General features: G+C 72.0%; 460 protein-coding genes, 5 tRNA genes, 3 pseudogenes and 1 riboswitch (2 of these 469 cut by a window edge). Of the genes and pseudogenes, 267 read left to right on the top strand and 201 right to left on the bottom strand.

Translation table 11 applies throughout. The annotated features are described in order from the left end of the window. Positions 1–708: the 3' portion of an SDR family oxidoreductase gene (locus tag BLW32_RS24015; RefSeq protein ID WP_068626462.1), read on the top strand. Its footprint begins 42 nt before the window's first position; 708 of the gene's 750 nt are visible here — the last part of the coding sequence; its start codon lies beyond the left edge, outside the window; the stop codon is at positions 706–708. Between the two features lie 87 nt (positions 709–795). Then, entirely contained in the window at positions 796–2,025 is a 1,230-nt protein-coding gene (locus tag BLW32_RS24010) for a low temperature requirement protein A (protein ID WP_082791363.1), read from the top strand. Positions 2,026–2,047: 22 nt separating this feature from the next. Here BLW32_RS24010 and BLW32_RS24005 read toward each other — a convergent pair whose 3' ends face one another. After that, the gene (locus tag BLW32_RS24005) at positions 2,048–3,163 is read right to left on the bottom strand and encodes a saccharopine dehydrogenase NADP-binding domain-containing protein (RefSeq protein WP_068741435.1); all 1,116 of its coding nucleotides are present in this window, start codon (positions 3,161–3,163) and stop codon (positions 2,048–2,050) included. Between the two features lie 143 nt (positions 3,164–3,306). Between BLW32_RS24005 and BLW32_RS24000 the strand changes: the two genes are divergently transcribed. Then, positions 3,307–3,894 carry a TetR/AcrR family transcriptional regulator gene (locus BLW32_RS24000; protein WP_068741436.1) on the top strand — a complete coding sequence of 196 codons (588 nt, stop codon included), beginning with the start codon at positions 3,307–3,309 and terminating at the stop codon, positions 3,892–3,894. 51 nt (positions 3,895–3,945) lie between these two features. Here the strand turns inward: BLW32_RS24000 and BLW32_RS23995 are convergent, their stop codons facing one another. Beyond that, the gene (locus BLW32_RS23995) at positions 3,946–4,800 is read right to left on the bottom strand and encodes a polyphosphate kinase 2 family protein (protein ID WP_068741437.1); all 855 of its coding nucleotides are present in this window, start codon (positions 4,798–4,800) and stop codon (positions 3,946–3,948) included. Positions 4,801–4,970: 170 nt separating this feature from the next. Here BLW32_RS23995 and BLW32_RS23990 point away from each other — a divergent pair, with 170 nt between their 5' ends. The 5 genes from BLW32_RS23990 (at position 4,971) to BLW32_RS23970 (ending at position 8,736) form a co-directional block, all read left to right on the top strand. Beyond that, on the top strand, positions 4,971–6,194 hold the full coding sequence (locus tag BLW32_RS23990; protein WP_068741660.1) for a DUF445 domain-containing protein: 1,224 nt from the start codon (positions 4,971–4,973) through the stop codon (positions 6,192–6,194). A gap of 85 nt (positions 6,195–6,279) precedes the next feature. Beyond that, complete coding sequence (locus BLW32_RS23985; protein WP_068522853.1) at positions 6,280–6,660, top strand: helix-turn-helix domain-containing protein; 381 nt, start codon at positions 6,280–6,282, stop codon at positions 6,658–6,660. After that, on the top strand, positions 6,657–7,286 hold the full coding sequence (locus BLW32_RS27835) for a hypothetical protein (RefSeq protein WP_068522852.1): 630 nt from the start codon (positions 6,657–6,659) through the stop codon (positions 7,284–7,286). Before BLW32_RS23985 ends, BLW32_RS27835 begins: the two co-directional genes overlap by 4 nt. A gap of 73 nt (positions 7,287–7,359) precedes the next feature. Next, positions 7,360–7,659: a DUF2516 family protein gene (locus BLW32_RS23975; RefSeq protein WP_068522851.1), complete on the top strand. Its 300-nt coding sequence runs from the start codon at positions 7,360–7,362 to the stop codon at positions 7,657–7,659. Between the two features lie 24 nt (positions 7,660–7,683). Continuing rightward, on the top strand, positions 7,684–8,736 hold the full coding sequence (locus BLW32_RS23970; protein ID WP_068522850.1) for an alpha/beta fold hydrolase: 1,053 nt from the start codon (positions 7,684–7,686) through the stop codon (positions 8,734–8,736). Between the two features lie 87 nt (positions 8,737–8,823). On the opposite strand, the gene purU is transcribed toward BLW32_RS23970, so the two are convergent. Continuing rightward, a complete protein-coding gene (gene purU, locus BLW32_RS23965) occupies positions 8,824–9,699 on the bottom strand; it encodes a formyltetrahydrofolate deformylase (protein WP_175546308.1) in 876 nt (291 codons plus the stop codon). Between the two features lie 7 nt (positions 9,700–9,706). On the opposite strand from purU, the gene deoC reads away from it, so the two are divergent. Further along, a complete protein-coding gene (gene deoC / locus BLW32_RS23960; protein WP_068523291.1) occupies positions 9,707–10,411 on the top strand; it encodes a deoxyribose-phosphate aldolase in 705 nt (234 codons plus the stop codon). 43 nt (positions 10,412–10,454) lie between these two features. Here the strand turns inward: deoC and BLW32_RS23955 are convergent, their stop codons facing one another. The 6 genes from BLW32_RS23955 to BLW32_RS27935 all read right to left on the bottom strand — a co-directional run bounded on the left by BLW32_RS23955 (position 10,455) and on the right by BLW32_RS27935 (position 15,559). Continuing rightward, positions 10,455–11,762 (bottom strand): cytochrome P450, encoded by a 1,308-nt coding sequence (locus tag BLW32_RS23955; protein ID WP_231857362.1) that lies wholly within the window; start codon positions 11,760–11,762, stop codon positions 10,455–10,457. Further along, entirely contained in the window at positions 11,759–12,781 is a 1,023-nt protein-coding gene (locus tag BLW32_RS23950; RefSeq protein WP_068741438.1) for an LmeA family phospholipid-binding protein, read from the bottom strand. The genes BLW32_RS23955 and BLW32_RS23950 overlap by 4 nt, the downstream gene beginning before the upstream one ends. A 17-nt stretch (positions 12,782–12,798) precedes the next feature. Next, entirely contained in the window at positions 12,799–13,605 is an 807-nt protein-coding gene (locus BLW32_RS23945) for a carbon-nitrogen hydrolase family protein (RefSeq protein WP_068741662.1), read from the bottom strand. Positions 13,606–13,731: 126 nt separating this feature from the next. Further along, complete coding sequence (locus BLW32_RS23940) at positions 13,732–14,499, bottom strand: methylase (protein ID WP_068741439.1); 768 nt, start codon at positions 14,497–14,499, stop codon at positions 13,732–13,734. 4 nt (positions 14,500–14,503) lie between these two features. Continuing rightward, positions 14,504–15,013 carry a DUF2505 domain-containing protein gene (locus tag BLW32_RS23935; RefSeq protein WP_068522846.1) on the bottom strand — a complete coding sequence of 170 codons (510 nt, stop codon included), beginning with the start codon at positions 15,011–15,013 and terminating at the stop codon, positions 14,504–14,506. An 18-nt stretch (positions 15,014–15,031) separates the two neighbouring features. Next, positions 15,032–15,559, bottom strand: a complete 528-nt coding sequence (locus BLW32_RS27935) for a DUF2505 domain-containing protein (protein ID WP_068522845.1) — start codon at positions 15,557–15,559, stop codon at positions 15,032–15,034. 24 nt (positions 15,560–15,583) lie between these two features. Between BLW32_RS27935 and BLW32_RS23925 the strand changes: the two genes are divergently transcribed. Genes BLW32_RS23925 through BLW32_RS23915 form a run of 3 tightly spaced genes read left to right on the top strand, consistent with a single transcriptional unit; the run spans position 15,584 to position 18,652 of the window. Then, entirely contained in the window at positions 15,584–16,645 is a 1,062-nt protein-coding gene (locus BLW32_RS23925) for a UDP-N-acetylmuramate dehydrogenase (protein WP_068741440.1), read from the top strand. Between the two features lie 10 nt (positions 16,646–16,655). Next, on the top strand, positions 16,656–17,840 hold the full coding sequence (locus BLW32_RS23920) for a L,D-transpeptidase (protein ID WP_068522843.1): 1,185 nt from the start codon (positions 16,656–16,658) through the stop codon (positions 17,838–17,840). Continuing rightward, complete coding sequence (locus BLW32_RS23915) at positions 17,807–18,652, top strand: transglutaminase-like domain-containing protein (protein WP_114515926.1); 846 nt, start codon at positions 17,807–17,809, stop codon at positions 18,650–18,652. The genes BLW32_RS23920 and BLW32_RS23915 overlap by 34 nt, the downstream gene beginning before the upstream one ends. A 48-nt stretch (positions 18,653–18,700) precedes the next feature. On the opposite strand, the gene otsB is transcribed toward BLW32_RS23915, so the two are convergent. The 6 genes from otsB to BLW32_RS23890 all read right to left on the bottom strand — a co-directional run bounded on the left by otsB (position 18,701) and on the right by BLW32_RS23890 (position 25,305). After that, a complete protein-coding gene (gene otsB, locus BLW32_RS23910) occupies positions 18,701–19,474 on the bottom strand; it encodes a trehalose-phosphatase (protein WP_068741442.1) in 774 nt (257 codons plus the stop codon). Beyond that, positions 19,471–20,916, bottom strand: coding sequence for an alpha,alpha-trehalose-phosphate synthase (UDP-forming) (locus BLW32_RS23905; RefSeq protein ID WP_068522840.1), 1,446 nt, complete (start codon positions 20,914–20,916; stop codon positions 19,471–19,473). Before BLW32_RS23905 ends, otsB begins: the two co-directional genes overlap by 4 nt. Positions 20,917–20,923: 7 nt before the next feature. Further along, positions 20,924–21,085, bottom strand: a complete 162-nt coding sequence (locus BLW32_RS27830; protein WP_170181081.1) for a hypothetical protein — start codon at positions 21,083–21,085, stop codon at positions 20,924–20,926. Between the two features lie 55 nt (positions 21,086–21,140). Beyond that, positions 21,141–22,568, bottom strand: a complete 1,428-nt coding sequence (locus BLW32_RS23900) for a threonine/serine exporter family protein (protein ID WP_068522839.1) — start codon at positions 22,566–22,568, stop codon at positions 21,141–21,143. Positions 22,569–22,707: 139 nt separating this feature from the next. Beyond that, entirely contained in the window at positions 22,708–24,027 is a 1,320-nt protein-coding gene (locus BLW32_RS23895; protein ID WP_068741443.1) for a flavin monoamine oxidase family protein, read from the bottom strand. A 90-nt stretch (positions 24,028–24,117) separates the two neighbouring features. Then, positions 24,118–25,305 (bottom strand): PucR family transcriptional regulator, encoded by a 1,188-nt coding sequence (locus BLW32_RS23890; protein ID WP_068741444.1) that lies wholly within the window; start codon positions 25,303–25,305, stop codon positions 24,118–24,120. Between the two features lie 167 nt (positions 25,306–25,472). Between BLW32_RS23890 and BLW32_RS23885 the strand changes: the two genes are divergently transcribed. Then, on the top strand, positions 25,473–27,179 hold the full coding sequence (locus BLW32_RS23885; protein ID WP_068741445.1) for an aldehyde dehydrogenase family protein: 1,707 nt from the start codon (positions 25,473–25,475) through the stop codon (positions 27,177–27,179). A 33-nt stretch (positions 27,180–27,212) separates the two neighbouring features. Here BLW32_RS23885 and BLW32_RS27825 read toward each other — a convergent pair whose 3' ends face one another. Then, positions 27,213–27,380, bottom strand: coding sequence for a hypothetical protein (locus BLW32_RS27825; protein ID WP_170181082.1), 168 nt, complete (start codon positions 27,378–27,380; stop codon positions 27,213–27,215). Positions 27,381–27,393: 13 nt separating this feature from the next. Continuing rightward, positions 27,394–27,468 (bottom strand) — tRNA-Thr (locus BLW32_RS23880). 42 nt (positions 27,469–27,510) lie between these two features. Here BLW32_RS23880 and BLW32_RS23875 point away from each other — a divergent pair. Both BLW32_RS23875 and BLW32_RS23870 read left to right on the top strand, forming a co-directional pair. Beyond that, positions 27,511–28,389 carry a crotonase/enoyl-CoA hydratase family protein gene (locus tag BLW32_RS23875; protein WP_068741446.1) on the top strand — a complete coding sequence of 293 codons (879 nt, stop codon included), beginning with the start codon at positions 27,511–27,513 and terminating at the stop codon, positions 28,387–28,389. Between the two features lie 79 nt (positions 28,390–28,468). Next, complete coding sequence (locus BLW32_RS23870) at positions 28,469–28,957, top strand: GNAT family N-acetyltransferase (RefSeq protein ID WP_068522834.1); 489 nt, start codon at positions 28,469–28,471, stop codon at positions 28,955–28,957. A gap of 24 nt (positions 28,958–28,981) precedes the next feature. Here the strand turns inward: BLW32_RS23870 and BLW32_RS23865 are convergent, their stop codons facing one another. From BLW32_RS23865 to BLW32_RS23855, 3 genes are all read right to left on the bottom strand, one after another. Beyond that, on the bottom strand, positions 28,982–29,281 hold the full coding sequence (locus BLW32_RS23865; protein WP_068741447.1) for a hypothetical protein: 300 nt from the start codon (positions 29,279–29,281) through the stop codon (positions 28,982–28,984). 115 nt (positions 29,282–29,396) lie between these two features. Continuing rightward, complete coding sequence (locus BLW32_RS23860) at positions 29,397–30,236, bottom strand: alpha/beta fold hydrolase (protein ID WP_068741448.1); 840 nt, start codon at positions 30,234–30,236, stop codon at positions 29,397–29,399. Positions 30,237–30,291: 55 nt separating this feature from the next. After that, positions 30,292–31,107 (bottom strand): hypothetical protein, encoded by an 816-nt coding sequence (locus BLW32_RS23855; protein WP_074850818.1) that lies wholly within the window; start codon positions 31,105–31,107, stop codon positions 30,292–30,294. 144 nt (positions 31,108–31,251) lie between these two features. On the opposite strand from BLW32_RS23855, the gene BLW32_RS23850 reads away from it, so the two are divergent. Continuing rightward, positions 31,252–31,617, top strand: a complete 366-nt coding sequence (locus tag BLW32_RS23850; protein WP_068522830.1) for a hypothetical protein — start codon at positions 31,252–31,254, stop codon at positions 31,615–31,617. A 58-nt stretch (positions 31,618–31,675) separates the two neighbouring features. Here BLW32_RS23850 and BLW32_RS23845 read toward each other — a convergent pair whose 3' ends face one another. Next, a complete protein-coding gene (locus BLW32_RS23845) occupies positions 31,676–32,140 on the bottom strand; it encodes a carboxymuconolactone decarboxylase family protein (RefSeq protein ID WP_068741450.1) in 465 nt (154 codons plus the stop codon). 18 nt (positions 32,141–32,158) lie between these two features. Here BLW32_RS23845 and BLW32_RS23840 point away from each other — a divergent pair, with 18 nt between their 5' ends. The 4 genes from BLW32_RS23840 (at position 32,159) to BLW32_RS23825 (ending at position 35,729) form a co-directional block, all read left to right on the top strand. Further along, complete coding sequence (locus tag BLW32_RS23840) at positions 32,159–33,163, top strand: pirin family protein (RefSeq protein ID WP_068741451.1); 1,005 nt, start codon at positions 32,159–32,161, stop codon at positions 33,161–33,163. Then, entirely contained in the window at positions 33,160–33,486 is a 327-nt protein-coding gene (locus BLW32_RS27820) for a GNAT family N-acetyltransferase (protein WP_068522827.1), read from the top strand. The genes BLW32_RS23840 and BLW32_RS27820 overlap by 4 nt, the downstream gene beginning before the upstream one ends. 101 nt (positions 33,487–33,587) lie before the next feature. Next, complete coding sequence (locus tag BLW32_RS23830; protein WP_068741663.1) at positions 33,588–34,295, top strand: response regulator transcription factor; 708 nt, start codon at positions 33,588–33,590, stop codon at positions 34,293–34,295. A 6-nt stretch (positions 34,296–34,301) separates the two neighbouring features. After that, positions 34,302–35,729, top strand: a complete 1,428-nt coding sequence (locus tag BLW32_RS23825) for a sensor histidine kinase (protein WP_068741452.1) — start codon at positions 34,302–34,304, stop codon at positions 35,727–35,729. A gap of 6 nt (positions 35,730–35,735) precedes the next feature. Here BLW32_RS23825 and BLW32_RS23820 read toward each other — a convergent pair whose 3' ends face one another. Continuing rightward, positions 35,736–36,137 (bottom strand): HIT family protein, encoded by a 402-nt coding sequence (locus BLW32_RS23820; protein WP_068522824.1) that lies wholly within the window; start codon positions 36,135–36,137, stop codon positions 35,736–35,738. Positions 36,138–36,176: 39 nt separating this feature from the next. Here BLW32_RS23820 and purD point away from each other — a divergent pair, with 39 nt between their 5' ends. From purD to purB, 3 genes are all read left to right on the top strand, one after another. Beyond that, entirely contained in the window at positions 36,177–37,415 is a 1,239-nt protein-coding gene (gene purD / locus BLW32_RS23815) for a phosphoribosylamine--glycine ligase (protein ID WP_175546306.1), read from the top strand. Positions 37,416–37,502: 87 nt separating this feature from the next. Beyond that, positions 37,503–38,105 (top strand): TetR/AcrR family transcriptional regulator, encoded by a 603-nt coding sequence (locus BLW32_RS23810; RefSeq protein ID WP_068523288.1) that lies wholly within the window; start codon positions 37,503–37,505, stop codon positions 38,103–38,105. A 34-nt stretch (positions 38,106–38,139) separates the two neighbouring features. Next, entirely contained in the window at positions 38,140–39,567 is a 1,428-nt protein-coding gene (purB, locus tag BLW32_RS23805; protein ID WP_068741453.1) for an adenylosuccinate lyase, read from the top strand. A 63-nt stretch (positions 39,568–39,630) separates the two neighbouring features. Here purB and BLW32_RS23800 read toward each other — a convergent pair whose 3' ends face one another. Further along, complete coding sequence (locus BLW32_RS23800; RefSeq protein WP_139286304.1) at positions 39,631–40,530, bottom strand: endonuclease domain-containing protein; 900 nt, start codon at positions 40,528–40,530, stop codon at positions 39,631–39,633. A 128-nt stretch (positions 40,531–40,658) separates the two neighbouring features. On the opposite strand from BLW32_RS23800, the gene BLW32_RS23795 reads away from it, so the two are divergent. From BLW32_RS23795 to BLW32_RS23785, 3 genes are read left to right on the top strand one after another with little or no spacing between them, the layout of a single operon-like run. Beyond that, positions 40,659–41,549, top strand: a complete 891-nt coding sequence (locus BLW32_RS23795; protein ID WP_068522820.1) for a phosphoribosylaminoimidazolesuccinocarboxamide synthase — start codon at positions 40,659–40,661, stop codon at positions 41,547–41,549. Next, a complete protein-coding gene (locus tag BLW32_RS23790; RefSeq protein WP_068741455.1) occupies positions 41,546–43,636 on the top strand; it encodes a S9 family peptidase in 2,091 nt (696 codons plus the stop codon). Before BLW32_RS23795 ends, BLW32_RS23790 begins: the two co-directional genes overlap by 4 nt. 9 nt (positions 43,637–43,645) lie before the next feature. Continuing rightward, complete coding sequence (locus tag BLW32_RS23785; RefSeq protein ID WP_068741456.1) at positions 43,646–44,143, top strand: hypothetical protein; 498 nt, start codon at positions 43,646–43,648, stop codon at positions 44,141–44,143. Between the two features lie 68 nt (positions 44,144–44,211). On the opposite strand, the gene BLW32_RS23780 is transcribed toward BLW32_RS23785, so the two are convergent. Then, positions 44,212–45,819 carry a DHA2 family efflux MFS transporter permease subunit gene (locus tag BLW32_RS23780; protein ID WP_068741457.1) on the bottom strand — a complete coding sequence of 536 codons (1,608 nt, stop codon included), beginning with the start codon at positions 45,817–45,819 and terminating at the stop codon, positions 44,212–44,214. Then, positions 45,816–46,310: a MarR family winged helix-turn-helix transcriptional regulator gene (locus BLW32_RS23775; RefSeq protein WP_139286303.1), complete on the bottom strand. Its 495-nt coding sequence runs from the start codon at positions 46,308–46,310 to the stop codon at positions 45,816–45,818. The genes BLW32_RS23780 and BLW32_RS23775 overlap by 4 nt, the downstream gene beginning before the upstream one ends. A gap of 81 nt (positions 46,311–46,391) precedes the next feature. On the opposite strand from BLW32_RS23775, the gene BLW32_RS23770 reads away from it, so the two are divergent. Together BLW32_RS23770 and BLW32_RS23765 are read left to right on the top strand one after the other, a co-directional pair. Next, the gene (locus BLW32_RS23770) at positions 46,392–46,883 is read left to right on the top strand and encodes a glutathione peroxidase (protein ID WP_068522815.1); all 492 of its coding nucleotides are present in this window, start codon (positions 46,392–46,394) and stop codon (positions 46,881–46,883) included. 68 nt (positions 46,884–46,951) lie between these two features. Further along, on the top strand, positions 46,952–47,650 hold the full coding sequence (locus BLW32_RS23765) for a DUF2334 domain-containing protein (protein ID WP_068741458.1): 699 nt from the start codon (positions 46,952–46,954) through the stop codon (positions 47,648–47,650). A 21-nt stretch (positions 47,651–47,671) separates the two neighbouring features. On the opposite strand, the gene BLW32_RS23760 is transcribed toward BLW32_RS23765, so the two are convergent. Beyond that, positions 47,672–49,036, bottom strand: a complete 1,365-nt coding sequence (locus BLW32_RS23760) for an SLC13 family permease (protein ID WP_068741459.1) — start codon at positions 49,034–49,036, stop codon at positions 47,672–47,674. A gap of 90 nt (positions 49,037–49,126) precedes the next feature. Next, complete coding sequence (locus BLW32_RS23755) at positions 49,127–49,771, bottom strand: MBL fold metallo-hydrolase (RefSeq protein WP_068741460.1); 645 nt, start codon at positions 49,769–49,771, stop codon at positions 49,127–49,129. An 83-nt stretch (positions 49,772–49,854) separates the two neighbouring features. On the opposite strand from BLW32_RS23755, the gene purS reads away from it, so the two are divergent. Genes purS through BLW32_RS23740 form a run of 3 tightly spaced genes read left to right on the top strand, consistent with a single transcriptional unit; the run spans position 49,855 to position 52,042 of the window. Next, the gene (purS, locus tag BLW32_RS23750; protein WP_068522811.1) at positions 49,855–50,094 is read left to right on the top strand and encodes a phosphoribosylformylglycinamidine synthase subunit PurS; all 240 of its coding nucleotides are present in this window, start codon (positions 49,855–49,857) and stop codon (positions 50,092–50,094) included. After that, positions 50,091–50,765: a phosphoribosylformylglycinamidine synthase subunit PurQ gene (gene purQ / locus BLW32_RS23745; protein ID WP_068522810.1), complete on the top strand. Its 675-nt coding sequence runs from the start codon at positions 50,091–50,093 to the stop codon at positions 50,763–50,765. Before purS ends, purQ begins: the two co-directional genes overlap by 4 nt. Continuing rightward, positions 50,765–52,042: a M18 family aminopeptidase gene (locus BLW32_RS23740; RefSeq protein WP_068741461.1), complete on the top strand. Its 1,278-nt coding sequence runs from the start codon at positions 50,765–50,767 to the stop codon at positions 52,040–52,042. Before purQ ends, BLW32_RS23740 begins: the two co-directional genes overlap by 1 nt. Positions 52,043–52,063: 21 nt before the next feature. Here the strand turns inward: BLW32_RS23740 and BLW32_RS23735 are convergent, their stop codons facing one another. The 3 genes from BLW32_RS23735 to BLW32_RS23725 are packed head-to-tail and all read right to left on the bottom strand — an operon-like array spanning position 52,064 to position 55,347. Beyond that, positions 52,064–53,110, bottom strand: coding sequence for a zinc-binding dehydrogenase (locus BLW32_RS23735; RefSeq protein ID WP_068741462.1), 1,047 nt, complete (start codon positions 53,108–53,110; stop codon positions 52,064–52,066). After that, complete coding sequence (locus tag BLW32_RS23730) at positions 53,107–53,877, bottom strand: SDR family oxidoreductase (protein WP_068741463.1); 771 nt, start codon at positions 53,875–53,877, stop codon at positions 53,107–53,109. Before BLW32_RS23730 ends, BLW32_RS23735 begins: the two co-directional genes overlap by 4 nt. A gap of 9 nt (positions 53,878–53,886) precedes the next feature. Next, positions 53,887–55,347, bottom strand: coding sequence for an MFS transporter (locus tag BLW32_RS23725; protein WP_082791367.1), 1,461 nt, complete (start codon positions 55,345–55,347; stop codon positions 53,887–53,889). 192 nt (positions 55,348–55,539) lie between these two features. Here BLW32_RS23725 and BLW32_RS23720 point away from each other — a divergent pair, with 192 nt between their 5' ends. Further along, the gene (locus tag BLW32_RS23720; RefSeq protein ID WP_068741464.1) at positions 55,540–57,012 is read left to right on the top strand and encodes an amino acid permease; all 1,473 of its coding nucleotides are present in this window, start codon (positions 55,540–55,542) and stop codon (positions 57,010–57,012) included. Positions 57,013–57,029: 17 nt separating this feature from the next. Here the strand turns inward: BLW32_RS23720 and dinB are convergent, their stop codons facing one another. Beyond that, on the bottom strand, positions 57,030–58,241 hold the full coding sequence (gene dinB, locus BLW32_RS23715) for a DNA polymerase IV (RefSeq protein WP_068522805.1): 1,212 nt from the start codon (positions 58,239–58,241) through the stop codon (positions 57,030–57,032). 305 nt (positions 58,242–58,546) lie between these two features. Between dinB and BLW32_RS23710 the strand changes: the two genes are divergently transcribed. The 6 genes from BLW32_RS23710 to BLW32_RS23685 all read left to right on the top strand — a co-directional run bounded on the left by BLW32_RS23710 (position 58,547) and on the right by BLW32_RS23685 (position 65,342). Continuing rightward, a complete protein-coding gene (locus BLW32_RS23710; protein ID WP_068522804.1) occupies positions 58,547–58,741 on the top strand; it encodes a hypothetical protein in 195 nt (64 codons plus the stop codon). A gap of 55 nt (positions 58,742–58,796) precedes the next feature. Next, complete coding sequence (locus BLW32_RS23705; RefSeq protein ID WP_068741465.1) at positions 58,797–60,635, top strand: alpha/beta fold hydrolase; 1,839 nt, start codon at positions 58,797–58,799, stop codon at positions 60,633–60,635. After that, positions 60,622–61,170, top strand: a complete 549-nt coding sequence (locus BLW32_RS23700; protein WP_074850816.1) for a hypothetical protein — start codon at positions 60,622–60,624, stop codon at positions 61,168–61,170. The genes BLW32_RS23705 and BLW32_RS23700 overlap by 14 nt, the downstream gene beginning before the upstream one ends. A gap of 96 nt (positions 61,171–61,266) precedes the next feature. After that, positions 61,267–62,361 carry an alcohol dehydrogenase family protein gene (locus BLW32_RS23695; protein WP_068741466.1) on the top strand — a complete coding sequence of 365 codons (1,095 nt, stop codon included), beginning with the start codon at positions 61,267–61,269 and terminating at the stop codon, positions 62,359–62,361. Then, positions 62,348–63,385 (top strand): proline racemase family protein, encoded by a 1,038-nt coding sequence (locus BLW32_RS23690; protein WP_225535613.1) that lies wholly within the window; start codon positions 62,348–62,350, stop codon positions 63,383–63,385. The genes BLW32_RS23695 and BLW32_RS23690 overlap by 14 nt, the downstream gene beginning before the upstream one ends. A gap of 79 nt (positions 63,386–63,464) precedes the next feature. Then, a complete protein-coding gene (locus tag BLW32_RS23685; RefSeq protein ID WP_068741467.1) occupies positions 63,465–65,342 on the top strand; it encodes an SDR family oxidoreductase in 1,878 nt (625 codons plus the stop codon). 4 nt (positions 65,343–65,346) lie between these two features. Here BLW32_RS23685 and BLW32_RS23680 read toward each other — a convergent pair whose 3' ends face one another. After that, complete coding sequence (locus BLW32_RS23680; protein WP_068522795.1) at positions 65,347–66,033, bottom strand: response regulator; 687 nt, start codon at positions 66,031–66,033, stop codon at positions 65,347–65,349. Further along, a complete protein-coding gene (locus BLW32_RS23675; protein WP_068741468.1) occupies positions 66,030–67,583 on the bottom strand; it encodes a sensor histidine kinase in 1,554 nt (517 codons plus the stop codon). Before BLW32_RS23675 ends, BLW32_RS23680 begins: the two co-directional genes overlap by 4 nt. A gap of 18 nt (positions 67,584–67,601) precedes the next feature. On the opposite strand from BLW32_RS23675, the gene BLW32_RS23670 reads away from it, so the two are divergent. Then, a complete protein-coding gene (locus BLW32_RS23670; RefSeq protein WP_068522793.1) occupies positions 67,602–69,029 on the top strand; it encodes a cation:dicarboxylate symporter family transporter in 1,428 nt (475 codons plus the stop codon). A gap of 38 nt (positions 69,030–69,067) precedes the next feature. Here BLW32_RS23670 and BLW32_RS23665 read toward each other — a convergent pair whose 3' ends face one another. From BLW32_RS23665 to BLW32_RS23650, 4 genes are read right to left on the bottom strand one after another with little or no spacing between them, the layout of a single operon-like run. Continuing rightward, entirely contained in the window at positions 69,068–69,607 is a 540-nt protein-coding gene (locus BLW32_RS23665; protein WP_139286301.1) for a SecDF P1 head subdomain-containing protein, read from the bottom strand. Positions 69,608–69,634: 27 nt separating this feature from the next. Continuing rightward, positions 69,635–70,792: a sulfotransferase family protein gene (locus BLW32_RS23660; protein ID WP_068741470.1), complete on the bottom strand. Its 1,158-nt coding sequence runs from the start codon at positions 70,790–70,792 to the stop codon at positions 69,635–69,637. Further along, positions 70,785–71,564: an SDR family oxidoreductase gene (locus BLW32_RS23655; protein WP_068741471.1), complete on the bottom strand. Its 780-nt coding sequence runs from the start codon at positions 71,562–71,564 to the stop codon at positions 70,785–70,787. The genes BLW32_RS23660 and BLW32_RS23655 overlap by 8 nt, the downstream gene beginning before the upstream one ends. After that, positions 71,564–72,730 carry a hypothetical protein gene (locus BLW32_RS23650; protein WP_068741472.1) on the bottom strand — a complete coding sequence of 389 codons (1,167 nt, stop codon included), beginning with the start codon at positions 72,728–72,730 and terminating at the stop codon, positions 71,564–71,566. Before BLW32_RS23650 ends, BLW32_RS23655 begins: the two co-directional genes overlap by 1 nt. 92 nt (positions 72,731–72,822) lie before the next feature. Here BLW32_RS23650 and BLW32_RS23645 point away from each other — a divergent pair, with 92 nt between their 5' ends. The 5 genes from BLW32_RS23645 to BLW32_RS23625 all read left to right on the top strand — a co-directional run bounded on the left by BLW32_RS23645 (position 72,823) and on the right by BLW32_RS23625 (position 80,324). Beyond that, positions 72,823–73,743 (top strand): helix-turn-helix domain-containing protein, encoded by a 921-nt coding sequence (locus tag BLW32_RS23645; RefSeq protein ID WP_068741473.1) that lies wholly within the window; start codon positions 72,823–72,825, stop codon positions 73,741–73,743. 85 nt (positions 73,744–73,828) lie between these two features. Then, the gene (cysD, locus tag BLW32_RS23640; RefSeq protein WP_068522787.1) at positions 73,829–74,743 is read left to right on the top strand and encodes a sulfate adenylyltransferase subunit CysD; all 915 of its coding nucleotides are present in this window, start codon (positions 73,829–73,831) and stop codon (positions 74,741–74,743) included. A 61-nt stretch (positions 74,744–74,804) separates the two neighbouring features. Next, positions 74,805–76,637 carry an adenylyl-sulfate kinase gene (cysC, locus tag BLW32_RS23635; protein WP_068522786.1) on the top strand — a complete coding sequence of 611 codons (1,833 nt, stop codon included), beginning with the start codon at positions 74,805–74,807 and terminating at the stop codon, positions 76,635–76,637. Between the two features lie 22 nt (positions 76,638–76,659). Next, entirely contained in the window at positions 76,660–78,927 is a 2,268-nt protein-coding gene (gene purL / locus BLW32_RS23630; protein ID WP_175546305.1) for a phosphoribosylformylglycinamidine synthase subunit PurL, read from the top strand. Further along, entirely contained in the window at positions 78,927–80,324 is a 1,398-nt protein-coding gene (locus BLW32_RS23625) for an amino acid permease (RefSeq protein WP_068741474.1), read from the top strand. The genes purL and BLW32_RS23625 overlap by 1 nt, the downstream gene beginning before the upstream one ends. Here BLW32_RS23625 and BLW32_RS23620 read toward each other — a convergent pair. Continuing rightward, positions 80,294–81,610: a sensor domain-containing diguanylate cyclase gene (locus BLW32_RS23620; RefSeq protein WP_068741475.1), complete on the bottom strand. Its 1,317-nt coding sequence runs from the start codon at positions 81,608–81,610 to the stop codon at positions 80,294–80,296. The two genes, BLW32_RS23625 and BLW32_RS23620, sit on opposite strands and share 31 nt — an antisense overlap. Positions 81,611–81,681: 71 nt before the next feature. Between BLW32_RS23620 and BLW32_RS23615 the strand changes: the two genes are divergently transcribed. Further along, entirely contained in the window at positions 81,682–82,509 is an 828-nt protein-coding gene (locus tag BLW32_RS23615; RefSeq protein WP_068522782.1) for an SAM-dependent methyltransferase, read from the top strand. 25 nt (positions 82,510–82,534) lie between these two features. Beyond that, on the top strand, positions 82,535–83,452 hold the full coding sequence (locus BLW32_RS23610) for an MBL fold metallo-hydrolase (RefSeq protein WP_068741476.1): 918 nt from the start codon (positions 82,535–82,537) through the stop codon (positions 83,450–83,452). 40 nt (positions 83,453–83,492) lie between these two features. On the opposite strand, the gene BLW32_RS23605 is transcribed toward BLW32_RS23610, so the two are convergent. The 6 genes from BLW32_RS23605 to BLW32_RS23580 all read right to left on the bottom strand — a co-directional run bounded on the left by BLW32_RS23605 (position 83,493) and on the right by BLW32_RS23580 (position 88,808). After that, complete coding sequence (locus tag BLW32_RS23605; RefSeq protein WP_068522780.1) at positions 83,493–84,242, bottom strand: anti-sigma factor; 750 nt, start codon at positions 84,240–84,242, stop codon at positions 83,493–83,495. Then, positions 84,239–84,805, bottom strand: coding sequence for an ECF RNA polymerase sigma factor SigK (gene sigK / locus BLW32_RS23600; protein WP_068522779.1), 567 nt, complete (start codon positions 84,803–84,805; stop codon positions 84,239–84,241). The genes BLW32_RS23605 and sigK overlap by 4 nt, the downstream gene beginning before the upstream one ends. A gap of 86 nt (positions 84,806–84,891) precedes the next feature. Further along, positions 84,892–85,488: a lipocalin family protein gene (locus BLW32_RS23595; protein WP_068741477.1), complete on the bottom strand. Its 597-nt coding sequence runs from the start codon at positions 85,486–85,488 to the stop codon at positions 84,892–84,894. 40 nt (positions 85,489–85,528) lie between these two features. Continuing rightward, on the bottom strand, positions 85,529–86,812 hold the full coding sequence (locus tag BLW32_RS23590) for a class I SAM-dependent methyltransferase (protein WP_068741478.1): 1,284 nt from the start codon (positions 86,810–86,812) through the stop codon (positions 85,529–85,531). Beyond that, positions 86,809–87,531: a DUF1365 domain-containing protein gene (locus BLW32_RS27930; protein WP_068741479.1), complete on the bottom strand. Its 723-nt coding sequence runs from the start codon at positions 87,529–87,531 to the stop codon at positions 86,809–86,811. Before BLW32_RS27930 ends, BLW32_RS23590 begins: the two co-directional genes overlap by 4 nt. A 14-nt stretch (positions 87,532–87,545) precedes the next feature. Then, positions 87,546–88,808, bottom strand: coding sequence for an NAD(P)/FAD-dependent oxidoreductase (locus BLW32_RS23580; protein WP_068741480.1), 1,263 nt, complete (start codon positions 88,806–88,808; stop codon positions 87,546–87,548). Between the two features lie 95 nt (positions 88,809–88,903). Between BLW32_RS23580 and BLW32_RS23575 the strand changes: the two genes are divergently transcribed. The 3 genes from BLW32_RS23575 to BLW32_RS23565 all read left to right on the top strand — a co-directional run bounded on the left by BLW32_RS23575 (position 88,904) and on the right by BLW32_RS23565 (position 91,413). Next, entirely contained in the window at positions 88,904–90,250 is a 1,347-nt protein-coding gene (locus BLW32_RS23575) for a TIGR01777 family oxidoreductase (protein WP_068741481.1), read from the top strand. A gap of 40 nt (positions 90,251–90,290) precedes the next feature. Beyond that, positions 90,291–90,830, top strand: a complete 540-nt coding sequence (locus BLW32_RS23570) for a DUF4334 domain-containing protein (RefSeq protein WP_068741482.1) — start codon at positions 90,291–90,293, stop codon at positions 90,828–90,830. 175 nt (positions 90,831–91,005) lie between these two features. Next, positions 91,006–91,413 carry a DUF1428 domain-containing protein gene (locus BLW32_RS23565; RefSeq protein ID WP_068522772.1) on the top strand — a complete coding sequence of 136 codons (408 nt, stop codon included), beginning with the start codon at positions 91,006–91,008 and terminating at the stop codon, positions 91,411–91,413. A 28-nt stretch (positions 91,414–91,441) separates the two neighbouring features. On the opposite strand, the gene BLW32_RS23560 is transcribed toward BLW32_RS23565, so the two are convergent. Then, positions 91,442–92,950 carry a glutamate-cysteine ligase family protein gene (locus BLW32_RS23560; RefSeq protein WP_068522771.1) on the bottom strand — a complete coding sequence of 503 codons (1,509 nt, stop codon included), beginning with the start codon at positions 92,948–92,950 and terminating at the stop codon, positions 91,442–91,444. A gap of 142 nt (positions 92,951–93,092) precedes the next feature. On the opposite strand from BLW32_RS23560, the gene BLW32_RS23555 reads away from it, so the two are divergent. Continuing rightward, positions 93,093–93,806 (top strand): hypothetical protein, encoded by a 714-nt coding sequence (locus BLW32_RS23555; RefSeq protein ID WP_068522770.1) that lies wholly within the window; start codon positions 93,093–93,095, stop codon positions 93,804–93,806. A 15-nt stretch (positions 93,807–93,821) separates the two neighbouring features. Here the strand turns inward: BLW32_RS23555 and BLW32_RS23550 are convergent, their stop codons facing one another. Both BLW32_RS23550 and BLW32_RS23545 read right to left on the bottom strand, forming a co-directional pair. Further along, entirely contained in the window at positions 93,822–95,441 is a 1,620-nt protein-coding gene (locus BLW32_RS23550; RefSeq protein WP_068626454.1) for an amidohydrolase, read from the bottom strand. Between the two features lie 3 nt (positions 95,442–95,444). Beyond that, positions 95,445–96,911: a purine-cytosine permease family protein gene (locus BLW32_RS23545; protein ID WP_068741483.1), complete on the bottom strand. Its 1,467-nt coding sequence runs from the start codon at positions 96,909–96,911 to the stop codon at positions 95,445–95,447. Between the two features lie 128 nt (positions 96,912–97,039). Here BLW32_RS23545 and BLW32_RS23540 point away from each other — a divergent pair, with 128 nt between their 5' ends. Continuing rightward, on the top strand, positions 97,040–98,077 hold the full coding sequence (locus BLW32_RS23540) for a LacI family DNA-binding transcriptional regulator (protein ID WP_068741484.1): 1,038 nt from the start codon (positions 97,040–97,042) through the stop codon (positions 98,075–98,077). 40 nt (positions 98,078–98,117) lie between these two features. Here BLW32_RS23540 and BLW32_RS23535 read toward each other — a convergent pair whose 3' ends face one another. After that, entirely contained in the window at positions 98,118–98,471 is a 354-nt protein-coding gene (locus BLW32_RS23535) for a sterol carrier family protein (protein ID WP_068741664.1), read from the bottom strand. A gap of 133 nt (positions 98,472–98,604) precedes the next feature. On the opposite strand from BLW32_RS23535, the gene purF reads away from it, so the two are divergent. Together purF and purM are read left to right on the top strand one after the other, a co-directional pair. Then, complete coding sequence (purF, locus tag BLW32_RS23530) at positions 98,605–100,170, top strand: amidophosphoribosyltransferase (RefSeq protein ID WP_068522766.1); 1,566 nt, start codon at positions 98,605–98,607, stop codon at positions 100,168–100,170. Positions 100,171–100,253: 83 nt separating this feature from the next. Beyond that, the gene (purM, locus tag BLW32_RS23525; protein WP_068741485.1) at positions 100,254–101,330 is read left to right on the top strand and encodes a phosphoribosylformylglycinamidine cyclo-ligase; all 1,077 of its coding nucleotides are present in this window, start codon (positions 100,254–100,256) and stop codon (positions 101,328–101,330) included. A gap of 69 nt (positions 101,331–101,399) precedes the next feature. On the opposite strand, the gene BLW32_RS23520 is transcribed toward purM, so the two are convergent. The 3 genes from BLW32_RS23520 to ygfZ form a co-directional block, all read right to left on the bottom strand. Beyond that, positions 101,400–101,600, bottom strand: coding sequence for a DUF3073 domain-containing protein (locus BLW32_RS23520; protein WP_068522764.1), 201 nt, complete (start codon positions 101,598–101,600; stop codon positions 101,400–101,402). Positions 101,601–101,735: 135 nt separating this feature from the next. Continuing rightward, positions 101,736–102,374, bottom strand: coding sequence for an MOSC domain-containing protein (locus BLW32_RS23515; protein WP_068522763.1), 639 nt, complete (start codon positions 102,372–102,374; stop codon positions 101,736–101,738). Next, positions 102,371–103,387: a CAF17-like 4Fe-4S cluster assembly/insertion protein YgfZ gene (gene ygfZ / locus BLW32_RS23510; RefSeq protein WP_068741486.1), complete on the bottom strand. Its 1,017-nt coding sequence runs from the start codon at positions 103,385–103,387 to the stop codon at positions 102,371–102,373. The genes BLW32_RS23515 and ygfZ overlap by 4 nt, the downstream gene beginning before the upstream one ends. 92 nt (positions 103,388–103,479) lie before the next feature. Between ygfZ and BLW32_RS23505 the strand changes: the two genes are divergently transcribed. Continuing rightward, complete coding sequence (locus tag BLW32_RS23505; protein ID WP_068741487.1) at positions 103,480–104,343, top strand: aminodeoxychorismate lyase; 864 nt, start codon at positions 103,480–103,482, stop codon at positions 104,341–104,343. 60 nt (positions 104,344–104,403) lie between these two features. After that, positions 104,404–105,774, top strand: a complete 1,371-nt coding sequence (locus BLW32_RS23500) for an amino acid permease (protein WP_068522760.1) — start codon at positions 104,404–104,406, stop codon at positions 105,772–105,774. Between the two features lie 25 nt (positions 105,775–105,799). Here the strand turns inward: BLW32_RS23500 and BLW32_RS23495 are convergent, their stop codons facing one another. Then, on the bottom strand, positions 105,800–106,447 hold the full coding sequence (locus BLW32_RS23495; RefSeq protein WP_068741488.1) for a chymotrypsin family serine protease: 648 nt from the start codon (positions 106,445–106,447) through the stop codon (positions 105,800–105,802). Positions 106,448–106,770: 323 nt separating this feature from the next. Between BLW32_RS23495 and BLW32_RS23490 the strand changes: the two genes are divergently transcribed. Genes BLW32_RS23490 through cydC form a run of 4 tightly spaced genes read left to right on the top strand, consistent with a single transcriptional unit; the run spans position 106,771 to position 112,487 of the window. Next, on the top strand, positions 106,771–108,276 hold the full coding sequence (locus BLW32_RS23490; protein WP_068741489.1) for a cytochrome ubiquinol oxidase subunit I: 1,506 nt from the start codon (positions 106,771–106,773) through the stop codon (positions 108,274–108,276). Positions 108,277–108,285: 9 nt separating this feature from the next. Beyond that, positions 108,286–109,320 (top strand): cytochrome d ubiquinol oxidase subunit II, encoded by a 1,035-nt coding sequence (cydB, locus tag BLW32_RS23485; RefSeq protein ID WP_068741490.1) that lies wholly within the window; start codon positions 108,286–108,288, stop codon positions 109,318–109,320. Next, entirely contained in the window at positions 109,313–110,917 is a 1,605-nt protein-coding gene (cydD, locus tag BLW32_RS23480; protein WP_068741491.1) for a thiol reductant ABC exporter subunit CydD, read from the top strand. The genes cydB and cydD overlap by 8 nt, the downstream gene beginning before the upstream one ends. After that, on the top strand, positions 110,910–112,487 hold the full coding sequence (gene cydC / locus BLW32_RS23475) for a thiol reductant ABC exporter subunit CydC (RefSeq protein WP_231857364.1): 1,578 nt from the start codon (positions 110,910–110,912) through the stop codon (positions 112,485–112,487). Before cydD ends, cydC begins: the two co-directional genes overlap by 8 nt. Here cydC and BLW32_RS23470 read toward each other — a convergent pair. Next, the gene (locus tag BLW32_RS23470) at positions 112,454–113,281 is read right to left on the bottom strand and encodes an SDR family NAD(P)-dependent oxidoreductase (RefSeq protein ID WP_068741492.1); all 828 of its coding nucleotides are present in this window, start codon (positions 113,279–113,281) and stop codon (positions 112,454–112,456) included. The genes cydC and BLW32_RS23470 overlap by 34 nt on opposite strands. A gap of 23 nt (positions 113,282–113,304) precedes the next feature. Continuing rightward, the gene (locus BLW32_RS23465) at positions 113,305–113,880 is read right to left on the bottom strand and encodes a TetR/AcrR family transcriptional regulator (protein WP_068522754.1); all 576 of its coding nucleotides are present in this window, start codon (positions 113,878–113,880) and stop codon (positions 113,305–113,307) included. Between the two features lie 79 nt (positions 113,881–113,959). On the opposite strand from BLW32_RS23465, the gene BLW32_RS23460 reads away from it, so the two are divergent. Together BLW32_RS23460 and BLW32_RS23455 are read left to right on the top strand one after the other, a co-directional pair. Beyond that, complete coding sequence (locus BLW32_RS23460; RefSeq protein WP_231857365.1) at positions 113,960–114,493, top strand: pyridoxamine 5'-phosphate oxidase family protein; 534 nt, start codon at positions 113,960–113,962, stop codon at positions 114,491–114,493. Between the two features lie 46 nt (positions 114,494–114,539). After that, the gene (locus BLW32_RS23455) at positions 114,540–115,226 is read left to right on the top strand and encodes a DUF899 family protein (RefSeq protein WP_068741493.1); all 687 of its coding nucleotides are present in this window, start codon (positions 114,540–114,542) and stop codon (positions 115,224–115,226) included. Between the two features lie 179 nt (positions 115,227–115,405). Here the strand turns inward: BLW32_RS23455 and BLW32_RS23450 are convergent, their stop codons facing one another. After that, positions 115,406–116,962, bottom strand: coding sequence for an efflux permease Rv1217c-related protein (locus BLW32_RS23450; protein WP_068741494.1), 1,557 nt, complete (start codon positions 116,960–116,962; stop codon positions 115,406–115,408). Continuing rightward, the gene (locus BLW32_RS23445) at positions 116,959–117,912 is read right to left on the bottom strand and encodes an ABC transporter ATP-binding protein (RefSeq protein WP_068741495.1); all 954 of its coding nucleotides are present in this window, start codon (positions 117,910–117,912) and stop codon (positions 116,959–116,961) included. Before BLW32_RS23445 ends, BLW32_RS23450 begins: the two co-directional genes overlap by 4 nt. 100 nt (positions 117,913–118,012) lie before the next feature. On the opposite strand from BLW32_RS23445, the gene BLW32_RS23440 reads away from it, so the two are divergent. Beyond that, entirely contained in the window at positions 118,013–118,681 is a 669-nt protein-coding gene (locus BLW32_RS23440; RefSeq protein WP_074851068.1) for a TetR/AcrR family transcriptional regulator, read from the top strand. On the opposite strand, the gene BLW32_RS23435 is transcribed toward BLW32_RS23440, so the two are convergent. Further along, on the bottom strand, positions 118,678–119,325 hold the full coding sequence (locus BLW32_RS23435) for a heme-binding beta-barrel domain-containing protein (RefSeq protein WP_068741497.1): 648 nt from the start codon (positions 119,323–119,325) through the stop codon (positions 118,678–118,680). The two genes, BLW32_RS23440 and BLW32_RS23435, sit on opposite strands and share 4 nt — an antisense overlap. A gap of 116 nt (positions 119,326–119,441) precedes the next feature. Beyond that, positions 119,442–120,461: a LacI family DNA-binding transcriptional regulator gene (locus BLW32_RS23430; protein WP_068741498.1), complete on the bottom strand. Its 1,020-nt coding sequence runs from the start codon at positions 120,459–120,461 to the stop codon at positions 119,442–119,444. A gap of 134 nt (positions 120,462–120,595) precedes the next feature. Between BLW32_RS23430 and BLW32_RS23425 the strand changes: the two genes are divergently transcribed. Genes BLW32_RS23425 through BLW32_RS23405 form a run of 5 tightly spaced genes read left to right on the top strand, consistent with a single transcriptional unit; the run spans position 120,596 to position 124,769 of the window. Continuing rightward, the gene (locus BLW32_RS23425) at positions 120,596–121,600 is read left to right on the top strand and encodes a substrate-binding domain-containing protein (protein ID WP_068741499.1); all 1,005 of its coding nucleotides are present in this window, start codon (positions 120,596–120,598) and stop codon (positions 121,598–121,600) included. Further along, on the top strand, positions 121,597–122,556 hold the full coding sequence (locus BLW32_RS23420; protein WP_225535607.1) for an ABC transporter permease: 960 nt from the start codon (positions 121,597–121,599) through the stop codon (positions 122,554–122,556). The genes BLW32_RS23425 and BLW32_RS23420 overlap by 4 nt, the downstream gene beginning before the upstream one ends. Then, positions 122,553–123,347 carry an ATP-binding cassette domain-containing protein gene (locus BLW32_RS23415; protein ID WP_068741501.1) on the top strand — a complete coding sequence of 265 codons (795 nt, stop codon included), beginning with the start codon at positions 122,553–122,555 and terminating at the stop codon, positions 123,345–123,347. Before BLW32_RS23420 ends, BLW32_RS23415 begins: the two co-directional genes overlap by 4 nt. After that, positions 123,337–124,164, top strand: a complete 828-nt coding sequence (locus BLW32_RS23410; protein WP_074850810.1) for a PfkB family carbohydrate kinase — start codon at positions 123,337–123,339, stop codon at positions 124,162–124,164. Before BLW32_RS23415 ends, BLW32_RS23410 begins: the two co-directional genes overlap by 11 nt. After that, positions 124,146–124,769: a nucleoside/nucleotide kinase family protein gene (locus BLW32_RS23405; RefSeq protein ID WP_139286298.1), complete on the top strand. Its 624-nt coding sequence runs from the start codon at positions 124,146–124,148 to the stop codon at positions 124,767–124,769. The genes BLW32_RS23410 and BLW32_RS23405 overlap by 19 nt, the downstream gene beginning before the upstream one ends. An 8-nt stretch (positions 124,770–124,777) precedes the next feature. Here BLW32_RS23405 and BLW32_RS23400 read toward each other — a convergent pair whose 3' ends face one another. From BLW32_RS23400 to BLW32_RS23360, 9 genes are all read right to left on the bottom strand, one after another. Continuing rightward, positions 124,778–125,446 carry an alpha-ketoglutarate-dependent dioxygenase AlkB family protein gene (locus BLW32_RS23400; RefSeq protein ID WP_068741502.1) on the bottom strand — a complete coding sequence of 223 codons (669 nt, stop codon included), beginning with the start codon at positions 125,444–125,446 and terminating at the stop codon, positions 124,778–124,780. A 1-nt stretch (position 125,447) separates the two neighbouring features. After that, positions 125,448–126,155 carry a 2OG-Fe(II) oxygenase gene (locus tag BLW32_RS23395; RefSeq protein WP_068741503.1) on the bottom strand — a complete coding sequence of 236 codons (708 nt, stop codon included), beginning with the start codon at positions 126,153–126,155 and terminating at the stop codon, positions 125,448–125,450. Beyond that, a complete protein-coding gene (locus BLW32_RS23390) occupies positions 126,152–126,754 on the bottom strand; it encodes a methylated-DNA--[protein]-cysteine S-methyltransferase (RefSeq protein ID WP_068522741.1) in 603 nt (200 codons plus the stop codon). The genes BLW32_RS23395 and BLW32_RS23390 overlap by 4 nt, the downstream gene beginning before the upstream one ends. Further along, positions 126,751–127,221: an RNA polymerase sigma factor gene (locus tag BLW32_RS23385; RefSeq protein ID WP_068522740.1), complete on the bottom strand. Its 471-nt coding sequence runs from the start codon at positions 127,219–127,221 to the stop codon at positions 126,751–126,753. The genes BLW32_RS23390 and BLW32_RS23385 overlap by 4 nt, the downstream gene beginning before the upstream one ends. After that, positions 127,218–127,736: a methylated-DNA--[protein]-cysteine S-methyltransferase gene (locus tag BLW32_RS23380; protein WP_068741504.1), complete on the bottom strand. Its 519-nt coding sequence runs from the start codon at positions 127,734–127,736 to the stop codon at positions 127,218–127,220. The genes BLW32_RS23385 and BLW32_RS23380 overlap by 4 nt, the downstream gene beginning before the upstream one ends. A gap of 72 nt (positions 127,737–127,808) precedes the next feature. After that, positions 127,809–128,852: an alpha/beta fold hydrolase gene (locus tag BLW32_RS23375; RefSeq protein WP_068522738.1), complete on the bottom strand. Its 1,044-nt coding sequence runs from the start codon at positions 128,850–128,852 to the stop codon at positions 127,809–127,811. Positions 128,853–128,996: 144 nt separating this feature from the next. After that, positions 128,997–129,302, bottom strand: a complete 306-nt coding sequence (locus BLW32_RS23370) for a DUF1416 domain-containing protein (protein ID WP_068522737.1) — start codon at positions 129,300–129,302, stop codon at positions 128,997–128,999. An 11-nt stretch (positions 129,303–129,313) separates the two neighbouring features. Further along, complete coding sequence (locus tag BLW32_RS23365) at positions 129,314–130,141, bottom strand: sulfurtransferase (RefSeq protein WP_068522736.1); 828 nt, start codon at positions 130,139–130,141, stop codon at positions 129,314–129,316. Between the two features lie 284 nt (positions 130,142–130,425). Beyond that, a complete protein-coding gene (locus tag BLW32_RS23360; RefSeq protein ID WP_068522735.1) occupies positions 130,426–131,241 on the bottom strand; it encodes an LmeA family phospholipid-binding protein in 816 nt (271 codons plus the stop codon). A 109-nt stretch (positions 131,242–131,350) separates the two neighbouring features. Between BLW32_RS23360 and BLW32_RS23355 the strand changes: the two genes are divergently transcribed. From BLW32_RS23355 to BLW32_RS23325, 7 genes are all read left to right on the top strand, one after another. After that, positions 131,351–132,085: a winged helix-turn-helix domain-containing protein gene (locus BLW32_RS23355; protein ID WP_068522734.1), complete on the top strand. Its 735-nt coding sequence runs from the start codon at positions 131,351–131,353 to the stop codon at positions 132,083–132,085. Beyond that, complete coding sequence (mshD, locus tag BLW32_RS23350; protein ID WP_068741505.1) at positions 132,086–132,961, top strand: mycothiol synthase; 876 nt, start codon at positions 132,086–132,088, stop codon at positions 132,959–132,961. It begins immediately after the preceding gene. 167 nt (positions 132,962–133,128) lie between these two features. Then, complete coding sequence (gene pstS, locus BLW32_RS23345) at positions 133,129–134,214, top strand: phosphate ABC transporter substrate-binding protein PstS (RefSeq protein WP_068522732.1); 1,086 nt, start codon at positions 133,129–133,131, stop codon at positions 134,212–134,214. Positions 134,215–134,324: 110 nt separating this feature from the next. Then, the gene (gene pstC, locus BLW32_RS23340) at positions 134,325–135,341 is read left to right on the top strand and encodes a phosphate ABC transporter permease subunit PstC (RefSeq protein ID WP_068522731.1); all 1,017 of its coding nucleotides are present in this window, start codon (positions 134,325–134,327) and stop codon (positions 135,339–135,341) included. After that, complete coding sequence (gene pstA, locus BLW32_RS23335; protein WP_068522730.1) at positions 135,338–136,252, top strand: phosphate ABC transporter permease PstA; 915 nt, start codon at positions 135,338–135,340, stop codon at positions 136,250–136,252. The genes pstC and pstA overlap by 4 nt, the downstream gene beginning before the upstream one ends. 14 nt (positions 136,253–136,266) lie before the next feature. After that, positions 136,267–137,043, top strand: coding sequence for a phosphate ABC transporter ATP-binding protein PstB (gene pstB / locus BLW32_RS23330; protein WP_068522729.1), 777 nt, complete (start codon positions 136,267–136,269; stop codon positions 137,041–137,043). A gap of 49 nt (positions 137,044–137,092) precedes the next feature. Beyond that, complete coding sequence (locus BLW32_RS23325; RefSeq protein ID WP_170181083.1) at positions 137,093–138,232, top strand: FHA domain-containing protein; 1,140 nt, start codon at positions 137,093–137,095, stop codon at positions 138,230–138,232. A 48-nt stretch (positions 138,233–138,280) separates the two neighbouring features. On the opposite strand, the gene phoU is transcribed toward BLW32_RS23325, so the two are convergent. The 8 genes from phoU to BLW32_RS23285 all read right to left on the bottom strand — a co-directional run bounded on the left by phoU (position 138,281) and on the right by BLW32_RS23285 (position 145,359). Continuing rightward, a complete protein-coding gene (phoU, locus tag BLW32_RS23320) occupies positions 138,281–138,943 on the bottom strand; it encodes a phosphate signaling complex protein PhoU (protein ID WP_068522727.1) in 663 nt (220 codons plus the stop codon). Positions 138,944–139,008: 65 nt separating this feature from the next. Further along, positions 139,009–140,211 (bottom strand): tRNA dihydrouridine synthase DusB, encoded by a 1,203-nt coding sequence (dusB, locus tag BLW32_RS23315; protein WP_068522726.1) that lies wholly within the window; start codon positions 140,209–140,211, stop codon positions 139,009–139,011. 139 nt (positions 140,212–140,350) lie between these two features. Then, the gene (locus tag BLW32_RS23310) at positions 140,351–141,337 is read right to left on the bottom strand and encodes an acyl-ACP desaturase (RefSeq protein WP_082791369.1); all 987 of its coding nucleotides are present in this window, start codon (positions 141,335–141,337) and stop codon (positions 140,351–140,353) included. A gap of 157 nt (positions 141,338–141,494) precedes the next feature. Then, on the bottom strand, positions 141,495–142,133 hold the full coding sequence (locus tag BLW32_RS23305) for a response regulator transcription factor (RefSeq protein ID WP_068741507.1): 639 nt from the start codon (positions 142,131–142,133) through the stop codon (positions 141,495–141,497). Beyond that, positions 142,130–143,284 (bottom strand): sensor histidine kinase, encoded by a 1,155-nt coding sequence (locus BLW32_RS23300; RefSeq protein ID WP_231857366.1) that lies wholly within the window; start codon positions 143,282–143,284, stop codon positions 142,130–142,132. Before BLW32_RS23300 ends, BLW32_RS23305 begins: the two co-directional genes overlap by 4 nt. Before the next feature lie 4 nt (positions 143,285–143,288). Next, entirely contained in the window at positions 143,289–144,119 is an 831-nt protein-coding gene (locus BLW32_RS23295) for an ABC transporter permease (RefSeq protein WP_068741508.1), read from the bottom strand. After that, positions 144,116–145,081 carry an ABC transporter ATP-binding protein gene (locus tag BLW32_RS23290; protein ID WP_068522723.1) on the bottom strand — a complete coding sequence of 322 codons (966 nt, stop codon included), beginning with the start codon at positions 145,079–145,081 and terminating at the stop codon, positions 144,116–144,118. Before BLW32_RS23290 ends, BLW32_RS23295 begins: the two co-directional genes overlap by 4 nt. Next, on the bottom strand, positions 145,078–145,359 hold the full coding sequence (locus BLW32_RS23285) for a hypothetical protein (RefSeq protein ID WP_068741509.1): 282 nt from the start codon (positions 145,357–145,359) through the stop codon (positions 145,078–145,080). The genes BLW32_RS23290 and BLW32_RS23285 overlap by 4 nt, the downstream gene beginning before the upstream one ends. Positions 145,360–145,551: 192 nt before the next feature. On the opposite strand from BLW32_RS23285, the gene BLW32_RS23280 reads away from it, so the two are divergent. The 4 genes from BLW32_RS23280 to BLW32_RS23265 are packed head-to-tail and all read left to right on the top strand — an operon-like array spanning position 145,552 to position 149,786. Beyond that, positions 145,552–146,484, top strand: a complete 933-nt coding sequence (locus BLW32_RS23280; protein ID WP_068522721.1) for a carbohydrate ABC transporter permease — start codon at positions 145,552–145,554, stop codon at positions 146,482–146,484. Positions 146,485–146,510: 26 nt separating this feature from the next. After that, entirely contained in the window at positions 146,511–147,314 is an 804-nt protein-coding gene (locus BLW32_RS23275; protein WP_225535714.1) for a carbohydrate ABC transporter permease, read from the top strand. A gap of 38 nt (positions 147,315–147,352) precedes the next feature. Beyond that, positions 147,353–148,669, top strand: coding sequence for an ABC transporter substrate-binding protein (locus BLW32_RS23270; RefSeq protein ID WP_068741510.1), 1,317 nt, complete (start codon positions 147,353–147,355; stop codon positions 148,667–148,669). Between the two features lie 46 nt (positions 148,670–148,715). After that, entirely contained in the window at positions 148,716–149,786 is a 1,071-nt protein-coding gene (locus BLW32_RS23265; protein ID WP_068522718.1) for an ABC transporter ATP-binding protein, read from the top strand. Here BLW32_RS23265 and BLW32_RS23260 read toward each other — a convergent pair. Continuing rightward, on the bottom strand, positions 149,700–150,914 hold the full coding sequence (locus BLW32_RS23260) for a glycosyltransferase (RefSeq protein ID WP_068626446.1): 1,215 nt from the start codon (positions 150,912–150,914) through the stop codon (positions 149,700–149,702). The two genes, BLW32_RS23265 and BLW32_RS23260, sit on opposite strands and share 87 nt — an antisense overlap. 109 nt (positions 150,915–151,023) lie before the next feature. Between BLW32_RS23260 and BLW32_RS23255 the strand changes: the two genes are divergently transcribed. Continuing rightward, the gene (locus tag BLW32_RS23255; protein ID WP_068741511.1) at positions 151,024–151,440 is read left to right on the top strand and encodes a VOC family protein; all 417 of its coding nucleotides are present in this window, start codon (positions 151,024–151,026) and stop codon (positions 151,438–151,440) included. Between the two features lie 55 nt (positions 151,441–151,495). On the opposite strand, the gene BLW32_RS26825 is transcribed toward BLW32_RS23255, so the two are convergent. Then, positions 151,496–152,134, bottom strand: a complete 639-nt coding sequence (locus tag BLW32_RS26825) for an HNH endonuclease signature motif containing protein (RefSeq protein WP_170181084.1) — start codon at positions 152,132–152,134, stop codon at positions 151,496–151,498. A gap of 51 nt (positions 152,135–152,185) precedes the next feature. On the opposite strand from BLW32_RS26825, the gene BLW32_RS23245 reads away from it, so the two are divergent. Continuing rightward, a tRNA-Lys gene (locus tag BLW32_RS23245) sits at positions 152,186–152,258 on the top strand. A gap of 98 nt (positions 152,259–152,356) precedes the next feature. Then, a complete protein-coding gene (locus BLW32_RS23240; protein ID WP_231857367.1) occupies positions 152,357–152,962 on the top strand; it encodes a YdeI/OmpD-associated family protein in 606 nt (201 codons plus the stop codon). Between the two features lie 12 nt (positions 152,963–152,974). On the opposite strand, the gene BLW32_RS23235 is transcribed toward BLW32_RS23240, so the two are convergent. The 3 genes from BLW32_RS23235 to BLW32_RS23225 are packed head-to-tail and all read right to left on the bottom strand — an operon-like array spanning position 152,975 to position 154,216. After that, positions 152,975–153,469, bottom strand: coding sequence for an SRPBCC family protein (locus BLW32_RS23235; RefSeq protein ID WP_068741512.1), 495 nt, complete (start codon positions 153,467–153,469; stop codon positions 152,975–152,977). Continuing rightward, positions 153,466–153,795 carry an ArsR/SmtB family transcription factor gene (locus BLW32_RS23230; protein ID WP_074850803.1) on the bottom strand — a complete coding sequence of 110 codons (330 nt, stop codon included), beginning with the start codon at positions 153,793–153,795 and terminating at the stop codon, positions 153,466–153,468. The genes BLW32_RS23235 and BLW32_RS23230 overlap by 4 nt, the downstream gene beginning before the upstream one ends. Before the next feature lie 40 nt (positions 153,796–153,835). Continuing rightward, positions 153,836–154,216 (bottom strand): DoxX family protein, encoded by a 381-nt coding sequence (locus BLW32_RS23225; RefSeq protein WP_068741513.1) that lies wholly within the window; start codon positions 154,214–154,216, stop codon positions 153,836–153,838. Positions 154,217–154,294: 78 nt separating this feature from the next. Here BLW32_RS23225 and BLW32_RS23220 point away from each other — a divergent pair, with 78 nt between their 5' ends. The 8 genes and pseudogenes from BLW32_RS23220 (at position 154,295) to BLW32_RS23185 (ending at position 158,128) form a co-directional block, all read left to right on the top strand. Next, on the top strand, positions 154,295–155,146 hold the full coding sequence (locus BLW32_RS23220) for a sigma-70 family RNA polymerase sigma factor (protein WP_068741514.1): 852 nt from the start codon (positions 154,295–154,297) through the stop codon (positions 155,144–155,146). A gap of 166 nt (positions 155,147–155,312) precedes the next feature. Continuing rightward, a tRNA-Glu gene (locus BLW32_RS23215) sits at positions 155,313–155,385 on the top strand. Between the two features lie 25 nt (positions 155,386–155,410). After that, positions 155,411–155,487, top strand: a tRNA-Asp gene (locus BLW32_RS23210). 41 nt (positions 155,488–155,528) lie between these two features. Then, positions 155,529–155,602: transfer RNA gene (locus BLW32_RS23205), tRNA-Phe, on the top strand. 132 nt (positions 155,603–155,734) lie between these two features. Then, positions 155,735–156,160, top strand: coding sequence for a helix-turn-helix domain-containing protein (locus tag BLW32_RS23200; protein WP_139286297.1), 426 nt, complete (start codon positions 155,735–155,737; stop codon positions 156,158–156,160). Between the two features lie 46 nt (positions 156,161–156,206). Continuing rightward, positions 156,207–156,629 (top strand): annotated as a pseudogene (locus BLW32_RS23195) (DUF6264 family protein); the annotation flags it as partial. 269 nt (positions 156,630–156,898) lie between these two features. After that, entirely contained in the window at positions 156,899–157,087 is a 189-nt protein-coding gene (locus BLW32_RS23190) for a hypothetical protein (RefSeq protein ID WP_139286296.1), read from the top strand. A 93-nt stretch (positions 157,088–157,180) separates the two neighbouring features. Then, a complete protein-coding gene (locus BLW32_RS23185; RefSeq protein ID WP_068741518.1) occupies positions 157,181–158,128 on the top strand; it encodes an LppP/LprE family lipoprotein in 948 nt (315 codons plus the stop codon). Here BLW32_RS23185 and BLW32_RS23180 read toward each other — a convergent pair. Together BLW32_RS23180 and BLW32_RS23175 are read right to left on the bottom strand one after the other, a co-directional pair. Continuing rightward, positions 158,125–158,673, bottom strand: a complete 549-nt coding sequence (locus BLW32_RS23180; protein WP_068741519.1) for a dihydrofolate reductase family protein — start codon at positions 158,671–158,673, stop codon at positions 158,125–158,127. The genes BLW32_RS23185 and BLW32_RS23180 overlap by 4 nt on opposite strands. 72 nt (positions 158,674–158,745) lie before the next feature. Beyond that, complete coding sequence (locus BLW32_RS23175) at positions 158,746–159,798, bottom strand: ferredoxin--NADP reductase (RefSeq protein ID WP_068741520.1); 1,053 nt, start codon at positions 159,796–159,798, stop codon at positions 158,746–158,748. 88 nt (positions 159,799–159,886) lie between these two features. Between BLW32_RS23175 and BLW32_RS23170 the strand changes: the two genes are divergently transcribed. From BLW32_RS23170 to fdhD, 6 genes are read left to right on the top strand one after another with little or no spacing between them, the layout of a single operon-like run. After that, the gene (locus tag BLW32_RS23170) at positions 159,887–160,867 is read left to right on the top strand and encodes an alpha/beta hydrolase (protein WP_068741521.1); all 981 of its coding nucleotides are present in this window, start codon (positions 159,887–159,889) and stop codon (positions 160,865–160,867) included. Continuing rightward, positions 160,867–161,721 carry an SDR family NAD(P)-dependent oxidoreductase gene (locus tag BLW32_RS23165; protein WP_175546304.1) on the top strand — a complete coding sequence of 285 codons (855 nt, stop codon included), beginning with the start codon at positions 160,867–160,869 and terminating at the stop codon, positions 161,719–161,721. The genes BLW32_RS23170 and BLW32_RS23165 overlap by 1 nt, the downstream gene beginning before the upstream one ends. Before the next feature lie 29 nt (positions 161,722–161,750). Continuing rightward, a complete protein-coding gene (locus tag BLW32_RS23160) occupies positions 161,751–162,674 on the top strand; it encodes a reductase (RefSeq protein WP_068741523.1) in 924 nt (307 codons plus the stop codon). A gap of 16 nt (positions 162,675–162,690) precedes the next feature. After that, on the top strand, positions 162,691–164,175 hold the full coding sequence (locus BLW32_RS23155; protein WP_068741524.1) for a flavin-containing monooxygenase: 1,485 nt from the start codon (positions 162,691–162,693) through the stop codon (positions 164,173–164,175). A gap of 10 nt (positions 164,176–164,185) precedes the next feature. Beyond that, positions 164,186–164,941, top strand: coding sequence for a MerR family transcriptional regulator (locus tag BLW32_RS23150; protein ID WP_068523280.1), 756 nt, complete (start codon positions 164,186–164,188; stop codon positions 164,939–164,941). A gap of 41 nt (positions 164,942–164,982) precedes the next feature. Continuing rightward, complete coding sequence (fdhD, locus tag BLW32_RS23145; RefSeq protein ID WP_068741525.1) at positions 164,983–165,843, top strand: formate dehydrogenase accessory sulfurtransferase FdhD; 861 nt, start codon at positions 164,983–164,985, stop codon at positions 165,841–165,843. Here fdhD and BLW32_RS23140 read toward each other — a convergent pair. The 4 genes from BLW32_RS23140 to BLW32_RS23125 form a co-directional block, all read right to left on the bottom strand. Then, positions 165,830–166,222, bottom strand: a complete 393-nt coding sequence (locus BLW32_RS23140; RefSeq protein WP_068741670.1) for a hypothetical protein — start codon at positions 166,220–166,222, stop codon at positions 165,830–165,832. The genes fdhD and BLW32_RS23140 overlap by 14 nt on opposite strands. Positions 166,223–166,239: 17 nt before the next feature. Beyond that, positions 166,240–166,602: a nucleotidyltransferase family protein gene (locus BLW32_RS28480; protein WP_372456760.1), complete on the bottom strand. Its 363-nt coding sequence runs from the start codon at positions 166,600–166,602 to the stop codon at positions 166,240–166,242. A 339-nt stretch (positions 166,603–166,941) separates the two neighbouring features. Then, on the bottom strand, positions 166,942–167,775 hold the full coding sequence (locus BLW32_RS23130) for an acyl-[acyl-carrier-protein] thioesterase (protein WP_068522700.1): 834 nt from the start codon (positions 167,773–167,775) through the stop codon (positions 166,942–166,944). Between the two features lie 25 nt (positions 167,776–167,800). After that, complete coding sequence (locus tag BLW32_RS23125; RefSeq protein WP_068522699.1) at positions 167,801–168,397, bottom strand: DUF1269 domain-containing protein; 597 nt, start codon at positions 168,395–168,397, stop codon at positions 167,801–167,803. 131 nt (positions 168,398–168,528) lie between these two features. On the opposite strand from BLW32_RS23125, the gene BLW32_RS23120 reads away from it, so the two are divergent. Next, positions 168,529–169,446 (top strand): NAD(P)/FAD-dependent oxidoreductase, encoded by a 918-nt coding sequence (locus BLW32_RS23120; RefSeq protein WP_068741526.1) that lies wholly within the window; start codon positions 168,529–168,531, stop codon positions 169,444–169,446. A 31-nt stretch (positions 169,447–169,477) separates the two neighbouring features. Further along, positions 169,478–169,762, top strand: a complete 285-nt coding sequence (locus tag BLW32_RS23115; protein WP_068522697.1) for a DUF2277 domain-containing protein — start codon at positions 169,478–169,480, stop codon at positions 169,760–169,762. A gap of 36 nt (positions 169,763–169,798) precedes the next feature. On the opposite strand, the gene BLW32_RS23110 is transcribed toward BLW32_RS23115, so the two are convergent. Then, the gene (locus tag BLW32_RS23110) at positions 169,799–170,725 is read right to left on the bottom strand and encodes a hypothetical protein (protein ID WP_068741527.1); all 927 of its coding nucleotides are present in this window, start codon (positions 170,723–170,725) and stop codon (positions 169,799–169,801) included. A 108-nt stretch (positions 170,726–170,833) separates the two neighbouring features. Here BLW32_RS23110 and BLW32_RS23105 point away from each other — a divergent pair, with 108 nt between their 5' ends. From BLW32_RS23105 to BLW32_RS23065, 9 genes are all read left to right on the top strand, one after another. Beyond that, complete coding sequence (locus BLW32_RS23105; RefSeq protein ID WP_068523279.1) at positions 170,834–171,715, top strand: ABC transporter ATP-binding protein; 882 nt, start codon at positions 170,834–170,836, stop codon at positions 171,713–171,715. Then, positions 171,712–172,485: an ABC transporter permease gene (locus BLW32_RS23100; RefSeq protein WP_068741528.1), complete on the top strand. Its 774-nt coding sequence runs from the start codon at positions 171,712–171,714 to the stop codon at positions 172,483–172,485. Before BLW32_RS23105 ends, BLW32_RS23100 begins: the two co-directional genes overlap by 4 nt. A 50-nt stretch (positions 172,486–172,535) precedes the next feature. After that, complete coding sequence (locus BLW32_RS23095; RefSeq protein WP_068626442.1) at positions 172,536–172,931, top strand: DUF5313 family protein; 396 nt, start codon at positions 172,536–172,538, stop codon at positions 172,929–172,931. A 9-nt stretch (positions 172,932–172,940) separates the two neighbouring features. After that, positions 172,941–173,819 carry a DNA-3-methyladenine glycosylase family protein gene (locus BLW32_RS23090; protein ID WP_068741529.1) on the top strand — a complete coding sequence of 293 codons (879 nt, stop codon included), beginning with the start codon at positions 172,941–172,943 and terminating at the stop codon, positions 173,817–173,819. A gap of 344 nt (positions 173,820–174,163) precedes the next feature. Next, positions 174,164–174,538 (top strand): 30S ribosomal protein S12, encoded by a 375-nt coding sequence (rpsL, locus tag BLW32_RS23085; RefSeq protein WP_068522692.1) that lies wholly within the window; start codon positions 174,164–174,166, stop codon positions 174,536–174,538. Then, positions 174,538–175,008 (top strand): 30S ribosomal protein S7, encoded by a 471-nt coding sequence (rpsG, locus tag BLW32_RS23080; RefSeq protein ID WP_068522691.1) that lies wholly within the window; start codon positions 174,538–174,540, stop codon positions 175,006–175,008. Before rpsL ends, rpsG begins: the two co-directional genes overlap by 1 nt. An 85-nt stretch (positions 175,009–175,093) precedes the next feature. After that, a complete protein-coding gene (gene fusA, locus BLW32_RS23075; RefSeq protein ID WP_068522690.1) occupies positions 175,094–177,199 on the top strand; it encodes an elongation factor G in 2,106 nt (701 codons plus the stop codon). 126 nt (positions 177,200–177,325) lie between these two features. Then, positions 177,326–178,516, top strand: coding sequence for an elongation factor Tu (gene tuf, locus BLW32_RS23070; protein ID WP_068522689.1), 1,191 nt, complete (start codon positions 177,326–177,328; stop codon positions 178,514–178,516). Positions 178,517–178,693: 177 nt separating this feature from the next. After that, positions 178,694–179,053: a DUF732 domain-containing protein gene (locus tag BLW32_RS23065; RefSeq protein ID WP_068522688.1), complete on the top strand. Its 360-nt coding sequence runs from the start codon at positions 178,694–178,696 to the stop codon at positions 179,051–179,053. Positions 179,054–179,060: 7 nt separating this feature from the next. On the opposite strand, the gene BLW32_RS23060 is transcribed toward BLW32_RS23065, so the two are convergent. Next, a complete protein-coding gene (locus tag BLW32_RS23060; RefSeq protein ID WP_139286295.1) occupies positions 179,061–179,900 on the bottom strand; it encodes a hypothetical protein in 840 nt (279 codons plus the stop codon). Positions 179,901–180,106: 206 nt separating this feature from the next. Next, positions 180,107–180,265 (bottom strand): DUF5302 domain-containing protein, encoded by a 159-nt coding sequence (locus tag BLW32_RS27815; RefSeq protein WP_161499604.1) that lies wholly within the window; start codon positions 180,263–180,265, stop codon positions 180,107–180,109. A gap of 102 nt (positions 180,266–180,367) precedes the next feature. Between BLW32_RS27815 and BLW32_RS23055 the strand changes: the two genes are divergently transcribed. Beyond that, complete coding sequence (locus BLW32_RS23055) at positions 180,368–181,180, top strand: SDR family oxidoreductase (RefSeq protein ID WP_068741531.1); 813 nt, start codon at positions 180,368–180,370, stop codon at positions 181,178–181,180. Position 181,181: 1 nt separating this feature from the next. Here the strand turns inward: BLW32_RS23055 and BLW32_RS23050 are convergent, their stop codons facing one another. Then, complete coding sequence (locus tag BLW32_RS23050) at positions 181,182–182,297, bottom strand: alcohol dehydrogenase catalytic domain-containing protein (protein WP_068741532.1); 1,116 nt, start codon at positions 182,295–182,297, stop codon at positions 181,182–181,184. Beyond that, positions 182,297–183,319: a ferredoxin--NADP reductase gene (locus tag BLW32_RS23045; protein ID WP_068522684.1), complete on the bottom strand. Its 1,023-nt coding sequence runs from the start codon at positions 183,317–183,319 to the stop codon at positions 182,297–182,299. Before BLW32_RS23045 ends, BLW32_RS23050 begins: the two co-directional genes overlap by 1 nt. A gap of 122 nt (positions 183,320–183,441) precedes the next feature. On the opposite strand from BLW32_RS23045, the gene BLW32_RS23040 reads away from it, so the two are divergent. Next, positions 183,442–184,194, top strand: coding sequence for a M50 family metallopeptidase (locus BLW32_RS23040; RefSeq protein WP_082791373.1), 753 nt, complete (start codon positions 183,442–183,444; stop codon positions 184,192–184,194). Positions 184,195–184,298: 104 nt separating this feature from the next. Continuing rightward, entirely contained in the window at positions 184,299–185,786 is a 1,488-nt protein-coding gene (locus BLW32_RS23035) for a flavin-containing monooxygenase (protein WP_068741533.1), read from the top strand. 18 nt (positions 185,787–185,804) lie between these two features. Here the strand turns inward: BLW32_RS23035 and BLW32_RS23030 are convergent, their stop codons facing one another. From BLW32_RS23030 to BLW32_RS23020, 3 genes are all read right to left on the bottom strand, one after another. Further along, on the bottom strand, positions 185,805–186,254 hold the full coding sequence (locus BLW32_RS23030; RefSeq protein ID WP_068522682.1) for a hypothetical protein: 450 nt from the start codon (positions 186,252–186,254) through the stop codon (positions 185,805–185,807). Between the two features lie 77 nt (positions 186,255–186,331). Beyond that, the gene (locus BLW32_RS23025; protein WP_068522681.1) at positions 186,332–186,802 is read right to left on the bottom strand and encodes a hypothetical protein; all 471 of its coding nucleotides are present in this window, start codon (positions 186,800–186,802) and stop codon (positions 186,332–186,334) included. 60 nt (positions 186,803–186,862) lie between these two features. Further along, the gene (locus BLW32_RS23020; protein WP_068741534.1) at positions 186,863–187,477 is read right to left on the bottom strand and encodes an alpha/beta hydrolase family protein; all 615 of its coding nucleotides are present in this window, start codon (positions 187,475–187,477) and stop codon (positions 186,863–186,865) included. A 33-nt stretch (positions 187,478–187,510) separates the two neighbouring features. On the opposite strand from BLW32_RS23020, the gene BLW32_RS23015 reads away from it, so the two are divergent. Both BLW32_RS23015 and BLW32_RS28385 read left to right on the top strand, forming a co-directional pair. Next, a complete protein-coding gene (locus tag BLW32_RS23015; protein ID WP_068522679.1) occupies positions 187,511–188,608 on the top strand; it encodes a CaiB/BaiF CoA transferase family protein in 1,098 nt (365 codons plus the stop codon). Between the two features lie 131 nt (positions 188,609–188,739). Next, positions 188,740–190,134: a serine/threonine-protein kinase gene (locus BLW32_RS28385; RefSeq protein WP_068741535.1), complete on the top strand. Its 1,395-nt coding sequence runs from the start codon at positions 188,740–188,742 to the stop codon at positions 190,132–190,134. Between the two features lie 3 nt (positions 190,135–190,137). Here the strand turns inward: BLW32_RS28385 and BLW32_RS23005 are convergent, their stop codons facing one another. The 3 genes from BLW32_RS23005 to BLW32_RS22995 form a co-directional block, all read right to left on the bottom strand. Beyond that, the gene (locus tag BLW32_RS23005) at positions 190,138–190,845 is read right to left on the bottom strand and encodes a chymotrypsin family serine protease (protein WP_068522677.1); all 708 of its coding nucleotides are present in this window, start codon (positions 190,843–190,845) and stop codon (positions 190,138–190,140) included. A gap of 120 nt (positions 190,846–190,965) precedes the next feature. Then, on the bottom strand, positions 190,966–191,448 hold the full coding sequence (locus BLW32_RS23000; RefSeq protein ID WP_068522676.1) for a hotdog fold domain-containing protein: 483 nt from the start codon (positions 191,446–191,448) through the stop codon (positions 190,966–190,968). Between the two features lie 39 nt (positions 191,449–191,487). Beyond that, complete coding sequence (locus BLW32_RS22995; protein ID WP_068741536.1) at positions 191,488–192,501, bottom strand: alpha/beta hydrolase family protein; 1,014 nt, start codon at positions 192,499–192,501, stop codon at positions 191,488–191,490. Between the two features lie 379 nt (positions 192,502–192,880). Here BLW32_RS22995 and rpsJ point away from each other — a divergent pair, with 379 nt between their 5' ends. From rpsJ to rpsQ, 11 genes are read left to right on the top strand one after another with little or no spacing between them, the layout of a single operon-like run. Continuing rightward, a complete protein-coding gene (gene rpsJ, locus BLW32_RS22990) occupies positions 192,881–193,186 on the top strand; it encodes a 30S ribosomal protein S10 (RefSeq protein ID WP_003938093.1) in 306 nt (101 codons plus the stop codon). 19 nt (positions 193,187–193,205) lie between these two features. After that, the gene (gene rplC / locus BLW32_RS22985) at positions 193,206–193,871 is read left to right on the top strand and encodes a 50S ribosomal protein L3 (RefSeq protein WP_068522674.1); all 666 of its coding nucleotides are present in this window, start codon (positions 193,206–193,208) and stop codon (positions 193,869–193,871) included. Then, positions 193,868–194,521: a 50S ribosomal protein L4 gene (gene rplD, locus BLW32_RS22980; protein WP_068522673.1), complete on the top strand. Its 654-nt coding sequence runs from the start codon at positions 193,868–193,870 to the stop codon at positions 194,519–194,521. The genes rplC and rplD overlap by 4 nt, the downstream gene beginning before the upstream one ends. After that, the gene (gene rplW / locus BLW32_RS22975; protein WP_068522672.1) at positions 194,521–194,832 is read left to right on the top strand and encodes a 50S ribosomal protein L23; all 312 of its coding nucleotides are present in this window, start codon (positions 194,521–194,523) and stop codon (positions 194,830–194,832) included. The genes rplD and rplW overlap by 1 nt, the downstream gene beginning before the upstream one ends. Beyond that, positions 194,833–195,669, top strand: coding sequence for a 50S ribosomal protein L2 (rplB, locus tag BLW32_RS22970; RefSeq protein WP_068522671.1), 837 nt, complete (start codon positions 194,833–194,835; stop codon positions 195,667–195,669). Between the two features lie 14 nt (positions 195,670–195,683). Next, positions 195,684–195,965, top strand: a complete 282-nt coding sequence (rpsS, locus tag BLW32_RS22965) for a 30S ribosomal protein S19 (RefSeq protein ID WP_068522670.1) — start codon at positions 195,684–195,686, stop codon at positions 195,963–195,965. Next, positions 195,965–196,363 carry a 50S ribosomal protein L22 gene (gene rplV / locus BLW32_RS22960; RefSeq protein WP_068522669.1) on the top strand — a complete coding sequence of 133 codons (399 nt, stop codon included), beginning with the start codon at positions 195,965–195,967 and terminating at the stop codon, positions 196,361–196,363. Before rpsS ends, rplV begins: the two co-directional genes overlap by 1 nt. Positions 196,364–196,365: 2 nt before the next feature. Further along, complete coding sequence (gene rpsC, locus BLW32_RS22955; protein WP_068522668.1) at positions 196,366–197,175, top strand: 30S ribosomal protein S3; 810 nt, start codon at positions 196,366–196,368, stop codon at positions 197,173–197,175. A 4-nt stretch (positions 197,176–197,179) separates the two neighbouring features. Continuing rightward, positions 197,180–197,596 (top strand): 50S ribosomal protein L16, encoded by a 417-nt coding sequence (rplP, locus tag BLW32_RS22950; protein WP_019202331.1) that lies wholly within the window; start codon positions 197,180–197,182, stop codon positions 197,594–197,596. Beyond that, entirely contained in the window at positions 197,596–197,826 is a 231-nt protein-coding gene (gene rpmC / locus BLW32_RS22945; protein WP_013128010.1) for a 50S ribosomal protein L29, read from the top strand. Before rplP ends, rpmC begins: the two co-directional genes overlap by 1 nt. Continuing rightward, on the top strand, positions 197,823–198,107 hold the full coding sequence (gene rpsQ, locus BLW32_RS22940) for a 30S ribosomal protein S17 (protein WP_068522667.1): 285 nt from the start codon (positions 197,823–197,825) through the stop codon (positions 198,105–198,107). Before rpmC ends, rpsQ begins: the two co-directional genes overlap by 4 nt. Before the next feature lie 139 nt (positions 198,108–198,246). On the opposite strand, the gene BLW32_RS22935 is transcribed toward rpsQ, so the two are convergent. Beyond that, entirely contained in the window at positions 198,247–198,765 is a 519-nt protein-coding gene (locus BLW32_RS22935; protein WP_068741537.1) for a hypothetical protein, read from the bottom strand. A 102-nt stretch (positions 198,766–198,867) separates the two neighbouring features. Then, on the bottom strand, positions 198,868–199,419 hold the full coding sequence (locus BLW32_RS22930) for a hypothetical protein (protein WP_068741538.1): 552 nt from the start codon (positions 199,417–199,419) through the stop codon (positions 198,868–198,870). A 394-nt stretch (positions 199,420–199,813) separates the two neighbouring features. Between BLW32_RS22930 and BLW32_RS22925 the strand changes: the two genes are divergently transcribed. Next, positions 199,814–201,205 carry a DEAD/DEAH box helicase gene (locus tag BLW32_RS22925; protein ID WP_170181086.1) on the top strand — a complete coding sequence of 464 codons (1,392 nt, stop codon included), beginning with the start codon at positions 199,814–199,816 and terminating at the stop codon, positions 201,203–201,205. Positions 201,206–201,309: 104 nt separating this feature from the next. Continuing rightward, positions 201,310–201,639: a BTAD domain-containing putative transcriptional regulator gene (locus BLW32_RS22920; RefSeq protein ID WP_074850799.1), complete on the top strand. Its 330-nt coding sequence runs from the start codon at positions 201,310–201,312 to the stop codon at positions 201,637–201,639. Here the strand turns inward: BLW32_RS22920 and BLW32_RS22915 are convergent. The 3 genes from BLW32_RS22915 to BLW32_RS22905 are packed head-to-tail and all read right to left on the bottom strand — an operon-like array spanning position 201,565 to position 206,533. Then, positions 201,565–204,831 (bottom strand): helicase HerA domain-containing protein, encoded by a 3,267-nt coding sequence (locus BLW32_RS22915; protein WP_068741540.1) that lies wholly within the window; start codon positions 204,829–204,831, stop codon positions 201,565–201,567. The two genes, BLW32_RS22920 and BLW32_RS22915, sit on opposite strands and share 75 nt — an antisense overlap. Beyond that, the gene (locus tag BLW32_RS22910; protein ID WP_068741541.1) at positions 204,828–205,499 is read right to left on the bottom strand and encodes a hypothetical protein; all 672 of its coding nucleotides are present in this window, start codon (positions 205,497–205,499) and stop codon (positions 204,828–204,830) included. Before BLW32_RS22910 ends, BLW32_RS22915 begins: the two co-directional genes overlap by 4 nt. Beyond that, on the bottom strand, positions 205,496–206,533 hold the full coding sequence (locus BLW32_RS22905; protein ID WP_068741542.1) for an endonuclease domain-containing protein: 1,038 nt from the start codon (positions 206,531–206,533) through the stop codon (positions 205,496–205,498). Before BLW32_RS22905 ends, BLW32_RS22910 begins: the two co-directional genes overlap by 4 nt. A gap of 129 nt (positions 206,534–206,662) precedes the next feature. On the opposite strand from BLW32_RS22905, the gene BLW32_RS22900 reads away from it, so the two are divergent. The 9 genes from BLW32_RS22900 (at position 206,663) to BLW32_RS22860 (ending at position 212,558) form a co-directional block, all read left to right on the top strand. Beyond that, positions 206,663–206,875: a type II toxin-antitoxin system VapB family antitoxin gene (locus tag BLW32_RS22900; RefSeq protein WP_068522660.1), complete on the top strand. Its 213-nt coding sequence runs from the start codon at positions 206,663–206,665 to the stop codon at positions 206,873–206,875. Then, the gene (locus tag BLW32_RS22895; protein WP_068741543.1) at positions 206,872–207,285 is read left to right on the top strand and encodes a PIN domain-containing protein; all 414 of its coding nucleotides are present in this window, start codon (positions 206,872–206,874) and stop codon (positions 207,283–207,285) included. The genes BLW32_RS22900 and BLW32_RS22895 overlap by 4 nt, the downstream gene beginning before the upstream one ends. 232 nt (positions 207,286–207,517) lie before the next feature. Further along, on the top strand, positions 207,518–207,886 hold the full coding sequence (gene rplN, locus BLW32_RS22890; protein ID WP_013128004.1) for a 50S ribosomal protein L14: 369 nt from the start codon (positions 207,518–207,520) through the stop codon (positions 207,884–207,886). Position 207,887: 1 nt separating this feature from the next. Continuing rightward, positions 207,888–208,193 (top strand): 50S ribosomal protein L24, encoded by a 306-nt coding sequence (gene rplX / locus BLW32_RS22885; protein ID WP_068522658.1) that lies wholly within the window; start codon positions 207,888–207,890, stop codon positions 208,191–208,193. Position 208,194: 1 nt separating this feature from the next. Then, the gene (gene rplE / locus BLW32_RS22880) at positions 208,195–208,758 is read left to right on the top strand and encodes a 50S ribosomal protein L5 (protein ID WP_013128002.1); all 564 of its coding nucleotides are present in this window, start codon (positions 208,195–208,197) and stop codon (positions 208,756–208,758) included. 3 nt (positions 208,759–208,761) lie between these two features. Beyond that, positions 208,762–208,947, top strand: coding sequence for a type Z 30S ribosomal protein S14 (locus BLW32_RS22875; RefSeq protein ID WP_068522657.1), 186 nt, complete (start codon positions 208,762–208,764; stop codon positions 208,945–208,947). A 168-nt stretch (positions 208,948–209,115) separates the two neighbouring features. Then, the gene (locus BLW32_RS22870) at positions 209,116–210,456 is read left to right on the top strand and encodes a phosphatase PAP2 family protein (RefSeq protein WP_068741544.1); all 1,341 of its coding nucleotides are present in this window, start codon (positions 209,116–209,118) and stop codon (positions 210,454–210,456) included. 30 nt (positions 210,457–210,486) lie between these two features. Then, the gene (locus BLW32_RS22865) at positions 210,487–211,224 is read left to right on the top strand and encodes a hypothetical protein (protein WP_231857368.1); all 738 of its coding nucleotides are present in this window, start codon (positions 210,487–210,489) and stop codon (positions 211,222–211,224) included. 194 nt (positions 211,225–211,418) lie between these two features. Further along, a complete protein-coding gene (locus BLW32_RS22860; RefSeq protein WP_074851064.1) occupies positions 211,419–212,558 on the top strand; it encodes a cellulase family glycosylhydrolase in 1,140 nt (379 codons plus the stop codon). Here BLW32_RS22860 and BLW32_RS22855 read toward each other — a convergent pair whose 3' ends face one another. Continuing rightward, complete coding sequence (locus BLW32_RS22855; RefSeq protein ID WP_068741545.1) at positions 212,559–213,782, bottom strand: hypothetical protein; 1,224 nt, start codon at positions 213,780–213,782, stop codon at positions 212,559–212,561. 109 nt (positions 213,783–213,891) lie between these two features. On the opposite strand from BLW32_RS22855, the gene BLW32_RS22850 reads away from it, so the two are divergent. Then, positions 213,892–214,407 carry an OsmC family protein gene (locus tag BLW32_RS22850; protein ID WP_068522654.1) on the top strand — a complete coding sequence of 172 codons (516 nt, stop codon included), beginning with the start codon at positions 213,892–213,894 and terminating at the stop codon, positions 214,405–214,407. On the opposite strand, the gene BLW32_RS22845 is transcribed toward BLW32_RS22850, so the two are convergent. Next, positions 214,382–214,768 carry a DoxX family protein gene (locus tag BLW32_RS22845; protein WP_068522653.1) on the bottom strand — a complete coding sequence of 129 codons (387 nt, stop codon included), beginning with the start codon at positions 214,766–214,768 and terminating at the stop codon, positions 214,382–214,384. The two genes, BLW32_RS22850 and BLW32_RS22845, sit on opposite strands and share 26 nt — an antisense overlap. Before the next feature lie 283 nt (positions 214,769–215,051). On the opposite strand from BLW32_RS22845, the gene rpsH reads away from it, so the two are divergent. From rpsH to BLW32_RS22790, 11 genes are all read left to right on the top strand, one after another. Continuing rightward, positions 215,052–215,450: a 30S ribosomal protein S8 gene (gene rpsH, locus BLW32_RS22840; RefSeq protein ID WP_068522652.1), complete on the top strand. Its 399-nt coding sequence runs from the start codon at positions 215,052–215,054 to the stop codon at positions 215,448–215,450. A 14-nt stretch (positions 215,451–215,464) separates the two neighbouring features. Further along, on the top strand, positions 215,465–216,004 hold the full coding sequence (rplF, locus tag BLW32_RS22835) for a 50S ribosomal protein L6 (protein WP_068522651.1): 540 nt from the start codon (positions 215,465–215,467) through the stop codon (positions 216,002–216,004). A 3-nt stretch (positions 216,005–216,007) separates the two neighbouring features. After that, complete coding sequence (gene rplR, locus BLW32_RS22830) at positions 216,008–216,412, top strand: 50S ribosomal protein L18 (protein ID WP_068522650.1); 405 nt, start codon at positions 216,008–216,010, stop codon at positions 216,410–216,412. A 43-nt stretch (positions 216,413–216,455) separates the two neighbouring features. After that, on the top strand, positions 216,456–217,100 hold the full coding sequence (rpsE, locus tag BLW32_RS22825) for a 30S ribosomal protein S5 (protein WP_068522649.1): 645 nt from the start codon (positions 216,456–216,458) through the stop codon (positions 217,098–217,100). Positions 217,101–217,103: 3 nt separating this feature from the next. After that, positions 217,104–217,283, top strand: coding sequence for a 50S ribosomal protein L30 (rpmD, locus tag BLW32_RS22820; protein WP_068522648.1), 180 nt, complete (start codon positions 217,104–217,106; stop codon positions 217,281–217,283). Positions 217,284–217,286: 3 nt separating this feature from the next. Continuing rightward, on the top strand, positions 217,287–217,745 hold the full coding sequence (gene rplO, locus BLW32_RS22815; RefSeq protein WP_068522647.1) for a 50S ribosomal protein L15: 459 nt from the start codon (positions 217,287–217,289) through the stop codon (positions 217,743–217,745). A 269-nt stretch (positions 217,746–218,014) separates the two neighbouring features. Further along, positions 218,015–219,328, top strand: a complete 1,314-nt coding sequence (gene secY / locus BLW32_RS22810; RefSeq protein ID WP_068522646.1) for a preprotein translocase subunit SecY — start codon at positions 218,015–218,017, stop codon at positions 219,326–219,328. After that, positions 219,325–219,870, top strand: a complete 546-nt coding sequence (locus BLW32_RS22805; protein WP_068522645.1) for an adenylate kinase — start codon at positions 219,325–219,327, stop codon at positions 219,868–219,870. Before secY ends, BLW32_RS22805 begins: the two co-directional genes overlap by 4 nt. Next, positions 219,867–220,661, top strand: coding sequence for a type I methionyl aminopeptidase (gene map, locus BLW32_RS22800; RefSeq protein ID WP_074850798.1), 795 nt, complete (start codon positions 219,867–219,869; stop codon positions 220,659–220,661). The genes BLW32_RS22805 and map overlap by 4 nt, the downstream gene beginning before the upstream one ends. A gap of 59 nt (positions 220,662–220,720) precedes the next feature. Next, positions 220,721–221,494, top strand: a complete 774-nt coding sequence (locus tag BLW32_RS22795) for a MerR family transcriptional regulator (protein WP_068741546.1) — start codon at positions 220,721–220,723, stop codon at positions 221,492–221,494. Positions 221,495–221,569: 75 nt separating this feature from the next. Next, entirely contained in the window at positions 221,570–222,232 is a 663-nt protein-coding gene (locus BLW32_RS22790; RefSeq protein WP_068523272.1) for a hypothetical protein, read from the top strand. 15 nt (positions 222,233–222,247) lie between these two features. Here BLW32_RS22790 and BLW32_RS22785 read toward each other — a convergent pair whose 3' ends face one another. From BLW32_RS22785 to BLW32_RS22775, 3 genes are all read right to left on the bottom strand, one after another. Beyond that, positions 222,248–223,462, bottom strand: a complete 1,215-nt coding sequence (locus tag BLW32_RS22785) for an RNA polymerase sigma factor (protein WP_068741547.1) — start codon at positions 223,460–223,462, stop codon at positions 222,248–222,250. 5 nt (positions 223,463–223,467) lie between these two features. Next, positions 223,468–223,860, bottom strand: coding sequence for a YciI family protein (locus BLW32_RS22780; protein ID WP_068741548.1), 393 nt, complete (start codon positions 223,858–223,860; stop codon positions 223,468–223,470). 610 nt (positions 223,861–224,470) lie between these two features. After that, positions 224,471–225,772: a bifunctional o-acetylhomoserine/o-acetylserine sulfhydrylase gene (locus BLW32_RS22775; RefSeq protein WP_068522642.1), complete on the bottom strand. Its 1,302-nt coding sequence runs from the start codon at positions 225,770–225,772 to the stop codon at positions 224,471–224,473. Positions 225,773–225,847: 75 nt separating this feature from the next. On the opposite strand from BLW32_RS22775, the gene BLW32_RS22770 reads away from it, so the two are divergent. Next, on the top strand, positions 225,848–226,378 hold the full coding sequence (locus BLW32_RS22770) for an NUDIX hydrolase (RefSeq protein WP_068522641.1): 531 nt from the start codon (positions 225,848–225,850) through the stop codon (positions 226,376–226,378). Positions 226,379–226,485: 107 nt separating this feature from the next. After that, positions 226,486–226,707, top strand: a complete 222-nt coding sequence (infA, locus tag BLW32_RS22765; RefSeq protein ID WP_005140011.1) for a translation initiation factor IF-1 — start codon at positions 226,486–226,488, stop codon at positions 226,705–226,707. 67 nt (positions 226,708–226,774) lie between these two features. Here the strand turns inward: infA and BLW32_RS22760 are convergent, their stop codons facing one another. Further along, positions 226,775–227,512, bottom strand: a complete 738-nt coding sequence (locus tag BLW32_RS22760; protein ID WP_068741549.1) for a chymotrypsin family serine protease — start codon at positions 227,510–227,512, stop codon at positions 226,775–226,777. A 263-nt stretch (positions 227,513–227,775) separates the two neighbouring features. Between BLW32_RS22760 and rpmJ the strand changes: the two genes are divergently transcribed. The 6 genes from rpmJ to rplQ all read left to right on the top strand — a co-directional run bounded on the left by rpmJ (position 227,776) and on the right by rplQ (position 231,349). Then, on the top strand, positions 227,776–227,889 hold the full coding sequence (gene rpmJ / locus BLW32_RS22755; RefSeq protein ID WP_013127970.1) for a 50S ribosomal protein L36: 114 nt from the start codon (positions 227,776–227,778) through the stop codon (positions 227,887–227,889). 183 nt (positions 227,890–228,072) lie between these two features. Beyond that, on the top strand, positions 228,073–228,444 hold the full coding sequence (rpsM, locus tag BLW32_RS22750) for a 30S ribosomal protein S13 (RefSeq protein ID WP_068522639.1): 372 nt from the start codon (positions 228,073–228,075) through the stop codon (positions 228,442–228,444). After that, the gene (rpsK, locus tag BLW32_RS22745; RefSeq protein ID WP_068522638.1) at positions 228,444–228,854 is read left to right on the top strand and encodes a 30S ribosomal protein S11; all 411 of its coding nucleotides are present in this window, start codon (positions 228,444–228,446) and stop codon (positions 228,852–228,854) included. Before rpsM ends, rpsK begins: the two co-directional genes overlap by 1 nt. Positions 228,855–228,875: 21 nt before the next feature. Continuing rightward, positions 228,876–229,481 (top strand): 30S ribosomal protein S4, encoded by a 606-nt coding sequence (rpsD, locus tag BLW32_RS22740; protein ID WP_068522637.1) that lies wholly within the window; start codon positions 228,876–228,878, stop codon positions 229,479–229,481. Between the two features lie 79 nt (positions 229,482–229,560). Continuing rightward, positions 229,561–230,619 (top strand): DNA-directed RNA polymerase subunit alpha, encoded by a 1,059-nt coding sequence (locus tag BLW32_RS22735; RefSeq protein ID WP_068522636.1) that lies wholly within the window; start codon positions 229,561–229,563, stop codon positions 230,617–230,619. Positions 230,620–230,653: 34 nt separating this feature from the next. Continuing rightward, positions 230,654–231,349: a 50S ribosomal protein L17, sunset domain variant gene (gene rplQ / locus BLW32_RS22730; protein WP_068522635.1), complete on the top strand. Its 696-nt coding sequence runs from the start codon at positions 230,654–230,656 to the stop codon at positions 231,347–231,349. A gap of 111 nt (positions 231,350–231,460) precedes the next feature. Here the strand turns inward: rplQ and BLW32_RS22725 are convergent, their stop codons facing one another. Beyond that, on the bottom strand, positions 231,461–231,937 hold the full coding sequence (locus tag BLW32_RS22725) for an SRPBCC domain-containing protein (protein ID WP_068741550.1): 477 nt from the start codon (positions 231,935–231,937) through the stop codon (positions 231,461–231,463). A 97-nt stretch (positions 231,938–232,034) separates the two neighbouring features. Then, positions 232,035–233,222, bottom strand: coding sequence for an FAD-dependent monooxygenase (locus BLW32_RS22720; protein ID WP_068741551.1), 1,188 nt, complete (start codon positions 233,220–233,222; stop codon positions 232,035–232,037). Between the two features lie 87 nt (positions 233,223–233,309). Here BLW32_RS22720 and BLW32_RS22715 point away from each other — a divergent pair, with 87 nt between their 5' ends. From BLW32_RS22715 to BLW32_RS22655, 13 genes are all read left to right on the top strand, one after another. Continuing rightward, positions 233,310–234,194 carry a winged helix-turn-helix domain-containing protein gene (locus BLW32_RS22715; protein ID WP_068741552.1) on the top strand — a complete coding sequence of 295 codons (885 nt, stop codon included), beginning with the start codon at positions 233,310–233,312 and terminating at the stop codon, positions 234,192–234,194. A 14-nt stretch (positions 234,195–234,208) separates the two neighbouring features. Then, positions 234,209–235,045 carry a tRNA pseudouridine(38-40) synthase TruA gene (gene truA, locus BLW32_RS22710; protein ID WP_068741553.1) on the top strand — a complete coding sequence of 279 codons (837 nt, stop codon included), beginning with the start codon at positions 234,209–234,211 and terminating at the stop codon, positions 235,043–235,045. Between the two features lie 68 nt (positions 235,046–235,113). Beyond that, complete coding sequence (locus tag BLW32_RS22705) at positions 235,114–235,758, top strand: DedA family protein (protein ID WP_068522628.1); 645 nt, start codon at positions 235,114–235,116, stop codon at positions 235,756–235,758. Between the two features lie 10 nt (positions 235,759–235,768). After that, entirely contained in the window at positions 235,769–236,977 is a 1,209-nt protein-coding gene (locus BLW32_RS22700) for a type VII secretion-associated protein (protein WP_068741554.1), read from the top strand. A 17-nt stretch (positions 236,978–236,994) separates the two neighbouring features. Beyond that, positions 236,995–237,291, top strand: a complete 297-nt coding sequence (locus tag BLW32_RS22695) for a hypothetical protein (protein WP_068522624.1) — start codon at positions 236,995–236,997, stop codon at positions 237,289–237,291. Beyond that, positions 237,291–237,593 carry a YbaB/EbfC family nucleoid-associated protein gene (locus tag BLW32_RS22690; protein ID WP_068741555.1) on the top strand — a complete coding sequence of 101 codons (303 nt, stop codon included), beginning with the start codon at positions 237,291–237,293 and terminating at the stop codon, positions 237,591–237,593. The genes BLW32_RS22695 and BLW32_RS22690 overlap by 1 nt, the downstream gene beginning before the upstream one ends. Before the next feature lie 118 nt (positions 237,594–237,711). Continuing rightward, complete coding sequence (locus BLW32_RS22685) at positions 237,712–238,011, top strand: hypothetical protein (protein WP_225535597.1); 300 nt, start codon at positions 237,712–237,714, stop codon at positions 238,009–238,011. A gap of 2 nt (positions 238,012–238,013) precedes the next feature. After that, positions 238,014–239,387 (top strand): hypothetical protein, encoded by a 1,374-nt coding sequence (locus BLW32_RS22680; protein ID WP_068741556.1) that lies wholly within the window; start codon positions 238,014–238,016, stop codon positions 239,385–239,387. An 89-nt stretch (positions 239,388–239,476) separates the two neighbouring features. Beyond that, entirely contained in the window at positions 239,477–239,767 is a 291-nt protein-coding gene (locus BLW32_RS22675) for a PE domain-containing protein (protein ID WP_139286293.1), read from the top strand. A 2-nt stretch (positions 239,768–239,769) separates the two neighbouring features. Next, complete coding sequence (locus BLW32_RS22670) at positions 239,770–240,717, top strand: PPE domain-containing protein (RefSeq protein WP_068741557.1); 948 nt, start codon at positions 239,770–239,772, stop codon at positions 240,715–240,717. Further along, positions 240,714–241,436 carry an ESX secretion-associated protein EspG gene (locus BLW32_RS22665; protein WP_068741558.1) on the top strand — a complete coding sequence of 241 codons (723 nt, stop codon included), beginning with the start codon at positions 240,714–240,716 and terminating at the stop codon, positions 241,434–241,436. The genes BLW32_RS22670 and BLW32_RS22665 overlap by 4 nt, the downstream gene beginning before the upstream one ends. 69 nt (positions 241,437–241,505) lie before the next feature. Further along, on the top strand, positions 241,506–241,805 hold the full coding sequence (locus BLW32_RS22660; RefSeq protein WP_068522610.1) for a WXG100 family type VII secretion target: 300 nt from the start codon (positions 241,506–241,508) through the stop codon (positions 241,803–241,805). 30 nt (positions 241,806–241,835) lie between these two features. Next, positions 241,836–242,129: a WXG100 family type VII secretion target gene (locus BLW32_RS22655; protein WP_068522608.1), complete on the top strand. Its 294-nt coding sequence runs from the start codon at positions 241,836–241,838 to the stop codon at positions 242,127–242,129. An 85-nt stretch (positions 242,130–242,214) separates the two neighbouring features. Here BLW32_RS22655 and BLW32_RS22650 read toward each other — a convergent pair whose 3' ends face one another. After that, positions 242,215–243,666, bottom strand: coding sequence for a type VII secretion protein EccE (locus BLW32_RS22650; protein ID WP_068741559.1), 1,452 nt, complete (start codon positions 243,664–243,666; stop codon positions 242,215–242,217). A 130-nt stretch (positions 243,667–243,796) separates the two neighbouring features. On the opposite strand from BLW32_RS22650, the gene eccB reads away from it, so the two are divergent. After that, entirely contained in the window at positions 243,797–245,215 is a 1,419-nt protein-coding gene (gene eccB / locus BLW32_RS22645) for a type VII secretion protein EccB (protein WP_074851061.1), read from the top strand. 3 nt (positions 245,216–245,218) lie between these two features. On the opposite strand, the gene mycP is transcribed toward eccB, so the two are convergent. Together mycP and eccD are read right to left on the bottom strand one after the other, a co-directional pair. Beyond that, positions 245,219–246,478 (bottom strand): type VII secretion-associated serine protease mycosin, encoded by a 1,260-nt coding sequence (gene mycP, locus BLW32_RS22640; protein ID WP_068741561.1) that lies wholly within the window; start codon positions 246,476–246,478, stop codon positions 245,219–245,221. Then, entirely contained in the window at positions 246,478–247,980 is a 1,503-nt protein-coding gene (gene eccD / locus BLW32_RS22635) for a type VII secretion integral membrane protein EccD (RefSeq protein ID WP_068741562.1), read from the bottom strand. Before eccD ends, mycP begins: the two co-directional genes overlap by 1 nt. Positions 247,981–248,167: 187 nt before the next feature. Between eccD and eccCa the strand changes: the two genes are divergently transcribed. Next, the gene (gene eccCa / locus BLW32_RS22630; RefSeq protein WP_068741563.1) at positions 248,168–252,217 is read left to right on the top strand and encodes a type VII secretion protein EccCa; all 4,050 of its coding nucleotides are present in this window, start codon (positions 248,168–248,170) and stop codon (positions 252,215–252,217) included. Here eccCa and BLW32_RS22625 read toward each other — a convergent pair. The 4 genes from BLW32_RS22625 to BLW32_RS22610 are packed head-to-tail and all read right to left on the bottom strand — an operon-like array spanning position 252,195 to position 256,173. Beyond that, positions 252,195–252,521: a hypothetical protein gene (locus BLW32_RS22625; protein ID WP_068741564.1), complete on the bottom strand. Its 327-nt coding sequence runs from the start codon at positions 252,519–252,521 to the stop codon at positions 252,195–252,197. The two genes, eccCa and BLW32_RS22625, sit on opposite strands and share 23 nt — an antisense overlap. Before the next feature lie 47 nt (positions 252,522–252,568). Further along, a complete protein-coding gene (locus tag BLW32_RS22620) occupies positions 252,569–253,369 on the bottom strand; it encodes an LLM class flavin-dependent oxidoreductase (RefSeq protein ID WP_068741565.1) in 801 nt (266 codons plus the stop codon). 1 nt (position 253,370) lies between these two features. Next, entirely contained in the window at positions 253,371–254,780 is a 1,410-nt protein-coding gene (locus BLW32_RS22615) for a hypothetical protein (protein WP_139286290.1), read from the bottom strand. 55 nt (positions 254,781–254,835) lie between these two features. After that, positions 254,836–256,173 (bottom strand): hypothetical protein, encoded by a 1,338-nt coding sequence (locus BLW32_RS22610; RefSeq protein ID WP_068741567.1) that lies wholly within the window; start codon positions 256,171–256,173, stop codon positions 254,836–254,838. Positions 256,174–256,464: 291 nt separating this feature from the next. On the opposite strand from BLW32_RS22610, the gene rplM reads away from it, so the two are divergent. From rplM to BLW32_RS22575, 7 genes are all read left to right on the top strand, one after another. Beyond that, on the top strand, positions 256,465–256,914 hold the full coding sequence (gene rplM / locus BLW32_RS22605; RefSeq protein ID WP_068522588.1) for a 50S ribosomal protein L13: 450 nt from the start codon (positions 256,465–256,467) through the stop codon (positions 256,912–256,914). Further along, on the top strand, positions 256,911–257,417 hold the full coding sequence (gene rpsI, locus BLW32_RS22600; protein ID WP_068522586.1) for a 30S ribosomal protein S9: 507 nt from the start codon (positions 256,911–256,913) through the stop codon (positions 257,415–257,417). Before rplM ends, rpsI begins: the two co-directional genes overlap by 4 nt. A gap of 153 nt (positions 257,418–257,570) precedes the next feature. Next, on the top strand, positions 257,571–258,905 hold the full coding sequence (gene glmM, locus BLW32_RS22595; protein WP_068741568.1) for a phosphoglucosamine mutase: 1,335 nt from the start codon (positions 257,571–257,573) through the stop codon (positions 258,903–258,905). 56 nt (positions 258,906–258,961) lie between these two features. Beyond that, complete coding sequence (locus BLW32_RS22590; RefSeq protein WP_068741569.1) at positions 258,962–259,663, top strand: HAD family hydrolase; 702 nt, start codon at positions 258,962–258,964, stop codon at positions 259,661–259,663. Between the two features lie 71 nt (positions 259,664–259,734). After that, on the top strand, positions 259,735–260,031 hold the full coding sequence (locus tag BLW32_RS22585; protein ID WP_068741570.1) for a hypothetical protein: 297 nt from the start codon (positions 259,735–259,737) through the stop codon (positions 260,029–260,031). Positions 260,032–260,034: 3 nt separating this feature from the next. Then, positions 260,035–261,675, top strand: a complete 1,641-nt coding sequence (locus tag BLW32_RS22580; RefSeq protein ID WP_068741571.1) for a hypothetical protein — start codon at positions 260,035–260,037, stop codon at positions 261,673–261,675. Between the two features lie 8 nt (positions 261,676–261,683). Continuing rightward, complete coding sequence (locus BLW32_RS22575; RefSeq protein ID WP_068741572.1) at positions 261,684–261,866, top strand: hypothetical protein; 183 nt, start codon at positions 261,684–261,686, stop codon at positions 261,864–261,866. 10 nt (positions 261,867–261,876) lie between these two features. Here the strand turns inward: BLW32_RS22575 and BLW32_RS22570 are convergent, their stop codons facing one another. After that, complete coding sequence (locus tag BLW32_RS22570) at positions 261,877–262,722, bottom strand: dienelactone hydrolase family protein (RefSeq protein ID WP_331710751.1); 846 nt, start codon at positions 262,720–262,722, stop codon at positions 261,877–261,879. Between the two features lie 37 nt (positions 262,723–262,759). Between BLW32_RS22570 and BLW32_RS22565 the strand changes: the two genes are divergently transcribed. From BLW32_RS22565 to tsaE, 4 genes are read left to right on the top strand one after another with little or no spacing between them, the layout of a single operon-like run. Then, a complete protein-coding gene (locus tag BLW32_RS22565) occupies positions 262,760–264,178 on the top strand; it encodes an NAD(P)H-hydrate dehydratase (RefSeq protein ID WP_068741574.1) in 1,419 nt (472 codons plus the stop codon). A gap of 13 nt (positions 264,179–264,191) precedes the next feature. Further along, the gene (gene alr, locus BLW32_RS22560; protein ID WP_082791381.1) at positions 264,192–265,331 is read left to right on the top strand and encodes an alanine racemase; all 1,140 of its coding nucleotides are present in this window, start codon (positions 264,192–264,194) and stop codon (positions 265,329–265,331) included. Beyond that, complete coding sequence (locus tag BLW32_RS22555; RefSeq protein WP_068741576.1) at positions 265,328–266,398, top strand: alpha/beta fold hydrolase; 1,071 nt, start codon at positions 265,328–265,330, stop codon at positions 266,396–266,398. The genes alr and BLW32_RS22555 overlap by 4 nt, the downstream gene beginning before the upstream one ends. After that, positions 266,395–266,847, top strand: a complete 453-nt coding sequence (tsaE, locus tag BLW32_RS22550) for a tRNA (adenosine(37)-N6)-threonylcarbamoyltransferase complex ATPase subunit type 1 TsaE (protein WP_068741577.1) — start codon at positions 266,395–266,397, stop codon at positions 266,845–266,847. Before BLW32_RS22555 ends, tsaE begins: the two co-directional genes overlap by 4 nt. A 10-nt stretch (positions 266,848–266,857) precedes the next feature. Here the strand turns inward: tsaE and BLW32_RS22545 are convergent, their stop codons facing one another. Then, complete coding sequence (locus BLW32_RS22545) at positions 266,858–267,490, bottom strand: 4a-hydroxytetrahydrobiopterin dehydratase (protein WP_068741578.1); 633 nt, start codon at positions 267,488–267,490, stop codon at positions 266,858–266,860. 90 nt (positions 267,491–267,580) lie between these two features. Here BLW32_RS22545 and BLW32_RS22540 point away from each other — a divergent pair, with 90 nt between their 5' ends. Next, positions 267,581–269,818 (top strand): HNH endonuclease signature motif containing protein, encoded by a 2,238-nt coding sequence (locus tag BLW32_RS22540; RefSeq protein ID WP_170181097.1) that lies wholly within the window; start codon positions 267,581–267,583, stop codon positions 269,816–269,818. 36 nt (positions 269,819–269,854) lie between these two features. Here BLW32_RS22540 and BLW32_RS22535 read toward each other — a convergent pair whose 3' ends face one another. Continuing rightward, complete coding sequence (locus tag BLW32_RS22535; protein ID WP_068741580.1) at positions 269,855–270,718, bottom strand: alpha/beta fold hydrolase; 864 nt, start codon at positions 270,716–270,718, stop codon at positions 269,855–269,857. Then, entirely contained in the window at positions 270,715–271,071 is a 357-nt protein-coding gene (locus BLW32_RS22530; protein WP_068741581.1) for a DUF2834 domain-containing protein, read from the bottom strand. Before BLW32_RS22530 ends, BLW32_RS22535 begins: the two co-directional genes overlap by 4 nt. 79 nt (positions 271,072–271,150) lie before the next feature. Between BLW32_RS22530 and BLW32_RS22525 the strand changes: the two genes are divergently transcribed. Genes BLW32_RS22525 through tsaD form a run of 4 tightly spaced genes read left to right on the top strand, consistent with a single transcriptional unit; the run spans position 271,151 to position 273,896 of the window. Continuing rightward, on the top strand, positions 271,151–271,777 hold the full coding sequence (locus BLW32_RS22525; protein ID WP_068741582.1) for a TetR/AcrR family transcriptional regulator: 627 nt from the start codon (positions 271,151–271,153) through the stop codon (positions 271,775–271,777). Between the two features lie 49 nt (positions 271,778–271,826). Continuing rightward, positions 271,827–272,402 (top strand): tRNA (adenosine(37)-N6)-threonylcarbamoyltransferase complex dimerization subunit type 1 TsaB, encoded by a 576-nt coding sequence (tsaB, locus tag BLW32_RS22520; RefSeq protein WP_068741583.1) that lies wholly within the window; start codon positions 271,827–271,829, stop codon positions 272,400–272,402. Beyond that, a complete protein-coding gene (gene rimI, locus BLW32_RS22515; protein WP_068741584.1) occupies positions 272,395–272,865 on the top strand; it encodes a ribosomal protein S18-alanine N-acetyltransferase in 471 nt (156 codons plus the stop codon). The genes tsaB and rimI overlap by 8 nt, the downstream gene beginning before the upstream one ends. After that, positions 272,862–273,896 (top strand): tRNA (adenosine(37)-N6)-threonylcarbamoyltransferase complex transferase subunit TsaD, encoded by a 1,035-nt coding sequence (gene tsaD, locus BLW32_RS22510; protein ID WP_068741585.1) that lies wholly within the window; start codon positions 272,862–272,864, stop codon positions 273,894–273,896. The genes rimI and tsaD overlap by 4 nt, the downstream gene beginning before the upstream one ends. 25 nt (positions 273,897–273,921) lie before the next feature. Here the strand turns inward: tsaD and BLW32_RS22505 are convergent, their stop codons facing one another. Next, entirely contained in the window at positions 273,922–274,350 is a 429-nt protein-coding gene (locus tag BLW32_RS22505; protein ID WP_068522548.1) for a MarR family winged helix-turn-helix transcriptional regulator, read from the bottom strand. Between the two features lie 151 nt (positions 274,351–274,501). Between BLW32_RS22505 and BLW32_RS22500 the strand changes: the two genes are divergently transcribed. Continuing rightward, on the top strand, positions 274,502–275,974 hold the full coding sequence (locus tag BLW32_RS22500; protein WP_231857370.1) for an MFS transporter: 1,473 nt from the start codon (positions 274,502–274,504) through the stop codon (positions 275,972–275,974). A gap of 56 nt (positions 275,975–276,030) precedes the next feature. On the opposite strand, the gene BLW32_RS22495 is transcribed toward BLW32_RS22500, so the two are convergent. After that, positions 276,031–276,900 (bottom strand): AraC family transcriptional regulator, encoded by an 870-nt coding sequence (locus tag BLW32_RS22495; RefSeq protein ID WP_068741587.1) that lies wholly within the window; start codon positions 276,898–276,900, stop codon positions 276,031–276,033. Between the two features lie 72 nt (positions 276,901–276,972). Here BLW32_RS22495 and BLW32_RS22490 point away from each other — a divergent pair, with 72 nt between their 5' ends. After that, the gene (locus tag BLW32_RS22490) at positions 276,973–277,668 is read left to right on the top strand and encodes an alpha/beta hydrolase (RefSeq protein ID WP_068741588.1); all 696 of its coding nucleotides are present in this window, start codon (positions 276,973–276,975) and stop codon (positions 277,666–277,668) included. Here the strand turns inward: BLW32_RS22490 and BLW32_RS22485 are convergent, their stop codons facing one another. Then, a complete protein-coding gene (locus BLW32_RS22485) occupies positions 277,669–278,136 on the bottom strand; it encodes a MarR family winged helix-turn-helix transcriptional regulator (RefSeq protein ID WP_068522540.1) in 468 nt (155 codons plus the stop codon). Positions 278,137–278,197: 61 nt separating this feature from the next. Here BLW32_RS22485 and BLW32_RS22480 point away from each other — a divergent pair, with 61 nt between their 5' ends. Together BLW32_RS22480 and BLW32_RS22475 are read left to right on the top strand one after the other, a co-directional pair. Beyond that, the gene (locus BLW32_RS22480; protein WP_082791382.1) at positions 278,198–279,775 is read left to right on the top strand and encodes an MFS transporter; all 1,578 of its coding nucleotides are present in this window, start codon (positions 278,198–278,200) and stop codon (positions 279,773–279,775) included. Positions 279,776–279,822: 47 nt separating this feature from the next. Continuing rightward, positions 279,823–281,571 (top strand): DUF2339 domain-containing protein, encoded by a 1,749-nt coding sequence (locus BLW32_RS22475; protein WP_068741589.1) that lies wholly within the window; start codon positions 279,823–279,825, stop codon positions 281,569–281,571. Here BLW32_RS22475 and BLW32_RS22470 read toward each other — a convergent pair. Beyond that, on the bottom strand, positions 281,532–281,978 hold the full coding sequence (locus BLW32_RS22470; RefSeq protein ID WP_068741590.1) for a hypothetical protein: 447 nt from the start codon (positions 281,976–281,978) through the stop codon (positions 281,532–281,534). The two genes, BLW32_RS22475 and BLW32_RS22470, sit on opposite strands and share 40 nt — an antisense overlap. An 87-nt stretch (positions 281,979–282,065) precedes the next feature. On the opposite strand from BLW32_RS22470, the gene BLW32_RS22465 reads away from it, so the two are divergent. The 4 genes from BLW32_RS22465 to groL all read left to right on the top strand — a co-directional run bounded on the left by BLW32_RS22465 (position 282,066) and on the right by groL (position 286,535). Continuing rightward, positions 282,066–282,944, top strand: a complete 879-nt coding sequence (locus BLW32_RS22465) for an MmyB family transcriptional regulator (RefSeq protein ID WP_074850796.1) — start codon at positions 282,066–282,068, stop codon at positions 282,942–282,944. Between the two features lie 42 nt (positions 282,945–282,986). Next, positions 282,987–284,360 (top strand): DUF445 domain-containing protein, encoded by a 1,374-nt coding sequence (locus tag BLW32_RS22460; RefSeq protein WP_068741591.1) that lies wholly within the window; start codon positions 282,987–282,989, stop codon positions 284,358–284,360. A gap of 170 nt (positions 284,361–284,530) precedes the next feature. Continuing rightward, positions 284,531–284,830 carry a co-chaperone GroES gene (gene groES, locus BLW32_RS22455; protein WP_068522534.1) on the top strand — a complete coding sequence of 100 codons (300 nt, stop codon included), beginning with the start codon at positions 284,531–284,533 and terminating at the stop codon, positions 284,828–284,830. Positions 284,831–284,927: 97 nt separating this feature from the next. Continuing rightward, complete coding sequence (gene groL, locus BLW32_RS22450; protein ID WP_068522532.1) at positions 284,928–286,535, top strand: chaperonin GroEL; 1,608 nt, start codon at positions 284,928–284,930, stop codon at positions 286,533–286,535. Positions 286,536–286,613: 78 nt separating this feature from the next. Here groL and BLW32_RS22445 read toward each other — a convergent pair whose 3' ends face one another. Beyond that, complete coding sequence (locus tag BLW32_RS22445; protein WP_068523271.1) at positions 286,614–286,916, bottom strand: WhiB family transcriptional regulator; 303 nt, start codon at positions 286,914–286,916, stop codon at positions 286,614–286,616. A gap of 376 nt (positions 286,917–287,292) precedes the next feature. On the opposite strand from BLW32_RS22445, the gene BLW32_RS22440 reads away from it, so the two are divergent. Genes BLW32_RS22440 through BLW32_RS26815 form a run of 3 tightly spaced genes read left to right on the top strand, consistent with a single transcriptional unit; the run spans position 287,293 to position 289,947 of the window. Next, on the top strand, positions 287,293–288,174 hold the full coding sequence (locus BLW32_RS22440) for a hypothetical protein (RefSeq protein ID WP_074850794.1): 882 nt from the start codon (positions 287,293–287,295) through the stop codon (positions 288,172–288,174). A 20-nt stretch (positions 288,175–288,194) separates the two neighbouring features. After that, positions 288,195–288,767 carry a sigma-70 family RNA polymerase sigma factor gene (locus BLW32_RS22435; protein WP_068741593.1) on the top strand — a complete coding sequence of 191 codons (573 nt, stop codon included), beginning with the start codon at positions 288,195–288,197 and terminating at the stop codon, positions 288,765–288,767. A gap of 1 nt (position 288,768) precedes the next feature. Next, positions 288,769–289,947 carry an anti-sigma-D factor RsdA gene (locus tag BLW32_RS26815; RefSeq protein ID WP_068741594.1) on the top strand — a complete coding sequence of 393 codons (1,179 nt, stop codon included), beginning with the start codon at positions 288,769–288,771 and terminating at the stop codon, positions 289,945–289,947. 79 nt (positions 289,948–290,026) lie between these two features. Here BLW32_RS26815 and BLW32_RS22420 read toward each other — a convergent pair whose 3' ends face one another. After that, positions 290,027–290,416, bottom strand: a complete 390-nt coding sequence (locus BLW32_RS22420) for a DUF5319 domain-containing protein (protein WP_068522523.1) — start codon at positions 290,414–290,416, stop codon at positions 290,027–290,029. A gap of 84 nt (positions 290,417–290,500) precedes the next feature. On the opposite strand from BLW32_RS22420, the gene guaB reads away from it, so the two are divergent. From guaB to BLW32_RS22385, 7 genes are all read left to right on the top strand, one after another. Continuing rightward, the gene (gene guaB / locus BLW32_RS22415) at positions 290,501–292,042 is read left to right on the top strand and encodes an IMP dehydrogenase (protein ID WP_068522521.1); all 1,542 of its coding nucleotides are present in this window, start codon (positions 290,501–290,503) and stop codon (positions 292,040–292,042) included. Between the two features lie 58 nt (positions 292,043–292,100). Continuing rightward, on the top strand, positions 292,101–293,279 hold the full coding sequence (locus tag BLW32_RS22410; RefSeq protein WP_068522519.1) for a GuaB3 family IMP dehydrogenase-related protein: 1,179 nt from the start codon (positions 292,101–292,103) through the stop codon (positions 293,277–293,279). 112 nt (positions 293,280–293,391) lie between these two features. Then, on the top strand, positions 293,392–295,137 hold the full coding sequence (locus BLW32_RS22405; RefSeq protein WP_068741595.1) for an FAD-dependent oxidoreductase: 1,746 nt from the start codon (positions 293,392–293,394) through the stop codon (positions 295,135–295,137). A 102-nt stretch (positions 295,138–295,239) separates the two neighbouring features. Continuing rightward, positions 295,240–295,896: a DNA alkylation repair protein gene (locus BLW32_RS22400; protein WP_068741596.1), complete on the top strand. Its 657-nt coding sequence runs from the start codon at positions 295,240–295,242 to the stop codon at positions 295,894–295,896. 73 nt (positions 295,897–295,969) lie between these two features. Further along, the gene (locus BLW32_RS22395; protein WP_068522513.1) at positions 295,970–296,350 is read left to right on the top strand and encodes a hypothetical protein; all 381 of its coding nucleotides are present in this window, start codon (positions 295,970–295,972) and stop codon (positions 296,348–296,350) included. A 52-nt stretch (positions 296,351–296,402) separates the two neighbouring features. Continuing rightward, positions 296,403–297,974 (top strand): glutamine-hydrolyzing GMP synthase, encoded by a 1,572-nt coding sequence (gene guaA / locus BLW32_RS22390; protein ID WP_068741597.1) that lies wholly within the window; start codon positions 296,403–296,405, stop codon positions 297,972–297,974. A 40-nt stretch (positions 297,975–298,014) separates the two neighbouring features. Then, on the top strand, positions 298,015–298,821 hold the full coding sequence (locus BLW32_RS22385; RefSeq protein WP_068741598.1) for an SDR family oxidoreductase: 807 nt from the start codon (positions 298,015–298,017) through the stop codon (positions 298,819–298,821). On the opposite strand, the gene BLW32_RS22380 is transcribed toward BLW32_RS22385, so the two are convergent. Further along, a complete protein-coding gene (locus tag BLW32_RS22380) occupies positions 298,754–299,002 on the bottom strand; it encodes a hypothetical protein (protein WP_074850793.1) in 249 nt (82 codons plus the stop codon). The genes BLW32_RS22385 and BLW32_RS22380 overlap by 68 nt on opposite strands. Continuing rightward, positions 298,992–300,350, bottom strand: coding sequence for a PspC domain-containing protein (locus BLW32_RS22375; protein WP_082791384.1), 1,359 nt, complete (start codon positions 300,348–300,350; stop codon positions 298,992–298,994). The genes BLW32_RS22380 and BLW32_RS22375 overlap by 11 nt, the downstream gene beginning before the upstream one ends. A gap of 143 nt (positions 300,351–300,493) precedes the next feature. Between BLW32_RS22375 and BLW32_RS22370 the strand changes: the two genes are divergently transcribed. Both BLW32_RS22370 and BLW32_RS22365 read left to right on the top strand, forming a co-directional pair. Then, positions 300,494–301,900, top strand: coding sequence for an ATP-binding protein (locus BLW32_RS22370; RefSeq protein WP_074850791.1), 1,407 nt, complete (start codon positions 300,494–300,496; stop codon positions 301,898–301,900). Next, positions 301,897–302,568: a LuxR C-terminal-related transcriptional regulator gene (locus BLW32_RS22365; RefSeq protein WP_068522503.1), complete on the top strand. Its 672-nt coding sequence runs from the start codon at positions 301,897–301,899 to the stop codon at positions 302,566–302,568. Before BLW32_RS22370 ends, BLW32_RS22365 begins: the two co-directional genes overlap by 4 nt. A 12-nt stretch (positions 302,569–302,580) precedes the next feature. Here BLW32_RS22365 and BLW32_RS22360 read toward each other — a convergent pair whose 3' ends face one another. Both BLW32_RS22360 and BLW32_RS22355 read right to left on the bottom strand, forming a co-directional pair. Next, a complete protein-coding gene (locus BLW32_RS22360) occupies positions 302,581–303,762 on the bottom strand; it encodes a serine/threonine-protein kinase (RefSeq protein ID WP_068741599.1) in 1,182 nt (393 codons plus the stop codon). A 17-nt stretch (positions 303,763–303,779) separates the two neighbouring features. Beyond that, positions 303,780–304,328, bottom strand: a complete 549-nt coding sequence (locus BLW32_RS22355; RefSeq protein ID WP_068522499.1) for a CGNR zinc finger domain-containing protein — start codon at positions 304,326–304,328, stop codon at positions 303,780–303,782. A gap of 50 nt (positions 304,329–304,378) precedes the next feature. On the opposite strand from BLW32_RS22355, the gene BLW32_RS22350 reads away from it, so the two are divergent. From BLW32_RS22350 to BLW32_RS22340, 3 genes are all read left to right on the top strand, one after another. Next, entirely contained in the window at positions 304,379–305,884 is a 1,506-nt protein-coding gene (locus tag BLW32_RS22350; protein ID WP_068522497.1) for an amino acid permease, read from the top strand. Between the two features lie 289 nt (positions 305,885–306,173). Next, on the top strand, positions 306,174–306,905 hold the full coding sequence (imuA', locus tag BLW32_RS22345) for a DnaE2-dependent mutagenesis accessory factor ImuA' (protein ID WP_139286288.1): 732 nt from the start codon (positions 306,174–306,176) through the stop codon (positions 306,903–306,905). Continuing rightward, the gene (locus BLW32_RS22340) at positions 306,902–308,494 is read left to right on the top strand and encodes a DNA polymerase Y family protein (protein ID WP_068741601.1); all 1,593 of its coding nucleotides are present in this window, start codon (positions 306,902–306,904) and stop codon (positions 308,492–308,494) included. The genes imuA' and BLW32_RS22340 overlap by 4 nt, the downstream gene beginning before the upstream one ends. 14 nt (positions 308,495–308,508) lie before the next feature. Here the strand turns inward: BLW32_RS22340 and BLW32_RS22335 are convergent, their stop codons facing one another. The 3 genes from BLW32_RS22335 to BLW32_RS22325 form a co-directional block, all read right to left on the bottom strand. Then, a complete protein-coding gene (locus tag BLW32_RS22335) occupies positions 308,509–309,792 on the bottom strand; it encodes a hypothetical protein (RefSeq protein ID WP_068741602.1) in 1,284 nt (427 codons plus the stop codon). A 90-nt stretch (positions 309,793–309,882) separates the two neighbouring features. Continuing rightward, positions 309,883–311,154 carry a serpin family protein gene (locus tag BLW32_RS22330; protein ID WP_068741603.1) on the bottom strand — a complete coding sequence of 424 codons (1,272 nt, stop codon included), beginning with the start codon at positions 311,152–311,154 and terminating at the stop codon, positions 309,883–309,885. Positions 311,155–311,177: 23 nt separating this feature from the next. Further along, positions 311,178–312,086, bottom strand: coding sequence for an amidohydrolase family protein (locus BLW32_RS22325; protein WP_068741604.1), 909 nt, complete (start codon positions 312,084–312,086; stop codon positions 311,178–311,180). A gap of 92 nt (positions 312,087–312,178) precedes the next feature. Between BLW32_RS22325 and BLW32_RS22320 the strand changes: the two genes are divergently transcribed. The 3 genes from BLW32_RS22320 (at position 312,179) to BLW32_RS22310 (ending at position 316,531) form a co-directional block, all read left to right on the top strand. Next, positions 312,179–312,640, top strand: coding sequence for a MarR family winged helix-turn-helix transcriptional regulator (locus BLW32_RS22320; protein ID WP_068523270.1), 462 nt, complete (start codon positions 312,179–312,181; stop codon positions 312,638–312,640). A gap of 191 nt (positions 312,641–312,831) precedes the next feature. Continuing rightward, positions 312,832–316,116: an error-prone DNA polymerase gene (locus BLW32_RS22315; protein ID WP_068741674.1), complete on the top strand. Its 3,285-nt coding sequence runs from the start codon at positions 312,832–312,834 to the stop codon at positions 316,114–316,116. A gap of 16 nt (positions 316,117–316,132) precedes the next feature. After that, complete coding sequence (locus BLW32_RS22310; protein WP_068741605.1) at positions 316,133–316,531, top strand: nuclear transport factor 2 family protein; 399 nt, start codon at positions 316,133–316,135, stop codon at positions 316,529–316,531. Here the strand turns inward: BLW32_RS22310 and BLW32_RS22305 are convergent. Together BLW32_RS22305 and BLW32_RS22300 are read right to left on the bottom strand one after the other, a co-directional pair. Continuing rightward, the gene (locus tag BLW32_RS22305; protein WP_082791387.1) at positions 316,461–317,024 is read right to left on the bottom strand and encodes a pyridoxamine 5'-phosphate oxidase family protein; all 564 of its coding nucleotides are present in this window, start codon (positions 317,022–317,024) and stop codon (positions 316,461–316,463) included. The genes BLW32_RS22310 and BLW32_RS22305 overlap by 71 nt on opposite strands. Further along, positions 317,021–317,458 (bottom strand): PaaI family thioesterase, encoded by a 438-nt coding sequence (locus tag BLW32_RS22300; RefSeq protein ID WP_068741606.1) that lies wholly within the window; start codon positions 317,456–317,458, stop codon positions 317,021–317,023. Before BLW32_RS22300 ends, BLW32_RS22305 begins: the two co-directional genes overlap by 4 nt. Before the next feature lie 55 nt (positions 317,459–317,513). Here BLW32_RS22300 and BLW32_RS22295 point away from each other — a divergent pair, with 55 nt between their 5' ends. Further along, on the top strand, positions 317,514–318,095 hold the full coding sequence (locus BLW32_RS22295; RefSeq protein ID WP_068522478.1) for a TetR/AcrR family transcriptional regulator: 582 nt from the start codon (positions 317,514–317,516) through the stop codon (positions 318,093–318,095). Between the two features lie 3 nt (positions 318,096–318,098). Here BLW32_RS22295 and BLW32_RS22290 read toward each other — a convergent pair whose 3' ends face one another. After that, positions 318,099–318,974 (bottom strand): patatin-like phospholipase family protein, encoded by an 876-nt coding sequence (locus BLW32_RS22290; protein ID WP_068741607.1) that lies wholly within the window; start codon positions 318,972–318,974, stop codon positions 318,099–318,101. Then, positions 318,971–319,573: a CHAP domain-containing protein gene (locus tag BLW32_RS22285; protein ID WP_068741608.1), complete on the bottom strand. Its 603-nt coding sequence runs from the start codon at positions 319,571–319,573 to the stop codon at positions 318,971–318,973. Before BLW32_RS22285 ends, BLW32_RS22290 begins: the two co-directional genes overlap by 4 nt. A gap of 41 nt (positions 319,574–319,614) precedes the next feature. Here BLW32_RS22285 and BLW32_RS22280 point away from each other — a divergent pair, with 41 nt between their 5' ends. Further along, on the top strand, positions 319,615–319,848 hold the full coding sequence (locus tag BLW32_RS22280) for a DUF167 domain-containing protein (protein WP_068522472.1): 234 nt from the start codon (positions 319,615–319,617) through the stop codon (positions 319,846–319,848). A 22-nt stretch (positions 319,849–319,870) separates the two neighbouring features. Here BLW32_RS22280 and BLW32_RS22275 read toward each other — a convergent pair whose 3' ends face one another. Beyond that, on the bottom strand, positions 319,871–323,296 hold the full coding sequence (locus BLW32_RS22275; protein WP_068741609.1) for a pyruvate carboxylase: 3,426 nt from the start codon (positions 323,294–323,296) through the stop codon (positions 319,871–319,873). Positions 323,297–323,655: 359 nt separating this feature from the next. Between BLW32_RS22275 and BLW32_RS22270 the strand changes: the two genes are divergently transcribed. Further along, positions 323,656–325,404: an alpha/beta hydrolase gene (locus BLW32_RS22270; protein ID WP_082791388.1), complete on the top strand. Its 1,749-nt coding sequence runs from the start codon at positions 323,656–323,658 to the stop codon at positions 325,402–325,404. A 30-nt stretch (positions 325,405–325,434) separates the two neighbouring features. On the opposite strand, the gene BLW32_RS22265 is transcribed toward BLW32_RS22270, so the two are convergent. Both BLW32_RS22265 and BLW32_RS22260 read right to left on the bottom strand, forming a co-directional pair. After that, positions 325,435–325,899 carry a tRNA (cytidine(34)-2'-O)-methyltransferase gene (locus tag BLW32_RS22265; protein ID WP_068741610.1) on the bottom strand — a complete coding sequence of 155 codons (465 nt, stop codon included), beginning with the start codon at positions 325,897–325,899 and terminating at the stop codon, positions 325,435–325,437. A 49-nt stretch (positions 325,900–325,948) separates the two neighbouring features. Next, positions 325,949–326,539 carry an HdeD family acid-resistance protein gene (locus BLW32_RS22260; protein WP_068522455.1) on the bottom strand — a complete coding sequence of 197 codons (591 nt, stop codon included), beginning with the start codon at positions 326,537–326,539 and terminating at the stop codon, positions 325,949–325,951. A gap of 87 nt (positions 326,540–326,626) precedes the next feature. Between BLW32_RS22260 and BLW32_RS22255 the strand changes: the two genes are divergently transcribed. From BLW32_RS22255 to BLW32_RS27810, 3 genes are all read left to right on the top strand, one after another. Next, positions 326,627–327,493 (top strand): bifunctional methylenetetrahydrofolate dehydrogenase/methenyltetrahydrofolate cyclohydrolase, encoded by an 867-nt coding sequence (locus BLW32_RS22255; protein WP_193842593.1) that lies wholly within the window; start codon positions 326,627–326,629, stop codon positions 327,491–327,493. Continuing rightward, a complete protein-coding gene (locus BLW32_RS22250; RefSeq protein ID WP_074850787.1) occupies positions 327,493–327,807 on the top strand; it encodes a DUF3017 domain-containing protein in 315 nt (104 codons plus the stop codon). Before BLW32_RS22255 ends, BLW32_RS22250 begins: the two co-directional genes overlap by 1 nt. A 105-nt stretch (positions 327,808–327,912) precedes the next feature. Beyond that, entirely contained in the window at positions 327,913–329,322 is a 1,410-nt protein-coding gene (locus BLW32_RS27810; protein WP_068741611.1) for a hypothetical protein, read from the top strand. A 24-nt stretch (positions 329,323–329,346) separates the two neighbouring features. Here BLW32_RS27810 and metX read toward each other — a convergent pair whose 3' ends face one another. Continuing rightward, on the bottom strand, positions 329,347–330,492 hold the full coding sequence (metX, locus tag BLW32_RS22240) for a homoserine O-acetyltransferase MetX (RefSeq protein WP_068741612.1): 1,146 nt from the start codon (positions 330,490–330,492) through the stop codon (positions 329,347–329,349). An 8-nt stretch (positions 330,493–330,500) separates the two neighbouring features. Further along, positions 330,501–330,619, bottom strand: a riboswitch (SAM riboswitch). Between the two features lie 130 nt (positions 330,620–330,749). Between metX and BLW32_RS22235 the strand changes: the two genes are divergently transcribed. The 6 genes from BLW32_RS22235 to yhjD all read left to right on the top strand — a co-directional run bounded on the left by BLW32_RS22235 (position 330,750) and on the right by yhjD (position 335,711). After that, entirely contained in the window at positions 330,750–331,895 is a 1,146-nt protein-coding gene (locus BLW32_RS22235) for an MFS transporter (protein ID WP_082791389.1), read from the top strand. A gap of 11 nt (positions 331,896–331,906) precedes the next feature. Continuing rightward, positions 331,907–332,344: a guanyl-specific ribonuclease gene (locus BLW32_RS22230; protein ID WP_068741614.1), complete on the top strand. Its 438-nt coding sequence runs from the start codon at positions 331,907–331,909 to the stop codon at positions 332,342–332,344. Next, positions 332,341–332,772, top strand: a complete 432-nt coding sequence (locus BLW32_RS22225; RefSeq protein ID WP_068741615.1) for a barstar family protein — start codon at positions 332,341–332,343, stop codon at positions 332,770–332,772. Before BLW32_RS22230 ends, BLW32_RS22225 begins: the two co-directional genes overlap by 4 nt. Then, a complete protein-coding gene (locus tag BLW32_RS22220; protein ID WP_068741616.1) occupies positions 332,769–333,575 on the top strand; it encodes an exodeoxyribonuclease III in 807 nt (268 codons plus the stop codon). The genes BLW32_RS22225 and BLW32_RS22220 overlap by 4 nt, the downstream gene beginning before the upstream one ends. Before the next feature lie 73 nt (positions 333,576–333,648). Continuing rightward, positions 333,649–334,674, top strand: a complete 1,026-nt coding sequence (gene trpS / locus BLW32_RS22215) for a tryptophan--tRNA ligase (protein ID WP_068522439.1) — start codon at positions 333,649–333,651, stop codon at positions 334,672–334,674. A 38-nt stretch (positions 334,675–334,712) separates the two neighbouring features. Beyond that, the gene (gene yhjD / locus BLW32_RS22210) at positions 334,713–335,711 is read left to right on the top strand and encodes an inner membrane protein YhjD (RefSeq protein WP_068522436.1); all 999 of its coding nucleotides are present in this window, start codon (positions 334,713–334,715) and stop codon (positions 335,709–335,711) included. 10 nt (positions 335,712–335,721) lie between these two features. On the opposite strand, the gene BLW32_RS22205 is transcribed toward yhjD, so the two are convergent. Both BLW32_RS22205 and BLW32_RS22200 read right to left on the bottom strand, forming a co-directional pair. Next, a complete protein-coding gene (locus BLW32_RS22205) occupies positions 335,722–337,218 on the bottom strand; it encodes an APC family permease (RefSeq protein ID WP_068741617.1) in 1,497 nt (498 codons plus the stop codon). 1 nt (position 337,219) lies between these two features. Continuing rightward, positions 337,220–338,521, bottom strand: a complete 1,302-nt coding sequence (locus BLW32_RS22200) for a D-alanyl-D-alanine carboxypeptidase family protein (protein ID WP_074850782.1) — start codon at positions 338,519–338,521, stop codon at positions 337,220–337,222. Between the two features lie 31 nt (positions 338,522–338,552). Between BLW32_RS22200 and BLW32_RS22195 the strand changes: the two genes are divergently transcribed. The 4 genes from BLW32_RS22195 to BLW32_RS22180 all read left to right on the top strand — a co-directional run bounded on the left by BLW32_RS22195 (position 338,553) and on the right by BLW32_RS22180 (position 342,123). Beyond that, on the top strand, positions 338,553–339,413 hold the full coding sequence (locus tag BLW32_RS22195; protein WP_068741619.1) for a ferredoxin family protein: 861 nt from the start codon (positions 338,553–338,555) through the stop codon (positions 339,411–339,413). A 26-nt stretch (positions 339,414–339,439) separates the two neighbouring features. Beyond that, entirely contained in the window at positions 339,440–339,919 is a 480-nt protein-coding gene (locus tag BLW32_RS22190) for a nitroreductase/quinone reductase family protein (RefSeq protein WP_068741620.1), read from the top strand. 115 nt (positions 339,920–340,034) lie between these two features. Continuing rightward, positions 340,035–340,616, top strand: a complete 582-nt coding sequence (locus BLW32_RS22185) for a PadR family transcriptional regulator (RefSeq protein WP_068741621.1) — start codon at positions 340,035–340,037, stop codon at positions 340,614–340,616. After that, positions 340,606–342,123, top strand: a complete 1,518-nt coding sequence (locus BLW32_RS22180) for a DHA2 family efflux MFS transporter permease subunit (RefSeq protein WP_082791390.1) — start codon at positions 340,606–340,608, stop codon at positions 342,121–342,123. Before BLW32_RS22185 ends, BLW32_RS22180 begins: the two co-directional genes overlap by 11 nt. Positions 342,124–342,173: 50 nt before the next feature. On the opposite strand, the gene BLW32_RS22175 is transcribed toward BLW32_RS22180, so the two are convergent. The 9 genes from BLW32_RS22175 to sdhC form a co-directional block, all read right to left on the bottom strand. Then, entirely contained in the window at positions 342,174–342,944 is a 771-nt protein-coding gene (locus BLW32_RS22175) for an ABC transporter permease (protein WP_068522424.1), read from the bottom strand. Then, positions 342,941–343,735 carry an ABC transporter ATP-binding protein gene (locus BLW32_RS22170; protein WP_102102556.1) on the bottom strand — a complete coding sequence of 265 codons (795 nt, stop codon included), beginning with the start codon at positions 343,733–343,735 and terminating at the stop codon, positions 342,941–342,943. Before BLW32_RS22170 ends, BLW32_RS22175 begins: the two co-directional genes overlap by 4 nt. Positions 343,736–343,761: 26 nt before the next feature. Then, a complete protein-coding gene (locus tag BLW32_RS22165) occupies positions 343,762–344,616 on the bottom strand; it encodes a DUF4097 family beta strand repeat-containing protein (protein ID WP_068522422.1) in 855 nt (284 codons plus the stop codon). Positions 344,617–344,722: 106 nt separating this feature from the next. Then, positions 344,723–345,235: a toxin-antitoxin system HicB family antitoxin gene (locus tag BLW32_RS22160; protein ID WP_068741622.1), complete on the bottom strand. Its 513-nt coding sequence runs from the start codon at positions 345,233–345,235 to the stop codon at positions 344,723–344,725. A gap of 94 nt (positions 345,236–345,329) precedes the next feature. Next, complete coding sequence (locus BLW32_RS22155; protein WP_068741623.1) at positions 345,330–346,490, bottom strand: SGNH/GDSL hydrolase family protein; 1,161 nt, start codon at positions 346,488–346,490, stop codon at positions 345,330–345,332. Between the two features lie 80 nt (positions 346,491–346,570). Beyond that, complete coding sequence (locus tag BLW32_RS22150; protein ID WP_068522415.1) at positions 346,571–347,338, bottom strand: succinate dehydrogenase iron-sulfur subunit; 768 nt, start codon at positions 347,336–347,338, stop codon at positions 346,571–346,573. Further along, complete coding sequence (gene sdhA, locus BLW32_RS22145; RefSeq protein WP_068522414.1) at positions 347,338–349,089, bottom strand: succinate dehydrogenase flavoprotein subunit; 1,752 nt, start codon at positions 349,087–349,089, stop codon at positions 347,338–347,340. Before sdhA ends, BLW32_RS22150 begins: the two co-directional genes overlap by 1 nt. 25 nt (positions 349,090–349,114) lie before the next feature. Beyond that, positions 349,115–349,582 carry a succinate dehydrogenase hydrophobic membrane anchor subunit gene (locus BLW32_RS22140; RefSeq protein ID WP_068522412.1) on the bottom strand — a complete coding sequence of 156 codons (468 nt, stop codon included), beginning with the start codon at positions 349,580–349,582 and terminating at the stop codon, positions 349,115–349,117. Between the two features lie 14 nt (positions 349,583–349,596). Next, positions 349,597–350,004: a succinate dehydrogenase, cytochrome b556 subunit gene (gene sdhC / locus BLW32_RS22135; protein ID WP_068741624.1), complete on the bottom strand. Its 408-nt coding sequence runs from the start codon at positions 350,002–350,004 to the stop codon at positions 349,597–349,599. A gap of 241 nt (positions 350,005–350,245) precedes the next feature. On the opposite strand from sdhC, the gene BLW32_RS22130 reads away from it, so the two are divergent. Together BLW32_RS22130 and BLW32_RS22125 are read left to right on the top strand one after the other, a co-directional pair. Further along, positions 350,246–350,647 carry a cytidine deaminase gene (locus BLW32_RS22130; protein WP_068522408.1) on the top strand — a complete coding sequence of 134 codons (402 nt, stop codon included), beginning with the start codon at positions 350,246–350,248 and terminating at the stop codon, positions 350,645–350,647. Then, positions 350,644–351,942 carry a thymidine phosphorylase gene (locus BLW32_RS22125; RefSeq protein ID WP_068741625.1) on the top strand — a complete coding sequence of 433 codons (1,299 nt, stop codon included), beginning with the start codon at positions 350,644–350,646 and terminating at the stop codon, positions 351,940–351,942. Before BLW32_RS22130 ends, BLW32_RS22125 begins: the two co-directional genes overlap by 4 nt. Here the strand turns inward: BLW32_RS22125 and BLW32_RS22120 are convergent. Continuing rightward, positions 351,939–352,865 carry a D-2-hydroxyacid dehydrogenase family protein gene (locus BLW32_RS22120; RefSeq protein WP_068741676.1) on the bottom strand — a complete coding sequence of 309 codons (927 nt, stop codon included), beginning with the start codon at positions 352,863–352,865 and terminating at the stop codon, positions 351,939–351,941. The two genes, BLW32_RS22125 and BLW32_RS22120, sit on opposite strands and share 4 nt — an antisense overlap. 98 nt (positions 352,866–352,963) lie before the next feature. On the opposite strand from BLW32_RS22120, the gene BLW32_RS22115 reads away from it, so the two are divergent. From BLW32_RS22115 to BLW32_RS22105, 3 genes are read left to right on the top strand one after another with little or no spacing between them, the layout of a single operon-like run. Continuing rightward, complete coding sequence (locus tag BLW32_RS22115) at positions 352,964–354,223, top strand: sensor histidine kinase (protein ID WP_068741626.1); 1,260 nt, start codon at positions 352,964–352,966, stop codon at positions 354,221–354,223. A gap of 10 nt (positions 354,224–354,233) precedes the next feature. Then, positions 354,234–354,860: a response regulator gene (locus BLW32_RS22110; RefSeq protein ID WP_074850780.1), complete on the top strand. Its 627-nt coding sequence runs from the start codon at positions 354,234–354,236 to the stop codon at positions 354,858–354,860. A gap of 44 nt (positions 354,861–354,904) precedes the next feature. Further along, positions 354,905–356,023 carry an adenosine deaminase gene (locus BLW32_RS22105; RefSeq protein WP_068741627.1) on the top strand — a complete coding sequence of 373 codons (1,119 nt, stop codon included), beginning with the start codon at positions 354,905–354,907 and terminating at the stop codon, positions 356,021–356,023. A 39-nt stretch (positions 356,024–356,062) separates the two neighbouring features. On the opposite strand, the gene BLW32_RS22100 is transcribed toward BLW32_RS22105, so the two are convergent. The 3 genes from BLW32_RS22100 to BLW32_RS27805 all read right to left on the bottom strand — a co-directional run bounded on the left by BLW32_RS22100 (position 356,063) and on the right by BLW32_RS27805 (position 358,919). Beyond that, positions 356,063–357,379: a SatS C-terminal domain-containing protein gene (locus BLW32_RS22100; RefSeq protein WP_068741628.1), complete on the bottom strand. Its 1,317-nt coding sequence runs from the start codon at positions 357,377–357,379 to the stop codon at positions 356,063–356,065. A gap of 62 nt (positions 357,380–357,441) precedes the next feature. Next, the gene (locus BLW32_RS22095; RefSeq protein ID WP_068741629.1) at positions 357,442–358,608 is read right to left on the bottom strand and encodes a C40 family peptidase; all 1,167 of its coding nucleotides are present in this window, start codon (positions 358,606–358,608) and stop codon (positions 357,442–357,444) included. After that, positions 358,605–358,919, bottom strand: a complete 315-nt coding sequence (locus tag BLW32_RS27805; protein WP_074850778.1) for a hypothetical protein — start codon at positions 358,917–358,919, stop codon at positions 358,605–358,607. Before BLW32_RS27805 ends, BLW32_RS22095 begins: the two co-directional genes overlap by 4 nt. Positions 358,920–358,982: 63 nt before the next feature. On the opposite strand from BLW32_RS27805, the gene upp reads away from it, so the two are divergent. After that, positions 358,983–359,612 (top strand): uracil phosphoribosyltransferase, encoded by a 630-nt coding sequence (gene upp, locus BLW32_RS22085; RefSeq protein ID WP_068522391.1) that lies wholly within the window; start codon positions 358,983–358,985, stop codon positions 359,610–359,612. A gap of 19 nt (positions 359,613–359,631) precedes the next feature. Here upp and BLW32_RS22080 read toward each other — a convergent pair whose 3' ends face one another. Genes BLW32_RS22080 through BLW32_RS22070 form a run of 3 tightly spaced genes read right to left on the bottom strand, consistent with a single transcriptional unit; the run spans position 359,632 to position 362,609 of the window. Continuing rightward, on the bottom strand, positions 359,632–360,183 hold the full coding sequence (locus BLW32_RS22080) for a hypothetical protein (protein ID WP_139286286.1): 552 nt from the start codon (positions 360,181–360,183) through the stop codon (positions 359,632–359,634). Continuing rightward, positions 360,180–361,805 (bottom strand): phospho-sugar mutase, encoded by a 1,626-nt coding sequence (locus BLW32_RS22075; RefSeq protein WP_068741632.1) that lies wholly within the window; start codon positions 361,803–361,805, stop codon positions 360,180–360,182. Before BLW32_RS22075 ends, BLW32_RS22080 begins: the two co-directional genes overlap by 4 nt. Further along, positions 361,806–362,609: a purine-nucleoside phosphorylase gene (locus BLW32_RS22070; protein ID WP_068741678.1), complete on the bottom strand. Its 804-nt coding sequence runs from the start codon at positions 362,607–362,609 to the stop codon at positions 361,806–361,808. 59 nt (positions 362,610–362,668) lie between these two features. Between BLW32_RS22070 and BLW32_RS22065 the strand changes: the two genes are divergently transcribed. The 4 genes from BLW32_RS22065 to BLW32_RS22050 are packed head-to-tail and all read left to right on the top strand — an operon-like array spanning position 362,669 to position 366,237. Further along, the gene (locus tag BLW32_RS22065; RefSeq protein WP_068523261.1) at positions 362,669–363,379 is read left to right on the top strand and encodes an enoyl-CoA hydratase/isomerase family protein; all 711 of its coding nucleotides are present in this window, start codon (positions 362,669–362,671) and stop codon (positions 363,377–363,379) included. 2 nt (positions 363,380–363,381) lie between these two features. Beyond that, positions 363,382–364,581 carry an amidohydrolase gene (locus BLW32_RS22060; protein ID WP_414929957.1) on the top strand — a complete coding sequence of 400 codons (1,200 nt, stop codon included), beginning with the start codon at positions 363,382–363,384 and terminating at the stop codon, positions 364,579–364,581. Continuing rightward, entirely contained in the window at positions 364,578–365,783 is a 1,206-nt protein-coding gene (locus BLW32_RS22055) for an amidohydrolase (protein ID WP_068741633.1), read from the top strand. Before BLW32_RS22060 ends, BLW32_RS22055 begins: the two co-directional genes overlap by 4 nt. Before the next feature lie 58 nt (positions 365,784–365,841). Beyond that, positions 365,842–366,237 (top strand): hypothetical protein, encoded by a 396-nt coding sequence (locus tag BLW32_RS22050; protein WP_139286285.1) that lies wholly within the window; start codon positions 365,842–365,844, stop codon positions 366,235–366,237. Between the two features lie 23 nt (positions 366,238–366,260). Here the strand turns inward: BLW32_RS22050 and BLW32_RS22045 are convergent, their stop codons facing one another. Together BLW32_RS22045 and BLW32_RS22040 are read right to left on the bottom strand one after the other, a co-directional pair. Beyond that, the gene (locus BLW32_RS22045; RefSeq protein WP_068741634.1) at positions 366,261–367,040 is read right to left on the bottom strand and encodes an SDR family oxidoreductase; all 780 of its coding nucleotides are present in this window, start codon (positions 367,038–367,040) and stop codon (positions 366,261–366,263) included. Then, positions 367,030–368,040 (bottom strand): helix-turn-helix domain-containing protein, encoded by a 1,011-nt coding sequence (locus BLW32_RS22040; RefSeq protein ID WP_068741635.1) that lies wholly within the window; start codon positions 368,038–368,040, stop codon positions 367,030–367,032. The genes BLW32_RS22045 and BLW32_RS22040 overlap by 11 nt, the downstream gene beginning before the upstream one ends. A gap of 55 nt (positions 368,041–368,095) precedes the next feature. On the opposite strand from BLW32_RS22040, the gene BLW32_RS22035 reads away from it, so the two are divergent. Further along, positions 368,096–368,332 carry a hypothetical protein gene (locus tag BLW32_RS22035; protein ID WP_074850776.1) on the top strand — a complete coding sequence of 79 codons (237 nt, stop codon included), beginning with the start codon at positions 368,096–368,098 and terminating at the stop codon, positions 368,330–368,332. A gap of 79 nt (positions 368,333–368,411) precedes the next feature. On the opposite strand, the gene BLW32_RS22030 is transcribed toward BLW32_RS22035, so the two are convergent. Beyond that, positions 368,412–368,906 carry a gamma-glutamylcyclotransferase family protein gene (locus BLW32_RS22030; RefSeq protein WP_068522379.1) on the bottom strand — a complete coding sequence of 165 codons (495 nt, stop codon included), beginning with the start codon at positions 368,904–368,906 and terminating at the stop codon, positions 368,412–368,414. Between the two features lie 90 nt (positions 368,907–368,996). On the opposite strand from BLW32_RS22030, the gene BLW32_RS22025 reads away from it, so the two are divergent. Next, complete coding sequence (locus tag BLW32_RS22025) at positions 368,997–370,400, top strand: NAD(P)H-quinone dehydrogenase (RefSeq protein WP_068522378.1); 1,404 nt, start codon at positions 368,997–368,999, stop codon at positions 370,398–370,400. On the opposite strand, the gene BLW32_RS22020 is transcribed toward BLW32_RS22025, so the two are convergent. After that, complete coding sequence (locus tag BLW32_RS22020; RefSeq protein ID WP_068741636.1) at positions 370,397–370,927, bottom strand: AAA family ATPase; 531 nt, start codon at positions 370,925–370,927, stop codon at positions 370,397–370,399. The two genes, BLW32_RS22025 and BLW32_RS22020, sit on opposite strands and share 4 nt — an antisense overlap. 133 nt (positions 370,928–371,060) lie before the next feature. On the opposite strand from BLW32_RS22020, the gene BLW32_RS22015 reads away from it, so the two are divergent. From BLW32_RS22015 to BLW32_RS21990, 6 genes are all read left to right on the top strand, one after another. Beyond that, positions 371,061–372,761: a sodium:solute symporter family protein gene (locus tag BLW32_RS22015; protein WP_068522373.1), complete on the top strand. Its 1,701-nt coding sequence runs from the start codon at positions 371,061–371,063 to the stop codon at positions 372,759–372,761. Positions 372,762–372,775: 14 nt separating this feature from the next. Further along, positions 372,776–373,078, top strand: coding sequence for a hypothetical protein (locus BLW32_RS22010; protein WP_068741637.1), 303 nt, complete (start codon positions 372,776–372,778; stop codon positions 373,076–373,078). Beyond that, positions 373,062–373,862, top strand: a complete 801-nt coding sequence (locus tag BLW32_RS22005; protein WP_068522369.1) for a DeoR/GlpR family DNA-binding transcription regulator — start codon at positions 373,062–373,064, stop codon at positions 373,860–373,862. Before BLW32_RS22010 ends, BLW32_RS22005 begins: the two co-directional genes overlap by 17 nt. After that, a complete protein-coding gene (gene galT / locus BLW32_RS22000; RefSeq protein ID WP_082791391.1) occupies positions 373,859–374,959 on the top strand; it encodes a galactose-1-phosphate uridylyltransferase in 1,101 nt (366 codons plus the stop codon). Before BLW32_RS22005 ends, galT begins: the two co-directional genes overlap by 4 nt. After that, positions 374,956–376,056 (top strand): galactokinase, encoded by a 1,101-nt coding sequence (locus BLW32_RS21995; protein ID WP_068741638.1) that lies wholly within the window; start codon positions 374,956–374,958, stop codon positions 376,054–376,056. The genes galT and BLW32_RS21995 overlap by 4 nt, the downstream gene beginning before the upstream one ends. A gap of 91 nt (positions 376,057–376,147) precedes the next feature. Next, on the top strand, positions 376,148–376,924 hold the full coding sequence (locus BLW32_RS21990) for an aspartate/glutamate racemase family protein (RefSeq protein WP_197467601.1): 777 nt from the start codon (positions 376,148–376,150) through the stop codon (positions 376,922–376,924). A 9-nt stretch (positions 376,925–376,933) separates the two neighbouring features. Here the strand turns inward: BLW32_RS21990 and BLW32_RS21985 are convergent, their stop codons facing one another. Beyond that, a complete protein-coding gene (locus BLW32_RS21985; RefSeq protein WP_068741639.1) occupies positions 376,934–377,965 on the bottom strand; it encodes an ATP-dependent 6-phosphofructokinase in 1,032 nt (343 codons plus the stop codon). A 175-nt stretch (positions 377,966–378,140) separates the two neighbouring features. Here BLW32_RS21985 and BLW32_RS21980 point away from each other — a divergent pair, with 175 nt between their 5' ends. From BLW32_RS21980 to eno, 5 genes are all read left to right on the top strand, one after another. Continuing rightward, positions 378,141–379,103: a sugar-binding transcriptional regulator gene (locus tag BLW32_RS21980; protein WP_074850774.1), complete on the top strand. Its 963-nt coding sequence runs from the start codon at positions 378,141–378,143 to the stop codon at positions 379,101–379,103. Between the two features lie 56 nt (positions 379,104–379,159). Then, the gene (gene pyk / locus BLW32_RS21975; protein WP_068741641.1) at positions 379,160–380,581 is read left to right on the top strand and encodes a pyruvate kinase; all 1,422 of its coding nucleotides are present in this window, start codon (positions 379,160–379,162) and stop codon (positions 380,579–380,581) included. A gap of 50 nt (positions 380,582–380,631) precedes the next feature. Then, on the top strand, positions 380,632–381,660 hold the full coding sequence (fbaA, locus tag BLW32_RS21970) for a class II fructose-bisphosphate aldolase (protein ID WP_074850772.1): 1,029 nt from the start codon (positions 380,632–380,634) through the stop codon (positions 381,658–381,660). Positions 381,661–381,744: 84 nt separating this feature from the next. Beyond that, complete coding sequence (gene gap / locus BLW32_RS21965; protein ID WP_068742982.1) at positions 381,745–382,764, top strand: type I glyceraldehyde-3-phosphate dehydrogenase; 1,020 nt, start codon at positions 381,745–381,747, stop codon at positions 382,762–382,764. Beyond that, positions 382,761–384,047, top strand: a complete 1,287-nt coding sequence (eno, locus tag BLW32_RS21960; RefSeq protein ID WP_231857447.1) for a phosphopyruvate hydratase — start codon at positions 382,761–382,763, stop codon at positions 384,045–384,047. The genes gap and eno overlap by 4 nt, the downstream gene beginning before the upstream one ends. Positions 384,048–384,063: 16 nt before the next feature. On the opposite strand, the gene BLW32_RS21955 is transcribed toward eno, so the two are convergent. Both BLW32_RS21955 and glpK read right to left on the bottom strand, forming a co-directional pair. Beyond that, positions 384,064–385,221, bottom strand: coding sequence for an aminotransferase-like domain-containing protein (locus tag BLW32_RS21955; protein WP_068742981.1), 1,158 nt, complete (start codon positions 385,219–385,221; stop codon positions 384,064–384,066). Positions 385,222–385,289: 68 nt separating this feature from the next. Next, positions 385,290–386,849, bottom strand: a complete 1,560-nt coding sequence (gene glpK, locus BLW32_RS21950) for a glycerol kinase GlpK (protein WP_068742980.1) — start codon at positions 386,847–386,849, stop codon at positions 385,290–385,292. Between the two features lie 27 nt (positions 386,850–386,876). Between glpK and BLW32_RS21945 the strand changes: the two genes are divergently transcribed. The 3 genes from BLW32_RS21945 to BLW32_RS21935 all read left to right on the top strand — a co-directional run bounded on the left by BLW32_RS21945 (position 386,877) and on the right by BLW32_RS21935 (position 390,587). Further along, entirely contained in the window at positions 386,877–388,691 is a 1,815-nt protein-coding gene (locus BLW32_RS21945) for a glycerol-3-phosphate dehydrogenase/oxidase (protein ID WP_231857446.1), read from the top strand. A gap of 107 nt (positions 388,692–388,798) precedes the next feature. Next, the gene (locus BLW32_RS21940) at positions 388,799–389,941 is read left to right on the top strand and encodes a sensor histidine kinase (protein ID WP_068522349.1); all 1,143 of its coding nucleotides are present in this window, start codon (positions 388,799–388,801) and stop codon (positions 389,939–389,941) included. Position 389,942: 1 nt separating this feature from the next. After that, the gene (locus BLW32_RS21935; protein ID WP_074850769.1) at positions 389,943–390,587 is read left to right on the top strand and encodes a response regulator; all 645 of its coding nucleotides are present in this window, start codon (positions 389,943–389,945) and stop codon (positions 390,585–390,587) included. Between the two features lie 9 nt (positions 390,588–390,596). Here the strand turns inward: BLW32_RS21935 and BLW32_RS21930 are convergent, their stop codons facing one another. Continuing rightward, a complete protein-coding gene (locus BLW32_RS21930) occupies positions 390,597–391,154 on the bottom strand; it encodes an META domain-containing protein (protein ID WP_068742979.1) in 558 nt (185 codons plus the stop codon). Between the two features lie 50 nt (positions 391,155–391,204). Continuing rightward, positions 391,205–392,842: an MDR family MFS transporter gene (locus tag BLW32_RS21925; protein WP_074850767.1), complete on the bottom strand. Its 1,638-nt coding sequence runs from the start codon at positions 392,840–392,842 to the stop codon at positions 391,205–391,207. Positions 392,843–392,970: 128 nt separating this feature from the next. On the opposite strand from BLW32_RS21925, the gene BLW32_RS21920 reads away from it, so the two are divergent. Further along, positions 392,971–393,414, top strand: a complete 444-nt coding sequence (locus BLW32_RS21920) for an SRPBCC domain-containing protein (protein WP_068742978.1) — start codon at positions 392,971–392,973, stop codon at positions 393,412–393,414. 13 nt (positions 393,415–393,427) lie between these two features. On the opposite strand, the gene BLW32_RS21915 is transcribed toward BLW32_RS21920, so the two are convergent. From BLW32_RS21915 to BLW32_RS21900, 4 genes and pseudogenes are all read right to left on the bottom strand, one after another. Continuing rightward, the gene (locus BLW32_RS21915; protein WP_068522343.1) at positions 393,428–393,643 is read right to left on the bottom strand and encodes a dodecin; all 216 of its coding nucleotides are present in this window, start codon (positions 393,641–393,643) and stop codon (positions 393,428–393,430) included. A gap of 53 nt (positions 393,644–393,696) precedes the next feature. Next, complete coding sequence (locus BLW32_RS21910) at positions 393,697–394,086, bottom strand: PaaI family thioesterase (protein WP_068742977.1); 390 nt, start codon at positions 394,084–394,086, stop codon at positions 393,697–393,699. Between the two features lie 728 nt (positions 394,087–394,814). Continuing rightward, positions 394,815–396,221 (bottom strand): annotated as a pseudogene (locus tag BLW32_RS21905) (acyl-CoA synthetase); the annotation flags it as partial. Then, positions 396,218–397,555: an SLC13 family permease gene (locus tag BLW32_RS21900; RefSeq protein WP_068522339.1), complete on the bottom strand. Its 1,338-nt coding sequence runs from the start codon at positions 397,553–397,555 to the stop codon at positions 396,218–396,220. The gene BLW32_RS21900 and the pseudogene BLW32_RS21905, both read right to left, overlap by 4 nt. Positions 397,556–397,656: 101 nt before the next feature. On the opposite strand from BLW32_RS21900, the gene BLW32_RS21895 reads away from it, so the two are divergent. After that, complete coding sequence (locus BLW32_RS21895) at positions 397,657–398,400, top strand: IclR family transcriptional regulator (protein ID WP_068522337.1); 744 nt, start codon at positions 397,657–397,659, stop codon at positions 398,398–398,400. A 10-nt stretch (positions 398,401–398,410) separates the two neighbouring features. Here the strand turns inward: BLW32_RS21895 and BLW32_RS21890 are convergent, their stop codons facing one another. Further along, positions 398,411–402,880 (bottom strand): ATP-dependent helicase, encoded by a 4,470-nt coding sequence (locus BLW32_RS21890; RefSeq protein ID WP_068742976.1) that lies wholly within the window; start codon positions 402,878–402,880, stop codon positions 398,411–398,413. Between the two features lie 173 nt (positions 402,881–403,053). Here BLW32_RS21890 and BLW32_RS21885 point away from each other — a divergent pair, with 173 nt between their 5' ends. The 3 genes from BLW32_RS21885 to mftM all read left to right on the top strand — a co-directional run bounded on the left by BLW32_RS21885 (position 403,054) and on the right by mftM (position 406,116). Next, the gene (locus BLW32_RS21885; protein WP_074850765.1) at positions 403,054–404,478 is read left to right on the top strand and encodes a carboxylesterase/lipase family protein; all 1,425 of its coding nucleotides are present in this window, start codon (positions 403,054–403,056) and stop codon (positions 404,476–404,478) included. A gap of 126 nt (positions 404,479–404,604) precedes the next feature. Next, positions 404,605–405,222 (top strand): LGFP repeat-containing protein, encoded by a 618-nt coding sequence (locus tag BLW32_RS21880; RefSeq protein WP_068742974.1) that lies wholly within the window; start codon positions 404,605–404,607, stop codon positions 405,220–405,222. 87 nt (positions 405,223–405,309) lie between these two features. Next, positions 405,310–406,116 (top strand): mycofactocin oligosaccharide methyltransferase MftM, encoded by an 807-nt coding sequence (gene mftM / locus BLW32_RS21875; protein WP_068742973.1) that lies wholly within the window; start codon positions 405,310–405,312, stop codon positions 406,114–406,116. A 6-nt stretch (positions 406,117–406,122) separates the two neighbouring features. On the opposite strand, the gene BLW32_RS21870 is transcribed toward mftM, so the two are convergent. The 8 genes and pseudogenes from BLW32_RS21870 to BLW32_RS21835 all read right to left on the bottom strand — a co-directional run bounded on the left by BLW32_RS21870 (position 406,123) and on the right by BLW32_RS21835 (position 415,862). Continuing rightward, complete coding sequence (locus tag BLW32_RS21870) at positions 406,123–406,782, bottom strand: MadR family response regulator transcription factor (RefSeq protein WP_068522329.1); 660 nt, start codon at positions 406,780–406,782, stop codon at positions 406,123–406,125. Continuing rightward, positions 406,779–408,113, bottom strand: coding sequence for a MadS family sensor histidine kinase (locus BLW32_RS21865; RefSeq protein WP_068522327.1), 1,335 nt, complete (start codon positions 408,111–408,113; stop codon positions 406,779–406,781). Before BLW32_RS21865 ends, BLW32_RS21870 begins: the two co-directional genes overlap by 4 nt. Continuing rightward, the gene (locus tag BLW32_RS21860) at positions 408,110–409,285 is read right to left on the bottom strand and encodes an iron-containing alcohol dehydrogenase (RefSeq protein WP_068523254.1); all 1,176 of its coding nucleotides are present in this window, start codon (positions 409,283–409,285) and stop codon (positions 408,110–408,112) included. Before BLW32_RS21860 ends, BLW32_RS21865 begins: the two co-directional genes overlap by 4 nt. Before the next feature lie 158 nt (positions 409,286–409,443). Continuing rightward, on the bottom strand, positions 409,444–410,940 hold the full coding sequence (gene madC / locus BLW32_RS21855; RefSeq protein WP_068742972.1) for a MadC family VWA domain-containing protein: 1,497 nt from the start codon (positions 410,938–410,940) through the stop codon (positions 409,444–409,446). Next, entirely contained in the window at positions 410,927–411,988 is a 1,062-nt protein-coding gene (locus BLW32_RS21850; RefSeq protein ID WP_068742971.1) for a MadB family AAA-type ATPase, read from the bottom strand. Before BLW32_RS21850 ends, madC begins: the two co-directional genes overlap by 14 nt. A gap of 22 nt (positions 411,989–412,010) precedes the next feature. After that, positions 412,011–413,282: an NDMA-dependent methanol dehydrogenase gene (gene mdo, locus BLW32_RS21845; RefSeq protein ID WP_068522320.1), complete on the bottom strand. Its 1,272-nt coding sequence runs from the start codon at positions 413,280–413,282 to the stop codon at positions 412,011–412,013. A gap of 164 nt (positions 413,283–413,446) precedes the next feature. Beyond that, positions 413,447–415,206 (bottom strand): annotated as a pseudogene (locus BLW32_RS21840) (N-acyl-D-amino-acid deacylase family protein). Between the two features lie 95 nt (positions 415,207–415,301). Next, complete coding sequence (locus BLW32_RS21835; protein ID WP_068522315.1) at positions 415,302–415,862, bottom strand: NADPH-dependent FMN reductase; 561 nt, start codon at positions 415,860–415,862, stop codon at positions 415,302–415,304. Between the two features lie 108 nt (positions 415,863–415,970). Here BLW32_RS21835 and BLW32_RS21830 point away from each other — a divergent pair, with 108 nt between their 5' ends. Further along, positions 415,971–416,555, top strand: coding sequence for a helix-turn-helix domain-containing protein (locus BLW32_RS21830; RefSeq protein ID WP_068522313.1), 585 nt, complete (start codon positions 415,971–415,973; stop codon positions 416,553–416,555). 9 nt (positions 416,556–416,564) lie between these two features. Here BLW32_RS21830 and BLW32_RS21825 read toward each other — a convergent pair whose 3' ends face one another. From BLW32_RS21825 to BLW32_RS21755, 15 genes are all read right to left on the bottom strand, one after another. Further along, a complete protein-coding gene (locus tag BLW32_RS21825) occupies positions 416,565–416,969 on the bottom strand; it encodes a hypothetical protein (RefSeq protein WP_068522311.1) in 405 nt (134 codons plus the stop codon). 43 nt (positions 416,970–417,012) lie between these two features. Next, positions 417,013–417,240 carry a hypothetical protein gene (locus BLW32_RS21820; RefSeq protein ID WP_068522309.1) on the bottom strand — a complete coding sequence of 76 codons (228 nt, stop codon included), beginning with the start codon at positions 417,238–417,240 and terminating at the stop codon, positions 417,013–417,015. A 4-nt stretch (positions 417,241–417,244) separates the two neighbouring features. Continuing rightward, positions 417,245–419,053: an acetyl/propionyl/methylcrotonyl-CoA carboxylase subunit alpha gene (locus BLW32_RS21815; RefSeq protein WP_068742970.1), complete on the bottom strand. Its 1,809-nt coding sequence runs from the start codon at positions 419,051–419,053 to the stop codon at positions 417,245–417,247. A 128-nt stretch (positions 419,054–419,181) separates the two neighbouring features. Then, on the bottom strand, positions 419,182–420,642 hold the full coding sequence (locus BLW32_RS21810) for a condensation domain-containing protein (protein WP_068742969.1): 1,461 nt from the start codon (positions 420,640–420,642) through the stop codon (positions 419,182–419,184). Between the two features lie 24 nt (positions 420,643–420,666). Next, a complete protein-coding gene (locus BLW32_RS21805; RefSeq protein WP_068742968.1) occupies positions 420,667–421,083 on the bottom strand; it encodes a SufE family protein in 417 nt (138 codons plus the stop codon). Next, the gene (locus BLW32_RS21800) at positions 421,080–421,973 is read right to left on the bottom strand and encodes a sulfurtransferase (RefSeq protein WP_068522303.1); all 894 of its coding nucleotides are present in this window, start codon (positions 421,971–421,973) and stop codon (positions 421,080–421,082) included. Before BLW32_RS21800 ends, BLW32_RS21805 begins: the two co-directional genes overlap by 4 nt. A gap of 70 nt (positions 421,974–422,043) precedes the next feature. Continuing rightward, entirely contained in the window at positions 422,044–423,318 is a 1,275-nt protein-coding gene (locus tag BLW32_RS21795; protein WP_068522301.1) for a hypothetical protein, read from the bottom strand. After that, positions 423,315–424,562, bottom strand: coding sequence for a phthiocerol/phthiodiolone dimycocerosyl transferase family protein (locus BLW32_RS21790; protein WP_068742967.1), 1,248 nt, complete (start codon positions 424,560–424,562; stop codon positions 423,315–423,317). Before BLW32_RS21790 ends, BLW32_RS21795 begins: the two co-directional genes overlap by 4 nt. 1 nt (position 424,563) lies before the next feature. Continuing rightward, positions 424,564–425,946: a glycosyltransferase gene (locus BLW32_RS21785; protein ID WP_068522297.1), complete on the bottom strand. Its 1,383-nt coding sequence runs from the start codon at positions 425,944–425,946 to the stop codon at positions 424,564–424,566. A gap of 1 nt (position 425,947) precedes the next feature. Next, entirely contained in the window at positions 425,948–426,664 is a 717-nt protein-coding gene (locus BLW32_RS21780; protein WP_068522295.1) for a VC0807 family protein, read from the bottom strand. Continuing rightward, positions 426,661–427,947, bottom strand: a complete 1,287-nt coding sequence (locus BLW32_RS21775) for a phthiocerol/phthiodiolone dimycocerosyl transferase family protein (protein WP_068742966.1) — start codon at positions 427,945–427,947, stop codon at positions 426,661–426,663. The genes BLW32_RS21780 and BLW32_RS21775 overlap by 4 nt, the downstream gene beginning before the upstream one ends. 54 nt (positions 427,948–428,001) lie before the next feature. Then, positions 428,002–429,243: a phthiocerol/phthiodiolone dimycocerosyl transferase family protein gene (locus tag BLW32_RS21770; RefSeq protein ID WP_068522291.1), complete on the bottom strand. Its 1,242-nt coding sequence runs from the start codon at positions 429,241–429,243 to the stop codon at positions 428,002–428,004. A 265-nt stretch (positions 429,244–429,508) separates the two neighbouring features. Then, positions 429,509–430,138: a Maf family protein gene (locus BLW32_RS21765; protein WP_197467624.1), complete on the bottom strand. Its 630-nt coding sequence runs from the start codon at positions 430,136–430,138 to the stop codon at positions 429,509–429,511. A 20-nt stretch (positions 430,139–430,158) separates the two neighbouring features. Further along, entirely contained in the window at positions 430,159–430,431 is a 273-nt protein-coding gene (locus tag BLW32_RS21760) for an acyl-CoA carboxylase epsilon subunit (protein WP_068742964.1), read from the bottom strand. Continuing rightward, positions 430,428–432,080: an acyl-CoA carboxylase subunit beta gene (locus BLW32_RS21755; RefSeq protein ID WP_068522285.1), complete on the bottom strand. Its 1,653-nt coding sequence runs from the start codon at positions 432,078–432,080 to the stop codon at positions 430,428–430,430. The genes BLW32_RS21760 and BLW32_RS21755 overlap by 4 nt, the downstream gene beginning before the upstream one ends. A gap of 61 nt (positions 432,081–432,141) precedes the next feature. Between BLW32_RS21755 and BLW32_RS21750 the strand changes: the two genes are divergently transcribed. From BLW32_RS21750 to BLW32_RS21740, 3 genes are read left to right on the top strand one after another with little or no spacing between them, the layout of a single operon-like run. Continuing rightward, positions 432,142–432,948 (top strand): biotin--[acetyl-CoA-carboxylase] ligase, encoded by an 807-nt coding sequence (locus BLW32_RS21750; protein WP_231857445.1) that lies wholly within the window; start codon positions 432,142–432,144, stop codon positions 432,946–432,948. A 2-nt stretch (positions 432,949–432,950) separates the two neighbouring features. After that, positions 432,951–433,496, top strand: a complete 546-nt coding sequence (locus BLW32_RS21745; protein ID WP_068522283.1) for a PH domain-containing protein — start codon at positions 432,951–432,953, stop codon at positions 433,494–433,496. Then, positions 433,493–434,179 carry a response regulator transcription factor gene (locus BLW32_RS21740; RefSeq protein ID WP_068742963.1) on the top strand — a complete coding sequence of 229 codons (687 nt, stop codon included), beginning with the start codon at positions 433,493–433,495 and terminating at the stop codon, positions 434,177–434,179. The genes BLW32_RS21745 and BLW32_RS21740 overlap by 4 nt, the downstream gene beginning before the upstream one ends. 11 nt (positions 434,180–434,190) lie before the next feature. On the opposite strand, the gene BLW32_RS21735 is transcribed toward BLW32_RS21740, so the two are convergent. Together BLW32_RS21735 and BLW32_RS21730 are read right to left on the bottom strand one after the other, a co-directional pair. Next, positions 434,191–435,495 carry a sensor histidine kinase gene (locus BLW32_RS21735; RefSeq protein WP_068742962.1) on the bottom strand — a complete coding sequence of 435 codons (1,305 nt, stop codon included), beginning with the start codon at positions 435,493–435,495 and terminating at the stop codon, positions 434,191–434,193. Between the two features lie 12 nt (positions 435,496–435,507). Beyond that, complete coding sequence (locus BLW32_RS21730; RefSeq protein WP_068742991.1) at positions 435,508–436,050, bottom strand: GtrA family protein; 543 nt, start codon at positions 436,048–436,050, stop codon at positions 435,508–435,510. A 158-nt stretch (positions 436,051–436,208) separates the two neighbouring features. Between BLW32_RS21730 and BLW32_RS21725 the strand changes: the two genes are divergently transcribed. The 5 genes from BLW32_RS21725 (at position 436,209) to BLW32_RS27245 (ending at position 440,769) form a co-directional block, all read left to right on the top strand. Then, a complete protein-coding gene (locus BLW32_RS21725; protein ID WP_231857448.1) occupies positions 436,209–437,393 on the top strand; it encodes a 5-(carboxyamino)imidazole ribonucleotide synthase in 1,185 nt (394 codons plus the stop codon). Beyond that, positions 437,386–437,892, top strand: a complete 507-nt coding sequence (purE, locus tag BLW32_RS21720) for a 5-(carboxyamino)imidazole ribonucleotide mutase (protein ID WP_074850763.1) — start codon at positions 437,386–437,388, stop codon at positions 437,890–437,892. The genes BLW32_RS21725 and purE overlap by 8 nt, the downstream gene beginning before the upstream one ends. A gap of 229 nt (positions 437,893–438,121) precedes the next feature. Continuing rightward, positions 438,122–438,778, top strand: a complete 657-nt coding sequence (locus BLW32_RS21715) for a dihydrofolate reductase family protein (protein WP_068742959.1) — start codon at positions 438,122–438,124, stop codon at positions 438,776–438,778. 120 nt (positions 438,779–438,898) lie between these two features. Continuing rightward, entirely contained in the window at positions 438,899–440,059 is a 1,161-nt protein-coding gene (locus BLW32_RS21710; RefSeq protein ID WP_068522261.1) for an acyl-CoA dehydrogenase, read from the top strand. A gap of 98 nt (positions 440,060–440,157) precedes the next feature. Then, positions 440,158–440,769 (top strand): AMIN-like domain-containing (lipo)protein, encoded by a 612-nt coding sequence (locus tag BLW32_RS27245; protein WP_139286284.1) that lies wholly within the window; start codon positions 440,158–440,160, stop codon positions 440,767–440,769. Positions 440,770–440,775: 6 nt separating this feature from the next. Here the strand turns inward: BLW32_RS27245 and BLW32_RS21695 are convergent, their stop codons facing one another. Beyond that, on the bottom strand, positions 440,776–441,477 hold the full coding sequence (locus BLW32_RS21695; protein ID WP_082791554.1) for a TIGR03089 family protein: 702 nt from the start codon (positions 441,475–441,477) through the stop codon (positions 440,776–440,778). Beyond that, entirely contained in the window at positions 441,465–443,213 is a 1,749-nt protein-coding gene (locus BLW32_RS21690) for an LCP family protein (RefSeq protein ID WP_074850761.1), read from the bottom strand. Before BLW32_RS21690 ends, BLW32_RS21695 begins: the two co-directional genes overlap by 13 nt. A 124-nt stretch (positions 443,214–443,337) precedes the next feature. Between BLW32_RS21690 and rfbD the strand changes: the two genes are divergently transcribed. Then, a protein-coding gene (gene rfbD, locus BLW32_RS21685; protein WP_139286283.1) for a dTDP-4-dehydrorhamnose reductase crosses the window boundary here: on the top strand, positions 443,338–444,188 show its 5' portion. It continues 58 nt past the right edge of the window; only the first 851 of its 909 coding nucleotides appear in the window; the start codon lies at positions 443,338–443,340; the stop codon falls past the right edge of the window.

Genomic DNA, 444,188 nt, shown 5'->3' with positions numbered 1-444,188 from the left:
GGCAAGAACCTCGGTGGCCTGGTCAGCCGCCACCTCGCCGGCCTGGGCGCGAACGTGGTCGTGCACTACAACAGCCCGTCGTCGGAGGCGGAGGCGCGCGAGACCGCGGCCGCCGTCGAGGCCGCGGGCGGCAAGGCGCTGCTCTTCCAGGGCGACCTGACCGCGCCCGCCAAGGTCACCGAGCTGTTCGATGCGGCCGTCGCCGAGTTCGGCGGCGTCGACGTGGCCGTGAACACCGTCGGCAAGGTGCTGCGCAAGCCGATCCTCGAGACCAGCGAGGAGGAGTACGACTCCATGCTGGACATCAACGCGAAGGCCGCGTACTTCTTCATCAAGGAGGCGGGCCGCACGCTCAACGACGACGGCACGCTCATCACCATCGTCACCGCGCTGCTCGGCGCCTTCACCGACGGCTACTCCACCTACGCGGGCGGCAAGTCGCCCGTGGAGCACTTCAACCGCGCCGCGGCCAAGGAGTTCGGCGTCCGCGGGATCAGCGTCAACGCCATCGCCCCCGGTCCGATGGACACGCCCTTCTTCTACGGCCAGGAGACGCCGGAGCGCGTCGAGTTCCACAAGTCGCAGGGCATGGGCAACCGCCTGACGTTCATCGAGGACATCGCGCCGATCGTCGACTTCCTCTCCACCGACGGCCACTGGATCACCGGTCAGACGCTGTTCGCGAACGGCGGCTACACCACGCGCTGACATCAGCGCGCGCCGGCGGTCCACCCGGCCTACGATGATCGACGTTTCGTGCGATCACGAACTCGAGCGACGAGCAGGAGATCTTCCGTGACCGATGGACCGTCGGCGGTGCGCCGCCGCTTGACCCGCATGGCGGGGCGCGACCCCCACGAGGAGGGCCGCACGGCCACCACGCTGGAGTTGTTCTTCGACCTCACCTTCGTGGTGGTCTTCTCCCTCGCCGGGGTGCAGCTGGCGGACGCCATCGCGGAGGCGCACTACTTCACGGCCTTCCTCGGCTTCGGGTTCTGTGCCTTCGCCGCGATCTGGGCGTGGATCAACTTCACGTGGATGGCCTCGGCGTTCGACACCGACGACTGGCTCTTCCGCGCCGTGACCATGCTGCAGATGATCGGCGTCTGCATCATGGCCCTCGGCATCGAGCCCTTCTTCACGTCGATCACCGCGGGCGACCGGCCGAACAACACGGTGCTCGTCATCGGCTACGTGGTCATGCGCGTGGCGCTGCTCGCGCAGTGGACCCGCGTCGCGATCTCCTCGCCGCAGTACCGCACCGCCGCGGTCACCTACATCATCGCGATCACGATCGCGCAGATCGGCTGGTTGATCACGGCGTTCGCGCCGCTGACGCTGGGGCAGATCATCGCGGCCGGCCTGATCCTGTACGTCGTGGAGCTCGGCGGGCCGTACGTCGCCGAGCGGCGCCAGCGCACCCCGTGGAACCCGCACCACATCGCGGAGCGGTACGGCCTGCTCACCATCATCACCCTGGGTGAGGGTGTGGTCGGCACCGTCGTCGCGCTGCAGGCGCTGCTCAAGGCGCAGGGTTGGAGCCTCGACATCGCCGTGCTCGGCGTCGCGGCGATGGTGCTCAACCTGTCGATCTGGTGGATCTACTTCTCGATCCCCGTCGGGCACGCGCTGGTCCGCAACACCAACAAGTGCTTCGCCTGGGGCTACGGGCACATCGCGATCTTCATGGCGATCGCCGCCTTCGGCGCCGGCCTGCACGTCGAGGCACTGGGCATCTCGCACGAGGCCCACGTGAGCAACGTGGTGGTCGCGTCGGCGTTCGTCATTCCGCTCGCGGCTGCGGTGCTCGGGATCGAGATCATGGACGCCTACCTCACCGGGTTCGACGGCCACCGCGCCGTCACCGTCGGCATCACCCTGGCCCTGCTCGGCGCCGGCGTCGCGGCCGTCGCCGCCGGGGCAACGCCGCTGGCCGCGCTGGTGTGGAGCGCGATCGCGCTGCTCGTGCAGGTCGTCGTCGAGGAGCTGTGGTCCGGCAAGCGCCGGGCAGAGCGCTTGGCCTAGAGGTATCGCACCGGCGCGTCGTTCACACGGCGGGTCCGCTCCCGGCTGCGATGTCGAGGAGGAACCGTCCGCCCGCCTCCTCGGCGAGGTCGGCGCCGAACAGGACGCCGGGTGTGTAGGCGCCCGGCCGACCGTCGCCGCGGGCGAGGTGGGCGGCCACCGAAGCGGCCACCGAGGCGGTGTAGGCCATGCCGTCCTCGGCGCGCAGCCACCCCTCGCGGCGCGTGCCGTCCGCCCAGGTGACTACCGCGTGTCCCCACGAGTGACGGCGAGGGGCCGGAGAATCCTTCATCGTGGCCCTGGACACCCGGCTGAGGGCGAGGCGGCGCAGCGGCCCGATGGACAGCAGCGTTCCGACGAGAGGGGCGACGGCTCGCACGGCGCGCGAGGTCGGAGCCACGCCGGTGGTCGCGGTGACGGACGGCGCACCGCTGGCCCGGTGGGCGGCGAGGAGTTCGGCGGTGGGAGCGCCCGCGGACGTCGCCTGTTCCCCGTCGGGGAGGGTGAGGTTCTGGAGGTCGGCGCCGAGGCGTGCGGTGACCATGCGTCCGTCGGTGTACCGACGTCCCCCGGTGGCGAACATGTCGATCATGGAGGCGGCGAAGGCGGCCCCGACGACTCCGGCGCTGAGGGACACCGAGGCGAGCGCGTCGACGCGCACGGCGGCGGGGGTCGGGCGGTCCTCGCACAGCTTGATCACGACGGCTTCGGTGGCCAGCACGCCGAAGCCCGATCCGGTCACCAGCGTGCTGCCCGCCTGTTGCGCCTCCCCGTCCAGGTCGAGCAGCCGGGGGACGGCGGTCAGGTCTGCGGCCAGGTCGAGGTAGTGCCCGCCGGGCATGCACGCCCTGGCGATGACCGGGGCCGTCTCGACGTAGTTCCCGATGCCGTTGAATACCACGGCAGGTCGCTGCCGGGCGATCTCGGTCGCGATGTCGTCGATGCCGTTCGCAAGGACGGTTCGGCTCCCGATGTCCGCGGTGGTCCTGCGCAACCGGTCGCCGTCGGCGGCGCGTCCGACGAGGACGGGCGTGAGTCCGCGGGCGGCGAGGTCGGCGGTGACGGCGCTCCCTATGCGCCCGCTCGCCCCGAGGATCCAGATCTCCTCGGATCGCGCGCTCCGGGTGGTGTCGGTCATGAGTCTCTCCTGTCGTGCCGTCGAGGTGGCGATCGCCCGCGTCGTCGACGTGCGACGGTCGCCCCACAGTGATGTCTCACTGTGTCATCACTGACTCTAGCACCGCGATGACACAGTGAGTCATCACTTGCTATCGTCCGGTGATGGCGAGATGGGATCCCGGAACAGAAGAGCGCCTCATCCGTGCGGCGCTCGAGCTCTACCTGGAGCACGGATACGACAACGTGACGGTGACGCAGATCGCCGAGCGGGCCGGGCTCACCCGCCGCTCGTACTTCCGCTACTTCCCCGACAAGCGCGAGGTCCTGTTCGCCGGCTCGGACCGGCTGCCCGCCGCCGTCCGTGCCGCGGTTCTGGACGCCGACCCCGCCGTGCCTCCTCTGGCGGCGGCCTTCGAGGCTCTCACTCAGGTCGGCGCTGCGCTTGCCGAGCACGTCGAGCGCACCGCTCGGCGCCGTACTGTCATCGCCTCCAGTCCTGAGCTTCAGGAGCGGGAACGCACCAAATTCGCCGTGGTCACGAGCGCGATCCAGGACGCACTCCTGGAACGGGGTGTCGACGACGACCGCGCGAGACTCACGGCGCAGATCGCCACCGTCGCGTCCCAGGACGCGCTCGACCGCTGGTCTGAAGGGGGCGGTGAGAGGGACTTCGCGACCTGCCTCCACGCCGTCGCCGTGTCGCTCCGCGAGGTCCTCGACGAGGGCATCCACACGAGCCGTCCCACGTGAGAGCGCCACCGCCTCGCGCCCGTCGTCGGAGGGCCCGGTCGGGCTGAACCGTCAGGCCTTCGCGAGGCGTGCCTTCTCGTGCTCGACGTCGAAGTCGGCGGGCGGCCAGTCGAGGTTCAGGCCCTCGAGGGCCTCGATCAGCAGCTCGGTGATCGCGAGGCGGCTGAACCACTTCCGGTCGGCCGGGATGATGTGCCACGGCGCGCCGTCGACGCTGGTGCGGTCCAGCACGGCCTGGTAGGCCTCCTGGTACTTCGGCCAGTAGCCGCGCTCGTCGATGTCGGCGGGGTTGTACTTCCAGTACTTGTCGGGGCGGTCGAGCCGCTCCGCGAGCCGCTTCTTCTGCTCGTCGAGGGAGACGAACATCGCGCACTTGACGATCGTCGTGCCCGTGGCGATGAGGTCCTCCTCGAAGTCGTTGATGATGTCGTAGCGCGGCTCCCAGACGGCCGGCGGCACCAGGTCGTGCACGCGGACCACCAGCACGTCCTCGTAGTGCGACCGGTCGAAGACGCCGATCTGGCCGCCCTTCGGGGTCTGCTGGTGGATGCGCCACAGGAAGTCGTGGGCGAGCTCCTCCTCGGTCGGCTTGCCGAAGGACGCGGTCTTCACGCCCTGCGGGTCGACCATGCCGATCACGTGCCGGACGATGCCGCCCTTGCCGGCCGTGTCCATGCCCTGGAGCACCAGCAGCACCGAGCGGTGATCGCCCGCGCGGCCGTTGGCGTAGAGCAGCTCCTGCAGCTCCGAGAGCCGCTGGCCGCGCTCGGCGAGCAGTTGCTCGCCGAGGGCCTTGTCCCCGTCGAAACCCGGCTTGCCGGAGGTGTCGATGTCCTGGACCGTGGACCCCGGCTGCCAGCGCAGAGCTGCGGACGCGGAACCGGACCAACCCTTGTCGTTCGCCATGGAGTCACCCTATCCGGCGCGCCGCCCCGATCTTCGGGCAAGATCGACTCGTGACGGTGTCATCTCCCGCGGGTACCCCGCAGTCGTCCGGGACCGATTCGACGTCCCGCGTCCCGGCGAGTCCGTTCGGCGGCACGCCCGACGAGCAGAAGAAGCGCGACCTGCGCAAGATGAAGGCGCTCGCCCTCTCGTTCCTCATCGGCGCGGCGGTCATCTACCTGTTCTGCGAGTACCTCGACACGAAGGGCTCCGACCTCTCCATCGCCGGCCCGTGGGTCGGCTACGTGAAGGCCGCGGCCGAGGCGGGCATGGTCGGCGGCCTGGCCGACTGGTTCGCGGTGACCGCGCTGTTCCGGCACCCCCTGGGCCTGCCGATCCCGCACACCGCGATCATCAAGCGCAAGAAGGACCAGCTCGGCGACGCGCTCGGCGGCTTCGTGGAGAGCAACTTCCTCACCCCCGAGGTGATCGCGGAGAAGGTGGGCTCGCTCGACCTGAGCGGCCGCGTCGCCAACTGGATGGCCGACCCCGACAACTCGCAGAAGCTGGGCGGCGAGGCCGCGAAGCTGGTCAAGGTCATGAGCGAGGTGCTGCGCGACGAGGACGTCGAGGCGGTGCTCAACTCGACGATCATCAAGCGGCTCGCCGAGCCGGAGTGGGGCCCGCCCATCGGGCGCCTCGTGGAGACGCTCCTGCAGGAGCAGCGGCAGCTGCCGCTCATCAACCTGCTCGCCGAGCGCGCCCACCACTGGGCCCTGGGCAGCCAGGGCGTCATCGACAAGATCGTCGACACCGACGGTCCGCAGTGGTCGCCCAAGTTCGTCAACTCGCTGCTGGGGGAGCGGATCTACCGCGAGCTCGTCGAATTCACCTGGAAGGTGCGCAGCGACCCCGACCACGAGGTGCGGCAGGCCATGAGCACCTTCCTCTGGGACTTCGCCTCCGACCTGCAGCACGACCCGCGGACCATCGCCAAGGTCGAGGACGTCAAGGCCGAGCTCATGGGCCGCGAGGAGGTGCGTACCGCGGCGCAGGCGGCGTGGCGGGCCGCCAAGCGGATGATCGAGGCCTCCGTCGAGGACCCGGACTCCACGCTGCGGGAGAAGTTCAGCGAGTCGGCGGCCCGGTTCGGCGTGCGGCTGCGCGACGACCAGGGGCTGCGCGACAAGGTCGACTTCTGGGTCGACCGGTCGGTGCGGCACCTCGTCGAGAACTATGCGAGCCAGATCACATCGATCATCACGGACACCGTCGCGCGCTGGGACGCCGACGAGGCCTCGGACAAGATCGAGCTCGCGGTGGGCCGTGACCTGCAGTTCATCCGGATCAACGGCACCGTCGTCGGCTCGATCGCGGGCCTGGTGATCTACTCGATCACGCAGATCTTCTTCTGATTGGAATCACCCTGCTAGCAAACTGCTTGCAAGAGCTAGCACTAGCTGTTAGCGTGGAATCAGCCGCGCAGACGGGAGACCGGATATGACGAGCGACGAAGAGACCGTGGAGAATTCGGGATCCGACATCGGAGCGTTCATCCGGGCGCAGCGTCTCGCGGCAGAGGTGTCCATCCGGCAGCTGGCCGAGAGGGCGGGGGTTTCCAACCCGTACCTCAGCCAGATCGAGCGGGGGCTCCGACGACCGTCGGCCGACGTGCTCGGGCAGATCGCCAAAGCACTGCGGCTCTCGGCCGAGGTGCTCTACGTGCAGGCCGGGATCCTCGAGGAGCGGCCGGAATCCCCGGTGCGCGACGCGCTGATCGCGGACACGACCATCACCGAACGGCAGAAGCAGGCTCTCCTCGAGATCTACGAGAGCTTCCGCCGCGAGAACGAGACTGCATTGAAGGAGATCACCCCATGACCGAGCAGAACACCCTCGACGACCTGAAGACCCCCCTGTTCGCGGCCCTCGGCGCCGGTGACTACGCCTACGAGGCCGTCTCCGAGGTCGTCGAGAAGCTGCGCGCCGCCGCGACCGACGCGTCCAAGGACTTCCAGACCAAGGTCGAGGAGGCCCAGGCCAAGGTCGAGGAGGCCGCCGGCTCCGCGCAGACCAAGCTGACCGAGGCCAAGGACGGCCTGCCCAAGGACGTCGACGAGCTGCGCGCCAAGTTCACCGCCGACGAGCTCCGCAAGGTCGCCGCCGCCTACATCCAGGTCGCCACCGACATCTACGAGTCGCTCGCCGAGCGCGGCGAGACCGCTTTCGAGCGCCTCACCTCCGGTTCCGTGATCGAGGACGCCACCGAGCAGGCCACCAAGGCCTACAACTCGGCCGTCGAGCTGACCGAGTCCTCGCTGGGCCAGGTCGCCACCGCCACCAAGCAGGTCGGCGAGCGCGCCGCCAAGCTGGTCGGCCGCGCGGGCGACGAGGTCGAGGCCGCCGCCGACAAGGCCGAGGCCGCCGTCGAGGAGACCACCGCGAAGGCCGCCACCGCGGTCAAGAAGGCCGCCCCCAAGGCCGCCGCGAAGAAGGCCGACGCCTGATCGTCACCCCCTCAGCTCCACCCCGGGCGCCCGGCGGCACTGCCGCCGGGCGCCCGACCTTTAGGCTGGTGTCATGGACGTCCTCCTCTACGGATTCGGCACTCTCAGCCTGCTCGCCTCGCTCCTGGTCACGGTCGCGCTGCTCGCGACGGGTGCGTTCTGCCTCATCCACGCCCTGCGTGCGCCGGCCGACGCCTTCACCGCCGCCGGGAAGTGGCAGAAGAATTACTGGGTGATCACCCTGGTCGCCTGCGAGGTGCTCGTCCTGGCGGGCCTGAACTACATGGGCACGGTGATCGGTGCCATCGGCATCCTGGTGTACCTGCTCGACGTGAAGCCGAAACTCGACGAGGTCCGACGGCCGCGCTATTGAGTATTAGTTAGTAAGGTTGCTCGTATGAAGATCTCCAGGAAGCTCGTCGTCGGCACCGCGGGTGCCCTCGGCGCCGGTGCCGCCGCCATCGCCGCGAGCGTCGCCGCCTACGCGCTGTCGTCCCCGGCGGAGCCGGCGAACGCCAAGCTGATCGAGGATTACGACGGCCCGCACGAGGACGGCGTCGTCGTCTCCGGCGACGGCACCCGTCTGCACACCAGGGTGTGGGGTCCGGAGGACGGGCCGATCGCCGTGCTCATCCACGGCTGGACCTGCAACCTGTCCAACTTCCCGCGGCAGGTCGAGCACCTCGTCGCGCGCGGCCACCGCGTCGTCGCCTACGACCAGCGCGGCCACGGCGAGTCCGAGGCGGGCGCCTTCGCGTTCTCCGCCGGCGTCCTCGCCGACGACCTGCACGCCGTGCTCGCCGCCCACGTACCGGCGGGGAAGAAGGCGCTGCTCGTCGGGCACAGCATGGGCGCGATCACCATCATGGCGTGGGCCGACAAGTACACCGACGAGGTCGCCGAGCGCGCCCACCACGCGGTGCTCTCCTCGACCTACGCGCGCGACGCCGTCGCCGGTTTCGCCGGCGCCACGCCGCTCGCCGCGCTGCCGCGCGTCGCGCCGCGGCTCACGCAGAAGGTGGGCGACGGGATCCTCGGCGCCAACGTCAAGGTCCGGCACAACCGCGCGCACACCGCGGTGATCCGGTACACCGCGTTGTGCGGCTACGCCTCCTACGGCGCGGTGAAGTACACCGAGGACATGGTCGCCTCCTGCCCGTCGGACGTGCGCGCCGAGTGGGGCCACGTGCTCGCGAACGTCGACGTGACCGCCGGCCTGCGCAAGATCACGATCCCCACGTCGGTCGCGGTCGGCCAGTTCGACCACCTCACCCCGCCCGCGGACGCCGACATCATCGCCGGCGAGCTCCGCGTCGCCGGGAAGCTCGACCGCTTCGCCGTGATCCGCGACTCCGGCCACATGCTGCCCTTGGAACAGCCGGAGAAGTTCAACGCCCTCCTGGACTCCATCCTCGACGGCCGCCCCGTCACCACCGGGGCGCCGGAGTAGCGCCCCGTCGGGAATTGAACACCGTTTCTGTACGGCGAAACCGCAGGTCGCGCCGGACAGAAACGGTGTTCAATTGCCGGGAGCGGGTCAGGAGAAGACGACGGTCTTGCGGCCGTGCACCAGCACTCGGTTCTCGAGGTGCCAGCGCAGGCCGCGGGCCAGCACGACCTTCTCGATGTCGCGGCCGCGCAGCACCATGTCGGACGCGGCGTCGGCGTGGTCCACGCGCGCGACGTCCTGCTCGATGATCGGGCCCGCGTCGAGGTCCGCCGTCACGTAGTGGCAGGTCGCGCCGATCAGCTTCACGCCGCGCGCGAACGCCTGGTGGTACGGCCGCGCGCCGATGAAGCTCGGCAGGAAGCTGTGGTGGATGTTGATCGCCCGCCCGGCCCACGCCGCGCACAGCTCCGGCGGGAGCACCTGCATGAACCGCGCGAGCACCACGGCGTCGGGGTCCAGCGCATCGGTGAGTTCCGCGACGCGAGCGAAGGCCGCCGACTTGTCCTGCCCCGGCCCGGGGAAGGGCACGTGGTGGAAGGGGATGTCGAGCCGCTCCACGAAGTCGCGCAGGTCCTCGTGGTTGCCGATCACTGCGGCGATCCGCGCGTTCAGCTCGCCCGTGGCCACCCGGCCGACGAGGTCGTGCAGGCAGTGCCCCTCCTTGCTGACCAGCACGACGATGTCCTTCGGCTCCGCGCTCGAGGTCAGCCGCCACTCGGTCTCCGGGCCCAGCTCGGCGGCGACCTCGGCCGCGAAACGCGCCCGCAGCTCGTCGAGCGGGATCGCGACGCTGTCGGCGCGGACGGCCTGGCGGGTGAAGAACCAGCCGGAGTCCTGGTCCGAGTGGTAGCCGGCCTCGACGATCCACCCGCCCACGTCGGCGAGGAAGGTCGAGATGCGCGCGACGATGCCGGTGGTGTCCGGGCAGCCGAGCGTGAGGACGTAGCGTGTATCGCGGGTCACGCCCGGTATCGTCTCAGACGTGCTCACACGCTCCGAAGTCGCCGCCCTCGTCGATCACACGCTGCTCAAGCCCGAGGCCACGGAGGCCGCCGCCGCCGCGGCCTACGCCGAGGGCCTGGACCTGGGCGTCTACGCGGTCTGCCTGTCCCCGTCGATGCTGCCGCTGCGCGCCGCGATCGACGCGCAGGCCGCCGGGCCGGGTGCCCCCAAGCTCTGCGTCGTCGCGGGCTTCCCGTCCGGCAAGCACCACACCCTCATCAAGGCCGCCGAGGCGCGGATGGCGATCGAGGAGGGCGCGCACGAGGTCGACATGGTGATCGACGTCGGGCTCGCGCTGGCGGGCGACCTGGACCGCGTCTTCTCCGACGTGCTCACCGTCCGCGAGGCCATCGGCGCCGACCCCGTGCTCAAGGTGATCGTCGAGTCCGCGGCGCTGCTCGAGTTCGGCGACGCCGACCTGCTCACCGAGGTGTGCACGCGGTCCGTCAAGGGCGGCGCGACCTTCGTCAAGACCTCCACCGGCTTCCACCCGTCGGGCGGCGCGTCCGCGGAGGCGGTGGCGCTCATGCGCGCGGCCGTCGGGCCCGACGTCGGCGTCAAGGCCTCGGGCGGCATCCGCTCCGCCGAGGCGGCGCAGGAGATGATCGACGCGGGCGCGAGCCGCCTCGGCCTCTCCGGCAGCCGCGCGGTGCTCGCCGGCTTCCCGGAGTAGCGCCGGGTCCCCTTGTCCGACGGTGCCGCCCGGCCCCGTCGGGCTAGGACAGCTTGGCGGGCAGGGCGGCCCAGCCGTACAGCGTCGCGAGGCCGCGGTGCGTGCCGGGCCCGTCGAGCGCGAGTCCGGGGTACCGCTCGAACAGCGCGGACAGCGCGACGGCGCCCTCCATCCGGGCGAGCGCGGCGCCGATGCAGGCGTGGATGCCGTAGCCGAAGGAGACGTTCTTCTTCGCGTCGGGGCGCGCGACGTCGAACTCGTGCGGCCGGTCGAAGACGGCCGGGTCGCGGTTCGCGCCGGCCAGCAGCAGGGACACGACGGTGCCCTCGGCGAACGCGACGCCCTCGATCTCACCGGCCTCCCGGGCCACGCGCGCGGTGCGCTGGACGGGGCTGGAGTAGCGCAGGATCTCCTCGACCGCGTTCGGCCACAGGTCGGGCTCCGCCCGCAGCCGCTCCAGCTGCGCCGGGTGTTCCAGCAGCGCGACGATGCCGTTGCCGATGAGGTTCACCGTCGTCTCGAAGCCCGCCCCGATGAGCAGCGCCGCGTTCGTCACCAGCTCGCGGTCGGTGAGCTCGCCCGAGGCGGCGAGGAGCGCGAACGGATCGTCGGCGTCCGGATTCGCCCGGACCCGCGCGAAGTGCGCCGTGAGGTAGTCGTCGAGGCCGCGCAGTGCGTCCTGCGCACGCTTGTAGACCGGCCAGTCGAGGCCCGTGTCGAGCAGCGGCGCGGCGGCCTCGCCCCACTCGAGCATGTACTCGTCGTCGGCCTCGGGCAGTCCCAGCAGCCGGCCGATCATCGCCACCGGGAGCCGGGCGGCGTAGCCCGTGACGAGGTCGGGGTGGGGCGTCTCGGCGAGCTCGTCGAGGAGCCGCTCGCTGACGGTCCGCGCGCGGTCGGTGAGCGTCGCGATCGCCTTCGGGGTGAAGGTCCGCGCGATCGGGTGCCGGTACGCGGTGTGCGCCGGGGGCTCGGTGACCAGCATCGACGGCGGCTCGACGGGGTTCGGCAGCCGCGGGTCCGTCCGCTCCAGAACGGGGATGAGAGGGCGCGGGAAGCCGAAGTCGCGCGGCTGGATGGTGGCGAACCGCGGGTCGCGCAGCACGGCCCGGCAGAGCGCGTGGTCGGCCGTCGCCGCGCCGACCTCGCTGCCGATGATCCGGCCCTGCTCGCGGATGCGGTCGAGCTTCGCGTACTGGCCGCCGGGCGCGCCGCGGTAGCCGAGCAGCAGCTCGGCCATGGTGTCGCCGCGGGCCGCGCGGCGGGGGAGGGCGTAGCGCGGCAGCCCGTGCAGCACCGCCCAGCGGACCCGCAGTCGCAGGTCCGCCCGGGCGGCGCTCAGCGGGTTCACACGACTGAGCAGCTCGTGGCGCCGACGTCGGAGCCGCTCTCGATGTCCTTCGGGAGGACGTTCTGGCCCGAGTAGCGCAGCGAGATGCCCTCGTCGGTCATCTTCAGGTCGCTGGCGGTGAGCCCCTTCGGGGTGGGGATGTCCGCGACGGCGGTGATGAGCTGCTGCGCCAGGTCGTCGGGGACGCCGATGCCGAAGACCGAGGCCTTGCTCGCCGTGAGCACCACCTTGTTGTCCTTGATGGTCGGCTTGAGGTTCACCGTGACCGGGAGGATGACGGCGGTGCCGCTGATCTCGATCTGGTTCGCGGCGGTGTTCAGCGTGACCTTCGGGTCCGAGATGACCTGCGAGCTGACGACCTTGTTCTTGATGCCGTCGGCCGTGAAGGTGCCGAGGATCGTGGCGTCGTCGATCTTGTTGTCGCCGCTGGGCTCGACGCCCTTGAGGAGGAGGTGCGCGTTCAGGCCGGAGGTGCCCTGCATGCCGTCGACCTGGATGTCGATCGACGGGATCTTGCCGCTCGCGTTCTGGATCAGCATCGGCGTCTTCTCGAAGCTGACCTTGACGTCGGTGGCGCTGGTGCCCTTCTTGATGTTGTCCGCGAGGCAGTTCTGCACGTGGTTGCGGATGTAGAGCTCGGAGCCGACGAGCACGATCACCAGGACCGCGACGATGCCGGCGGCGGCCAGGCCGATGAGCTTGCCCGTGGAGCGCTGTTTGGCGGGCTTGGCGGGTCCGCCCTGACCGCCCTGGCCCGACGGTCCGCCGGGCGGGATCTGGGTGGGCGGCACCGGCGGCACGGGCGGTTGCTGGCCCGGCTCCGGGCGCGCGTGCGCGCCCGACGGCCGCGCCGCGGACTCGATCGGCCGGGTCAGGCCGTCCTGCGGGCCGGGGCCCTGCGGCTGCTGCGGGGCCTGCGGCGGCTGCCGGTCGGCGGGGGAGATCGGCCGCGTCAGGTTCGGATCCTGCGGGCCGTTCGGGGGGCCGGGGTTCTGCGGGGCGTTCGGGTTCGTGTCCATCGGCGTTAGATTGTTCCTCATCCCTGGGTGGCGACGGTGAAGTCCCTGCGGTTGGCGAGCACGGGCAGCGCGGCCCGCACCTCGTCGACGCGCCCGAGCGGCAGGTCGACGACGATCTGTTCCGGCCCGTCGCCGGCGGAGGCGAGCACCGCACCGTCGGGCCCGACGGCGAGCGAGCCGCCCACCCCGCGCGGCGCGGGGCCGGGCTCCGGGTCGGACGGCCGCGCCTGGTCGACGGCGACGACGTAGGTGGTGGAGTCGAGCGCCCGCGCGCGGGCGAGCGTGGTGAAGGCGTCGAGCTTGCCGGGGCCGTCGCCCCACGACGCGGGCGCGACGATCACGCGGGCACCGGCGTCGGCCAGCCCCTGGTAGAGGGCCGGGAAGCGCAGGTCGTAGCAGGTGCTCAGCCCGACCGTGACCCCGTCGACGTCCACGAGGACGGCGCGCTCCCCGGGCTCCACGGTGCGCGACTCGGCGAAGCCGAAGGCGTCGAAGAGGTGGATCTTGTCGTACGCGGTGCGGGTGCCGTCGGGGGACGCGGACAGCAGCGTGTTGCGGACGCGGCCGTCGGCGGCGGGGGTGAACATACCCGCGACGACGTGCACGCCGGTGGCCTGCGCGGCCGCCGCGACGCGGGTCGCCCACGGCCCGTCGAGCGGCTCCGCGACGGGGCCGAGCACCACCCCGAACCGGCACATCGTGGCCTCGGGGAAGACGGCGAGCGCCGCGCCCGCTTCCGCGGCGCGGCGTAGACCGTCCTCGACCAGCGCGGCGTTGGCCGCCGGGTCGGTCGTGGCCTCGATCTGCGCCAGCGCGACGGTCAGCGATGTCATGCGCACCACACTACTGACTCGTGCTCGATAAGGTTCAGCGCTCACGATCTCGACTTCTGGGCACATGGACGTGCGTCAGGACACCTCCGGCGCTCCAGAAGTCGACATCGTGAGCCGCTACGGCGCGACGAAGGACCAATCGACCGTGAGCAGGTTGTCGCGCACCGGGCGACGGGGCGGGCGGGCGGCGCCGCCGGTGCGCTCGGCCAGCGCGATCCCCGCCGCGCGCCAGCGGATCCGGTTGCCGTAGGGCGCGTAGCCGGCGGCCTCGTCCCAACATCGATCCGCCAGCGTGAGCAGGGTGTGGATCTTCTCGCCGGGCACGTTGTGGTGGATCAGCGCCTTCGGCAGCCGCTCGGCCAGGTCCGACGGGTGGCCGGTGTATCCGGGGTGCCAGGCCAGCGTGAGCGTCCGCGGGCCGGAGCGGTCCAGGGTGAGCCAGCAGCACCGGCGGCCCAGCTCGTCGCACGTGCCCTCGACGAAGACACCGCCCGGCGCGAGCCGCGAGACCACCGTCGCCCAGGCGTCGGCCACCTCGGACTCGTCGTACTGGCGCAGCACGTTGAAGGCCCGCACCAGGTTCGGGCGCAGCCCCGCGAGCTCGAAGCCGCCGCGGGCGAACTCCACGCCGTCGCGGCCGGGGACGACGCGGGCGGGGTCGATCTCCAGGCCCGTCACCCGCACGGAGGGGGCGACGCGCCGCAGCCAGGACGCCCATTCGAGGGTGGTGTCCGGGCGGGCTCCGTAGCCCACGTCGACGGCGAGCGGCGACGGCCCGGCCACTGCCGCGGCCACCAGCGGGGAGTGCACCGACCAGCGATCGCTGCGGCGCAGCCGGTTGAGACCGGTCGTGCCGCGGGTGATCCGCCCCTCGGGGGAGGGCACGGGGTCAGTCGTTCTTGTCGACCCAGTACTTGAGGTACTCGGCCTCGGCGCGGAACAGATCCACCAGGTTGATGAGGATGAGCTGCTCCAGCTTGGTGCCGACGAACGGCACGAAGACCTTCACCACGGTGGTGTAGCGCATGGTGCAGCCGGTCTCGGTGTTGAACAGCGAGGCCTCACCCTTGAGCGAGCCGGGGCCCGCGGGGATCGACGCCTTGTAGTCGCCGATCGAGCTCTCGCCGTCCCACGCGCCGTAGAACTCCTCGCGCGTGATGATCATGTCCTTCTTCACGACGCCCTGCGCGATCGGCGGCAGGTACTCGTGCGGCAGGTTCTGCTTCTGGACGACCGTGATGCCCTCGTCGTCGACGTCGAACTCGGAGAGCTCCGACAGCGGGGTCAGGTTGCGGAAGTCCGTCATCTTCTCGGTCCAGTACTCCTTGGTGGAGTACGCGTTGTAGAAGACGTCGGCGGGGAACGGGAAGCGCGCCGAGTAGCTGAGACGTCGTGCCATGTGGGGGAACCTTACCGGTCAGGGATGCTCCGCGATCCACTGCAGGGTGAACTCCCGCTCGCTCTCCATGAGCTCCTGCAGGTTCTCGACCACCAGCGACTCGACCTTCTTCGCGACGAACGGGATGGACACGTTGGCCTCGCCGTCCGCGGTGATGCGCGCGGCCGAGCCGTCCGAGCCGGGGCCCGCCTCCAGGACTGCCGTGCCGGACAGCTGCGCGGGAACGCCCTGGATCTCGGCGGAGAAGCGGCCCTCGCAGCGCGTGCCGTCGAACGGGCCCCACTCCTCGACGCGGTGGATCTCCAGGCCGCCGGGGCGGATCGCGGTCACGACGGGCGGCAGCTTGTCCTCGCCGATCACGTGCACCACGAGCACGCGCACGGAGCGCCCGGCGCCCTCGCCGGTGATGGACAGCTCCGCGACGCGGGCGCCCTCGCCGCCGACCTCGGCCACGCGGGCGGGCCAGTACGCATCGTCGGTGAACGCGGCGTGCAGCGCGGCCGGACTGGTGGCGTAGTCGAGCGAGCGCTCGAGACGGGTGGTCATAGCCGGACACGTTACCGTTGCGGGGTGCCTGAACTGCTATCGGAGTTGACCACGCTGCGCCTGGGCGGCCCCGCCCGCGCCTACCTGCGTTGCGATTCCGCCGCGGCGGTCGCGGAGGCGGTCGCGCGCTGCGACGCCGCCGGCGAGCCGGTGCTGCTGGTCGGCGGCGGGTCCAACCTGGTGATCGCCGACGCGGGCTTCGACGGGACCGTCGTGCACCTCGCGCACGACACGATCTCGGTCGACGGGACCGTGCTCACCGCCGACGCGGGCGCGGTCTGGGACGACGTGGTCGCCGCGTCGGTCGACGCCGGGCTCGGCGGCCTCGAGTGCCTCTCCGGCATCCCCGGCTCCGCGGGCGCGACGCCGGTGCAGAACGTCGGGGCGTACGGCGTCGAGGTGTCCGCGTGGCTCGACGCCGTCGAGCTGTTCCACCGCGCCACCGGCGAGACCGCGTGGGTCGCACCCGAGACGCTGGGCCTCGCGTACCGCACCTCCCGGCTCAAGCAGCACGACGCCACCTCCGGCCCCGCCGACGTCGTGCTGCGGGTGCGGTTCGCCCTGTCCGACGGTGCCTCCGCCCCGATCCGGTACGGCGAGCTCGCCCGGGCGCTCGGCGTCGAGCCCGGCGGCACCGTCGACCCCGCGGACGCGCGCCGCGCCGTTCTCGGCCTGCGCCGCGGCAAGGGCATGGTCCTCGACCCCGCCGATCACGACACCTGGAGCGTCGGCTCCTTCTTCACCAACCCCGTCGTGCCGGCCGCGGTCGCCGCGGCGACGGTGCTGCGCATCGAGGAGGCGACGGGGGAGAGCACGCCGCAGTACCCCGCGCCCGACGGGGTAAAGCTCTCCGCCGGCTGGCTCATCGAGCGGGCAGGCTTCCGCAAGGGCTACGACGGCGGCCGCACCGGCGTCTCCCTCTCGACGAAGCACACCCTCGCGCTGACCAACCGCGGCACCGGCACGACCGCGGAACTCCTCGACCTCGCGGGCGAGGTCCGGGATGGGGTGTTCGCCCGGTTCGGCGTCGAGCTGCGGCCCGAGCCCGTGCTCGTGGGTGCGGAGCTTCCCCCGCTGCGCCAGTAGAATTCATACAGTGTTCGACATCTTTCGTGCGCCGGTGCGTCGGCGCGCCTTCCTCGGCGGTGCCGCGGCGACGGTGGCCGTCGCCGCGACCGCCTGCACCCGTGACGGCGGCATCGGCGAGACCAGGGCCGATGCCCCCACTTTCGAGTACGCGCCCGCGGCCGGGAAGAAGATCGGCCCCCGCGACACCGTCTCCGTGCGCGTGCGCGGCGGCACCTTCCGCCCGGGCGTCGCACTGACCAACACGCAGTCGGGCAAAAAGGTCGAACTGACCCCGTCGCCCGACGGTGTGACCTATTCGACCGCCGAGCCCCTCGGCTTCGGCGCGACGTACCGCTGGTCCGGCGCCGCCGACGGCGAGGGCGGTACGTGGTCGAGCCTCGACGGCGAGGTCGCGGTGGTCTCGCCCGACGCCACGATGTCGGTCCAGGTCAACATCGCCGACGGTGCCGAGGTCGGCATCGCGGCGCCGCTCATCCTCAAGTTCGCGGGCACCGTCGAGGACAAGGCGGCCGTCGAGAAGGCCCTCGAGGTCACCACGACCCCGCACACCGAGGGCGCGTGGGCCTGGCTGCCCGAGGACAACGGCTCGCGCGCGCATTGGCGGCCGCGCGAGTACTTCACGCCGGGCACCAAGGTCGCGATGAACGCCAAGCTCTACGGCCTCGACCACGGCGGCGGCCAGTACGGCGCCAGCGACGTGACCAGTGATTTCGTCGTCGGCCGGTCGCAGATCGTCAAGGCCTCGGCCCCGTCGCACCGGATCCTCGTGATGCGCGGCGACCAGGTGCACCTCGACCTCCCCTGTTCGTACGGCGAGGGCGACCTGCCGCGCAACGTCACGCGCTCGGGCATCCACGTGGTGAGCGAGAAGCACGAGGACTTCGCCATGTCCAACCCCGCCGCCGGGTACTTCAACGTGCGCGAACGCTGGGCGGTGCGGATCTCCAACAACGGCGAGTTCATCCACGCCAACCCGAACACCGTCGGGAACCAGGGCGCCTCGAACGTGACCAACGGCTGCATCAACCTCTCGCTCGAGGACGCGCAGCGCTACTTCCAGAGCGCGTTGTTCGGAGACCCGGTCGAGGTCACGGGCACGTCGATCGAGCTCTCGGAGGCCGACGGGGACATCTACGACTGGACCCTAGACTGGCCCACGTGGCAATCGATGTCGGCGCTAGCGAAGAATTGATCGTCCCCGGCGCGCGGAGGATGTCCGCGCGGGTGGCGTGCACCGTGCTCACCCCCACCGTGCTGGAGTATCAGGCCACCGTCGCCCGGGTGCCGGGCCTGCAGGTGCAGGAGTCGCTCGCCGTCACGCTCGACGGTGCGCCGCTGCCGGTCCGCGAGGTCGTCGGGCCGCACGGCGGCCGGATCCACCGCGTCGACGCCGGGGCGGGGACCGTGCTGCTGGAGTACCACGCGCAGGTCGCGGGCTTCGCCGCGCCGGAGCCGGCCGACGAGTACCTGCGGTCGGTGTATCTGCGACCGTCGCGCTACTGCGAGGTGGACCGGTTCTACGGCTACGCCGCGAAGCAGTTCGCGGGCGTGACCGGCGATGCACAACGTGCTGTGGCGGTGCGCGAGTTCGTGGCGAGCCGGCTCGACTACCTGCCGGGCGCCAGCCGCTCCGCCGACGGTGCCTCCGACACCCTGCTCGCCTCCGCCGGCGTCTGCCGCGACTACGCGCACCTGACGATCGCGCTGCTCCGCGCCCTGAAGCTGCCCGCCCGGATGAGCGCGGTCTTCGCGCCCGGCTGCGACCCGATGGACTTCCACGCCGTCGCCGAGGTGATGGTCGACGGCCGCTGGTGGGTGCTCGACGGGACCGGCCTCGCCCCCCGCGCCGCGATGGTGCGGATCGCCACCGGCCGCGACGCCGCCGACATCGCCTTCCTCGACAACCACGGCGGCTCCATCCGCTTCGACCGCCTCACGGTGACCGCCGAATCCGCCGCGCCCCTCCCCGCCGACGACCCCCGCACGCTCATCCCCATCGCCTGAGCAGGCGCGTGCCGGGCGGATCCCGGCCGGCCGCGAATCAGGCCCGAGTCAGCCGCGACGCAGCGCCAGCAGTTCCTCGAAGACCGCGCGCGCATCGGCGGGGCCGTCGACGCGGAAGCGGGCGCCGGTGGCCACGGCGGGATCCGGATCGACCTTGACCGACACGTCGTCGGCGCCGGTGAGCACCGCGAAGGCCTTCTCGTCGGTGACGTCGTCGCCGAGGTACAGCACGGCGGCGACGCCGGTGCGCTTGCGCAGCGTCTGCAGCGCCCGGCCCTTGGAGGCGTCGAGCACCGTCAGCTCCAGCACGGCCTTGCCCTCCGTGGCGTGCACGCCGGACAGGGCGGCGGGGCCCCGTCGGGCCTCCTCCAGCGCGACCGGCCCCGCGGCCGGATCCACGACGTTGCGCACGTGCAGCGCGGCGCCAAGCGGCTTCGGCTCGACGGCCGCGCCGGGGAAGCGCTCGGCGATCGCGGTGAGGTCGGCGAGCACCGTCGACCGCAGTTCCACCAGCTCCGCGGAGAGGGCGGCCTCGAAACCCTCCGCCCACTCCGCGCCGTGGCTCCCGACGGTCACGACGCCCTCGCCGGCACCGGACAGCCGCCCCAGCGTCGCGCGGTCGCGGCCGGACACCACCGCCACCGTCACCCCGGGGAGCCCGGCGAGCGCCTCCAGCGCGGCGACGGTCCCCGGCAGCGGGAACGCGGCCGCGGGGTCGGCGACGATCGGCGCGACGACCCCGTCGTAGTCCGTGGCCACGAGCACCGTCGGCAGCGCGGCGAACCGCCCGAGGGCGTCGCGGACCGAGCCGGGCAGGCTCATCCCCGCGTCTCGTCGACGGTGCCGGCGAGCGTCTGCAGGAAGGAGCGGGCCCAGCGGTCGACGTCGTACTGCAGGACCTGGCGGCGCATGGTGCGCACGCGGCGCTTGCCCTCCTCGGGCTCCTGGTGCACGGCCTCGTCGATGGCGTTCTTCACGCCCTCGAGGTCGTGCGGGTTGCACTGGTAGGCCTGCCGGAGTTCGGCGGCGGCGCCGGTGAACTCGCTGAGCACCAGCGCGCCCGTCGAGTCGTTGCGGCAGGCGATGTACTCCTTGGCCACGAGGTTCATGCCGTCGCGCAGCGGCGTCACGAGCATGACGTCGGCGGCGGCGAAGAAGGCCAGCAGCTCGCGACGCGGCACGGGCCGGTGCACGTAGCTCACGACGGGCCGGCCGACGCGGCCGAAGTCGCCGTTGATGCGGCCGACCTGGCGCTCGATGTCGTCGCGCATCACCTTGTAGGACTCGACGCGCTCGCGCGACGGGGTCGCCAGCTGCACGAAGACGTGCCGCTCCGGGTCCAGCCGCCCCTCGGCGTACAGCTCGCCGATGGCGCGCAGCCGCACGTCGATGCCCTTGGTGTAGTCGAGCCGGTCGACGCCGAGCAGGATCTTCTCGGGGTTGCCGAGCTCCTTGCGCAGCGCCCGCGCCCGCTGCTTCGTCTCGGGGAGCTTCGCGGTGGCCGCGAGCTCGGCGGACTCGATCGAGATCGGGAAGGCGCCCACCCGCACGGACCGGAAGCCGACGGTGACCACGCCGAACTTGGACCGCACGCCGATCGAGTTCTTGCTGGTGGGGTACCCGGCCAGCTTGCTGGCGAGGTAGAGGAAGTTCTGGGCGCCGCCGGGCAGGTGGAAGCCGACGAGATCGGCGCCGAGGATGCCCTCGATGATCTCGCGCCGCCACGGCATCTGCATGAAGAGCTCGACGGGCGGGAAGGGGATGTGCAGGAAGAAGCCGATCTTCACGTCGGGCCGCAGCATCCGCAGCATCTTCGGGACCAGCTGCAGCTGGTAGTCCTGCACCCACACGGTCGCGCCCTCGGCGGCGACCTTGGCGGTCTCCTCGGCGAACCGCCGGTTGACCTCGACGTACGTGTTCCACCACTCGCGGTGGTACTCCGGCTTGACGATGACGTCGTGGTACAGCGGCCACAGGCTGCCGTTGGAGAAGCCCTCGTAGTGCTCCTCGACCTCCTGGGCGCTGAGCTTCACCGGCACGAGGAGCATGTCCTCGCCCTCGATGGGCTCGCCGCCCACGTCGGGGGCGCCGGGCCAGCCGACCCACGCGCCGTTGCGGGCGCTGAGGATCGGTTTGAGCGCGGTGACGAGGCCGCCCGGCGATTCCTTCCAGTTCAGCGTCCCGTCGGGGGCCTTCTCGACGTCGACCGGAAGCCGGTTCGCCACGACGATGAAATCAGATGTTCCGAACGCCGCAGCGGTCATGGGTGGGCTACGCCTCCTTGGGGCCGATGCCGAGCATCGACAGCAGCATCCGGCACTCGTCGGCGTCCTCGGCGTACGCCGCGACGACCCGCTGGGCCTGGTAAGCCGTCTCGTCCGCTACGGGCTCGAGTTCGTCTTCGCTGATGTCCTGCGTGGTCTTCGGGGGCATGAACGCACCTTCGTTCGGGAATGGACGAGCAAGGACAGTTTACCCGCGAAACGTTTCAGTCGCGGACCCGGCGGAACGTGATGCCCCCGATGTGGGGCCGCAGGTTCGGCGGGAGCTGCGGCCGGCGCAGCGTCCGGGCCACCCATTCGCCGAGCGTGACGCCCGCGGCGAGGGCGCATCCGACGGTCAGCGCGGTCGCCATGTTGGTCAGGGCGGAGGTGGTCTGCCCCTCCATCAGCTCCGACAGGCCGCGGTACACCGCGAGGCCGGGGACCAGCGGCGTGATGCCCGCGACCGCGACGATGAGCGGGGGCACCACGGCCCGTCGGGCGAGGAGACCGCCGGCCAGTCCGACGACGGTGGCGGCCACCGTCGACGAGACGATCGGCCCGAGGCCGAGGTTCAGGACGGACCCGGCGACGAGCGCGCCCGCGCAGCCCGCGAGGAAGGACGCGGTGAGCGCCCGGAGCTGCGCGTACCCGGCGAGCGCGAACGCGGCGGCGGCCACGCCCGACGACGCGACGAAGATCGGCAGCGGTGCGTAGTCGAAGGGCTGCTGCTGCAGCGGCGGCAGCGTCGCGCCCAGCTGGGCGGTGACGCTCAGCGCCATGCCGACGCCGGCCACGACGCCGCCCGTGAACACGACCACCTCGAAGAACCGGGCCGCGCCGGTGACGGGTGCGCCGGTGATGGCGTCCTGGACCGAGCCGACGAGCGACAGCCCGGCCATGAGCACGATGATTCCGGCGACGATCACCCGATAGGGCTGCACGTCCCACCCGTACTCGACGGACAGCCGGTAGATCAGCGCGGCCGGCAGCGTCGCGAGGAAACCGCCCACGACCTGCTGGAAGAAGTAGGGCAGCCCCCACTGGCTGAGCCGCACGTTGACCGCATAGATGATCGCGGTGCTGACGAAGGCGACCGCCGCGAGGACCGGCGTGCCGCCGAGGAGCAGCGTCAACGCGCCGGCCATGAGGGCCCAGCCGAACGTCGCGACCGCGCGCGGGTAGGGGTGCCCGGCGGTCATGATCGATTCGAGGGCCGCGAGCGCCTGGTCGGGGCGGATCCGGCCGCGGCCGATGCGCCGCACCAGGGTGTCGACCTGGGAGAGCCGGGTGTAGTCGAGGGAGCGGTGGCTCACCATCCGGATGTAGGTCGACGGGGGCAGGCCGCGCCCGCGCTGCACGGAGACGGTGATCGCGTTGTAGGTGACGCTCACGGTCACGTCGTCGATGCCGTAGGTGGCCGCGACGTACCGCACCTGCGCCTCGGTGTCGACGGCGCCCGTGCCCGAGTCGAGGAGGACCTCGCCGACCTTCATCGCGACCTCGAGGACCTCGCCGACGGTCTCGTTGTCGCGGAGATCGACGGGCTGCAGCGGCGTCAGTACCGGCATTCCTGCGGTGTCGACGGTGGCGGCGTTCCGGCCGGTCAGGGCCTGGACTGCGTGCGCGAGGCGATCGCGGAACGCGGGCTTCATGGTGGGGCACCTCCTCGGGGCTGTCACGTCGGTGTCGTGGCACGCACCTCGGTTCGTTACTGTGCCAGATCACGCCCGGTTCCGGCCCGCTCGCGGCCCTGTGATTCGCGTCGGGATCGGCGCCGCCCCCGCGCCCGTCTCACGCGAGCGCGGCGAGGACCTCCGCGGCGGCCCGCTCGCCCGATTCGAGGGCGCCCTCGATGTAGCCGGCGTGCTCGCCGGCGGTCTCGGTGCCGGCCCAGTGGACGGTGCCCGCGGGCGCGTGGCCGAGGGGGAAGGGCAACCCGCCCGCGGCCGGGTCGGGGAAGGCGAGGTAGCCGCCGCCGACGTACTCGTCGAGGTGCCAGGACTTCTCGTGCCAGCTCGCCGGGGCCCGCACGCCCTCGCCGAGGTGGTGCGCGAGGCGCCCGAGGAGCGCGTCCCGACGGTCCGCCGGGCTCAGGTCGTCGAGCGTGCGCGCGTCGGTCCCGCCGACCAGCAGGCAGAGGTGCCCGGGGCCGCCGGCCGACGGTGGCGAGGTGTCGAAGACGCCCACGCCCGGGTCGTCGATCGCGATCATCTCGGCGTGCCCGCGCTCGCGCCAGAAGGGCCGCTCGTACACCGCGAGGGCCTTGTAGACCGAGCCCATGTACATGCCCCGCTCGGCGCGGGAGCGCTCCGCGGGCAGGGGCGGACGGTGTTCGATCGCCGCGGCGACGGGCGGGGGAACGGTGACCACGACGTGGCGGCAGCGGACGGTTCCCGTCGCGGTGTGGACCGTCGCGCCCGTGTCGTCGCGGTGGATCGCGAGCACGGGGCGCTCCGTGCGGACGCGGTCCCCGAGCCGCTCGGCCATCCGGACCGCGAGGGTGCCGGCACCGTCGACCACCAGGGAGTCCTGCGCCCCGCCCCGCGTGGTCATGGCGGTGGTCAGTCCCTCCATGGTGCGGACGGTGGCGGCGAAGTCGCGCAGGGTGAGCCGTTCCGGGTCGGCGGTCGAGGCGATCTCGAACAGCACCCGCAGGAGTCGGCGGGCGCGGCCCGGGACGCGGCGCAGCAGGTCTCCGACGAGGACGTCGTGCCCGAGGTGGGGGCCGCCGAGGCGGACGAGGCCCTCCCACGCGGCGAGCGCGGCGCCGGCGAGGAGGAACGTCGGACTCGCGAGTCCGACGGTGCGCGGGCCGTCCACGAGCCTCGGCAGCCGGGGCGTCTCCATGGGGTGGACCTGCGCGCCGTGCTCGGCGGCGAGCGCGGTGAACCGGTGATGGCCCGCGCCGATCCACTGCCCTCCCAGGTCCACGTGGCTGCCGAGCGCGGTGGTCTCGGTGAGGACACGGCCGCCGACGCGGGGTGCCGCCTCGAGCACGAGGACGTCGACGCCGCGGTCGTGCAGGCCGAGCGCGGTGCGCAGTCCCGCGACGCCCGCGCCGACCACGACGACGGTGCGCTCCTCGGCGGTGTGCTCGGGGTCGTTCGTCATGGCGTCTCCGTTCCGCGGCGGGCGCCGCAATAAAGTCGGTCGTATGACTGATTGTACGGATCGGTCGACCACCGCGCGCCGGTTCGCCGGCTACTCCGGTCCGAACAACCGGTCGGCGAGGACCGCGGCGTAGAGCTCCGCGGCGGCCCGCGGGTCGGAACGATCCCGCCCCGTCAGCTGCTCGATCCGGCGCAGCCGGTGATTGATCGTGTTCCGGTGGTAGTGCAGCTGCTCGGCGGTGGCGACGAGGGAGCCGCCGCAGTCGAACCAGGCCCGGACGGTGCCGATGAGCGCCTCCCGGTCGGCCTCCGGCAGCGCGAGCACGGGGCCGAGCACCGCGTCCCGCAGTTCCCGCGCCGCGGCCGGGGAGTGCGCGAGCGCGAGCGGCAGCGCCGACCGCCCGTAGGTCTCGGTCGTCGCCGCGCCGGGGACCAGGCTGGCCATCGCGAGCTCCGCCTGCCGCAGCCCGTCGCGCGCCTCGAGCGGCGTGGCGAAGGGGGCGCTGATGCCCACGCGGCCGCTCGCCTCGGTGCGCAGCAGCTCCAGGACCTGTGGCAGGAGGTGCGGTGTGCTCAGGCTCAGCAGCCCGATGCGGGTCTGCACGTCCGACATCCAGTGCGAGGCGACGAGTCGGTCCCGCAGCCGGCGGTCGACGCCCGCGTACGGCTCGTCGGCGGCGCCGGCCCCGGCCTCCGCGCACACGACGAGGAACGTGCCGGTCACGGGGAGCTGCAGCGTCTGCGCGGCGGCGTGCAGGCGACCGGGCTCGAGCACGCCGTCGAGCAGGGCGCGCAGCTCCACGCGAAGGAGCTCGGCGTGCCGGGTGGTGCGATCGGCGACCGCGCGCCCGTACTCCTCGGCGGCCGCGGTCGAGTAGTCGTCGATGATGCGCCAGACGTCGCCGCCGATGTCGGGCAGGAGCTCGGGATGGTCGGTGCACGCGGCGCGCATGTGGTCCCACACGAGGCGCCCCGCGAGCCGGTAGGCGTGCAGGAGGGCGGCCAGCGGGAAGCCGTACTCGGCCTTGAGCCGGCCGGTGGCGCGGGCGGCGTGCAGGTCCTCGTCGGGGTCGCCGCCCAGCTGACGCAGTACCGAGTCGAGGTTCGCGTGCACAGCCTCGCGCAGCTCGTCCGGGGTGATCAGCGTGCTCTCGGCGTAGGCGTGCTCGCCCGTGAGGATGCACTCCACCAGCTCGTCGGTGAGCGCTTCCACGTCGTCCACCAGCAGCCGGGCGAACTCCGCGGGGGAGGCACCGGACGGTGCTGTGATCGTCGACACCCCTCGATGGTAACCGTCCGCCCGGGCCCGGTCGCTGTGCGCGAGCACAACGCGACGTGGTGGGACCCGGAACTCCCGCACGATGCCCGGGCCGCCGCCGGCGACCAGACTCGAGGGAGAACAGTGACCCGGCTCACGCCGGACCGACCGTCAGACCGGAGCGCGCCATGACCACCACCGAATCAGTCCTCGACGCCGCCGTCGCCGACCTGCAGCAGGGCGAGCGCACGTGGGCCGCCACGTCGCTGGCGGAACGTCGCGCCCTGCTCGACGAGGTCCGCGAGGCCACCGCGGCCGTCGCCCGGCAGTGGGTCGACGCCGCGGCGGGCATCAAGGGCCTGCCCGCCGACTCGACGCTCCTCGGCGAGGAGTGGCTCTCCGGCCCGTACTCCGTGATCACCGCCTGCGAGGCCCTCGCCGCGTCGCTCCAGGCGTTGGAGGAGGGCCGCAGCCCGGTCGACGGCTTCACCATCAGCGCCGCGCCCGGCGGCCGCTCGGCCGTGGAGGTGCTGCCGCACAGCGCCTTCGACCAGCTCCTGCTCAGCGGCTTCTCCGCGCAGGTCTGGACGGTGCCGGGCGTGGACGCCGCCACCGTCCGCGAGCGCGCCGGCCTCGGCGAGCTCGACCCGACGATCACGCACGGCATCGCCGGCGTCCTCGGCGCGGGCAACATCTTCTCCATCCCGCCGCTCGACACGCTGTACCAGCTCTACGCCGACAACCGCGTCGTGCTGCTCAAGCTCAACCCGGTCACCGACCCGCTGCTCGACACCTACCGCGCCGCCTTCGCCCCGCTCATCGACCGCGGCGTGGTCTGCATCGTCACCGGCGGCGCCGACGTGGGCGGCGCCCTGGTCAACCATCCCGGCATCACCACCGTGCACATGACCGGCAGTGCCCGCACCCACGACGCCATCGTCTTCGGAACCGGCGACGAGGGCGCGCAGCGCAAGGCGGAGAACCGTCCGCTGCTCGACAAGGCGATCACCAGCGAGCTGGGCGGCGTCTCGCCGACGATCGTCGTCCCCGGCGAGTGGTCCGCCGCCGACCTGCGGTTCCAGGCCGAGCACCTCGCCACGCAGCGCCTGCACAACAACGGCTACAACTGCGTCGCCTCGCAGGTGGCCGTGATCAGCGCGGACTGGCCGCAGAAGGAGGAGTTCCTGCGGGAGCTGCGCGAGGCCTTCGACCGCGCACCGTCGCGCCGCGACTACTACCCGGGTTCCGCCGACCGCGTCGCCGCCGCCCGGGCCGGGTACGGCGAGCGGGCGCAGGCCGTCGGGCCCGACGGTGCCCGCACCCTCGTCTTCGGCCTCCGGGCCGACGGCACGGAGGAGGCGATGCACACCGAGTACTTCGCTCCGGTCTACGGCGTCCTCGAGCTGCCCGGCGACGCCGCGTCGTTCCTCGCGACGGCCGTCCGCGCCGCCAACGAGGACTTCGAGGGCACGCTCGGCGTGAACATCGTCGCCGACCCCGCGACCATCAAGGCCCTCGGCGCGGCGTTCGATCGCGCGATCGCCGACCTGCGCTACGGCACCATCGCGGTCAACGCCTGGACCGGCGTCGGCTACCTCACCGCCCGCGCGTCCTGGGGCGCGTTCCCCGGCCACACCATCGACGACGTGCAGAGCGGCATCGGCGTGGTCCACAACGCGCTGCTCCTCGACGACGTGGAGCGGACCGTCGTGCGCGGGCCCTTCCGCCCGTCGCCCCGCTCGTTCGCGGGCGGCGAGCTGTCGATGTCGCCGAAGCCGCCGTGGTTCGTCACCAACCGCACCGGCGCGACGACGGGCCGTCGCCTCACCGAGTTCGCGGCGAAGCCCTCGTGGCTGAAGCTGCCGGGCATCTTCGCCTCGGCCCTGCGCGGCTGACGGTCCGGCTGACGGTCGGCCAAGCGACTCGGCTCAGCGGTCGAAGAAGCGATCGCTGAGCCGGTCGAAGAAGCCGTCGATCTTCTGCTCGCGCGCGGTGCCCTCGACCTTGGTGTTCCACAGGTGCACCAGGCCGAAGACCAGGGCGACGAGGCCGAGCACCAGTGCAGTGATGAGGATGACCTGCACGGTGGTCGACATGCTGCCCCTTTCGTGGAGCCCCCCGTCGGGATTGAACCGACGACCTTCGCTTTACAAGAGCGGTGCTCTACCACTGAGCTAGGGAGGCGGGCGGCCTCGCGGCCGTCGGGGCACAGCATATCGTTGCGCCATGACTGCTTCCTTCGAGACCATCAGCTGGACGCTCGACGACGACGGCATCGCCACCCTCGTGCTCGACCGCCCGGATCAGCTCAACGCCTTCAGCGTCACCATGGCGCGCGAGCTGACCGAGTTCTTCGAGGTCCACGCGCGGCGCGACGAGGTGCGCGCGGTCGTCGTCACCGGCGCGGGCCGCGCCTTCTGCGCGGGCATGGACCTCACGGGTGAGGGCAACGTCTTCGGGCTCGACGAGTCGGTGCGGCCGACGCCCGAGGAGTTCGCCGCTGCGTACGACCAGGCGCCGTTCCAGGACGGGGTGCGCGACACCGGCGGCAAGCTCACGCTGGCGATCTACTCGCTGCCCAAGCCCGTGATCGCCGCGATCAACGGCCCCGCGGTCGGCATCGGCGCGACGATGACCCTCGCGATGGACACCCGCCTCGCGTCGACGAAGGCCCGCATCGGCTTCGTGTTCGGCCGGCTCGGCATCGTCATGGAGGCGTGCTCCAGCTGGTTCCTGCCGCGCATCGTCGGCCCCGCGCAGGCGCTGGAGTGGGTGTACTCCGCCGACATCCTCACCGCCGAGCAGGCGCGCGAGGGCCGCCTCGTCCGCAGCCTGCACGAGCCCGACGAGCTGGTGCCCGCCGCGCAGGAGCTCGCCCGCTCCTGGGTGAAGGGCCGCTCCGCCGCCGGCGTCGCGCTCAACAAGCAGCTCATCTACCGCGGCCTCGGCTCCGCGAAGCCGCTCGACGCGCACCTGGCCGACTCGCTGGCGATGTACTACTCGTCGATCGGCGACGGCAAGGAGGGCGTGGCCGCCTTCCTCGAGAAGCGCGCTCCCGAGTTCACCGCGAAGGCCTCCGAGACGCCCCGCATCGTCGCCGACTAGGTGTCCCGAGGACCGGCGCCCTGCCGGGGAGCGCGCCTACCCGTTCTGCATCTTCGTCGCCGAGCAATAAGCTGGCCGCATGGAGATCCGCGACGCCCAGCCGAGCGACCTGCCGGCGATCCTCGTCATCCACAACGATGCCGTGGAGAACTCGACCGCCATCTGGTCGGAGGAGAAGGCCGATCTCGCCGAGCGCGAGGCCTGGCTGGCCGAGCGCCGCGCGGGTGGTTTCCCCGTCCTCGTCGCCATCGTCGACGGTGAGCTGGGTGGTTACGCCTCGTACGGTCCGTTCCGCGCCAAGTCGGGGTACAAGCACACCGTCGAGAACTCGGTGTACGTCGCCGACGGCTTCTACCGGCGCGGGATCGCCGAGGCGCTGATGAACGCGCTCATCGAGCGCGCGCAGCAGGCCGACGTCCACGTCGTCGTCGCGGCCATCGAGGAGTCCAACCACGCCTCGGTCGCCCTGCATCGCAAGCTCGGGTTCCGCGTCACCGGCCAGATGCCCCAGGTGGGCATCAAATTCGGCCGCTGGCTGGACCTCGTCCTGATGCAGCGCATCCTCTAGCGGGATGGTTCGAACACCCGAGCGCTAGGGCGAGCGCGCCGCGAGGGGATGCGCCGTGATTCGATGCCGCCGGGCGACGTGGCGTTCGCTGGGGCGGACCGACGACGGACGGATCGCGGCGGCCCGCCGTGCACGCGAGGAGACGCGCCCGCCCCACCCCGAAGGCCCTTCGTCCGACAGCGACGTGGTCTCGTGCGCAGCAGCATCCGCGGCTTCGAGCTCGGCGATCTCCTCGGCGATCGCGGTCGCGAGCGCGCACTCCGCGATGCGTCGCTCCGCCACCTCGAACCAGCTGACGTGGTCAGACCCTGCGCTGCCGTTCATGACGCACCCCCGCGGTCGATGATGGCTCCAGTCTACCGCAGATGTTCGAGAGTACGGTCACGAATTCATCACAATATCGAATATGATTCGAACGGAATGTGTTCGCAGGAGGGAATCAGGCCAGCGCCGCCGTGCCCACGATCTCCGCTGCGAGTTGCTCCGGCCGCTCGTCGGGGATCCAGTGGCTGACGCCGTCGAGTACTACGAACCGGTACGGCCCGTCGACGTACTCGCCCGCGAGCTCGGCCCCGGCGCGCGTCAGCGCGACGTCGTCGGTGCTCCAGATGTACGTCACCGGGCACGCCACCCGGGTACCCTCACCGGGCTTCACCGCGGTGAACGGCATGCCGCGGTAGTAGTTCAGGCCGCCGCCGAGCAGCCCGGGCGTCAGCACCTCGTCCACGACGGTGCGGACGGCGTCGTCGGGCATGCCGCTCGCGCGGAGGAAGGCCTCGAAGCGCCCCGGGAACCGTCGGGCCAGCAGCTCCGGCACCGCGGGGATCTGGAAGAGGTACATGTAGTACGACTTCAGCACCTGGTCGGAGCGGAGGAACGCGCGCAGGAAGGCGAGCGGGTGCGGCACCGAGACGGCGGTCAGCGTGCGCACGAGGTGCGGGTACGTCGCGGCCGTCAGCCACGCCGTCGACGATCCCCAGTCGTGCCCGACGAGGTGCGCCGGCCCGGTCCGCTCCAGCAGCGCCGCGACGTCGGCCGCCAGCTCGGAGCTGCGGTACTGCCAGCGTCGCGCCGGGCTCGCGGTCCGCGCGTACCCCCGCTGCCACGGCACGACGGTGCGGTACCCCTGCGCGTGCAGGTGCGCCGCCGTCTCCTCCCAGGAGGTCGGCGTCTGTGGGAAGCCGTGCAGCAGAACGACGATCTCGCCGTCGATCGGTCCGCTGTCGACGACCGGGAAGGTGAGACCCGACCGCGTGAACTTCGTGATCCGTTCCGTCATGCCCTCACCCAACCACGCCCGACGGTGCGCGGCATCCGCCCGTGGGTGGAGACCGTCACCCCGCGTAGGTCCGGCCCACCCAGTCCTGGCGACACAGCCGCTCCCCGTACCCGGCGGCGGTCACGCCCGCCTCGCCGAGCGCCTGGGCCTGCGCGGGCGTCGGCGCGACCGCACGGCAGGAGGTGTTGCGATCGGTCACGACAGGGCCGTCCCCGCCGAGGCTGGTGTCGGCCGAGCCCACGACCGCAACCGGAAGATTCAGCAGGCGGACGACCCGATCGCCGGCGAGCCGGAAGATCGTGTACGCGCCGCTCGTGGCCGACGAGTGGGCGTACAGGGCTGTGTAGCCCTCCTCGGTCGTCGCCGTCCGCCACGGGAACCCGAACAGCTCACCGCCACGGACGAACGGCCCCTCGGGGCCGCGCGCCCGCCAGACCGCGAGGCCGACTCCGCCGGAACCGCCGGAGTTGGTGACGACGGCCAGTTGGCCGTCGCCGTCGTTCGCCCATCGCGGGGCGAAGGGCGGCCCCGGCGCGGGGGAGACCGCGCGCTCGGTGATCGTCTGGACGAGCCGATCGCCCTCTCTCACGACGATGACCTGGTTCCGGCCGTCAGGGCCGGCGAATCCCGGATCGGAGTAGTCGAACGTCAAGCGCGGGAATCGGGCGTCGTGCAGCAGGCAGCGCAACGGAGCCCCGTAGTCGGAGCGCCCCGTGACCGTGTCCGCATCGCACGCGGGTGGAGCCGGTGCAGCGCTCGACGACGGGGAACCGGGGGCGCTCGACGGTGCCGGGGTGCCGCACGCCGCCGCTGCCGCGACCGCCGCCACGGCGACGAGCCCGGTGATCCGCAGGGGGACGGCGATTCTCATGCGGTTCATCATCGTCCGTCCAGCGCCCGGATGCGAGACGCAACGACCGCTCCTGACCTGCGCCTTAAGCGTCTCTTGAGCTAGGCTCAAGACCTGCGCGCGACGGTGTGGAGGTCAGCGAACGTCCACGGAGAAGGAGTCGTCATGATCATCCGCACGAAGATCGTCGCCGCCACCGCCGCCCTGGCGGCAGCTGCAGGGATCGCCGCCGTCGCGCCGGGGGCCGCCAATGCCTCGCCGAACGGCTGCGACGTGCATCAATGGACCGTCACGCACCTCGAGACCCCCAGCTCCAGCGTGTCGATCTGCCGCTGGCAGGGCGACGGGCGCACGGAGTACCGCGGCTTCGGCAAGGGCAACGGCCTCGCCGTGACCGCGCCGGTCGTGTGGTCGAACGGCTCGTCGTACAGCGCCGTCAACAACGGCTACACCTACCGCGTGGACGTCGGCCGCGGCCTCGCCGTCATCGCCCCGAACGGCTACCAGATCTCCTACGAGCCGGCCCTCTAGATCGCGCGCAGCGGCGCCGCGCTCACACGCGGCGCCGCGCTCACACGCGACACCGCGCTCACACGCGGTGCCGCACCTCGTACCCGCTGACCACGGACACCCGGTTGAAGGCGTTGATCGTCACCGCGGCCCAGATGAGCACGGAGGTCTGCGCCTCGTCGAGCACGTCGGTGGCGCGGTCGTAGGCGACGTCCGCCGCGTGGTGCGGCGGCAACTGCGTCACCAGCTCGGCGATCTCGAGCGCTGCGCGCTGCACGTCGTCGAACAGCGCGGGTGCCTCCCGCCAGGCCGCCAGTACGTCGAGCTGCTGGTCGCTGAGCCCCGCCGCACGACCGGCGCGGGCGTGCAGGTCCAGGCAGTAGGCGCAGCCGTTGAGCTGCGAGCACCGCAGGTTCACCAATTCGACCACGTCGCGGCCGATTCCGGCGGCCGCCGCCGCCTCGGCCACCTCCGTGGAGACCGCGATCAACTGCTTGTAGATCCGGGGGGAGGCCTTGTCGATCCGCACGCGCTGGGCTGGCATGGCACTAGGCTAGCGGTCATGAGCAACGTCGACCGACAGCCCGAAGAGGTCGAGTGCGGGGCCGGCGTGGACGGCCCGGCCTCCGCTGCCGGGGTGGAGGTGATCGAGGCGCGGGAGGTGCCGCTCGGCGGCCCCCGCGCGATGACGGTGCGCCGCACCCTCCCCACGCACGAACGCTCCATGATCGGGGCGTGGTGCTTCGCCGACCACTACGGTCCCGACGAGGTGGATCGCTCCGGCGGCATGAACGTCCCGCCCCACCCGCACACCGGCCTGCAGACCGTGAGCTGGCTGTTCGAGGGCGAGATCGAGCACCGCGACAGCGCCGGCGTCGAGGCGCCGGTCCTGCCGGGCGAGATCAACCTCATGTCCGCGGGCTACGGCATCAGCCACTCCGAGGTCTCCACGCCGCAGACCACGCGCCTGCACGGCGTGCAGCTGTGGCTCGCCCTGCCCGACCGGGCGCGCAACGCGCCCAACGGCTTCCAGCACTACGCACCGCCCGCCGTCGACCTGCCCGACGTGCGGTCCGGCGGCCCGGGCGGCACCGCCCGCGTCTTCATCGGCGAGCTCGCGGGCAGCACGTCGCCGGTCGTCACGGCGACCCCGCTGCTCGGCGCGGAGCTGACCCTGCGCCCGGGCGCGCGGGTCAGCCTCGCGGTCGACCCCGCCTTCGAGCACGGAGTCCTGCTCGACACGCAGCGCCTGCTGTTCGACGGTGTCTCGCTCGCCTGGGGCGATCTCGGCTACGCCGGTCCGGGGCTCGGCGGCCTGCGCCTGCACAACCCCACCGAGGAGGACGCCCGGGTCGTCCTGCTCGGCGGCGTCCCCTTCGACGAGGACATCGTCATGTGGTGGAACTTCGTGGGTCGCACCCACGACGAGATCGTCGAGTACCGCGAGGAATGGCAGGCGCGCGCCGCGCGTTTCGGCAGTGTGAGCGGATGGCGCGACGATCAGTACCTGCCCGCGCCGCCGCTCCCCACCACCCGGCTCAAGCCCCGCAGGAGGAACCCGCAGTGACCGAGAACACCGAGACCGTCGCCGTCGCCCGCAACGACGCCGAGGGCCGCTACGACATCACCGTCGACGGGGAGCTCGCCGGCTTCACGGTCTTCATCGACCGCGGTGAGCAGCGCATCTTCCCGCACACCGAGCTCGACGAGAAGTTCTCCGGCCGCGGCCTCAGCGGCATCCTGGTGCACGACGCCCTCGAGGACACCCGCGCCGCCGGCAAGCGCGTCGTCCCGGTGTGCCCGCTGGTCAAGCGGTACGTCTCCAAGCACCCCGAGGTGCAGGACATCGTCGACCCGGTGACCCAGGAGATCCTCGACTCCCTGCGCTGAACAGGCTGAACGCGCCGAACACGAGGCCACGCCGTCACGTTCACAGGGAACTGACAGCGAGTCGTCAGAGTCCAGGGCGCCCGGGCGTGCACTATGGCGGTGTGTCCAGTGCGAAAGACGAAACCAAGCCGCGCGTGCTCGTGGTCGACGACGAGCAGAGCATCCGGGAACTGCTGCAGGTCAGCCTGAAGTTCCAGGGCTTCGACGTGGAGGCGGCACAGGACGGCCCGGCCGCGCTCGACCGGGTGCGCACCTTCCGGCCCGACGTCATGGTGCTCGACATCATGATGCCGGGCATGGACGGTCTGGGCCTGCTCAAGCGGCTGCGGCAGGACGGGATCGACGCCCCGGCGCTCTTCCTCACCGCCCGCGACTCGGTCGAGGACAAGGTCGCCGGACTCACCCTCGGCGGCGACGACTACGTCACCAAGCCGTTCAGCCTCGAGGAGGTCGTCGCCCGGATCAACGTCCTGCTGCGCCGGCACGGCTTTGGCGAGGCCGAGAACACGACCCGCCTGACCTTCGCCGACCTCGAGCTCGACGACGAGACGCACGAGGTGTGGAAGGCGGGCGAGCTGGTCGCGCTCTCGCCGACCGAGTTCACGCTGCTGCGCTACTTCATGGTCAACGCGGGGGTCGTGCTGTCCAAGCCGCGGATCCTCGACCACGTCTGGCACTACGACTTCGGCGGCGACGTCAACGTCGTGGAGTCCTACGTCTCCTACCTGCGCCGCAAGGTCGACACGGGCGAGAAGCGACTGATCCACACGCTCCGCGGCGTGGGGTACGTGCTCCGCGAACCGAGGTAGGCCGCGATGGCTTCACCCGCGGTGGCCCCGCCCGCGAAGGGGCCGACATCGCTCGCCTCCCGCGTCCCGCTGCGCCTCTCGCTGGTCGCGGTGGTCGTCGGCCTCGTCTTCCTCGGCCTGCTGGCCTCCGGGACCGCGCTGACGGCGGCCATGAAGGACCGGCTGGTCTCGCGGGAGGATCAGACGCTGCGGCAGGCCGCCGACACCTGGGCCCGGCCGAAACCGAACCTGCCCGAGCCGGTACGCGGCGGCAAGCCGCCGCCCACGCGCTTCTACCAGGCGGTCTTCCTGCCCGACGGCACGCAGCTGCGGATCAGCAATCCCGATTTCACCGAGCAGCCGGACCTCTCCGGCCTCGGCGACCTGCACGGCGACGCCGTCACCGTGCACTCGGTCGGGGGTCAGGGGCCGCAGTGGCGCGTCGTGCAGTCGAGCTCGCAGTACGGGGTCGCCTTCGTCGCGGTCACGCTCTCCGACGTCGACTCCACCCTGCGCGCCATGATCGTGCTGGAGCTGCTCATCGGCGGCGGCGTCCTCATCATCGCGGGCGGCCTCGGGTACCTCGTGGTGCGCCGCTCGCTGCGCCCGCTCGAGGAGGTGGAGGCCACCGCGGAGGCCATCGCCGCGGGCGATCTCACCCGTCGCGTCCCCGAGGCGCCGCCGCACACCGAGGTCGGCCGGCTGTCGACGTCGATCAACACGATGCTGCACCAGGTGCAGGACTCCTTCGACCGGGTCGCGTCGTCGGAGGAGCGGGCCCGCGCCGACGAGGAGCGGATGCGCCGCTTCGTCGGCGACGCGTCGCACGAGCTCCGTACGCCGCTGACCTCGATCCGCGGCTTCGCCGAGCTGTACCGGCAGGGCGCCACCGACGACACCGGTTTCGTCATGTCCCGCATCGAATCCGAGGCGGAGCGGATGGGCCTGCTCGTCGAGGACCTGCTGCTGCTCGCCCGCCTCGACGCGCGCCGCCCGCTCGCCGCCGACGCCGTCGACCTCACCGCCGTCGCCGACGACGTGGTCCACGCCGCGCAGGCCCGCGAGCCGGGTCGCGACATCGCGCTCGAGGCCGACGGTGCCGGCACCGTCGCGCTGACGGGGGACCGGGACCGCCTGCACCAAGTGGTCACCAACCTCGTCTCGAACGCGCTGCGGCACACGCCCGACGAGGCGACGGTGCGCGTCCGGGTCACCGAGGAACCCGACGCGGTGGTCCTGTCCGTCACCGACACCGGACCGGGCATGGAGCCCGGCGAGGCCGCGCGCGTCTTCGAGCGCTTCTACCGCACCGACTCCTCGCGCAGCCGCGGCAGCGGCGGCGCCGGACTGGGCCTGTCGATCGTGCACGGCATCGTCGAGCGGCACGGGGGCACCGTCACCGTCGACACCGCCCCGGGGAAGGGCGCGGCCTTCACGGTGCGCCTGCCCCGCTGACCGGCACTACTCCGCGGCGAGCGCCTCGACGATCTTCGTCTGCGCCTCGTCGAGCGAATCGGCGCTCGGGTTCGGGTCGACGTTGGTGAAGTCGAAGTCGGTGAGTCCGTACGCCGGGAAGACGTGCAGGTGCAGGTGCGGGATCTCGAAGCCGGCGACGATCAGGCCCGCGCGCGGCGCATCGAAGGCGCGCTTGACCGCCCGCCCGATCCTGCGCGCGACGTCGTTGAGGTGCTGCCACAGCGCGTCGTCGATGGACTCCCAGTGGTCGACCTCCTCGCGCGGCACCACCAGCACGTGACCCTGCGTGAGGGGCCCGATGGTCAGGAACGCCACCACCGAATCGTCCTGGTACACGAACCGGCCCGGGAGCTCGCCGGCGATGATCTTCGAGAAGACGGATGCCATACGGCCAGGCTAGTGGAGGGTCCCGGTAGTGTCATGGCCGTGCGAGTACTCGTCATCGGCACCGGCGGCCGCGAACACGCCCTCCTCGACGCGCTGTCCCGTGACCCGCAGGTCACCGAGCTGCATGCGGCCCCGGGTAATCCGGGGACCGCGGCCATCGCGACCAATCACGCCGTGGACGCCTCCTCGGGCGACGCCGTGGCGGCCCTGGCCGCCGAGCTCGGCGCCGACCTCGTGGTGATCGGCCCCGAGGTCCCGCTGGTCCTCGGCGTCGCCGACGCCGTCCGCGCCCGCGGCATCGCCGTCTTCGGCCCGTCCGCCGCCGCGGCGCAGATCGAGGGCTCCAAGGCCTTCGCCAAGGACGTGATGGACGCCGCCGGCGTGCGCACCGCGCGCAGCGAGATCGTCGACAGCCCGGCGGACATCGACGCCGCGCTCGACCGCTTCGGCCCCACCTGGGTCGTCAAGGACGACGGGCTCGCCGCGGGCAAGGGCGTCGTCGTGACGGCCGACCGCGCCGCCGCGCGTGCGCACGCCGCCGACCTGATCGAGTCCGGCCGGCCCGCGCTGCTCGAGTCCTTCCTCGACGGCCCCGAGGTCTCCCTGTTCTGTCTCGTCGACGGCGAGGACGTGGTGCCGCTGCTGCCCGCGCAGGACCACAAGCGCGTCGGCGACGGCGACACCGGCCCCAACACCGGTGGCATGGGTGCCTACGCGCCCCTGCCGTGGCTGCCCGCGGGCGCGACGGAGGAGATCGTCGAGACCGTCGTGCGCCCCGTCGCGCGCGAGATGGTGCGCCGCGGCACTCCGTTCTCCGGCCTGCTGTACGCGGGGCTGGCGATGGGCGCGGAGGGCCCGGCCGTCGTCGAGTTCAACTGCCGCTTCGGCGACCCCGAGACGCAGGCCGTGCTGAGCCTGCTCGAATCCCCACTGGGCGAGGCGCTCAACGCCACCGCCACGGGTGCGCTGGGCGCGCTGCCCCCGCTCCGGTGGCGCGACGGTGCCGCCATCACGGTCGTCCTCGCCGCCGAGAACTACCCCGCCTCGCCGCGCAAGGGCGACGTCATCACGGGTGCCGAGGGCGCGGGGATCTACCACGCCGGAACGGCCGTCGACGGCGAGGGACGCCTGGTCTCGAACGGTGGCCGGGTGCTCAACGTGGTCGGCGTCGGCGACGACCTGGCGGCGGCCCGCGCCGACGCCTACGCGAAGCTCGAGCGGATCAAGCTGCCGGGCAGTCATTTCCGCACGGACATCGGCCACCAGGCCTTGCAGTAGCGCATTTGACCTCGTCGGTCCGGATGGGTGCCGACGATTTGGTCGAAACCGTCTGGTGGAGCGGGACGTGCTGGCAGCATGTCTCTGATGACAGCCGCGACCACGCCCAAGGGTGAGCGCCGGCGCGCGGCCCTCGTGGCGGCGGCCGGAGAGCTCCTCGTCGAGGGCGGCTTCGAATCGGTCCGGCACCGCGCCGTCGCGCACCGCGCCCACATCCCGCTGGCCGCGACCACCTACTACTTCGAGTCGCTCGGCGACCTGCTCTCGAACGCCGTCGCCTACGCGGGGGAGCTGGACGTGGCCGCGGTCCGCGGCCGCGTCGAGACGGTGAGCCGCCGCAAGCGCGGTGACTCCGCCCTCGCGAAGCTCCTCGCCTCGATCTTCTTCGCCTGCGACACCGCGGCCGATCGCGGCGCCCTCGTCTCGCGCTATGAGCGGATGGTGCTGTGCGCCCGCGATCCCGAGCTCACGCGGCTGCAGGCGCAGGTGCGGAACGTGCTGGCGGAGCTGCACGTCGAGGTGCTCACGCGCTCCGGTCGCCGGGTCACGGGCCCGTGTGTCGAGCGGCTGATGGCCATCGAGGACGGTGCCGCCCTCGCCGCGTTCACCACGCACGGGGCCGACGTGCCCCGCGCGGTCCGTGACGCGCTCGCCACCGTCATCGACGATCTGGCGCCCGCCCTTCCGTGACGGGCCCCGGACCCGCACGTGAGAGAATCGGAGGGTGAGCACTCCCCGCATCCCCGACGTCCTCGCCAACCGGTACGCCAGCCCGCGCATGCGCGAGCTGTGGTCGCCGGAGTACAAGATCGTGCTGGAGCGCCAGCTGTGGATCGCGGTGCTCAAGGCGCAGCGCGACCTCGGGATCGACGTTCCCGACGGTGCCGTCGAGGCCTACGAGAAGGTCGTCGACCAGGTGGACCTGGCGTCGATCGCGGAACGCGAGCGGATCACCCGGCACGACGTGAAGGCCCGGATCGAGGAGTTCAGCGACCTCGCCGGGTTCGAGCAGATCCACAAGGGCATGACCTCGCGCGACCTCACGGAGAACGTCGAGCAGCTGCAGGTGCTGCGCTCGCTCGAGTACGTCCGCGACCACGCCGTGGCCGTGGCGGCCCGGCTGGCCGAGCGCGCGGCGCAGTACTCGTCCGTGGTCATGGCGGGCCGCTCGCACAACGTCGCGGCGCAGGCCACGACGCTGGGTAAGCGCTTCGCATCGGCGGCCAACGAGCTGCTCGTCGCCATCGCCCGGCTCGAGGACCTCATCGGCCGCTACCCGCTGCGCGGCATCAAAGGCCCGATGGGCACGTCGCAGGACATGCTCGACCTCCTCGGCGGCGACGCCGCCAAGCTCGCCTCCCTGGAGTCGCGCGTGGCGGAGCACCTCGGTTTCTCGGAGTCGTTCGTGTCGGTGGGCCAGGTGTACCCGCGCTCGCTCGATCACGACGTGGTGAGCGCGCTCGTCCAGGTGGCGGCGGGACCGTCGTCGATGGCCACGACGATCCGCCTCATGGCCGGGCACGAGCTGGTCACCGAGGGCTTCCAGCCCGGCCAGGTGGGCAGCTCCGCGATGCCGCACAAGATGAACACCCGCTCGTGCGAGCGCGTCAACGGGCTCACGGTGATCCTGCGCGGCTACGGCTCGATGGCGGCCGAGATGGCGGGCTCGCAGTGGAACGAGGGCGACGTCTTCTGCTCCGTGATCCGCCGCGTGGCGCTGCCGGATTCGTTCTTCGCGATCGACGGCCTCTTCGAGACCTTCCTGACCGTCCTCGACGAGTTCGGCGCCTACCCGGCCGTGATCGAGAACGAGCTCAACCGCTACCTGCCCTTCCTCGCCACCACCCGCGTGCTCATGGCCGCGGTGCGCGCGGGCGTCGGCCGCGAGGTCGCGCACGAGGCGATCAAGGAGCACGCCGTCGCCGTCGCCCTGGCGATGCGCGAGGAGGGTAAGGAGCCCGACCTGCTGGATCGCCTCGCCGGCGACGCCCGCCTCGGCCTCACCCGCGCCCAGCTCGACGAGGCGCTCGCCGATCGCGCCGCCTTCACCGGCGCCGCCGAGGCCCAGGTCGCCCAGGTCGTCGCCGACGTCGAGGCCCTGACGGCGAAGTACCCCACCGCCGCCGGCTACACCCCCGCCCCCATCCTCTGACCTCTGGAATTGAACACCGTTTCTGTTCACCGCGACCTGCGGTTTTGATGTCGGAAACGGTGTTCAATCGGCGGACGTTCGGCGTGCCGGGCGGTTCGGGAGCGTGAGTCTCGGGTTCACGGGCGACGGTCCGCTCCATCCCCGCGTCCGTAGCTCCCGGGCGACGCGGTCCAGGAATTCGGCCCGTCCGCTGAGAAGCGTCGAGGAGGTCGCGCGGATCAGCCCCCTGCCCTGGCCGGTGATCGCGTTCCAGCGAAGGACGTCGGCCCGTTGTTGCTCGTCCGTTCGGTGATACCCACCGTCGTACTCGATCGCGACGCGATATCTCCCGGAGCCGAGGTCGGCGTGGTAGGGCGTCCCGGGAATCGGCTGCTGGGTCCGGAAGAAGCCGAGCCCGGAACGGTGCACTACGAGCCGGCCGTAGGTCTCCCAAGGGGATTGGGAACCGGCATCCGCTTCCGCGAGGACCTCCCGGACCCGGGTGCCGCCGTAGATTCCCGGATGGTCGTCGAGGTACTGCAGGATCGCGCGCTTGGTGGTGATGGACCTACCGGTGGCATCGCGACGGATGAACTGGTCGACCGCCACCACCGCCTCGTCGTTCCGGGTGAGCCGCGCGAGATCGACCACGGTGCGCACGGTGGTCGTGGCGGGCCAGCCCGATACGGTCGTCACGTCCTCGACGGGGAGATGGCCGCACCGGACGATCACGCCCGTGCGCCGGCGCTGTTCCGGCAGCCACAACTCCGGTGGATGCCCCGCCGAGTACGGCACCGCGTGCAACTCCGCGGCACTCCATCCGCAGAATGCTCCCTCCGGGTAGGCGGTCAGCAGAGCGGCTCGGACCCCCTCGATCGTGGCCGAAGCGCCGCCGTCCGCGCGCACGCCGTGGATCACCGACGTGGTGGCGTCGCGGACACTGCGGTCGGAGCGGTCCCTGAGCAGATCCTGCGTGCGTTCCATCATATGAATTGGACGCACCAGCCTCCTGATCGGATCCGTCGGACGATTGAACACCGTTTCTGTTCGCGCCGACCTGCGGTTTTACTGTCAGAAACGGTGTTCAATTGGGAGGGAGATAGGGTGGCGGAGTGCGTCCTGAACTGAGCGAATACACGCCGATCTACTCGGGCAAGGTCCGCGAGCTGTACGAGATCGACGACGAGCACCTGCTGCTCGTCGCGAGCGACCGGATCAGCGCCTACGACTACATCCTGGACACGCCGATCCCCGACAAGGGACGCGTGCTCACGGCGATGTCGGTCTTCTTCTTCGACGCGCTCGGCGTGCCGAACCACCTCGCCGGGCCTGCCGACGACCCGCGCATCCCCGAGTCGGTGCTCGGCCGCGCGCTGGTCACGCGCCGGCTCGACATGGTGCCGGTGGAGTGCGTCGCCCGCGGCTACCTCACCGGCTCCGGCCTCAAGGAGTACCGCGCGAACGGTGAGGTGTGCGGCGTGCCACTGCCGGAGGGCCTGGTCGACGGCAGCCGCATCGATCCGCCGATCTTCACTCCCGCCACCAAGGCCGCCGTGGGCGACCACGACGAGAACGTCTCCTTCGAGCGCGTCGCCGAGGACGTCGGCCTCGAGCTCGCGACGCGCCTGCGCGAGCTAACCCTCGACGTCTACGCCCGCGGCGCCGATATCGCCCGCGAGCGCGGGATCATCCTCGCGGACACCAAGTTCGAGTTCGGACGCAGCTCCGACGGTGACCTCCTCCTCGCCGACGAGGTGCTCACGCCCGACTCCTCCCGCTACTGGGACGGCGCGCTGTACGAGCCCGGCAAGGCGCTGCCCAGCTTCGACAAGCAGATCGTGCGCGACTGGCTCACCAAGGAATCCGGCTGGTCCACCGACGCGGGCACCCCGCCGCCGCCCCTGCCCGCCGACGTGGTCGAGCGCACCCGCGCCCGCTACATCGAGGCGTACGAGCGCATCTCGGGCCTGAGCTTCGCCGACTGGCCGGGCGGAGCGGCATGAGCGCCCCGGCCCAGCCCGTCGCGAAGAAGGTCCCGTCCTCACGGACCTTCCACGGCGACACCGTGATCGACGACTACGCCTGGCTCGCCGACACCAAGAACGATGAGGTGCTCGACTACCTGCGCGCCCACAACGCCTTCACCGAGGCGGCCACCGCGGCCCACGAGCCGTTGCGGGAGGCGATCTTCGGCGAGATCAAGGCGCACACCCAGGAGACCGACATGTCGGTTCCGCAGCGCCGCAGGGGCCACTGGTACTACGCGCGCACCGTCGAGGGCAAGCAGTACGGGATCCACTGCCGCGCACCGATCGCCGGCCCCGACGACTGGACCCCGCCGGTCCTGTCCGACGATCCGCTGCCGGGCGAGCAGGTGCTGCTGGACCTCAACGTCGAGGCGGAGGGGCACGAGTACATCGCCGTCGGCGCCGCCTCCGTCTCGCCCGACGGGACCCTCCTCGCCTTCTCGCTCGACACCTCCGGTGAGGAGCGGTTCACGCTGCGGGTGCGGAACATCGACACCGGGGAGCTGCTGCCGGACACGGTGGAGGGCGCCTTCTACGGGGCCACCTGGGCCCTCGACGGGCGGCACCTGTTCTACACCACCGTCGACGACGCCTGGCGCGCCGACAGCATCTGGCGGCACGAGATCGGTTCCGCCGCGGAGGATGTGCGGGTCTTCCACGAGGCGGATCAACGCTTCGGCGTGGGCATCGGCCTCACCCGCAGTGAGAAGTACCTCATGATCGCGGCCTCGTCGACGCTGAGCTCCGAGACGCACGTGCTCGACGCGACCGACCCCACGGGCGAGTTCCGCCTCCTGCGCCCCCGCGAGGAGGACGTCGAGTACTCGGTCGAGCACGCGGTGCTCGGCGGCGAGGACCGCTTCCTGTTCCTGCACAACCGCACCGGCATCAACTTCGAGCTGGCGTCGGCCCCCGTCGACGCCCCGGACGAATGGACGGTCCTCGTCCCGCACCGCGACGACGTGCGGCTCGAGTACGTGGACGCCTTCGCCCGACGGCTCGCCCTCGGGTACCGGCGGGGCGGCCTGCCGCGGCTCGCGCTCGCCGACGCCACGGCCGCACCGGAGTTCGCCGAATGGGACCCGGGCGAGGAGCTCGTGAATCTCGGCCCCGCCGCGAATCCCGAGTGGGACGCGCCGCGGCTGCGCCTGGCCTACGAGTCCTTCGTGACCCCGGGCACCGTCCTCGAGCTGGACCCGGCGACGGGGGAGCAGACGGTGCTCAAGCGGGCCAACGTCCCCGGCTACGACGCCGCGCTGTACACGGCCGAGCGCCTCTGGGTGACCGCCGGTGACGGCGCGGAGGTACCGGTGTCCGTGGTGTGCCGCAAGGACGTCGGCGACGGGCCCGCGCCCACCCTGCTGTACGGCTACGGCTCCTACGAGGCCACCCTCGATCCCTGGTTCTCCGTCGCCCGGCTCTCGCTCATGGACCGGGGCGTGGTCTTCGTCGTGGCGCACGTGCGCGGCGGCGGCGAGATGGGCCGCGCCTGGTACGACCACGGCAAGCAGTTGGAGAAGCGGAACACCTTCACCGACTTCGTCGACGTCGCACGACATCTCGTCGATACCGGCCGCGCGGAGCCGCGGCGGCTGGTCGCCATGGGCGGCAGCGCCGGCGGCCTGCTCGTCGGCGCGGTGGCGAACCTCGCGCCGGAGCTCTTCTCCGGCATCGTCGCCGACGTGCCCTTCGTGGACCCGCTCACCTCGATCCTCGACCCGAGCCTGCCGCTCACCGTGGGGGAGTGGGACGAGTGGGGCAATCCGCTCGAGAGCGCCGAGGTGTACCGCTACATGCGCGACTACTCGCCGTACGAGAACGTCGCCGCGAGGCCCTACCCGGCGATCCTCGCCACCACCTCGCTCAACGACACCCGCGTGCTCCCCACCGAGCCCGCGAAGTGGGTGGCGAAGCTCCTCGACCACAGCACGTCCGGCGAGCAGATCCTGCTCAAGACGGAGATGGTCGCCGGGCACGCCGGCGTCAGCGGGCGCTACGCGAAGTGGCGCGAGACCGCCTTCGAGTACGCCTGGGTCCTCGACAGGCTGGGCGCCGCGCAGTAGCTTGCAGTCATGAAGAAGCTCCTCGCGGGCCTCGCCTGCGCCGCGCTCCCGCTGGTCGCCGCCGCTCCGGCCCAGGCGGCCCCGGGCGCCGCGGGCCCGACGGTGACCTACTCCTCCGTCGGGCCGGCCACGGCGCCGGAGTACCACGTCGAGTACGTCATCACCGTGCGCGGCGGCGTCGCGACGGCGAAGGTGGGCGGGTACGGCACCGCCGACGGGACGGCGAAACCCGCGAGGACGGAGACGAAGCGCCTCGACCACGCGGCGCAGCGGGCGCTCGTGCAGACCGCCCCGTCGATCCCCGCCCCGGCCACGGGCACGCCCTGCCCGGGAGCGTCCACGAGCCGGCTGACCTACGAGATGGGCCGGGCCGCGCCGCGGAAGACCGTCGCCTACAGCTGCGCCGCGGGAGACCGTGGCGACGCCGCGGCGATCAGCCGCTACATGGCGCCGGTCGAGAGGCTCTTCACCGTGCTGCCGAGCGTGACCTTCACCGTCACCCGGTAGAGCTCCCGCGGAAACGAGAAGTGCCCGGCCCCCATCGGGGACCGGGCACTCGTCGGATCAGGCGATGATCAGTGCGGCATGACCATCTGCCGCTCGGCGGCCTCGGTGTCGGCCTCGTGCGAACGGGGCAGGAAGAACGCCGGGATGATGCACAGCGCGACCAGGACCGCGGCCACGAAGTACGTGTTCCCGAAGGCCTCCGCCGCGAACGGCAGGTTGTCGTGCAGGAACTTCGAGAAGCCGGTCTCGCCCTGGAACATCGCGATGCCGCCCTCGCGGGCCTCGGGGCTCGAGTTCAGGCCGAAGGCCAGCGCACCGGTGTGCTTCTCGCCCTGCGGGGTCTGCATGGCCGGGCCCGCGTTGGTGAGCCAGTTGGTGAACAGCACCGAGAAGATCGCGGTACCCATCGACGCGGCGATCTGCTGGACGATGTTCGTCAGCGTGGAACCGCGGGAGATGGACTCGGGTGCCAGGGTGCGGATCGCGGCCGACATCGTCGGCATCATCGTCATACCCATGCCGAGGCCCTGGATGAGCAGCGAGCCCAGCAGGATCCAGTACGGGGTCTCCGCGGTGAGCTGCGTGAAGGCGATCATGCCGCCGGTGATCAGCGCGAGGCCGGTCATGACGAACTTGCCCGGGCCCATCTTGTCGGTGAGCACGCCGGCGATCGGCATGGTCAGCATGGCGCCGAGGCCCTGCGGGGCGAGCAGCAGGCCGGCCATGAGGGTCGACTCGCCGCGGATGCCGATGAAGTACTGCGCGTACAGGATCGAGCTGCCGAAGAACGCCATCGCGAACATCGCGAAGGTGATCATGGCGACCGTCATGTTCCGGTTCTTGAACAGCCGCAGGTCGAGCAGCGGCAGCTTGGCGCGGAGCGCCCAGAACACGAACCCGACGATCAGCACCAGGCCGACGACGGTGGCGGGGATGACCCGGCCGGTGTACATCGACGAATCCGACTGCGCCTCGGGGATCGAGGAGACACCGAACAGGAACAGCGCGAGGCCGGGCGAGAGCAGCACGAAACCGACGAGGTCGAACTTCTGGCCCTTGACGGGCTCGTCCTTGTCCAGCACGAACCAGGCGTAGACGATCGCGATCGCGCCGATCGGGACGTTGATCAGGAAGATCCAGTGCCACGAGAAGGACTCGATCAGCCAGCCGCCGAGGATGGGGCCGCCGATGGGGCCGAGCAGCATCGGGATGCCGAGCACGGCCATGACGCGGCCGATGCGCTCCGGGCCGGCGGCCCGGGTCAGGATCATCATGCCGAGCGGCATGAGCATGCCGCCGCCGAGGCCCTGGAGGACCCGGTACAGGATCAGCAGGTCGATCGACGTCGCGGTGGCGCACAGCGCCGAACCCGCCACGAACATCGCGGTCGCGGCCATGTACAGCCGCTTGGTGCCGAATCGGTCGGCGGCCCAACCGGTCACGGGGATGACGGCGGCGAGCGCCAGGGTGTACCCGGTCATCGTCCAGGCGACCGTGGCGGGCGACGCGCCCCACTGGGCCTGGAAGGTGTTCTGCGCGACGGCCACGATCGTCATGTCCAGGATGGCCATGATCGACCCGAGGACGACCACGCCGGCCACCATCAGGACGCGACGGTCGAGGCCCTCACCCGCGTGCGGGATCCCGCTCTTGTCGAGCGTGTTCTCGGTACTCATGCGTTCTCTTTCATTGCGGTGAAGAAGGGGTTCGGAGGGATCAGGCCCTCGTCGAGGATCTCGACCATCACGTCGTGCAGCCTGATGCGCAGCGCGAGCGGGAGGCGCTCCGCGAAACTCAGCACCTCACGGTGCTTGTCGCTGACCGCGGACGCAACTGTTTTTCGCCCGAGGTCGGTGATGGTCAGGTTCTTGATCCGGCGGTCCGAGGCGTCCTCACGCCGATCCACCATCTCGAGCTGGACAAGTTTCTCCACGTTCCGTCCCGTGGCGGCGACGGACAGCCCCAGATCGTCGGCGAGCCGGTTGATCGGGAGCGGGGCCTCGGCGGCCGTGAGCTGCAGCAGGATGTGGAACTGGTGCGCGGTGATGTCCGACGACAGCATCGTGCCCAGACTCTCCTGCGTGACATTGCACATGAGTCGGCCCATGAACTCGCTGAAGACCGCGGTGAGGTCTTCCGGAGTCACGTCCGTGGAGGTTGCTTGCACCCAAAAACGATAACTCTGGCGCAACCATTGCGCAATCGAGATAGATGTGTCCTGCGTTACATCCCGCGTAGGCTCGGGCGCATGACCGCTCTCGACTCCATCGCCCTCACCACGCTCGACGGTGCCGCCACCTCCCTCGCCGACTACGCCGGCCGGGCCGTCCTCGTCGTCAACGTCGCCAGCAAGTGCGGCCTGACGCCGCAGTACGCCGGCCTCGAGGCCCTCGCGACCCGGTACGCCGACCGCGGCCTGACGGTGCTCGGCGTGCCCTGCAACCAGTTCGCGGGCCAGGAGCCCGGCACCGCCGAGGAGATCGCGACGTTCTGCTCGACGAGTTACGGCGTGACGTTCCCGCTGCTGGCGAAGACCGAGGTCAACGGCGAGAACCGGAGCCCGCTCTACGCCGAACTGACCAAGACCCCGGACGCCGAGGGCGAGGCCGGCGACATCCAGTGGAACTTCGAGAAGTTCCTCGTCGCTCCGGATCACGCGAGCGTGCAGCGCTTCCGGCCCCGCACCGAACCGGAGTCGGACACCGTCGTCTCCGCGATCGAGGCAGTGCTGCCCGCCTGACCGCGCAGTTGGGCGACACGTAACCTTCCATCCCCGAACGGGACACCTGGGGCGCGCACACTGCGGATATGAGCTCGCCGCTGTACGTCTCCGTCTCCGCCCTCTCCGACGCCACCCGCGCGGACGCGGAACGGTTCGCAGCGCAGATGGACGAGCGCGGTGTGCCCGTCTCGCTGCTCGTGGCGCCCCGCCTGAAGGGCAAGTACAAGCTGGTCGACGACCCGTCGACCCAGTCCTTCCTGCGGGAGCGCCGCGCCGCGGGCGACGCGATCGTGCTCAACGGCTACGACCAGGCGGCCACGAAGCGCCGCCGCGCCGAGTTCTCCACCCTCGGCGCCCATGAGGCCGCGCTGCGCCTCGCCGCCGCCGACCGCGTGCTGGAGACGGTGGGGCTGCGCACCCGCGTCTTCGCCGCACCCCGCTGGAACGCGTCCACCGGCGCGGTCCTCGCGTTGCCGGACGCCGGCTTCCGGCTCAACCTCGGGTACACCGCGATCGCCGACCTCGTCACCGGTGAGGAGGAGAAGGCCCGCGTGCTCGGTATCGGCGATGGCTTCCTCAGCGAGCCCTGGTGGTGCCGGGCGCTGCTCGCCCAGGCCAACCGCATCGCCCGACGGGGCGGCACGCTCCGCCTGGCGGTCGACGCCCGCCGGCTGGCCTCGTCGACCGTCTCTCGGACGATGCTCGACGCCGTCGACCTCGCGCTGCATCACGGCGCGGCCCCCGTCGTCTACGAGCACCGCGCCCGGGTCCTCGTCGCGGCCTGACCGCCCGCGGCCGGGCGCCGGTCAGGCCGTCGGCACGACGAGCACGGCCCACGCGAGGAGCGGGCCGAGCACGACGATCGACATCCCCCACTGCATGAGCCGCCGGAAGACCATGTCGCGGAGGTCGGGCTCGGTGTTCGCGACCACCAGGGCGCCGTTGGTGGAGAACGGGCTGCAGTCGACGACGGAGCTCGAGATCGCGAGCGCGGCGATCAGTCCGACGGCGCTCACCTGATCGGTCAGCAGGAAGGGCACGGCCAGCGGGATCAGCGCGCCGATGATGCCGGTCGTGGAGGCGAACGCGGAGACCACGGCGCCGATGAGACAGATCAGCAGGGCCGCGACGAGTGGCGAGCCGACCTTCGCGACCCCGTCGCCGAGCCAGTCGACCACGCCCTCCTTCTGCAGCAGCGCGACGTACGTGACGATGCCCGCGATGAGCAGCACGGTGCTCCAGCTGATCTTCTCCACGGCGTCCTTCGCGGACTCCGGGAACGCGAGGGTGAGGACGACCGCGATCGCCAGGGCGGTGAAGCCGACGTCGAGGTCGAAGCCGAGGGCGCCGACGATGAGCGCCACCAGCCCGGCGAGGGTGCCGATCCGCTGCGCATCGAGCCTGGTCACGTCGTCGTGGCCGTCGTCGGAGGGTTCCTCGCCGAGCCGCTGCACCTCGGCGGCCGAGTGCGGCTCGGTCGTGGGGCGGGCGGCCGAGGTCGCGGCGTGCGCGGCGGACTCGGCGGTCGCGCCGAGAGTGGCCAGGGCGTCGGCGTCGGCGCCCCGGGCGATCAGCTCGCGCCCGCCGAAGGCGGCGAAGGCGACGACGGCGATCACCGCGCACGCGACGAAGGTCGAGCCGAACAGGAAGAGCGGGCTGCCCGGCAGGTCGTTCGCGTCGACGACCCCGTTCGTGATCGACCCGAAGATGCCGATGGGGGAGAAGCTTCCGGCGGTGGCGCCCTGCACGACCATCATCCCCATGAGCACGGGGTGGATCCGGTAGCGCAGGGCGAAGCCCGCGGCCACCGGCGCGACGATCGCGACGGCCGCCGGGCTGACCGCGCCGATCGCGGTCACCGCGGCGCACACCGCGAACATGGCCCAGGGGATCAGCGCCACGCGGCCGCGGACCGCGCGCACGGCGCCGTGCACGATCCAGTCGACGGTGCCGTTGTTCTTCGCGAGCGCGAACAGGTACGTGACGCCGACCAGGATGACGAAGAGCTCGGCGGGGAAGCCCTTGAGGACCTCCTTCGAGTCGACGCCGAACACCGCGAGGCCCACGACGAAGGCGGCGACGAGGGCCAGTGCGCCCATGTTGACGCCGCGGACCGTCGCGATCAGGAAGACGACGACGAGGACGGCGAGCGCGATCACCTCGGGTGACACCGTGAAGTTCCCCTTCCGAAATATGTGACCTAGGTCATATCACGGTGTGCAGGGGTGCCGGGGCCGCCCGGCCGGATCGGCGGCCGCCGCCTAGAACTCGCGCACGTCCTCCGCGTCCCACGGGACGAGCTCGGCACCGTCGGGGCGCATGTCGGTGAGCCGGCCGAGGTAGATCCCGGAGCCCTCCACGGAGAGCAGCGCGTCGTGGATGGGGACCGCGACGGCGGGGCGGACCGCCCGGAAGAAGTCGACGGTCTCGCTGATCCGGCACCACGGCGCGTTCACGGGCAGGCCCAGCACGTCGACGGGCACGTCGGGCACGAACAGCGCGTCCCCGGGGTGGTAGAAGCGGCCGATGCGCTCCTCGTCGCCCAGCAGGATCGACGTGTTGTCGATCGTCGGCAGGTCGGGGTGGATGACGGCGTGCGTACCGCCGACGGCCCTCGCGATGAGATTGCCGATGCCGTAGTCGTGGCCGGGGAGTGCCGCGATCCAGCGGCCGCCGCGCGCGGCCGCGGTGGTCGGATCGGCGAACAGCTGCGCGTCGGGATTGGCGTCGACGAGGGCGTCGATCCGGGCGGGGTCGATGTGATCGGGGTGCTGGTGGGTGACGACGATCGCGTCCAGCCCGGTGAGCCCCTCGAAGCCGTGGGAGAAGGTACCGGGGTCGAAGAGCACGCGCGTCTCGGACATCTCCACGAGGACGCACGAATGGTGGAAGTGGGTGAGTCGCATGTCGCCAGTATGCGCCGGTAAACTCATGGACACAGCGCGATCGACACCCCGAGCGCGCGGTCGAATCGAGAGGGAGCCGCAACGTGGCACGGATTGTGGTGGACGTGATGCCGAAGGCCGAGATCCTGGACCCGCAGGGGAAGGCGATCGTCGGCGCACTCGACCGCCTCGGCTTCGCCGGCGTCGCGGATGTGCGGCAGGGCAAGCGGTTCGAGCTCGAGGTCGAGGGCGACCTCAGCGACGACCAGCTCGAGAAGATCGCGGCCGACGTGCTCGCGAACACCGTCATCGAGGACTTCACCGTCACCCGGGTCGACGCATGACCCGGGTCGGCGTCATCACCTTCCCCGGCACGCTCGACGACGTCGACGCGGCGCGCGCGGTGGAGCGGGCGGGCGGCGAGGCCGTCTCGCTCTGGCACAAGGACCACGACCTCCAGGGCGTCGACGCGGTCGTCGTGCCCGGCGGCTTCTCCTACGGCGACTACCTGCGCGCCGGCGCCATCGCCTCCCTCGCGCCCGTGATGACCGAGGTCGTCGAGGCCGCGGGCAAGGGCATGCCGGTGCTGGGCATCTGCAACGGCTTCCAGATCCTCTGCGAGGCGGGCCTGCTCCCCGGCGCGCTGGTGCGCAACGAGGGCCTGCACTTCATCTGCCGCGACGAGTGGCTGCGCGTCGAGGCCACGAACACCGCCTGGACCTCCCGCTACGAGCCGGGTGCCGAGATCCTGGTGCCGCTCAAGTCGGGCGAGGGACGCTACGTCGCCGACGAGCGCACCCTCGACGAGCTCGAGGGCGAGGGCCGCGTGGCCTTCCGCTACGCCGCCGGCAACCCGAACGGCGCCATGCGCGGCATCGCGGGCATCGCCTCGGCCGACGGCCGCGTCGTCGGCCTCATGCCGCACCCGGAGCACGCCACCGAAGCGCTCACCGGACCGTCGGACGACGGCCTGGGCATCTTCTACTCCGCGCTGGACGCGGTGCTGTCGGCCTGATGACCGCCGCCACCGGAGCGAGCGCCGAGGGCCTGTGCGCCTTCGTCGACGCGTCGCCGTCGCCGTTCCACGTGTGCCGGACGGTGGCCCGCCGCCTCGGTGACGCCGGGTACACCGAGCTCGTCGAGCACGACGTCTGGCCGGGGCCCGGCAAGTACTTCGTGGTGCGCGGCGGCTCGATCATCGCCTTCGACTCGTCGCACTGCGAGCACGGGGAGCTCCCCGCGTTCCGCATCGTCGGCGGCCACACCGACAGCCCGAACCTGCGCGTCAAGCAGCATCACGACGCGGAATCGGCCGGGCTGGCGCAGGTGCTCCTCGAGCCCTACGGCGGGGCGTGGCTCAACTCCTGGCTCGACCGCGACCTCGGGGTCTCGGGGCGGATCGCCGTGCGCGAGGGCGGCAGGGTCGTGCACACGCTGGTGCGCATCGACGAGCCGCTGCTGCGCGTGCCCCAGCTGGCGATCCACCTCTCGGAGAACCGCAAGGGCGTCGAGCTCGACCCGCAGCGGCACCTGCATGCGATCTGGGGCACCTCCGGCGCGGGCGGCTTCCTGTCGCGCGTCGCCGCCTCGGAGGGGTACGCCGCCGACGACGTGCTCGGTTTCGAGCTGATGACGCACGACCTGGCGCCCTCGCGCACGGTCGGGGCCGACGGTGCCCTCGTCTCCGCGCCCCGGCTCGACAACCAGGGCACCTGCTACGCGGGCACCGAGGCGTTGCTGGCGGGCGCGCCGGTCGACGGGATCGTGCCCGTGCTGGCGCTGTTCGACCACGAGGAGGTCGGCTCGGGCTCCGACCGCGGCGCCGCGTCCGACTTCCTGATCACGGTGCTGGAGCGGATCGGCCTGTCGCACAGCCTCAGCCGCGAGGACTTCCTGCGCACGCTCAGCCTGTCCGCGGTGGCGTCCGGCGACATGGCGCACGCGACGCATCCGAACTACCCGGACCGGCACGAGCCCGCGCACCACATCGCCGTGAACGGCGGCCCCGTGCTCAAGGTGAACCAGAATCTGCGCTACGCCTCGGACTCCGACGGCGAGGCGCTGTTCGCCGTCGCCGCCGAGCAGGCCGGGGTGCCGCTGCAGCGGTACGTGCACCGCGCCGACCTGCCCTGCGGTTCGACGATCGGCCCGATCACCGCGGCCCGCACCGGCCTGACCACGGTCGACGTGGGCGCTCCCCAGCTCGCGATGCACAGCGCCCGCGAGCTCATGGGCTCCGCCGACATCGGGTACTACTCGGCGGCGCTCGCGGCCTTCCTCGCGCCCACCTGAGCCTGGTCGATCCGTCGCGGATCAGCCCCGGAAGTCCAGCAGCACCTTGCCGGACGCCGCGGCGTCGCGGGCGATGGCGAACGCCTCGAGAGCGTCCGCGGCGGGCAGCACGTGGGTCACCACGCCGCGCACGTCCAGCGAGCCGTCGGCGAGCGCGGCGATCACGTCGTCGATCTCGTCGTTGAACCGCAGCGCCCCGCGCAGATCCAGCTCGCGGGTGATGGCCTGCGCCGCGGGGAAGTCGATGTCGCCCGCGCGCTGCAGCCCGAGCAGCACCACGACGCCGCCGCGCGCCGCAGCGTCGACGGCGGCGTGCAGACCGGGCACCGTGCCGGAGGACTCGATCACCACATCCGCGTGCAGGGCGGCGATCGCCTCGGACTCGCGGGCGTCGAGCACCACGGCGGCGCCCAGCGCCCGCGCGCGTTCGCGCGGTTCGGCGGCGACGTCGGTGGCGACGACCTCGGCGGCGCCGTGGTGCAGCGCCACCGCGATCGCGAGCAGCCCGATCGGGCCCGCGCCGATCACCGCCACCCGTTTGCCCGCGACGTCGCCGGCCCGCTCCACGCCGTGCCAGGCGACCGCGGCGGGCTCGATGAGCGCGGCGTCGCGCGGGGCGATCCCCGCGGGCAGCACGCGCAGCATCCGGGTGGGGAGCGCGACGCGGCGGGCGAAGGCCCCGTCGCAGTGCGGGACGTGCGCCGCCGAGCCCAGGTACGTGGACGCGGGCGCGAGATTCGGGCGGTCCGCCGGGTACGGCACCCCGTCGACCCCGTGCGGTGTGCCGGGGTGCACGGCGACGGGCGTCCCCGCCGCGGGCCCCGACCCGTCGGCCGCGGCCCGCGCGACGGTGCCGACGACCTCGTGCCCGAGCACCATCGGGGCGCGCAGGATCGAGGTCCCGGCGGCGCCGTGCAGCCAGTAGTGCAGGTCGGACCCGCAGATCCCGCCGTAGTCGATCGTGATCACGGCCTCGTCGGGGGCGGGCACCGGCTCGGGGAGCTCCTCCACGCGGAGGTCATCGGCCGCGTACGCGACGACGCCCAGGTTCACAGCGTTCTCCTTCATACGACGGCCGTCATGCCGCCGTCGACGTACAGGACCTGCCCGTTGACGAACGCGGACGCCTCGGACGCGAGGAAGACCAGCGGCCCCACCAGGTCCGTGACGTCGCCCCAGCGCGCGGCCGGGGTGCGGCCGGCCACCCACGCGGAGAACTCGGCGTCGTCCACGAGGGCCTGCGTCAGCTCGGTGGCGAAGTAGCCGGGGGCGATGGCGTTGGCGGTGATGCCGTGCGGCGCGAGCTCGGCGCAGAGACCCTTGGTCAGCATGACGATGCCGCCCTTGGTCGCCGCGTAGGGCGTGATGTTCGGCCGCGCGAGCTGCGACTGCACCGAGCCGACGTTGACGATCCGTCCGCTGCCGCGCGCGATCATGCCCGCCGCGACGCGCTTCGCGACGAGGAAGGCACTCGTGAGGTTGGTGGCGATCAGGGCGTTCCAGTCGGCGGCCGGGAACTCGGTGAGTGGGTGCCGGATCTGCATGCCCGCGTTGTTGACCAGCACGTCCGGGGTGCCGTGCTCGGCCTCGATCCCGCCGATCGCCGCGTCGACCGCGGCCTCGTCGGTCACGTCGAAGGCCGTGGCGTGCACGGGGTTCCCGGTCCTGATCTCCCCGGCGGCGAGGCGGGCCGCGGCGAGGTCGCGGCCGTGCACGATGACGGTGGCGCCCGCCGCCGAGAGGCCCTCGGCGAGGCGTCGGCCGATGCCGCGGGTGCTGCCGGTGACGAGCGCGGTGCGGCCCGTCAGGTCGAAGGCGGAGGTGTCGCTGGGCATGGGGGCCTTTCAGTGCGCGGCGGACGGCGCCGGCGTCGCGGGAGCGGGAACCGGGGCGGGGGAGGGGAAGTCGAGCGTGCTCAGCGCGGCGGTGCCGGGGACGGCGTACCCCGCGCCGGCTTCGGCGTCCGAGATCTTCACGGCGTCGTCGGTGCGGGTGAGGTCGCGGCCCACCGTCTCGGGCACGAGGAACGTGCTCGCGGCGGTGATGGTGCACAGCGCGACCATGTACAGGCCGAGCACGAGCCAGTTCCCGTCGGTGACCTTGATCAGGTAGGCGCCGAGCACGCCCGCCACGCCGCCGGCGAGGACGGCGGAGATCTCGCGGGCCATGGCCACGCCCAGGTACCGGTGCCGCGCACCGAACATCTCGGGGATCAGGGCGCACTGCGGGCCGAGCATCGAGTTCACGCCCACACCGATGCCGATCGCGATGACCGCGACCGCGATCGCGTGGTTGTGCAGCGTCAGCGCCCACCAGGCGGGCAGCGCGTAGACGAGCAGGAACAGGGCCCCGGCGCGGTAGACGACGCGGCGGCCGAACCGGTCGGAGAGGTGCCCGGTGAACGGGACGGAGAAGACGCCGATGAGCGAGCCGATCGTGACGCCCCACGTGAGCACGCCCTTGTCGGCGCCGGGCCCGGTGACGCTGACGAAGAAGGACAGGGCCAGCGCCTGGAACATGTACGAGCCGCCGTTCTCCGCCATCCGCAGGCCGATGCCCACGAGCACGCCGGGGAAGCCGTGCTTGAACAGCTCGCGGACGGGCTTGTCGGCGACCTGCTCGTGCTTCTCCAGCTCGACGAAGGTCGGCGTCTCCTGCAGCTTCATCCGGATGGCGACGGCGAGCAGGATCAGCAGGAAGGACGAGAGGAAGGGGATGCGCCAGCCCCAGCTGAGCATCGCCTCCTCGGGCAGTTGACTGATCAGGGTGAAGACCAGCGCGGCGAGCAGCGTGCCGGCCTGGATGCCGATGAAGGGCAGCGCCGAGAAGAAGCCGCGCCGCTTAACCGGCGCGTACTCGGCCATGAGCACCGTCGACCCCGCTTGCTCGGCGCCGGCGCCGAAGCCCTGGAGCAGCCGCAGCGTGACCAGCATGATGGGCGCCCAGATGCCGATCGACTCGTAGGTGGGTAGCAGGCCGATCAGGGTGGAGGCGCCGCCCATCAGCATGATCGTGATGACCAGCACCGCCTTGCGGCCGACCTTGTCGCCGAGGCGGCCGAAGAAGAGGCCGCCGAAGGGACGGGCGGCGAAGCCGACGCCGAAGGTCGCGAAGGCCGCCACCGTCGCCATCGCCGGATCGCCCTGCGGGAAGAACAGCACGTTGAAGATCAGGGCGGTGGAGAGGCCGTACAGCGCGAAGTCGAAGTACTCGAGGGCGCTGCCGATGCTGGAGGCCAGGGTCGCGCGCTTGAGGTTGGCGGCGTACTCGGGGTCCTGCTCGGGCGAGGTGGTGGTGGTCGACAACGGCGTCTCCTTCGAACCATCGGCTCGTGACCGGCGTCACATCCGATGCTCTGAAGCTAACACTAGATCGAACGCCGTACAACCAGCTGAACAAAATGGCCGCCCGGCGGTGCGCCGCGAGGAGGAGGCGGCGGGGCCGTGGCGGCTCCCCGAGTGAACTGCGCCTCACCGAAGCGATTAGGGTCCCGAATCATGACCACGTCACCTGCGGCACCGTCCGACCCGGAGGAGGGTGAGCAGCTCACCCGAGCCCTGAGCAACCGCCACATCCAGCTCATCGCGATCGGCGGCGCCATCGGCACCGGCCTGTTCATGGGCTCCGGCAAGACGATCTCGGTCGCCGGGCCGTCGGTGATCCTCGTGTACATGGTGATCGGCTTCATGCTCTACTTCGTCATGCGCGCGATGGGCGAGCTCCTGCTCAGCCGCACCGGATACCGCAACTTCTCCGACTTCGCCGGCGACATCCTCGGCCCGTGGGCCGCGCACTTCACCGGCTGGACCTACTGGTTCTGCTGGGTGGTCACCGCCGTCGCGGACGTGGTCGTGATCGCGTCCGTCTACATCACCTTCTGGGCGAAGGACATCCCGCCGTGGATCCCCGCGGTCGCCGTGATCGTGCTGCTCATCGGCCTCAACCTGCCGACGGTCCGCGCCTTCGGCGAGACCGAGTTCTGGTTCGCCATGATCAAGATCATCGCCATCGTGGCGCTCATCGTCGTCGGCGCGGTGCTCATCATCACCGGCTTCGAGCACGACGGTGCGCGCGCCTCGCTCGCCAACCTGTGGGAGCACGGCGGCGTCTTCCCGCAGGGCTTCATGGGCTTCGTCGCGGGCTTCCAGATCGCCGTCTTCGCGTTCGTCGGCATCGAGCTCGTGGGCACCGCGGCCGCCGAGACCAAGAACCCCGAGAAGAACCTGCCCCGCGCGATCAATGCGATCCCGATCCGCATCCTGCTCTTCTACGTCGGCTCGCTGGTGATCCTGATGTCGGTCGTGCCGTGGGACCGGTTCAGCAAGGACGAGTCCCCGTTCGTCATGCTCTTCACCCTCGCCGGGCTCGGCGCCGCCGCGCACCTGGTGAACGCGGTGGTGCTCACCTCCGCCATGTCGTCGGCGAACTCGGGCATCTACTCCACCTCGCGCATGGTCTACGGCCTCGCCACCGAGGGCGACGCCCCGAAGGTCTTCGCCAAGCTCTCCGGTCGCAAGGTGCCGCAGAACGCGCTCTTCCTCACGGGCGTGATGCTGCTGTCGTCGGTGGTGCTACTCGGCTTCGGTCTGGACAAGTCCGCCGGATTCACCGTGGTCACCACGGTCTCGTCGCTGTGCTTCATGTTCGTCTGGACGATCATCCTGGTCAGCTACCTGGTGTACCGGTCGCGGCGCCCGCAGGCGCACGCCGAGAGCGCGTTCAAGATGCCGCTCGGCACCGTGATGCCGTGGGTGATCTTCGCCTTCTTCCTGTTCCTGCTGTGGGCCTTCACCCGCGAGACCGACACGTTGCAGGCCATGCTGGTCACCCCGATCTGGTTCCTCATCGTCGGCGCCGCGTACCTCGTGCTGCGCCGCAACCCGGAGCACCTCGCCGCCCGGCAGGCGTTCGCCGCCCGCGTCGCGGAGGAGAAGCGGGCCGCCGCGCAGTGGCGGTCCGCCCAGGGCTGATCGGGCCGACGGCGCGTCTAGTCCTGCTCGGTCAGCATCGGTGCGTCCGGGCCGAGGGGGCGGTGCAGGAGCGAGCCGCGGGTCACGGCCGCACGCCCGTACCGGGTGCGCAGCGAGTCCATCGCGAGGTCCAGGTCGGCGTCGTGCTCGCCGCCGTCGAACGGCAGGGCCAGCTGCACCGCGCCGTGGTTCTCCAGGTTCGCCAACGAGAGCCCGATCAGGGTGCAGCCGCGCTCGCGCACGAGCGGCATCGCCTCGTCGAGCAGGCCCCGCGCGGTGGCGAGCACGACTTCCGTCCGGTCGGTCGGTTCACGCAGGGAGCGGGACCGGGTGACGGACGTGAAATCGTCGAACCGCAGCCGTAGTTCGACGGTCCGCGTCACGCGCCCCGCGGCGCGCAGTCGCTCGCCCAGGCGGTCCACGATCGCGAGGGCGGTGCCCTCGATCTCCGTCTCCGACGTCATCCGGCGGCCCAGGGCCCGCTGCGCGCCGATCGACTTGCGCCGCCGTCCGGTGTCGACGCGGCGGGGGTCGTGCGCCATGGACAGCGCGTACAGGTGTCGCGCGGTGCCCCGCCCGAGGAAGGACGCCAGGCGGTGCTCGCCCAGCTCCGCGATCTGCCCGACGGTGCCGACCCCCACCTCGTGCAGCTTGGCCTCGGTCTTGGGGCCCACGCCCCACAGCCGCCGCACGGGCAGCGGGTGCAGGAACTGCAGCTCCGTGCCCGGTGGGACCTCGAGCAGCCCGTCGGGTTTGCCGACGGCGCTGGCGACCTTGGCGAGGAACTTGCTGCGCGCGACGCCGACCGTGATCGGCAGCCCGACCTCCGTGCGCACCCGCTCGCGCAGCCGGGCCGCGATCTCCACCGGAGTGCCGCGGATGCCGCGGAGGCCGCCCACGTCGAGGAAGGCCTCGTCGACGGACAGGCCCTCGACCAGCGGGGTGGTGTCCCGGAAGATCTCGAAGACCCGGCGGCTGGCCTCCATGTACGCGTCGAACCGGGGCGGCTGGGTGATCGCGAACGGCGCGAGCGCCAGGGCCTCGCGGTGCGGCATCGGGGAGCGGACGCCCTTCGCCTTCGCCTCGTAGCTGGCGGCGAGCACGACGCCCGAGCCGACGAGGACGGGCCGGCCGCGCAGCCACGGGTGGTCGCGCTGCTCGACCGAAGCGTAGAAGGAGTCGAGATCGGCATGGAGGATCGACGCCTCGGCCCGCGCGTCCATGCTCATGGCGGCAGTATCGCGCCGAGGTCCGACAAGTGATCTGAGGCACACTGGGTTGGGAAAAGGGCAACCGTGCTCCGCGCCGATCCGTGCACCGTAATCGGGCGGTAAAGCCACTGTTCGGACGATGTACGGGAAGCGGATCCTGGCCCGCGCGCCCCGTGATCGGTGCGCCCGCGCGCCGCGAAGCCGTTGACGCTCCCGCGCGGGCGGAGCTACCTTCGCGCCGTTCCCGATTCGAGCAGCAGGACGGGGACGTTCACCCCAACATCCGACGACGCCGCTCGGCGGCGGAGACGAAGGGTTTTCTCATGACGGAGATGATTTCGAAGGTGAACCGGAGCGCTGTCCTCGCGGGGACCCCCGTGGACCTCGATCGGCCGGCGTACGTGGGCGCGACCGCGCCCGTGACCAGCGTGGGCTTCGCGGCCGGCGGCGGGGGCGGTGTCGACGTCGCGGGCATGGGCGGCGACGCCAACTTCGCGGCGGCAGCCGGCGCGTTCTGACCGGACGGCAGGTGGCCGCGCCCCGTCCCTCGCGGGGCGCGGCCCTTCCCACGTCATGCTCTCGATGCTGAACCGGATCCCGTTGCGCCGCCCGTCGATCGGGCGCGACGGTGCGCTCGACGGTGCCGAGCGGCTCGCCGCCGCCTGTCATGCGATCGCCTCCGCCGAGTACCTCGCGCGCGACATCGACCGCCGCCCCGGCGGCCTCGCCGACTGGCGTCTCGACCGCGAGGACTTCCTCACCCGCGCACCGCGCCTCGGTCCGCCGGTCGACGCCGTCTCCGGTCCCGCCGCGACGAACGCGCTGCACGTACTGCGGCTCGCGGCCGCCGCTGCAGTGCTGGCTCCCACCGCGCCGCGGGTGCGGTGCGCGGCGAACGCGACGCTCGGCGCGTCCTCCGCGATCCTGCAGCCGCGCAACCATTTCGGCGCCGACGGTGCCGACCACGTCTCGTTTCTCGTGTCCGCGACCTGTGCTCTCGCGCGCCTCCGCGGCCGCGACGCGCGGTGGGTGGACGCCTGCCTGTGGTACCTGGCCGCCCAGGCGACGCTGTCCTACGGCGCCTCCGGCTGGGTGAAGCTCACCAGCCCGGTGTGGCGGTCGGGGCGCGCGGTGATCGAGGTGACCCGCACCCGGACCTACGGTGATCCCCTGGCGTGGAGGCTGTTCCACGAACACCCCCGCACGACGGCTCTCCTCGAGCGCGGGGTCCTCGCGTGCGAGTGCCTGTTCCCCGCCGCACACCTGCTCGGGGGTCGTCCCGCGCCGTTCTTCGCTCTGGCGATGGGCTGTTTCCACCTCGCCAACACCCGGGTGATGGGGCTGGGGCGGTTCCTCTGGGCGTTCACCGCGATGTACCCGCCGCTGCTGTACGCGACCGACCGCGAATACCGGCCCGGTGGTGCCCGCGCGGGCGAATCCCCACGCAGCGACGCCTTCCCGCGCACCGTCGCTCTCGCCGCCGTGGGCGGAGCGGCCCTTCTCGCCGTGGAGAACGCGCGTCGCCGCCGCCGGGTCCGCGCCGGCCGCGGGGACGAGCGCGTCCTCGCCACCCGCGGCGGGGCGCTGCGCTACCGGGTAGCCGACGGGGCGGCCGGTCCGGACGCACCGGCGGTGATCCTCGTGCACGGCCTGGGCGCGGTGCCGGAAGGCTGGGAGTGGATCGCCGCCGACCTCGCCGAGGACCACCGCGTCGTCATCGTCGACCGGGCCGCCGCCCCGCCCTCGGGCCCCGGTCTCGACGCGGAGGTGGGGCGGCTCGTCGACCTGGCGCGGGCGGAGGGCGACGGCAGGCCGGTTCACCTGGTGGGACATTCGGTCGGCGGATACCTCGCGTTGCGCGCCGCCGGCGAGGTGGGTGCCGCCGTCGGCACCGTCAGCCTGCTCGACGCGAGTCACCCGGACCAACTCCGCCGCTCGCCGGCTCAGGCGACCGGCACCAGTCGGCTGGGACCCGCGCTCGGCATCATCGCCTGGTCCATGCGGCTGGGCCTGGGCCCGCTGGCACAGCGTCCCGCGTCCCTCGACCGCCTGCCCCGGGCCGTGCGCGCGGCGGCGCTCGACCGGTTCCGCGAACAGGGGCTGTGGGTGACCGCGCGGCACGAATGGCGCGGCCTCGTCGCGGATTTCGCGGTGTGCGGCGGCGCGCCGCCCACGACCGACGTCCCCCGCCTGGTGGTCACGGCGGAGACCAGCGAGGCCAACGACCCCGTGCACCGGGAGCTCCAGGACGAGTACGCCGCCGGCGGGATCCGGTCCCGGCGCGCCGTGATCGACGGGGCGGACCACGACGGCCTGCTCTACGACCGTGCGCACGCACGCCGGGTCGCGGCGGAGATCCGCGCGTTCGTGGCGTCCGAGTCGACGGTGGGTGGCGAGCATGTCCGGGCGTGACGGCGGCGCCCGGCTGCCCGCGCGGTCCGTCGAGTGGGGCCTCGCGGGCGCGCTGCTGGTCACCGCGGCGGCCCAGCATCCCAACAAGATGTTCGACCGGGTGCGGCGCCTGGATCCGATCGGGATCCTCATCCCCAATTGGCGCTTCTTCGCGCCGGAGCCCGCGCGGCACGACTTCCACGTCGTCCACCGGACCGTCGGGACCGACGGGGGCGTGACCGAGTGGCGGGAGACGGTCCCGTCGCGCCGGAGGACGTGGCGGCACGCACTCTTCTTCCCGGAGCGGCGCCGCGACAAGGCCTTGTCCGACGTCTGTACGGAGGTGGGTGTGGCCGCATCCCGCGGCGATGTCGAGACGAAGGCCGCGTACCGCATGTTGCGGGAGTTCGTCCGAGCGTCGGTGGTGGGCGCCGCGGGGGACGACTCCGGCCCCGACCTCGAGGGCTTCCAGTTCGCGGTGATCCGGTACTCCGGGTACGACGACTCCGAGGACCCTCAGCACGTCCTGGTCTCGGAGTTCGTCCCACTCGCCTGATCTGTAGCTGACGTCACGAAACGGCTGACGGCGGACGGGCTCGTGGTTAGCATCGAAGGGGTGGAGTCATCAGATCGATCCGGTGCTCCTGCGACGATGAGGGCCGTTCAGCTGGTCGCCCACGGCGGGTTGGACAACCTGGTCTACCGCGAGGACGTGCCGCTGCCCAGCCCCGCCCCCGGCGAGGTGCTCATCGACGTGCACGCCTGCGGCATGAACAACACCGACGTGTGGGTCCGCGAGGGCGCGTACGGCACCGAGACCGACCCCGCCTCCGTCTCGACGTGGCGCCGCGGGAGGTCCACACTGACCTTCCCCCGGATCCAGGGCGCCGACATTGTCGGGCGGATCGCCGCGGTCGGCGACGGGGTGGACGCGGACCGGGTCGGCGAGCGCGTGATCGTCGATTTCAGCATCTACAACCGGCCGGAGGGCGACGAGAGCCTGGCCGACATCGACTACATCGGCCACGGCCGCGACGGCGGATACGCGGAGTACGTCGCGGTCCCGGCCGAGAACGCGTACCGCACCGACGCCCCGATCGACGACGCCGAGCTGGCGACCTTCTGCTGCGCGTACCTCACCGCGGAGCAGATGCTCGACCGGGCGCGGCTGGCCTCGGGGGAGAGGGTCGTCGTCACCGGTGCCTCCGGCGGCGTCGGCTCGGCGATCCTCCAGCTCGCGCGGGTGCGCGGCGCCGTGCCGTACGCGGTGTCGAGCCGCGGCAAGGAGGGGGCGCTGCGTGACATCGGCGCAGCGGACGTCCTGATCCGGGACGACGGCGCCGACCTCGTCGCCGCCGTGGAGCAGGTGGTGGACGCGCCGGTCGACGTGGTCGCCGACCTCGTGGCCGGTCCGATGTTCAACGACCTGCTGCGGATCCTCCGGCCCGAGGGGCGGTACACCACCGCGGGCGCCATCGGCGGCCCCGTCGTGCAGCTGGACCTGCGCACGATGTACCTCAAGCAACTGGAGTTGCACGGCTCCTCGCAGGGCACCCGCAGCGCGTTCCGGCGGCTGCTCGGGTACATCGAGTCGGGCGCGATCAGGCCGCTGCTGTCCGGCACCTATCCGCTCTCGCGGATCCACGACGCGCAACGGGCCTTCCTGGGCAAGGGCTACGTCGGCAAGCTGGTCGTCGTGCCCGACCGGCACTGGGCGGACGTGGGGGCGCCCCATGCTGCGGCGTGAGTGCTCGCTCGAGCTGATCGACACGCAGTCGGGCGGCGACGTCAGTCGGATCGTCGTCGCGGGCATCGGGCCGATCCCGGGAGCGACGGTGCGCGAGAAGGCCCGGTACCTGCAGGCCGAGGGCGACGGGCTGCGGCGCCTGCTGCTCTCGGAGCCCTACGGCGACCCCGCGATGTCGGTGGACCTCATCGTCGAGCCGGGGCGCCCCGAGGCCCAGGCGGGCTACATCATCATGGAGGCCATGGGGTACCCGATGTACTCGGGTTCCAACACGATCTGCACGGCGACGGCGCTGCTGCAGAGCGGTGCCATCCCGATGCGGGAGGGCACGCAGAACGTGGTGCTGGAATCGCCCGCCGGCCTCGCCCGGATCGAGGCCGAGGTCAGGGGCGGTCGCGTGGAATCGATCACCACTCAGGGGGAACCCGCGTACGTCGCGCGGGAGGGGCTCGCCGTCGACGTGCCGTACTACGGCAGCGTCGGATTCGACCTGGTGTGGAGCGGCGCGTATTACGCCGTCATCGACGCGAGTGCCCACGACTTCACCCTCGCCTCCGACGAACAGATCGCCCTGACCGCGTTCGGCGATGCGTTCGTACGGGCGGCGCGACCGGACCTGCTGCAGGAGCACCCCGATCTCGGTGACGTAGGGCCGTTGTCGTTCGCGCACTTCACCGGGGAGGTCCGGCCGATCGGCGACGGCCGTTACGAGTCGCCGTCGGCGACGTACGTCCACCCCGGCGTGTTGTGCCGCAGCCCGACCGGAACCGGTACCTCGGCCCGCCTCGCGCTGATGCACCGGCGGGGCCAGATCGCCGAGGGGCAGTCGCTGGAGACGATCTCCCCGCGGGGCAACCGGTTCGTCGGCACCGTCCGGTCCGCGGGTCGGGTGGGCGAGTACTCGGCGCTGCACTCGGCCATCACGGGCCGTGCGCGGCTGATCGCGCACTCGCGATTGGTGGTCGACCTGGAGGATCCGCTCGTGGACGCCTCCGACTTGGAGAACCTGCTCACAGTGGAGTGACGGGGCTGGCGCGGAACTGACTTTGGAGTAAGGTTACTTCAAAGTCAGTTGCTGAGAGCCTCCCCGAGGAGTCGCACACATGAGTACCTACCTGATCACCGGCGCCACCGGTTTCCTGGGCCGCCGGATCGTCCCCCTGCTGCTGGAACGGGATCCCGAGGCGGTGGTCCACCTGCTGGTGCGACCGTCGTCGGCGTGGAAGCTCGACGCGTGGCGCGCCCGCTGGGGCGAGGACCGCGTCCGGATCCTGCCCGGCGATCTCGGCGCCCCCGGCCTCGGGATCGAGGCCGAGCCCGCGGGGATCGACGCGGTCCTGCACCTCGGCGCGGTCTACGACATGGCTGCGGGCGACGCGGCGAACGACCGGGTGAACGTCGAGGGGACCCGCGCCGTGATCGAGCTGGCGCGTCGCGCCGGCGCCGAGCTGCACCACGTCTCCTCCGTCGCGGTCGCCGGCGACTACCGAGGGACGTTCGGAGAGAACGACTTCGACCTCGGGCAGAGGTTCCCGTCGCCGTACCACCGGACGAAGTTCGAGTCCGAGAAGCTGGTCCGTGAGGCCGATGGCCTGCGCTGGCGCGTCTACCGGCCGGCCATCGTGGTGGGCGACTCGCGCACCGGCGAGATGGACAAGGTCGACGGCCCCTACTACTTCTTCCCCGCCTTCGACGCGCTGCGACGCGTGCCGTCGATGGTCCCGATGGTGCTGCCGGACACCGGCGATACCAATGTGGTGCCGGTCGATTACGTCGCCGAGGCCCTGGTCGAACTCATGCTGCGCCCGGAGGGAACCGGGCGGACCTACCACCTGGTGAATCCGGAGCCGCAGAGCGTCCTGGACCTCTACCGGGCCATCGCCCAACCCGCCGGGGCGCCCCGCGCGGTGGGCCGGGTGCCGCGCCGCGTGGTTGACCCCGCCCTCCGGGTCAGCGGGACGGGCAAGGTCGGCGTCGTGCGGGACACGTTCCTCAAGCAGGCCGGCATCCCGCCGAAGGCCTTCGAGAACCTCGGCTTCACCGCCACCTACACCTCCGAGCCGACGCAACGGGCGCTGGAGGGCACCGGGATCGAGGTGCCTCCGCTCAGGGAGTACGGGCCCCGGCTGTTCGGCTACTGGCGCGAGCAGCTCGATCCGGCACGGCTCCGCCGGCGCGACCCGATCGCCGGCCGGCACGTCGTCATCACCGGCGCCTCGTCGGGCATCGGCCGCCAGACGGCGATCGAACTCGGCGAGCGCGGGGCGCGCGTGATCCTGCTGGCGCGCAACGCTGCCGAGCTGGAGGCCACCGCTGAGCAGGTGCGGGCGACCGGCGGCGAGGCGTCCGCCTACGTGTGCGACGTGACCGACGGTGACGTCGTCGACGCGACCGTGGCGCGGATCCTCAACGATCACGGTCACGTCGACTACCTCATCAACAACGCGGGCCGGTCGATCCGTCGCTCGGTGAAGGCCTCCACCGGCCGGATGCACGACTTCGAGCGCACCATGGACGTCAACTACTTCGGCGCCGTCCGCATGATCCTCGCCCTCCTGCCGCACATGCGGGAGCGGGGATTCGGGCACGTGGTGAACATCTCGAGCATCGGCGTGCTCGCCCGCGGACCGCGGTTCGCGGCGTACGTCGCGAGCAAGGCGGCGCTCGACGCGTTCACCGACATCGCCGCGACCGAGACCCTGTCGGACCACATCACCTTCACCAACGTCCACATGCCGCTGGTCCGCACGGAGATGATCGCGCCGACCGAGGCCTACGACGACGCGCATGTGATCAGCCCCGAGAAGGCCGCCCGGATCATCATCAAGGCGATGCGCGACCGGCCCACCCGGGTGAACACGCCGCTCGGCGTCGTCGGCGCACTGGGCCGGACCTTCACCCCGCGCATCACCCGCCGGATGCTCCACCAGGACTACCTGACCACGCGCGATTCGTCGGCGGCCAAGGGCATCTCCGGCTAGGCCGTCACAACCAGCGGTAGCGCACCTCCGGGCGTCCACGGCCGCCGTACTCGGTGACCCGCTCGCACAGCCGGTCGTCCGCGAGGCGCTCGAGGTAGCGCCAGGCGGTCACCCGCGACATCCCCGTCCGGGCGGCGACGTCGGCGGCACCGAGGGGCCCGTCGGCGTGCCGCAGCGCGCCGGTGACGGCCTCCAGGGTCGACGGTGCCAGCCCCTTCGGGGCCGTCGTCTCGGCGGGGGCCTCGCGCAGCGCGGCGAACGCGGCGTCCACCTCCCGCTGGCCGACGTCGCCGCCGCCCAGCGCGTCGCGGAAGGAGAGGTAGCGGCGCAGCCGGTCCGCGAAGGCGGCGAAGGTGAAGGGCTTGATGAGGTAGAGGATCGCGCCGCTCGCCATCGCGCCGCGGACCGTCTCCATGTCGCGGGCCGAGGTGATCACCATGACGTCGGGCCGCGGGCGGACGGCGGCGAGGTCCGCGGCGAGGTCGAGCCCGCTGCGGTCCGGCAAGCCCACGTCCGCGAGCACCAGGTCGACGGGCGGGCCCGCGACGGCGGACCGTCGGACCTCACCGAGCGCGGCGGCGGCCGTTCCGGCGACCCCGGCGACCTCGAAACCGTCCATGCGCCGGACGTATTCGGCGTGCGCGCGGGCGATCTGCGGTTCGTCGTCGACCACCAGCACCCGGATCGTCATCGCTCTCCTTCCGGCAGGCGCACCGTCACCGTCGACGGCGCGCGCTCCGCCTCGATGGTGCCACCCGCCTGCCGCACCACCTGATCGACCAGCGCAAGACCGAGCCCGCCGCCGTGCAGGCGACCGCTGCGGTCCTTCGTCGAATAGCCGCGCGTGCGGGCACGGCCGAACTCGTCGGCGGACATGCCGGGGCCGCTGTCGGCCACGCGCAGCTCCCACACCCCGCCGGGGCTCGACGCCGAGAGCTCCACCCAGCCGCCCGGCCCCGCGGCGTCGATCGCGTTGTCCACCAGGTTGCCCAGGAGCGTCAGCAGCTGGACGTCGGGGAGCGGGGCGCGGGCGAGGTCCGTGCCCTCCGCGACGGTCAGCTCGACGTCGAGCGCGGACGCCGCGGCGGTCTTCGCCACGAGCAGCGCGACGGCGGACGGCGCGGGGTCCCCGGCGAGCCGGTCGATGAGCTGCTGCGAGGCGGACCGGTCGGCGACCGCCAGGTCCGCCGCCGCGGCGTCCTCGCCGAGCTCGATCATCGTGACCACGGAGTGCAGCCGGTTGGCGTGCTCGTGCGCCTGCGCGCTCAGGGCGTCGGCGAGGGACCGGGCGGTATCGAGCTCGCCGAGAACCGTCTGCAGCTCGGTGCGGTCGCGGACGGTGAGGACGGTGCCGATCGGGCCGGTCGGGCCGGTGACGGGGCGGCGGTTCACCAGGAGCACCCGGTTGCCGGTCACGTGCAGCTCGTCCTCCAGGTCGGCGGCGCCGCGCAGCGAGGGCGGCAGGTCGTTCTGCCCGACGTCGCCGTCCGGCAGCTCCAGGAGCCGTCGTGCCTCGTCGTTGACCACCCGGGCGGGACCGTCGGGCGCGTCCGCGTCGAAGACGATGAGGCCCTCGGAGAGGGTGTGCAGCACCGCGTCGTGGTGCTCGTAGAGGCCACGCAGGTCGTGCGCGGAGAGCCCGAGGGTCTGGCGGCGCAGCCGCCGCTGCGCGAGGGCCGAGAGCGCGACCAGCAGGAGCAGCGCCGCTGCGACGACGGCGAGGATCCGGGGCAGCGCGTCGCGCACCTGGTCGCCGAGCCGGGCGCGGGTCACGCCCGCGGAGACCAGCCCGACGAGGGTGCCGGAGGCGTCGTGCACGGGCGTGACGGTGCGGATCGACGGGCCGAGGCTGCCCGCGTAGGTCTCCGTGAACGTCTCGCCCGCGAGCGCTCGGTCGATGCTGCCGGTGAACTTGCCGCCGATGAGCGCGGGGTCGGCGTGGCTCAGGCGGGTGCGGTCGGGGCGCATGACCACGACGAAGTCGAGGCCGCCCAGTGCCCCGACCCGCTCCGCGACGGGCTGCATCACCGCCGGCCCGTCCGGGGCGGCGAGCGCCGCCACCGTCGACGGGGACGCGGCCAGCGCTACCGCGGCGGCCCGCGTCTGCGCCCGGGCGGTACGGTCACCGTCGTCCCGCGCCTGGGTCACGACCAGCCACGACGCGCCCACGGCGATGGTCAGCAGGATCGCCACCTGGGCCAGGAACGACTGGGCGGCGACGCTGCGTGCTCTGTTCCTCACAGGTACGACGTTTACACAATGAACACAAGCTGTGCCGCAGGTCACAGTTCTCGCAAGATCTATCCAGGCTCTTTCAGCCCATCGATCAAGGAGGACGCCGTGGCGGCTCAAGGAAAACGCGACAGGACGCACTGGCTCTACATCGCGGTGATCATCGCCGTGGTGGCCGGCGTGATCGTGGGCCTGGTGGCCCCCGAGTTCGGCAAGGGGCTCAAACCCCTCGGCGACCTGTTCGTCAGCCTGATCAAGATGATGATCAGCCCGGTGATCTTCTGCACCATCGTGCTCGGCATCGGCTCGGTGCGGGCCGCGGCCAGCGTCGGCAAGATCGGCGGCCTGGCGCTCGGCTACTTCATCGGCATGTCGACCTTCGCGCTCGGGATCGGCATCGTGGTGGGCAACCTGCTCAAGCCCGGCACCGGGCTCGGCATCCACGCCGACCCGACCGTCGGCGCGAAGTACGCGGACCAGGCGCACGCCGCGGGCGGAACCTGGGGCTTCATCCAGGGCATCGTCCCGGAGACGCTGTTCTCGGCGCTCACCGCGGGCAGCGTGCTCCAGGCGCTGTTCGTCGCCCTGCTCGTGGGCTTCGCGTTGCAGGCCATGGGCCCCGCGGGTGAGCCGGTGGTGCGCGCGATCGGCGTGCTGCAGAAGCTGGTCTTCCGCGTGCTGGTGATGGTGCTCTGGCTGGCCCCTGTGGGCGCCTTCGGCGCGATGGCGGCAGTGGTCGGGGCGACGGGCTTCGACGCCGTCATCCAGCTCGGCTGGCTGATGCTCGCCTTCTACATCACCTGTGCGCTGTTCGTCTTCGTCGTGCTCGGCACGCTGCTGCGCTTCGTCACGGGCCTGTCGGTGTTCAAGCTCGCGCGGTACCTCGGCCGCGAGTACCTGCTCATCGTCGCGACGTCCTCGAGCGAGTCGGCCCTGCCGCGGCTCATCGCCAAGATGGAGCACGCCGGCGTGGAGAAGACGACGGTCGGCATCGTGGTGCCCACCGGCTACTCCTTCAACCTCGACGGCACCGCGATCTACCTGACCATGGCCTCGCTGTTCATCGCCGACGCGATGGGCTCGCCGCTGAGCTACGCGGAGCAGTTCTCGCTGCTGCTGTTCATGATGATCGCGTCGAAGGGCGCTGCGGGCGTCACCGGCGCCGGCTTGGCGACCCTGGCGGGCGGCCTGCAGAGCCACCGCCCCGAGCTGCTCGGCGGCGTCAGCGTGATCGTCGGCATCGACCGGTTCATGTCGGAGGCTCGCGCGCTCACCAACTTCTCCGGCAACGCGATCGCCACGCTCCTCATCGGCAAGTGGACCTCCACGGTCGACCTGGCGCAGACCCAGCGCGTGCTCGACAAGCAGGACCCGTTCGACGAGGCGACGATGGTCGACGACCACGGCGCCGAGGGACCCGCCGGCCCGGATACGAAGGTGGCCGCCGCGCACTGACCCTCTCCCACAGTCGAAGCCGTCCCGACCGCCCGCGGTCAGGACGGCTTCAGCTGCTGTGCGAGGTCGCGGGCCTGCTGCTCGGTGAAGCCGCCCGCCAGCTGGATCCGGCCGCCGTCGATGCCGCTGCGGATCACCGGCGCGGACACGACGCGCGCCCCGACCACGATCGCCAGCTGTTTGTTCACATTGCGGGCGGTGGTCTCGGCGACCGCGCGGCTGTCGGCGGCGTCGAGCTGGAACGTGACGAGCCACTGCCCGGATTGCTCCGTGACGCCCGCGTCGGTCGCGGGCGCGTGCGTCACCGACGGCTCGAGCCGGTAGAGCATCGGGCCGGTGCGCTCGCAGAGCTCCGCCGTCGCCGACGGTGCCGGGGTCGCGGTGGGACACGCCCTGGATCCGACGGGTTCGGCGGAGGTCACCACGCGCAATTGTGGCGCCACCACCGCGGGGGACGCGCTGCTCGGGGGACTCTCGTGCCCGCCGTTTCCGGACTGGCCGCACGCGGCGGTCGCGGTGAGGGCGGCCGCTACGACGGTCGCGGTGGTCGCGGTCCGGATTCCTCCTCGATTCGCCATGGTCCCGAGGGTAGGCCCGGCGGGCGCTCAGCGGGCGAAGCGCGCGCGAACCGCATCCTCCGTGAGCCCGTAGTCTTCCAGTGCATAGGAGTGGTTGGGGCGCCGGGCGCCGGATCGGCTGGCGTCGTGCATCGCCGACATCGCCTGTTGCGCATCGCCGGTCAGTTCCAGGCCGAACGATCCGTAGATGTTCCCGACGGTGCCGAGCGGGTCGGCGACGAGGTCGCGGTAGTCCACGTCCACGAACTGGGCGCCGCGCCCCGCGGCGGTGTGCCGCGCGCGGGCCTGGTCGAAGGCGGCGAGCCCGCGGGCCCAGGTGTCCAACTGGTCCGCGCCGATGGTCGCGCCGGTGAACGCCGTCGACCAGCCCTCCGTGGCGTGCTGCGCGAGCGAGCAGACGGAGGCGATGATCGTCTCGGCCGGCCGGTGGCACTGCACGATCAGGGCGTCCGGGTACACCTCGAGCACGGCCTCGAGCGCGAACAGGTGGCTCGGATTCTTGAGCACCCACCGCTTGCCGGGATCGTTCATGCCGATCAGCTGCAGGTTGCGCTTGTGCCGACGGTACGCGGGCGTCCAGTCCTGCTCCGCCAACCACGCGGCGTACGACGGGACGTGCGCGAGGCACTCGTAGGAGACGGAGTGGACGGACTGACGCAGCAGCTGCCAGCACTCCTCGACCTCCGAGGCCGACATGTAGTGCAGCCCCATGAATTCCGGGTGCTCGGTGTGGTGCTGCGCGTACTGCTCGTCGAGGAGCCGGTACACAGGGTTCTCCGCCCAGGTCGCGCGCGGGGGCCGCGGCTGCGGCACCTCCGCCAGCCACATCTGCAGGCCCTGGTTACCGGGATCGGCGTCGAGCAGGCGGTGCAGCGCCGTCGTTCCCGAGCGGGGGAGGCCGGTGACGAACATCGGTCGCTCAATGGCGGTCTCGGCGTGCGCGGGGTTCGCCGCGAACGCCGCCTCGCTGATGAGCCGGGCCGAGAGCGCGCCGCGGAGGAACACCCGGGAGAGCTTCGAGCCGAGTTCGGTGAGCGCCGCCTCCTCACGGTAGGAGTCGAGGAGGACCTGCAGGGCCTCGCGGTAGCCGTCCGACGGGTCGCCGAAGTCGCTGAGCCCGGTGCGCCGCATCGCGGACTCGTGCAGGTCGTCGACCGTGCCGACGGACGTGATGATCTCAGACATGGAACTCTCCGCAGTTGACGTCGAGCGTCTGGCCCGTGATGCCGGACGCGCGGGGTGAGGCGAGGAACAGGACCGCCGAGGCCACCTCGTCCTCGGTGGGCAGGCGACGCAGGTCGGAGTTGCTCGCCGCGTCGGCGTAGTCCTCCTCCACCGTGACGCCCTTGGTGCTCGCGCGGTACTCGAAGTAGGCCTTGAGCGTGTCGCCCCAGATCCATCCCGGCACCACGGAATTGATCCGGATGCCCTCGGGGCCGAGCTCGGTGGCGAGGGACTGCGCGAGCGCGAGCTGCGCCGTCTTCCCGGCCTTGTAGCCGCCGTAGCGCAGGTCGGAGTGGCGGATCACCATCGAGTTCACGTTCACCACGGCCCCGCCGCCGTCCGCGGCGGCGAGGGCCTCGCGGAAGGCGAGCACGGTGCGCAGCGCGCCGAGCGCCATGAGGTCGACGCTCTGCAGGATGTGCGCCGGGTCGGTCTTCACCAGGCGCTGCATGGACGGATACGTGAAGGCGTTGTTGATCACCGCGTCGACCCGGCCGAACCGCTCCTGCACCTGCGTCGCCAGCGCGGCGAGCGACTCCTCGTCGGTGATGTCCGCGGGGATCGCGACAGCGCCGTCGATCTCGGCGGCCATGGCCTCCAGCCGCTCCGCTGTCCGTGCGACGAGGACGACCTGCGCGGCCTCGTCGGCGAACCGTCGGGCGAGCACCGCGCCGAGGGCCGGCCCGGCCCCCGCGATGACGACGACCCTGCCGTCGAGTCCCAGCCCGGCCATCAGCCGACCATCCTTTCGCCGATGAGCCGCGCCCGCTCCGCGATCCGGGCGCGCCACGCGGCGCCCTCGATGCGGTTGGCCGCGTAGTGGGGGAGATGCTGCGCGACGTCCGCGAGCGGGACCACCTGCGCGGTGGGACCGTCGGCGGCCGACAGCGGGGAAGCGGTGCGCTGCCAGCGGAACTGGAGGTAGCCGCGACGGTGGCCGAGCGTCTCGATCCAGTTGGTCACGCCGGGGTCGTTCTGCGCGACGACGATCCGGATCATGCCGTCCGGATCCACCTGCGCCTGCGCGCCGTTGAGCGAGGTCTGGTGGTGGATGTAGTCGAGCGAGATGTACCAGAGGCTGCCGAGCTGGAAGCCCAGGTAGGGCGCGTCGCCGCGGGGGATCGTGATGATCAGCGCCTGATCATCGGCGAGGTCGTAGTGCCCCACCGAGGAGAACTGGGTGGCGAGCCCGCCGGGCGTGAGCCGCGGGGCCGTCAGCGTGTTCACCGGCAGGGGGTCGTAGAACCACTTGGGGAACTGGAGCCAGGTCTTCACGCGGTTCACCAGTTGCTTTCCCGCGGCGGCGTACCGCTTGGCCATCAGCTCGGGGGTGACCGGCGGCGGGGCGGTGCCCACCGTGTCGGTGCGCGCGATGGCGAAGGTGCTGCGCTCCGCCGCCCAGTCGTCGAAGACCTCGCGGATCACCAGCTGCGCTTTGCCGGGCGGCAGTCGGTAGTAGGAGCCGGGGACGGGTTCCCCGGGGCCGAACCGCACCTCGAAGCGGCCGTCGGCGTCGACGGTCAGTTCGCGGTCGTCGAAGGCGACGGTGCTGGCCGGCACGTTGTCGTCGGTGTACTCGCCGCCGCCGAGCACCTGGAAGCTGATATCGCACGTGGTGCCGCGCCGACCGGTGACGACGTACTCGTGCGCACCGTCGACCCGCGCGCCGAAGTACAGCGTGTCCGGGTTGTCGAGGCCCATCTTGGTGAACGGCCCGGTGCCGCTGAGCAGGAACGGGTGGTCCTTGTCGAAATGGAAGGCGCCGTGCACGCAGGCCGCCACGCCCTGCGCGAGGTACTGCAGGCCCTCCAACAGGTCGGCCTCGGTCTCGATGTGCGGTGCCGCGGCGACGAGGCCCTCGGCCTCGGTGATCGCCGCGACGAGCGGATCGCTGTACATCCCACCTCCGATAGTGGTACAAATGTGGACCAATGCGGTAGAACCTGTTCCAGACCGTAGGCGCAGGCGCGGACGAGTGTCAAGGAGTGGCGATGACGGAAACGGTGGAGCCGGCGGAGCGGGCCGGGGCGGCGGGGCGTACGTCGCCGCCGACTGCGCGCGTGGTGGCCGTCCTCGACTTCCTGTCCCGGCACGAGCGCGAGCGGTTCGGCATCTCGGAGCTCGCGCGGCGCGTGGGCCTGAGCAAGCCGACGTGCCTCGGCATCGCCGCCACGCTGGTCGAATCGGGGTACCTGATCCGCGACGACCGGGACAAGACCTACCGCCTCGGGCCCGCGCTGATCCCGCTCGGCCGGGCCGCCCGCACCTCGCTGCGGGCCGACCCCGCCGGCGGCGACGTGCTCGCCGGGCTCTGGGAGGCCTACGGGCACCCGGTCTCCCTCTCGGGCGTCGTCGGCGACCGGGTGACGGTGCTCGACGTGGCCGTCGATCCCGGTCGCCCCGCGATGGTGAAGGTGGGGGACAGCTACCCGTTCACCCCGCCGATCGGGCTCATGTACGTGCTCTGGGACCGCACCGGCCGGCTCGAACGGTGGCTCGCCCGCGACCGGGTCCGCGCCGACGGGGACCGGCTCGCGCGGGTCATCGAGACCTGCCGCGCCGACGGCTACCTCGTCGAGCTGCTCACCCCCGCGGGGCAGCAGCTGTACCGGCTCATGGCGGGCGTGCCGGGCGACATCCCGGCCGAGTTGCGGGCGCTGCTCGGCGAGGTGGTCGCGGGCATCGGCGACCGCGTCCACCTGCGGGGCGAGGCGGACGCGGCCGGAGCGTCGCAGAACGTCAGCGTGATCTCGGCGCCCGTCTACGACGGTGACGGCGCGCAGGCGATGGTGGCGAGCCTGTACGTCAGTGCCGAGCTGGACGAGGCGGGGATCGCCGAGCGGGCGGCCGCCCTCATCGCCGCCGCCGACCGCATCACCGTGCGGATCGGGGGCCGTAAGCCCGGTCGCTGAGAGGTGTTGACAGGCGGCGAGAACACGTTCTAATCTCCGGAACAAGAATGGACCATGGCGGTCCAAATATGAACCGGAGGTTGGAGTGGTGGAGACGACGGTCGCCGCGGATCATCTGCGGGTCCTCGAGGCGGAGGCGGTGTACGTCTTCCGGGAGGTGGCCGCCACCTTCGAGCGGCCCGTGCTGCTGTTCTCGGGCGGCAAGGATTCGGTGGTCATGGTGCACCTCGCGGCCAAGGCCTTCTGGCCCGCCGCGATCCCGTTCCCGGTGCTGCACATCGACACCGGGCACAACTTCGACGAGGTGCTCGCGTTCCGCGACCAACTCGCCTCCGAACGCGGCCTGCGGCTGGTGGTCGGCAGCGTGCAGGACGACATCGACTCGGGTGCCGTCGTCGAGCCCACCGGTCCCGGTGCCACGCGCAACCGGCTGCAGACGGCGACGCTGCTGCGCACGATCGGCGAGCAGCGGTTCGACGCCGCCTTCGGCGGGGCCCGCCGCGACGAGGACAAGGCCCGCGCCAAGGAGCGGATCTTCAGCTTCCGCGACCGCTTCGGGCAGTGGGACCCCCGCGCGCAGCGCCCCGAACTGTGGAACATCTTCAACGGCCTGCACACCAAGGGCGAGCACATCCGCGTCTTCCCGCTCTCCAACTGGACCGAGCTGGACATCTGGCAGTACATCGCCGCCGAGGCGATCGCGCTGCCGTCGCTGTACTACGCGCACGAGCGCGAGGTGATCGAGCGCGACGGGATGCTGCTGTCGACCGGACCGCTCGTCGCGCCCCAGCCCGGCGAGACGCCCCAGCGCCGGACCGTGCGCTTCCGCACCGTCGGCGACGCGACGTGCACCGGCGCCGTGGAATCGGACGCCACCACCCCCGACGCCGTCGTGGCCGAGGTCGCCACCACGCGCATCACCGAGCGCGGTGCGACCCGCGCCGACGACCGGATCTCGGAGGCGGGCATGGAAGACCGGAAGAAGGAGGGCTACTTCTGATGGACGCGCGAATGTTGGTGAGTGGCTCGGTGGTCGCGGAGACCGGAGAGGGCTACTTCTGATGGAGATCCTGCGCATCGCGACCGCCGGCAGCGTGGACGACGGCAAGTCCACGCTCATCGGGCGGCTGCTCTACGAATCCAAGGCCGTGCTGGAGGACCAGCTCAGCGCCGTCGCCGCGACCACCGCCGCCCGGGGCGAGGAGGGAGTCGACCTCGCGCTGCTCACCGACGGCCTGCGGGCCGAGCGCGAGCAGGGCATCACGATCGACGTGGCCCACCGCTACTTCGCCACCGCTACAAGGAAGTTCATCCTCGCCGACACCCCCGGCCACGAGCAGTACACCCGCAACATGGTCACCGGGGCGTCGACCGCCGACGTGGCGCTGATCCTCGTCGACGCCCGGCACGGCCTCACCCGGCAGTCCCGCCGCCACGCCTTCCTCACCTCGCTCCTCGGCGTCGAACACGTCGTGCTGTGCATCAACAAGATGGACCTGGTGGGCTTCGACCGCGCCCGCTTCGACGCCATCCGCGCCGAGTTCGCCGAGTTCGCGGCCAAGCTCGAGGTGCACGACGTGGAGGCCATCCCGGTCTCGGCCCTGTTGGGCGACAACGTCACCGAGCGGTCGGACAATACGCCCTGGTACGACGGGCCGTCGCTGCTCTACCACCTGGAGAACGTGCACGTGGTGAGCGACCGCAACCTCATCGACGCGCGCCTGCCCGTGCAGTACGTGATCCGCCCCCGCGACAGCGACTTCCGCGGCGTGGCCGGCACCGTCGCGTCCGGGGCGTTCGCGGTCGGCGACGAGGTGGTCGCGCTCCCGTCGGGCTTCACCACGACGGTGGCCGAGCTGTACCGGCCCGGCGGGGCGAAGGCCGACCGGCTGGAGGCGGGGGAGGCCGCGTGCGTACGGCTCGCCGACCACCTCGACGTGGGCCGCGGCGACGTGCTCTGCCGGCCCGCCAACCGGCCGCAGTCCGCGACCGACCTGGACACCACCGTCTGCTGGTTCTCCGACACCGCGAAGCTCACCGTCGGCGCCGAGTACCGGATGCTGCACGCCCACAGTTCCGAGCCCGTGCGGGTGGAGGCGCTCGACTACCGGCTGGACACCAGCACCCTGCACCGCGACCAGGACGCCACCGAGCTCGGGCTCAACGACATCGGCCGCGTGCAGCTCACCGCGCGCCGCCCCGTCCTCTTCGACCCGTACCGGCGGGGCCGCACCCTCGGCAGCTTCGTGCTGGTGCACCCGCAGACCAACGAGACCGTCGCCGCCGGGATGATCACCGGCCCCACGTTGAAATCCAGTGCCGTCGTCTGGCACGGCGCGGCCGTGCGCCGCGAGGACCGCGCGACGCGCGGCGGCACCGTCTGGCTGACGGGGCTCTCCGCGTCGGGCAAGTCGACGGTGGCGTGCGAGCTCGAGCGCCTGCTGGTCGCGCGGGGCGTGCCCGCCTACCGGCTCGACGGCGACAACCTGCGGCACGGGCTCAACGCCGACCTCGGTTTCTCGGCCGCCGACCGCGCCGAGAACGTGCGCCGCGTGGGGGCCGTCGCGCAACTGCTCGCGGACGCGGGCACGGTGGCGATCGCGTCGCTGATCAGTCCGTACCGCGAGGACCGCGACCGGATCCGGGCCCAGCACGAGGAGGCGGGCCTGCCGTTCGTCGAGGTCTTCGTCGACACCCCCGTCGAGCTGTGCGAACAGCGCGATCCCAAGGGGATGTACGCCAAGGCGAGGGCCGGTGAGATCCCCGAGTTCACCGGCATCAGCGCGCCCTACGAGGAGCCGGAGCGGCCCGAGCTGGTGCTGCGCCCGGACGACGGGGAGCCCGCGGAACAGGCGCTGGTGGTGCTGGACCGCTGGCTGAAACTCCGGCCGTGAATCACCCGTCTAAACTGGGCTGGTGCACGTAGACACGGTGACCCACGCCGCCTCCACGCCCGATGTCGACCAGCCGTACCGCGAGCTCGGACTCAAGGACGACGAATACCAGCGGATCCGCGAGATCCTGGGCCGCCGCCCCACCGACGCCGAGCTCGCCATGTACTCGGTGATGTGGTCGGAGCACTGCTCCTACAAGAGCTCCAAGGTGCACCTGCGCTACTTCGGCGAGACCACCACCGACGAGATGCGGTCGACGATGCTCGCGGGCATCGGCGAGAACGCGGGCGTCGTGGACATCGGCGACGGCTGGGCCGTGACCTTCAAGGTCGAGTCCCACAACCACCCGTCGTACGTCGAGCCGTACCAGGGCGCGGCCACCGGCGTGGGCGGCATCGTCCGCGACATCATGGCCATGGGCGCGCGCCCGATCGCCGTGATGGACCAGCTGCGCTTCGGCCCGGCCGACGCGCCCGACACCCGGCGCGTGCTCGACGGGGTCGTGCGCGGCGTCGGCGGCTACGGCAACTCCCTCGGCCTGCCGAACGTGGGCGGTGAGACCGTCTTCGACGCCTCCTACGCCGGCAACCCGCTGGTCAACGCGCTGTGCGCGGGCGTGCTGCGCACCGAGGACCTGCACCTGGCCTTCGCCTCCGGCAAGGGCAACAAGATCATCCTGTTCGGCGCCCGCACCGGCCTCGACGGCATCGGCGGCGTCTCCGTGCTCGCGTCCGAGAGCTTCGACGAGGACGAGAAGCCCAAGAAGCTGCCGTCGGTGCAGGTGGGCGACCCGTTCATGGAGAAGGTGCTCATCGAGTGCTGCCTCGACCTGTACCGCGAGAAGCTCGTCGTCGGCATCCAGGACCTCGGCGGCGCCGGCCTCTCGTGCGCGACCTCCGAGCTGGCCGCTGCCGGCGACGGCGGCATGTACGTCGACCTCGACCAGGTGGCCTGCCGCGCCCAGGGCATGAGCGCCGCGGAGATCCTGTCCTCCGAGTCGCAGGAGCGCATGTGCGCCGTCGTGACGCCGGAGAACGTCGACGCCTTCATGGCCGTCTGCGCCCGCTGGGACGTGCTCGCCACCGTCATCGGCGAGGTCACCGACGGCGAGCACCTGGTGATCAGCTGGCAGGGCGAGACCGTCGTCGACGCCCCCGCCCGCACGATCGCGCACGACGGCCCCGTGTACCAGCGTCCCGTCGAGCGGCCGGCCTTCATGGACGCGCTCATCGCCGACACCACGGCGGGCCTGCGGCGCCCCGCGTCCGACGACGAGCTGCGTGCCACCGCGCTGAAGCTGCTCGCCTCGCCGGCGCTGTGCTCGCGCAAGTTCATCACCGAGCAGTACGACCGCTACGTCCGCGGCAACACGGTGCTCGCCGAGCACGCCGACGGCGGCGTCATCCGCATCGACGAGACCACGCAGCGCGGCATCGCGCTCTCCACCGACGCCTCGGGCCGCTACACCTACCTCGACCCGTACGTCGGCGGGCAGCTCGCGCTCGCCGAGGCCTACCGCAACGTCGCCGTCACCGGCGCGACCCCGAAGGCCGTCACCGACTGCCTGAACTTCGGCTCGCCGGAGGACCCGGGCGTGATGTGGCAGTTCCAGCAGGCCGTGCACGGCATCGCCGACGGCTGCGTCGCGCTCGGCATCCCCGTGACCGGCGGCAACGTCAGCTTCTACAACCAGACCGGCTCGACCGCGATCCTGCCCACCCCGGTGATCGGCGTGCTCGGCGTCATCGACGACGTCCGCCGCCGCATCCCGACGGGCCTCGGCACCGAGCCCGGCGAGACGCTGTACCTGCTCGGCGACACGCACGACGAGTTCGACGGCTCCATCTGGGCGCAGGTCGAGCACGACCACCTCGGCGGCGTGCCGCCCCGCGTGGACCTGCCGCGCGAGAAGCTGCTCGCCGACGTGCTCACCGCCGCGTCGCGCGACGGCCTCGTCTCCGCCGCGCACGACCTGTCCGAGGGCGGCCTGTGGCAGGCCGTCGTCGAGGCCGCGCTCGCGGGCGAGACGGGCTGCCGCCTGCTGCTCCCCGAGGGCTCGGACGCCTTCGTGCAGCTGTTCAGCGAGTCGACGGGCCGCGTGCTCGTCGCCGTTCCGCGGACCGAGGAGACCCGCTTCGCGGCCATGTGCGCCGCCCGCGAGCTCCCGGCCGTCCGCATCGGCGTGGTCGACCAGGGCAGCGACTCCGTCGAGGTTCAGGGCCGGTTCAGCGTGACGCTGGCCGACCTGCGCGCCGCGCACGAGGGCACGCTGCCCGCGCTGTTCGCCTGATGGCGGCACCGTCGGGCGAGAGCACCGGAGCGGCCGCGGCGTCCGATCCCGGCCTGCACGCAGGGCTCCGCGCCCGGCACCTGATCATGATGAGTCTCGGCTCCGCGATCGGCGCCGGGCTGTTCGTCGGCGCCGGTAAGGGGATCGCCCTGGCCGGCCCGGCGGTGCTCATCGCCTATGCCGTCGCGGGGCTCGTCGTCATCGCCGTGATGCGGATGCTCGGCGAGATGGTCGCCGCCGACCCGAATCCCGGCGCCTTCTCCTACTACGCCGGCCGGGCGCTGGGCCCCGGTGCCGGCTTCGCCGTCGGCTGGCTGTGGTGGGTGCAGCTGTGCCTGGTGGTGGCCGCGGAGGCCGTGGCCGCGGCGGCGATCCTGAACGGGCTGCTGCCCGGCGGACCGCCCGTCTGGGTGTGGGCGCTGGTGTTCATGGTCGCGCTGACCGCGCTGAACCTGGCCGGGGTCCGCGGCTTCGGCGAGTTCGAGTTCTGGTTCTCCCTGATCAAGGTCGTCTTCGTGGCGCTCTTCCTGATCATCGGCGTGGGCTACCTGCTCGGCTGGACGTCGGCGCCGTCGCCGGGCCTCGGCAACCTCACCGACTTCGCGCCCCACGGGATCAGCGGCGTCGTGGCCGCCCTACTGGTAGTGGCGTTCGCGTTCGGCGGCATCGAGATCGTCGCGGTCGCCGCCGCCGAGACGCAGGACCCCGAGCGCACCGTCGGGCGGGCGATCCGCGCGACCGTGTGGCGGATCCTGGTCTTCTACGTCGGCAGCGTCGCGGTGATCCTGCTGGCCCTGCCCTGGGATGACCCGGCCGTCGCGAAGGAGCCCTTCGTCGCCGTGCTGCGCGCCGCCGGGCTGCCCGCGGTCGGCACGACCCTCGGCGTGGTGATCGTGGTCGCGCTGCTCAGCTCGCTCAACGCCAACCTGTACGGCAGCTCGCGGATGCTCTACTCGCTCGCCGAGCGCGGCATGGCGCCCGCGGTCGCGGGCCGCGCCAACGGCTCGGGCGTCCCGGTCCTCGCGGTGCTCGCCAGCTCCGTCATCGGCTTCCTCGCCGTGCCCGCGACGTACGTCTGGGGCTCCGAGGTGCTGGACCGATTGCTCGCCGTCGTCGGGTCGACGCTCATCGTCACCTGGCTCGCGACCATCGCCTCGCAGATCGTGCTGCGCCGCCGCGCGGACCGCGACGGGACGCCGCTACCGCTCCGGATGTGGGGCTACCCCTACCTGTCGTGGGCCGTCCTCGCGGTGCTGCTGGGCATCGTGGCCCTGGCGATCGCGAACGACGGGGTCCGGGACCAGGTGCTCTCGACCGCGGCGATCGTTGCGCTGCTGTGGGTCGTGGGCACCGTGCACGCGCGCCGTCAGGCCCGCCTCGCCCCCTTGGAGCGGTAGAGCCCCGCGTCCGCCGCGACGATGAGCGCCTCCACCGAGGTGCCGGCCTCCGCGGTCGTGGTCGTGCCGACGCTCGCGCCGACCCGCACCACGTGCGCCTCGGCGCCGTCGGACGTGGGCAGCTCGACCGGTGTCGACAGCGCGCGGTGCACGAGCTGCGCCGCGTCGCCGGGCCGGAAGGGCGGCGAGACGAGGACCGCGAACTCGTCGCCGCCCACGCGGTACAGGGTGCCGACGCCGGTGAGCGCGGTGCCGATCCGCGTCGCGATCGCGCCGAGCAGCCGGTCGCCCACCGCGTGCCCGAGCCGGTCGTTGATCGCCTTGAAGCCGTCGAGGTCGACGAGGCAGAAGCCGACCCTGCCGGCGGGCGCGTCCGTGAGGTCCTCGCGCAGCCGCCGCCGGTTCGGCAGGCCCGTCAGCGCGTCGTGATGGGCGAGGTGACTCAACTGCGCATGGGTGGCCCGCAACTCGGTGACGTCGTGCCCGACGCCCACGAGCAGCGCCGGCCGGTCGCCCTCCGCGGGCACCCGGCTCAGCGCCCAGCGGCCGACGCTGGAGTCGCCCAGGAAGTGCAGCCGACGGTGCTCGAGGAACCGCGTCACGCTCTCGTCGTCGGCCTCGGCCAGCTCGCGCAGGACCCGCTCCACGTCGGCGGGATCCTCGGCGAGCAACGGCCGCACGTCGTCGCCCGACGCCCCGAGGAGCGTCGGATTGGCCTCCATCATCACGGTCATCGCCGAGCTCGCCTCGAGGATGCGGCCGCGCTCGTCGGCCACGAAGACGGGGGAGCGGGCGTGCTCGAACATCACCCGCAGCCGTGCCTGCGCCTGGCGCTCGCGCTCCTCGGCGGACCGCCGGGCCAGCTGCGCCGCCCGGTGCACCACGGCCTGCCCGTCGATGATCCGGCGGGTGAGGGCCTCGGCGTAGCCGGCGGTGTACTCCGCCAGGATCAGGGACGTCCGGCGCCGGACCTCCGCGGACGGTTCGCGGACCAGCGCGTCCGGGAGGGTCGCGATGGCGCGGCCACCCGCCGCCGCGCCCGCGGGCACGGTGATCTGCAGCGAGACGAGCAGCCGCCCGACGTCGCGGCCCACCGCCGGGTCGAAGTCGTCGGCGCCGAGCGCGGCGATCACCGACTGGAAGGCCGTCAGCAGGTCCGCCCGGACCACGGCGGCCGGCAGCGGGAGATACACGTCGTCCGCGATCGACATGAGGAACTCGTCCACGAGCAGGGCGACGACGGATTCACCCCGCGCGAGGAAACCCAGCGGTGACGATCCCGGCATGACCCTCCTCGCTCGCGGTTCGACCCAGCACTCTACGCGGGGCGCGCTCTTCGATTAGATTCGACGTTGCGATGACGAATCCCGAACCGACCGGCGCACCGTCGACGATCCCGCTGGACATGGACCGGCCGAACGGCTCGCGGCTGTACGACTACTTCCTCGGCGGCACCAGCTACCTGCCGGTCGACCGGGACGCGGGCGAGGAGATCGCGCGGGAGGCGCCGCACTGGGCGCTCGGTGCGCGGCTCACCCGGACCTTCGCGCGCCGTGCGGTGCAGACGATGGCCAATGCGGGAGTCGAGCAGTTCCTCGATCTCGGGTCGGGGATCACGGCCGGGGGCACCGTCCACGAGCTGGCGCGCCTGGTCAATCCCGCGGCGCGGACCGTCTTCGTCCACCGCGAGCCGATCGCGTACGAGCTCGGGCGCCAGCTCATCGGCGACGATCCGCACGCGGGGGTGCTCAAACTCGACATTCGCGACGCCGACGCGGTGCTCACGCACCCGGTGACCCGCGGGCTCATCGACTTCGACCGGCCCGTCGGGCTCCTCGCCGTCGGCACCTTCGTCTTCCTCGGCGACGAGGACGACCCCGGCGGCCTGCTTCGCCGTTATCGGCGGACCGTCGTGCCGGGCAGCATGATCGCGCTCTCGCACCTCTCCGACGACTCCGCGCACCCCGAGATCGCCGCCGAGCTGCACTGGGTGCGCCGCCGCTACGAACAGACCTCCACGCCGCTGCACATGCGGCCCCGCGCCGAGATCCTGTCGTGGCTCGACGGCACCGAGATCCTCGAGCCCGGGCTGGTGCGGTACGGCCGGTGGCGCCCCGAGTACCCCCTCACCGAGGCGCAGCTCCGCTGCGACTACGGATACGTCGGCCTGGGCCGGGTCACCTGAGCCGGCGCGGTGCCATCATGGGCCGATGAGGATCAAAGCCGGCCGGCCGAATCTCGCGGCGTATCAGGCCTTCGTCGACGAATCCGCCGCCCCGCCCACGGCGCCCGTCACGGTGACCTGGGCCGGCGTCACGACGCTGCTGATCGCCGACGGCGACTCCGCGGTGCTGACCGACGGCTTCTTCAGCCGGCCGTCGCTGGCACGGGTGGGCCTGGGGCGCCTGGCGCCGTCCGTCCCGCGCATCGAGGCGGGGCTCGACCGGCTGGGTGTGACCAGGCTCGACGCGGTGGTGCCGGTGCACACGCACTTCGATCACGCCTTGGATTCCGCGGTCATCGCCGAGCGGACGGGCGCGCTGCTGGTGGGCGGTGGGTCCGTCGCGCACCTGGGGCACGGCCTGCCCGGCGCGCAGGTGCGCGTCGTGCGCGACACCGCCCCGGTCGATCTCGGCGGCTTCGAGGTGACGCTGATCGAAGGCGATCACTGCCCGCCCGACCGCTACCCGGGCCCGATCACCGCCCCGGTGGTTCCGCCGGTCCGTGCGTCGGCCTACCGGTGCGGGGAGGCCTGGTCGATGCTCGTGCGGCACCGGACCACGGAGCGGACGGCGCTGGTCGTCGGGAGCGCGGGTTTCGTGCCCGGGGCGCTGGCGGGCCGCAGTGCCGACGTCGTGTACCTCGGCATCGGGCAGCTGGGCCTGCAATCCGTCGGGTACATCGAGCAGTACTGGTCCGAGACGGTGCGGGCGGTCGGCGCCCGTCGGGTGGTCCTGACCCACTGGGACGACTTCTTCCGGCCGCTGGAGCGCGGCCTGCGCGCCCTGCCCTACGCCGGCGACGACCTCGACGTGTCGATGGCGGTCCTGGGCCGGCTCGCGCGCGAGGACGGGGTGCCCCTCCACCTCCCGACGCCGTGGCGGCAGACGGACCCCTGGCGCGACTGACCCGGTCGCGCGACCACCGCGGTCGCGCGACCGGCGCCGGTCAGCGCGGCGCGATCGGCAGGGTCGTCACGATCCGGTCCGACGGGGTGGTCGCCCCGCCGGGGCGCTCGATCGAGATGCCGAAGGTCTCCGCACCGTCGATCGACGTGACCGCGGCCGTCGTCGTCGGCCGTACGTCGGCCTGCGTCATCGTGCCGCGCGAGCGGGCACCGCCGCCCGGATCCATCAGCCACATCTGGTAGACCGTGCCGTCCTGCGGCGGCGGAACGTCGTTCATGAGGACGACGCCCGCGTTGCGCTCCCGCGAGTAGATGAACGAGATGGTCGCGTCGCCGACGCGGGCCTGCGTGGTCCGGGCGTCGGGCGCGGCGAGCACGATCTCGGTCTCCGACGGTGCGCGCCCGTCCTGTCCGAGGACGGACCGGCCGAGGACGACGCCCGCCGCGACGGCGACGATGACGACGGCCGCCGCGGCGACCGCGCGCAGCGCGCTGCGCGACGGCCGTCGGCGCCGGATCGGCGTCACGCCGGGATTCTCGACGACGTGCGCCAGGACCCGGTCGAAGACCTCTGCAGGCGGCTCGACGCCGTGCTGTGCGGCCTGGGCGGCCATGGTCTCGCGCACCGCGCCGACCCGGGCGTCGAACTCCTCCCGGACCTCGGCGGCCGCCGCGTCCCGCGCAGCCTCCACGCCGGCCCGTTCGTCGGCGTCGAGGGCGTGCAGCGCGTAGACCTCCGCGTCGTCGAGGAGCGCGTCCCCGTTCCCCGCGTCGCTCGGTGCGTCGGTCATGACAGCACTCCGAGTGGCTCCAGGCACCGGCGCAGGCGCACAAGGCCGTCACGGATGCGGCTCTTCACGGTGGCGAGCGGGGCGTCCAGCCGCTCCGAGACCTCGCGGTAGGTGTGACCGCCGTAGTAGGCCATGGTGAGGGCGTCGCGTTGCGGGTCGCTCAGCGTGTCGAGGCAGTCGACGACGGCACCGGAATCCTCGCGCTGCTCGGTCGTCTCGGCCACGACGTCGTGGGGGCGCTGGTAACTCGCGTGGGCGAAGCTGTTCTCGCGGTCGCCGCGCGAGCGTTCGGCCCGGACCCGGTCGACGGAGCGGCGGTGCGCGATGGTCACGAGCCAGGCCTCGGCGGAGCCGCGGGCGGCGTCGAACTCGGCGGCCTTGCGCCACGCCTCGAGGTACACCTCCTGGGTGATCTCCTCGCCGTAGCCGCGGTCCCCGATCACCCGCAGCGCCGTGCCGAAGACGAGGCGCCCGGTGCGTTCGTAGAGCTCGCGAAAGGCCCCTACGTCGCCGGCGGCGGTGCGCTCGAGCAGGTCGTCGGCCTCGGTCCGCGCACGTGTCATCCGCGTGCCTCCTTCGTCCCGCGGTACGTTACCGGTAGCCGGTGCTCCGGGCCCGATAGCGGCCCCGTCCGCGGGCCGGTGCAGAGTCAGGGGAGCGCACACAGCGGCGCGATCCGTTCGAGCCCCCCGGTGGTCGGCGTGCTCAGGATGGTGCAGGCGTTGTAGCCGAGCCGCTCCGCGGTGGCGCGCACCTGCGCCCACCGGGCGGCGGGCACGGCGGAGGTCCGGGACAGGACGAAGGCGCTGCGCCGCGCCGGGTCGCCGACGAACGCCCAGGAGTAGTCCGGCGCCAGGGCCGCGACCACGTAGTTGGGCGGTCCGTCGAGGGCCTCCTGGGTGGGGACGCCGGGGAACGAGACGTGCAACTGCGCGGTGGTGCGGGGATCGGTGACCCGGGCGTTGCCCCGGATCGACGAGGTCGAACCAGTCCACGTGGTGCACGTGTTGTGGACCGAGACGTTCGTCGCGTCGACGATCCGATAGGTCGCCGTGGTGTCGCGGGCGCACTGCGCGCTGAACGGTGCGGGGATCGCCGCGAGCTGGTGCCACGTGCCGACGTACCGGGCCACGTCGACCTTCGCGACCGGGCCGAGCGGTGCCGCGACGGCGGGGGCCGCGACGGCACCCGTGACGGCGACGGCGGCGGTGAGGGCGAGGGCGGTGGAGCGGGCGGTGCGGATCATCGGTTCTCTCCTCGGTGGGGACGGGGGACGAAGGTGCTCATCAGGTGGCCTCCGGCGCGAACACGATCTGTTGCACGTCCAGGTAGCCCGAGCGGAAGCCCGCCTCGCTGTAGGCGAGGTAGAACTCCCAGAGCCGGCGGAACGCCGCGGAATCCGCGGGTGGGGGCAGGCTCTCCGGATCCGTGAGGAAGCGTTCGCGCCACAGGCGCAACGTCTCCGCGTAGTGCTCCCCGAACCGGTGCCGGGTCACCACGGCGAGGCCCGCCGTCCGGGCGGCGTCGGAAACGGCCTCGGTGGAGGGCAGCATCCCTCCGGGGAAGACGTACTTCTGGATCCACGTGTAGGTGCGCAGCGTGGCGAGCATCCGGTCGTGCGGCATCGTGATCGCCTGCACCGCGATCCGCCCGTGCGGCGCGACGAGCCTCGCCAGCGTCCCGAAGTACTCGTTCCAATGGGCGGCGCCGACGGCCTCGATCATCTCGACGGAGACGACCGCGTCGTACACCCCGTCGATACGGCGGTAGTCGAGCAGATCCACCTGCACGCGATCCGCCACCCCGGCCGCCGCGATCCGGTCCAGCGCCAGGTCGCGCTGCTCCGTCGACAGCGTCACGGAACGCACCACGGCGCCGCGCGCCGCCGCGCGCAGGCACAGCTCGCCCCACCCGGTCCCGATCTCGAGCAGCCGGGTGCCGGGCCCGACGCCCGCGGCGTCGAGGAGGCGATCGATCTTGGCGTGCTGCGCCTCCGCCAGCGCGGACCACCGAGCGTCCGTCGCGGGGCCGGCGTGCGTCACGCCGGGTTCGCCGTCCGGGATCTCCGCCGGGGAGAACAGCGCGCTCGAGTAGGTCAGGGTCTCGTCGAGGAACGTCGCGAACAGGTCGTTGGAGAGGTCGTAGTGGTGGGAGACGTTGTCCCGTACGTGATCGGGCGTGCCGATCTCGGTGCGGGGCCGGGCGGTCGCGGCGAGGCTCCGCAGCGACTGCAGCCACTGCGGCACCAGCTCGGGCATCCGCTCCGCGAGGGCGGTGAGCGCCGCGACCAGGTCCGGGGAGTCCCACTCGCCGGCCACGTAGGCCTCGCCGAAACCGATGAGCCGGGAGGTCCCGATCCTGCGGTGCACGGCGTCCGGGGCGTGGAGGACGATGTTCGGTTCCGCGGGCACGGGATCGCCCGCCCTCGTGACGGCGACGCCGGAGCGCGCGGCGGCGCGCGCGAGCAGGGCGCGGGCCGCGCGGCCCAGGACGCGGGCGCGGACCCCGGTCGGCACGGGGACGCGGAGGTCGTCGGCGTGGGAGCTGCGGGGTGCGAGGTCGACGGTCACGAGTGCGCTTTCTGGTCGGTGGAGCCGGGGCGGGGGACGAGGGGGAGGCCGGAGGCCCACAGTCGGATGCCGTGCCACCGGATCCGGGCGGCGGCGACGAGTGGGACCAGTGGAGCGCGCAGCTGCGCCAGGAGGATCCGGGCCGGCGTCGGAACCCTTCGGGCGCCGCGCCATTCGGCGGTGAACGGTGCGCGACCGGGCCGCTCGAGGACCACGTCGATGGACAGCTCCCCGTCCGGTTCGGGCATCCGGAGCCGGTAGACACCGTCCACGGCGTTGAACGGGGAGACGTAGAAGGCCTTGGCGACCGACGCGCCGGACTGCGCCGACGGGCCCAGGACGTACGCGTGCCGTCCGCCGTAGGTGTTGTGCACCTCGGCGACGATCGCCCGCACCGCTCCCTCGGCGTCGTGACACCAGAAGACGGTCAGCGGATCGAAGACGTAGCCCAGGCAGCGCGCGTTGAGGAGCGCCGTGATCGTCCCGCCGGGCACCTGCGCGCCGTGCGCGCGGAGCGTCTCCTCGACCCGCCCCCGGAGGGTGTCGGCACCGTCGGCGACCGGCGACAGGTGGTCGGACACCCGGAACGAGACGAGCGGCCGCAGCCACACCGGCACCGTCGGCGGGGTGTCGACATCGATGAACCAGCTCGCGCTCCGATACCGGAAGCCGTGCTCGACGGGGGAGCGCCGCAGATGCCCGATCTCGGTGTCGTACATCGCGGGAGTACCGGTCACGGCGCGCCCCCGGTGACGCGGCGGGCGGCACGGAGCCCCGACGCCGCGCCGTCCTCGTGGAAACCCCACCCGTGGTAGGCGCCCGCGAAAGCCAGGCCCGGGCCGGAGATCTCGTCCAGCCGCCGCGACGCCGTGACCGACTCGGTGGTGAACGCCGGGTGCTCGTAGGGAAGCTCGGCGAGCACCCGCGCGGGGTCGACGAGACCCTCGCCGCCGAGCGTCACCAGCGCGGTCTCGCCTCCGCGCGGCAGCCCCATGAGCCGGGTGACGTCGTAGGTGACGCAGACCCGCCCGCCGTCGCCCGTGGCGAGGTAGTTCCACGATCCGCGGGCGTTCGCCGTGCGCGGGAGGAGCGAGGTGTCGGTGTGCAGCAGAGCGGGATTCGGCGTGTAGTCGATCGCGCCCAACAGCTCGCGCTCGAGCGCCGTCGGTGCGTCGAGGAGGGCGAGGGCCTGGTGCGGGTGGACCGCGACCACGGCACCGTCGAACTCCTCCGCGGCCCCGCTGTCGCCGACGACGCGCACGCCCCGGCCGGTCCGCGCCAGGCTGCGGACACCGGTCCCGGCGCGCACGTCCGCGACGCCCGCCGCGATCTTCTCGACGTACCGCGCGGACCCGCCGATGACGGTGCGCCACTGCAAGGAGTGCCCGACCGAGAGCATGCCGTGATTCGCCAGGAACCGGAACAGGTAGCGGGCCGGGTACGCGTCGACGCCGTCCGGAGGGCACGACCACACCGCCGCGACGAGCGGCCGGAGGAAGCCCTCCACCAGGCGGTCGCTGAAGCCCTCGCGGCGGACGAACTCGCCGAGCGGCACGTCCGGCCCGCTGTCGCGCAGGTGCCGCCGGGCGCGGCGGTGGAAGCGCGGCACCTCGGCGAGGAGCCGCACGTGACCGGCGTCGGTGAGATGCCGCCTCGTGGGCAGGAGGCCGCGGATCCCCTTGCCGCCGGCGAATTCGACGCCGCGCACGTCGTCGCGGATCGACATGCTCATCTCCGCGTCGCGCGTCGCGACCCCGAGCTCCTCGAAGAGGCCGCAGAGCACGGGGTAGGTGCGGTCGTTGTGCACGAGGAACGCCGAGTCCACCCGGACGGGCGCGTCGAGCCCGAGATCGACGGTGTGGGTGTGCGCGTGGCCGCCCAGGCGGGTGTCCCGCTCGTAGAGCGTGACCCGCGCCGTCCGGCTCAGCTCGTGCGCGGCTACAAGCCCCCCGACCCCGCTGCCGATCACCGCGAAGCGCTTGTTCGCATCGTTCATACCCGTCATTCGGAGCCGCGCCGCCGCCGGATGGGGGCGGACACCGAGAGATTTCCCACCGTGTGCTCGCGGGGCCCCGGGGCTAGCGTGGAGCCATGGGAATACACGGATCCGCTGTCGTCGACGCACCCGTCGACGAGGTCTTCGACTGGTTCTCCCGCCCCGGGGCGTTCGCGCGCCTGCAGGCGCCCTGGCTGCCGATGCGCCTCCGGTCGCAGGCCACTTCCCTCGCCGACGGCGTGACGGTGATCGACCTGCCCGGGGGCCTGCAGTGGCGCGCCGCGCACGACCCGGAGGGGTACGTGCCCGGCCGCCGGTTCGTCGACGAGGTCTCGGCGGACGGCGTCCGCTCGCTGCCCGCCGGCCTGTTCCCCTGGCGGCACGTCCACGGCTTCGAGCCGGTCGACGCGCACCGGACCCGGGTCACCGACGAGGTGGAGACCCCCGTGCCGGAACGCCTGCTGGCCGAGGTCATCGCCTTCCGGTACCGGCGCCTCGCCGGGGACCTCGCGGCGCACCGTCGGGCCGCCGACGCGGGACTGGGGCCCTCGACCGTCGCCGTCACGGGTGCATCGGGACTCGTCGGCACCGACCTCGTCGCCCTCCTCAGCACCGGCGGGCACCGGGTGCTGCGGCTGGTCCGCGGTGAGCCGCGGTCCGAGGACGAGCGCCGGTGGGACCCGGCCGCGCCGGATCCCGCCGCGCTGGAGGGCGTGGACGCCGTCGTCCACCTCGCCGGGGCGAGCATCGCCGGGCGGTTCACCCCGGCGCACAAGGAACGGATCGCGGCGAGCCGGATCGAGCCGACGCGGCTGCTCGCCCGGGCCGCCGCCCGGGCCGGCGTGCCCGTGTTCGTCAGTGCTTCCGCCGTCGGCTGGTACGGGCGCGACCGGGGCGACGAGATCCTCACCGAGGAGTCGGCGGCGCCCGCGGAGCCCGACTTCCTCGCCGACGTGGTGCGCCGCTGGGAGGCCGCCGCGCACGACGGGGCCGGCGACGGACCGCGCGTGGTCACCGTCCGCACCGGGATCGTCCAGGCGCCCCAGGGCGGGACGCTGAAGCTGCTGCTGCCACTGTTCCGCGCCGGCCTCGGCGGCCGGCTCGGCGACGGCCGCCAGTGGCAGCCGTGGGTCGGCATCGACGACCTGGTGGACGTCTACCACCGGGCGCTGTGGGACACCGGACTGTCGGGACCCGTCAACACCGTCGCGCCGGGCGTGGTCCGCAACGCGGCGTACACCCGCGCCCTCGGCCGGGCCGTGCACCGGCCGACCCTGCTCCCCGTCCCGGCGTTCGGTCCGGCCCTCCTCCTGGGCCGCGAGGGCGCGGACGACCTCGCGTTCGCCTCTCAGCGGGTGCGTCCCGGCGTGCTGGAGGAACGCGGCCACCCCTTCCGGTACCCCGCGGTCGACGACGCGTTGGCGCACCTGCTCGGCGGCTGAGCGCGTACCGTCGGGTCGACGGCGCCGACGAGGAGGACCGATGATCACGACCCCCGGAGCACCGGCCGCGGAGCTCGCCCGCCTGCAGGCCGCGGGCACCGCCACTGAGGCCTTCGCGCTCTACGACGCGCTCCCCGCCGTGCAGGTGGCCGACATCCTCGGCGACTGGCGCGGCGAGGGCCTCGACACCGGCCACCCCATGGACGGGCTGCTCGAGCTCTACGGCTGGCACGGCAAGCGCTTCGCCTCCGCGAACGACGTGCAGCCGCTCGTCTTCGACGGTCCGCGCGGCCCCTACCCGGTGAATCCCGCCGCCATGCCGCTCGGGGCGTCGATGCGGCTGCCGCGCGGACTGCTCACCGCCACCGCGCCGCTGGCCCGCCGCGGGCTGCGACTGGTGCGCACGTCGAAACCCCGTGCGCGGCTGCGCATGATGGAGCACCGCGGCGTCGTCACCGCGACGATGAGCTACGACGCGCTGCCCATCAACGACCACTTCCGCCGCGTCGACGACGCCACCCTGCTGGGTGTCATGGACCTGCGCGACGTGCCGCCGTTCTTCTTCGTGCTGCGCCGCTGACCGTCTGGCGCCGCTCAAAGCCACCGGACCGCGATCCCCTGGATGCTGGGGGACGAACTCGGAAAGGGACGTCGACGGGACCGCGCCCACCCCACGCCTGCAACCGTCACGTCGTACGCTGCCTGCGTCTTGCGGGAGTTGTTACGGTCGGACAACCGCAACAGGGAGTAGAGCAATGACATTCGCCGACATCACCATCACTCCGGTGCCCCACGCGAAGAAGGAAGACTACTTCGAGTTCTCGCGACGGATGGCCGCCGTGTACCGCGACCACGGTGCCACCCGGATCGTCGACTACTGGCAGGCCGACGGTGCGGCGAACCAGAGCGACTTCCATGCCGATGGCACGTCGTACTCCCCGGGCGAGCTTCGGGGCATCGCCCAGCTCGTCGGCGTCGACACTGCGGAGGCCGTCGTCGTCTCCGTGACGGAATGGCCGTCCCGTGCCGCTCGTGACAAGGGCAACGCCGCCGCGACCCAGGACCCCCGCGTGATCGCAACGCTCGACGAAGATCCCGTCTTCGACGGCAAGCGTCTCCTCGGCGACAGCTTCGACATCAGGCCGTACCCGCCGGGGGAATGACCGGGGCGCGACGGCGGCGACCTCGGGCTCACACCTCCCAGGTGTGCACCGGGTTCCCCTCGTGCATCAGCTGCACGTAGTCGGCGAGCATGCCGCGCAACGCCTGCTCGCGGGACTCGCCCGCGGCCTCGCGGTTCGCGACGGCCTGCCGCTGCCACGAGGAGCCGGTCTGCCGCTGGATGCACCGGCCCTCGAGCACCTGCATGTAGCGCTCGCGCGACTTGGAGCCCACGCCGTAGGCCTTGAGGCCGGAGTCCATGAGCGGGAGAAGGCGGCGCAGCACCAGCTCGTCGGGCCGGATCCAGCCGACGTTGGGCCAGTACAGGCCGGCGTCGAAGGCGTCGCGGGCGCCGGAGTGCAGGTTCTCCGTGGCGGCGTCGAAGCTCATCTGGGTCCAGATGGGTCGGTCGGCCTCCACGAGCGCGCGCACCACGCCGTAGTAGAAGGCGGCGTTCGCCATGGTGTCCACCACCGTCGGGCCCGCGGGCAGCACGCGGTTCTCGACGCGCAGGTGGGCGTGCCCGTCGACCACGTCGTAGACGGGGCGGTTCCAGCGGTAGACGGTGCCGTTGTGCATGCGGAGCTCGGGCAACTCGGGCGACTCGCCGCGGGAGACCACCTCGAGCGGGTCGACGTCACTGCACACCGGCAGCAGTGCCGGGAAGTAGCGGGTGTTCTCCTCGAACAGGTCGAACGTGGAGGTGATCCACCGCTCGCCGAACCAGACCCGCGGCCGCACGCCCTGATTGCGCAGCTCGATGGGCCGGGTGTCGGTGGCCTGCTCGAACAGCGGGATGCGGGTCTCGTGCCACAGCGCCTTCCCCGCGAGGAAGGGCGAGTTCGCGGCGATCGCCACCTGCACGCCCGCGATGGCCTGCGCCGCGTTCCAGTGGGCCGCGAAGTCCTCGGGCGCGACCCGCAGGTGCAGCTGCAGGGAGGTGCAGGCCGCCTCGGGGAGGATGGTGTCCGAGGTGATGTCGAGCCGTTCGCCGACCACCGCGCCGGGCAGCGGGGCACCCTCGATGTCGATCTCGATGTCCTCGCCGCGGGCGGCGAAGACCTGCTCGTTGAGCAGGTCGTAGCGCGGGTTCGCGGAGAACCACTGCTTGCCGAAGTGCTCCTCCTCGAGCGTCGGGAGCATGCCGATCATGACCAGGTTCGAGCCCGCGGCGCGGGCCCGCTCGTCGGCCCGGTTCAGCGACTCGCGGAGCGAGTCCTCCAGGTTCTCGGTGCTCTGGTCGACGAACGGCCTTGGGGCCACGTTGATCTCGATGTTGAACTGGCCCAGTTCGGTCTGGAAGTCGGGATCCGCGATGGCGTCCAGCGCCTCCGCGTTCGCCATGGCCGGCTCCATCTCGTCGTCGACGAGGTTCAGCTCCACCTCCATGCCGAGCAGCGGCTCGGGCGGCGCTCCGTCGTCCGTGAACAGACCCTCGGCCAGCATCCGGGCGATGGCGTCCGTTCCGCGCTGGACCTGGCGGCGGAACCGCATGCGGTCCTCGCGCGTGAACACCCTGGCATCGACATCGGCACCCATGGCTCGCAGCTTTGCAGAAGCGGCGCGGCGCGTGGGGGCGAATGGAGTCATCGGGCCCGTCCGGACTGTCGGGTCTTCACCGGCGCGGATGAGTGATGAACTATTCTCGACGGCGTTGACGCCGAACCGATAGGGGATCCTCATGCGCGCCGTCCGTCGTTCCGCCCTGGCCCTCACGGCCCTCGCCCTCGCCGCCCCGGCGGCCCTGTCCCCGGCGGGCATCGCCTCCGCCGCGCCCGCGAAGCCGGCCACGCCTGCGGCGCAGCTGCTGCTGACGCAGGGCGAATTCCCCGCCGGCTACGAGGTCCAGAAGGTGAGCCCGCGGGAGCTGTCGGAGATCACCGACACCGTCGGCACCGGTATCAACGGTGCCCGCGTGACCCCGGCGCACTGCGCGCCGACGCTCGACCGGGCCGCCCTCGGCCGCGCCGCCGGCCTGCCCATCGTCGTGGCCGTCAACGAGGCCAAGCGGACCGCCCTCTCCGAGACGCTGTCGTCCGCCGGCGCGGTGGACAACGCGCTCCGCATCCCCGCCGGCTGCGAGAACATCCGCATCGAGATGAACCCGAAGCCCGGCTCGGCCGACCGCGTCGTCATGAACGCCACGTCCGCGCCGATCGCGCTCCCGGGCGCGCCGAAGGGCGCGCGGGCCGTGTTCACCCGGGCCACGGGCACCGTCACCGTCGACGGCAAGGACTCGCGTTTCGTACAAGAGCAGCTCATCGGCGGCGAGCAGGTCCGCGGCTACGCCGTGCTCCTGGTCTCGACCACGGTGAGCGACTCGGGCCGCGCCGACCGCGCGGGCTTCACGCAGGCGCTCACCGCGGCCACGAACAAGGTCCGGACGGCGAAGTAGTCGCCCCGCCGGGGCTCAGCGCCCGGCCACCGTCCGGCCGCCCACGACGGTCCGCGCGATGTTCGCCGTGAGCAGCGCGTCCGGACCGGCGGCGAACGGATCGGCGTCGAGCACGACGAAGTCCGCGGCGAGGCCGGCCCGCAGCGTGCCCGCGACGTCCTCCCACCGGCACGAGTACGCCGCGTCGCGGGTCCCGTGCCCGAGCGCCGCGGCGAGCGGCAGCGCCAGCTCCGGGAGGTTCGCGGGCAGCGACGGGTCGATCGCCGACCGCCGAGTGGACGCCACGAACATGTTCGGCAGCGGCGGGTGCGGCGCCGTCGGCGCATCGGAGCCGAACGCCAGCACGGCGCCCGCCGCAGTGAACTCGGGCCACGGATAGCCCCGCTCCACGCGATGATCGCCGAGGTTGGCGCGCCAGGTCGCCTGGATCGCCGGGTCGGCGTGGACGGGCTGCATGGACGCGACGGCGCCGAGGCGCGCCAGCCGCGCGACGTTCTCCTCGGCCACCGTCTCCAGGTGCTCGAGCCGGTGCCGCCGGTCGAGCGGGCCGTTGGCCGCGATCGCCCGCTCGAGCGCGGTGAGCGCGATGTCGGAGGCCTCGTCGCCGATGGCGTGCATCGCCACCTGCAGGCCCGCGGCATCGGCGGCCCGGACCACGGGCTCCAGCGCTGCGAGGGGCCAGATGGGGCCGGGGCGGCTGCCGTCGGCGAAGGGCGCCCGCATCGCGGCGGTGCAGCTGTCGATGACGCCGTCGACCATGATCTTCACGCCCGCGATCCGGATCGGACCGCCGGCCAGTCGCTCGGCGAGGGCGCGGGCCTCGTCGACCTGCGCGAGATCGGCCACGGGGTCGCCGGTCGGCGCGATGAGCCAGTGCGCGGCGACCCGGATCCCCAGCCGGCCGTCGGCCGCGGCGCGTTCCAGGGCGGCGAGATCGTCCGCGCGCATCCCCATGTCGACGGCGCCCGTCACGCCCGCCTCCAGGTAGGCGGCGACCGCGGCGTCGAGGGCGCGGTCCCGGTCGGCGTCGGTGACCAGGCCCGCGAGGAAGTCCTCGGCGAGGCCGAGCGCCGCGGTCTCGTAGAGCATGCCCGTGGCCGCGCCGGTCGCGTCGCGGCCGATGGTGCCGCCGAGGGGGTCCGGGGTGGAATCGTCGATCCCGAGTTCGGCGAGGGCCGCGGTGTTCACCCAGATCGAGTGCATGTCGTTCGAGTGCAGGTAGACGGGGCGGTCGGCGACCGCCTCGTCGAGCAGGTGCCGGTCGGGGGCGCGCCCGGCGAGCGGCTCGAACAGCCACTGCCCGCCGAGCAGGCGCGGCGCGTCGGGGTGCTCCGCGGCGTAGGCGCGCAGGCGCGCCTGGAGGTCGGCCGCGTCGCGCGCGGCGAGGAGGTCGAGGTGCCCCAGGGACGAACCGAGGTGGACGAGGTGGGTGTGCGCATCGACGAAGCCGGGCAGGACGACGGCACCGTCGAGCTCGACGACGCGGAGCCCGCTCGCGTCGCGGCAGTGCTCGCGCGCGTCGGCGTCGGACCCGACGAAGGTCAGGACGCCCCCGGTCTCGACGAGTGCCTCGGCCCAGGGGCGGTCGGGGTCGGCGGTGAAGATCCGGCCGCCGCGGTGCAGGGTGGTGGTCATGGTCTACTCCGTTGCAGGGGTGGGGAATCCGTAGAGGATCCGGGTGAGCAGGGCGTACAGGCCGGCGGCGGCGAGGACGCCGACGGGGAGGGACAGGTCGATCCCGCCGAGGCCGACGGCGATCGGACCGCGGAACTCGACGGTGTGCGCGCACAGCAGGGACAAGCCCGCCGCGGCGAGGACGGAGACGGCGCCCGCCAGGTTCACGCCGCCCGTGAACCAGAACCGGGAGGCGGGCGAGACGTCGCTGAGCGCCACCCCGTCGTAGCGGCCGCGGCGCAGCACGATGTCGGTGACGTAGACCGCCATGATCGGGCCGACGAGCACGACGAGCATCGACAGCGCGCTGCTGACGGCGCCGAGGAAGTCGGACACGAACAGCGCGTAGAGGGTGAGCAGCGCGCCGAGGACGCCTGTCACGGCGACCGCCCGCGCCCGGCTCAGCGGCAGGCCCACCGACTGCAGCGCCAGGCCGGCGCTGTACGAGGTGAGCGCGTTGTTGCACACGGTGCTCACGATCACCGCGACGAGGAAGATCGGCACGAACCACGACGGCATCAGCGAGATCAGCCCGGCCTGCGGGTCGGACATGTCGACCGCAGTCGCGGCCAGGGCGCCCGCCGCGACGAGGACGACGCCGGGGATCGCGCCGCCGAGGGCGGTCGCGGCCGCGACCGACGCGGGGCGGGTGTCGGCGGGCAGGTACCGGGCGAAGTCGGAGCTGATCGTGTAGGACAGCGGCGCGGCGGCCACCAGGGTGAGCCCGCCCAGGATCGCGACCCACAGGTCGAAGCCGTGCAGCGGCGCGGGCTGGGCGAATCCGAGGTCGGCGCGGGACGCCACGAACCCCGACATGACCAGGAAGACGACGCCGAGGACGAGCGACAGCAGCGGGTACAGGCGGCTGATCATCCCCTGCCCGAAGACGGCGACGGTCACCGTCGCGGTGGCGATCGCCGCGATGACGGCGAACTTCGCCGGCGTGCTGATCGGAACGTCGAAGTGCTGCAGCAGCGTGTAGCCGACGGCCGCCGCCGCGGCCCAGTTGATGGCGATGTAGCAGACCGAGACGAACCAGCCGTTGACCGCGATCGCGACGCGGTTGCCGCGCACGCCGTACATCGCGCGGGTGGTCACCTGGCTCGGCGTTCCCGACACCGGTCCCGGAATCGCCACGATCCCCGTGACCACCGAGAACAGGCAGCCGACGACCGCGACGGCCACGGCCTGCCAGAGCTCGAGGCCCATGAGCACGAGCGCCGCGCCGACCACGAAGGACAGGTAGTTGATGCTGGGCGCGCACCACAACGCGAACAGGTCGCGGGCGCGCCCGTGCCGCTCGGCGTCGGGGATGACGTCGATGCCGTGGGCCTCGACCCGGGGCCGGGTCGTGTCGGCCGTCGGCGTCGCGGGCGCGGATGGGTCCGGCCGGGCGGCAGCGCCCTCCGGGGCGGGGTGGGTCGGCGTCATCGGGCCTCCGCGGGGAATCGGTCGCGCCGCGCGGTCAGCGGCGCCGTGTGGCGCGGATCACGCTAGGTAGCCAAATCGATTTGGACAAGAGAGTGGCGGGAATTCCCCGCGGGTCTAGCGTGGGTGCCATGAGCAGCCGGCCCCGGATCGCCGACGTCGCGCGTCGCGCGGGCGTCTCGGTCACGACCGTCTCGCACACCTTCAGCGGCAACGGGGTCGTCGCCGCCGAGACGCGCGAGCGGGTGCGCGCCGCGGCCCACGAGCTCGGCTACCGGCCCGACGTCCTGGCCCAGGGCCTGCGCCGCAACCGGCTCAGCGTGCTCGCGCTCGTCGTGCGCCCGCTGGACCGGATCGACCCCGGCCAGCTGCACGGCGTGGACTACTTCCTGCGCCTCGCCGGCGCCGCCGCGATGGCCGCGCTCGACGCCGGCTACTGCCTCATGCTCGTCGGCGACCCCGCGCGCGACGACGCTCCGTCGGCCGCCCTCGCCGCCGAGGGGATCCTGCTCACCGAGCCGGTCCGCGGCGACCCGCTGATCGACCTGTGCCAACGGATCGGGACGCCGTGCGTCACCGTCGGGCTGCCGCCGCGCGAGGACGGGACCTGGGCCGACGATGCGCCGGGGCACGTGGGGATCGAGACCGAGCGCATCACACGCGACGTGCTCGAGCACCTCGCCGCCGCCGGGAGCCGGACGATCGCGTTCCTCGCCGCCGACGAGCAGGACGAGTGGTCGCTGCGCTCCATCGAGGTGTACCGCGCCTGGTGCGCCGACCGGGGGGCACCCGCCGCGGTGGTCGTGCACGCCGACGCGCTCGGCGCGGCCGCCGGTGTGGACGCGGTCGACCGGTGGTTCCCGCCGGGGTGCGTCCCCGGCGTCGACGGCGTGCCCGACGCGCTGTACTGCCTCGCCGCGGCGCCCGCCGTCGGCGCGGCGGAGCGGCTGCGCGAGCTCGGCCACGCGGTGCCGGGCGCGGTGCGGATCGCGGCGGGCTCCGACGCCGAGGAGGCGCGTGCGGCGGACATCACCGCCGTCGATCTGCAGCCCGAGGAGCTGGCCCGGCGGGCGGTGACGACGCTGGTCGCGCTGCTGCGGGGCGAGGACGCGCCCGTGCAGCCCGCCGGCGTCGGACGCCTCATGCTGCGCGGCTCGACGGCGCGCTGAGGCGCCGCGGCCGCTGAGTCCGCTACAGCTGCAGGGTTCGCTACAGCCGCAGGATCGGCAGGTAGCGGGCGATCTCGCCCGCGCGGGAGCCGCTGGCCGCGAGATCGGCGGCCTCCGTCGCCTCGTCGACGGTGACCAGGCCCGTCGCGAGCCGCAGCCAGACGCGCGGCGCACACTCGACGACGTTCGGGGGCGTCCCGCGGGTGTGCCGCAGCCCCTCGATGCACTGCACCGCGACGAAGGGCGGCACCCGCACCTCGACGGACCCGCCCGGCGCGTCCTGCGCCAGCGTGCGGGCCGTCGACCGGACCGCGGCGGCGATCGCGGCGCGTGGGGGAGCGGACGCGTCGTCGTCGACGATCCACTCCCGGACCGCGAGCACGGCGGCCCGCATCTCCGCCGGATCGATCGTCTTCGCCACTCGAACCCCCTCGTCTCCGGGAAGAAACCTACTCGGCGATTCGTTTCCGCTGGCGGATCGGTCCTACAATCGGATCAGGCCACGCCCCCAGCCCCAGGAGTCAGCCGTGCAGCAGCTTCCGCTCAGCGTCGTCAACACCAGCGCCCCGCTCGACGACGGTGAGGAGCAGGAGCCCCGGGAGGAGTGCGGCGTCTTCGGCGTCTGGGCCACCGGGGAGGACGTCGCGAAGCTCTCCTACTACGGCCTCTACGCCCTGCAGCACCGCGGCCAGGAGGCCGCCGGCATCGCCGTCGGCGACGGCCAGCAGGTGCTGGTCTTCAAGGATCTCGGCCTGGTCAGCCAGGTCTTCGACGAGCAGACGCTGAGCTCGATGCCCGGCCACGTGGCGATCGGCCACTGCCGCTATTCGACCACCGGCTCCACCACGTGGGAGAACAGCCAGCCGATCTTCCGCACCACCAGCGCCGGCAACGGCGTGGCGCTGGGCCACAACGGCAACCTGGTGAACACGGCGGAGCTCGCCGAGCGCGCCGTCGAGGTGGGCGTCGCCGGGGGCCGCCCGCGGAACGCCGCCACGTCCGACTCCGACATCCTCACGGCGCTGCTCGCGCACGCCGCTGCCGACCGGACGCTGGAGCAGGCGGCGATGGAGCTGCTGCCCACCGTGAAGGGCGCCTTCTGCCTCACGTTCATGGACGAGCACACGCTGTACGCCGCGCGCGACCCGCACGGCGTGCGTCCGCTGTCGCTCGGCCGCCTCGACCGCGGCTGGGTCGTCGCCTCCGAGACCGCGGCGTTCGACATCGTCGGCGCCTCCTTCGTGCGCGACATCGAGCCGGGCGAGCTGCTCGCGATCGACGAGGACGGCGTGCGCTCCACCCGGTTCGCCGAGCCCACCCCCAAGACCTGCATCTTCGAGTACGTCTACCTGGCCCGCCCCGACTCGGTGATCCACGGCCGGTCGGTGCACTCGACCCGCGTCGACATCGGCCGCCGCCTGGCCCGTGAGCACCCCGCCGACGGTGACCTCGTGATCCCGGTGCCGGAGTCGGGCACCCCCGCCGCCGTGGGCTACGCCCAGGAGTCGGGCATCCCCTACGGCCAGGGCCTGATGAAGAACGCCTACGTCGGCCGTACCTTCATCCAGCCCTCGCAGACCATCCGCCAGCTGGGCATCCGGCTCAAGCTGAACCCGCTGCGCGAGGTGATCCGGGGCAAGCGGCTCGTCGTCGTCGACGACTCGATCGTCCGCGGCAACACGCAGCGCGCCCTCATCCGCATGCTCCGCGAGGCCGGCGCCGCCGAGATCCACGTGCGCATCGCCTCGTCGCCGGTGAAGTGGCCGTGCTTCTACGGCATCGACTTCGCCTCCCCGGCCGAGCTCATCGCCAACGGCGGCGGCGCCGACTCGATGGAGGCCATGGTCGAGTCGGTCCGCGCCGCGATCGGCGCCGACTCGCTGGGCTACATCTCGCTCGACGAGATGACCGCGGCCACCGAGCACGCGGGCGAGTCCATGTGCCGCGCCTGCTTCGACGGGGTGTACCCCATCCCGCTGCCCGACTCGACGTCCATGGGCAAGGCGGTCCTGGAGAACATGCTCAAGGCCGGCACGCAGGGCGACCCGCTGCAGGCCGAGAACGACAACGCATCGGCGCTGCGTCGTCCCTGAGCCCGGGCCCGTAGCCGGGCACCGGCGAGGTCCCCGAGTCCGCCGGACGCCCGACGGCTCCCGGTCCGGTAGCCTATGGATCCGTGACGGATTCCAACACCCACCCGCCGCAGGGTGCCTCGTACGCCGCTGCTGGAGTCGACATCGAGGCCGGTGACCGGGCCGTCGAGCTGTTCAAACCGCATGCCAAGCGCGCGACCCGCCCCGAGGTCCTCGGCGGCCTCGGCGGTTTCGCCGGCCTGTTCGCGCTCAAGAAGTACCGCGAGCCCGTGCTCGCCGCGTCGACCGACGGCGTCGGCACGAAGATCGCGGTGGCCCAGGCCATGGGCAAGCACGACACCGTCGGCATCGACCTCGTCGCCATGGTGGTCGACGACCTCGTCGTGACCGGCGCCGAGCCGCTGTTCCTGCAGGACTACATCGCCGTCGGCAAGGTGGTCCCCGAGACCGTCGCCGAGCTGGTCGGCGGCATCGCCGAGGGCTGTGTCCGCGCGGGTTGCGCCCTGCTGGGCGGCGAGACCGCCGAGCACCCCGGCCTCATGGCCGAGGGGGAGTACGACCTGTCCGCGACCGGCGTCGGCGTCGTCGAGGCCGACGAGGTGCTCGGCCCCGACAACGTGCGCGCCGGCGACGTGGTGATCGCCATGAAGAGCTCCGGCCTGCACAGCAACGGCTACAGCCTGGCCCGCAAGGTGCTGCTCGACTGGGGCCACATGGACCTCGGCGGCTACGTCGAGGAGTTCGGCCGCACGCTGGGCGAGGAGATGCTCGAGCCCACCGCGATCTACGCGCTCGACTGCCTGCGGCTGGCGCAGGAGACGCAGGTGCGCACCTTCTGCCACGTCACCGGAGGCGGGCTCGCCGCGAACCTGGGTCGCGTGATCCCCGACGGCCTCGTCGCCGAGCTGGACCGCAACACGTGGAGCCCGTCGGCCGTGTTCGCGCTCATCGCCCAGCGCGGCCGCGTGGAGCAGGCCGAGATGGAGAAGACCTTCAACATGGGCGTCGGCATGGTCGCGATCGTCGCGCCCGAGGACGTCGACCGCGCGCTGGCCGTGCTCACCGCACGCCACATCGACAGCTGGGTCCTGGGGACGATCAAGAAGTCCGACGGTGACACTGCCGGTGCAGTACTGAGCGGCTCGCACCCGAAGTTCTAGGAACGCCGTAGGCACCGTGACCCGCGGTCACGGTGCCCAAGGCGGGGTACGAGCGGAAGGCGCGACGCGTCAGGCGCGGCGCCACTCCTCCTCGCGGTACGGCTCCCCCGCGACGTCGCTCCACTCGGGGTGCGAGGCGATGACATCCGCCTCATCGTTCTCACCCGTTGCCAGCTCGTCCTGCAGCCTCTTCAGGTCAGTGCTCGGAGTGCTGTACTTCAGCTCCCGTGCAACCTTGGTCTGCTTCGCCTTTGCCCGGCCGCGGCCCATGGGGGACCCCCTTGCGCAATGAAGGGGCGGCCAGCTACCGGATTGCCCGGCGGGTGGCGGCCCCTTTCTCCGTTTAGTAATTCTTCCTGGCGCCCAGTTTAGCGTGCTCGCGCCGATGGTGCTGCCGCCTGGGTGTCAGTCGGCGCGTTTGAGGGCCTTCGTGGCGTCCCGTTCGACCTTCGGGGGCAGGTCACCGGCCATGAGGAGGGCGCGCAGCCGGTCCGGCCGTGTCGCACGGAACAGGTCGCGAACGGTCGCTCCGTGCTCCGGGACGTGCACGGCGACGACCGGGTCGCCGGCGGCCACGGGACCGGGGGTCAGAACGCGGAAGTAGGCCCCGGAATCGCCGCGGGCCATGAATCGCGCCAGCCAGTCGTCCTCGCCGGACCACAGCGCGAAGGTGCGGCACGGGGTGCGGGGGATCGTCACCTCGAGCTCCAGCGTGGCGCCGATCCGCAGCCGGGTGCCGACCACGAGGTCGGTGGTGTCGCCGTCGAGGCGCAGGTTCTCGCCGAACCAGCCGGGCGGGAGGTCGCGGCCGAGCTCCTCGGCCCAGTGTCGCGCCTCGTGCTCGGAGTAGGCGTACACGGCCTGCTCCTCGCCGCCGTGGTGCCGGGTGTCGCAGACGTGGTCGGTGGCCGGGCCCAGCGGTCCCACGTCGACGGGGCCGTCGACGGGTCGCTTGTCGATCGCGGTGCGCTGCTCGGGCTTGCGCGGGTCGAGGCGGCGCTCCTCGGCGACGACGCAGACCGCGACGACCCTCGTCGGCGTCACCGGCCGCGCAGCCGGTCGACAGCGGACCGTCCGGCCTGCTCCCCGGCGTCGGCCGAGGGCGTGACGTCGGTGTCGATCGCGGCGGCCGCCCCGCCCGCGTCGAGCTTCGCGTCGTCGGGGATCGACCGCTTGATCAGCGCCAGGGCGATGGGGCCGTAGTCCGCGTGCTCGACGACGGTGCCGAGCCGCCCGACGGTGCGCCCGTCCAGCGTCACGGGGTCGCCCGTCGCGGGCCGGGCGTCGGCGGAACCGTCGAGGTGCAGCAGCACGAGGCGGCGCGGGGGCCGGCCCAGGTTGTGCACCCGCGCGACGGTCTCCTGCCCGCGGTAGCAGCCCTTGTCGAGGTGCACAGCGGTGCCGATCCAGTCGACCTCGTGCGGGATGGTCTTCTCGTCGGTGTCGACGCCCTGCCGGGCGCGGGCTGCGGCGACCCGTCGGGCCTCGTACGCCCAGGTGCCGGCCGGTCGGGCCCCGGCGGCGACGAGGGCGGCGAAGTCCGCGGCGAGGCGCTCGCGCGGCACGATGAGGTTCACCTCGCCGGGCTCGGTGCGGCGGACGCCCTCGACCCGGGCGGCGACCGCCTCCGCCTCGGGGCCGATCACGGTGAGCACCGCGAGGTCGTCCCGCGCCTGCACCTGCACGTCGGACCGGAAGACCATGCGCTGCAGGTACGTCGCGAGGTCCGGGCTGAGCGGCGCGTCCTTCGGCGCGAGCGCGGCCGGCTCGGTGTCGAGGTAGGTGGTGCCGTCGACGTCGATGAGGTGGAAGTGGTCGAGTACGCGCCCGCTGCCGTCCAGGTTGAGGTTCTGCGTCGCGGTGCGGTCCGGCAGGTGCGTCAGGTGCTGGCTGGTGATCGAGTGCAGCCAGGACAGGCGCTCGGGACCCGTCAGGGTGATCACGCGGCGGTGCGAACGGTCGATCACCGCGGCGCCGCGTTCGGCTGCACGTTGCTCCCCGAACGGATCCCCGAAATGCCAGGTCACGCCGGTGTCCGGAGTGCCCTCGGGGTTCATGATGCCGGACGTGGAATGTTCTTCAGTCGACACTCCTCAAGCCTACCCCGCTGGCCGCGCGGCGCTCCGGGGCGTCGAATACTGTTGCCGCCATGGCATCCGTGGTGGTCACCCTGGACGGTTCCGTGCGCGCTCCCGACGCGCCCCTGCTGTACGCCGACGACCTCGGCGCGGTCCGCGGCGACGGCTGTTTCGAGACCGTCCTGGTCCGCGACGGCGCGCCGCTCAAGGGGCGCGCCCACCTCGACCGGCTGGGCCGCTCGGCCGCCGCGCTCGGCCTCCCGGCGCCGAACGACGGTGCCTGGTGGGCCGCGATGCAGCGCGCGGCGATGCTCTACGGCGAGGAGGCGGGGAGCGCCGAGGGCGCGCTGCGGCTCGTCTACACGCGGGGCCGCGAGTCCGACCCGGGCACGCCCACCGCGTACGTCACGGTGTCGCCGCTGCCGGACCGGGCGCGGCGGGCGCGCACCGAGGGGATCTCCGCCATCACGCTCAACCGGGGCTATTCGACGGGGCTCGGCACCGACGCGCCGTGGCTGCTGCTCGGCGCGAAGACCCTCTCCTACGCGGTGAACATGGCCGCCGCGCGGTACGCCGCGGAGCAGGGCGCCGACGACGTGATCTTCACCTCCAGCGAGGGCCGCATCCTCGAGGCGCCGCGCGCCACCGTCGTGATCGCCCGCGGCCGCACGCTCGTCACCCCGCCCGCGGAGCAGGGCATCCTGCCCGGCACCACCGCGCGTGCCCTGTTCGACGCCGCGGAGGACAAGGGCGTCTCCACCGCCGTCGAGCCGATCTTCCCCGTGGACCTGGTCATGAACGACGGGGTGTGGCTGGTCTCGTCGATCACGCTGTGCGCGCGCGTGCACACCCTGGACGGCCGGGCCCTGCCCGATGCGCCCATGGACGCGACGGTCCGCTCGCTCATCGAGGCGGGGATCGAGAACACCCCCTAGCCTTTTCGGACAATCCCGGCACGGACTGCGGGGAAGCCGCGACGGGCATAGCGTCGCGGGATGAGTACGCGCGAGGACACCGGCACCGAGGGCGACCAGCTCGGTACCAGTCTCAAACCCCGGCACATCACGATGATCTCGATCGCGGGCGTCATCGGCGCCGGCCTGTTCGTGGGCTCGGCGAACGCGATCAAGCTCGCGGGGCCGGCGGTGCTGATCTCCTACAGCCTCGCGGGCCTGCTGGTGATCCTGGTGATGCGGATGCTCGGCGAGATGGCCACGGCGCACCCGGACACGGGCTCGTTCTCGACGTACGCCGAGCGGGCGCTGGGCCGCTGGGCGGGGTGCAGCATCGGGTGGCTGTACTGGCTGTTCTGGGTGCTGGTGATCCCGGTCGAGGCGACCGCCGCCGCGGTGATCCTGTCGAAGACGGTCGGCGGCCCGCAGTGGTCGTGGGCGCTGCTCGTGGTGGTGCTGCTCACCGTGACGAATCTCTTCTCCGTGGGCAACTACGGCGAGTTCGAGTTCTGGTTCGCGCTGATCAAGGTGCTCGCGATCGCGGCCTTCCTGGTGCTGGGCGCGCTGGCGATCTTCGGGCTGCTGCCCGGCTCCGGGGTCTCCGGCGTGCACCACCTGTGGGACACGGGCGGATTCATGCCGAACGGCGCCGGGGCGGTGATCGCGGCGATGCTCACCACCATGTTCACGTTCATGGGCTCGGAGATCGTGACGATCGCCGCCGCCGAATCGCCCGAGCCGGCCAAGGGCATCACGAAGGCGGTGAACTCGGTGGTCTGGCGGATCTGCCTGTTCTACATCGGGTCGATCTTCGTGGTGGTGGCGCTCGTCCCGTGGAACACGCTCGACTCGGCGACGGGGTCGTACCAGGCGGTCCTGCAGGCGATGAACATCCCGGCCGCCGCGGGGATCATGGACGTCGTGGTCCTCGTCGCCGTCGCGTCGTGCCTCAACAGCGCGCTCTACACCGCCTCGCGGATGCTGTACTCGCTCGCCCGCCGCGGCGACGCTCCCCGGGCCGCGGGCCGGACCACGAAGCGGGGAGTCCCGGCCGTGGCCGTGCTGTCCTCGATGATCCTCGGTTTCCTGGCGGTGATCGGCAATTACGTCCTGCCCGAGAAGCTCTTCGGCTACCTGCTGGCGACGACCGGCGCGGTGGCGCTGTTCGTCTACCTGGTGATCGCGGTCAGTCAGATCGCCCTGCGCCGCCGGGAGAGCACCCCGTCGCCGCTGCGGATGTGGTTCTTCCCGTGGGCCACCTACGCGGTGATCGCCTTCATCGTCTTCGTCATCGTCGCGATGATCGTCGACCCGGACCAGCGCAGCGCCGTCGGCCTCTCGACCGCCCTGGCCGTCATCGTGGTCGCCGCCAGCGTCGCGCACCAGAAGCGGGTCGACGGCCGCGTGTCGTGACCGGCGACCGGGTCCTCCTGCGGCGCTAGCGGACCAGGATCGACAGGTCGTATCCGAGCCGCCGGGCCTTCGCCTGCGCGTCGGAGACGGGCTGCACCTGCGTGGTGCCCTCGCCCCGCGAGATCACCAGGCCGACGAGCCGGTAGTCCGGGCCGCCCCAGGCGCCGGACCCGCTGTCGCCCGGGACGGATTCGATCCCGCGGACGTTGGTGAACGATGCGGTCGCCGTCTCGGTGACACCGCACCGCGTCGTCCGATCGCCACCGCCGCTGATGCACACCTTGTCGCCGACGGCGGCGTCGTGGACCGAGGTCCACCAGTGCCGGAGCGTGATGTCGGTGCCCCGGTGGAGGCGGATGATCGTGATGCCGTACTTCCCGAATTCGCAGGCTCCGTCGCCCCGGCATTCGTCGTAACCCGCGACAACGGTGCCGATCTCGATGCCGTCGGCGGCCACCGCCGAGTCGGTGTGGTCGGAGCAGTGTCCGGCGGTGACGATGTAGAGGCCGCCGGACGGGTCGGTCGCGAAGTAGCCGATGGAGCAGCTGCCGGTGTCGGTGTCGATCGTGTCGCCCGGGGCCAGTGTCCGCTCCGCGTGGGCGATCGCCGGGAGTGCCGCGAGTACCGACAGGGTAGCGATGAGGGCGGCGAGCAGTGTGCGCAACGGATTCACGAGAGTCCTCCCGGGGTGGAGCGGCGCCCGGATCGGCACCGCCACGAATGCTCGCGGGAGGTGCTATCGCAACGCTTGGCCCGCGGTAAAGCGGCTGCTCGGCTTCCGTCTTCCCGCTGCGATCGCATCGCCGCCGATCCGGTGCGGCCGCCGGGGTGCGGGCCTACGGTGGACACAACGGGTCGGCGCACGGTGCGGCGTGTGCTGTGTCTCAACACTTGGGATCGACGGCGATCTCTACTACCATCGGTAGTAATTACTACTGAACGTAGTAGGAGGGTCGGCGACGAGGCCGATCCGAGCCCTCGGCCCAGGGAGTACGCATGACCGCATTGGACATCGCCCGCTGGCAGTTCGGCATGACCACGGTGATGCACTTCATCCTCGTGCCGCTCACCATCGGCCTCGCGCCGATGGTCGCCACGATGCAGACCATCTGGCTGGTGACGGGGAAGCAGGCGTGGCTCAAGGCCACGAACTTCTTCGGCAAACTCTTCCTCATCAACTTCGCGCTCGGCGTCGCCACCGGCATCGTGCAGGAGTTCCAGTTCGGCATGGCCTGGAGCGAGTACAGCAAGTTCGTCGGCGACGTCTTCGGCGCGCCGCTCGCGCTCGAGGGCCTCGTCGCCTTCTTCATGGAGTCGACCTTCCTCGGCCTGTGGATCTTCGGCTGGACGCGGTTGCCGAAACTCGTTCACCTGGGCTGCATCTGGCTGGTCGCGCTCGGCGTGAACGCCTCCGCGTTCTTCATCATCGCCGCGAACTCGTGGATGCAGCACCCCGTGGGGGCCACCTTCAACCCGGAGAAGAACCGGGCCGAGCTCACGAGCATCTGGGAGGTGCTCACCAACTCGACCACCCTCGCGGCGTTCCCGCACACCGTCTTCGGCGCGTGGCTCACCGCCGGCACCTTCGTCGCCGCGATCGGCGGCTGGTGGATGGTGCGCGGCATGCGCAAGGGCGACCCCGACGCGATCGAACTGGCGCAGTCGATGCGTCCCGTCACCCGGTTCGGCCTCGGCGTCATGATCGTCTCGGCCGTGGGCCTCGGCATCACCGGCGACGCGCAGGCCAAGCTCATGTTCGAACAGCAACCCATGAAGATGGCCTCCGCGGAATCGCTCTGCCACACCGAGACCGGCGCAAGCTTCTCCCTGCTCACCATCGGCACGCACAACAACTGCGAGTCGGTGACGCACGTGCTGCAGGTGCCGTACGTGACCTCCTTCCTCGCCAACGGCGATCCGAACTCGACGCTCAAGGGCGTCACCGAGCTGCAGGCGGAGGCCGTCGAGAAGTTCGGGCCCGGCGACTACCGCCCCAACCTCTTCGTCTCGTACTGGGCCTTCCGCGCCATGATGGGCTGGTCGGTCGGATCGGGCGTGCTGGCGCTGGCCGGACTGTGGGTCACCCGCCGCGGCCGGGTCCCGAACCAGAAGTGGTTCAGCCGGATCTGCCTCATCGCGCTGCCCACCCCGTTCCTCGCCAACACGTCCGGCTGGGTGTTCACCGAGATGGGGCGCCAGCCCTGGGTGGTGGTGCCCAACCCGAACGGCGACCCGACGATCCGGCTCACGGTGGGCCAGGCCGTCTCGGGCCACTCCGTGACGATGATGGCCTTCTCCCTCCTCACGTTCGCCGCGGTCTACGGCACGCTCTACCTGCTGTGGTTCTTCCTGCTCCGGCGGTACGTGATCAAGGGGCCGAACCTGCACAGCCCGCTCGACCCGCCCGACGACGACGATCCGCCGACCGGAGACGACGACGCCCCGGAGGGCGCCGAGCCGGGCCGGAGGGCCTCGTCGGACCACCTCTCCTTCGCGTACTAGGAGGCCGCCATGACACTGCCCGACTACTGGTTCCTCGCCATCGGCTTCCTGTTCACCGGCTACTTCGTGCTGGAGGGCTTCGACTTCGGCGTCGGCATGCTCATGCCGATCCTGGGCCGCAAGCGCTCCCACGCCGACGCCGAGAAGCGGCGGCGCGTGCTGCTCAACACCATCGGCCCCGTCTGGGACGGCAACGAGGTGTGGCTCATCACCGCCGGCGCGGCGATGTTCGCCGCGTTCCCGGTCTGGTACGCCGAGGTCTTCTCGGGCTTCTACCTCGTGCTCCTCGCGATCCTGGTGGGCCTCATCACCCGCGTCTGCGCGATCGAGTGGCGCGGCAAGATCGACGAGCCGCGCTGGCGCGGCTGGGCGGACGTCGGGATCGGCCTCGGCTCCTGGATCCCCGCCTTCGCGTGGGGCCTGATCTTCGCGAACATCGTGCACGGCGTCGACCTGGACGAACGCGGCGACATGACCAGCGAGGTCTGGGACCTGCTCAACCCGTACGGGCTGCTCGGCGGGATCGCGACCCTCGGCCTGTTCCTGTTGCACGGCGCGATCTTCGTCGCGCTCAAGTCCGACGGTGACGTCCGGGTGGACGCCCGGCGCCTCGCCGCACGGATGTGGCTGCCCGTCACCGCGATCGGCGCCGTCTTCGCGGTGTGGACGCAGCTCGAGCACGGCAAGCCGTGGACGTGGGCGATGGTGGCGCTGGCCGCCGGCGGGCTGCTCGCCGTGGGTCCGCTGATCCGCGTGGGGCGCGAACTCGCGGCGTTCTTCGCGACCTCACTGACCGTGATCGGCGTCAGCGTGCTCCTCTTCGGAGCGCTCTTCCCCAACGTGCTGAACGCGACCGACCCGGCCCGCTCGATCACGATCGAGGCCGCCGCCTCCTCGCACTACACGCTGGTCGTGATGTCCTGGTGCCTGGTCGTGCTCCTCCCGCTGGTGATGATCTACCAGGCGTGGACGTACTGGGTGTTCCGCAAGCGGATCTCGGCCGCGCAGATCCCTCCGTCGATCGGCCTCAGCCCCCGTGCCTGAGACCCGCGCGCCCGTCGACCCGCGGCTGCTGCGGTACGCGCGCAGCTCGCGCGGGTTGATGGCCACCGTGGTCGCCTGCGGCGTCGCGGAGACCGCCGCGGTGATCGTGCTGGCCTTCGCGCTCGCGACGGCGCTCGCGCGCCTCGTGACCGGCGACGCCGACGTGACGGGACCGCTCGCGTCGGCCGTCGGCGCGCTGGCGGTCCGGGTCGCGGTGAGCCACCTTCGATCCCGCATCGAGCGCCGCGCCGCCGACCGGGTGGTCTCCGAGCTGCGCTCCGCCGCACTGGCGGCCGTCGGCCCGGGGCGTACGCCGGTGGACCGCGAGGAGCTGCGCACCGCCCTCACCCGCGGCCTCGACGACCTGCCGCCCTACCTCACGGGCTACGTCCCCGCCCTCGCCCTGAGCGCCATCGCGACGCCGGTGCTGATCCTCGCGATGTTCCTCGCGGACTGGGTCTCCGGCGCGATCGCGCTCGGCACCCTGCCGCTGCTACCGATCTTCATGGTGCTCATCGGCCTGCTCACCCGCGACCGCACGCGGCGCCGCCTGCAGGCGATGTCGCGGCTGTCCGCGCGCTTGCTCGACCTGGTCGCCGGCCTGCCCACGCTCCGGGCCCTCGGCCGCGAACGCGGCCCCGAGCGCACGGTCCGTGAGCTCGGGGCGCGCAACGAGACCGAGACCATGGGCGCACTGCGGATCGCCTTCCTCTCCTCCTTCGCCCTCGAACTGCTCGCCACCCTGTGCGTCGCGCTCGTCGCCGTGAGTATCGGCCTACGCCTGGTCTACGGCGAGATGACCCTGTTCGCCGGTGTTTTCGCGCTCATCCTCGCCCCCGAGGTGTACCGGCCGCTGCGCGCCGTCGGCGCCGGATTCCACGCCGCCGAGCAGGGGATCGAGGCCACCGGCCGCGTCTTCGCCCTCCTCGACGCGCCCGCTCCCGCCGCGGGGCCGGGCACCGACCACCCCGGCGTGCTCGTCGCGCGCGGCGTCACCGTCGACGGGCGGGACGGCGCGGCACCGTCGGGCTTCGACGGTGCCTTCGCCCCCGGACGGGTCACCGTGCTCACCGGGGCCAACGGTGCGGGCAAGTCCACGCTGCTGACCGTGCTGGCGGGGCTCGTGGTGCCGGACGCGGGGGACGTCACCGTCGACGGTGCGCCGCTGGCCTGCGGCCCGGCGTGGTGGGCGCACGTGGCCTGGTGCCCGCAGCACCCCTACCTCGAACCCGGCACGCTGGAGCACAACTTCACGCTGTTGGGCGCCCCCGCACCGGAATCCGTGCCGGAGGTGCTCGCCGCGACCGGCCTCGACGAGGTGGTCGCCGAGCGCGGCTGGGAGCGGACCGTCGGCACCGGCGGGGCAGGGCTCTCCGCCGGGCAGCGGCAGCGGCTCGCGCTGGCCCGCACCCTCGCGCTCGGGCGGCCGGTGCTGCTCTTCGACGAGCCGACCGCGCACCTCGACGACGAGCTGGCCGCCCGCGTCCTCGCCGCGCTGCGTGACCGCGCCGATGCCGGTGCGACCGTCGTGATCGCGGCCCACGACCCGCAGGTGCTCGCCGCAGCCGACGAGGTGCTGGAGGTGGCCCGTGCGTGACCTGCTGATCTGCCTGCGGGCGATGCGGACCCGGCCGCTGGCCGCGCTCGGCGCCGTGGGCGCGGGCGTTCTCACCGCCGGCAGCGCGCTCGCGCTGGCGGGACTCTCCGCCTGGCTCATCACCAAGGCGTGGACGATGCCGCCCGTGCTGGCGCTCTCGCTGGCCGTCACGTCGGTGCGCGGGCTCGGCATCACCCGCGGGCTGATGCGCTACGTCGAGCGGCTCGCGTCGCACCGGCTGGCGCTGCGCGGGCTCACGGAGCTGAGGGCCGCGCTGTACCTGCGGCTCGCCGGGGCCGCGCCCGCCGAGTCCGTGCGGCTCTCGGACGGCGAACTCCTCGCCCGCACCGGCGCCGACGTCGACGCGGTCGGCGATGCGCTGGTGCGCACCGTGATCCCCGCCGCGGTCGCGGCGACGGTCTCGGTCGCGGCGACCGCGTGGATGTGGTTCCTCGATCCCCGGGCCGGCCTCGCGCTCGGGGCGTGCCTGCTGCTGGCCGGGCTCGCGGCGCCGTGGCTGACCGCCCGCGCCACCCGCGACCGCGCTGCCGCGGAGGCGGCGGGCAGCGAGGCCTTCGGTGCCGCGGCCTCGGCGGTGCTCGACCACGCCGGCGAGCTCGCCGTCGCCGGCCGGCTGGACGAGGTGCGGTCCCGCGCCGCCCGCGCCGAGGACGCCCGACGGTCCGCCGTCGACCGCGCCGCCCGCACGGGCGCGTTCGCGGACGCCGCCATCCCGCTGGCGGTCGGGCTGGCCGTGATCGCCGCGCTGCTCGTGGCCGTCGCCCGGATCGACTCGGCGGCAGCGACTACGCTCGGCATCCTCATCCTGCTGCCGCTCAGCGCCTTCGAGGCCGCCTCGGTGCTGCCCGACGCGGCGCGGCAATACGTGCGCTCCGCGGACGCCGCCGGCCGGATCGCGCCGCTGCTCACCCTGCCCGCCGTGCCCGCCGGGACCACGCCCGTGGCCCCGCATCCGACGCTGCGGCTGGGTGCGCTGGTCCTCGAGCCCGGTGATCGGCTGGCGGTGCGGGGCGCCTCCGGGGCGGGGAAGACGACTGTGCTGCTCGCCCTGGCGGGCCTCGACGACCGCGGCGGCGAGGTCGCCGTCGACGGGACACCCGCGCGCGACTGCGCGGACCTGCCCGCATCGGTGGCCTTCTTCGGGGAGGCCGCGCACGTCTTCGCGACGACGGTGGCCGAGAACTGCCGCGTGGCGCGCGGCGACGCGACCGACGCCGAGATCGATGCGGCCCTGCGCCGCGTCGGGCTGGGGGAGTGGATCGACGGGCTCCCCGACGGCGTGCGGACGCAGCTGGAGGACGGCGCCGACTCCCTCTCCGGGGGCCAGCGCCGCCGGCTGCTGCTCGCGCGGGCGCTGCTCAGCCCCGCCGCCGTGGTCCTGCTGGACGAGCCGACCGAGCACCTCGACGCCGCGGACGCGCGCCGTCTCCTCGCCGAGATCCTCGACCCCGCCGGCCTGTTCCCCGGGCGCACCGTCGTCGTGGCGGGGCACGCGGAGCCGCCCGCGGGCGTGCGTCAGTGGGAGATGGACCGGCTCAGTTCGGCGTAGCGCTCGGCGTCGGCGTGCTCGGCCTCGGTCGCGCGCAGGATCGCGTGCAGCGCGTCCTTCCCGAGATACAGGCGGGTCGGCGGGTCGGGCATCGCCGCGACCTCGACGAGCGTCTGCGCCAGGAGCGCGGGGTCGCCGCCCTGGTTGTGATTGAGCCGGTCGAGCGCGGAGAGGGTGCCGGCGACGGCGGCGTAGTCGTCGATAGCGGTCGCGGGGCGGCGGCTCGACGAGGCGTCGAGGAAATCGGTGCGCACTCCGCCCGGGCAGATCGCCACGGCGTGCAGCCCGAGCGGCGCTATCTCGGCGTCGAGGGCCTCGGTGAGCAGGAGGACGGCGGCCTTGGTCGCGCTGTAGATCCCCTGTGCGGGGCCGGTGACGCTCGCGGAGATCGACGCCAGGTTGAGGATCCGGCCCGACCGGCGCGCCCGCATGCCCGGGAGCACCGCCTGCGTGACCGCGAGGACGCCGAAGACGTTGACGTCGAAGTTCGCCCGCACGTCGTCGAGCGCGACCTCCTCGACCGCGCCGAGCAGCGAGTAGCCGGCGTTGTTGACCAGCACGTCGATGGGGCCGAGCTCCTGTTCGACCCGCGCGACGGCGCGGCGCACGTCCACCTCATCGGTGACCCGCATCGGCAGCGGCAGGAGGTTCGGGTCATCCAACTCGGCGGTCAGCTTCTCGGGGTTGCGGGTCGTGGCCGCGACGCGGGCCCCGCTCGCGAGCGCCGCCTTCACCACCTCGAGCCCGATGCCCTTCGACGCGCCGGTCACCAGCCACACGGGAGAGTCGCTCATGACTCCATCGTGCTCCGCAGCGCTCAGTCGTGCAGGATTCCCGCGATCGCCGTGTCGACCGCGGCCTCGGCGAGCGGCCACTGCTGATCGCCCGGCAGGTGGTGCAGCGGGCCGCGCAGCGCCATCTCGGCGAAGCCGTGGACCATCGACCAACAGGACCAGGTGGCGGACCGTCGGGCCTCGGGGCGCAGCAGACCCGCGTGCACCATGAGGTCCAGCGCCTCCGACAGCGCGACATACGGCGGGATCCCGTTGAGCGACTCCGGATCCGGTACCTCGTCGCCGAAGAAGCACACCGAGAACCACCCGGGTTCGGCCAGTGCGAAGGCGATGTAGCCGAGACCCACGGCCCGCAGTCGCTCGACGGGCCCCTGGTCCGGGCTCACGGGCATGGCGTCGGCCATGCGCTGCTCGATGGCGGAGCTGACCGCCCGCAGGAGTGCCAGCCGGTCGGGGAAGTGGCGGTACGCGGCGTTGGGGCTCACGCCGACCCGGCGGGTGACCTCGCGGATGGTGAGCGCCGACGGTCCGCCGGCGCGGGTGACCTCCAGGCCCGCGTCGACCAGCGCCTGCGCCAGATCCCCGTGGTGGTACGCCATGCCCTTGTGTCCCCCGTCTCTCAAGTGTACGGTGTGAACATAGCAGATGTGGACGCTGTGAACATGCCGAGGAGCCGCCATGACCATCAGCACGACGCCCGAACCGGTCCTGCATCCCGATTTCAGCAGCCCCGGCGCCGTCGCCACGTCGTGGGCGGAGGTCGTCGCCGCGCTGGAGGGGGCGGGGATCTTCCGGCTCAGCACCGTCCGCGCGGACGGGAGGCCGCACGTGTGCCCGCTCCCCGCGATGTGGCTCGACGGCCGGCTGTTCTTCGTGACGGGTCTGGAGGAGCAGAAGGCGCGCAACCTGGCGCGAGACCCGCGCTGCGTCCTCAGTACCGGAACCGATGAGTACCGCCGCGGGCTCGACGTCGTCGTCGAGGGCCGCGCCGAGCGTTGCACCGACCGTCCCGTACTCGAGGTGCTCGCGCAGATGTGGCGGGACCGGCTCGACTGGCCCTACGACGTCGACGACGACGGCTTCCGGCACCACGTCGACGGCCACGCACCCAACCCGGACGGAGCGTCGCTCCCCGTCTTCGGCGTGCGCCCGGACAAGATCCTGGCGTTCTCCCGCGGTGAGCACTTCGCCCAGACCCGCTTCCGGCCCTGAGTCGAGCTTCGCGCCCGAGACATCCACCCCGAGAGAGGAACCCATCATGGCCCCCATTCCCCCCGTCGTCGACCGCGAGACCTGGCAGAAGGAGCTCGACGCCCTGCGGATCCGCGAGAAGGCCGCCACCCGCGAGCTGGACGCCATCGCCGCGCAACGCCGAGCCCTGCCCGCCGTGGAACTGCCCGAGTACACCCTGACCGCCGAGGACGGCAGCGCCGTCAGCCTTGCGGATGTCTTCGACGGCGCGAGCCAGCTCATCACCTACCACCACATGTGGACCGACGGGAACGAATGGCAGTGCCCCGGCTGCACCGGCGTCACCTCGCAATACACCCGGACCGACTTCCTGGGGAACTGGGACGCCCGGATGGTCGTGATCACCAACGGGCCGATGGACGAGATCCTCGCCTACAAGAAGCGGGTCGGGAACCGAATGACCTGGTACTCGTCCGCCGGGTCCGACTTCGGGACCGACGTGGGTGCGCCTCCTGGCGGTGGTTTCGCCTACAACACCTTCGTGCGCGACGGCGAGAAGGTCTACCACGTGTGGCAGACCGGCAGTCGCGGCGCGGAGCAGGTCTCCTACACGTTCGGCCTCCTCGACGTGCTGCCCTACGGTCGACAGGAGCAGTGGCAGGACGTGCCCGACGGCTGGCCGCAGGGGCCCACCTACTCGCGCTGGGCCTCGTCGAAGCAGTTCGCCGAGTGGTACGGCGAGAACGCGTCCTGACCAGTGTGTTCGCCCTCCGGATAATTCCGTTGCCGACGTCTCGGAGCGGGCGTAGCGTCGAAGACGTCAAACGAAAGGAGGTGGTCCGAGAAATGGTGAATTTCAGGACTGAGGAGGTGGCCGCCGCCTGACGGCGGTCGCCCACCTGGAATACGGCAGGCCCCGGGAGCGCGTGATGTTCACGCACCCGGGGCCTGTTGCGTGCGTGGCGCCGGCACGGTCACCCGGCGGCCAGGTCGCGCCGCGCCGCGAGGGCCGGGGAGGCCGCGCCGAGCACGACGGCCAGCGCCCCGAGGGCGACGGTGGCCGTCGTGCTCGGCGCGGCCTCCCCGGGCCCAGCCGGGCAGCCGCAGCGTCTCCGCGAGCAGCCCGACGATCCCGGCCCACGCGAGGACGACCCACCCGAGTCGGGCCGGGCGCACCGTCGCGGCCCGGGAGGCGAGCCCGACGAGCACGATCACGGCCACGGGGATCAGGTACCCGGCGCCCGCCGCGAGGGCGGAACCGACCTCGGCGCCGCGGCCGGTCGCGAGCGCGGTGGCGACGCCGAGCACCGCGGCCCCGCCGAGCAGTACGGCCCCCGCGCCGGCGAGGGCCACCGCGCCCCACGCGGGCCACCAGGTGCGCAGCGGCACGCGCGTCGAGGCGACGAGGCCCAGGCGGCCCTCCGCCTCCTCCGCCGAGAGCGTGCCGACGGTGCTGAGTCCCGCCGCGCCGGCGCTCAGCGCGACGAACAGGAGTGCGAGGCTGCCGACGAGGTCGGTCGCGGAATCCACGCCCATCGCCTCCAGCAGAGCGGGATTCGCGTCGATGAGGCGCGTCACCTCGTGGGAGAGCGCCCCGAACACCGCCGCCCACACCGCCGCGAAGACCGCCCATCCGGCCAGCGCCCCGGAGGCGAGCCGGACCGCCAGGCCCAGCGGCGAGACGAGCCCGGGGCGTGCCCGCGGCGGGCCGAGCCGCGGCGCCACGACGCCCGCGCCCAGGTCGCGGCGCCGCGCGATCACGACGGCGGTGACGGTCATCGCCAGCGTCATCGCGGCGAGCGCGAGGATCGGCCAGAGTCGCGGTGCCGCCCCGAACGGCCGGATCTCCGCCGGCCAGCCGAGCGGGCTCAGCCAGGTCGCGTCGAGACCGCGGCCGTCGACGGTCGCGCGCACCAGGAAGGTCGCGAGAAGGAAGCCCAGGGCGAGGGTCCATGCGGTGCGCGCGGCCTGCGCCAGCTGGCCGGCGACGAGGCCGACGCCCGCGTACGCCGCCATCAACAGCCCGATCCCCGCGCCGTAACCGGCGCTCCCCACGGCGAGCGCCGACAGCGCGCCCGCAGCGGTGCACGCGCCGCCGACAGCCACCGCCGCGGAGGCGAGCGGCGCCAGCGGGGCGATCCGCGTCGCGGTGATCAGCTCCGTGAGGCCGGACTCCTCCTCGCGGCGTGTGTGCCGGATCGCCAGTCCGATGCCGCACGCCGCGACCAGGAGCTGACCGAACAGCCCGACCTCCAGGGCGGTGATGCCGCCGACGGTGTCGAGGTCGTAGCCCCGGCCGTTGAAGGCCGCGCCCGACGCCGAGTCCCCGATGGACGCCGCGTAGCCGGCGCGCGCCTCCGCGGTGTCGTACAGCCCGGCGATGCTCGCGGCGGTGACGGCGACCAGGCCGGCGATCGCGGCCGGCGCGGCGAGCAGCCCCACCCTTCCGGAGCGCAGTCGCAGCCGGATCAGGGCGCCGAGGCCGTTCATCGGGAGCTCCCCGAAGGCTCGGCGATCTCCGCGCGCTCGGCGCCGTCCGTCTCGTCGCGGTAGTGCCCGAGGAAGAGCTGCTCCAGGCTGGGCGGGTGCACCGCGAGCTCGGTGGGGCCGGCGGCTGCGACCGCGGCGACGGCGCCCGCCAGCCCGGCGTGCGAGGCCGTCAGCCGCGTGCGGATCCCCGCGGCGGTATCGGCGGTCTCGAGATCGGCGACGCCCGGCAGGCCGTCGAGGCCCGCGGGAGCCGACGGGGTGACCGCGTCGATCGCCGTGCGGGTGCCCGCGCGCAGTTCGCGCAGTGTCCCGGTGGACACGGTCGTGCCCGCGCGGACGATCGTCACGCGATGGCACAGTGCATCGACCTCGGCCAGGATGTGGCTGCTCAGCAACACCGTCCGGCCCTCGGTGTTGCGCTCGCGGACCGCCTCCTGGAAGTGCGCCTCCATGAGCGGATCGAGGCCGGAGGTGGGTTCGTCGAGGACGTACAGGTCGGCGTCGCAGGCGAGGGCGGCGATGAGCGCGACCTTCTGCCGGTTGCCCTTCGAGTACGTGCGCGCCTTCTTGCGCGGGTCCAGTTCGAAGCGGTCGATCAGCTCGTCGCGACGGCGCGGGTCGAGGTGTCCCTGTAGGCCGCCGAGCACGTCGATGCACTCGCCTCCGCTCAGGCCCGGCCACAGCGAGACGTCGCCGGGGACGTAGGCGAGGCGGTCGTGGACCGCCGACGCGTCCGCGCGCGGGTCGAGCCCGAAGACCCGGGCCTCGCCACCGTCGAGCCGTAGTTGGCCCAGCAGCCCGCGGATGGTGGTCGATTTGCCCGCGCCGTTCGGGCCGAGGAAGCCGTGCACCTCGCCCTCCTCGACGGCGAGGTCCAGGCCGTTCAACGCGATCGAGCGTCCGAAGCTCTTGTGGAGCCCTGTGGCAGAAACTGACAGTGACTTGCTCATGACAGTGACTCTACGACTTTTGTCCGACCGTGGGAAGGTGTTCCTGCGAGTCACTGCCAGAATGGGGCGGTCGACGAAAGGGGCCGAGGTGTCGGAGGCGATGAATCCAGCGGTGCGCGACGCCGCCGCGCGCGCGGCGAGCCTCCCGCCGACGCCGACCCTGCGCGAGCGCAAGAAGATGGCCGCCATGGTGCACATCCAGCGCGTGGCGCTCCGCATGATCGACGAGCGGGGCTTCGACTGGGTCACGGTCGAGAAGATCGCGGCGGAGGCCGAGGTCTCGCCGAGCACGGTCTACCGGTACTTCGGTACGAAGGAGGGGCTGATCCTCACCGACGCCTTCGATTCCCGCTCACTCGCGACGATGGGGCACCTCCTCGCCCAGGGCGTTCCGCCGTGGGAGGCGGTGATGACCGCCGTCACCGACATGTCGGCGGAGACGAAGGGCGAGCTCGACGAGACGGCCCCGGTCCGTGCGCGGCTCTGGTTCGAGATCCCCTCGGTGCGCGCAGCGGCGTTCCTCATGATCGACGAGGCGACCGAGCATCTGGCCCGGTCGATGGTCGCAGGAGGGCGGTACGACCGCTCCGAGGCGCGCGTGATCGCGAACGCGATCCTGTGGTCGCTGGTCGCGGCGCTGCGGAACTGGCACGAGGCGGGCGGCGGCGGCGACTGGCAGGCGCACATCACGGGCGCCATCGACACGTTGCGTCGGTTGGGGGTTCCGCCGGCACTGGACGCCAGCGCCGTCGACGCCGCTGGAGATTAGCCCGCGTAGCGGTTGAGCTTGGCGCTCAGGCGGGGGATGAGCTCGCCGTCGGCGTCGATCCGCTCCTCGACGTAGGCGAGGGCGCCGCCCTGCTCGACGAGGCCGTAGAGGCGCTTCGCGGCGCCGGCGAGCGGCGAGGTCTTGGAGCGGATCACCACGTCCGCCTCGAGCTCCCAGGCGGTCTGCGAGACGGGCTTGCCGTAGTACAGCTCGACGATGCCGCTGGCGTGCGTGACGACGAACTCGATCTCGTCGTCCTCGCCGATGCGCCAGAAGCCGGCCTCGCGGAGGTCGGGCTCGGAGAACTCGCCCTTGTCGTCCAGCTTCCAGGACCGCGCCTCCCAGGAGAGGAAGTTCTGGCCGTCGTGGCTGACGACGATCTGCTGGCCGAAGTGGTAGTCGCCGGACTCGTCGTGGCCCTCGCCCTCGCCCCGCCAGACACCGACGAGGGGGAGGAGGCCGAGCAGTCCGGAATGCAGGTCCGGGCCCTGCCGCAGGTTCGCCGTGTCGTCGGCGAGCGGTAGCCCGGGAAGGTTCGAGATGTTGCGCGACGAGGTGGTCTCGGCGCGCTCGATCGCCGCGTCCAGCGCCTCCTGGCCGGTGCCGGCGGAGGCGGAGGCGTCGGGGGTGGCCTCGTCGCTCACGGGCGGACTACTGGCCGTCGGTGAGGACGCGGTACATCACGAAGATCGCGAACGCGAAGATCGCGACCGACGCCACCGCCATGAGGATCTCGAAGAAGATGACCATGGCCTCGATACTAACCCCCGGCTCGCGGGCGCTCGCAACCGCACGAGTCCCGGTGGTGGAAGGCTGTGGGCAATCTCTCGACCCGCCGCGCACCGTCGTATCCCGCGATCCGTTCGACGAGCAGATCGACGCACCGCCGCCCGATCGCCTCGACGTCCTGCGCGGCGGCCGTGAGGCCCGGGGAGAACAGGTCGGACCACTCGAAGTCGTCGTAGGCGACGAGCGCGACGTCCTCGGGGACGCGCAGGTCCAGCTCCCGCAGCGCGCGCATCGCGCCGACCGTCATCTCGTTGTTGAGCACTACGAGCCCGGTGGGCCGCGGTGCGCGCGCGCGGAACATGGCGAGGGTCTGGACGTGGGCCTCGTCGGCGCGTGAGTCCCCGCAGCGCACGTGCCGGGGCGCGGCGCGCAGCCCGGCGGCGTCCATCGCCCGGACGAAGCCCTCGATCCGCTCCTCCGTGGACTGGATACCCGGCCGTCCGGTCAGGACGCCGATGCGCCGGTGCCCGAGTTCGGCGAGGTGGGAGGTGAGCCGGACGACGGGTTCGGCGCCCTCGGAGGCGACCTGGTCGACGTCGGCGGGGGAGAGCCGGTCGATGAGCACCAGCGGTGTCCCCGCCGCCCGGACGGTCGGGATGGTCCGCTCCTCGGATCCCGGCGACGGTGCCATGATCAGCCCGTCCACGCGGCGGTCCAGCAGCGAGCCGACGAGTCGGTGCTCGATGTCGGTGTCGTCGTGGGAATCGCCCATCATCAGCGTGTACCCGAGCTCGCTGGCGCGGGATTCGATCGCCCGCATGAGCGGGCCGAAGTACGGATTGCGCCCCGCCGCGATGCTCAGCGCGAGGACGCCCGATCGCGACGTGGCGAGCGCGGCGGCGAGGGCGTTCCGTCGGTATCCGGTGGCCGCGATCGCCGCGAGCACCGCGTCCCTGGTGCGGGGGTCGACGCGCCGCGTCTCGTTGATCACGTGGGAGACGGTGCTGATCGACACGCCGGCGGCGGCGGCGACGTCGGCCATGTTTCCCATTCGCACAGTCTGCCCGGCGCCGAAACCGGCGCGCAAGCGTTTGCGCAAACCCTTGCGGGGGCTTCAGCAGCGGGTATAGCGTCGCAACCATTCGCCAGTCATGTGATCCACAACACAGTCGAACGGAGCCCCTCATGTCGAATCGGAAGAGCCTGCGCATCGCGGCGGTGTGCTGCGCCCTCACGGTCAGCCTCACCTCGGTGGCCGCCTGCAACCGCGACGGTGGCTCGTCGGGCGGCGTGAAGGTCGGCCTCATCACGAAGACCGACACGAACCCGTTCTTCGTCAAGATCCGCGAGGCCGCCAAGAAGCAGGCGGACGCGAAGGGCGCGAGCCTGGTCGCGCTCGCCGGCAAGTTCGACGGGGACAACGAGGGCCAGGTCGCCGCGATCGAGAACCTGGTCAGCCAGGGCGTCAAGGGCATCCTCATCACGCCGAACTCGTCCACCGGCATCCTCGCGGCGATCAAGAAGGCCCGCGACGCGGGCGTGGTCGTCATCGCGCTCGACACCGCGACCGACCCGGAGAGCGCTGTGGACGCGACCTTCGCCACCGACAACAAGGAAGCCGGCCGCCTCCAGGGCGCCTGGGTCAAGGGGGCGCTGGCGGGCAAGCCCGCGAAGCTGCTCATGCTCGACGGCACCCCGGGCAGCACCGTGTCCGAGTTCCGGCACCAGGGCTTCCTGCAGGGCATCGGGCTCGCGGAGAACGCCCCCGAGGTGGCGGGCAAGGAGACCACCAACGGCGACCAGACGAAGGCGCAGACGGCGATGGAGAACCTGCTGCAGCGCGTCCCGGACGCCAACGCGCTCTACACGATCAACGAGCCCGCCGCGGCCGGCGGCTACGAGGCGGCGAAGAAGGCCGGTAAGGCGGCGCAGCTGGCGATCGGCTCGATCGACGGGAGCTGCACGGGTGTGGACAACGTGAAGAAGGGCGTCATCGGCGCCACCGTCCTGCAGTTCCCGGCCAAGATGGCCGAGCAGGGGGTGGACGCCGTGGTGGCCTTCGCCAAGGACGGCACCAAGCCGACCGGCTTCACCAACACGGGATCCCAGCTGGTGACGGACAAGCCGGTCGCGGGCGTCGAGTCGAAGGACACGGCCTGGGGTGCGCAGAACTGCTGGGGGCAGGCGTGAGCCTGGCCCGGCCGTCCCTGGCGAGCGTCCTGCGGGAACCCCTCGCGGGGCCGCTCGCCGCCCTCGTCGTCGCGTGCGTGGTCTTCGTCATCCTCACGCCGCAGTTCGCGACGGGCTACAACATCTCGCTGATCCTGCAGCAGTCCATGGTGATCGGGATCCTCGCCGTCGCGCAGTCGCTCATCATCCTGACCGCCGGCATCGATCTGTCCATCGGCGCGACGTGCGTGCTCGGCACCGTCGTCCTGGCCAAGGTCGCGGGCACCGACCCCGTCCTCGCGATGGTGGCCGCGCTCGGCGTCTGCGTGCTGATCGGCGCGGTCAACGGCGCCCTCGTGACGCTGCTCAAGCTGCCGCCGTTCATCGTCACGCTCGGCATGTTCACCATCGTCGCCGCCGCGACCCAGCTGTACGCGGGATCGCAGACCTATCGGGTCGCCGACGGGCCACTCACCTTCCTGGGCAAGGGCTTCGACGTCGCCGGGTTCCCGCTCACGCTGGGCCTGCTGGTCCTGCTGATCGTCTACGCGGCGACCTGGTACGTGCTCAACCGCACCGCCACCGGGCGGCACGTCTACGCCGTGGGCGGCAACCCCGTCTCGGCGTCGCTCGCGGGCATCAAGACGTCCAAGACGATCTTCGGCGTGTACCTGGTGTCCGGGCTGATCGCCGCGATCGCGGCGTGGGCCGCGCTCGGCCGCATCCCCACCGCGGACCCGAACGCCTTCCAGACCGCCAACCTCGACACCATCACCGCGGTCGTCATCGGCGGCACCAGCCTCTTCGGCGGCCGCGGCTCGGTGCTGGGCACGCTGGTCGGCGCGCTCATCGTCGGTGTGCTGCGCAACGGCCTCACACTGGTGGGGATCGACAACCTCTACCAGAACATCGCGACCGGTGTGCTCGTGATCGCCGCCGTTGCGCTGGACCAGATCTCCCGCAGGAGGCTGCAGTGACCACCGTCGACCGCACGCCGGTGCTGCAGGCCCGAGGCCTGGTGAAGAACTACGGGCAGGTCCGGGCCATCGCCGGCGCGGACTTCGAGCTGCGCGCCGGCGAGGTGCTGGCGGTGATCGGTGACAACGGCGCCGGCAAGTCCAGCCTGATCAAGGCCCTCTCGGGGGCGCTCGTCCCGAGCGAGGGCGAGATCCTGCTCGACGGTGCGCCCGTGCACTTCCGGAGCACCCTGGACGCCCGCAACGCGGGCATCGAGACGGTGTACCAGGATCTCGCCGTGATCCCTGCGCTCGACATCGCCGCGAACGTGTACCTGGGGCGCGAGGTCCGCAAGCCGGGGATCCTCGGTTCGGTGTTCCGGCAGCTCGACCGCCGGGCGATGCGGGACGCCGCCGCCGGCCACCTCGCGGACCTGAAGATCGGCATCACCTCCGCGACCCAGGCCGTCGAGACCCTCTCCGGCGGGCAGCGGCAGGGCGTGGCGGTGGTGCGGGCGGCCGCCTTCGGCAAGAAGGTGATCATCATGGACGAGCCCACGGCCGCCCTCGGCGTGCGCGAGTCCGGCCAGGTCATCGATCTCATCCGGCAGATCCGCGACCGCGGCACGCCCGTGATCCTCATCAGCCACGACATGCCGCACGTCTTCGAGGTCGCCGATCGCATCCATGTGCACCGGCTCGGCCGCCGAGCCGCGGTCGTGGATCCGAAGCAGCGCAGCATGTCCGAGGTGGTGGCGCTGATGACGGGCGCGCTGGCGCCGACCGACGAGGAGGCGGGCGGTGGGCCGTAGCGGTCCCCGGGGCCTGTTCGTGGGGCTCGCCACCATCGACGTCATCTCCCGGGTCGCGGAGTCGCCACCCCGCAACGGGAAGGTCACCGCAGTCCGCCAGGACGTCTCGGGAGGCGGCCCCGCGCTCAACGCCGCGGCGGTCTTCGCCGCTCTCGGCGGCCGCGCCGTGCTCGCCGCCCCGGTCGGCGACACGGCCCTCGGCCACCTCGTGCGCGACGACCTCGACGCGTGCGGGGTCGAGCTCCTCGACCTCGCCCCACCGGGATTCGCGCCGCCCGTCTCCGCCGTCACCGTCCACGCCCCCACGGGCGACCGGCAGGTGGTCTCCTTCGACGGCTCCGGATACCCCGACGCGGTCCCGCCGATCCAGGCCGGCGGCTTCGACGTGCTGCTCCTCGACGGGCACGGCCCCGCCGCGGCGCGCGCGGCGATCCGCAGCGCCGTCGCCGCGGGCGTGACGACGGTCCTCGACGCGGGGCGCTGGCGCCCCGTCTTCGCCGACCTGCTGCCGCTCGCGGGACACGCCGTCTGCTCCGCCGACTTCCGTGCGCCGGAGAATGTCCCGCCGCCGCCGGTCGTCGCCGTGACCGACGGGGCCGGGCCGATCCGCTACCGCGACCGCGGGGTGGAGGGCACCGTCGACGTGCCGGCGCTGCCGGTGGTCGATACGCTCGGGGCGGGCGACGTGCTGCACGGCGCGTACGCCTTCGCGATCGCGCGGGGCGAGGCGGTCGCCGACGCACTGCGTTTCGCGGCGGGGCACGCCTCCGGGAAGTGCCGGTATCCGGGGGTGAGGGCGTGGCTGCAGACGCTGTGACGGACGAGCTGATCGCCCGCGCACGGGAACTGATCGCGCGGCCGGGACGTGTCCTGCTCGGCGTCGCCGGGGCGCCCGCGTCCGGGAAGTCGACGCTGGCCGAAGGACTCGTGGCGGCGCTCGGCGACGACGCGGTGCTGGTCCCGATGGACGGCTTCCACCTCGACGACGCCGTGCTGCGCCGGCACGGGAGCTGGGAGCGCAAGGGCGCGATCGACACCTTCGACGACGCCGGCTTCGCCGACCTGTTGCACCGCCTGCGCGCCGCCGAGGGCACCGTCTACGCGCCGCGCTTCGACCGGGGCCTCGAGGCGTCGATCGGCGGCGCCATCGAGGTGGGGCCGGAGGTTCCGCTCGTGGTCACCGAGGGCAACTATCTGCTCGCCGAGAGCGGCGCCTGGCCGCGTGCGCGGGCTGCGCTCGACGAGGTGTGGTTCCTGCGCATCGACCCGGTGCTGCGCCGCGAGCGGCTCATCGCGCGGCACATGCGATTCGGGCGCGGCCCCGAGGAGGCCCGCGCCCGGGCCGACGGCACCGACGAGACCAACGCCCGGCTCATCGAGGCCACGGCGGCGCGCGCCGACCGCATCGTCGACGGTGGGTAGCGACGGGCTCAGTCCTCCATACCGGTCTCGCGGAGGGTGAGGTTGATTCGGCCCGCGGCGAGGCCGCAGCCGGGCGGCGCAGTGCCCGGCCGCACGGCGGTGACGCCGTGGAAGGCCAGCCGCGACGGGCCGCCGAAGACCACGAGATCCCCGGATTCCAGCGTGACGTCGGTGTAGGGACGGTTCCGGTTCTCCGTGTTGCCCAGCCGGAAGGTGCAGCTGTCGCCGATCGACAGGGAGACCACCGGCGCCCGGGAGACCTCGTCCTTGTCCTGGTGCATGCCCATGCGGGCCCGCTCGTCGTAGTAGTTCACCAGCGCCGTGTCGGGCGTGTACAGCTCCACCTCGCCGGCGTCGTGCCCCGTGTCGGCCAGTGCGCGCCGACCCACCCGCACCAGCCAGTCCGGGAAGGGCAGCACCCGTGCGCCGTTCACGTCCGTCGCGTCGCGCGAGTAGCGGTACGGCTGCCAATGCCAGCCCAGGCACACGGTTCGCACCGACATCGGGTGCCCGCGCACCGTCGCGGCGCGGATCGGCACCGGGCCGGCCGCCCACTCGCGGAACCGCCGGACGATCCACTGCTGCTGCTCGAGGTCGAGCCAACCCCGGATCAGGTACGCACCCGGCGCGAGGTCGACCACGGACCGGTCGGGCGGGAACAGCGCCTCCGAGCCCATGTCAGGCCGCGTCGTGGAAGACGAGGGCCAGCGTGTGGCGCTCGCCCGATCGGACGGTCGACACCCCGTGCCGCACGGGTGCGGCGGACCAGCCCCGTGCGGAGCGGACCGGGCGGTCGCGGGTGGTGAAGACGAAGCCGTGCCCGCGCGGGAGCGTGAACGACGTGCCCCGCGACTGCGCGCGGGGTCGCTGTTCGACGAGCAGGAACTCGCCGCCCTCGTGATCGACGCCCGGATCGTTGAGCGCGATCACCACCTGCAGCGGGAAGACCAGATCGCCGTAGAGGTCCCGGTGCAGCGCGTTCCAGTCGCCCGCGCCGTACTTGAGCAGGATCGCCGTCGACTTCCGTTGTCCCGCCTCGTGGCACATCGCGAGCCACTCGTCGAGGTCGTCGGGCCACGGGGCCTCGCGGCCCAGCCGCTCCCACCACCGTCGCGCGATCGGCAGCAGGTGCGGGTACAACGCGTGCTTGAGCTCGTCGATCGGCTCCGGGTAGGGCCGGGCGAAGTACTTGTACTCGCCCGCGCCGAACCGGTACCGCTCCATGTCGATCGTGCTGCGGAACAGCGCGTCCCGCGGGTACAGCCGCCGCAGCTCGACGGTGCGCTCGTCGGAGAGGAGGCGGGGGAGCAGCGCCCCGCCCACCGCGTCCAGCTCGGCGGCGACGGCATCCCAGTCTGCGGCGTCGGGGCCCGGGGCGGCGCTCATGCGGCCGACTCCAGCTCCAGCAGGGCGGCTTTCGCCGCCACGCCACCGACGTACTGCCCGATGCCGCCGTCCGACTTCACCACCCGGTGGCACGGGACCACCACGGGCAGCGGATTCGTGGCGCACGCGGTGCCGACCGCGCGGACCGCCGCCGGGCTCCCGACGAGCTCGGCCACCTGCTTGTAACTCAGCGTGGTGCCGTAGCCGATGTCCGGCAGCCGGCTCTGCACCAGCTGCCGGAAGCCGTGCGAGAGGGCGTGATCCAGCGGTAGGTCGAACGCGGTGCGCGTGCCCGCGAAGTACTCGTCGAGCTCGCGGGCGGCCCCGTCGAGGCGGCGGGGCGCGCGCAGCACCCGCGGGCTGACCTTCTGCGCCAGGGCCTCCAGGACGGCGTCGTGGTCCTCGCGGGCGTAGGCCACCCGGACGAGGCCGCGCTCGGTGGCCGCGAGGAGCAGCCCGCCGACGGGGGAGTCGACGACGGTGTAGGCGACGTCGAGCAGGCCGTCCGCCTCGGCACTCGCCGTGAGGCGGGCGCGGAGCCGGGCGAGGGCGTCGGTATCGGCAGGGGCCGAGAGTGTTTCGGTGATCTTCTCGCTCATGAGAGTTCCTCCCTCGTGCGCGTGGTACGGAGTTTCTTGAGGCCGTCGGCGGCCGCACGGCGCGCGGCGTCGACGGTGCCGCCGAGGATCTCGGCGATCTCGGCGTAGGGCAGGTCCGCCGCGTAGCGGTACGCGACGGCCTGCCGCTGCTTGTCCGGCAGGGCCGCCACCGCGACCCAGAGGTCACCGTCGGGCAGGGAGGCGGTGACGGGGCGCTCCGGCACTGCGTCGACCGGCACGGCGCGGCGCTGCGCCGCCCGCACCTGGTCGATCGCCTTGCGGTGCGCGATGGTCACGAGCCAGGCCTCGACGTTGGCCGACTCGGGCAGGTCCGGGTACGCGCGCAGCGCTGAGAGGAAGGTCTCCGACCACGCGTCCTCGGCGTCGTGCGGGCCGAGGATCGCGCGGCAGACGCGCAGCACCGTCGCGGCGTGCTCGTCGACCAGGCGCTCGAAGGGTGGTTTCACGCGGCCCCCATGCCCGGCAACCAGGGGGCACCGTCGGCGGCGGCCTCGAGGTCGAGCAGGACCCGCTTGCGGCGCAGGCCGCCCGCGTACCCCGTGAGCGTGCCGTTCGACCCGAGCACGCGGTGGCACGGGATGAGCACGCACAGCGGATTCGCGCCGACGGCCTGCCCCACGCCCCACGCCGACGTGCGGAAGCCGAGCCGCTCCGCGAGGGCGCCGTAGGTCGTGGTGGTGCCGTACGGGATCTCCCGCAGCGCCGCCCAGACGGCCTCCTGGATCTCGTCGCCCGCGGTGGCGAACGGCAGGTCGAAGGCGCGGCGCTCCCCGGCGAGGTAGGCGCGGATCTGCTGCGCCGCCTCGTCGAGGAGGACGTCCGAGGCGACCCGCTCCCCGAACGACGACTCCGCCAGCCGGCGGATGTGGTGGTGGAAGTACACGCCGGTCACGGCGCGTCCCTCGGCGACGAGCGTCAGCTCGCCGAGCGTGGTCTCCGCCACGATGTGCCTGGTGCTCATGATCTCTCCTCGTCTCGATCCTGCCCTGTAGACGCCGGGGGCGGGCGGAACGTGAGATGAGGATTCGAGCGGCTACCCGGTGTAGCCGGGGCGGGCGAGGAGTTCCCGCAGGCCGGCGTCGATGAACGCGGTGTCCACCGGGTTCGCCCCGCCGCCCGCGAAGTGGCCCCATACGCCGGGGATCACCCGCACCTCGCCGTGCTCGATGAACTGCGAGGCCCAGGCCTCGTCCTCCGGCGGGAAGTACAGGTCCTTCTCCGCGGGCATCGCCAGCAGGGGGCACCTGATGGAGCGCAGCGCGGCCTCGTGGTCACCGTCGAACCCCGGGGTGTTCCCGACGTTCCCGGCGTGCCACGTGCCGATCATCGCGATGAGGTTGTTGGGGTCGCGGCCGTCGCGGAAGAACTGCTCCCAGAAGCCGTAGAGGAAGTCGTCGAGCGAGGTGAAGCCCAGCTCGCGCCAGGTCTCGTACCAGTAGAAGGCCTGCGAGAAGCCCCATCCGGAGTAGATCCGCGCGAAGGCGCGCAGGCCCTTGATGGGCGGGCGCGCGGGGTCGTAGTCGCCGTCGGCCCACGCCGCGTCGGCGCGCAGCGCCTCGCGAAGGGACTCGAGGAACACCTGGTTGTGCGGCGCGGTGCGGCTGGAACCGCAGAACGGCGCCGCGCGCTGCACCATCTCCGGGTGGCTCACCGCCCACTGGTAGGTCTGCCCCGCGCCCATCGACCAGCCGGTGACCAGCGCGATCGTCGAGATGCCCCACTTCTCGGTGAGCAGGCGGTGCTGGGCCTCGACCTGGTCGTAGAAGGTGACGAGCGGGAAGCGGGCGTGGTCGTACGGCGAGGCCGCGTTCGACGGGGACGTCGACAGGCCATTGCCCAGCATGTTGGGAATGACGATGAAGTACTCGTCCGGGTTGAGTGTCTTGTCGGTGCCCACGAGCCACTCGTTGTCGGTGTGCCAGCCGGAGTACCAGGTGGGGTAGACGATCACGTTGGACTTGTCGGCGTTGAGGGTGCCGAAGGTCTTGTACGCGAGGCGGGCGCCGCGCAGGGTGTGGCCGGACTGCAGGGTGACGTCGCCGAGCTCGAAGTACTCGGCGTCGGAGGGAGCGGGCACGGGGGACTCCTCGGGTAGCGGATTCGCGACGTAACACCGATTCGGTACTGATATCCGACGTTACCCGTCCGATTTCCGCCGGGTGGCGGAAAACGGAAAGGGCGCGCACCCGGCATCCGGATGCGCGCCCCTCACCTGCTTCGCCTACTTGGCGACGGTGATGTCCTGGTTGTAGACGCCGTTCGACTCGGGCGAGACCTGGATGTCGCCGTTGCCCACGGAGGACAGCGCGCGCAGCGTCCAGGTGCCCGGCGCCGCGAAGAAGCGGTAGTCGCCGGTGCCCGAGGCCACGACCTCGGCGGTGAACTCGCCGGTGCCGTCGAGCAGGCGCACGAACGCGCCCGCGACGGGGTTACCGGCACCGTCGAGGACCTGACCGGTCAGGACGGTCTCCTTCTCGACGTCGACGCCTGCGGGCAGGACCTGGCCCTGCTTCGGTGCTCCACACATGATGGTCTTCCTTACTTCTCGATCGGGGCGCCCACGAGGGAGCCGTACTCGACCCACGAGCCGTCGTAGTTCTTGACGTTCTTCTTGCCGAGGATCTCCTGCAGCACGAACCACGTGTGCGAGCTGCGCTCGCCGATGCGGCAGTACGCGATGGTCTCCTTGGCGTCGTCGAAGCCCTTCTCCGCGTACAGCGCCGCGAGAGCCTCGTCCGACTTGAAGGTGCCGTCCTCGTTCGCGGTGGTCGACCACGGGATGTTGATCGCGCCGGGGACGTGGCCGCGCTGCTGCGCCTGCTCCTGCGGGAGGTGGGCCGGCGCGGAGATCTTGCCGGAGAACTCGTCGGGCGAGCGCACGTCGATGAGGTTCTTCTTACCGATCGAGTCGATCACCTCGTCGCGGAAGGCGCGCAGCGACAGGTCGACGGGCTTGGCCTGGTAGCTCGTGGCCGGGCGGGACACGGCATCGGTCGACAGGGGACGGCCGTCGAGCTCCCACTTCTTGCGGCCACCGTCGAGCAGCTTGACGTCCTGGTGGCCGTACAGCTTGAAGTACCAGTACGCGTAGGCCGCGAACCAGTTGTTGTTGCCGCCGTAGAGCACCACGGTGTCGTCGTTGCCGACGCCGCGCTCGGAGAGCAGCTTCGAGAAGCCCTCCTGGTCGAGGAAGTCGCGGCGGATCGGGTCCTGCAGGTCCTTGCGCCAGTCGAGGCGGACGGCGCCCTGGATGTGGTTGTCGTCGTAGATCGACGTGTCCTCGTCGACCTCGACGAAGACGACACCCGGGGTGTCGAGGTTCTGCTCAGCCCAGTCTGCGGAGACCAGGACGTCGGAGCGAGCCATGAGGATCCCTTTCGTTGATACCTATGGACGTGAAGTGAGAAGCGGAATCGCCACTTCGAAGGGTGCGCGGATGCGCTGGGAGGGCATGGGGATGCACCGAGAATCGGGCACCCGGCCCGGAGGAGGCGGGACTAGCCCAGACAGCGACAACCGGCCATACGGCACAGATCGACCGCCAGACGGCGGGTGAGCAGCAGCTCACAGCGGTTGCGCATGGGACCGAGAATACCCAACCCGCGAGCTTCCGTCACGGGAGGGTCACGGGACCCGGGCGCGCGGGAGGCTCAGGCCAGGGGACGGTAGAACGCGCCGGGGGTGACGGTGACCCCGTCGGCCTCCCCGAGGAGCACGACGTCGGCGTTCTCCGCCCGCGCGCCGGTGGGCGCGATGCCGAAGGGCAGCGCCATCCGGGGCAGCACGCGGGTGAACGCGGCGAGGACCGTCCGGTCCTCGCCCGGCAACAGGTCGGCCTTCGCGTGATCCTCGGGGCCCGAGTAGATGCCGGTGGCACGGACCGAGATCGCGTCACCCTCGTTCGCGAAGTCCGCCGCCACCGAGATCAGTACGGTGCGCTCCGGCTCGGCCGGGGTGGGCAGCGGGACGGTGCCGGTCAGCACGATGCCCTTCGACGCCTTCACGTAGCCGTCGGCGGGGCTGCCCGCACCGGCGCGCTTCGGGGCGGGGGTGTGCACCTGCAGGTCGACGATGTCCATGAACCGGCCCACGGCCTTCTGGTCCAGCCGCACGCGCGCCTCCACGTGGCCGGCCGCGATCGGCGTGTCCGGCGCGAACGTCGGCAGCAGGCCGCCCGGGATCCGGACGTCGGTCATCTCCGCCTCGATGCGGGCGCTCCGGTCGCGCACCTTCGCCGGCGCGGCGATCGTCAGCTTCGGATGCTCGCCGCCCGAGGTCAGGTAGGGGAATCCGCCGATCGTCACCTCGGGGTCGTCGGACAGGCCGGCGGCCGCCCGCAGTTCGCGAGACAGGCGGTACTCCGCCGTTGCCGCGGAGCCGAGTTCGGCGAGCAGCGCGACCGTGAGGAGCGTCGCTAGGGCGATCAGAACCCGCCTGATCCACGCCCGTCCCTGCCCCTGCGCCACGCTCGCACCCTCTCGTCGACACCGACGCCGTCACGCGCGGCGTTCTGACCACCGCTATTCTGACATTCGACATTTTCTTCGAGGCCGCCGCGCACTGTGGGGAGGGCATGTGGATCTGATCCTGCTCACATCCGACCGGGAGCCGGACACCGTGCTGCCGTCGCTGTCGCTGCTGCCGCACACGGTGCGGACGCTGCCGGCCGACGTCTCGTCGCTGCTGGAGGTCGGACCGGCCGAGGTCGCACTCGTGGACGCCCGCACCGATCTGGTGACCGCGCGCGGCCTGTGCCGGCTGCTGGGCAGCACGGGCGGGGGCAGGATGGCCGTGGTCGCGGTCCTCACCGAGGGCGGGCTCGTCGCCGCGAGCGCCGACTGGGGCCTCGACGATTTCCTCCTGCCGACGATCGGGCCGGCCGAGATCGACGCCCGCCTGCGGCTCGTCGTCGCGCGGCGCGACTCCGGCGGCGAGGACGAGGTGGCCGACAAGGTCACGCTCGGCGAGCTGGTCATCGACGAGGGCACCTACACCGCCCGCCTGCGTGGCAAGCCGCTCGACCTCACCTACAAGGAGTTCGAGCTCCTCAAGTTCCTCGCACAGAACGTGGGCCGCGTCTTCACCCGCGCCCAGCTGCTGCAGGAGGTGTGGGGTTACGACTTCTTCGGCGGCACCCGCACCGTCGACGTGCACGTCCGGCGCCTGCGCGCCAAGCTCGGCGCCGAGCACGAGGGCATGATCGGCACGGTCCGTAACGTGGGCTACAAGGCGGTGCGGCCCGTGCGCGGCAAGGGCGAGCGGCCCGTCGAGGACATGGAACCGACGGACGAGGATCTCGAGGAGCTGTAGATGGTCGACGTGGTGCGCGGACCGGTCACCGATCCGGAATCGGTGCTGGCGATCGCCGCCGCGGCGGAGGCCGCCGACGGCATCGGCGCGCTCTCGGAGCAGTTCCGCCTCGGCGTCACGGGCGACGGCCCGCACCTCCTCGCGCGGGACGCGGACGGCGCACCGTCGGGCTACGCGGGGATCGTCGTCCCGCCCGCCGGCGGGGCCGGTGCGGCCGAGGTCGTCGTCGCACCGTCGGAGCGCCGACGGGGCCTGGGCCGTGCGCTGGTGACCGGCGCGCTCGACCTCGTCGGGGAGGGTGGCACCGTGTGGGCGCACGGCGACCTGCCCGGCGCCCGCGCGCTCGCCGCGGACCTCGGACTGACCGCGGTGCGGACCCTGCTCAACCTGCGGCGGCCCCTCGGCGGGCTGGGCCCGGTGCCGGCCCCGCCCGCTGGGGTCACCCTGCGGACCTACGCCGGGCCGGCCGACGACGCCGCGATCCTGGCGGTGAACAACGCGGCCTTCTCCTGGCACCCCGAGCAGGGCGGCTGGACCGGCGAGCAGATCGACGAGCGGACCGGCGCCGACTGGTTCGACCCGGCCGGGCTGTTCCTCGCCGTCGACGAGCAGGACCGGCTGCTGGGCTTCCACTGGACCAAGGTCGCCGACCCCGCCGCCGGGCTCGGCGAGGTGTACATCGTGGCCGTCGCCCCCGCAGGTCAGGGGCGGGGGCTGGGCAACCTGCTCACCGCCGCCGGCCTGGAGTACCTCGCCGGGCGCGGCCTCGCCGAGGTGGAGCTGTACGTGGAGGGCGACAACACCGCCGCGCTGCGCACCTACACCCGCCTGGGTTTTGAGGAACGCGAAAGACACGTTGCGTACGCATTACGGTAATCCACTCGACCGGGCGAGTTTCCCGTCCGTTCACCCGGGACACCCGATTCGGACACCCGGCCTCCCTATGTTGCTGGATGACACCCGCAGTGCCGGGGTGATCAGTCCTGACTCGACCCGGAGGAATCTCGGTGAACTTCAAGCGTGGATCCGTATCGGCCCTTGCCATGGTGGCCGCCCTGTCCCTGACCCTGTCCGCGTGCGGCGGCGAGGAGTCGAGCGAGGCCGCGGGCAGCTCGGCCGCCGGCGGCTCCGGTGTGCAGTGCGACGGCAAGCTGCAGCTCAAGGGCAGCGGCTCGACGGCGCAGGCCAACGCCATGACCGTCTTCAAGAACACCTTCGCCCAGGACTGCTCCGGCGCGAACGTCGACTACAGCGGTAACGGCTCGGGCCAGGGCATCACCGAGTTCACCTCGGGCCTGACCAACTTCGGCGGCTCCGACTCGCCGCTCAACGCCGACCAGGCCAAGAAGGCCGAGGAGAAGTGCGGCGCCCCCGCCCTGAACCTCCCGCTCGTCTTCGGCCCGATCGCCGTCGCCTACAAGCTCCCCGGCGACGTCTCCGTGAACCTTTCGGCCCCGACGCTGGCCAAGATCTTCAGCGGCGTCATCACCAAGTGGAACGCGCCCGAGATCGCGGACGAGAACAAGGGCACCACGCTGCCCGACCTGCCGATCACCGTCGTCTTCCGCTCCGACGAGTCGGGCACCACCGAGAACTTCCAGAAGTACCTCGGTTCCGCCGCGCCGGCCGAGTGGTCCGCCGACAAGAAAGGCAAGGCCTTCAAGGGTGGCACCGGCCAGGGCGCGAGCGGCAACGCCGCCGTCGCCGCGACCGTGAACAAGGCCGAGGGCACCATCACCTACGCCGAGTGGAGCTTCGCCAAGGCGCAGAAGCTGCAGGTCGCCAACATCATCACCTCCGCCGGGCCCGAGGCCGTGAAGCTCTCGAGCGAGTCCGTCGCCAAGACCATCGAGTCGGCCAAGTTCAAGACCCCGGGCAGCAAGGACCTGGTCATCGACACCGAGGGCTTCTACAAGCCGTCGGCGGCCGGCGCCTACCCGATCGTGCTCGCGACCTACGAGATCGTGTGCTCGAAGTACTCGGACGCCGAGGTCGGCAAGGGCCTGAAGACCTTCCTCAAGGTCGCGGCCAGCAAGCCGGCGCAGGACCAGCTCGCGGGCCAGGGCTACGCCCCGATCCCCGAGTCCTTCCGCACCACGCTCACCGAGTCGATCGACTCGATCCAGTAGGACACTGCTGAACCACCGGGCGTCGTGCGGGCGGCCAGGCACAATGGCACTCGCACGACGTCCGGCTCAGCCGGAAGGACGACTTTCGCGTGGCGGAACAACGGGGAAACATGGCGACTGAGGATTCGACGGACCGCGACGCGGACGGCGCCGCGAGCGCCGTGGCGACCACCGACGCGGGGGCCACCCGCACGACCTTCGCCGGCGGTCACGACCGCATGGAGAAGATCTTCAAGTGGGCGGCGTACGCCTCGGGCGTGCTGCTCGTGGTCGTGATCGCGCTGATCTTCCTGCAGCTGGTGATCCAGGCGATCCCGGCGCTCACCAAGAACAACGCCAACTTCCTCACCAGCTCCGAGTGGCAGACGAACCCGTCCAACATGCGGTTCGGCATCCTCGAGCTGCTCAAGATCACGGTCCTCTCGTCGGTGATGGCGCTGATCCTCGCCGTGCCGGTGGCCGTGGGTATCGCGACCTTCCTGGTGCAGTACGTGCCGCAGCGGCTCTCGCGGCCGCTCAGCGCGGTGATCGACCTGCTGGCCGCGGTCCCGTCGATCATCTACGGCCTGTGGGGCATCTTCGTGCTCGCGCCGTTCCTCGTGCCGCTGCAGCGCTGGCTCAACGAGAACCTCGGCTGGTTCTTCCTGTTCAAGACCGGCAACGTGGAACTCTCGCTCGGCTCGACGGTGTTCACCGCCGGTATCGTGCTCGCGATCATGATCCTGCCGATCATCACGTCGATCACGCGCGAATCGCTGCGGCAGACCCCCGTCGCGCACCAGGAGGCCGCGCTGGCCCTGGGCGCCACCAAGTGGGAGGTCATCCGCCTCACGGTCTTCCCCTACGGACGGTCGGGCATCGTCGCCGGCTCGATGCTGGCCCTCGGGCGCGCGCTCGGCGAGACCATCGCGGTGCTCATCATCCTGTTCGCCGCCACCAAGACCTCCATCTGGTCGCTGTTCGACAGCGGCTACACCTTCGCTTCGAAGATCGCCTCCGCCGCCGCTGAGTTCGACAACGTCGACCAGCGCGGCGCCTACATCGCCGCCGGCCTCGTGCTGTTCGTGCTCACCTTCGTGGTGAACGCGGTCGCCCGCTGGATCGGCGGGGGACGGGTGAACGGATGACCGCCACCGAGCTCGACGACGTCGCCAAGAGCGGCACCGTCTTCCACCGCACCTCCACCGCGCGCCGGATCAAGAACAACGCCGCCGCGATCGTCTTCGGCGCCTGCTTCCTGTTGGCCCTCGCGCCGCTGGTCTCGCTGCTGTACATGGTGATCGCCAACGGCCTGCCCGCGATCCTCGAGCCCGAGTGGTGGACCAAGTCGATGGTCCGCGTCGCCCCCGATTCCTACGCCGGCGGCATCCGCCACGCCCTGTACGGCACGCTCGTGCAGGCCGGCATCGCGGCGTTGTTCTCGGTGCCGATCGGCGTCATGGTGGGCATCTACCTCGTCGAGTACGCCGAGGGCACCCGGCTGGGGAAGATCACCACCTTCATGGTCGACGTGCTCGCCGGCATCCCGTCGATCGTCGCCACCCTCTTCATCTTCGGCATCTGGATCACCACCTTCGGCATGCCGCAGTCCGCGTTCGCGGTGAGCCTCGCGCTGATCCTGCTCATGGTGCCCGTCGTCGTGCGCTCCACCGAGGAGATGCTCAAACTCGTGCCCAACGAGCTGCGCGAGGCCTCCTACGCGCTCGGCGTGCCGAAGTGGAAGACCATCGTGCGGATCGTGCTGCCGACCGCCGCGTCCGGCATGGTCTCCGGCGTCTTCCTCGCCATCGCGCGCGTGGTCGGCGAGACCGCGCCCGTGCTGCTGCTCGTCGGCATCAGCGACCGGATGAACTACGACCTCTTCAACGGCAACATGTCGTCGCTGCCGCTGTTCATCTACGACCAGTACCGCAACAACCCCGGCGCCGTCGGCGAGTACCGGGCGTGGGGCGCCGCCCTGACCCTGGTGATCCTCGTGGGCATCGCGAGCGGCCTCGCCGCCCTCATGTCCCGGCTGCTCGCCCCCAAGACGAAGTAACAAGGAGATCCATCATGGCGAAGCGCCTGGACATCAAGGACCTGAACATCTACTACGGCGCGTTCCACGCGGTGCAGGACGTCTCGCTGACGGTGCCGCCGAACTCCGTCACGGCGTTCATCGGGCCGTCCGGTTGCGGCAAGTCGACGGTGCTCCGGTCGATCAACCGCATGCACGAGGTGACCCCGGGCGCTCGCGTCGACGGGCACATCACGCTCGACGGTGCCGACATCTACGGCGCCGGCGTCGATCCGGTGGGCGTGCGCAAGACCATCGGCATGGTCTTCCAGCGCCCGAACCCGTTCCCCACCATGTCGATCCGCGACAACGTCGTGGCCGGGCTCAAGCTGCAGGGCATCCGCAGCAAGTCCAAGCTCGACGAGGTGGCCGAGCAGTCGCTGCGCGGCGCGAACCTGTGGGGCGAGGTCAAGGACCGCCTGAACAAGCCCGGCGGCGGCCTCTCCGGCGGCCAGCAGCAGCGCCTGTGCATCGCCCGCGCGATCGCGGTCAGCCCCGACGTGCTGCTCATGGACGAGCCCTGCTCGGCGCTCGACCCGATCTCGACCCTCGCGATCGAGGACCTGATCGGCGAGCTCAAGCAGAAGTACACGATCGTCATCGTCACGCACAACATGCAGCAGGCGGCGCGCGTCTCCGACCAGACCGCCTTCTTCAACCTCGAGGCCACCGGCAAGCCGGGCAAGCTCATCGAGATCAACCCCACCGAGAAGATGTTCTCCAACCCGGACGAGCAGGCCACCGAGGACTACATCTCCGGCCGCTTCGGCTGACGGGTCACACCGGCACGGAGTCGTCGGATATCGGCCGTATCCTATGGGGATGACATCGCAGACCCCGACCGGCGACCGGTACAGCACCGTGCTGCCCGGCGACCGCGTGGTCGCCAGGCTGCGCACGAGGGTGCTGGTCGTGGACGCGCCCGCGATCGGCGGTCCCGCGGCGGTCGCGGAGCTGCGTGCCGCCCTCGGTGCCGACGGTGATCTCGCCGCCGCCCTGCGCGGCCGCACCGGCCCGGCGTTCGCCGTGGTCGAGCTCGGCGACGGCACGGCCCGGGCCCTGCTCCGGGGCGTCGCGGACGCCGACGAGGACCGCTCCGTGACCGTCGCGATCTTCGCCTCCGCCGCGGCCGCCGCTCCCGAGCACGTGCTGCACGCCGGCGCGGAGTTCGTGGAGCGCGTCGCCCCCGTGGCGCCGGGCTCGGTGGTCACCGTCACCGTCGGCCCCCCGCCACCGCCGGCCCCCGTGTGCGGGCCCGCCGCCCTGCACCTCGACGACGGCGCCGTGCCCGGCGCGGGCGTCGTGCTGTGGTCGGACGCGTCCGTCGCGCCCGAGGCGGAGGGCGAGATCGCGACCGACGTCTTCCCCGCCGACGCACCCACCAACGAGGAACCGACCGGCGTGAGCCCGCTGTTCGCCGCCACCGACTACGACGTCGAGGTCGGCGACGTGGCGGCGGCCGCCGCAGCGGGCCCGGTCGTCGAGGGGCGGCGCTGCGCCTTCGGTCACCTCAACGCGCCCGTCGCCGCCTACTGCACCCGCTGCGGGGCCCTCGTCGACCGACGGCTGCCGCTGGAGACCGGTCCGCGGCCGCCGCTGGGGCTGCTCGTCGCCGACGACGGCACGGCCTTCGTCCTGGAGAACGACATGGTCATCGGGCGTGATCCGGCCGCGTTCGTCGCGCAGCGCGCCGGCCGCTCCCTCGACGGCGCCGGGCGGCTCGCGCCCGTCGTCCTCCCGGACCGCACCGGCGCCCTGTCGCGTGCCCACCTGGAGATCCGCATCGACGGCTGGCAGGTGCTCGCCGTCGACGTGGGCTCGGCGAACGGCACGTGGGTCCGCCCGCCGGGTGCCGCGCAGCCGCTCCGCCTGCCGCCCGGGCAGCCGGTGCCCCTCGGCGTGGGCTCCGACATCCACCTCGGCGGCCGGATCCTGCAGCTCCAGGACGGTGTCGGGGCCTGACCCGCACAGCGCAACGGCCGCCCCGCAGGGCGGCCGTGCGTGCGCGCGCTACTTGGAGACGTCGGCGGTGGGCTCGGGGCTGCCGGTGGCCTGGAAGATGACGCGGCGGCCGATCTCCACAGCGTGGTCGGCGAAGCGCTCGTAGTAGCGGCCCAGCAGCGTCACGTCGACGGCGGCGGCGACGCCGTGCTTCCACTCGCGGTCCATGAGCACGGTGAACAGGTGGCGGTGCAGGTCGTCCATCGCGTCGTCCTGCTCCTCGATCTCCGCGGCCTGCTTCGGGTCCTGAGTCACCAGGACCTCGCGGGCGGAGTTCGCGAGCTCGACCGCGAGGCGGCCCATCTCGGCGAAGTAGCCGTTGACCTCCTCGGGGAGGGTCTTGTTCGGGAAGCGGCGGCGGGTCACCTTCGCGACGTGCAGGGCGAGCGCGCCCATCCGGTCGACGTCGGCCACGATCTGGAAGCCGGAGACCACGACGCGCAGGTCGCTGGCGACGGGCGCCTGCAGCGCGAGGAGGGAGAACGCCTCCTCCTCGGCGCGGCGGCTCAGTCGGACGATCTCGTCGTGCTCGGTGATGACCTCTTCGGCGAGGGCGAGGTCGGCCTGGAGCAGCGAGTTGGTCGCCTTCTCCATGGCGATGCCCGACTTGTCGCAGATGTCGCCGAGGATGTCGTTGAAAGCAGCCATCTGCTGGATGTACGCATTACGCATGTGCGCAGTATATCGGCCTTTTCATACACGACCGCAGCGTTGGATGAACGACGGGTGAACGACGGTTAACCGCCGCTCGTCTCCTCTTCGGCGCCGGGCATCGCCGCGGCGTCGGACTCCCACGGATCGTCGAGCCAGCCCTCGGGCAGGACGACCTTGCCGGGCGTGCCCTGGCGGCCGCGCGGACCCTCGGCGTCCTTCGGGAAGGGCACGTCCTGCGGCAGCGTGTCGAGCAGCGCGCGCAGGTCGGCGAGGGTCTTGACGGTCGCGAGCCGCGTCCGCAGTTCGCCGCCCGCTGGGAAGCCGCGCAGGTACCAGGCGACGTGCTTGCGGATCTCCCGCATGCCCTTGTCCTCGCCGTGGTGCGCGGCGAGGAGCTCGCCGTGCCGGTACATGATGTCGGTGACCTCGCCCAGGTGCGGCGGGACGGGCATCGGGGTGCCGTTGATCGCGGCCGAGAGCTCGGAGAACAGCCAGGGGCGGCCGAGGCAGCCGCGGCCCACGACGACGCCGTCGCAGCCGGTGCGCTCCATCATGGTCACGGCGTCCTCGGCGGCGAAGATGTCGCCGTTGCCGAGCACCGGGACGGTGTCACCGAAGTGGTGGTGCACGTGGTCCTTGAGCCGGGTGATCTCGTCCCAGTCGGCCTGGCCCGAGTACCGCTGCGCGGCGGTGCGGGCGTGCAGCGCGACGGCGACCGCGCCCTGCTCGGCGGCGATCCGGCCGGCGTCCAAGTGGGTGTGGTGCTCGTCGTCGATGCCCACGCGGAATTTCACGGTCACCGGGATCTCGGGGGCGCCCACGGGGGAACCGTCGGCGATGCCGCGGACCGCGGCGTCGACGATGCTCGCGAACAGGTTCCGCTTGTAGGGCAGCGCGGAGCCGCCGCCGCGGCGGGTGACCTTGGGGACGGGGCAGCCGAAGTTCATGTCGAGGTGATCGGCGAGGCCCTCCTCGGCGATCATCCGCGCGGCCTCGTAGGTCCACTTCGCGTCGACGGTGTAGAGCTGCAGGCTGCGCGGGTCCTCGTCGGGGGCGAAGGTGGTCATGTGCATCGTGACCGGGTGCCGCTCGACGAGCGCTCGGGCCGTGACCATCTCGCACACGTACAGCCCCGCGACGGTGCCGGTGCGCGCCCGCTCCAGCTCGCGGCACAGGCTGCGGAAGGCGACGTTGGTGACGCCGGCCATCGGCGCGAGCACGACGGGGGAGTCCAGCTCGAACCGCCCGATGCGCAGCTTGGGCTGCGTCGTGGTGGCTGTGGTCATCAAGATCTCCCGTGGTCGTGCGGCGGTCGCTCGCCGCCCTCCATGATCGCCGCCCCGTCGTGCCGTGGCAAACCGGTGCGGCGGGAAACGACGGAACCCGCCGTGCCCGGGGGCGCAGCGGGTTCCGTGTGTGTCTGTACTAGACGGCCAGGCCGGCCTTCTCGCGCTTCGCGGCCTCGCGGGCCAGCGAACGGTCGCGCATCTCCTCGAACTTCACGGCCGCGGCCTCGAGCTCGTCGAGGAAGGCTGCGAGCTCCTCGCGGGTGCGCTCGCCCTCGGGGCCGAAGTCCTCGCGCTCGAAGATCTTCCACTTGCGCAGGACGGGCATGACGACCTCGTCCTTGTGCTGGCGCAGGTCGTAGATGCCGTGCTTGGCCATGAGCACGCCGTTGCGGCGGAAGTCGGGCATGCCGGCGCCGGGCATCTCGAAGTGCTTGATGGTGTCGGTGATCGACCGGATCGCCTGGTCGGGGACCAGGTCCAGGCCGGCGGCCGAGATGTTGCGGTAGAAGATCATGTGCAGGTTCTCGTCGGCCGCGATGCGCTGCAGCATCTTGTCGGCGATCGGGTCCTGGCAGACCTTGCCGGTGTTGCGGTGGCTCACGCGGGTGGCGAGCTCCTGGAAGGTCACGTACGCCACCGAGTGGAGCATCGTCATCTTCTGCTCGGTGTGCTGCGCGACCTTGCCCTGCGGGTCCCAGCCGTTGGTCATGTGGATCATGCGGGCCTGCTCGAGCTTGACCGGGTCGACGCCGCGGGTCACCACGAGGTAGTCGCGCATCGCGATGCCGTGGCGGTTCTCCTCCGAGGTCCAGCGGCCGACCCAGTGGCCCCAGGCGTCGTCCATGGAGAAGTTCGCCGCGATCTCGCGGTGGTACGTCGGGAGGTTGTCCTCGGTGAGGAGGTTGGTGATCATGGCCGCCTTGGCCACGTCGTCGAGCTGGCTCTCCTCGGGGTCGTAGTCCGACCCGCCGAGGGCGGCGTAGTTCTTGCCGTCCGACCAGGGGATGTAGTCGTGGGGGTTCCAGTCCTTCGTCATCGAGAGATGGCGGTTGACGTTGTCCTCGGCGACACCGGAGAGCTCCTTCAGGAGCTCCAGCTGGGTCAGTTGGCGGGTCGACATCATTCCTCTTTCGACGTTTGGATCAGTTCCAGATTATCCCGAAAGTCTACGCACTTCGGACCGCGGACTCAATGTCCGCTGCGGAAAGTGACGCTTTCGAGTATTACGCGCACCGAGGTCCATCGGCGCAGGCCCCGGGAACGTTACACCGTGTCGAGGGTCACAGGATCCAGCCGAGCTCGCGGGCCCGCACCGCCGCCTCGTAGCGATTGGAGGTTCCCAGCTTCGCCATCGCGGATGAGAGGTAGTTGCGCGTCGTGCCGGCACTCAGGTGCGCCCGCCGGGCGATCTCGTCGACCGAGGCCCCGTCGACGGCGAACTCGAGGACATCGGCCTCGCGGGCCGTGAGCGGGGAGTCGCCGGCGCTGATCGCCTCGGCCGCCAGCTCCGGATCGACGTACCGCCCGCCGCCGTGGACGGTGCGGATGACCTGCGCCAACGTGGTCGCGGGCGCGGTCTTCGGCAGGAAGCCGCGGATCCCCGTCGCGAGGGCGCGCTTGAGATACCCCGGACGGCCGTGGCTGGTGACGATGAGCGTCGCGGCGCCCGGCGTGCGGCGCAGCAGCTCGGCGGCGGTGTCGATGCCGTCGGGCCCGGGCATCTGGAGGTCGATCACCGCGACCGCGGGCTCCTTCCCCTCCGCGGCGCGGCGCTCCCACAGCGCGATCAGCTCGGTGCCGGACGCCGCCTCCGCGGCCACCGTGATGTCCGGTTCGAGCTCGAGCAGCGCGGCCACGGCCGTCCGGATCAGGTGCTCGTCGTCCGCGATCACCACCTCGATCGCCGGTGCGTCGGTCATGCCGCCTCCCAGGTCGCGGTCAGGGTGAACTCGTCGCCGTCGTGCGCGGCGTCCAGGGCGGCGCCGACCGCCCGGAGCCGCCCGCGCAGCCCGTCGATGCCCGACGGTGCGCCGTCGCCCCCGGTCGAGCGGCCGGCACCGTCGTTGCGCAGGACCAGGCCCGAGGGGCGCAGCGTGAGGACGGCCTGCGTGGCCGTGGAGTGCTTGACGATGTTGGTGGTGCCCTCGCGGACCACCCAGGCGGCGGCCTCGTGGAGTGCGGGCGGGATCTCGTCGGGCTCGCCGATGACGCGCAGGTGGCAGCCCGCGGCGGAGAGCAGCGACCGGGCGCCGGCGACCTCGGTCCCGAGGTCGATCGCGCGGTAGCCGCGGACCAGGGTGCGGGCGTCCTCCATGGACGAGACCGCGAGGGCCTTGACCTCGTCCATCTCGCCTGCGGCGCGATCGACGGCGCCCGCCCGGGCGAGGGTGGCGGCGAGCTCGCTCTTGACGGAGATGGCGGAGAAGGCGCGACCGACCACGTCGTGCAGGTCGCGGGAGAAGCGCAGGCGCTCCTCGGCGACCTCGAGTTCGGCCGCGAGCCGCTTGCCGTTCTCCAGCTCGGTGAGGATCTGCATGCCCCACACGGTGCTGCGCGAGGTCCACATGAGGGCGGCCCCCACCGCCACGAGGAGGGCGCCGATCTGCCAGGCGTCGGGCCCGCGGGTGAGCAGTGGGGAGAGGACCGCGCCCGCGATCAGGACGAACCAGCGATGCCGTACGAACGGGATCACGCCCGCGCACGCCATGAAGAAGGTCATCGACGCGGTGACCGCGGCTTCGTTCTTGTCCACTCCGGGGAACCGGGCCGCGGCCACGGTGGCCAGCCAGACCGCCGAGACGCCGACGACCGCGAACCGCCAGGCGAGGCGCCGTTGGCGGTCGGTCGCGCGGATCGCGAGGTCGGGCTGCGCCTCGATCCCCGCGATCGAGGCGAGACCGGCGATGACGATGCCGATCGCGGGCCAGGCGCGGGTCCCGCTGATGAGGAGCATCGTGACCACACCGACCATCACGCTCTGCAGGACGAGCCGGGTGTAGAGGCGGTACTTCTCCACACCCGGCATCTCCCGCCACCACGCCACGGCGCGGCGCAGCGGGGCGGGGATCACGCGATCACCCGCGGTCGTCCCAGCGGAACCACCGCTTGGCGAGAACTACCGAGATCACGGTCCATACCGCCAGTGTCGCAAGCGGACGGCCGGTCTCGCCGAAGGTGGCGGCGAAGCCGAGCGTGGCGGCGTCGTCGGGCGCCCCGGGCGCGAGGCCCGCCTGCCCCAGCCGGATGAGGTCGGAGATCGCGGCGAACGGCGTCCAGTCGGCGATCAGCGCGAGCCGGTCGGGGAGGAGCTGCCGGATGCTCGCCATGCCCACCATCGAGATCACCATGACGGGCATCGACGTGATCTGCGCCGCCTCGGCGTTCTTGGTCATCGCGCTGGTGGCCAGCGCGAGCAACGTGAAGATCACCAGGCCCGCGGCGAGCGCGAACACCATGAGTAGCGCGTTCACCGGCATCGGCCCGCCCGCGCCGTACACCGCGCCGGACACGATGACCGCGCCGAGGACGGTCAGCGCGATGCCCGGCACCGCGGGCGCCGCGAGGATCTGCAGGTCCGAGGACTCGCCGGTGCGCAGGCGTTTGAGCACGCCCTCGGAGCGGCGGGTCGTGACCATCGACAGCACCGAGTAGTACTGCACGAACAGAAGCGCGAAGACCGCGAACATCTCCATCGTGATCGCCACGCCGAGCGGCTTCGGCGCCGCGTCGCCCCGCGCGAGGAAGAACAGGAGCAGGGGCATGCCGATGGGGAAGACGGTGCCCATGAAGAGCAGCGTCTTGTTGCGCCGGAACTGCAGGAACTCGGCGTGCGCGAGGGCGCGCAGCGGGTGCCGGCCGTATCCGACGGCGGGTGCGGCCGCGGTGGCGGCGGTGGTGGCGGTCATGCGGGGGCTCCGATCGGATCGTCGGCGGGGGTCTCGTCCCCGCTCGCGATGGTGAGGAAGACGGACTCGAGGGAGGGGTGCCGGGCCTGCAGCCCGGACAGCGCGAGGCCGCGGTCGGCGGCCCACCCGAGGAGGGCGTGCAGGTCGTCCTGCAGCCGGAAGGTGCGCAGCGTGACGCGGCCGGCACCATCGGCGCCGGCGGACCAGCCGCCCGCGAGCGACGGCAGGGGCACGCCGGGGTCGTCGAAGGCGATCTCGGCGGGGTGGCCCTCGACGATCTCGCGGAGCGTCCCGAGCCGGGCGATGGCGCCGCGGTGCATGATCGCGATGCGGTCGGCGAGCGCCTCGGCCTCGTCGAGGTAGTGCGTGGTGAGCACCATCGTGACGCCGTCGCGCTTGAGCTCGTCGAGCAGCTTCCAGGTGGCGCGGCGGCTCTCGGGGTCGAGGCCGGTGGTCGGCTCGTCGAGGAACAGCAGGCGCGGCTGCCCGATGAGCGCGCACGCCAGGTCGACGCGCCGCTGCTCGCCGCCGGAGAGGGCGCCCACCCGGACGTCGGCGCGCTCGCGCAGGTTCACACGGTCGAGCACGGCGTCGGCGGTGGTGGGATTGCTGCAGGTGCCGCGCCACATTTCCAGGGTCTCGCGCACGGTCAGCTCGGCGGGCAGGCCGCCCGACTGCAGCATGATGCCGGTCAGCGGGCGGACCCGGCGGCGCTCGGCGTGCGGGTCGAGGCCGAAGACGGCGAGCTCGCCGGCGCTCGGCCGGGCGAGGCCCTCCAGCAGGTCGAGCGTCGAGGTTTTGCCGGCGCCGTTGGTGCCGAGGAGCGCGAAGACCTCGCCCGCCGCGACGTGCAGGTCGATGCCGCGCACCGCTTCGAACGCGGTCGCGCCCGAGCCGTAGGTGCGGCGCAGGCCGGTCGCCTCGATGACGGGGCCGGGGGCGGGAGTGATCGGGGCGCTCATCGACGGTCCCACTTCCGGGTGCCGAGCACCCACCGCACCGCGAGGTGCAGCGCGGCGACGCCGGCGACGATCGACGCCAGCAGCACCGGCGGCTGCAGGAGGACCACGACGAGGGCGACGATGAGGACGGTCGTGACGACGACGGCGCCCTCGCGGGCCCGGGTCGGCGCGGGGCCGAGCCGGCAGACGTCGACGAAGTAGTCGTGCAGCCCGTTTCGGGACGGGGCCGGGTGCGGATGCTCGGGACGGTGGACGGTGTGGAGATCGTTGGCGTTCATGAGATCAAGCTTCGCCGCGATCCGGCCCGGCCAGTAGTGCGCGCTGTCAGGGCTTTTCCGCTGGTTGTCACCGATTCCCGATGACATCTGTCATGCCGGAGCGCGGCACGCGCCCCGTGCGATCATGAATTCGTTACCGAATCTTTTCCCGGTTTTCGTCCGCCGGACGGGGAAGTGCAGCACGCTACGGCAGTGACCGCCACGACCGAACGGGTGGAGCCATCACCCAAGACGGGGCTGGCCGCCAACCTGGTACCCAAGGACAACCTGCTGTTCCTGTTGTTCGTCGTGCCGAACCTGGTGCTGCTGGCCGTCTTCACCTATCGCCCGCTGATCGACAACGTGCGGCTGAGCTTCCACGAATGGTCGCTCGCCGGCGCCGACCCGGCGAAATGGATCGGGCTGGACAACTACCGCGAGTTCTTCACCAAGGCGGAGAGCTGGCAGGTCGTCACCATCACGCTGATCTTCACGGTGAGCGCGGTGGTCTTCTCGATGGTGCTGGGGCTCGCCCTGGCGATGCTGCTGGATCAGAACCTCAAGGGCCGCAACCTGGTCCGCTCGGCCGTCTTCGCGCCCTTCGTGATCTCCGGCGCGGCGATCGGCGCGGCCTTCTACTTCGTGTTCAACCCGCAGTTCGGCGCGGCCGCCTCGATCCTCGCGTGGTTCGGCATCGAGAGCCCGGACTTCTACCAGAACCCCGGCTGGGCGCTGTTCCTGGTGACCTTCACCTACATCTGGAAGAACCTGGGCTACACCTTCGTCATCTACCTCGCCGCGCTGCAGGGTCTCAACAAGGATCTCGACGAGGCCGCCGCGATCGACGGGACGCCGGCGTGGCGCAAGTTCTGGCGCGTCACGCTGCCGCAGTTGCGCCCGGCGACGTACTTCCTGTCGATCACCGTGCTGCTCAACAGCCTTCAGGTCTTCGACATCATCAACATCATGTTCCCCGCGGGCGGCCCGCAGGGCGGCACCACGACGATGGTGTTCGACATCTACTGGCAGACCTTCCGGAACCAGCGCGCCGGCTACGGCGCGACCATCGCGACGATCATGTTCCTCGTGCTCCTGATCGTGACCGTGGTGCAGGTGCGGATGATGGACCGGGGGGACGACAAGTGAGCGGATCGCCCACGGGCAACACCGGAATGAAGGTGCTCGGCTACCTCGGCATGGCGGGCACGCTGCTGCTCGTGGCGGTGCCCGTCTACTTCATCGTGATCACCTCGTTCAAGGACCGGCCGGACATCTTCGTCTCGCCCGCGACGTGGTGGCCGCCGACCTGGTACCCGGAGAACTACAGCTACGTGACGCAGGAGATCCCGTACTGGCAGTACCTGCGGAACTCGGCGATCATCACGCTCGTCACCGGGGCGATCAAGTTCGTGCTCGGCGTGAGCACCGCGTACGCGCTGGTCTTCCTGCGCTTCCCGTTCAAGAAGCTGCTCTTCCTCGTGGTGATCGCGGCGCTCATGGTGCCCAACCAGATCACGGTGATCTCGAACTACGCGCTGATGGCGGACTACCGCAACACGTTCGTCGGCATCATCCTGCCGCTGGCGGGCGTCGCGTTCGGCACCTTCCTCATGCGCAACCACTTCCTCTCGCTGCCGAAAGAGATCGTGGAGGCGGCGCGCATGGACGGGGCCGGGCACCTGCGGCTGCTGTTCCGGGTGATCCTGCCCGTCTCGATTCCGACGATGGTGGCCTTCGCGGTCATCACGCTGGTGAACGAGTGGAACGAGTACCTCTGGCCGTTTCTCATGTCGGACAACGCCGCCGTCGCGCCGCTGCCCGTCGGACTCACCCTGCTCCAGAACACCGAGCAGGGGGTGAACTGGGGGCCCGTCATGGCGGCCACCCTGCTCACGGCGCTGCCGATGCTCATCGTCTTCCTGATCCTCCAGCGGCAGATGATCAAGGGCCTCACCTCCGGCGCCGTCAAGGGCTGACCGGGACCACCACAGAAGAAACACCAAGGGAGAAACTCATGGGCGACTTCACACGGCGCGGATTCCTCGTCACCGGCCTCGCGGCGACCGCGGCGGTGGCGGCGGCGTGCGCGGGCTCGGGTTCGGGCGGCGGCTCGTCGAACTCGGGCAGCGGCGGGGGCGGCGGCGACATCACGCTGCGCTTCCTCAGCAACCACCCCGGCAGCTCGAAGGCCACCGAGCAGGCGCTGATCGACGAGTTCCAGAAGGCCAACCCCGGCATCAAGGTGGAGCTGCTCGACGGCGGCAAGAACTACGAGCAGGTCGCCCAGAAGTTCCAGACCTCGCTCTCCGGCGGCGACAAGGCCGACATCATCGTCGTCTCCGACGTCACCTGGTTCAACTTCGCGCTGAACAAGCAGATCGCCCCGCTCGACGACCTGTTCGCGGGCGCCGGTCTTAAGCCGGAGGAGTACGTCGACTCCCTGCTCGCCGACACGAAGTTCGAGGGCAAGCACTACGCGGTGCCCTTCGCCCGCTCGACGCCGCTGTTCTACTACAACAAGGACGTGTGGAAGAAGGCCGGCCTCGAGGACCGCGGCCCCAAGGACTGGGACGAGTTCGCGCAGTGGGCGCCCCGCATCCAGGAGGCCATCGGCGGCGACAAGAAGGCCATCGTCATCGCCGACGGCGAGAACTACATCGACTGGGTCTTCGAGGGCTGGAACTGGTCCAAGGGCGGCGCCTACTCCGACGGCTGGGACCTGAAGTTCACCACCCCGGAGTCGATCGCCGCGGCGAACCAGCTCAAGGACGTCATCGGCAAGTGGGGCCGCCTCGCCACCACCCCCGAGAACGACTTCGGTGCGGGCCTGGCCGCGGTCACCCTGCAGTCCACCGGCTCCCTCAAGACGATCACCACCACCGCCAAGTTCGACCTCGGCACCGCCTTCCTGCCCGGCCCCGCCGGCAAGTCGTGCCCCACCGGCGGCGCGGGCGTCGCAGTGGCCGAGGGCATCTCGGCCGAGCGCAAGGCCGCGGCGGTGAAGTTCATCGAGTTCCTCACCAACACGGCGAACACGTCGAAGTTCTCGCAGGCCACGGGCTACATGCCGGTGCGCAAGGCCGCCGTCGACGAGCCGTCGATGAAGGCCTTCATCGAGAAGAACCCGAACTTCGGCACGGCTGTCAAGCAGCTCCCGTTGACCCGCAGCCAGGACAACGCCCGCGTCTTCGTGCCGGGCGGCGGCGAGGACATCGGCCGGGCGCTGCAGCAGATCGCGACCGGTGGCGACACCGCGGCCGTGCTCGGTGCGCTGCAGAAGACCATCCAGGGCAAGATCGACTCGCAGATCAAGCCCAAGCTGCCGAAGTAATCCCGGCGGCAGTCGGTTTCGTAGGAACTAGGAGTCAAGGAAGACCATGGCAACGGTGCGTTTCGACGGTGCGACCGTCCAGTACCCGGGCGCCGAGCGGCCCTCGGTCAGCTCGCTCGATCTGGACATCGCCGACGGCGAGTTCGTCGTGCTGGTCGGTCCGTCGGGCTGCGGCAAGTCCACCAGCCTGCGGGCGCTGGCCGGGCTCGAGGCGGTCACCGAGGGGCGGATCCTCATCGACGACGTGGACGTCACGGCGGTCTCGCCGAAGAAGCGCGACGTGGCCATGGTCTTCCAGAACTACGCGCTCTACCCGAACATGACGGTGGCGCAGAACATGGGCTTCGCGCTGCGCAACGCCGGCGTCTCCAAGGAGGACACGGCGAAGCAGGTGGCCGAGGCCGCCGCGATGCTGGAGCTGGAACCGCTGCTCGACCGCAAGCCCGCGCGGCTCTCGGGCGGGCAGCGCCAGCGCGTCGCCATGGGCCGCGCCATCGTGCGCCACCCCAAGGTCTTCGCGATGGACGAGCCCCTGTCCAACCTCGATGCGCGGCTGCGGGTCTCGACCCGGTCGCAGATCTCCGCGCTGCAGCGACGGCTCGGCGTCACCACGCTGTACGTGACGCACGACCAGGTGGAGGCCATGACCATGGGCGACCGCGTCGCGGTACTCAAGGACGGTCTGCTGCAACAGGTCGCGCCGCCCCGCGAGCTCTACGACGACCCGGTCAACACCTTCGTCGCGGGCTTCCTCGGCTCGCCCGGCATGAACCTGCTGACGGTGCCGCGCACCGACGCGGGCGCCGACCTCGCGGGTGCCGTGGTGCCGGTGCCCCGCACCGTCGAATCCGGTGCGACGGTGACCGTCGGCCTGCGGCCCGAGGGGCTGGAGATCGTCCCGGCGGGTACGCCGGGCGCGGCGGAGGGCACCGTCGCGCTGGTGGAGGAGCTCGGCGCCGAGGCTCTCGTCTACGTGACCGTCGACGGGCAGGACAAGCCCGTCGTGGCGCGCGCCGACCGCGCGACGACGCTACGAGCCGGCGAGCAGACCGGCCTGGTCCCGGCGACGGAGCAGGCGCTGTTCTTCCACGCGGAGTCGGGCGACCGGCTGCGCTGATCGCCCGGCGCGCAGGAACATCCGCCGCTGGGCCGTCGCGCGGTGCAGGACCAGCATGGCGTCCACCGCGCGGTCCCAGGTGTACTGCTCGGCGCACGCCCGCGCCGCCGCGCCGTGGTCGCCGCCCAGGACCGACCGCACGGCCGCGGCGAACGCCGCCCCCGTGTCCGCGGCGGGGAGCCCGCAGCCGTCACGGGTGACGTCGGCGAGGGCGCTGTTGCGCGACACCACGATCGGAGTCCCGGAGGCGAGCGCCTCCATCGCGCTGAGCCCGAAGGTCTCGTGCGGCCCGGGGCAGATCGCGACGTCCGCGGTCGCGAGCAGGTCGGCCAGGTCGTCGCGGTCCGCGAGGTGACCGGTGAATTCGACCGGGAGGCCCTGGGCCTGCCGCTGCAGCTCGTCGGCCATGGCGCCGTCGCCCGCGATCACGAGGCGGGCCCGCACCCCGTCGGCGACGAGGGCCCGCACGACCTCGATGCCGCGCGCCGGGTGCTTCTCCATCGACAGCCGGCAGGACTGCACGAGGAGGACGTCGGCACCGTCGGACCAACGTTGCCGGGCCCGGGGCGTGGCGCGGTCGGGGCGGAAGGTCGCGAGGTCGACGCCGAGCGGGACGGTCTCGACGTTGGGCGCCTGCACGCGGGCGAACTCCTCGCCGGCGAAGGCGGTGGTGCAGACGACGGTGTCGTAGCTGCGGGCCGTGCCGAGGTTCGCGACGTCGGCGGCCCAGGTCGCCACGCCCGCGGGTGCCCCCAGCTCGATCATCCGGTCCAGGCGCTCGTGGCTGATCATGATCGAGCCGATGCCGTGGGCCTTGGCCCACGGGCCCATCCCGCGCAGCGTGAGGCGGTCGGAGACCTCCAGACTGTCGGCGCCGAGCGTCGGGAGCAGGCGGCGGATGAGCACCGGGCTGGCGGCCCGGTAGCCCTCGACCTTGAAGAACTTGCGGCCCGGGACCGTGATGCGGCGGACGCCGGAGTCGAGCACCTCGTCGCGCCGCGCGCGGCCGGCGACCACCAGCGTGACGGCGTGCCCGCGGTCGACGTAGCCCGCGCCCAACTGGTCCACGGCGGTGCGCAGGCCGCCGGAACGGGGCCCGTAGAAGTTCGCCAGCTGAACGATGTGCATCGGCTGCATTCCGCCAGGCTGCCCGCGGGGGCGGTCGCGGGGGTGAACGGGCGGAATCCGCTGGACGAACTGTATGAACTCGTCGGTCGGCGGGAGCAGAATCAGGGGCATGACCGTACGCCTGAACCCCTACATCAGCTTCTCCGACAACGCCCGCGAGGCGCTCGAGTTCTACCGGGACGTCTTCGGTGGCGAGCTCGAGATCTCGACCTTCGAGGGCATGCCGCCCGAGATGCTCTCCGACCCGAACGACGCCACCAAGGTGATGCACGGCCAGCTCACCACGTCGGACGGATTCACCCTCATGTGCGCCGATACGCCGGCGAGGATGCCGCGGAACGTCGGTGACGACATCTCCGTCTCCCTCTCGGGTGACGACCTCGCGAAGCTCACCGGGTGGTGGGAGAAGCTGTCCGCCAGCGGCTCCGTCACCGTCCCGTTCGTGCAGGCGCCGTGGGGCGACACCTTCGGCATGTGCATCGACGGCTTCGGCGTGCACTGGATGGTCAACGCGGCATCGAACTGACGGGTCCGCAAAGGCCTGCGGATTGGTGAGGGAACGGCCATCGGTCGCCCTTGCGTCAGTTGCAGGACTTGCAGGCGGGCCGGAGATTCGCCAGCATGTCCGGCCCGCCTTTCGACAGCGGCTTCACGTGATCGACGGTGCGAATTCGGTGAGCAGTGAAGGGCTCGCCACACATCCAGCATCCTGACCAGAGGGACATCCGTTCGTTGAGCAGGTCGCCTGTGAACGGCACCGCTGCAGCGCTGCGCAACCGTGCAGCGCGCCGGTGGCGTTCTCGCCGCCGATTCTCGGGGTGCGCGGCGTACCAAGCCTGCTTGCGGGCATTGAGAGTCGCGAGCATCGTTGGATCACCGCGGTAGGCACGGTGCAACGCGAGCACATGTTCTCGGTTGATGGCGTACCACTTCTTGTAGTAGGTGGACTGCTCGACCGCCCGGCGGCGACGCTTCTCCTTGAACAGGTCGGACTGGGCACGGAGGCGATCCTTCTCCGCGAACCGCTCAGGATCCCGGGCCCGTGCTCGTCGTGCGCGGTCCGCAGCGCCGACGTCGGGTTTGGCTCGGCGATACGCCCGGGTGCGCGCCGACTGGCATTGTCGGCAGAAGCGGTACGGCCTGGTTCGGCCCTTGCGCCGGTAGAAGTCGGAGAGGGGAAGCTCGCGGTGACATTCGACGCAAACCTGGGTGTTGTTCACGGTGGCCTCGTATTCATGGCGTCCGCGGGGCCACTGGTACTCTCGCATCGCGCCCCCCTAGCTCAATTGGCAGAGCATCCGACTTTTAATCGGCTGGTTGTGGGTTCGAGTCCCACGGGGGGCACTCGCGCCTATCGTCATTCTCGCGATCACGACTGACAGGTTTCGTCGCTCGAACCGAATCGCTGCGATTCGCCGAGATGGGGAATTCTCATGGGTGTAATGGCCTTCGCCACCTGCGACGAGTGGGAAGCCTGGCTGCAGCACCACCACGACACCGCGCCGGAGGCGTGGCTGCGGATCGCGCGACGCGGATCCACGGTGCCGGGGCTGACGATCGGGGACGCGCTGGATGCGGCGCTCTGCTTCGGGTGGATCGACGGGCAGCGGAAGTCGAACGACGCCGACTCCTTCCTGCAGCGGTACTCGCCGCGGCGACGCACCAGTGCCTGGTCGCGGATCAACGTGGAGAAGTTCGAGGCGCTCGCGGCCGCGGGGAGGGTGCGGCCGGCGGGCTACGCGCAGCGCGACGCAGCGCGGGCGGACGGTCGGTGGGACGCCGCCTACGAGTCCCAACGCACCGCGGAGACCCCGCCGGACCTTGCCGCGGCGCTGGCCGAGACCCCCGGCGCCGCGGCGGCCTTCGACGCGATGAGCCGGTCCGACCGCTACGCCGTGATCCTCACGCTGCTCAAAGCCCGCACCCCGCAGCGCCGCGCGGAGCTGGTCGCGCGGGCCGTCACCGACCTCGGTGGCTCAGGAATTCGACCTCAGGACGCGTCGACGTGCACAGGAGCACGTCCACGGCACCAGAACTCGACATCCTGAAGCACGGGACACCTACCGGCCGGCGGCGCCCTCGGCGACCGCGCGGAAGCGGTCGAGGTACAGCGGCCAGCCGTTGGCTCCACCGATCCCGGCGGATGCCTGCTCCCAGCCCTCACCGTGGCGGTCGAGGTGCCGGTGCTCGATCTCGACGCGGGTGCGCGCCGGCGTCTCCGCGACGAAGCGGATCTCGACCTCGCTGGTCCGCCCCGGATCGGCCTCGATCCGCCACTGCGGGCTGATGTCCCAGCTGATCGTCAGTGAGTGCGGCGGGTCGCAGGCGAGCACGCGCGCCCAGGTGCAGACGGTGCCGTCCGTCCCCACGTCGTAGACCGTGCCGCCGGCGTGCGGTTCGAGCACGGTCCGCTCGATCGGCACGGCGAGCAGGTTGTGCTCGCGCGGCTTGATCTCGTCGAAGCGCTCGGTGAAGACGCGATACGCGAAGTCGATCGGCACGTCGACCACGATGTCGACCTGCAATGCGGTGGGGGCGGGCGATGCGGCGCTCATGACGGTGGGTTCCCTTCTTCGGCGTAGGCCTGTTCGGCCAGGTGCTTGAACGTGGTCAGCGTCTGCGTCCAGTAGCCCTCGAGCTCGCGGCGCATCGCGGCCAGCCCGTCGGGCCGGGGCCGGTAGAGGCGTTCGCGGCCCTGCTTACGCACGTCGACGAGATGCGCGTCGAGGAGGACGCGGAGGTGCTGCGAGACGGCGGGCCGGCTGACAGGCAGGTCGCGCGCGATCTCGGTGACCGAACACGGCCCGGCCGCCACGCGGGCGAAGACCGTTCGCCGGGTGGGATCGGCGAGGGCGGACCAGGGGTCGGCTGCGACGGACACAATACGTAAGTTACTACTTACGTATTGGTCCGTCAACGGGTCAGTACGGGGCGAGCGCGAACCGGCCCCACGCCACGAACGCGAACGCGGCGATGAAGACGACGTCGCCGGCCATGTACGCCCATTCGTCGCGACGGAGTCGCGTGGTCGCCGCACCCGCCATGAACAGGGCGAGTCCGCACGCGGCGAGCGGCGACAGCACCGTCGCCACCCCGGTGACGGCCGGCAGGATCAACCCCAGCCCGCCGGTCAGCTTGATCGCGCCGATCGCCTTCAGGTGCCCGTCGCCGAAGTCGTCCACCCAGTGCTGGTTCGCGCCGAGGGCCCGGTACCGATCGCGGGGGAGCGCGAGCAGAGCCAGGCCGCCGGCGGTGAAACCGAGGGCCAGGACGGCGGTGATGATCCACAGTGCGGTGTTCATGGCGGTGTCCTCTCGTTACCTTCGCCCGTTCGGGCTCGTCACACCTCTGACGGATCAGCGCATGGAAAGGTAACGACGATGGACCGGACGACCCGCACGGAGCAGTTCGAGCAGCACAGGCCGCGGCTGATCGCGGTCGCGACGCGCGCCCTCGGGTCGCGCGCCGACGCCGAGGACGCGGTCCAGGAGGCGTGGCTGCGGCTCGACCGGTACGACGGTCCGCCGATCGCCAACCCGGGCGGGTGGCTCACGCGGGTGGTCGGGCGGATCTGCATCGACGTCCTGCGCTCTCGCACGGCGCATCCCGAGACGGACTTCGACGACGCCGACCCGATCGTGACCGACGACGACGGTCCCGAGGACGTCGCGATCGCGGCCGACACCGTCGGGCTCGCGCTGATGGTGGTGCTGGATTCCCTGGGCCCGGAGGAGCGCCTCGCCTTCGTCCTGCACGACCTGTTCGCCGTGCCCTTCGCCGAGGTCGGCGCCATCGTCGGCCGCTCGCCCGACGCGGCGAAGATGGCCGCGAGCCGGGCCCGGCGGCGCGTGCAGAGCAGCCCCCGGCCGACGGCCGAGCGGCAGGAGCAGCGCGCCGTGGTCGACGCCTTCCTCGCCGCGGCCCGCGGCGGCGACTTCGAGGCGCTGTTGCGGGTGCTGGACCCGGACCTAACCTGGACCCGGCGGACCGCGCGCGGCGAGACGGTCACGATCGGCGCGAACGCGGTGCTCGAGCTGGCCCGACGGGGAGATCCGAGCCGGATCGAGGCGCGTCGCGTCAGCGTGAACGGGGCGCCCGGCATCCTGGTCTGGGGCCCCACGGGGAAGCCGGTCGCGCTCATGGCGTGCACGGTGGTCGGCGGGCGGATCGTCGACATCGTCTCCCTCCTCGACGCGGCGCGCCTGGCGCGGATGGACCTGCCGGCGCGGTGATCGCGCCGGGGTGTTCAGGAGTCGTTCACCGAGAGGTGCTTGTGCGCCCGATTTCCGGGCTCTGACCTGCCGATTTGGGAAGTTGGTGGAATGTGCCATAAGCTATCCCAGCTCCCAACGGAACACGGAAGCGGTGCGGAGAGCGGCTTCAAGTCGCCCGAAGCGAGCCCCCTTCGTTTAGTGGCCTAGGACGCCGCCCTTTCAAGGCGGTAGCGCGGGTTCGAATCCCGTAGGGGGTACGTCGCAAGACGAAAAATTGCATATGGCCCTGTGGCGCAGTTGGTTAGCGCGCCGCCCTGTCACGGCGGAGGTCGCGGGTTCGAGTCCCGTCAGGGTCGCCATCCGAGTTCTATGAACTCGGCGGTGACGGTTTTACCGGCACGGCCAGGTAGCTCAGTTGGTACGAGCGACCGCCTGAAAAGCGGTAGGTCGCCGGTTCGATCCCGGCTCTGGCCACAAGAAAACCCCCTGTTCGCAGGGGGTTTTCTCGTGTCCGGGGCCGAGTTGGGAAGCGCTCCTCGTCGACCGCGTCGATTCTGGGGGATTCACCTGATGCGCCTCGCCGGCGCACGGTGGGACGGTGGAGGCATGACGGATGACGAGCTCGACTACGAGGCGATCGGCGACGTGGTGATCAACGAGGTCCGGGCGGTGGTCGGCGACGCGAAGACTGCAGCTGACGTCGATCTGGGCGCGGTCCGCCGCACGATCCGGGCCACCCTCCTCCGCGAGGGGGTGGACGCGGACCTGATCCGGGAGGTGGACGCGAACGCTGACACCGAAGTGGGGCACTACGGCTTCTACATTTTCGACCGGATGTCGCAGGGCGGGCAGCTCATCCGACTGCCGCTCCCGCCGAATCCGGGGCCGCCGAAGGGCCGTACGCCCCTGGATCCGGTGCTGAAGGAGGAGGCGAAGCGACGAGCCGCGGCAGGGGAGAGTAAGGAGCGGATCGCCGAGGACTTCGACGTGCACCTGAGCGTGGTCTACAGCGCGGTCCACTCGTTCGACTGACGGTGTGTGAGTACTTCCCCCTAGCGGGACGCGCACTGCTACGGATCCGCGGAGCGCTCCCGCGCAGCATGATCGAAGTATGAACCAGGCCCAGCCGTACCCGGCTCCGATGCCCGCGCCGCCCGGACCGAATCGCTGGCCGACGTGGCGGATCCTCGACACGGTCGTGACGATCGCGCTGTTCGCCGTGTATTCGGTGGTCCTGCTGGGGCTCCTGTACTTCAGCGTCTTCTGGGTGATGGCGACGGATTCGTGCGGCGCGAACGACTGCGACTACGACAAGCTGGGCACCGCGTACGTCCTCAACGATCTCGCCGGTGGCGTGGTCTTCCTGGTGACCCTCGTCGTCGCCGTGATCCTCATGGTGCGGCGCAGGCCCGCGTTCTGGCTGCCGCTCGTGGGCGGCGTGGTCCAGCTCGGCCTGTTCCTCGCGGCGATGAGTCAGCTCAGCGGCGTGAGCCCGGCGTAGTGGCAGTGGCATCGGTCGCCGCGCCCGACGGCGGTACGGGGGTTGGTGCCGGGCGGGCGCGGTGCAAGCGGGTCGTCGGCGCTGGTCACGCTGCTCGCCGGGCACCCTTCGAGCGAATACGTTGAAGTGAAACAAGGGTTCTGTTCCGTACATGTACGGTTGCGCGTCATGCGTGCAGGCGGCAATCATGTGTCCTTCGCTCCACGCGACGACTCCGTGGGGCCCGGCTCGCGATCCGCGCAGGCCGCACGACGAAGGAACGAGCAGTGGTGACAGTGCGACTGTATCCGGGCGACCGGGTGCGATACCTCGAGGAGCCCGCCGCCTTCGGCACCCTCCTCTCCGTCCCCTACGACGAGGAGGCCTCCGTGCGTCTCGACGACGGCCGGGCGATCCGGGTCCCGGTCGACCGGATCTCCCGGATCACGGAGCACGCCGCCTCGAAGGTCGTCGACTGACCTGCACTACACGGTGGTAACGATCGACTGCTCATCGCCGAATCACGGGGTGACGGCACGCCATCGAGGCGCGCCGACCATTCGGGGGGATGCATGAACAGGACGTCGAAGACCGCCATCGCGCTCGTCGCCGCACTCGCTCTCACCGGCGGGTGCGGCGACGGATCCACGACGGCGGGGGAGACACCGTCGACCTTCGCGGGCCCGGCGACGAGCGCGCAGGCCGGGACCGGGGAGACCGGAGCGGGCGCGACGACGGCGCCCGGCGCGGGCGGCGGCGAGGAGGACCCCGTGACGGCGGGCCACGGGACGTGCCTGGACCTCTCGTCCTCGACGGTGCGCGACGCGGTGGCGAAGCTCCCGCCGTTCCGCGGCGACGGCTACGTCGCCACCCGCGGGACCGACGCCAAGCCGGGCGCGTGCCCCGCCCTGATGTGGGTGCGTGCGGACCTGAACAAGGGGACGGGCAGCTCGCCCGTGTGGTTCCTCTTCTTCGACCGCCTCGGCTACCTCGGCACGGCGACCAGTCGGTACACCTCGTTCACCGGCGTCTTCGGCAGCACCCACGACTCGGTCGCGCTCGCCTACCGCTGGCTCAACCCGGGCGACGCCACGGCCGGCGCCTCGGGTGGCCCCGTCGTCGTGACCTACACGCTCTCGGGACGCACCGTGACGCCCGACAAGGACGTGCCGCCGCAGGTCTTCGACGGTGGCACGGCCCCCACGACGGTGCCGACCCCCACCGCTGCCACCTCGCCCGCGCCGGTCTCGCACTGCTCGGAGGCGACGCCCGAGACCCTGCGGACCACCGCCGAGATGAACTGGGGCGCACAGATCGTCACGCCGTTCACCGTCGACGCGATCGCCTGCGCCGACGACTGGGCCACCGCCCGCATCCCCGCCCGCGACGCGTACCCCCAGAACGCGAAACTGCTGTTCCGCTACACCGGCGGCGGCTGGAGCGGCGTGGCCTTCGGCAGCGGCTTCTCGTGTGCGGAGAAGGGCGTTCCGGCGGCCACGGCCGCCCGGATCGGCTGTTAGCGCGGGCGGTGCCGCGTGCCGACGACGCCGTTGCTGAACGCGAGCGAGCCGAGCAGCTCGAGCCGGGGGATCTCGTGTCCCTCGGGGAACAGTCCCCGCCCGCGACCCTGCACCGCGGGATACATGAACAGGCGGAACTCATCCACCAGGCCGGCGGCGATCAGGGCGTGGCACAGCGTGATGCTGCCGGTGACCACGATGTCGCCGCCCGGCCGCTCCTTGAGGGCGGCGACCTCGGCGATCGGATCCCCGCTCAGGACGACGGAGTTCCGCCACCTCGGGTCGGCGACGCTCGAGCTCACCACGTACTTCGTGACGGCGTTGAGCTGGTCGGTGATCCCGGTGGCGTCGTCGGTCTGCTCGGGCCAGTAGCCACGTAATTCCTCGAAGGTCCGCCGGCCGAGCAGCACGGCGTCGCACGCCGCGTCCTGCCGGTGCACCTCGGCGAGCAGGTCGGGCGTCTGGTCGGTGGGGTCGAACCAGTCGCCGAGCATCTCCACCCGTCCGTCCAGGGTGATGTTCTGCGTGATCGCGAGCGTCCGCATGCCTGTCCTCTCCGGCGCCGCCGCGCGCGGCGCCCGTGAATACCGACTCCGCGGGCGCCCGGAACTCATCGGTCAGTCGAACTCGGCCTCCAGTTCGTCCGCGCGGGGGAGCGATTGGCAGGCGAGCCGGACGCCGTTGCCGAGCTCGTGATCGTCGAGGGTGTCGTTGACCAGCATGTGCACCTCGCCGCGGCGCAGCGTGAAGGCGCAGCCGCCGCAGTTGCCCTCGCGGCACACGTAGGGCGCGTCGAGGCCCCGGTCCAGGAGCGCGTCGAGCAGCACCTGGTCGCGCGGCCAGGCGAGGACGGTGCTCTCGCCGTTCAGGTCGACGGTGACGGTCGCGGCACCGTCCGACGGTGCCGGGCCGCCGGCCGCAGGCGCGACGGCGAAGGGGTCGCCGGTGAGGGACGAGAAGGCCTCGCGGTGGATGCGCGCACCGTCGACGCCCGCCGCCGTGGCCGCCTCGGTCGCGCGATCCATGAACGCGGCCGGCCCGCACAGGTACGCCGACGTCGCGGCGGTGGGTGCCGGGAGCAGAGCGGCGAGAGCCGCGGCGTCGGGAAGCCCGCGCTCGGACTCGAGCCAGTGCGTCACGTGCAGCCGGTCGCCGTGGGCCGCGGCCAGCGCGGTCAGCGCGCCGTCGAAGACGACGGAGGCGCGGTCCCGGTTCGCGTAGACGAGCACCACCGGCACGGCGGACTCGGCCAGAGCGGCCCGCAGGATCGAGATCACCGGGGTGATGCCGCTCCCGGCGGCGAACAGGACGAGCCGGTCGGGGTCGTCGCGCACGGTGAACCGCCCGCCGGGCGGCAGGGAGTCGAGTGTCATTCCCGGTTTCGCGTTGTCGCACAGCCAGTTCGAGGCGTAGCCACCGGCGGTGCGCTTGACGGTGACCTGCAGGTGCTCGTCGAGCGCGGGGGCGCTGGAGAGCGAGTAGCAGCGCGGCGCCCAGGTGGTGCCGTCCTCCGGCGTGCCCGGCACCCGCAGCGTCAGGAACTGTCCGGGGCGGTAGTCGAAGCGATCCCCGGCGGGGCGCGCGAAGACCAGGGAGACGGCGTCGGGGGTCTCCTCGATCACGTCGATGATCTCGAGCGGATGCGACGGCGCGGGGGTCGGTGAATCCACGTGCTCAGCTCCTTCGTCGGGGAACCCGGACGCTACCGCGATAACTGTGCCATTGACAAATGGCACGATTGCTGGTGGTGTGAATGTCATGCGAACCACGACACCGGCGCCGCCGGTCCCGTCGGACTCGACCACGCGGTCCGACGTCGCCGCCGTCCTGACCCGGTACGGGCTCGGGGTGACCAGCGGCCTCATCCCGATGAACGCCCCCGGGATCCGCGTCGCCCGCGGCCTCGTCGCCGCGATCATGGGCGCCCTCGGCTCGACCCCGCGCGGCACCGCCGTCACCGGCGTCCGCGCGCCGGTGCGCGGCGACTGGGTCCTCGGCCCCGGCGTCACCTACGGCCGGCGCGCGATCTACTACGTGCACGGCAGCGCGTACGCGATCTGTTCGGCGCGCACCCACCGCAGCCTGGCGGCACGGCTGTCGGCGGCCACCGGCCTGCCGGTCTTCGTGGTGGACTACCGGCTCGCCCCGGAGCATCCGTTCCCGACCGCCGCGGGCGACGTCGCCGCCGGCTGGGACTGGCTGCTCACCCAGGGCTACGCGGCCGAGGACCTGGTGATCGCCGGCGACTCGGCCGGCGGCCACCTCATCTGCGACCTGCTGCTGCAGCACGCGGCCGCGGACCGCCCGCAGCCCGCCGCGGCCGTCCTGTTCTCCCCGCTCATCGACCTCACCTTCGCTCTCGCGGCGCAACAGGAACGCGTCCGGCGCGACCCCGCCATCTCCGCGGCCGCGGCGAAGCGCCTCGTCGACCTCTACACCGCCGGCATCGACCCGGCCCACCCGCGCCTGCACCTCGACTTCTGGCGCTCGGACCGACTGCCGCCCTTCCTGATCCAGGCCGGCGGCGCCGAGATGTTGTCCGCGGACGCCCGGTACCTCGACGCGGAGCTCCGCGGCCACGGCGGCGCGAGCACGCTGGAGGTCTGGCCCGGGCTCATGCACGTCTTCCAGGCACTGCCCCGGCTCGCGCCGGAGGCGGACGCCGCGCTCCTGCGGGTGCGCGACTTCCTCGCGGCGCTCGACAGCGCTGCGGCCCACACTGATTCGGAGGCCTCCTGATGTTCGGTATCGACCGACTGTTGCACCACCTCGTCCGCGATCCGATCACCGCCCACGCGAAGGCGGTCGTCACCGGGGCGGGCAGCGGCATCGGCCGCGCCTTCGCGCTCGAACTCGCCCGCCGCGGCGGCGAGATCGTCTGCGCCGACATCGATGAGGGGCGCGCGAAGGAGACCGTCGCGCTGATCGAGGCCCGGGGTGGGACCGCGCACGCCGCCGTCGTCGACGTGGCCGAGCGCACGGCCGTCGAATCCCTCGCGGCGTTCGCGCGCACGGTCTTCGACGGTCCGCCCACCCTCGTGATCAACAACGCGGGCGTCGGGATCGGCGGCCGCCCCGTCGGCGACATCGGGCTCGACGACTGGAACTGGGCCCTCGGCATCAACCTCTGGGGCGTGGTGCACGGCTGCGAGCTCTTCGCGCCGATGCTCCGCGAGGCGGGTCGCGGCGGCATCATCAACGTCGCCTCCGCCGCGGGCTTCGCGGCGGCCCCGTCGATGGGGCCCTACAACGTCTCCAAGGCCGGCGTCATGTCGCTCTCGGAGACCCTCGCCGCCGAGCTCGCCGGCACCGGCGTGAACGTGACGGTGCTGTGTCCCACCTTCGTCAAGACCAACGTCGCGCGCGACGGGCGGATCACCGAGGGCAGCAAGAACCTCGCCGGCACCCTCATGAAGCTCACCGGGATCTCGCCCGACGGCGTCGCCGCGCAGACCCTCGACGCGCTGGACCTCGGTCGCCTCTACGTGGTGCCGCAGCTCGACGCGAACGTCATCTGGCACCTCAAGCGCCACTTCCCGACGCCCTACGTCCGCGGCCTGGGGTTGCTCACCCGACTCCTGCCCGCCTCCTGACCGCCGCACCCCCCGAAAGGAACTCCGTCATGGCCATGGACCTCGACAACATGCTCACGATGATCAAGGACCGGCAGTGGGCCCTCGCCGACATCGACTGGGACGCCCCCGGTGCCGAGCTCATCGACCCGGACCTGCACGCCAAGCTCAAGCCCTTCCTCTCCGACCTGATGTGGATCGAGAACGTGGGCGCTCGCGGCTTCGCCGCGATGGCGCGCAAGGCCCCGACCCCAACCCTCAAGAGCATCTACGAGCACTTCCACGCGGAGGAGCAGAAGCACGCCAACGCCGAGCTCGCGCTCATGCGCCGCTGGGGCATGCTCGACGACGACGAGATCCCGTCGCCGAACATCAACGTGCAGTTGGTGATCAACTGGCTCGACCAGTACTCCGACGGCATGTCGCTCTCCTTCCTCGGCACCGTCATCCCGATGCTCGAGGTCGCCCTCGACGGCGCCCTGATCAAGTTCATCACCGACGAGGTGAAGGACCCCATCGCCCAGGAGGTGTTCAAGCGGATCAACGCCGACGAGTCCCGCCACCTCGCCGTGGACTTCGAGGTCATGGACATGCTCGGCCACGCCGACCTGCGCAAGCGGACCATCGACTTCGTTGGCGGCTGGGTCAAGCCCTCGCTGCTCATCGGCTTCCTCAGCTACGTGCCGCTGCTGAACAAGATGCGTGACAACATCGTCGAGATGGGCGTCGACGAGGAGCGGCTGTACGGGGCGATGAAGCGCTACCGCGCCGCCGGCGACCGCAGCGAATACATCAAGCGGCTCCCCATGTTCCGCGTCGTCGCGTGGCACGGGAGCTGGGTGATCAACCGCACCAACCGGCTCTACCACGTGCCCGCGGACACGCTGGTGAAGGCGACGTCCCTCATCCCGTTCCCCCTGGTGCACCGCACGCCCACCTGGTCGCAGGAACTGACCTACGAGCCCACCGCCTGACGAGGACATCACAGCCATGACCCACTCCGTAGCCGTCATCGGCGCCGGCTTCGCCGGCGTCGGCGCCGCCATCCGCCTCCGCGACAAGGGGATCGACGACTTCGTCGTCCTCGAGCGCGACACCCGCATCGGCGGCACCTGGCGCGACAACACCTACCCCGGTGCCGCCTGCGACATCCCGTCGCGCCTGTACTCGTACAGCTTCGCGCCCAACCCCGACTGGTCGCACACCTACTCCGGCAGCGCGGAGATCCTCTCCTACATCGAGGGCATGGTCGAGAGCACCGGCGTCGGCGCGCACATCCGGTTCGAGCACACCGTGACCGGACTCGAGTACGACGCGGACGCGGGGGAGTGGACCATCGCCCTCGACGGCCGCGAGCCGATCCGCGCCCGCTCGGTGATCCTCGCCTCCGGACCTCTCGCGAACTGCTCCTTCCCCGCGATCCGCGGTATCGAGGACTACGAGGGCCACAAGATCCACAGCGCCCGCTGGGACCACGACTACGACTTCACCGGCAAGAAGGTGGCCGTCGTCGGCACCGGAGCCAGCGCCGTGCAGATCGTGCCCGAGCTGGTGAAGACGGCCGCCTCGGTCAAGGTCTTCCAGCGCACCCCGGGGTGGGTGCTGCCCCGGATCAACACCGAGACGGGCGAATTCACCAAGGGGCTCTACCGCTCGATCCCCGGCGCGCAGCAGCTCGCCCGGGCCCTGTGGTTCTGGGGCCACGAGTCCGTCGCCCTTGGCGTCGTCTGGAACACGCCGCTCACCCGCGTCGTGGAGGCCGTCAGCAAGCTGCACCTGCGGCTGCAGGTGCGCGACCCGTGGCTGCGGCGCCAGCTCACCCCCGACTTCGCCGCCGGCTGCAAGCGCCTGCTCATGACCAGCGACTACTACCCGGCGCTGCAGCGCGACAACTGCAAGCTCGTCACGTGGCCGATCGCGCGGATCGCGCCGCAGGGGATCCGCACCGTCGAGGGTGTGGAGCACCGCTTCGACTGCATCGTCTTCGCCACCGGCTTCGACGTCTCCAAGACCGGCTCGCCGGTCCCCGTCACGGGCCTCGACGGCCGCGTGCTCGCCGACGAATGGAGCGGCGGCGCGTACGCCTACCGCAGCGTCGCCGTCTCCGGGTACCCCAACCTGTACGTCACCTTCGGCCCCAACTCCGGGCCCGGGCACAGCTCCGCGCTGGTCTACATGGAGGCGCAGATCGACTACATCACCGACGCGATCGCCCAGCTGATCCGCAACGGCTGGAAGGCGCTCGACGTGCGCGCCGACGTCCAGGAGGAGTACAACCGCGACATCCAGCGCCGGCTCACCGCGACCACGTGGAACTCCGGCTGCAGCAGCTGGTACCTCACCGACGACGGCTTCAACGCCACCATGTACCCGGGCTTCGCCTCGCAGTACGTGGGCCAGCTGCGCACCGTCGACCTGCAGGACTACCGGATCCTCGTGCACGAGGAGGCGGGCGTCGCAGTTCCGGCCGGATAGCATGCGGAGCATGACCGAGTACCGGATCGACGACCTGGCCCGGGTGTCGGGGACGACGACCCGCAACATCCGGGGCTACCAGGAGCGCGGGCTCCTGCCGCAGCCGCTGCGCCGGGGGCGCGTCGCGATCTACACCGAGAAGCACCTGCGGAACCTGCTGGCCATCAACAAGCTGCTCAGCAACGGGTTCAACCTCGGGCACATCGCGACCTTCCTCACCAACCCCGGCGCCCGGATCGGCGACGCCCTGGACCTGACGGAGATCCTCGACGAGCCGTGGGCCTCCGGGAAGGGCCCCGTCCTCGATCGCGGGGACCTCGAGGCCCGGCTCGGGCCGCTCGACGACGCCGCGCTCGCCTCCCTGATCGAGGCGGGCGTGGTCGCCGAGACCGACGAACCGGGCCGCTATGAGGCGGCCGACCGGCACATCGTGGGCAACCTCGCGCGCCTGGTCGGCAGGGGCATGGACCTCGCCGCCCTGGTCGACGTGCACAAGCGGTTCGCCGCCACGATGGCCGAGGCGGCCGAGATCTACATGACCGCCGCGCACGACGAGGTCGATCGCCGCCGCGGGCCGGGCTGGCTGCCCTCGACGGACGAGGACGTCGCGTGGGCCGTCGACCTGCTCGGTGCCATGCGCCGCGCGGGCACCGAGAACGCGCACGCCGCGCTCGACCGGGCGCTCGACGCCGCGCTCGACCAGGAACTGCGCGCCCACAAGGTCGCCGCGGGCAACCGGGCCGAGGGCGACGGCGAGGCTCCCTAGGCCGGGCCGCGTCCCGCGGCGCCCGGTGTAACGTCGGTCGCATGGGACGGATCACGGTGCGGCGGGCGGTGGAGAAGGTCACCGTCGGAAGCGATCCCGTGCGCCGGATCGACTCCCTCGCCGCTGAGGAACCGCTGGAGATCCGCGTCGCGGGCGCGCCGCTCGCGGTCACCATGCGCACCCCCGGGCACGACGTGGAACTCGCCGCCGGCTTCCTGGTCTCCGAGGGCGTGATCGGCGCCGCCGCGGAGTTCCGCTCCGCGATCCACTGCGGCGGGCCCGGCGCCGGCGGGGAGATCAACGAGTACAACGTGCTCGACGTGGCGCTCGCGCCCGGTGTCCGGCCGCCCTCGCCCGACGCGGCCCGGAACTTCTACACCACCAGCTCGTGCGGGCTCTGCGGCAAGGCGAGCATCGACGCCGTGCGCACCGTCTCCCGCTTCGACGTGCGCGAGGACCCGGTCACCGTCGCGCCCGAGCGGATCGTCGCGCTCCCCGACCGGCTCCGCGCCGGGCAGGCCGTCTTCGACAAGACGGGTGGCCTGCACGCGGCCGGGCTGTTCGACGGTGCCTCCGGCGAGCTGCTCGTGCTGCGCGAGGACGTCGGGCGGCACAACGCCGTCGACAAGGTGATCGGCTGGGCGCTGCTGCAGGAGCGGCTTCCGTTGCGCGGCGCCGTGCTCCAGGTGTCCGGGCGCGCCAGCTTCGAGCTCGTGCAGAAGGCCGTCATGGCCGGGATCCCCGTGCTCTCCGCGGTGTCGGCACCGTCGTCGCTCGCGGCGGAGCTCGCCGACGAGGCCGGACTGACCCTCCTCGGCTTCGTCCGCGGCGACCACTTCAACGCCTACAGCCGGGCCGACCGCGTGCGCGTCGCCGTTCCCGAAGGCCCTAGCCCTGTGTGACGATCTCGTCGGCGAGTTCGACCAGGGACTCCGCTCGGCGAACCAGCCCGGTGACCCTCGTCTCCTCGATGCGCTGGGTGCTGTACTGGAGCGGAGTCTTGAACTTCACCAGTTCGGTGAGCGCACGCTCGGCGGCGGGGGTCTCGGGCCGCTTCCCGAGTGCCGTCGACAACTCCTTGACCGCGGAACGGTGATCGTCGGACTTGCGAGTGGACCCCGTCAATGCCGTCGACATCGCGTCCTTCGCTCGGATCCCGGCGAGTACGGCATCACTGCCCGCCGCCCGCAGGTTGCCGAGCGCGAGGTTCGCCCGCGCGCCATCCAGGAAGTCGTGGGCGTGCTGCAGGTGAGCACGTGCCTCATTGCGTTGTTCTGACATGGTCCCCCAGACCGCCGTCACCGCGACGAGGTCGTCGTCGGCGTCTCGCCCCACAGTGTGATGCCGTCGCGCGCGATCGTCTGGAGAACGGCTTCATCGCCCGCTGCGGTCCATTCGATGAATTCCGCGGGGGTGTACTGCAGGATGTCGCAGGTGCCGCCGTAGCGCTGTACGACGGCGTCCCACAGGCCCTGCGAATCGTCCCAGATCCCGTCCGCGATGACAGCGAGGTCGATATCGCTGTCGGGGGTCGCCTCGCCTCGGGCCGCCGACCCGAACAGGACGACGGCCACCACTCCGCGCGGTGAGTCCGCGAGTGCCTCGTCGATCACTCGCCGAAGCAGATTCAGCGGCGACACGAGCTCGCGCAGGGAGGGGATGGCGACGTGAGTCTCGTTGACTTCGTAGAGGTTCGCGTTCCCCGCGCGCATCACCGTGAGCAGGCCCAGCTTCACGAGATCGTGGAGGCATCGTTGGACGGTCTGTTGACTCGCCCGGTCGCTGACGAGCCGGTGAACCTGCCGACCGGTGAGCGGCGTGCCCGTGCGAAGCACGGCGGCCAGGACGGTCCCCTGTGGCCCCGCGATGATCCCGCCGAACGGCTCATTGATGAACACTCGCCTAGAATATCAATCAAATGATCCAGATATTAGTCATTTGAGTTTCTGGTGGATCGCTCTGGAGGTGCCGGTGTCCGGCCGAGGGCGCCGGAGTCTTCGTCAGACCCGCCACTCGATGCGGTCGACCTGCTCCGGTGGCCACGGCGCCGGAGGGGCGAAGGGCTCACCCGGGAGCGCGACGACGGAGACGGCCGAGGCAGGCTTGCGGGCGGGCGCGCCGTCGGCGTCGAGGAGGTAGAGCCACTGCCGGTAGCCGGCGTCGTCGCGTTCGAACCGCACCTGCACGCTGGAGCCCAACGGGATCGGCGCGAGGTACTCGATGACGGCGCGGTGCGGGGCCGCGAGCAGCGGGTCGCCGTTCAGGTCGTCCTCGACGAGTTGCAGGTACGCGGCGTTGTTGAGGTGCTGGTAGGGGTCGAAGTCGGTGGCGCGCAGCTTGACCGTGTAATCGGCCGCCGACGGCTCCGGCGGCGTGGCGGTGTTGAGCGCCTTCCAGCGCAGCCGGGTCTCCGTCACGTACTGCTGCAGGTACTCCATGCCGCCGTCGCTGATGTGCGTGGGCATCCCCGAGTCCGCGCTGAACCGGATCCAGAAGGCCTCGGTCTCGACGTGCCCACCGGCGCTGCCGCGCAGCGTGATCCGCATGTTGCACCAGCGGGAGCTGGTCGATTCGCACCAGCGGAGCAGGGTCACATCGGAGGGCCAGTGCAGCGGCTCGTGCACATCGATGATGCTGCGGCGCACCAGCCAGTACGGGTCGGTGGCGTCGAAACCGCGGTGGAACATCTCGTCGTTCGCCATGTCCTGCAGGTAGCGCGCGATGCCGTCGAGCCGGACCCGGCGCTCGGGGTCGACGTCGCCCGTGCGGACGGGCCAGCTCCTCTCGAAGGAGGGACCGGGCGGCGCTGCCTGCAGGAACTCGTAGTCACTCACATGGCGAGCCTAACGACGTGGGCGATCAGTCGCGGCTGAACTTCGCCTTGAGCGCGTTGATCCGGTCCTCGTTCTTGTCGTGGCGCTCCTGCTTCTTCTGCTCGTGCGCGGCCTTGCGGGCGGCCTTCGCGGCGGCGTCCGCGGCGTCCTGCTGCGCCTCGAGCTCGCTGATCACCTCGTCGAGCGGGCGGCGCGCGATGCGGCCGCCGGCCCGGGCGACCTGTGCGTCGAGCGCATCGGTCGTGGGCTCCTCGGTCTGCACGATGATGGCGTTGTTGCCGGGCGGCAGCTGCTGCGCGAACAGCGAGATCACGTCGTCGCTGTCGTCGAGGTTGCTCGCGTCCACGAGCGCGCCGGTCGCGGTGCCCACGGACATGCCGAGCAGCATGCCGACCGGTCCGCCCAGCACACCCACGAGCATGCCGATGAGGGAACCACTGAGCGTGCCGGTGCCCGTCGTGCCGTCGGTGGTCTCGGGGATGTCGTAGGTGCCGTCGGCGTTGCGCTCGACGATCGCCGACGAGACGATCCCGTACGTGTCGGCGGTGTTCTTGAGTTCCGAGAACTCCTCGTAGGTGGCGGCGCGGGTGGGCAGGGAGATGACGGCGACGTATTCGCTCATGGCAGTTCCTTGTGTCAGTGAGTGATTCGATCGGGTGGTGCCACCGCAAAGCCTACGCTGCAATCGTGAAGGGGCGGCGGCATCGGCGGAACGGCCGCCGCGCCCGGTGCCCGGCGTGACAGGGTGTACGCATGGCTGAGGTGACGATCGTCGGTGCCGGCGTGATCGGACTGTCGTGCGCGGTGCGACTTCTCGAGGCGGGGCACGACGTGCGCGTGTACGGGCGGAGCCTCTCGCCCGACATCACCTCCGCCGTGGCCGCCGCCGTCTGGTACCCCTACCTCGCCGAGCCCCGCGACCGCGTCACCGGCTGGTCCGCCGCGACGCTCGCGGAATTCGCCGCCCTCGCCGCGCGCGGGGTCGACGGCGTCGTCATGACGCCCGGCACGGAGATCTTCCGCGAGCCCGTGCCCGAGCCCTGGTGGACCTCCGCGGTGCCGTCCGTGGAACGCGTCGAGGCGCCGCGCCCGGGCTACGCCGAGGGCTGGAGCTTCGTCTCGCCCGTCATCGAGATGCCCGTCTACCTGCCGTGGCTCGCGGGCCGCGTGCGCGAGCTGGGCGGCACCGTCGAACAGCGGGACGTCCGGTCCCTCGCCGAGCTGGACGGCACCGTCGTCAACGCGACCGGCCTCGGCGCGCGCGAGCTCGTCGGCGACGCCGGCATGGAGCCCGTGCGCGGGCAGGTCGTCTACCTGGAGCAGGTGGGCGTGGACCGGTGGTGGATCGACGATTCCGCGCTCGACCTCGGCGTCACCACGTACGTCGTGCCGCGCTCGCGCGACATCGTGGTCGGCGGCACCGAGGACCACGGCGCCGAGGACCTCACCGTCGACCCGGCCACCGCCGACGCCATCCTCGCGCGGGCCCGCGCCCTCGTCCCCGAGCTCGCGGACGCGCGCGTGCTCGGCCACAACATCGGCCTGCGGCCGTCGCGTCCGACGGTGCGCCTCGAGCGCGAGGGCGACGTCGTCCACTGTTACGGCCACGGCGGCGCCGGGGTCACGCTCAGCTGGGGCTGTGCCGACGAGGTGGCCGCGCTCGTCGGGTGACGGATTCCGGCGACGGGACTACCGTCGGAGTATGTGCCGGAACATCACTGAACTGCGGGGGCTCGAGCCCGCCGCCACCGACGAGGAGATCGAGGCCGCCGCGCGGCAGTACGTGCGCAAGGTCTCGGGCGTCCAGAAGGTCAGCGACGCCAACCGCGACGCCTTCGAGAAGGCCGTCGCCAAGGTCACCGCCGCCACCGAGGAGCTGCTCGACGCGCTGCCCGCGCGCCGGCAGCCGCCGAAGACGGTGCCGCCCCTGCGCCGCCCCGAGGTCCGGGCGCGGATCGAGGCGCGGGCCGCGGCCGAGTCCGCCTGAGCGAACCGCTGATCGCCACCGCGAGTCCGCGGTAGGTCAGTCCCCGTCGCCGGCGGAATCGGTGGAGTCCGTCGCAGCGGTCGAGTTCGTACTGGTGGAGCTCGTGCCGACGGGGTCGTCCGAGCCGGTGGCGCCGACGGTGACCGTCGCGCTCTGCCCGGCGCCCGCGCCCGCCGCATCCGCCGGCTCGGAGCTCGTCGACCGCGCGCCGGCGCCGGTCCCGCTGGTCGACGGCGTCGTGAGGGCCCGCTCGAGGATCCGCGTGTTCTCCGCCGCTACCGCGCCGGCGGCGTCGAGACCGGCCTGCGCCGCGGCGACGGGGTCACCGGACTGCGCGAGCGTCGTCGCCGCGGCGTTCGCGGTCTGCGTCGCCCCGAGCAGCGAGAGTTCCGGCACGTAGAAGGCCGCGGCGAAGAAGGCGTTCGTCCCCTGCACCACCGCGGTCTCCGCCGGGCCCTGCGGCGCCGGCGTGATGCCGAAGGGCGCGGGCGTCGTGAGCGGGGGAGGTGTCGGGGCCACCGGTGGCAGGGGCTGCTGCAGCGCGGCGAGCAGGTCGGTGCGCAGCGCCCCGACCGAGCCGGTGCCGCCGCCGATCCGCATCAGGTCCAGCAGCCCGATGACCACGCCGTTCTGGAACCGCGGCACCACCTGGTTGAGGTCGTTGCCGATGATGCCGGTCATCGCGGCGTCGGCGGGCCCGGTCACCGCCGCCGCGCCCGCCCCGAACGCCCGGAACGGGCCGCCCGGGGCCGCGGCCAGCGCCGCACCCGGTGCCGCCAGGACACCCGCCGGCACGCCGACCGCGCCCTGCAGCGCGTAGGGGCAGATCGCGGCGCAGTTCTCGAGTTGGTTCTGCGCGAACTCGCCGAGCAGTGCGCCCGGCGGGGGTGCCGCCGCGAAGGCCGGGCCGGTCGCGCACAGCGCGAGACCCGCCGCGAGGGAGAGGGACAGCCGCACACGCATGGCAGTGAATCTACTCCGCCTGTGATGCGCATCACAGTCCCGATCTCCACCCGCGTCTCCACCCGCAGGTGGATCCGATCGGCGCAGGTCACGGGCATCGTCGACGGCATGACACCGGCACTGGAACTCAGATCGCTGACCAAGACCTACGCGACCGCGACGGGGGAGCGCTTCACCGCCGTCGACGCCGTCGACCTCACCGTCCGGCAGGGCGAGGTCGTCGCGTTCCTCGGCCCCAACGGAGCGGGCAAGAGCACCACCATCGACATGATCCTCGGCCTCATCGCCCCCGACTCCGGCACCGCGACGCACGCCGGCACCGTCGCCGCGGTGCAGCAGTCGGGTGGGCTCCTGCCCACCCTCACCGTGCAGGACACCGTCGACCTCATCGCCGCGCTGCACCCCGGCTCCGACCCCGACGCCGCGATCGCCCGCGCCGGCCTCGGCGACCTGCGGCGGCGCACCGTCGGGAAGTGCTCCGGCGGGCAACAGCAGGCCCTGCGGTTCGCCCTGGCCCTGCTCGCCGAGCCCGACCTGCTCGTCCTCGACGAGCCCACCGCCGGCATGGACGTCGACGCGCGGCGCCGGTTCTGGGACGAGGTCCGCTCCGACGCCCGCCGCGGCACGACCGTCCTGTTCGCCACCCACTACCTCGAGGAGGCCGACCGGTTCGCCGACCGCGTCGTGATGATCGCGGGCGGGCGGATCGTCGCCGACGGCGCCACCGCCGACGTCCGCGCCGCCGCCACCGGCCGCCGCGTCTCCGCCGTCCTCGGCCCCGACGGTGCCGCCGCCCTCGTCGCGGCCGTGCCCGGCGTCCGGGTGGCGGAGGTGCGGGGCGAGCGCACCGTCTTCGCCGTCGACGGCGACCCGCGCACGTCCGACGACGCACTCCGATTCCTGCTCACCCGTACCGACGCCCGCGACGTGGAGACCCGGACCCACGGTCTCGAAGAGGCGTTCCTGCAGCTCACCGAGGAGAAGGCATGACCACCACCACGACCGCGCCCGCCTGGGGCCTGACGACGCGCTTCCTCCTGCTCGACGTGCGGCGGCAGCTGCGCAACCGGCAGACCCTCATCGTCACCACCGTCCTGCCGGTGGTGCTGTACCTGGCGCTGCACGCCCAGGCCGGGCCGGACGCGCGGTTCGCCCACGGCGACTTCGGCGCGTGGATGATGATCGGCCTCGCGCTCTACGGCTCCGCGGCCGCAGCCACCACGACGGCGGCCCAGGTCGCGGCCGAGCGGTCGACGGGGTGGGTGCGCACGCTGCGCCTCACGCCCCTCCGCCCGCCCGGGTACATCGCCTCGAAGGTGGTGAGCGCCCTGACCATGTCGGCGCTGCCGGTGCTCGTGCTCGCGGCGCTGGCCGCCGCGACCGGCGCGCAGGCCGAACCGCAGGTCTGGGTCCTGTCGCTGCTCATCGCCTGGCTCGGGTCGGCGCTCTTCGGTGCGCTCGGGCTCGCGCTCGGCCTGGCGCTGCGGCCCGAGATCGTGATGCACGTGCCGGGCCTGCTGCTCACGGTGCTGGCGTTCGGCGGCAACGTCTTCTTCCCGCTGTCGGGCGGGATGCTGACCGTCGCGCAGTGCACGCCGATGTACGGGATCACCGCGCTCGCGCGGTACCCGCTGACCGGCGGCGAGACCCTCACCGGAGCCCACACCTCGCTGGCCGGGGCCGTCGTCAACGTGGTCGTCTGGTTCGTGGTCTTCGCCGGGGCCGCGGCGCTCGCTTACCGGCGCAGCGCGGAGCGGTGACCCGATTCCACTCGATTGTGACCCGCATCACACCGGCGTAACCTGGGGGCATGTCCACGCACACTCCACAAACCACACCGAACCTCGTCCAGCGGGTGAAGTACCTCATGGGGATGCGCCTGCCCGACTCCATGCACGACTGGGTGGTCAACGACGCCACCGGCCCCGGCCACAACCGTCGCTTCTTCATCCGCGGGGCACTGATGTTCGTCCCCTTCCTCGTCGTCGCGCTGGTCCTGCCCTCGCCGCTGTGGGTCAAGCTGGCGCTCGTCGCGATGATGGCCCTGCCGGCCATCGTCTTCGTCGGCGGGTTGCGCTCGATCTACCTGCAGGAACTGCTCGCCGACAACGGGATCGACCCGCACACCGAGAGCGGCAGCCAGCTCGCCGAGCATCGCCGCCGCACCGCGGTCTACGAGGAGAAGTACCGGCACCGGGCGGCGTAGCCTCGCCGGGTGACGGCAGAACGCTCATGGGCACCGGGGTACCCCCTCGACCTGCACGGCACCGTCGGCGTGCTCCGCCGCGGCGGGGGCGATCCCGCCTACGCGCGGACGCCCGACGGCGCGCTCTGGCGCGCCGTGCACACCCCGGACGGCCCGGGAACGCTCCGCCTGCACCTCGCCGCCGGCGTCGTGACGGCGCGCGCGTGGGGGAGCGGCGCCGACTGGCTCCTCGAGAACGCCCCCGCGCTGATCGGCGCGGACGACGACCCGTCGGCCCTGGTACCGCGGCACGCCGTCGTCGAGCGGGCCGTGGCGGCCTCGCCCGGCCTGCGGCTCACCCGGTCGAACCGCGTCTGGGAGGCGCTCGTGCCGACCGTGCTGGAGCAGAAGGTCGTCGGTGCCGAGGCGTGGCGATCCTGGCGGTACCTGGTCCGACGGTTCGGCACCGTAGCCCCGGGCCCGACGGTCGGCCCCGACCTGCGGGTGCCGCCGCAGCGCGCCGAGTGGGCCGCGATCCCCGCGTGGGAATGGCACCGCGCCGGCGTGGAGCCCGTGCGGATGCGCACGATCATCGGGGCGAGCGCCGTCGCGGTCGAGCATCGCGCCGCGAAGCTCGGGGCCCTCCCCGGCATCGGGCCGTGGACCGTCGGGGACGTGCTCGGGAAGGCGTGCGGCGATCCGGACGCCGTGCCGGTGGGCGACTACCACCTCCCGCGGATCGTGGGAATAGCGCTCGCCGGCGAGGCGTTGGACGATCCCGGAATGCTCGAGGTGCTCGAGCCCTACCGCGGCCAGCGCGGGCGGGTGATCCGGCTGCTGGTCCGGGCGGGCGTCGACCGCGAACGCCGCGGGCCACGGGTGCCGGTGCGCGACTATCGTGGCCTGTAGGCAATGCATTTTGACCAGTGTGAGTTCAGACGGGTAAGCTTGGTCGCCGTGCCTGGGTAACCAGGACTATTCTCACGTGCCCATGGCTAGGCCGGACCTCCGGAACCGCCCACGGACACGCGACACGCCCGACCTCGGGGTACGTGCGAGGCGGGTAGCTACTTCCCGGAAACGGGACTGACCAGCGGAAACGATGCGAGTCGTGGAAGCCGGTGGGGCCGCGCTGCGGAAGTCGTCGTTCTTCGCCCGTCGAAGAAGGGCGCTTGCCCGGAGCTACAACCGCAGCAGTAGGAAGAGCCGGCCGTGCGGCCGGCGACAGCCGAAACGAAGGAAACAGCGCTTCTATGCCAACTATCAACCAGCTGGTCCGCAAGGGCCGCCGGGACAAGGCGTCCAAGACGAAGGTGGCCGCCCTCAAGGGCTCGCCGCAGCGTCGTGGCGTGTGCACCCGCGTCTACACCACGACCCCGAAGAAGCCGAACTCGGCTCTCCGTAAGGTCGCCCGCGTCCGTCTGACGAGTTCGGTCGAGGTCACCGCGTACATCCCCGGCGAAGGCCACAACCTTCAGGAGCACTCGATGGTGCTCGTCCGTGGCGGTCGTGTGAAGGACCTCCCGGGTGTTCGCTACAAGATCATCCGCGGTTCGCTCGACACCCAGGGTGTCAAGAACCGCAAGCAGGCGCGGAGCCGCTACGGCGCGAAGAAGGAGAAGGGCTGATGCCTCGTAAGGGACCGGCGCCCAAGCGCCCCGTCGTCAATGACCCCGTCTACGGCTCGCAGGTCGTCACGCAGCTCGTGAACAAGGTGCTGCTGGACGGCAAGAAGTCGACCGCCGAGCGCATCGTCTACGGCGCGCTCGAGGCCACCCGTGAGAAGACCGGCACCGATCCGGTTCTCACCCTCAAGAAGGCGCTCGACAACGTCCGCCCGTCGCTCGAGGTGAAGAGCCGCCGCGTCGGTGGCGCCACCTACCAGGTGCCGATCGAGGTGAAGGCCGGTCGTGCCAACACCCTCGCGCTGCGCTGGCTGGTGACCTTCACGCGGCAGCGTCGCGAGAAGACCATGGTCGAGCGGCTCGCCAACGAGATCCTCGATGCGAGCAACGGCCTGGGCGCTTCCGTGAAGCGTCGCGAGGACACCCACAAGATGGCCGAGGCCAACCGGGCGTTCGCGCACTACCGCTGGTGATCTGATCCCGCGGGCCGGCCCTCCCGGCCGGCCCGCGGGACACCGGAGTTCCAACCATCCTTTTACGAGAACGAGGCTTACCACCGTGGCACAGGAAGTGCTTACCGACCTCACGAAGGTCCGCAACATCGGCATCATGGCGCATATCGATGCCGGTAAGACCACCACGACCGAGCGCATCCTCTTCTACACCGGTGTGAACTACAAGATCGGTGAGACCCACGACGGTGCCTCGACCACCGACTGGATGGAGCAGGAGAAGGAGCGGGGTATCACCATCACCTCCGCAGCCGTGACCTGCTTCTGGAAGAAGAACCAGATCAACATCATCGACACCCCCGGGCACGTCGACTTCACGGTCGAGGTGGAGCGTTCGCTCCGCGTGCTCGACGGCGCCGTCGCCGTCTTCGACGGCAAGGAGGGCGTCGAGCCCCAGTCGGAGCAGGTGTGGCGTCAGGCCGAGAAGTACGACGTCCCGCGTATCTGCTTCGTCAACAAGATGGACAAGCTGGGCGCCGACTTCTACTTCACCGTGCGCACCATCGAGGACCGCCTCGGTGCCAAGCCGCTCGTCCTGCAGCTGCCGATCGGCGCGGAGGACGAGTTCGACGGTGTCGTCGACCTGCTCGAGATGAAGGCCATCACCTGGCGCGGCGTCGTCGAGATCGGCGCCGAGCCGACCATCGAGGAGATCCCCGCCGACCTCGCCGACAAGGCCGCCGAGTACCGCGAGAAGCTGCTCGAGACCGTCGCCGAGTCCGACGAGGCTCTGATGGAGAAGTACTTCGCCGGCGAGGAGCTCTCGATCGAGGAGATCAAGGCTCAGATCCGCAAGCTCACCGTCGCGCGCGAGCTCTACCCCGTGCTGTGCGGCTCGGCGTTCAAGAACAAGGGCGTGCAGCCCATGCTCGACGCCGTGATCGACTACCTCCCCAGCCCGCTCGACGTGCCCTCCATCGAGGGCCACGCCGTGGGCGACGAGGAGAAGATCCTCTCGCGCAAGCCCAGCAAGGACGAGCCCTTCGCGGCCCTGGCCTTCAAGATCGCCGCGCACCCGTTCTTCGGCAAGCTGACCTTCGTCCGCGTGTACTCGGGTCACATCGACTCGGGCACCGGCGTGCTCAACGCCACGAAGGGCAACAAGGAGCGCATCGGCAAGCTCTTCCAGATGCACGCCAACAAGGAGATGCCCGTCGAGGATGCGACCGCCGGTCACATCTACGCGATGATCGGTCTGAAGAACACCACGACCGGTGACACCCTCTGCGATCCGGCGAACCCGATCGTGCTCGAGTCCATGTCCTTCCCGGACCCGGTCATCAACGTCTCGATCGAGCCGAAGACCAAGTCCGACCAGGAGAAGCTCGGCGTCGCGATCCAGAAGCTCGCCGAGGAGGACCCCACCTTCTCCGTCGAGCTCGACGAGCAGACCGGCCAGACCGTCATCGGCGGCATGGGCGAGCTGCACCTCGACATCCTCGTCGACCGCATGCGTCGCGAGTTCAAGGTCGAGGCCAACGTCGGCAAGCCGCAGGTGGCCTACCGCGAGACGATCCGTCGTCCCGTCGAGAAGCACGAGTACACCCACAAGAAGCAGACGGGTGGCTCGGGCCAGTTCGCGCGCGTCATCATCAAGCTGGAGCCGCTGGAGGACGCCGAGGACGGCGCCACCTACGAGTTCGTCAACGCCGTGACCGGTGGCCGCGTCCCGAAGGAGTACATCCCTTCGGTCGACGCCGGCGCGCAGGACGCGATGCAGTACGGCGTGCTCGCGGGCTACCCGCTGGTGAACGTCAAGGTCACGCTGCTCGACGGCGCGTACCACGACGTTGACTCGTCCGAGATGGCGTTCAAGATCGCCGGCGCGCAGGCCTTCAAGGAGGCCGCCCGTCAGGCCGGTCCCGTCATCCTCGAGCCCATCATGGCTGTCGAGGTCACGACCCCCGAGGACTACATGGGTGACGTGATCGGCGACCTCAACTCCCGCCGTGGCCAGATCCAGGCCATGGAGGAACGCAGCGGTGCCCGCCTCGTGAAGGCTCAGGTTCCGCTGTCGGAGATGTTCGGCTACATCGGCGACCTCCGGTCGAAGACCCAGGGCCGGGCGAACTACTCCATGGTTTTCGATTCGTACGCCGAGGTTCCGGCGAACGTCTCGAAGGAGATCATCGCGAAGGTGAACGGGGAGTAATTCTCCCCGCTCTCCGGAGCGTGGCGCTTAGGCGTCTGGCGCCTCGGCGTCGAAAACAACAACAGTAAGAAATCACCCTTGCGGGGCAACCGGCCCGGCAAGCACTCAAGTCCAGGAGGACACCAAGTGGCGAAGGCGAAGTTCGAGCGGACCAAGCCGCACGTGAACATCGGCACCATCGGTCACGTCGACCACGGCAAGACCACCCTGACGGCTGCCATCACCAAGGTTCTGGCCGAGAAGTACCCGGACCTCAACGAGGCCTCGGCGTTCGATCAGATCGATAAGGCGCCCGAGGAGAAGGCTCGTGGCATCACGATCAACATCTCGCACGTCGAGTACCAGACCGAGAAGCGCCACTACGCTCACGTCGATGCGCCGGGTCACGCCGACTACATCAAGAACATGATCACCGGTGCCGCTCAGATGGACGGCGCGATCCTGGTCGTGGCCGCCACCGACGGCCCGATGCCGCAGACCCGCGAGCACGTGCTGCTCGCGCGCCAGGTCGGCGTGCCCTACATCCTGGTCGCCCTGAACAAGTGCGACATGGTCGACGACGAGGAGATCCTCGAGCTCGTCGAGATGGAGGTCCGCGAGCTGCTGGGTTCGCAGGAGTTCGACGAGGACGCCCCCGTCGTCCGCGTCTCCGGCTACCAGGCCCTGCAGGGCGATGCCAAGTGGGTCGATTCGATCGTCGAGCTGATGAACGCCGTCGACGAGTCCATCCCGGACCCCGAGCGTGAGACCGACAAGCCCTTCCTGATGCCGGTCGAGGACGTCTTCACGATCACCGGTCGTGGCACCGTCGTCACCGGTCGCGTCGAGCGCGGCATCATCAACGTGAACGAGGAGGTGGAGATCGTCGGCATCCGCGAGAAGTCGACCAAGACCACCGTCACGGGCATCGAGATGTTCCGCAAGCTGCTCGACTCGGGCCAGGCGGGCGACAACGTCGGCCTGCTGGTCCGTGGCCTCAAGCGCGAGGACGTCGAGCGCGGCCAGGTCGTCGTGAAGCCGGGCACCACCACCCCGCACACGGAGTTCGAGGGCCAGGCGTACATCCTGTCGAAGGACGAGGGCGGCCGCCACACTCCGTTCTTCAACAACTACCGTCCGCAGTTCTACTTCCGTACCACGGACGTGACCGGCGTCGTGACCCTCCCCGAGGGCACCGAGATGGTCATGCCCGGCGACAACACCGAGATGAGCGTCAAGCTCATCCAGCCGGTCGCCATGGACGAGGGCCTGCGCTTCGCGATCCGCGAGGGTGGCCGCACCGTCGGTGCCGGCCGCGTCACCAAGATCATCGCCTGATCTAGGTAGTCAGCCGTGAACGGCGCCTCTCCCGCACGGGAGGGGCGCCGTTCCGCGTTTCCGGGGTTCGACGGTGCCGCCGCGGGCTCCGGGATTCCGGGCCGGAGCGGGCCGCCGTCGGCGATAATCCCTCTACACGTGGGGCACGGGCCCGCCGGAGGCGAGGAGAGAAGACGGATGCCGAAGCTGATGAGAGTCCTGGCGTCGACGGTCGCGGCGCTGGGCTGCGCCGCGCTCGTGCAGGCGCCCGCGCACGCCGACGGCCGGCTCGACGAGGGCCGCTTCGTGGTGGTGACGAAGAACCTCCACGACTTCACGAAGCCGTTCGGCGACCGGACCACCGACGGCCAGATGGTGCGCTTCGGCTACCGCGCGTGCGCCGCCCTGGACCGCAACCGCGCGAGCACCGCCGGCGCGACGCGCGACCTCTACAACGACGAGCGGGCCTTCCCGCTGTGGGAGCGGCAGCAACTGGTCTTCTACGCCGCGCAGTACCTGTGCGTCCGTCACCTGGACCGGTACAAGACCTACCCGTGACCCGCGGTCAGCGGGCCAGGTAGCGGGCGAAGGTCCAGCCGTAGACGGCCGAATCCAGATCGTGCCGGGCCGCCGCGATCGCGACCTCCACCAGCGCCCGCTCGACGAGCCGGGACCGGAGGGCGGCACCGTCGGGCGGGCCGCCCCCGGCGGTCAGCGACCGGGGAGGCGTGCGCGCCAGGCTCAGGGCGTCGGCGAGCGCGTCCTGGTCGAGCAGCAACTGATCGAGGACCGCGGGCGGGAGCTCGCGCCCCGCCGAAAGGTAGCGCCGCGCCTCGGTGCGCGCCTCGTCCACCCCGATCGCGTACTCGGGTTCGACGGTGACCCGCTCCAGATCGCGCAGGAGCGCGCGGGCCTGGCGGTCGGCCTCGTCGGGGCCCAGGGAGCGGAGATGGGCGACCCGCTCGGGGGAGGCGACGAGCTCGAACCGGGTGACGCGGTGCGGCAGCACCTGGCCGGGGTGCCGCTCGCCGACGAGCTTCCACGGGCCGTTCGGGATGTGGTGTGCGCGGCTCGGGTGCGTGGTGGCGACCGCGTGGATCGCGTACCCCTCGGCCGCGGCGAACTCGACGAGCTGGCGCACGGGGTCGTCGACGGTGGACCACGCGGCCGCGGTCGGGACGTTCCAGAGCACGCGCACGCCGGCCGGGACGATGGTGCCGAGCGGCAGCCAGCCGGCGTCGGTGGTGGTGACGACCAGGAGCGGCTCGGGGCCGCGGGTGAGGTAGGCGGCGGCCCAGTTCAGGCCCGACTCCGGGAGGTGCGGACCGCCGCGGAGCGACCCCAGGATCGACGCGATGACGGCCCGGACCTGGTGAACGGCAGGGTTTTCCGGCGGTGCGTCCACCGGCACCGGTCGGCGCACGATCGGGACGGGGATGAGCAGCGGAAGGTCGATGACACCCTCCTCGTGCGACCGTCGTAGTGCGATCGCAAGTCTATCGGACGCCCCGGGCCGTCGCCGACGGCAGGACGTGACGGTCGCCACGCCGCTGGTCGGCACGTAGGAGGCCCGGCGACCCCCGTGGGGGCCGCCGGGCCTCGCGTCGTGCGTTATCCGCTCTTGCGGCGGAACTGCTGCTGGTGGCTCTCCGACCCGTGCGGGGTCTGCGGCTTCGCAGAACCATCGAGGTGGGCGGAGCCCTTGCGATTCGACGCGTTCTTGCGTTCGAGTGCTTCCTTGAACTTGTCGGCGATACCGTCGGCGGTCATGGTGTCGTCTCCTCTCGTCGGCGTGGGTTCACGCTAAACCGGACAGGGGCGGATGTCACCCGATTTGCCGGAAGGCCGTTCGCTGGGGGAAGGATCAAGGACATGAGCATGTACGTGGTGACGGGGGCGGCCTCGGGATTGGGCGCGGCGACCGCCGAACGGCTGCACGCCGCGGGGCACGGCGTGATCGGCGTCGACCTGCGCGGGACCGACGTCGAGGCCGATCTCGGGACGCCCGGGGGCCGGTTCGAGGCGGTCGCGCGGATCGGCGAACTCGTGGGCTCCGCGCCGCTCGCCGGCTTCGCCGCCTTCGCGGGCCTGGGGCCGGCGGCGGGCCGGTCGGGCTCGTCCGTCGTCGCGGTCAACTACTTCGGGGCGGTCGACGTGCTGGTGGGGCTGCGGCCCCTGCTCGCGCGGGGGCCGTCGGCGGCGCTGCTGGTGAGCTCGAACTCCACGACCACTCAGCCGGGCTGGCCGCTGGAGCTGGCCGAGACGTGCCTCGGCGGCGACGAGCACGCCGCCGCCGACCTCGCCGATTCGTACGGCGAGTACGCCTCGATCCTGGCCTACCCGGCGACGAAGGCCGCGCTCGCGTACTTCGTGCGCACACACGCCGCGGAGTACGTGCGGCAGGGCATCCGGCTCAACGCCATCGCGCCCGGGCTGATCGACACCCCGATGACGCAGGCCGGCCGCACCGACCCGCAGCTCGGCGCGGCCATGGACGCCTTCCTCGAGCTCATCCCCGCAGGCCGCGCGGGCCGGCCGGAGGAGATCGCCGCGCTGGCGCAGTTCCTGCTCGGCCCGGAGTCCGGGTACTGCGTCGGCTCCGTCGTCTTCGCCGACGGTGGCCTCGACGCCCAGCAGCGCCCGACGGACTGGCCGCGCCCCGCGTCGCCGCCGGAGCAGGAGTAGGTCAGAACCGGATCACCTGGCGGACGGCGGCGCCGTCCGCCAGGGAGTCCATGCCCTCGTTGATCTGGTCCAGCGTGATGACGCCGCTGATCAGCTTCTCGACGGGCAGGCGTCCGGCGCGCCACAGCTCGACGTACCGCGGGATGTCGCGCTGGGGCACCGCGGAGCCGAGATAGCTGCCGATGATGGTCCGGGCCTCGGCGGTGAGCACCAGCGGGCTGATCTCGGACCGCGCAGCGGGATTCGGCAGCCCGACGGTCACCGTCCGGCCGCCGACGGCGGTGGCCGCGACCGCGGATTCGAAGGCCTTCGGGTGGCCCGCCGCCTCGATCACGACCGGCGCGCGCACGTCGGCCTCGGCCAATTCCGCAGGGGTGTAGGCGGCGTCGGCGCCGAGGGCGCGCACCTGTTCCAGCTTCGCGGGCTGCGCGTCGACGCCGATGACGCGGCCGACGGCACCGTCGGCCTGCAGGGACAGGGCGGTGAGGACGGCGGCCATGCCGACCCCGCCCAGGCCGATGACGATCACGTCGTCGCCGTTCGACGGCGCGCCCGCGTTGAGCACGGCGCCGCCGCCGGTCAGCACCGCGCAGCCGAGGACGGCCGCGATCTCCGGCGGCACATCGGCGTCCACGCGGGTGACCGAGCGGGCGTCCACCACGGTGTGCGTGGCGAAGCCGGAGACGCCGAGGTGGTGATGCACCTCCGCACCGTCGCGCGAGAGCCGTCGCCCTCCGCCCAGCAGCTCGCCGGCGTTGTTCGCGACGCTGCCCGGCGTGCACGGAAGCTGGCCGTCCGTGCGGCAATTGGCGCACTCCCCGCAGCGGGGGAGGAAGGCCATGACGACGCGGTCGCCGACCGCGACGCCCTCCGTGCCCGGCCCGAGCTCCTCGACGATGCCCGCGGCCTCGTGGCCCAGCAGCATCGGCACCGGGCGGACGCGGTTCCCGTCGACCACGGACAGGTCCGAATGGCACAGGCCCGCAGCCTCGATGCGGACCAGCAGCTCGCCGGGGCCCGGCGGCGCGAGCTCGAGCTCGCCCACCGAGATCGGGGACGACTGCGCGTACGGACGCGCGCGCCCGATCTCCTCCAGCACCGCTCCGCGGATCCGCATCAGTACTCGACCTCCAACTCCGGCGACGTCGGCTTCGCCTGGCACCCCAGAATGTAGCCGTCCTCGGCATCGTCGGGGTCGAGTCCGTCGGTCACCGCCATCTCGACGGTGCCCTTCGTCAGCTTGCACAGGCAGGTCGCGCACTCGCCCGACTGGCACGAGTAGGGCACGTCGTGGCCGTTGTTGATGAGCACGTCCACCAACGATTCGCCCGCGGGCCACGGCACCGTGAACGTCGCGCCCAGGTTGTGGACGGTGACCTGCGGCGAGTCCGCGGTGACCTCCACCTCGTGGGGCACGATGTCGGCGAAGGCGTCGCCGGTGAGCGAGGCGTAGATCTCCTGGTGCACCTGCTCTCGCGGGGTCCCGATGACCTTCGCGGCCTCCTTGCAGGCGGCCATGAACTCGTCGCGGCCGCACAGGTAGGTGTTGCGGGAGTGGTAGGGCGTGAGCAGCGCGGACAGCATGTCGGCGTCGGGGATCCCGCGCTCGGACTCCATCCACCAGATCACGGTGAGCCGCTCGTGCTCCGCCTCGAGCCGCGCGATCTCCGCGCGGAAGATCGTGGCCTCGGGGTCGGCGTTGGCGTACAGCAGCGTGATCGGCTGCGTGCCGGCGGACAGCGCCGCCGAGAGGATGGACATGATCGGCGTGATCCCGCTGCCCGCGGCGAGCAGCAGCAGCGGCACGTCCAGGCTCTCCGGGACGAAGACGCCCGACGGGGGCAGGACCTCGAGTTCGTCGCCGACCGCGATGTTGTCGCAGAGCCAGTTCGAGGCGTACCCGTCGACGGTCCGCTTGACGGTCACGCCGGGCTTCGCATCGTCGAAGGGCGAGGTGTAGAGCGAATACGACCGCGCGACGGATCCCGTCCGCTCCGAGGGAACGCGCACGGTGACGAACTGTCCGGGCCGGTAGTCCCACTCCGCGTCGAAGACGAAGGACTTCGCGAGCGCCGTCTCCTCGATCACCTCGGTCACGGTGACGATCTGACTGCGGCTCGAATGGGGGGTGAGGCTCATGCGTCCAGGTTATCGGCCGAGCGTGCGGTGGATTCTGCCCGCCCAGCGGGCACTATCGACCGCACGGGCCGGGAGAGCGCGGACTCAGCGTTCCCACAGCGGCCGTGACTACCGTGCACCGGGTGGATCCCGCCCTTCCCGACGCCCTCGCCCACGCCTGGGACCGCGTCGTCGCCGACGTGGCCGACCGCCAGCCCGCGCCCGGGGGCACGGTGCTGCTGGGCACGGCCGCCGCCGCACTCCTGCTGGTCCTGTGGCGGCCGGCGTGGCGCCGGGCCCGGCACGTGGTGACCATCGCCCACGAGGGCGGCCACGCCGTGGTCGCCGTGGCGTGCGGACGCCGGCTCAGCGGCATCCGCCTGCACTCCGACACCTCCGGGCTCACCGTCTCCCGCGGGCGCCCCCGCGGGCCCGGCATGGTCGCCACGTTCATGGCCGGCTACCCGGCTCCGACGGTGATCGGCCTGATCGCCGCGGTCCTGCTCTCCCGCGGCTACGCCCTGGCCGCGCTCTGGGCCGCGGTGCTCCTGCTGGCGCTGCTGCTCCTGCAGATCCGGAACTTCTTCGGCCTGTACGTCGTGCTCGCCGCCGCCGCCGTCGTGGTGGCCGTGTCCTGGTGGGCGAACCCGGAGGCCAAAGTCGCGCTGGCCCACCTGGGCACCTGGTTCCTGCTCTTCGGGGCGCCGCGCGCCGTCGCCGAGCTGCAGTCCGTGCGCCGCCGCGGGCGGGGCCACGAGAGCGACGCCGACCAGCTGGCGCGGCTGACCAGGATCCCCGGCGGCCTCTGGGTGGCGCTGTTCGCGATCGTGACCGGCGGGGGAGCGGTACTGGGGGTGCTCCTGCTCGTCGGGCGGGCCGGGCTCGCGCCGCTCTGAACGCCGCTCCGAGCGGGGAGGGCGGAGCGGACGGAGGCCTGTCCTACATTGGTGTAGATTCCGTGGCAGAAGACTGACGTCCCGTTCACCGAAAGGGAGTGGACATGGCTCACGACGTGATCATCGTCGGCGCGGGGTTCGGCGGCATGGGCGCCGCGATCGAACTGCTCGGCCGCGGCCGCAGCGACATCGTCATCCTGGAGCGCGAGGACGACCTGGGCGGGACGTGGCACGTCAACCACTATCCCGGCCTGTCCGTCGACATCGCCTCGGTGACCTACTCGTACTCCTTCGAGCCGAACCCGAACTGGTCGCGCCTGTACGCGCCGGGCTCCGAGCTCAAGGCCTACGCGAGCCGGGTCGCCGACAAGTACGGCCTGCGCGAGCGCATGCGCTTCGGCGTCGAGGTGACCGGCGCCGAGTGGGATCCCGCGGCCGCCGAGTGGGAGGTCACCGTCGTGCGCGACGGCGGGCTGGAGCAGAAGCTGCGCACCCGCTACCTCATCACCGCCACGGGCTTCCTGAGCCAGCCCAAGCTGCCCGACATCGAGGGCATCGACGACTTCGCCGGCACCGTCATCCACAGCGCGAAGTGGGACGACGACGCCGATCTCACCGGGCAGCGGATCGGCGTCATCGGCACCGGCGCCACCGGCGTGCAGCTGGTCCCGGAGCTGGCGAAGGTCGCCGGGCACCTCACCGTCTTCCAGCGCACCCCGATCTGGGTGGTGCCGAAGGTCGACTTCGCGGTCCCCGGGCCGCTGAAGGCCCTGTTCGGCCGCATCCCCGTCACGCAGCGCGCGGCGCGGCTCGCGAACTCCGCGGTGCTCGAGGTGCTCAGCACCGTGGGCGTGCTCAACTACAAGTACGGCCACCGGTTCAACGACCTCGCGGCGCAGCTCGCGAAGGCGCACCTGCGCGCGCAGGTCCCGGACCCGGCGATCCGCAGGGCGCTCACCCCGTCGTACTCCTTCGGCTGCAAGCGGCCGACCTTCTCCAACACGTACTTCCCGACCTTCAGCCGCGACAACGTGACCCTCGAGGCCTCGTCGATCGCGCGGGTGCTGCCGCACGGCATCGAGATGGCCGACGGCACCGTCCACGAGCTCGACACCCTCGTGCTCGCCACCGGGTTCTCGTTGTGGGAGAAGAACTTCCCCGCCATCGACGTGACGGGCCGCGACGGCCGCAACCTCGGCGAGTTCTGGCGCGAGGGCCGGTTCCAGGCCTACGAGGGCATGGCCGTGCCGAAGTTCCCCAACTTCTTCAGCCTGCACAGCCCCTACAGCTACACGGGCCTGAGCTACTTCTGGACCATCGAGGCGCAGATGGTGCACCTGCGCCGCGTCTTCGACGAGATCGACAAGCGCGGGGCGCGCACCGTCGAGGTCACCGAGCGCGCGAACGGGCAGTTCCTGGACCGGATGAGCCACCGGCTGGAGCGGTCCGTCTTCCAGCTCGGCGCGTGCGAGGGCAGCCGCAGCTACTACTTCGACCCGCACGGCGAGGCCACGCTGCTGCGGCCCAGCTCGGTGGTCGGCGCCCGCCGCGACGCCCGCGCCTTCCCGATCGACGACTACGCCTTCGCGTAGCCGCCGATCGGGCGGGGCCTACTGGACCTCGAAGACGCCGGTGCAGGACGACGGTGCCGCACCGGGAACGCGGGGCGTGACCGTGCCGGTGAACTCGACGGCCCCGGCGCCGGTCGCGACCTGCGGGAACCACATGGCGCGGTCGTCGGGGCCGAGGATCTTGGTGCCGTTCACGACCCCCGTCGCGCCGGTGGCGCGGTTCTTCCACGCGACGCGGAGATCGGTGCGGGTGTCGGTCGTGAACGGGCGGTCCCAGCGGCCGACCGTGACGTCGATCTTCCCGGGGACCGGATGCAGGTAACCGTCGGCGCCGAGGCTGTGGCCGACGGAGACGTTCGCGCCGCGGTCCGCGGCGTTGCAGACCGGGAGTTGGGCCCCCGGGGCGGCCTGCGCGGCCGCGGGGAGGGCGAGTCCGCCGGCGAGCGCTGCACCGGCGGCGAGGGCGAGTGCGGAGCGGGTGTGGATCATGCGATCTCCTTTGCTCGGGTCATTGCCTTCTCGTGTGGATCGTCGGGGCGCTGGCAGCCGTTCCGCGCCCGGGGTGGTCAGAACACCGTGTAGCCGCCCGAGCAGCTGGTCGAGGTGCGCGGTGACGTCGTGGTGACCTTCGCGGTGACGTCGATCCTTCCGGCGCCGGTGGGCACGTAGGAGAACAGGGCCACCCCGAACGGGTCGTTGCGCTTGTTGGTCTGCTGCAGCGTGCCGGTCCGCCCCGTCACGGTGTTGCGCCAGGTGAGAACCACGGTGTACGCGGCGGAATCGGGCAGCGGCACCGGTGAATGCGCCAAGCTGCCGGAGAACTCGACCTGGCCGGGAACGGCGTGGGGCGTGCCGCGCGGGTCGGTGCGGGTGGCCTGACCCGCTGTGAGGGTGAAGCTGCTGAATGCGGGCTTGCACACGACGGACACGGGGCCCGAGTTCGACTCCCTCGGTTCCGCGTTGGCCGTGGGAACAGCGAGTCCACCGGCGAGTGCTGCACCGGCGGCGAGGGCGAGTGCGGAGCGGGTGTGGATCATGCGATCTCCTTTGCTCGGGTCATTGCCTTCCCTCAGAGATCGCGGTCGAGTTTGCTGTCGTTACAGCCCGTCGAGCATTGCGGTCACGGCGTCGGCGGCCTTCGCGGGCGCGCCGGACTTCGCGGGCGCCAGGTCGTGCGCGGCCGCGACCTCGACGGTCGTCGTCGGGCCGGCGATGAGCGCGGCGGCCTCCGCCATCTCCTCCGGCGAGGCGAACGGGTCGCGCCGGCCGTGCACCAGCACCGTCGGGACGGCGATGTCAGGCAGGTGCGCCGTGCGCGCCTTCTCCGGCCGGCCCGGCGGGTGCAACGGGTAGGAGAGCAGCAGCAGGCCGTCGGGGCGCTCCGGTCCCTCGGCGACGGCCATCGACGCCATCCGTCCGCCGTAGCTGTGCCCGCCCCACAGCACCGGTCCCTCGAGCTCCAGGAGGCGCGCGGTCTCCCCGAAGGCGGCCCGGTCCGCCGGCTGGCCCGACGGGGACGGCGGCCCCTTCGGCCGCAGCCGCCGGAACGGCAGGTCGATCCGCACCGTGCGCACGCCGCGCTGCGCGAGTTCCTCGCCCAGCAGCCGCAGCATCGCCTGGTCGCGGTTGCCGCCGGCACCGTGGGCGAGGATCAGCGTCGCGCGGACTGCGGCCTCGGGGCCTTCGGGGTCGTGAATCGAGAGCCAGGTCACCCGTCCAGGGTACGGGCAAGTTAACGTGCATTCATGACTGATTCGAAGCAGGGTCCCCTCGCGGGACTGAAGGTGGTCGAGTTCGCCGGTCTCGGCCCCGCCCCGCACGCCGCGATGCTCCTCGCCGACCAGGGCGCCGACGTCGTCTCGGTGCAGCGGCCCGGCATCGGCGTGAACGGCATCACGGGCACCCCGTCGGGCGTCAAGCGCGGCCGCACCATCGTCGAGGCCGACCTGAAGAACCCGGCCGACATCGCCGCGATCCTCGATCTCATCGACCGCGCCGACGTGATCGTCGAGGGCTTCCGCCCCGGCGTCATGGAGCGCCTCGGCCTCGGCCCCGACGTGGTGCTCGAGCGCAACCCCCGCATCGTCTTCGCCCGGATGACCGGCTGGGGCCAGGACGGCCCGTTCGCGCAGCGCGCCGGCCACGACATGAACTACATCTCCCTGACCGGACTGCTGCACGCCATCGGCCGGCAGGGCGAGCGGCCGGTGCCGCCGCTCAACCTCGTCGGCGACTTCGCCGGCGGCTCGATGTTCCTCGTCTTCGGCGTGCTCGCGGCGCTCTACGAGCGCAACACGTCGGGCAAGGGGCAGGTCATCGACGTCGCCATGGTCGACGGTGCCTCCCTCATCGGGCAGATGCAGTGGGACTTCCGGGGCCAGGGCATCTGGAGCGACGAGCGCGGCGTGAACACCCTCGACGGCGGCGCGCCCTTCTACGACACCTACGAGACCGCCGACGGCAAGTACGTCTCCGTCGGCGCCATCGAGCCGCAGTTCTTCGCCGAACTGCTCGACAAGCTGGGCCTCAAGCAGGAGGACCTGCCCTACCAGCTCGATCAGGCCCGGTGGCCCGAGCTGCGCGCCGCGCTCGAGGCCGCGCTGAAGACGAGGACCCGCGACGAGTGGGCCGAGGTCTTCTTCGACTCCGACGCCTGCGTCGCGCCGATCCTCACCTTCGAGGAGGCCTCGAAGCACCCGCACATGGCCGCCCGGCAGAACCTGCAGGAGGTCGGGGGAGCGATGGCCCCGATGCCCGCGCCGCGCTTCTCCCGCACGCCCGCCGCGACGCCCGAGGCGCCGAACCCCACGGCCGTCGACCCGGCGACGCTCTGGCGCGACTGATCGTCGGATAGCTCCGTCTCGAAACCGGCGGAAAACGCGGTCGCGCCGCGGTATTCGCGGCGCGATCGCAAATAACGCCGGTTTCGGGAGGTATGCCGGAAGCCGTCTGTGGGGGCCGCTAGGATTCGCCCATGTCGATGCAGGCCGGTGCAGAATTCGCCGGATTCCGGGTGGTCCGCCGGTTGGGCGCGGGAGGGATGGGCGAGGTCTACCTCGTCGCGCACCCGCGGCTGCCGCGCGAGGAGGCGCTGAAGATCCTCCCGCAGGAGCTCTCCACGGACGAGTCCTACCGCGTGCGGTTCAACCGCGAGGCGGACCTCGCCGCCACGCTGTTCCACCCGAACATCGTCGGCGTGCACGACCGCGGCGAGTCCGACGGCAAGCTGTGGCTGTCGATGGACTACGTCGCCGGCGTCGACCTCGACGCCCTGCTCCGCGACCGGCACCCGCGCGGGCTGCCCGTCGCCGACGTGGTCTCCGTGATCACCCAGGTCGCCGGCGCGCTCGACCACGCGCACGGCAAGGGCCTGATCCACCGGGACGTGAAGCCCGCGAACATCCTGCTCGCGGAGTCGGGGGCCGACGCGAGCGGCCGCGTCCTGCTCGCGGACTTCGGCATCGCCCGCCGGATGGACGACGACGCCGGCCTCACCGCCACGAACACCGCGGTGGGCACGGTGACCTACGCGGCGCCCGAGCAACTGGCCGACGAGGCCGTCGACGGCCGCACCGATCAGTACGCGCTCGCCGCGACCGCGCTCACCCTGCTCACCGGCCGCAGCCCCTTCGCCGGCACCACGCCCGGCGCCGTGATCAGCCGGAAGATGCGCGGCGAGGTGCCCCGTGCCGCCGAGACCGACCCGCGCCTGGCGCCCTTGGACCGCGCGCTCGCGACGGGCATGGCCCCGGACCCGGCCCGGCGCTTCCGCACCTGCGCCGACTTCGCCCGCGCCCTCGAGGCCGAGGCCGCGCACCTCGGGTCCGGACCGCTGCAGCGCGCCACGCCGCCGCCGTACGGTCGGACGCCGGCGCTGCAGCCCTCGCCGTCCCAGGCCCCGCCGACCCTGCATACCCCGCCGCCGTACGGCCGGGCGCCGACGCCCTCGCCGTACGGGCAGGCGCCGACGCCGGCACCCGCGGCCGCGCACTCCGGGCCGCCGCCCTACGGCTCGCAGCCCTCGTTCCCGGCGTTCGGCGCGGTGGCGGCCCCGTCGAAGCAGCCCTGGCAGGCGATCGTCGCGGCGATCGTCCTCATCCTGTGCGGGATCTTCGGCGTGCTGCTCGGGATCTCGGGGTTCGCGGACCCGGAGATCGGTGCTCCGGTGGGCGCGCTGTGGATCGGGTGCGCGATCGCCGGGCTCGTCGGCGCCGGCCTGCTGTTCGCCAAGCGGACGCGCACGGCGCTGATCGTGGCGACCGCGACGGCGGTGATCCTCGGCGCGACGTGCACGGGCCTCATCGCGACCGTGGCGGTCCCGATCCTGCTGTGGGTCCCGAAGCCCGTCCGGGCCTGGTACAGCGAGTAGGAGCTAGCCGACGACGAGCGAGGTGCCGGTCGCGCGGAGCGTCGAGCCCAGGTCGTAGAACAGCGAGCCGTTGCGGGCGAGCGGACCGTCGAACGTGGCGGCGCGGCTGGCGATGCCGAGCGCCGCGTTGTCCGAGGTACGGATCAGCGGACCGCCGCTGTCGCCGACCTGCACGGGGATCGTGGTGGCGATGTAGCCGCCGTCCACGCTGACCACGGACCCGCAGCGCCAGCCCGACGAGACGCCCTGGCTGCACACCGCGTCGCCCGGGCGGGCGGTGCCGACGGTGCTGGGCCGCACGCGGCCGCCGGGGGCGGCCTTCGCGAGCTTCGGGTCCAGCGTGAAGACGCCCCAGTCGGGGGCGTCGGGCACGACGAAGGTGTCGGTCTTGGTCAGCGCGGGCGCGGACGAGCCGGTGTTCACGCCGACGATGCGGCCGTTCACGACCACCTGCTGGCCCTGCGCGCCGCAGTGGCCCGCGTACAGGCCCACGCGGGTGCCGTCGGGCCGCTGCCCGACGAAGCCGACGGTGCAGCCGCGGCCGTCGGCGACGTTGCCGACCAGCTTGGTGACGGTCAGCACGGAGCTGCCGGGCGACACGGTCGCGACGGGCTCCGCCTGTGCGGCGGCCGGGAGCAGCGCGACGACGCCGCCGAGGACGGCCGCGGACGCGGCGGTGGTCCTCACGATCGACGTGATGGTGCGGCGCATGATCCTCCTCGGGTCGGCGCAAGACTGTGCGACGGTAGCGTGCCACACGCCACACCGCCTGTAAACCGAGTGGTCGATGATGCGCAGGTTAACTCATGTGACCCCAGGTGCTGGATTGGCTCACTTCGAGGGCTTGGGTGTGACCCAGGTCGTGATCCTCGCGTGCACGACCTCGGTGCCCTTCTTGTCGCGGACGGCGATGTCGACGGCCACGTCGCGCCCGGTCGTGATCGCGTCCCAGTCGATCTCCTCGGCCAGCGTCGCGGTCGCGACGAGCGACGACTCGGCCTTGGCGAGGTAGTCCACCGTCATCGACTTCGGCAGCCAGCGGTGCGTGCCGGGGGTGGAGGCCTCCATCACCATGCCCATGCCCACCTCGGCGAGGTTGCAGGCGGCGATGGCGTGGAACGTGCCGATGTGGTTCTGCACGAACCACCACTTCGGCCCGTGAACCACGGCGCGGCCGTACTCGATCTCGGAGATGTAGGGGGTGACGGAGGCGAAGTACGGCGCCTTGAGCGATGCGGCGGCCGAGAAGGCCAGCTTGCCGAGCGGCTTGTCGCTCAGCGTGCGCCACATCTTGTACGTGGAGGTGTCGGTCATGGCCGATACCTTACTCCACAGTAAGTTCGACGGTGCGGGTCAGCGCGGCGGGCTCGCCGCGAGGGCGTCGAAGCCCTCGCGCGCCAGCTTCACGATGGTCCCGCGGATCGTCGGCCAGTACGGCGAGCGCACGTTGACGGGCGCGCCGTGGCTCGCCCCGTCGAGCTCGACCAGCAGCGACGGTGCGCCCAGCGCCCGCGCCGCGGCCACGAAATCGGCCGACTCCCCGGCGGGCACGATCGAGTCCTCGGAGCCGTGGATCGCGACGGACGGCATGAGCGGGTCGATCCGCTGGATCGGGTTCGCCAGCGCGTACCGGTCCGGCACCTGGTCGGGCATGCCGCCGAGGGCCTTGCGCACGTGGTCGTTGAGGCGCGACGAGGTGCGCATGTCCAGCACTCCGGCCATCGAGACGAAGGCGCGCGGGGTCACCGTCGGGCTGCCGCCCGCCGGCCAGGTCACCCCGGGCGACCCCGGGGGCAGCGTGCGGCGCGTGGCCGCCCACGCGGCGAGCTGGCCGCCGGCGCTGTGTCCGACCAGGATCACGTTCGACGGGTCCAGGGCGGGCGCGGACTCCGCCAGCGTCGGCACGAAGTCGACCGCGTGGCCCACGTCCGTGAAGGTCGTCGGCCAGCCGCCGCCCGAGCCGACCCGCCGGTACTCGACGTTCCACACCGCGAGGCCCTCCGCCTGCAGCGCCCGCGCGACCTCGGCCATGTATCCCGCGCTCGAGCGGTTCTTCCACCCGCCGCCGTGGATGAGCACCACCACGGGCAGGCTGCGCGGGGCGTGGACGCCGCGGGGGAGGTAGAGGTTGCCGTAGTTCTGGCGGGGGTCGGCGTTCGGCGCGGCGTAGCGGTAGCGCACCGCGTCGTCGCGCACCGCGGCCACGGGGCGCGGCACGGCCCGCGACTTCGACGCCGCCGCGGACGAGAGCGCGGCGGACCCGCCGGCGGGTTCGACGGCGCAGCCGGCGCCGAGAAGGGCACCGGCGCACAGCAGCACGGCCAGGAGCAACGCGCCCGGCCGCGGCGCGATGCTCCGTTCGGTCATGCCGATATTCTTCCAGAGGGCGCCGCACCGGCGGGTGTGACGCGAATCGCAGCGGCGGGATCGACCGGTTCGATTTGAAGATGCGGCCCGAGCAGTGCATACTGGTCGGGTTGCCTTGTCGGGCGGCGCGGTCTCCTGTGGGGGTCGTCCAATCGGCTGGTATCGCCCCGGCACCCCTCGAGGGAGCCACCGGAACACACGGCGGAGCATGAGCGCCAGCGCGACACGCCCGACCGCGTGGACCGGAGCAATTTGACACATGAACAGCGTCGATCGACTTCAGGCGGGATGCGTCCCGCGACGGGATCCGTCCCGTAGATGATTCAGCTGTCCGTGTGTCTGGCAATACGTTTGAACACTTGACGGAAGAGGACACAGCGTGGCGGGACAGAAGATCCGCATCAGGCTCAAGGCCTATGACCATGAGGCGATCGACGCGTCTGCTCGGAAGATCGTCGAGACCGTGACTCGCACCGGCGCCCGTGTCGTCGGTCCCGTGCCGCTGCCGACGGAGAAGAACGTGTACTGCGTCATCCGCTCGCCGCACAAGTACAAGGACTCGCGCGAGCACTTCGAGATGCGTACGCACAAGCGGCTGATCGACATCCTGGACCCGACGCCGAAGACGGTCGACGCGCTGATGCGCATCGACCTGCCGGCCAGCGTCGACGTGAACATCCAGTAAGCGGCTGCGGAGAAACGATATGACTGAGAACAAGATCAAGGGAATCCTGGGCACCAAGCTCGGCATGACCCAGGTCTTCGACGAGAACAACCGGGTCGTCCCGGTCACCGTCGTCAAGGCCGGGCCGAACGTGGTCACCCAGATCCGTACCCAGGCCGCCGACGGCTACGACGCCGTCCAGCTCGCCTTCGGCGCGATCGACCCCCGCAAGGTGAACAAGCCCGTCTCGGGCCAGTTCTCCAAGGCCGGTGTCACCCCGCGTCGCCACATCGCCGAGCTGCGGCTCGCCGACGCCGATGCCGCCGCCGACTACGAGGTGGGCCAGGAGCTGGGCGCCGACGTGTTCGAGGCGGGCAATTTCGTCGACGTCACCGGCATCAGCAAGGGCAAGGGCTACGCCGGCGTCATGAAGCGCCACGGCTTCGCCGGTCTCGGCGCCAGCCACGGCGCGCAGGCCGTGCACCGTGCCCCCGGTTCCATCGGTGGCTGCGCCACCCCGGGCCGCGTCTTCAAGGGCGTCCGCATGGCCGGCCGCATGGGCTCCGACAAGGTGACCACGCAGAACCTGTCCGTGTTCAAGGTCGACGCCGACGCCGGCGTCCTCCTGATCAAGGGCGCCATCCCCGGTCGCAAGGGCGGCCTCGTGATGGTCCGTACCGCTGTGAAGGGTGGTGCTCGCGCATGAGCAAGCTGACTCTCGATGTCAAGACCGCCGACGGCAAGGTCGACGGCACCGTCGACCTCCCCGCCGAGATCTTCGACGTGGAGCCCAACATCGCGCTGATGCACCAGGTGGTCGTCGCACAGCTCGCCGCTGCGCGCGCCGGCACCCACGCCACCAAGACCCGCGGCGAGGTCCGCGGCGGTGGCCGCAAGCCGTACCGCCAGAAGGGCACCGGCCGGGCTCGCCAGGGCTCGACTCGCGCGCCGCAGTTCGCCGGCGGTGGCACCGTCCACGGGCCGCAGCCGCGCGACTACAGCCAGCGCACCCCGAAGAAGATGAAGGCCGCCGCCCTGCGCGGTGCCCTCACCGACCGGGTTCGCGAGGACCGTATCCACGTCGTCACCGAGTTGGTGGCCGGCCAGGAGGCGTCGACCAAGACCGCCCGCCTGTTCCTGGCCGCGCTGTCGGAGCGCAAGAAGTTCCTCGTGGTCGTCGGCCGCGAGGACCTGACCGCGCAGCGCAGCGTCCAGAACCTGCCGAACGCGAAGTGGATCTACGCCGACCAGCTCAACACCTACGACGTCCTGGACGCCGATGACCTGGTGTTCAGCCGTGAGGCTCTGGGTTCGTTCATCGCGAGCGCCACGAAGACCGAGGAGGCGAACGCCTGATGGCTACCGCAACCATCCCCGCCGACCCGCGGGACATCCTGCTCGCGCCGGTGATCTCCGAGAAGGCCTACGGCCTCATCGAGGAGAACACGTACACCTTCGTGGTGCACCCGGACGCGAATAAGACGCAGATCAAGATCGCCGTGGAGAAGGTCTTCGGCGTCAAGGTCGACAGCGTCAACACCTTGAACCGCCAGGGCAAGCGCAAGCGCACCCGTGCCGGTTACGGTCAGCGCAAGAGCACCAAGCGCGCGATCGTGACCCTGAGCGCCGATAGCAAGCCCATCGACATCTTCGGAGGCGCGAGCTAAATGGCTATCCGCAAGTACAAGCCGACCACTCCGGGTCGTCGCGGCTCGTCGGGCTCGACCTTCGACGAGATCACGCGTTCGACCCCGGAGAAGTCGCTGATCCGCCCGCTGCACGGCCGTGGTGGCCGCAACGCGCACGGTCGCATCACCACCCGGCACAAGGGTGGCGGTCACAAGCGTGCGTACCGCGTCATCGACTTCCGTCGCCATGACAAGGACGGCATCAACGCCAAGGTCGCGCACATCGAGTACGACCCCAACCGCACCTCGCGGATCGCACTGCTGCACTACCTGGACGGCGAGAAGCGCTACATCCTCGCCCCCAAGGACCTGAAGCAGGGCGACGTGGTCGAGTCGGGCCCCAACGCCGACATCAAGCCGGGCAACGCCCTGCCGCTGCGCAACATCCCCGCCGGCACCGTGATCCACGCCGTCGAGCTGCGTCCCGGTGGCGGTGCCAAGATGGCCCGCTCGGCCGGTGCCAGCATCCAGCTGCTGGGCAAGGAGGGCGCGTACGCGACCCTGCGTATGCCCTCCGGTGAGATCCGTCGCGTCGACGTGCGCTGCCGCGCCACCGTCGGCGAGGTGGGCAACGCCGAGCAGAGCAACATCAACTGGGGCAAGGCCGGCCGTATGCGGTGGAAGGGCAAGCGCCCGACCGTCCGTGGTGTCGTCATGAACCCGGTCGACCACCCGCACGGCGGTGGTGAGGGTAAGACCTCCGGTGGTCGCCACCCGGTGAGCCCGTGGGGCAAGCCCGAGGGCCGCACCCGCAAGAACAAGGCGAGCGACAAGCTGATCGTGCGTCGCCGCAAGTCCGGTAAGAACAAGCGCTAGGAGGGAGTTAGAGAATGCCACGCAGCCTCAAGAAGGGCCCGTTCGTCGACGACCACCTCCTCGCGAAGGTCGACGTCCAGAACGAGAAGGGCACCAAGCAGGTCATCAAGACCTGGTCGCGTCGCTCCACCATCATCCCCGACTTCATCGGTCACACCTTCGCCGTCCACGACGGTCGCAAGCACGTGCCGGTGTTCGTCTCGGAGAACATGGTCGGGCACAAGCTGGGCGAGTTCGCCCCGACGCGGACGTTCAAGGGCCACATCAAGGACGACCGGAAGGCGAAGCGCCGCTAATGAGCAACGACACAGCAGCACAGACCTCGGCGTCGGCGACCGCACGTTTCGTGCGCGTCACGCCCATGAAGGCCCGTCGCGTGATCGACCTGGTCCGCGGCAAGGACGCCGAGCAGGCGCTCGCCATCCTGCGGTTCGCGCCGCAGGCCGCGAGCGAGCCCGTCGCCAAGGTCCTCGCGTCGGCCATCGCCAACGCGCAGAACAACCTGGGCCTCGACCCGCGCACCCTGGTCGTCTCGGAGGCGTACGCCAACGAGGGCCCGACCATGAAGCGCATCCAGCCGCGGGCCCAGGGCCGCGCGTACCGGATCCGCAAGCGCACCAGCCACATCACCGTGGTGGTCGAGTCGGTCGAGTCGAAGAAGCCCGCCGCCAGCCGGAACCGGAAGGGAGCGTAAGCATGGGTCAGAAGATCAATCCCCACGGCTTCCGCCTCGGCATCACCACGGACTGGAAGTCCCGCTGGTACGCCGATAAGCAGTACTCGGAGTACGTCAAGGAAGACGTCCAGATCCGTAAGCGTCTGACCGACAGCCTCGAGCGTGCCGGCATCAGCAAGATCGAGATCGAGCGCACTCGGGACCGCGTGCGGGTGGACATCCACACCGCGCGTCCGGGCATCGTCATCGGCCGCCGCGGCGCCGAGGCCGATCGCATCCGCTCGGAGCTGGAGAAGCTCACCAAGAAGCAGGTGCAGCTGAACATCCTCGAGGTGAAGAACTCCGAGGCCGACGCCCAGCTCGTCGCGCAGGGCATCGCGGAGCAGCTGAGCAACCGCGTGGCGTTCCGCCGCGCGATGCGCAAGGCGATCCAGTCGGCGATGCGTCAGCCGAACGTCAAGGGCATCCGGGTCCAGTGCTCGGGTCGCCTGGGCGGCGCGGAGATGAGCCGCAGCGAGTTCTACCGCGAGGGCCGCGTGCCCCTGCACACGCTGCGCGCCGACATCGACTACGGCCTGCACGAGGCGAAGACCACCTTCGGGCGGATCGGCGTCAAGGTGTGGATCTACAAGGGCGACGTCGTGGGCGGCCGGCGCGAGCTGGCGGCACCGTCGAACGACGACCGTCGCGGCCCGCGTCGTGAGCGCCCCCAGCGCCCGCGTCGCAGCGGCGCGTCGGGCACGACCGCCACCAGCACCGAGGCCGGCCGGGCCGCAACGGAGGAGACTCCGGTGGCGGCGGCGCCTGCCGCAACGAACCAGGAGGGCTGACGCCATGTTGATCCCCCGTCGCGTCAAGCACCGCAAGCAGCACCACCCCAAGCGCTCCGGCGCTGCCAAGGGTGGCACCGCTGTGACCTTCGGTGACTACGGCATCCAGGCTCTCGAGCCCGCCTACATCACCAACCGCCAGATCGAGTCCGCTCGTATCGCCATCAACCGCCACATCAAGCGTGGCGGCAAGGTCTGGATCAACATCTTCCCGGACCGCCCGCTTACCAAGAAGCCCGCCGAGACCCGCATGGGTTCCGGTAAGGGTTCGCCCGAGTGGTGGGTGGCGAACGTCAAGCCCGGTCGCGTGATGTTCGAGATGACCTACCCCAACGAGCAGATCGCTCGCGAGGCCCTGCGCCGCGCGCAGCACAAGCTCCCCTGCAAGACCCGCATCGTGACCCGAGAGGAGCAGTTCTGATGTCGAACACCGTCGCCGCTGATCTCCGCGGTCTCACCGCGGACGAGCTGGTGGAGAAGCTGCGCGAGGCCAAGGAGGAGCTGTTCAACCTGCGCTTCCAGATGGCCACCGGACAGATGAGCAACAACCGTCGCCTGCGCACCGTGCGTACCGACATCGCCCGGATCTACACGATCCTGCGCGAGCGGGAGCTCGGCCTGGCCTCGGGTCCGGAGGGTGACGCCGCATGAGCGAGAACGGAAGCAATGTGACCACCGAGCAGCGCAACAGCCGCAAGGTCCGTATCGGGTACGTCGTGTCCGACAAGATGGAGAAGACCATCGTCGTCGAGCTCGAGGACCGCGTGAAGCACTCCCTGTACGGCAAGATCATCCGCACCACCTCCAAGGTGAAGGCGCATGACGAGGACGGCGTCGCCGGTGTCGGCGACCGCGTCCGGATCATGGAGACCCGTCCGCTGAGCGCCAGCAAGCACTGGCGCCTGGTGGAGGTGCTGGAGAAGGCCAAGTAAGGCCCTCCCGCCCGACAGACGACGAAGGCCCCCGTCCACTCCGCGAGGAGAGGACGGGGGCCTTCGCGTTGCCCCGGGCCGGTGCCGGACGACGTGCCCGACGATGCCCGACGGTGCCCGACGACGAGGTCGGCGCGTGCTAGAGAGTCCTGCCGACGGCGACCACCGCGTTGCACGCGTCGGTGAGGCGCTTGCCGGCGGGGTTGGACAGCTGCCACGTGGCCGTTCCCGTACCTCGGGCCGCGCGGTCGGTGGCGAGGGCGCGCGAGTACTCACCGAGGCGCGACTGGTAGGCGCGGAGCGCGGCCGTCAGCTTCGGGTTCGACGCGGCGCGGGCGATGGTCCCCGGTAGCGTGCCCAGCTCGACGCGCAGCGCGTTCTGCTCGGCGTCGAGCTTCGGGGCGATGCCGGCCCAGGTCCACTTGGGGTCCTTCGTCGCCAGGGCCGCGGCACGGCTCGCGGCCTGTCGCGGCGCGCGGTTCGCGGTCCACTGGTCGTACGCGGCGCGCGCGGCCGAGGTCGACGGTGCGCCGGGGGCGGTCGGCGCACCCGGCGCCGGATTCGGGGCGGCGGCGGCGACGCCGGCGAGGGGAGTGGCGAGGGTGGCGGCCAGCAGGCCCGCGGAGGCCGTGCGGGCGGCCCACGTACGAATGGTCACGATGATTACCTCTCGATGTCAAATATTGAACATCAAGACGATAACCCGTGGAGTCCTATCGGCGTACGGAAATGTTCGTGATCTAGAACACGACATCCAGGATCAGGCGCAGACGCGCCGGACCGCGGACGCGGAGTCGCCCAGCGCCGAGAACGCCGGATTGCTCTTGACCCAGGTGTTGTCGCCCGAACCGCGCGCGGCCTGGTCGGCGCGCAGGCCGTCGGCGTAGGCGTCGAGCTTGGTCTTGTAGTCGGTGATCGCCGTCTTGATCGTCGGCGCGAGGTTCTCCGTGGCGATGATGCCGGGGAGCCTGCCCGCCTCCGTGGTGATGGCGGCGAACTCCGCGTTGAGCAGGCCGGTGATGCCGTCCCAGGTCCACTTCGGGTCCTTGGTGAAGTTGACGGTCGCGCGGCTGGCGACGATCCGGGTGTCGTACCCCGACTGCCAGGAGGCGCAGGCCGACTTGCCCGCCGCGGCGGCCGCCGCGGCCCGCGAGGACGCGATGGTGCTCTGGTAGGCGGCCACGTCCTGCGGGTCCGCCGAGCCCGTCCCCGCGACCGAGCCGCACCCCGCCAGCGCCAGGAGCGAGGCCCCGACGGCCAGGGCCGCGCCGGCGCGGCGGCGGAACGGGTGGATCGTCGTGCGTGCGGTCATGTTCTTGCCTCCCCTTGGCGCGCGTCGACGTGCACGCCGTATGCCTGCATTGTCGCTCATGAAGAGCCTCCGTGTTTCATGAGGGTGCGAACGCACAGCATGTGACCGTCGGCACTTCCACCATCGAGTATGCGCGCCGGTACGAACAGGTTTGCTATGCTGTGGAACATGCGGGACGGTCACGTCCCGCGCCGTCGTAGGGCACCCGGGCCCTGACTCGCCGAATCGGCTCGAGCCCACCTCCCGGTTCTTTTCTTGCGGCGAACGGATGCGGCCACCGCCGCCTTCGCCACCCACCACCGTTAGGTATTCCTCCACCGTGAGCACCCCTGTGTCCACCCGTTCCTTCGCCGATCTCGGCGTCCCCTCGAACCTCATCGCCGCCCTGAACGACATGGACCGCAGCACGCCGTTCCCCATTCAGGCCGACACCCTCCCCGACACCCTCGCCGGCCGCGACGTGCTCGGCCGCGGCAAGACGGGCTCGGGCAAGACCCTCGCGTTCGCGATCCCGCTGGTCGCACGCATCGCCGGGCACCGCGCCCCCGCGGGCAAGCCGTCCGGCCTCGTCCTCGCCCCGACCCGCGAGCTGGCCACCCAGATCACCGCCACCGTCGAGCCGCTGGCCCGCGCGGCCGGCCTGCGCGTGACCACGATCTTCGGCGGCGTCAAGCAGACCCGCCAGGAGCAGGCGCTGAGCAACGGCGTCGACATCGTCGTCGCCTGCCCCGGCCGCCTCGAGGACCTCATGCGCCAGCGCATCGTCGACCTCTCCCGCGTCGAGGTCACCGTGCTCGACGAGGCCGACCACATGGCCGACCTCGGCTTCCTTCCCGTCGTCACCCGGATCCTCGCCGCCACCCCGGCCGGCGGGCAGCGCATGCTGTTCTCCGCCACGCTGGACAACGGCGTCGACAAGCTGGTCCGCAAGTTCCTCACCGACCCGGTCTCGCACTCGGTCGATCCCGAGAACTCGCCGGTCGTCGCCATGACCCACCACGTCTTCGAGGTGAGCGGCAAGGACGACAAGTCCGCGCTGGTGCGCGCCCTCGCGTCGGGCACCGGGCGCCGGATCCTGTTCACGCGCACCAAGCACCAGGCCAAGAAGCTGGCCAAGCAGCTCACCGAGCAGGGCATCCCCGCGCGCGACCTCCACGGCAACCTCAGCCAGCCGCAGCGCGACCGGAACCTGGAGGCGTTCAGCGCCGGCACCGCCCGCGTCCTCGTCGCCACCGACATCGCCGCCCGCGGCGTCCACGTCGACGACGTCGAGCTCGTCGTGCACGTCGACCCGCCCGCCGAGCACAAGGCCTACCTGCACCGCAGCGGCCGCACGGCCCGCGCCGGCAGCGAGGGCACCGTCGTCACCGTGATGACGAGCGACCAGCGCAAGGACACGCAGACGCTGCTCAAGAAGGCCGCCATCTCCGCGCGGCCCGTCGCGGTGACCGCCACGTCGCCGGTCGTCGTCGACCTCGTCGGCGAGGTCGCGCCGTACGTCAAGCCCGAGCCCGTCGCGCCGCCGCAGCAGCAGCAGCGCCGCGCCGGCGGCGGGCACGCCCCGGGCCGCGGTCGCGCCGGGCGCGGCAAGGGCACGGGACAGCGTTCCGACGGTGCCGGCCGCGGCCAGGGCGGTCCGTCCGGTCAGGGCGGCCAGCAGCGTCGCCAGGGCCAGGGCGGCCAGCAGCGCTCCGGCGCGCGCCAGGCCTCGTCGGGCCAGGGGCGTCCGCAGGGCCAGGGCCGCGCCCAGCAGCCCCGCCGCCGCGCCACCCGGCCCGCGGGCTGACGCACACCGCGACGCCGGCCACCCGGAGATTCGGGTAGTCGGCTACTCGTTCGCTGCGCCCCGCACCGGGGTCCAATGGACCTCGAGGGAATCGGAGGTGCGCGATGAACGGATCGAACGACGGTCGCGGGGCCGTCGCAGCGGCGACCGACGCGGTGCGGCGCGACCCGCTCCGCGAGGACGGGCACCGCGCACTCGCGCGGGCGCATCTCGACGCCGGCGACCTCTGCCTCGCGCGGGCCGCGGTGCAGCGGTACGCGCAGTTGACGCGGCGCGAGCTGGGCACCGAGCCGTCGCCGGACCTCTGGGCGATGGTCGGGCTGTCCGCCTGGACGCACACGCGACGGTCGGCGCGTCCGTCAGCCGCGGGCGATCGCCAGCACCTCGTCCTCGGTGGGCGGGCTGGCGGCGTGATGGCTCAGGCACATCGGTGAGTGCAGGCGCACCGTCGTAGCACCCGCGCCGAGGTAGAAGTCGCCCGCGCCCAGACCGCCGATGCCGTCGAGCCGGCCGCCGCGGGCGGCGGCCAGGTCCTTCGCGGCCTGGATCTGCACGGGCGCGTTGAGCTTGCCGTAGAAGTGCGTCGCGCTGTTGCCGACGATCTTGTCGTGCAGGCCCTTCGGCGCCTGCGTCGCGAACACCAGGCCCAGCCCGTACTTGCGGGCCTGCGACGCGAGCAGCAGCGTCGACTCCGTCGACGGCTTCACCGCCCCCGAGGGCGCGATCTGCTGCGCCTCGTCCATCACGAGCAACCAGCCGAGCGGCCGGTCGCCCGCGGGGTGGCGCTTGATCCACGAGAACAGGGCCAGCTGCAGCTGCGCGACGAAGGTCTGCCGCTGCGTCTCGTCGGGCAGGCCGATGAGGCTGATCACCGACACCCGCGCGCGCTTGCCGTCCGCGGGGGTGAGGAGCGTCGCGGGGTCGACGGCCTCGCCGCGTCCGCCGAGCAGCGGATTGTTGATGAGCGCCGCCTGCAGGTTCGCGGCGAGCTCGGGCGCCAGCTTGTCGGCGCTGCCGAGCGTGCTGCGCGTCGAGTCCCACTCGCCGAGGAACGCGGCGAACGCCCGGATGTCGGCCCGGCCGATCTCGCGGCCGTAGGCGTCGAGCGCCTCGCGGAGGATCGCGCGCTGCTGCTCGCGGCGGGCGCCGCCCACACCGACGTGCTGCTCCAGCGCGCTCGCGCACGCCTCCACCGCCATCGCGAAGCCCTCGCGGGCCTCCTGCGCGTCGAGATCATCGCCGTCCATGCCCGCCCGCAGCGCCGCGAAGTCCGGGATCGGTTGCAGCACCAGCGGCCTCGCGGACGCCCGGTTCGGCGTCCACACCACGACGTCGGTGTCCGCGAGGTAGGTGCGCGCCCGCTCCGCGTCGCCCTCCCACCAGCCCGACGGCGCCTCGGGCCACGCCGCGCCGAGGCGCGACAGGTCGTTGTTCGGGTCCAGCACGATCGCCGAGACCCCGCGCAGCGCGCACTCCTCGATGAGCCGCCGGATCAGCACCGTCTTCCCCGAGCCGGAGCCGGCGAAGATCGCGGTGTGCTTGCGCAGCTCCGCGGGGTCGAGGGCGACGGGCCCGTGGTCCGGTCCGAGGCCCACCGCGATCCCGGCGGGGTCCGACGGTGCCGCCGCCGGCCGGGCGGCCGGCTCGGGGGCCGGCGCGGGGCGCGGGGCGGGCGGTCCGCCGAACATGACGTCGGCGACGGAGCTCGACAGCCCGCCGACGCGGCCCACCGCGTCGCCGGGGATCATGCCGCGGGCGCGGCGCGAGGCGGGCCGCTCGGCCGCAGGCTCGTGCTCCAGGCCCGCGAACATCCGCAGCCCGTGCGCGGGCCGTCGCGCCGTCAGCCACTCGTCGAGGCCGTCGGGGCTGGTGGCGATGATCCGGCCCAGCGCGTCGAGGGTCGCGAGATCCGCCTCGTCGAGGGGGAGCAGCTCGGCGCCGCGCTCGACCGCGTCCGCGATCACCGACGACGCCTTCGGGCTGGTGGGCCAGGGTGTGGATCGCAGCAGGAAGAGCTTGCGCCGGTCCATCCCGGCCGCGACGCCCGCGGCCGTCGCCGCGCTCTGCACCCGGTTGGTGGTGGCGACGGCGTTGGCCGCGGGGATCGCGCGGAAGGCCCAGTGCTGCTCGTCCTCGACGCGGCCCGGCAGCCGACGCCGCAGCCGGCCGTCGAGCTGCTTGTTGCCGCGCTCGATCTGGAAGCCGTCGCCGCCGTCCTCCCGGGTCCACGCTCGCAGGCCCGCCTCGATGAGGCCGCCCATCCGCTTGTCCGCGACGGCCTGGTCGGTCGCCACGTCGCCGACGCGGGCCCGGATCCGCAGCGCGTCGAACTGCTCGTCGATCCGGGCCAGCAGGTCGACGGGCGGATCCGCGGGGGCCGCGGCGGGCTCCACCGGCGCCGGTTCCGGCACCGGGACCGACGGGGCCGAGCGCGCCGGCCCGTCGTCGAAACTCGCGAGCTCGAAGTCGGTGCGGGTGGTGACGCACGCCCGGATGTGCGCGTCGACCTTGGTGAGCAGGTCGCGCGGGGTGTGATGCACCGCGGACGCGAACGCCTCCGGCGCGACAGGCCAGGTGGGGTGCGGCGGCACGAAGTCCTTCGACCGGTACGCCGCGGTGAGCCGCCGCTCGACGATCGCGCGGGCGATGGCACCGTCGGGCAGCGACTTGAGCGGGCCCACGACCCGGAACCGGGCGGCGACCGACGCGGTCGCGCGGCTCGACAGCGTCTCCCACGCCGTCGGCAGCATGCAGGCGACGGTCACGGTGCGGTACAGGCCCTGCCGCAGGGACATCAGCCCGTGGCCGACCTGCTCGATGACCTCGCTCTCCGCGGCGTCGGGCGCGGTGAGCGTGGCCGCGGACTGCGCGAGCAGCGTGTCGATCTGGTCGACGGCGAAGACCGTCGCGGCGGTCTCCGCCATGAACGCCGAGACGGCGCGCACCGTCTCCACCGCGGGGAAGCCGTGCGCGGGCAGGCCCCAGTGCAGCCGCTCGGCGGCGGTCTCCTCGACCTCGATGTCGTCGAGGAAGGCGGAGCCGAGGTCGGCGAGGCGGGTGTCGGGGGAGGCCAGCAGCACCAGTGCGCGCAGCACGCCGTGGTACTGCCGCACCTGGGGGCGGCGCTTGCTCATGGCGGCGACGAGCGCGTCGAGCCCCTCGGGCGTGGGCACGGCGTCGCCGGAGAACTCGCGGCGGTGCGCGCGGGAGAGCCCGGCCTCGTCGGAGAGGAGCCACAGCAGCTGCGCCAGCTGCGTCTCGTGGTCGCGGGCGGGGCGCAGCAGGGAGCTGCGCAGCGAGGTCAGCGCGGCGCGCCAGAAGTCGGAGGCGTCCAGCAGTTCCAGCAGCACGAAGTAGTGGCCCGCGGCCTGCACCTCGGAGCGGAACCGGGTGAGCAGGTGGGTCTTCCCGGTGCCGGCGTTGCCGGTGATCACGAGGCCGGTGGGGGAGGCGCCGGTCGACGCGACGGCGTCGCCGAGGGCGTCCTCGAGGTCCTCCCAGACGTCGGTGTGCAGGCCGTCGACGTGCGTGTCCTCCGCCGCGGCGTCCCACACCTCCTCGTACGTGGGCGCCCAGCTCAGGCGGACGGAACGCAGCGCCGCGCGCTGCTGATCGGAGAGCGTCATCGGGTGATCCGTATCGCGTGCAGGGGACGGCCGCCCAGCTGCAGCGCGGCGGCGTGATCGTCCGGGGTGAGGGCTTTGAGGTTGTCCTCGGCGACGATGTGCACGCCGGGCTCGGGATACAGGGCGCGCAGGCCCTCGTCGACGGTGGCGCGGGGCACGCCGGGCAGCGCCGCGCGCAGGTCCCGCAGCGCCACCCACGCGCCCAGGGCGGCGACGGCGCGGTAGGCCGCGCGCACCCGGTCGGCGGGCGGACCGTCGGGCGCGGGGGCGGGCGCGGACCGCACCGCCTGGGCGGGCGCGGGCGCAGGCGGGTCGGCGGGCGTGACCACCTCGCCCAGCGCGAGCGACTCGCGGCGCAGGTACCGGCCGATCCCCGCGGCGAAGGTGAACAGCGCGCGCAACTGCGGCGTCGCGCGGGGCGGGGGCGGGGACTCGAGCAGCGCCGCCGCGGCCGCCCAGCCGCGGTCGGTGAGGGACAGCAGCAGCGTGCGGCGCTCGCCGACCTCGACGTCGAGCAGGCCCCGCTCGACCAGCTTGCGGCGCGACGGCGCCTCCAGCGCGGGGCCGAGCAGCTTGAGATCGGGGTTGCGCACCGGCTCGACGGCGGACGCGAGCACCAGCAGCACAGTGGATTCCGTGCCGGTGAGCCCCGCGATCGACTCGCTCATCCCGCACCCCTCCCGTGGCCCGACCCCGTTGCAGTCACCAATGTACGGATGATCGCCATGGATTCCGCGAGGTCGTCCAGGATCCGCGCGTTGGTCAGTCGCAGCACCCGGAAGCCCGCCAGCATGAGGTCGGCGTCGCGACGGCGGTCGGCCTCGTAGGTGTCGTGCGCGCGGTGATCCGGGCCGTCGACCTCCACGACGAGGCGGGGCTGCGGGAACAGCAGGTCGACGCGGACGGGCCGGGCCTGCGGCCCCAGGTCGATCGCGTAGTTCCAGTGCCGCGCGGCGGCCCACGCCTGGCCGAGCAGCCCCCGTTCGAGGCACTGCTCCGCGGCGCTCGCCGGATGCGGGCGGCCCGCGACGGGCGGGTACACGGGCAGGGGCTCGAGCCCGACGGTGAACTCCGACGGCCCGCGGCGCGGCTCCGTGACGACCGGCGGACCGTCGACGACGGGGAACCGGTCCAGGGGCGCCGCGCCCGGCCCGAACAGCCAGACGGTGCTCTCGCCCCGCGCGAGCCACTGCGCCGCCGCCGAGAGGGCCTCGCCGAGGTGCGGCGCGACCGGCCGGTCGACGTCGATCGCGAGCGCCACCGACGGGGCGTGGTAGCTGCGGGTGAGGGCGTACTCGAGGGCGCCGCGCCGGTCGGCGGCGGGCAGCTCGGCGAAGCCGCGGGACGATTCGGGACGCAGCGCCGCGGTGGCGAGCGCGCCCAGGGCCGTGGCGATCCCGGCGCCGCCGTCACGGCGGTGTGCGAGCGCGCGGGCGCCGGAACGGTCGAGCACACCATCGGATCCGGGGGCGAGCGCCGGGTCGGGCAGCCAGGCGGGGTAGACCTCGAAGGCGACCGCGACCTCGCGGGTCAGCACGTCGTCGATGATCGCACCGGGGGAGGAGGGCAGCGGCTGCGTGAGGCCGGGGAAGACCACCACCGGGTCCTGCGGGCCGCGGCGCTCGGCGGCGGACGCCAGCGAGGCGGCGGAGGTCCCCCGCAGTCGCGCGACACCGCCCACGGGCAGATCGGAGAGCTGCACGAAAATGAAGTTACGGCATCGCGAACGCACCGCGTAGGTCCCGGTCCGGCGAATCCGATCGTCCGAGCGGCGCGCGCAGATCGCGTCGTCTATATACTCGGATATATAGCGATCGAAAGGTGGGTTTCCATGGCCGTCACCAGCGTCGACCTCGACCCCCGACTGATCGAGCGGGCGCGTGAACTCACCGGGGAGCGCTCGAACCGCTCCGTGATCGATCTCGCGCTGCGCCGGCTCATCGCGTCGAAGCAGAAGGGCGCGATGATCGACGGGATCGCCGAGCTCGCCGGACTCCCCGACGGTCTCGGCGCGCCCGTCGTCGATCCGACCGCGACGCCGTGACGGACTACCTCGTCGACAACTCGGTCTGGGCGCGGCTCGCGACCGGCGATGCCGGGATTGCCACCCGGTTGCGGCAGATCGAGCGCGCGCCCGCGGACTTGTTCGTGACCTGCCCGCCCCAGGTGCTCGAGTTCTGCCACAGCGCGAGAACGCCCGACGAGCACGAGCTCTATCGGGACCGGATCACGATGGGCTTTCCCCTCGAGCGCGCCCCGGACGAGGATCTCGTCCTCGATATGCAGGCCGCCCTGTGGTCGTCCGGGCTCGTCCGCGCCGCGGGCCCCGCGGACATCCTGATCGCCGCGTACGCCATCGTCAACGACGCGACCGTGCTCGCCGCCGACCACGACTTCGAGCACATCGCCCGCGTGAGTGAGCTGCGGCACGAGTTCATCGCCCCGACGGCGTGACCGCTCCCCGCGAGGCGGAGAAGCTCCGTGCTTCCTGTCGAGTCGTCGCACGGAACCGTGGGCTGGAACACGGTGTGCCGACGACCCCGACCGGGCACGATTCGACATCTACCTGCGACTTCCCCTATCATGGACGGGTTGCCTGCGGCCCTGTGCCGCATGTGACGGACCGCGCGTGTCCGGGTCGGTAATCCGGCGCGCATGAAAATCCAGGTCTGAGGAGACTGCAACAGTGATTCAGCAGGAATCGCGGGTGCGGGTCGCCGACAACACGGGTGCTAAGGAAATCCTCTGCATCCGCGTGCTCGGTGGCAGCTCGCGCCGCTACGCCGGCATCGGCGACATCATCGTCGCCACCGTCAAGGACGCCATCCCCGGCGGCAACGTCAAGCGCGGTGAGGTCGTCAAGGCCGTCATCGTGCGGACCGCCAAGGAGCGCCGCCGTCCGGACGGTTCGTACATCAAGTTCGACGAGAACGCCGCTGTCATCATCAAGAACGACAACGACCCTCGTGGTACCCGCATCTTCGGCCCGGTCGGCCGCGAGCTGCGCGACAAGAAGTTCATGAAGATCGTTTCGCTGGCTCCGGAGGTGCTCTGACATGAAGGTGCACAAGGGCGACACCGTCATCGTGATCTCGGGCCCGGACAAGGGCGCGAAGGGCAAGGTCGTCGAGTCCTTCCCGAAGGCTGACAAGGTCCTCGTCGAGGGCGTCAACCGGATCAAGAAGCACACCAGCACGTCCGCCACCGCGCAGGGCGGGATCGAGGTCCGCGAGGCCCCGATCCACGTCTCCAACGTGATGGTCGTCGACTCGGACGGCAACCCCACCCGCGTGGGCTACCGGACCGACGAGGAGACCGGCAAGCGCGTGCGGATCTCCCGCAAGAACGGGAAGGACATCTGAGATGACCACCTCTGAGAAGACCCAGCCGCGCCTCAAGGCGCGCTACCGCGCCGAGATCAAGGACGCGCTGAACAGCGAGTTCGACTACGCCAACGTGATGCAGATCCCGGGCGTCGTCAAGGTGGTCGTGAACATGGGCGTCGGCGACGCCGCCCGTGACGCCAAGCTCATCAACGGCGCCGTCAAGGACCTCGAGCTGATCACCGGCCAGAAGCCGGAGATCCGCAAGGCCCGCAAGTCCATCGCGCAGTTCAAGCTGCGCGAGGGCATGCCGATCGGCGCGCGCGTCACCCTCCGTGGCGACCGCATGTGGGAGTTCCTCGATCGCCTCACCTCGATCGCGCTGCCCCGTATCCGCGACTTCCGCGGCCTGAACGGCAACCAGTTCGATGGCAACGGCAACTACACGTTCGGCCTGAACGAGCAGTCGATGTTCCACGAGATCGACGTGGACTCCATCGACCGCCCGCGCGGTATGGACATCACCGTCGTCACCACTGCCACCAACAATGAGGAAGGCCGCGCGCTGCTCAAGCACCTCGGCTTCCCCTTCAAGGAGAACTGAGCCATGGCAAAGAAGGCGCTGGTCAACAAGGCCAACAAGAAGCCGAAGTTCGCCGTTCGCGCGTACACCCGTTGCAACAAGTGCGGCCGGCCGCACTCGGTGTTCCGCAAGTTCGGCCTCTGCCGTGTGTGCCTGCGCGAGATGGCGCACGCCGGCGAGCTCCCCGGTGTGCACAAGAGCAGCTGGTGAGTGAAGCCCGAGCCTGACTCGGGAGGATTCGCGCGAGGGCGCGCACTCCGCTTCGGCGGGGTGCGCGCCCTTCGTCGTCCCCGGGACGCGGTGACACCACGCGATTCGCGTCACGAAACGCGCAGCGGATTCACAGTGTTACCCGCCTGTTAACTATGCTGTCATCTCATGTTGGTGCGTGCAGACTTCGCGCTCCCGCGAGGTCCGCGCGGTGAGCACACCCGCAGCGGGTTCCGGAACAGCCCGTGGATGTGGGCGGTCCTGGCCGTCGTCGTCTTCGTCGCCGCGATCCAGGCGGCTGCGACGGCCTACGGCCTGGCCGGGCCGATCGAGGGCCTGGCGAAGGACTTCGTCGGCCGCCCCGTCACCGGCGAGGTCAAGATCGCGGCCCTCGCGCTCGCCCTGATGTGCATGCCCGCCCGGCTGCGGCTGCCGTTCACCGGCGTCGTCGTCGGCACCGAGATCCTGTTCAACGCCGAGCGGCTCGCCGCCGGCTCACCCCTGCACTTCGGCAACGGCGTCATGTGGGCGCTCGTCGCCCTCGCCGCCTACGCGGGCCTGCGGCTCACCGGCCGCGAGCGGGTCGCCGCGTACAAGGCCGCCGGCGTCGCCGGGATCCTCATCGTCGCCAACGCCTGCTCGGCCGTGTGGCTGGGGCTCACGATGGAGGCGCTGCCGTACGTCGCCGACCACTTCGTGGAGGTCGCGGACCGCGCGCTCGGCAGCCCGTCGTGGGTGATGGGCCGGTTCGTGCACGAGCACGGCTGGTACCTGTGGCTGATCACCAAGGTGTACACGTACCTGCCGGTGGGCGCGGCCGTCGTGGCGTTCTTCCAGCTGCGCCGCAGCTCCACCGAGGGCTTCCCGCGGCACCACATCGTCAAGTCGTTCATCCTGATCGGCGCGATCGGCCCCATCGTCTACTTCCTGTTCCCCGTCGTGGGGCCGGCGTACGCCTTCGGCAACGAGGTCGTGGGTGCCGGGTGGATGAACGTGTGGCCGCACGTCGTGCCCACGTCGCTCGAGCCCGTCTCCGCGTACTTCAGCCAGGCGGCGCCCCGCAACTGCATGCCCAGCCTGCACACCGCCTGGGCGACGGCGATCTTGCTGCATTCGCTGCGCGGCCCGCGGCTGCTCAAGCTGTTCGGCGTCTTCTGGTGGGTGTGCACGATCTCCGCGACGCTGGGCCTCGGCGCGCACTACGGCGTCGACCTCATCGCCGGCCTCGTCTTCGCGCTGACCCTCGAGGCGGCGCTGGTCCGCCCCGAGGACGGCTGGCACCCCCGTCGCATCGCGACCGTCGTGGGCGGGGCCCTCGCATTCGCCGCGATCCTGCTGGCGATCCGCTACCTCAGCGTGCCCATGGCGCAGAGCGGCTACCTCGCCGCCGTCGCTCTCCTCGGCACCGCCGGCACCATGGTCGTCGCCTACGCGCGGATCGCCCGCCCCCCGTCGCCCGACGGTGCCGTCGTGCCCCGTCCGGTGGGGGAGCAGGCGCTCGCGGCCTGACGACTACGCTGTGGGGCGTGGGTGATTCCGATGCGTAACACGGTCCTCGCGGGCGCGTTCGGCGTCGCGGCGGTCGCCCTGATCGGCACCCGGTTCGTCGGTCCCATCGGGCTGCTGTTCCTGGCCGGCGCGCTGATCGTCGGCATGGTCGTGCTGCTCGCGGGGCCCGGCGACCCGTCCGCGGTGCGACGGGACGATCCGCTGGGCTTCGTCGACGTGAAGCCCGCCCCCGAGCGTCCGCGCGCGGAGCGCCCGCGCGCGCAGCCGGCCCCACCGTCGGGACGCGCGCTGTGGGACCGGGCCGCCGGCCGGCACGACACGGTGCTCGGCGAGTACGCCGCCTACGAACTCGATCCCGAGATGCTGCTGCGATTCCCGGCGATGTGGGACTTCAGCTCGCCGAAGGTGATCGCCTTCCACGACGCGCTGGAGCACGCCGGTGCCCTGCGCACCGACGAGTACCCCGGCGACGAGGCGGCCGCGGAGTACGTCGACGCCGTCACCGACCTGCGGACCAGCTGGTACGCCGCCGACCGGCACGCGCGCAGCACCGGATCCGCCGGTCTCGCCGACGAGGACGTGCGCGACCTCGACCGCGGCCTCAAGCTGTACCGTCATGCGTCGTCGAGCGTGGCCGCCGAGCGGGCCGCGTACCTCAACCAGGTGGTCAGCACCGTCGACAAGCTCGTCGACCGCGGGGTGCTCCCCGCGCCGCCCCGCTTCCGCGCCGAGTTGGAGGCCGAGGCCCGCAAGGCCATCGAGGGCTGACACCCGATTCCGAAACCGACCGAATTCTGCGTGACGCCGCGAATACTTCGTCGCGCGCCCGGAGACGGCGGGTTTCGCGACGCGCGGCGGTGCGGCACCTTCACCGAGCTGTGACCGATGTTGCGTATGGTGTTGTTGTGACTGTTGTGACTCGACGGGTTCTGCTGGGGACCGCCGCCGCGCTGCCGGCCGTGATGATGGCTGCGCGGGCGGCGGCCGACCCGGGCTCGGGGGCGGGGGCGGGCGGCACCGTCGGGCCGACGACCCCGGGAGCGGCCGCACCGGGCGCGGCGCCGGCCGGGCCTGCCGCGCGGTGGACCCCCGAGCGCGCGCAGCAGTGGCGCACCCAGAACCCCTGGATGGTCGGCGCCAACTACATCAACGCCAACGCCGGGAACCAGTTCGAGATGTTCCAGGCGCAGACCTTCGACCCGAACCGGATGAACCTCGAGCTCGGCTGGGCCCGCGGCCTCGGCATGACCACCATGCGCGTCTTCCTGCAGGATCAGCTGTGGACCGCCGACCCCACCGGCCTCGTGCAGCGGCTCGACCAGTTCCTCACGATCGCCCACAACAACGGCATCAAGATCATGTTCGTGCTGTTCGACTCGTGCTGGGACCCGAACCCGAAGCCCGGCGTGCAGCGCGAACCCACGCCCGGCGTGCACAACTCGACATGGGTGCAGAGCCCCGGCGCCGCGGGCCTCACGAACGCCGACACCGCGGGCCTGCAGGCCTACGCGACCGGCGTGGTCAAGGCCTTCGCCAACGACCCCCGTGTGGTCGCGTGGGACGTGTGGAACGAGCCGGAGAACCTCGCGGACTCGTACCCGCTGAGCCCTCCCGACAAGGTCGCCCGCGTGGCGAAACTGCTGCCCCAGGCCTTCGCGTGGGCCCGCGCCGGTAACCCGACGCAACCGCTGACCTCCGGCGTCTGGGCCGACACCCGGCCGGAGATCCGCGCGATCCAGCTGGAACAGTCCGACGTCATCAGCTTCCACAGCTACGACCCGCCGGAGAAGTTCCGTGCGATGGCGGCCGACCTCGCCAAGCTGGGCCGCCCGATGCTCCTCACCGAGTACATGGCCCGGCCGCAGGGCAGCACGATCGAGACGATCCTGCCGATCTGCAAGGAGCTCAACATCGACGCCTACCAGTGGGGCTTCGTCGCCGGCCGCAGCCAGACCTACTACCCGTGGGACTCGTGGAAGCAGCCCTACGTCGGGGCGCGGCAACCGCAGCAGTGGTTCCACGACCTGCTCTGGCCCGACGGTCGCCCCTATAGGGACGCCGAGGTCGCGACGGTCCGCCGCCTCACCACCGCGCGCACCTGATCACGGCGCGGCCTTGACGAAGGTGCCGTCGGGGCGGAAGTAGGCCTGATCGTCCGAGTCCGGGCCGAGGCCCAGCCGCAGCAACGGCGGGAGTCCGCCGCGCATCCAGCCGGGGGAGGTCGTGTCGCCCTCCACCTCCAGCGAGATCGCGTGCGCGTCGATCGGTGGCACGGAGGAGCGCCGTTCGAGGTCGGCGCGCGCCTTCTCGATGCCGTCGGCCGTGATCGTGGTGAGCGGGAACGCCCGGCTGTTCGTGCCGGAGGAGGCGTACAGCCGCACCTCGGGGAACCGTCCGACGGTCTCCTTGAGCGTTCCGCCCCGGCCGCCCGCGCCGCTGAGACGGATATCGACGGTGCCGGGATCCGCCGAGCCGACGGTGGACGCGTTCTCCGCGAAGACGCGGTACTTCAGTTCGTCGAGGACCGGCTTCGTGGGGTCGACGCCGTGGGCGCGGAGCAGCCGTTCGGCGGTCGGCAGCAGGCCGTCGACCTTCGCGAGCGCCAGGTTGTCGGGCAGGTTCCCCGCCCGGTCCGTCTCGAACTTCACCCGCGAGGTCAGGTCGTACGTCGCGACCAGCTTCTTGTCGGCACTGCGCCGCGCGATGACGACGCCGTCGGACGACGACCGCTTGGACAGATCGACGCCGAGTCCCCGCGCGCTGTCGTCGACATTCTTCCTCGCCGCCGTCAGGTCGAGGTTCGCGAGCTCGGCGGCGGGGAACGCGGCGTCGATCCGGTCGTTGGTCGACGTGCTGCTCGGCTCGTGCCACTCGTCGCTGGACTGCGAGTAGTTCGCGTAGATCCGCTGCCCCTTCGCCAGGTTCAGCACGTACACCTGGGTGGAGTACCCGTCGATGTCGATCGACAGGATCGAGTCGGCGCCGCCCGGCAGCAGTTCGCCCGCCTTCGCGAGGGCGCGACGCAGCTCGGCGGAAGGGTCGACCTCGCCCTTGTCGGACCCGAGGACCGGCGCTCCGCGCCCGCCGGTCTCGGTCAGGAGGATCGCGGCGGGCAGGCCGGCGGACACGACGAGGATGCCGGTCACGAACGCGGCGACGAGCCCCATCCCCGGCGGCGCGGACCGCAGCCGCCGGGCCAGCACGCCCGCGACCACGACGGTCCCGACGGCCCAGACGAGGGCGGCGGCACCGTCGGACGCGACGGCCCCGACCAGGCCGACCGTGGTGAACACCGCGAGCAGGGCGACCGTGAGGAAGGTGGACACGCCGCTCAGCGTATCGGCACCGAATCACGCTGAACGCAACAGCTGTGCCGCCCCGGGAACGGACATATGTTCCGCGAAGGAACCCGCCGCCCGACCCCAGGAGTGCCCCATGACCGCATCCGCCACCGGAACCCTCGCCGCCATCATCGACGCGACCGACCAGGCCGTCACCCGCAACACCGCCAACGCGCACGTCGTCTTCGCGGCGACGGCCGTCCCGCAGGGCACGGTCGGAAGCGTCACCACCGCGCGCCAGCACACCCTCGTCGTCGACGAGCCGCCGACGCTCGGCGGCGACGACACCGCGATCAACCCCGTCGAGGCGTACCTCGGCGCGCTCCTGTCCTGCCAGGTCGTGACCTACCGCTTCTACGCCGACAAGCTCGGCATCACGATCGACGAGCTCAAGCTCAGTGCCGAGGGCGACCTCGACGTGCGCGGCTTCTTCGGCCTCGACGAGACCGTCCGGCCGGGCTTCACCGCCGTGCGGGTCACCGTCGACATCACGGGCCCGGACTCCGCGGAGCGCTACCGCGAGCTGACGGACACCGTCGACGCGCACTGCCCGGTCCTGGACCTCACCCAGAACCCGACGCCGGTCACGACGACGCTGCGGGTGAACTGACCCGGGGACCCGTCGCCGCGAGCGCGCCGTAGAAGAGCAGCAGCGACGAGGCCGCCGCGAAGTTCAGTCGCAGGTCGCGGGCCCGGACGTGCAGCCCGACGGCCGTGCAGAAGTACAGCGTCAGCATGATCGCGGTGAGCCGGGCCAGTCCCGGCCACCGCGGGGCCGCCGCGAGCCCGAGCGCCGAGGCGCCCTTGACCACGGGGAAGAACCAGCGGCCACCGTCGGGCCAGCCGACGTCGTCGAGGCACTTCGCGACGTACGGGATGGGCTGGATGCACATCGCGGCGTCCACCGCCTGCCCGGCGGCGGCCGCCTGATAGAGCCGGGGATCGCGGACCAGATCGTTCACCGAGGACATGATCCTCACGCTAGGCCCCCCGGCGCCGGGGGACAAGAGCCGCCGATTCGACTCTGACCGGCACTTTCTCTACACTAGTGAGGTTGCCTGTCGTGCTTCGAGCACGGCCGGCGCACTTCCCCGAACCGGTTCGCCGGTCCGGAATCCCTGCAGTGCAACGGTATTGCAGGACGGTTTGCTTCGTAGTAGGCCCACCGTCGGACGTTCCAGGCCCTGATTCGTCAGGGCACCAGAGCGCCGGCGATGCATGGGAACCGCTGCGAGAAAGGTAGACGAATCTGTCATGACCATGACTGATCCGATCGCAGACTTCTTGACCCGTCTGCGCAACGCCAACTCGGCGTACCACGACGAGGTGACGCTCCCGCACTCGAAGATCAAGGCGAACATCGCCGAGATCCTCAAGGCCGAGGGCTACATCACCGACTTCCGTACCGAGGACGCCGAGGTGGGCAAGAGCCTCGTCGTGTCGCTGAAGTACGGCCCCAGCCGTGAGCGTTCGATCGCCGGCCTGCGCCGCGTGTCGAAGCCCGGTCTGCGCGTGTACGCGAAGTCCACCAACCTGCCGAAGGTCCTGGGCGGCCTGGGCGTGGCGATCATCTCCACGTCCTCGGGCCTCCTCACGGATCGCCAGGCAGCCAAGCAGGGCGTGGGCGGCGAAGTCCTCGCTTACGTCTGGTAAGGGGACAGAAACTTATGTCGCGAATTGGTAAGCACCCCGTGGTCGTTCCCGCGGGCGTCGACGTGCAGATCGCCGGCCAGGACGTCACCGTCAAGGGCCCCAAGGGCCAGCTGGCGCTGACCGTCTCCGAGCCGATCTCGGTGTCGAAGAACGATGAGGGCGCCGTCGTGGTGGCCCGTCCCGACGACGAGCGGCGCAACAAGGCGCTGCACGGTCTGTCGCGGACCCTGGTCGCCAACATGGTGACGGGTGTGACCGAGGGTTACACCAAGAAGATGGAGATCTACGGCGTGGGTTACCGCGTGGCGCTCAAGGGCAAGGACCTCGAGTTCTCGCTCGGCTTCAGCCACCCGGTCCCGATCGAGGCGCCCGAGGGCATCACCTTCGCGGTCGAGAGCCCCACCAAGTTCTCCGTGTCCGGCATCGACAAGCAGCAGGTCGGCCAGGTCTCGGCGGTCATCCGCAAGCTCCGTCGTCCCGATCCCTACAAGGGCAAGGGCGTGCGGTACGAGGGTGAGCAGATCCGTCGCAAGGTCGGAAAGACGGGTAAGTAACTCATGGCAACTCAGACTGAGAACAAGAAGCGCATCCCGGTGGGCAAGGACGTCTCGACTCGTCGTCGTACGTCGAAGGCCCGTCGTCACTTCCGCCTGCGCAAGAAGATCGAGGGCACCGCGGTCCGTCCGCGGCTCGCGGTCAAGCGTTCGAGCCGGCACATCCACGTCCAGCTGATCGACGACCTCAAGGGCCACACGCTGGCCGCGGCGTCGACGCTGGAGGCGGACGTCAAGGCCGCGGGCGGCGACAAGTCGGCCCAGGCCAAGAAGGTCGGCGAGCTCATCGCCGCCCGTGCCAAGGCTGCCGGTGTGGAGGCCGTCGTGTTCGACCGTGGTGGCAACAAGTACCACGGCCGGATCGCCGCGCTCGCGGACGCCGCTCGCGAAGGCGGGTTGACGTTCTGATGACCCACACCACCATGTTTTCCATCGAAGGAGAGGCAGCCTGATGCCCGGACGTCAGCGTCGTGACGGCGGAAACAACGGCCCCGCCGGAAACAACGAGAACTCGAACGACCGCCGCGGCGGTCGTGGTGGCCGCGACCGCGATCAGCGCGGTGGCCGCAACGAGGCCGAGAAGAGCAACTACATCGAGAAGGTTGTCACCATCAACCGCGTCTCGAAGGTCGTGAAGGGTGGTCGTCGCTTCAGCTTCACCGCCCTCGTGATCGTCGGCGACGGCCAGGGCATGGTCGGCGTCGGTTACGGCAAGGCCAAGGAAGTTCCTGCGGCCATCCAGAAGGGTGTCGAGGAGGCCCGGAAGAACTTCTTCCGCGTCCCCATGATCGGCAACACCATCGTGCACCCGGTCCAGGGTGAGGCCGCGGCCGGCGTCGTGCTGCTGCGTCCCGCCAGCCCGGGTACCGGTGTCATCGCCGGTGGCGCCGTGCGTCCCGTGCTCGAGGCGGCCGGCGTCCACGACGTCATCGCCAAGAGCCTCGGCTCGGACAACGCCATCAACGTGGTGCACGCGACCGTGGCCGCTCTCAAGGAGCTGCAGCGTCCGGAGGAGGTCGCGGCTCGTCGCGGCCTGCCCATCGAGGACGTGGCCCCGGCCGGCATGCTCCGCGCCCGTGCAGGTCAGGGAGCGTAAGTCATGGCAGAGCTGAAGATCACCCAGGTGCGGGGCCTCGTCGGGCTCAAGCAGAACCAGCGCGACAGCCTGCGCACCCTGGGCCTCAAGGGCATCCGCAAGTCGGTCGTCCGTGAGGACACCCCCGTCAATCGCGGCCTGATCCAGGTCGTTTCGCATCTCGTGGAAGTGGAGGAGGTGTAAGCAATGGCTATCAAGCTGCACGATCTCCGTCCCGCCAAGGGCGCGAAGACGGCCAAGACCCGCGTGGGTCGCGGTGAGGGCTCGAAGGGTAAGACCGCCGGTCGCGGCACCAAGGGCACCAAGGCGCGCAAGAACGTCCCCGTGGCGTTCGAGGGCGGCCAGATGCCGCTGCACATGCGGCTGCCGAAGCTCAAGGGCTTCAAGAACCGCAACCGCGTCGAGTACCAGGTGGTGAACGTGGGCGACATCGCTCGCCTGTTCCCGCAGGGCGGCACCATCGGCATCGACGAGCTCGTCGCCGCCGGTGCGGTTCGCAAGAACCGTGTCGTCAAGGTGCTGGGCGACGGCGAGATCAGCGTCAAGGTGGACGTGACGGCGACCAAGGTCACCGGCGCCGCCAAGGCGAAGATCGAGGCCGCCGGTGGTTCGACCACCGAGCTGAAGCCCTCGGCCGAGGCCTAGTCCTCGCGCTGCGCAACGTGGACGCCGCGGTAGGCGCCGGTCACCGGTGCCTACCGCGGCTCTCGTTTCGCGGGTCCGACGGTGCGCCGTCGGGCGCGGGCGGGGCCCCTGTCGGGGCGCACCGCCATGAGCAGCCGCTTTGAGTGCGGCTGTTAGAGTTCATACGTTTGCAGGATTACCCATGAGGACACGGCGCTCCGCCGCGGGTGGAGCGCGTGTCCACGAGCGTGGGGCGGCCCGTCCGGGCCGCCCGGCTGCCAGGAGGATGTGTGCTTTCGGCCCTAGTCCCGATCTTCCGGACCCCGGAGTTGCGGCGGAAGATCCTGATCGTCCTGGGCATCCTCGTGCTCTACCGGCTCGGCGCCACGCTGCCGTCGCCCGGTGTGAACTTCGGGACGATCACCGAGTGCGTCGACAAGGCCACGAGCGGCGACAGCGGCCAGGTGTACTCGCTGATCAACATGTTCTCCGGCGGCGCCCTGCTGCAGCTGTCGGTGTTCGCGATCGGCATCATGCCGTACATCACCGCGTCGATCATCATCCAGCTGCTGATGGTGGTCATCCCGCGCTTCGAGACCCTTCGTAAGGAGGGCCAGGCCGGCCAGGCGAAGATCACGCAGTACACCCGCTACCTCACGGTGGCGCTGGCGCTGCTGCAGGCCACCGCGATCGTCGCGATGGCCTCGCGCGGCAACCTGCTGCCCGACTGCCCCGGCATCCTCGACGACAACGGCGTCTTCTCGCTGTCGGTCATCGTCGCCACCATGACCGCCGGCGCGATCCTGGTGATGTGGTTCGGCGAGCTGATCACCGAGCGCGGCATCGGCAACGGCATGTCGCTGCTCATCTTCGCCGGCATCGCCTCGCGCCTGCCCGCCGATGGCCAGCAGATCCTGCAGAGCCAGGGCGGCCTCGCCTTCGGCCTCGTCTGCTTCGCGGTCTTCCTCATCCTCGTCGCCGTCGTCTTCGTCGAGCAGGGCCAGCGCCGCATCCCGGTGCAGTACGCCAAGCGCATGGTCGGCCGCAAGATGTACGGCGGCTCGTCGACCTACCTGCCGCTCAAGGTGAACACCGCCGGCGTCATCCCGGTCATCTTCGCCTCGTCGCTGCTGTACCTGCCGCAGCTGGTCATCCAGCTCGTCGCGAGCGATTCGACCGCCGGCTGGGTGCAGTGGATCCAGACCAACCTGGTGAACCCCGGCAGCACCTGGCACATCGTGATCTACTTCGCGCTGATCATCTTCTTCACCTACTTCTACGTCGCGATCACCTTCAACCCGGAGGAGCGCGCGGACGAGATGAAGAAGTTCGGCGGCTTCATCCCGGGCATCCGTCCCGGCAAGCCGACCGCCGACTACCTGAACTACGTCCTGCAGCGCATCACGCTGCCCGGTTCGCTGTACCTCGGCATCATCGCGATCCTCCCGAACCTCTTCATCGAACTGACCGGTAGCGGCTCGAACATGAGTAATCTGCCGTTCGGCGGCACGATGGTGCTCATCATCGTGGTCGTGGCGCTCGATACCACCAAGCAGGTCGAAAGCCAGTTGATGCAACGTAACTACGAAGGATTCCTCAAGTGAGACTCGTTATTCTCGGCCCTCCCGGCGCGGGCAAGGGCACGCAGGCCGAACGACTGTCGGAGAAGTACGGCATTCCGCACATCTCGACGGGCGACCTGTTCCGCGCCAACATCAGCGAGGGCACCCCGCTGGGCGTCGAGGCGAAGAAGTACATGGACGCGGGCGAGCTCGTCCCGTCGTCGGTCACCGTCGACATGGTGCGCTCCCGCCTGGCGGAGCCGGACGCGACGAACGGCTTCATCCTCGACGGCTTCCCGCGCGCGACGGACCAGGCCGATGCGCTCGGCGAGATCCTGGCCGAGGGCGGCCAGAAGCTCGACGCCGTCGTCTCCTTCGAGGTTCCCGAGGACACCGTCGTCGAGCGCATGCTCGCCCGCGGCCGCGCGGACGACACCGAAGAGGTCATCCGCAACCGCCTGCACGTGTACGAGAACCAGACCGCGCCGCTGCTCGCCTACTACGGCGACTTCGTCACGCACATCGACGCCGTCGGCACCGTCGACGAGGTGCTGGGCCGCGTGACCGCGCAGCTCGACAAGTGAGTCGTTTCCGCCGCAAGAAGACCGTGCCCTTCCGCTCCGCGGGAGAGCTCGACGCGATGGCCGCCGCGGGCGCCGTCGTGGGCCGCGCGCTCGTCGCGGTCCGCGATGCCGCCCGCGTCGGCGTTTCCACCTTCGAACTCGACGAGGTCGCCGAGACGGTGATCCGCGAGGCCGGGGCCGTCCCGTCGTTCAAGGGCTACCACGGCTTCCCGGGCTCGATCTGCTCGTCGGTCAACGAGGTCGTCGTGCACGGCATCCCGGACCGCTCGACGGTGCTGGCGCTGGGCGACCTGGTCTCCATCGACTGCGGCGCGATCCTCGACGGCTGGCACGGCGACTCCGCGTGGACCTTCGGCGTGGGCGAGCTGTCCGCGGAGGACGAGGACCTCTCCGAGGCCACGCGCCTCGCGATGGAGGCCGGCATCGCCGCCATGCTCGACGGCAACCGCCTCACCGACGTCTCGCACGCCATCGAGACCGCCACCTACGCGCAGGCCGCCCGCCTGGGGCGCGACCTCGCGATCGTCGACGGCTACGGCGGCCACGGCATCGGCCGCGAGATGCACATGGAACCCTTCCTCGCCAACGAGGGCGACCCGGGCAAGGGCCCGCAGCTCGTCATCGGCTCCACCCTCGCGATCGAGCCGATGCTCACCCTGGGCACCCCCGACACGTCCGTCCTCGAGGACGATTGGACCGTCGTCACGGACGACGGTGCCCGCGCGGCGCACTGGGAGCACACCGTCGCCGTCACCGCCGACGGCCCCCGCATCCTCACCCCGCGTCCCTGACCTGCGCCGATGAATTCCGGCTTGACCCTCACGCGACGTGAGGCCGGAGTGTGGTCGCTGTGAACGAACGGAAGCCCGCGCACACGGTCGGCGCCATCGCGCGCCTCACCGGCGTGAGCGTGCGGACGCTGCACCACTACGACGAGATCGGTCTCGTGGTGCCCTCCGACCGCACGCACGCCGGGTACCGGGTGTACTCCGACGGTGACGTCGAGCGCCTGCATCAGGTGCTGACCTACCGGGAGCTGGGCTTCCCCCTCGAGCAGATAGCGACCCTGCTCGACGATCCGTCGGCCGATGCCATCGCGCATCTGGAGGCGCAACGGAAGCTGCTGTCCGAGCGGATCGATCGTTTGCACCGGATGGTCGCGGCTGTGGAGGACATGATGAGCAGCAAGAAGCGGGGGATCACCCTGACCGCCGAGGAGCAGACCGAGATCTTCGGCGCCGACTGGCTCGGCGAGGGCTACGCCGAGGAGGCCGAGCAGCGCTGGGGCGACACCGACGCCTGGAAGCAGAGCGCCGAGCGCACCGCGAAGCTGAGCAAGGACGACTGGCGGCAGCTCAAGGCCGAGGGTGACGCCCTCGAGGCCGCGCTCGCCGACGGCCTGGCCCGCGGCGTCGCTCCCGGCTCGCCCGAGGCGAACGAGCTCGCCGAGCGGCATCGCGCCGGTATCGACCGCTGGTACGACTGCGACCACGCGATGCAGGTGTGCGTGGCCCGGATGTACGTGACCGATCCGCGGTTCAGGAAGCACTACGAGGACATCGCGCCGGGCCTCGCGCAGTACGTGGTCGACATCGTCACCGCGAACGCGGAGCTCCACACGTGAGCTCGGGCCGCTCAGGACCTCGCGAAGGCTCCTGAGCGGTCCGAACCGTCGCGCTAGCCTGGTCTCGTGGACTGGATGAACTACTGGTGGCTCATCTTCGTGTTCGGCGGCTCGATCAGCGCGGCGGTCAAGGGCGCGTCGGCGTGGAACGAGCGCCGCGCGAACCGGCGCCTGGAGAAGTATCGGATCAAGCAGGAGACCAAGGTCGCGCTGGCCACCGCGCAGGGCATGGGCCGGGTGGACGCGGCGCAGGTGCAGCGGGAGCTCGAGCGTGCGGCCGCCGAGCACGACGCCGTCGACACGCGGTGGTTCGGCTACGAGACGGACCTCGCGACCATCCTCGACCACCCGATGATGATCGACATGCGGGAGCCGCTCACCGTCGACTTCCACAAGGCCAAGCGCCGGGCCGACCTGCTCCGCCCGGAGGGGCCCGACGGTGCCTCCGCGGCGGACGTCGAGCAGTACCGCGACGCGGTGCACGCGTACGCCGCGGCCTTCGACGTCGCGGAGCAGGAGGCCAAGCGGCGGCGCCGCGGCGACTTCTCGCCGCTGGAGCAGGAGCGGCTCGCGAAGGCGCAGCGCCTCCTGGCCGTCGCGCTCGACGGCTCCGCCACCGGCCCGGAGCGCCAGCAGGCCTACCAGCGCGCCCGCGCCGAGCTGGACGGCCTCATCGACCTGCCGCGGTCCGCCACCGTCGCGCTGGAGAACCAGGTCCGCGCGGCCCTGGAACGCTGAGCCCCCGAGCGCGCGTCACCGCTCGAGGTCTCGGAGCCGCCGGTTGAGGTACCGCTGTTCGGGGAGGCTCGCCGTGCGCGCGGCCGCCGTGCGGTACGCGGCGGCCGCGTCGCCGGGGCGGCCCGCCAGCTCGTACAGGTGCGCGCGGGCGGCGGGGAGCCGGTGTCCGTCGCGCAGCGCGCGGTCGTCGTCCAGCCGGGCGAGCAGCGCGAGGCCCGCCTCGGGCCCGTACGCCATCCCCACGGCCACCGCGTGATTGAGGGAGACGGTGCCGGACGGCGCGATCCGCTCGAGCATCCGGTACAGCACGACGATCTGCGCCCAGTCGGTGTCGCCGTACGACTCCGCCTCGGCGTGCACCGCCGCGATCGCGGCCTGCAGCGCGAAGGGGCCCACGTGGCCGCGGGGGAGCAGGGCCTCGAGGATCGTGACTCCCTCGGCGATCGCGTCGCGCCGCCACCGTGAGCGGTCCTGTTCGGCGAGGGGGACGAGGTCGCCGCGGGCGTCCACGCGGGCCGGTGCCCGCGCGTCGGTGAGCACCATGAGCGCGAGGGCGGCCGCGGCCTCGTCGTGATCGGGGAAGGCCGCGACCATCCGCCGGGTCAGGCGCACGGCCTCCGCCGTCAGCCCGTCGTCCAGCAGGTCGGTACCGGAGCTGCGGGTGTACCCGGCCGTGAACATGAGGTGGCACACGTCCAGGGCGGCCGCCACGCGGGCGGGGAGCTCCGCGCCGGACGGCACGGGGAAGGTGGCGCCGGCGTCGCGCAGGGTCGCGCGGGCGCGGGTCAGCCGCTGCGTCATCGTCCGGGGCGGCACGAGGTACACGGCCGCGATGCGCTCCACGCCGAGCCCCGCCACGGCGCGCAGGGCCAGCGCGACCTGGGAGGACCTGGTCAGCGCCGGGTGGGCGCAGAGGAGCAGGAGGTCGACGGTGTCGTCGGCCGACGAGACCTCGGCGGCGGCCCCGCTCCGCGCGTCGACCTCCTCGCGCCGCGTGCGGGCGGCCTCCGACCGCCACCGATCGATGAGGCGGCGGTGCGCCACCCGGATCAACCACCCGCGCGGATCGTCGGGAGTCCCGTCGCGCGGCCACTGCCGGACGGCGGCCTCGGCCGCCTCCTGCACCGCGTCCTCGCACGCCGCGAGATCGGCGCGGACGCGGAGGAGGGCGGCCAGGACGTGCGGCGACTCGCGCCGCCACACGTCCTCGAAGGCGTCTCCGGCGGGCACGGCGCTCAGGACTCGTCGCCGCCCGGGCCCATCACCGGCCGCAGCTCGACGGTCTCGCCGGGGCCGGCGAACTGCGCGGCCACCGCCTCGGCCCGCTGCCGGTCCTCCACGTCGATGAGGAAGAAGCCCGCGAGGTGCTCCTTCGTCTCGGAGTACGGCCCGTCGACCGCGAGCGGCGCGTCGTCGTGCCAGCGGTAGAGGCGCGCCGAGACGGGGTCGCCGAGCGCCTCGCCGCCGACGAGCTCGCCGCGCTCGTCCAGCTCGGTGAGGAGCCGTTCGAAATCGGCGTCCATCCGCGCCTTCACGGCGGGGTCGAGATCCCGGTACTCGGGCAGGAAGTCCCCGGTGGGGTGTCCCCAGGGCTGGGGATGGGAATGGATCATGATGACGTACTTCACGGCTCGCTCCTCTCGGCGTACCGCGCCGGATGCGCGGTACGAGGGGACGTCGAAGCCAGGATGGCCGATGTCGACACGACGTGGCCGGTGAATCCGTGAGGTGCACCCGCGGCCCACCGCTGTAGCCCCGGGAGAACCAGGTCCGCGCGGCCCCGGAGCGGAAGCCCGTCAACGGCCCGATCAGTGTGGTGGCGACGCCGACGCGGTCGTAGGTGCCCCGTGCGCGGGCGTCCATCGTTGCCAGTACGACGTCGTTGTCGCGCGCGGCGACCGCCACGAGTGCGTCGTACACGGCCCCGCCGGCGATGCCCCGCTCTGCGCACACCTGATGGAACCGGGCGTGATGCCGAGCGCGTCACGCAGCTGCTTCGGGACCAGGATCCGGCCCACGGAATCCACTGTCGCCTCCATAGGGAACGCGGTACCAGTGAAATCCCAATCCCGTCTCCGGTGCACGGACGAGCGCCCCCGAGTCGAGGACTCGGGGGCGCTCCGTCGTGCCCGTCTCTAGGTGCAGCCGCGCTGCACGGCCGCGGTCCAGGCACCGTCGTCCTGGAGGACGGACCGGGCCGCCCGTCGCAACCATCGCAGCGCGCGCATCGTTGGCTCCCTAGGACGCGTTCGCCGCGGCCTTGAGGCCCAGCTGCAGGTCGGTGAGGATGTCGTCGATGTGCTCGATGCCCACGGCCAGGCGCACGAGGCCCGGCGTGACGCCGGCCTCGAGCTGCTCCTGCTCGGTGAGCTGCGAATGCGTGGTCGACGCGGGGTGGATCACGAGCGAGCGCACGTCGCCGATGTTCGCGACGTGGCTGTGCAGCTGCAGGGCGTCGACGAAGGCCTTGCCCGCGGGGACGCCGCCGGCCAGCTCGAACGCGACGATGGCGCCGGCGCCCTTGGGCAGCAGCTCCTTCGCGCGCTCGTGGTACGGCGACGAGGGCAGCCCGGCGTAGATGACGTCGGTGACGCCCTCCTGCCCGGCGAGGTACTCGGCGACCTTCTGCGCGTTCTCGATGTGCCGCTCCACGCGCAGGCTCAGCGTCTCGATGCCCTGCGAGAGCAGGAAGGCGTTGAACGGCGAGATCGCGGGGCCCAGGTCGCGCAGCAGCTGCACGCGCGCCTTGAGCGCGAAGGCGGGCGCGCCGAGGTCGGCGAAGACGACGCCGTGGTACGACGGGTCAGGGGTGGTGAAGTTCGGGTGCCGGCCCTGCGTCCAGTCGAAGTTGCCGCCGTCGACGATGACGCCGCCGATCGCGGAGCCGTGGCCGCCGAGGTACTTGGTGGCCGAGTGCACGACGATGTCGGCGCCGTGCGCCAGCGGGTTGAGCAGGTACGGGGTCGCGACGGTGTTGTCGACGATGAGCGGCAGCCCGCTCTCGTGCGCGACACCCGAGACGCCCGCGACGTCGAGGACGTGGCCGCGCGGGTTCGAGATGGTCTCGGCGAAGAAGGCGCGGGTGTTGGGGCGGACGGCGGCGCGCCACTGCTCCAGGTCGTCCGGGTTCTCGACGAAGCTGACCTCGATGCCCAGCTTGGCGAGGGTGTAGTGCAGCAGGTTGTAGGTGCCGCCGTACAGGTACGGCGAGCTGACGATGTGGTCGCCCGACTCCGCGACGTTGAGGATCGCGAGGGTCTCGGCCGCCTGGCCCGAGGCCACGAGCAGCGCGGCGACGCCGCCCTCGAGCGCGGCGATCCGCTGCTCGACGGCGTCCTGCGTCGGGTTCATGATGCGGGTGTAGATGTTGCCCGGCTCGGCCAGCCCGAACAGCGCCGCGGCGTGATCGGTGTTGTTGAACGTGTACGACGTGGTCTGGTAGATCGGGAGCGCACGCGCGTTGGTCGCGCCGTCGGGCGTCTGCCCGGCGTGGATCTGCGTGGTCTCGAAATGCCAGTTCGGGCTGTCCGGATTGCTCATGGCCCCGATACAAGTGCACGGGCGCTGCGGTGTCCAGGGTTTGGCTCATACTGTGGAGAAAAGGAGGGCCCGCACGTGGACGAGATCGTCGCGTTGTACGACGACGCCGGGCGCCCGTCGGGCGCGGCGCCGCGGTCCCGCGTGCGCGCCGAGAACCTGCGTCACGGCACCACCGGGATCCTCGTCTTCGACTCCGCCGGCCGGATCTACGTGCACCGCCGCACCCCGATCAAGGACGTCTACCCCGGGCTGCGCGACTTCTGCGCGGGCGGGGTGCTCCTGGCGGGGGAGGAGCCCGACGACGGTGCCGCCCGCGAGGCCTTCGAGGAGCTCGGGGTGCACGGGGTGGAGCTGCGGCCCGTCGGCGTGCGCTCCTACGCCGACGCCCGGACCCGGTTCCTCTGCTTCCAGTACGTCTGCACGTACGACGGGGTCGTCGTCCACCAGCCCGAGGAGGTCGAGAGCGGCGCGTGGACGACGCCGGCGGATCTGCTCGCGGCCGTCGCCGCGGACCCCGGCGACTTCGTCCCCGACTCGGTCGAACTCGCGTTGCACCTCGTCAGCGGCGGGGGCGGTTCCGGGCAGGATTCGTCGGACGAGTCCTGAGCGCGTAGAATAGACGGGTAGCGCGGCGTTCGGCCGCATGCCCGTCCGCTCAGGAGGGGCACAGGTCGCACACGGCGTCCGCTGAAGACAACAGGATCGTGGAGGGTATGGCGAAGAAGGACGGAGCCATCGAGGTGGAGGGCCGCGTCGTCGAGCCGCTCCCCAACGCAATGTTCCGCATCGAGCTGGAGAACGGGCACAAGGTGCTCGCTCACATCAGCGGCAAGATGCGGCAGCACTACATTCGTATTCTGCCCGAGGACCGGGTCGTCGTGGAGCTCTCGCCCTACGACCTGACGCGCGGGCGCATCGTCTACCGGTACAAGTGACCGCGTAGCGCACCCGGATACGAGAAAGACCCACCCCGCGGGGTGGGTCTTCTTCGTGTTCGGGGTGCTAGACCGCCAGGCGCAGGCCGCCCGCCTGGGCGAGGACGAAGCCCAGGTCCCAGTAGTCCGAGACCTCCGAGCCGTCGCGGCCGGGCTCGGACGAGCCGGTGGCGTGGATGCCGAGCGCGGCACCGTCGGACAGGCGGATCAGCGAGGCGCCGCTGTCGCCGGAGCGCAGCTTGAGGTCGGTGCGGAAGCGGTTGGCGGTCACGTCCGTGACGGCGCCGCAGACCCAGCCGCTGGTGCGGCCCTGACTGCACACCTTGTCGCCGATCCGGGCCTTGCCGAGCGAGCGGGGGGCGGCCTTGCCGAGGCGGTTGACCAGCGGCACGCCGGGCTTGAAGGAGACGGTGCCCCAGTCGGGGTGCGAGATGTTGGTCGAGACCTCGCGGCCGTCGACGATCTTGGTGGGCGGGTTCGACGACTTCTCGAACTTCCCCACGGAGATGAGCGCGCGGGCCTGGCCGGGCGCGGGCACGGTGACCTCCTGGCCGACCTTGCCGCAGTGGCCGGCGGTGACGCCCACGCGGCGGCCGTCGGGGGTGGTCGCGAGCACGCCGAGGGTGCACGCGGCGACCTCGATGCCCTCGGCCGTCTCGTTCTGCACGACGTCGATCTCGGAGCCGGGGCCCACGACGATGCGCGGTGCGGCCGCGGCGGGCGCGGCGGAGACGAGGAGGGAGGTCGCGACGCCGATGGCGGCGGTCGCGGCGACGCCCAGGCGGCGGGAGGGGGACAGACGCATCGCGGGTCCTATCGGGATCGAGGGATCAGATCACGGAATCAAGAGTGGTGAATAGTGCATCACCGGTCGTTCCTGAGGCTAGCATGAGAGCCTCCTTGCGCGCGGGTCAGCGCACGCGGTTCGTGGCTGATTTGGGGCCGACGGTCGCGGAGCGTACACTGGATCATCGCGTGCGTGCGCGGCTTCGTCGTGCGTGTCGTGGCACCCCTCCGGCTACCGGTGGCGGTGCGGAAAAACACTGAGAACAACTGGATAGGACTGACGTGAAGGTCAACCCCAGCGTCAAGCCGATCTGCGAGAAGTGCAAGGTGATCCGCCGCAACGGCCGGGTCATGGTGATCTGCGACAACCTGCGTCACAAGCAGCGTCAGGGCTAGATCAGTGCGCTTCGAGCGGTTCGCCGCTTGAACACACGATGACCTCTCCGCACCAGCAGGGGCAGACGAGCCCCTGTGAACCCCCGGCTCGGAGGCCGGGGCCTCGGCCGGCGTGAAAGCGCCGGAACCACCGGGGACGGACGGGGAGCAGACCTCCGACTTAGAAGAAGGAAACCGCCAAGAATGGCACGTCTCATGGGTGTCGATCTCCCGCGCGAGAAGCGCATGGAGATCGCACTGACCTACATCTACGGCATCGGCCGTACCCGCGCGACTGAGATTCTCGCCGAGACCGGTGTGAGCCCGGATCTGCGCAGCAAGGACCTCAGCGACGAGGACCTGACCAAGCTCCGTGACTTCATCGAGGGCACGGACTACAAGGTCGAGGGCGACCTGCGCCGTGAGGTGCAGGCCGACATCCGTCGCAAGATCGAGATCCAGTGCTACCAGGGCATCCGCCACCGTCGTGGCCTGCCCGTGCGTGGCCAGCGCACCAAGACCAACGCTCGCACCCGTAAGGGTCCGAAGAAGACCATCGCCGGAAAGAAGAAGTAATGCCTCCGAAGTCGCGCGCCACGGGCGCGAAGAAGGGCGTTTCGCGTCGTCGCGAAAAGAAGAACGTCCCGCACGGCCACGCTCACATCAAGAGCACGTTCAACAACACGATCGTCTCGATCACGGACCCCAGCGGCAACGTGATCAGCTGGGCCTCCTCGGGCCACGTCGGCTTCAAGGGCTCGCGCAAGAGCACCCCGTTCGCCGCGCAGCTCGCCGCCGAGAACGCTGCCCGCAAGGCGCAGGAGAACGGCGTCAAGAAGGTCGACGTCTTCGTCAAGGGCCCGGGCTCGGGCCGCGAGACCGCAATCCGCTCGCTGCAGGCCGCCGGCCTCGAGGTGGGCACCATTTCCGACGTGACGCCGCAGCCGCACAACGGCTGCCGTCCGCCCAAGCGGCGTCGGGTCTAGGGAAGGTAGGAGAGAGAAACCATGGCTCGTTATACCGGCCCTGTCACCCGTAAGTCCCGTCGTCTGGGCGTCGACCTCGTCGGCGGTTCCGAGGCGTTCGAGCGTCGTCCGTACCCGCCCGGCCAGCACGGCCGCGCGCGGATCAAGGAGTCCGAGTACCTCCTGCAGCTCAAGGAGAAGCAGAAGGCCCGCTTCATGTACGGCGTGATGGAGAAGCAGTTCTCCCGCTACTACAAGGAGGCGAAGGCCGCCACCGGTAAGACCGGTGACGCCCTGCTGCAGATCCTCGAGACCCGCCTCGACAACGTCGTGTACCGCGCCGGCCTGACGCGTACCCGCCGTCAGGCCCGCCAGCTGGTGACCCACGGTCACTTCACGGTGAACGGCGTCCGCGTCGACGTTCCCTCGTACCGCGTCTCGCAGTACGACATCATCGACGTCCGCCCGAAGTCGCTCGGCACCACGCCGTTCCAGATCGCGCGTGAGACCATCGGCGAGCGCACCGCTCCGGCTTGGCTCCAGGTGGTCCCGTCGAACCTGCGCATCCTCGTGCACCGCGTGCCCGAGCGTGAGCAGATCGTCGTGCCCTTCCAGGAGCAGCTCATCGTCGAGTACTACTCGAAGTAAGTAGTACGGGCCGCCGGTAGATCGCCGGCGGCCCTCTACGGGCGTCAAATAGCGGACGCCCAGAGAGAAGGAATACTCAATGCTCATCTCGCAGCGACCCACCCTCAGCGAAGAGGTCATCTCCGAGGCGCGCTCGAAGTTCATCATCGAGCCGCTGGAGCCGGGCTTCGGTTACACGCTGGGCAACTCGCTCCGCCGCACGCTGCTGTCGTCCATCCCGGGCGCGGCCGTGACCAGCATCCGCATCGACGGCGTGCTGCACGAGTTCACCACGGTCCCCGGCGTGAAGGAGGATGTCACCGACATCATCCTGAACCTCAAGGGCCTGGTCGTTTCGTCGGAGGACGACGAGCCGGTCACCATGTACGTGCGCAAGCAGGGTCCGGGCGCCGTCACCGCGGGCGACATCGTCCCGCCGGCGTCGGTCACCGTCCACAACCCCGACCTGCACATCGCCACCCTGAACGACAAGGGCAAGCTCGAGATCGAGCTCGTCGTCGAGCGGGGCCGCGGCTACGTGCCGGCCGTGCAGAACAAGGCGTCGGGCGCCGAGATCGGCCGCATTCCGGTCGACTCGATCTACTCGCCCGTGCTGAAGGTGACCTACAAGGTCGAGGCCACCCGTGTCGAGCAGCGCACCGACTTCGATCGTCTGATCCTGGACGTCGAGACCAAGAACTCGATGACCGCGCGTGACGCGCTGGCGTCGGCGGGCAAGACCCTGGTCGAGCTGTTCGGGCTCGCCCGGGAGCTCAACGTCGAGGCCGAGGGCATCGAGATCGGCCCGTCGCCGGCCGAGGCCGACCACATCGCGGCGTTCTCGCTGCCGATCGAGGACCTCGACCTGACGGTGCGCTCGTACAACTGCCTCAAGCGCGAGGGTGTGCACACCGTGGGCGAGCTCGTGGCCCGCACCGAGTCCGATCTTCTCGACATCCGCAACTTCGGTCAGAAGTCGATCGACGAGGTCAAGGTCAAGCTGCACGCGCTGGGTCTGGCCCTCAAGGACAGCCCCGCGTCGTTCGATCCGTCGCAGGTCGACGGGTACGACCCGGCCACCGGTACCTGGAGCGACGAGCCGTCGTTCTCGGGCGACGCCGATGGCGACCAGGATTACGCCGAGACCGAGCAGCTCTGAGCTAACCAGCTCGTAAAACCCCACAGGAGAAACAATGCCTAGGCCCACTAAGGGCGCCCGGATGGGCGGCTCGGCCTCGCACCAGAAGCACATTCTGGCGAACCTCGCGACCGCGCTCTTCGAGCACGGCCGCATCGAGACCACCGAGTCCCGCGCCAAGCGCCTGCGTCCCTACGCGGAGAAGCTGATCAGCCATGCCAAGCACGGCAAGCTGGCCAACCGCCGCGAGGTCATGAAGGAGATCCGCAACAAGGACGTCGTGCACGTGCTGTTCGCGGAGATCGCTCCGGCCGTCGCCGACCGTCAGGGCGGCTACACCCGGATCATCAAGACCGAGAACCGGAAGGGCGACAACGCCCCCATGGCGGTCATCGAGATCGTGACCGAGCAGCTCGCCGCCACCGAGGCGTCGCGCGCCACCCGCGTCGCCGCCTCGCAGGCCGCTGCCAAGTCCGCCGCCGTCGAGGCTGCGGAGATCACCGAGACCGAGGCTCCGGCCGAGGGCTCGGACCTCCCCGCCGGCGCGCACGCGCCGCTCGAGGACGTGAACGAGGCCCCCGAGGGCTTCCCGATCAAGGGCAACGCCGACTCGAAGCTGTACCACCGCCCCGGTACCCGCTTCTTCGAGTCGACGGTCGCCGAGATCTGGTTCGCGGACGAGGCTTCGGCCGAGGCCGCGGGCTACTCGCTGCCGAAGTCGCAGCAGGAGGACGCCTCCGACTCGGAGTAGTCACCCCCGCACGCAAGCCCGCCACCTGCACCGCAGGCGGCGGGCTTCGTCGTTTCCCGACGTAACAGCGTTAGCCCAGATGCCGACCTGGGACTTCTTCCACGCGCAGTGCTACCTACTCGGGGGGCAGTCCCGCGTCGCCGCGATCACGGCGTCGACGGTGGCCCGCACCTTCTCCGCCGACACCCGCGGCAGCGTGAACCGAGCCAGGTACGCCTCGTTGGTCACGCGCGACCAGTCGCAGGTGACGGCGATCAGTGTCCCGTCTCCCTCCGGGGTGAACGTCCACGACCATTCGACGCCGACCGGCGGCTTCCCCCGCCCGGCGGGCAGCCACGCGATCCGCGTGCCCGGCTCGAACGCGGTGACGTGGTTGTCCACCGAGTACGGGCGGCCCTGCTCGTCGGTCATCTCCATGCCGAAGGTCTGGCCGGCGGCGGTGATCGCCTCGGGGCTGCCGTCGGAGACGCCGCGGAGCATGCCGGAGCCGTCGGCCGCCGCGTGCACCGCGGGGCGGGCCAGCGCCGCGAAGAGCACGGACGGCGGGACGTCGGCGAACACGGTGACGGTCTGCGCGGTATCGGTCATGGGCCCGACGCTACGCCGCTCACGATGTCGACTTCTGCGCATGCGGACGTGCGCTGGTGCACGCGCATGGCCGCAGAACCCGACATCGTGAGCCGCATCAGGTGTACGCGGGCAGGTCGATCCCGTCGGCCTTCGCGAACTGCGCCGCCCAGATCAGCCGCATCGGCCACGTCGTGGCCGTCCGGTAGGTGAGATCCCCGAGCGCGACGCCGATCCGGCCCATCGGCGCGAACCCGGCGGGGCTCCCGGGCGGCAGCTCCTGCGCCTTCGCCACGAACGGCCGCATCACCGCGTCGTAGCGCGCGAGCGCGGTGCCGACCTCGCCATCGGCCCGGCCCAGCTCCCCGGCGAGGACGTACGCGCCGACGAGCGCCAGAGTGGTGCCGAGTCCGGTGAGCGGGGTGGGGCAGTAGCCCGCGTCGCCGAGGAGGGCGACGCGGCCGCGGGTCCAGCCGTCCAGTTTCACCTGGGCGAGGTCCTGGTAGGCCCAGTCGTCCGCGGTGCGCATGGCCTGCAGCAGCTGCGGTGTGACCCAGCCGATGTCGGCGAACTCCCGCTCGAACAGCGCGAACTGCTCCTCCCGGCCCAGCCGGTGGGCGTCGGTGCCGCGGATCGCGAGGCCCGCCTTGACGGTCCCATCGGTGCGCGACGGCCGGACCGAGACCACGCGGCCGCGGCGCGCGGTGTGCATGAGGTACCAGCCCCGGGTGTCCTCGTCGATGGTGGCGGTGAACCACGCGTACCGCAGCCCGATGGGCTCGAGCGCTCCCGCGTCGGGACCGAAGGCGGTGCGGCGCACCGCGGAGCCCAGGCCGTCGGCGCCGATCACGAGGTCGAACTCCCGCGGCGCCGCGGTCTCGAAGGTCACGTGTGCGACCTCGCCGTCCTGCTCGATCGCGGTTACGGTGTCGTCCCACAGGTACTCGACGTCGGCGGGGACGGCGCCGACGAGCACCTCGGCGAGGTCGCCGCGGAGGATCTCGTGGGTGGAGACCACGCCGTTGCCGCCGAAGGCCTCGACGGGCATGCGGGCGCCGCGCCGCCCGCGGCCGTCGACCTTGACGATGCCGCGCTGGTCGAGCAGCCGCTCGGTGCTGGCGGGGCCGAGGCCGAGTCGGTCGATCACGGTGCGCCCGGCGCCGCGCAGGTCGACGGTCTGGCCGCCCGCCCGCAGCGACGGCGCGCGTTCGACGATCGTCACGCGGTGGCCCTGGCGGGCGAGGAGGAGGGCGGCGGCGGGACCGGCGATGGAGGCGCCGCTGATGAGGATTCGGAGCTGATTCATAGGGCGAACGTACGCCGTATCGAGTGCATCGCGCTACAGTGTTGACGTGGATGTTTCCAAGAAGTGCACTAGTGCATCGGGGCTCGGGTGACCCGCGCCGAGGTGATCGCGGCGGTGCTCCGCGAGCGCATCGCGTCGGGCCGGCTGCGGCCGGGGGACCGGGCCCCGTCCACGCGGGCGATCATGCGCGATCACGGCGTGGCGATGGCGACGGCCTCGAAGGTCCTGTCCCTGCTGCAGGCCGACGGCCTGATCGACTCGGCGCCCGGCCGCGGCAGCGTCGTGCTGGCCCCGGACCGCCCGCGCGCACCCGCGCTGTCCGCCGCCGATGTCATCGCCGCGGCCGTCGCCATCGCGGACGCCGAGTCGATGCAGGCGGTCTCGATGCGCCGGCTCGCCGCGGCGCTGGAGATCCCGACGATGGCCGTCTACCGCTACGTCCCCAGCAGCGACGAGCTGCAGGCGGCGATGCTGGACCGCGTGCTGGCGGACCTGCCGATCCCGCCCCGCACGACGGATTGGCGCGCCGACGTCGAGGCGCTGCTCCGCTCCCTGTGGGAGAGCATGAAGGCCCACCCGTGGCTCGCCGCCGCGATGTCGATGACCCGGCCGGCGGTGCTCCCCGGCGCGATGCCGATGTCGGAGCACCTGCTCGCCGCCCTCCGCGCCGCCGGACTCGAGCAGCGCGAGGCCTTCACCGAGTACCTGTGCCTGCTCAACCTGGTGCGCGGCCTGGGCGCGACGATCGAGCCCGAGCTCGCGGACCGCGCGGCGACGGGAGTCACCGAGGACGAGTGGATCGACACCCGGCTCGACGAGCTGCGCGCCGCGGCGCCCCCCGACCGGTTCCCGGTGATGGCGCAGATGCTGCACACGAGCTACCCGTACGACGCCGACGTGCTGCTCGACACCGCCCTCACGCGCTACCTGGACGGCCTGGCGGCGGGCCTCGCGCGGGCCTCGCACCGGTAGAGTCTGACGGCGACATGACTCGCTACCGCCTCGACATCGCCTACGACGGCACCGACTTCAGCGGCTGGGCCCGCCAGCCCGAGCGCCGCACGGTGTGCGGCGTGCTGGAGGAGGCGATCGGCACGATCCTGCGCACGCAGGTGCAGCTCACCGTCGCCGGCCGCACCGACGCGGGCGTGCACGCGACGGGCCAGGTGGCGCACGTCGACCTGCCGGACCCCGTCGTGCTGCCCGACGGCCTGGTCCGCCGGCTCGCGCGCATGCTCCCGCAGGACGTCCGGGTGACCGCGATCCGCATCGCCCCGCCGGAGTTCGACGCCCGCTTCTCCGCGCTGCGCCGTCACTACGAGTACCGCCTCACCGACGCCCCGTTCGGCGCGAACCCGTTGCGCGCCCGCGACACCGCGCCGTGGCGGCGGCCCGTCGACCTGGAGCGGATGCAGGAGGCGAGCGACCGGCTGCTCGGCCTGCACGACTTCGCCGCCTTCTGCCGCCGCCGCGAGGGCGCCACGACGGTCCGCGAGCTGCAGCGCTTCGCCTGGCGCCGGGATGACGACGGAGTCTTCACCGCCGAGGTCTCCGCCGACGCCTTCTGCTGGTCGATGGTGCGCTCCCTCGTCGGGGCGGTCGCCGCGGTCGGGGAGGGCCGACGGTCCGCCGACTGGGTCGCCGGGCTGCTCGACGAGCGCGAGCGCTCCAGCGCCATCAACGTGGCCGCCGCGTGCGGGCTCACGCTGGTCCGCGTCGACTACCCCGCCGACGACGAGCTCGCCGAGCGTAACCGCATCACCCGCGAGAAGCGCGAGGTCGACGGCCCGGGGTCGGGCGCGGGCGGCTGCTGCGGCGACTGACGGAGCTTGAGCCGCCGTTCGCCCGGAGTTCATGATCGCGTCGTACGGCGCGTGGATACTCGGGTGATGTGAACCCCTTCGACGTCACCGGCTTCCTCGGCTCCGCGGGCCTCATCGGCCTGGTGCTGCTGATCTTCATCGAGACCGGTCTGCTGGTGGGCTTCATCTTCCCGGGGGATTCGATCCTGTTCACCGCGGGCATCTTCGCGGCGCAGCCCACGCCCTTCGCGCAGCTGTGGCAGCTGCTGCTGTTCCTGCCGATCGCGGCGATCATCGGCGATCAGTGCGGCTACGCCCTCGGCCGGTACGCCGGCCCGAAGGTGATGCGCGGCAGGGTCATGAACTTCATCGGGCAGGGCCCGGTGGACAAGACGTACGCCTTCTTCGACAAGTACGGCCCGTTCACGGTGCTCTTCGCGCGGTTCATCGGCATCGTCCGCACGCTGGTGCCGGTGCTGGCCGGCTTCTCGAAGATGGACCACCGCAAGTTCACGCTGTTCTCGGTGCTGGGCTCGATCCTGTGGTGCGACGGCATCGTACTGCTGGGCTACTTCCTCGGCGGCATCCCGCTGCTGCGCGACCACCTCGAGGTGCTGTTCATCGGCTCCGCGCTGACGATCATCATCCCCATCGCCATCACCGTGATCACCCGCCGCCGCGCCCGGAAGCGCGAAGCCGCGGAAACCGCTCCGGCGGAGCCCGCCACGCGCTAATCTCCCCCGCATGATCGGGTTGGGGGACCCGGAGCGCATCGTCATCGACTGCGCGGGGGATGAGTGGTACGTACGCGGGCCGGACGGTGCCGTGCGGTCGACGGCCGCGCCGCCGGACGTGGACGAGTTCGTCGCGCCCGCGACCGCGACCCGGCAGTGGGCGCAGTGGCTGGCCGACGCGGCGAGCAGCAGCGCGCCCTCACGCACCTGGACGGTGCTGGCTCCCAGCGTCTTCGGCGGCCCACGGCGCAGCCTGATCGCCGCCGCAGCAGCCTCGCTCGGCGTGCACGCCGAGGTGATCCCGCGCGCGGAGGCCCTGGTTCGTGCCGACGGCGTGCTCTTCTGCCGCCGCGCACTCGTCCTCGAGTGCCGCGGCCCGGTGGCGCAGGCGCACGTCCTCGCCCTCGCCGACGGTGCCTGGCGCCCCGTCGCCTCCGCCTCCCACCCGGACCCGCTCCGCGCCGCCCGGCGGGTCTTCGACGACGACGTCGACCAGGCCCTCGTCGACGGGCCGCCCGAGGTCTATCACCGGGTCCGCCGGGCACTGGCGACGGTCCACCTCTGGCGCGTCGTGCGCACCGATCCGCAGGTCGTGCTCGCGGTCCGCGCGGAATCGGAGCCGGAGCCGGCGATGTCCGGTCATTCGTCCGAGGAATCGCCGGAACGAACGACCGGACATCGGAGTCCGAGGCGCTGGCCGCTGGTCGCGGCGGGCGCCGGCACCGTCGGCGTGGTCGCCGCGGGCGCGGTCGCCTGCCTGCCCGGCTCGCCGCCGTCCGCGCCGGAGCGCCCTGCGCCACCGGCGGAGACGTTCGTCCGCGTGGCTTTCGACGGTGCCTCGGTCGACCTGCCGCGGGGCTGGGCGGTCACCGAGCCGGGGCCCGACCGGCGGCTGGCGGAGGCGGACGACGGCCGCCGCGTGACTGTCGTCCGGACGCGGCTGCGGGCACCGTCGGACGTCGCGGCCGTGGCGGCCGACCTGGAATCCGCCCTCGCACGACGGTCCGACCAGCGCATCACCGACCTCAACCCGAAGACGCAGGTCGCGGGCCGCGAGGTCATCGGCTACCGCGAACGGATCGACGCGGAGCGGTTCGTGGACTGGTACGTCGTGGTCGCGGGCGCGGCGCAATTGAGCGTCGGTTGTGAGGCGGGGCGCACCGCGGCGCCGCTCGCCGGCGCGTGCGAACGCGCCGTCGGCACCGTGCGGGAGGAATGAAACATGAAGGGGGACACATGACCATCGCCACATCGACGAACGGTGGGGTGCGCGTGCGGGCCAACGATCAGGGCACGCCGCTGCACATCGCCATCGAGCGGACGGAGCTCCGGCGCGAGCCGCAGGACCTGGCCGACTCCATCGTCCGGCTGTGCCGGGAGGCCGCGACCGCCGCGGGTCTGCGGCGCCGCGCCGAGCTGGAGCGGGCCGGTGTGGGGCCGGACGTGCTCCGCGCGATGCGGTTGCCGGAGCCCGCCGCCGCGCCCGTGCCCGAGAGCGACGAGTCCGTCGACACCTGGCTGCGGAGGGTCTGATGAGCGCCGAGATGGACCGCATCGAGGCGCGCGCGCACGACCAGCTGCGGGTGTTGCGCCGCACCAGTACGGAACTCGACGACCTCCGCGTCGCGGTGTCCAGCCCCGACGGCGCGATCCGCGTGGAGCTCGACGGCGTGTGCGCGCTCGTCGGGCTCACGCTGACCCCCGCGGCCTGCCGGTCCGACGGTGCCGTCCTCGGCCGGCGCATCGTCGACGTCTGCGCCGTCGCGGCCCGCGAGGTGCAGGCGCGCCGGGCCGCGGTGATGGAACGCTTCCACACGGATTTCGCCGTGAGCTGATCCGCGGACGATCGCGGGTTCCGGGAAGAAATCGGGATCCGAATCCTGAGCTGGTGCGTCCAATTGATGAGGGCCTTCGCACCGGGCCCGCTCGAGACGATGGGGGAGAGCAATGTTCATGGCGGTGAATTCGGCGATCTCGGCCTTCGGGGCCGCCAACGCCGGGATCGGGGCGGCGGTCGCGACGGCCGGATCCGTGGACGCGGCGGCCAACGTCGCGGCCCTGAACCCGGCGCTCGGCCTGATCGGGCAGGACTTCCTCGCGGCGTTCACCGCCGCGCAGGCCGTCCACGTGGAATCCGTCGCGGAGCTGGCCGTGCTCTACGGCGGGATCGCGGCGTCCTCGGCGGGCACGGTCGCCGCGTACGGGTTGACCGAGGCGGGCAACGTCGCCGGGCTGGGCTCCGTGGGGATCTGACGGTGGCCGATCCCGCCGCGGTGCCGGTGGCCCCGGACACCGCGCTCGATCCGGCGATCCGCGCGCTCCTGGACCGGCCCGTCAACGAGGTGCTCGCGGCGCTCGGGCTGCCACCGGTGCCGACGGCACCGGAAACGCCTCCGCAGCAGGAGCTCCCGGCGGCGCCCAAGGGCGTGCCCGAAGCGCCGCAGGTGCCCGGGTTCGACGTCGCCGGGCTGGTCAAGCCGATGACGGACCTGCTCTCGACCTTCGGCTCGGGCAGCTTCGAAGGACTCGACCCGTCGGCGGCGCTGTCCGGCGCGTCGAAGGCGCTGGAGCAGGGCGTCTCGATGGGGATGCAGGCGATCAGCCAGTTGTCCTCGGTGTGGCAGGGGCCCGCCGCCACGGCCGCGACGGGCAAGGGCCTCGAGGCCGCGACCGGCACCGGCCTGGTGGCCGAGCAGGGCGCCGAACTGTCGACCGCGGTCGGCGAGGCCGCGACGGTGGTCGGTACCGGCGAGGCCGAGCTGCAGGCGATCATCGACTCCTTCATGGCGGTGATCGCGGCGCTCGGCCCGTCGCTGTGGCTCCCGCCAGGTCAGGCCGCCGCCGTCGCCGCGGCGCAGGAGCACCTCGCGCAGGCGACGGAGGTCGTGACGCGCACCAAGAGTCAGCTCTCCGGGCTCAGCGCCCAAGTGGGTGCGGCAGGCCGCAAGGTGCCCGTCGCCACGCCGCCCACGACGGCCGCGAGCGCGGCGGCGCAGGCCGCGGCCTCGATCATCCCGGGGGTGGTCTCCGCGGCGACCGGGGCAGCCACGGCCGTCGGCAAGCTCGCCACCGACACGGTGTCCGGGGCGGTGAAGACCGCCGTCGGCGTCGCCACATCGGCGGGCGAAGCCCTCAGCGGCCTCGCGGAATCCGCGTCGGAGAACGACACCGACTCGGCCGAGGAATCGACCGCCGCGGAGGACTTCCCGGCCGCCGCGACGCTCACCGGTGCCGGCGTGGGAACCGGGGGCGGGGGTGGCTCCGGCACGGCTGGCGGTATCGGCGGGGTCGGCAGCGTGGGTGCGGCGGCCGCATCGCTGTCGCAGCCGCAGTCCGCCACGCCGGCAGCCCGCACCCCGGTGGTGGAGGGCGGGGCCCGGACGGTGCCGGCGTCGGCGGACGTCGTCTCGCGCGGCGGCATGGCGGCGCCGATGATGCCGATGGGCGCCGCGGGGGCTGCGGGCGCCCGCGGTGCATCGGCGGGCGATCACGCGGTGCCCGACTACCTCGTCACCAGCGACAACGGCGAGAGCGTGCTCGGGGACCTGCCGCTCGTCGGCCCGCAGGTGGTGGGCGATGCGCTGCCGGCGCACCAGTACGACGAGCCGGACGTGGAACTTCGTCTGTGAGAGACGGAACCGTACCGGGAGCCGGTGCGTCTAATGGATAGGGAACAACGTCGGGGGGAGTGCACATCGTGGCCGGTAGCAAGCTGAGCATGGATCCGCAGGAGGCGCGGGAGATCGCCCGCGGCATCGACCGGATCGTCGAGGACCTGCGCGGCGCGCAGAAGAGGTTCGAGGCGCACGCCGCGCCGGCCGCCACCGGCAAGGACGAGGTCTCGGTGACCGTGGCCCGCACGGCGCAGCGCATGGGGGAGAACCAACTCCGCGCCGCGGAGACCGCGGTCGCCGATCTGCGACGCCTCGGCGAGGCGGTGTCGGGTCACGTCACCGCTGTCCAGCGCGGTGACTCGGAACTCGGCGCCACCCTCGGACTGGTGGTCTGACCGTGCTCCGCGATCCGGGTTTCACCGGCGTCGACTGGGCGTCCCGCCCCACCGAGCGGCTCGCGGGCGATCTCCTGGGCGGGGCGGGCGCACAGCCGCTCACCACCGCGGCCCAGGAGACCGCGCGGCTCGCCTCGGCGTACGGGGCGGCGGCGGTCCAGCTCGACCGCCTCGTGGTCCGGCTCGACGGCGCGGTGGACCTGGGTCGCGAGGAGTCCGACGTGCGGCGCACCGGCCCGCTGCCGGAGTACGCGCGGTGGCTCGCCCGGCACGCGGCGGATCTCGCGGAGTACGCGGCCAAGCTCGCCGGGCAGGCGGCTGCGTACGAGACGGCGGCCCGCGCGATGCCGTCGGTGGCCGATGCCGCCCGGATCCGCACGGATCGCGAGAACGCCCAGGCCGCCGCGGCGGCGGGCGGCGCGGAGCCCGCGGTGGCCGCCCTGGTCGGCGCCGCAGCGGATTCCGAGCGCGCCGAGCAGCAGGCGCACGGCACCGCCGCCGCGGTGATGACCGGCTTCGAGCGGGCGGCCGAACCGCTGCGTGCGCCGTGGGAGTTCGCCGCGCCGCCCACGCTGCCGGGCACGCGGACCAGGACCCCGAAGGACAAGGGCGCCGGTGGCGGCTCCGGGACCGGCCGTGGTGGCGTCGGCGGGGTCGGCGTTCCGGCGGCGCCCCTCGGAGCGTTCCCGGTGGGCGCGGTGCAACGCGACCAGGCCGGCGGCGGCAAGCCCGCCCCGACGGCGGCGAACACGTCCTCGCCCGGTGGCCGCGGCGTCCCGATGATGCCCGCCGGCATGCTCGGCGCGGCGGGCGCCGCCGCGGCGAAGCACGCCGCGCAGCCCGCGGGAGCGATACCGACCGCGGCCGACGACGACGCCGACGCGTTCGTGGTCCACGCCGCTCCGGCGGTGCTCGGCGCCCACGGCGAGTCGCTGGCGGAGGAGCCGTGACCGCGCACGCGGTGGCGTCGCTCAGCGCGCGGTTCGGCACCGAGGTGCCGCCGGTGCTGTGGACGCCGCCCGACCCGCGGCGCACCGTCGCGCCCGGCCCGGCCGCGCGGGACGAGCCGGAGCTCGACGCCGACGAGGCCTCCGCCCTGGACGTCCTCGCCGCGCCGCAGGTGCGGATCGAGGCCCGCGCGACGGGGGAGCTGGACACCCGGCTGTGCCTGGCCCGGTCGGGGCACCTCACGGCGCGGGTCGTGCGCGCCGCGGGCACCGCGACCGTCGACCTGCCGCACTGCGACGGCTCCGCCGACCGGATGGCCGCGCTCGTCGCGCCCGTGCTGGGGTCGGCGCCGCCCGCGGATCCCGCTGTTGCCGCGTCCTTCCCGGCCGAGGCGGGGCGGGCTGCGCTGCGGGCGGGCGATGCGGGCGAGATCGGTGCGGCGCTGCGCGCGATCGGGGTGGATGCCGACGCGGCGCGGCTGATCGGGCGGGTCTTCGCCCGCTCGCAGCGCAGCGTCGAGTGCACGCTGTACGCGGGCGGGAACCGCTGCGCGACGGTGGTCGCGGTGATCGACTCGCCCGCCGGGCGGGTCGTGGTGCGGACGGCGAACGAGCCGGGCGCGGGGGAGTGGATCTCCGTCGCCGAGGGCAGCCCGCATCGCATCGGCAGGGCGCTGCGGCGCGCCTGCGAGGAGCTTCCGGGGGGCGGCTGGACGCCGTGACCGGGGACGGCGCGCGCCAACCGGGCGCGGGCCGACGGTGCCGGCACGTCCGGCGGGAGGAGTTGTGACATGGCAGGGACCAAGGCCGAACTCGCGGCGATGAAGACCGGCGCGGACACGCTGGACGATCTGGGGGCGCAGATGAAGACGACCCTCAGCCAGCTGCGCAGCGACGTGGAGGCGACGCAGGGGGTGTGGGCCGGCGCGGCGCAGGTCGCCTTCCTCGGCGTGATGGCGCGGTGGGACGAGAGCGCGGCGAAGGTGAACACCGCGCTCGTCGACATCAGCACCATGCTCTCGGGCAACACCACGAGCTACCGCTCGCAGGAGGACCAGAACACCTCCGACATCACGGCGCTGAGCCTGTAGACCGATCCGAAAGACGAAGGGGGAAAAGCAATGAGCGACATGATCCGCTACGACTACGCCACCATCCGCGGCGCGCTGGACGACATCGCGCAGCGCACCACGGTGCTGATGCAGCAGGCCGACGCGATCCGCACCGAGCAGAACAAGTTCGCGGGGGCGTGGGAGGATCCGGATTCCGCGACCGCGTACCAGGCGGTGCAGACCCGGTGGAACACCAGCTTCGAGGACATCAACGACCTGCTCGGGCGCGTCAAGACCGCGGCCGAGAACGCGGTGGTGTCGATGCAGCAGACCAACTCCAAGGCCGCGGCGGGCTGGGCGTAGGCGCTCCGCCGCACGAACGGGCCGGGCCCGGCAGCCGCACCGGCTGCCGGGCCCGACCCGTGTCCGTTCCAGGTCCGAGCGACCTCTAGGCGACGAGCCGCAGTGTCGCCGCGCCCCCGTCGGTGCGCACGGTGAGCATGCCCGGCAGCGGCTGGCTGAGCACCACGTCCGCCTCGGTCACCGGGGAGATCCCCGCCTGCTCGATCCGCCACACCGTTCCCGCGGGCTCGACGGATCCCGGCGTCAGTCCCGCGGCGGTGCCGTCGAGCACGGTCACCGTGTAGTCGGCGGGCGCGAGCTCCGCGAGCTCCTGCGGGTAACGCCACCCGGAGATCCACAGGTGGCGGGGCGATCCCACCCAGTTCACGAGCGGCTGCCACATCGCCGGCCGGCCCGTCACGATGAGCACCCGCGCCCCCGTGGCGACGGCCCGCTCCACGAGCTGGCGCGCCGGGTCGTCGGCGACCGCGGCCCACACCGTGCGGACGCCGCGGCCGTGCAGTCGCGCCGCGACCGGCCCGCCGGTCGCGTCCGAGCCGAGGATCTGCCCGCTGCCGCCGAGCGGGACGTGGAGCGCGGCGAGCGCCGCGGCGGGTCCGGTCGCCTCGTGGTCGCCGCGGCGTCCCGCCTCGTCCGTGCCGACGGCCGTGCGCCAGGCCCCGATGCGGATCCCGCCGGCCTCGCCCGGGCGGACCGAGATCGCGGCCCGCCCCGGCGCGTCACCGGAGAACATCGCGCCGAGGTCGCCCCGCGTGAGCGCCTCGGGATCGCAGGGGACGGACCCCGCGGGCGGGTGGGGATCGATGCCGGCGACCTCCGCCGGACGCAGCGGCAGCGCCGTGATGCCCTGTGCGCGCAGCACGTCGACGGTCCGCCGGGCCGCGAGCGCCGCGACCCGGAGTTCGCCCGACGGTCCGCCCCCGCGTCGCGCGCACGCGGCCGCGCAGTCGGCGGGGTCGATGGTCACCGCGACCAGCACGTCCGTCGTGGCCCAGCGGTGCAGAGGGCCGAGGAGCTGCTGGTAGCGCATCCGCGGCGCGGGCGGCTCGCCCGGGAGCCGCCCGCCCGCGAGCAGCAGGTCGATCCGGGCGGCCGGGGTGTCGGCGTGCCGGAGCAGGTCCGCGAGCAGCCGTACGGGGACCGCGGGGTCCTCGTGCCGCAGCATCGCCACCAGCTGCGGGGCCGGTGGTGCGAGCCGCACCAGGGTGGTGAGCACCCGGTCGGCGCGGCGGACCCCGATCTCGCCGCCGCCCGGGTACGGAGCCGTCTCGACGACGGCCCCGCCGGAGGCGCGCAGGCGGAGTCGATCGGCCGCGTACTCCGCGCCGGAGGTGCCGCGCACGCGGGTGAGCGCCCCCGCGCCCACGGCCAGCGCCGCGGTGGCGGCCGCCCAGTGCGGACCGCCGAGCGCGGCGGTGCCGAGCCCTGCGGCGGCCGCGGCGGCCTCGGCGATGAGTACCGCCCCGCCGGCGGGCCACGTCCCGCGGTGCCAGCGCCCGGGCGCGACGAGTCCGGTCGATCCCGTTGCCTGTTCCATGTCGTGTTCCCCCGTCGATGGCGGGCCGTCTCCCCCGAAACGTGCTGCCGCGCCCCGAAAGTACCGTATTCTGAGCGCCAGGACGGTCGCTTCGGGGAAACGGCCGGTGCGCACCTTGGGGGAGGGCGTCATGCGGAAGCAGTTGACCACGCGCGCGCAGGTCAGCGGGTATCGGTTCATCCTGCGACGGATGGATCATGCACTGCTGCGCCGGGACCCGCGCATGATCTCGGACCCGATGGCGTCGCAGTCGCGGTCGCTCATCGTCGGGCTGGTGCTCGCGCTCGTCATCACCGGAGGCTGCGGCGTGCTGGCACTGCTGCGCCCGCAGGGCGCGGTGGGTGACGCCAAGATCGTGCTGGCCAAGGAATCCGGCGCCCTCTACGTCCGCGTCGACGACGTGCTCCATCCGGTCACGGGCCTGGCCTCGGCTCGCCTGGTGGTGGGGGAGGCCGCGCAGCCCTCCTCGGTGAAGGACAAGCGGCTCAGCGACTTCCGCCGTGGCCCCGAGGTGGGCATCGTCGGCGCACCCGCGCAGATCCTCGGCCCCGTCTCGGCGTGGACCGAGGGCGCCTCACCGTGGCTCCTGTGCGACCGGACTCGGCCGGCACCGTCGGACAAGCCCACCGCGCGGGACGCGCTCGACACCATGGTCTCGTCGGTCGACGACGGCGCCGCGGACGACGGCGCGGTCCTGGTCCGCCGCGACGACGACCACTTCCTCCTGTTCCGCGGTGTGCGCGCGCCGGTGGACCCGTCGGATCCGGTGGTGCGCAGGCTCGCCGGGATCGACGGCGCGTCCGCCCGGGCGGTCAGCGCGCCCCTGCTCAACGCCTTCGATCCGATCGACGCCGTCGCGGTCCCGCAGATCCCGGGGCGCGGTCAGCCGTCGAGCGCCGTGGGCGGCGCCCGCGTGGGCGACGTCGTGCGCGTCGCCGACACCGACCGCGACCGGCTGTACGTCGTTCTCGCGGACGGCGTCCAGCCCGTCGGTGCTTGGGCGGCCGACCTCATCCGGGCCGGCGACCCCGCGGGCACCGCGATCGGCACGGTGTCGGCCTCCGCGGTCGCCGCGGCACCGACTCGGCGCACCGTGCCCGTCGGCGACCTGCCCGACCGGCGCCCAGCACTGCGGACGGTGCGCGACGCGCCGGTGGTCTGCGCGGCCGCGTCCACCGACGGCGCGGGCGGCGGCGCCGTCGAACTGCGGACCTTCCGCACACCGCCCGGCCCGGGCGCGCCCGTCGCGCTGGCGGGTGCCGACGGTGCCGGGGACGCCCTCGACTTCGCGTCCGTCCCGTCCGGCTCGGGTGAGTACGTGGTGGCGGCCGAGCCCGGCGGCGAGCGCCGGGACGGACTCTTCTACATCTCGGACTCCGGTGTGCGGTACGGCATCCCGAACGCGGCGACCGCACAGATCCTGGGGCTGCAGCACAAGCCGCGCCCGGTGGCGTGGTCGGTGCTCGCGGCGATCCCGGCGGGGCCGGACCTCACCCGCGCCGCCGCCTCCGTGACGCGCGACGGGACGCCGGTCACCGTCGACCGGTGAGCCTCAGCGGCGGGCCAGGCACGCCGCGACCGCGGCGACGGCGAGGAGCGCGACCCCGGCGAGGGCGTACGTGCGCGGCCGGGTGTCCGGCGCGGGCGCGGCGGACACGTCCAGCCGGCCGGGCGCGGGTGCCTCGCCTGCCACTACCGCCGACACCGCGGCGACGGGATCGACGATCCCGGCCCCGCCCATCCCCGCGGACCGCCGCGCGGTCGCCAGGATGCGGCCGCGCACCTGCGCCGCGGTGAGCTGCGGGAACCGCGCCCGCACCAGGGCGGCCACCCCGGCCACGTACGGCGCGGCGTAGCTGGTCCCGGCGAGCGGCGTCGTGCCCTCCCGCGTCAGCTGGGCGTTGGCGAGCCCCGCGCCCCGCGGTTCGAGCGTCGTCACGTCGGTGCCCGGCGCGGCGACCGTGACCCACGGACCGGCCAGCGAGAACTCGGCGGCCCGCCCGTCGGGTTCGGTCGCGCCCACGGCGAGCACCTGGTCGGCGAACCGCGCGGGCGAGGCGAAAGTCTTGGGGGCGGCGGGGTCGGCGTTCTGCTCGGCGCACGCGCTGCCGGACGAGACGTTCCCGGCGGCGGCGACCACCACGACGTTCCGGTCCGCGGCGTACCGGACCGCGCGGCCGAGCGCATCGTCGCCGAGGGCGGACGCCGAGCCCGCGCAGGCGACCTCGGAGATGTTGATGACGGTGGCGCCCAGGTCGACCGCCCGCACCACGGCGTACGCCATCGTCGTCACGTTGCCGTGGCTGTTGACGCCGCGCTGCTGCGCCTCGAAGGCCGCGCTGGCCTGGCGGATCGCGATGATCGTCGCGGCGGGGGCGACCCCGGTGAAGGCGTCGCCCGGGGCGGGCCGGCCGGCGATGATCCCGGCGACGGCCGTGCCGTGGGCGTCGCAGTCGTCGCGGCCGTCGCCCGACGAGACGTAGTCGCCGCCCGCGATCACCTCGCCCAGCCGCGGATGCGGCGTGACGCCGGTGTCGATCACGGCGACCCTCTGGCCCTCGCCGCGGGTGAACCGCCAGGCCTGGTCGAAGCGCAGGGCCCGGGCGGCGTGATCCGGTCGGGTGTAGTCGGTTCCGGGCTGGGTGCGCAGGGTGTTGCACTGCGAACGCTGGACCGTGGGCGCGAGCGGGGCGACAGGGCCGCGCGGTGCGCCGTCGAGCGGCGGATCGGCGGACGCCGGCCCCGCCGGGACCACGGGCACCGCGATCGCGAACACCGCTGCCGCGGTGGCGGCGCGGATCCGCCGGCCCATCACAGGTTCCGGACGGTCGAGTACACGTCCCAGACCCAGCCCAGCAGGGGACCGGCCGCGGCGATGGTGAGGTACTCGCCGAGCTCGGCCATCCGCCGCTGCACCGGGCTGAAGACGATGCGCGGCGCGAGCACGCCGCACGCGAGCGCGAGGACGCCGATCAGCGCGAGGCCCACGAGACCGATCACCGGCCACGGGCCGAACCCCCAGGCCACGCTGGTGGCGGTGCCGATCGCGATGACCGACCCGGCGAGCACGCCCGCCCCCGCCTGCACCGGCTCCGCATGCGTGCGCCCGCGCAGGCAGAAGGCGACGGCCATGACCAGGGCGAAAGCGAGGTGGTGCCCCGGCAGCTCGCGCGCCGCGGCTCCCACGGCGAGGGTGGCGACGGCGCCCGCGGCGGCGGCGCCGACGGTGATGCCTGTGCAGATGAGCTGCGCGAGGTCGGAGCGCGGCGGGACGTCGCGCTCCGGCAGGTCGTCGTCGAGGCCCGCGGCGACCGCACCGACCCCGGCCACCGTCGGCGGCGGATCGTCGTCGATGGGATCGATCCGCTCGCCCGCCGCGGGCACGTGGGGCAGCGGCAGGCGCGCCGCGACGGCGGCGATGCGCGCCGCGAAGACCAGCACGAGGTACGCGACGACGGCGACGGTGGCACCGAGCGCGGCGCGATGCCCGGGCAGCCACAGCGCGGCGAACATCGCCGGACCGGCGAGCGCGGCCGCGGCGAGCAGCGCGGTGTGCACCACGGTGCCGCGGCCGGTGAAGCGCAGGGCCACCAGCGCGGACACGGCCGCCATCGCGGTGGCGAGCAGCGCGTGCGGGGGTCCGTACCGGCCGTCGCCACCGAGCGGGACGATCAGCGCGCCCGTCACGCCGGCGAGCACGGTGGCGCACATCGCGAGCGCCGTCGGCACCGGTCCCGGGGAGGCCATCCGCCGGGTGGACAGCAGCGACCCCGTGAGCAGAGCCAGCGCGGCCGCGCCGCACCACAGCTGCGCGAAGACGTGGTCGACCGCGGGCCCGGCCCCGTCGGCGCCGCGCGGGGCCAGGCCCAACCGCAGCGCGGCCGCAGCGGTCGCGAGTGTCGCGAGGCCGAGCACCACGAGGCCGACGATCAGGGCCGCCCGCTCGTCCCAGCGGCGGCCGGCCACGAGATCCGCGGCGGTGCGGTCGAAGACGTCGTCGAAGACCGGCGGCGGGGGCGGCGCGTCCGCCACGAACAGGACGAGCAGCGCACCGTCGGAGATGCCGGCGTCCGCCGGCGTCTGCGGGCCCGGGAGGGGCTCGCCCCCGACCGGCGCGAGGCGCCACGGCCGCGACCACGCCGACTCGGCGGAGCCGCCGATCCGGTCGCCGAAGAGCCGCACCAGCTCGGGGATCAGCACCTCCGTCGGCGTGAGCAGGGGCAGGGAGACGTCGACCTGCGCCCCGCCGCACAGCACCGAGACGCGGCTCAGCCGCGCCACCTCGGCGGTCGTCTCCTCCATCACGTCGGTCATAGCGCCCCCTCGCATGCCGTCAACCGCGCCCGCGGAACAGGGCCCGATACTCATTGGACGCACCAGCGCGGCGATCGGTTCCCTTCCGCGCGAAGTTCGCCGAAAGTCGTCCGCCCGTGGGCCGGGGCGTGCACAGTGATGCCACGACGGCGCGTGGGGGCGCGCCGCAGTCCGGGGGAGGCCGAGCGTGGCTGACACGACCGACGTTGTTTTCGAGCCGGTCACCGAGGGGTTCGCGCGCAAGCAGCGGCTCGCGCCGCCGCGCACGCCCGGCGGGGAGGTGGCGCTGCAGGCGCCGCCGGAGATCCCGCGCGCCGTCCCGGGCGGGCTGCTCGGCAAGCTCCTGCCCGTGGTCATGGTGGTCGCCGTGATCGGCATGATCGCGCTGATGTTCACCTCGGGCAGCGCCATGATGCAGAGCCCGTTCATGATGATGTTCCCGATCATGATGCTCATGTCGATGTTCGGCATGTACGGGATGAACAACCGCGGCAACGGCGCCACCGCGGCCGAGCTCAACGAGGACCGCAAGGACTATCTGCGCTACCTCGGGCAGATCCGGTCCCAGGTCGATCGCACCCGTACGGAACAGCGCGCGGCCCTCGAGTGGATCCACCCCGATCCGGCGGCGCTGCCCGGTTGCGTCGGCTCCCGGCGGATGTGGGAACGGCGACCCGCCGACCCGGACTTCCTGCACGTGCGTGTGGGCGTCGGCAGCCAGCGCCTCGCCACCCGTCTCGTGCCACCGGAGACCGGCCCGCTCGAGGACCTCGAACCGGTGTCGACGGTGGCACTGCGCCGGTTCGTCCGGCACTGCGCCTCCGTGCCCGGACTGCCCGTCGCGGTGGCCCTGCGCGGCTTCCCCGCCGTCGGGCTGAGCGGTCCGCGCGCCGAGGTCTTCGACACCGCGCGCGCGATGCTGCTCGCGCTCGCCGCCCTGCACGGCCCCGACCACGTGCGGATCGTCGTCGCGACGCCCGATGTCGACTCCGCCGAGTGGGGCTGGCTGAAATGGCTTCCGCACGTAGCGCACCCGACGGAGTGCGACAGCCTCGGGCCCGTGCGCACCGTCTACGGCTCCGCCTCGGAGCTCGAGGACGCGATCGCGCCCGAGCTCGCCGATCGTGGGCCGTTCGCCCGGTCCGCGCCCGTCGATCCCACCCGCACGCACTACGTGATCCTGCTGGACCGCGGGATCGCGGTGACGCCCGGCGGGGCGCTGGACGCCGCCGTCGGGATCGACGGCGTGACGGTCCTCGACCTCTCGCCCGAGCCCGACGCGCTCGCGGTCCGCAGCGGGCTGCAACTCGTCATCGACGACGCCCGGCGGCTCGGCGCACGCAGCGCGGCGGGCGTCGAGTACTTCGCGCAGCCGGACGCCGTCACCGCCGGCGCGGCGCAGGTCACGGCCCGCCGGATCGGCCGGTTCCGCCCCGCGTCGATGGCGGAGCTCCTCGATTTCGACGGTGACGCGGGCGCGACCGACCCGGGCCTGCCGGCGCTCATCGGCATCGCCGACGCCGCCGCGATCACGCCGGAGACCGTGTGGCGCGAGCGCACCGCCCGCGAGCGGCTGCGCGTGCCGATCGGCGTCGGCCCGCGCGGCGAGCCGGTGGAGATCGACCTCAAGGAGGCCGCCGAGAACGGCATGGGCCCGCACGGGCTGTGCATCGGCGCCACGGGATCCGGCAAATCCGAGTTCCTGCGCACTCTGGTGCTGTCCATGGTCGCCACGCACCCGCCCGAGGCGCTCAACCTCGTGCTCGTCGACTTCAAGGGCGGCGCCACATTTCTCGGTCTCGAATCGCTCCACCACGTCGCCGCGGTCATCACGAACCTCGAGGAGGAGATCGCGATGGTCGACCGCATGCGGGACGCCCTCTCCGGCGAGATGAACCGCCGGCAGGAGGTGCTGCGGCGGGCCGGGAACTTCGCCAACGTCGGCGAGTACGAGAAGGCCCGCCGCGCGGGCGCGCCGCTCGAGCCGATGCCCGCGCTCGTCGTCATCGTCGACGAGTTCTCCGAACTGCTCTCGCAGAAACCGGATTTCGCGGAGCTCTTCGTCGCGATCGGCCGTCTCGGCCGGTCGCTGCACATCCACCTGCTGCTCGCCTCGCAGCGGCTCGAGGAGGGCAAGCTGCGCGGCCTGGACTCGCACCTGTCCTACCGGATCGGCCTGAAGACCTTCTCCGCGAGCGAGTCCCGCGCGGTCCTCGGCGTGCCGGACGCCTACCACCTGCCGTCGACGCCCGGCGCGGGCTTCCTGAAGTTCGACGCCGACCCGCCGCGACGCTTCCATGCGAGTTACGTCTCCGGCGAGTACGAGCCGCCCAGCTCCGCCGCGTCGACGGTGCGCCGTGGGACGGTGGGCAGCGCCGCGGTCCGGGAGTACCTCAACGCCCCGGCCCCGATCGAGCGGCGGCGTTCGCCGGGGCTGCCCGAGGGACTCATGCGGATCCCCGCGCAGCCGGGCGATCCCGTGCCGCCCACCGGCGCGCCCGGCGCGTCCGCGCCCGGTATGGGCGCACCGTCGCTGCTGCAGACGATGGTCGCGCGCCTGGCCGGCCACGGCCTCCCCGCCCACGAGGTCTGGCTGCCCCCGCTCGACGAGTCGGCGCCCGTGGGCGAGCTCGCACAGCACCTGCGCCGCACCGACTCCACGTCGCTGCGCGTCGCGATCGGTGTCGTCGACCGGCCCTACGACCAGCGGCGCGACCTCCTGGTGGTGGACCTCAACGGCGCGCAGGGCAACGTCGCGGTCGTCGGCGGCCCGCAGTCGGGCAAGTCGACGGCGCTGCGCACGCTCATCGTCTCCACGGCGCTCACGCACACGCCGCGACAGGCCCAGTTCTACGTGCTCGACTTCGGCGGCGGGTCGCTCGCGAGCATCGCCGGCGTGCCGCACGTCGGCTCCGTCGCGGGCCGCCTCGACCCGGACCGGGTGCGGCGCACCGTCGCCGAGGTGACGGGTGTGATCCGCCATCGCGAGGCGGCTTTCCGCGAGCACGGCGTCGCGTCGATGGACCAGTACCGCGCGCACCCCGCCGCGGCGGCCGACCCGTTCGGCGACGTCTTCCTCGTGATCGACGGCTGGCAGGTGCTGCGCAGCGAGTTCGAATCGCTCGAGCCGCAGGTCAACGCGATCGCCGCGCAGGGCCTGTCCTACGGCGTGCACCTGATGATCGCCGCGTCGCGCTGGGGCGAGGTGCGCCCCGCGGTGAAGGACCAGCTCGGCACGAGGATCGAGCTGCGCCTGGGTGACCCGATGGATTCGGAGATGGGCCGCCGCGTGGCGAGTTCGGTCCCCGTCGGCCGGCCGGGCCGCGGCATCACCGGCGAGCAGCTGCACATGCTCGTCGCGCTGCCCTGCGGAGCGGAGTCCGACGATCTCCCGGCCGCGCAGGAGGCCCTGGTCGCCGAGATCGGCGAGCGGTACGCCGACCACGCGCCCGAGGTGCGGATGCTGCCCGACGTGGTGCTCCGCGACCGGATTCCCGCTCGCCGGGACGCGCCGCCCACGCACGCGGTCTTCGGCGTCGGCGAGTCCGAGCTCGCCGCCGCGACACTGCAGTTCGAGTCGCAGCCCTTCTTCCTGGTGCTCGGCGACAGCGAGTGCGGCAAGACGGAGACGCTGCGGACCATCATCGCGGGCCTCGTCGCCGGCGGCACGCCGAAGCAGACGAAGATCGTCCTCGTCGACTACCGCAGGACGCTCCTGGGCGTGATCGAGAGCGACCACCTCGCGGGCTACGCCTCGTCGTCGGATGCGCTGACGCCCATGGTCGACCACCTCGTGCGGGTGCTGCGCGAGCGCTGCCCGGGCGCGGACGTGACGCCGCAGCAGCTCAAGGAGCGCTCGTGGTGGACGGGCCCGGACATCTACCTCATCGTCGACGACTACGACCTGGTCGCGAGCGCCGCCGGTAATCCGCTGGCGCCGTTGCTGGAGCTGCTGCCCCAGGCGCGCGACATCGGCCTCAAGGTGATCATCGCCCGCCGCAGTGGCGGTCTCGCCCGCGGCCTGTACGAGAGCTTCCTCGCCCGCATCCGCGACCTCGCGGCCGACGGCCTCGTGATGAGCGGGTCGCGGGAGGAGGGCACCGTCCTCGGCGCCGTGAAGATGTCGCCGCAGCCGCCCGGCCGCGGCACCTGGGTCTCGCGCGCCCGCGGCGTCGAGCTGGTGCAGGTCGCGATGGTCGCGGAACCGGAGGGGGTTAGCGGTCCCGATGCACCGTGATCGTTCCGGTGAGAACCGGCCACGGCGGCTGCCGCAGAACGGCGAGCGAGGCGAGCGTCGCGGCGATGAGGCCCGTCGCCACGCCGAGCAGGGCGATGCGGTCCGCGTCGACCGCGGGCGTCCACGTGGTCCGTCCCTCGCGGACGGTGTAGACGCCGATCGCGGAGACGCGGTCCTCGCCGCTGCGCCGGCGCCGCACGCGGGAGACGGTGATGACCGTCGTCCCGTCGGGCGTGACGTGGGGATCGCCGAACACCACTCCCTTCGGGGCGGCACCGGGCACGGACCTCAGTTCTGGGCGCATGCCTCCATCATGCGCCTGCACGGTGGGGGACGGGCACCGTCGGCGGGTCACGTCCCGGCCAGGCGCGAGACCACCGGGCGCATCGCCTCCAGGGTGTGCCCGCCGAGCACGATGAGCGAGAAGCCGTACTCCTCGCGCCGGCGGATCAGGGTCTCGCAGATCTCGTCCACGGACCCGTCCAGCAGCGCCGGGTTGTCCACGGCGCGCAGCGCGTCGAGGTCGCCGCCGATGAACGCGCTCACGTAGTCGGGGGCGAAGCCGTTCACCGCGAAGACCGACGTCGCCAGCTCCACCCGGTCCCGCAGCGGTGCGGTCAGTTCCGCGAGCGCCGCGGCCGGGGTGGTGGGGGCCGCGGCCACGGCCACCGTGTCGGCCCGCTCCCGCGCCACCGCGAGGGCCTTCGGGCCGCCCGCGGCCATGAGCACCGGGGTGTGCCCGGCACCGTCGAGCGCGGCGAGCGCGTCGAGGGTGTCCACGACCCGGGCCAGGCGCTCGGCGCCCGCGCCGAAGGGCACGCCGAGGGCAGCGGCGTCGCCGGCCACGTCGGGGCGGCCCGTGCCGATGCCGAACCGGTACCGGCCGCCGCTGATCGTCGCCAGCGAATGCGCCTGCCACGCCGCGTGCTTCGGGTCGTGCAGCGGCGACGCCACTACGTAGTTCGCCACCTCCAGCGTCGAGGTCGCGCCGAGCGCCACCGCTGCCGACGTGAAACCGTCGGGCAGCGGGTAGTTCTCGGGGAGCGCGAGCACGTCGAAGCCGTCGGACTCCACCGACCGGGCGTAGGTCGCCCAGTCGCCGAGCTGCGGGACCGGCAGTGCGGTCACCGCGAAGCGGAATGGTCTGGTCATGTCAGGAACCTCCTCGTTCCGGGCTTGCGGCACCGGGATCGTCGGGCTGGACGAGCCGGAAGTGCGAACGCTGCCGCTCCATGAATCGTCGTTCGTAGACGCCCTCGACGCGCTTGCCGTCCACCGTGCCGCTCAGTTGCAGCCGGTCGCCGTCGACCCGCGCGGTCACGCGCAGGGGAGCGTCGTCCTCCTTCTTGCGCAGCTCGAGCACGTCGCCCTCCACCTCGAGCAGCCACGAGGTGGTGTAGCCGGAGGGCGCCTGCGTCACCACGCTGTCGTACGCCGTGCCGAGCTGCTTCAGCACATCGTTGGAATCGCTGCCGCGCAGGGTGATCGCCACGTTCGCCCACGGCGCCGGGTCACGCTGGGCCAGCCCGGCGGGCGCACCGTCGATGGTGAAGGACGTGGCCCGCCAGACCCCGTCGAGGGCCGAGCGCGGGGTGTGGAGCACGTAGGTCATGAGCGCGCCGCTCGCCGTGAGCACCATCATCAGGAGCCCCGCCACGCCGAACTTGAGGACCTGCCCCGTGATCCGGGCCCACGAGCGGCCCGCGCCCGCGACGGGCAGCGGCGGCACCGGGGTCGGCGCCGGCCGGTTCAGCGCCGCCCGCAGCAGGTTCGGCGCGTACGGCACGGTGAGCGCGATCGCGATGAGCAGCAGCTCGCCGGCGATGATCTTCACGGGCACGTCGTAGAACAGGTTGAGCAGGAAGACCTGCCCCATCGCGACAATCGCGAGCAGCGATCCCAGGATCGCGGTGCGCCGCCACAGCAGCAGCACGCCCGCCGTCAGCTCGATGAGGCCGGTGACCACCATGTAGGGCACCGACGCGCCCATGAAGCCCCACAGCGTGGTGAACAGGCTGGTGTCGCCGGTGAGCTGCAGCTGGTTCGCGGGCAGCGCCATGAAGCCCATCTGCGTGGGGAGCACCTTGGCGATGCCGTAGAACAGCATCGACAGCGCCAGCGCGAACCGCGCGAGGACGCCGAGCAGCCCCAGCAGCGAGCGGTAGTTCGGGCGGTTCCGGTCGAGCGCCGTCCACACCGCCACGATCACCAGGCCGACCACGATCCAGCCGAGGTGCATGGACCACTGCCACCGGTTGTCGCCGCCGCCGGAGACGACGATGTCGACGCCTCCGCCGGTGGTGATGAAGCTGCCGATCTGGGCGAACAGCCACCAGATCCCGGAGAACTTCCACACGACGGCGAGTCCCGCGTTGCCGTACACGGACAGCAGCAGGATGCCGCCGCCGAGCACGAACAGCAGGCGGAAGGCCAGCTTCTGCGCGCTCGACCACACCGGCTCCGGCGCGGGCGGCGGGACCGGGGGACCGAGCGGGGGTGGCATCCCCGGCCCGGGGACGGTCGACGGTGCGGACTGGCCCAGGGGGCTCTGGGGTGCGCTCATGCCGTCATCGTAAGTGCGGCTCACGATCGCTCCTAGTGACAGATGTAACGGGGACTCAGGGGAAGTCGAGGGTCGGCGCGTCCTCGTCGGGGACCGGGTGGGTGAAGCGCAGGTCCTCGGACTCCCGCTTCATGGGGCGCCGCTCGTAGGCGGCCACGACGTCGCGGCCGTCGACCCGTCCGGTGATCGTCAGGCGATCCCGGTCGGGCTGCGTGTACTGCAGCACCGTCTCGGGTCCGGACTTGCGGGCCTTGATGGTCAGCGCGGTGTCGCTGACGTCGAGGAGCCAGGGCGTGACCCGCGCGGTGGAGTCCTGCGTGACGAAGGAGTTGTACGACTCGCCGGCGGCCTCCCAGATCCCGCGGCCGCGGTAGGTGATGGCGACGTTGATCCACGCCGGGTCGGTGGCGAGGGCCGCCTCGCGGCCATCGACGCGGAAGGACGTCGCGTGCCACGTGCCGTCGATGTCGCCCCGCGTCTCCGAGAGCGCGGACTTCATCATGACCCCGGCGGCGAGGCCGACCCCCGTGATGGCGACCAGGGCGAGCACCGCGGCGGTCTTCCCGGTGCGCCGCAGCCAGGTGCGGTCGGCGCCCGCGGCGGGCCAGATCGCGGGCATCGGTCCCGTCGCCCGGCCGAAGCTCGCGCGGATGAGGTTCAGCCACTGCGGCGCGAGCAGGGCGATCGCGATCACCAGGAACTCGAAGCAGAGGAACTTCACCGGCACGTTGTAGAAGCTGTCCATGAGCAGCACCTGCACCATGGAGACGATCGAGCCCAGCGCGCCCAGGATCCAGGTGCGACGCGACAGCAGCAGGATGCCCGAGATCAGTTCCACGAGGCCCGTGACGATCGAGTAGCCGTCCGAGGCGCCCATGAAGCCCCACAGCATGTTCATCCGGCTGATGTCGCCGGCGGGCTGCAGCGCGTAGGTCGGCAGCTGCATGAACCCCATCTGTGTGGGGATCGCCTTGCCCAGGCCGTAGAAGATCATGCCGCTCGCCAGGGCGATCCGGCCCACCTGCCAGAGCAGGCCGCCGAGGCTGCGGTAGTCGCCGCGGCCCCGGTCCAGGAGCGTCCAGACCGCGGTGATCACGACGGCGACCACCGCCCAGCCGATGTGGTACTGCCAGATCCCCATCGAATCGCCCGAGCTGGTCAGCTCCGGCAGCTGCAGCTCCGTCCCGGTGACGAGCGCGCCGAGCCGCGCGAACGGGCCCTGAACGACGGACATCACGGGCGCGAACTGCAGGCTGCCGAAGACGGACAGGATCGTCAGGCCGCCGCCCAGCGTGAAGAGCAGGCGGAAGCCGATCAACTGGGCGGTGGTCCAGCGCGGGGGAGGGGTGTCGGACGCGGGCGCGGCGGGCGCCTCCACGGTCGGGGTGGTCATGTCCTCGAAGCTATTTCCCGACGGTGCCCGGCCACATCCGGGAAAGCCCCCTACCGGACCCTGATGTGCGGCACCGTCGGGCACGGGGCGGTGGGCCGGTCACCCCGATCCGCCCGTTTTGACCTGCGGCGGGGCACCCGCGTACTCTGGTCCGCTGGTGTGTGGCGCCGTGCTGCCCTGTGGTCGGAAGATCGAGGGCGATGCGGAGTCGGGTCCCGGGTCTCCGTTGGTCGCCGGGAGTGCTCTCGTCACGCATGGACCGGCACCGAACCATCGAGCAGAGGATCTCCTGTGCCTACTTACACCCCGAAGGCGGGTGACGTGACCCGGCAGTGGCACGTCATCGACGCATCCGACGTGGTGCTCGGCCGCCTCGCCGTCGCAGCTGCCAACCTGCTGCGCGGCAAGCACAAGCCGACCTACGCCCCCAACGTGGACAGCGGCGACTACGTCATCATCATCAACGCCGAGAAGGTCGCCCTGTCGGGCGCCAAGCTCACCGACAAGCGGCACTACCGCCACTCGGGCTTCCCGGGCGGCCTGAGCTCGCGCACCATCAGCGAGGTCCTCGGCTCCAAGAACCCGGAGCGCGTGGTGCAGAAGGCTGTTCTGGGCATGATCCCGAAGAACAAGCTGGGCAGCGCCATCGGCGGCAAGCTGAAGGTCTACGCCGGCCCGAACCACCCCCACACCGCGCAGCAGCCGGTTCCCTACGAGATCAAGCAGGTGGCGCAGCAGTGAGCGACACGATCGAGAACAACGAGTCCGACGCCGAGGTCGTTCCCAACGAGTACACCTCGGAGACCCCCGAGGCGGCCTCGGCCGAGACCCGCGCCCCCCGTGGCCCCGTGGTCATCGACCGCCCCATCCAGACCGTCGGCCGCCGCAAGGAGGCCGTGGTTCGGGTGCGTCTGACCGCCGGTACCGGCAACTTCGTGCTGAACGGCCGCACCATCGAGGACTACTTCCCCAACAAGCTGCACCAGCAGCTGGTGAAGGATCCGCTGAACACCGTCGAGCGCCTCGAGTCCTTCGACATCGCCGCGAACCTCTCCGGTGGCGGCCCGTCGGGCCAGGCGGGCGCGCTGCGCCTCGCCATCGCCCGCGCGCTGATCGAGGTCTCGCCCGAGGACCGTCCCGCGCTCAAGCGCGCCGGCTTCCTCACGCGTGACCCGCGTGCCGTCGAGCGCAAGAAGTACGGCCTGAAGAAGGCCCGTAAGGCCTCGCAGTACAGCAAGCGCTGATTGCAGCCTCTCACCAGGGCAGGCACCCGCATCCGTGCGGGCGCCTGCCCTGGTCTCGTTTCCACCTTCTTCGCCGCCGTCATGGCGGCGCGTGCGACCGGCTGCGGGGCCGGCTCGCCTCCTCCCTCTTCTTTCTCTAGCGAGGTATGACCCATGGGGCGTCTGTTCGGGACCGACGGTGTGCGCGGCCTGGCCAACAAGGATCTGACCGCCGACCTGGCGCTGAAGCTGTCCGCCGCCGCGGCGGCCGTGCTCGGCGCCCACGATCTCGAGGGCCGGGATCGGCCGTTCGCGGTCGTCGGCTGGGACCCGAGGGCATCGTCGGAGATGCTCTCCGCGGCGGTCTCCGCGGGCCTGACCAGCGCCGGCGTCGACGTGCTGCTCGTGGGCGTGATGCCCACGCCCGCCGTCGCGCACCTGGTGGCCGAGTACGACGCCGCGCTCGGCGTGATGATCTCCGCCTCGCACAATCCCATGCCGGACAACGGCATCAAGTTCTTCACCCGCGGCGGGCACAAGCTGGAGGACGCGCAGGAGGACGCCATCGAGGCGGCCCTCGACGATCCCGCCCCGCCGCGCCCGACGGGCGCCGCGATCGGCCGCGTCAAGCGCGCCTTCGACGCCGTCGACCGGTACGTCGCGCACCTGGAGTCGGCCGTCCACGTCCCCCTCGCCGGTCTGAAGGTGGTCGTCGACGCCGCCAACGGCGCCGCCTCGACGGTGGCCGCGAAGGCCTATCGCGACGCGGGCGCCGAGGTGATCGCGATCCACGACGATCCCGACGGCCTCAACATCAACCGCGACTGCGGCTCCACGCATCTGGAGGGCCTGCGCGCGGCGGTGCTGGCGCACGAGGCCGACCTGGGCCTCGGGCACGACGGTGACGCCGACCGCTGCCTCGCCATCGACGCGAACGGGCGGACCGTCGACGGCGACGCCATCATGGCGATCCTCGCGATCGCGATGGACGAGGCCGGCGAGCTCACCGACCACACCCTCGTCGCGACGGTCATGAGCAACCTCGGCCTGCACCTCGCGATGAAGGCCGCGGGCATCACCCTGCGCACCGCCGCCGTGGGCGACCGGTACGTCCTCGAGGAGCTGCGCAACGGCGGCTACGCCCTGGGCGGCGAGCAGTCCGGGCACGTCGTGCTGCCGGCGCTCGGCACCACGGGCGACGGCGTGCTCACGGGCCTGAAGATCATGGAGCGGATGGCGCAGACGGGCTCGTCGCTCGCCGAGCTGGCGTCGGTGCTCACGGTGTTGCCGCAGGTGCTCGTGAACGTGCGCGTGATCGACAAGGCCGCGGCGATGGCCTCCGCGGACCTGGTCACGGCGCTGGCCGCGGAGGAGGCCGCGCTCGGCGAGGCCGGCCGGATCCTGCTGCGCCCGTCGGGGACGGAGCCGCTGGTCCGCGTCATGGTCGAGGCGCCCACCGAGGAGGTCGCCCGCGGCACCGCGGAGCGGCTCGCGGGTCTCATCTCCTGACGGCCGGTTCCGGAGCGTGTTGTCGAAACGTTTTCATACCCGGTAGCGTGGGGCCTATGACATCGGGTGGGACCGGCTACGCCGGTGTGCTGTTCGACTTCTCGGGGACGCTGTTCCGGCTGGAGCCGGACCCGGCGTGGTTCGCGGGGCTCGCCGACGCCGAGGGGCGCATCCTCGACGATGCGGCCCAGCGCGAGCTGTTGCACCGGATGACGGTGCCGGTCGGGCCGCCCGTCCCGATGGAGGGTGAGGCGCTGCGCACCTGGCACGCGAGGGATCTGTCCTCCGCCGACCACCGCGACGCCTACCTGCACATCCTCGAGCATTCCGGCATCGCCGACGCGGCCGAGCGGGAGCGGCTCTACGGCGAGTTCTCGAACCCGCTGAACTGGACGATCTACCCCGACACCGCCGCGGTGCTGCGGGCGGCGCGCGACGCCGGCCTCACCGTGGGCGTGCTCTCCAACATCGGCTACGACATCCGCCCCGCGTTCGAGCGCGAGGGCATCGCCGACCTCGTCGACCAGTTCGTCCTCTCCTTCGAGGTGGGCCACGCCAAGCCCGACCTCGCGGTCTTCCACGCCGCCACCGCCGCGCTCGGGCTGCCCCCGGAGCGGGTGCTCATGGTCGGCGACAGCGCCGAGGCCGACGGTGCCTCCCGCGCCATCGGCTGCGGGTTCGCGCAGGTCGAGCCGCTGCCCGTCGACGCCCGCCCGGCCGGCCTGCTCGACGCGGTGCGCGCCGCCGGCGCGATCTGAGGATCCGCGGGAACCGATCCGCCCGCTGGTGCGTCCAATGAGTAAGGGGACGTCGCAGCGAGGGGGATCGCATGGGCACGAAGATCGACGCGGCCGCGGTGAGCGCGGCCGGCGGTACGTACTCGACGGTGGCCGACAACCTCGGCACCGTCGCCGGCCGGATCCGCGGATTCACCGCCGAGTCCGGTGACTTCGGCCGGAAGTACCAGTCCGACGGTGCCGCCTACGCCGCCACCATGGAGAGCCTCGCGAAGGGCGCCGACGCCTGGCAGGTGGGCTCGCGTGCCTGCGGTACCGGGCTGACCACCTCGGCGTCGGCGCACAAGACCACCGACGAGAGCGGCGCCGCCGCCGTCACCGGGGCCTGATCCGTGGCGGAGCAGACCGTCGATCAGATGCTCGACGCGGGTGCGGATTGCCTGCAGTACTTCAAGGCGATGCTCGATATCGCGAAGTGGTTGTCGCAGAAGACATGGCCCGATTGGCGTGATCACGTGTGCCGTGACTACGACAACGAGCGGGGCATCGATCTCGCATCTCTGCGAGGCGATGCGGTCATGCTGCGGCAGCAGGCCACGGCCGCGCGCCAGGCCGTCACGGACCAGTCCGCGGCGCGTACGAGCGTGCAGACGGCTTGGCCCGACAATGCCGGACGCGCCGCCGTGACGACCCTGGACGCACAGCAGAAGCGGAGCGAGCCGGTGGCCACGGTCCTCGAGAGGACCGCGACCGCGGCGGAGTCGGTACCGGGCGCGGTCCTGTCCGCGGTGAAGACGAAGACGGACGCGCTCAGCGAGTTCGCTTCGAAGGAAGCGGACGCCGGCGTATGGGTGGGCGTGATGCGGGTCGCGGGTCTGGTGGTTCCGGGAGTCGCATCGTTGGTCGAACTCAATGCGCGCTCCCGCGAGCGGTTCGAAGCGCAGCTCGCGCAGGACCTCGCCCGCTTCGACCAGATCAACGCGACCGCTGTCTCCGCCGTCCAGGCCGCCTACGCGAGCGTGCCGGCGGCGGCCAAGGGCATCGACGCGTCGGCGTTCCCGGCCCCGTCGTTCGGCACGATCACGGCGACCTCCACGCAGACCACGACCAGCCCGACCACCGCGTCGCCGGCCACCAGCGGAGGCGGCGGGGGCGGCAGCGGGTCGCCCACGACGTCGTCGCCGTCCAGCACGTCCCCGACGTCGACGAGCCCGTCCCCGACGTCGACCAGCCCCACCACCACGAGCCCGACGACCACCAGCCCCACGACGACCGGCACGACGACGCCCACCACGACGGGCGCGAGCACCACCCCGTCGAGCGCGACGCCCAGCACCGGCACGGGAACTGGAGCGGGCACGGGCAGCGGCACCCCGTCGTGGCTCTCGCAGCTGCTCCCGAAGATCGCGGAGCAGCTCGGCCTGGGTGACAAGGACAAGACCGGCGACGGCACGAACGCGGACAAGACCGGCGACAAGGACGCCGACAAGGCGGGGGACAAGGACGCCAAGGGCGAGAAGGTGCTCGGCGTCGACGCCCTCGGCCGCACCGTCACCGCGACACTCAGCCCTGACGGCAAGACCGTGGAGGTGACCGCCAAGAAGCCGGACGGCACGGTCGCCGAGAAGGCCACCCTCAAGGTCGGCGAGGACGGCAAGCTCACCGCGGTCGACGCCGAGGACGGTGCCAAGGGCGGCGCCGATAAGGGCGAGGACGGCACGGGCAAGGCCGGCGACGCGAAGCCGGCCGACGCGAAGCCAGCGACGCAGAACGATGCCGGAACCGGCGGCGGTGCGACGCCGGCGGCCGCGTCCCCGTCCGGCACGGGCGGCGGAACCACGCCGGCTCCGTCGACCGGTGGCGGCGCGACCCCGTCGGCCACGCCGAGCCCCGGTGTACCGGTGGCACCGGTCGCCCCGGCGAAGCCCTCGAACACCGGCGCGCAGGACACCGCACCCGCGGAGGAGCCGTGCCCGCCCGGCGAATCCGCGGACCAGGGCACCGGCGCCGAATTCGCCGTCAGCGGCAGTTAGGAGGACCCGTGAGCAGCACCGACCCGCACCCCGAGGACCACGCCCGCGCGATCCGCATCGCCGAGCGACAGGACCTGTTCGACGAGCTCCTGCGCGTCGCGGGCGTCGCGCCGGCGCCGGCGGAGATCACCCGGCCGATCCCCGTGATCACGCGCACGGAGCAGCCGGAGTCGTGGCTCAGCGCGGGCTGAGCGCGGGATCTCAGGCCAGGCTGCGCAGGCGCTGCAACGCGCTGGGCTGCTCGGGCTCCGCGTTCGGGTCCCACACGTAGGAGCTGTCGCCCAGGTCGGCGCCGACCTCGGTGAAGACCTTGTACTCCTTGTCGTCGGCGAGTCCGCCGAGCAGGTAGCCGGTGAGCAGCGCGCGGACCATCTTCTGCGTCGATTTGTCGGAGCCGCCCGCGCCGAGCGCGCCGCGCAGTGAGATGCCCTCCGCCAGGCCGCCGGGCTCGGCGCCGGGCACGATCCGCAGCTCCGTCGGGCCCGCGTAGCGCAGCGAGAGGACGCCGGCGTTGGAGGTCATGGAGTGCTCGTCGCCGGGCGCGCCCAGGATCAGCGCGTTCGCGTGGGTGCCGGTCGACGCCTTCTCGGCCTGCGGCGAGGTGGGCGCCGGGAACAGCGCGGACAGCCACTCGATGCGCGAGTCCGCGGCGGCCGCGATGAGCGCCGCACCGGTGCCCCAGCCGTGCCCGACCGCGGCGCGCTTGGCCTTGTTGACGGTGATGGCGCCGTCGCCGAGGCGGACCTCGGTGATCACGTCGAGCGCGGTGCCCAGGTCGATCGCGAGGCGCCCGTCGGAGGCGAGCATGCCGCCCTCGGTGTCCGGGGCCGCCACGACCAGGCCCCAGGAGGCCAGGTGCTGCAGCGTCTTGGTGTACCTCTTCGACGGGGTCAGCCAGTCGTGCGCGAACGCCACCGCAGGCAGGTTCGAGCCGCTCTCGGGCGTGTAGATCACGCCGGGCAGGCCCGCGACGCCCAGGTCGCCCTTGAGCACGCGGTGCGGGCCGCGGCGCTGCAACTGCTTCACCAGCTTGTTCGCATCCGTCACGCCGCTCACGTTAGCCGATCTGCCGTACCGTGGCGGCGTGCGGCACTATCACCACCCCGACTCCGTGCGTGCGGCGGAGGCTCCGCTCCTCGCCGTCCTGCCCGACGGTGCCCTCATGCGCCGCGCCGCCCACGGCCTCGCGGGTGTCTGCGCGGCGGAACTGGCCGCGCGGACGGGCGGCACCGCGGGGCGGCGCGTGACGCTGCTCGTGGGCTCCGGCGACAACGGCGGCGATGCGCTGTTCGCCGGCGCGTTCCTGCGGCGCCGTGGCGTCGCGGTCGAGGCGGTGCTGCTGGCGCCCGACCGCGCTCACGCCGCGGGTCTGCGGGCGCTGCGCCGCGCGGGCGGCCGCATCGTCGGCGCGCCCCGCCGCCCGGACCTCGTGGTCGACGGCATCGTCGGGATCAGCGCCCGCGGCGCCCTCCGCCCGGAGGCCGCGGACCTCGTCGCCGGGATCACCGCGCCGATCGTCGCGGCGGACACCCCGTCGGGCGTCGACGTCCGCACCGGCGTCGTGCACGGCCCGGCCGTCTCCGCCGCCGTCACCGTCGCCTTCGGTGCCCTCAAACCCGTGCACGCGCTCGCCCCCGCCCGCTGCGGCCGGATCGAGCTGATCGACATCGGCCTCGCGTTCCCCTCCGACCGGAGCGCGGGCGAGCTGCTCGCCTACGACGACGCCGACCTGGCCGCGCTCTGGCCCGTCCCCGGCCCCGCCGACGACAAGTACAGCCTCGGCGTGCTCGGCGTCGTCGCCGGCGGCGCGACCTACCCGGGCGCCGGCGTGCTGGCGACGGGCGCGGCGATCCGCGCGACGTCGGGCATGGTCCGGTACGCCGGCACCGCCCGCGACGCGGTGCTCGCCGCCTGGCCGGAGGCGGTCGCGAGCGACGACGTCGCGGACGCCGGGCGGGTGCAGGCCTGGGCCGCCGGCCCGGGCATGGGCGTCGACGGTGCCGCCGCGGACCGTCTGGCCCGCGTGCTCGACCAGGACCTCCCGACGGTGCTCGACGCGGACGCCCTCACGCTGCTCGCCGAGCACCCGGGCCTGCTCGCGGGCCGCTCCGCGCCGACGGTGCTCACCCCGCACGCGGGGGAGTTCGCCCGGCTCGTGGGCCCCGTCGGCAACGACCGGGTCGCGGCCGTGCGGGAGGCGGCCCGCGAGCTCGACGCGACCGTCCTGCTCAAGGGGCACGTCACCGTCATCGCGGCCCCCGACGGCACCGTCGTGGCCGACACCGCCGGCTCGTCGTGGGCGGCGACGCCCGGCTCGGGCGACGTGCTGACCGGGCTCGTCGGCAAGCTCCTCGCCTCCGGGCTCGCCCCGCTCGCCGCGGCCGCCTGCGCCGCGCGGGTGCACGGACTCGCCGCGGCCCGCGCCGCCGACGGCGCCCCGACGCACGCCGCCGCGATCAGCGCGGCGGTGCCGGGCGTCCTGCGCGTCGTGCTGCGCGACTAGGCTGAGCAGCGCCATGAAGACAACGATTCCCGCGACCGGGCTGGAGCGACTAACCGCGCAGATCGACCTGGGCGCGGTCGCGCACAACACGCGGATCGTCGCCGACCACGCACCGGGGGCCGCGGTGATGGCCGTGCTCAAGGCCGACGCCTACGGGCACGGCGCGCTGCCCGTCGCGCGGGCCGTCCTCGCGGGCGGCGCCACGGAGATCGGCGTGACCACCGTCGACGAGGCCGTCGCGCTGCGCGAAGACGGCGTCACCGTCCCGCTGCTCAGCTGGCTCAGCACGACCGGCTTCGAGCGCGCCATCGACGCCGGCGTGCGGATCGGCGTCAGCTCCCCGCGCCAGCTGGCGGCGGTCGTGGCCGCGGCGAAGAACGTCGGGCGGCCCGCGACCGTCCACGTCAAGGTCGACACCGGGCTCAGCCGCAACGGCGTCGCCGCGGCGGAGTGGGCCGCCACCCGCGACGCGCTCCTCGAGGCCGAGCGGGCCGGCACCGTCGAGCTGCAGGGCGTCTTCACCCACCTCGCGCACGGCGACGAGCCGGAGCACCCGTTCCTCGACGTGCAGCGCGATGCGCTGGCCGCCACCGTCGCCGACGCCCGCGCGCACGGCCTGACGCCGACGCAGGTCCACGCCGCGAACTCCGCCGCCGCGCTCACCCGCCCCGACCTGCACTTCGACCTCGTGCGCCCCGGCATCGCCCTCTACGGCGGAGTGCCGGTGCCCGGCAGGGACTTCGGGCTGCGGCCCGCGATGACCTTCGCCGCCCCCGTGATCCTGATCAAGCGGATCCGCCAGGGCGACGGGGTGAGCTACGGGCACAGCTGGATCGCGCCGCGCGACACCGTCGTCGGGCTGATCCCGGCCGGCTACGCCGACGGCGTGTGGCGCCCGCTCAGCGGCCGGATCGAGGTGGCGATCGGCGGCCGCCGGTTCCCGCAGGTCGGCCGGGTCTGCATGGACCAGAGCGTGATCGACCTCGGACCCGACGGCGGCGGGGTCTCCGAGGGCGACACCGCCGTCCTCTTCGGCGAGGCGCCCGGCGCCGACGTCGCCGCCGACTGGGCGGAGCAGGTCGGCACCATCGACTACGAGATCCTCACCGGCGTGCGCGGGCGCGCCGTCCGCACCTACACGGGGGACCTGTGAACGACGACCGCGGCCGCATCCACATCCCCGAGCGCCTGCCCGGGCCGGCCCTGCTGGCCGGGCTCGGCACCGGCGTCGCCGTCGCGGCCCTGACGGGGATCGCTGCCGCCGCACGGGTTCTCGGTGTCCGCGGCGCGGGAGACGACCCCGTCGCTCCGGACGACCTGGTGTTCCGCGCCGACCGGGAGTCGATCGTCATGAGCCCCGACGGGGTGCCCCTGCACGTCCGCGAGGTCGGCCCCCGGACCGCCCCGGTGACGGTGCTGTTCGTGCACGGCTTCACGCTGCGCACCGCGTCGTGGGTGCTGGTGCGGAACGAGCTGCGGGCCCGCTGGGGCGACGACGTGCGCATGGTCTTCCCCGACTGCCGCGGCCACGGCGACTCCGGCGGATGCACCCCCGAGCAGAGCACCGTCGCCCTGCTCGGCGACGACATCGCCACAGTGCTGCGTGCCCTGGTGCCCGAGGGGCCGGTCGTGCTCGTGGGCCATTCGATGGGCGGCATGGCGATCTGCGGGTTCGCCACGGGCTACCCGGAACTGATCGGCACCCGGGTGGTGGGCGCCTCGCTGCTGGGAACGGCCTCGCACGCCCTGACCGACGGGGGACTGGCTGCGGCGCTGCGGAATCCGGTGCTCGACGTGGTGCGCGCCGCGATCCGCTTCCTGCCCTCGGTGGTCGGCCGGGGCCGCGAGGCGATCAAGCCGATCGCGACGCCGTTCATCACCGCCGGTGCGTACGCGCCCGGCGACCGGAGCGCGACGATGACCGAGTTCTCGTCGACCATGAGCCTGTCCGCGCCGCTCGGTACCTACGCGGGTTTCATGCCCGCGCTGGAGGACTACGACGAGCGGGCCGCGCTGCCCGTGCTGCGCCGGATCGCCACGTCGGTGGTGTGCGGCGACCACGACTGGATGACGCCGCTGCGCAAGTCGCAGGCCCTCGCCGACGAGCTCGACTCCGAGCTGATCGTGCTCGCCGACACGGGGCACATGCTCATCCTCGAGGCCGCGCCGCGGGTGGCGCGGGCGGTCGCCGACCTCGTCGCGCGGGCGGTGCCGCAGTGAGCGGACCGCTGCGGGGCGAGCGCGTCCTGCCCGAGGTCGAGGACACCGAGGCCCTCGGCCGGGAGCTCGCCGGGGAGCTCTCCGCGGGCGACCTGGTCATCCTCGACGGCCCGCTCGGGGCCGGCAAGACCGCGCTGACGCGGGGGATCGCGGCCGGCCTCGGCGTGGTGGGCCGCGTCTCGTCGCCGACGTTCATCATCGCCCGCGAGCACCGCCCGGGCCCGTCCGGCGGCCCGGGCCTCGTGCACGTGGACGCCTACCGCCTCGGCGGCCTCGACGAGCTGGACGCCCTCGACCTCGACACCGACCTCGAGGACTGCGTCGTCGTCGTGGAGTGGGGCGAGGGCGTCGCCGAACGCCTCGCCGACCGGCACCTCATGGTCCGGCTGCGGCGCGCCGAGGGCACCGACGTCCGCACCGTCACCTGGGAGTGGGTCGACGGGGCCTGACCCGGCCCGTTCAGTCCCTCCCGGCGACCGTGCAGATGCACGCGTGGTTGCCCTGGGCGTCCGCGAGCACCCAGAAGCTGGGCGCGTGCGCGTCCGAGACCAGGCGGCCGCCCGCCGCGACGGCGGCGTCGATGCGACCGCGCGCCTCCCGCGGATCCACCCAGACGTCGAGATGGAAGCGTTGCCGCGGCGTCTCGTGCGGGTCGGTGCGCTGGAACCACAGGATCGCGTCCGCGCCGTGGGTGCGGACCTCCACGCCCTCGATTCCGGATTGCACCTCGGCGCCGAGCACCGCCGACCAGAACGGCGCGATCTCCGCGGCGTCGGCGGTGTCGAGGCCGAGCTCCACCACCGACGACTCCCCGGGGTTCGCCGTGACCTCGCGCTCGCGGGCGATCTCGGAGAACTGCGCGGCGAGCTTCCGATCACGGTCCGTGACGCCGCCGGCGTCGTGGCTGTAGAGCAGCACGTCGACGGTGCCGTACCGCAGCGTGAGGTCGGGGTGGTGGTTCGCGGCCTCCGCCGCGGCGGCGAACGCGGTGACCAGCTCGAGGCCGGCGGTGAAGTCACGGGTACGGAACCGGGTGTGCAGGCCGCGGACGAGCGGCGCCCAGTCGGGGAGGGGATCGGAGTTCTCGCTCATGACTCCATGGTGCTCCCCGGCACCGTCGAGTTCGACGGTTCCACCATGTTCGGCTCTTGCATTGTCATCGAACAGGCGTACGATGAAAGTGTGAACGGATCCGGCGCGTTGGCGAACCTCCCGAAGGCCCTGCTGCCTTCGGTGTTGGTCGACGGTACGCCCGGCTCCGGAGCTCTGGGGTCGATACTGCTGGAGCAGCGACGGTGCGAGAACGTCGCGTTCTGCCGGACGATGTCGGCGGTGTATGCGCTGTTCCGGGATCGGTACGGGGAGCGTGAGTCGGCGTTCCTGTCCTCGGATCCGATCGGTAGTGCGGACTTCTACGCGGTGCGGCGCGAGCTCTCGCTCGCCTATGAGGCGGTGAAGGCGGAGGTCTCGGTCACGCTGCGGATCGGGCCGGCCGCGACGGAGACGGTGATCGAACAGGCGGTGGGTTTCGTCGAACGCTTGCCGCGAGTGTTCGCGCTGGTCGGCCGCAACGTGCTCTCCCCGCGGGGCGGAATGGAGGCGCTCAGTCGCGCGCGGGCGTTGACGGGCGGGCAGGCGATCGAGTTCGACGAGCTCCTCGCCGAACTGCTGGCCGCGGATCCGTTGGCGCTGATCTCGGTGCCCGCGTTGCGCGAGGCGGCCGATCGGCTGGTTCATGAGATCGATCCGGTGGCGGCGGAGCGTCGGCGGCGGATGGCGGAGGAGGATCGCCGGGTCACGTTCCGTCCGGCGGAGGACGGGATGGCCGCGGCGTACGCGCTGCTGACCGCGCACGAGGGGCTGGAGCTGGGAGTGCGGGTGGACGAGATCGCCGGCACGGTGTGCGAATCCGATCCGCGGACGGTGCCGCAGCGGCGGGCCGACGGACTGATGTTGCTGGTCCGCGGCTTCTCGACGCTCGGGTGCTGGTGCGCGGTCCCGGGATGTCCGCTGCGAGAGGCCCGCGCGGTCGGCGACGACGGGATCGATGACGATCACGCGGGTGCGCGCGTGGTGACCCGGTACCGCACGCTGATCCACGTGGTCGTGAACGAGAAGACCCTCACCGACCCGGGCGACACCGACGCGGGGTTCCTGATCGGGCACGGACCAATCACCGCCCAGCACGCCCGCAACCTCGCTGCCCGTGACGACGCGGTTCTGCGCCCCTTCGGCGAGGAACTCCCCGATGCGAGCGAGATCGAAAAGGACGGCGCTGCGGCACAGATCGCGGCTCCGAGCGATCCGGAGGCGAACCGCGATATCGAGCTGGGCGCAGACGGTGCCGGCACCGCGAGCGCTCGCGCTGACGCGGTATCCGATTCCGTTGCCGATGCCGCGTGCACCGCCGGGACGTCGGATGCAGCGGATCCCACGCAGCCTGCCGCGGATGAGATCTCGCTCGCTGATGTTGATCACGACCGCGACCACGACCGGCCTGAATCTCCGGCCCGGCCGTCACCTCGGCGGCCGCGGGCGGCGTGGTTCCGCGCGACCGGTATCGACCTCACCCACCGCGAACCCGCCGGCGTTCTGCTCGCCGCACGGTGTTGCCACGCAGGCCCCACCGTGATCACCGACTCCGAGGCCGAAGCTGAGACCGACGATGCGCCCGAGTCCGCGTCCGACACGCTGGATCAGGAGCCCGCAACGGCTGCCGAAGCGACGGCTACGGAGTGTGATTCGTCTCAGCGGGTCGATGAACCCGCCGCCGAAGTCCAGAGGACAGCTCTGCCCACACCTACCCCGGCGACCGCAGTGAGTCCTCGGGCGCTGGTGATCGCGCAGGGCAGCACCGGCTACCGGTTCTCCGCCGACCTCACCCGCTACCTCACCCTGCTCTACCCGCGCTGCGTCTTCCCCCTGTGCACTCGCCCGGCCTCGCGCTGCCAGCTCGACCACGCCCGCGAATACGACCACCACGACCCCACCCGCGGCGGCGCCACCATCGCCGGCAACGGCCAACCCCTCTGCATCCCGCACCACCAGCTCAAGACCGCCGGCCTGTGGACCGACGCCCGACTACCCGACGGCCGCATCCTGTGGATCGGCCCCACCTGCCAACGGATCATCGTCGACCCCACCCGCACCATCGCAGCCCTGTTCCCCGACCTGACCCGCATCACCTGGACCACCCCCACGCCCACGGAGCGCAGGAAGCCGCCGCCACCGAGCGGTCCCACCCGACTCCAGAAGGAACACGCCCGACGCGAACGGCTTCGCGCCGCACACCTCGATGCCCTCACCCGCGAACGCGAGGAACGAGAGCGCGTCAGCCCCGTCGAACACCACCTCGAAACCGTCCTCGCCGGACGTGACCCCGCACACCACCCGCCACCGGACGAACCCCCACCCTTCTGACCGGGGCGGCAGCCGGGCGGTAACCGGGGCGGGGAGCTACCGGGTGGGCAGCGCGGCGATCTCGGTGATCGCCCGCACGACGGCCTGCGGTTCGTCGAGGGAGACGAAGGTGCGGGCACCGTCGACCTCGACGAAGCGTGTGCCGCCCGGCCGGTCGTCCCCGAAGGCGGCGGCGAGCCGGCGGCCGAGCGCGGGCGTGAAGGCGCGGTCGGCCATGCCCCAGACGAACGTCACCGGCCCGGGGAAGGCGCGCATCGTCGGTGAGACCCGGGCGAGGTCGGACGGATCGATCCCGGCGAGCAGCGCCGCGAGGTCGGCGCGGATCTTCGGGGCCACCTGCGTCGGCCGCGCCCAAGAGGCGGTGACGTCCGGGTCGGGATCGGTGACGAGCAGTCCGAAGCCGATGGGCGAGTGCCGCAGGGCCGTCGAGCGCATCGTCGTCATCAGCGGCCGGATCGTCGCGCGGTGCCGGAGCATGGCGAAGAGCGCCGCGAAGGGCTGCGGCGGGAACACCTCGAAGGCATCGCAATTGGTGAGCACCACGCGGCCGATCAGCTCGGGACGTTCGTGCAGCAGGTACTGGCAGACCGCGCCGCCGGTGTCGTTGCCGACGAGGGTGCAGCCCTGCAGGCCCTGGTCCTCGATGAAGTCGGCGACCATGCGGGCGACGCCGCGCGGACCGTCGGCGACGGCGTCCGGGCAGGCGATGCGGTGCGAGCCCAGCGGCCACGTGACCGACCAACAGCGGTGTCCGGCGGCGCCGAGCGTTCCCGCGACGCGGTCCCACAGCTGCAGGTCGACGACGGCGCCGTGCACGAACAGCACGGGCGGACGGTCGGAGGTCTCGGGGCCGTAGACGTGGAAGTCGACGGTGCCGGTGGGGAGCGAGGCGAGGCTCATGCGGGGACTCCTGACGGTGCGGGCGCGGCGCCGCCGGTGGTCTCCCGGTCGGCGCGGGTCTCGCGCAGGTAGAGGTAGAGGGGGAGCGAGAGCGAGAGCCCGACGAGGCAGGTCGCCGGGATCACGAGCCACCAGCGCCGCACGCCGACTCGCTGCGCGTCCGCCGCCGACCAGACGAGGAAGACGACGATCGACAGCAGCACGTCGGCGGTGAAGCCCGACGCCGCCCCGTTGGGGACCAGGCTCGTGACGAACAGGGGGAGGTCGAGCCCCTCCGCGGCGAAGAAGTCGCCGAAGAAGGCCCACGGCACCACGGTGCCGATCACCATCATGGCCAGGTAGAACCACCGCATGGCACACCCTTCGCGGAGTCGGGGGCTAAGGTCGGAGCGTAGTTACGAACACTCGGTATGAAAGTTACGTGCAACCTGTATGGAAGTCAATGGTGAGGAGCGGGGCGGCCGCCGCACGCAGGCGGAGCGCACCGCCGCCACCCGCGCCGCGTTGATCGCCGCGGCGCGGACGCTGTTCGCCGACCACGGCTACGCCGGCGTCGGTACCCAGGCGATCGTCGAGGCGGCGGGCGTGACCCGCGGCGCGCTCTACCACCAGTTCGGGGACAAGCGCGGCCTGTTCGAGGCCGTCTTCGACGCCGTCGAGGAGGAGACGATCAGCGGCGCCGCGCAGGCGGTGCTCGCGGCCGGCGACCTCGAGCCCGTCGACACGATGCTGCTCGCGGTCGACACCTTCATGGAGGCGATCGCGGCGCCGGGCATCACGCGGATCACGATGATCGACGCTCCCGCCGTGCTCGGCTGGGAGGGCTGGCGCGCCCGCGGCGAGAAGTACGGGCTCGCCGTGATCGAGGGCCTTCTCGCGCAGGCGATCGAGCAGGGGTGGATGGCGCCGCAGCCGGTGCGCCCGCTCGCGCACGTGATCCTCGGCATGCTCGATGAATCCGCCCTCTACGTCACACGCGCCGACGACCGGGACGCGGCGTTGGCCGAGGTCAGGGCCGTGATCGCGCAGTTCGTCCGGGGGTTGATGCGCCCGGCGTGACCGCCTCGCGGATTTCGGGCGCACCACGCCGAGGCGGTAACCTGCAGGTATGTACGTGCTCGCCCTGGACACCGCCACGCCGGCGCTCACGGTGGGCATCGTCGACTCCGAGACCGGCGCCGTGCTCGCCCGCCGCGACCGCACCCATGCCCGCGGCCACGCCGAGGTGCTCGTGCCCTACCTGCTCGAATGCCTCGCGGAGGCGGGGCTGCGCCGCGCCGACCTGGGTGCCGTCATCGTCGGCTGCGGCCCCGGCCCGTTCACGGGCCTGCGGGTCGGGATGGCCACCAGCGCCGCGTTCGGCGACGCCCTCGGCATCGAGGTGCACGGCGTGTGCAGCCTCGATGCCATCGCGCACGGTGAGCCCGGTGACGTCGTCGTCGTGACGGACGCGCGCCGCAAGGAGGTCTACTGGGCGCGGTACGCCGACGGCGTCCGCACGGCCGGGCCCGGCGTGATCAAGCCGGCCGAGCTGGACGTCGACGGTGCGCGGGTCGTCGAGGGCTCGCCGACGCCGGCGAGCCTCGCCGCGGTCGGCGCGCACCTCCTCGGGACCGCGCCGCGGCCGCTCGTGCCGCTGTACCTGCGCCGTCCCGACGCCGTCGAAATGGCTTCGCGTGCCTGATATCCCGATCGGACCGCTGCGTCCCGACGAGGCCGCGCGCTGCGCCGAACTGGAGACCGTCCTGTTCGCCGGCGACAGCCCCTGGCCGGCCTCGGCGTTCACGCCAGAGCGGCACACCCGCTTCTTCGCCGCCCGCGACGAGACCGCGGACGGCAGGCTCGTCGGCTACGCCGGAATCGGCCTGCTGGGCAACACCTTCTTCCCCGAGTCCGAGGTCCTCACCATCGGCGTCGACCCCGAGTACCAGGGCAGGGGAGTCGGGTACGCGCTCCTGCGGGCCCTGCTCGACGAGGCCGACCGGCACGGCGGATCCGTCTTCCTCGAGGTGCGCACGGACAACGACCCGGCCCGGACGCTCTACGAGCGCAACGGATTCGCGGTCGTCGGGGTGCGGAAGAACTACTACCGGCCGTCCGGGGCCGACGCCTACACGATGAAGCGGGAAGCGCAGGGACAGCGATGATCGTCATGGGTGTCGAGAGCTCGTGCGACGAGACCGGCGTCGGCATCGTCGACTGGGACCCGGAGTCGAAGACGGCGCGCCTGCTCGCCGACGAGGTCGCTTCGTCGCAGGACGAGCACGCCCGCTACGGCGGCGTCGTGCCCGAGGTCGCCTCGCGCGCACACCTCGAGGCCATCGTCCCGACGATGCGGCGCGCCCTCGCCACGGCCGGCGTCGACCGGCCCGACGCGCTCGCCGTCACCATCGGACCGGGCCTCGCGGGGGCCCTGCTCGTGGGCGTCGCGGCCGCGAAAGCCTATGCGGCGGCGTGGGAGGTGCCCTTCTACGGCCTCAACCACCTGGGCGGGCACGTCGCCGTCGACACCCTGGAGCACGGCCCGATGCCGCCCTGCGTCGCGCTGCTCGTCTCCGGCGGGCACACGCACCTGCTGCACGTGACCGACCTCGGCGCCCCGATCACGGAACTCGGCACCACCGTCGACGACGCCGCGGGGGAGGCCTTCGACAAGGTCGCCCGCCTGCTCGGCCTCGGCTACCCCGGTGGCCCCGTCATCGACGAGCTCGCCCGCCAGGGGGATCCGACCGCGATCCGCTTCCCGCGCGCCATGACCCGGCAGCAGGACGCGCGCCACGACTTCTCGTTCAGCGGCCTCAAGACGGCCGTCGCGCGACACGTCGAGGCCGAGAACGCCGCGGGGCGGCCCCTGAACGTGCCCGACGTCGCCGCGTCCTTCCAGGAGGCCGTCGCGGACGTGCTGACCTTCAAGGCGATCCGCGCCGCGCAGGACGTCGGCGTCGAGACGATGGTGCTCGGCGGCGGCGCCACCGCGAACTCGCGCATCCGCTCGCTCGCGCAGGAGCGCTGCGACGCCGCGGGCATCGAGCTGCGCGTGCCGAAGCCGCGGCTGTGCACCGACAACGGGGTCATGATCGCCGCGCTGGGCGCGCACGTCATCGACGCGGACCCGACCCCGACGGACCTCGGCGCCGCCACCGACCCGGGGCTCTCGGTCACCCTGACGAAGCTCTGACGCGGCGCGGCGAGCGAGGGCGTCGTCAGGACTCCCCGGCCCGCGCGGCGAGCGCCGCGTTGAGGGCGGTGAGACCGGAGATGAGCGCCTCGCGGTCGGTCTCGTCGAGGTCGGCCATGATCGAGCCGATCCCGCGCAGCTTCACGTCGCGGTCGCGCTGGAAGGCCGCCCGCCCCGCTGCGGTCGCGCGGATGCGCTTCGGGCCGGACACGGCACCGTCGGCCTCGAGCAGCCCGTGCTCGATGGCCTTGTTGACCTGGCGGTTCACCGTCGACTGCTCGAGTTCGAGCTCGGTGGCGATCTCCTTGAGCGTGCTCGGCCCGGCGTAGTCGAGGAGCAGCAGTACGAGGTAGGCCGACCGGTCGAGGTGCAGCTCCATCGACCGCGGGCGCGCTCGCATGTGCCGCCCGAGGGCGTTGATCTCCCGCTCGAGGCGGCGCGCCGCGTCGTCCATGCTTCCTCCCTCGAGGATCGATCCGCCGATTCTGTCAGGCCGGCGGAATGTCCGTGTTGCACGGTGCGGGCTCGAGGCATATGGTTGCACAGTTCAACGATATGTATGTTACACACATTCAATCGTTTCCCCACGTAGAGAGGTGGTCCTCGTGACCAGCACCGTTACCGGGCAGGGAGCGCTCGCACCGAGCGGCTCCCGCCGGAACCACCCACTCGTGACCGTGATCATCCTGTGCTTCGGCGGCATGGTCGCCGCGCTCATGCAGTCGCTCGTGATCCCGATCCAGCCCGAGCTTCCGCAGCTGCTGAACACCTCGACGGCGAACGCGTCCTGGGTCATCACCGCCACGCTGCTCGCCGCCGCGGTCGCGATGCCCATCGGCGGCCGTCTCGCCGACATGATCGGCAAGCGGCGCGTCCTCATCCTCAGCGCGGCACTGCTCGTCGCGGGCTCCCTCGCCGCCGCCCTGTCCACGGGGCTGCTCCTGATGCTGCTCGGCCGCGTGCTGCAGGGCCTGGCCATGGCGTTCATCCCCGTCGGCATCTCGATGATGCGCGAGGTCACGCCCCCGGCGATGACCGCGACCGCCGTCGCCGCCATGAGCGCGACCCTCGGCGTCGGCGGCGCCATCGGCCTGCCGCTCTCGGCGTGGATCGCGCAGACCTACGACTGGCACATGCTGTTCTGGGTCTCGACGGTGCTCGCCGGGCTCATCCTCGCCGCCGTCCTGTTCGTGCTTCCCGACGGTACCCCCGGCGTCGGCGGCCGCATCGACGTCATCGGCTCGATCGGCCTCGCCGTCGGCCTGGTCGCCACGCTCGTGGCCGTCTCCAAGGGCAACGACTGGGGCTGGACCTCCGGCACCACGCTCGGCCTGCTCATCGGCGGCCTGATCGTGCTGCTCGCGTGGGGCGCCTACGAGCTGCGGCACGACGACCCGCTCGTCGACCTGCGCACCTCCGCGCGGCCGCGCGTGCTCATCACCAACATCGCGACCGTCACCATCGGCTTCGGCATGATGGCGATGATGCTCTGCGTCCCGCAGATCATGGAGTACCCCACCGCCACCGGTTTCGGCCTGGGCAAGAGCATGCTCGAGGCGGGCCTGTGGATGATGCCCGGCGGCATCATGATGATGATCTTCGCGCCGGTCTCCAGCATCCTCATCAAGAAGGTCGGCCCCGCCGTCACCCTCGCCATCGGCGCCTTCGTCGTGGCCGGCGGCTACGTGCTCGCGTACTTCCTCATGGACGCGGCCTGGAAGCTCTCGCTCGCGTCGATCGTGGGCACCGTCGGCGTCGCCATCGCCTACGCCGCCATGCCGACGATCATCATGTCCTCCGTGCCGCAGAGCGAGACCGGCGCTGCGATCGGCCTCAACGCGCTGATGCGCTCGCTGGGCACCACGATCTGCTCCGCCGTCGCCGCCGCGATCATCTCCGCGAAGTCGGTCACCATGGCCGGTCACGTCATCCCCACGCAGGGCGCGTTCGAGACGATCTTCGTGGTCGCCGCCGTCGCCGCGCTGCTCGCCGGCGTCATCGCGCTGCTCATCCCCAAGCCCCAGGTGGAGCAGTCGGAGCAGGCTGCGCCGGCCGAGGTTCCGGCCGCTGCGAAGTAGCGTTCCGCGCCGACGATCCCGCCCGTTCCTCCTGGAACGCGGCGGGATCCGTCGACTCAGTGGGACGACTGCTGCGCGCGCCACCGCAGGGGCGGCGCGCCGAAGCGGCGGTGGAACGCGCGGCTGAATCCCGCCTCCGACGCGTAGCCCACCGCGCGGCCCACCTCCGCGACCGGAGAATCGGTCTCGCGCAACAGGTCCGCGGCCCGATCGAGCCGCTGCGCGGCGACGTACGCGGCGGGCGGCAGGCCCAGCGAGCGCGTGAACCGCGCCGCCAGCGCCGACCGCGACAGGCTCGCCACGCGCGCGAGTTCGTCGATGCTCCAGGGGTGTTCGGGGTGCGCGTGCACGGCGGTGAGCACGGGGCCGAGCCGCGGGTCCATCGCGGCGGTGAGCCAGCCGGGCCCCGAATCGGCCTGCGCGGCCCACTGGCGCAGCGCGTGGATGAACAGCAGGTCGAGGATCCGCGCCGCCATGACGTGGCTCCCCGGGCTCGGCGAATCCGTCTCGGCGAGGAGCAGTTCCAGGCTGGCCCGCAGCCACTGCGCGTCGGGCGCCGCCCCGGAGCAGTGGATCACCGGTGGCAGCACCGCGAGCACGGGGTCGGCGACGGAGTGATCCGCGGTGAACTCCCCGGTGACCCACTCGGCGCCCGCGGGTCCCGACAGCACGTGTTCGTCGCCGCGGGGGAGGAGCGCCATGTCGGACGGCCCCAGCGCCACCGTCGTGCCGCCCACGCGCACCGTCAGCCCGTCGGAGACCGCGAGGTGCACGACCCGGCGGCCGGTGACCCGCAGCGCGACCGGCTCCGGCGAGGAACCGCGGCGCACCCGGTCTCCGCGCAGGTGGACGGCGCGCAGCAGGGAGCTGAGCGCGTCCGGCGCATCGCCTGGACGATCGGCAAAGAAAAGGGGTGAATCAGGCATATGGTTTGATCCGAAATCCTTCTAACGTGGACAGGGCAAGGATAAGCCACTGCACATGAAAGGTCACGACAGATGACGGAGAAGCCCACGATCGTCCTGGTCCACGGATTCTGGGGCGGGGCCGCCCACTGGGGGGATCTCATCGTCGAGCTGCGGCGCCGCGGCTACCCCGAGCTGCGCGCGGTCGAGAACCCGCTCACTTCTCTCGCCGACGACGCCGAGCGCACGCGGAAGATGGTCGCGCAGGTCGACGGTCCCGTGCTCCTCGTCGGCCACTCCTACGGCGGCGCCGTGATCACCGAGGCCGGCAACCAGCCCAATGTCTCCGGGCTGGTGTACATCGCGGCCTTCGCGCCGGACGCCGGCGAGAGCCCCGGAGCGATCACCGAGCAGCACCCGCCGGCCGCGGTCGACGCGATCGCGCCCGATTCCGACGGCTACCTGTGGATCGCGCAGGACCGCTTCCGCGAGAGCTTCGCGCAGGATCTCGACGAGGATGCGGCGCTCGTCATGGCCGTCACCCAGAAGGCGCCGCTGGGCTCCACCTTCGGCGATACCGTGACGGATCCGGCGTGGCGGCACAAGCCCAGCTGGTACCAGGTGTCCACGCAGGACAGGATGATCCACCCGGACAACGAGCGTCGGATGGCGGAGCGCATCGGCGCCCGTGAGGTCATCGAGCTCGACGCGAGCCACGCCTCGCTGGCCTCGCACCCGCGGGAGATCGCGGACCTCATCGACCGCGCGGTCGCGGCCTTCGCCGGCTGATCACTCCTCGCCGCAGAGGTACTCCCGCATCTCGCACTCGGCCGACTCGGCGCGCAGGACCGCGCGCTGGGTCGGCCGGGCCGCGTCGTAGCGCTCGCGGCCGCTGTCCGTGATCGAGGTGAACACCGACCGGCGGTCGCTCTGGCACATCGTGCGGGTCGCGAGGCCGTCCTTCTCCAGGCGGGCCACCAGGCGGGACAGTGCGGACTGGGAGAGGTGCACGTGCTCGGCCAGGTCGGCCATCCGCACCTTCTCGCCACCGTCGAGGGCGCCCGACCGGGCGCGTTCGAGCTGCTCGAGCACCTCGAACTCCGACGAGGTCAGCTCGTGCGCCGCGAGGGCGCGGTCGAGCGCGCAGGTCATGCGCGAGTAGTCGCGCATCAGCCGGTGCCACTGCTCGGCCAGCGCGTCGTCCGCCGGGGTGCAGGGGCTCGTGTCGATCGGAACGACGTCGCCGTTGACGCTCATGCCCGCAGTCTACACCGGACCGACGCAAAATATTCCCACGCATTAAATGTAGACACATTTAATGCGTGCGCATAGAGTCTCCGGAGTGACCACGACACACGAACCCCCGACAGCACCGTCGAACCCGACCCCCGGGAGGGAAGAGCTCCACGTCACCACCGCCTCCGGCTGGACCTCCCGCACCTGGCTGCTCCTGCTCGTCCTCTGCGGCGCCCTGTTCCTGGACGCCCTCGACATCTCGATGGTCGGCGTGGCACTGCCCTCCATCAAGGCGGCCCTCGGCATGGACCCGTCGTCCCTGCAGTGGATCGTCTCCGGCTACGTCCTCGGCTACGGCGGCCTGCTGCTGCTCGGCGGCCGCGCGGCGGACCTGATCGGCCGGCGCCCCGTCTTCCTCGGCGCCGTCCTCGTCTTCGGCGTCGCCTCCGTCGCCACCGCCTTCGTCGACGTGCCGACCGCGCTCATCGCGCTGCGCTTCATCAAGGGCGTCGCCGCGGCCTTCACCGTCCCGGCGGGCCTGTCGATCATCACCACGACCTTCGCCGAGGGACCGGCCCGCAACAAGGCCTTCTCCATCTACACCGTCGCGGGAGCCTCCGGCTTCTCGATGGGCCTCGTCTTCGGCGGCCTGCTCACCGAGCTGTCCTACCGGCTCACCCTGCTGTTCCCCGGCCCCGTCGCCCTCGCGCTCGTCGTGCTGGGGTGGAAGGTCATCCCGCGGACCGCACCGTCGGAGACCTTCGCGCTCAAGCGCTTCGACGTGGCCGGGGCCGTCACCTCGACCGGCGCGCTCCTGATCCTCGTCTACACGGTGGTCCAGGCGCCCCACCTCGGCTGGACCTCGCCGACGGTGCTGACCCTGTTCGCCGTGTCCGCGCTGCTCGCAGTGGCCTTCGTCGTCATCGAGGCCAAGCACAGGCACCCGCTGGTCCGGCTGGGCATCCTGCGCTCCGTCCGGCTGGTGCACGCCAACCTCGCCGGCTTCGTCATGTTCGGCGGCTACGCGGCCTTCCAGTTCCTGGTCACGCTCTACGTGCAGGACTCGCTGGGCTGGAGCCCCGTCGCCATGTCGCTCGCCTTCCTGCCCGCCGGCCTGCTCGTGGTGGCCTCGGCCACCAAGATCGACGCCGTCCTCGACCGTGTGAACAGCACTGTCCTCGTGGCAGTCGGCCTCACCGCCTTCCTCGGCGCGTACGTGTGGTTCCTCCGCGCGGAGGCCGGGGCCAGCTACTGGCTGTTCCTGTTCCCGACGATCCTGTTGCTCGGCGTGGGCTTCGCCCTCACGTTCCCGGCGGTGAACTCCCAGGCCACCGAGGGTGTGGACGACGACGAGCAGGGCCTCGCCTCCGGCCTGCTCAACACCTTCATCCAGGTGGGCGGCGCCGTGATGATGGCCGTCGTCACCGCGATCACCACCAGCGCGGGGAGCGAGGCCCTGCCCGGGCAGCTGCTGCCCGGGATGACCACAGCCATCGCCGTTGTCGTCGGGCTCACCCTCGTCGGCCTCGCGGGCACGGTGACGGTGCTCGCCCTGGCCCGCCCCGGCCGGTCCGACGGTGCCGCCCCCGCCGCGGCGCCCGTCTCCGGGGTGCAGGCCCCCGCGGCGCAGGCCGAGGTGGGAAGTACCGCCGACCTCTGAGTAGTCCTACGCTGCCGCGCCGCCTCCCGGCGCGGCAGCGTAAGGGCATGCCACAGATCACCTCGCAGTCGGACCCCCGGATCGCCCGGCTCGCCACCGAACTCGACATCACCGTCCGCAGGCTGCAGTGGATGCAGGCCGAGCTCGGCGCGATGCAGCGGCCCGTCGCCGCCCCCGTGCTCATCACCCAGGCGCAGCGGCCCGTGCAGGCTCCCCGGCCTCAGGCCCAGCCGCGGCCCGTACCGCCGCCCCCGCCGGTGCCGTTCCCCGCTCCCGCACCGGCACGGCCCGCACGGCCGCCCGTCTTCACCGTCGCGCGGGTGCTCGCCGGCGCGGGCGTCCTCGTCACGCTCATCGGCGTCGCCCTGCTCCTCGTCCTCGCCGCGCAGGCGGGACTCCTCGGCCCCGCGGTCCGCGTCGGCCTCGGCACCGCGCTCGCCGCGGGCCTCCTCGGGGCGGCGCTCTGGCTGCACCGCCGGCCCGGCGGCCGCATCGGGTCCGCCGCGCTCGCCGCCACCGGCATCGCCGCTGCCTACCTCGACACCGTCGCGGTCACGGGGATCTACGAATGGGTGCCCCCGGTCGTCGGGCTCACGCTGTCGGGTCTCATCGCCCTCGGCGGCCTCGCGCTGGCCCAGCGCTGGCGCAGCCAGTGGCTCGGGATCGCGCTCTACGCGCCGGTCCACCTGCTGGCGCCGCCGCTCGCCGGCAACGCCTACCTGCTCGGCGGCTTCACCCTGATCCTCGCGATCGCCTCGATCGGCGTCTCCCGCCCGGCCGCTTGGCCCTGGCTCCACGTGGTCCGCTCGGCCGGCACCTCGCTCACCCTCGCGGTGCTGGCCCTCGCCGCCGGCCCGTCCGACGCGCTGCCGATCCTCGGTGCGACGGTGCTCGGCGCCGTCGTCGGCCTGCTCGCCGCAGCCGACCCCGACGCCCGCGCCGGCCGGTCCTGGGCGCTGGTCGCCGCCGGCATCGTCTCGTCGGCGCCCGTCCTGCTGGCGACGACCGGCGCTCCCGACTGGGCGGCGGCCTTCGCCGCCCTCGCCCTGGTCGCCGCGGCGGTCGCGCTCGGCCTGATGTCGGGTACCGCGCCCGCGGTCCGCGGCGTGTGGTTCGGCGTCGCCGCCTTCGCCGCGCTCATCGGCGCCCTCGTCGCCACGCCCTCCGCCTCGCTGCCCGCGGTCGTGCTCGCGCTCGGCGTCGGCGCGCTCGTCGCGGCCGGCCGCGAACCGTCGGCCTGCTGGGCCGGCGCGGCCCTCGGGGGCGTGGGTCTCGCGATCGCGCTCGAGCAGTACGGCCCGACGGTGACCCTGCTCGACTCCGCGGTCCGCCTCGGCGCGGGCACCGCCCCGGCCCTCGCGACCGCGGCCCTCGCCCTCGCACTCGCCGTCGTCGCCGCGTGGCGCCTGCTGCCGCAGGTTCCCGAGGAGGCGCGCAACCTCGTCGGCGCGGTCTGCGGCGTCGCGGCCCTCGGTGCGGCCACCGCGCTGTTCGCGAACGTCGGCTGGGCCCTCGGCGGCGCGGAGGGCGCCCGCTGGGGCCACGGTGTCGCGACCGTCGCCTGGATCACCACGGGCGCGTACCTGCTCCTGCAGCGGCGGCGCGACGGGGGCACGGCAGGCACCGTCGCGGGCCTGGCGCTCATCGCGGGCGCCGTCGCGAAGCTCTTCCTCTTCGACCTCGCCGCCCTCGACGGTGCCGTGCGCGTGATCGCCTTCCTGCTGGTGGGGATCACCCTGCTCGGGGTCGGCGCCGCCTACGCGGCCAGGGCGGACCGGGCGCGGCGGGCGGTCTGACGGGACCGGACGATGCCAGTGGCGGCGTCCGTCAGCCCGACGATCGCGTAGGCGCCGGTGATCGCCACCATCAGGCGACCGGCACGGCGCGACTCCGCGTCGTCGACGGCTGCGAGCCGGGCGAGCCCGTTCACCGTGTCGACCACGTCGATGAGCAGGCCGAAGCGCCGCCACCGCGCCCGCGTCGCCGCGTCGCCGGTGACGTAGCCGAGTCCGATCGCGAGGGCGCGCGCCCCGAACACGCCGATCAGGTAGTCGGTGTGCGGCGCGCCCAGCGACGGCGCGCCCGCCACCCGCAGATTGGTACGCGGGGCGAGGACCGCGGCGGTGCCCCAGGCGATGCGGCCCGCCGCCATCAGGGTGAAGGCGGGCGAGAGCGGGTCGGAGGTGGTGATCGTGGTCGTCATGCCGACGAGTCTCGCGACGAGTACGCCGGGCGTCGATTACCTGCGAGGTAATGCGAACGCCTACCGGTCGCGGCTAGCGTCGAGACGATGACGTGCGGCGAGATGATCCGGGACTGGCGCGTGCGGCGGCGCCGCACCCAGCTCGACGTCGCGCTCGCGGTGGGCGTCTCCGCGCGTCATCTGAGTTTCGTGGAGACCGGGCGCGCGCGACCGAGCCGGCGCCTCGTCGCCGCGCTGGGGGAGCAGCTCGACATGCCGCTCGGCGCCCGCAACGAGGCCCTGCTGGCCGCCGGGTTCGCGCCGGCGTACACCGCGCACGGCCTCGACGACGCGCCCATGCGGCCCGTGCGCGCGGCGCTCGAGACGGTCCTCGCCGCCCACTCTCCCTATCCCGCGCTGGTCCTCGGCGCGGGATTCGACCTGCTGACCGCGAACGCGGGAGCCGCGCTGTTCGTCACGGGCGTCGACGCCGCGCTGCTCGCCCCGCCGCTCAACGTCATGCGGTTGACGCTGCACCCCGACGGTCTCGCGCCGCGCCTGCTCAATCACGCGCAGGTGCGGGACTCCGTGCTCGCCCGGGTGCGCCGTTCGCACGAACGCACCGCGGACCCCCGGCTCGGCGAGCTGTACCGCGAGCTGAGCGATTACCCCGCGCCGCCGGGCACCGTCGACCCCGATCCCGTGCCGGGCGTCTTCGTCCCGTTCCGGATGCGGGGCGACGACGGGGGCGAGCTCGCTTTCGCCAGCACCCTCACGACGTTCGGCGGGCCGCGCGATGTGGTGCTCGAGAGCCTCGTCCTCGAGGCCTTCTACCCGATGGACGAAGAGACCCGGCGCCGGCTCGACGGCGCCGCGGACCGGAACGACGACCGGATCGCCGAGATCACGACGCGGGCGCCGCACCTGGCGGGGTACCTGGCCCGGGGCCCGGCGGCGGGGTCTCGCGGTGGGCGACCGGTCGTGTGATTCACATCACGATCACCGGTCGTCGTGCGTAGGGTGGCCGCCATGCAGACCTGGGCCGAGATCACTGCGGACGTTCAGCGGAACTGGCTCATCTACCTGTCCATGCCGGTCATCGCGGCCCTCATCGGCTACGGGACCAAGGTCGTCGCCATCCGGATGATGTTCCGGCCGCACCGGTTCAAGGGCATCGGCAAGCTCGGCTGGCAGGGCATCATCCCCAAGCGGGCGCCGCAGATGGTCGAGGTGCTGTGCGACACCCTGACCGACCGGCTGGTCTCGGCGTCGGACATCCTCGAGAAGGTCGACGCGGACGAGCTGGGCGACCGGATGGAGCGGCAGCTGCGGCGCGAGGTCGCGCGGATCGTGCCGGTCGTCGCCGCGGAGTACCAGCCCGCCCTCTGGAACCTCCTTCCCACGGCGGCCCGCGACCTGGTGATCCAGCGCGCGCAGGTGATCGCGCGGGACCTGATTCCGAAGCTGGTGACGGCGATCCGGGAGAACATCGACGAGGTCTTCGATCTCAAGGAGATGGTCACGCGGGAGGTGCTGGCCGACCCCGACGTGCTGGAGAAGATGTTCCTCGACGTGGGCCGGCGGGAGTTCGCCTTCATCCGCAACAGCGGCCTCGTCTTCGGCTTCTTCATCGGCCTGCTGCAGGCCGCGTGCTGGGCCCTCTTCCGCAATCCGTGGATCATGCCGCTCTTCGGCCTCTTCACCGGCTGGTTCACGGACTGGGCCGCGCTGCGGCTCATCTTCAATCCCAAGGAACCGAAGAAGTACCTGGGCTTCATCCCGTGGCAGGGACTGTTCCAGAAGCACCGCATCCCGGTCTCCGAGGAGTACGGCGCGCTCATCGCCACCCGCGTGCTCACCGCCGAGCGGCTGGTGCGCTCGCTGTTCACCGGCCCGCAGCGCGACCAGCTGGTGACCGTCGTGGCCGCGGTGCTCCGCGAGGCGATGGAGGACGAGATGCCGAGCGTCGAGAAGGCGCTGCGCAGCAACTCGGACAGCCTCGGCCTCGACAAGCTGGGCGTCGGGCCGCTCACGGCCGGCAACCTCGTCGGCGTGGTCGCCGATGCCGTGGGGATGGTCGGGGGCGCCGTCGGCGGGCAGGTGGGGAAGGTCGCGGGCGGCCTGGACATGACGCAGATCGGCCCGATGTCGCGGGCGGGCGCGGACGACTTCGTCGCCTCGATGCCGGTGATGCTCGCGGACGCGAACGACTACCTGGACGCGAAGCTCGACATCCGCACGACGATGGTGCAGAAGATGGCGGCGATGAGCCCCGACGAGTTCGAGGGTGTGCTGCGCCCGGCCTTCCAGGCGGACGAGAAGACGCTGATCATGGTCGGCGCGATCCTCGGCTTCCTCGTCGGTGAACTGCAGGTTCTGATGGTCGAGCACCTCACCCATTGAGTTGTTCCACGACCGCCCTTGAGTGCTAGCACTCCCATCGGTAGAGTGCTAAGTGGTTCGTGTGTGCGGGGAGTTCCGCGCGCACAAGGTGACGCCGGCACCCGCGACGACGGCTGTGACTTTCGGGCCACCCAACATGACAGAAGATTTTCCACACATGGAGGCGAACTGTGGCGAGCGTGAACATCAAGCCGCTTGACGACAAGATCCTGGTCAAGGCCACCGAGGCCGAGACCACCACCGCGTCGGGTCTGGTCATCCCGGACACCGCCAAGGAGAAGCCGCAGACCGGCACCGTCGTCGCCGTGGGCGAGGGTCGCGTGACCGAGCAGGGCAACCGGGTTCCGACCGGCATCAACGAGGGCGACACCGTGCTGTTCAGCAAGTACGGCGGCACCGAGTTCAACTACAACGGCGAGGAGTACCTCGTGCTCTCCGCGCGCGACGTCCTGGCCGTCATCGGCAAGTAACGGCGCACACGTGCGAATTCCGGACCGCCCGGCCCCTGGGAAACCGCCGGGGACGGGCGGTCCGGCCGTTTCCGCAGAGCTTGAGGAGCTTTGAAACATGGCTAAGCAAATCGCATTCGACGAGTCCGCGCGCCGCAGCCTGGAGGCCGGTGTCGACGAGCTCGCCGACGCCGTCAAGGTCACCCTGGGCCCCCGCGGCCGCCACGTGGTGCTCGCGAAGGCCTTCGGCGGCCCCGTCGTCACCAACGACGGCGTGACCATCGCCAAGGAGATCGAGCTGGAGGACCCGGTCGAGAACCTGGGCGCCCAGCTGGTGAAGTCGGTCGCCACCAAGACCAACGACATCGCCGGCGACGGCACCACGACCGCCACCGTGCTCGCGCAGGCGATCGTCAAGGAGGGCCTGCGCAACGTCGCGGCCGGCGCCAACCCGATGGAGTTCGGCAGGGGCATCGGCGCGGCCGCCGACAAGGCCGCCGAGATCCTGATCTCGCAGGCCACCCCGGTCGACGGCGAGAAGGCGATCGCGCAGGTCGCGACCGTCAGCTCCCGCGACGCCGAGCTCGGCGAGATGATCGGCTCCGCGATGACCAAGGTCGGCGCCGACGGCGTCGTCACCATCGAGGAGAGCTCCGGCGTCGAGACCGACGTCGTGGTCACCGAGGGCGTGCAGTTCGACAAGGGCTACATCTCCCCGAACTTCGTCACCGACCTCGAGGAGCGCAAGGTCGTCTTCGACGACGCCCTGGTGCTGCTGGTCCGCGACAAGATCACGTCGCTGCCCGACTTCCTGCCGCTGCTCGAGAAGATCCTCGAGACCGGCAAGCCGGTGCTGATCGTCGCCGAGGACGTCGAGGGCGAGCCCCTGTCGACGCTGGTCCTGAACACCCTGCGCAAGACCATCCGCGCCGTCGCCGTGAAGGCGCCGTTCTTCGGTGATCGCCGCAAGGCCTTCCTCGAGGACCTCGCCATCGTCACCGGCGGCACCGTCATCAACACCGACCTGGGCCTGAGCCTGGCCACGGCCGGCATCGACCTGCTGGGCAGCGCCCGGCGCGTCGAGGTGACCAAGGACGCCACCACCATCGTCGACGGTGCCGGCTCCTCGGAGGACGTCAAGCAGCGCGCGGCGCAGATCAAGGCCGAGATCGAGAACAGCGACTCCGACTGGGACCGCGAGAAGCTCTCCGAGCGCCTCGCGAAGCTGGCTGGCGGCGTGGCCGTGATCCGCGTGGGCGCGCACACCGAGACCGAGCTCAAGGAGCGCAAGCACCGCGTCGAGGACGCCGTCTCCGCCGCGCGTGCCGCGGTCGAGGAGGGCATCGTCTCCGGTGGCGGCACCGCCCTGGTCAAGGTCAGCGCGCAGCTGGCCGACCTGGAGGACGGCGCCGAGGGCGACCGCAAGCTGGGCGTGCGTGCGTTCCGTCGCGCGCTGACGGCCCCGCTGTACTGGATCGCCACCAACGCGGGCGAGGACGGCGCGGTCATCGTCAACCGGGTCACCGAGACCGGTGACGGCTTCAACGCCGCGACCCTGCAGTTCGGCGACCTGATCGCCGACGGTGTCATCGACCCGGTGAAGGTCACCCGCAGCGCCGTGGTGAACGCCGCGTCCGTGGCGCGGATGATCCTCACCACCGAGGCCACCGTCGTCGACAAGCCGGCCGACGAGCCCGAGGACGCCCACGCGGGCCACTCGCACTAGGCGAGCCCCCGGGCACTGCTCGAACAGACGGAGCGCCCCCGACCGCGAGGTCGGGGGCGCTCCCGTGTTCGGGGCGGGTCAGCCGGCGATGCGGCTGGTCTTGACCCGCGACTTCGCGGTGAGGGCGGCGCGCTCCGACTCCGACAGGCCGCCCCAGATGCCGTAGGGCTCGGCGACCGCGATCGCGTGCGTGCGGCACTGCGCGAGGACGGGGCAGGTGCGGCACAGCTCCTTGGCGCGCCGCTCGCGCTGCGCACGGGCCCGGCCGCGCTCGCCGTCCGGATGGAAGAACACCGAGCTGTCGACCCCGCGACACACGCCATGCATCTGCCAGTCCCAGAAATCCGAGTTGGGACCGGGGAGCTCGTTGGGTTGAGGCATGCGCATTCTCCAGACACTCGGCGTTCTCGCGGGCGTGGAAACGTCGTTGTTCCTCTCGCGCACTCACCGTAGGCAGTTCGCCAGACGAAGGTCAACCCGTTCCGGGGTATCCGGGGGGTGATTCGATCAGCGTGAGAATTAACGTCGTGTTCATTCATTACGCCGGTGTGCACCTGAGGAATTGCGACTGTGAAGTGAGTGTCTCGGGAAGTGTTCGCCCAGGTAGTGGTAAGTTTTGAATTGTCGTACGCCGTACCAATGGGGCGTTCACAGGCTGCGGACGGACGGGAAACGTCTTACATGACGGTAACCTCAACGCCCGTGAACGGCCTCGGTGATCCATTGTCACGGCTGCAAATTCCGGAAGGTTAAATCTTTGGAAACTGGACACTCGGGGCCCTCCGCGGAGGTGCTCCTCGCCGCGGCGTTCGGTGCGGACTGCGGTCCCGCCGGGCCGCTCGACGGTCCGCAGGGGCGAGCGTGGCTCCGGGCGGTCGCGCTCGCGGGTGCCGGACGGTTCGCCGCCGCGCGCACCCTCACGGCCCCCGTGGTCGACGGTCCCTTCGCCTCCGCCGCACGGTGCCTCGAGGCGTCGATGCTGCGGCAGTCCGGCCGGCACCGCGCCGCCGCGGTCCCCGACGGCACCGCGCTTGCTCTTGCATACACAGGGTGTGAACAACCTGTGTACGACATGAGTGTGGCATGGGCGGCCGACGCGACCGTCGGGCTCGCAGCGGACGCCCTCGGTACCGGCCGCTACGCGCTGAGCGCGCGCCTCCTCGCGCGGGCCGATGAGCATCTCGCCGCGCACGACGCCGGTGCGGCGGGGAGTGCCGGGGGAGGCGCTGCGCAGCCGTCGCCGGGGCCGTGGTGGACGGTGCCCCGCGCGCGCCTGCGCCGGGACTGGGTCGCGGCCGAGCTGGCCGTGTACTCCGGGGACGCCGCGGGCGCGGCGGACGCGGTCGGCGCCCTGCTCACGGCCGATCCGGGGCCGGGCCGGCCTCGTCATCACGCGAAGACGCTCCTCATCGCGGGCGCCGCGGCGATGGCCTCGGGGCAGGCCGACCGGGCGGTGGAACTGGTCGAGCAGGCCTACCGGGTCGCCACCGAGGCGGTGTTGAATCCTCTAAGGTGGGCCGGAGCCAAAATGATGAGCGGCACGTCAGGAGGAGAGGGTCGGGGGGCGGCTGCGGCGCGGATCGTCGCCGTTCTGGAGGAGGAATGGATTCGTGATGGCGCGGATCTGGCAGGGGTGTAACGGCGGAATGCAGGCTGGCGATGAATCTGACAGGTGAGGAGCTCGACCGGGCCGTGCGCGAGGCAGCGCGCGGTGACAGGTCGGCGCTCGCAGATGTCCTCGACACCATCCGACCCCTCGTCGTGCGGTACTGCCGCGCGCGGGTCGGTGGCGGCGAGCGTCACTCGCTGTCGGCTGAGGATCTCACGCAGGAGGTGTGCATGGCTGTGATGACGGCCCTGCCCCGTTACGAGGACCAGGGGCGCCCGTTCATGGCGTTCGTGTACGGCATCGCCGCGCACAAGGTCGCGGACGGCTTCCGGAACGCCTCGCGTAACAAATCCGACCCCGTCGGCGAGATCCCAGAGAGAGCGTCGCTGGAAGGCGGGCCCGAGAGCCACGCGCTCGCCACCGAGGCGAGCCGTGACATGGCCCGGCTCCTGAGCACGCTCCCCGAGAAACAGCGCGAGATCCTGATCCTCCGCGTGGTCGTCGGCCTGTCGGCCGAGGAGACCGCGGAGGCCGTGGGCGGTACCGCCGGTGCCGTCCGCGTGGCTCAGCACCGCGCGCTGACGAAGCTGAAGAACCAGATCGCGAAAGAAGGTGAGAACTGACATGGCCGATGACAACGACGAGCGGGGCACCAACGGGCGCTTCGACCCGCACGACCCCGAGAACACGGCCGCTCACCGTCTTGGTCCGCCGATCCGCCCGATGCGGCCCGGCGCACCCCGCGGCATCGGCGCCGACGACACCGGCTTCATCGACCGGGTCACCGACGACGGTGCGCCCGTCGACGTCGCCGCGGTCCGCCGCGACGACGACCTGATCGAGGCGCTGGCCGCCGGCGGCGCCGTCACGACCGCGGATCAGAGCGAGTTCGCGCTCGCCTCCCTGCTCGCGGACTGGCGTGACGAGATCGTCACCACGCCGGTCCCGGCCGGCCCCACGGTGGACGAGCTGCTCGCCGCCACCGAGCCGGCGCGCCGCACCCGCGGCTTCCGCCCGGCTCGACCGGCGACCCCGCCCCCGGCCCCCGCGGTCGGCGCACCGTCGGGCGACGGTGCCGGCGACGTCACGCCCATCGGCGATGCGCCCTCGCGGCGCGGCAGGCGCTTCGGCCTCGTGGCCGGCGCGGCCGCTGCGGCCGTGGCGATCCTCGGCGGCGGCACGGTGCTCGTGAACTCGGCGAGCCCGGGCGACGGTGCGCTGTGGAGCGTCAAGGAGGTCGTCTTCTCCGACGCCGCTTCGCAGACGATCGCCACCTCGGAGGCGAAGGCGCAGCTCGAGAGCGCGAACAACGCGATCGAATCGAGCAACCAGGCCGAGGCGCAGGCCGCGCTGGTCAGCGCCCGGCAGCAGGCCGCCAAGGTGAAGAACGAGAAGGACCGCGCCGCACTCGAGGAGCGGATCCGCGCCGCGGAGGCGCGCGCCGGGCTGCCGGTCGGGTCCACCGACCTGCCCACCTCGACGCGCCCCACCACGCCCTCGGCGTCGGTCCCGCCGACCTCGACGACCGAGCCGACCGTGACGATCCCGACGGAGCCGACCCGGCCGACGTACCCGACGCGGCCGACCACGCCGACGACGACCACGCCGGACCCCACGTCGACGACTCCGACGACGACCACTCCCACGACGACCACCCCGACGACGACCACGCCGACCACCACGACGACGACCGCGCCGACGACGACCACCACGACCCCGCGTCCCCGGCCGACCGCCACGACGACGACGGCCGCGTCCGCCTCGGTGCTGACGATCGTCCCCGAGGAGTGGTTGCCGCGCTGACGGCGTAGCGGTGCAGCACGACGAAGGCCCCCACCGAGCGGTGGGGGCCTTCGCCGTGTCCGGGTGCGCTAGGGCCGGCTCACTCCTCGTTCGCGAGGTTCATGGCCGCATCGGCGTAGCCGCGGCAGTAGTCCCAGGTGACGTAGGCGTCGGGCGCCGGATCGTAGGCCGGCTCGTGCGGCCGGACGGTGCCGTCGACCAGCAGCTGCAGCAGGTTCGCGCGCAGCATGTCCCAGTCGTGGTAGTGATCTTCCTGACAGTCGTCGCAGCAGATCACCAGGCCGCGGACGCCGCGGTGCGCGAGCAGGGCCTCGTAGACGGAGAGGTCCGCCAGGTCCTCCTCGACCGCGAGGCGTTCGGCGGGATCGAGGGGCTGACCTGGGTCGAGCGAGTCCAGCGCGGCCGTCGGATCGCTCGGGTCGTCGGCGAACGGATCCGGCGGGAGGCCGGGGGGAAGATTGTTGCGCACGTCCCCACGGTACGCAGAAATGCCCGGGGAAGGCCAGTCACACGCGCTGTACGAGTGCAGGAATCCGCCGCGTACCATGGATACATGACGCGCTCCGCCTCTTCCGCGCCCGCATCCGGCAACGTTTTCATCGGGGGCGACGACCCCGCCAAGGTCGCCATGCTCGGTCTCACGTTCGACGACGTCCTCCTCGTTCCCGCCGCCTCCGACGTGATCCCGTCGGGGGTGGACATCTCCACGAAGCTGACCCGCGAGATCTCGCTCAAGGTGCCGCTCATCAGCTCGGCGATGGACACCGTCACCGAGGCCCGCATGGCCATCGCGATGGCCCGCAACGGCGGCATGGGCGTGCTGCACCGCAACCTCTCGGTCGAGGCGCAGGCCCAGCAGGTCGAGACGGTCAAGCGCTCCGAGGCCGGCATGGTCACGGACCCGGTCACCTGCAGCCCGTCGAACACGCTCCGCGAGGTCGACGAGATGTGCGCCCGCTTCCGCATCTCGGGCCTGCCCGTCACGGACGAGCGGGGCACGCTGGTCGGCATCATCACCAACCGCGACATGCGCTTCGAGGTCGACTTCGATCGTCCCGTCGCCGAGGTGATGACGAAGGCGCCGCTGATCACCGCGCAGGAGGGCGTCACCGCCGAGGCCGCGCTGGGCCTGCTCCGCCGGCACAAGATCGAGAAGCTGCCGATCGTCGACGGCAGCGGCAAGCTCACGGGGCTCATCACGGTCAAGGACTTCGTCAAGACCGAGCAGCACCCGAACGCGACCAAGGACTCCGACGGCCGCCTGCTGGTCGGTGCCGCCGTCGGCGCGGGCGACGAGGCGTGGGAGCGCGCGATGGCGCTGCGCGACGCCGGCGTCGACGTGCTGGTGGTCGATTCGGCGCACGGCCACTCGAGCGGCGTGCTGAACATGATCGAGAAGCTCAAGCTCGAGCTCGGTGACGACGTGCAGCTCATCGGCGGCAACGTCGCGACCCGCGGCGGTGCGGCGGCCCTGGTCGCGGCGGGTGTCGACGGCGTGAAGGTGGGCGTGGGCCCCGGCTCGATCTGCACCACCCGCGTGGTCGCCGGCGTCGGCGCCCCGCAGATCACGGCCATCCTCGAGGCGACCGCGGCGTGCGCCCCGGCGGGCGTCCCGGTCATCGCGGACGGCGGCCTGCAGTTCTCGGGCGACGTGGCGAAGGCCCTCGCGGCCGGCGCCTCGACGGCGATGCTCGGCTCGCTGCTCGCCGGCACCGCGGAGTCCCCGGGCGAGCTGATCCTCGTCGGTGGCAAGCAGTTCAAGAGCTACCGCGGCATGGGCAGCCTCGGCGCCATGCAGGGCCGCGGCCAGGGCAAGTCCTACTCCAAGGACCGCTACTTCCAGGACGACGTGCTCTCCGAGGACAAGCTGGTCCCCGAGGGCATCGAGGGTCGCGTGCCCTTCCGCGGCCCGCTGAGCTCGGTGATCCACCAGCTCACCGGCGGCCTCCGCGCGGCCATGGGGTACACCGGCAGCCAGACCATCGAGGACCTCAACCGCGCCCAGTTCGTGCAGATCACCGCAGCGGGTCTGAAAGAATCGCACCCGCACGACATCACGATGACGGTCGAGGCGCCGAATTACACCACGCGCTAGACCCTGCTGAACTGGCACATTCGGAGCGGCCGCTCCGGAATCGGAAGGACTGAGCGCGTTGCGCGACATGGTTGAGATCGGCATGGGTCGTACGGCCCGGCGCACCTACGAGCTGCAGGACGTGAACATCGTCCCCTCGCGGCGCACCCGCTCCTCGAAGGAGGTGTCCACCGCCTGGCAGCTCGACGCGTACCGCTTCGACACCCCGATCCTCTCGCACCCGACGGACGCGATCGGTTCGCCGGACTTCGCGATCGAGCTCGGCAAGCTGGGCGGCCTGGGCGTGCTCAACGCGGAGGGCCTGTTCTCCCGGCACCGCGACGCGGAGGCACAGCTGGAGCAGGTCGTCGACCTGGCCGCGTCCGACATCACGGGCATCGCGGCGATCCGCCGCCTGCAGGAGCTGCACGCCGCGCCGCTCGATCCCGAGCTGCTGGCCGCGGCCGTCGGCCGGGTCCGCGACGCAGGGGTGACGGTCGCCGTCCGCGTGTCCCCGCAGCGCGCCCGCGAGCTGACCCCGGTGCTGGTGAAGGCGGGCATCGACCTGCTGGTCATCCACGGCACCATCATCTCGGCCGAGCACGTCTCGAACGAGGACTCGGCGGGGGAGCCGCTCAACCTCAAGACCTTCATCGGCGACCTCGACGTGCCGGTCGTGGCCGGCGGCGTGAGCGATCACCGCACCGCGCTGCACCTCATGCGCACGGGCGCCGCAGGCGTCATCGTGGGCTACGGCTCGGCCGAGGGCGCCACCACCACCCGCGAGGTGCTCGGCATCGGCGTGCCGATGGCGACCGCCATCGCGGACGCGGCGGCGGCCCGCCGGGACTACCTCGATGAGACCGGCGGCCGGTACGTCCACGTCATCGCGGACGGCGACATCTACAGCTCCGGCGACGTGGCCCGCGCCATCGCGTGCGGCGCCGACGCCACCATGCTGGGCGCGCCGCTGGCGATCGCCGCCGAGGCGCCGGGCAAGGGCTGGTACTGGCCGTCGGTGGCGGCGCACCCGTCGATGCCGCGCGGTGCGGTCGCGCCCGCGCAGCTCGGTGGGCTGGATGCGGGGGAGGGCGCCGCCGCGGGCACCGCGCCGTCGCTCGCCACCATCCTCACCGGCCCGTCGACGGAGCCGAACGGCCAGATGAACCTGGTCGGAGGCCTGCGCCGGTCGATGGCGAAGGCCGGCTACAGCGAGCTCAAGGAGTTCCAGAAGGTGGGCCTCAACGTCGCGTACTGAGCGCGAACCACTGTTATTGAGTGGTGTTTAGTAGTACCGTTACCCGTCAGTAGGGCCGTGTCAGCAGCGGCCCGGTGACACATGTCCGCCACGGACGGGTGAGGGGTGCCAGATGGCCAAGGCAGTCGAGCAGAAGTCGGGCGATCACTTCGACGTGCTCGTGATCGGGTCGGGATTCGGCGGTAGCGTCACGGCGCTGCGCCTCACCGAGAAGGGCTACCGCGTCGGCGTGCTCGAGGCCGGGCAGCGGTTCGAGGACGAGGACTTCGCCGAGAGCACCTGGAACCTGAAGAAGTTCGTGTGGGCGCCGAAGATGGGCCTGTACGGCATCCAGCGGATCCACCTGCTCAACGACGCCGTCGTGCTCGCCGGCGCCGGCGTCGGCGGCGGCTCGCTGAACTACGCGAACACCCTCTACAAGCCGCCCGCGCCGTTCTTCAACGACCCGCAGTGGAAGCACATCACCGACTGGGACGACGAGCTCACGCCGTACTACGACCAGGCCCGCCGCATGCTGGGCGTGGTGAAGAACCCGCACGAGACCCCCTCGGACCGCGTGATCAAGCAGATCGCGGAGGAGATGGGCGTCGCGGACACGTTCACCGAGACACCCGTGGGCGTGTACTTCAACCAGCCGGGCCGCACCGACGCCGACCCGTTCTTCGGCGGCGCCGGCCCCGCCCGCACCGGCTGCACCGAGTGCGGCCAGTGCATGTCGGGCTGCCGCGTGGGCGCGAAGAACACGCTGATGAAGAACTACATCCACCTCGCGGAGGCGGGCGGCGCGCGGTTCATCCCGATGACCACGGTGACGGGGCTCCGCGAGGGCCGCAAGGGCGTCTGGGAGGTGTCGACGGTGCGCACCGGTGCCGTCGCGCGCAAGAACCGGACCGTCTACACCGCCGACAACGTGGTCTTCGCCGCGGGCACCTGGGGCACGCAGACGCTGCTGCACTCGCTCAAGGACACCGGCGCGTTGCCGAAGCTCTCGGACCGCCTCGGCGTGCTCACCCGCACCAACTCCGAGTCGATCCTGGGCTCCGCGCGCACCGTCGCCGATCCGTCGCAGGACCTCTCGCACGGTGTCGCGATCACCAGCTCCTTCTACCCGACGCCCGACACCCACATCGAGCCCGTCCGTTACGGCCCGGGCCGCAACGCCATGGGCCTGCTGCAGACGCTGCTCGTCGACGGCGGCGAGAAGCGCACCCGCCTGGGCGGCTTCCTCAAGGGCCTGGCGAAGAAGCCCACCGACCTCAAACTGCTGCTCACGCAGAAGGACTGGGGCCAGCGCGTGCTGATCCTGCTGGTGATGCAGAGCCTCGACAACTCGATCACCACGTACACCAAGAAGATCCCGGGCTCGAAGAAGCGGCGCATGGTCTCCAAGCAGGGCCACGGCGCGCCGAACCCCACCTGGATCCCCGCGGGCAACGAGGCCGCGCGGATCGGTGCGGAGAAGCTGAACGGCGTGGCCGGCGGCACCTGGGGCGACATCTTCAACGTCCCGATGACCGCCCACTTCCTCGGCGGCGCCGCCATCTCCGACGGCCCCGAGACCGGCGTCATCGACCCGTACCACCGCATCCACAACTACCCGTCGCTGTTCGTCGTCGACGGTGCCGCCATCTCCGCGAACCTCGGCGTCAACCCGTCGCTGTCGATCGCGGCGCAGGCCGAGCGCGCCGCGTCGCTGTGGCCGAACAAGGGCGAGCAGGATCCGCGCCCCGCGCAGGGCACCGGCTACCGGCGCATCGCCCCGACCGCGCCGAAGTCGCCCGCCGTGCCCGCGGGCGCGCCCGGCCAGCTGCTGTTGCCCATGCCGAAGGTGCGGCCGGCGCAGGAGTCGCAGGCCTGAGCCGGTCACGGTTTCCGAAAGTCGAGTTCTACGGCGCACCGAGGCAGCGATTCGCCTCGCCTGCCCGCAGGACTCGACTTTCGTCAGCGCTAACCTCGGGACATGACGCGAGTCGATGAGGTCGTGGCCGAGCTGGCGGCGCTGGAGGATCCGAAGGCGCGGGCCGTCAACGAGCGGCACGGCGACCCGCACGGCGTGAACCTGACGAAGCTGCGGGCGGTGGCGAAGTCGCTCGGCACCGACCGCGAGCTGGCCGGCGAGCTGTGGGACTCGGGCGACGTGGCGGCCCAGCTGGTGGCCCTGCTCATCGCGAAGCCGAAGGCCTTCACCGAGGACGAGCTGGACGCGATGGTGCGCTCCACTCGCAGCGACAAGGCCCACGACTGGTTGCTGAATTACCTGGTCACGAAGTCGCCGCACGCGGCGGCGCTGCGGGAGCGGTGGTTCGAGGACGCCGACCCGCGGGTCCGGGCGGCGGGCTGGGCGCTCACGACGCACGCGGTCGCGACGGCCGACCTGGACCGGGACGCGCTCCTGGACGAGATCGAACGCGAGATGCGCGACGCCGAGCCGAAGCTGCAGTGGGCCATGAACGAGACCCTCGCGACCATCGGCATCGAGGACCGGGCCCGCCGTGCCCGCGCGATCGCGATCGGTGAGGACCTGCAGGTGCTGGCGGACTACCCGGTGTCGAAGGGCTGCACGTCGCCGTTCGCGCCGGTCTGGATCGCCGAGATCGTCCGCCGCCGCGAGGACTAGGCCGGCGCGATCAGGGGCGGAACCCGGAGAAACCCTGATGACGGCGGCCGTCCCCGCGTCGTAGCGTGACCGCATGTCCGCAGGATTCCCCCTCGTCACCGTCCTCATCCGGCCCGACGACGAGCCGCGCGTCACCGCGTCCATCGGTGACCGCCTCGACGCGAGCGCGGCGCTGTTCGAGTTCGCGAGCTCCCCGGAGGACCCGTCGCTGCTGCGGCAGTGGGCGATCGAGCACCCGGGCACCCCGCCCGCCGACCGACGGTGCCGCGTGCTGTGGGCGCGGTTCGACGAGGCGGACCTGCAGCGCGTCGCGGAGGCGGCGATCGACGTCCTGTCCCCGCACGCGCGGGGCGAGAACGAGGCGATCCTCGCCGGCCGCGAGGTCCGTGTGACGCCCGACGAGTTCCCCTGGTACGCCCACGTCCCGCTGTGGGAGCTGGTGGACGTGCCCTGATGACCGGCCCTGATGTCGGAGCGCGGCGCCGACCGCGACTAGACTGAGCCGGGTGACGGACTCCTCACCCAACCCCGTTCTGGTCGTCGACTTCGGCGCGCAGTACGCGCAGCTGATCGCGCGCCGCGTCCGCGAGGCGCGGATCTACTCGGAGGTGGTGCCGCACACCATCACCGCCGAGGAGGTGCGCGCCAAGAGCCCCGCCGCCATCGTGCTGTCGGGCGGCCCCGCGTCGGTGTACGCGGAGGACGCCCCGAGCCTCGATCCCGCGGTCTTCGACCTCGGCGTCCCGGTGTTCGGCATCTGCTACGGCTTCCAGATGATGGCCCGGGCACTCGGCGGCACCGTCGCCAACACGGGCGGGCGCGAGTTCGGGCGCACCACCCTCACTCCCCAGGGCGACGGTGTCCTGCACGTGGGGCTTCCGGCCGAACAGCCGGTGTGGATGAGCCACAACGACGCCGTGCAGGTCGCGCCCGAGGGCTTCTCGACGGTGGCGTCGACGCCCGGCGCCCCGGTCGCCGCGTTCGAGAACGTCGGTAAGCGGATGGCGGGTGTCCAGTACCACCCCGAGGTGCTGCACAGCCCGCACGGCCAGGAGGTGCTCACGCGCTTCCTCTACGAGATCGCGGGGCTGAAGCCCACCTGGACCGCGGCGAACATCGCCGAGCAGCTCATCGAGGACGTCCGCGCCCAGGTCGGTGACGGCCTCGCGCTGTGCGCGCTGTCCGGCGGCGTCGACTCGGCCGTCGCGGCGGCGCTGGTGCAGAAGGCCATCGGCGACCGCCTCACCTGCGTCTTCGTCGATCACGGCCTGCTGCGGCAGGGCGAGCGCGAGCAGGTGCAGCAGGACTTCGTCGAGGCGACGGGCGCGCGCCTGATCACCGTCGACGCGGAGGACACCTTCCTCGGGCACCTCAAGGGCGTCTCTGACCCCGAGGAGAAGCGCAAGATCATCGGGCGCGAGTTCATCCGCTCGTTCGAGGACGTCGTCTCCGAAGCGCTGGGCGCGCGGGCGGCCGAGGGCCACACCATCGACTTCCTCGTCCAGGGCACGCTCTACCCCGACGTGGTGGAGTCGGGCGGCGGCGCCGGCACGGCGAACATCAAGAGCCATCACAACGTGGGCGGCCTGCCGGAGGACCTCGAGTTCACCCTCGTCGAGCCCCTGCGCCTGCTGTTCAAGGACGAGGTCCGCGCGGTCGGCCGCGAGCTGGGCCTGCCGGAGGAGATCGTCGGCCGCCAGCCCTTCCCCGGGCCCGGCCTGGCGATCCGCATCGTCGGCGAGGTCACCAAGGACCGCCTCGACCTGCTGCGCAAGGCCGATGCGATCGCCCGCGAGGAGCTCACCGCCGCGGGCCTCGACGGCACCATCTGGCAGTGCCCGGTCGTGCTGCTCGCCGACGTCCGCAGCGTGGGCGTGCAGGGCGACGGCCGCACCTACGGCCACCCGATCGTGCTGCGCCCCGTCAGCTCCGAGGACGCGATGACCGCGGACTGGACGCGCGTGCCGTACGAGACCCTCGAGATCATCTCGACCCGCATCACCAACGAGGTCGAAGAGGTCAACCGCGTGGTGCTCGACGTGACGAGCAAGCCGCCGGGGACCATCGAGTGGGAATAGCGGTCACGATCTGACCGGTGCCGCCGGTACCGTCGACGCCATGACGATTCTGGTGACGGGTGCAACGGGCAACATCGGGCGGAAAGTGGTCGACGAGCTGGTGGCGAGGGGTGTCGCGGACATCCGGGCGCTCACCACCAACCCCGCGAAGGCGGCGCTGCCGAGCGGGGTGGAGGCCTTCAGAGGCTTCATCGGCAAGCCGGAGACGCTCGACGGCGCCTTCGAGGGCGTGACGGGGATGTACCTCGCGCCGTACGAGCCCACGGCGGCCGAGGTGCTGCGCCGGGCCGAGGACGCGGGCGTCGAGTACGTGGTCGCCACCTCGGGCAGCGCGCACTGGCAGGCGTTGACCGACGTCATCCTCGCGAGCGGCCTCGACGTCACCGTGCTGGGCCCGGGCGAGTTCATGGAGAATTTCGCGGGCTGGGCGGGGCAGGTCGCGACGGGCGTCGTCCGGGAGCCCTATCCGGACGCGGGCAGCGCGCCGATCTCGATGGACGACATCGCCGCGGTCGCGGCGGCGCTGCTCACGGCCGAGGACCGTGCCGCGCACGTCGGGAAGGTCTACGAGCTCACCGGCCCGAGCTTCCTGACCCGGGTCGAGATGGCCGCGCAGATCGGCGAGGGCATCGGCCGCGAGGTCGGCTTCGAGCAGATCAGCCGCGAGGAGGCCGAGGAGGCGCTGCGGCCCGAGATGGGCGACATGGCCGGCTGGTACCTGGACCTGCAAGACGCCTCCCGCCGGTATCGGCAGGAGGCGAACTCGCTGGTGGAGGATCTCAGTGGTCGTCCGGCGATGAGCCTGGCGCAGTGGGCGGCGCGGAATCGGAGCCTCTTCGCGGCCTGATCAGGGTCACCCCCGCCACGACGACGGCGCCGATCGCGAGGATCCCGAGCAGGGTGCCGGCGTCGATGAGGCGGGGGCCTCCGACGATGCCCCAGGCGGCGATCGCGAGGGCGGCGATGCCGGCGACGAGGAGCGCGGGCGAGGCCGATGTCCTACCGGCCGTGGTCTTCTCAGCGGACACGGTCCACCTCCACACTGCCCATGTTGCTCTGGGCGTCGATCGTCAGGGTCGGGGCTCCGGGCTTCGGCGTCGCGTTCAGGCCGTCGGGGCACTGCGCGTCACCCACGGTGACGGTGCAGCGCACCTTCACGTTCATGCCCTCCGGTACCTGGATCTTGGTCTCGCCCAAGCCCACTCGAGTGGTCAGGGTGCGGTCGTGGTCCAGGGTGAGCTGCCGCAGGTCGAGCTTCAGCGAGCCCGCCTGCAGGATGTACTGCTCCTGCAGGGCGTTCGGATCGGCGACGGTGAAGTTCCGGTCGCCGCGCGGAGCATCGGCGAAGCCGCTCATCACGTTCTGCGCCATGGTGCCCACGATCACGAAGCCCGCCAGGGGGATCGCGACGGCGAGCAGGCCGTAACCGCCGCGGCGGAAGGCGCCGGCGACGAGGCCGGTGCCCACCACGCCGAGCACGATGGCGGCGGCGACGACGGGCGAGATCGACACGCCGAGAACGAGGTTGACGGTGGCGATCGCCGCGGCCGTGAGCAGCGCGATGCCGAGCGTCACGGGCGTGATCCGGGTGCGACGCTTGGGCTCCACCGGGACCGGGGCGTTCGACGCCGCCGGCTCGGGCAGGTCCCACGCGAAGGGCGCGGCGCCCAACGGATCCCAGCGGGGCGGGTGGATCTCCTCGGTGGTCTGCGTCTGCACGCGCGGGGCCTGTTCGGGCGCCGGTGCCTTCTGCAGGTTGAGGGGCTCCGACGGTGCCGCGGCCGGCGGCGTCTGCGCGCTCGGGCCCGCGGGCCCTTCGGTCGCCTGCTCCGGGGCGGCGGCCTGCGGCGTCGTCGGGTCCGTGCCGGCGGGCGGCGTCCACACGGGCTGCCACGGGAACTGCGCCGCGGGCGGCTGCCAGGCCCCGACGGGGGCCGGCGGCGCGAGCCGCGCGGAGACCGCGGTGCCGGGCGGGGGCACGGGCAGGCGCTGGTGCAGCGCGTACCAGCCCGCGAGGAGCAGGGCGAGGCTGATGAATCCGGCGCCGGGCCACGAGGAGCTCATGCCGCCGCCGAAGGTCACCGCGAGCACCGCCGCGATGATGAGGACGATGGTGGGCGGGCCGGAGCGCTGCACGGGGGTGCCGTAGGCGTACTCGGACTCCTTGGGGAGCACGAAGAGGCCGACGATGTAGGCGACGAAACCGAGTCCACCGAGCACCGTCGCCCCGATGAACGCCGCGCGGACCAGCGCGACGTCCACCTGGTAGCGGCGCGCGAAGCCCGTGCACACGCCGGCGATCGGCGCGTTGCGGGCCCGGAGCGGCCTGGTCTCCCACATCTGCCGGAGCTGGCTGGAGAGGGTTGTCGTATCCATGCCTTCGATCCTGCGGGCCGCGGCCGCCCCGGTCCATCGGGATCTACCCTGAAATCGCGGCGCCGCGCCTCGGGGTGAGGGGTGATCTTTCAGGGGCTTCCCCGATACCCGCGGGCGAGGATCCGTGCCACCATCGAGGGATCATGAGCAGACGAGCAGAGCGCCGGTGGGCGCGGCACCAGGCTCGCCAGCAGGCGTGGCAGCAGGGCTGGCAGAACTGGCAGCAGGGGTGGCAACAGGGCGCCGAACCGGGCCCGGCCGCCGATCTCCGCGCGCCCGCGCCCGCCGTCGCCCGGCCCGCCGTCGTACCGCCCCCGGCGCAGCCGGCGCCGGCACCGTCGTACCCCCGGATGCACCGCCGCAACGGCGGCGCGGTGATCGGCGGCGTGTGCGGCGGCATCGCCGACCATCTCGGCGTCGACGCCACCAAGGTCCGCATCGCCTTCACCCTGCTCGCGCTGCTCGGCGCGGGCGTGGTCATGTACGCGCTGCTGTGGTTCATGTGCCGCCCGGGCACCGATACCGAGCACCCCGACCCGGCCGAGCGCCGCCAGGGCCTCGCGCTGGCCGTCCTCGGCGTGGTGGGCGCGGCGACCCTCGCGTCGGTCGCGAGCAACACCAGCGCCGGTTTCGTGGTCCCGGTCCTCGTCATCGGGATCGGCGCGGCCCTCGTCTGGCGGGAGGCGGATTCCGCTTCGCGGACACCGGCGTCCACGCCGGGCGGCTCCCGGCTCATCACCTGGCTGCGCGTGCTGGGCGGCGCCACGCTCGTGGTCGTCGGCCTGGCCGTGGTCTTCCTGGGCCGCGTCGACGTGGCCGCGCTCCCGACGGCGCTCGCCGCCGTCGTGCTCACCCTGGTGGGCGTCGCGCTGCTCACCGTGCCGATCTGGGTGCGCATGTGGCGCGACCTCGGCGCCGAGCGCGCCGCCCGGGTCCGCACGATCGAGCGCGAGGAGATCGCCTCGCACCTGCACGATTCCGTGCTGCAGACGCTCGCCCTCATCCAGAAGCAATCCGCCGACGGTGCCGCCGTCAAGCGGCTGGCCCGCAGCCAGGAGCGCGAACTCCGCGAGTGGCTGTTCGGCGGCTCCGAGGCGCCCGCCCAGTCGCTCGCGGCGGCGCTCAAGGCCGCGGCGGCCGACGTCGAGGACGCGCACTCGGTGGCGGTCGACGTCATCACCGTCGGCGACGTCGAGGGCGCCGAGCTCGGCGTCGACGACCGGTTCACCGCCCTGCTCGGCGCCGCGAAGGAGGCGATGGTGAACGCCGCCAAGCACTCCGGCTGCGAGAGCATCGACACCTACGCGGAGGTCGACGACGCCGCGGTCTCCGTCTTCGTCCGCGACCGCGGCGTCGGATTCGACCCGGACGGGGTACCGTCGGACCGGCAGGGCCTGGCCAAGTCGATCCGGTCCCGGATGGAGCGCCGCGGCGGCAGCGTCGCGGTCCGCACCGCCCCGGGCCGGGGCACCGAGGTGCGGCTGTCGATGGCGAGGCTCGCCGAGGGCGACGAGACGGTCGCGCCGGAGACAGCGGAGGAGAGTGCGTGAGCTACCGGGTGTTCCTGGTCGACGATCACGGCGTGTTCCGGTCCGGCGTGCGCGCCGAACTGGCCCGTGAGGATTCCATCGAGGTGGTGGGCGAGGCCGGCACCGTCGGCGAGGCCGTGGCGGGGATCCTCTCCACGGGCCCCGATGTGGTGCTGCTGGACGTGCACATGCCCGACGGCGGCGGCGTCGCCGTGCTGCGCGGCGTCACCGACGGCGCGCCCCGCGCGAAGCTGGAGAAGGCACCGGTCTTCCTCGCGCTCAGCGTCTCCGACGCCGCGGAGGACGTGATCGCCACGATTCGCGCCGGCGCCCGCGGCTACGTCACCAAGACGATCTCGGGGGAGGAGCTGGCCGATGCGGTGCGCCGCGTCGCGGAGGGCGACGCGGTCTTCTCGCCGCGGCTCGCCGGCTTCGTGCTGGACTCCTTCACGGGCCGCTCGCCCGTGCCTGAGCCGGCACTCGACCCGGAGCTGGACTCGCTCACCCCGCGCGAACTCGAGGTCCTGCGCCTGCTGGCCCGCGGCTACACCTACCGGGAGATCGCCGAGGACCTGTTCATCTCGGTCAAGACCGTCGAGACGCACGCCTCGAACGTGCTCCGCAAGACGCAGCAGAGCAACCGCAACGCCCTCACACGCTGGGCGCACACGCGCCACCTCGCGGACTGACCGGAGCGGGGCTCAGCCCAGCGCGATGATGACGCCGGCGATGATCGCGGCGAGCACGATGAAGCCGCCGATGATCCACACCGCGAGCACGGTGTTCGACATCCCCGACGGCGGCGCCACGGGCGGCGGCACGTAGGTGCTGGGCCGTGGTGCGGGCGGGATGGGCCGCTTGCGCTCGATCGGGCCCGACGATGCCGTGCGCGCCGTCGCCGCACGATCCCCGGAGGCGCTCGACGAGCGTTCCCCGGCGGTGCGCCGCAGCCACACCGCGGGCGCGCCCTCGGTCGCCTGCAGCGGGGCGGTGAGGATCGCGGCGGGGTTGCCGCCGCCCGCCGCGACCGCGGCGAGCCGGTCCCGGGCGTCGGTGAGCGAGGGACGTCGCTTCGGGCTCGGCTGCAGCATGTCCAGGATCACGCGGATCAGCGGACCGTCGTTCTTCGGCGGATTGATCTGTCCCAGCGCGACTTTGTGCAGCAGCGCGATCGAGTCCTCGTCGACGCCGAACGGCGGCGCACCCTCGAGCGCGGTGTACAGCGTGGCGCCCAGCGAGTACAGGTCGGAGGCCTCGGAGGGCTCGGTGCCGCGGGCGACCTCGGGCGCGAAGTAGGCGGGCGTGCCGGTGATGATCCCGGTGGGCCCGGCATCGTCGCCCTTGGCCCGCGCGATGCCGAAGTCCGAGAGCTTGACGGTGCCGGACGCGCGGCCCCGGTTCGCGATGAGGATGTTGCCGGGCTTGATGTCGCGGTGGATGATCCCCGACTCGTGGGCCTCGATGAGGGCGTCGGCCATCTGCGCGCCGATCTGCGCGACCTGCCGCTCGGGCATGGACCCGGTCATGTGCAGCACCTGCGCGAGCGAGCGCGAGGGCAGGTACTCCATCACCAGCCAGGGCTCGCCGCGGTCGAGGGCCACGTCGTACATCGCGACGGCGTTGCGGTGCTGCAGCCGGGCCGCGAGCCGGCCCTCGTGCAGGGCGCGCCGACGCAGCTCGTCGGCCTCCTCCTGGGTGAGGCCCTCGGTGGAGATGACCTGCTTGGCGGCCACGTCGCGGTCCAGGCGTTCGTCGCGCGCGAGCCACACGGCGCCCATGCCGCCGCCGCCGATCTTGGAGGTCAGGCGGTAACGCCCGGCGACCAGGTAATCGGGCCCGGGAACGCCCCTGATCGCTCCGCCCGCACCCGTCGATTCCGCCACGCCGTTGATCCTAAGGGTCAGGCCCGGCGCGCGCGGTACGCGGCCACGTTCAGGCGGTTGTTGCATCCGTCGTCGCAGAAGCGGCGGGAGCTGTTGCGGCTGAAGTCCACGAGCACCCCGGCGCAGTCCGGCGCGGCGCACCGGCGCAGCCGGTCGAGGGCACCCGCGCGGACCACGTCGACCATGCCCATCGCGGGCTCGGCGAGGAAGCGCTCCGCGATGGGCGTCGCGTCGTTCCAGCCGTGCAGGTGGTACGGCCAGTCGTCGTGCCGCACGAGCTGGGGCAGGACCGCCGCGTCGCGCAGCATCCGGTTCACCAGGTCGACGGTGCCGGCCTCGTCGCCCGCGAGGTCCCACAGGCCGCGCAGGACGCGGCGCACGGCGTGCACGCGATCCAGCTCGTCGTCGCGCAGCGGGATGGGGCCGGTCCAGCCCCAGCGCTCCACGAAGGCGCGGAGCGCGGCGACGTCGGGCAGGCGCTCGGGGCGCTCCGTGCGCGCGTCCGGGGCGGTGTTGACCAGATCGGCGGCGCTCGCGAGGGCGGATCGGGTGTCGTAGGAGAACATGACGCTGCGAATGCTAACCGGAGTGGTGTCGGGGTCGCTACTCTCATCGGGTGTCCAGCCCTCTTGGAATCACCCCCGATGACTCCCTCCGCCAAGGACTGCAGAGTCGCCACATCAGCATGCTCGCGCTCGGCGGCGCGATCGGCACCGGCCTGTTCGTGGCGTCCGGCGCCACGATCAGCCAGGCCGGCCCCGGTGGCGCCCTCCTGGCGTACGCGCTCATGGGCGTCATGGTCTTCTTCCTCATGCAGAGCCTCGGCGAGATGTCGGCGTACATGCCGTGCAGTAATCCGTTCGAGGAGTACGGCAGCCGGTTCGTCAGTAAGTCCTTCGGCTTCGCCGCCGGGTGGAACTACTGGTTCAACTGGTCGATCACGCTGGCCGCGGAGGTGGTGGCGGCCGGCCTGATCATGAAGTTCTGGCTGCCCGACGTGCCCACCTGGATCTGGTCGGTGATCTTCCTCGCCGGCCTGTTGGCCCTGAACCTGTTCGCGGTGAAGGCCTTCGGCGAGGCCGAGTTCTGGTTCGCGTCGATCAAGGTGATCGCCGTGGTGATCTTCCTCATCGTCGGCGTGCTCATGGTGCTGGGCGTGGTCGGCGACGGCCCGTCTCCCGGCTTCTCCAACTGGACCATCGGCGACGCGCCCTTCGTGGACTGGCCGCTGGGCATGCTCTCGGTCTTCCTCATCGCGGGCTTCGCCTTCCAGGGCACGGAGATGATCGCGGTCGCGGCGGGCGAGGCCATCGAGCCGAAGAGCGCCATCCCGCGCGCGGTGCGCACCGTCTTCTTCCGGATCCTGGTCTTCTACATCGGCACGCTGACGATCATCGCCTTCCTCATCCCGTACACCAGCCCCGAGCTCCTGGACGCCTCGGCGGAGAACGTCGCGGTGGCGCCGTTCACGCTGGTCTTCAAGCTCGCGGGCATCGATGCCGCGGCGTCGATCATGAACGCGGTCATCCTCATCGCCATCCTCTCCGCCGGCAACGCCAGCCTGTTCGCCGCCACGCGCGCGCTGTACGGCCTGGGGGTGGAGGGCAACGCGCCGAAGATCTTCGCCAAGGTGACCAAGGCCGGCGTTCCCATCGCCGCCACGGCGGCGACCACCGTGATCGGGTGCCTGTGCTTCCTCGCCGGCCCGAAGGGCGATGGTGCCGCGTACACGGTGCTGGTCGCGGCCTCGTCCGTGGCCGGGTTCGTGACCTGGATCGGGATCGCGTGGGCGCACTACAAGTTCCGCCGGGCGTGGAACGCGCAGGGGCGCTCGCTCGACGAGCTGCCCTACAAGGCGTGGCTGTACCCCGCGGGTCCGATCGTGGCGCTCCTCATGTGTGTCGCGGTCGTCGCGGGGCAGTACTACGTCGCGGTCACCGATTCCGACACGGGAGGCAGCGTCAGTCTGCTGCTCACCACGTACGCCGCGCTGATCCTGTTCCTGGGGCTGTGGTGGGGACACAAGCTGATCACCAAGACGCCCACCGTCGACCCGAAGACCGCGGACCTGTCGCCCGTCGCGGCGGCCTCCGCGCACCACGATCCGAACCGCGTGGGCTGATCTCCCGCTCGCTCGATGACGGCGGATCGCCCCCGACGGGGCGGTCCGCCGTCGTTCTGTCCGGGCTGACGCCCGTGCCGCCGACGTTGCCCCTGACCTGCGGCGATCATGTGATGCGTTGCCCGCATCCCCGTTCGGAACCTCTCCTACCTCGGCGCTTGACGCCGTTCGGATCGCGGATCTACGCTGAGATCAGATCGAACAGAAGTTCTAGTCATGTCTTCCCCGTGGCTCGGCTTCCGCACTGATCGGTGACGCGGGATCCGAAGGTAGGGGAGGGGTGTGACACATGTCCGCACGTGTTCAGGCATTGGCCGGGGGCCGCGAGGAGAAGCTCGCGGAGCTGCGCAAGCGGCTCGCGGCGCTGCCGGAGAGGCATCGTCCGGCGAAGGCGCGGGCGCCCGTGGAGGCGCCGCTGCAGGATGAGTCGGCGCAGCTCGGCATGGGCGTGCTCCCGGTGCACGAGGAACTCGCCCGGCTGCTGCCGGGCGGCGGCCTGCCCCGCGGCACGGTCGCGGAGGTCGCGGGCGCCGGCTCGCTCGCGGTCTCGCTGGTGGCCGGCGTCTCGCGGGCCGGGGCGCGGGTCGCGCTGTGCGGCGTGTCCGGCTTCGGCATGGCCGCCGCACTCGAACAGGGGGCCGATCCGGAGCGCATCGCGCTCATCGCCGGCCCGCTCGCGGATCCGGTGGCCGTCGCCTCGATCCTGCTCGACGGTGCCGACGTGGTGCTGTGCGAGCTGGGCGGCATCGCGGTGCCTCCCAGTCGCGGCCGGGCCATCGCCGCCCGGGCCCGCTCCCGGGGTTCGGTACTGCTGGTCACCGGCGGCCGGTGGGAGGGCGCCGCGCTGCACCTCGGCGCGCGCGTGCAGGGCTACACCGGCCTCGGCACCCGGCCGGGCCGCGGCCGGATCCGCGGGATCGACCTGGTCTTCTCCGCCCGCGGCCGCGGCTGCGTCAACCCGCAGCGGGGCGCTGAGCAGCACTGGGGCGCCGAGCAGCGTCGAAGGGCGGCGGCGCAGTGACCGCGCAGCGTATCCTCGCGCTGTGGTGCCCGGACTGGCCGGCGGCCGCCGCGGCGGCGGACGCGGACCTGCCGCCCGACCGCCCCGTCGCCGTCCTGCACGGCAACCGGGTCGTCGCCTGCAACGCCCCCGCCCGGGCCGACGGTGTGCGCCGCGGCATGAAGCGCCGCGAATCCCAGGCCCGCTGCCCGGGACTGCACGTCGCCCAGGCCGACGAGGGCCGGGACGCGCGGCTCTTCGAGCCCGTGGCCGGCGCGGTGGCCGCCCTGATCCCGCTCATCGAGGTGCTGCGCCCGGGGCTCGTGGTGATCCCGGCGCGCGGCGCGGCGCGCTTCTTCGGCGGCGAGGAGCAGGCCGCCGAGCGCCTGGTGGACGCGGCCTCCTCCGTGGGCGCGGAGTCGCTCGCCGGCATCGCCGACGAGGTCTTCACCGCGGCCCTGGCGGCCCGCCGCGGCACCGTCGTCCCGCCGGGGGAGTCGGCGACCTTCCTCGCCCCGCTGCCCATCGCCCAGCTGGGGGCCGAACCCGCGCTCGCGGGCGGCGACCGCACCGAGCTCCTCGACCTGCTGCGCCGGCTGGGGCTGCGCACCGTCGGCGCCTTCGCGGCGCTCTCCGCGACCGATGTGGCCACCCGTTTCGGGACCGACGCGATCGCCGCGCACCGGCAGGCCCGCGCGGTGCCGGACCGGCCGCCGTCCACCGCGGCCCTGCCGCCCGGGCTGGAGGTGGAGCTGCGGCCCGACCCGCCGATCGACCGGGTCGACGCGGCGGCCTTCGCCGGCCGCGCCCTGGCCGCGGAGCTGCACGGCAAGCTGTCCGCGGCCGGCGTCGCGTGCCTGCGCCTGGAGGTCTCCGCGATCGCCGAGAACGGCGAACGGCACAGCCGCATCTGGCGCTGCGCCGAGCCGCTCACCCCGGACGGCACGGCCGACCGCGTGCGCTGGCAGATCGACGGCTGGCTCACCGGCGGCCGGTCCGCGAAGCGGGACGGGGACGGCGGCCCGGGCGCCCCGATCTCCCTGCTGCGGCTCGAACCCGTCGAGGTGGTCGACGCCGGCGCGCTGCAGGCGGGCATGTGGGGCGACGAGGCCGACGGTGCCGCCCGGTTCCGCCGCGCCCTGGTCCGGGTGCAGGGCCTGCTCGGCGGCGAGGCGGTGCGGATGGGGGTGCGCAGCGGCGGTCGCGGCCCGGCCGAGCGGGTCACCTGGGTGCCGCTGGGCGACGAGGTGGTCCCGGAGCGCGATCCGGCCGCGCCGTGGCCCGGGCGGATGCCGGAGCCGGCACCGTCGGTTCTGGTCACGGGCGCCGCGGTCACGATGACCGATGCCGCGGGCGCCGCCGTGCGGGTCACCGAGCGCGGCGCCTTCACGGGTGAGCCCACGCACCTGGTGTGGGGCTCGCGCGACTGGTCGCTGCGCTGGTGGGCGGGGCCGTGGCTGGTCGACGAGCGGTGGTGGGCCGCCGACGGTGCCACCGAGCCCCGGGCCCGCGCCCAGGTGCTGCTCGAGCCCGCGCCGGGCCGCGACGACGGCCGGGCCCTGCTACTGCAGTACGCCGGGGGCTGGGAGGTGGAGGGCGTGTACGAGTAGAGGAGCCGACCGGCTCAGCCCGCGCTGCCCGAGAAGGCCACCGAGAGGTACGGGTTGGTGTCCGGCGCCGGGGCGGGCCGGAACCGGTTGCGCCGGTGCTTCGCCCGCTTCCCGGGCGTGAGCGCCGTGCCCTCGGAATCCTCGGGTGCCTCCTCCGCGGCGGGCTCCGCGAGGGCGTCCCCCGCGGCCTCGTCGGCCGGCGGCAGAACCCGGTGGTGCCCCGCGGCGGGAACCTCCTCGGCGGGGGTGGCCTCGGTGGCGGCCTCATCGGACTCGGCCAGGTCCGCGGTCGCGGCTTCGACGGCCTCCGCCGCCTCCACGGCGACCGCCTCCCGGCGGCGCAGACGATGGGCGACCGCGAGTGCGGCCAGGTAGGTGACGGTGCCCGCCGCGCCGCCCACGACGAGCGCCCAGGCGAGTGGCCGCGCGATGCCGGGGTCCGGCGCCGGGGCGGGCGCGCTGGTCACGGACCGCAGCCGGGTCTGCGTGAGGGCGAGCTGGCCGTCGATGGCGCCGAGCGCCGTCTTCAGCTGTCCCACACCGGTGGTCAGGTTGGTGACGGAGGCGTTGACGTCCTTGCGCGCCGAGGCCAGCTTGGTCAGCCCGTCGCGCAGTTGCCGGGCGGCGCTGCGGGCGGAGGTGAGCGAGGCGTCGGCGTTGGCGGACGCGCTGCTCAGGCTGCTCGTCATGGTCGAGAGCGTGCTCCGCATCCCGGCCACGTCGTCGAGCGCGCCCACGCCCTTCGAGCCGGCGAGCGCGCGGTCGAGCTGCGCGACGGCCTCGGCCGATCCGGGCGACGGGTGCTCGATCAGCCGTCCGCGCAGTGCCACGAGCGCCGCGCGGGTGCCCGCCGCCACCTGCTGCAGTCCCTGCGTGCGCTCGAGGGCGCCGGTGAGCGTGGCGGTCGCCCGGTTCACCTGGCCCAGCGCGGCGGAGAGCGAGGACGCCTCGTCGAGGCCCGAGACCAGCTGTTCGGCACCGGTTTTGGCGGTGTCGACGCTGTCGAAGATCTGCGGGACCGAGCCGGCCGAGGTGTTCAGGCCGTTCCCGGCGGAGACCACGGCGTTGGACAGTAGGCCGAAGAGCGCGCGCGACTCGTCGGCGGCTTTGAGGGCGACGCGCGTGTTCTCGGCGTTCTCCCGCTCCTGGGCCGGCGCGGGCGGAGTCGTCCCCGCGGCGATGAGGAAGGTGGCGCCGCCCGCGACGAGCGCGATCAGCACGGCGAGCAGCGCGGTGCCCGTGAGGGCCCACGCCGAACGGGCCGCCGCGCGGAGCGGGCGGGTCAGCTTCATGGTCATGCCTCAACCTTAACGTGAAGTCGAGACTTTGGTGAAAAGATAACCGCTGGAAGGAATGTGGATTTGCAATACCAACAGGTGGTGTGCGGGCTATGCGCCCGGCCGGTTGACCGTCCCCATCATCAGGGGCATCCCTGTCGCCGTGTCGACCACCGAGTACGCGAAGGCCCGATCCACCACGAAGGGCGCGGGGCCCGGCGCGGGCTCCGGGGTCGGCGCCGCGGTCGCGGTGTCGGTGGCGGTGCCCTTCTCTCCGACGGTGAGCACGGCCGCCGCGCGGGCGTCGGCCAGCGACGGCGATCCCGGGGCCACGCCGTCGAGGCCGGGGCCCGCGAACAGCGCCGTCAGGCCCGCGTCCCGGAGCGGATCGGCGAGCCCGGTCCAGGTGCTGGTGCGCCACTTCGGCAGGCTCACCTCGTGCGGCGTCGACGGTGCCCCCGCCAGCGCGATCCGCGCCGCGGTGAACCGGCCCTCGCTCGCCGCGTCGGCGAGCGGCGTCCCGGGGGTGGGTAGCACGATCTGCAGTGCGAGCGTGGTGCCGTAGTCGAGCTGCAACGCCGTGAAGCCCTCGCCCGCGGCCACCCGCGCGGGCACCGTGCCGCGCATGGTGAGCGGGTCGAGAACGGCGCCGTCGGCGGCGGTGAACGGCGCGGGCCGCGTCCGGGCGGCGTCGAACGGGAAGCGCCACGCGGCCGCGAGGTACGCGGTCGTCGCGGCGGCGAGGCGCGTGTCGGCGTCGGTGCGCAGCGGCGCCGCGGTGAGGCTGCTGCCGGTGTTCACGGCCACCCACTCGCCCAGCGGCTCGCCCACGCCGAGGCCGAAGTCCACCGGGTAGACGCCGGTGTCGTAACTCGCGGCGAGCGCGTCCAGGTACGGGGACCGGACGCGCCGGTCCTCGGGCTGCTTGGCCGTCAGGAGCGCGACCTGCGACTGGAACAGCGGCGACGCGGGCGGTGTGCCCGTGGGGACGGTGCCCGGATCGCCCGCCCACTGCGCGGCCTGGCCGGTGAGAGCCGCCATCGCCCGCGGGAGGTTCTTCGCGGCGCCGAGCCCGGCACCGTCGAGCTGCGCGGCGGTCTCGCCCTGCGCCCCGGCTCGGAGCATGCCCAGCAGGCTCAGGACCGACCAGGGGGAGACGGCGGTGCTCGCCGCGCGCGGGTCGCCCGCCGCGAGCCGCGCGCCGACGCGGGTGGCGGTGGAGACCAGCGCGGTCACGTCGTCGCGGGTCTCGTCGATCCCCACCTGCTCGAAGGCGGTCTTGGACCGCTCGAGCGACAGGGTCTCGGGCGCCGACGGTGCGCCGCCGCACGCCGCGAGGGTCCCCGCGACGAACAGCGCCACCGCGGCGCGCCGGATCTGCATGAGGGCCATCGTACGGCCCGTGCTCAGGCGCCCGCGCGCTCCAGCAGGGCGCGGCCGTTGTGCCACAGCACCTTGCGCATCCATTCGTCGCCGAGGCCGAGCCGCGCCAGCCCGAAGAGCTGGTGCGCGTACTCGTACGGGATGTTGGGGAAGTCGCTGCCCAACACCACCTTGTCGGCGAGCGCGCCGAGCCGCTCGACGTATCCGGGCGGCATCGGGGCGGTCCGCTCGGTGAAGTCGGTCGCGGCCATGGTGGTGTCGAGGTACACGTGGGGGAAGCGCTCGGCGAGGTCGGCGAACCGGTCGTACTCCGGCATGCCGAGGTGCGCGATGACGAGTGTCAGCTCGGGGTGCCGGCGCAGCACCTCGCCGACGCGGTCGGGGCCGGTGTACGGGCCCTCGACGGGGCCGGAGCCGGCGTGGATCACCACCGGGATCCTCGCCGCGGCCAGCACCTCCCAGGCGGGATCCAGCAGCGGGTCGTCGGGCGCGAAGACGCCCACCTGGACGTGCATCTTGAACAACCGCGCACCGTCGGCGACGGCCTGCGCGACGTACTCGCCCACGCCGGGCTCGGGGTAGAGCGTGGCGCAGTGGATGCCGTCGGGCACGCGGCGCGCGAACTCGGCGCACCACTCGTTGAGCCACACCGCCATCCCGGGCTTGTGCGGGTAGGTGAGCGCGGGGATCGCCGTCACGCCCATGCCGCGGATCAGCTCCAGCCGGGTGTCCTCGTCGAACCGGTACCGGATGGGCCACTCGCGGCCGTACTCGGCGCTCGCGCGGTCGAAGAAGTCCCACACCTTGACCAGCATCGGCTCGGGCAGGAAGTGCACGTGGATGTCGGCGAGGCCGGGGATGCCGAGGGACTCCAGGTAGACGGGGATCTCCGCGTCGGAGGTCGGTCCCGGCGTGGTGCTCGGACTGCTCATACCGGTCAATGTACCCACGTCGGTGAGGCGCCGTTCACCGAAATGCGGAGCCGGTAAACTCGGGTCCCGACGTGATGTTCGGGGGTGTGGCGATGGTGGACACGGGGAACACCCGGTGGCTGTCCGACGAGGAGATGGCGGCCTGGCTGCCCCTCATCCACGTCGCGATGCGGCTGCCCTCGAAGCTGGACACGCAGCTGCGCGCCGACGCGGGCATCACCCACTACGAGTTCATGGTGCTCGCGCAGCTCTCGCAGGCGCCCGACCGCACGCTCGGCCTGTCGGCACTCGCCGAGGCCGCCAACTCGTCGCCCTCGCGCCTGTCGCACGTGCTGCGCAAGCTCGGCGAGCGCGGCTGGCTGGTGCGGCGCGCGGAGGGGCGCTCGGCCTACGCCGAGCTCACCGACGAGGGCTTCGCCGCGCTCGACGGTGCCGCCCGCGGGCACGTCGCGGAGGTTCGCCGCCTGGTCTTCGACCACCTCACGGCGCGCGACGTCACCGCGCTGCGCGCCGCTCTCTCCAAGGTCACCCCGGGTCTCGCCGACGAGGCCTGAGCCCGTCAGGCCGCGGCGGCCACAGTGTTCGCGGCATCGCCCGCTGCCCGGGTGAGTTCCGGCAGCGCGCTGCCGGATTCCGTCCACGCTGCCGGTTCGTGGCAGCGCTCGCGGGTGTCGGCAGCGTCCGGCGCATGTGAAGCGTTCGAGTGTCGAACATTCATCGAACATATAAGCGTAGAATGCTGGGTGTGGGATGGAGCAACGGGCCGAGCTGGTCGGAGATGGAGCGGGTGCTCTCCGGGCGGGCCCCGGTGCGCCGGGCGGAGGAGCCGCCGGGCGACGGTGGCGATTCGCCGGCGTGGTCCCGCAAGCGCGAGCCCTACGTGCCGTCCGGCGGCGGTCCCGGGGTCTCCCGCGTGCCCTATGCGGAGCTGCACGCGCACACCGCGTTCAGCTTCCTCGACGGCGCCGCGCTGCCGGAGGAGATGGTCGAGCAGGCCCACGCGCTCGGCCTGAAGGCCCTCGCGGTCACCGACCACAACGGCTTCTACGGGGTGGTCCGGTTCGCCGAGGCCGCGCTGGAGCTGGGCGTTCCCACGGTCTTCGGGGCGGAGCTGTCCCTGGAGCACGACGCGATGCGCACCGGCGCCGAGGACCCGTCGGGCGATCACCTGCTCGTGCTCGCCCGCGGCCAGGAGGGGTACCGCCGCCTCTCGCGCGCGATGGCCGAGGCGCACATGGAGGCGGGGGAGAAGGGGCTGCTGCGTTTCCACCCGGACCGCCTCGCCGAATGGTCCGGCGGACACTGGCACATCCTCACCGGCTGCCGCAAGGGCGCGGTCCGGCGCGGCCTCGCCGCCGGTGGGCCCGACGGTGCCGCCGCCGCCCTCGCGCAGCTCGTCGACCGCTTCGGGGAGGGGCGGGTGAGCATGGAGCTCACCGTCCACGGCGTCCCCGAGGACGACGAGCGCAACCATCTCCTCGCCGGCGTGGCCGCGCGGATGGGGGTGGGCACCGTCGCCACCACGGGGGCGCACTTCGCCCGGCCCGGCCAGCGGCACCTGGCGTCCACGCTCGCGGCGATCCGCGCCCGCCGCAGCCTCGACGAACTCGACGGCTGGCTCCCCGCCGCGGGCGGCGCGCACCTGCGCTCGGGCGACGAGATGGCGCTGCTGCTACCCGAACATCCCGGCGCCATCGCGGCCGCCGCCGAGCTCGGCGCCGAGTGCGCCTTCAGCCTCAAGCTGATCGCGCCGAACCTGCCGCCCTTCGACGTCCCGTCGGGCCACACGGAGGCCACCTGGCTGCGCGAGCTGACCCGGCGCGGGGCGCTGGAGCGGTACGGCCCGCCGGAGCGGAACCCGCAGGCGTACCGGCAGATCGAGCACGAGCTGAACGTGATCGAGACGCTCACCTTCCCGGGCTACTTCCTCATCGTGCACAGCATCGTCACCTTCTGCCGCGAGAACGACATCCTGTGCCAGGGCCGCGGCAGCGCCGCCAACTCGGCCGTCTGCTTCGCGCTGGGCATCACGGCGGTGGACCCGGTGCGCAACCAGCTGCTCTTCGAGCGCTTCCTCGCCCCCGAGCGCGACGGCCCGCCCGACATCGACGTCGACATCGAGTCGGATCGCCGGGAGGAGGCGATCCAGTTCGTCTACCGGAAGTACGGCCGCGAGTACGCCGCGCAGGTCGCCAACGTCATCACCTACCGCGGCCGGTCCGCGGTCCGTGACACGGCGCGGGCGCTCGGCTACTCGCAGGGGCAGCAGGACGCCTGGAGCAAACAGGTCTCCAGCTGGGGGTGGCGGAACGATCCGGTGCCCGAGGGGATCCCGGGCCGGGTGGTCGAGCTGGCGACGCAGATCGCGGACCTGCCGCGGCATCTGGGGATCCACTCGGGCGGCATGGTGATCTGCGACCGTCCGATCGCCGACGTCTGCCCCACCGAGTGGGCCCGCATGGAGGACCGCAGCGTGCTGCAGTGGGACAAGGACGACTGCGCGGCCGCGGGCCTGGTGAAGTTCGATCTGCTGGGCCTCGGGATGCTCAGCGCGCTGCACTACGCGAAGGACCTCCTCGCCGAGCACAAGGGCATCGACGTGGACTTCGCGCAGCTCGACCTCGCCGACGCCAACGTCTACGAGATGCTCTGTCGCGCCGACTCCGTGGGCGTCTTCCAGGTGGAGTCGCGCGCGCAGATGGCCACGCTGCCGCGCCTGAAACCGCGGAACTTCTACGACCTGGTGGTGGAGGTCGCGCTCATCCGGCCCGGCCCCATCCAGGGCGGTTCGGTGCACCCGTACATCCGCCGCCGCAACGGGCTGGAGGAGCCGGCCGTCGAGCACCCGTCGATGTGGAAGGCCCTGCGGCGCACGCTGGGGGTGCCGCTCTTCCAGGAGCAGCTCATGCAACTCGCCACCGACGTCGCCGGCTTCTCCCCGGCGGAGGCCGACCAGCTGCGCCGCGCCATGGGCTCGAAGCGCTCCACGGAGAAGATGGAGCAGCTGCGGCAGCGCTTCTACGACGGTGCGCGGCACCGGCACGGCATCGAGGGGGAGGTGGCCGACCGGATCTTCGAGAAGCTCGCCGCCTTCGCCAACTTCGGCTTCCCCGAGAGTCATTCGCAGTCGTTCGCGTCGCTGGTCTTCTACTCCTCGTGGTTCAAGCTCTACCATCCGGCGGCCTTCTGCGCGGCGCTGTTGCGGGCCCAGCCGATGGGTTTCTACTCGCCGCAGTCCCTCGTCGCCGACGCGCGACGGCACGGCGTCACCGTGCACGGGCCGTGCGTGAACCGCAGCCTGCCGTGGGCGGATCTGGAGAACGCGGGTGCGGAGGTCCGGCTCGGCCTGGCCGCGATCCGCACCATCGGCGACGACCTCGCCGAGCGCATCGCCCACGAGCGGGACGCGCGCGGCGCCTACGCGGGCCTCACCGATCTCACGGCTCGGGTCGAGCTCACGGTCGCGCAGTCGGAGGCGCTCGCCACCTCCGGTGCGTTGGACTGCTTCGGCCGCGACCGCCGGCAGGCGCTGTGGGAGGCGGGTGCCGCCGCGCGGGAGCGTCCGGACCGGCTGCCGGGTACCGCCACCGCGGGCGCGCCGCCCGCCCTGCCCGGCATGAGCGAGACGGAGCTCGCGGCGGCGGACGTGTGGGCCACGTCGGTCACCGTCGGCAAGTACCCGACGGAGTTCCTGCGGCCCACCCTCGACCGTCTCGGTGTCGTCCCGGCCGACCGCCTCCTCTCGCTGCCCGACGGTGACCGCGTCCTGGTGGGCGGGGCCGTCACGCACCGGCAGCGGCCCGCCACCGCGGGCGGCGTCACCTTCATCAACCTCGAGGACGAGACCGGCATGGTGAACGTGGTGTGCAGCCAGGGGCTGTGGGCGCGGTATCGGCGGCTGGCGCAGTCGGCGCCCGCGCTGCTGATCCGGGGGAAGCTGCAGAACGCGGAGGGCGCCGTCACCGTCGTCGCCGATCGACTGCAGCGCATGGACCTGTCGGTGCCCTCGCGGTCCCGCGATTGGCAGTGAGGGTAGCCTTAGGCAAGTGATCGAGGAGGAGCCGGACCGGACCACCGAGCCGGAGCTGCGCGAGGTGCTCGCGGAGCTCCGCCGCCGCGAACCCGTCTTCCACGGCCCCTCCTGGCGCTCGCTCGCCGACTTCGACGACGCGGTCGCGCCCGACTTCTGGGAGGTCGGTGCCTCGGGCCGGCGGTACAGCCGCGAGCACGTCCGGGCGGTGACCGACCAGCGGATCGCCGCGCCGCCGGACGAATCGGACTGGGAGACCAGCGAGTTCCAGGTCCGTGCGATGGGCGCCTCCGTGTACCTGCTCACCTACACGCTGGCGCAGGGCGACCGCGTCACCCGTCGGCTCACCGTGTGGCGTCGCCGCGAGAACCGGTGGACCGTGATGTTCCACCAGGGCACCGTCGTCGCGGACTGACTCGTCGCTCACGCGTCATCGGGCCCAGGTGGATCGGGCGGGCGTCGTCGAAGCGGAGGTCGCGCACCCGGGACAGGTCGGACCAGAAGGCGCGCCCGCCGGGAGTCCTGCCGAGCGGTCCGACCAACCGGCGGAACCGGGTGATCTCCTCGGGGCGCGCGGGCCGGGCCGGGCCGGCCGTGCCCACGAGCTGGACCCCGGGACTCTGCTCGAACCGCCCACGGAGCAGAGCGCGCAGCCAGCGGAGCGAGCCGCTGTCGACCGCTAGCACCGTGATCCGGGGGTCGCGTGCGAGATTGCGCGCGAGCCGCGCGTTGAACACGTCGAAGTAGATGCCCGACCGCGCATCCCGATCCAGCAGGATCGAGCCGATGGGGGTGACGTGCGGGGAGCCGTCGGGGTTGCACGACGCGATCGCGCAGTGCAGTGACGTGCGGATCGCGCGGCGCACTGTGGTGCGCGCCGCCACTCGTGCCACGTCCGGGTCCGTCATCGGGACGCTCCCGGGGCGGTGACGAAGACGGTGCCGCGGGCGATGGCGCACAGGCGGGGCTCGGCGCCGTCGGTCTCGTGCCAGATCTCGGCGGTGGTCACAGCGTGTGTTCGGGCCCGGTGTACGACTGTCGCCGTGGTGCGCAGCCGTCCGTCTCGGGCCGCGCGGAGGTAGTTCACGTCCACGCCGCCGGTGAGCACGTCCGTGCCGAGGACGGATCCCGCCGCGAACGTCAGCGCGTTGTCGGCGAGGTACGCGAGGACGCCGCCGTGGGCGACGCCGAACTGTTGCCGGTGCCGGTCCTCGATGTCGAGAACGAGTTCGGCGTTGCCGCCGCCGAACGCCGTGATCCGGGCGCCGACCACGGCGTTGAAGGGCTGGGCGTCGAGAACCGCGGCGGCGAGGGCGAGGGACTCCGCACTGGATTCGATCATGATCGCTCCTGTTTTAGTGATATCTCTCCAAAAGGTCTAACATAGGATCGCCGCCATGGGAAGGCCGAGGCTGCACGATCCGGACGGGCTGCTCGACGCCGCCGTCCGGCTCTTCGCGCGGGACGGGACACGAGGCCTCACGGTGGCCGCCGTCGCACGGGAGTCCAAGTCGCCCAGCGGTTCCGTGTACCACCTCTTCCCCGACCGTCCCGCGCTGCTCGCCGCCGTCTGGCTGCGGACGGTCCGCCGGTTCCACGAGGACTACATTGCGAACTGGGCGGATCTCTCGGCGACCGCCGACGCCGCGTCGAGCGCGCGGTGGATCGTGGAGCGCTGCCGCGCCGACCTCGGCGAGGCGCTCGTCCTGCAGGCCGGACCCCCGGCCTTCGCCGTCGAATCATGGCCCCCCACCGCGGCCGCCGAATGGTCGGCGCTCGACGCCGAGCGGACGGAGCGGATCGCCGAGATCGTCGGCAGAGTGGCCGCGAATGCGCAGTGCCCGCGCGCCGACGTCGCCTTCGCCCTGTACGAACTACCCCTCGCGGTCGCGCGGCGGTACTTGGTGGCCGGCGATCCACCGCCCCCCGCCGCAGCGGATCAGGCGGAACGCCTCGCCGCGCGGCTGCTGGGCGGCTGAGGGCTACCCGGCGAGGGCACGGAGCGCGGCGTCGCGGCCGATCTCGACGGCGCGGGAGATCAGCGGACCGTCGTTGGAGAGGCGGCCGACGGCCGGGCTGCCGGGCGGGACCCACACCTGCAGCACCTCGGCTGCGCCCGGTTCCACCGGCTCCGGAGCGGGCGCGGCCCGCCGGGCGGTGAAGTAGGTGTCCAGGACCCACTGCTCGGCGCGGGAGGAGCGGGGTGCGGCCTCCGCCTCGACGGTGCGCAGCACCAGCAGGTGCGTGGCGCCCTGCTCGATGGGCGTGGCCAGCGGCACCTTCTCGGCGAGGCCGCCGTCGAGGAACTCCCGCCCCGCGAGCCGCACGGGTGGCCCGGCGAGCAGAGGAAGCGCGGTGGTCGCGCGCAGTGCGGTGCGCAGCGATGCGGCGTCGGTGACGTACGGAGCCAGGTCGACGACCCTGCGGGTGTGCGCGTCGACGGCCAAGGGGTGCAGGGTGATCGGGCTGGCGAGGATGGCGGGGAAGTTCATCGGGGTGACGTCGGAGTAGACCCGCTCCACCAGATGCCGGGTGTCCACGACGACGCCGCCGCGCAGCACGCGGCGCGGGTGCACCACCCGTTCGGCCAACACCTCCTCCCAGCCCCATGACGGCAGCCAGCGCCGGCCCTCGCCCGAGACCAGCCACGCCGCGTTGAGGCCGCCGCCCGAGGTGCCGTACACCGCGTCGACCGCCGGGAGCAGGCCGAGCTCGTCGACCGCCATCGCCATCCCCGCGGAGTACGCCGAGCGCGAGCCGCCGCCCTCGATGCACACGGCGATCCGCAGTCCGTCGGAGCGTTTCCCGGGCAGGCTGCCCGATGCGAGGCGGGCCCGCAGTGCGTCGAGGACCGTCATCGGGCGGGCACCCCGTAGCCGGCCAGTCCGAAGGCGTCGGTCAGGCGGTACGTCCACGCGCTGATGCCGCCCTCCTGGTTGCCGCCGACGGTGGTGACGGTGTCGTCCGAGACCGCGACGACGAAGTTGGTGTGCTGGCGCATCGTCGGGTGCTCGGGCGTGTACAGCACCACGTCGCCCGGCTGCGGCCGGTACGCGGTGGCCGACTCGAGCTTCCCGGCCTTCTGGAAGTACTCGGTGAGCGTGTAGACGCCGGGGATGCGCCACGTGCCGGAGTTCGGGTTGCGCAGCGGGAGGCCGGAATCGCGGAGCACCGTCGAGACGAAATCGGCGCACCAGGGCTCCTCGACGCCCTCGGAGAAGTAGGTGCCGGGCCGGTTCGCGTCGAACTCGCGGCGCACGTTCTCCAGGATCCGCACACGCGCGGGATCGAGCCCCGCGGTCGAGACGGCCGGGTAGACGCGCGGCTTCAGCTCGGCGGGCAGGTGCTTCGTGAGCGGCGTCTCGTGCGCGCTGGAGAGCCACACGACGCCGCCCGCGAGCACCACGAGCGCGGCGATCACGGCGGCGACGACGAGCCCTGCCTTCCTCAACCCCATGAATCCACTGTACTCATTGGTGAACCTGCGATCATGGAGCGATGAGCCCGCGCACCGTGACCTGCACGATCAAGCCGGGGAGCCGCAAGGGCCCCGCCGTGGAGATCGACGATGCCGGCGCGCTCACCCTGTTCGTGCGCGAGCCGGCCACCGAGGGGAAGGCGAACAAGGCCGCCGCCGAGCTGCTCGCCTCCCACCTCGGGGTGCCGAAGTCGCGCGTCCGGCTGGTCGCCGGGCAGACCAGCCGCCTCAAGCGCTTCGCCGTCGACGACTGAGGCGCCCGAGACCGGCCGAGCCTCAGCCCTCGATGACGGCGACCAGGTCGCCACCGTCGACCTGGGTGGCGCCGGCGAGGGCGACCCGGGTGACGGTGCCCGCGACGGGTGCCGTGATGGCCGCCTCCATCTTCATCGCCTCGATGGTGGCGATCTGGTCGCCGACGGCGACCGTGGAGCCGGCGTGGACCGTCGGGGTGACGACGCCCGCGAAGGGGGCGGCTACGTGTCCCGGGTTCGTCCGGTCGGCGCGCTCGGCGGCGGGCACCTCGGCCTGCACGGCGCGGTCCCGCACGGAGACGGTGCGCAGCTGGCCGTTGAGCGTGCAGACCAGCGTGCGGTTGCCGTGCTCGTCGGGTTCACCGACGCCTTCGAGTTTGATCAGCAGCTCGACGCCGGTGGCGAGCTGGACGCGGTGTTCCTCGCCCTGCCGCAGGCCGTAGAGGAACTGGTTGGTCGACAGCTTGGAGACGTCGCCGAATTCGGCCAGGTGCTCGGTGAACTCGCGCATCGGTCCGGGGAAGAGCAGGCGGCTCAGCGACGCCCGGCGCTGCTCCGAGGTGCCCGCCAGCTCGGCGGCCTCGTCGGCCGGCACGTCGCTGACCGGTGCGGCCTCGGCGCGGCCCTCGAGGGCGCGACTACGCAGCGGCTCCGGCCAACCACCGGGCGGGGTGCCGAGCTCGCCGCGGAGGAAGCCGATCACCGAGTCGGGGATGTCGTACTTGCCGGGGTCCGCGGCGAAGTCGTCGGGGGAGACGCCGGTGCCGACCAGGGCGAGGGCGAGGTCGCCGACGACCTTCGACGACGGGGTGACCTTGACGAGCCTGCCGAGCATGCGATCGGCGGCGGCGTAGGCGTTCTCGATGTCCTCGAACCGCTCCGCCAGACCCAGTGCCCCGGCCTGCTGGCGCAGGTTCGACAGCTGCCCGCCGGGGATCTCGTGGTGGTACACCCGTCCCGTCGGCGCCTTCAGGCCGGACTCGAACGGCGCGTACGCCCCGCGCACGGCCTCCCAGTAGGGCTCGAGGGAGCACACCGCGTCGAGGTCGATGCCGGTGTCCCGTTCGGTGTGCGCGGTGGCGGCGACGATCGACGACAGCGAGGGCTGGCTCGTGGTACCCGACAGCGGCGCGGCGGCCCCGTCGACGGCGTCCGCGCCGGCGGTCCAGGCGGCGAGGTACGTGGCGAGCTGGCCGCCCGGGGTGTCGTGCGTGTGCACGTGGACCGGAAGGTCGAACTCCTTGCGCAGGGCGGTCACCAGCGTGGTCGCGGCGGCGGGGCGCAGCAGCCCGGCCATGTCCTTGATCGCGAGGATGTGCGCGCCCGCCTTGACGATCCGCTCCGCGACGCCCAGGTAGTAGTCCAGCGTGTAGAGGCTCTCGCGCGGATTCGCGAGGTCGCCGGTGTAGGAGAGCGCGCCCTCCGCGACCGCGGTGTTCGTGGCGAGCACGGCCTCGATCGCCGGGCGCATCTGCTCGACGTCGTTGAGCGCGTCGAAGATCCGGAAGATCCCCACGCCGGTGGCGGCCGCCTCCGCGACGAACGAATCCGTGACCTGCTGCGGGTAGGGCGTGTAGCCCACGGTGTTCCGGCCGCGCAGCAGCATCTGCAGGCAGATGTTCGGCATGGCGGCGTGCAGCGTGGCGAGCCGCTCCCACGGGTCCTCGTGCAGGAACCGCAACGCCACGTCGTAGGTCGCACCGCCCCACGCCTCGACCGACAGGAGCTGCGGCGTCAGCCGCGCCTCGTAGGGCGCGATCGTGGCCAGCGCGGAAGTCCGCACGCGCGTCGCGAGCAGCGACTGATGCGCGTCGCGGAACGTGGTGTCGGTGACCGCGAGCGCCGTCTGCGCGCGCAGGTCCGCAGCGAATCCGGCGGGGCCCAGGCGCTCGAGTCGTTGCTGCGAGCCCTCCGGCGCGGGTGCGCTGAGGTCGACGGCGGGTAGCTTGTCGATCGCGTACACCTTCGTCGGGCGGGTGCCGTGCGGCTTGTTGACGGTGACGTCCGCCAGGTAGCGCAGGATCTTCGAGGCGGTGTCCGACGAGCCGCGGGCGGTGAGCAGCTCCGGCCGCTGCTCGATGAACGACGTGGTCACCTCACCCGCGACGAACGCCGGATCGGCCAGGACCGCCTGGAGGTACGGGATGTTCGTCGCGACACCGCGAATACGGAACTCGGCGAGGGCGCGTCGCGCGCGGACGATCGCCGTCTCCCGGTCCCGGCCGCGGGTGGTGAGCTTGACCAGCATCGAGTCGAAGTGCGGGCTGATCTCCGCGCCCACCGAGGTGCCGCCGTCGAGGCGGATGCCCGCGCCGCCGGGCGTGCGGTACGCGCTGACCCGCCCGGTGTCCGGGCGGAAGCCGTCGGTCGGGTCCTCGGTGGTGATGCGGCACTGCAGCGCGGCGCCGTTGAGGTGGATCGCGTCCTGCGTGAGCCCCAGCTCCGGGAGGGTGGCCCCGGCGGCGACCTTGAGCTGCGCGGCGACCAGGTCGACGTCGGTGACCTCCTCGGTCACCGTGTGCTCCACCTGGATCCGCGGGTTCATCTCGATGAAGACGTGCCGGCCCTGCGGATCGACGAGGAACTCGACGGTGCCGGCGCAGCTGTAGCCGATCGCCCTCGCGAAGTTCACCGCATCGGTGCACAGCCGCTGCCGCAGCTCGTCCGAGATGTTCGGCGCGGGCGCCATCTCGATCACCTTCTGGTGGCGACGCTGCAGCGAGCAGTCCCGCTCGAAGAGGTGGATCACGTTGCCCGCGGTGTCCGCGAGGATCTGCACCTCGATGTGGCGCGGGTCGATCACGGCCTCCTCGAGGAAGACCGTCGCGTCGCCGAACGCCGATTCCGCCTCCCGCGAGGCGATCTCGATCGCGTCCCGCAACTCGTCGATCGTGTTCACCCGCCGCATCCCGCGGCCGCCGCCACCGGCGACCGCCTTGACGAACACCGGGAAGTGCATGTCCTGCGCGGCGGCCAGCAACTCGTCGACGTCCGACGACGGCGCCGTCGACGTCAGGACCGGCAGTCCCGCGTCCCGGGCCGCCGCGATCGCCCGCGCCTTGTTGCCGGTCAGTTCGAGCACCTCGGTGGGCGGGCCCACGAAGGTGATCCCCGCGGCCGCGCACGCCGCCGCGAGGTCCGGATTCTCCGAGAGGAAGCCGTAGCCGGGGTACACCGCGTCGGCACCCGACTGCTTCGCGATCCGCAGGATCTCGTCGACGCTGAGGTACGCCCGGACCGGGTGGCCCTCCACGCCGATCTGGTACGCCTCGTCCGCCTTCTGCCGGTGCGGCGAGTTCCGGTCCTCGTAGGGGTACACCGCCACGGTGCGGGCGCCGGTCTCCACCGCGGCGCGGAAGCCGCGGATCGCGATCTCGCCGCGGTTGGCGACGAGGATCTTCGAGAAGGTGGAGCCCGAGGGGTGGCCGGGCGTGGGGGTCTCCGTCATGGACGTGCTCCAGTCATCGCGTCAGTCTGACCCGATGAATCTACCAAAAGAGCCGATGAATCGCTCGGAAATTGCAGAGAACTCAGGTGGCGAACTGGAAGTTCAAGCCCCACGTACATCGAGGGGCCTCTAAACATCGGAGGTTTATGGTGGCGGGCCAGCCGGAGCCGGGCGTCGGCCGGCACCGGTGCGTCCGCGGGGCAGTCGGGTCATCGCGGTCCGCTCGATGATATTGGCGTCCCCTGAGAGGCGCGAGGCAACGGGTGAACCGGGCCCCGTGACAGACTGCCTTTGCAGGCGCACCGGGCACGGGCGGTGCATGATGAGACACCGGCATTTCCGCAGTAGGGGAGACGTGGATGAGTGAGGCAGTCGAAGGCGCGGCGGAGTCCGTTGCCGAGGAGTCCGTCACGGAGGACTCCGGGGTGCTCGACCGGATCCGGGAGTGGTGGTCGCACCGCTACACCTTCACCGGTACCGCGGTCGGTCTAGTGTTCCTCTGGCTCTCCCTGACCCCGTCGCTGCTGCCGCGCGGCCCGCTGTTCCAGAGCCTGGTCAGCGGCGGTTCCGGCGCGCTCGGCTACATGTTCGGCGTCTTCGGTGTGTGGCTCGTCCGGTTCATGCGGTCCCAGGACTCCACGCCGCCCGCCCCCCGCAGGGCGTGGTGGGTGCTCCTCGGCATCGGCGTCGTCGGGACGATCGGCATGGTCCTGTTCTTCGACTCCTGGCAGACCCGCCTGCGCGACCTGATGGACGTCGAGTACCTGCGCTTCGTCGACTACCTGGAGATCGGGGTGCTGTCGATCGTACTGCTCTACGTCTTCGTCGAGGTCGGCAAGGGCGTGCGCACGCTGGTGCGGTGGATCGCCGGCAAGCTCGGCGGCTACTGCCCGCCCCGCGTCGCCGCGGTCGTCGCCGTCGGCCTCGTTCTGCTGCTGTCGGTCGGCGTCATCAACGGCGTCGTGGTGCGCGGCGCGATGGACGCGATGAACAACACCTTCTCGAAGGTCAACCGCGAGGGCGGGACCGACCGCCCGGCGCCCACGAGCGCCTTCCGTTCGGGCGGCCCGGGCTCCCTCGTCGAGTGGTCGTCGCTCGGTAAGCAGGGACGCGTCTTCGTCTCGAACGCGCAGACGGTCGAGCACCTGACGGCCTTCAACGGCGCCCCCGCCATCGAACCGATCCGCACCTACGCTGGCCTCGGGTCCGTGGACTCCGACGACCCCAACCGCTACCAGGCGATCGCGGAGAAGACCGCGCAGGAGCTTGAGCGGACCGGCGGCCTGCGGCGCAAGGTCGTCGCCGTCGCGATGACCACCGGCACCGGCTGGGTGAACGAGGCGGAGGCCGGCGCGCTCGAGTACATGTACAACGGCGACACGGCGATCGTCAGCATGCAGTACTCGTACCTGCCCAGCTGGCTGTCCTTCCTCGTCGACAAGCAGAACGCCCTCGACGCCGGGCAGGCGCTCTTCGAGGCCGTCGACAAGCGGGTCAAGGCGCTCCCCGAGGGGCAGCGGCCCAAGCTCGTCGTCTTCGGCGAGAGCCTCGGCTCCTTCGGCGGCGAGGCCCCGTTCCTCTCGCTCAACAACCTGCTCGCCCGGACCGACGGTGCCCTCTTCTCCGGGCCCACCTTCAACAACGAGATGTGGGTGCGGCTGACCGAGCAGCGCGACGCGGGTTCGCCGGAATGGCTGCCCGTCTACCAGGAGGGCGCCAACGTCCGGTTCGCCGCCCGCGCCGAGGATCTCGCGAAGCCGTCCGGCCCGTGGAACGGCCCGCGCGTGGTCTACCTCCAGCACGCCTCGGACCCGATCGGCCGGTGGACGCCCGACCTCGCTTTCAGCAAGCCGGACTGGCTGCGCGAGGAACGCGGGATCGACGTGCTGTCCTCGGTGTCGTGGGTGCCGATCGTGACCTTCCTGCAGGTCTCGGCCGACATGGCCGTGGCCGTGAACGTCCCGGACGGCCACGGGCACAGTTACGTCAAGGCCGCCGCGGATTCCTGGGCCGCGATCCTGGAGCCGCCCGGCTGGACGCCGGAGAAGACCGCGAAGCTGCGCCCGATCCTCAACAGCCAGAACGGCTACAACGAACCGACCGGGTAGTCGCGGTGCGGCGCCGGCGTTCCGGCGCCGTCAGAGCGCCCCGTCGAAGCCGTTCTGCCGCCACGCCTCGTACGCGACGATCGCGGCGCTGTTGGCGAGGTTGAGGGAGCGGCGGCCCGCCAGCATGGGGATGCGGAGCGCCTCGGTGATGCGCGGGTCGGCGAGCACCTCGGGCGGGAGCCCCGTCGGCTCGGGGCCGAAGAGGAGGACGTCGCCGGGGGCGTAGGCGACCTCGTGGTGGTGCCGCGTCGCGTGCGCCGTGTAGGCGTAGACGGTGCGGGGCTCCAGCGCCGCCCAGGCGGCGTCCAGGTCGGCGTGCACGCTCACGTGCGCCAGATCGTGGTAGTCCAGCCCGGCGCGCCGCAGCTTGGGCTCGGAGAGATCGAAGCCGAGCGGCTCGACCAGGTGCAGCTCGCATCCGGTGACGGCGGCGATGCGGATCGCGTTGCCCGTGTTGGGGGCGATCCGGGGCTCGAAGAACAGAATGCGGAACACGGGTGACGATCCTGTCACCCGTGTTCCGCACTCGGAGGAGGAGGGTTCGTCAGCCGACCAGGTCGGAGACGCGCTGCTGCACCTGCTTGGCGGTGCTGCGCAGCTGGAAGGCCGAGATGACCTGCACGATGCCGATGGCGACGGCCCAGATGCCGGCGACCAGCACGAGCACCTCGACGGAGAACGGGTACGCGATGAGCACGGCGCCGCCGGCGAGGCTGATGATGCCGAGGATCACGACCCACACGCGGTTGGGGAGCTGCTTGTCGGAGATGCCGATGACGATCGAGGTGACGCCCGAGAAGATCCAGCTCACGCCGATCCAGATGCCGAGGATCGCCACCGAGTTGACGACGTCGTCGCGGAAGCAGGAGACGCCGAGGACGAGCGCGAGCGCACCGCTGATCACGGTCAGCACGCGGTGCTGCGTCTCGCCGAGCAGGCCGGCGATCACCTGGAACGCGCCGGTCAGGAGGAGGAAGACACCGAACAGGATGCCCACGACCAGGGTGGTGGGTCCGGGCCACACCGCGATGATGACGCCCAGGACGATGGACAGCACGCCCAGCGCGAGGATGGCCTGCCACGTCGACTTGACGCTCTGCTGGATGCCCTGCTGGAGGGGATTCTGATGAGTCATGGCCTCAGTATCTGTTGGATCGCGAACGAAAGCGACTCGAACCGGTGGAAATCGTCGCGCTGATCCCAGGGCGATAGGATGTGGGCCGTGACGGCGCTTGTACTGGACGGTAAGAAGACCCGCGACGAACTCTTCGAGAGCTTCCGTGAGCGCGTGACCGCGCTGCGGGCCCGCGGGGTGGTCCCCGGGCTCGGGACCGTGCTGGTCGGCGACGATCCCGGCTCTCACTCGTACGTCAAGGGCAAGCACGCCGACTGCGCGAAGGTCGGCATCGAGTCGATCCGCCGCGATCTGCCGGCGGAGATCTCGCAGGCCGAACTCGAGGCCGTCATCGACGAGCTCAACGCGGATCCCGCGTGCACCGGCTACATCGTGCAGCTCCCGCTCCCGAAGCACATCGACGAGAACGCGATCCTCGAGCGGATCGACCCCGCGAAGGACGCCGACGGCCTGCACCCGACCAACCTGGGCCGCCTCGTGCTCGGCGCCGACGGCCCGCTTCCCTGCACGCCGCACGGCATCGTCCATCTCCTGCGCCGCTACGACGTCCCGCTGAACGGGGCGCACGTCGTGGTCGTGGGGCGCGGCGTCACGGTCGGGCGCCCGATCGGCCTGCTGCTGACCCGGCGTTCCGAGAACGCGACGGTCACGCTGTGCCACACCGGTACCCGGGACCTGGGTGCCGAGGTGCGCCGGGCCGACATCGTGATCGCCGCCGCCGGCGTGCCCGGCCTGATCACCGCCGACATGGTCAAGCCCGGCGCCGCCGTGCTCGACGTGGGCGTGAGCCGCACCGCCGACGGCCTGCGCGGCGACGTGGCGCCCGGCGTCGCCGAGGTCGCCGGCCACCTCTCCCCGAACCCGGGCGGTGTCGGCCCGCTGACCCGGGCGTTCCTGCTGGGCAACGTGATCGACGCCGCGGAGCGCGACCTCGCGCGTTCGGACCGGGCCTAGTGACCGAACCCGCGGTCGAGCAGTACCGGCGCGCCCGGGTGGTGCGCGCGGTGATCGCGAACGCGGGGTACGTGGCCGTCGTCGGGGTGCTCACCGCGGGCATGGTGCTGGTCGGGCTGGAGTACTGGCGCCGCGGCCTGTTCGTCTTCGGCGCGGGCACCGGATTCGCCGCCCTCCTCCGCGCCTTCCTGCCCGAACGGCGGCAGGGACTGCTGCGGGTGCGCAGTCGCTGGTTCGACGTCACGGTGCTCGCCCTGGCAGCGGCGGCCATTCTGATCGTCTCGTGGGGGATCAGCCCGCTCGACACCAAGTAACCCACATACTCGAAACCAAGAATTTCTATTCTTGTATGTAACATTTCGGCATCGGGTACGATGTGGGGAGATAACGGCTCGGTGAGCGACCCGATCGGAGGTGCCATGAGGATCTCGTCCTTCGGCGCGTCCGTGGGCTCCGGACCCGTGCACTGCGTGCTCCTCGAGATCGAGGACGGTCACGTCGTCGACCGCCAGGCGCGCACCATCGACCCCGGCCCGTACCGCCTCGGGCGCCGCGGCAACCTCCTGTCCTCGGGCTTCGACCTGCTCGCGAGCCACGCGGAGCGCGACGTCGACGCGTCCGCGGTGACCGTCCGCTCGCGGCGCGATCTGCTCTCCGTCCGCCTGGGCGCACGCGGCGGCGTCCGCGCCGCCGGCATCGTCCGCGATGCCGATGCCGTCCTGCGGGGCCTGGGGGAGCGGGGCGCCATCGCGCGTTACGACACGGCACTCGTCGCCGACCTCGGCGCCGACGGTGCCCGCCTGTACACCGTGCACGACGGAGCCGTCATCGCCGAGAAGCGCACCGGCGCCGTCGTTCCCGACGGTGCCGGCGCCGCACCCGCCGACCACCTCGCCGCGCTCGTGCGGTCGGCCGCGGCCGGCGCGCCCGCCGCGCCGGAGGCGCTGGCACTGATCGGTGCGGGCGCGCTGAACGTCGTTGTGCGGGAGGCGGTCTCCTCCGCGGCTCGCGATGCCGGCATCGAGCCGGTGGTCGTCGACGAGCCCGAGACCATCACGGCGTCCGGTGCCGCGCTGATCGCGGCCGACCGCCGGGCCGCGGGCACCGCACCGTCGTCGGCGGTCAACAGCGGTATCGGCGTACTGGGCGGGCACAGCGTGCGGCTCACCGCGGCGATCCTGCCGCTGCTCGTGGTCGCCGCGCTCGCCGGCGCAGTCCTCGCCACGGGGTACGCGACGGGGATCATCGGACCGGCTGCGCGCAGCACCGAGGAGGTGGTTCCCACCTCCTCCGACTCCGTGACCTCGGACGACACCTCCACCACGGAGGCGAGGATCTCCTCGGTCACGTCCACGTTGCCGCCCGAGAAGCCGGTCCCGCCCACAGCGGCTCCGCCGCCCGAGCCGGGCCGCGGTGACGAGGTCACGCCCACCATGACCACCTTCGCGCCGCCGCCCGTCGTGCCCACCACGACCCGTCCGCCCGTTCCGACGACGCCGACGGTCCCGCCGACCTCGCCGACCGGCACGCTGCCGACCACGATCCTGCCGACCATTCCGACCGGCACCCCGACGGGGACGCCGACCGGGACCACGGCGCCCGGGACGCCCACGGAGGGCACCCGCACACCCAGCCCGGACTCGTCGCAGCCCACGCCGGGCAACGGCCTCGTCGCGCCGGGCGCCGGCGCCGCGCAGGGCACCGGCAGTTCGAGCTCGAATCCGGTGAACACCGGAGCGGCGCAGTCGGATCCGTCGTCGTCCGAGGTCACCCCGGGGCAGCCCGCGGATTCCGCTGCGGCGCCGACGGTCACCGAACCGGCGCCCTGACCGGACGCCTCGTCCCCCGACGGGTCAGCGGCGCGCCGACTCGAGGGTGCGCCGCAGCAGATCCGCCACCGCGTCCATCTCGGTGAGGAAGCCGTCGTGGCCGTCGCGGGAGTGCACGACCACCGGATCGCCGCTGCCGGGCAGCAGATCCGCGAGCTCCTGCTGGAGCCGCAGCGGGTAGAGGCGGTCGGAGTCGATGCCGCCCACCACGATCGGGACCCGGCAGCGGCGCAGGGCCGCCTCGATCCCACCGCGGCCGCGGCCCACGTCGTGGTGGTTGAGCACGTCGGTGAGTACGACGTAGCTACCGGCGTCGAACCGGTTCACCAGCTTCTCGGCCTGGTGGTCGAGGTACGAGGTCACGGCGTACCGGCCGCCGGCACGGGGATCCTCGTCGCCCTGCGGGGCGTTCTCGAACCGGCTGTCCAACTCGATCTCTGTGCGGTAGGTCAGGTGCGCGATCCGGCGCGCGACGCCCAGCCCGGCGTCCGGGTGCACGCCGTGAGCGTGGTAGTCGCCACCCCGCCAGTGCGGATCGGCCTTGATCGCCGCGATCTGCGTGGTCTGCGTGCCGATCTGATCGGCCGTGGCGCGGGCGCCGACGGCGAGGACCAGCGCGGAGCGCAGGAAATCGCCGTACATGAGGGCCCACTCGAGGGCCCGCGCGCCGCCCATCGATCCGCCGACGACGGAGGCGATGTCGTGCACATCCAGCGCGCGCAGCAGCGCCGCTTCCGCCTCGACCTGGTCGCGGACGGTGATCACCGGGAAGCGGGAGCCGTACGGCCGTCCGTCCGGCGCGATCGACGCCGGCCCCGTCGACCCCGAGCAGCCGCCCAGGACGTTCGCCGAGACCACGCACCACTCGTCGGTGTCGACCGCGGCGCCCGGGCCGATCAGCCCGTCCCACCAGCCCGCCGAGCGGTGCTCGTCGTCCGCCGGCCCGGTGACGTGCGAATCGCCCGTCAACGCGTGCAGCGCCAGTACGACGTTGTCGTGGGCCGCGGTGGGGGTGCCCCAGCGCTGGAAGGTCATCGTGACGTCCTCGAGGACCTCACCCGATTCGAGGACCAGCGGGCCGAGCGCCACCGCCTGCAGCGCACCGTCGGGAACCCGGGCCCAGTCCGGGGGACTGTCGATGGGCCGGCCTGTGCGGGTGCTGATGGTCACCGAGCCTCTCCTCGCGCTTGCCACCCGGCGGGGGACCGCCGGGAAACCGGGTCATCACCCGGGGCACCCCACCGCGGTGGAGGGTTGCCGGTCAGCAAGCCGGGGCTGCGCGCTGACACTCATGACCTCTGTCCGCATCATATCGGACCGGAAATCCGTGAACGAGGTCACAGCCGCAGGTGGGAAGCGTGGAAGACCGCGAGGCGTTACAGGGTTCCGTGGAATCTTCTACCCGGACCAGGCTCGCGGTCGGCGCCATGGCGCTCGGCGGCTTCGGCATCGGCACCACCGAGTTCGCCGCGATGGGGCTGCTGCCCGACATCGCCGCCGACCTCGAGGTCACCGAGCCCGTCGCCGGCCACGTCATCTCGGCGTACGCGCTGGGCGTCGTGGTCGGGGCGCCGCTCATCGCGGCCGCCTTCGCGCGGGTGCCGCGCCGGGTGCTGCTCATCGCGCTGATGATCGCGTTCACCGTGGGCAACGCGCTCTCGGTGTTCGCGCCGACCTACGGCACGCTGATGGCCGCGCGCTTCGTCGCCGGCCTGCCGCACGGCGCCTTCTTCGGCGTCGCCGCGCTGGTCGCGGCGCACCTCGCCGGCCCCGCCGAGCGCGGCCGCGCAGTGGGGCAGGTGCTCATGGGCCTCTCGGTCGCCAACGTCATCGGCGTGCCGCTGGTGACCTGGCTCGGAACCGCCCTGAGCTGGCGGTACGCGATGGGCGTCGTGGTCGTCATCGGCGCCGTCACCGTGGCGGCGCTCCTGGCCTTCCTGCCGTCGGTGCAGATCCCCGTGACCAACCCGCTCACCGAGCTGGGCGCGCTCGCGCGTCCGCAGGTGTGGTTCGCGCTGCTCACCGGCATCGTCGGCTTCGGCGGCATGTTCGCCGTCTACACCTACATCTCCACCACACTGACCTCCGTGTCGGGCCTGAGCGCGGCGTCGGTGCCGGCGGTCCTGGCCGCGTACGGCGTCGGCATGGTGATCGGCAACGCCGTGGGCGGGCGCGCCGCCGACAGCTCGGTGACCCGGTCGATCGCCGTCGCACTGGCCGCGCTCGCCGTGCTGCAGGCGCTCTTCTCGGTCTTCGCGCCGCAGCCCTTCGCCGCGGTCACGCTCTTCTTCCTCATCGGCCTCACGGCCTCGGCGCTCGTGCCCGCGCTGCAGACCCGCCTGATGGACGTGGCGGGCGAGGCGCAGACCCTGGCAGCGACGCTCAACCACTCCGCCCTCAACATCGCGAACGCGCTCGGCGCCCTGCTCGGCGGCGCCGTGATCTCCGCGGGCGGGGGCTACACCGCGCCCGCGCTGGCCGGCAGCGGGCTGGCCCTCGCGGGACTGGTGGTCTTCGGGGTGGGGATGCTGCTCGCCCGGCGGACCGCGGAACCTGTCGGTGCCCCTCGGTAGGGTCTTGGGCTATGCGAAGGATTCTCGCGCTGTGCGCGATCGCGCTGCTCACCGTCGTCGGGCTCGTGGCGTGCGGAAAGTCGCCCGCGGAGCCGTCCGCCACGGCGAAACCCGCGGCCACGTCCGCCGCCACGAAGGGCTCCGCGAGCGCCACGGCACAGTCGAACTCCGCGGCGCCGGAACGCGTCCTCGCGACGCTCGCCCGGATCGACGCGGGCACCTGGCCCCCGAAGGACGGCTCGGGTACGCAGGGCGGCCGCAACTTCGGGAACTTCGAGGGGCGCCTGCCCAAGAACGACAAGCAGGGCAAGCGCGCGAAGTACACGGAGTGGGACGTCAACGTGAAGAAGTCGGGCCGTGGCCGCGACGCCGAACGCATCATCACCGGGGCCGACGGCGGTGCCTGGTACACCCTGGACCACTACGAGACCTTCACGAGGATCCGATGAGCACCCTCCCGCAGTTCCTCACTTCCGGCGCCGGCGCCGCGCTGACCGGCACCGACCTGGACGCGTTCAAGCGCCGTGAACGGCCGCGGGTCCTCGTGGCCCGCGGCAGCCGCATGCGCACCAAGGCGGCACTGCTCGACGAGGTCTCGGCCGCGCTTCAGTTCCCGCTCGACTTCGGCGCCAACTGGGATGCGCTCGCCGACAGCCTGGGCGACCTCGACTGGCTCGGCGGACCCGCGCTCGTGGTGCTCGGCATCGCCGAGGCCGAGCAGGTACTCGCCGACGAGGCCGGTTCGCTCTCGACGTTCGTCGCGGTCCTCGCGGACCGGGAGGTGCAGGTGCTGCTGTCCGTGTCCGACGATGCCGACGTGCCGCGTGTGCGCTCCGCCTGGGCCGCGGCCGGCCTGACCGTGGAGGCGCTCGCATGATCATCACGTCGATCAACGTCAACGGCATCCGCGCCGCGGTGAAGCAGCGCTCCGAGGAGAACCTCGGCATGCTGCCGTGGCTCCGCGAGACGAAGGCGGAGGTGGTGCTGCTGCAGGAGGTGCGCGCCACCCACAAGCAGACGCTCACGGCGCTCACGCCGGCCCTCGAGGAGGGCTGGCACCTCGCGGCCGCGGAGTCCTCGACCGCGGGCCGCAACGGCGTCGCCGTGCTCTCGCGGCGGGAGGCGGACGCGGTGCGCGTCGGCTTCGGCAGCGAGGAGTTCGACGCGACCGGCCGGTACATCGAGGCCGACTTCGACGGGCTCACCGTCGGCTCGCTGTACCTCCCGTCGGGCGACGTCGGCACCGAGCGACAGGACGAGAAGGACCGCTTCCGCGCCGAGTTCGGCGCCTACCTGGCGAAGCTGGGCCGGCGGCGGCGTGAGGTGCTGGTGTGCGGCGACTGGAACATCGGCCACACCGAGCTGGACATCAAGAACTGGAAGGGCAACGTCAAGAACTCGGGCTTCCTGCCCGAGGAGCGGGCCTGGATGAGCGAGTACATCGGCGAGGGCCGCGCGTTCAAGGACGTCGTGCGCGAGCTGCACCCGGGCGAGCCCGGGCCGTACGCGTGGTGGTCCTGGCGGGGCAAGGCCTTCGACAACGACTCCGGCTGGCGCATCGACCTGCAGATCGCCAACAACGCGCTGGCGAAGCGGGCCGTGTCCGCCCAGGTCGAACGCGCCGAGGCCTACAGCCTGCGCTGGTCCGACCACGCCCCGGTCACGGTCGAATACGCCTGATCGCGGGCCGACGGCACCGTCGGACCGAATACTGGGGAGACCGGCGGAACGGCGGTCGATAGACTCGTTCCCCGTGACGGAAACCGCCCCCACCCCCGCGAAGCGGCAGCGCGCGCTGTCGGGCATCCAGCCGACCTCGGACTCGTTCCACCTCGGCAACTACCTGGGCGCGGTGCGGCAGTGGGTGCAGCTGCAGGACGAGTTCGAGACCTTCTACTTCATCCCGAACATGCACGGCATCACCACGCCGCACGACCCGAAGGCGCTGCGCGAGCGCACCGTCTTCGCCGCGGCGCAGCTGCTCGCCCTCGGCGTGGACCCCGCCCGGTCGACGATGTTCGTCCAGTCGCAGATCCCCGAGCACGCCGAACTGACCTGGGTGCTCAGCTGCATCACCGGTTTCGGTGAGGCCAGCCGCATGACGCAGTTCAAGGACAAGTCGGCCAAGAACGGCACCGACAGCTCGTCGGTGGGCCTGTTCACCTACCCGATCCTCATGGCCGCCGACATCCTGCTCTACCGCCCGCAACTGGTGCCGGTGGGCGAGGACCAGCGGCAGCACCTCGAGCTGACCCGGAACCTGGCGCAGCGCTTCAACACCCGGTTCAAGAAGACCTTCGTGGTGCCCGAGGCGTACATCGTCTCCGACACCGCCAAGATCTACGACCTGCAGAACCCCACCGCCAAGATGAGCAAGTCGGCGGAGTCCGACGCGGGCCTGATCAGCATCCTCGACGATCCCAAGGTCATCGCGAAGCGGGTCAAGTCGGCGGTCACCGACACGGAGCGGGAGATCCGCTTCGACCGCGAGAACAAGCCCGGCGTCTCCAACCTGCTCACCATCGAGTCCGCGTTCACCGGCACGTCGATCCCGGACCTGGAGCTCGCATACGAGGGCAAGGGCTACGGCGACCTGAAGACCCGGGTCGCCGACGTCCTCGTCGACTTCGCGACGCCCCTGCGGGGACGGGTACAGGGCTACCTGGACGACCGCAGCGAGCTGGACAAGGTCCTGACCGCGGGCCGCGAGCGGGCGCGCGAGATCGCGTCCCGGACCCTCGCCGACGTCTACGACAGGGTAGGGTTCCTGGCGCCCTAGCCCGTGTGCAGTAGCGAACTGCAGGAGGACGTCTCGACATGCTCCAGAAGTACCGCGACAAATGGCCGTGGTTCGACCACATCATGGCGGCGGCCATGCGGTACCAGGACAAGAAGGGCGACTACTTCGGCGCGGGCATCACGTACTTCAGCGTCTTCGCCCTGTTCCCGTTGATCATGGTGGCCTTCGCCATCGGCGGCTACATCCTCATCAACGACGCCGAGCTGCTCGCGGAGATCAAGCAGCAGATCAACTCGGTGATCAGCGACGAGAGCCTGCGCAAGTCCGTCAGCGACCTCGTGGACCAGGCGATCGCCTCCCGCAGCACCGTCGGCATCGTGGGCCTCGCCGGCGGCCTCTGGGCCGGCCTCGGCTGGATGGCGAACGTCCGCGCCGGTCTCACCGAGATGTGGGACAGCAAGGTGCCGGAGCAGAACTTCGTCAAGACCAAGCTGGCCGACCTGGGTGCCCTCGCCGGCCTGTTCGTCGCGATCGTCGCCTGCATCGCCCTGATGGCGGCAGGCAGCAGCCCACTCACCGCCAAGCTCCTCGACGCCGCGGGGCTGAGCGACGTGCCCGGCCTGCACTTCGTCATCTCCGGCGCGACGCTGCTGGTCACGCTCCTCGCGCTGTGGGTGCTGTGGACCTTCGTGATCGCGCGCCTGCCGCGGGTGCAGTTCCCGTGGCGCAACGCCACCCGCGCGGGCCTCATGGCTGCGGTGGCGTTCATGATCCTCATCCAGCTGGCGACCCTGCTCATCGGCAACGCGATGAAGGGCCCGGCCGGCGCCACGTTCGGCCCGATCCTCGGCATCATGCTGTTCATCTACTTCACGGCGCGGATCGTGCTGTTCGCGACCGCGTGGGCGGCCACCGACCCGCGCAATCAGCGCTACGTGATTCCGGCGGCCCCGGAGCCCGTGGTGATCTCACCCGTCATCCGCTCCGAGCCCGACGCCGGCCGGACCGCGCTCGCGGGAGCGGCGGGGCTCGTCGCGGGCCTCGGCCTCGGATCGCTCCTGCGCCGCAAGCGCTGACGCGCGTCGCTCAGGCGTCGTCGGATGCGGTCGCGCATGGCAGTGTCCGCCCCCGGAAGAAGGCGGGCCGCGTCACGGCGCACGCGATCATGAGCGGGACGCCGAGCACCAGCATGCCGATGCCGATCACGAAGACGCCGCCGATGCCGCCGATCACCGTCTGCCCGTAGTCGGGCGCGATCATGTCGACGGCGCTCTGCGCGAACGCCCAGATCATCGCGACGCCACCGAGCACGGGGAAGACGAGGCGCAGCAGCAGGTTTCGTGCCGACCGGCGCAGGGTCCGCCGGAAGTACCACGCGCAGGCGAATGCGGTGATCGCGTAGTAGAAGGCGACGGCCAGCCCCAGCGAGCTGATCGAGTCCTCCAGGGTGTTGCGACTGAGCAGGGCGAGCGTGAGGTAGAAGGCGAGCGCGGATCCGCCCATCACGACGGTGCCGAACGACGGGGTCAGGTACTTCGGGTGCACCCGCGCGAACCGCTCCGGCACCGCCTCGTAGATCGCCATCGCGAGGGTGCCGCGCGCCGTGGGCAGCACCGTCGACTGGGTGGAGGAGAGCGCCGAGAGCGCGACCGTGAGCACGAGCAGGCCCGCCAGGACCGCGCCCCCGACGGGCCGGCCGAGCACGGTGAGCACGTCGTCGTGGTTATCGGTGTTGCCCAGCCCGAGTCCGCTGTCACCGAACCCCGAATAGGCCTGCACGGCAACGGCGACCAGCACGTAGGTGCCCATGAGTACGACGGTCGCGAGCACCGCGGCCCGGCCGGGCGTCGACGACGAGTCCTTCGTCTCCTCGCCGACGGCGAGGCAGGCGTCCCAGCCCCAGTACAGGAAGATGCAGAGGATCACCGCGGCCGCGACCTGCGAGGCGCTCAGGCCCGTGGGATCGAGCCAGTCCCAGCTCGGGCGCACGGCCTGCGGCCCCGCGGTGCCGCGGTACACCGCCCAGAGCGCGGCCGCCGCGGCGACGCCGAGCACCGCGAACTGGATCGACATGAGCGCGTTCTGCATGCGCTCCGAGACGACGATCCCGCGGTACGACACCCAGGTCATCGCGACGATGAGCAGGCAGCCGAAACCGACCACGGTCACGCGGTCGTCGGCGAGCGAGGTCAGGCCCACGAAGCGCAGCAGGTAGCTCGCCGAGATCTCCGCGACGTTCGCCAGGCAGATGATCGCCGAGACGGCGAGGCCCCAGCCGCCCATCCAGCCGATCCACGGGCCGAACGCCCTACTGCCCCAGGTGAACGTGGTCCCGGCGTCGGGGGTGTCCGAGGCCAGTTCCTTGTACGCGACGGCCACCATGAGCATGGGGAGGAAGGCCACGACGAACATCGCCGGGGCCTTGCCCTGCACGTGGCCGACCACGCCGCCGAGCGTGGCCGCGAGGCTGTACGCCGGCGCGGTCGACGACAGCCCGATGGCCATGTTGCTCAGCAGGCCCAGCGAGTTCGAGCGCAGTCCCTTGTCCGGGACCGAGGCGGCGCCGACGGGCGCGGCGACCACCTCAGCGGCCCCGGTTCGTGCGCATGGCGGCGCCCACGAGGACCGCGATGAGGCCGAGGCCGCCGAGGCCGATCAGCAGCCGGGTGCCGTTCCCCATCCCCGACGGTCCGCTCTCGACCACCAGATCCTCCTGGGCGCGCTCCGGCCGGTCCGCGGAACCGTCCGCCGCGACCAGGGTGCCCACGGACTTCCCGCGCAGCGCGACGCCGTAGTCGAGGAGTCGCCGGTACTGGTCCCAGTAGGTGTTGCCGGTCTGCGAGAGCCCGAACATCTGCACGATCACGTAGCGGTGGCCGTCCCGGTCGACCGCGCCGACGAAGGTCTTCTTCGCGTCGTCGGTGTAGCCGTTCTTGCCGGCGACCGCGCCGGGGAAGTCGGTGAGCAGACGGTTCTCGTTGACGATCGGGTACGGCGCGACCGAGGTCGGTGCCGGGGGCGGGCTCTGCCCCGGCGGGGGCGGCGTCGACGGCGCGGTGGTCGGGACGGGCGGGTGCCCGGGGAACGTGACCTGCGGTGTCGCCGCGATGCGCACGAACCGGTCGTCGCGCAGGGCGGCGCGCAGGAGGAGCGCCATGTCGTACGGGCTCGAGCTCATGCCGGGCCCGTCGAGGCCGGACGGGGAGGCGGTCCGCGTATCCTTCGCGCCGAGCGACGCCGCCAGCGCGTTCATCTTCCGCAGCGTCGCGTCGACCCCGCCGAGCTGCCGGGCGAGCGCGTGCGCGGCGTCGTTGCCGGAGGCCAGGAGGAGGCCCTCGAGGAGCTGCTCGACGGTGTAGCGGCCGCCGACGTTCACGCCCGCGCCGTTGCCCTCCTGCGCCGCGTCCTCCGCGGTGCCCTCGACCACCGTCGTGAGGTCGAGGTCGCGGAGCGCGACCTGCGCGAGCAGCACCTTGATGGTGCTCGCCGGCCGGTACCGCCCGTGCGGGTCCTTCGCCGCGACGACGGTGCCGTCGGTGACGTCCGCGATGAGCCAGCCCGCCGAGTCGATGCCGGGCGGGACGGGCGGCGCACCGTCGGGCACGACGAGCCCGCACCCGCCGAGCTTCCCGCCCCCGACGGGCGGATCCGGCACCGCGAGCGGCGTGGGGCTGGGCTGCCCGGGCTTGGGCACCTCGGACTCGTCGACGGCGGGTGGCGGGACCTGCTTGTGCGGACAGGCATCGGTGACCAGGGTCTTCGCCGCCGGGCCGGGCGTCGGCGACGGTGCGGGTCCGGGCGTCGCGGCGGCCGGCCCGGCGAGTGCGCCGAGGAGGCCGGCGGTGGCGAGGACCCGGCCGGCGGAGGTGAGAGTGCGCGCGATCATCGCGCTCATCGTAGTCGGCTACGGTGGCGGAATGACGGAGCGTTGTTCGAGTTTCACCGATGAGCCGCTCCCCGGTACCGCGACCACCGAGACCGGCTGGTTGTGCATCGAGAACGAGGCCGGGTGGGGCCGGGACCCGTTCTCGGGCGAGACCTTCGCCCCGGAGGTGGGCGAGGCCGTCGAGCGGTTCGCGGAGTCCCGGGGCCTGAGGGTGCTGCTCATCCGCCGGCCCGGCCGGGCCGGGAGCTTCCGCGGCAGCAAGCGGGTGTTCGTCGCGAATTCGGTGCCGGGGGAGACCGCGCTGCGGATGTTCAGCGTCGCCGACTACGCCGAGATCCCCGCGCTGCCCTTCGACGACCCGTCCGCGGGCGAGCCGGCGGGCCCGATCGCCCTCGTGTGCACCAACGGCAAGCGCGACGTCTGCTGCGCCGTCCTCGGGCGGCCCATCGCGGCCTCGCTCGCTGGCTGCTACGCCGATCCGGTGGTGTGGGAGTGCTCCCACACGGGCGGGCACCGCTTCGCGCCCGTCCTCATCGTGCTGCCCGCGGGGCACACCTACGGCCGGGTCACCGGCGCGCAGGCCAAGGAGGCCCTCGACGCCGCGCGCGCCGGCGTCGTCGCGACCGCCGGGCTCCGCGGCCGCTCGTCGATCCCGCCCGCCGAGCAGGCCGCCGAGGTCGCGGTCCGCGAGCTCCTCGGCCCCGTCGGGCCCGACGTCCTGCGCACCGGCTCCGACGGGGCCGGCGCCGTCACCGTCCGGCACGAGGACGGCCGTTCGTGGACCATGACGGTGTCCGCGGAGGACCTGCCGCCGCGCATCATGTCGTGCGGGAAGAAGCCCTCGCCCGCGCGGGCCTGGCGGACATCCGGTCTCATAGCGGACGGAAACTGACACCAATACCCGCGAGAGTGGTGGGTATGACTGAGAAGACATCGGAACCGGGCTCCTACGACGACCCGGAGATGCCCTGGAACACGCTGACCGAGGAGACCATCGGCGACTGGAACCGGAACGTGATCGCCGAGTTCCGGGCCAACGACGGGGTCGTCGGCGGCGCCTACGAGGGCGGCGCGATGATCCTGCTCACCACCACCGGCGCGCGGTCCGGCCGGCCGCACACGGTGCCGCTGGGCGTGCTCCACCGCGGCGAGCAGATGTACGTGAGCTCCTTCATCGAGAAGTGCTACCCCGCGTGGTGGCACAACGCGCGGAAGACGCCGGCGGTCACCGTCGAGATCGGGGCGCGCACCGTGGCCGCGACGGCCCGCGTGCTCGAGGGCGAGGAGTACGCCGAGTTCGCCGCGTGGGCGCTCGCGGACAACCCCGACCTCGCCGCCTTCCAGGCGACGGTCGACCGCCCGATCCCGCTGGTGACCCTCACCCCTGCCCTGATGTGAGGGGCGTCACGGGTGGGTTCGTCCCGGTTCGGGCGTATTGCTCCGATCCGAATATTCCATGTGGAGTATTCGGGGAGTAGCGTGACCGTCGAGCGCGAAACGATCGGAGGTGGGCATGGCCGGGGAACGGGCACTGACCCCGCTGGCGATCGCGGCGCTGGCCCTGCTCACCGAGCGGGACATGCACCCCTACGAGATGTTCACGACGATGACGGAGCGGCGCGCGGACATCGTGGTCAAACTCCGCGCGGGCTCGCTGTACCACACGGTCAAGCGGCTCGCCGACGACGGACTCGTCGTCGAGCGGGGCACCGACCGCGACGGCAACCGCCCCGAGCGGACCACCTACGCGGTCACCGCGGCGGGCCGGGAACGGTTGCAGGACACCGTCGCGGATCTGCTCTCGGAGCCCGCCGATGAGTACCCGAGCTTCCCGCTCGCCGTCTCCGAGGCGCACAACCTGGACCGCGACCGCGTGCGCGCGCTCTTCGCGGCACGGCTCCGGCGCCTCGATGCCGACACGGCGGCGATGCGCGCGGGCCACGCCCGCGCGCTCGGCCACGCCGCGGAGATGCACCTCCTCGACCTGGACTATCTGATCGCCATGCGCACCGCCGAGGCCGACTGGCTCCGGCGCACCGTCGAACGACTCGACGACGAGACCCTGGATTGGAAGGCGACCTGTCATGACGAATGACGCCACCACTGCGAAGCAGTACGACCCCGGCGCGCTGCCCGGCCTGCCGTCCGGATACCGGCCCTGGCCGGCGCTGTGGGCGCTGGTCGTGGGCTTCTTCATGATCCTCGTGGACTCGACGATCGTCTCGGTCGCGACGGACGCGATCTGGATCGACCTCACCAACGGCACCGACCTCAACGGCGTCATCTGGGTGACCAGCGGCTACCTGCTGGCGTACGTCGTGCCGCTGCTGCTCGCCGGACGCCTCGGCGACATGTACGGGCCCAAGCGGCTGTACCTGGCGGGCCTCGTGGTCTTCACGCTGGCATCGGCGTGGTGCGGGCTCTCCGGCTCGATCGGCATGCTCATCGCGGCCCGCGTCGTGCAGGGCCTGGGCGCCGCCCTCATGACCCCGCAGACGATGGCCGTCATCACCCGCACCTTCCCGCCGAACAAGCGCGGCACCGCGATGGCCCTGTGGGGCTCCGTCGCCGGCGTCGCGATCCTCGTCGGCCCGCTGGCCGGCGGCGTGCTGGTGGACCGCCTCGGCTGGGAGTGGGTCTTCTTCGTCAACGTGCCCGTGGGCATCGCGGCCTTCATCGCCGCCGTGATCCTGGTGCCGAACCTGCCCACCCACAAGCACAAACTCGACATCCCCGGCATCGTGCTCAGCGCGCTCGGCCTGTTCCTGCTCACCTTCGGGCTGCAGGAGGGGCAGAAGGAGGACTGGTCCGCGACGATCTGGACGATGATCGTCGGCGGCCTCGCGCTCCTCGTCGTCTTCGTGTGGTGGCAGTCCAAGGCCGCGGAGCCGCTGATGTCGCTGACGCTGTTCAAGGACCGGAACTTCTCGCTCGCCAACGCGGCGATCGCCTGCATGGGCTTCTCCGTGACCGGCATGTCGATCCCGCTCATGCTGTTCGCGCAGAAGTCCATGGGGCTCACGCCCACCCGGTCGGCGCTGCTGCTGATCCCGCTGGCCGTGATCTCGGGGGCGCTGGCCGCCCCGTCGGGCAAGCTCGCGGACAAGGTGCACCCGAAGTACCTCACCGGATTCGGCTTCGCCGCCAACGCGGCCGCTCTGTTCTGGCTGGCCCTCGTCGCGCACGACACCACGCCGGTGATCGGCATCCTCGCCCCGATCGCGCTCATGGGCGTCGGCAACGCCTTCATCTGGGGTCCGCTCGCCGCGACCGCGAACCGGAACCTGCCGCTGCCGCTCGCCGGGGCCGGATCGGGCGTCTACAACATGACCCGGCAGGTGGGCGCGGTGCTCGGCAGCGCGGCGGTCGGCGTGCTCATGCAGCACGAGATCGAGGACAAGATCGCCGCCGCCACCGGGCACGCGCAGGGCGGCGGGGCGATGGCGACCGGAGCGCTGCCGCAGTTCCTGCGCGGCCCGTTCGCAGATGCCATGGGTTCGACGATCCTGCTGCCCGCGGCGGCGCTCGTCGTCGCCTTCGTGGTGGTGCAGTTCTTCGCGACGCCCACGCACCAGAAGGCGCCCGCAGCCGTCGACGCCTGACGCCACGCACCGCCGGCCCCAGGGGGGCCGGCGGCGCGCGGCGCTGCGGTTCAGCTGATCCGGCGCCGATAGGCGAGCATCGCGCCGCCGTACGCGACGACGAGGATCCCGGCGCACCAGGCGAGGGCGGAGACGAGATCGGCGGTGTCGACGGGGCGCTCGGCCAGCAGTGCGGAGATCGTGTTCACGATCGAGGTCACCGGCTGGTTCTCGGCGAAGGCGCGCACCGGTCCCGGCATGGTGTCGGTGGGCACGAACGCGGAACTGATGAAGGGTAGGAAGATCAGCGGGTAGGAGAACCCGGTGGCACCGTCCACGGACTTCGCCGTCAGCCCGACGGCCACCGCGATCCAGGTGAGCGCCAGCGTGAACAGCGCCAGGATCCCGGCGACGCCGAGCCAGGCGAGCGGGCCCGCCGACGAGCGGAAGCCCATGATCAGGCCCACGCCGATGATGATCACCACCGTGATCGCGTTCGCCACCATCGAGGTCAGCACGTGCGCCCAGAGCACGGAGGAGCGGGCGATCGGCATCGACTGGAAGCGCTCGAAGATGCCGCCCTGCATGTCGTTGAACAACCGCAGCGCGGTGTAGGCGATGCCGGAGGCGATGGCCATCAACAGGATTCCCGGCAGCAGGTAGTTCACGTAGTTCGTGCCGCCGGTGCTGCCCTTGATCGCACCGCCGAAGACGTAGACGAACAGGAGCATCATGGCGATCGGCGTGATCGCGGTGGTGATGATGGTGTCGGCGCTGCGGGTGATGTGCTTGAGCGAACGGCCCAGCAGCGCGCCGGTGTCGGAGGCGGCGTAGGTGGTCATGATCGATCCTCGGAGGTGGTGGGGGATTCGGTGCGGGTTCCGGTGAGCGCGAGGAAGATCTCCTCGAGCGTGGGCTGCTTCTCGACGTACTCGACCTTCGCCGCGGGCAGCATCCGCTTGAGCTCGGCGAGGGTCCCGTTCGCGATGATCCGGCCGTCGCGCAGGATCGCGATCCGGTCGGCGAGCTGCTCGGCCTCCTCGAGGTACTGCGTGGTCAACAGCACCGTCGTGCCGCGGCCGGCGAGTTCCTGCACGATCTCCCAGACGTCGATCCGGGCCTCGGGGTCCAGGCCGGTGGTGGGCTCGTCGAGGAAGATCACCGCGGGATCGCCGATCAGGCTCATCGCGATGTCGAGGCGGCGCCGCATGCCGCCGGAATAGGTGCCGACCTTCCGGCCGCCCGCGTCGGTGAGGCGGAAGCGCTGGAGCAGCTCGTCGGCGACGGCGCCCGGGTCGCTCTGGTGCCGCAACCGCGCCACCAGCACCAGGTTCTCGCGCCCCGTGAGGATCTCGTCGACCGCGGCGAACTGTCCGGTGAGGCTGATGGATTCGCGCACCTGCTGGGCGTCGGAGGTCACGTCGTAGCCGTGCACCGCTGCGCTGCCGGCGTCGGGCCGCAGGAGCGTGGACAGGATGCGGACCAGCGTGGTCTTGCCCGCGCCGTTCGCGCCGAGCAGGGCGAAGATGCTGCCGGGGACGACGTCGAAGTCGACGCCGCGCAGCACGGGCAGGTCGCCGTAGGACTTCTCGATGCCGCGGACCTCGATGGCCGCGGTGGTGGTCATGGTCATGATGTTCTCCTGGTGAGGGAGCGCGCTCAGCGGGCGCGCCGGATGTCGATGTCGCCGAACTTGGCCCGGGCGCGGACGGCGACGTGGTCGCCGGTGATGGAGTCGGGGAGGTTCTCGTCGAGGTGGTTGCGGACGCGGCCCTCCTTGGAGGAGAGGTCGAGCCAGGCCGGAACGCCTTCCGCCACACCGACGGTGAGCTTGCCGTAGCTGCTCTCGAGGTCGATGACGCCGTCCGAGACCTCGTTCAGCGTGATGGCGCCGTAGGCGGTCTTGGCGCTGACCGACGAGGTGGCGCGGTCGATGTCGAGATCGCCGTAGGACAGGTTCGCCTCGACGCCGCCGCTCGTCTCGCCGATGCGGATGCTGCCGTGGGAGGCCTTGAGCACGGCGTCACGGGCGATCGAGTCGATGCGGATCTGGCCGTGGTCGGCGGTGATCTCGGCGGTCCCGTCCACGGTGCCGGCGGTGGCGTTCCCGTGCCCGGCGCGCAGCCACAGGTCGCCGGTCGTATCCAGCTCGACGGTGCCGGTGGTCGCCTTGATGCGGGTGGCGGCCAGGCGGCCCTCGGTGCGGACGCTGCCGACGGCGCTCTCCGCGGTGAACCGGGAGCCCGCGGGCAGCTCGACGGTGACGTCGACCGATTCGGTCGCACCGATGAAGCTCATGAGGCCGAGCTTGGGCTTGGGGCCGACGACGGTGAGCCGGCCACCGTCGAACTCGACGCGGGTCGCGTCCGCACCGCGCCGGTCCGCCGCCTTGTTCGGGGAGCTCGGGGTCACGGTCACCACGGTGTCCGTGCGGTCGGTCGCGATCACGTCGATGTCGCCGACCTGCAGGTTGATGGCGAGGTCGATGGGCTCGGGGGTGGGGAAAGTGGGCATGGTGGGACCTTTCGGAGGGTGCGCTCGGCCGACCCCGCGGGGTGCGGGGTTCTCGTCGGGCTGTGCGGTTGTGGTGGTGGGGGGTGGGTTCGGAAGGTGCTGCCGGTCAGCGGGCCCAGCCGGCGAAGTCGTCACCGGTGCGGAGTGCCCGCTGCGCGGTTCGTCGCTTGCGCGGGGCGAGTGCGGCGGCGACGGCCCGTACGAGCCAGGTGTTCACGGAGACGCCCTCCGCGGCCGCTGCCTCGTCGACCTGGGACTTGAGTGCGTCGGGCAGGCGGAGCGTGGTGCGCGAGGTGCTGGTGTCGTCGAAGTCGACGCCGGGAGCGGACGCGGAGTCCTCCTCCGCCTCCGCGCGCGGCGCGGAGACGACGAACTCGACGTCGCGGCCGCGCAGCCGCAGGTCGACGGATCCCGGCACCAGATCACGCGTGATCTCGCCGGTCGCGGCGGACAGGGCGTCGAGGAGGACGAGGCGGGTGGTCGCGTCGAGCCCGGACGCGAGACGTTCCGCCGAGGCGCGGGCGTCGTCGACGCCGTTGTCGCCGGCGTCGGTGAAGTCGCGTTCGGCGGCGGCGATGAGCTGGCGCTGGAGGTCGCTGACGAAGGGCGTGATGTCCATGGCGTCAACTATGACACCATTGTGGTGTCACGTCAACAGAGGCGACCGAAGAATGCGCAAACTGCCAGGTGGAAGGTGGTGTCAGCGTGGTGCGCTACGGCGCGAAAGCGCCGCCCGGGCCGAAGGCGAGCTCGCCGAACCGGGTGCCGATCAGGGCGTGGGCGGCCCCGTCGGGGTGGAGTTCGTCCGGGAGGGGTAGGCGGGCGTAGTCGTCCGCGCCGTAGAGGGCGCGGCCGTCGAGGAGGTGCAGGTGTGGGTCCTCACCGGCCCGGTCCGCGACGATGCGCCCCAGCTCCTCCCGGATGACCGCCAGGGTCAGCTTCCCCGCGCGGACCTCGGCGGGGTCCCCGGTCGCCTCGAAACGCAGGCCGTCGGCCGACGGGACCGGCATCACCGGGCCCGGGGTGTGCTCCTGGATCGGGCACAGGATGGGCGAGGCGATCAGCAGGGGCGTCGTCGGATGCCCGTCGCGGATCGTGTCGAGGAAGCCGTGCACGGCGGGGGTGAAGGTGCGAAGCCGCATCACGTCGGCGTTGGCGATGTTGATGCCCAGCTTGAGGCTGATCAGGTCGGCCGGGGTGTCGCGGATCGCGCGGGCGACGAACGGATCGAGGAGCGCGCTGCCGCCGAAGCCGAGGTTGATCAGGTCCACGCAGCCGACCGCCGCGGCGATCGCGGGCCAGGTCCCGGTCGGGTGAGTGGCGTTGGAACCGTGGCTGATCGAGCTGCCGTGGTGCAGCCAGAGGCGATCGCGTGGCGGCTGCGGTAGCACCGGGGCGTTCGTGCGCAGCGCGATCAGTTCGGTGATCTCGTTGTGGGGCAGCCAGATCTCGACGTTCTTCTCGCCCGCGGACAGCTCCTCGAATCGTGCTCTACCGGAAGGCCCCTCGGTGAGCTCGGCCTCCTGCGTCACCATGTCGACGATGGTGTCGACGTTCCCGCCCGGCACCGTCGTCCGGGCGACGAGGCGGCCGTCCACGACGAGGTCGTAGACACCGTCGGGCAGCGGCGGGAGGCCGGCGTACGCGCGTTTGGTCGGCAGTGTCTCGAGCTCGATGACGGTGGCGGTGGTCCGGAAGGTGAGGTGCACCCCCGAGGGCTGCGCCTGCGCGGAAGCGAGCCGCGCGTCGGGGATCCGGCGGCGGGCCGCGGCGGGGAGGCGGTGCGGCAGGAGACCGCGCGCCGTCGGTTCGAGGTCGAGGTGACCGCGCAGGAGTGTCCCGTCGATCGGGGTACGGATCAGGCTCGGGTCCACCGGCGGTCCTGTCGTCGGGAGTGAGAAACGCCCCGGACCTCGGGTGAGGTCCGGGGCGTTTCCGGGCTGCAGTAAAGGTTCTAGCGGCTGAACAGGAGGGCGCGCTTGACCTCCTGGATGGCCTTCGTCACCTGGATGCCGCGGGGGCACGCGTCGGTGCAGTTGAAGGTGGTGCGGCAGCGCCACACGCCGTCGACGCCGTTGAGGATCTCGAGCCGCTCGGCGGCACCCTCGTCGCGGCTGTCGAAGATGAAGCGGTGCGCGTTCACGATGGCCGCGGGGCCGAAGTACGAGCCGTCCATCCAGTACACCGGGCAGCTGGTGGTGCAGCAGGCGCAGAGGATGCACTTGGTCGTGTCGTCGAAGCGCTCGCGGTCCGTGGGGGACTGGATCCGCTCGCGGGTCGGCTCGTTGCCCGAGGTCATCAGGAAGGGCTTCACGGCGCGGAAGGCGTCGAAGAAGGGCTCCATGTCGACGACGAGGTCCTTCTCCACGGGCAGGCCGCGGATCGGCTCGACCGTGACGGTGATCTCCTTGCCCTCCTGCAGGAAGTCCTTCATCAGCATCTTGCAGGCCAGGCGGTTGACGCCGTTGATGCGCATGGCGTCCGAGCCGCACACGCCGTGCGCGCAGGAGCGGCGGAACGTCAGGGTGCCGTCGAGGTAGCCCTTGATGTAGAGCAGCAGGTTCAGGAAGCGGTCCGAGGGGAGCGCGGGAACCCGGTAGCTCTGCCAGCCGGCCGCGTCCGGATCCTCCGGGTTGAACCGGTAGACCTTGATCGTGACCATCGTGGAGCCGGGCGGGACGGGCGGCTGCACGGACGCGGGGGTGTCAACTGCGGCGGTCATCAGTACTTACGCTCCATCGGCTCGTAGCGGGTCTGCACGACGGGCTTGGTGTCGAGACGGATCCCGGCCTCCAGGCCCTCGCCCTCCTTGTACGCCATGGTGTGCACCATGTAGTTCTCGTCGTCGCGGTTCGGGTAGTCCTCGCGGGCGTGGCCGCCGCGGGTCTCCTTGCGGTTGAGGGCGCCGACGACGGTGACCTCGGCGAGCTCGAGCAGGAAGCCGAGCTCGATGGCCTCGAGCAGGTCGCTGTTGAAGCGGGTGCCCTTGTCGGTGACGGTGACGTGCTCGTACCGCTTCTTCAGCGCACGGACGTCCTCGAGGGCCTGCGAGAGGGTCTTCTCGGTGCGGAAGACGGCGGCGTTGTTGTCCATCGTCTGCTGCAGCTCGGTGCGGATCGCCATGACGTTCTCGTTGCCGTGGTCGCTGAGCATCGCGGCGACCCAGTTCTCGACCATCTCCGAGGGGTTCTCGGGGAGCGGCACGAAGTCGTGGGTCTTGGCGTACTCGGCGGCGGCGATGCCGGAGCGGCGGCCGAAGACGTTGATGTCGAGCAGCGAGTTGGTGCCGAGGCGGTTGGCGCCGTGCACGGACACGCAGGCGCACTCGCCGGCGGCGTACAGGCCGGGGACGACGGTGTCGTTGTCGCGCAGGACCTCACCGTGGATGTTGGTGGGGATGCCGCCCATGACGTAGTGGCACGTCGGGTACACGGGCACCAGCTCGGTGACGGGGTCGACGCCGAGGTAGGTGCGCGAGAACTCCATGATGTCCGGCAGCTTGGCCATCAGGGTCTCCTCCGGGATGTGCGTGACATCCAGGAGCACGTAGTCCTTGTTCGGGCCGGCGCCGCGGCCCTCGAGCACCTCGAGCACCATCGAGCGGGCGACGATGTCGCGCGGCGCGAGGTCCTTGATGGTGGGGGCGTAGCGCTCCATGAAGCGCTCGCCGTCGACGTTGCGGAGGATGCCGCCCTCGCCGCGGACGCCCTCGGTGATGAGGATGCCCAGGCCCGCGAGGCCCGTCGGGTGGAACTGGTGGAACTCCATGTCCTCCAGGGGCAGGCCCTTGCGGAAGACGATGCCCATGCCGTCACCGGTGAGGGTGTGGGCGTTGGAGGTGGTCTTGTACATGCGGCCCGAGCCGCCGGTGGCGAAGATGATCGCCTTGGCGTGGAAGACGTGGATCTCGCCGGTGGCCAGCTCGTAGGCGACGGCGCCCGTCGCGACGGGGCCGTTCTCGGTCTCCGTCAGCGCGATGTCGAGGACGTAGAACTCGTTGAAGAACTCCACGTCGTGCTTGACGCAGTTCTGGTACAGCGTCTGCAGGATCATGTGGCCGGTGCGGTCCGCGGCGTAACAGGCGCGGCGCACGGGGGCCTTGCCGTGATCGCGGGTGTGTCCGCCGAAGCGGCGCTGGTCGATCTTGCCCTCGGGCGTGCGGTTGAACGGCAGGCCCATCTTCTCCAGGTCGAGCACCGCGTCGATGGCCTCCTTGGCCATGATCTCCGCGGCGTCCTGGTCGACGATGTAGTCGCCGCCCTTGACCGTGTCGAAGGTGTGCCACTCCCAGTTGTCCTCCTCGACGTTGGCCAGCGAGGCGCACATGCCGCCCTGCGCCGCGCCGGTGTGGGAGCGGGTGGGGTAGAGCTTGGTGAGCACGGCGGTGCGGGCGCGCGGCCCGGCCTCGATGGCCGCGCGCATACCGGCGCCGCCGGCGCCGATGATCACCACGTCGTAACGATGTTCCTGCATGATGCGGGTGAGTCCTTCCTGGCCGTTACTGGGCGGTGGGCACGGAGGCCGGTTCGAACGAGAGGAGCGCGTACGAGCCGAGGCCGACCACGAGGATCATCGACAGCACGAGCAGGGTCTTGAGCCAGAACCGCGTGCGGTCCTTGCGGGCGTAGTCGTCGATGATCACGCGGAGGCCGTTGCCGCCGTGGAGCTGGGCGAGCCACAGCATCGTGATGTCCCAGATCTGCCAGAAGGGGCTGGCCCAGCGCTGCGCGACGAAGGCGGCGCTGATCCGGTGCACGCCCTGGCTGTCCAGCGCGAGCATGATGAAGACGTGCCCGAAGACGAGCACGAGGAGGGCGATGCCCGAGAAGCGCATGAACAGCCAGGCGTACTTCTCGAAGTTGCCGGACGCCGGACGGTGCGGCGAGCGCGGGTTGTCGAGCGAGGCGGGGCGGTCGTACTGCTTGAGCAGCGTCTTGGCGAGCTTGGGTTCGTTCGCGGTAGTCATATCTCTTCGTCCCCCTAGGCGTGCGAGATCATGATGTAGAGGAGACGCGCTGCCATGCCCGCGCCGGTGATGAGGAAGACGGTCCAGACCGCGATGGACATCGCCTTCTGGTACTGCACGCCCTTGCTCCAGAAATCCACGAGGATCACGCGGACGCCGTTGAGGGCGTGGAACAGGATGGCCATGACGAGGCCGATCTCGAGCAGGCCGATGATCGGCGTCTTGTACGTCTTGATGATCGCGTCGTACGCCTCGGGATCGATGCGGATGACCGCGGTGTCGAGGACGTGGACGAACAGGAAGAAGAAGATGGTGACGCCGCTGATGCGGTGCAGCACCCAGTTCAACATGCCCGGATCGCCCTTGTAGAGGGAGACGCGGCGCGGCTCCTCGGCGGCCGCCACCTCGGTACTACTGCTCATCGAGTCCTGCCTTCGACATCGTTTCTTGGATACGGCCGGACATCGGTCGGCGGAAGGACTCTGAGCCCTCGCGCCGGCGTCGATCGCGACGTATACCTGAACCCACGCCTTGACCTTAAACCCACCGGAATGTGGAATCGAAACCACGGTCCCGATGTGTTGGGGCCGAACAGATTTAGTTAGGTATGCCTGACCGAAATTGACCCGGAATCAACAAGCCTCCGGAAGGGAGTGATCGGCTGTGCCCGACATCGACTGGGAGGCATTGCGGCGCACCGCCGTCGACGCCATGGGGCGCGCCTATGCGCCCTATTCGAAGTACCCCGTGGGGGCGGCCGCCGTGACCGACGACGGCCGCGTCGTGTCCGGATGCAATGTGGAGAATGTCTCATACGGGCTGACCCTCTGCGCGGAGTGCGGCCTCGTGGGCGCACTCCATTCCACGGGAGGCGGGCGCCTGCTCGCCTTCACGTGCACCAATGCCAACGGCGACGTCCTGCTGCCCTGCGGGCGGTGCCGGCAGCTGCTCTACGAACACGGCGGCGGCGAGCTCCTGATCGACCACCGCGCCGGCCCGGTGCCCCTGAGCCGGCTGCTGCCCGACGCCTTCGGGCCCGACGACATGGATGAGGTAATCCGATGACCGAAGTGTTCGACGCCGTCTCCGTCATCGCCGCCAAGCGCGACGGAAAGGCGCTCACCGACGGCCAGATCGACTGGGTGATCGACAGGTTCACCACCGGCGAGGTCGCCGACTACCAGATGTCCGCGCTGGCGATGGCGATCTTCCTCAACGGGATGGACCGCCGGGAGATCGCGCGCTGGACCGCGGCCATGATCGCCAGCGGCGAGCGCATGGACTTCTCGGGGCTGCGCCGCGACAGCCGCCCCCTCGCGACGACCGACAAGCACTCCACCGGCGGCGTCGGCGACAAGATCACCCTGCCGCTGACCCCGCTCGTCGCGTCGTACGGCGTGGCCGTGCCGCAGCTCTCGGGCCGCGGCCTCGGCCACACGGGCGGCACCCTCGACAAGCTGGAGGCGATCCCCGGCTGGCGTGCCGACCTGACCAACGAGCAGATGTTCGACCAGCTCGAGAAGGTCGGCGGCGTCATCTGCGCCGCCGGCTCCGGCCTCGCCCCGGCCGATAAGAAGCTCTACGCCCTGCGCGACGTCACGAGCACCGTCGAGGCCATCCCGCTCATCGCCAGCTCGATCATGAGCAAGAAGATCGCGGAGGGCACGGCCTCGCTGGTGCTCGACGTCAAGGTCGGCAAGGGCGCGTTCATGAAGACCGAGGCGCAGGCGCGCGAGCTCGCCGAGACCATGGTCGCGCTGGGGCACGACTCGGGCGTGAACACCGTCGCGCTGCTCACGGACATGTCCACCCCGCTCGGTCGCACCGCGGGCAACGGCCTCGAGGTCGCCGAGTCGCTCGAGGTCCTGGCCGGCGGCGGACCGTCGGACGTGGTGGAACTGACGCTCGCCCTCGCGCGGGAGATGCTCGTCCTCGCGGGCGTCGACGCCGACCCCGCGGAGCACCTCGCCAACGGGAAGGCGATGGACAGCTGGAAGGCGATGATCGCGGCGCAGGGCGGCGACCCCGAGGCGCCGCTGCCCGTCGCGCAGCACACCCGCACCGTCGCCGCGCCCGCCTCCGGCGTCCTCACCGAGCTCGACGCCATGGGCGTCGGCATCGCCGCCTGGCGCCTCGGCGCGGGCCGCGAGCGGCAGGGAGAGCCCGTGCAGGCCGGCGCCGGCGTCACCTGGCACGCGACCGTCGGCGATACCGTCACCGCAGGGGAGCCGCTGTTCACGCTGCACACCGACACCCCGGAGAAGTTCGACGGTGCCGTCGCCGCACTCGATGGGGCGGCCGTGATCGGCGGCTCTGCGTCGCCGCGCGGCTCGCTGGTCCTGGACCGGGTGACCGTCTAGGGATTCATGACGCGGACGGGGGCGCCCGCGAGGTAGGCGCGGACGTCCTCGGCCGCGTCGGCGTAGAAGAGCCGGTACTGCTGCTCGGTGACGTAGCCGACGTGGCCCGTGAGGACAGAGTTCGGCAGGTCCCGGATCGGGTCGTCGGCGGGCAGCGGTTCGACGTCGAAGACGTCGAGCGCGAGCCGGATGTCCCCGCGCCGGGCCGCCGCCGCGGCGGCCGGGGTGTCGAGCACGCCCGACCGCGACGTGTTGACGAGCAGCGCTCCCGGCTTCATCCGGGCGATGTCCTCGGCGCCGACGATGCCGCGCGAGCGCTCGGAGAGCACGTAGTGGATGGTGACCACGTCGGCCCGCGCGAAGAGCTCCTGCTTCGTCACCGCGGTCACGCCGGCCTCGGCCGCCCGCTCCGCGTCGAGGTTCGACGACCAGGCGATCACGTCCATGCCGAACGCCGCGGCGACGCGGGCCACGCGCTTCCCCAGGTTGCCCAGGCCGACGAGGCCGAGCACGGCACCCTCGAGCTCGGCCCCGACGGTGCTCTGCCACCGCCCGGCCCGGACGTTCGCGTCCTCGGTGGGGACGTGGCGCAGCGCCGCCAGGATCAGCGCCCAGGTGTGCTCGGCCGCAGCCGCGGGCCGGTACCCGGTGTGGCACACAGTGATCCCGAGTTCCGATGCTGCGTCGAGATCGATCGCGGCGTTGCGGCGTCCCGTCGACACCAGGAGTCGCAGTCGCGGCAGCGAACGCAGCACGTCGGCGGGGAAACGGGTGCGCTCGCGCATCGCGACCACCCCGTCGAACTCCGCCAGCTGGGCGGCGACGTCGGTGAGCGGCTCGGTGAAGACGGTGACGTCGAGCCCGGAGAAGTCCCCGTACTCGCGGGAGACGTCCTGGAAGTCGTCGAGGATCGCGATGCGCATGCCGTTCACGCTAGCGGCCCGGGGTAGTGCTGGCACCACCCCGGATTCTCCCGCTGGGGCCAGGGACTCGCGGGCGCCGCGGCCCTAGCGTCTACGGCATGATCGATTACATGACCCCGTCCCCGGTGCAGCGCGAGCCCGTCCGCGGCGCTCTCGCCGCGCCGCTGCGCGAGCCGATGCGCTTCCTCACCACCTCCGCGCCGTGGCGCGGCCTGGCCTACTTCGCCGGATCGATGATCGTCGGGTGGGTGCTCTTCTTCCTCTACGTCGTGGTCGTGCTGCTGCCCTTCGCGCCGGCATGGTCGTTCGTGCTGGCGAAGCTGGAGCGCCTGCGGGTCACCTGGCTCGGGGATCCGGCCATCGGCGATCCGCATCCGCCCGTCACCGGGAACCTGTCCGCCCGCGCGGGAGCGCGGCTCGGTGAGCGGGCCACGTGGCGCGAGGTCGCGTACTCGTTGCTGCTCGCGGTGCTCACCCCGATCGTGTTCCTGGGTGCGGTGATCGGCTGGACCATCGGCGGCGGGCTCCTGTTCGGCCCGCTCCTCTCCGACGAGGTCAACGTCATGGGCACGGCGGTCGACGGTGTCGTGAGCCGCGCGGTCTGGGGCGCCATCGGCGCGGTGATCTGCGCCGCGGGCCTGTACATCACCTACGCCGTCGCGGTGGCGCAGGCCGCCACCGCGCGGCTGCTCCTCGGGCCCACCGAGGAGGAATTGCAACGCCGCGTCTCCACGCTCGAGGCCTCCCGCGGCGTACTGGTGCACTCCTTCGAGGGCGAGCGGCGCCGGATCGAGCGCAACCTGCACGACGGCCCGCAGCAGGATCTCGCGAGCCTGTCGCTGCAGCTGGGAGAGCTGCAGCAGAACCTGCCGGAGACCGCCGACGAGTCCCTGCGGGGCCAGGTGTCCGAGGCGCAGGCCCGGCTCGAGCGGGCGATGGCGGGACTGCGGGACACCGTCCGCGGCGTGCACCCGCAGGTGCTCGACGATGCCGGGGTCGAGGCGGCGTGCGCCGAGCTCGGCGGCGCGATCCGGGTCGACGTGAGCGCGGGCGAGGGCTGGACGCCCGGTCGGCGCCTGCCCGCCGAGATCGAGCAGGCGATGTACTACACCGCCAGTGAGGCCGTGACCAATGCGATCAAGCACGGCGGCGCGAGCACGGTGCGGATCACCTTCGCCGCGGGCGCGCTCGGAGTGTCGATGACCGTCATGGACGACGGCACCGGCGGCGCCGACCCCGCAGGCGGTACCGGGCTGGCGGGGCTGATCGAGCGGGCCGAGTCGATCGGGGCGACGCTGACCGTGCTGAGCCCGCCCGGCGGCCCCACCACCCTCTACTGGGCGAAGGCGGTGTCGTAATCTGCGATCGATGCGGATCGTGATTGCTGAAGACTCCGTGTTGCTGGCCGAGGGGCTGCAGCGGATCGTCGAACGGGCCGGCCACGAGGTGGTCGGCCTGCTCGGCGACGCGGACGCGCTCCGGGCGGTCGATCCGGCCACCGTCGACCTGGTGCTGACGGACGTGCGGATGCCGCCCGGCCACGGCGACGACGGGCTGCGGGCGGCCCTGGATCTGCGCGCCGGCCGCGCGGGCCTGCCGGTGCTGGTGCTCTCGCAGTACGTCGCTGCGGCGTACGCACGGCGGCTGCTGGACACCGGCGGCGGCGTGGGCTACCTGCTCAAGGAGCGGGTCGGCCGGGTGGACGACTTCCTGCGTGCCGTCGATACCGTCGCGAGCGGGGGAGTGGTGGTCGACCCGGAGGTGATCTCCAAGATGTTCACCCCGACGGTGCTCGATCGACTCACGCCCCGCGAGGGCGAGGTGCTCGCGCTCATGGCGGAGGGGCGCAGCAACGCCGACATCGCTGCGGCGCTGGTGGTCTCGGACGCCGCGGTGGCCAAGCACGTGGCGAACATCTTCGCCAAGCTGGACCTCCCTCCCGAGGAGGGGAACCGCCGCGTCCGCGCCATCCTCACCTATCTCACGGAGCGCTAGCCGCGCCGACCGTGTTACGCGCCGGTAGCCGGTACCTTGACCCTATGGCGAATCCCGTTGGCCCGACCCCCATCGATCTGCAGGCACTGCGCCGCGCGCCCAAGGTGCTGCTCCACGACCATCTCGACGGCGGGCTGCGGCCCTCCACCGTCCTCGAGCTCGCCGCCGAGACCGGGTACGACGCGTTGCCGGCCTCCACGGAGCCGGAGCTCGCGGCGTGGTTCCGCGACGCCGCGGACTCGGGTTCGCTGGTGAAGTACCTCGAGACCTTCGAGCACACCGTCGGCGTGATGCAGACGCCCGAGGCGCTCGCCCGCGTCGCGCGCGAGTGCGCGGAGGACCTCGCCGCCGACGGCGTGGTCTACGCCGAGGTGCGGTTCGCGCCCGAGCAGCACCTGCAGGGCGGGCTGTCGCTCGACGAGGTGATGGAGGCCGTGCTCGCCGGCTTCGCCTCGGGCGAGTCCGCGGCCCGGACCGCCGGCCGGCCGATCGTGGTGCGCTGCCTCGTGACCGCCATGCGGCACGCCGCCCGCTCGCGGGAGATCGCGGAGCTGACGGTGCGCTGGCGCGACCGCGGCGCCGTCGGCTTCGACATCGCCGGCGCGGAGGCGGGGTTCCCGCCCAGCCGCCACCTCGACGCCTTCGAGTACATGCGGGATCACTCCGCGCCCTTCACCATTCACGCCGGCGAGGCCTTCGGGCTGCCGTCGATCCACGAGGCGCTGGCGTTCTGCGGCTGCGACCGTCTGGGCCACGGCGTGCGGATCGTCGACGACATCACCGGCGTCGAGCCCGGCGCCACCGACGTCTCCGGCGCGGTCCTCGGCCGGGTCGCGGCGCGGGTGCGCGACGCCCGCATCCCGCTGGAACTGTGCCCCAGCTCCAACGTGCAGACCGGCGCGGTCGCGTCGATGGAGGAGCACCCGTTCAACCTGCTGGCGCAGTTGCGCTTCCGCGTGACCGTCAACACCGACAACCGGTTGATGAGCGACACCACGATGAGCGCCGAGATGCTCAAGCTGGTGGAGACCTTCGGCTACGGCTGGACGGACCTGCAGCGCTTCACCATCAACGCGATGAAGTCGGCGTTCCTGCCCTTCGACGAGCGGCTCGCGATCATCGACGACGTGATCAAGCCCGGCTTCGCGGTGCTGATCGGCTGACGCCGGGGCACCCCGCGGCGGCGCCGCGGGGTGTCGGGCTCACTTGGAGGTGAGCCGGTCCTCGAAGTCGTGCTCGAGCGCCCGCCAGGCCTCGGCCTCGTTGTCGAACGGGCCCGACGGCGCCAGCCGGCGCGGCTGCGGGTCGAGCGCGTAGGAGACGAAGAATCCCAGCGGCGTGGTGGGCCGCAGCGCGTCCCGCACGGAGGCGTCGTCGGCGAAGTCGGCCGAGTCGAGCAGCAGCTCCACCGCGAGGTCCAGCTGGTCGCGGTCGATGCGCCGCGGACCGTCGGCGATGTCCTCGCCGATGCCGGGCAGCACGTAGACGTTGTCGTCGTAGACCTCGATCTCGAGCGAGCCGTCGGTCGCCGCCACCCGGACCTCGTCGTAGGTGGAGACGGCCGCGAGGTCGGTGTCGTCGTCGTCCGCGAGGTACCGCGCGAGCGCGCCCTCGGAGTCGAAGACGTAGATCTTGCCCTTGCGGCCCAGGAAGACCGGGTTGTCGTCGAGGTAGCACCGCAGCGTGTAGTACTCGCCGGTGGAGGTGATGATCTTGATCGGGTCGATGCCGACCTGCCCCCAGAAGGAGTCGTCCTCCTCGTACTCGTCCTCGTCGTCCTCCTCCGCGTCGGCGGCGGTGGCCTCGTCGCCGTCGCCGTCCTCATCGGCATCCGCATCGAGGTCGTCGTCGAGATCGTCGAGGTCGGTGTCGAGCTCGTCCTCGTCGTCCTCGTCCACGGCGAGCGCGGCGGCCCGCTCCGCGGCGGCGGCGAGCTCCTCCTCGGCGGTGGCGGTGGCGCCGGCGGCGACCTTCGGGGTGCTGACGACGCCCTCGATCGCGTCGATCACGTCGTCCCACTTGCGGCTGATGATCTGGCCGACCTTGTGCCACATCTCCGCGCCCTCGCGGCCCTCGAAGTTGCGGGTGCCGATGCGGACGGTGCCGAGCACGGGGTTGCCGTTGAAGAACTTGGTGACGTCGATCAGCTCGCACACCTCGCCGATGAGGCCGACGATCTCGAGGGTGTCCTCGAGCTCGGCGATCACCTCGGGGGTGGGTTCCTCGGCGGCCAGCTCGGGCACCGAGATGACGTCGAAGCTGCGGTCGTCGCGCGGGACGAAGGCCTCCGCCGGCAGGGTGGTCAGCGCCTCCCAGGCCGGGTGGTCGTCCAGGTCGTTCGGCTTGCCGCTGCGGGCGAACGCGACCAGCTCGGCGACCGACGAGAAGCCGTACAGATCCTCGTCGAGGCCCAGGAAGGCCTCCCATTCGTCCTCCCCGTCACGCCACCGCGGTGCCCACAGGGTGTACACCGGGCCGTCGGTGAGGCCGAGTTCGATCGGGACGATGTCAGACGCCATGGCGCCCAGCGTAGTGCACCGGACCGGTTCGGCGTCGGCTGGAGGATCGGACCGCTCCGGGCTCAGCCGGTCGGGCGGAAGAAGCCGTAGAACTGCTGGCCGATGTTGTCCGTGCGGATCGCCGAGATCTGCACGGGATCACCCGCCTCCACCATGCGGCCGTCGCCGATGACCATGGCGACGTGGCCCTCCCACACGGCCAGATCGCCCGGCTGCAACTGCCCGGCGCTCACCGCTGCGCCGACCCCCTGCTCGTTCGCCAGCCGCGGCAGCTCGATGCCCGCCTGCCGGTACGCCCACTGCGTGAACCCGCTGCAGTCCAGCCCGACGCCCGGGGTCGTCCCGCCCCACGCGTAGGGCACGCCCAGCTGGGTCAGCGCGGCCTGCACCGCGGCGGCCGCCTTCGCGTTCGGAGCCTTGACCACCGTGCCGTCGGGGAGCCGCACGTCGTAGCCGCCCTTGCCGTCGGCGGTCACCGTCGCCGCGCCGGACCGGCGCGAGGCGGACATCGCCTTCGCCCCGGTACCGCGGCCCGAGCCGGACCCGCTCCGGTTCGCGGAGGTGAGCGCCGACGCCAGGCCGCTGACGGGCGAGCCGACGCCGCTCCCGCCGCCGCCCGAGCCGGAGCCGGTGCCGGTCGGAGAGGTGGCCGACGGGGTCGTGGTCGCGGTGGTCGAGGCGGGCGTGGTCGCCGCGCCGCCGTCGACGGTGCCGGGTGCGGTCGGCGTCGACTCGGCGAGCCCGGCGACGGTGCCGGTCTCGCCGTCGAGCTCGTCGCGGACGGACTGCAGCACGTCGAGCGCCTGCTGCAGGTGGTCGGCGGCGAGCGTGAGTACCGCGATCAGCCCGGTGGGGTTGAGCAGCGTCGGATTCGCTGCCTCCGCCTTGCTGACGAAGGAGTCGAGGATCGCCTGCAGCCGCGCGCGGCCCTTGCTCACGACCGCGGCGGCGGTCGCCACGGACGTGCCGATCGCGCCGCTGTGCCGCGACAGGGCGCCCGCGGCGGTGCCGCCGTCGCCGATCGTGCGCTGCGCGCTCGTCGCGTCCTCGCCCGTCCACGCGCTTCCGACGGTGACCTTCGTCGATTGCGTCTGCGCGCTGACCCGCGCGAGTTCGGCCTGCACGGCCCGGATCGCCGTATCCACGCCGGCGGTCGTGAGGTCGCCGGAGCCGAACGTGTCGAGCAGGGCGCGCAGCGGCGCCGCCAGCGCCGCGACGATGCCGCTCACGGCGCGCCCAACAGCCCGAGCAGCGCCCCCGCGCCGCCCGCGTCCGCGTCGACCGCGGAGGCCACCGTCCGCGCCGCCCCGGCGGAGGCCGACGCGTAGAAGGCCGCGAGGCGCGCCACCTCCGCGTCGGCCGCGGTCACGGCGCCCAGCAGCTCGGCCAGGTAGTCGCCGCCGACCAGGCCGAAGACCGGCGTCAGCGCCGCCGCCGAGGCGGCGCCCACCCCCGCGGCCCCCGCCACCGACGCGGCGAGCGAACCCAGTTCGCCGCCCGCCGCCGTCACCGCGCCGGTCGTCATCAGAAACGGTTCCATCGCAATACCCCCTCATTGATTGGACGTCCCAGGGCCCCGCGCGGTTCCCGATACGCTGACCGCATGCAGATCACCGTGGTCGACCACCCCCTGGCCGCCGTCCGTCTCACCGCGCTCCGCGCCGAGGCCACCGACAACGCCTCCTTCCGCGCGGCCCTCAAGGAGCTCACCCAGATGCTGGTCTACGAGGCCATGCGCGAAGCCGCCGTCGCGCCCGTCACCGTGACCACCCCGCTCGAGGACACCGACGGCGCCGCGCTCGCCGCGCCGCCGCTGCTGGTGCCCGTGCTCCGCGCCGGGCTCGGCATGGTCGACCAGGCGCACGCGATGCTGCCCGAGTCCCAGGTCGGCTTCGTCGGCATGGGCCGCAACGAGGAGACGCACGTCCCCGAGCCGTACTTCCAGTCGCTGCCCGCCGACCTCGCGGGCCGCCCCGTCTTCGTGCTCGACCCGATGCTCGCGACCGGCGGCTCGATGGTGGAGACGCTCAGCCTGCTCGCGCAGCGCGGCGCCACCGACGTGACCGCGGTGTGCGTCGTCGCGGCGCCCGAGGGCGTGCAGGCGCTCGCCGACTGCGGCCATCCCGTCCGGCTGGTCACGGCCACCGTCGACCGGGGGCTGAACGAGAACGCCTACATCGTGCCCGGTCTCGGCGACGCGGGCGACCGCCAGTTCGGCCCCCGCTGGACCTGATCCGCGGAGGCGAGCGGCGCTACGGGGCCGCCCAGAAGCCCGTCGCCGGCTCGGTGAACTCACCCGCCGGGGTGCTGATCACCAGGCCCGCAGGGGTGATGTTGATCGTCGCGTCCGGGGCGCGCGCGACCCAGCCCGGCCCGGCGGGCAGCACGCCCTCGATGCGTGTTCCGGTACCGGTGTCGATGCGCCAGCCCGCGTAGTACAGCGCGCCGGCGCGGCCGCAGACCACGGCCTGCGAGGTCGCGGTGAGCACCATCATCCGCGCGGCGTCGCCGTCGGCGCAGCGCGCGGGGGTCCCCACGAAGCCCAGCGCGTCCGTGCCGGGGATCGACGGTGGAGGTGCGGGCTCGGCGGGCTGCTCCGGCGACGACGCCGGGGCGGCCGCGGCGGAGCTCGGCGGCCCGGACGGCGACGATGCCGCCGCCGAGGCGGGCTCGGCGGGGCGGTTGCCGCTGACGTACGCCGTGGCGCCCGCGGCGGCGGCCACCACGATGAGTACGCCCACCAGCACGGACACGGCGATCACCCGGCCGCGCGCGGGATCGGCCGGGCGGGCGGGGCGGGTCACCCGAAGGCCGCCCACTTACGCACCGTCTCGGTCACCGCGGTGAGCCGCTGTCGGGCGCGCGCCTCGGCGCCGCTCGTGTCGCTGTCGACCGTCACGGGCTCGATCACCTCCAGGTAGAACTTCGCCTTCGGCTCGGTTCCGGACGGCCGCACGGTGACCCGCACGCCGTCTCCGCGGAACACCAGCGCGTCCGTCGCGGGGCGTGCCGTCAGAAGATCCTCACAGCCGACGGCGGTGTTTGCAACCTCAACGGGCGGGTCGGCGCGGAGGGCGGCCATGATCGCGGCGATCCGCGCGACGTCGTCCACGCGCAGCGCGTACTGGCTCGACAGGTACACGCCGTGCCGGCGGTACAGCGTGTCCAGCGCGTCCGGCAGGCCGCTGCCCTGCGCCTTGAGCGCCGCGGCGTAACCGGCGACGACGACCGCGGCAGAGATGCCGTCCTTGTCGCGCACCGTCGACGGGTCGACGCAGAGCCCGAGGGCCTCCTCGTAGGCGAAGACGAGGCCGTCGCCCGCTCGGACCAGATTCTTGAAGCCGGTCAGGGTGCGCGCGTACCGCGCGCCGCGGCTCTCGGCGATCGCGCCGAGCAGCTCCGAGCTGACGATGGTGGTCGCCACGAGCGGATCCGACGGGGCGCCGTCCAGGGGCGCGTCGAGCAGGTGCGCGCCCAGCAGCGAACCCGACTCGTCGCCGGTGAGCATCCGCCACACGCCGGGGAACCGGGCACCGAGGGCGCACCGGTCGGCGTCGGGGTCGAGGGCGATCGCGAGGTCGGCGTCGACGCGTTCCGCGAGGGCGAGCAGAAGATCGGAGGCGCCGGGCTCCTCCGGGTTGGGGAAGGTCACCGTCGGGAACTCGCCATCAGGCGCGAACTGCTGTTCCACGACGTGCACGTCGTCGAAGCCGCTGCGGCGCAGGGCCTCCACCGCGACCTTCCCGCCGACGCCGTGCATCGGCGTGAGCGCGATCCGCAGGGGGACGCCGGGGGCCGGCCGCAGCGAGGAGACGCGATCCAGGTACGCCGCGACGACCTCCGTCGCGCGGGGATCGGCGGGCACCGGCGAGCGGTCGACGTCCTTCGCGGCCGGGGCCGCGGCGATGAGTCCCTCGATCTCGGCGTCCGCGGGGGACACCAACTGCGCGCCGCCGTCGAGGTAGACCTTGTAGCCGTTGTCGGCGGGCGGGTTGTGCGAGGCGGTGATCTGCACGCCCGCGACCGCGCCGAGCGCCTTCGTCGCGAACGACACCCACGGTGTGGGACCGGGTTCGGGCAGCGCCACCACGGCGAAGCCCTGCGCGGTGAGCACCTCGGTGGCCGCGGCGAAGAAGGCCTCGGAGCCGCGCCGCGCGTCGCGCCCCACGACGACGGTGCCGCCGCCCAGGCATTTCGCCTTCAGCCATTCGCCGAGCGCCCAGGTCGTGCGGGTCACCACCGCCACGTTCATGCCCGACGGTCCGCCGCGCACCGGGCCCCGCAGGCCGGCGGTGCCGAAGGACAGCGGTGCGGCGAAGCGCTCGGCGAGCTCGTCGCCGCTGAGGGCTTCGAGCTCGGCGCGGGTCGCGGGGTCGGGGTCGCCCTCGATCCAGGCGAGGGCCTCGGCCGCGAGCTCGGCGCTCATCTACATCGCCTCGATCACGTCGGCGAGCAGGCCGCCCATCCGGGCTGCGGCTTCGCGCCCGGCCTCGAGGACCTCCTCGTGGTTGAGCGGCTCCCCGGTGATGCCCGCGGCCAGGTTGGTGACGAGCGAGATCCCGAGCACGGCCGCGTCCTCGGCGCGGGCGGCGATCGTCTCGTGCACCGTCGACATGCCGACGAGGTCGGCGCCCAGCGTGCGGAGCATGCGGATCTCCGCCGGGGTCTCGTAGTGCGGGCCGGGCAGCCCGGCGTAGACGCCCTCGTTCAGCGACGGGTCCACCTGCTGCGCCAGCGTCCGCAGCGCGGGGGAGTACGCGTCGACGAGGTTGACGAACTGCGCGCCGACCAGGGGCGAGCGGGCCGTGAGGTTGAGGTGGTCGGAGATCAGCACCGGCTCGCCCACGAACATGCCCTCGCGCAGGCCGCCGGCGGCGTTGGTCAGGATCACCGTCGACGCGCCCGCCGCGCACGCGGTGCGCACCGGGTGGACCACGCGGGAGAGGTCGTGGCCCTCGTAGGCGTGGGTGCGGCCGAGCAGCACCAGCACCCGCTTGCCGCCGACGACCACCGCCGAGGCCGTTCCCTTGTGGCCGGCCGCGCTGGGCGGCGCGAAGTGGGGGAGCTCCGCCATCGGGACGGAGCCGACGGCGGTGCCGCGCGCGGTGAGCGCGTCCGCGGCGGGCGCCCAGCCCGAGCCGAGGACGACCGCCACGTCGAAGCGCTCACCTCCGGTCGCCGCGATGAGCGCGTCGGCCGCCTCCCGGGCCGCCGCGGTGGGATCGTCGATGCCGGTGTCGCGTGCAGTCTGCGCCATGGGCACCGATGCTAGCGGCTATCGTGATCGCCATGCCTTACGTCACGCGCACCGACGACGTCTTCACGCTGTTCCTGGGGGACGAGGGCGTCGAGCTCTCGGAGACCAACCCGGAGAACCGCTTCTCCCCGGACTGGGTCGACGCGGTGCACGCCCGCCTGGACGAGATCGAGGCGCAGGCGGCCGGATCGCCCGCCGCGCTGGTCGTCACCGCCACCGGCAAGTTCTTCTCCAACGGCCTCGACGTGATGTACATCCTGGCCAACGCCGGCGAGCTGCCGACGTACCTGGATCGCGTGCACACGGTCTTCAGCCGCCTGCTGACCTTCCCGATGACGACGGTCGCCGCGATCAACGGCCACGCCTTCGGCGCCGGCGCCATGCTGGCGCTGTCGTGCGACTCCGCCGTGATGCGCGACGACCGCGGCTTCTTCTGCCTGCCCGAGGTCAGCCTCAAGATGGGCTTCACCGTGGGCATGGCCACCCTGCTGCGCTCGCGCCTGCCGTACCAGACCGCCGTCGAGGCGATGACCACCGGACGTCGCTACGGCGGCGCCGACGCGGTGGCCGCGGGCATCGTCCAGGCGGCGGTCTCGGAGGCCGAGCTGCTGCCGACCGCGACCGCCCGCGCGGCGGCGAACGCCGCCGCTGACGGCCCCACGCTGAACAAGATCAAGAACGATCTGCACACGCACCTCATCGCCGACCTCGCCGTCCCGACGACCGAAGTCAAGTTCGGCTGACGGTGACCGGTCGCGTCACCTCCGTCCTGGAGGCGCTCACCGGCACCGTCGACCGCGTGCGGGGCGACCTGGTCGCGGTCAGCCACGAGATCCACGCCCGGCCCGAGCTGGCCTTCGAGGAGCGGTTCGCGTCCGGGCTGCTGGCCGACGCCCTCGCTGGGCACGGCTTCGCCGTCGAGCGTCGCGTCGCGGACCTCGAGACCGCGTTCGTCGGCCGGGCCGGTTCGGGCCCGCTGCGCGTCGCCGTCTTCGCCGAGTACGACGCCCTGCCCGGCATCGGGCACGCCTGCGGGCACAACGTCATCGCCGCGGCGGGGCTCGGCGCGGGCATCGCGCTCGCGTCCGTCGCGGACGAGCTGGGCATCACCGTCGAGGTCTACGGCACCCCGGCCGAGGAGTCCGGGGGCGGCAAGGTGCTCATGCTGCAGCGCGGCGCGTTCGACGGTGTCGCCTGCGCGGGCATGGTGCACCCCGCCCCGTTCGACGTGGTCCGCACCCGCACCCTGGCGCTGGCCGACCTCGCGATCCGGTACACCGGGCGCGAGGCGCACGCCTCGGCGGCGCCGTGGGCCGGCCGCAACGCCGGTGACGCCGCGACCGTCGCGCAGGTCGCCCTCGGCCTGCTCCGGCAGCACTTCGAGCCCGGGCAGCAGCTGCACGGCATCGTCAGCGAGGGCGGAACCGCGCCCAATGTGGTCCCCGCCGCGGCCGAACTGCTCTACTACCTCCGCGCCGACGACGCCGAATCGCTGGACCGGCTCGCCGCGCGCGCCGGCGACTGCTTCGCCGCGGGCGCCGTCGCGACCGGCTGCACCCACGAGGTCGCCGAGGTCTCGCCCGCCTACACCGAGCTGCGCAGCGACGACGGCCTCGCCGCCGCCTACCGTGCCGCGGCGGTCGCGATCGGACGCGAGCCGGTGGCTCCGGAGTACGAGCGACTGGTGCCGCTGGGGAGTACCGACATGGGCAATGTGAGCCACGCTGTACCGTCGATCCATCCGCTGATCGGCCTCGAGACCGACGGGGCCGTGACCCATCAGCCGGAGTTCACGGCCGCCGCCGCCACCGAATCCGCCGATCGGGCCGTGCGCGACGGCGCGCTGGCCCTGGCCGCAGCCTTCGCTGCGGTCGCGGAGGACGAGGACGAGCGCGCGCGGCTGCTGACCGGGGCCGAGCGCGGAAGCGATGGAGGCGGACGGTGAGCGGCACGGCGAGCGGGACTGCGGGCGAGGATCTCTCGAGGGCCGCCTACGTCGATCGGTGGTTGCAGCGCAGGGGCGACTGGCTCCGCGAGTTCCGCCGTGACCTGCACGCCCACCCCGAGCTGTCGTGGCGCGAGCAGCGCACCACCAACGCCGTCTTCGAGGCCCTGACCGCGGCGGGCCTGCACCCCCGCAAGCTGTCGACCACCGGCCTGATCTGCGACCTCGGCCCCGCCGGCGGGGAGCGCGTCGCTCTGCGTGCCGACATGGATGCGCTGCCGATCCACGAGGCCACCGGCCTCGAGTTCCAGTCCACGACCCCGGGTGTCTCGCACGCCTGCGGCCACGACGCACACACCTCGATCCTGCTGGGAACGGGCCTCGCCCTGGCCGAGCTCGACCGCGCCGGACGGCTGCCCATCGGCGTGCGGCTGATCTTCCAGCCCGCCGAGGAGGTCATGCCCGGCGGCGCGCTGTCCGCGGTGCGCGACGAGGTGATGCACGGCGTCTCCCGCATCTACGCGCTGCACTGCGATCCCCGCGTCGAGGTCGGCAGGATCGGCGTCCGCTCCGGCGCGATCACGTCCGCCGCCGACCACGTCGAGGTCATCCTGCACTCGCCCGGCGGGCACACCTCACGGCCGCACCTGACCAGCGACCTGATCTACGCCATGGGCGCCGTCATCACCGGCCTGCCCGGCGTGCTGTCGCGCCGCGTGGACCCCCGCTCCGGCACGATCATGGTCTGGGGCGCCGCGAACGCCGGCTCCGCGCCGAACGCGATCCCGCAGATCGGCGCGCTGCACGGCACCGTCCGGACCGGCGAGCACCAGATCTGGGAGTCGCTGGAGCCGCTCGTGCGGGAGATCATCGCCGAGCTGCTCGCGCCGCTGCGGATCAAGCACGAGGTCAACTACACCCGCGGCGTCCCGCCGGTCATCAACGACCACCTGGCCGCCACCCGGCTCGCCGACGCCGCGCGCGCCGTCTCGCCCGACGGCGTGGTCGACACCCCGCAGTCCGGCGGCGGTGAGGACTTCTCCTGGTACCTCGAGGAGTCGCCCGGCGCGATGGCGCGGCTCGGTGTGTGGTCCGGCGAGGGCCGCCAGTACGACCTGCACCAGCCCGATTTCGTCCTCGACGAGCGCGCGCTGGAGATGGGCGTCAAGGTCTTCACGAACGTGGTCTTCTCCTCCATCTAGCGGCTGCACCCAAGCGCGCTACAAGCGCGAGTTCAGCGTCGCAGCCGAAGGTGGTGCCATGACCGCCATTCGTCTGATTCGGCACGGCTCGCCCCTCACCCGGAGTTGGGTCCCTCCGACGGTCATCGTGGATGGGCGGATGTACCCGGTCAACGATGACGATGCCCTGATCCCGGTCCTGCCCGGGATGCGGACGATCTCCGTGTCGGAGAACATGCCGGCGCCGTCGAAGTGGGCATCGATGGCTGTTTCCGTGGCGCCGGGCCAGGTCGTCACGGTGTACTTCTCGCCTCCAGCGGTGCCCTACGCGAGCGGCACACTGGGCTTCGCCGCGCAGACCCATTCGAGCTGGACGTGGATGTACGTGATCCTCGGAGTCCTCGCCCTGGTTCTGATCGTGCCCGTCGTCGTGATCCTCGCCGTCATGTACATGTCGCTCGTCGCGACGGGGTGATCGGCCGGCCTGCGAGCACGGTGTCAGGTGCGCGCGTCCAGGCCTCCGGAGATGTCGATCGACGTGCCGGTCGTGTACGAGGACCGGTCGGACAACAGGAACGCAATGGTGTCGCCCACCTCGTCGGGGCGCCCCATGCGTTGTAGGGGGATCGACCGCCGGAGTGCCTCGGCGCGGCACCAGTCGGCGTACTCGGTCGTGGCACCGGACCGCTCGTACCTCTCCCGTTGCCGTGCGGTCTCGATGACGCCGACGTTGACCGCCACGACGCGAACGCCGTCGGGCGCGAGATCGGCACTGAGAGTCGCTGCGTAGTTCGCGAGGGCGGACCGCGCCGCACCGACGGGTGCCAACTCGGGACTCGGATGGTGCGCACTCGCGCCGTTCACCAGCACGATCGCGCCCTGGGTGTCGACCAGGTGGGGACGGGCGGCGCGCACGAGTGCCATGGCCGCACCGACCTTGACGGTGAACTGCTCGCGCCACACCTCGGAGTCTGCGTCGACGCCCGCTGTCACGCCGGCTCCCGCGTTGGCAACGACGCCGTGGACGCCGCCGAAGGTGCGCACCGCGGATTCGACGATCGCGCCGACGTCCTCGGGCCGGCGGGCGTCGCCCGCCAGGAGGAGCAGCTGATCGTGCGGGGTCACCGTGTCCGCGAAGGCGGCGGTGAGGTGATCGAGGTCGCGTGCGAAACAACAGACGCGGGCGCCCTCGCGCACGAGCCGTTGTGCCGTGGCGAGGCCGATGCCGCTGCTCGCGCCGGACACGACGAACGCGCGCTCGTGCAGGTCAAGATCCATGCGGGACTCCGTTTCCGCGGTCGATGAGGGCGTCGCCGAGGGCGGTCCGGCGGTAGAGGACGCGGCGACCGAAGCGCGAACTCTCGACGATGCCGCTGGCGCCCAGCACTTTCAGGCTCTGCGACACCGCGGACGGCGAGATCCCCAGTGCGGCCGCCAGGTCGACGACCGCAGCGGGCTCGACGAGGGCCGCGAGGAGGTCCGCCTTCGCCGCGCCGATGAGCTTGCGGAGAGCGTCGTCGGCCATGGGCGGAACGGATTCCGCGAGCGTCGCGGCGCCCCGGGCGGGGTAACCGATGTTCGGCGCGGTGCGGGTCGGATCGTGGGCGGTGGTGATCCGGGTCGTGAACACGCTCGGCATGAGGGTCAGGCCGCGACCGGGGGAGCGGACCTCGCCCGAGACCACCGAGCACGACATGTCGACGCTGAGTTCCCCGGTGCGCCGCCATTCGACGCGCGGGCTCAGCGATTCGAAGAGCCGGGTGGGGCCGCCGACGGCGAGTTCGCGGCCGCGGAAGACGACGTCGGACTCCAGGATCCGCTGCACCGCCGGCCAGACGGGCGCGACGGCCGCGGCGTGATAGGCGGCGAGGGCCTCGGCGATGACGGGTGCGGGGTCGTCGAGCGCGATCAGCCGAGCCAACTCCGGCCCGGGGGCGCCGCCCTCGGCGAGTTCGACCAGCTCGACGCGGGCGGTCTCGGCATCGGTGGAGCGGACCACGTCGAGGTGCGCCTCGAAGGACGGCCGGACATCGGCCTGCGCCGTCACGGGGGTGAGGAAGTCGGGGATCTGCTTGCCCGACGGCGAGACCAGCGCGTCGATGAGTGCGCGGTCGTACTCGTCCCGGCGCGTGTTCGCCTCGCACCGCCACCCCGCGAGGTGGTGCGTGGTGGCGTGGATCGCGTTGAGGTGGAACAGGCTCAGCACGGTCTCGTTGAGCGGCGACACCACGAAGCGGGCGTCGGCCAGATCGCCGACGTCCAACAGGTAGGTCAACATGTAGGCGCCACCTAATTCATTGGAACCCGCGACGAGGTTCGTGTGTGCTCGGGATATGAGCGAATACCGAGAGCACTGGAACCTGGCGGCGGATCCTCCGACGGCAGCAGTCTACGCCCGCATGGCGGACGTGTACGACCGTTCGGAGCTGGACCGGGAGCGGCGGAACCGGGTGGGGCGCACCGTCGCACCCGGGCAGCGGGGCCTGCGTCCCGGACTGGCCCGCGCGCTGCGCCGGCTGGCGGCGGCGATCGAGCCCGCACCGACGAACTGCGGTCCTGAAGCGGTGTGAGCCCGGCCCGAAAGTCGACTCCAGCAGCGCGGGGCGGCGATATCGGTCGTCCCGGCCATCTGGAGTGAAGTTTCGGGGACTACTCCGGGCCGTCGGCGGACGCGCCCGGGCCGGGGCCCACGTTGCGGGACTCGCGGGTGCGGATGTCGAGGACGTACTCCTCGGGGGCGCCGGCGATGTACGCGGCGTCGGCCATCACGCCGAGGTAGCGGGCCGATGGCAGGCCGCCCTCGAAGGCGTCGACGACGTACAGCCAGGCCAGGGTGGAACCGCCGTCGATGAGGTCGACGCGCACCTTGAGCTTGACGTGGATGCCCAGCTCGGAGCCCTCCCAGCGGTCCAGCGAGACCTCGTCGTCGGGGGTCACGTCGTAGAGCACGACGAAGACCTTCGCGTCCGGGTCGGACGGGTCCTCGGTGACGGTCGCGAGCGCGCCCTCCCAGCCGATGTCCTCGCCGGAGAAGGTCAGGCGCCACCCGTGCAGCCACCCCGTACCTGCCATGGGCGAGTGCGGGGCGCGCTCGGCCATCTGGTCGGGGTGCATGTTGGAGCCGTAGGCGGCGTAGATCGGCACAGGTCAGACTCTAGCGCGCCGATCCGGGTGCACGTCGCTGGTGCGACGGTGGTCGCACGCGGCGGGGCTGCGGACGATAGCGTTGCAGCTATGACGAACATCGTGATCATCGGCGGCGGTCCGGCCGGGTACGAAGCAGCACTGGTGGCGGTGGCGCACGGCGGCGACGTCACGGTGATCGAGTCCGACGGCATCGGTGGCGCCTGCGTCCTGTACGACTGCGTCCCGTCGAAGACCTTCATCGCCTCGACCGGCATCCGCACCGAGACCCGGCGCGCCGTCGACCTGGGCATCGAGCTGCACTTCGAGCGCGTCGAGATCGACGTCGAGCGGATCAACGCGCGCGTCAAGGACCTGGCGACGGCGCAGTCGGCCGACATCCGCGCGCGCCTCGCGGGCGAGGGCGTGCGGATAATCCGCGGCCGCGCGACGCTCGCGCCGACGGCGTCGGGCATGGCGCACCACGAGGTGAACGTCGTCACGCCGTCCGGCGGCGAGCAGTCCTTCGAGGCCGACGTGGTGCTCGTCGCCACGGGCGCCTCGCCCCGCGTGCTGGAGTCGGCGCAGCCCGACGGCGAGAAGATCCTGACCTGGCGGCAGCTGTACGACCTCGAGGAGCTCCCCACGCACCTCGTGGTGGTCGGCTCCGGCGTCACGGGCGCGGAGTTCGTGCACGCCTACACCGAGCTCGGCATCAAGGTCACCCTGGTCAGCTCCCGCGACCGGGTGCTGCCGCACGAGGACGAGGACGCCGCCCTCGTGCTGGAGGACGCGCTGCTCGACCGCGGTGTCTCGCTGGTCAAGCGGGCGTACGCCGACAAGGTGGAGCGCACCGAGAGCGGCGTCGTCGTGCGGCTGACCGACGGCCGCACCGTCGAGGGCTCGCACTGCCTCATGACGGTCGGTTCGATCCCGAACACCGCGGACATCGGCCTCGAGGACGTGGGCATCGAGCTGAACAAGGGCGGCTACATCCCCGTCGACCGCGTCTCCCGGACCAAGGTGCCCGGCATCTACGCCGCCGGCGACTGCACCGGCGTGCTGCCGCTGGCCTCCGTCGCCGCGATGCAGGGCCGCGTCGCGATGTACCACGCGCTCGGCGAGGGCGTCTCGCCCGTGAAGCTGAAGACGGTCTCGTCGGCGATCTTCACCCGCCCCGAGATCGCCACCGTCGGCGTCTCGCAGGCCGCGATCGACGACGGCACGTACCAGGCGCGGACCGTCATGCTGCCGCTCGCGACCAACCCGCGCGCCAAGATGTCGGGCCTGCGCCGCGGCTTCGTCAAGATCTTCTGCCGCCCCAACACCGGTCTGGTCATCGGCGGTGTCGTGGTGGCGCCCAACGCCTCCGAGCTGATCCTGCCGCTCACCGTCGCGGTGCAGAACGGCCTCACGGTCGACGACGTCGCGCAGACGTTCTCCGTCTACCCGTCGCTGTCCGGCTCGGTCACCGAGGCCGCGCGGCAGCTGATGCGTCAGGACGACCTGGCCTAGGCCTCGAGGAGCCGGGCGAGGCGATCCTCGCGCGAGCCGGTGAGTTCGACGATGCGCCCGCGTCCGGTGAGCGAGGGGTCGTCGGCGAGATCGAGGAGTGCGGCGTCCATCGCGCTGCGGAGTTCGGGATCCTCGTCGTCGCCGATGGGGATCGGGTCGCGGTGGTGCAGCGGCAGGAGGACGAGGAGGTCGACCGCGGCCGCCGCCTCCGCCGTGATGGCCGCGCCGCGGTCCAGAAGCCCCGGGGACCGGGTCGGGCGTCCGAGATCGTCGAGTGCGCGCAGGTAGGCGAGGAAGTCGAGCGGGCCGCGCTCGGCGATGACGCGGTCGCCGGGCCGGAGTCCGCGCAGCCTCCCGGCGGCCACCACGAGCTGGGAGTAGAAGGTCCCGGCGTCGAGGTCGAGGGCCGACTCCTCGAGTTCCTCGAACGGATCGGGGAGCACCTCGTAGCCGGGACGTGCGGCCACGAAGTCCGCGATGAGCGTGCTCTTCCCGCTCGCGTGGGTGCCGGAGACGACGATGCGCATGTCCGGAGAGTAGCGGGCGGCGATCCGCGTCCCGGAGCGATGTCCCACGGAAAAGTCACAGAAACATTCAGTATTGATGTTCGTGTCTGTTAGGTTTCGTGAGAATTCGTTTCCCTGACCCCCTGGAGGCGCGATGTTGCTCGCCGACAACGCACTGCGACTCAACGTCGGACTGCTCGACTACACGCTGGTCGCGATCTACTTCGTCTTCGTCCTCGGCATCGGCTACCTCGCCAGACAGCAGGTCGCGTCCAGCCTCGACTTCTTCCTGTCGGGCAGGCGTCTTCCGGCCTGGGTGACCGGCGTCGCCTTCGTGTCGGCGAACCTCGGTGCCGTCGAGATCATGGGCATGTCGGCCACGGGCGCCCAGATCGGCATGTCGACGTTCCACTACTACTGGATCGGCGCCGTGCCGGCGATGGTCTTCCTCGGCATCGTGATGATGCCGTTCTACTACGGCTCGAAGGTGCGCAGCGTCCCCGAGTTCATGCGCAAGCGCTTCGGCACGGGCGCGCACCTGGTGAACTCGCTGAGCTTCGCCGTGGCCCAGGTGCTCATCGCCGGCGTCAACCTGTTCCTGCTCGGCACGGTGATCAACGTGGTCCTGGGCTGGCCGCACTGGGTCTCGCTGCTCGTCGCCGCGGCGGTGGTGCTCACGTACACCGTGCTCGGCGGCCTCTCCGCAGCGATCTACAACGAGGTCCTGCAGTTCTTCGTCATCCTCGCCGCCCTGGTCCCGCTCACCGTCATCGGCCTGATCAAGGTGGGCGGCTGGAGCGGCCTCAAGGAGAAGGTGATCGAGACACGCTCCGACAAGGGCGTCACCGCCACGGTCGCCGATCAGCTGCACACCTGGCCGGGGCAGGCGCTCAGCGGTTTCGAGTCGCCGGTCTGGTCGGTGGTCGGCATCGTCTTCGGGCTCGGATTCGTGCTCTCCTTCGGCTATTGGACCACGAACTTCGTCGAGGTGCAGCGGGCCATGGCCTCGGACTCGATGTCGGCGGCGCGGCGCGCGCCGATCATCGGCGCCATCCCGAAGATGTTCATCCCCTTCGTGGTCGTGGTCCCCGGCATGATCTGCGCCGCCGCGATCGGCGACATGATCAACCTCAAGAACAACGGTGCGCCGGACGGCGTCACCTACAACGACGCGCTCCTGCTCATGATGCGCGACATCCTGCCCAACGGCCTGCTCGGCGTGGCCGTCGCCGGCCTGATCGCCTCCTTCATGGCGGGCATGGCGGCCAACGTCTCCGCGTTCAACACCGTGTTCAGCTACGACCTCTGGCAGCAGTACGTGGTCAAGGACCGCGAGGACTCGTACTACATCCGGGTGGGACAGGTCGCGACGGTCGCCGCGGTGCTCCTCGCGATCGGCACCGCGACGATCGCGGCGGGCTACTCCAACCTCATGGACTACCTGCAGACGCTGTTCGGCTTCTTCAACGCGCCGCTCTTCGCGACCTTCCTGCTCGGCATGTTCTGGAAGCGGATGACGCCCACGGCGGGCTGGGTCGGCCTGGTGTCCGGCACGCTGGCCGCGATCGGCGTCTTCGTCCTGCAGAAGACCGGCGTCATCGATCTCCCGGGGCAGGGCATGGCCTTCGTCGCCGCGTCCGCCGCCTTCGTGGTGGATATCGTGGTCTCCGTGCTGGTCTCCGCCGTGACGAAGCCGAAGCCCGAATCCGAGCTGAGCGGGTACGTCTACTCGCTCACCGACAAGGCCACCCTGCGGGGCGAGGACGACGGAACCGCGCCCTGGTACGCGCGCCCCGTCCCGCTCGGTGCCGCGGTGCTCACCACGACCGTCGTACTCGGCGTGATCTTCCACTGACGAGGAGCTGAACCATGACCAACGACAACGGAACCGCACCCGCTCCGGCGACGAAGTCCACCAAACTGGCGCTCCTGTCGGACATCCGCACCGTCATCGCCGCCCTGCTCGGGATCTACGGCGTGCTGCTCCTGATCGCCGGCCTCGTGCCGTCGTTCGCGGAGCTGGGCGCGCGCGACTTCGAGCACACGCCCGACCGCGTCGACATGGCGGCGGGCAGCGCCGGCAACCTGTGGGTGGGCGGCGCTCTCGTCCTCGTGGCCGTCGCCTTCGAGACGTGGGCAGTGATGGGCGTCAAGCGTGCTGGCGGCCGATAGACGCCGGATCATCCTCGAGGCGGCGGTCGCCCACGGCTCGGTCCGGGTGATCGACCTCGCCGCCGAGCTCGGCGTCTCGGAGATGACGATCCGCCGTGACCTCGACCGGCTCGCCGACGCCGGCGAGCTGGCCAAGGTGCACGGCGGGGCGGTCCTCCCCAGCGCCGGGGCCGGACGCGGCGTGGAGCCCCGGTCCGCGCAGAAGGCGGTGCGGGACACGGCGGAGAAGCGCGCCATCGCGGCGGTCGCCGCAGGGCTCGTCGAGGACGGGATGACGGTGGCGGTCGGCGCGGGAACGACGACGCTGGAGTTGGCGCGGCTCCTGCGGGGTCGCCGCGTCTCCGTAGTGACCAATTCGATCTCGATCTTCCACGTGCTCACCGACCCCGACGACGCCGAGTCCGACGCGGCGGGGTCGGCGGCGGTCCAGCTGACCGGCGGGCAACGCACCCCCTCGGATGCGTTGGTGGGCCCCGTCGCGAACGCGATGGTGGAGCGCGTGCGCTGCGATCTCGGGTTCCTGGGCTGCCACGGCATCGACCCGGTGGCGGGCTTCACGTCGCCGAACATCGGTGAGGCCGAGACGAACCGGCGCCTCATCGGCAGCGCCCGCTCCACCGTCCTCCTCGCCGACCACACGAAGTACGGCGAAATCGGGGCCCACCTGTTCGCGCGCTTCGCCGATGCGGACGCGCTCATCGTCGACGACGGGCTGGGCCGCGCCGCCCGGGAGGCGCTGGCCGCCGTCGTCCCGCTCACCGTCGCGCCCGGAGGTGCCCCGTGACCCGCGAGATCGCCGCCCCCACCGCATCCCGCCTCGCCGACGGCCGCGAGATCCTGTTCTTCTCGGTCGACGGTCCGCCGTCGATCGGCGTCGATCGCAGGGACCTGCCCGCCCGCCCGACGCTGCCCGTGACGACCGTGCGCCGCGACCCGACGACCGGCGACAACGTCATCGTCGCGCCCGCCCGACAGGAGCGGACCTACAAGCCGCCGCGGACCATGTGCCCGCTCGACCCCGATCCCGCGGGGCTGTCGAGCGAGATCCCCGCCGCGGACTACGAGGTGGTGGTCTTCGAGAACCGCTTCCCCTCGCTCGCGGCGCCCGACGGATACGCGGCGGACTCGCCGGCGGAGGTGGACCCGCTCCGTGTGGAATGGCCGGGGCTGGGCCGGTGCGAGGTGGTCTGCTTCAGCAGCGATCACGACGGCTCGTTCGCCGGGCTCTCGCAACGGCGGGCCAGGCTGGTGATCGACGCCTGGAGTCATCGCACCGCGGAGCTGCTGGCGCGCAGCGACATCGAGGAGGTGTACTGCTTCGAGAACCGCGGTGAGGAGATCGGCGTGACGCTCACGCATCCGCACGGGCAGATCTACGGCTATCCCTTCCGCACCCGCCGGACCGCCTCGTTGCTGCGCACGGCCGCGCAATACCGCGCCGATCACGGCGCCGATCTCTTCGAGGCGGTGCTCGCCGGCGAGGTCGCCGACGGCGCGCGGATCCTGGTGCGCACCGAGCACGTGACGGCCTTCGTGCCCTATGCCGCGAAGTGGCCCGTGGAGGCGCACGTCTATCCGAACCGGCACGTGCACAACCTGGCCGAGCTCACCGAGGCGGAGGCCGACGACCTGGCCGCGGTGTACCTGGTGCTGCTCAGGGCCTTCGACGCGCTCTACGATGCGCCGCTGCCGTACATCGCCTCCTGGCATCAGTACCGGTCCGACTCCGCAGAGGGGTACCTCCACGCCGAGCTGTTCTCCATCCGGCGCAGCGCCGACAAGCTGAAGTACCTGGCAGGCTCGGAGTCGGGCCGCGACGCCTTCGTCACCGACAAGACGCCCGAGGCGATCGCCGACGAGTTGCGGCGGGTGATCGGATGACGGTGCGCGCCTACGCCCCCGGCCGGGTGAACCTGATCGGGGAGCACACCGACTACAACGACGGCTACGCGCTGCCGATCGCGCTGCAGGTCGGGACGTTCGCCGAGTTCGACCCCGCTGTCGACGGTTCCGCGATCGAGGTCTCCTCCGCGCAGGAGGACGGTGCTGTGACCATTCCGCTGGAGACCGGCCCGGGTGAGGTGCAGGGCTGGGCGGGATACGTCGCCGGGTGCGTGTGGGCCCTCCGCGACCACGGCGTCGACGTTCCCGCCGGCACGCTCCGACTCGGTTCGGACGTGCCGGTCGGGGCGGGGCTCTCGTCGTCCGCGGCCCTGGAGTGCGCGGTGCTGCTGGCGGTGCTCGAAGCCGTACCCGGGCACGTTCCGGACCGGACGGCACTGGCGCGCATCGCGCAGCGCGCTGAGAACGATTACGTCGGCGCGCCGACCGGCCTGCTCGACCAGATGAGCAGTCTGTACGGCGCGGAGGACACCGCCCTTCTTCTCGACTTCCGCACGCTGGCAGTGGATCCCGTGCCCCTGCGGCTCGGCGACGGTGTACTGCTGGCGATCGACTCGCGAACGCCGCATCAGCACGCGGCGGGGGAGTACCGCCGCCGGCGTGAGGCGTGCGAGACCGCGGCCGCGCAGCTCGGCGTCGCGGCGTTGCGTGATGCGCCGGACGACGCGTGGGAATCGCTGCAGGACGAGGAGATCCGCCGCCGCGCCCGGCACGTGCTCACCGAGAACCGCCGCGTGCTCGATGCGGCGGCTGCGCTGCGGCGCTCCGATCATGCCGCCTTCGGCACGCTCATGAACGCCTCCCAGGCGTCGATGCGCGACGACTTCGTGATCACCGTTCCCGCCATCGACCTCATCGCGGAGACCGCGGTGGAGCTCGGCGCGTACGGCGCGCGGATGACGGGCGGCGGCTTCGGCGGCACCGTCATCGCCCTGGCTCCCGCAGATGCCGCCCGGCGCATCGCCGAGTCGCTCCCGCAGCGCATCACCGGCGCCGGCCACCCCGAGCCGACGGTGGCCTCCGTGCGGCCGGGGCGCGGCGCCCACGTCCTGCCGGATGTGCGATCGCGTCCATGAGCCTCGTTCGGCTACCTCACCCGCGATCCGGAGCGTAGATTCCGCCGTACGGAATTCAAGGCCTCGGCGGCGGGGCGGGAAGAGGTGCGGCATGGCGGTACGAGGCGGTGTACTCGCGTCGGGGATCCTCGCGGTGACGATGGCGGTCGCGGGTTGCGGGACGAGTGGCGACGGCGCGGCCACGAGCTCGTCGAGTGCGGCGGCGCAGGTCAGGACCATCGTGCTGATCAACCCGAACTCGAGCGCGAGCGCGACGGCTTCGATGGTCGAGCTGGCGACGGCGGAGGCGCGCGGTGCCGCGAGCATCGTCGGAGTCACCAACGATGGTGCGCCGGCGCTCCTGACCACGCAGCAGGACATGGCGACCGCCGCGCCGGGCGTGCTCCGGCGCGGCGTCGAGGCGGCGAAGGATCCGAACGTCGCCGCGATCGTGGTCTCGGCTTTCAGCGACCCGGGGCTCGCCGAGCTGGACCGGGCGCTCACCATCCCGGTGTTCGGCATCGGCACGGAGGCCTTCCGGGAGGCCTCGCAGGGAGGCCGCGCGTTCGGGATCGCGACGGTCACCTCCGATCCCGCACTGGTGGAATCCTTCCGGCAGAAGGCTGCCGAGCTCGGCGTCGAGGGGCAGTACCGCGGCGTCCGGGTCACGCCGGGCGACGCGACGGAGCTCGTGCGGTCGCCGGACGCGCTCGACGCGGCGCTCCGCGAGGCCGTGCGGCAGTCGGTGGATCAGGACGGCGCCCGCGCGGTGATCATGGGCGGCGGGCCGCTGTCGCCGTCGGCGCTGCGCCTGCAGCCGCAGTTCGACGTGCCGCTGGTCGTCGCCGTCAACGCCGCGATCCGGAGCGCCCTGAAGGCCGTGGGGTGAGGGGGTGGATCAGCCGAAGAACTCGGCGGCGTCGTCGTAGCGCTCGCGGGGGACGCGTTTGAGCTGCTTGACCGCCTCGGCGAGGGGGACGAGCCCGATCTGGGTGCCGCGCAGCGAGACCATCTGCCCGGTCTTCCCGGCGTGCGCGGCGTCGGCGGCGTTGACGCCGTAGCGGGTGGCGAGGACGCGGTCGGCGGGCGTCGGGGTCCCACCGCGTTGGACGTGGCCGAGGACGGTGGTGCGGACCTCCTTGTTGATCCGCTTCTCGATCTCGACGCCCAGCTGGTGGGCGACGCCGGTGAAGCGTTCGTGGCCGAACTCGTCGGTGCCCCCGACGCGCAGTTCCATGGTGCCTTCGGCGGGTTTGGCGCCCTCGGCGACGACGACGATGAAGCTGGCGTGGCCGCGTTGGAAGCGGCGTTTGATCATGGCGCAGAGGTCCTCGACGTCGAAGGGGACCTCGGGGATGAGGACGGCGTGGGCGCCGGAGGCGAGCCCGGAGTTCAGGGCGATCCAGCCGGCGTGGCGTCCCATGACCTCGACGATCATGACGCGTTGGTGGGATTCGGCGGTGGAGTGCAGGCGGTCGATCGCGTCGGTGGCGATGGTCAGCGCGGTGTCGAAGCCGAAGGTGACGTCGGTGCAGTCGATGTCGTTGTCGATCGTCTTGGGTACGCCCACGACGGGGACGCCCTCGTCGGCGAGCCACGAGGCGGCGGTGAGGGTGCCTTCGCCGCCGATCGGGATGAGCACGTCGATGCCGTTGTCGTCCAGGGTCTGGCGGATGCGATCCAGGCCGGCGCGCAGCACGTCGGGGTGGGTGCGGGCGGTGCCGAGCATCGTCCCGCCCTTGGTCAGCAACCGGTCGTTGCGGTCGTCGTTCGACAGCTGCACGCGGCGGTCCTCGAGCAGGCCCCGCCAGCCGTCCTGGAACCCGACGACCGCCGAGCCGTAGCGGGAATCGCTCGTGCGGACCACCGCGCGGATCACCGCGTTCAAGCCCGGGCAGTCACCACCACCGGTGAGCACTCCGATGCGCACTTCTTTCCCCTTCGTCGTGGGATCGCGGCCGTCCGGCCGTCGTTGTACTCGGCCCATCAGACGCGGATCGGAACGTTTCGACAACGCCTCCGCCCATATGGGCGCCATTCGGCGCGTGGAGCACCTAGTGTGAGAGGTGCGGCGAGGCCCGCCGCGACGTCCGGAGGAGGTACCGATGGGGTCCATGGGACCGGCCGAAGTGGTCCAGGCCGCCGCCATCGCGCGGCGGTTCTACTTCGACGGGAAGTCGAAGATGGAGATCGGTGCCGAGTACGGGCTGTCCCGGTACAAGGTGGCCCGGATCCTCGACGCCTGCCTCGAGTCGGGGCTGGTCCGGATAGAGATCAACACCGACGCGGCGATCGACGCGGACCTGTCGGAGCGGCTGCGCCGCGCCTACGGGCTGCGGCGCGCGCTCGTCGCCACCGGCTCCTTCACCGACTTCGACGGCCTCCGGCACGGGCTCGGCAGGGTCGCCGCAGACCTGCTCAGCGAGGTCGTGACGGAGACGGACGTCCTCGGCGTCGGGTGGGGGCGCACCCTCGACGCGATGGCCCAGCACGTCCGCAACCTGCCGCCGTGCACGATCGTCCAGATGTCGGGCGTCGTGGGCGACGTCCAGGCCAGCTCGGTCGACCTGGTGCGTCAACTGACCTCTGTCTCGCGGGGTCCCCAGTACCCCATCTACGCGCCGCTCATCATGTCCGACCAGCGGATGAAGGCGGCCCTCGCCCGCCAGCCCGGCGTGTCCGCCGCGATGGCGCTGTGGAAGCGGATCACGGTCGCCGTGGTCGCCGTCGGAAGCCTCGATCTCACCGGCTCGCAGGTGTACGCGATGCTGTCGGATCAGGGTCGGGCGGAACTGGATTCGCTCAACGTCGCCGCCGAGCTGTGTGCGATTCAATTCGATGCCGCGGGGCGCCCGGTGCGCACCAATTACAGCGGCCGCACTTTGGCCATCTCCTTTCCCGAGCTGAGTGCGGTCGACGAGGTCATCGCCATCGCCGGCGGTCACCAGAAGGTGGAGGCCATCCGCGCGAGCCTGATCAGCGGTGTGGTCACGTCGTTGGTCACCGACCGCGAGACCGCCATCTCGCTGCTGCGCGTCGCACCGGCCGAATCGGCGGATCGCGCCTGATGCCCATATGGGCGTGATGGTTGTCACGTGGTTCGGGGGTGCATACGTTCCGTCCTGTGTCTCGTCGAACCAAGATCGTCTGCACCCTGGGCCCCGCTGTCGGAACCGATGAGAAGGTTCTTGCTCTCGTGGAGGAGGGCATGGATGTTGCGCGCCTGAATTTCAGCCACGGTGAGCACGCCGATCACGGCGTGAACTATGAGCGTGTGCGTGCCGCGTCGGATAAGACCGGCCGGGCGGTGGGGATTCTGGCTGATCTGCAGGGCCCGAAGATCCGGTTGGGCCGGTTCGCCGGTGATGGCCGCACCGTGTGGGAGACGGGGGAGACGGTGCGGATCACCGTCGATGATGTGGTGGGCACGCATGATCGGGTTTCGACCACCTATAAGGAGTTGGCGCAGGACGCTCGTCCGGGTGATCGGTTGTTGGTCGATGACGGCAAGGTCGGGCTGACGGTGACGTCGGTCGATGGCAATGACGTGGTGTGTGAGGTCACTGAGGGTGGCCCGGTGTCGAACAACAAGGGTGTGTCGCTGCCGGGGATGAACGTGTCGGTGCCGGCGTTGTCGGAGAAGGACATCGAGGATCTGGAGTTCGCGCTCGAGTTGGGTGTGGATTTCATCGCTCTGTCGTTCGTGCGGTCGCCGGCGGATATCGAGCGGGTGCATGCGGTGATGGACCGTGTGGGTCGGCGGATTCCGGTGATCGCGAAGTTGGAGAAGCCGGAGGCGATCGAGAACCTCGAGGCGGTGATCCTGGCGTTCGATGCGGTGATGGTCGCGCGTGGTGATCTCGGTGTGGAGTTGCCGCTCGAGGAGGTGCCGCTGGTGCAGAAGCGGGCGATTCAGATCGCGCGGGAGAACGCCAAGCCGGTGATCGTGGCGACGCAGATGCTGGAGTCGATGATCGAGAACAGCCGGCCGACGCGGGCGGAGGCCTCGGATGTGGCGAACGCGGTGCTCGACGGTGCGGATGCGGTGATGCTCTCCGGTGAGGTGTCGGTCGGTAAGTATCCGATCGAGACCGTGCGGACCATGGCCAAGATCGTGCAGGCCGTCGAGGACGGCGGACCGTCGGTGCCGCCACTGAACCACGTCCCGCGCACCAAGCGCGGCATCATCTCCTACGCCGCCCGCGACATCGGCGAGCGGCTCAACGCCAAGGCGCTCGTCGCGTTCACCCAGTCGGGTGACACCGTGCGGCGCCTGGCCCGCCTGCACACCCGCCTGCCGCTGCTGGCGTTCACGCCGCTGCCCGAGGTCCGCAGCCAGCTCGCCCTGTCCTGGGGGACTGAGACCTTCCTGGTGGACGGGGTGGACAGCACCGACGCCATGATCAGGCAGGTCGACCACTCGCTCGAGGGCATCGGTGGGTACTCCCGCGGTGACCAGGTGGTGATCGTGGCGGGCGCGCCCCCCGGCACCGTCGGTTCGACCAACCTGATCCACGTGCACCGGATCGGCGAAGACGACCACTGAGCGTCTGACCCCCCACTCTCCACTTCCACTCCGCTACAGAAGGACCGATCATGCCCATTGCCACCCCCGAGGCCTACCGGGAGATGCTGGACCGCGCCCGTGAGGGCGGTTACGCCTACCCGGCGATCAACTGCACGTCCAGTGAGACGATCAACGCGGCGATCAAGGGTTTCGCCGATGCGGGCAGTGACGGGATCATCCAGTTCTCCACGGGCGGCGCCGAGTTCGGTTCCGGTCTGGGGGTCAAGGACATGGTGGTCGGTGCGGTCGCGTTGGCGGAGTTCGCGCATGTGGTGGCGGCGCAGTACGACGTGACCGTCGCCCTGCACACCGATCATTGCCCGAAGGACAAGCTCGATTCGTATGTGCGGCCGCTGCTGGCGATCTCGCAGGAACGCGTCGATGCCGGCCGCAATCCGTTGTTCCAGTCGCACATGTGGGACGGGTCGGCGGTGCCGCTGGAGGAGAACCTGCAGATCGCCCAGGAGCTGCTCGCGAAGGCGAAGGCGGCGAAGATCATCCTGGAGATCGAGATCGGTGTGGTCGGTGGTGAGGAGGACGGCGTCGAGAACGAGATCAACGACAAGCTGTTCACCTCGGATGAGGATTTCGCGAAGACCGTCGATGCGCTGGGTGCGGAGGGGTATCTGCTGGCGGCGACGTTCGGCAACGTCCACGGTGTGTACAAGCCGGGGAATGTGAAGCTGCGCCCCGAGGTGTTGCGGGACGGTCAGGCGGTGGCCTCCGAGAAGCTGGGCCTGCCGGCGGGGAGCAAGCCGTTCGATTTCGTTTTCCACGGCGGGTCGGGGTCGCTGAAGTCGGAGATCGAGGACTCGCTGTCCTATGGCGTGGTGAAGATGAACGTCGACACCGACACCCAGTACGCGTTCACCCGTCCGGTCGCCGGGCACATGCTGTCGAACTACGACGGTGTCCTCAAGATCGACGGTGAGGTCGGTAACAAGAAGGTCTACGACCCCCGCTCCTACCTGAAGAAGGCCGAGACCTCGATGGCCGAGCGCGTCGTCGAGGCCTGCAACGACCTGCACTCCGCCGGCAAGTCCATCAGCGCGACGTAGCCGGGACCGGCTGCACCACAGACTCATCCCTGTCCGACGCCGCGGAGACACCGCCGAACGGACACACCCGAAAGGAACACAACCATGACCATTCGCGTAGGCATCAACGGATTCGGGCGGATCGGCCGCAACTTCTTCCGGGCCGTCGCCGCCCAGAAGGCGCTCGGCGGCGCCACCGACATCGAGATCGTCGCGGTGAACGACCTCACCGACAACGCCATGCTGGCGCACCTGCTCAAGTTCGACTCCATCCTCGGCCGCCTCGATGCGGACGTGGTCGCCGACGGCGACTCCATCCGCGTGGGTGACCAGGTCATCAAGGCCCTCGAGGTCCGCGAGGGCCCGTCGGCGCTGCCCTGGGGTGACCTCGGCGTCGACGTCGTCGTCGAATCGACCGGCATCTTCACCGCCCGCGACAAGGCGCAGGGCCACCTCGATTCCGGCGCGAAGAAGGTCGTCATCTCGGCGCCCGCGTCGGGCGAGGACATCACCATCGTGATGGGCGTCAACGACGACAAGTACGACGGCAGCCAGAACATCATCTCCAACGCCTCGTGCACCACGAACTGCCTCGGCCCGCTCGCGAAGGTCGTCAACGACGAGTTCGGCATCGTCAGCGGTCTGATGACCACCGTCCACGCCTACACGCAGGATCAGAACCTGCAGGACGGCCCGCACAAGGATCCCCGCCGCGCCCGCGCCGCCGCGATCAACATCGTGCCCACCTCGACGGGCGCCGCCAAGGCGATCGGCCTCGTCCTGCCGGAGCTCAAGGGCAAGCTCGACGGCTACGCGCTGCGCGTGCCGATCCCCACCGGCTCGGTCACCGACCTCACCGTCGAGCTGGGCAAGCGCGCCACCGCCGACGAGATCAACGCCGCGCTCAAGGCCGCAGCCGAAGGGAAGCTCAAGGGCATCCTCAAGTACTACGACGCCCCGATCGTCTCCTCCGACATCGTCACCGATCCGCACAGCTCGCTCTTCGACGCCGGCCTCACCAAGGTGATCGACGACCAGGCGAAGGTCGTCTCCTGGTACGACAACGAGTGGGGCTACAGCAACCGCCTCGTGGATCTCACCGGCCTCGTGGGGAAGTCGCTGTGACGACCGCCGGCGAGATCGTCCAGGTAGGCGCCCGCGAGATTCTCGATTCGCGTGGTAACCCCACGGTGGAGGTCGAGATCGTGCTGGCCGATGGCAGCTTCGCGCGTGCGGCGGTGCCTTCGGGTGCGTCGACCGGTGAGCATGAGGCGGTGGAGCTGCGCGATGGCGGTGACCGGTACCTCGGTAAGGGTGTGATGAAGGCTGTCGAGGGTGTGCTGGAGGTCATCGCGCCGGAGGTGATCGGCATTCCGGCTGATGAGCAGCGGGTCATCGATCAGACGCTGTTGGATCTGGATGGCACGCCGGATAAGAGCCGGCTGGGTGCGAACGCCCTGCTGGGTGTGTCTTTGGCGGCGGCGAAGGCCGCGGCGGAGTCCGCGGCGCTGCCGCTGTTCCGGTACTTGGGTGGGCCGAACGCGCACATCCTGCCGGTGCCGATGATGAACATCCTCAACGGCGGCGCGCACGCGGACAGCGGCGTCGACGTCCAGGAGTTCATGGTCGCGCCGATCGGTGCGGAGACCTTCAAGGAGTCGCTGCGGTGGGGCGCGGAGGTCTACCACGCTCTCAAGTCGGTGCTCAAGGCCAAGGGGCTGAATACGGGCTTGGGTGATGAGGGTGGTTTCGCGCCGTCGGTGGCGGGGACGCGGGAGGCGTTGGAGCTGATCTCGGAGGCGATCGGCAAGACGGGCCTGCAGCTGGGGTCGGATGTGGCGTTGGCGTTGGATGTGGCGGCGACGGAGTTCTACACCCCGCAGGGTTACAAGTTCGAGGGCAAGGTGCTTTCGGCGGCGGAGATGGGGGAGTTCTATCGGGGTCTGATCGGGGAGTTCCCGATGGTCTCGATCGAGGACCCGCTCTCGGAGGACGACTGGGAGGGCTGGGTCGACCTGACCGATGCCATCGGTGACAAGGTGCAGCTGGTCGGTGATGACCTGTTCGTGACGAACCCGGAGCGGCTCGAGGACGGCATTGCCCGGGGCGCGGCGAACGCCCTGCTGGTGAAGGTCAACCAGATCGGCACCCTGACGGAGACGTTGGATGCGGTGGCGCTGGCGCACAACAACGGTTACAAGAGCATGATGAGCCACCGCTCGGGTGAGACGGAGGACACCACCATCGCGGATCTGGCGGTCGCCGTCGGTTCGGGGCAGATCAAGACCGGTGCGCCGGCGCGGTCGGAGCGGGTGGCGAAGTACAACCAGCTGTTGCGCATCGAGGAGGAGCTCGGTGACGCCGCGCGGTACGCCGGCGACACCGCCTTCCCCCGCTACGGCGCCTGACCGGACCGCTGCGCGGTCACAGCACCGTCGACAGTCGCCGGACGGCCTCGCGGAGGTCGTCCGGTGATCCGGTCGTGAAGCACAGCCGCAGGGCGTGCCCCAGGTCGCGTTGCACCGCGAAGGCGGAGCCGGGGACGTAGGCGACGCCGGCGTCCACGGCCGCGCCGAGCGCCGCGGATGTCGCTGTGCTGTCGGTGAACTCGCCCCACAGGAACATCCCGCCCTCGGGCGTCGTCAGGCGCAGCCGGTCGCCGAACGCGTCCACGAGCGCGGCGTGCAATGCGAGGGCCCGCTCGGCGTACACCGCGCGGATGCCCGCGACGTGGCCGTCGAGCCACGCGGTGTCCGCGAGCAGCTCCGCCGTGATCGCCTGCGTCAGGCTCGAGCCGCACAGGTCGGCGCCCTGCTTGAGTCGCTCCACCAGCGCGAGAACCGTCGCGTCGCCGTGCATCCACCCGACGCGCAGCGAGGGCGCGACGATCTTCGATGCGCTCGACAGTCGCAGCACGCGATCGGAGAACGCGGCGACGGGCGGCACCGTCGCGCCGGCGAAGCGCAACCCGCCGTACGGATCGTCCTCGACGATCCAGAAGCCGAATTCGTCGGCGAGGCGGGCGAGTTCGCGCCGCCGCTCCTCGGACAGGGTGGCGCCGCCGGGATTGTGGAAGTTCGAGACGGTGTGCACGACCCGGACCCGCTCGCGCTCCAGCAGCGGGCGAAGCTCGTCGACGCGCATCCCGTCGGCGTCCATCGGCACGCCGATCACGCGGGCGCGGGTGGTGTCGAAGGCCTGGAGCGCACCGATGTACCCGGGGTCCTCGACGACGACCACGTCACCGGGGTCGAGCAGCGCCTGCGCGAGGAGCGACAGCGCCTGCTGCGAACCGTGCGTCACGACGACCGCGCCCGCGTCCCGGCCCAGCGCCGCGGACTCCCGGGCGTGCACCACGTCCCGGAGCGTGGGCGCGCCGGCGGTCACGCCGTACTGCAGCGCCGACGGTGACCGCAGCGCCGCCTCCGCCGCGTGGGCGACCCGTTCCGCGGGGAGCAGTTCCGGCGCGGGGAGGCCGCCGGCGAGCGAGATGACCCCGGGGCGCTCGGTCACGGACAACAGATCGCGGATCGCCGAGCCGCGCACGGCCCGGACGGACTGGGAACCGGTTTCCTCGGACATGCGAGCACTCTCTCAACAACCACTCCCAGTTGTCGAGATCATTATCCCACTACGTGGGTAGCAACAGGTCAGGCCCAGTTCAGTGTTCGCTCCACCGCGCGGTTCCACTCGCTGAACAGGTGCTCGCGCTCGTCGGCCGGCATCGTCGGGAGCCACCGTGCGTCCTCGGCCCAGTTGGTGCGGATCTCGTCCAGCGTCCACACGCCGGTGGCGTACCCGGCCGCGTAGGCGGCGCCGAGCGCGGTGGTCTCGATGACCCGCGGCCGGATGACGGGAACGTTCAGCACGTCGGCCTGGAACTGCATCAGGGTGTCGTTGACGACCATGCCGCCGTCGACCCGCAGCTCGGTGAGCGGAATGCCGCTGTCGCCGTTCATCGCCTCGATCACCTCGCGCGACTGGTAGGCGGTGGCCTCCAGGGCGGCCCGCGCGATGTGCCGCTTGTCGGAGAACCGCGTCAGCCCCACGATCACGCCGCGGGCGTCGGGACGCCAGCGCGGCGCGAACAGCCCCGAGAAGGCGGGCACCACGTACACGCCGCCGTTGTCGGGGACTCCGGTGGCGAGCTCCTCGATCTCGGGCGCCGCGGAGATGATGCCGAGATTGTCGCGGAGCCACTGCACCAGCGAACCGCTCACCGCGACCGAACCCTCCAGCGCGTACACGGTGGCCTCGTCGCCCAGCTTGTAGCAGACCGTCGTCAGGAGGCCGTGCTCGCTGAAGATCGGGCGTTCACCCGTGTTGAGGAGCAGGAAGTTGCCGGTGCCGTAGGTGTTCTTGGCCGAACCCTCGTCGAGCGCCGCCTGGCCGAACATCGCGGCCTGCTGATCGCCCAGGATGCCGGCGATCGGGACGCCACCGAAGACGCCGCGCTCGCGCACCGTGCCGTAGACCTCGGCGCTGGAACGGATCTCGGGCAGCATCGCCATGGGGATCCCCATCGCCGCGCAGGTGGCGGGATCCCAGGCGCCGTCCGCGAGGTTCATCAGCATCGTCCGCGAGGCGTTGGTGATGTCGGTGACGTGCAGGGGGCGGGCGGTGTCGCTGCGCTCCGTGCCGGTGCCGAAATCGTCGTCGGTGGTGAGGTTCCACACCAGCCACGAGTCGATGGTCCCGGCGCACAGCTCCCCGCGCTCGGCCCGCTCCCGCGCACCGTCGACGTGGTCGAGGATCCAGGCGATCTTGGGCCCCGAGAAGTAGGTGGAGAGAGGCAGGCCGCAGGAGGCCTTGAACCGGTCGCGATCCGGCTCTTCGAGGCCGACGGCGGCGAGCTCCTCGCACAGCGCGTCGGTGCGGGTGTCCTGCCAGACGATGGCGTTGTGGATCGGCTCGCCCGTGGCGCGGTCCCAGACGACGACTGTCTCGCGCTGGTTGGTGATGCCGACGGCCGCGATGTCGGTGGCGGTGAGGTCGGACGCCGCGAGGGCCTCCGCGCACACCAGGCGCGTGTTCACCCATATCTGCGTGGCGTCGTGCTCCACCCAGCCGCCGCGTGGGAAGATCTGGTCGTGTTCCCGTTGTTCGGAGGCCACGATGGTCCCGTGCCGATCGAAGATGATGCACCGCGTCGAGCTGGTGCCCTGATCGATTGCGGCGACGAACTGCGGGTCGCGCGATGAAAGAGCCACGACCGAATACTGACATGGTGATCACTGATGAACGCTGCCAACCCTGAAACCGCCACGACTCCGGGGACTTCCGGAGCGGCGTCCGCGGGTGTCGCGACCACCGCGTCGCTGCTGTCGCCGGAGTACCGGTCGCAGGCCTGGGACCGCCTCGGCTCGGAGGAGTTCGACGTCGTCGTGATCGGCGGCGGCATCGTCGGCGTGGGCTCCGCCCTCGACGCGGCCACCCGAGGCCTCAAGGTGGCGCTCGTGGAGGCCCGCGACTTCGCGTCGGGCACCAGCTCGCGCAGCTCGAAGATGTTCCACGGCGGGCTGCGCTATCTGGAGCAGCTCGAATTCGGCCTGGTCCGCGAGGCTCTGCACGAGCGCGAGCTCTCGCTCTCGACGCTGGCGCCGCACCTGGTCAAGCCGCTGCCCTTCCTCGCGCCGCTCACCAAGCGCGTCGTCGAGCGGCCCTACATGGCCGCCGGAATGTTCCTCTACGACACCATGGGCGGCGCCAAGTCGGTGCCCCCGCAGAAGCACCTCACCCGCGCCGGCGCCCTGCGTCTCGCGCCGGGCCTCAAGCGCGGCGCGCTGGTCGGCGGCATCCGCTACTTCGACACCGTCGTCGACGACGCCCGGCACACGATGACCGTCGCCCGGACGGCCGCGCACTACGGCGCCGTCGTCCGCACATCGACGCAGGTCGTCGACTTCCTCCGGGAGGCGGACCGGGTCTCCGGCGTGGTGGTCCGCGACAGCGAGACCGGCGCCACGACCGAGATCCGGTCCACGGTCGTCATCAACGCCACCGGCGTGTGGACCGACGAGCTGCAGGCCCTCTCGCACCAGAAGGGCCGGTTCCGGGTCCGCGCGAGCAAGGGCGTGCACATCCTGGTGCCGCGCGACCGGATCGTCAGCGACGTGGCACTGATCCTGCGCACCGAGAAGAGCGTGCTGTTCGTGATCCCGTGGGGCATCCACTGGATCATCGGCACCACCGACACCGACTGGAACCTCGACCTGGCGCACCCCGCGGCCACGGCGACGGACATCGACTACATCCTCGACCACGTCAACAAGGTGCTCATCACCGAGCTGACGCGGGAGGACATCACCGGCGTCTACGCGGGGCTGCGCCCGCTGCTGGCCGGCGAGTCCGACGAGACGTCGAAGCTGTCGCGCGAGCACGCCGTCGCCGCGATCGCGCCCGGCCTGGTCACGATCGCCGGCGGCAAGTACACCACTTACCGGGTCATGGGCTCGGACGCCGTCGACGCCGCGGAGGCCTACCTGCCGCACAAGATCCCGGCGTCCTGTACGGAGAAGGTGCCGCTCCTGGGCGCCGACGGCTACTACGCGCTGACCAACCAGACCACGTCGATCGCGCGCGAACACGACGTGCATCCCCACCGCGTGACGCACCTGCTCAACCGGTACGGCTCGCTCATCGGCGACGTGCTCGCGCTGGCCGAGGGCGACCGCAGCCTGCTGGAGCCGCTGGCGGGCGCCCCGCAGTACCTGCGGGTGGAGGCGCTGTACGCCGCGAAGGCCGAGGGTGCGCTGCACCTCGAGGACGTGCTGGCCCGCCGCACCCGGATCTCCATCGAGTACCCGGACCGCGGGCTGGAGGCGTCCGCCGAGGTCGCCGACCTCATCGCGCCCGTGCTGGGCTGGTCGGCCGCGGACATCGCGCGGGAGCTGGAGAACTACGGCGCGCGCGTGGCCGCGGAGATCGAATCGCAGGGCATGCCCGACGACGAGACGGCCGACGCCCTGCGGGCCGCTGCGCCCGAGGCGCGGGGCGAGATCCTCGAGCCCGTGCCGGTTCCCGGCGTCGAGCACAGGGCGTCCCGGCACTAGCCGTGCGCCGCCCACCCGTCCCGTCTCGGCCGAACGGCCCAGTTGTCGTCGAGGGGTTCGAACCTTCGGCGGAGGCGGCGGCGCGCGCACTACGGCAGAGTCGCGTCATGATCATGACGCGCGCGGATCGGGTCATGCTCGCCCTGGTCCTCGCGGGAGGGTGGGCGATCGGAACGACGATCTCCCTCGTCATCGACTCGACCCCGCCGTCCCTGGTCCTGAACGCGGTGGCGTCCCTGGGGGGTGCCGTCACCGTGTGGGCGGAGATCCGCGGAGCGAACGCGGCATGGTCATGGGGTGGGGCGGTGGTCGCCGCCGTGGCATTCACGGCGGCGGCCGCAGGCCCCTCCGGCACTCCGCTCTGGCTCGCCGGGGCGAGCTGGATCTTCGTCATCGTCGCCGGGATCACGGCCTCGTACGCGGACACCTCCCTCGACGGGGTCCTCGAACTCGCGGCCGGTGTCCTCGCGGTCGTCCCCATCATCCCGCTCGCGGTCGGCGACCCGAGGCTGTTGGTCCTCGCCTTCCTCCTCGCCGGCGCCGTGAACGCCGCCGTGATGTTCGGGCACCGGCACCGGACGGCGGAGCGCCGACTCGAGGAGACCCGCGCGGAGGTCCAACTGGCGGAGCGCACGGCGATGGCGCGCGAACTGCACGACGTCATCGCCCACGAGGTGACGGGGATCGTGGTGCTGGCCCAGGCCGGAATCGCCGCGGGGTCGGATGCCAGCGACACGCTCGCGCGGATCGAGCACAGCGGCGCCCGCGCCCTCGCCGACATCCGCGCCATGGTCGGGACCCTGCGGGAGCCCACCGACGTTCCGGCGCCGCTCGCCCCCTCTGCGTCGGCCTCGTTCGGCTTGCGCGCCGCGCTCGCCGAGCTCTCGCGGGACACGGCCGGGGAGCGGATCACGGTGACGGTCGACCCCGCGGCGGACGGCGAGGACGTGCCCGACCTCGTCCGGCTCGTCGCGCACCGCGTGGTCACCGAGGGAGTGACCAACGCCCGCCGGCATGCGCCGGGCGGGAGCGTGCGGATCACCGTCGGGCGGAACGCGCAGGAGATCCGGGTGGACGTGGACGACGACGGCCCGGCCGACGGAGGCGTGCCGGGCCCCGGACCGGGCGGAGGCACGGGCCTGGCGGGCCTGACGGAGCGCGCGGCCACCGTCGGGGGAGAGGTCAGTTACGGGCCCGACGGGAGCGGCTGGCGGCTCACCGCGACCCTGCCGATGCACGGGGTGCGCTGACGTGACGATCAGGGTGGTGCTGGCGGACGATCAGGAGATGGTCCGGATCGGGTTCGCGATGATCCTCGGTGCGGCGCCGGACATGGAGGTCGTGGGGCAGGCGTCCGACGGTGTCGAGGCGGTCGCGGTGATCGCCGAGACCCGCCCCGACGTGGCCCTGCTCGACATCCGGATGCCGCGCCTCGACGGCATCGAGGTGAGCAGGCGCGTCGTCGAGTCGGCGACGCGGGTCGTGATCGTCACGACCTTCGGCGAGCCCGACTACGTCGACGCGGCGCTCGGCGCTGGCGCCTCGGGCTTCCTGCTCAAGGACGCCGGCCCGGACCTGCTCATCGCCGCGGTGCGCGCCGCCGCCACCGGCGACGCCCTGATCAGCCCGGAACTGACCGTCGACCTGCTGGCACGGAGCCGGGCGTCAGGCCGCCGCGACGCCGCGGCCGCGGCCACCCTCGCGGAATTGACGGCGCGCGAGCGGGAGGTGGCGCAGTGCGTGGCCCGGGGCCGCACCAACGCCGAGATCGCCGACGAGCTGGTGATCAGTCTGGGCACGGTCAAGACGCACCTCGGGGCGATCACCCGCCGGCTCGGGGCCCGCAACCGGGTCGAGGTCGCCGCGGCGATGTGGGCCGCCGGCGAGATGGACTGACGCCGCCGATCAGCGGACGACCGGCGTCCCCGGCACGGTGGTGCTCGTCGACGGGGCGGTCGACGCCGAGGGAGTGGCGCTCGGGGTGGGGGCGGCGCTCGACGAGGCGCCCGCAGGGGTCAGGACGAACGTCCACGCCCGGTTGTTGTCGGGGTCGGTGAGCACCAGCTCGGTACCGTTGCGCGACCAGATCCGTTCGCCCTTGAGCGCCTCGCTGATCGCGGTCTGCGTGCCCTTGGGGTCCGTGCAGTAGCGCTGCGTGGCCGCGAGGCCGGCACCGAAGTCCACGCGGTCCGCGGTGGCCAGCGACGTCGCGGTGCCGGTGAGGGTGTTGCACGAATCGTTGCCCGTGATGTTCGAGCCGCGGACCCAGAACCAGGCCGTCGGATCGGACTTGAGCCGCCACTGCGAGCCCACGAGCGCGGGCTTCGACGGTGCCGACGACGCGGCCGGTGCGCCGCTGGTCGAGGTGGCCGGATCGGCGCCGGCGGAGGCGGCGCATCCGGCCGTGAGGACCGCGGCACCCGCGAGCAGCGGAAGGGCGAGGGAGGCGGTATTACGCATCATGAATGCGATTATGCCGCCTCACCCGCCCCTTGCGCACCTTCAGTTACACCCTAGTTGGTCTTGCTGATCCCCACGCGGGCCCTGCCGCTGTCCTTCACCGCACCGCCGACGAGGTCGTTCGTGCTGGTGGGAGCGGTGATCGCGGGCCCGTCCGCGGGCTCGTCCAGGGGAGCGGCCTGAGCGCCGGGCTCCAGGTCGAGCGTGGTGCGGAGCGGCTTGTTGGGGAGCATCGCGACCGCGATCAGCGTGACGAGCGCGCACGCCGTCGACACCAGGAAGATCCTGCCGGTCGCGTCGCCGAACGCGGCGTTGGTGATCTCCGCGATGAGCGGGCTGTGCGGATCGCGGACGTGGTTCGCCACCACGCCCTCCTTCACCAGCTCGGTGACGCGAGCGGTGAGGATCGCGCCCAGGGCGGAGACGCCGATCGCGCCGCCGAAGGTCCGGAAGAAGGCGACCGAGCTGGACGCCGCGCCGATGTTCTGCACGCTCACCGTGTTCTGCACGGCGAGCACGAGGTTCTGCATCAGCGCGCCGACGCCGAAGCCCATGATCGCGATGTAGACCTGCACCTGCCAGATCGGCGTCAGGTGGTCGATGCTGCTGAGCAGGGCGAATCCGGCGACCATGACGATCGCGCCGCCGACGACGAACCGCTTCCACTTGCCGAACCGGGTGATCAGCTGGCCGGACGCGACCGACGAGAACAGCATGCCGACCACCATCGGGATCGTGAGGACGCCGGCCATCGTCGGGCTGTAGCCGCGCGAGTTCTGGAAGTACAGCCCGAGGAAGGACATGGCGCCGAACATGCCGACGCCGACGGCGATCGAGGCGATGATCGCGAGCGCGGTGGTGCGCTCGGTGATGATGCCGATCGGGATGATCGGGTCCTTGGCGCGCAGCTCGACGGACACCGTCGCGACGAGCAGTGCGAAGCCGGTGATCAGGTACACCGCCGACGACGTGGAGACCCAGCCGTAGTTCTTGCCGGCGAAGGAGACCCAGATGAGCAGCACGGACACGCCGGCGGTCAGCAGCATCGCGCCGAGCCAGTCGATCGAGACGTCGTCCTTGCGGGTCGACGGCAGGTGCAGCGTGCGCTGGATGAGGATCAGCGCGGCGACGGCGAGCGGGACGCTGACGTAGAAGCACCAGCGCCAGCCGATGTGGTCGGTGATCACGCCGCCCAGGATCGGGCCGCCGGCCATCGACACGCCCATGACGGCGCCCATGTAGCCGGAGTACCGGCCGCGCTCACGCGGCGGGACGATGCTGCCGATGATGGCGACGACCAGCGCGGTCAGGCCGCCCATGCCGATGCCCTGGATCACGCGGGCGACGAGCAGCACCTCGACGTTCGGGGTGGCGCCGGCGAGGACCGACCCGGCCACGAAGATGATGATCGCGGCCTGGACCAGGACCTTCTTGTTGAACAGGTCGGCCAGCTTGCCCCAGATCGGGGTCGACGCGGCGTTCGCAAGGAGGGCGGTGGTGATCACCCAGGAGAACGCCGTCGTCGATGCGCCGAGGTCGGCGATGATCCGCGGCAGCGCCGTGGAGACGACGGTGGTGCTCAGCAGCGCCGTGAACAGTGCGGCCAGCAGGCCCGCCATGACCTCGAGGATCTCCCGGTGCGTCATGGGGGCCGAGGCCTGTGGTTCGGCTTCCGCCGTGATCTCGGACATCGGGACCTTCCTTCAAAGCTCTAAGCAATAACGTGCAGGGTGCAACTGTAACTACGGCGAAGATATTCCGCCACCTCATTACCTGTGACTCAGCTCGCAACGGGTGGAACATGTTCTAGGTTGGAGGCATGGCCTTCACCATCGATCACAGCCGCGAGATCGCGGCCCCGCCCGCCCTCGTCTGGCAGGCGCTCACCGACTTCGACGCCTACGGGCAGTGGAACCCCTTCGCCGTCGAGGCCGCGTGCGACCTGCGGCCCGGCGGCGCGATCACCATGCGGGTGGCGCTGCGCCCCCCGAAGGTGATGACGCAGAAGGAGTACATCGTCTCCGTCGACGAGGGCCGCGGCTTCGCGTACGCGATGAAGCCCGCGCCCGCCGGGCTGCTGCGCAGCATCCGCGAACAGGACATCGTCGACCTCGGGGGCGGCCGGTCGCGCTACACCTCGCACTTCCAGCTCGACGGTCCGCTGTCGCCGCTCGTCGGCGCGCTGCTCGGCGCGCACCTGCGCCGCGGCTTCGACGGCAACGTCGACGGGCTCGTCCGGCAGGCGGAGAAGCTCGCCCGCTGATCCGGGGGTCGGGTCAGTCGGCGCCGTCCATCCGGAAGCCGATCTTGACCGTCACCTGGGTGTGCGCGACGGCGCCGTTCTCGATGTGCCCACGGGTGGACACCACCTCGAACCACTCCAGGTTCCGCATCGTCTGCGACGCCCGCCCGACGGCGTTCGCGATGGCCGCGTCGTACCCCTCGGTGGAGGTGCCGACGACTTCGATGACTCGGTACACGTTGTTCGTCATACCTGTCCATACTCCGCTTTCCCGGCGGCCGGGGTGGCGGAACGGCGAGGACGCTAGCGCGCGCGGACGCGTCGCGTGAACCGGGCGGTGGCGCGGGCCACCACCTCACCGTCGGCGTCCCGGGTGACACGGATGACGAAGAGGTCCTCCTTCGGCAGCCGCTCGCCGACGACGGCCTCCGCGGTCAGGGCGTCGCCCAGGCGGGTGGGGCGCAGGTAGTCGATGTGGATCGCGCTGGCGACGCCGGTGTGCTCGTCGTCGTTCGCCGCCGCCGCGACGGCCGTGCCCACCAGGGCGAAGACGAAGGCGCCGTGCGTCGTGTCGTGCGGGTTGAGGTGGTCCTCGGTGACCGTCACCGTCGACACCGCCCGTCCGCCGCCGTGCCCGGTCACCTCGATCCCGAGGAACTGCGCGTACCGGTCCACGGGCTGCTGCGTGCTCATCCCTCCATCCTCTCCGATCGCGCATCGGCGGCCGCGAGGGCGGCCCGCATCGCCGCGCGCTCGGCCTCGGGCCAGGGGCCGGACGCGGCGAGCGGGATCTCGGTGAGGAAGCGCCGCTGGGCCTCCGGGATCCGCGTCACGAACCGGTCGGGGTCGCGGCCCGCCGTCGCGTACAGGTCCGGGCCGTCGGCGTAGAACGGGTCGATCAGGACCGGCGCCCCGTCGCCGCGGAGCATCACGTTGGTCGGGTTGGTGTCGAGCGGCCCGCACCACGGCAGCTCCCGGCGCGCGTCGGCGTGGATCCGGGTCACGATCGCCACCAGCTCCGCGACGGCGTCGTCGCCGGCCGCGATCGACCGGTGGAAGGCCTCCGCCACGTCCTGCGGGGCGTCCTCGAGGCGCTCCATCACCTGCAGATCACCGCCTCCCGCCAGCCGCCGGTGCGCGTGCAGGGCGGGGACCTGCCCGGTGCCCGCCGCCTCCCGGTACAGCGCTGCGCTGTACGGCCCGACGGGGTCGAACGGGCTGATCCGCGCGACGAGGGCACCGTCGGGCGAGGCGAGCGCGATCGCCCAGTCCCCGGCGCCGCACCGCGTCCAGCCCGCGGCCGTGAACGCGGCCTCCGCGGCGCGGTGATCGGCGTCGGGCGGCAGATCGACGGGGAGGGTGTCCATGGGCTCAGTGTGCCCGTCGGCGGAACGCGCCGGAGTGCCGACGTCGCCGCGGATCAGGGACGCCTTCTGCACCTTGCCCATGGCGTTGCGGGGCAGGGCGTCGATGAACCGGACGGCGCGCGGCCGCTTGTGCCAGGACAGTTCGCCGGCGACGTGTGCGATGAGCGCCTCGGCGGCCGCGTCGTCACCGCTCCCGGGCGTGGCGACCACGTACGCGACGATCCGCTGCCCGAGGTCGGCGTCCGGCACGCCCACGACCGCGACCTCGCGGACCTCCGGGCGCGCCAGCAGCGATGTCTCGATCTCGCCCGCGCCGATCCGGTAGCCGCCGGACTTGATGAGGTCGACGGACTCGCGCCCGACGATGCGGTGGAACCCGCCCGCGTCCTTGACGGCGACGTCGCCGGTGATGAACCAGCCGTCCTCGGTCCACGAGGCGGCGGTCGCCTCCGGCCGGCCGAGGTAGCCCGCGAACACCATGGGCCCGCGGATCTCGAGCCGGCCGACGCTCTCGCCGTCGGCGGGGACCTCGGTACCGTCCTCCCCGCGGAGCCGGGTGTGCACGCCGTCGACCGCGGAGCCGACCCATCCGGGGCGGCGCTCGCCGTCGGCGCGGGTGCTGAGCGTGATCATGGTCTCGGTCATCCCGTACCGCTCGATCGGCGCCTGTCCGGTGAGCGCGCGCAGCCGCTCGAAGACGGGCAGAGGCAGCGGCGCGCTGCCGGAGACGAGCAGGCGCGCGCCGGCGAGGGCACGCGCGGAGTCCTCGTCCGCGGCGATCCGGCCCCACACGGTGGGCACGCCGAAGTACATCGTGGCGGGCGTGGCGGCGTACCGCTCGGGCGTGGCCTTCCCGGTGTGCACCACGCGGGAGCCGATGTGCAGCGAGCCGAGGACGCCGAGGATGAGGCCGTGGGTGTGGAACAGCGGCAACCCGTGCGCGACGGTGTCGCGGTCGGTCCAATCCCACGCCTCCGCGAGCGCGTCGAGACCCGCCGCGATCGCCGCGCGGCTGAGCAGGACGCCCTTCGGCGCGCCCGTGGTGCCCGAGGTGTACAGGATCATCGCGACCGCGTCGCCGCCCGGCTCAGTCTCCTGCGCCGGAACGGATCCCGTGTCCGGGGTGACCCGATGGACGGGCAGGCCGACGTGATCACGCGGCTCGCCGACCCAGGCGGTGGCCGCGGAATCCGCGAGGATGTGGGCGATCTCGGCCGGCCCGGCGTCGGGCGGCACCGGTACGGCGGTGATGCCGGCGAGCAGGCAGCCGGTGACGGCGACGACGGTTTCGAGCGTCGGTGCCGCGCAGATCGCGACGGGGCCCCGGGTGTCGAGCGATGCGGCGAAGGACAGGGCGGCGGACCGCAGTTCGGCGCGCGAGAGGCTGTGGCCGTCGATGGTCACCGCCCGTGGGTCGTCGGCGCGGGTGCGGTCGCGGAGTGCGGCGAGCAGAGCGGTCATGAGAACACCATTCCTGGGACGATGAGGACGAGGGTGAGGACGACGGGGCCGGCCACGACCATGGACAGGCCCCAGCGGGTGAGCATCCGGGTCATCCGCGGGCGTTCGGCCTCGTCGACGGTGGTGGCGACGTAGGTGGCGCCGACCGTCGAGAAGGGGGAGACGTCGACGATCGACGAGCACACGCCGATCGCACAGATCAGGGCCCAGCCGGGGATGCCGCCGTCGGCGATGAGCGGGAGCGCGAGGGGGACGAGCGCGGCGAGCATTCCGGTGGTGGAGGCGAACGCGGAGATCAGCCCGGCGGCGGCGCAGAGCAGGAGCGCGGCGACGAGCGGCGAGCCGAGATGGACGGCCTGCCGGCCGAGCATGTCCACCACGCCGAGCTCGGTGAGCACGCCGACGAAGGTGATGATGCCGCCCACGAGGAGGACGGAGCCCCAGTCGATCCGGGTCATGGCCTGCTTGCCCGCGGCCGGGTCGACGAGGGCGAGGACGGCGCCGAGCGCGAAGCCGAGGACGCCGATGTCGGGCTCCAGACCGCTGACCGACAGCGCGATCACCGTGCCGACCAGGCCCGCCATGGCGACCACCGTGAGGAGCTGGATCGGGCTCGGCCGGCCGGGCCGCGCAGGCTCGGCGGACGGGCCCTCGTCGACCGCGAGCGTGGACTGGCCCGACTCGGAGAGCGCGGCACCGCGGGCGACCATGGCCTCCGCGAACGCGGGGGTGCGGCGCTCGGCGCGGGAGCGCCCGAACAGGGCGTAGGCGACCGCGACCAGCACCAGGTTGACGGCGACGGCGACGCCGAACAGCAGGAGCGGGCTCAGCGGGATGCCGGCCGCGTCGGCGGTCCCCCAGGTGATGATCCCGAACAGGCTGGTCGGGGCGAAGGCGCCCGCGCTGAGCCCGGCGCCCATGGCGAGCGCCATGAGCATCGGATCGATGTCGCGGCGGTGCGCGATGCTCATGCCCATCGGGGCCATCACGAGTCCGCCGAGCGGGGCGCCCATGGCCGAGAGCGCGGCGGTGAGCACGAAGAAGACGACGGGGAACAGCTTGTCCCGCCCGCCGACCCGGGCGAGCGAGGACTCGATGAGCCAGTCGACGGTGCCGTTGGCGTGCGCGACGCCGAAGAAGTAGGTCACCCCGACGAGGAGGACCAGGATGGACAACGGGAACCCCGCGACGACGTCCTTGAGCGCCATGTCCGCGACCCACAGCCCGACACCGCAGGCCGCCGGGAACATCACGATCCCGATGTTCACGTTCCGGGCGGCGGACAGCGCGAAGACCGCGACGAACACTCCCAGCGCTATCAGTTGTGCTGACACGGGGACCCTCTTTCCCTATCGGTCCACTGTGTGGCACAATGGACTACTGAATGGACCAGCGGGATGTAATGTAGATCACGGCCGAGGAGGAGGGCAAGGGAATGGCCACGAACAGTGTGGTTTCGGCGTTCAAGGTGCTCGAAGCGGTGGCGCGGATGCAGCCGGTGGGGCTGTCCGAACTCGCCCGCGCGGTGGATCTGCCCAAGAGCACGACCCAACGGTGCCTGCTGACGCTGCACGAGGTGGGGTGGCTGGCGCCGACCGAGAGCAGCCCGCCGCGCTGGCAGATGACCTATCGCGCGATCGCCGTGTGCGGGCGGGCCGGCGTGGGGCGCGGGCTGCGCGACGTGGCGATCGCCACGATGAACGAGCTGCAGCTCGCGACGACGGAGACCGTGCACCTCTGTGCGCCCGACGGCGATTCGCTGGTGCTCATCGAGCGCCTCGACACCTCCCACCCCCTGCGCGCCTTCCTGCCGCTGGGTGAGCGGATCTCCTTGCACGCCAGTGCGACCGGCCTCGCCTATCTGTCCGCGTGCGACCCTGCGGTCGTGGACGAGTACCTGGCCGGCCCGCTGGCGGCGTCGACCCCCGACTCGATCACCGATCCCGGACGGCTGCGCGAGGTCCTCGCGGAGGTGGCGGCGCGCGGCTATTCGACGAACATCGGCGGGCTGTCCGCGGGGATCAGCTCGATCGGCGCGCCGATCCTCGACCACGGCGGCACGCCCGTGGGCGCGATCTCGGTGTCCGGGCCGAGCAGCCGGATGGTCGAGGAGCGCTTCGATGAGCTCGGCCCGCAGGTCGCCGCCGCGGCGGCGCGCATCGGTGTTCTCCTGCAGTGATCCTCGCGGATCAGCGCACGCGCAGGCCCTTCGGCGTGCGCGCGAAACCGGCCGCGGCGAGCGCACCGGCCAGCGGCGCGGTGAGGGCCGGGGCGCCGTCGATCTTCTCGACCGTCAGGCCCCCGAGTCGGGGCGCCGCGCCCGCGAGCGCGGTGAGCGCCGCCTCCGGCGCGTCGGTGAAGGTCAGCACGGTGCGGCCGCCGCGCTCGACGAACAGGGCCAGCGCGCCGTCGACCAGCACCACGAGCGCCCCCGCCTTGCGCCCGGGGCGTGCGCCCTCGTCGCCGCGGTCCGGCCAGGGGAGCGCCGCGCCGTACGGGTTGGCGGGGTCGGTGGCGGCGAGGACGAGCGCGGAGGTCTCGCCGCGCTGCTGTGCCCGCTCCAGCGCGGACGCCGCGTCGCGCAGCGCGTCGACGGTGCCGCCCCGCGCGAACTGCGCCGCGCCCAGCCGCTCGATGAAGTAGCCGCGCCGGGCCTTCCCGGATTCCTCGAAAGCGGCCAGGGTGCGGTAGATCCGGGCGAAGCCGCCCTCGATGTGCTCGGCCGTCACCGCTCCGCGGGTCACGACCCCGTACCGCTCCAGCAACTGCTCGGCGAGGGCGGCGGACTGCTCCGTGGCGCTCGCCTCCGCCGGCGCGGGCGGCAGCGACCAGCGCCCGGCGACCATGGGCGGCGCCTGGTCGACCGCCACGCGGAACCGCGCGCGCGGCGCCCGCCGGGGCGTGCGGTGGGCGGTCGCGCGACGGCCGCCCGCGAGCCGGGCCCGCACCGGCGCGAAGGTGTCGCCCGTGAGCCGGCCCGCCCAGACCAGGTCCCACAGCGCTTCGGGGGTGGCGCCGGTGAGCTGGCGGTAGAAGTACGCGCCGCCGCCGCGCACCGCGTCCTCGATCGCCTCGTGTGCGTCCGCGGTGTCGAGTACGCCCGGTGGGGGCAGGGTGAGCGGCGCGAGATCCGCCGGGTGGAAGGCGATCCAGCCGTCCTGCGCGCCGATCGCGCCGTGCCCGGTCCACACCACCTCGCCGGTGCCGGTCAGCTCGTCGAGCATCGCGGGCGAGTAGTCGGCGACGCGCTGCGGCAGCACGACCGACTCCCAGGCGGAGGCGGGGATCGGGACGCCGGCCAGCTGGTCGATCACGGCGGCGACACCGTCGATGCCGCGCAGCGGGGTCTTCAGGTGGTGCCAGCCCGCGAGGAATTCCGCGTAGGCGCGCTCGGGCACCGGCTCGACGTCCTGCCGGAGCCGCGCGAGGCTGCGCTGCCGGATGCGCCGGAGCACCTCGGCGTCGCAGAACTGGGGAACGCCGTCGACGCCCGCGCCCTCGCCGTCCGGGACGAAGCGGCCTTCGATCACCCGTCGCGCCGCGACCAGCTCGGTGAGGGGACGCTGCACCACCGCGACCCCCAGGCCGTAGCGCGCGGCGAGCTCGGCGGCCGTGAACGGGCCGTGCCGGCGGGCGTACCGCGCGACCAGGTCGCCGACGGGGTCCGGGACGGATTCCGTGAAGGCCGACGCGATGCCGGGCTGCAGCGGTACGCCGAGGCCGTCGCGCAGCCGCGCCGCGTCCTCGACGGCGGCGATCCAGCTGTCGCCGTAGGCGAAGACGCGGCCCGCGGCGAGGAGCTCCTCGACGGCGGCCGGCGCGCCCTCGGAACGATCCGCGATCTCGGCCCGGGTGAGCGGACCCAGCTCGCGGATCAGGTCCGCCACCTGCTCGACCGTGCGCGCGCGGTAGCCGGGCGCGGTGCGCTGCAGCTGCGCCGCGACCTCCGTGAGGATCTCGGCGTCGAGCAGCTCCGTGAGTTCGACGCGGCCGAGCAACTGGGACAGGACGGCCGGGTCGAGGCTGAGCACGGCGGCGCGCCGCTCGGCCAGCGGCGCGTCGCCCTCGTACATGAACGCGCCGACGTAGCTGAACAACAGCGAGGCCGCGAACGGCGACGGGGCCACCGTCTCCACCTCGGCCAGCCGGACGGTGCGCGACTCGAGCGAGCGGTGCACGGCGATCAACTCCGGTACGTCGTAGACGTCCTGCAGGCACTCGCGGACGGCCTCGAGCACGATGGGGAACTGCGGGTAGCCGCGCGCGACCTCGAGCAGCTGGCTCGCGCGCTGGCGCTGCTGCCACAGCGGGGCGCGCTTGCCGGGGTCGCGACGCGGCAGTAGCAGGGCCCGGGCGGCGCACTCGCGGAACCGCGAGGCGAACAGCGCGCTCGACCCGACGGCCTCGGTGACCAGCGCGTCGATCTCGTCGGGTTCGAACCGGAAGAGCTCGGCGCCGGGCGGCGTGTCGTCGGTGTCGGGCAGGCGGACGAGGATCCCGTCGTCCGTGGCGGTGACCGCGCCCGACAGGCCGAGGGAGGCGTTCAGGCGCGCGCCGACGGCGAGGGCCCACGGCGCGTGGACCTTCATCCCGAGCGGCGAGTGCAGCGCCACGCGCCAGTCGCCGAGCTCGTCGCGGAACCGCTCCACCACGAGGGTGCGGTCGGTGGGGAGCACGCCCGTGGCCCGCTGCTGCTCGTCGAGCAGCGCGACCAGGTTGTCGGTGGCCCACTCGCCGAGGCCCACCTCCTGCGCCCGCGCGCGTTGCTCGGGCCCGCCGAGTGAGGTGAACTCGCGGGTGAACCTCCCGATGGCGCGGCCCAGTTCGGCGGGGCGGCCGACGGTGTCGCCGATCCAGAAGGGCAGCCGGCCGGGCTGGCCGAAGGCGGGTGAGACCAGCACGCGGTCGTGCGTGATCTCCTCGATCTTCCAGCTGGTGGCGCCGAGGGCGAAGACGTCTCCCACGCGGGACTCGTAGACCATCTCCTCGTCCAGCTCGCCGACGCGGGAGGCCTTCTCGCCCACCATGAAGACGCCGAACAGGCCGCGGTCGGGGATGGCGCCGCCGGAGGTCACGGCGAGCCTCCCGGCCCCGGGGCGGCCGGTGAGCGTGCCCGCGTCGCGGTCCCAGACCACGCGGGGGCGGAGCTCGCCGAAGTCCTCCGCCGGGTACCGTCCCGAGATCAGGTCCAGCACCGCCTCGTACGCCGAATCCGGCAGTGCGGCATAGGGGTGCGCCCGCCGCACCAGGGCCAGCCAGTCGTGGACGTCCAGCTGGTCCATGGCCGAGGCGGCGATGGTCTGCTGCGCCAGCACGTCGAGCGGATTGCGCGGGACGACGAGCTTCTCGATCGCGCCCTCGCGCATGCGCTGCACGGTGACGGTGCTGTGCAACAGGTCCGTGCGGTGCTTGGGGAAGAAGACGCCGCGGCTGGGCTCGCCCACCTGGTGGCCGGCGCGGCCCACGCGCTGCAGGCCCGCGGCTACCGACGGCGGCGCCTCCACCTGGATCACCAGATCGACCGCGCCCATGTCGATCCCGAGCTCCAGGCTGGAGGTGGCGACCACGCAGCGGAGCCGGCCCGACTTCAGATCGTCCTCGATGATCGCGCGCTGCTCCTTGCTCACCGAGCCGTGATGCGCCCGCGCGAGCACGGCCTCCGCGCCGTGCGTCTGGCCGCTGCCGAGCACCTGCGCGGGGGAGCCGCCCGCGACGGCACGGTTCGGCGGGCCGGCGTGCACGTCCGCGGCGAGCTCGTTGATCCGGGCGGTGAGCCGCTCCGCGAGCCGGCGCGAGTTGGCGAAGACGATGGTGGACCGGTGCCGCTCGATCAGCTCCACGATGGACGATTCCACGTGCGGCCAGAGCGATCCCTGCTGCACCGGCTCGTCCGGATCGTCGGAGACCACGTCCAGCTCCGTCATGTCCGGGACGGGCACGGTGACGGTGAGGTCGAACTCCTTCTGCGAGGGCGGGCGCACCACCGTCGCGGGGCGCGGCCCACCGAGGAAGGCGGCGACCTCCTGCGCCGGCTCGACGGTGGCCGACAGCCCGATCCGCTGGGCGGGTTCGTCGAGCAGCTCGTCGAGCCGCTCGAGCGAGAGCGCCAGGTGCGTGCCGCGCTTGGTGCCGGCGACGGCGTGCACCTCGTCGACGATGACGGTGCCCACCTGCGCGAGGGTCTCGCGGGCCTGCGAGGTGAGCATGAGGAACAGCGACTCGGGCGTGGTGATGAGGATGTCCGGCGGCGTGCGGACGAGCTGCCGCCGTTGCTGGGCGGGGGTGTCCCCGGAGCGCACGCCGACGGTGACCGCCGGCGCCGGCTCGCCCCGGCGCTCCCGCACCCGGGCGATCCCGGCGAGCGGGGCGCGGAGGTTGCGTTCCACGTCGACCGCGAGGGCCTTGAGCGGGGAGACGTAGAGGACGGAGGTGCCCCGCGGACCGTTGGACTCCGACGGTGCCGGCCGGTCGGCGAGCCGGTCCAGGGCCCACAGGAACGCCGAGAGCGTCTTGCCCGAGCCGGTGGGGGCCACGACCAGTGTGTTGTTCCCCTGCGCGATCGACCGCCACGCTCCCGCCTGCGCCGCGGTGGGCGCGGCGAAGGACGCGGTGAACCATTCGGCGGTGGCGGGCGTGAACGCCCGGAGGGCGTCCGGCATGGGTCCATCATGGCGCAGCCCTCCGACAAGTCCACTGCGTCCGATTGCCGCGGCTGTGCATCGGTCGGTCGCAAAGCCGTCGCCAGGTTGCGACTTCTGCTTGAATCGCAAAGGACAGGTGTTGACAACGGGCTGTCCGGGCGACCGCCGGCCCTGACGAAGGGTGGTACGGAGTGAGTGGACCCCGGGTCGTGTGTCCGGCCGGCGAGATCAGTGGCGCGCTGGTGGGGGGTGTCGCGCGCTACCTCGGGATCCCGTACGCCAAGCCCCCGGTGGGGGAGCGGCGGTTCGCGCTGCCGGAGCCGGCGGATCCGTTCGAGGGCGTCTTCGAGGCCACGGCGTTCGGACCGACGCCGCCGCCGTCGATGGAGCTGCCCGAGCCCTACACGTACCCGGTCATCGAGGGCGACGACTGGCTCACGCTCAACGTCTGGGCCCCGGCCGACGCGCAGCCGGGTGACGCACTGCCCGTCTACGTGTGGATCTACGGCGGCTCGTTCGCCATGGGCAACACGGCGCAGTCGCTGTTCGACGGGACCGCGTTCGCTCGCGACGGGGCGGTGTACGTCTCCGCGAACTACCGGGTGGGCCTGGAGGGCTTCACCCACCTGCCGGACGCCCCCGACAACCGCGGCCTGCACGACCAGCTGCAGGCGCTGCGCTGGGTGCAGGCGAACATCGCCGCGTTCGGCGGCGACCCCGGCCGGGTGACGATCGGCGGCGAGTCCGCCGGCTCGATGTCGGTCTCCGCCCTGGCGACCACGGAGTTCGCCGGGAAGCTGTTCCATCAGGTGATCTGCGAGTCCGGCATCGGCGTGGCGGCCGATGTGCCGACGGCGGCGAAGCTCGCGGACCCGCTCAAGGCCGCGCTGGGCCTGCACCTGACCGCGAAGGCGTTGCGCGAGAAGGACCCGCGGGAATCGGCGGCGGCCGTGGCGAAGCTGCTGCACAAGCTGAGCCCGCACAACGTGCTCACCCTGTTCCCGCCCGTGATCGACGGCGATCTCCTGCCCGAGAACCCGGTGAGCCGGCTGGCGAAGGGCCCGGTGCCGGTGCGGATGATCATCGGCAACAACCACAAGGAGTCCGACTTCTGGCGGGTGTTCGGGGAGTTCGTGCCCGGCGACAACCCGCTCAAGGCCCTCGACGTCCTGCTGCGCCCGTTCGGCGACACGGCCCCGATCGTGGGCGCGTACCGGAAGGTGTACGGCGACAGTCTCACACCGGGCGAGATCGTCCTGGAGCTGCTCTCCGACGGCGCCTTTGGCGGCCCCAGCTACGCGGCGCAGCGCGGACAGGGTGAGAACTGCTTCGCGTACTACTTCACCTGGCCCTCGACGGTGCACACGAAGTCGGCGATGCACACGCTGGACCTGGGCTTCGCCTTCGACAACGTCGCCGATCCGGGCTTCGTGATGTACGCGGGCGAGGATGCGCCGCAGGCCCTCGCCGACGACATCCACGGCCGCTGGATGGAGTTCATCAAGACCGGCTCGCCCGGCCCGGACTGGCGGCCGTTCGCCGCCGAGGCCGACCTCAAGGTGTTCGGGCCGCCCGCGGAGCGGAACCGGGACGCACTGGGGGCGTGGGTGTACTGATCGGCCCGGGAGTGCGGTAGCAGGGGCGTGCCGCCGGTCACAGCCGGCGACACGCCCCTCCTTGTTGTTGTCTGTGTGACTGATGTGATTCATGATGTTCAGGAGGTACGGACCTAAGGAGCAGGAATGACCACGCACGTCTCGTCGAACAGCCACCGTCGCGCCTGGTTCCGGGGCGCCGTCGCCGCGGCGGCCGTCGCGGTGGGTATCAGCGGCGGCGTGACCGCCGTCGCCAAGGCCGACCAGCAGGTCGGCCGGTTCCTGGTCAAGGGCCAGATCGAGGTCTCCTACTTCGCCACGGGCGGCCCCGCGACGTGGGGCGTTCCGCTCATCCCCGAGACCAACGCGGGGCGCGGCGGCAAGTTCCAGACCTTCAAGAACCAGGCCTCCTTCTACTGGCACCCCGGGGCCGACGGCGGCAACGCCCACCAGATCGGCGGCGCCATCCGCGCCAAGTGGGGCGAGAACCGCTGGGAGAACGGCCCGCTCGGCTACCCGACCACCGACGAGCTGCAGTCGCGCGGCCCGTTCAACGCCGTCACCGGCGCGATGAACGCCTTCCAGGGCGGCGTGATCTACTGGTCGCCCGCGTCCGGCGCGTGGCCGGTGTGGGGCGAGATCCTGGTGAAGTGGAGCGCCGACAAGCGCGAATCCGGCAAGTACGGCTACCCGACCGGGCCCGAGATCCGCACGGGCAGCAGCTTCTCCCAGACCTTCCAGCGCGGCGTGATCACCTGGCCGTGACGGCGGGGACCGCCCCTCCGACCGGATAGGCCGCGTCCCGTTCGTCGGCCCGGCGCGGGGCCGCGCGGGCGTTCCTACGCTCGGAGGATGATCGATGTGCTCGCCCCGCAGCGGCCCGGAACCTGGTCGGACGGAACGGTGACCGTCTCCCGTTCGGGCCGTCCCGGCGGTGCCCTCCTCGCCGTCGAGCGCGCCGGCGGGCGGGTGCACCTGCGGCACCGGCTCCGGCCCGAGCACCTGCGCGACTCCCTCGCGGCACGCCTCGCCGCGATCGCGGCACCCCCCACCGTCGACGAGTTCGAGCGGCTCGTGGTCGGCGCCGTGCGCAGCACCGTCGACGTGCCGCACGAGGCCTGGCTGACGTACTACCGCAACTCCCTCGCCGATCTCGAATCCGGCTGCACCCCTTTCGCTCCCGTCCACGAGCGCGCCGAGGAGCTGCTCGTGGGCGAGTCGTTGCTCGATCTCGGCTCCTGCTTCGGCTTCTTCGCGCTGCGCGCCGCCCGCCGCGGGTGGCGCGTCACGGCCTCGGACCTGTGCCCCGGCACCATGGCGCTGCTCGCGCGGGTCGCGCCCGACCTGGGCGCACCGCTGCGCACCGTCGCCGGAGACGCGGCCGCGACGGGCCTGCCCGACGGTTACGCGGACACTGTCACCGCCCTGCACCTCCTCGAGCACGTGTCGCCCGCGGCCGGGCGCGCGATCCTCGCCGAGGCGGTGCGGCTGGCCCGCCGCCGGGTGATCGTCGCGGTGCCCTACGAGGACGAGCCCGACGCGCGGTACGGGCACGTGCGGAGCTTCACGGCGACGACGCTGCGTGAGCTCGGCGCCGCGACCGGCCTCGCCTTCGCGGTCACCGAGCACCACGGCGGGTGGCTCGTGGTCGACCGGTGACGCCGCCTAGATGATCCCGCGCTTGCTGGCCTCGTACGCGGCCTCGGTGCGGCGGCTCACGCCCAGCTTGCGCAGCAGATTGCTCACGTGGAACTTCACGGTCGTGGGGGAGATGAACAGCTGCTCGCCGATCCGGGTGTTGGAGTGGCCCTTCGCCAGCAGGCGCAGCACCTCCAGCTCGCGAGCGGTGAGCGTGTCGTCGGGCGCTCCACCCGCCAGCGTCCTCACCACGGCGACCGCGGTGCGCGAGTCGAAGGCGCTCTGCCCCCGGGTCACCGAACGGATGGCGCTCACCAGCTCCGTGGTGTCCACGTCCTTGACGACGTAGCCACGCGCGCCGGCCTGGACCGCCTCGACCACGAGCCGCTCGTCGAGGAAGGTCGTGAGCACGAGCAGCCCGATCTCCGGGTGCGCGGCCGTGAGATCCCGGCACAGGCTCAGGCCCTCCAGCTCCGAGCCGCCCGATAGCTTCAGGTCGATCACCATCACGTCGGGCCGCACGTGCTCCGCCACCGCGCGGGCCTCGGCGCGCGACACCGCCTCTCCCACGACTTCCAGATCGGGCTCGCGCTCCAGCACCGACCGCAGCCCCTGCCGCAGGATCGCGTGGTCGTCGACCAGCACCAGCCGCGACCGCTCCGCCGTCCGTTCCCGGGTCTCCGTCACGACTCCTCCTCCACCGGTAGTGCCACCTGCACGCGGACCCCGCCGATCCGCGACCGCCGGATCGACAGCCGCCCACCGCATTCGGCGGCGCGCGCCGCCATGTTCGCGAGCCCGCGACCGTGGCCGTCGAGATCGCGCTCCCGGCTGGCCGCGAGCGCGGTGCGCAGGGCGGCGGGATCGCCGGTGCCGTCGTCGTCGACGGCGAGCTCGACGACGTCCGGTCCGTAGCGCAGCGAGACCACAGCGCGGCTCGCGCCCGCGTGGACCGCGACGTTGAAGAGGGCCTCGCCCGCGATCCGCAGCAGCGCGTGCTCGACGGCCGCGCGCAGTTCCCGGGCTTCGCCGCGCACCCGGACCGAGACGGTCAGCTCGTCGGGCTCGTGCACCACGCCGAGGCGGCGCAGCATCTCGGGCAGCGCCGCGTCCTCGTGGTCGTGGCTGTTGCCCAGCGTGTAGATCGCGGCGCGCAGCTGCTCCACGCCGCGTCGCGTCATCTCCTTGGCGAGGTCGAGCCGCTCGGCGCGTTCGGCCGCCGGGATGTCGCTGCGGCACACCTCGATCTGCATGCCCGCGGAGAGCACGGCCTGGGTGACGCTGTCGTGGAGTTCGCGGGCGATGCGGTGGCGCTCGTCGTCGAGGACGCGCTGCCGCTGGGCCACGCCGAGCTCGCGCTGCGTGCTGACGAGCTCGGCGTTGCGCACCGCGAGGTCGGCGGCGGTCCGGCGGGCCTGGGCGTGCGCCTGCTCCGACCGCGTCAGCAGCGTCGCGATGCCCTCGTACAGCGCCGCGTTGTGCAGTGCGACCGCGGTCTGGCTCGCCAAGATGCTCAGCACGGCCGCGTCGGTGCCGTCCAGCTCGCGTCCCTCGGGCACCCACGCGGCGATCGCGCCGACCACGGCACCGTCGAGCACGAGGGGCACGAAGGCGTGCCGGCCCTCGAGCGACGTGCGGTCCGAGACCGTGGCGGGGTCGCGGATCCGTTCGAGGCAGTCGACCACCTCGTACGGGAGGGGCGGGCCGGTCACCCGGTCCACGAGGTAGGGGATGCCGTCCGGGCCGAGCACGAGGCGCCGCATGCCCGCGGCCGTGAGGCGGCCGTCGGTGAGCGCGAAGACCACCCAGTCGGCGCGCAGGTGCTCCCGCGCCACCTCCGCGACCGAGCACACCAGTGTCTCCGGCCCCTCGACGGTCCGCACCAGGGCGCCCGCGATGAGGTCCAGCGCGTGCAGGACGCGCTCCGCGCGCTCGACCGCTCCCCGGTACTGCGGGTAGTAGCTGCTCTTGCCCGACCGGAGCCCGGTGAGCGCGGCGAGGTCCGACTCGGCGGTCACATCGCCGCCCGGAACAGCTCGGTGATCTCGCCGACCGTCGCGGCCCGCGGGTTCGTGGTCATGCACGAGTCCTCGAGGCTCTGCGCCGCCAGCCGGGGGAGGACGTCCTCGGGGACGCCCAGTTCCGACAGTCCCCGCGGGACGCCGACCTCCCGCGCCAGCTCCTCCACCCGGTCGGCCACGGCGGCGGCCGCCTCCGCGGGCGGCGCGTGCTGCGCGTCGAGGCCCATCCCGGCGGCGATCGCCACGTAGGGCGCGGGGTCCGCGGCCGCGTTGAACCGCACGACGTGCGGCAGCAGGATGCCGTTGATCACCCCGTGCGGCTTGTCCAGCAGCCCGCCCACCTGGTGGCTCATCGCGTGCGCGGCCCCGAGGATCGCGTTGGTGAAGGCCATCCCCGCCTCCAGGCTGGCCTGCGCCATCACCAGGCGGGCGGAGATGCTGCGCGGGTCCGCCATGCTGGCGGTGAGCGACTCGGACACAAGGCCCACGGCCCGCAGCGCGTGGTGATCGGTGAGCGGGTTGTGGGCCAGCGAGACGTACGCCTCCACGCCGTGCGTGAGCGCGTCGAGGCCGCTCGCGGCGCCCAACCACTCCGGCATCGTGGTCAGCAGCCGCGGGTCGATGACGGTGACGTCGGGCACCAGGGCCCGGCCCAGGATGGTGACCTTGGTGGCCCGCTCGGTGTCGGTGACGATGCAGAACTGGGAGACGTCGGCGCCGGTGCCCGCGGTCGTGGGCACCATGACGGTCGGCGGGATGGGGCGGGTCACCCGGTCCACGCCCACGTAGTCCAGGATCCCTCCGCCGTTGGTGGCGAGGATCGCCACGCCCTTCGCCGCGTCCATGACCGAGCCGCCGCCGATCCCGAGCACCACGTCGCAGCCGGCCTCGGCGTACCGCTCGAAGGCCGCGGCGACCTCGTGGTCCTTCGGATTCGGCGTCACGGCGCTGAAGACCTCGGGCCGCAGGCCCGCGTCGCGCAGGTGCCCGAGGAGCTCGTCGACCCAGCCGGCCTCGATCAGCCCCGGGTCGGTCACCAGCAGCGGGCGGACCGCGCCGAGGCGGACCGCCGCGTGCGCGGCCTCGCCGAGGGAATCGACGCCGAAGACGATCTCCGGGGCGTGGAACTTGACGGTGCGCGGCACCTCGCGCGAGACCAACGGCACCATCGCGGTGCGGTGATCGAGATCGTTCGCGGCGCGATCATCGAGGTGGGTCACGGGGCTGCTCCTCACCGGATCGATGTGACCCATGTTACGTCAGCCCGGGAGGCCGCCGGCGGGCCGTTCGCAGGGGCGGGTACCTGCCCGATCGGGTAGGTGCGCCGTCAGCGCAGCGCGTTCCCGAGCTCCGCCGCCCGCTCGATCAGCTGGTCCGCGTCGCGCGCCGTGACCACCGCGTCGCAGTGCTCGCGGTACGCGGGCATCGCGCACGTCGCCTGCGCCCAGTACCGCTCCGGCTCCGGTGTGATCCACGCCAGCCGGTGCACGCGTCGCCGCAGCTCCGCGAGGTCGCCGGCGCCGTCGGGCAGGCCGCCCGAGCGCCCGTCGCCGACGATGAGGACCGACGTGCGCCGGGTGAGGCCGGCGGGCGCCGCGAGGAGCTCCGCGAAGACCCGCCCGTAGTCGCTGGACGCCTCGAGGTCGATCTCCGGGTCGGCCAGGACCTGTGCGAGGGCGTCGTCGCCCGCGCCGGGCAGCAGGGCCTCGGTCACGTCCACGGGGCGGTCGACGAAGCCGTAGACCTCGCACCGGGCGGTGCGCCGCCGGATCGACTGCGCGAGGCGCAGGACGAACGCGGTCACCGGGCGCACCGACAGCGAGACGTCCGCGAGGATCAGCAGGCGCAGCCGGTCGGGGCGGGGCACGCGGGTCGCGAGGCGGAACGGAACGCCGTCCGTGCGCTGCGCCGTCCGGGCGGTCGCGCGCAGGTCGAGCCGCCCGTGGCCGTGGTAGCGCACCCGCTCCCGCGGCGCCCCGCGCATGCGGCGCAGCACCTCGTGCACCGCGAGCTCCAGCTCGGCGTGGGGCCGCGATTCGACCTCGCCCGGCGGCCCGGGCGGGACCGGGCCCGCCGCGGCCAGGGCCTCGACGAAGGCGCTCAGCGCCGCGGCCAGCCGGTCGGCGGTGGCCTGCGTCAGCTCCTGCTCCGGCCCGGCGTCGGCGTACACCCGGCTCGGGTCGTAGCGGTCCAGCCACGCCAGAATCGCCGCCGGATCGTCCCAGCGCAGCGCGCCGGACGCGGCCATCGCGGCACCGTCGGACAGCGCCCCGACCTCGGCGGTCCCGGCCCGCGCCACGTCGAGGGTGTAGCTCACGCCGCGGCGACCCCCGTCCTCCCCGGAGACGGCGAGCTCGCCGTCCGCCGCCGACGTCACCGAGAAGTCGTCGTCGTCCTTGTGCGGGTTGAAGCCCTCCTCGGCCTCCGGGGTGTCCACGACGAGATCCCCGACCTCCGCCGCCCGCTCGTTGTAGTCGGCGTAGCGGCCCACCTCCCCGTCGGGATCGAGGACGAGGTCGTCGGGCAGGTCGCCCGTCAGCGCCGCGGGCGCCGGCGTCCGGTCCGGGGCGTCGACGGTGCCGGGGGCGGCCGCGAAGAGCTCGGCGAAGGCCGCATCGAACCCGGCGTCCTCGTGCGCGTACTTGACGCAGGTCGCGCGAAGCCCAGCGCCGAGCCGCGCCCGGTCGCGCGCCCCGTACAGCGCGAGCACGCGGCGCACCTCGATCACCTCGGCGGGGGAGGCGCCCACGCCGTGCGCGCGCAGCCGCGCGCCGAAGGCCGCGGCGACGACGTCGAGCAGGCCCGCCGTCTCAGTTGCCGCCACGGCCCCGGCCCCCGTGCCCCCGGAAGACGGCCGTCGTGGTGTTGGCGGGATCGGCCGCCACCGTCGTCCGGTCCGGCCGGCCCGTCGCCTCCGCCGGACCCGACGGTGCGCCGCCTTTCCGCGTGCGCACCAGCTCCACGTCCGTGGAGTACTTCAGGAGCGCGGCGTAGAGCAGCTCGGGGCGCTCGGCCGCCGTGGTGCCGGTGCCGGCCAGGACGGCGGCGATCCGGGCCGCGTCGATCACCTCCGAGATCGACGGGCTCTTGCGCAGCGGCAGGTCCCGCAGCTCGCCCGCGAGCGCGACCACCTCGGCGATCGCGGCGGGTTCCACCTCGGGCGCGCGGGCGGCGACGATGTCGCGCTCGCGGCCGGCGGCGGGGTAGCCGAGGTGGTAGTGCAGGCAGCGGCGCTTGAGTGCGGCGCTGAGCTCGCGGGTGTCGTTGGAGGTCAACACGACCCACGGCCGGGTGCGGGCGGTGAAAGTGCCGATCTCCGGCACCGTCACCTGGTTCTCCGCCAGCACCTCGAGCAGCAGCGCCTCCATCGACTCCTCGGTGCGATCCACCTCGTCGACCAGCAGCACCACCGGCTCCTCGGACAGGATCGCCGCGAGGAGGGGCCGCGCCGCGAGGAAGGTCTCCGAGTAGAGCCCGAAGTCCTTGGCGGCCAGGTGCGCCGACGCCTCCTCCAGGGTGTCGAAGGCCGCCAGATCGGTGCCGATCCGGTCCCGCAGCATCTGCACGTGCAGCAGCTGTCGCGCGTAGTCCCACTCGTAGAGGGCGCGGCTGTCGTCGAGCCCCTCGTGACACTGGAGCCGGATCAGGCGGCGGCCGGCGACCTCCGCCAAGGCCTTCGCCAGCTCGGTCTTGCCGACACCCGCCGGCCCCTCCAGGAGCAGGGGCCGGCCGAGCACCGTCGCCAGGTGGACCACGGTGGCCAGGTCGGGGTCCGCGATGTAGTCCGCTCCGCGCAGCGCCGCCCGCAGCGCGGGCCCATCGGCGAATCCCGTCTCCTCCGTAGGTTTCTCGATCATGGTCACCGTGGTCATGGCCGTCTCCTCCCTGGTGGCGTCAGTACGTGCCGTTGATGCAGTGGTCCACGACCGGGATCATCGAGGAGACCGTGACCTCGCGCGGATTGCCCGGCGTGCACCAGTCGTCCTGGATGTGCTCCGAGATCGCCAGCACCGACTTCTCGTCGCCCTTGATCACCTCGCCGCGGCCGGCGTACTTGCCCGAGTTCATCTGGTTCTTGTCGTACGAGTCGGTGCGGATCTGCCCGAAGTTGTCGGGGATGCCGACGTCCTTCGCGAGCCGGATCGCCGCCTCCACCGCGGCGTCCGCGGCCTGCACCGTGGTCATGTTGCGGGTGTCGACGCCCATCGCGACGGCGATCTCGGCGTACCGCTCGTAGCGCGAGGGCAGGTTGTACTCCCACACGCGGGGCAGCGCGATCGCGTTGTTAAGGCCGTGGTGGCTGTCGAAGAAGGCGGAGACGGCGTGCGAGATCGAGTGCACGATGCCCAGACCGCCCGAGTTGAAGGCCTGCGCCGAGATGTACTGCGCGTTCATCATGCCCTCGCGGGCCTTGAGGTTGCGCGGCTCGAACGTGGCCTCGCGCAGGTTCTTCGCGACCAGCTCGATCGAGTACAGGGCGTTGCCCAGCGACGGCGCGAAGTCCAGCCGCGAGACGTAGGGCTCGCTGCCGTGCGCCAGCACGTCGAAGCCGCAGTACGCCGTGAAGTGCTGGGGGCACGAGTAGTACAGCAGCGGGTCGTCGATCGCGAGCGTCACGATGGAGGCCTCGTCGAAGGCCACCCACTTGTGCGGCTTGTCCATGTCGGACGTGTCGGTGATGACGTACGCCCACGAGGTCTCCGAGCCGGTGCCGGCGGTGGTGGAGACGGCGATGTGCGGCGGGTTCTTCTTGTTGGTGGACTTGGCGAAGCCCTCGAACTCGTTGATGTTGCGGCCGTCGTGCGCGATGACCACGCGGGCGCCCTTGGCGGCGTCGTGGCTGGAGCCGCCGCCGACGGAGATGATGCTGTCGCACTTCTCCTTCTCGTACATCGCCGCGGCCTCCATGACGTTGTAGTCCTTGGGGTTCGACTCCACCTTGTCGAACAGGACCACCTCGACGCCCTGGTACTCGATCTTGCCGATGAGCTCCTCGATGATGCCCGAGCCGCGGAGGCCGGTGGTCACCAGCAGGGCGCGCTTGAAGCCGAGGTTCTTGGCCTCCACGCCGATGATGTCGTGCGCGCCGACGCCCATCAGCGCGCGGGGGAAGGGGTGGAACTCCTTGATCGGGAAGTCCCAGATCTGATTCAGCTCGATGGCCATGTCGTCTCTCCTGCGTCTGCGGTCCGGTGAGATGGCGTGATCCATCTCACAGGCACACTGTGGGCGCGGAAAGGAGTGGGTGGGAGGGCTTGTGGGCGAAACCGTACGGTCGCCGGTCCCGACCCGTCCGGTCGGGTAGGTACGCGACCGGCCCGACCGGCGGGTCAGCGTGCGCCGGCGCGGAGGTAGTGGCCCGTCTGCTGATCGCGGCCGTAGCCGGGGACGAACTCGCCGAGCCGGAAGACGACTCGGCCGCCGATGCCGGTGGCGACCACGGTCGCGTCGTTGCGGTTGACCATGCGGGAGAGGTCGTCGAAGAAGGGCGCCTCCGCCTCGTTGTAGGCGTCGACGGTGTCGTCGAGCCGCTCCGGATCGACGACGACGAAATCGGCGCGGTCTCCCTCGCGGAGGAATCCGGCGTCGAGCCCGAACCAGGTCGCGAGCTCGCCGGTGAGCCGGTGGACGGCACGGCCCAGCGGGAGCACCGTGCGGCCCGCTTCCTCGGCGTCGCGCATCCGCTTGAGGAAGCGCAGCGGGAAGTTGTAGAAGGCCATGTTGCGCAGGTGCGCCCCCGCATCGGAGAAGCCGAGTTGGAAGTTCGGGTCCGCCGCCATCTCGTCGAGCACGGCGGGGCGGTGGTTGCCGACCGTCGTGGTCCAGCGGACGTTCTTCTCGCCGTTCTCGACCAGGACGTCGAGGAAGGCGTCGAGCGGGGCGACGCCCCGCTCCTCGGCGATGTCCGCGAAGTTCCGGCCGATCAGCGAGGCGTCCGGGCACTCGACGATGACGGCCTCGCGGAAGTCCTTGTGCCACAGACCGGGCTTGTGCTTCTTGAGGGCGAACTCGCGCCGGAACCGCCGCCGGTAGTCGGTGTCGGCCATGAGCGCGTTGCGCTCGAGCTGGTCCCGGATGTGCAACGCGGCGGTACCGCGCCGAACTCCTCGAAGACGGGCAGATCGATGCCGTCCGAGTAGAGGGTGAAGGGCAGGGGGAGGTGCTGGAAGGAGACTCGGGACCGGAAGATCCGGTTGCCCAGCGCGGCGGCGCGGCTGAGGAATCGGTGCGCGCCGGGGGCGGACTTCGAATCCGCGGCGACCAGCAGCGACGTCCGGACGGGGCGTCCCGGCGACAGGCGGTCGCCGGAGGCGAGGAAGAACATCACGGCCGTGAGCGGATTGTTGATGTTCGGCGCGCTCTGCAGGATCCGGCCGCGCTTGCGCAGGACGTTGATGAGGTGCCACCGCTCGTGCCACCAGGCGTAGGTGGACGGCAGTGCGCGGGAGCGGTAGCGGTCACCGTCGAGCTTGTCGATGGGCGCGTCCATCCCGGACATGCCCAGCATGCCGGCGTCGAGGGCGCGGTCGAGCATCTCGGCCATCCGGCGCAGTTCCGCGCGGGACGGCAACGACCAGGTGTCCGTGGCGCGGCGCAGGCCCATCACCGCGGTGCGCAGGTCCGAGTGGCCCAGGAAGGAGGCGATGTTGGGTCCCAGGGGCAGGGAATCGAGGCGTTTGACGTACCCCTCGGGCTCGGTCCAGTCCTGGAAGTCCTCCAGGGCCGCGATGACGTGCTTGCGGGGCACGGCCTCGACGCGGCTGAACAGGTCGGCGGCGTCCTCGGCGCGGGCGTAGACCGTCGACATCGAGCAGCAGCCCAGGACGGCGGTGGTGACGCCGTGCCGGACGGACTCGCCGAGGCCGGGATTGAGGAGGATCTCGGCGTCGTAGTGCGTGTGGATGTCGACGAAGCCGGGGAGGACCCATTTCCCGCGGGCGTCGATCACCTCGGGGCAGCCGGCCTCGTCGAGCGGCTCGCGCGCGACGGTGGCGACGCGGTCGCCGATGATGCCGAGGTGGGCCGGCCGCGGCTCCGCACCGGTGCCGTCGAACCACAGCCCGTCGCGGATGATGAGGTCGTAGCGCATGGGGCTCCCCGCTCGTCGTGTGACGATTGCGAGCCTAATCGATTCGGCGCTCGCGCGCCGGGCCCCGGCGGGATCGGGGCCCGGCGCGGGGGAGGTCAGCGGGCGGCGACCAGGTGACGCTCGGTGGCGGCGGTCAGCTCGTCGAGCAGCGCGGCGAGCTCGGCCGGGCGGCGGTCGATCGGGGCGAACGCGCCGGCACCGTCGAAGTCGGTGAACAGGCCCAGGCTGACCTGCGAGCGGGCGTCGACCATCGAGAAGTTGGCGGTGATCTGGCGCCAGTGCTCCACCGCGCGGACGCCGCCGTCGGCGCCGTAGGCGACGAAGCCGACGGTCTTGCCGGCCCACTCGGGACCGATCGAGTCGAAGGCGTTCTTGAAGGCGCCGGGGATCGAGTGGTTGTACTCGGGGGTGACGAAGACGAAGCCGTCCTGGGCGTCGACGGCCTCGCCCCACGCGGTGACCGCGGCGCTGTCGTACTGCCGGTTCGCGGCGCCCGGCACGGTGGCGGAGGTGAGCAGCGGGACGTCGAAATCCTTGAGGTCCAGCACGGTGACCTCGACGCCGTCGCGCGCCGCGGCGGCCGCGGCGACCCACTGGCCGACCTGCTCGGCCTTGCGGCCGTCGCGGATGGAGCCGAGGATGATGCCGATCTTCATGGGGGTCCTTTCGACGGGGTTGCCGCCCGCTCGGGCGTGCTGTCCACCGTAGCGGAACGGACCGCGGTCCGCTAGGCGGGGCGAGGTGTATTCGGCACAATCGGTCACATGGCAGACGATCCGGTTCTCGAGCAGGTCGGCCCGCGGCTGCGCGCGATCCGGCAGGAGCGCGACATCACCCTGACCGCAGTCGCCGAGGCGACGGGCATCTCCGTGAGCACGCTCTCACGGCTGGAGGGCGGCACGCGCAAGCCCACGCTGGAGCTGCTGCTGCCGCTCGCGCGCACCTACGGCCTGCCGCTCGACGAGCTCGTCGACGCGCCCGAGACCGGTGACCCGCGCGTGCGGCTCAAGCCGCAGCGGCACGGGGACCGCACCATCGTCCCGCTCACCCGCCGCGCCGGCGGCCTGCGCACCTTCAAAGAGGTCATCCGGCCGCGACCGGGCGAGGGGGTCGCGCCGACGCCGGTCTCGCACCCCGGCTACCACTGGGTGTACGTCCTCGACGGTGCCCTGCGCCTGATCCTCGGCGAGAAGGAGATGGTGATCAAGCCCGGCGAGGTGATCGAGTTCGACACCCGGTTGCCGCACTGGTTCGGCAGCGCCGACGGGAAGCCGGTGGAGTACCTCGGCATCTACGGCCCGCAGGGTGAACGCGCGCACCACGTGAGCAGGGCCGGCGGACCGGAGTGAGCCTCCAGGTCACTCGTTGCTGAGGCCGGTGGCCTTGCGGAGGTGACTGACGCCCGGCAGCTTGTTGACGCCGCGCTGCACGTCGCTGAGTTTGTTGGTGACGTCGACGAGGGGAGGCAACACGGCGTCGAGCGTGTTGAGGGCCGGATCGGCGACGGCGGTGAGCCGCTCGACCCGGTCGATGACGTTGTTGGCGCGCTCGATCATGTCGGCCATCGCGAGCATCACCTTGGGCAGCTCGGCGATCAGCTCGATGGTGTCGGGTGGGATGGTGCTGAGCTTGCTGACGCTGGTCACCGTGCGGCCGGTGTTGTCCATCGCCTTGCCGGCGGCGGACCGCACGGAGTCGACCAGGTCGTTGACCGATTCGCTGATGCTGGGTGGGGCCTTCGGGGGCTCCGGCTTTCTCGCCATGTCTCGATCATCGCCCGTCCGGCGGCCCGGCACGGGGATTTGGCTAGAGCGACGCGCCGAATCGTTCCACGGCGGCGCGGGCGGTGCGCAGGCCCTCGCTGTCGGCACCGTCGACGGTGACCTCGCCCGAGGGGAGGAGGGTGACCTCGCCGATCGAGTCGCCGGTGGTGTTCACGCGGACGGCCCAGGCGTAGGCCTCATCGGCCAGCCAGGCGTCGGGGCGCAGTTCCGTGAGGTACCACGCCCCGACGTTCAGGCCGATCGGGTCCAAGGAATCAGGCCTCGTCGGACTTGATCTCGAGCAGGACGGTGCCCTGCGTGACGGCGGTGCCGGGCTCGACGGCCAGGCCGGTCACGATGCCGTCCTTGTGCGCCGCGACCGGGTTCTCCATCTTCATGGCCTCGAGCACCACGACGAGGTCGCCGGCGCTGACCTGCTGGCCGTCCTCGACGGCCACCTTGACGACGGTGCCCTGCATGGGCGCGGTCACGGAATCGCCCGTGGCGGCCACGCCGGCGCCGCGGTCGCGGGTGCGCGCCTTCGGCTTGCGGCGGATCACGCCGGCGCCGCCGGCCGCGCCGCCACCGCCCAGCGAGAGCTCGCCGGGCAGCGAGACCTCGACGCGGCGGCCGTCGACGACCACGACCACGTTCTGGCGGGGCAGCGAGTCGTCCTCCTCGATGGCCTGGCCACCGGTGTACGGCTCGATCGGGTTCTCCCAGTCGGTCTCGATCCACTTGGTGTAGACCTCGAAACCGTTCTCGTCGCCCACGAACGCCGGGTTGGAGACGATGTGGCGGTGGAACGGGATGACCGTCGCGAGGCCCTCGACCTCGAACTCGGCCAGCGCGCGCCGCGAGCGCTCCAGCGCCTCCTGGCGGGTCGCGCCGGTCACGATGAGCTTGGCGAGCATCGAGTCGAACTGGCCGCCGATGACGTCGCCCTGGTCCACGCCGGAGTCGACGCGCACGCCGGGGCCGGTGGGCTCGCGGTACACGCTGATCGGGCCGGGGGCCGGCAGGAAGCCGCGGCCGGCGTCCTCGCCGTTGATGCGGAACTCGAAGCTGTGACCGCGGGGAGTGGGATCCTCCGTGATCGTCAGCTCCTTGCCCTCGGCGATGCGGAACTGCTGGCGCACGAGGTCGATGCCCGCGGTCTCCTCGGTGACCGGGTGCTCGACCTGCAGGCGGGTGTTGACCTCGAGGAAGCTGACGAGGCCGTCGGCGGCGACGAGGAACTCGACGGTGCCGGCGCCGTAGTAGCCCGCCTCACGGCAGATGCGCTTGGCCGACTCGTGGATGGAGGTGCGCTGCGCCTCGGTGAGGAACGGCGCGGGCGCCTCCTCGACCAGCTTCTGGAAGCGGCGCTGCAGCGAGCAGTCGCGCGTGCCGGCGACCACGACGTTGCCGTGCTGGTCGGCGATGACCTGCGCCTCGACGTGGCGGGCCTTGTCGAGGTAGCGCTCGACGAAGCACTCGCCGCGACCGAAGGCCGCGACGGCCTCGCGGGTCGCCGACTCGAACAGCTCGGGGATCTCCTCGATGGTGTACGCGACCTTCATGCCGCGGCCACCGCCGCCGAACGCCGCCTTGATGGCGACGGGCACGCCGTACTCCTGCGCGAAGGCGACGACCTCGTCGGCGTCCTTGACCGGGTCCTTGGTGCCGGGCGCCATCGGGGCCTCGGCGCGCTCGGCGATGTGCCGCGCGGTGACCTTGTCGCCCAGGTCGCGGATCGAGGCCGGCGACGGGCCGATCCAGGTCAGGCCCGCGTCGATGACGGCCTGCGCGAAGTCGGCGTTCTCCGAGAGGAAGCCGTAGCCGGGGTGGATCGCGTCGGCGCCGGACTTGGCGGCGGCGTCGAGGATCTTGTCGAAGACGAGGTAGGACTCGGCCGAGGTCTGGCCGCCGAGGGCGAACGCCTCGTCGGCGAGGCGCACGAACTTGGCGTCGGCGTCGGGCTCGGCGTACACGGCGACGCTGGTCAGGCCGGCGTCCCGGGCGGCGCGGATGACGCGGACGGCGATCTCACCGCGGTTGGCGATGAGTACCTTCTCGATCTTCTTGTCAGCGTGGGCTGCCACTCAAGTCTCCTCGTTCCGTTGCGGCGCGCAGCGGCGCGCCGCCCTTACATGTCCCGTCCGGGCGCAACTCCTGACGAGTGTATGCCTACTCACTTGTGGCGGAGCCGACAGTCCCCTCGCGGTTTCGGTTACCCACGAGTAACCGTCGCATCGCCTATTTCGGTCAACAACGAACGTAGCGCGCCGAGGTACAGAGTGATACTCCGGCGTGCCGTGTCGAAGCCGGGGAAGCGCGCCGCCACGTGCAATCCGGAGGGGGTGCGCAGCATCCAGAGGTAGACGTCGTCGATCGAGTAGTCCCGCGAGCGCAGCGCCCCGGCCCCGCCGGCGTCGTTGACGTCCGACCCCGGGGCCGAGCGCGTGTCCATGAAGGAGACGACGAACCGGGGCGGCGGCGCCTGGGAGCGACCGGGCTCGTCGGCGAGGACCTCGCCGATGCGCAGGTAGGGCAGGGTGCTGCCGGCCTTCGAGTGCTTCCATGCGGATTGCGCCCGCTGGGCCAGCTCGCCGAAGGTCCGGGTGCCGGTGGTGTCGAGCCGGAAGGGCGCGATGCCGACGAACCAGCCGAGCGCCGCGATCCACTGCTCGGCGTCGCGCGTGTGGCGGGTGACGGCGCACCGGAAGACCGGTCCGAAGCCGAGGTCGGTGTTGATCTTCGCCATGCATGCGAGCACGCCCGTCACCAGCGAGGCGCCCGACTCGGAGCACACGCGGGTGAAGTTGTTGGACCGGTCGTCGTCGAGCAGGTGGAAGTTCAGCGCCCCCTGCGGCAGCCGGGGCACCCCGTCCGGATCGCGGCTCAGGGCGGCCCGCGTCTCGTCCGCGAGCACCTTCGCGCTGAGCGGCAGCAGCGGCATGGGGAAGGGGTCGGGTTTGAAGCCGGTCTCGCTGAGGTACTCGTCCCACATCAGCGCCGCCGGGTGCGTCGCGCCGGCCCGGTCCGCCGATTGCCGGTCGGTGTCCGAGTAGTTGACGTAGCTGCCGGTGGGGAGGAGCCGCGGCTGCTCGCCGTGCACGGCCTCGCGGTAGAACTCGCGCAGCTCGTACGGGCTGAGGATGAGGGAGTAGCCGTCGAGCAGGGAGTGATCCGCGGCGAAGAACAGGGTGAACGAGTCCTCCCGCGCCACGGTCGAGAACATGTAGGCCGGCCAGGTCAGCGGGGCCGTCGACCGGTCGAACTCGCCCAGCAGCTGTTCGGCGAGGGGGCCGGTGGACCGGTAGGTGCCGATCGCCTTGACCCGCAGGTCGACGGTGGCGGTCTGCGCGCTCCGGCGGCGCGGCCGGTCGTCCTCGAGGAAGACGTGGGTGCGCAGCACCTCGTGCCGGTCGATCCACGCGCGCAGCGCCGTGCGCATCCCGGGGATGGAGAGCGGCTCGTCGAACTCGATGCCCAGGCCCAGCCACGACTCGCGGCCACCGTCGATGTGCCGGCGCTGCAGCACCGACTGCGCGCCCCGCAGGTGCGCCTCGTGCACGTGCGAGGTGGCGCGCGGGTCGTCGCGCCAGCGCGCGGCCGGACCCGTGGTGGGGATCCAGTTGCGCAGTTCACCCGGGCGCAGCGGGTACGCGTCCAGTTCGGTGAATTGCACGGCGGGCTCGCTCGAAGGACCGGGCTACCCGGCGAGCCGGCGCTTGATGCGGGCGAGCATCGCCGACATGCCGCGCAGGCGCAGCGGGCTGACCACGGCGTCGAGGCCGAGGGCGTGGTGGAAGTCGTCGGGCACGGCGACGATCGCCGCGGCCGGCTGCCCGTCGAGGCCCTGCGCCAGGATCGACGCGAAGCCGCGGGTGGTGGGCGCCTCGGGCGGGGCGCTGAAGTACAGCCGGACCGCCTGGGGATTCGAGGCGTCGACGTCGAGGAACAGCGGCGACTGGCATTCCGGGACGGGCTCCATCGCCGCCGCGGTCAGGTGCTCGGGCAGCTCGGGAAGCTCCCGCGAGAACTCCAGGAGCAGTTCGAGCCGGTCCTGCTCGCCGACCCCGGCGAAGTCGTCGACGATCTCCGCCAGGGGCGCGGGCAGGGCGCTCATGCGCCGGGCGCGGCGCCGGGCTCCTCGCCGCGCACGATGGGGGCCCGCACGGTGTTGCCCCACTCGGTCCACGAGCCGTCGTAGTTCTTGACGTCCGTGAAGCCGAGGAGGTGGGTGAGCACGAACCACGTGTGGCTCGAGCGCTCGCCGATGCGGCAGTAGGCCGTCACCGGCGACTGCGGATCGAGGCCGCCGTAGACCTCGGTGAGGTCGGCGTGAGGGAGGAACCGGCCGTCCTGCCGGGCCGCCTTCGCCCACGGGATCGACACCGCGGTGGGGATGTGGCCGCCGCGCAGGGCGCCCTCCTCCGGGTAGTCGGGCATGTGGGTGCGCTCGCCGGTGTACTCCTGCGGCGACCGCACGTCGACGAGGGCGCGCGTGCCGATGTCGGCGCGCACCTGATCGGCGAAGGCGCGGATGACCGTGTCGTCGCGCTCGACGACGGGGTAGTCGCTGCGCGGGTACTCCGGCTGCTCCAGCGAGACGTCGCGGGCGTCGCTGATCCACTTGTCGCGGCCACCGTCGAGTAGGCGCACGTCCGGGTGCCCGAAGAGGGTGAACACCCACAGCGCGTACGCGGCCCACCAGTTGGACTTGTCGCCGTAGATGACGACGGTGTCGTCGCGGCTGATGCCCTTGGCCCGCATGAGTTCCGCGAACTGCTCGCCGGTGATGTAGTCGCGCGTCACCGGGTCGTTCAGGTGCAGGTGCCAGTCCACCTTCTGCGCGGTCGGGATGTGCCCGATGTCGTAGAGGAGCACGTCCTCGTCGGACTCGATCACCTTGAGCCCGGGCACCCCCAGGTGCCCGCTCAGCCAGTCCGCGGTGACGAGGCGCTCGGGGTGTGCGTAGTCCTGCAGTTCCGCGCTCGGATCGGTCTCGATAGCCACGTCCGCCAGCCTAGCCCCCAGGCCGCCCGGCCGCGCCGCGGCGACCCCGGGCGGCGGCGTGTTCCTGCACTCAGTGGTGTGCGTAGTCGGGAATCGACCGCTCGACGACCCCGTGCAGGTCGGCGGCGGCCGCGAGGTTGCTCGCGACGAACAGCGAGGTCTCGGTCTCCGTGCCCGTCCACCCGACGTACAGGTACGGCGGTCGCGGCGGGGCGACCCGCCCGGGCAGCGCCGACCACGCCAGGCGGAACCAGGTCCGGTCCGCCGGGGTGCCGTCGGGTGCGCGGACCGGTGCCGGCAGGGCGCCGACGCCGGCGCAGGTGGTGACCGGGTGCGCCGGATCGGGCGGCGCGTCGATGAGTGAGGCCAGCGTGCGGCGCGGTAGCAGGGTGAGGAGGGGGCCGAAGGCGTCGTACTGCCCGGCGTCCGGCAACGCCCCCAGCACGCCCTTGACATCCGCGCGCAGGGCGACCACGCCCTCGGGACCCGCCGCCGGGTCGACGAGGAGCTCCGCGTCGACGATCGCGTTGCCGCGCAAGTCGCCGTCCTCGCGCCGGTTCACGGACAGGCCGAGGACGGCCTGCCCGTCGGGACGGACCCAGCCGAGTCCGGCGGCGATCCGCGCGGTGGCCCGGAACAGCAGGGTCGACTCGGTGCCGCCCGACGCGGCGGCGCGCGCGGCGAGGGCCGCGCGGTCGAGGTGCACGACCGCCCAGCGGTCGGTGCCGACGGGGTGCGCGGGTGCGGGACCGTCGTGATCGAGGCGTTCTCGCGCCAGACGGGCGGCGGTCGCCGCGGCCCGCGCGGCGGCGGGCAGCTCCCGCGCCGCCAGGGCCGCGTCGCGACGGGCGGCCCGGAGCGGGGGCGCGGCCTCGCGCGGGTACGGCAGGTCGCGGGGTGCGCCCAGCGCGGCCTCCGCGACGGCGGTCGCGGTGCCCACGCCGTCGGCGAGCACGTGCGAGACCACCAGGGTCACGGCGGATCCGCCCTCGGTCAGCGGCAGCACCCCCAGGTGCCAGCCCGGCCCCGACCAGGGGTCGATGGGCGCGGCGGCGCGTTCGTCGAGCCACCCGTCGATCGCCTCGCGCGGGCGCGGGACGGCCTCGACGGCGACCCGCGGCGCCGCGGTGGTCGCCACCCAGCGGTCCCGGCCGAAGGGCAGCGGGGAGTGGGCGATCCGGCGGCCCAGCAGTCCGCCGGTGAGCGCGGTGCGGAACCGCTCGAGCCCGGCGAGGTCGACGCCGTCGTCGTAGATCCAGGTCACCTGGATGAGTGAATTGCGGCCGGTCGCACGGGTGCCCGCGGCCGCGCCCTGATCGACGAACGCCAGCAGGTCGGCCGTCATGCGGCGGCTCCCGCGCCGACGAGACCGGCCTCGATCCGGTCCCGGATGCGCCGGGCGGCGTCGGGCGCGAGGGTGCCCGGCGCGTGCCGCAACTCGATCGACAGTCGGCCGTCGAAGGTGAGCGCGTGATGGTGCAGGCCGACGAGCGGGGCGAGCGCCTCGGGCGGTGCCTGCCGCACCAGGGCGCGGACCCGCTCGATGTCCACCTCGGAGCTGGTGTGGAAGTCCAGCACGGTCACGTCGTCCGGGGTCGACGGTGCCGGGATCGCGCCGATGTTGCTCAGCCGCACGGGGACCCCGCCGGTCACCGTGACCGGGGCGGCGCCGGCCAGGGCCGCCGCGACGGTGCCGTTCGCGAGGTCGGCGCGCAGGCCGTCCAGGACGGCGCGACCGATCTCCTCGGGCGTCGTGTCGCCGCGCACGGCGACGGGCACCGTCGACGAGCCGGCGAAGTTGGTGACCGCGGCGGCCGGGACGGCCGGCTCGGCGCGGGCCCGGAGGTCGACGGGGCTGAACACGGCGAGGGGGACCGGATCCTCGGCGGGGCGGTCGATCTCCGCGCGTTCGGCGGCGACGATGATCCCCGCGAGGAGCCCGTGCACGCTCAGGCCCGCGTCCTTGGCGCGGCGGCGCAGCGCCTCGGTCGCGGCGGCGTCGAGGCGGATCCGGTCGAACGCGAAGTCGCCGGCGTCGACGTCGGCGGGGGACGGCACCGTCGCGGTGGGGAGGACCTCGACCACGGATGGGTCCGGCGGGTCGCCTGCCGCGAGCCGCTCCGCGAGGTCCGTCGGCGCGGCCGGGAGGCCGGAGGGAGCTGCGGGCTCGGCGCCCGAGTAGAGCTCCCACAGGCGCAGATTCAGGAACAGCGCGTGGGCGCCGTCGGCGACGGCGTGACTCACCCCGAGCGTGACGCGGTGCAGGTCGCCGTCGGAGACGAGCTGTACCGCCGCGATCGCCCGCTCGGCGTCCACGCCGAGCCGCACGTCGCCGGGCGCGAAGGGCCGCAGGTCTACCTGGATCGGTGCGGCGTCCTTCTCGGGCGCCGCGTCCGGTGCGATCAGGTCGAAACCGAAGGCGTGCGCCTCGATCCGGCCCGCGAGCACGGGGTACTCCCGGCGCAGCGCCGCGTAGGCGCGGGCCAGGCGGCCCGCGTCGATCGGGCCGCGGACGGTGAAGCTGCCGCTGGAGGTGGTCCCCGTGAGCACGTACGGGATCTCGAGCGGTGTCAGGGCGCGTCGGGACATCTCACACCTCCAGCCCGGCGAGGGAGACCACATCGGCGGCGTCGAAGTCGACGGTGTCGGGCGCGGTCACCGCCGGAACGGTCCGCACGTCCACGCCGTCGTCCTCCGCGATCGACTCGATGATCGTCGCGGCACGGCGCGCGGGGATGTCGCCGAGGTCGATGAGCGACGAGATCCGCTGTGCGCGACGGCGGGTGGCCGGATCGAGCAGCAGGTCGAAAGCCGCGTGCAGGCGCTCCGCGGTGACGTTGCGCATCGGCAGGCAGGCGCCGACGCCGAGGTCGGTGACCCGCGCGCCCCAGAAGGGCTGGTCCGCGAGCACCGGGCAGATCAGCGTGGGCAGCCCGGCCCGCAGCGACGCGGCGGTGGTGCCGGCGCCGCCGTGGTGGACGGCGGCGGCGCAGTGCGGCAGGACCTCCGCGTGCACCACCTCGTCGACGACGCGGACGTGGTCGCCCAGGTCGGCGCCGACCAGATCGCTCCAGCCGGCGACGATGAGGCCGCGGCGCCCGCGCTCGGCGCAGACCCGGGCGAAGGTGCGCGCCATGCCGTCCGGGTCCGCGATCCGCATGCTGCCGAAGCCCCAGTAGATCGGGGCGTCGCCGTCCGTGAGCCAGGCCAGGAGATCGGCGTCGGTGCGCTTCTGCTCGCCCTGGCGCAGCCAGGCGTCGGCCGGGACCTCGAGGAAGCCGAGCATCGGCCGCGTCCGGCTGAACTCGGGAACCAGGTCCGGGGTGAGCGCGGGATCGTAGAGCTGCAGGTCGACGATCTCGTTGGCATCGCGGTTCTTGGCGCGCCGCGACCGGTACGGCGCCTCGCCCACCGACATCCGGTGGAAGTTCACCGCGGCCCGCACGTGGGTCCACGTGAAGGAGTCGCCGAGGGCCCACGTCGCGCGCTTGACCACGCGCGGCGACCGGGACAGCACGTCGCTGGTCAGGCCCGCGGGGGTGTACTGGGTCATGGGGTAGACGCTGTTGGTGGTGCCGGGGAAGAACCGGTAGCTGATGATCGTCGCGCCGCTGCGCCGCGTGATCGGCAGGGCGAAATCGACGGCGTCCGAATGGGTCAGCACCACGTCGGCATCGCGGCACACGGTCTCGGTCTCGCGGGAGATGGTCGCGATGTTGCGTACCAGCCAGCGCCCGTAGGCCCGCATCCGCTCGACCGGACGGTGGATCACGTCCCGGTAGTCGTCGTCGTAGTCCGGCACGAAGTCGTTGAGCCGGTGGGCGTCCAGGCCCGCCGACCGGATGAGCCGCACCAGCGGGTCGCCCATCGCGGCGATGGTCACGTCGTGCCCGCGGGCGCGCAGCGCGAGCCCGATCGCGATCGTCGGCTGGACGTCGCCGCGGCTCCCCATGGCGAGGATGCAGACCTTCATGTCAGTTCGTCCTTTCGACGGTCGGGTGGAGATCGGTTCGGGGGGCGACGGGGGCCGGGACGGCTCCCTCCGGAGCGGCGCCGGCGAGCGCGGCCCGGACGGGGCGCAGGAGCAGCAGCGTGAGCGGCAGCACCGGGACGGCGACCAGCAGCGGGATCACCTGACAGGCGACGACCGCGTAGTCGATCGGCAGGCTCAGCGCCGCCGTGACCGAGGCGGTGGTGCTGAGGACGACCGCCACGAGCCAGAGCGGGTCGACGGCACCGATCGCCCGGACGCAGGGCCGTTCGGTGCGGACGCGGCGGTTCCACTGCTGGGCGCGTCCGGCGTCGCCGCGGACGGTCAACCGCATCATGAGCGTCGCGACGGCCCGGCGTCGCAGGACCAGGCCGGCGGCGATCGCGACGGCCATGAGCGCGCCGATCGCGGTCTCCACCAGCAGGATCACGCGGGGGCTGCCGGAGATCGCGGCGGCGGTGATGGAGCAGGCGAGCAGGGTGAGGGTGAACAGCTCGAGCGGGTCGGTCGCGCGGCGCACGAGCGAACGCGCCAGGATGCGCACCGCCACCAGCGCGGTGCCGGCGACGAGGGCGAGGAGCTGCCCCGCGCCGACCAGATAGCGCAGCGCGAAGTACACGCCCAGTTGCAGGCCGACGTCGACGAGCAGCGCCACCGGCGGGGCCGGCGGCGACTCGGTGTCGGCGAGGGGGACGGTCATGCGGCGGTGCCGATCTCGAGCAGCGCGTGCACCCCGTCCTCGATCCGGTCCAGGAGGCGGGCGCGGACGGCACCGTCGAGCGTGCCGGGCAGGGCGCGCAGCTCGACCGAGAGGCGCCCGCCGAAGGTGGAGACCAGGTACGAGGTCCCGATGGGTGCGGCCGGGAGGCCGGGGCCCGTGTGGCCCGCGGCGTACTCGCGGATCCCGCCCGCGCTGCGGACGATCTGCGCGTGGAAGTCGAGGACCTCGAGCCCGGCGGGCGCGACCGGCGCCGGTACCTCGCCGAGGTTGCTGATGAGGACGGGCGGGCCGTGGCGGCGGGTCCGCGGATCCGGCATCGGGCTCACGGCGGTCCGCAGCACGGTCCCGTCGCGCACGTCGGCGCGGATCCGGTCGGCCACCGTCCGGGCGATGTCCGCGGTCGGGGCGTCGCCGACCGCGACGTAGGAGAAGCCGCACAGCGCCGTCACCGAGCGCAGGGGAATGGGCGGGCTGATCCGGCCGCGGAAGTCGACGGGGGTGAGCAGCGCGACCGCCGCGTCCTCCGCGCACTCGGCGAGCTCGGCGCGGGCGATGATGCCGCTGACCAGGGCGTGCGACGAGACGCCGTGGGCGCGGGCGGCGGCGTCGAGCGCCGTGGTCTCGCCGGTGCCGAACCGGACCCGCAGCGCGTCGTCGACGTCGGGCCCGGGCTCGTCGGGGAACTCCGCCGGGACCGCGCCGTGCCACACGGTGCCCGCCAGTCGCTCCTCGTAGTCCAGCTCCTCGGGGAGGTGGCCGCGCGCCGCCATCACCAGGTGCGGCTCGGCCGGGAAGTCGGTGGCGCGCCGGATGATCGGCGTCGCCCCGCTCGCCAGCGCGGTGTACAGCTCGAACAGCCGGGCCGCGATCGCCACGATGCCCGAGCCGTCCGTCGCGGCGTGGCTGGCCCAGAGGGTGAGCCGGTGCCGCTCGCCGATCCCGGTGAGCGACAGGGCCGCGAGCTGCTCGGAGCCGACGAACCACGGCGGCGTCTGCTCGTAGCCGGTCCACGGCGCCGTGGTGTCGCGGAAGCCGATCGCGGCGGCCACGGCCGCGTCGCCCGGCGCGAAGTGGGGGCGGCCCTTGACGTCCACGATCCGCGCCGCGAGCACCGGGTACTCCTCGAGCAGCGCGGTGAACGCCGACCGGAGCGCGGTGCCGTCGACGACGCCCCGCAGTTCGAACGACGTGCCGATCACCTCGCGCGAGGTGGGGCGCACGAAGGACGCCTCGGAGAAGGTGAGTGCGCGGTGATTCTGCATGGCGGCTCCTGTTCTGGACGGCGGTTCGGCGGCGAGGCGGCGGTACGGCGGGCGTCAGGCGGCGGGTGCCCGGCGGGCGGCGGCGTGGACGAGCGAGTCGATGCGGTCGGCGACGGCGGCGCGGGCCGCCTCGGAGGCGGTGCCGCCCAGCGTGATCGCCTCGATCCCGAGGCGGCCGCGGAACGTCGAGACCTGGTGGATCGTGGCCGACGGTGCGGGGCGCCGCGCACCGGCCGGCACGTGCAGGGCCGCGGAGTCCATCGACAGGACGGGACGCAGGTCCTCGGCGACCAGGCCGTCGGGGAGCTCCACGTCGAGCGGGCCGAGGTTGCTGAGCACCACGGGCGGCTCGGGCGCCTCGCCCGCCGGGGCGGCGACCGCCAGGGCGGTGAGGGCACGGCCGCCGCGCACGTCCCGGCGGACCGTCCGGGCCAGGTCCTCGCCCACCGCGGCGGGGTCGGAGCCGGCGGTGAGCTCCGCGGCGGCGTACGAGGCGCCGACGAAGTTGGTCACCTCGGTGGGATCGAGCATCGGGCGCACCCGGCGCCGCAGGTCGACGAGGGTCATCGCGCCGATCCGGACGGGTGCCGCCGGATCCTCGTCGACGAAACCGGCTCGTTCGGCGGTGAGCAGGATCCCGGAGAGCAGGGCGTTCAGGCCGATGCCCTCGGCGGCGGCGAGCAGCCCCGCGGTGGTCTCGGCCGAGAAGCGCAGGGAGGTCGTCTCGGGGAGCACCGCGTCGCCGGCCCGGGGACCGAGGACGGGGGCGGCGCCGTACCACCGCGCACCGTCGAGCCGGGCGCGGCCGGTGCTGACCTTGGGGACGTCGAGGCCCTCGAGGATCCGCTGCGCCGAGCGGGGGAAGGGATGGGGCGCGGCGACGTCCGTCGCGCCGGTGCGCACCAGCGCGGTGTAGTGCGACCAGAGCCGGCGCAGGAGCGCGTACAGGTGGGTGCCGTCGGCGAGGGCGTGGTTGACGGCGAGCGCGACGCGATGCCGGTCGCCGAGCGAGGTGACGTGCAGGCGGGCCAGTGCGGCCGCGGGGTCGACGAGGGGCGCGCCGGTGCCGTCGGTGCGGGTGGCGCGGTCGCGGGGAGGGACGAAGGCGTAGCCGTCGCCGGCGGGCGCGACGGCGGCGTCGAGCGCGGGGTGCTCGGCGCGGAGCGCGTTGAAGGCGTCGGAGAGGGCGTCGGTGTCCAGCGGGCCGCGCACGGTCAGCTCGAAGGCGCACGTGGTGGGGTGCGGGCCCACGAAGCCGATCTCGGACGAGGCGAGGGGGCGGAGCGTCGTGGTCATGGCATGACGCTAAGCCGACGTCTATTCCTTTCGCGAGACGAACGAGCGGTGTCGCTCGTCACGCTGCCGGACCCTTGACCGGGGTTGGGGGAACTTGCAGGGGGTGATTACTTCGGTGTTCTTGCAGCTCGAACGGCGTACGCGATTGAACCTTCGACTGTGGTTCCCAGCTGCGGAAACGTACTGATTGCGCGGAGTTAACGCGATGCTTACGGAATTCGGATCGCGAACCCTGTGAGGTCCGCCACGTCCGTCATGGTGAAGATCAGGCTCGGTCGGACCACAGCGCGACGGGCGAGACGCCCAGGTCGCCCAACAGCTGCCGGGTCAGCGGCAGGGAGATGCCGATGACCGAGCTGGGGTCACCCTCGATGCCGTCGACGAACCAACCCCCGAGCCCGTCGAGCGTGAACCCGCCGGCCACCGGCAGGGGCTCGCCCGTCGCGACGTAGGCGTCGATCTCCGCGTCCGACGGTGCGCCGAAGCGCAGCGTCGTCGCCCGGGTGCCGCCGGACTCGCCGGCCACGGCACCGTCGTCGAGGAGGATCGCGCAGTGCCCCGTGAGGAGGCGGCCCGTGCGGCCGCGCATCGCGCGCCAGCGCGCCGCCGCGACCTCGGGCGTGTGCGGCTTGCCGACGAGCTCGCCGTCGATGGAGAGCATCGAATCGCAGCCGATCACCACGGCGCGGCCGGGCAGCGGCTCCTCGGCGACGATCCGGCCCACCACGTCCTGCACCTTGGCCCGCGCCAGCGCGGCGACGGCGTCCTCGTGCGCGACGTCCGGGCCCAGGCCCGCGAGGATCGCGTCCTCGTCGACCTGCGAGACCGAGACCAGCGGGGAGGTGCCGGCGGCGCGCAGCACCGACAGCCGCGCCGGCGAGGCCGACGCGAGCACGAGGCGCACGGGAGCGGGGATCAGGACCCCTTGGTCCAGAAGACCGGCGTCTGGCTGGTGAAGGCGTTGGGGCCGTTGAAGTACTGCGGGCGCATCCGGTCGCGGACGTCGCCCCACAGCGACTTCGGGCCCTCCGGGCCGGACTGCGGCGTCGAGCCGGTCGCCGCGGCGAGCACCGCGACGACGGCGGCGACGTCCGCGTCCGACGGGTTGCCCCGCTCGAACCGGATGGCCGCCTTGAGCTTCTCGACGTCGGCCGCGCTGGCCTCGACCGGCTTCTGCTCGGCGCTCACAGCGGGATGTTCCCGTGCTTCTTGGGCAGGGTGGCGACGACCTTGCGCTCGAGCATGTTCAGGGCCGTCACGATCTGGCCGCGGGTGTGCGAGGGCGGGATCACCGCGTCGACGTAGCCGCGCTCGGCCGCCACGTACGGGTTGACCAGGGTGTCCTCGTACTCCTCCTGCAGCTTCAGGCGCAGGGCCTCGACGTCCTCGCCCTTCTCGGCCGCCTCCGCCAGCTCCTTGCGGTAGACGAAGCCGACGGCGCCGCCCGCGCCCATCACGGCGAACTGGGCGGTGGGCCACGCGAGGTTGATGTCGGCGCCCATGTCCTTGCTGCCCATGACGCAGTACGCACCGCCGTAGGCCTTGCGGGTGACGACGGTGATCTTCGGGACGGTGGCCTCGCCGTAGGCGTAGAGCAGCTTCGCGCCGCGGCGGATGATGCCGTCGTACTCCTGGCCGGTGCCGGGCAGGAAGCCGGGCACGTCCACCAGGGTGACGATGGGGATGTTGAAGGCGTCGCAGAAGCGCACGAACCGCGCGGCCTTCTCCGAGGCGTCGATGTCGAGGCAGCCGGCCAGCTGGGTGGGCTGGTTCGCGACGATGCCGACGCTGCGGCCGTCGATGCGGCCGAAGCCCACGATGATGTTCATCGCGCGCTGCGGCTGGATCTCGAGGAACTCGTCGTCGTCGAGCAGGCGGCGGATGACCTCGTGCATGTCGTACGGCTGGTTCGGCGAATCCGGGATCAGCGTGTCCAGCTCGCGGTCCTCGTCGTTCACCGACTCCTCGATCGAGCCCGTGAGCGGGTCGGTCGGCACGAAGCGCGGAGCCTCGGCGCGGTTGTTCGAGGGCAGGTAGGTGAGCAGCTCGCGGACGTAGTCCAGCGCGTCCTGCTCGCCCGATGCGACGTAGTGCGCGGTGCCCGACTTGGTCATGTGGGTCTGGGCGCCGCCCAGCTCCTCCTTGGTGACCTCCTCGCCGGTCACGGACTTGATGACGTCCGGGCCGGTGATGAACATCTGGCTCTCGTGGTCCACCATCACCACGAAGTCCGTCAGCGCGGGGGAGTAGACGTGGCCGCCGGCGGCCGCGCCCATCACCACGGAGATCTGCGGGATGACGCCCGAGGCCTGCGTGTTGCGGAAGAAGATCTGCGAGTACAGGGCGAGCGAGACCACGCCCTCCTGGATGCGGGCGCCGGCACCGTCGATGATGCCGACCAGCGGACGGCCCGTCTTGGTGGCCAGGTCCATGACCTTGACGATCTTCTCGCCGTAGACCTCGCCGAGCGAGCCACCGAAGACCGACGAGTCCTGGCTGAAGACGCACACCTCGCGGCCGTCGATGGTGCCGTAACCGGCCACCACGCCGTCGCCGACGGGACGCCGCGCCGCCATGCCGAAGTTCGTCGAACGGTGCTGCGCCAGCTTGTCCAGCTCCACGAACGAGCCCTCGTCCAGCAGCGCGAGCACGCGCTCGCGGGCCGTGAGCCGACCCTTCTCGTGCACCTTGTCGATGGCGCCCTGGCCCATCGGGGCCAGCGCCTCGGCGTCCTTCTTGCGGAAGGCGGCCAGCTTGCCGGCCGTGGTGTGGATGCTGGGCTCGGCGTCAGCGGTGTTGCCGCCGGAGGCGCCGTCGGTGGTGGAGGCACTCGTCATAGACCCGACTCTAACCAATAGAGTCGATTCCGAACCGCACTGCCCATAGAAGGAGGACGTCGTGGTGCTCCCCGATCAGGCGGCGATCGCCGCAGCCGTGCGCGGCACGCGCTGGCACCAGGTGTTGGTGGTGCCCAGCACTGGCTCCACCAACGCCGACCTCGCCGACGGCGTCCGCGCGGGCGACGAGCCCGGCCGCGTTCTCATCGCCGACGTGCAGACGGCCGGCCGCGGCCGGCACCTGCGGCCGTGGTCGGCACCCGCCGGCACCCAGCTGTCCATCTCGGTGACGGTGGCCGTGCCCGCCGCCGCGGCTCCCCGCGCGGGCTGGCTCTCGCTGGTCACCGGCGTCGCCGCAGTCGCGGCCGTGCGTGAGGTGACGGGCCTGAGCGCGGGCCTCAAGTGGCCGAACGACGTGCTCCTGGACGCCGAGCCCGGCGGGCGCGGCGGCAAGACCGCCGGCATCCTCTCCGAGCTCGCCACCGCGCCCGGCGGGAACCTCGTCGCCGTCATCGGCACGGGCCTCAACACGACGTTGGCCGCGGCCGACGTGCCGGTCGAGACGGCCACCTCGCTCCAGCTGGCCGGCGCCGCGGACCCCGACCGGACCGCGTTGGCCATCGCGTACCTGCGGCACCTCGACGCCGGGCTGACCGCCTGGACCGACGACCCGGCCGCCGCCCGCGCCGAGTACCTGGCCGCGTGCGTCACCGTCGGGCAGGAAGTGACGGTCTCGCTCCCCGCCGACGAGGTGCTGCGCGGCACCGCCGTCGACGTGGACGCCGAGGGGCGCATCGTGGTGCAGGACGCGGCCGGGAAGCGCCACGTGCTCTCCGCGGGCGACGTCACCCACCTGCGACCGGCCTGAGAATGGGCTTCCCCGCGAAGGCGCTCGTCGACGACGAGCGGATCCTGCTGCACACCCGCCCGCACGCCACGCGGATGATCGTGCCGGTCCTCGTGCTGTTCGCCGCGTGCGCGGGCGCGGGCGTCGCGCTCGGCCTGCTCAGCCGCGCCAAGCTCGACGGCGCGCTGCCGGACTGGCTGCTGCTCGCGATCGTCGTGGTGTGGGTCCTGGTCGTCGGCTGGTGGACGGCGCGGCCGTGGGCGGTCTGGCGGGCGACCCACCTCGTGGTCACCGACCTGCGGATCATGTTCCGCTCCGGCATCGTGCGCCGCCGCGGCATCGACATCCCGCTGCGCCGCATCAACTCGGTGCAGTACCACCAGCGGCTCATCGACCGGGCCCTGCGCAGCGGCGTCCTCACCGTCGAGTCCGCGGGGGAGGATCCCCTCGACTTCCCCGACGTGCCGCGGATCGCCGCGACCCACGCGCTCCTCGTGGATGCGCTCGACGACGCGGACGACTACCGGGGCCGCGACGACGGCTCGGCGGAGTACTCTCGGCGGTCATGACGACGCGGGTGCTCCTGGCCGAGGACGACGAGGCGATCGCATCGCCGCTGGCCCGGGCGCTGTCGCGCGAGGGCTACGAGGTGGACGTCGCGGGCACGGGCACCGAGGCCCTGCGGAACGCCCTCGACGGCGAGTACGCGCTGCTCATCCTCGACCTCGGGCTGCCCGAGCTGGACGGGCTGGAGGTGTGCCGCGAGGTGCGCACCGCGCGCCCCGAGCTGGCCGTGCTCATGCTGACCGCCCGCACCGACGAGATGGACTTCGTCGTGGGCCTCGACGCCGGCGCCGACGACTACGTGGGCAAGCCCTTCCGCATGTTCGAGCTCATGGCCCGCACCCGGGCCCTGCTGCGGCGCAGCGCGCCCGTCCAGGACGCCCCCGAGGTCGTCGAGGCCGCCGGCATCCGGCTCGACGCCACCGCGCGGAGGGTCACCGTCGACGGTGCCGACGTGGCCCTGGCGAACAAGGAGTTCGAGCTGCTGCGCTTCCTCATGGAGCACGCCGGGCGCCTGCTCTCGCGCGAGGAGATCCTGGCGGACGTGTGGGGCGACTCCGACCTGCGCGGCTCGAAGACCCTCGACATGCACATCTCCTGGCTGCGCCGGAAGATCGGCGACGACACCGGCCCGCAGCGGCGCATCGTGACCGTCCGCGGCGTCGGCTTCCGGTTCGACGCGGAGTAGTCGGGAGCCGGTCAGCGGGGCTCGGGCTCGCGCTCGACGGCCGCCTCCGGGGCGGTGCCGGGCGCGGCCGCGGGCAGGAACATCGCGAACGTCGTCGGCTTGCGGCTCTGCAACTGGAGGCGGCCCCCGTCGCCCTCGACGAAGGCGCGGGCCAGCGCCAAGCCGACCCCGGTCCCGTCGCCCACCGAGTAGCCCCGCCGGAAGATGCGCTGGGCATCGCCGTCGGAGATCCCGGAGCCCTCGTCCGACACGGTCACCAGCACGGTGTGCGCCCCCACCGAGCCGAGCCGCACCGTCACCTCGCCGGTGCCGTGCATCAGCGCGTTGTCGACGAGCACCGTCGTCGCCTCCCGCACCCGCGTCGCGGTGGCCCGGGCGGGGAGCGGCGGACCGTCGGGCGGGAGCACCGTGAGCCGCCGTCCGGCCCGGTCGAACGACGGGGCGAGGTCGGCCAGCAGAGGGACGAGCTCGGCCCGCACGTCGACGGTGCCCTGCGGCGAGCGCTCGGACCGCGCCATCTGCACCATGTCGCCGACGGACGAGGTGAGCCGGTCGACCTGATCGAGGGCGGCCCGCGCCTCCGTGACCACCTCGGGGTCGGGGTGCAGGGTCAGCTCGTCGAGGCGGATGTGGATCGCGGTGAGGCGGCTCCGCAGCTGGTGCGACACCTCGCCCACGATCTGCCGCTCGCGCTGCAGCCGGTCGGCGATCTCCACCGTCGCGGTGTCGAGCACGTCCAGCACGCGGTCGAGCTCCTCGATGCCGTGCCGGTGCGGATCGGGCCGGAAGTCGCCGTTCGCGAGGCGCTGCGCGCGGCCCGCGACCTCCTGCACCGGGTCGGCGACGCGGCTCGCCGTGACCGCCGCGACCACGACGCCCGCGGTCAGCGACAGCACCATGACGATCAACTCGATGCTCAGGGCGCGGAACTGGTCGTCGCGGACGCCCGCGTAGTCCTGCTCGATCCGCAGCATCCCCGCGTCTCCCAGCGAGGTGCCCTCGACCATCGCGTGCTCGAGCGGACCGCGGCCGACGGCCAGCTCGCGCGAGGCGCCGGTGCGGTCGGTGTAGGTGAGGACCAGACGGCCGTCGGACGGGACCAGGAGGCGGAGCGCCTCGACCGGCGGCTCATCGGTGACGCCGGTGCGCTGCTCCTGCAGGAGGATCGCCGACGATGCCCGCTGCAGGCGGTGCTGGAGGTCGGTGCGGGCGGTGTCGTCGAGCCAGCGCCACGTGTAGAACATGAGCGGCAGGCCGAGGAACAGGCCCGTGACCGCGACGACCGCGATGGTCGAGCGGAGGATCCGGTGCCGCACGCCCGGGGGGGCTCAGCGCTCGGCGTTGGCGCGGGTCTCGTCGTCCGGGATGGACTCCTGATCCGGGGCGTCGCGCATGTCCTCGGGGAAGGCGTACCGGCGCAGCGCCCAGAAGCGGAAGGCCATCTGCAGCAGGTTGCCGACGATGTAATTGAGCACGAAGTCGACGATGATCAGCGTGGTCTTCGAGTCGACGTTGCGCAGGTCGAAGAAGTTGTTCGCGATGAAGATCGGCGCGGCCATGATGAGCACGCCGATGCCCGAGATCGCGAAGAAGAGCAGCGCCTCATGGTGCTTCTCACGGCCGCCGCGGTGCTTGAAGCTCCACTCGCTGTTGAGGATGTACGAGAGGATCACGGCGCAGACGCCGGAGAAGACCTTCGCGACGGTGGGCTTGTCGTCGAGGACGGTGAGCACCAGGCCGTAGAAGATGGCGAGGTCGAAGACCGCCGTCGTGCTGCCCACGATGGCGAACTTGATCAGCTCGTGGTGCTGCATGACCAGGCCGCGGAGCGGTGCCGGGGTGCGATCCAGAATCGCCTCGATGAAAGCCACGTGCGCCACTCTAACGGAACCGTGAATAGTACCGCGGAGAGTGTGACGCGGTCGGACCGGGGGCGTGGGGCCTCCCGGGCACCCCCGCGGCGGCGTGGACCTGCGATTATGGACCGGTGAGTGATGTTCAACCGCGCCGGTCGCGGCCCGTGGTGGCCATGGTCGGCGGAGGTCAGCTGGCCCGCATGACCCATCAGGCCGCCATCGCGCTGGGCCAGTCCCTGCGCGTCCTGGCCGCCGCGCCCGACGAGCCCGCGCCCCAGGTGTGCGCCGACGTCGTGCTCGGCGACCACGACCGCATCGAGGACCTGCGCCGCGTCGCGACCGGGGCGCACGCCCTGACCTTCGACCACGAGGGCGTGCCCACCGAGCACCTGCTGCAGCTGCAGTCCGAGGGCGTGACGGTCAACCCGCCGCCGCAGGCGCTGCTGTACGCGCAGGACAAGCTGGCGATGCGGCACCGTCTGGCCGAGCTCGGCGCGCCCGTGCCGGGCTTCGCCGAGATCACCGCCGTCGCCGACGTCGAGGCCTTCTGGGACCGGTTCGACGGTGCCGTCGTGCTCAAGGCCGTCCGGGGCGGCTACGACGGCCGCGGCGTGTGGCTGCCGGACACGCGGGCCGAGGCGCTGGAGGTCGCGGCGGAGCAGCTCGCCGCCGGCGTGCAGCTGCTCGCGGAACAGCGGGTCGAGCTGGCACGGGAGCTGTCGGCGATGGTCGCGCGCTCGCCCTTCGGGCAGGGTGCCACGTGGCCCGTGGTGGAGACGGTGCAGCGGAACGGGCAGTGCGCCGTGGTGCTCGCGCCCGCGCCGAACCTGTCCGACGAGGAAGCGTCGTTCGCCGAGTCGCTCGCGCTGCGGCTCGCGAACGAGCTGGGCGTCGTCGGCGTGATGGCGGTCGAGCTGTTCCAGACCCCGTCGGGCGAGATGCTGGTCAACGAGCTCGCGATGCGCCCCCACAACTCCGGTCACTGGTCGATGAACGGCTGCGTCACCAGCCAGTTCGAGCAGCACCTGCGGGCCGTGCTCGACTACCCGCTCGGGGACACCGCCGCGACCGCGCCGCTCACCGTCATGGCGAACGTGCTCGGCGCACCGTCGGAGCCCGAGATGGGCGTCGACGAGCGGCTGCACCACCTCATGGCCCGGATGCCCGAGGCGCACGTGCACATGTACGGCAAGGAGGGGCGGCCCGACCGCAAGGTGGGGCACGTGAACCTGGTCGGCGCCCTGAGCGGGGACCGGAACGACCCCGACTACGTGGCGGAGCTGCGGGAGCGGGCGGAACGCGCGGCGCACTGGATGGCGACCGCGGAATGGACCGATGGATGGAGCGAGCATGGCTGACGGACCCCGCGTCGGATTGATCATGGGCAGCGACTCGGACTGGCCGACGATGGAGGCCGCCGCCGAGGCGCTCGCCGAGTTCGGGATCCGGTTCGAGGTGGGCGTGGTCTCGGCGCACCGCACCCCGCAGCGGATGCTCGACTACGCCAAGGGCGCCGCCGACCGCGGCGTCGAGGTGATCATCGCCGGTGCCGGCGGCGCCGCGCACCTGCCGGGCATGGTCGCCTCCGCGACCCCGCTGCCGGTGATCGGCGTGCCCGTGCCGCTCAAGCACCTCGACGGCATGGACTCGCTGCTCTCGATCGTGCAGATGCCCGCCGGCATCCCCGTGGCGACGGTGTCCGTGGGCGGCGCCCGCAACGCCGGGCTGCTGGCCGTCCGCATCCTCGGCGCCGCCGACCCCGCGCTGCGCTCCCGCATGGCCGCCTTCCAGGCCGACCTGGAACAGATGGTGCTGCGTAAGGACGAGGCGCTGCGGCGCAAGCTCCTGGAGGGATAGACGAGCGGCTCTCGTCCGCGTCCGCGAGGACGGCGGTGGGTGCCTGCATTGCAGCGCGTCCATTCACATTCTGAATAACCGCAGGTGAGCGCGGTTCGGCGGCCGCTGACCAGGCGGTATTCACTTTCTGTATGGCCGATCGCGCGCGAGGTGCCCCACGACGCCCCGCTCCGGTCGCGCTCCCGCCGTTGCGGTCCGGCGGCCCGGGCACGTCACCTAGCCTGGACCCATGACGGGTCAGGTGCGCGTGCACAACTTCGCGATCTCGCTGGACGGTTTCGGCACCGGTGCCGAGCAGAGCGTCGACGCGCCCTTCGGGCATGCGGGCGGATCGCTCATGGAGTGGTTCTTCGGCACCCGACGGGGCGCCGCGATCCACGGGCTGACCAGCGCGGCGCGAGGCGTCGACGATGCCTTCGCGGAGGCCTGGGACGAGGGCATCGGCGTCGAGATCATGGGCCGCGGCAAGTTCGCGCCGACGCCCGAGGTGCTCGCCGACGAGTCCTGGCGCGGCTGGTGGGGCGAGCAGACGCCGTTCACCACGCCGATCATCGTGCTGACCCATCACCCCCGGCCGACGTTCACCACGGAGGACGGCGTGGAGTTCCGGTTCCTCGACGCATCGCCCGCCGAGGCCGTCGCCGCGGCACGGGAGGTCGCAGGGGATGCGGACATCCGCATCGGCGGGGGCGTGGCGACGGTGCGCGAGTTCCTCGCCGCCGACCTCGTCGATCACCTGCACCTCGTCGAGGTGCCGATCGTGCTCGGCCGCGGCGAGCGGCTGTGGGACGGGCTCGAGGGCGTGCAGGAGCGGTTCGCGATCGAATCCGTCGTGAGCCCCGGCGCCGGCGTCGTGCACCGCGTCTTCACCCGCCTGCCGCGGTAGCCCGGTTGTTCCCGGGAACAACAGAGGCGGCGAATGCTGGTTACGTGCGACTAACTGACCGCGGATGGGGCATGGATACAATCAGCGCGGACCAAACACGTAGACGCTGATGGAGGCCTCATGGCTGGCAACCCCGACTTCGACCTGTTCCAGCTCCCCGAGGAGCACGAGGAACTGCGCGCCGCCATCCGGGCGCTCGCCGAGCGCGACATCGCGCCGCACGCCAAGGACGTCGACGAGAAGGAGCGGTTCCCGCAGGAGGCGCTCGACGCGCTGGTCGCCAGCGGCTTCAACGCCATCCACGTCCCCGAGGAGTACGAGGGCCAGGGCGCCGACTCCGTCGCCACCTGCATCGTCATCGAGGAGGTGGCCCGCGTCTGCGGCAGCTCCTCGCTGATCCCCGCCGTGAACAAGCTCGGCACCATGGGCCTGATCCTCAACGGCTCCGAGGAGCTCAAGCAGCACGTGCTGCCGTCGCTCGCCAACGGCGAGGCCATGGCCTCCTACGCCCTCTCCGAGCGCGAGGCCGGCTCCGACGCCGCGTCGATGCGCACCCGCGCCCGCAAGGACGGCGACGACTGGGTCCTCAACGGCTCCAAGTGCTGGATCACCAACGGCGGCAAGTCCACCTGGTACACCGTCATGGCCGTCACCGACCCCGAGAAGGGCGCCAACGGGATCAGCTCCTTCATCGTGCACAAGGACGACCCGGGCTTCTCCGTCACCGGCTACGAGCACAAGCTGGGCATCAAGGGCAGCCCCACCGCCGAGTTGGCGTTCGAGGAGTGCCGCATCCCCGCCATGCGCATGATCGGCGACGAGGGAACCGGCTTCAAGACCGCGCTGCAGACCCTCGACCACACCCGCCCGACCATCGGCGCGCAGGCCGTCGGCATCGCGCAGGGCGCGCTCGACGTGGCGATCGAGTACATCAAGGACCGCAAGCAGTTCGGCAAGTCCATCTCCGAGTTCCAGGGCGTCCAGTTCATGGTCGCCGACATGGCGATGCGCCTCGAGGCCGCCCGCCTCATGGTCTACACCGCCGCCGCCCGCGCCGAGCGCGGCGAGAAGAACCTCGGCTTCATCAGCTCCGCGTCGAAGTGCTTCGCCTCCGACGTCGCGATGGACGTCACCACCGACGCCGTGCAGCTGCTCGGCGGCGCCGGCTACACCCGCGACTTCCCGGTCGAGCGGATGATGCGCGACGCCAAGATCACCCAGATCTACGAGGGCACCAACCAGGTGCAGCGCCTGGTCATGTCGCGGCAGCTGCTGCGCTGACCGTTCCGCGGGCCGGTACCGGCTCGCCCTCGGTTCGATAACGATCCGCCCCTCCCGACCGATCCACTCATAGCCTGGACCGGACGAGAGGGGCGGACGTGTATTCGACGACGATGCGTCGGGCACTGTCGGGGGCGGCGGTGCTCGTACTGGGGGCGGCGGTGACCGCGTGCGGCCAGACCGGGCCGGTGACGGCCCCGTCGGGCATCGCACGCCCGTCGTCGGCGACGACGGTGACGGGCACGGCACCGTCGAGGCCGGGGACGGCCACCAGCGCACCCCCGAGCGCGACGACCACGACGAGCGCCTCCGTCGCTCCGGGCTCGACGATGCTGAAGGACCTGCGGACCGGGGCGCGCGACGGCGCCGACCGGGTGGTGCTGGAGTTCACCGGGGCGACGCCGCCGTACCGGGTCACCCGCGAGGCGGGGCCGGTCGTCGACTGCGCGTCGGGCGCCGTGCTCGGCGGGCCGGGGGAGTACCTGGTGGTGCGCGCCGAGCCGGTGGGGATCTTCGACCACGACGGGGTCTCGCCGTACACGGGTGAGCGGACGGTCGCCGGACCCGGCAACGCCGTCTCGCGCGCGATCGTCACCTGCCACTTCGAGGGACAACTGCAGGTCGCGATCAAGCTCACCGGCAACGCGCAGCGCTACGCCGACTCCACCCTGACGGGGCCGGGACGCATCGTCGTCGACGTGCAGCAGTAGGGGCCGTCAGGCGACGCGGGCGGTGGCCTTCTCGGTGGCGAACTTGTCCGTCAGCTTCGCGGGGTCCGGGTGGGAGACGTGGATGACCGACGCGGGCGCGGCGAAGGGGGCGAGCAGGCCGTCGTACAGGTCGTCGACGGTGCGCCACTCCCGCGTGGAGAGCACCCGGTCGCCGGCGGCGTAGCCGGCGGACGCGGCCAGCGCCGTCGAGCGGGCCAGCACGATCTCGGCGTCGTCGCCCGCGAGGGTGGTGCCCGCCCCGCCCGGCGTGAAGGCGTCGGGGTGCACGCGCACCTCGGTGGTGTAGTCGTCGATGCCCGGCGGCAGGTCGGGCACGGCCAGGCCGAAGGCGTCGAGGCCGACGGCCAGGATCTCGTCGCCCTCCGCCTCGTCGAGGCGGTCGGGGGCGGCGAAGGTCACGTCGCCGGACTCGCCGAAGCGGACCTCGCAGCCGGCCCACCAGGCGCCGAACAGGATCCCCGCGGTCTGCCAGTGCGCCGGCAGCAGCACCCCGACGGGGTCGCCCGGGCCGAGGCCGTACTGGTCGCGGAGCAGGTTGCCGCACTTGGCGGCCCAATTGCCCAGCGTGATCGCCGACAGGCCCATCCGGGCGCCGGCGGCATCGTCGTACCAGGTGAACCGGGGTGCGGCACCGTCCGCCTGGACGATCGGCACGAGCAGCCGGTCGGTCACCGTCAGTCCACGCACGGCACGCCTCCGTCCTGCTGGGCGGTGAAGCCCGGGCGGTTGAGCAGCGAGCTGATGCGCGCCGCCTCGCTGGGATCGAGCGCCTCGGTCATGCCCGGCGGGATCGACGTGGTCGTCGCCGCGGAATCGGAGTCCGAGCCGGAGTCGCTGGACGAGCCGGGGCCGCTGTAGCCGTCCTGGATCAGGACCTTGACGTGCCCGGACTGCACGGCGCCGCTCGCCACCACGGGCAGCCCGCCGAGCAGCGCGGCCACGGCCTTCGCGCCCTGGTCGTTCGCCGAGCTCGCCAGGACCGCGCTCTTACCGCTGGACGACGACTCGGAGGACGAGGCGTTGCCCGTGGAGCCCTGCGCGAAGCCCTTGCCGCCGAGGAAGGTCGAGACGCTGCTCGCGAGGCCCGACGTGGTGCCCCCGTTCACGACGTCCACCGTGTACGAGGAGCGGTTCACCGACGGGACCGCCGGCGACGAGCTCGCCGAGGTGGCCTTCGGCTTCGTGGTGCCCGGCTTGTCGCCGAGCAGCCCCGCGACGTACGCCTGGACCTGCTTGGGATCGACGACCACGACAGACTGCTGGCCGTCGTCGCTCCAGCCGTCGTCGCGGACGACGGGCACCGTCGAGAACTGGACCTTCCCGGCCGAGAGGTTCGCCAGCTCCTTCGCGAAGCCCATCACGTCCCACTCCTGGTCGAGCGTGACGGACGTGGACAGCGCGTCCTGCAGTTGGCTGAGCTTGCTGGGGCTGGTCAGGGTGCCCGTGGAGAGGATCTTGCTGGCCAGCGAGGCCATGAACACCTGCTGGCGCGTGACGCGGTCGAGGTCGCCGCGGGGAAGGCCGTGGCGCTGCCGCACGAAGCTCAGCGCCTGCGGGCCCTTGAGCGTCTGCTTGCCGGCTTTGAACCGCGCGCCCGAGTAGGGGTCGTTGACGGGCTTCTTCAGGCACACGTCGACGCCGCCGACCGCGTTGGTCAGGCGGGAGAAGCCGACGAGGCCGATCTCCGCGTACCGGTCGACGGAGACGCCGGTGAGGTTCGCGACGGTCTCGATGAGCGCCTTGCGGCCGTCCTCGTTGCCCTTCTGCACGGCGGTCTTCTCGTCGTCGCCGTTCGCGATGGCCTTGTCACGGGTCACGTTCGCGGCGCCCGCGAAGGCGGAGTTGATCTTGCCCTTGCCCTGGTCCGGGATCGCCACGTAGGCGTCGCGGGGGATCGAGATCGCGGTGGCCGACTTCCCGTCGTTGGGGATGCGGATGAGGATGATGGTGTCGGTGTTCAGGGTGCCGTCGTCGACACCCGCGTTGAGTCGCGCCAGCTCCTGCTTGGTGAGCGGGTTGCCCTTGGCGTCGGTGCGCGAGTCCGTGCCCACCAGCAGGATGTCGGTCGCACCGTCGGGCTTGGCCGCGATGCTCGGGCCGCGCACGATGTCGCCGGCGAAGCGGGACCACCAGAACCAGGCCACGCCCGTCACCACGATCACGATGGCCGTGATCAGCGCGATGAGGACCTTGCCGCTGCGCTGCAGCCGCTCCCGGGTGTCGACGGAGAGGTCCCCGGCGCGGGGGACGGGCCGGGCCCGCAGGGACTGCGCACCGTCGCCCTCGTTCTCGGCGCGGACGCTCCGGCGCCGCGTCCCCGCGCGCTTGCCGTCGGGCTGCTCACCGGCGCGCTCTGCCGCTGCGCGCTTGGCGTCGGCGCTCCGGGAATGGCGTGCGCCGCGTCGGCTGGGGCTGTCGGACACCCACCACTCCTCAACGTCGGGAAAGCGGGCCGGCTGCTTCGGCCCGCATGATCACATCTCCATAACGGTACCGACTCGACATGTGAACACTCCGCAGACGCGGCCGTCACGTACCGTTCGCGGTGTGGAACTGGTGATCACCGGCGCGTCCGGACAACTGGGATCGGCGCTGGTCGCGGAGGCCGCCGGCCGCGGAATCGCGGCCCGCGCGCTGGGGCGCGCCCATCTCGATGTGACTTCGCCACAATCGGTCGCCGAGCTCGCGCTGGGCCCGTCGACGGTGCTGATCAACTGCGCGGCGCACACCGCCGTCGACGCGGCGGAGTCCGAGCCGGACGCCGCCGCGGCCCTCAACGCGGTCGCCCCCGGCCTGCTCGCCGCGCGGTGCGCCGCCACCGGCGCGCGGCTCGTGCACGTCTCGACCGACTACGTCTTCGGACCCGCACCGGTGCCCCCGCGGCCGTGGGAGCCGGGCGACCCGACGGGACCCGCGAGCGTCTACGGGCGCACCAAGCTCTCCGGAGAGGAGGCCGCCCGGGCCGCCGACCCGCGGACCGTCGTGGTGCGGACCGCCTGGGTGTACACGGGGCGCACGGCCGGCCCCGACGGCGGTACCGCCTGGGCGCCGGACTTCGTGGGGACGATGGGGCGGCTCGCCGACGGCGACGTCGACCCGAAGGTCGTCGACGACCAGACCGGCTCGCCCACCTACGCGCCCGACCTCGCCGCGGGGCTGCTCGACCTCGCCGTCCTCCTCGGCGCGGAGCCGGAGCGGCCCGGCGCGGTGCTGCACGCCGCCGGCGGCGGGGCCGCCACGTGGTTCGACGTGGCCCGCGGCGTCTTCGCCCGGGTGGGCGCGGACCCCGGGCGGGTCACGCCGTGCACGACCGCCGACTTCCCGCGGCCGGCGCCGCGCCCGGCGTACTCGGTGCTGTCGTCCGCCGCGTGGGCGGCGTGGGGGCTGGCGCCGCTGCC

The organism is Tsukamurella tyrosinosolvens (assembly GCF_900104775.1).
Classification (GTDB): domain Bacteria; phylum Actinomycetota; class Actinomycetes; order Mycobacteriales; family Mycobacteriaceae; genus Tsukamurella; species Tsukamurella tyrosinosolvens.
This window is presented reverse-complemented; position numbering and strand designations above follow the sequence as displayed.

Coding starts and splice junctions, on each gene's coding strand:
- BLW32_RS22185 (WP_068741621.1), top strand. CDS start 340,035: ATGGCCGGGGAACGGGCACTGACCCCGCTGGCGATCGCGGCGCTGGCC.
- pstA (WP_068522730.1), top strand. CDS start 135,338: ATGACCGCCACCGAGCTCGACGACGTCGCCAAGAGCGGCACCGTCTTC.
- BLW32_RS23285 (WP_068741509.1), bottom strand. CDS start 145,359: ATGAACGCCAACGATCTCCACACCGTCCACCGTCCCGAGCATCCGCAC.
- BLW32_RS22045 (WP_068741634.1), bottom strand. CDS start 367,040: ATGGATCTTGACCTGCACGAGCGCGCGTTCGTCGTGTCCGGCGCGAGC.
- BLW32_RS27930 (WP_068741479.1), bottom strand. CDS start 87,531: ATGTACGACACCGAGATCGGGCATCTGCGGCGCTCCCCCGTCGAGCAC.
- BLW32_RS24000 (WP_068741436.1), top strand. CDS start 3,307: ATGGCGAGATGGGATCCCGGAACAGAAGAGCGCCTCATCCGTGCGGCG.
- BLW32_RS22610 (WP_068741567.1), bottom strand. CDS start 256,173: ATGACCACCCCGACCGTGGAGGCGCCCGCCGCGCCCGCGTCCGACACC.
- guaB (WP_068522521.1), top strand. CDS start 290,501: ATGACGCGCTCCGCCTCTTCCGCGCCCGCATCCGGCAACGTTTTCATC.
- BLW32_RS23100 (WP_068741528.1), top strand. CDS start 171,712: ATGACCACCACCACGACCGCGCCCGCCTGGGGCCTGACGACGCGCTTC.
- rplR (WP_068522650.1), top strand. CDS start 216,008: ATGGCAACTCAGACTGAGAACAAGAAGCGCATCCCGGTGGGCAAGGAC.
- BLW32_RS23000 (WP_068522676.1), bottom strand. CDS start 191,448: ATGACCGACACCTCCACGTACAAGATGTGGCGCACGCTGAGCGACAAG.
- rplW (WP_068522672.1), top strand. CDS start 194,521: ATGGCTACCGCAACCATCCCCGCCGACCCGCGGGACATCCTGCTCGCG.
- BLW32_RS21945 (WP_231857446.1), top strand. CDS start 386,877: ATGAACGCTGCCAACCCTGAAACCGCCACGACTCCGGGGACTTCCGGA.
- rplD (WP_068522673.1), top strand. CDS start 193,868: ATGAGCAAGCTGACTCTCGATGTCAAGACCGCCGACGGCAAGGTCGAC.
- BLW32_RS21860 (WP_068523254.1), bottom strand. CDS start 409,285: ATGGTGCCGTTGGTCTCGCGCGAGGTGCCGCGCACCGTCAAGTTCCAC.
- BLW32_RS22490 (WP_068741588.1), top strand. CDS start 276,973: ATGACGGAGAAGCCCACGATCGTCCTGGTCCACGGATTCTGGGGCGGG.
- rpsH (WP_068522652.1), top strand. CDS start 215,052: ATGACCATGACTGATCCGATCGCAGACTTCTTGACCCGTCTGCGCAAC.
- BLW32_RS22925 (WP_170181086.1), top strand. CDS start 199,814: ATGGACCGCAGCACGCCGTTCCCCATTCAGGCCGACACCCTCCCCGAC.
- BLW32_RS22445 (WP_068523271.1), bottom strand. CDS start 286,916: ATGCCTCAACCCAACGAGCTCCCCGGTCCCAACTCGGATTTCTGGGAC.
- BLW32_RS23270 (WP_068741510.1), top strand. CDS start 147,353: ATGGGCGACTTCACACGGCGCGGATTCCTCGTCACCGGCCTCGCGGCG.
- rplE (WP_013128002.1), top strand. CDS start 208,195: ATGACCACCTCTGAGAAGACCCAGCCGCGCCTCAAGGCGCGCTACCGC.
- fbaA (WP_074850772.1), top strand. CDS start 380,632: ATGCCCATTGCCACCCCCGAGGCCTACCGGGAGATGCTGGACCGCGCC.
- rplQ (WP_068522635.1), top strand. CDS start 230,654: ATGCCTAGGCCCACTAAGGGCGCCCGGATGGGCGGCTCGGCCTCGCAC.
- sdhC (WP_068741624.1), bottom strand. CDS start 350,004: ATGAGCAGTAGTACCGAGGTGGCGGCCGCCGAGGAGCCGCGCCGCGTC.
- BLW32_RS23095 (WP_068626442.1), top strand. CDS start 172,536: ATGTCCACGCACACTCCACAAACCACACCGAACCTCGTCCAGCGGGTG.
- BLW32_RS22355 (WP_068522499.1), bottom strand. CDS start 304,328: ATGTTCTCCTACGACACCCGATCCGCCCTCGCGAGCGCCGCCGATCTG.
- BLW32_RS23160 (WP_068741523.1), top strand. CDS start 161,751: ATGGCCATGGACCTCGACAACATGCTCACGATGATCAAGGACCGGCAG.
- groL (WP_068522532.1), top strand. CDS start 284,928: ATGGCTAAGCAAATCGCATTCGACGAGTCCGCGCGCCGCAGCCTGGAG.
- BLW32_RS21910 (WP_068742977.1), bottom strand. CDS start 394,086: ATGAGCACGCAGCAGCCCGTGGACCGGTACGCGCAGTTCCTCGGGATC.
- BLW32_RS21755 (WP_068522285.1), bottom strand. CDS start 432,080: ATGACGAGTGCCTCCACCACCGACGGCGCCTCCGGCGGCAACACCGCT.
- BLW32_RS23450 (WP_068741494.1), bottom strand. CDS start 116,962: ATGAACGGCCTCGGCGCCCTGATCCGGCTGCGACTGCGCTCCGGAAGG.
- BLW32_RS23380 (WP_068741504.1), bottom strand. CDS start 127,736: ATGAGCACCAGGCACATCGTGGCGGAGACCACGCTCGGCGAGCTGACG.
- BLW32_RS22725 (WP_068741550.1), bottom strand. CDS start 231,937: ATGACCGATACCGCGCAGACCGTCACCGTGTTCGCCGACGTCCCGCCG.
- BLW32_RS22120 (WP_068741676.1), bottom strand. CDS start 352,865: ATGCGCATCGCGATCCTCGACGACTTCCAGGACGTCTCCCGCGAGTAC.
- BLW32_RS21880 (WP_068742974.1), top strand. CDS start 404,605: ATGACCACGCACGTCTCGTCGAACAGCCACCGTCGCGCCTGGTTCCGG.
- BLW32_RS23570 (WP_068741482.1), top strand. CDS start 90,291: ATGATCACGACCCCCGGAGCACCGGCCGCGGAGCTCGCCCGCCTGCAG.
- BLW32_RS22230 (WP_068741614.1), top strand. CDS start 331,907: ATGCGAAGGATTCTCGCGCTGTGCGCGATCGCGCTGCTCACCGTCGTC.
- BLW32_RS22260 (WP_068522455.1), bottom strand. CDS start 326,539: ATGACTCATCAGAATCCCCTCCAGCAGGGCATCCAGCAGAGCGTCAAG.
- BLW32_RS22615 (WP_139286290.1), bottom strand. CDS start 254,780: ATGAGCGCACCCCAGAGCCCCCTGGGCCAGTCCGCACCGTCGACCGTC.
- BLW32_RS22590 (WP_068741569.1), top strand. CDS start 258,962: ATGACATCGGGTGGGACCGGCTACGCCGGTGTGCTGTTCGACTTCTCG.
- BLW32_RS22285 (WP_068741608.1), bottom strand. CDS start 319,573: ATGGGGTTGAGGAAGGCAGGGCTCGTCGTCGCCGCCGTGATCGCCGCG.
- BLW32_RS22125 (WP_068741625.1), top strand. CDS start 350,644: ATGACCGAAGTGTTCGACGCCGTCTCCGTCATCGCCGCCAAGCGCGAC.
- BLW32_RS23115 (WP_068522697.1), top strand. CDS start 169,478: ATGTGCCGGAACATCACTGAACTGCGGGGGCTCGAGCCCGCCGCCACC.
- BLW32_RS23430 (WP_068741498.1), bottom strand. CDS start 120,461: ATGGGAAACATGGCCGACGTCGCCGCCGCCGCCGGCGTGTCGATCAGC.
- BLW32_RS23240 (WP_231857367.1), top strand. CDS start 152,357: ATGGCCTTCGCCACCTGCGACGAGTGGGAAGCCTGGCTGCAGCACCAC.
- BLW32_RS23150 (WP_068523280.1), top strand. CDS start 164,186: ATGACCGAGTACCGGATCGACGACCTGGCCCGGGTGTCGGGGACGACG.
- BLW32_RS22300 (WP_068741606.1), bottom strand. CDS start 317,458: ATGATCGAATCCAGTGCGGAGTCCCTCGCCCTCGCCGCCGCGGTTCTC.
- BLW32_RS23785 (WP_068741456.1), top strand. CDS start 43,646: ATGAAGAAGCTCCTCGCGGGCCTCGCCTGCGCCGCGCTCCCGCTGGTC.
- BLW32_RS23545 (WP_068741483.1), bottom strand. CDS start 96,911: ATGACGCCGACCCACCCCGCCCCGGAGGGCGCTGCCGCCCGGCCGGAC.
- BLW32_RS22225 (WP_068741615.1), top strand. CDS start 332,341: ATGAGCACCCTCCCGCAGTTCCTCACTTCCGGCGCCGGCGCCGCGCTG.
- ygfZ (WP_068741486.1), bottom strand. CDS start 103,387: ATGAACCCCGAGGGCACTCCGGACACCGGCGTGACCTGGCATTTCGGG.
- BLW32_RS22620 (WP_068741565.1), bottom strand. CDS start 253,369: ATGACCAGACCATTCCGCTTCGCGGTGACCGCACTGCCGGTCCCGCAG.
- BLW32_RS22915 (WP_068741540.1), bottom strand. CDS start 204,831: ATGACGCTCTCCGATCAGCAGCGCGCGGCGCTGCGTTCCGTCCGCCTG.
- BLW32_RS22400 (WP_068741596.1), top strand. CDS start 295,240: ATGACGCGAGTCGATGAGGTCGTGGCCGAGCTGGCGGCGCTGGAGGAT.
- rplO (WP_068522647.1), top strand. CDS start 217,287: ATGGCTATCAAGCTGCACGATCTCCGTCCCGCCAAGGGCGCGAAGACG.
- BLW32_RS23665 (WP_139286301.1), bottom strand. CDS start 69,607: ATGGCGAATCGAGGAGGAATCCGGACCGCGACCACCGCGACCGTCGTA.
- rplP (WP_019202331.1), top strand. CDS start 197,180: ATGTTGATCCCCCGTCGCGTCAAGCACCGCAAGCAGCACCACCCCAAG.
- BLW32_RS22100 (WP_068741628.1), bottom strand. CDS start 357,379: ATGGCGTCTGACATCGTCCCGATCGAACTCGGCCTCACCGACGGCCCG.
- rpsK (WP_068522638.1), top strand. CDS start 228,444: ATGCCTCCGAAGTCGCGCGCCACGGGCGCGAAGAAGGGCGTTTCGCGT.
- BLW32_RS22505 (WP_068522548.1), bottom strand. CDS start 274,350: ATGGACGACGCGGCGCGCCGCCTCGAGCGGGAGATCAACGCCCTCGGG.
- BLW32_RS23180 (WP_068741519.1), bottom strand. CDS start 158,673: ATGCGGACGCTCGCGATCACGCAGAACATCACCCTGGACGGACGGGTG.
- BLW32_RS22330 (WP_068741603.1), bottom strand. CDS start 311,154: ATGCAGATCCGGCGCGCCGCGGTGGCGCTGTTCGTCGCGGGGACCCTC.
- BLW32_RS23845 (WP_068741450.1), bottom strand. CDS start 32,140: ATGCCAGCCCAGCGCGTGCGGATCGACAAGGCCTCCCCCCGGATCTAC.
- BLW32_RS22320 (WP_068523270.1), top strand. CDS start 312,179: ATGGTGGACACGGGGAACACCCGGTGGCTGTCCGACGAGGAGATGGCG.
- BLW32_RS23005 (WP_068522677.1), bottom strand. CDS start 190,845: ATGCGCCGCACCATCACGTCGATCGTGAGGACCACCGCCGCGTCCGCG.
- BLW32_RS22930 (WP_068741538.1), bottom strand. CDS start 199,419: ATGACCGCACGCACGACGATCCACCCGTTCCGCCGCCGCGCCGGCGCG.
- BLW32_RS21710 (WP_068522261.1), top strand. CDS start 438,899: ATGGCTGGCAACCCCGACTTCGACCTGTTCCAGCTCCCCGAGGAGCAC.
- BLW32_RS22200 (WP_074850782.1), bottom strand. CDS start 338,521: ATGATCGCGCGCACTCTCACCTCCGCCGGCCGGGTCCTCGCCACCGCC.
- BLW32_RS21895 (WP_068522337.1), top strand. CDS start 397,657: ATGGCCACGAACAGTGTGGTTTCGGCGTTCAAGGTGCTCGAAGCGGTG.
- BLW32_RS21745 (WP_068522283.1), top strand. CDS start 432,951: ATGGGCTTCCCCGCGAAGGCGCTCGTCGACGACGAGCGGATCCTGCTG.
- BLW32_RS27805 (WP_074850778.1), bottom strand. CDS start 358,919: ATGGAACCGTTTCTGATGACGACCGGCGCGGTGACGGCGGCGGGCGGC.
- BLW32_RS22065 (WP_068523261.1), top strand. CDS start 362,669: ATGCCTTACGTCACGCGCACCGACGACGTCTTCACGCTGTTCCTGGGG.
- BLW32_RS22150 (WP_068522415.1), bottom strand. CDS start 347,338: ATGACCGCCGCAGTTGACACCCCCGCGTCCGTGCAGCCGCCCGTCCCG.
- BLW32_RS23255 (WP_068741511.1), top strand. CDS start 151,024: ATGACCGTACGCCTGAACCCCTACATCAGCTTCTCCGACAACGCCCGC.
- BLW32_RS23015 (WP_068522679.1), top strand. CDS start 187,511: ATGACTGATTCGAAGCAGGGTCCCCTCGCGGGACTGAAGGTGGTCGAG.
- BLW32_RS23185 (WP_068741518.1), top strand. CDS start 157,181: ATGAACAGGACGTCGAAGACCGCCATCGCGCTCGTCGCCGCACTCGCT.
- BLW32_RS23225 (WP_068741513.1), bottom strand. CDS start 154,216: ATGAACACCGCACTGTGGATCATCACCGCCGTCCTGGCCCTCGGTTTC.
- BLW32_RS22850 (WP_068522654.1), top strand. CDS start 213,892: ATGACCGCATCCGCCACCGGAACCCTCGCCGCCATCATCGACGCGACC.
- BLW32_RS23310 (WP_082791369.1), bottom strand. CDS start 141,337: ATGATGTCGACCCGCCAACTGACCCAGCTGGAGCTCCTGAAGGAGCTC.
- tsaD (WP_068741585.1), top strand. CDS start 272,862: ATGATCGTCATGGGTGTCGAGAGCTCGTGCGACGAGACCGGCGTCGGC.
- infA (WP_005140011.1), top strand. CDS start 226,486: ATGGCGAAGAAGGACGGAGCCATCGAGGTGGAGGGCCGCGTCGTCGAG.
- rpsD (WP_068522637.1), top strand. CDS start 228,876: ATGGCTCGTTATACCGGCCCTGTCACCCGTAAGTCCCGTCGTCTGGGC.
- BLW32_RS23765 (WP_068741458.1), top strand. CDS start 46,952: ATGAGCTCGCCGCTGTACGTCTCCGTCTCCGCCCTCTCCGACGCCACC.
- BLW32_RS22305 (WP_082791387.1), bottom strand. CDS start 317,024: ATGACGGACCCGGACGTGGCACGAGTGGCGGCGCGCACCACAGTGCGC.
- rpsS (WP_068522670.1), top strand. CDS start 195,684: ATGCCACGCAGCCTCAAGAAGGGCCCGTTCGTCGACGACCACCTCCTC.
- BLW32_RS21775 (WP_068742966.1), bottom strand. CDS start 427,947: ATGCAGAATCACCGCGCACTCACCTTCTCCGAGGCGTCCTTCGTGCGC.
- BLW32_RS23575 (WP_068741481.1), top strand. CDS start 88,904: ATGGGAATACACGGATCCGCTGTCGTCGACGCACCCGTCGACGAGGTC.
- BLW32_RS22275 (WP_068741609.1), bottom strand. CDS start 323,296: ATGACGGAGACCCCCACGCCCGGCCACCCCTCGGGCTCCACCTTCTCG.
- BLW32_RS21890 (WP_068742976.1), bottom strand. CDS start 402,880: ATGCCGGACGCCCTCCGGGCGTTCACGCCCGCCACCGCCGAATGGTTC.
- BLW32_RS22525 (WP_068741582.1), top strand. CDS start 271,151: ATGGAAGTCAATGGTGAGGAGCGGGGCGGCCGCCGCACGCAGGCGGAG.
- BLW32_RS23455 (WP_068741493.1), top strand. CDS start 114,540: ATGGCCCCCATTCCCCCCGTCGTCGACCGCGAGACCTGGCAGAAGGAG.
- BLW32_RS22160 (WP_068741622.1), bottom strand. CDS start 345,235: ATGGACATCACGCCCTTCGTCAGCGACCTCCAGCGCCAGCTCATCGCC.
- BLW32_RS23030 (WP_068522682.1), bottom strand. CDS start 186,254: ATGATCCACACCCGCTCCGCACTCGCCCTCGCCGCCGGTGCAGCGCTC.
- BLW32_RS23950 (WP_068741438.1), bottom strand. CDS start 12,781: ATGGACACGAACCCGAACGCCCCGCAGAACCCCGGCCCCCCGAACGGC.
- BLW32_RS22385 (WP_068741598.1), top strand. CDS start 298,015: ATGACGATTCTGGTGACGGGTGCAACGGGCAACATCGGGCGGAAAGTG.
- rpmD (WP_068522648.1), top strand. CDS start 217,104: ATGGCAGAGCTGAAGATCACCCAGGTGCGGGGCCTCGTCGGGCTCAAG.
- BLW32_RS23595 (WP_068741477.1), bottom strand. CDS start 85,488: ATGATCCGCACCGCCCGCTCCACCGCCCTCGCCCTCACCGCCGCCGTC.
- BLW32_RS22685 (WP_225535597.1), top strand. CDS start 237,712: ATGGCGGTGAATTCGGCGATCTCGGCCTTCGGGGCCGCCAACGCCGGG.
- BLW32_RS23065 (WP_068522688.1), top strand. CDS start 178,694: ATGCCGAAGCTGATGAGAGTCCTGGCGTCGACGGTCGCGGCGCTGGGC.
- BLW32_RS23705 (WP_068741465.1), top strand. CDS start 58,797: ATGCTCTCGATGCTGAACCGGATCCCGTTGCGCCGCCCGTCGATCGGG.
- BLW32_RS23850 (WP_068522830.1), top strand. CDS start 31,252: ATGATCATCCGCACGAAGATCGTCGCCGCCACCGCCGCCCTGGCGGCA.
- BLW32_RS27935 (WP_068522845.1), bottom strand. CDS start 15,559: ATGACCACCCGTCTCGAGCGCTCGCTCGACTACGCCACCAGTCCGGCC.
- BLW32_RS23365 (WP_068522736.1), bottom strand. CDS start 130,141: ATGGCTCGCTCCGACGTCCTGGTCTCCGCAGACTGGGCTGAGCAGAAC.
- BLW32_RS22235 (WP_082791389.1), top strand. CDS start 330,750: ATGGCGCTCGGCGGCTTCGGCATCGGCACCACCGAGTTCGCCGCGATG.
- BLW32_RS22655 (WP_068522608.1), top strand. CDS start 241,836: ATGAGCGACATGATCCGCTACGACTACGCCACCATCCGCGGCGCGCTG.
- BLW32_RS22690 (WP_068741555.1), top strand. CDS start 237,291: ATGAGCGCCGAGATGGACCGCATCGAGGCGCGCGCGCACGACCAGCTG.
- BLW32_RS21725 (WP_231857448.1), top strand. CDS start 436,209: ATGGTCGGCGGAGGTCAGCTGGCCCGCATGACCCATCAGGCCGCCATC.
- BLW32_RS22110 (WP_074850780.1), top strand. CDS start 354,234: ATGCGGATCGTGATTGCTGAAGACTCCGTGTTGCTGGCCGAGGGGCTG.
- BLW32_RS22195 (WP_068741619.1), top strand. CDS start 338,553: ATGACGGAGCGTTGTTCGAGTTTCACCGATGAGCCGCTCCCCGGTACC.
- BLW32_RS23395 (WP_068741503.1), bottom strand. CDS start 126,155: ATGAGCGCCGCCCCGGGCCCCGACGCCGCAGACTGGGATGCCGTCGCC.
- purQ (WP_068522810.1), top strand. CDS start 50,091: ATGACCCGGGTCGGCGTCATCACCTTCCCCGGCACGCTCGACGACGTC.
- BLW32_RS22170 (WP_102102556.1), bottom strand. CDS start 343,735: ATGACCATGACCACCACCGCGGCCATCGAGGTCCGCGGCATCGAGAAG.
- BLW32_RS23050 (WP_068741532.1), bottom strand. CDS start 182,297: ATGCGGATCCGCGGAGCGGTGCTGGAGGAGATCGGGCGCGCGCGTCCG.
- BLW32_RS23390 (WP_068522741.1), bottom strand. CDS start 126,754: ATGAGCGAGAAGATCACCGAAACACTCTCGGCCCCTGCCGATACCGAC.
- BLW32_RS22460 (WP_068741591.1), top strand. CDS start 282,987: ATGCAGACCTGGGCCGAGATCACTGCGGACGTTCAGCGGAACTGGCTC.
- BLW32_RS23735 (WP_068741462.1), bottom strand. CDS start 53,110: ATGAAGGAGAACGCTGTGAACCTGGGCGTCGTCGCGTACGCGGCCGAT.
- BLW32_RS21930 (WP_068742979.1), bottom strand. CDS start 391,154: ATGATGCGTAATACCGCCTCCCTCGCCCTTCCGCTGCTCGCGGGTGCC.
- BLW32_RS22695 (WP_068522624.1), top strand. CDS start 236,995: ATGACCATCGCCACATCGACGAACGGTGGGGTGCGCGTGCGGGCCAAC.
- BLW32_RS23740 (WP_068741461.1), top strand. CDS start 50,765: ATGACCGCCGCCACCGGAGCGAGCGCCGAGGGCCTGTGCGCCTTCGTC.
- BLW32_RS22845 (WP_068522653.1), bottom strand. CDS start 214,768: ATGTCCTCGGTGAACGATCTGGTCCGCGATCCCCGGCTCTATCAGGCG.
- upp (WP_068522391.1), top strand. CDS start 358,983: ATGCAGATCACCGTGGTCGACCACCCCCTGGCCGCCGTCCGTCTCACC.
- BLW32_RS22865 (WP_231857368.1), top strand. CDS start 210,487: ATGCGTAACACGGTCCTCGCGGGCGCGTTCGGCGTCGCGGCGGTCGCC.
- BLW32_RS23220 (WP_068741514.1), top strand. CDS start 154,295: ATGGACCGGACGACCCGCACGGAGCAGTTCGAGCAGCACAGGCCGCGG.
- BLW32_RS23165 (WP_175546304.1), top strand. CDS start 160,867: ATGTTCGGTATCGACCGACTGTTGCACCACCTCGTCCGCGATCCGATC.
- BLW32_RS23260 (WP_068626446.1), bottom strand. CDS start 150,914: ATGCACATCGTTCAGCTGGCGAACTTCTACGGGCCCCGTTCCGGCGGC.
- BLW32_RS23780 (WP_068741457.1), bottom strand. CDS start 45,819: ATGAGTACCGAGAACACGCTCGACAAGAGCGGGATCCCGCACGCGGGT.
- BLW32_RS23935 (WP_068522846.1), bottom strand. CDS start 15,013: ATGGCACGACGTCTCAGCTACTCGGCGCGCTTCCCGTTCCCCGCCGAC.
- BLW32_RS23400 (WP_068741502.1), bottom strand. CDS start 125,446: ATGGGCTCGGAGGCGCTGTTCCCGCCCGACCGGTCCGTGGTCGACCTC.
- BLW32_RS23615 (WP_068522782.1), top strand. CDS start 81,682: ATGACGAATCCCGAACCGACCGGCGCACCGTCGACGATCCCGCTGGAC.
- BLW32_RS22465 (WP_074850796.1), top strand. CDS start 282,066: ATGACGTGCGGCGAGATGATCCGGGACTGGCGCGTGCGGCGGCGCCGC.
- BLW32_RS28385 (WP_068741535.1), top strand. CDS start 188,740: ATGTCGATGCAGGCCGGTGCAGAATTCGCCGGATTCCGGGTGGTCCGC.
- pstC (WP_068522731.1), top strand. CDS start 134,325: ATGGCGACTGAGGATTCGACGGACCGCGACGCGGACGGCGCCGCGAGC.
- BLW32_RS23520 (WP_068522764.1), bottom strand. CDS start 101,600: ATGGGCCGCGGCCGGGCAAAGGCGAAGCAGACCAAGGTTGCACGGGAG.
- BLW32_RS21915 (WP_068522343.1), bottom strand. CDS start 393,643: ATGACGAACAACGTGTACCGAGTCATCGAAGTCGTCGGCACCTCCACC.
- BLW32_RS22585 (WP_068741570.1), top strand. CDS start 259,735: ATGGGCACGAAGATCGACGCGGCCGCGGTGAGCGCGGCCGGCGGTACG.
- rpmC (WP_013128010.1), top strand. CDS start 197,596: ATGTCGAACACCGTCGCCGCTGATCTCCGCGGTCTCACCGCGGACGAG.
- BLW32_RS22760 (WP_068741549.1), bottom strand. CDS start 227,512: ATGCGTCTGTCCCCCTCCCGCCGCCTGGGCGTCGCCGCGACCGCCGCC.
- mdo (WP_068522320.1), bottom strand. CDS start 413,282: ATGGCCATCGAGCTGAATCAGATCTGGGACTTCCCGATCAAGGAGTTC.
- BLW32_RS22050 (WP_139286285.1), top strand. CDS start 365,842: ATGACCGCCATTCGTCTGATTCGGCACGGCTCGCCCCTCACCCGGAGT.
- alr (WP_082791381.1), top strand. CDS start 264,192: ATGAAGACAACGATTCCCGCGACCGGGCTGGAGCGACTAACCGCGCAG.
- BLW32_RS23125 (WP_068522699.1), bottom strand. CDS start 168,397: ATGAGCGAATACGTCGCCGTCATCTCCCTGCCCACCCGCGCCGCCACC.
- BLW32_RS21785 (WP_068522297.1), bottom strand. CDS start 425,946: ATGAAGGTCTGCATCCTCGCCATGGGGAGCCGCGGCGACGTCCAGCCG.
- BLW32_RS23800 (WP_139286304.1), bottom strand. CDS start 40,530: ATGGAACGCACGCAGGATCTGCTCAGGGACCGCTCCGACCGCAGTGTC.
- BLW32_RS23170 (WP_068741521.1), top strand. CDS start 159,887: ATGCGAACCACGACACCGGCGCCGCCGGTCCCGTCGGACTCGACCACG.
- glmM (WP_068741568.1), top strand. CDS start 257,571: ATGGGGCGTCTGTTCGGGACCGACGGTGTGCGCGGCCTGGCCAACAAG.
- BLW32_RS27825 (WP_170181082.1), bottom strand. CDS start 27,380: ATGTCGACCACCGTGCAGGTCATCCTCATCACTGCACTGGTGCTCGGC.
- BLW32_RS22140 (WP_068522412.1), bottom strand. CDS start 349,582: ATGACTACCGCGAACGAACCCAAGCTCGCCAAGACGCTGCTCAAGCAG.
- BLW32_RS22735 (WP_068522636.1), top strand. CDS start 229,561: ATGCTCATCTCGCAGCGACCCACCCTCAGCGAAGAGGTCATCTCCGAG.
- BLW32_RS23565 (WP_068522772.1), top strand. CDS start 91,006: ATGACATTCGCCGACATCACCATCACTCCGGTGCCCCACGCGAAGAAG.
- BLW32_RS22535 (WP_068741580.1), bottom strand. CDS start 270,718: ATGAGCCTCGCCTCGCTCCCCACCGGCACCGTCGACTTCCACGTCTAC.
- BLW32_RS21740 (WP_068742963.1), top strand. CDS start 433,493: ATGACGACGCGGGTGCTCCTGGCCGAGGACGACGAGGCGATCGCATCG.
- BLW32_RS23695 (WP_068741466.1), top strand. CDS start 61,267: ATGAGGGCCGTTCAGCTGGTCGCCCACGGCGGGTTGGACAACCTGGTC.
- dusB (WP_068522726.1), bottom strand. CDS start 140,211: ATGACCACAGCCACCACGACGCAGCCCAAGCTGCGCATCGGGCGGTTC.
- BLW32_RS21770 (WP_068522291.1), bottom strand. CDS start 429,243: ATGACCACGACGCTCCGCCCCCTCGCCTCGTCCGAGATCGGCTTCGTG.
- BLW32_RS22995 (WP_068741536.1), bottom strand. CDS start 192,501: ATGACCGAACGGAGCATCGCGCCGCGGCCGGGCGCGTTGCTCCTGGCC.
- cysC (WP_068522786.1), top strand. CDS start 74,805: ATGGAGATCCTGCGCATCGCGACCGCCGGCAGCGTGGACGACGGCAAG.
- BLW32_RS21825 (WP_068522311.1), bottom strand. CDS start 416,969: ATGGCGAGAAAGCCGGAGCCCCCGAAGGCCCCACCCAGCATCAGCGAA.
- BLW32_RS22115 (WP_068741626.1), top strand. CDS start 352,964: ATGATCGATTACATGACCCCGTCCCCGGTGCAGCGCGAGCCCGTCCGC.
- BLW32_RS22010 (WP_068741637.1), top strand. CDS start 372,776: ATGACCAACGACAACGGAACCGCACCCGCTCCGGCGACGAAGTCCACC.
- BLW32_RS22475 (WP_068741589.1), top strand. CDS start 279,823: ATGCCACAGATCACCTCGCAGTCGGACCCCCGGATCGCCCGGCTCGCC.
- BLW32_RS23995 (WP_068741437.1), bottom strand. CDS start 4,800: ATGGCGAACGACAAGGGTTGGTCCGGTTCCGCGTCCGCAGCTCTGCGC.
- BLW32_RS27835 (WP_068522852.1), top strand. CDS start 6,657: ATGACCGAGCAGAACACCCTCGACGACCTGAAGACCCCCCTGTTCGCG.
- BLW32_RS22220 (WP_068741616.1), top strand. CDS start 332,769: ATGATCATCACGTCGATCAACGTCAACGGCATCCGCGCCGCGGTGAAG.
- dinB (WP_068522805.1), bottom strand. CDS start 58,241: ATGAGCATGGACGCGCGGGCCGAGGCGTCGATCCTCCATGCCGATCTC.
- BLW32_RS23660 (WP_068741470.1), bottom strand. CDS start 70,792: ATGTCTGAGATCATCACGTCCGTCGGCACGGTCGACGACCTGCACGAG.
- BLW32_RS23790 (WP_068741455.1), top strand. CDS start 41,546: ATGAGCGCCCCGGCCCAGCCCGTCGCGAAGAAGGTCCCGTCCTCACGG.
- BLW32_RS23550 (WP_068626454.1), bottom strand. CDS start 95,441: ATGACCACCACCCTGCACCGCGGCGGCCGGATCTTCACCGCCGACCCC.
- BLW32_RS22470 (WP_068741590.1), bottom strand. CDS start 281,978: ATGACGACCACGATCACCACCTCCGACCCGCTCTCGCCCGCCTTCACC.
- BLW32_RS22180 (WP_082791390.1), top strand. CDS start 340,606: ATGACGAATGACGCCACCACTGCGAAGCAGTACGACCCCGGCGCGCTG.
- rpsG (WP_068522691.1), top strand. CDS start 174,538: ATGCCTCGTAAGGGACCGGCGCCCAAGCGCCCCGTCGTCAATGACCCC.
- BLW32_RS22025 (WP_068522378.1), top strand. CDS start 368,997: ATGACGAACATCGTGATCATCGGCGGCGGTCCGGCCGGGTACGAAGCA.
- BLW32_RS22900 (WP_068522660.1), top strand. CDS start 206,663: ATGGCCGTCACCAGCGTCGACCTCGACCCCCGACTGATCGAGCGGGCG.
- rpsQ (WP_068522667.1), top strand. CDS start 197,823: ATGAGCGAGAACGGAAGCAATGTGACCACCGAGCAGCGCAACAGCCGC.
- BLW32_RS23490 (WP_068741489.1), top strand. CDS start 106,771: ATGACCGCATTGGACATCGCCCGCTGGCAGTTCGGCATGACCACGGTG.
- BLW32_RS23370 (WP_068522737.1), bottom strand. CDS start 129,302: ATGTGTGGAGCACCGAAGCAGGGCCAGGTCCTGCCCGCAGGCGTCGAC.
- BLW32_RS23445 (WP_068741495.1), bottom strand. CDS start 117,912: ATGAGCAAGTCACTGTCAGTTTCTGCCACAGGGCTCCACAAGAGCTTC.
- BLW32_RS22660 (WP_068522610.1), top strand. CDS start 241,506: ATGGCAGGGACCAAGGCCGAACTCGCGGCGATGAAGACCGGCGCGGAC.
- eccD (WP_068741562.1), bottom strand. CDS start 247,980: ATGACCGACGTGATGGAGGAGACGACCGCCGAGGTGGCGCGGCTGAGC.
- BLW32_RS23905 (WP_068522840.1), bottom strand. CDS start 20,916: ATGACCGCTGCGGCGTTCGGAACATCTGATTTCATCGTCGTGGCGAAC.
- otsB (WP_068741442.1), bottom strand. CDS start 19,474: ATGAGCCTGCCCGGCTCGGTCCGCGACGCCCTCGGGCGGTTCGCCGCG.
- BLW32_RS23560 (WP_068522771.1), bottom strand. CDS start 92,950: ATGGGTGCCGATGTCGATGCCAGGGTGTTCACGCGCGAGGACCGCATG.
- BLW32_RS24005 (WP_068741435.1), bottom strand. CDS start 3,163: ATGACCGACACCACCCGGAGCGCGCGATCCGAGGAGATCTGGATCCTC.
- BLW32_RS21990 (WP_197467601.1), top strand. CDS start 376,148: ATGGCGGTACGAGGCGGTGTACTCGCGTCGGGGATCCTCGCGGTGACG.
- BLW32_RS21805 (WP_068742968.1), bottom strand. CDS start 421,083: ATGAGCGCCCTGCCCGCGCCCCTGGCGGAGATCGTCGACGACTTCGCC.
- BLW32_RS22325 (WP_068741604.1), bottom strand. CDS start 312,086: ATGAGCAGTCCGAGCACCACGCCGGGACCGACCTCCGACGCGGAGATC.
- BLW32_RS22190 (WP_068741620.1), top strand. CDS start 339,440: ATGACTGAGAAGACATCGGAACCGGGCTCCTACGACGACCCGGAGATG.
- BLW32_RS23500 (WP_068522760.1), top strand. CDS start 104,404: ATGAGTACGCGCGAGGACACCGGCACCGAGGGCGACCAGCTCGGTACC.
- rpsL (WP_068522692.1), top strand. CDS start 174,164: ATGCCAACTATCAACCAGCTGGTCCGCAAGGGCCGCCGGGACAAGGCG.
- gap (WP_068742982.1), top strand. CDS start 381,745: ATGACCATTCGCGTAGGCATCAACGGATTCGGGCGGATCGGCCGCAAC.
- BLW32_RS21920 (WP_068742978.1), top strand. CDS start 392,971: ATGGCCTTCACCATCGATCACAGCCGCGAGATCGCGGCCCCGCCCGCC.
- BLW32_RS22015 (WP_068522373.1), top strand. CDS start 371,061: ATGTTGCTCGCCGACAACGCACTGCGACTCAACGTCGGACTGCTCGAC.
- BLW32_RS21790 (WP_068742967.1), bottom strand. CDS start 424,562: ATGTCCCGACGCGCCCTGACACCGCTCGAGATCCCGTACGTGCTCACG.
- BLW32_RS23540 (WP_068741484.1), top strand. CDS start 97,040: ATGAGCAGCCGGCCCCGGATCGCCGACGTCGCGCGTCGCGCGGGCGTC.
- BLW32_RS23535 (WP_068741664.1), bottom strand. CDS start 98,471: ATGCGGGCCGCCGTGCTCGCGGTCCGGGAGTGGATCGTCGACGACGAC.
- rpsC (WP_068522668.1), top strand. CDS start 196,366: ATGGGTCAGAAGATCAATCCCCACGGCTTCCGCCTCGGCATCACCACG.
- BLW32_RS23710 (WP_068522804.1), top strand. CDS start 58,547: ATGACGGAGATGATTTCGAAGGTGAACCGGAGCGCTGTCCTCGCGGGG.
- mshD (WP_068741505.1), top strand. CDS start 132,086: ATGGTCGACGTGGTGCGCGGACCGGTCACCGATCCGGAATCGGTGCTG.
- imuA' (WP_139286288.1), top strand. CDS start 306,174: ATGTCCGCACGTGTTCAGGCATTGGCCGGGGGCCGCGAGGAGAAGCTC.
- BLW32_RS23505 (WP_068741487.1), top strand. CDS start 103,480: ATGGCATCCGTGGTGGTCACCCTGGACGGTTCCGTGCGCGCTCCCGAC.
- BLW32_RS23110 (WP_068741527.1), bottom strand. CDS start 170,725: ATGCGTGTGCGGCTGTCCCTCTCCCTCGCGGCGGGTCTCGCGCTGTGC.
- BLW32_RS22105 (WP_068741627.1), top strand. CDS start 354,905: ATGGCGAATCCCGTTGGCCCGACCCCCATCGATCTGCAGGCACTGCGC.
- yhjD (WP_068522436.1), top strand. CDS start 334,713: ATGCTCCAGAAGTACCGCGACAAATGGCCGTGGTTCGACCACATCATG.
- mftM (WP_068742973.1), top strand. CDS start 405,310: ATGATCGATGTGCTCGCCCCGCAGCGGCCCGGAACCTGGTCGGACGGA.
- BLW32_RS22175 (WP_068522424.1), bottom strand. CDS start 342,944: ATGACCACCTACGCCGCCTCCGACACCGGCGCGCTGCTGGGCCGTTCG.
- BLW32_RS23055 (WP_068741531.1), top strand. CDS start 180,368: ATGAGCATGTACGTGGTGACGGGGGCGGCCTCGGGATTGGGCGCGGCG.
- BLW32_RS22395 (WP_068522513.1), top strand. CDS start 295,970: ATGTCCGCAGGATTCCCCCTCGTCACCGTCCTCATCCGGCCCGACGAC.
- BLW32_RS22875 (WP_068522657.1), top strand. CDS start 208,762: ATGGCAAAGAAGGCGCTGGTCAACAAGGCCAACAAGAAGCCGAAGTTC.
- BLW32_RS22035 (WP_074850776.1), top strand. CDS start 368,096: ATGAGCGAATACCGAGAGCACTGGAACCTGGCGGCGGATCCTCCGACG.
- BLW32_RS23970 (WP_068522850.1), top strand. CDS start 7,684: ATGAAGATCTCCAGGAAGCTCGTCGTCGGCACCGCGGGTGCCCTCGGC.
- BLW32_RS21830 (WP_068522313.1), top strand. CDS start 415,971: ATGGCAGACGATCCGGTTCTCGAGCAGGTCGGCCCGCGGCTGCGCGCG.
- rplF (WP_068522651.1), top strand. CDS start 215,465: ATGTCGCGAATTGGTAAGCACCCCGTGGTCGTTCCCGCGGGCGTCGAC.
- fdhD (WP_068741525.1), top strand. CDS start 164,983: ATGGGACGGATCACGGTGCGGCGGGCGGTGGAGAAGGTCACCGTCGGA.
- BLW32_RS23045 (WP_068522684.1), bottom strand. CDS start 183,319: ATGAGCCTCACCCCCCATTCGAGCCGCAGTCAGATCGTCACCGTGACC.
- BLW32_RS27830 (WP_170181081.1), bottom strand. CDS start 21,085: ATGCCCCCGAAGACCACGCAGGACATCAGCGAAGACGAACTCGAGCCC.
- sdhA (WP_068522414.1), bottom strand. CDS start 349,089: ATGCAGGAACATCGTTACGACGTGGTGATCATCGGCGCCGGCGGCGCC.
- BLW32_RS23460 (WP_231857365.1), top strand. CDS start 113,960: ATGACCATCAGCACGACGCCCGAACCGGTCCTGCATCCCGATTTCAGC.
- rplX (WP_068522658.1), top strand. CDS start 207,888: ATGAAGGTGCACAAGGGCGACACCGTCATCGTGATCTCGGGCCCGGAC.
- BLW32_RS23895 (WP_068741443.1), bottom strand. CDS start 24,027: ATGACGAACGACCCCGAGCACACCGCCGAGGAGCGCACCGTCGTCGTG.
- BLW32_RS22700 (WP_068741554.1), top strand. CDS start 235,769: ATGATCGGGTTGGGGGACCCGGAGCGCATCGTCATCGACTGCGCGGGG.
- BLW32_RS22860 (WP_074851064.1), top strand. CDS start 211,419: ATGATGGCTGCGCGGGCGGCGGCCGACCCGGGCTCGGGGGCGGGGGCG.
- BLW32_RS23670 (WP_068522793.1), top strand. CDS start 67,602: ATGAACACAAGCTGTGCCGCAGGTCACAGTTCTCGCAAGATCTATCCA.
- BLW32_RS23605 (WP_068522780.1), bottom strand. CDS start 84,242: ATGACCGACGCACCGAGCGACGCGGGGAACGGGGACGCGCTCCTCGAC.
- BLW32_RS21850 (WP_068742971.1), bottom strand. CDS start 411,988: ATGACCACGGTGACCATGATCGAGAAACCTACGGAGGAGACGGGATTC.
- BLW32_RS23975 (WP_068522851.1), top strand. CDS start 7,360: ATGGACGTCCTCCTCTACGGATTCGGCACTCTCAGCCTGCTCGCCTCG.
- BLW32_RS22495 (WP_068741587.1), bottom strand. CDS start 276,900: ATGCCTGATTCACCCCTTTTCTTTGCCGATCGTCCAGGCGATGCGCCG.
- BLW32_RS22870 (WP_068741544.1), top strand. CDS start 209,116: ATGTTGGTGCGTGCAGACTTCGCGCTCCCGCGAGGTCCGCGCGGTGAG.
- BLW32_RS22775 (WP_068522642.1), bottom strand. CDS start 225,772: ATGAGCAATCCGGACAGCCCGAACTGGCATTTCGAGACCACGCAGATC.
- BLW32_RS23620 (WP_068741475.1), bottom strand. CDS start 81,610: ATGCCGGGATCGTCACCGCTGGGTTTCCTCGCGCGGGGTGAATCCGTC.
- BLW32_RS27815 (WP_161499604.1), bottom strand. CDS start 180,265: ATGACCGCCGACGGTATCGCCGACAAGTTCAAGGAAGCACTCGAACGC.
- BLW32_RS22625 (WP_068741564.1), bottom strand. CDS start 252,521: ATGCGCCCAGAACTGAGGTCCGTGCCCGGTGCCGCCCCGAAGGGAGTG.
- BLW32_RS21795 (WP_068522301.1), bottom strand. CDS start 423,318: ATGACGGCCGACCTGCTGGCGTTCGTCGATCAGGGCGCGGCCGCGGGC.
- BLW32_RS22530 (WP_068741581.1), bottom strand. CDS start 271,071: ATGCGGTGGTTCTACCTGGCCATGATGGTGATCGGCACCGTGGTGCCG.
- BLW32_RS22480 (WP_082791382.1), top strand. CDS start 278,198: ATGCGTGCGCATAGAGTCTCCGGAGTGACCACGACACACGAACCCCCG.
- mycP (WP_068741561.1), bottom strand. CDS start 246,478: ATGGGCCGGCGGATCCGCGCCGCCACCGCGGCAGCGGTGTTCGCGATC.
- rpsE (WP_068522649.1), top strand. CDS start 216,456: ATGCCCGGACGTCAGCGTCGTGACGGCGGAAACAACGGCCCCGCCGGA.
- BLW32_RS23650 (WP_068741472.1), bottom strand. CDS start 72,730: ATGTACAGCGATCCGCTCGTCGCGGCGATCACCGAGGCCGAGGGCCTC.
- BLW32_RS23275 (WP_225535714.1), top strand. CDS start 146,511: ATGAAGGTGCTCGGCTACCTCGGCATGGCGGGCACGCTGCTGCTCGTG.
- BLW32_RS23625 (WP_068741474.1), top strand. CDS start 78,927: ATGGCGGCACCGTCGGGCGAGAGCACCGGAGCGGCCGCGGCGTCCGAT.
- rplC (WP_068522674.1), top strand. CDS start 193,206: ATGACTGAGAACAAGATCAAGGGAATCCTGGGCACCAAGCTCGGCATG.
- BLW32_RS23555 (WP_068522770.1), top strand. CDS start 93,093: ATGCGCGCCGTCCGTCGTTCCGCCCTGGCCCTCACGGCCCTCGCCCTC.
- BLW32_RS22165 (WP_068522422.1), bottom strand. CDS start 344,616: ATGCCCACTTTCCCCACCCCCGAGCCCATCGACCTCGCCATCAACCTG.
- BLW32_RS23865 (WP_068741447.1), bottom strand. CDS start 29,281: ATGAACGGCAGCGCAGGGTCTGACCACGTCAGCTGGTTCGAGGTGGCG.
- BLW32_RS23655 (WP_068741471.1), bottom strand. CDS start 71,564: ATGGCCGGGCTGGGACTCGACGGCAGGGTCGTCGTCATCGCGGGGGCC.
- BLW32_RS23875 (WP_068741446.1), top strand. CDS start 27,511: ATGACTGCTTCCTTCGAGACCATCAGCTGGACGCTCGACGACGACGGC.
- BLW32_RS23820 (WP_068522824.1), bottom strand. CDS start 36,137: ATGGCATCCGTCTTCTCGAAGATCATCGCCGGCGAGCTCCCGGGCCGG.
- BLW32_RS23855 (WP_074850818.1), bottom strand. CDS start 31,107: ATGAGAATCGCCGTCCCCCTGCGGATCACCGGGCTCGTCGCCGTGGCG.
- BLW32_RS23690 (WP_225535613.1), top strand. CDS start 62,348: ATGCTGCGGCGTGAGTGCTCGCTCGAGCTGATCGACACGCAGTCGGGC.
- BLW32_RS23290 (WP_068522723.1), bottom strand. CDS start 145,081: ATGAGCGCCCCGATCACTCCCGCCCCCGGCCCCGTCATCGAGGCGACC.
- BLW32_RS23685 (WP_068741467.1), top strand. CDS start 63,465: ATGAGTACCTACCTGATCACCGGCGCCACCGGTTTCCTGGGCCGCCGG.
- BLW32_RS23990 (WP_068741660.1), top strand. CDS start 4,971: ATGAAGGCGCTCGCCCTCTCGTTCCTCATCGGCGCGGCGGTCATCTAC.
- rplV (WP_068522669.1), top strand. CDS start 195,965: ATGAGCAACGACACAGCAGCACAGACCTCGGCGTCGGCGACCGCACGT.
- BLW32_RS22280 (WP_068522472.1), top strand. CDS start 319,615: ATGAGCCCGCGCACCGTGACCTGCACGATCAAGCCGGGGAGCCGCAAG.
- BLW32_RS23580 (WP_068741480.1), bottom strand. CDS start 88,808: ATGAACGATGCGAACAAGCGCTTCGCGGTGATCGGCAGCGGGGTCGGG.
- BLW32_RS23155 (WP_068741524.1), top strand. CDS start 162,691: ATGACCCACTCCGTAGCCGTCATCGGCGCCGGCTTCGCCGGCGTCGGC.
- BLW32_RS23810 (WP_068523288.1), top strand. CDS start 37,503: ATGACAGCCGCGACCACGCCCAAGGGTGAGCGCCGGCGCGCGGCCCTC.
- rpsM (WP_068522639.1), top strand. CDS start 228,073: ATGGCACGTCTCATGGGTGTCGATCTCCCGCGCGAGAAGCGCATGGAG.
- BLW32_RS22910 (WP_068741541.1), bottom strand. CDS start 205,499: ATGAGCGAGTCGATCGCGGGGCTCACCGGCACGGAATCCACTGTGCTG.
- BLW32_RS23900 (WP_068522839.1), bottom strand. CDS start 22,568: ATGAAGCCCGCGTTCCGCGATCGCCTCGCGCACGCAGTCCAGGCCCTG.
- BLW32_RS22370 (WP_074850791.1), top strand. CDS start 300,494: ATGAGCAGACGAGCAGAGCGCCGGTGGGCGCGGCACCAGGCTCGCCAG.
- BLW32_RS22270 (WP_082791388.1), top strand. CDS start 323,656: ATGAGTGAGGCAGTCGAAGGCGCGGCGGAGTCCGTTGCCGAGGAGTCC.
- BLW32_RS23305 (WP_068741507.1), bottom strand. CDS start 142,133: ATGACCGACGCACCGGCGATCGAGGTGGTGATCGCGGACGACGAGCAC.
- BLW32_RS23825 (WP_068741452.1), top strand. CDS start 34,302: ATGGCTTCACCCGCGGTGGCCCCGCCCGCGAAGGGGCCGACATCGCTC.
- BLW32_RS23035 (WP_068741533.1), top strand. CDS start 184,299: ATGGCTCACGACGTGATCATCGTCGGCGCGGGGTTCGGCGGCATGGGC.
- BLW32_RS23610 (WP_068741476.1), top strand. CDS start 82,535: ATGAGGATCAAAGCCGGCCGGCCGAATCTCGCGGCGTATCAGGCCTTC.
- BLW32_RS22075 (WP_068741632.1), bottom strand. CDS start 361,805: ATGAGCGCCGAGCTCGCGGCCGAGGCCCTCGCCTGGATCGAGGGCGAC.
- BLW32_RS22545 (WP_068741578.1), bottom strand. CDS start 267,490: ATGAGCGAGAACTCCGATCCCCTCCCCGACTGGGCGCCGCTCGTCCGC.
- BLW32_RS22375 (WP_082791384.1), bottom strand. CDS start 300,350: ATGGATACGACAACCCTCTCCAGCCAGCTCCGGCAGATGTGGGAGACC.
- cydB (WP_068741490.1), top strand. CDS start 108,286: ATGACACTGCCCGACTACTGGTTCCTCGCCATCGGCTTCCTGTTCACC.
- BLW32_RS23755 (WP_068741460.1), bottom strand. CDS start 49,771: ATGCGACTCACCCACTTCCACCATTCGTGCGTCCTCGTGGAGATGTCC.
- BLW32_RS21940 (WP_068522349.1), top strand. CDS start 388,799: ATGATCATGACGCGCGCGGATCGGGTCATGCTCGCCCTGGTCCTCGCG.
- BLW32_RS23985 (WP_068522853.1), top strand. CDS start 6,280: ATGACGAGCGACGAAGAGACCGTGGAGAATTCGGGATCCGACATCGGA.
- BLW32_RS22290 (WP_068741607.1), bottom strand. CDS start 318,974: ATGACGGTCCTCGACGCACTGCGGGCCCGCCTCGCATCGGGCAGCCTG.
- BLW32_RS22335 (WP_068741602.1), bottom strand. CDS start 309,792: ATGACCATGAAGCTGACCCGCCCGCTCCGCGCGGCGGCCCGTTCGGCG.
- BLW32_RS26815 (WP_068741594.1), top strand. CDS start 288,769: ATGGCCGATGACAACGACGAGCGGGGCACCAACGGGCGCTTCGACCCG.
- BLW32_RS23465 (WP_068522754.1), bottom strand. CDS start 113,880: ATGGCGTACCACCACGGGGATCTGGCGCAGGCGCTGGTCGACGCGGGC.
- phoU (WP_068522727.1), bottom strand. CDS start 138,943: ATGCGTAATGCGTACATCCAGCAGATGGCTGCTTTCAACGACATCCTC.
- BLW32_RS23120 (WP_068741526.1), top strand. CDS start 168,529: ATGGCTGAGGTGACGATCGTCGGTGCCGGCGTGATCGGACTGTCGTGC.
- BLW32_RS22485 (WP_068522540.1), bottom strand. CDS start 278,136: ATGAGCGTCAACGGCGACGTCGTTCCGATCGACACGAGCCCCTGCACC.
- BLW32_RS21925 (WP_074850767.1), bottom strand. CDS start 392,842: ATGTCCGAGATCACGGCGGAAGCCGAACCACAGGCCTCGGCCCCCATG.
- BLW32_RS23700 (WP_074850816.1), top strand. CDS start 60,622: ATGTCCGGGCGTGACGGCGGCGCCCGGCTGCCCGCGCGGTCCGTCGAG.
- BLW32_RS22295 (WP_068522478.1), top strand. CDS start 317,514: ATGGGAAGGCCGAGGCTGCACGATCCGGACGGGCTGCTCGACGCCGCC.
- BLW32_RS23720 (WP_068741464.1), top strand. CDS start 55,540: ATGACCACGTCACCTGCGGCACCGTCCGACCCGGAGGAGGGTGAGCAG.
- BLW32_RS23470 (WP_068741492.1), bottom strand. CDS start 113,281: ATGAGCGACTCTCCCGTGTGGCTGGTGACCGGCGCGTCGAAGGGCATC.
- eccB (WP_074851061.1), top strand. CDS start 243,797: ATGCGGAAGCAGTTGACCACGCGCGCGCAGGTCAGCGGGTATCGGTTC.
- BLW32_RS23680 (WP_068522795.1), bottom strand. CDS start 66,033: ATGACGATCCGGGTGCTGGTGGTCGACGACGAACCGCAGATCGCCCGC.
- BLW32_RS23870 (WP_068522834.1), top strand. CDS start 28,469: ATGGAGATCCGCGACGCCCAGCCGAGCGACCTGCCGGCGATCCTCGTC.
- BLW32_RS22920 (WP_074850799.1), top strand. CDS start 201,310: ATGAACGGATCGAACGACGGTCGCGGGGCCGTCGCAGCGGCGACCGAC.
- sigK (WP_068522779.1), bottom strand. CDS start 84,805: ATGACACGTGCGCGGACCGAGGCCGACGACCTGCTCGAGCGCACCGCC.
- BLW32_RS27810 (WP_068741611.1), top strand. CDS start 327,913: ATGAGGATCTCGTCCTTCGGCGCGTCCGTGGGCTCCGGACCCGTGCAC.
- BLW32_RS23770 (WP_068522815.1), top strand. CDS start 46,392: ATGACCGCTCTCGACTCCATCGCCCTCACCACGCTCGACGGTGCCGCC.
- BLW32_RS23105 (WP_068523279.1), top strand. CDS start 170,834: ATGACACCGGCACTGGAACTCAGATCGCTGACCAAGACCTACGCGACC.
- BLW32_RS23730 (WP_068741463.1), bottom strand. CDS start 53,877: ATGCCCAGCGACACCTCCGCCTTCGACCTGACGGGCCGCACCGCGCTC.
- BLW32_RS22790 (WP_068523272.1), top strand. CDS start 221,570: ATGAACTACTGGTGGCTCATCTTCGTGTTCGGCGGCTCGATCAGCGCG.
- BLW32_RS23295 (WP_068741508.1), bottom strand. CDS start 144,119: ATGACCGCCACCACCGCCGCCACCGCGGCCGCACCCGCCGTCGGATAC.
- BLW32_RS21835 (WP_068522315.1), bottom strand. CDS start 415,862: ATGAAGATCGGCATCATCCTCGGCTCCATCCGCGACGGCCGCAAGGCC.
- BLW32_RS22650 (WP_068741559.1), bottom strand. CDS start 243,666: ATGGAACAGGCAACGGGATCGACCGGACTCGTCGCGCCCGGGCGCTGG.
- rplB (WP_068522671.1), top strand. CDS start 194,833: ATGGCTATCCGCAAGTACAAGCCGACCACTCCGGGTCGTCGCGGCTCG.
- BLW32_RS21715 (WP_068742959.1), top strand. CDS start 438,122: ATGACGGGTCAGGTGCGCGTGCACAACTTCGCGATCTCGCTGGACGGT.
- BLW32_RS23645 (WP_068741473.1), top strand. CDS start 72,823: ATGACGGAAACGGTGGAGCCGGCGGAGCGGGCCGGGGCGGCGGGGCGT.
- BLW32_RS23885 (WP_068741445.1), top strand. CDS start 25,473: ATGACCACCACCGAATCAGTCCTCGACGCCGCCGTCGCCGACCTGCAG.
- purE (WP_074850763.1), top strand. CDS start 437,386: ATGGCTGACGGACCCCGCGTCGGATTGATCATGGGCAGCGACTCGGAC.
- BLW32_RS23140 (WP_068741670.1), bottom strand. CDS start 166,222: ATGTCAGAACAACGCAATGAGGCACGTGCTCACCTGCAGCACGCCCAC.
- BLW32_RS23440 (WP_074851068.1), top strand. CDS start 118,013: ATGAATCCAGCGGTGCGCGACGCCGCCGCGCGCGCGGCGAGCCTCCCG.
- tsaB (WP_068741583.1), top strand. CDS start 271,827: ATGTACGTGCTCGCCCTGGACACCGCCACGCCGGCGCTCACGGTGGGC.
- BLW32_RS21995 (WP_068741638.1), top strand. CDS start 374,956: ATGACGGTGCGCGCCTACGCCCCCGGCCGGGTGAACCTGATCGGGGAG.
- BLW32_RS21955 (WP_068742981.1), bottom strand. CDS start 385,221: ATGTCCGAGGAAACCGGTTCCCAGTCCGTCCGGGCCGTGCGCGGCTCG.
- BLW32_RS22040 (WP_068741635.1), bottom strand. CDS start 368,040: ATGTTGACCTACCTGTTGGACGTCGGCGATCTGGCCGACGCCCGCTTC.
- BLW32_RS22405 (WP_068741595.1), top strand. CDS start 293,392: ATGGCCAAGGCAGTCGAGCAGAAGTCGGGCGATCACTTCGACGTGCTC.
- BLW32_RS21780 (WP_068522295.1), bottom strand. CDS start 426,664: ATGACCGTCCCCCTCGCCGACACCGAGTCGCCGCCGGCCCCGCCGGTG.
- BLW32_RS23025 (WP_068522681.1), bottom strand. CDS start 186,802: ATGATCCACACCCGCTCCGCACTCGCCCTCGCCGCCGGTGCAGCACTC.
- BLW32_RS23235 (WP_068741512.1), bottom strand. CDS start 153,469: ATGAGCGCCGCATCGCCCGCCCCCACCGCATTGCAGGTCGACATCGTG.
- BLW32_RS22020 (WP_068741636.1), bottom strand. CDS start 370,927: ATGCGCATCGTCGTCTCCGGCACCCACGCGAGCGGGAAGAGCACGCTC.
- BLW32_RS21980 (WP_074850774.1), top strand. CDS start 378,141: ATGGGGTCCATGGGACCGGCCGAAGTGGTCCAGGCCGCCGCCATCGCG.
- BLW32_RS23265 (WP_068522718.1), top strand. CDS start 148,716: ATGGCAACGGTGCGTTTCGACGGTGCGACCGTCCAGTACCCGGGCGCC.
- BLW32_RS23325 (WP_170181083.1), top strand. CDS start 137,093: ATGACATCGCAGACCCCGACCGGCGACCGGTACAGCACCGTGCTGCCC.
- BLW32_RS23200 (WP_139286297.1), top strand. CDS start 155,735: ATGACGGATGACGAGCTCGACTACGAGGCGATCGGCGACGTGGTGATC.
- BLW32_RS23840 (WP_068741451.1), top strand. CDS start 32,159: ATGAGCAACGTCGACCGACAGCCCGAAGAGGTCGAGTGCGGGGCCGGC.
- pstS (WP_068522732.1), top strand. CDS start 133,129: ATGGTGGCCGCCCTGTCCCTGACCCTGTCCGCGTGCGGCGGCGAGGAG.
- BLW32_RS22435 (WP_068741593.1), top strand. CDS start 288,195: ATGAATCTGACAGGTGAGGAGCTCGACCGGGCCGTGCGCGAGGCAGCG.
- pstB (WP_068522729.1), top strand. CDS start 136,267: ATGGCGAAGCGCCTGGACATCAAGGACCTGAACATCTACTACGGCGCG.
- BLW32_RS22675 (WP_139286293.1), top strand. CDS start 239,477: ATGGATCCGCAGGAGGCGCGGGAGATCGCCCGCGGCATCGACCGGATC.
- BLW32_RS22720 (WP_068741551.1), bottom strand. CDS start 233,222: ATGAATCAGCTCCGAATCCTCATCAGCGGCGCCTCCATCGCCGGTCCC.
- truA (WP_068741553.1), top strand. CDS start 234,209: ATGACTCGCTACCGCCTCGACATCGCCTACGACGGCACCGACTTCAGC.
- BLW32_RS23860 (WP_068741448.1), bottom strand. CDS start 30,236: ATGACGGAACGGATCACGAAGTTCACGCGGTCGGGTCTCACCTTCCCG.
- BLW32_RS23425 (WP_068741499.1), top strand. CDS start 120,596: ATGTCGAATCGGAAGAGCCTGCGCATCGCGGCGGTGTGCTGCGCCCTC.